The organism is Mycolicibacterium mageritense (assembly GCF_010727475.1).
Taxonomy (GTDB): Bacteria; Actinomycetota; Actinomycetes; order Mycobacteriales; family Mycobacteriaceae; genus Mycobacterium; species Mycobacterium mageritense.
Genome location: NZ_AP022567.1, coordinates 4,936,012 through 5,390,716 on the forward strand (window position 1 = coordinate 4,936,012; position 454,705 = coordinate 5,390,716).

Genomic DNA, 454,705 nt, shown 5'->3' on the forward strand with positions numbered 1-454,705 from the left:
TGGAACTGCGGTGAGCGCCAACCGGAGTTGATCGTCATGGTGATGCCGTCGGCGGCGGCCGCGGTGGTGGCGTTCTGGATCGCGGTGAGCAGCGCCGGATCGAGCCGCCCGATGGCCGGGTCTGCTACGTCGAACGCGGTCAGTACCTGACCGTCGGCCAGCGCACCGTCGGAGTCGGCCGCGGCGAGGGGCGCCGCGAGCACGCTGAACGCGGCGGCGCACCCCAGGGCGCCGGCAGTCATGGCGATTCGCATGCGCCCTACCTTACGGTCGCGCATCCGCCGGGTGGGTTAACGGACAGCGTCGGAGAAGTTGCCTGTCACGTCGCCGTCGAGGTAGAGCCACGCTCCGCGGTTGCTGCGCGTGAACCGGCTGCGCTCGTGCAGCACACCTCGGACGCCGTCCTGCACGTACGCGGCGCGGAATTCGACGATGCCGGTCGCGTCGTCGACGCCACCGGCTTCGGTGTCGACGATCTGCAGCCGGCGCCAGACGATGGTGGTGTCGAGATCCAGGTGCCTCGGCCGGGTGGAGGGATGCCAGGAGGTCATCAGATAGTCGGCGTCACCGAGCGCGAACGCGCTGAAGCGCGAGCGCATGAGGGCCAGGGCCGTCGGTGCGGTGCGCTCGCCGGAATGCAAAGGACCGCAGCATGATTCGTAGGGATCTCCGGATCCGCACGGGCACGTGTCAGGCTTCACGGCGCACCACCGCGAGTGCGTCGGCGATCCGCTCGGCCAGCGCTTCGATCTCGGGTTCCCGCGGTAACCGGTCGGGCGTCCACGCCAATGCGATTTCCGCCGGAGCCCAGGTACTTTCGTCGATGGGAATGAGTTTGAACTCCGGTGGGGAGAAGATTCTGCCGATGACCGACGCGGGGGCATAGCTGACGATCGCGACGAGCTGGCGGTTGAAGACCTGCGTGGCCATCTCGAGCTCTCCGCCGAGTTGGTTGGTGGTACGGACGATTCGGGTGACACCGCGCGCGTTGAGCCTTCGGGTCAGGCCTGCCAGGACCACCGGGTTGGGACGTGCGAAATCGATCACGACGTCGCGTTCGCGCAGCGCTTCGACGGTGACGATGTCGTTGACCGCCAAGGGATCATCGAACCGCACCGCGATAGCGCCCTGGTAGCGGGCCACCACGCGGTGGCGCAGGCGCTTGTCGGGTGCGGGCAGATGAATCAGTCCGATGTCGAGGTGGCCGGACACCAGTTTCGCGGTGACTTCCGCGGCCGACCCGGGGACGCTGAACTCGGTCGGCTCGGGCAGCGCGGCGACCACCTTCTCCAGCTCGGCCAGGAAGTCCGACGGTGCATACGCCGTCGCGCCGAACCGAACGGGTCCGGCGCCGTTGGTGATTCGCGATGCGGTGGCTTTGAACTCGTCGACCTGACGCAGGATGTCACGCGCGGGCCCGAGCAGTTGCGTGCCGAGCGGCGTCAGCCGGACATCGTGGTAATGCCGCTCGAACAGCGGCCCACCGAGCTCCTTCTCCAGCAGTTTGATCTGCTTGCTCAGCGGTGGCGGCGTGATCATCAGCCGATCTGCGGCCCGCTTGAAGTGCAGTTCCTCGGCGACCGCGACGAAGTACCGCAGGCGGGTGAAGTCGACCTCCATGATGCTGGAAATCGTACGAGACCCGTCACAGCACAGGGCCCTCCAGCACACCGCGCGCGAGGAGGTCGTCGATCTCCGCGTCGCCGAGGTGCAGCAGTTCTGCGGCGATCTCACGGGTCTGCTCGCCCAGCAGCGGCGCCTGTCCGAGCGGCGGGTCGGCGATGCGCTCGGAATGGATCTGGACGTTCTCCATGACGAACGGTTCCCGGCTGTACGGGTGCAGCTCCTCCCGGAAGGCACGCCGCTGGACGTAGTAGTCCCAGGCCGGCACCTCGGCCGCATGGAAGGCCGCACCGGCGGGCACACCTGCACGCTGCAGCAGATCCATGGCGGCGGTCGCGTCGTGCCGGGATGTCCAGGCCGCCACGGCCGCGTCGACGCGGGCGCGGTCCCGGTCCCGTCCGGCACGGTTTGCGAGTGCCGGATCGGCAGCCAGATCGGCACGGTCGATCGCCTTGCACAACGCGCTCCAGTCGACATCGTTCCGCACGGTGACCGCAAGCCAGTTGTCCTCACCGGCGGCGGGAAACAGACCCCACGGCGCGTCGTGAGCAGGATCGTCCGATGCGCTGTGGCCGCGTCGCACCAGCACCTCTGCGGCGATCTCCGCGGCGAGGTGGCTCAGCATGACCTCCGACTGGGCGACGCTCACCGATCCACCCGTTGCGGTGCGTTCACGGCGCAGCAGCAACGTCAGCGCAGCGAGCGCGCCGACTCGCGCGCACACATGGTCGGGATACACGGTGACGGTGTCGCAGAAGGTGTCCTGGGGCGAGCGAAGCGACGGGGAAGGGTTTGCGTCGCCCGGGTAGACCCACAGGTCGGTGAACCCCGCGGCGGCGCGCACCAGCGGGCCGTATCCGAGCCGCTTCGCCCACGGGCCCGTGGGGCCGAACGCGGAGCTGTCGACGACGACGATGCCCGGGTTGACGGCCCGCAATGTCCGGTAGTCCATGCCAAGCGTCTCGGCCACGCCCGGTTTGAAATTGGTGAGCACCACGTCGGAGGCCGCCACCAGACGGTGTGCCAGCGCCCGGCCCTCGGCCGAACGCAGGTCGATCCCGATCGAGCGCTTGTTGCGGTGCCCGGCGGCGAAACCCTGCGTCATCGTCGCCAGATTGCCGCGCAAACCGTCGGGAAACGCCGAGTTCTCGATCTTGACGACGTCGGCGCCGAGATCCCCGAAAAGCCGGCCCGTGTCGCTGCCGACCACGATCACGCCGAGGTCGATCACCCGGATCCCGTCCAGTGGCAGCCCCGTCTCGCGGCGCGTGCGATCGGCGAGAGTCGGCGCCCCGGTGAACCCGGAGACGACGCCTGCGGGTGCGTCGAGCGCGCTCGCCCGGTGGCCGTCGACCTCGGTGATGCCAACGGGGACAGGGGCATTCAGTCCTGGCGCCAGTTCGGTGTCCCGGAAGAAGCCGCGTTCCTTGACCTGCTGGGTGCCCAATGTCTCTGCCAATGTGAGCACCGCAGCGGTCGGGACGCCGTGGCGCTGCCCCTCGCTCTCCAGTTCGGCGCGGGTCTTGTCGGCGCAGAACCGGCCCACCGCCGCGAGCAACGTCGGTGATGCGAAGCGCTCGCGCAGACTGTCGTAACGAGGGTCGGCGAATTCCTCCGGGCGTCCCATCCACTCGAACATGCCGCGCCATTGCCGTTTGGCCAACAGGCAGATCCGGACATGGCCGTCCTTGCACGCGACGATCGGGTAACGCTGCCGTTCGGCATCCCAGTTGCGCCGCTGTTCGCTGATCGGCACACCGGCCGAGGCCGTGCCCGCGGTGCCGAACGGCGGGTCGAGGGTCTGCATGGCGCCGTCGAGAATCGAGAAGTCGATGAGATCGCCTTCGCCAGAACGCATCCGGTCGAGCAGCACACTGACCGTCATCACCGCGGCCTGCGCGGCGGCGACGTGGTACGGCAGCTGCGGGGCCGGAGGCACCAGGGGTACCCGGCCCGGAATGCCCGAGCGGGACAGCTCACTGGTCAACGCGTGCAGCACGGGCGTCGTGGCCTGCCACGTGCTGTAGTCGGTGTCCCGCCCGAAATCGCTGATCGACAGGATCACCAGCGTGGGGTGGGCGGCCCGGATATCGTGCACAGCCAGCGCCGTTTCCGCCGCGGAGCCGGGACGGGTGTTCTCGATCAGGATGTCGGCGTCGGCGAGCAGCGCGGCCCACTGCGCTGCCCCGGTCCGCGTCGACGCATCGACATCGGCGGTGGGTATGCCGTGCCGGTCGATCATCGTGGCGACCGGCACGCCGTCGATGTGCGGTCCGACGGTGTCGGCGCCGGTCACGCCCGAAAGCCGCACCTGCGTGACACCGGCTCCCAGATCGGCCAGCAGCCGGCCGACCGCGGTCATCGGCCCGCAGGTCAGGTCGAGAACCGTCACACCGGACAGTGGCGGGTCATAGCTCACGGTCAGCTCCGGCGGGCCTGACGGAACGGGATGTCCCGGTCCACTTCAGGTTCCTTGGGCAGACCCAGCACGCGTTCGCCGATGATGTTGCGCTGGATCTGATCGGTGCCCCCGCCGATCGAGGTGAAGAACGCGTTGAGCGTCAGGAAGTTGATGTCGTCGGCCTCGGGGTGGTCGGCTCCGGCCAGAAGCGCCTCCGCACCGATGATCTCGGTCTTGAGCCGGGCCTCGGAATGCAGGATGCGCGACATCGCGAGCTTGCCCAGCGACATGATCGGCGTCGAGGTTCCCTGCGCGGCCGCGGCTTTCGCGCGGGCATTGTTGAGTGCGTTGAGCTCCCGCAGCGCCAGGACGTCCGCGAGCTCGCGGCGTACCACTGGATCGTCCAGTCGGCCGTGCTCGCGGGCCAGGCCGATCAGGTCGTCGGCGCGCGTGCGGTTGCGCGACGCCCGGCCGGTGTCACCCATGATCGACCGCTCGTAGGCAAGCGCGGTCTGCAGTACCCGCCAGCCGTTGCCCTCGCCGCCGAGCAGATACGCGTCGGGCACCGTCGCGTCGGTGATGACGACCTCGTTGAAGTGCGACTCGCCGGTGATCTGGACCAGCGGTCGGACCTCGATGCCAGGTTGTCTCATGGGAATGACGAAGAAGCTGAGGCCTTTGTGTTTCGGGGCATCCCAATCGGTCCGGGCGATCAGCAGGGCGTACTCGGAGGTCTTGGCCCCCGAGGTCCAGACCTTCTGACCGTTGACCACCCAGCGGTCACCGTCGCGGACGGCCGTGGTGCGTACCGCTGCCAGGTCGGAGCCGGCCCCGGGTTCGCTGTAGAGCAGGCAGGTGCGGACGCGCTCGGTCAGGAAGTCGCGCAGCAGATCGCTCTTGAGGGTTTCGGTACCGAACTTGAGCGCGGTGTTGGCCGGAATGCTGTACTTGTCCTGGCGCGCGCCGGGTGCCTTGACAGCCTTGAACTCCTGCTCGATGACCGCGGCGAGTTCGTTCGGATACTCGCGGCCGAACCATCGTGCGGGATAGGTCGGCACTGCGTACCCGGCGTCGAGCACTTTTTCGAGCCAGGCGATGCGTTCCGGTGAGCTCACCCACGGGTCGGTCGCCTTCGGTAATCCGGTCCAGTGTTCGGCCAGCCAGTCGCGGACCTCGGTGCGCAATTCGTCTGCGGTCATGTCAGGCGCCTTTCGATTCGAGGTAGCGTTCGCGGTGGCGGTCCGGCCCACCCAGCAGGGGCACGCCCGTGCGTGCCCGGCGCAGGAAGAGATGTGCCGGGTGCTCCCAGGTGAATCCGATGCCGCCGTGCATCTGGATGGCGGCCATCGCCGTGGCGTGAAACGCCTCTGCACACGTGAAGCCGGCGAGGGCGATTGCGCCGCCGGCATTGTCCCGGTCGGCCGCATACCGGGCCGCGGCGTGCTGCGCGGCCGAGGTCGCGGATTCCACTTCCAGCAGCAGGTCGGCGGCCATGTGCTTGAGCGCCTGAAAGCTGCCGATCTGCCTGCCGAATTGCACCCGCGTCTTGAGGTATTCGACCGTGATGTCGAAGATGCGGCGCGCCCCGCCCGCCTGCTCGCCTGCCAGTGCGATCACCGCGAGGTCGAGTGCGTCCTGCAGCGCCGCCCAGCCCGCGGTGCCGAGGCGCTGCGCGGGCGTGTCGGCGAACGTGAACACCGACAGCCGTACCGTCGGGTCGAAAACTGTTGCAGCCGTTCGGGTGAACCCGGTGGCGTCGGCGCGGACCTCGAACAGGCCGACACCGTCGGCGGTGCGGGCGGCCACCAGGATCACGTCGGCGACCTGCCCGCCGAGCACGTAGTGCGCCGATCCGCTGAGCGTTCCGTCCGCATTCGCCGCGACGTCGACGCCGTCGGGCGTCCAGGTGCCGCGGCGCCCGGTGAGTGCGACCGTGCCGATGGCGGTGCCGTCGGCCAGGCCGGGCAGCAGTCGTTGCTTGTCCTGCGGTGTGCCTGCCGCCTGGATCGCGGCGACCGCGAGCACGGCGCTGGCCAGGAACGGCGCGGGCAAAAGCGCCGCGCCGGTCTCCTCGGCCACGGCCTCGAGCTCGGGCGCACCGAGGCCCACGCCGCCGAATTCGCTCTCGACGAGCAGGCCGGTCACGCCCTGCGCGGCGAGTTTGGCCCACAGTTCGCGGTCGAACCCGTCGTCACCCGCCATGACCCGGCGCACGTCCTGCTCGGTGCATTCGTCCGTCAGCAGGTCGCGGACCGCGGCCTGCAATTCCGCCCGTTCGGCGAGGCTGATCGTCATGACGTCCATGCAACGTGGTCGGCGGCGTGGTGTAAATCACGGATTGGCACACCGACAGGTTTCCATTCGGGAAATGCCCCGGTGTCTCGGTCGGTCGTTTACAGCCGCCGGCCGGGACCGCGAAAGTGGATGCCATGACCCACAACGCGGCGGCGATCGCCGGACTCGGCATCACCGAACAGGGCAAGGTCTACGGCCGCACCGCTCGGCAGTTCGCCGCCAAGGCCGTCCGGCTCGCCGCGGCCGACGCCGGGCTCGAGTTGTCCGACATCGACGGCCTGATCGTGTCCGGCGGGATCAGGTCGGGTGTCGGGATCGACCTGCAGGGCGCCCTCGGCCTGGTCGATCTCAAACTGCTGACGGCGATGCAGGGGTTCGGCTCGACCGCGGCACAAATGGTGCAGTACGCGTCGATGGCCGTGCAGTCGGGCATGGTCGACACGGTTGCCGTGGTGTGGGCGGACGATCCGCTCAAAGAATCGTCGAGTGCTTCCGCGGCATACACCGCAGCGCGGTCCGTCCCGCGTGGCTGGGGCGGCATCACCGCGTCCAACGGAATCACGTCGCCCAACGTCATGTACGCGTTGGCGGCGCGACGGCACATGAAGAAGTACGGCACCACGTCCGACCAGTTGGGGCATATCGCGGTCGCGCAACGTGATTGGGCACAGCTCAACCCGATCGCCCAGTTCCACGGCACCCCGCTGACGCTGGCGGAGTACCACGCCAGCCGCTACATCGCCGAACCGTTCCACCTCTACGACTGCTGTCTGGTCAGCAATGGTGGTGTGGCCATCATCGTGACGTCGTTGGAGCGCGCGCGGACCCTGCGGCAGCCGCCCGTGCGCGTGCTGGGCTGGGCGCAGGCGCACCCGGGCCGCACGGGTATCCGTAACGACGACTTCGGGCTCGTCAGTGGTGCAGCCGAATCCGGTCCGCGGGCCCTGAAGATGGCGGGCACGACCCTCGACGAGGTCGGGGTCGCGCAGATCTACGACTGCTACACGTTCACCGCGCTGCTGACCCTGGAGGACTACGGCTTCTTCCCGAAAGGTGAAGGGGGACCGGGCGTCGCCGAGCCCGGCATGATCGGGCCGAACGGCAGGATCAAGTTCAACACCGGCGGCGGTGAGCTCAGCGCGTTCTACATGTGGGGCATGACGCCGTTGCACGAAGCGGTGGTGCAGGCCCGCGGCCAGGGAGGTGCGCGCCAGGTCGCCGACCATGACCGGGTACTGGTCTCCGGCAACGGCGGCATTCTCGACTTCCATTCGACGCTGGTCCTCGGTACCGACAACTAGGAGAATCCTGATGCCTGCGTTTGCGATTCAGCGTGATGCCGCGACAGCCGAATTCCTCGACGGCACCAAACGTGGGGAGTTCCTGATCGTCAAGGACACCCGAACCGGCGAGATGCTCTCGCCGCAGTTCGACGTGTCGGTCGATCCGCAGCGCTACGTTCGGGTGCCTGCGGCCGGCACCGGGACCGTCGTGAGTTGGTCGGTCGTCCACCAGCGTGGTGGCGGCCGGTTGCCGGTCGGCATCGTCGAACTCGACGAGGGCCCGTGGTGGTGGACGTCGTTCCTGGATGCCGACGTGAACGCCGATCTGTTCGGGGTGCGGGTCACGGTCGCCTACGAGGTGCTGGGCGACGGTGACACTGCCGAGGCCATCCCGTATTTCCGGGTGCAGTGACCGACTATTCGGCCAGCACCTGCGCCGCGATGCGGAACGCGGTGTTGGCGTCGGGCACGCCGCAGTAGATCGCGTTCTGCAGGATCACTTCCTTGATCTCGTCGACGGTCAGCCCGTTGCGCAGCGCGGCCCGCACGTGCATCGCGAATTCGTCGTGGTGGCCGCGCGCGATCATCGCGGTCAGGGTGATCATCGAGCGCGACCGCCGATCCAGGCCGGGCCTGGTCCAGATCTCGCCCCAGGCGTAACGCGTGATCAGTTCCTGGAAGTCGGCGGTGAAATCCGTGGTCGCCGCGATCGCACGATCCACGTGCTCGTCACCGAGCACCTCGCGGCGCACAGCCATCCCGGGGTCGGTCATCGGGCCTCCTGATATTCGTGCGCACGCCGCAGCGCTGAATCGATGAGATGACCTGCCGCACCGAGATAGCCGTCGTGAGACGTGCGGCCGGCAAGCTCGCGCATGACCTGCTGTTCGGCGAAGATCCCTTGCGCCGCGGCCAGGTTCGCGGCTGCTCTCGGGATGTCGACCCGCAGGCCCGCGAGCAGGTCGGTGGCCTGGGACGCGGCGATCACGGTATGTCGCGTCAGGGTGCGTAGCGTCGCCCATTCGGCATGCCAGCCGCCGTCGGCGCGCTCGTCGACGCCGGCCGCGGACGCGCTGTGCAGCGCGGCGTTCAGGTGGGGCGCGGTCAATGCGTTGCGCCGCAGCAGAACCGACAACACCGGATTGTTCTTGTGCGGCATGGTCGACGACGCCCCGCCGGCACCTTCGGTGAATTCGCCGATCTCGGCGCGGCAACCGAGCGCGACGTCGTTCGCGATGTGCCCCCACGCGTCGCAGCAGGCCACCAGGGCGTCCGCGGTGCGCGTCAGTGGTGCGCGCGTGGTGTGCCATGGCGCGGCGGGCGCCAGGCCCAACGCCGAGGCGAGGGCGGCACTCAGGTGCACCGCGGCTTCCGGGGTTCCGGCAAGCTCGGTCGCCGCGGCCATGGATCCGGCTGCGCCGCCGCACTGCACCGCAAGCGCGGGCAGCGCATCGATCACATCGGCGGCATCGAGAACTGCGGTCAGCCAGTGCGCGACCTTGAACCCGACCGTGCCGGGCAATGCGGGTTGCGCGAGGGTGCGGGTGAGCATCGGTGTGTCGCGGTAGGTTTCGGCAAGTGTCATCAGCGTGCGCACCTGGGCCGTGAGGGCGGAGCGCACGGCGGTCAGTGCCGTGCGCAGGCACAGCATCAGGGCGGTGTCGATGACGTCCTGACTGGTCAGCCCGCGGTGCAGCCAGCACGCCGGATCGTCGCCTGCCCGCGAGCGCAGCAGCGCGACAAGGGCGGTCACCGGATTGCCGTCGCATTCGGCGGCCGTCGCGATCGCGTCACGGTCGGCAACGGACACCGTGAGTTCGGCGCGGGCACTCGCCGGTGCGATGCCTGCGTCGACGAGCACGGTGAGCCACGCAGTTTCGACGGACACCATGGCGTCGAGAAACGCGGCGTCGGACATCACGTCGCCGGCGCGGTGGTCACCCGGCCAGAACAGGTCAGGCATGGCGCAGGAAGACCGTTTCGTCGTGCCCTTGCAGTCGGATGTCGAATCGCAGGCCGTGCGCCGCGGGCTTGGCGATCAGGGTGTGGCGGCGCTCGGCGGGAACCGAGGCGAGGAATCCGTCACCGTCGAGCCATGTGCCCGGCACATAGCAGCGGGTGAACAAGCGGTTGAGCAACCCGCGGCCGAACACCGTGACCGCGAAGAACGGTGCGCAGCCCGGTTCGGTGACGCCGGGGGTCACGGTCGTGAAGCTGTAACGGCCCGCGTCGTCGGTGCCCGTGCGACCGAAGCCGGTGAACGTCCATCCGTCGCGATGCAGTGAGCCCGGGTTTCTCGCGACGCGACCGTCGGCATCGGCCTGCCAGATCTCCAGCAGCACGTCGGGCACGGGTGTCCCCACGCCGTCGGTGACCTCTCCGTGCAGCCGGATCGCCCCCGGAAACCCGGGCGGCACAAGCTCATTGCTGCGGTCGAACGGCAAGGCGTAGCCGTAGAACGGCCCGATGGTCTGGCCGGGGGTGGCGGTCAGGATGGCCATCAGGGATGCTCCTCTTCGAAGGGCGTCCGGGCCGAGCCGCCGAGCACGATGTCCCAGCGGTATCCGGTGGCCCATTCGTGAGTCGTGACATCGTGGTCGTAGGCCGCGACGAGCCGGTCGCGGGCCTTGGCGTCGGTGATGGACTGATAGATCGGGTCGAGGGCGGACAGCGGGTCGCCCGGGAAGTACATCTGCGTGATCATGCGCTGCGTGAAATCGGTGCCGAACAACGAGAAGTGGATGTGGGCGGGACGCCACGCGTTGTGGTGGTTCTTCCACGGATACGGTCCCGGCTTGATCGTGGTGAACCGGTAGGTGCCGTCGTCGTCGGTCAGACACCGGCCCACGCCCGTGAAGTTCGGGTCGAGCGGGGCCGGATGCTGATCGCGCTTGTGCACGTACCGGCCGGCGGCGTTGGCCTGCCAGATCTCGACGAGTTGGCGGCGCACGGGTCGGCCGTCGCCGTCGACGATGCGGCCGGTGACCACCATGCGCTCGCCGATCGGTGCGGCCGGGCCCTGGATGGTCAGATCCGCTTCCAGCGGGTTCACGTCGCGCGGCCCGAACACGGGCGCCCACAGCTCGACGGTCTCCGGATCGGCGCGCACCGGATCCTTGGTCGGATGGCGCAGCAGGCTGCTGCGGTAGGGCGGGTAGTCCAGCCGTGGTTGCGTTTCCTCGATTCCGGAGCGCTGGTATGCCGATTCGATCGCGGCGATCTCGGCGTTGATCTCGGCCTGGTGAGCCGACGCGCTGTCCGGGTTGGTGTCGGTGACGGTCATCTCGGCTCCGATCTCAGTGGTGGACAAGCTCTTTGGTGCCCGCGGGGTGGCCGAGCAACTCGGTCGGCACATCACGGGTTTCGCGTGCGGTCAGGGCGGCGCCGGCGGAGATCAGGCAGACGACCGCGGTGAAGATGCTGATCACCACCCAGCCGCCGTCGCGGACACCGCCCAGCGCGGTCACGATCGACGGCGCGAAACCGGCCACCAGGAAGCCCAGCTGGGTGCCGATCGCCACGCCGGAGAAGCGGACCTGGGTGGAGAACATCTCGCCGTAGAACGCGGGCCAGACGGCGTTGGCGGCGGCATACCCGAAGGAGAATGTTGCCACCGCGAGCGCGAAGGTCAGCATGTGGTTGTCGCCGCTCATCGAGAGCATGTAAAAGGGCATGAGCGCGGCCGACGACAGTGCGCCGTAGACGAACACCGGCTTGCGGCCGATCCGGTCGGTGAGCTTGCCGAACAGCGGCTGGGTGGCCAGGGCGAAGATATTGGCAACCACCACGAGCCACAGCGTGATGTCGGCGGGTAGTCCGACCTTCTTGCCGTAGGCGATGGCCAGATTGCCGAAAACCGTTGAGACCGCGGCGATGAACGCACAGAAGATGACCCGCAGCACGTCGGCCCAGTGGTCGCGCAGCAACGGGATCAGTGGCATGCGGGCGATGGTGCCTGCGGCCTTGGCCTCGGTGAACTGCGGGGTCTCGTGCAGGCGGCGCCGGATGAAGTACGCCACGACCACCACGACTGCGCTGAGCCAGAACGGCACCCGCCAACCCCAGGTGTATTTGACCTCGTCGGGCAGCGACACGAACGGAATGAGGATCAGTGACGCCAGGATCAACCCGCCCTGGGTTCCGGTCAGGGTCCACGACGTGTAGAAGGCGCGCTGGTGATCGGGGGAGTGTTCGAGCGTCAGGGAACTCGCGCCGGCCTGCTCGCCCGCCGCGGAGAAGCCCTGCATGAGCCGGCAGACCACGAGCAGTGCCGGTGCCACCCAGCCGATCGTGGCGAAGCCGGGCAGGCAGCCGATGAGGAACGTGGACAGGCCCATCAGCACCAGCGTGAACATCAGGACGCGCTGGCGTCCCACTCGGTCGCCGAAATGCCCGAGGATGAACGCCCCGATCGGCCGCGCGATGTAGGCGAACCCGAACGTGGCGAACGACATCACCAGGGCCGCTTCGTCATCGGACGGGAAGAACACGTGCGGGAAGATCAGCGCGGCCGCCGATCCGAACAGGAAGAAGTCGTAGTACTCGACGGCGCTGCCCATGAAGCTGGCCAGGGCGGCGCGGCGTGGGGTCCGCGTCGGCACCGCTTCGGGCGGGCGGGAGGTGGTGGTCACGGGTGCTCCTTGAAACGAATTGTGCTGGGCGGGAAGGGCTGTGCGACGAGATTGCGGAAGTGGGCGGTCATCCTGGCGGCATCGGGAGTGATACCGGTGATCAGGGCGAAGGCGTCGACGGCCTGGTAGACGGCCATGTGTCCGCCGTCGAGCGTGCGGCAACCCACGGCACGGGCGGCCTGCAGCAGTGCGGTGTCCAGTGGGCGGTAGACGACGTCGGCCACCCACAGATCGGCGTGCAGGAGCGCGGCGTCGAACGGCAGACCCGGATGATCGGCCATCCCGGTCGGGGTGGCATGCACGACGCCGTCGCTGTCCGGCAGCAACACTGACAGCTTGTCGAACGACGACGCGTCGACTCGGGCGTGCGGGTGCCGGGTGCAGAGTTCGCCGGCAAGTGCCGCGGCGCGGTCGACGTCGAGATCGACGACGGTGAGGTGGCACGTGCCCATGCGCAGCAGCGCGTCGGCGACGGCGGTCCCGGCCCCGCCGGCGCCGACCAGCACCACGGTGTCCAGGTGCGCGCCCGGCAGGCCTTCGGCGAATCCGTGCGCGAAGCCCGTGGTGTCGGTGTTGTAGCCGACCGCGCGGTCCGCGTCGAACACCACGGTGTTGACCGCGCCGAGCGTGCGCGCAACCTGCTCGACGGTGTCGAGGTGGGGGAGGACGAGCTGTTTGCACGGGTGGGTGATGTTGAGCGCGTCGTAGCCGAGGGTGCGCGCCCAGCCCACGATGTCGCCGATCTGGTGCGGGGCCAGGCCCAGCTCACCCAGATCGAGCGTCCGATAGACGTAGTCGAGGCCCTGGGCGCGCCCTTCCGCCATATGGAGGGCGGGGGTCAGCGACGGGCCGACGCCGGTGCCGATCAGCCCCACGAGGTAAGGCCGCCGCTGGGTCATGTTCGCTCCCTTCCGCAATGTACTAACTAGTACGTACGCAGAGTAGAGCGCTGTGGCGCCGACCGCGTCAAGGGGCAAATGTGATGCAGGTCGCCGACGTAGGACTGGTCAGGATCGGCTGGTGAGCCAGCCGACCACCATGTCGCCGAGCATGCGCCGCAGGTGGGCGCGTTGCGACGTCTCGGTGAAGTCGACGTCGAACAGGTAGCCGAAGGTGTAGCGATTGGCCACCTGGAAGACGCAGTACGAGCTGATCACCAGGTGCACGTCCAGAGCGTCGACATCGTCCCGGAACACGCCGGATTGCCGTCCGTCGTGCAGGATCTCGTCGAGCAGGGAGGTTGCCGGGCGGGAGAGGTCGGGGAGTTCCCGCAGCTGCCGGATGAATTCGCCGCGGTGGATGTTCTCGATCGACACCAGCCGGATGAACGCGTCGTGCGCGATGTGGTGATCGAACGTCACCTCGGCCAGTCGGCGGATGGCCACCACGGGGTTGGTGTGGTCCACGCGCAGCTTCTGCTCAGCTTCGCGGATCCCGCGGTAGGCGTTCTCCAGTACGGCCAGGTAGAGCTGCTCCTTGCCGCCGAAGTAGTAGTAGATCATTCGCTTGGTGGTGCGGGTGCGTTCGGCGATCTCGTCGACCCGGGCGCCGGAATAGCCGGATTCGGCGAACACCTCGGTGGCCACCTCGAGCAGCTCGGCGCGCGTGCGCTCGGCGTCACGCTGCAGTTCGGCTTTGGGCTTGGCGGCCATGGGCCGTGAGCTTACTTGGCACCGCGGCTCAGGCCGCACCCTTTCACTCTAATGAACTAAACGGTACATTCAAGCGCCATGAAGACGTCGATCGCCACGGTCTCGCTGTCGGGTTCCTTGGTCGAGAAGCTGCACGCGTGCGCAGCAGCCGGGTTCGACGGCGTCGAGATCTTCGAGCCCGACCTGATCGCATCCGACCACTCGCCCGAGGAGATCCGCCATCTCGCGCGCAGGCTCGGGCTGTCACTGGATCTCTACCAACCACTGCGCGATCTCGAAGGCGTCGACCAGGCGACGTTCACCGACAATCTGCGCCGCGCCGCCGCGACGTTCGCCACGGCCCGGCGGCTCGGCATCGGCACGGTGCTGGTCTGCAGCAATGTCGGCACCGCCACGATCGACTCCGATCGGGTCTCGGCCGATCAACTGCGGTGCATCGGCGACCTGGCCGCCGACTACGACATCCGGATCGCGTACGAGGCGCTGGCCTGGGGCCGGTACGTCGACGACTACCGGCGTGCCTGGCGCATCGTCGAACTCGCCGATCATCCGAACGTCGGTGTGTGCCTCGACAGCTTCCATGTGCTCTCCCGCGGGCACGACCCGGCTGCCGTCGAGCAGATCGACGGAGACAAGATCTTCTATCTGCAGCTCGCCGACGCCCCGGCGCTGAGCATGGACGTGTTGTCCTGGAGCCGCCACCATCGGCTGTTCCCGGGAGAGGGCGCATTCGACCTCACGGGCTTCGTGCGGCACACGCTGGCCGCCGGGTACACCGGGCCGTTGTCGCTTGAGGTGTTCAACGACACCTTCCGGCAGACCGATCCCCGCCGCACCGCCGTGCATGCGCTGCGGTCCCTGCTGTGGCTGCAGGACCAGATCACGCACACGTTGACCGAGGCCGAGCCGCCCACCGGATTCGACTTCGTCGAGATCAAGGCCGAGGACACCGGCGACGTCGAGGTGCTGCTCGGCCAACTCGGCTTCGTGTCGCGCGGGCGGCACCGCAGCAAGGCCGTGTCCTTGTGGTCGGCTGGGCACGCCCGCGTCGTCCTCAACGAACAGCAGGCACGCGACCAGGCGCCGCATGTGGCCGCGGTCGGGTTGCAGGTGCCCGACGCCGCGGCGACCACGAAGCGGGCGGCCGAATTGATGGCGCCCGTCGCGTACCGCCGCACGTATGCCGCCGAGCAGCCCTTCGGCGCGGCCGTGGCTCCCGACGGCACGGAGCTGTTCTGGACGACCGAACCCGCGTGGGTACACGAGTTCGAGCGCGGGCACGCCGACACCGCGCCCGAGATGAGAATCGACCACATCAACCTGACCCAGCCGTGGCAGACGGCCGAAGACGCCGTGCTGTTTCTGACCAGCGTGTTCGGGCTGACCGGCGACGCTCCGGCCGACGTGCCCGGCCCCACCGGCCTGGTGCGCAGCCAGGTCATGCGCACACCCGACTCGTCGGTCCGGTTGCCGCTCAACGTCGCACCGCACAGTCTCGACGGTGCCGTGCTGCCCCAGCATGTCGCGTTCGCGTGTGCCGACGTCATGGCGCTGGCCCGCACGGCCGCCGCGGCAGGCCTGGATTTCCTTCCGGTGCCCGACAACTACTACGACTACCTGTCCGGGCGGTTCGGGCTGGCCGACGACACCGTGGCCGAACTGCGCGAGCTCAACCTGCTCTACGACCGTGCCCCCGACGGCCGTTATTTCGTGCACTTCTACACCCGCACGGTGGGCTCGGTGTTTTTCGAGTTCGTACAGCGGTTCGACGGTTATGACGGGTACGGCACCGACAATGCGCCGGTCCGCCTTGCCGCCCAGTTGGCCGGCGTCGGTACCGTACGGAGGTGACCGATCGTCTGCTGCTCGTCAACGGGCCGAATCTCAACCTGCTCGGTACCCGCCAGCCGGAGGTGTACGGGGCCACCACCCTGGCCGAGATCGAAGAGTCCGTCAGCGCCCTGGCCGCTGAGCTCGGGTTCGAGGTGCGCGCGGTGCAGAGCAACCATGAAGGTGCGTTGATCGACGCGATCCACGCCGCCCGCACCGACTGTGCAGGCATCATCATCAACCCCGGCGCATACAGCCACACCTCGGTGGCCATCCCGGACGCGTTGACATCGGTCGAATTGCCGGTCGCCGAGGTGCATTTGAGCAACATCCACCGCCGTGAGGCATTCCGGCACCACTCGTATGTCTCGGCCGTCGCCGACGTCGTCATCGCCGGTGCCGGCCCGGCCGGCTACGAGTATGCGGTGCGCTATCTGGCCGGGCGATTGGCGTGATACAGCCGCCGATCGTCCGCTACGCCGGCTTCCTGGTCGCGGCCGAAGCAGTGGCCGGTCTGGTGATGGCAGTCGTGCTCACGGTGCTCGCGACCGGCGGCACCGACAAGCACACCGAGGGATTCAACGCGTACGGGACCGCGGGCTGGTTCGCGCTCATGGGCCTCGGTCTGCTGGCCGGCGGCTGGGCACTGATCACCGGGCGGCGCTGGGGCCGGGGCATCGGTGTGTTCGCCAACCTGCTGCTGCTCGGCGTGGCGTACTACGTCATCACATCGCACCAGGTGGTCTACGGAATTCTGGTGGCCCTGCTGGCCGTCGTCACGCTGGGCATGCTGTTCAGCCCGTCGGCCGTGCAGTGGGCGTCGAGCCGGGACTGAGCTTCAGCTGCGCCAACTGCGCAGCGGCAGCCGCATCGGCCGGCGTGTAGACCACGATGTTGAGGTCCGGCAGATCGGTCGGCGCCAGGCGGTGATACTCCAATTCGATCTCACCGGCCACCCGGTGATCGAACCGCCGCATCCGGGTTTGGAAGCCCTCGATCGCGTGGTCGACCCAGATACCTTCGAACTCCGGACTTTCCACCCGCAACCGGTCCAGCAGTCCCCTGACTGCGGGTTCGTCGAGCCGGGCGGCGTTCTGCATGCGGTATTCGGAGACGAACCGCCGGCTCTCCACCTCCCAGTCGGGCATCAGCTGCCTGATCGTCGGATCGGTGAACACCAGCCACAACAAGTTTCGTTCCGCGGCGGCGACCGTCTGCACCCGCGGGTAGAGCGCCGCGTAGGCCCGGTTCCACGCGACGATCCTCCAGTCGGCATCGATGGCGAAGGCAGGGGAGAGGTCGAACGCGTCCAGCAGCCGCTGCACGTGTTCGGGTGGTTCGCCGGGCTCGTGCGTGGGGTGCGCTCCGCTCGGCGAAAAACCAGCCAGCGAAAGCAGATACGCCTGGTCGGTGGGCGAGAGGGCGAGCGTTTCCCCGATCGATTCGAGCACCTGCCTCGACGGGTTGATGTCGCGGCCCTGTTCGAGCCACGTGTACCAGGTGACGCTGATCGAGGACAGGTAGGCGACCTCTTCGCGGCGCAGGCCCGTGCGCCGGCCGCGGATCGGCGGAAGGCCGCGTTCGGCGCGGTTCAGTGCTTCTCGGCGCATCCGCAGAAACCCGCCCAGTTCTGCGCGAGCCGCCTGGTTGGGCATCGCTCGATTCTAGAACTGGTAGTGGCACTACTAGTGCCTGCGCCGTCTTCGCGCGCTGCGCATTCTCGGCAACCATGTGGGCATGCCGGAATTGAGATCCAGAACCATCACTCACGGACGCAACATGGCGGGCGCGCGGGCACTGCTGCGCGCAGCGGGTGTGTCCGGCGACGACTTCGGTAAACCGATCGTCGCAGTGGCCAACAGCTTCACCGAGTTCGTCCCAGGACACACCCATCTGCAACCCGTGGGGCGGATCGTCTGCGAGGCCGTGCAGGCCGCCGGCGGAATCCCCCGGGAATTCAACACGATTGCCGTCGACGACGGTATCGCGATGGGGCATGGCGGGATGTTGTACTCGTTGCCGTCGCGCGACCTGATCGCCGATTCGATCGAGTACATGGTCAACGCGCACCGTGCGGATGCGTTGGTCTGCATCTCGAACTGCGACAAGATCACTCCCGGGATGTTGATGGCCGCGCTGCGGCTCGACGTGCCGACGGTGTTCGTGTCGGGCGGGCCGATGGAGGGCGGCACCGCGACGCTCGTCGACGGCACGGTGCGCAGCAGGCTCAACCTGATCTCCGCGATGTCGGATGCGGTCTCCGCGGACATCTCCGATACCGACATGGGGCGCATCGAGGCGGCGGCGTGCCCAACCTGCGGATCGTGCTCGGGCATGTTCACCGCCAACTCGATGAACTGCCTCACCGAGGCGATCGGGTTGGCGCTGCCGGGCAATGGCACCACGTTGGCCACGCACACCGCGCGCCGCGCACTCTACGAAGACGCGGGCCGGGCGGTGATGGATCTGGCGCGCCGCTACTACGACTGCGATGACGACGGCGTGTTGCCACGCAGCATCGCCTCACCCGCCGCGTTCGCGAACGCAATGGTCGTCGACATCGCCATGGGCGGCTCGACCAACACGATTCTTCATCTGCTCGCCGCGGCCCGGGAAGCCGAGGTGGACTTCACGATGGCCGACATCGAGGAGCTGTCGAGGCGAATTCCCTGTATCTGCAAGGTCGCCCCCAACGGCCACTACCTGATGGAAGACGTGCACCGGGCCGGTGGCATCCCTGCGGTTATGGGCGAGTTGTACCGAGCAGGCTTGCTGGCGACCGAAGTCCGTTCGATCCATGCCGGCTCGTTGACCGAGTGGTTGCACACCTGGGATGTGCGCTCGCCGCACGCCACCGGCGAAGCTGTCGAACTGTTCCATGCCGCACCCGGCGGTGAGCGCTCCAGCTCGGCGTTCTCGCAGTCGTGTCGATGGGAGAGTCTGGATCTCGACGCCGAGTCGGGATGCATCCGCGATGTCGCGCACGCGTATTCGGCAGACGGCGGGTTGGCGATCCTGCGGGGCAACCTTGCCGAGGACGGGTGCGTGGTCAAGACCGCCGGCGTGGATTCCTCGATCCTGAGCTTCACCGGCCCGGCCGTGGTCGTCGAATCCCAGGAGGAGGCCCAGGACGCTATCCTGCGCGGGCGAGTCCGCGCCGGTGACATCCTGGTGGTGCGTTACGAAGGCCCTCGCGGCGGTCCCGGAATGCAGGAAATGCTGTATCCCACCTCGTATCTCAAGGGTGTCGGGCTCGGCAAGGTCTGCGCGTTGATCACCGACGGACGCTTCTCGGGCGGCTCCTCGGGCCTGTCGATCGGGCACGTGTCGCCCGAAGCGGCGGCGGGCGGCACGATCGCGCTGGTCGAGACCGGCGACGTCATCGACATCGACATCCCGGCCCGGACCATCGAACTGCGGGTCGACGCAGCAGAACTCGACCGGCGACGCGCCCGGCTGGAGCGCGACGGCGGATACTGGCCACGCGAGCGAGACCGGCAGGTCTCACCGGCATTGCGGGCCTACGCCGCGATGGCGCTCTCGGCCGACAAGGGCGCGGTGCGCGACGTGTCAATGCTCGAGGCCGCGAGCCGGGCGTGGCATCCGGCCCGGCCCGCGGCCAATTCTGCCGCTACAGTGCGGTGTTGACGGTCGCGCCTTCGCGATAACGCCGCCCGATCTTGTCGAGCTGTTCGATGGTGTGCTGCCGAGGTAGGACGTTGAAATCGGCGTCCAGCTGGTTGCAGGCGGCATCGAAGACGCCTTCCAGCCGGGGCTCGCCCTCGGCGATCCCGCTCACGGCTGCGGTGTAACCGCGCTCGAGGAATGCCTGCGGGTGATGAACGACCAAGACGGTGTCACCGACTGCGGGCATGGGTGTGCCCGGGCCGAATACGCCGTGAGCGTCCACCATCTCGTTGTAGAGGTAAGGGATGCGGCAGCGTCGGGCCGATTCGAGGTCGGTGCCTGCGGCCGCGCACATGGGTTCGGGGTCGTACAGATCGGACACGAAATTGAAGACGCCACCCGTGGTGTACACGTTGTCGCCCCAGTAGTGGCTGACCTCGCTCACCACGACTTGTGCGGGGTGTTCGGCCATCTCTTGTTTGGCGTGGAAACCGCCCGATCCGGCCAGCGACACCCCGGGCTCGACTTCGGTGACGCCGTAGCTTGCGAGCACCGGGAACGTGCCGACGTTGGCGTTACCGCCGACATTGAGGTGAAGGTCGGCCAAGCCGAGTTCGCGCTCCAGACGCTCCTTGGCTCGAAGCATGGTGAAGAACGCCTCGGTCGGTTTGACCACCGACGGATCCCCGTTCTCTCCGTAGCTGATCGCCGAAAACTGGGTCAGACCCGCAACTTCGACATTCGGGAGGGCTAACAGAGGCCGGATGCCGGCGACACAGTTGTCTTCGGTCCAGCCGCCGACCAGACCCGTGAAGGCGCCTTCGTCGACGCCGACGATGGGTGTCCCGGTCGGCGACTGATTGGTCACCCGGACGTACAGCCGCTGCGTGACACCGAGGTTCGATGCGGCATCGGAGACGCGCTTCGCGGCCTCATAGGTGTAGACCGTGATGAACTCGGGCCGCATCGCGACCACCGCCGGTACCTGGGCCGCGGGGATGTTCTGGATGTGGCCGACGTTGCCGAGCGGAAACCCGTAGCGGTGAATTCGGTGCGCCTGAAGGGTTTCCACTGCACAGGTGGACGGGATGCCGCAGTCCAGCAGCACCTTGGTCATGAAGGGGTTGAGGCCGTTCTGCTTGGTCATGGCATACACCCGCAGGCCGTGTGCTTCGGCCGCTTGCGCGGTGCGGCGGGCGTTGCGGGCGATCATGTCGAGGTCGATCAACTGCGTGGCCGACGGAACGGCACCGGCCTGGTGCAGCTCTATCGCCGCGGCAAGCATGCCTGGGTTGAGATCGAATGTGCGGTCCAGAAGTGTGGTCATGAATCAGCTTTCGGTGTAGTAGGCGGCAAGTTCGGGAAGGTCCATGGCCGGGGGATTGTCGAGATCGAGCCCCGTGCAATCGCGTAGCCGATCTTTGAACCACCGGTCGAACGGTTGCGAGGACGAACTCATGCGGTGCAGCGCGGTGGGAAAATCGACGGATTCCAGATAGGCCACCAGGATGTCGTCGTCGCGAGAACGTGCGATGAACCATGCCTCTTTGCCGATCTCAAGTGCCCGTTGTGATTCGGCGTAGGCGTCTGCGTGCGTGCCGGACAACTCGGCGAGGAACGCTCTGGTGGCTGATGTCTGGCCCGCAAGGATGGGCAGATGCAGACAGGTGGGGGACATTCGACTTCCTTTCAACTGGTTGGGGTGTGCGCGGTGATTCGCGTGTTGTCGGTGCGTGGGTTTTGAATGCCGAAATCCGCATAGACGTCCGGCCGCAGGCGACGGAGGAAACCGGCATACAGTGCGCCGGCACCGAAGGCGACCGGCAGCACTGTCCAGAGGTGGTTCATCAGTTGTGATGTCGCGCCGGTCAGCTCCGGAAAGTGCCACACGGACAGGCCGATTCCGACGGCGAGGAGCACGGCCGCCGCGGTGGGCGCGAGGACGGTCCGCCACAGATCCCGATCGGCTCGGTGCGCGAAGAACCCGACCACCGCACAGCTGGTGAGTGCTTGCAGGCACAGCATCCCGAGCGCGCCGAGGCCCAGGAATCCCGCCGCGATGTCCTCGACGTCGAGTCGGGTCAGCGCCATGCCGACGAGGACCACGCCGGCGAATCCCAGCTGGGTCCGGCCGGCGATGTGAGGCGAGCCGTGCCGGGGATGTACCCGCGCGAGCGCAGGCGGCAGCACGCCGTCGCGTGCCAGTGCGAACATGTACCGGGCAGTGGCGTTGTGGAACGCCAGCAGCGCGGCGAACAGGCTGGTGCAGACCAGCAGATGCATGATGTGATCCGAGATGCCCCCCACATACAGGCTGTTCGCGCGGAACACGAAATCCGAATCCTGTTGGGCCGCTTCGACCGCGCCTTCGGGTCCGAATGCGGCGATCAACGACCATGTGGTGACCACGTAGAAGCCCGTGATGAGGGCCAGCGCCACATAGGTCGCCCGTGGAATCGTGCGGCGCGGTTGACGTGCCTCCTCGCCGTAGATCGCCGTCGCCTCGAAACCGGTGAACGACGAGAAGGCGTAGACCACACTCACCCCGATGGTTGCGGTGAAAATGGAACTCGGCGCAAAGGATTGCAATGGAAAGGCAGCGGGGCCGTTCTTGACCAGGACCATGACGTCGAGCAACCCGAGAATGAGGAATTCGGCCGCCAGCAGCACGCCCAGCACCTTCACGCTCAACTCGATCCGAAAGTACGACAGCGTGACCAGCACCAGGTAGGCGAGTAACGACCAGATCTGCCAGGGCAGTTCGACACCGGTGTCGGAGGCCGCTGCGCTCGCGGTCGAGACGCCGACGAATGCGATCAGTGCGACGACGTACGCGTTGTAGCAGACCAGCGCGACGATCGCGGCTCCCATGCCGAAAACGCGGCCGAGCCCGCGCGTGATGTAGACGTAAAATGCACCGGCACTCACCACATGTCGGCTCATCGCCACATACCCGACTGCGAACAGCGCGAGGGTGAGTCCGGCGATCACGTAGATACCCGGCGTGCCTATGCCGTTGCCATGCCCGATGGACGCGCCGGCCCCGACGAACATCGCGCCGAGTGGAGATGCAGCGGCCACGACCATGAAAACGATTGCCCCTGTGCCTATCTGACCTGAGCGCAGGCGCGGGGGTGGAGGATTGGTTTCCGACAGAGCCATGCTGGCCAACTTTCCGAGATTGAGTTTGGTGAGAATCTGCGACCCCGGGCCTGGGCTGGTGGCGGGGGAGGCGGAGCCGCTCGTGCGACTGAGGGCAGCGTATAAGTCATCAGACAACCTGACAAGAGTGAATGTGGCATGGCCAACACTTCGCTGCGGAAGGGTCTTGCGGATGCCAGATTTGCGTTCGGCGCAGGTGCTGTGGACCGCGACGGTTCGGCCGACACGTCAGACAAGCTGATAGCGTTTGGTCATGGCAGTCCTTCGGAGGTTCTCTCTCGTAGAACAGGCGGCCGACCAGTTGGCTGCGCGGATCACCGCGGGTGAGTGGGAGATCGGTGCCAAACTCCCCGCCGAGTCGGCGCTGGCCGGCGAGCTCGGTGTGGGCAGATCCACTGTGCGAGAAGCCATCAAGGAACTGCGGGGGCGAGGTCTGGTCGAGGCACGGCAAGGCTCCGGCGTGTTCGTGACGGCACTCGAGAGATCCGAGGAGTGGGACGCGGTCCTGCGCCGGGCGGACATCGACGATGTGCTCGAAGTCCGGGAGGCCATAGAGGTGAAGGCCGCCGGCTTGGCTGCCGACCGCAGGGATTCCCGCGACCTCGACCGGCTGAAGGCCACGCTCAAGGCGCGCGCTGATGCGGAAGATGGGCCGTCGGACGAGGCTCTCGTCGAGGCCGATCTCGAGTTCCATCGCGCGGTCGTGCGCGCCGCGCACAATCCGGTGCTGTCAGAGCTGTTCGAATCCTTCGCGCCACGTATCCGGTCGGCGATGCTCGACATGTTGCAGCTGTCGCCCGATGACCGGCATCGGCATGACCAGGACGCCCACTCCGGGATCATGGACGCGATCCGCAAGCGGGATCCCGAGCGGGCTGCGGGCGCCATGCTGGCTCAACTCGAATCCGATCGACGGGGCAACGAGCAGGCCGGCACGGCGCCGCAGTGATGTCGACGGGTGACGCTCAGCCTTTGGGCACAAGCAGATCCGGTCGCAGATGCGACCACGGCCGCACTCGTTCGTAGGCCGCGGCGGCGCGCAACACCTCGGCATCGGCACGCAACCTGCCGACGATCTGGAGCCCAACCGGCATGCCGTCGGCAGTGAATCCGGCGGGCACGGAGATCGCCGGATTGGTCGTCATGTTGAACGGGTAGGTGAGCAGCCAGCCCATGAGTTGATGCGGCAGTGCGGCATCGGCCAAGCTGCGAGGGCAGAACTCGTCGGCTGGAAACGTGGGTTGGGTGGTGACCGGCGTGACGAGAAAGTCGAATCCGCGCATGAACGCCGTCATGTCGTCAACCATGCGCCCTCGAGCCGCATCGGCTCGTTGGATGTCCCGAGCCGTCAGCCGAGCCCCTGCCCGCATCACGGCGACGAGTTGTGCGTCCACCTGCCCGGTCTGCGCATCCCAGTCCGTGGCATCGAGCATCGCCGAATAGACCGGCGTCCAGACTCCTTCCCACATGATCTGTTCGGGATCGCTCCAGCCCGGATCGGCTTCTTCGACAACGCAACCCAGTGCTGTGAACGCCGAGACCGCCTCCAGGCAGATCTCCCTGATCTCCGGGTCGACGGTGGCATATCCGAGATCCGCGGACCACGCGACCCGGGCACCTTCGACACCGCGGTCCAGCGCCGCGACGTAGTCCACCCGATCCGACGGCAGCGACAGGGGATCGGCTGGGTCGAATCCCGCCATCACGTTGAGCATCAGGGCGGCGTCGGCCACCGTCCGGGCGAGCGGCCCATGGTAGGCGAAGGTGTGGAACCGGCCGGCGAGCCGAGTCTGTGGGATGCGGCCCAACGCCGGTTTGAATCCCACGACACCGTTCAGCGCGGCCGGAATGCGCACCGAGCCTCCGCCGTCCGTGCCTTGTGCGAGCTGGCCGATCCCCGCCGCCACGGCCGCGCCCGCACCGCTGCTGGAGCCGCCGGCGGTCATGCCGTGGCGCCATGCATTGTGGGTGGTGCCGTACAAGTGGTTGGACGAGTTCGCCTTGTAGCCGCCTTCCGCTGGGTTCGTCTTGCCCAGGAAGAGACCGCCGGCAGCCTTCAGCCGGGCCGCGACAGGCTCGTCGTGATCGGCGACGGCATCTTTGAACGCGACGATGCCGGACGTCACGGGCGTACCCGTTACGGCGCACACCTCCTTGAGGCTGTAGGGAATGCCGTGTAAGGGTGAAATCGGTTGGCCGCCGGCAAGCTGGTCGGTGAGGATCTTGGCGTCGGCCATCACCTGATCTGGATCGTGGTACACGAAGGCGTTGAGTGAGGGATTGATCTCCGACATCCGGCGCAGCACGGCGTCGGCGACGTCGAGCGGCGTGATTTCGCGGCTTCGGATCCTGCGGGATAACTCCACGGCAGGCATCCAGCACAGTTCTTCGTAATCCGACATGGCGCTCACTTTCGACAGGGTGGTTGAGCAGGCCTGCGGAACGAAGTGTACAACTCATCAGACAACCTGATAAGTGCTACGGGTATGGGGGTGCGGAAGGTGCTCCCAGTGCGCGACGTCGGGTCAGATCAAGCGCGGCACGAACCGGTGGTCAAGCGGTCTCGGCGGCCAGCGCGGTGAGCTCGGGGCCGGACACGCGGTAGGTGGTCCACTCGGTCTGCGGTTTGCCGCCTACGGCGTCGTACAACGCGATCGCGTTGACATTCCAGTTCAGCACCGCCCATGTCAACCGCGAATAGCCGCGTTCGACGCACTCGGCGGCCAACGCCGCCAACAACTTCCGGGCCAGCCCACGCCTACGGAAGGCCGGGCGGACGTAGAGATCCTCCAGGTAGATGCCCGCAACGCCGTCCCACGTGGAGAAGTTGAGGAACCACACCGCGGTCGCCGCGATCTGACCGTCGATCTCGACCATGTGGGCGTAGGCGACCGGTCGATCACCGAAAAGCGCGGTGTGCATCTGGGTTTCGGTGACCATGCACTCGTCGAGCGCTTTCTCGAACTCCGCGAGCTCACGGATCATCGCGGTGATCTCGACCTCGTCGCCGGGCTGCGCCCGCCGGATGACCTCACTCATGCTGCCCCCTCGCAGGCTCGGTCGCCGCATGGCGCCTTCCGATTCGCTCCGCAAGCGTCGCTCATGCTGCCCCCAAACCCGTCAGGATTGTCCGGAATTTCGTTGTGGTTTCATCTAGTTCGTCGTCGGGATCGGACTCGGCGACGATGCCGCCCCCGGCATGGGCCAGCGCGGTGCACCGGTCCGCCGAGAGCTGAGCGCACCGGATCGACACGACCCATCGACCGTCGCCCGCGGCGTCGCACCAGCCGACCGCGCCCGCGTAGAACCCTCGGTCGCCCTCCAGCTCGCGGATCACGGTGGCCGCGGCTGCGGCCGGGACACCGCCGACCGCAGGTGTCGGATGTAGGGCGAGCGCGAGATCGATTGCCGTCGTGTGCTTGTCGCGTAGCCGCCCCCGAATCGGGGTGCTCAGGTGCCACAGCGCGTCGGTGCCGTGCAGCTCGGGTTCGACCGCGATCTGCAATTCGGCGCACATCGGGTCGAGCGCCTCGCGCATGACGTCGACGACCAGTTCGTGTTCGTGGCGGTTCTTGCCCGATGCCGCCAGGGCCATGGCGTTGGCGCGGTCGACCTCGGGGTCGGCCGATCGGGGCGCCGACCCCGCGAACGGCTGGCAGATCACCATGTCGCCGTGGCGTGCGACGAGCAGTTCCGGGCTCGCGCCGACCAGCACCGTGCCGACCCGGGGATCGCCCGAGGCGGACAGGTCGGCCAGGTAGACGGTCGCCGCCCGGTCGGCGTCGGCGAGCCTGCGCAGCACGGCGCGGGTGTCCCAGGGGGCGTCGGCGACCAGGCGCAGGGCGCGTGCCAGCACCACCTTGTCCAGGCCCGCGGCCGGGTCGCGCAGCCGCCGCACGGCCTCGGCCACGCGGTCGCGGTGCACTGTGCTCGGCGGCAGGGTTTCCCGGGACACCACCGTGGGCGGCGTGCCTGCCGGCCAGTCCGGCAGTGCCCCGGCATGGGTGAACGCATCGGGCTCGTACAACGCGGCCGCGGACGTCAGGTCAAAGGGCAACGCGCCCAAGATGATTGGCGCGTTGCCCGAGCGAAGCGCGGCCTGGGCGTCGGAGATTCGGGAGAACGCGGTCCGGACCCCGTCGGCGATCACCGCGCCGGAGGGGCCGGCCAGGACGAAGGATGGGGTCATTGCGGCAGACACGGATTGGGATGGCCGGCCAGGCCGAGGGCGCTGAGCTGGCGCACGCCGTGCTCGAACCCGCACACCGCGATCGAGGCCGCGGCCATCGAGAACCGGATGCCGTCGCGCACCGGCAGCTCGACCCAGCGGGTCAGCATCGCGCGCGAGAAATGGCCGTGACCCACGAAGACGACGTCGCGGGTCCGCATGTGTTCGAGCGCCACCGTGATCGCCCGGTCGGCGCGCTCGGTCACGGCGGCGGCTGTCTCGCCGCCGGGGCAGGGGTGGCTCCACACCGTCCAGTCCGGCACCGTCTCGCGGATCTGTGGCGTGGTGAGGCCTTCGTAGTCGCCGTAGTCCCACTCCGCGAGCATCGGGGTGACCTCGTCGACCGTCAGCCCGGCGAGCTCTGCGGTGACCAACGCGCGCTGCCGGGGGCTGCTGACCACCACCGGATCGCGCAGTTGCAGCTCGGCCAGCGCATTCGCGGCCAGTTTGGCCTGGTACCGGCCGGTATCGGTCAGCTCGATGTCGGTGCGGCCGGTGTGTCTCCCGGTGGCAGACCACTCCGTTTCGCCATGACGAAGCAATATCAGCCGGTGCTGGGCGACACTCACATCGGCGATTCTGCCGCACGCCCGGCCCGAGGTCGCATGAGCGTGCTTGGATGAGCGTGTGACGCGAGTACTAGCGGTCGCCAATCAAAAGGGTGGGGTTGCCAAGACGACGACGGTGGCGTCGTTGGGCGCGGCGATGGCGGAACTGGGCCGGCGCGTGCTGCTGGTCGACCTGGACCCGCAGGGTTGTCTGACGTTCTCGCTCGGCCAAGATCCCGACAAGTTGCCCGTGTCGGTGCACGAGGTGCTGCTCGGCGAGGTCGAGGCCAACGCGGCGTTGGTGCAGACGGCCGAGGGGATGACGCTGCTGCCCGCCAATATCGACCTGGCCGGCGCGGAAGCCATGCTGTTGATGCGCGCGGGGCGGGAGTACGCCCTCAAGCGGGCTCTGTCGAAGCTCGAATCCGATTTCGACGTCGTCATCATCGACTGTCCGCCGTCGCTGGGCGTGTTGACGCTCAACGGTCTGACTGCGGCCGACGAGGTGATCGTGCCGCTGCAGTGCGAGACCTTGGCCCACCGCGGCGTCGGCCAGTTCCTGCGGACCATCGACGACGTCCAACAGATCACCAACTCCGATCTCAAGCTGCTCGGCGCGTTGCCGACGCTCTACGACTCACGTACCACGCACAGCCGTGACGTGCTGCTCGACGTCGCCGACCGGTACCAGTTGCCGGTGCTCGCACCGCCGATTCCGCGCACGGTCCGGTTCGCCGAGGCCAGCGCATCGGGCGCGTCGGTGCTGGCGGGGCGGAAGAACAAGGGTGGACAGGCTTACCGCGAACTCGCCGAGGCACTGTTGCGGCACTGGAAGTCCGGCAAGGCGCTGGCGACGTTCACGCCCGAGGTGGTGTAGCGGGACAGATGGCATCCGTGCTGACCGCCGCGACGGCCTCCGACCAGGGGCCCGTCCGGCCGAGCAATCAGGATGCCGTGCTGGCCGACGGCATCCTGTATGCCGTTTCCGATGGTTTCGGTCCCGACGGCAGGGAGGCCAGTCACATTGCGCTGGACGCCCTCGCCGCCGGCTTTGCCACCGCGCCTGATCGGGACGGACTCATCGCGGCGGCCCGTGCCGCCAACGAGCAGGTCTGGGCCTACGTCACGCCCGAGGGCGGCAGCTCAGGGGCCACCCTGACCGCGATTGCGGTGTTGCCCGCCGAGCAGGGCGGCCCCGTGGCCGTCAACGTCGGCGATTCCCCGCTGTACCGGATCCGGGAAGGGCAGATGGTGCAGCTCACCAACGATCACAGCGTGGCCGGTGAACTCGTGCGGGTAGGGGAGATCACACGCGCCCAGGCCCGGGCCCACCCGCAGCGGCATCTGCTCACCCGGGCGCTGGGGATCGGTCCGCAGCTTCGGTTGGACGTCGTCGACGTCGACTGCCGGCCCGGCGACCGGCTGCTCATCAGCTCCGACGGTCTGTTCGCGGCCGCGGCGGAATCCGACATTCTCGCCGCGGCCACCATGCCCGAGCCGGAGGCCGCGGCGCGTGGCCTCATCGAGGTCGCCAACGAGGCCGGCGGTAGCGACAACACCAGCGTCGTCATCGTCGACATCGGGTGACTTGCCGCGGTCGACCCGCGAGTTCGACGAAAGTGTCGCTGCACGCGCGCCGGAGCGACACTTTCGTCGATCTGGGCGTGCCTCAGGCGGAACCCAGCGCGACCAGTTCGGTGCCACGCTGCTCGAGCAGTGTCGAGCCCGCCGGCGTCGGGACCACAGGTGAGACGCTGGGCGGCCGCGACAGGGGGATGTGGCGTTCACCCTTGCCGGTTGCCGGATCGAATACGTCGTAGCCGTCGTTGACGGGAACCAGCAGCCGCCCGGCCATCACCGTGCCGGGGCCCACGGGCAGGTGCGGCCCGGCCGGTGCGACGGTGTACTTGTAGCGCAGCCCCGAGGCGTCGAAGACCAGGACCGAATCACCCGTCCACCACGTGACCAGATCTCCGGTTTTCGTCGCGATCGATTGCGGTGCAGCGGGTTTCGGCAACAGCGTGCTGGCAACCGTGGTCCCGGTCTCGTCGATGACGTTGACCGTGGGCTTCGGTGTGGGCACATAGACGGCCGTGGTGGTGTCGGTCACGGCGATCACCTGCGCGCCGGAATCGTCGGTCACCCCTGGCAGGTCCACGTTGCGCACGTCCGGCGTGTCTTCCTCGTCGGCCGGGCGCAGCAGCGTCAGCCGCAGGTCGTTCTGTTTGGGACAGGCCTCCAGCACCGACACCGCCGACGAACTCGCGGCCGCCGACACCTGCCGGCACAGCGGCGACGCGGGCACGTCGGGCTTGATGCGCGCGTCGAGGGCGCCCCACGACAACATCCGGACCATGTCGGAGCGCCACAGCTCCAGCCGACTGTCCCCGGCCGACAGCACGGTGGTGCCGTCGGTGGACAATCGCACCTCGGGATCGGCGTAGGCGGTCCGTGCGGGTCCGCGGTTGCCGGTCTTGCCGTCGATGGTGCTGACCTGGCCACAGCCGCGGCTGTCCGGATACACCGCGACGGCGTACTGGTACACCGACGTCACGCCGCACAGGTCGACGTCGCGCGCATAGCTCCACAACGCCGCGCCGCCGACCGGGTCACGTCCCGTGACGGTGCGGCCCTCGCCGGTGACCACCGATCCACCGGCGATCACCGGCACGGTTGTCGCGGGGCTTGGCGTGGCCCACAGCTGGCGCAGGCCGGCGGGCACCTCGCGGGCCGGGGTCAGATAGGGGACGGGAGCGGCGGCGGGCCTGCTGATCGTGGCGCGCGCGTCGCTGGTCCACCAGATCAATCCGGCGGCAACGGCGACGATCACGACGATCGCAGAGGCCGCGACGATGTCGCCGCGCGTGCGGCGTTCGGGTTTGACCATCGGGTCGCGGGAGTCGGTCAGCCGGCGGTGGCTGCTTCGGTCTTGCGCGGGCGACGACGACGCCGGCGTCGGGGCGAGCCCTCACCCGTGCTGTCGTCGGATTCGGCAGGCGCGTCCGGCTCTTCGGCAGACGCCGCGGTCTCGGGATGGCCGGTGACCGGCTTGCCGCCACGGGTCCGTCGCCGGGTGCGGGTGCGGGCCGGACGGTCCTGCGAGCTGTCCGCCGACGAGACGCGCTTCTCGCCGCGCTTCGGCGCGCTGGACCGCCGGGGGGAGCCGACCGTGCCGGTGGCGTCGGCAGGGATGTCCAGCTCCTCGAACAGATGTGGCGAGCTGGAATAGGTCTCGGCCGGGTCTGGGCAACCGAGTCCCAGCGCCTTGTCGATCGTCTCCCACCGGGTCAGCTCGTCCCAGTCCACCAGGGTGATGGCGACACCGGTCTTGCCGGCCCGGCCGGTGCGCCCGATGCGGTGCACGTAGGCCTGCTCGTCCTCGGGAATCTGGAAGTTGATGACGTGCGTGACGTCGTCGATGTCGATGCCGCGGGCCGCGACGTCGGTGGCGACCAGCACGTCGATGTCACCGGTACGGAATGCCTTGAGCGCCTTCTCGCGGGCGATCTGGCCCAGGTCGCCGTGCACGGCGCCGACTTTGAAGCCCCGCTCGGCGAGCTCGTCGGACACCTTCTGGGCGGTGCGCTTGGTGCGCGTGAAGATCATCGTGGCGCCACGCCCGGCGGCCTGCAGCACGCGGCTGACCAGCTCGACCTTGTCGAGCGCATGCGCGCGGTAGACGAACTGCTCGGTGGTGTCGTGGGTGGCGGCCGAGTGCGGGGCCTCGGCCCGGATGTGGGTCGGCTGATTCATGAACGTGCGGGCCAGCGTGATGATCGGGTCGGGCATGGTCGCCGAGAACAGCATCGACTGCCGGTCCTCGGGGATCAGCCGCAGGATGCGCTCGATGTCGGGCAGGAAGCCCAGGTCGAGCATCTCGTCGGCCTCGTCGAGCACGAGCACCGACAGGCCACCCAGTTGCAGGTGACCCTGCTGGGCCAGGTCGAGCAGGCGGCCCGGCGTGCCGACGACGACGTCGACGCCCTTGCGCAGCGCGTCGATCTGCGGCTCGTAGGGGCGGCCGCCGTAGATCGACGTCACGTTGAACTTGCGGTCGGGGCCGGTCAGGTACTTGGCCGCGGTGGCCAGGTCGTCGTGCACCTGGATGCACAGCTCACGCGTGGGCACGACGACCAGAGCGCGTGGCGCGCCCGTGAGCGGGCGCGTCTCATCGCTGGAGATGCGCTGCAGCAGCGGCACGCCGAACGCGAACGTCTTGCCCATGCCGGTACGGGCCTGGCCGATCAGATCGTCGCCGGCCAGCGCCAGCGGCAGGGTGAGCTCTTGGATGGCAAACGGATGTTCGATGCCGTTCTCGGCCAGGGCGCGGACAATCTCGCTGCGTACGCCGAGCTCGGCAAATGTTTTGTTGACGTGTGTCATGTTTGGTGGAGGTGGCCTTTCACTGTCAAACCTCATGGGCATCCAGCGCGCACGAGTTCGACGATGAAACGGCCGGTTCGCCCGTTGATGGCGGCGGTGCCGATCCGCTGGGCCCTGCGCTTGGGGCGGGCCAACTGCGTGCACGCACATTTCCTGGTAGCGGCCCGGGCGGCTTGTAATACGGTCGGCGGGTCTGGAAAAACCCGCCGCAAGTCGGCTCGAAGCCGTTACCGCAACCCATTGTAGCTGGTCGGGGCTACAGCACCGATTTGCCAGTCGGTCGGGCAGTCGTGCGGCGTCTACAGTTGGCCTCATGAATTCGCCGCAGCCCGCAGCACAAGAGATCGTCGAACCGGTCGCCTCAGGGGTGCCGGCAGACCATCCGGGTGTCGTCGAACTGTTCGCGGTACTGGCCTACGGCGAGGTGGCGGCGTTCTACCGCCTCACCGACGAAGCGCGGATGGCGCCCAATCTGCGTGGCCGGATCAACATGGCGAGCATGGCCGCCGCCGAGATGGGGCACTACGAGACGTTGCGGGATGCGTTGGAGCACAGGGGAGTTGATGTTGTCCCCGCCATGACCAAGTACGCGTCGGCGCTGGAGAACTACCACCGCATGACCACGCCGAGCACATGGCTTGAGGCGTTGGTCAAGACCTACATCGGCGATGCGCTCGCCGCCGACTTCTATCTTGAGATCGCCGATGCGCTGCCCGATGAGGTCGCCTCCGTCGTGCGGTCGGTGCTGTCGGAGACCGGCCATTCACAGTTCGTCGTCGCCGAGGTCCGGGCGGCCGTGACGGCCAGTGATCGGCAGCGCCACCGGCTGGCCCTGTGGGCCCGGCGCCTGCTGGGGGAAGCCGTCACCCAGGCGCAGTTCGTGCTGGCCGATCATGACGAGCTGGTCGATCTGGTGATGTCCAGCGGCGAGGGCCTGACGCAGCTGGCCGAGTTCTTCACCCGGCTGCAGCACACGCACGCCACCCGGATGCAGGAACTCGGCCTGGCCTGACCGCCCTTACTGCGTGCAGGTCGTGATCATCGAGTTGTTGGTCTGCTGCACGATGACCGCGCCGGAGGCGTCGGTGATCGAGCAGTTGAGCTGACCCGCGACGCTGGTTCCGGTCACCGACTTGAGCTGCACACCGGGGTTGAGCGTGACGGTCTTGGTCCACGGCAGCGCGACGTTGATGTCGGTCTGCAGTGCGCCTTGGGCATCGGTGTACACGATCGTCACGAGATCGATGAGCTGGCGGTTACCCGTGACGTGGTAGGTCACGGTGTTGGGTGCGGGTGCCGGCGGCGCGGCCTCGACCGGCGGCGCGACAGGCGCGGGCGCCGCGGTTGCGCTGGGTGACGGTGTCACGGTGGTGACCGTCTCGGGCGACAGCGACGGAGGGGCCGGGCGCACGGGCTTCGACGTGGCGTCCTGCGGCGGGGTGGTGGTGGCCGGCTGGCTGGTCTGCGTCGGTGCTGCCACGGTCGCCGAGACCGAGCCGCTGTCACCGCCGCCCAGGATCACCACGGTGCAGATGACCGCGACGAGCAGGATCGCGCCTGCGACCCCGGCCACCCAGATCCAGCGCCGGTCGATCGACTCCTCGTAGAACTCGATGTCGTCGTCGGCGTAGTCGTCGTAGTCGGCGTCGTAGGGAGCGTCGCTGGAGTAGCCGCCATAGGTGCCTGCGGAGTGATCGAATCCGGCCGTACCGTAGCCCGGGCCGTCCTGGCCCTGGTACGTGTGCGCGCGATCCCGGAAACGTTCGGTCTGCGTGGTGTCATACGGCGAATAATGCCTGGTCATGTGGCTATCCCAGTCGTCTCGTCCAATGTCGGTGCTGATGCTATCGATGCAGAAGTGACAGGTGAGGTTTCAGATCGGGTGTGTTGGTCACGGTCCGGACTCGGTTCGGTCGCACAAGATCTCCGGTCCGTCCGACGGCTTCGCTAAGCGCGAACTGCACCCGGCGGGCTGCGGCGGCGCGGTGACGGCGCCGTCCACTAGCCTGCTGAGGGAAACGGCCACGATGTCGACAAAACGAGACAGCCGCAACAGAAAAGAGGTCCGGCGTGGAGGTCAAGATCGGTGTCACGGACAGCCCGCGTGAGCTGGCCTTCAACAGCGCCCAGTCGCCCTCCGAGGTGGAGGAGTTGGTCACCGACGCACTCGGCAAGGATCAGGGTGTGCTGGCGCTGACCGATGAGAAGGGCAGGCGCTTCCTGGTGCAGACAGCCAGGATCGCCTATGTGGAGATCGGCGCAGCCGATGTGCGCCGCGTCGGTTTCGGCGTGGGAGCCGAGTCCGCCTGACGCGGATCAGGCGCGGGTGAGAGGCACGTGTGACAGGCCGCCCCAGGCGAACTGCACCGTGCCCTCCACCGCGGCGTCCTTGTCGATCGGGCGATCACTGTTCAGCCAGTACCGGGCCGAATCGACGCTGATGGCCACCAGGCCGACCGCGATCATGCGGGCCCGGTGGGCCTCAAGCCCCGAATCGCGACTGATCAGATCGAAGACGGCATCGGTGCAGGATTCGGTCGCGACCTTCACCTGTGCGGCGACCTGAGGTTCGCTGACGTAGTCGTTTTCGAAGATCAGCCGGTAGCCCTGGCTGTCGTGGTCGATGAAATCGAAGAAAGCCTCGACCGCCGCGCGCAGGCGCTGGCGGTTGTCGGTGGTGGTGCGCAACGCTTGGCGCACGCCGGACACCAGGTTGTCGACGTGGCGTTGCAACACCGCGAGATACAGCTCGAGCTTCGACGAAAAATGTTGATAGAGAACCGGTTTGCTCACCCCGGCGCGCTCGGCGATCTCATCCATGCCCGCGGCGTGGTAGCCCCGGTCGACGAAAACCTCGCTGGCGGCGACCAGCAGCTGGCCGCGCCGTTCATCGCGGGGCAGCCGGTTTCCGCGACGGCCGCCGCCGGAAGCCGGCTTTTCGCTTCTCCTCTCGGCGGCGTTAGCGAGATCGCTCATCAAGTCCTCAATCTGTATTGCTCTGGCGCACATGGACATGTTCGTCCACGCAGCTCATCGCAACGACACTACTACCGTTGCGGGGTCGGTTTCGAAATGACACCAGCGCGGTCACGGTGAAGCAGCGTCGAGGGTGCTCCTCAGGCTTCTATGCCATCCTGTTTCGGTGACCTACGACCCGGGACGCCGCGGGGGTAGCCGTGTCCCGGCGCTGCGCAACGAGTGGCGGGAGCCTCTGCGTGCGCAACGGGATCCGCTCGCGGTGGATTCCGGCCGGTCGCGAGCCAACCGTGACGAGCGGCAGCAGTGGCGCAAACAGACCTGGCTCGGCCGCTTCGTGTCCACTTACGGCTGGCGCGCGTACGCGCTGCCCGTGCTCATCGTGCTGACCGTCGTGGTGATCTATCAGACCATCACCGGCACCAGCAGCTCGCAGCCCGCCCATCAGGCCGAAGGCCCGGTTCAGGGCCCGCCGACCATCGACGCCGCCAGCACCGCGATCCTCGGCGCTCCGCCCAAGGGGCTGACCCAGTTCGACGCCAACCTGCCGACCGGCATCCTGCCTGCGGGCGGGCCGTTCACCGAGACCGGCGCCAGAACCTGGCACATAGTGCCCGGGACGACGCCGAAGGTCGGGGAGGGCACCACCAAGTCGTTCACCTACACGGTCGAGGTCGAGGACGGCGTGGACACCACGTCGTTCGGCGGCGACGAGGGCTTCGCCAGGATGGTCAGTGAGACGCTGGCCAACCCCAAGAGCTGGACGCACAACGGACTGTTCGGGTTCACGCGGGTGGACGCGACCAGCGGCGTCGAACCCGACTTCCGGGTGTCGCTGACCTCGCCGATCACGGTCCGTGAAGGCTGCGGCTACGACATCCAGCTGGAGGCCTCGTGCTACAACCCGTCCTACGACGGGGACCAGCAGCGGGTGTTCATCAACGAGGCCCGCTGGGTCCGGGGCGCCGTACCGTTCCAGGGCGACATCGGCTCCTACCGGCAGTACGTGATCAACCACGAGGTCGGACACGCGATCGGATACCCCAAGCACGAAGCCTGCGGCGGCGACAACGAGCTCGCGCCGATCATGATGCAGCAGACGTTCTCGACCGCGAACAACGACGCGCACAAATTCGACCCGAGCACGGTCAACGCCGACGGCAAGGTCTGCCGGTTCAATCCCTGGCCGTATCCCATCGCCTGACCGGCGTCCGCCGGCTTGACCGTCGACGCGTGGGAAGCAGCGCGCTCCGATTACGGTTGTGGGTAGATGCAGTGACCCTGACTTGAGGAGACATGCGGTGTCCGCGAATTTGGATGTGTCGTTACCGCCGCTGGTTGAGCCGGCCGCCGAGCTGACCCGCGAAGAGGTGACCCGTTACAGCCGGCACCTGATCATCCCGGACGTCGGTGTGATCGGGCAGAAGCGGCTCAAGAATGCCAAGGTGCTGGTGATCGGCGCCGGCGGGTTGGGTTCACCGACCCTGCTCTACCTCGCCGCCGCGGGAGTCGGCACCATCGGCATCGTCGAATTCGATGTCGTCGACGAGTCCAACCTGCAGCGGCAGATCATCCACGGCCAGTCCGACATCGGGAAGTCCAAGGCGCAGAGCGCCAAGGAGTCGATCGTCGAGATCAACCCGCTGGTCCAGGTGAACCTGCACGAGTTCCGGCTGGAGCCCGACAACGCGGTCGAACTGTTCAGCCAGTACGACCTGATCCTGGACGGCACCGACAACTTCGCCACCCGCTATCTCGTCAACGATGCTGCGGTGCTGGCGGGCAAGCCCTACGTGTGGGGTTCGATCTACCGGTTCGAGGGCCAGGTGTCGGTGTTCTGGGAGGACGCCCCCGACGGACTCGGCTTGAACTACCGCGACCTGTATCCCGAACCGCCGCCTCCGGGCATGGTGCCCTCGTGTGCCGAGGGCGGTGTGCTGGGCATCCTGTGCGCCTCGATCGCGTCGGTGATGGGCACCGAGGCCATCAAGCTCATCACCGGTATCGGCGAGCCGCTGCTGGGCCGGCTGATGGTGTACGACGCCCTGGAGATGTCCTACCGGACCATTCGCATCCGCAAGGATCCGGCCACCCCGAAGATCACCGAGTTGATCGACTACGAGGCGTTCTGCGGGGTGATTTCCGACGAAGCGACTGAAGCTGTCAGGGGCTCGACCATCACTCCGCGCGAGCTGCGCGAGCTGCTGGACTCGGGCAAGCCGCTGGCGTTGATCGACGTCCGTGAACCCGTCGAGTGGGACATCAATCACATCGAGGGCGCCGAGCTGATCCCGAAGCCCACGTTCGAGTCCGGTGAAGCGCTGTCCAAGCTTCAGGTTGACCGCACCCCGGTGTTGTACTGCAAGACCGGTGTTCGCTCGGCCGAGGTGCTCGCGATCGTCAAACAGGCGGGTTTCTCGGATGCCGTGCACCTGCAGGGCGGAATTGTGGCGTGGGCCAATCAGCTCGAGCCCGACATGGTCATGTACTGACGGCCGGTTTGCGGGGTTACACCTTAGGCTGAGCTCGTGAGTGTGGAACGACCGCCGGAACATGTGCTGGCGGCGTTCGGCCTGTCCGGGGTTCGCCCGGTTCCGCTCGGTTCGGGCTGGGAGGGTGGCTGGCGCTGCGGAGAAGTCGTCCTCTCGATGGTCGCCGACCACGCCCGCTCGGCATGGTCGGCGAAGGTTCGTGAGACGTTGTTCGTCGACGGGGTGCGGCTGGCCCGGCCCGTGCGCTCCACCGACGGTCGCTACGTGGTCGCCGGTTGGCGCGCCGACACCTTCGTCGCAGGTACTCCCGAACCGCGCCACGACGAGGTGGTCTCGGCGGCGGTGCGGCTGCACGAGGCCACCGCGAAGCTCGAGCGCCCCCGATTCCTGACCCAGCCCCCGGTCGCGCCGTGGGCCGACGTCGACGTGTTCATCGCGGCCGACCGCGCGGCATGGGAGGAACGGCCACTGCACTCGTTGCCGTCCGGGGCCAGGGTCGCACCGGGCTCGTCGGACGGGCAACGGTCTGTCGAGCTGATCAACCAACTGGCAGGGCTGCGCAGGCCGACCAGGCTCGCGAGTCAATTGGTGCACGGTGATCTGTACGGCACAGTGCTTTTCGCGGGGGCGGCGGCACCGGGCATCACCGACATCACGCCGTATTGGCGGCCGGCGTCCTGGGCGGCCGGCGTGGTCGTCGTCGATGCGCTCTCGTGGGGTGACGCTGACGACGGCCTCATCGAGCGCTGGGATTCGCTGCCGGAATGGCCGCAGATGTTGCTGCGCGCGTTGATGTTCCGGCTTGCAGTGCATGCGTTGCACCCGCGCTCGACCGCTGCTGCGTTCCCGGGCCTGGCCCGCACCGCGTCGTTGGTGCGGTTGGTGCTCTAGGCCTCAGCCGAGCGCCGCGGTGATCTCGGGGATGGGCCGCAGGTGTTCGTTGAGGATCGCGATCACCTCGTCGACGGAGTTGTGTGTCAGCGCAGCGATGATCGCGCGGTGCTGGCGGTCGATTTCCGGTAGCCGCTGCGGACGAATCTGCATGGCGCGCACGGCGACCCGCTGTTGTCGGGAACGCAGGGCGTCATAGAGTTCGGTGAGGACCGAGTTGCCGTGTGCGTCGACGATGGTGCGGTGAAAGGTGCGGTCCAGGCGTGCCACCGTGAACCAGTCCTCGGCCCGGCCGGCCTCTTCCATCTGACCCGCGAGGGTCTCCAGATCAGGCGGCGCGCCGGCCTCGGCGATGCACAGTGCGCTCGCCGCGTGGCCTTCGATGAGTCGCCGCGACGCGTAGACCTCTTCCATTTCGCGGCTCGTGACGCTGCGTACCTGGGCACCGCGTCGCGGCAGGAGATCGATGAACTTCTCGGAATTGAGCCGGTGAAAGGCCTCACGTACCGGGGTGCGAGAGGTTCCGACCGACTCTGACACCCACACCTCGTCCAGGAACCGCCCGCCCGGCAGCGTGCCCTTGATGATCTCGTCGCGCACCCACTCGTAGACGCGGTCGCGTGCGGATTGGGGAGCGGCGGGCTCGTCGGCCGCGATGGACATCGTCACTCCCTTCGTCACCGGCACTGCAAGAGTACTGGACACACTGTGCACATCTTGTGTATACACAAAGTGTACGCAGCGTGTGGCCCGTGCCACAGCGGCGAGCCGGCGACGCCGGCGGCTCGTCCACCAGGTCAAACCTTGAAGCAAACACGAAGCAACGGAGGACAAATGACGCCGGATCGCCGCTATGCAGTGTGGTTGTCAGGGCCCAACGTGGCCGCCGCCGAGATCGCCCGCCAGACGGGATTCGGTGCGGTCGTACTCGACATCGAACACGGCACCTTCGACCTCGCCGATCTCGAACGATTCATCCCCTTCGTCAAGGCGATCGGCATGGAAGTGGTCGCCAAGGTGCTTGCGCCGGAGCGGGGGCCGATCCAGCAGGCCCTCGACTTCGGAGCGGACGTTGTGGCGATTCCCCACGTCGAAAACGCCGTTCACGCCCGCGCGGTCACCGCTTTCGCGAAGTTCCCGCCCCGCGGTGACCGCAGTTTCGCGGGCGGCCGCACGGCTGCCTACGGCGGATTCACAGATGAATGGGTTCGCGCTCAGGACCGGCAGACCCGGTGCTACCCGATGATCGAAGATGCCGGGGCGATCGAGCAGATCGACGCCATCCTGGCGCTCGATACCGTGGACGGTGTGTTCATCGGGCCGTCGGATCTGTCCCTGCGCCGTGAGCGGGGTGCCTACCGGCGCACCGACGGCGACTTCGCCGACCTCGGACGTATTGCGGCCGCCGCGCGCGACGCCGGAAAACGGTGGGTGCTGCCCGCGTGGACACCCGAGGAGAAACGTTTCGCGATCGAACACGGCGCCGATCAGGTGGTCGCCGCCATGGAGCACGGTGCGCTCGCGGCCGGGTTCTCGGCTGCCTACGCCGAAGTCGCCGCGTTGGCCCCGGTCCGCGTCTGACCAGCCACGATCATGAACAACGTTGACACGCAACGCGTCACCGACCACGGTGCGCCCACCTCCGGGACGGCCGGACGTGCTCGCTGGTACATGGCCGGATTGCTCGGCGTGGGGATGTTCGTCAACTACATCGACCGGGTCAACCTCTCGGTCGCCACCCCGGCGATCATGGCGGATTTCGACATCTCGGCTGCGCAGATGGGCGTTGTCTCATCGGCGTTTCTGTGGACCTACGCGATGCTGCAGATGCCGATCGGTTCGATCATCGACAGGATCGGGGTGCCGTGGGTCAACCGGGTCGGCACATTCCTGTGGGCGGTGGCGTCATTCCTGTCGGCCGCCGCGGGCGGCCTCGGACTGCTCATCGTCGCGCGGCTGCTGCTCGGTGTGGGTGAGGCGCCGACCGTTCCGGCCGGCTGGAAAGCGATCGGTCAGTGGTTTCCCAAACACGAACGGGGCACGGCCACTGCGATATTCGACGGCTGCGCCAAGATCTCCAACGTCGTCGGGATACCGGTCATGGCATTCCTGGTGTCGACGTTCAGCTGGCACGCCGCGTTCCTGTTCACCGGTGTGCTCAGCCTGCTGTTCTTCGTCGCCTGGTGGCTGCTGTACCGCTCGCCCACCGTGGCCGTGGCCGAGGGGCGGATGTCGGCCGACGAGCTGGACTACCTCTGCCGGGGCGGTGCGGAAGACGAGAACACCGTCACCGCCGGCTCGCTGCGCGGCGTGGGATATCTGTTGCGGCGGCGTAAGACGTGGGGGCTGGCCCTCGGCTACGCCTCCTACACCTATGCCTACTACGTGCTGCTGACCTGGCTGCCGGGGTACCTGGAGCATCAGTTCGGGGTCAACCTCCTCAAAGGTGGCTTCTACACCATGATTCCGTGGCTCGTCGCGGTCATCGCGCAGTTCGTGGTGGCTGGGGTGTTGATGGATCGGTGGGTGGCGCGAACGGGCCAGGTGACCAAGGTGCGGCGCATCGTCCTGGTGGTCAGCATGCTGGCATCGCTGGCGGTGACGGGGGCCGCGTACTCGCAGTCCATTGCGGTGGCCATCGTCTTTCTGTCGGTCGGCGCTGCGGGACTTGCTGTTTCGGTGCCCGCAGGCGCCAGCATCGTCTCGCTCATCGCGCCCGCAGGGTACACGGGGACGCTGGGCGGAGTGGTGAACTTCATCGCGAACCTGATCGGGATCGCGGCGCCGATCGTCACCGGGGCCGTCGTCGACCGCACGGGCTCGTTCGCCGGCGCCTTCATCGTGACCGGGGCCGTCCTGATCGCCGGAATCTTCTGTTACACGGTGGTCCTCGGCAAGATGGATCGCATGCCCGCACCCGCCTGACCACCGTCATCGACACATCACTAGGAGGATCATGGTTGTCTGCGCCATCGCCCAATTCGCTCCGGGCGAGGACAAATCCGCCAATATCGCCACCATCACCCGGCTGGCCACAGAGGCACGGGGACGCGGCAGCGATCTGCTCGTGTTGCCCGAGTATTCGATGTTCACCGTGCCGGCCATGGACGAACGGTTCCTCGCTTCCGCCGAAGCGGTCGACGGTGTCTTCGTCTCGCAGCTCAGGGATCTGGCCAAGCGCAATTCGCTGGCGATCGTGTGCGGCATGAACGAGGTCACCGACGACCGCTCCCAGATCCACAACACACTGCTCGCCATCGACGGTCAGGGCGCCATCGCGGCGTCGTATCGCAAACTGCATCTGTACGACGCATTCGGTTACCGCGAGTCGCAGTACGTCCGGCCCGGGCCCGTCGAACCGCCCGAGATCTTCACCGTCGGCGGCCTCAACTTCGGCCTGCAGACATGCTACGACCTGCGTTTCCCCGAAGTGACACGGCGACTGGTCGATGCCGGTGCCGACGCCGCCGTGATACCCGCCGAGTGGGTTCCCGGGCCGCTCAAGGAGGACCACTGGCAGACCCTGCTGCGCGCCAGGGCGATCGAGAACACCATCTACGTGGTCGCTGCGGACCAATGCGGCGTCGCGGGAGCCGGAAACAGCATGATCGTCGACCCGATGGGAATCGTGGTCGCTGCGCTGGGTGAAGAAGAGGGTTGCGCGACTGCACAACTCGATCACGCAAGGATCGAGCGGGTACGGGCGAAGAACCCCGCCCTGGCGCTGCGACGGTTCAGCGTGGTGCCGGCCAGTGTCCCGGCGACGACGGGATGACGGTTAGAAGGTGTGCCGGTACTCCCGCAGCGGCACCCGGCCGTCGACCGCCAGCACCCCTTCCGCGCGTAGCCGTTCGAGTTGGCGGGTGGCCAGATGGGGAGCGGGCCGGCCCGACGCGGTGATCACGCGGTGCCAGGGCAGGTCGGAGGAGTCGGTGCGCATGATCCAGCCGACGATGCGCGGACTGGAAAGCTCTGCCGCATCGGCGATGTCGCCGTAGGTCGACACCTTTCCCGAAGGGATCGCGGCCACCAGCGTGCGCACCAGCTCCACCTGCTCCTCGGTCACCGCGGGCATTGACTACCCCAGCCGGTCCCGGATGACCGCCGCGGTTTCGGCGGGCTTGGCCTGGGCCACCATGTGATCGCAATCCCAGTCCACCAGATCGAAATTCGGCCCGAGATGGTCCGCGAGCGCCCCGATCAGCGCATCGCGCGCATAGGGCGGGCTGGTGCGGGTGGCGCGCACCAGGACCGTCGGAATGTGACTGGGCGGCAAGGAAACCGGTCGGGCCAGCTCGCTCCAGTAGGACAACATCGCCGGGATGCTGATCCGCCATCCCCATCGGCCGCCGGGCAGCTCGACCAGGTGCTCGTCGAGATCCCGGTCCAACTCGGCAGGTGCGACGTCACCCCACGAACCGTTGGCCTTCTCGGCCCGCGCCTCGGCGCGGTCCGGATAGTCCGGCGAGGCCATCATGCTCTCGGCGATCTCACGCATCCACTCGCCGTCGAGTCCCACCGCGGGATCCAACAGCACGAGCCCACTGACCAGGTCCGGGCGGGCCGCAGCAAAATTGAGCGCCAGCGCACCGCCGAACGAGTGCCCGACCACCAGCGTCGGCTCCTCCAGCAGGGCCGCCAGCGCGGCCGCGTTGGCATCGAGCGTCCAGGGCGCCGCCCACGACGAGCGGCCGTGGCCGATCAGATCCGGTGCGGCGATCGAGAACTCCGGCAGATACTGCGTGGCCAGCGTCTGCCATCGCCGGCCGTGACCGGTCAGGCCATGGAGGAGGAGCAGTTGCGGCGGTCCCGGCGGACCGTAACGGTGCACATGCATGACGTCGGCTGACACACCGTTGATGCTGCCAGTCCGGCCGTCGGTCGATGCGGTCGGGTTCCTCCGCTCCGCTACTTGTCGGTGTGGTCGCGCCAATCCGCTCCGCTACTTGTCGGTGTGGTCGCGCCAATCCGCTCCGCTACTTGTCGGTGTGGTCGCGCCAATCCGCTCCGCTACTTGTCGGTCCCCTCTGGTGTCATGCTCACCATGACCGCACGACACGTCGAGCGCATCGGGCACCAGGACCGCCCGACCGGCACGGCACTTCTCGAGCCCGGGCAGGGCGGTGTGGTGCGCCTGCTCGGTGGGCCTGGTACCGGCAAGACCACGCTGCTCGTGGACACCGCCGCGGCACACATCGCGGCCGGCGCCAATCCCGAATCGGTGCTGCTGCTGACGGGTTCGGCCCGGCTCCGGACCCAGGCCAGGGCCGAGATCACCGCACGGCTGCTCGGGGCAGGCGAGCGCGGCGTGGTGCGCGAGCCGCTGGTCCGCACCATCCACTCCTACGCCTTCGCGCTGTTGCGGCTGGCCGCCCAGCGCAACGGGGATCCGCCACCGCGGCTGATCACCAGTGCCGAACAGGACGGCATCATCCGCGAGCTGCTGGCGGGCGATCTCGAGGACGGGCCCGATTCGACGGTCGGCTGGCCAGAGCAGTTGTGGCCGGCGCTGAGCACCGCGGGTTTCGCCACCGAGCTACGTGATCTGATGGCACGGTGCACCGAGCGCGGGGTGGATCCGCTTGCCCTGCAACGGCTCGGCCGGTCGGCGCGCCGCCCCGAATGGCTGGCCGCGGGGCGCTTCGCGCAGGCCTACGAACAGATCATGCTGCTGCGTGCGGCGGTCGGGATGGCCGCCCCGCAAGCGACCATTCCGGCACTTGGCGCTGCCGAGCTGGTCGGTGCTGCCCTGGAGGCCCTCGGCACCGACGCGGATCTGCTGGCCGCCGAACGCGCGCGCATCAGCGTGCTGCTGGTCGACGATGCCCAGCACCTCGACCCGCAGGCCGCGCGGCTGGTGCGGGTGCTGGCAGCGCGTAGCGGGTTGACCGTCATCGCGGGGGATCCCGACCAGTCGGTGTTCGGCTACCGCGGTGCCGACCCGGTGTTACTGCGCGACGACACCCATCCGGCGATCATGCTGAACCAGTCCCACCGTTGCGCACCCAAGGTGGCATCGGCCATTTCCGGGATCGCACAACGGCTGCCCGGCGTCGCCGCCACCCGGCAGTTGGTCGGCAATGCCGACGCCGGGGAAGGTTCGGTGACGGTTCGCCTGGCCGCCTCCGTGCATGCCGAGAACACCTTCATCGCCGACGCGCTGCGCCGTGCCCACCTGGTGGACGGCATCGCCTGGTCGGACATGGCGGTGATCGTGCGTTCGGTGCCTCGCGTCGGCACCACACTGGCCCGCGCACTGCAGGCCGCAGGCGTCCCGGTGCAAGCGGCAGGCTCCGGTCTGCGGTTGGCCGACCAGCCCGCCGTCGCGGCGCTGTTGACGGTGCTGGCCGCCACCGCCGCGGACGGCCTGGACGGCGAAGCCGCGCTGTCCCTGTTGACGGGCCCGATCGGGCGCGTCGACCCGGTCACCCTGCGCCAGCTGCGGCGGGCGTTGCGGCGCATCGACGGCTCCACTCCGCCACACGGCTTCGGCGACCTGCTCGTCGCAGCGATCGACTCCGAACCCGCGGGGCTGTCCGCCGAGCACGCCAAGCCACTGCGTCGGCTGCGGTCGGTGCTGACCGCCGCACGGCGCAGTGCCGACAGCGGTGCGGACCCGCGCTACACGCTGTGGCAGGCCTGGCATGCATGCGGGCTGCAGCGCCGGTGGCTGGCGGCCAGCGAACGCGGAGGCACCGTCGGCGCCCAGGCCGACCGCGACCTCGACGCCGTGACCGCACTCTTCGATGTGGCCGATCAGTACGTGACCCGAACCGCAGGTGCCACCCTTGGCGGCCTCATCGACCATGTCGCGACGCTCGGCACGCCGGTTTCCCCGGTCGAGCAGAGCGTCCAGGCCGACGCGGTCGCGGTGGTCAGCGCTCATGCGGCGCTCGACCGCGCGTGGGACTTCGTCGTGATCGCCGGTGTGCAGGAAGGGCTGTGGCCCAACACCATTCCCCGTGGCGGCGTGCTCGGCACCCAGCACCTCGTCGACGTGCTCGACGGCGTCGCCGACGTGTCCGACCGGTCGGTGTCGACCCGAGCCCCGTTGATCGCCGAAGAGCGTCGGCTCCTGATCGCCGCCATGGGACGGGCCCGCAGCCGGTTGCTGGTGACCGCGGTCGACAGCGATGCCGGTGATGAATCGTTGCTGCCGTCGCCGTTCTGCACCGAGCTGGCCGAGTACGCCACCGAGGCGGTCGCCCTGCCTCCGCTCGCCGCGCCGCGAGTACTCGCACCGGCCGCGCTGGTGGGCCGGCTGCGATCGGTCGTGTGCGCGCCCGACGGGGCGGTGGCCGACGACGCACGTGCCTGCGCGGCAACCCAATTGGCCAGGCTGGCCGCTGCCGGGGTGCCCGGCGCTGATCCCGCGCAGTGGCACGCGATGACCCCGCTGTCCACCGACGAGCGGCTGTGGTCGGACGCCGACCACGTGGTGCGGCTGTCACCGTCGACGCTGCAGATGCTCGCTGACTGCCCCTTGCGCTGGCTGCTGGAACGGCACGGTGGCAGTGACGGCCGCGATGTCCGCTCCACCGTCGGCTCACTGGTGCACGCATTGGTCGCGGACTCGGCCAAGACCGAGAGCCAGCTCGTCAACGAACTGGAAAAGGTCTGGGAGCAACTGCCTTTCGATGCACAGTGGTATTCGGACAACGAATTGGCCCGGCATCGCGCCATGTTGGAGACCTTCGTACGGTGGCGGGCCGACAGCCGGCGTGAGCTCACCGAGGTCGGCACCGAGCTCGACGTCGACGGTGAACTCATCGCGCCCGGTGACGACGCGCCGGGGGTGCGGGTGCGGGGCCGGCTGGACCGGTTGGAACGGGACGAAGCCGGGCGGCTGGTGGTCGTCGACCTCAAGACCGGCAAGAGCCCGGTCTCCAAGGACGATGCGCAGCGCCATGCCCAGCTGGCCATGTACCAGCTCGCCGTCGCGGCCGGTCTGCTGCGTGACGGCGATGAGCCCGGCGGCGGTCGATTGGTATACCTGGGTAAGGCCGGTGCCGCGGGTGCCACTGAACGGGAACAGGATCCGATGACGCCGGAGTCCCGCACCGAATGGCTCGGTACGGTGGGCAGCGCGGCCGCGGCGACCGCAGGGCCCGAGTTCCTCGCCCGGGTCAACGACGGCTGCGCTAATTGCCCGGTGCGCTCGGCCTGCCCGGCCCAATCGAACGGAGAGCGGTCATGACGGCGCTCGCGACGCCGCAGTACAGTCCGGCCGAATTGTCCGCCGCCCTGGGCCTGTTCCCGCCGACCGAGGAGCAGGCCGCGGTGATCGCTGCGCCGCCCGGACCGCTCGTGGTGATCGCCGGGGCCGGTGCCGGCAAGACCGAGACCATGGCGGCCCGCGTGGTGTGGTTGGTCGCCAACGGTTTCGCCACTCCCGCACAGGTTCTCGGGCTCACGTTCACCCGCAAAGCCGCGGGGCAACTGCTGCGCCGGGTGCGCACCCGGCTGGCCCGGCTCGCGGGGGCCGGCCTCGCGCCGGAGGCAGGCGACGATGCGGGCGAGTCGGCCACCGTCAGCACCTACCACGCCTTCGCGGGCACACTGCTGCGTGAACACGGCCTGCTGCTGCCCGTCGAACCCGACACCCGGCTGCTCAGCGAGACCGAGCTGTGGCAGCTCGCATACGACGTGGTGTGTGCGCATCCCGGCGAGCTGGCGATCGACAAGACCCCTGCCGCGGTCACCGCGATGGTGTTGCGGTTGTCGGGCGCGCTCGCCGAGCATCTCGTCGACACCGACCAGTTGCGGGACACCCACGTCGAATTGGAACGGCTTGTGCACACGCTGCCTGCCGGGCCCTATCAACGTGACCGCGGGCCCAGCCAGTGGCTGCTGCGGATGCTGGCCACCCAGACCGAACGCACCGAGCTGGTGCCGCTGATCGACGCACTGCACGCGCGCATGCGTGCCGACAAGGTGATGGACTTCGGGATGCAGATGGCGGCCGCGGCCCGGCTGGCGTCACGTTTTCCGCAGGTGGGCGAGCAGCTGCGGGAGCGCTACCGGGTGGTGCTGCTCGACGAGTACCAGGACACCGGACACGCTCAGCGGGTGGCACTTTCGGCGCTGTTCGGCGGGGGAGCCGACGACGGCCTTGCGCTCACCGCGGTCGGCGACCCGATCCAGTCGATCTATGGGTGGCGCGGCGCCTCGGCAACCAACCTGCCGCGGTTCACCACCGATTTTCCCTACTCGGACGGCACCCCGGCGCCCACCCTCGAGCTGCGGACCAGCTGGCGCAATCCGCCCAGTGCGCTGCATGTCGCCAACGCGGTGTCGGCCGAGGCGCGGCGGCGGTCGGTGACGGTGCGCGAGCTGCTGCCGCGGCCCGATGCGGAGCCGGGCACCATCCGGTGTGCGCTGCTGTCCGATGTCGAAGCCGAACGCGATTGGGTGGCAGACCATTTGGCGCGGCGCTACCACGGTGCGATGGCCGGTGGAACGCCCGCCCCTACGGCGGCGGTGCTGGTTCGGCGCAACGCCGACGCCGCGCCGATGGCTGACGCACTGACCGCGCGCGGTGTGCCCGTCGAAGTGGTCGGTGTGGCCGGGTTGCTTGCGGTACCCGAGGTGGCCGATCTCGTGGCAATGCTGCGACTCGTGGCCGATCCCGCCGCTGGGTCCGCTGTGATGCGTATCCTCACCGGACCGCGGTGGCGGTTCGGTGCGCGCGACATCGCTGCGTTGTGGCACCGCGCGGTGGAGCTCGACGACCGTCCGGCGGGAGAGCAGACCGCCGCGGACATCGTGGCGCAGGCCGCTCCCGACGCCGACGCCGCGTGCCTGGCCGATGCCATCTGCGATCCTGGGGCCGCCGAACAGTATTCGCCGAAGGGCTATGAGCGGATCGTCGCCCTGGGGCGGGAATTGACCATGCTGCGTGCCCATCTGAGCCATCCGCTTCCCGAGTTGGTCGCCGAGGTGCGCCGCGTGCTCGGCCTGGATGCCGAGGCGCGGGCGGCCCGCCCCGTGGCGGCGGGCTGGGTAGGAACCGAGCATCTCGACAGGTTCACCGACCTGGTCGCCGACTTCGCCGCGCGGTCGGGCGCATCGGTGTCGGCGTTGCTGGCTTACCTCGACGCCGCAGTCACCGTCGAGAACGGCCTGGCCCCAGCAGAATTGGCAGTATCGCACGATCGGGTGCAGATCCTCACCGTGCACGCCGCGAAAGGCCTGGAGTGGCAAGTGGTGGCCGTGCCACACCTCAGCGGGCGCGTGTTTCCGTCGACCGCGTCGCAACGCACCTGGCTCACCGACTCCTCGGATCTGCCGCCGTTGCTGCGCGGCGATCGCGCGACGATGTCCGAGATCGGCGTGCCGGTACTGGACACGTCGGATGTCAACGACCGGAAGATCCTGTCGGACAAGATCTCCGACCACAAGCGCAGTCTCGAGCAACGGCGCATCGACGAAGAGCGCAGGCTGCTGTACGTCGCGATCACCCGCGCCGAGGACACCCTGCTGATCTCGGGGCACCACTGGGGAGCCACGGAAAGCAAACCGCGCGGCCCGTCGGAGTTCCTCACCGAGATCAAGACCGTCATCGACGATGCCGCCGCGGACGGCAGACCGTGCGGTGAGATCGAGCAGTGGGCGCCTGACCCAACGGCAGGTGAGACCAATCCGCTGCGGGACAACGCGGTCGAAGCGACGTGGCCCGCCGCACCCGGATCCCGGCCCGAGGTGAACAGGGGCGCCGAACTGGTGGCCGGCGCAATGGCCGGCGACCTGCCCGAGTCCGGCGGTGCCGACGACCATCCGCTCGCCGTCGACGACGGGTGGGCCGCCGACGTCGATGCGCTACTGGCTGAACGTGACCGGGAACCGCAAGCTCCGGTCGTCGAACTACCCGGTCAGGTGTCGGTGAGCACGCTCGTCGAATTGAGCCGGGACCGGCAGGCCGCCTTGCAGCGGATTCGTCGTCGGCTGCCGCAGCGTCCCGATCCGCACGCCTTGCTGGGCACCGCATTCCACGAATGGGTGCAGCGCTACTACCACGCCGAGCGGCTGTTCGATCTCGACGACCTGCCCGGGGCGGTGGACAGTGACAGCGGCCGTGACGTCGAGGAGGAGCTCTCGGCGCTGCAGGATGCCTTCGTGATGTCACGCTGGGCGGCCCGCACCCCGATCGAGGTGGAGGTTCCGTTCGACATGGTCATCGGCGCCAGTGTGGTCCGAGGCCGTATCGACGCGGTCTTTGCGGGCGACGACGGCACCACCACGGTGGTGGACTGGAAGACGGGCGACCCGCCGACCACGCCGGAGGCCAAGCAACAGGCGGCCATTCAGCTCGCGGTCTACCGGCTGGCGTGGGCGGCACTGCGGGGCTGTGCGCCGGACTCGGTGCAGGCCGCGTTCCACTATGTCCGGTCGGGGCAGACCGTCAGCCCAGATGGGCTACCCGGGGCCGAGGAACTTGCCGCGTTGCTGGCCCAGCAGGACGCTCAGGAGTTGCGGTAGACCTTCAGCGCCGACGTGACCATCGGGATCTGCAGGGGCAGCCGAGCGATCGCGCCGATACGCATCGGCCACGGTTTGTTCCACCACAACCGGACCATGTTCACGTTGGCGGGAAACACCGCGACGAACAACGTCACGGCCGCCAGCGCGCCGAGGCGCCGCGTGCGTGGTGCCGCCAACAGCGCTCCCGTCGCCAACTCGCCGACTCCGGAGGCATACGTATAGAAGCGCGGGGTGCCGGGCAGCTCGGTCGGGATGATGGTGTCGAACGGTTTGGGTGCGGCGAAATGCAGCACTCCCATGCCGAGCAGGAGCGCGGCGAGGCGGTGGGCGGTCGTTGCGGCGGCAGTCCGCTGTGGCTCGGGTGCGGTCATGGTTACATTGTGGCGTGCGTCTGATCGGATCGATCCCGGCACGGCACCGGGCGCTTTGCTCGATGACGGGGTCACGTGGCTAAAGGCAGGCTGCGGCGCCGGCTCGCCGCGATCGACGAAAGTCTGACCTCGCGGCCCGACGCCGCGCTCACGGACGTGCTCCGCATCCCCGAGCCGTTCGTCAGTCCGGGCCGCCGCATCGCCATGCGGGTGCTTTACGCACTGGGAGCGCTGTTCGCCGCGGTGCTAATCGTCTATCTCGACCGCTACGGATACCGCGACGTCGACAGCACGCCCAACGCCAACGACCCGCTGTCGTTCCTGGACTGCCTGTACTACGCGACCGTGTCGCTGTCCACCACCGGATACGGCGACATCACGCCCTACACCGACTCCGCGCGGCTGGTCAACGTCCTGGTGATCACGCCGCTGCGCGTGGCGTTCCTGATCGTCCTCATCGGTACCACGGTGGAAACGCTGACCACCCAGTCGCGGCAGGCGCTGAAGATCCAGCGATGGAGGAGCAGAGTGCGTAACCACACCGTCGTCATCGGATACGGCACCAAGGGCCGCACCGCCGTCGCAGCCATGGTCGGCGACGAGGTCGCGCCGGCCGACATCGTCGTCGTCGACGAGAACGCCTCGGCGCTCGAACGCGCCAAAGGTGCCGGTCTGGTCACCGTGCACGGCGATGCCACCAAATCCGACATCCTGCGGCTGGCCAGTGCCCAGCACGCCAAGTCGATCATCGTCGCGACCGACGACGACGCCAGCGCCGTGCTGGTCACCTTGACCGCCCGCGAGCTCGCCCCCAAGGCGAAGATCATCGCCGCCGCCCGGGAAGCCGAGAACCAGCACCTGCTGCGGCAGTCGGGTGCGGATTCGACCGTGGTGTCCTCGGAGACCGCGGGCCGCCTGCTGGGCATCGCGACGCAGACGCCCAGCGTGGTGGAGATGATGGAAGACCTGCTGACGCCCGATGCCGGGTTCGCGATCGCCGAGCGTGAGGTCACCCCGAAGGAGGAGGGCGGCTCACCGCGGCATCTGCACGACATTGTGCTGGGTGTCGTCCGCGACGGCCATCTGGTCCGGGTCGACGCTCCCGAAGTCGACGCGCTGGAAGCTGGCGACCGACTGCTCTACATCCGCAGCGCGGATGCCGAGCGGTGACCGGGATACGTTGATGCACTTTCAGTTACGCAACGTTCCGCTGCTCTCCAGGGTCGGGGCCGACCGCGCCGACGTGCTGCGCACCGACATCGACGCAGCGACCGCGGGGTGGGCCGACGCGCTGCTGCTCCGGGTGGACCGACGCAACCAGGTGCTCATCTCGGAGGGCCGGGTGGTGCTCGGCAAGGCCGCCGCGATCGGTGACAAGCCGCCCGAGCACGCCGTGTTCCTTGGCCGCCTGCACGACGGCCGGCACGTGTGGGCGGTACGCGGTGCGCTCGAGGGGCCCGAGGATCCCGACGCCGAGACCGAGGTGCTCGATCTGCGCCGCGCCGGCCAGGTCTTCGACGACACCAGCGCGCAACTCGTGGCGACCGCGACGGCCCTGCTCAACTGGCACGACAACGCGCGGTTCAGCGCGATCGACGGAGCGGCGACCAAGCCCATCAAGGCCGGCTGGTCCCGCGTCAACGCGCACAACGGTCACGAGGAGTTTCCCCGCATCGACCCGGCGGTGATCTGCCTGGTCCACGACGGTCACGACCGTGCGGTGCTCGCTCGTCAGACGGTGTGGCCCGAGCGGTTGTTCTCGATCCTGGCCGGGTTCGTCGAGGCCGGGGAGTCCTTCGAATCCTGCGTCGTGCGGGAGATCTCCGAAGAGATCGGCCTGACCGTCACCGATGTGCAGTACCTGGGCAGTCAGCCCTGGCCGTTCCCGCGCTCGCTCATGGTCGGATTCCACGCGTTGGGTGACCCGGAACAGCCCTTCTCGTTCAACGACGGCGAGATCGCCGAGGCCGAGTGGTTCACCCGGGCCGAGATCCGCGATGCGCTCGAACACGGCGATTGGAGCAGCGAATCCCCGTCCCGGCTGTTGCTGCCGGGGTCGATCTCCATCGCCCGCGAGATCATCGAGTCCTGGGCCGCCCTCGACTGACCTCGCGCGTCACTTCACGTTGACTTGGCTGCCTCCCGCAGGAGGCCTCGCGCCGCGTCATGGCTTATGTTCAGTCGGTTCGACAGCAGTTCGAACCATGACCTTGCTCCATGAGCCGCCGGCGTAGTCAATGCCTTGAGGCGGGCGATGGCCTTGAGTTGGGCTTCGTGCGCCAGGCGCTCAGCTTCAACACACTGGCGAAGCGCGTCGCGCGGCTCCGCATCACTCATCGACGCCAACGAACGCCGATCGAATGTGGGGATCGCATGAACTAGTTCGGTCATGAATCGAACACTAGTTCGATGGTCTGACAGAGTTGATCGACCCGGAAGACTCAGCCGAGCTTGGCTTTGACCTGCTTGATGCTCGGGTTGGTCAACGTGGATCCGTCGGCGAACTTGACCGTCGGGACGACATGGTTGCCGCCGTTGACCGAGCCGACAAACTCCGCGGCGGCCGGGTCGGCCTCGATGTCCACCTCGGTCCAGGCGATGCCCTCGGACTTCAGTGCCATCTTGAGCCGGGAGCAGTAGCCGCACCATGTGGTGGTGTACATGGTCAGCGCGGGAGATGCAGCAGTCATAGTTCACACAACGTAACTGACGCGACCGGCATGCCCGCTAGTCTCCCTCACCGTGACGTAATTCACCGGGTCGAACGGAAACGGAGTGACCATGGCCAGGCTCGTACCCGCAGTTGCCGGTGACCCGCATGCACTCGACGAGCTCAGGCTGCAGGTCCGCCGGTTCGTCGCCGAGGAGCAGAGTGCCGGCCGGGTCGGGCGTTATGCCGACAGCTGGCTCACCGGGTGGGACGAAGACTTCAGCCGCGCACTGGCCGCCCGCGGGTGGATCGGGATGACGGTGCCGGTCGAGTACGGCGGGCACGGCCGTAGCCACCAGGAGCGGTTCGTGGTCACCGAGGAACTGCTGGCCGCCGGCGCTCCCGTCGGCGCACATTGGATCGCCGACCGGCAGATCGTCCCGTCGCTGCTGAAGTACGGCACCGAGGTGCAGAAGCGGAAATTCTTGCCCGCCATAGCCAAAGGCGAGTGCTACTTCGGGATCGGGATGAGCGAGCCGGATTCGGGCTCGGACCTGGCCAGCGTGCGCACCAAGGCCGAGCAGGTCGACGGCGGTTGGCACGTGAGCGGTGCCAAGGTGTGGACGTCGGGTGCGCATCTGGCGCATGCGTTCATCTGCCTGGCCCGCACCGCACCGGTCGACCCCGCGCACCGCCATGACGGGCTCAGCCAGTTCATCGTCGACCTGCGGGCGCCCGGCGTCGACATCCGGCCCATCGTTTCGATGAACGGCAAACACCACTTCAACGAGGTCATCCTCGACGGCGTGTTCGTGCCCGACGACATGGTGTTCGGCGCCGTCGGCGACGGCTGGCGCCAGGTGACCTCGGAGCTCAGCTTCGAACGCAGTGGGCCAGAACGGTTTCTGTCGACCTTCCCACTGCTGGCAGCAGTTGCGGGGCACATGGCCGACGGTGCGTTGCCGCGACATACCGACCTAGGCCGTCACGTCGCGCGGATCGCCGGACTGCATCAGATGTCCTTGGCCGTCGCGGGCGCGTTGGAGCGGCACGAACCTGCCGACACCGCGGCCGCCGTGGTGAAGGTGCTCGGCACGGCGACCGAGGGCGACATCGCCGACTTCGCCGATCTGCTCGGTGACGTCGACGACGACGCGTACCGCGCCATGCTTGCCGACGCCGTCGTGCAACGCCCCGGGTTCACCCTGCGGGGCGGCACCAATGAGATTCTGCGTGGTGTGATTGCGCGGGGACTGGGGATGCGCTGATGAGCGCTTGCGCGAAGAAGAGACAGCGCTGATGAGCGCTTGCGCGAAGAAGAGACAGCGCTGATGAGCGCTTGCGCGAAGAAGAGAGTGCTGATGACGGTGGATCCGGACCTGGCGGACATGATGTCGGCGGTGTGCGCGGCCCACCGAGAGGCGCATGAGCGTGGCGCAGGCGTGGACGAACTGTGGGCGCAGCTGACCGAGCTCGGCCTGGTCCGTCTGACCGGGTCCGAGGAATCGGGCGGCAGTGGGGCCGGGTGGGTCGAGGCGGCCGAATTACTGTGTGCCGCAGCGTTTCACGGAGTGAGCGCGCCGGTGGCAGAACACGACCTGCTGGCCTGCTGGTTGCTGGAGACCGCGGGGCTGCCGATCGACGCGTCGCGCCGGACCGCATGCCTGCTCGACGCGGCCGGCGCGGCCCGCGGGGTGCCGTGGGCCGCGACGTCAGAACGCGTCGTGGTGATTTGGCACGACGGCGCAGCGCATCAGATCGCAGACGTCCAGTCCTCGGCATTGTCGGTCACGCCGGGCCGCAACACCGCCGGAGAACCCCGGGATGCCGTCGCGGTGGACGTCGCAACGCTCACCGGAACCCCGGTGCCCGACGCAGTGGTTGTGCAGTGCCGGTTGCGGGCCGCGCTGATCAGGGCCATCCAGGTGTGCGGCGCGCTCGACCGCATCTTGGAGCTGTCGGTCGCGCATGCCGGTGAACGGATCCAGTTCGGCAGGCCGTTGGCGAAGTTTCAGGCCGTGCAGCATCTGGTCGCCGACATCGCCGCGGAAGCGGCGCTCGCGCGTGCCGCCACCGAGGGCGTGCTGGCCGAGGCGGTGCGCACCGACTGGACTTCGGAAAGTCTCGATTTTCTTGTTGCAGTGGCACGTTCGTGCGTCGGACACGCAGCGTCGGTGGGGGTGCGCAATGCACACCAGGTTCACGGTGCGATCGGTACCACGCGTGAACATCGTCTGCACGAATTCACTCTGCCCGCGCTGGCCTGGCGTTCGGAGTACGGCTCGGTGCAGTACTGGGACGACAAGCTGACCGATCACGCCACCGCTGCGGGTGTCGACGGGCTGTGGCCGTTGGTCACCGGCACCTCCTGACGATACGACGGGATGTCGCCGTCAGGACACCGGATGTCCTATGGGACCATGGGCATCATCTGTCGATGGGAGGTGTGATGAGCGGCCTGTTGCGTGCTGTGCGTCAGCAGAGGGGAATGACGCTCGAAGAACTCGCCGAAGCGACTGGTCTGACCAAGAGCTACCTGTCGAAGGTCGAACGGCAGCGCTCGACGCCGTCGATCGCCGTGGCGATGAAGGTGGCGCAGGCGCTTGAAGTGGATGTGGCGCAGCTGTTTTCCGAAGATCCAGCGGTGACGACTTTGACGGTCGACCGTGCCGGCGAGCGGCCGGCCAGTCGCTATCACGCAGTGGCGACCGCCATGCTCGGAAAGTCGATGTCGCCGTTCATCGTTCGTCCCACGCTCAAGTTCGCCGACCATCCGCATCCCGAACATGCGGGGCAGGAACTGGTGTTCGTCCATGCGGGCACCGTCGAAGTGCGCTACCAGGACGAGCTGATCACCCTGCAGGCCGGTGATTGTGCGTATTTCGACGCGTCACTACCGCATCAGCTGCGTCAGCGAGGGAGTGAACGTAGTGAGGTGCTCGTAGTGACGCACCATCACCCGCGCCGATGACGCGTTGAAATCCGACGAGCCCCCGCCTTTTCGGGTGGGGGCTCAGTCATGTGTGTGGTAGTCAACTCTCTTGACTGTAGGACACAATGTGTCCTACCGTATCGGTGTGTCACCTGGTACTACTCCGGAAGGCGGTGTCGATATGACAAGCACGCTTGGTGATTCGAAACATGTCCTGATGCAGCGCGCGCTGGACGGGATGGCAACCCACATCGAGGAATCGCCCCTGACGACGCGGCAGAAACTGGCGCTGACCTGCCGGGCGTTGTTCGACGCGGGACATGACTCGGGGCTTGCCGGCCAGATCACCGCGCGGGCCGAGCAGCCGGGCACGTACTACACGCAGCGGCTGGGCCTCGGGTTCGACGAGATAACGGACGAGAACCTGCTACTCGTCGACGAAGACCTCAACGTACTCGACGGGAACGGAATGGCCAACCCTGCCAACAGGTTCCACACCTGGATCTACCGGGCGCGGCCCGACGTGCAGTGCATTGTGCACACGCACCCGTTCCATGTGGCAGCGCTTTCCATGCTGGAAATTCCATTACAGGTGTCGCAGATGGACATCGCCCCCTTGTACGACGACTGCGCGTTCCTGGCGGACTGGCCCGGAGTCCCCGTCGGCAACGAAGAAGGCGAGATCATCAGTGCGGCGCTCGGTGACAAGAAGGCCATCCTGCTGGCTCACCACGGGCATGTGATCGCAGGCGCCAGCATCGAGGAATCGTGCTCACTGGCGATGCTGATCGAACGTGCCGCCAAACTGCAACTCGCGGCAATGGCAGCCGGCACCATCGCCGAGCTGCCGCCCCGGCTGGCACGTGAGGCACATGACTGGACGTTGCGTCCCAAACGCAGCCAGGCCAACTTCGCCTATTACGCGCGGCGCGCACTCGTCCGCCACCCCGACGCCATCGCCAGCTGACAAACAAAGGAACAAACATGCCCACAGCCGAAATCCACGGCATCATCGCCTATCCGGTCACCCCGTTCACCGCGGACGACGAGCTCGACACGGGCAAGCTCGCCGCCCTGGTCGAACGCCTGGTGGCCGACGGAGCACATGCGATCGCCCCACTGGGCAGCACCGGCGAATCCGCCTATCTCACCGAAGCCGAGTTCGACGCGGTCATCGACATCACCATCGACGTCGTCGGCCGCCGCGTGCCGGTCATCATCGGCGCCTCGGACCTGACGACTGCCAACACCATTCGCCGCGCCCGGTACGCCGAACGCGCCGGGGCCGACGCTGTCATGGTGCTGCCGATCTCGTATTGGAAGCTCTCCGAACGCGAAATCGCCCAGCACTACGCCGCGATCGGCGCCGCCATCGGAATACCGATCATGGTGTACAACAACCCCGCGACGAGCGGCATCGACATGCGTCCCGAACTGCTGGTGCAGATGTTCAAGGACATCGACAACGTGACCATGATCAAGGAATCCACCGGCGACCTCACGCGCATGCTACGGATCGCCGAACTCAGCGGCGGGCAGTTGCCCTTCTACAACGGCAACAACCCGTTGGTGCTCAAGGCCTTCAACGCGGGCGCCAAGGGCTGGTGCACCGCCGCGCCCAACCTGCGGCCGCAACAGTGCCTGGACCTCTACGACGCGACCCGGGCCGGCGACGGCGCCCGGGCCGAGTCGTTGTACGAGGAGCTGCGGCCGCTGCTGGAGTTTATCGTGGCCGGTGGTCTGCCCACGACGGTCAAGGCCGGCCTCGAGCTGCTGGGCCAGGGTGTCGGTGATCCGCGCCCGCCGCTGTTGCCGCTCGACGACACCGGTCGCGATGAGTTGCGTCGGCTCCTTGCCTGATCCCGGCCGCGCGGTCCGGCAAGAGATTAATGTTCGTCGTATGCCGGAGCGGGTGGAAGACGGTGCGGGCTATCCGACGGCCCGCACCGTCGAGGATTTCGCGCACAATCTGGCGGTGGTTTCCGCGCGGATCGAATCCGCACTGCGTCGTGCCGGGCGCGAGGGTGAGGCCGTGCAGTTGTTGCCGGTGAGCAAGACGGTGCCGGAGGACCGCATCAGGCTCGCCGCGGCCGCCGGGTGCACGGTGTTCGGCGAGAACAAGGTGCAGGAAGCCAAACGCAAGTGGCACAACCTGTCTGACCTCGACGTCCAGTGGTCGGTGATCGGTCATCTCCAGACCAACAAGGCCAAGGATGTTGCCGAGTTCGCCGCGGAGTTCCAAGCCCTCGACAACGCGAGGGCGGCCGAAGCCCTGGATCGGCGCCTGCAGGCGCTCGGCCGGCAACTCGACGTGTATGTACAGGTGAACACGTCGGGGGAGCAGTCGAAATACGGTCTGCCGCCGGACGCGGTCATCGACTTCCTCAAAACCCTGCCGTCCTACAGCGCACTGCGGGTCCGTGGGCTGATGACGATCGCGCTGCTGAGTTCCGATATCGAGCGGGTCCGGCCGTGCTTTCGACTGCTGCGCAGGCTGCGCGATCAAGCCCGCGAAGCGGACTTGATCGGGGACGGCGGACTGTCGATGGGAATGTCGGGCGACTACGAGGCGGCCATCGAGGAGGGCGCCACCTGCGTGCGGGTCGGGCAGGCCATTTTCGGGGCCAGGGCACTGCCGGACAGCCACTACTGGCCGACGCCGACGGCCGAGGAGCCGCCACGCCCGCAGTGACTTCTCGCCGACCACTGTTTCTAGAGTGGACCCGAGGAGGCTCCCGATGAAACTGACGGCCGAAGAAGAAGCCATCGTCGCGACGGTCCGCGACTTCGTGGACAAGCAGGTCAAGCCGGTCGCGCGGGAGCTCGAGCACGCCGACACCTACCCCGAAGAGCTGATCGAAACCATGAAGGAGATCGGCATATTCGGTTTGGCGATTCCCGAACCGTACGGCTTCGGCGCGGTGTCCATGCCGTGCTACGTGCAGGTGACCGAGGAGCTTGCCCGGGGCTGGATGAGTCTGGCCGGCGCGATGGGTGGGCACACCGTGGTCTCGAAATTGCTGCTGTTGTTCGGCACAGAGGAGCAGAAGCAGCGCTACCTGCCCCGGATGGCCACCGGCGAACTTCGCGCCACGATGGCGCTCACCGAACCCGGGGGCGGATCGGACCTGCAAGCCATGCGCACGGTCGCGCGCAAAACGGGTGACACCTACGTCGTCAACGGCTCCAAGACCTGGATCTCCAATGCGCGGCGCTCGGATCTCGTTGCGCTGCTGTGCAAGACCGATCCGGACGCGCAGCCGCCTCACAGAGGCGTGTCGATTCTTCTGGTCGAGAAGCTGCCGGGGTTCGAAATCTCCAAGGATCTGCCGAAATTGGGCTACAAGGGTGTCGAGAGTTGTGAGCTCAACTTCACCGACTGCCGTGTCCCCGCCGGTGCGCTGCTGGGCGACGAAGAGGGCCGCGGGTTCGCCCAGATGATGAAAGGCCTTGAGGTGGGCCGCCTGCAGGTCGCGGCGCGAGCCACTGGAGTGGCGCGGGCCGCGTTCGACGATGCCTTGCGGTATGCACAGGATCGCGAGAGCTTCGGCAAGCCCATCTGGCAGCACCAGTCGGTCGGAAACCTGTTGGCGGACATGGGAACCAAACTGTCCGCCGCGCGTTCGCTGCTCATGGGTGCGGCAGAGAAGTTCGATGCGGGCGAACGCTGCGACATGGAGGCGGGTATGGCCAAGCTGTTCGCGTCCGAGACGGCGATGCAGATCGCGCTCGACGCGGTGCGCGTGCACGGCGGCTACGGGTACTCGACCGAATACGACGTCGAGCGGTATTTCCGGGACGCACCGCTGATGATCGTCGGCGAGGGCACCAACGAAATCCAACGCAACGTCATCGCCAAACAACTCGTGGCACGCGGCGGTCTCGACCTCTGACGGTCACGAACCTCGCCGCACGAGCAGTGACCGCGTGCGCGTCGGGGCGCCTTCGGGGAGGTCGGCGAGGATGTCGGCGAGCGTGACGGCGCCGAGGCTGGTACGCCACGCCTGATGAGCGTCGGCCATCTTCACGGCAAGGATGCACTCGTGCCGGCACCAGCTGGCGGGTAGCGCGCCGCGACCCTGCTGCCGGATCTCGCGGCATTCGTACGGCGCCGCCGCTCCGTCGACCGCCTCGACGATCTGTAGCAGCGTGATGTCGGCGGGCGCACCTCCGAGCCGGAATCCACCCCGGGGGCCGGTGGTCGCGGCCAGCAGGCCCGCCCGGGTCAGCGCCTGGAGTTGCTTGGCGAGGTAGGCCGCGGGCAGGTCGAAGTACTCCGCGAGATCGGCGGCCGATGCCGTGGTGCCGGGCTCGAGCTGAGCCAGCGACGTCGCGCAGTGCAGCGCCCACTCGGTCGCCACGGGAAGTTTCACAGGCCTGATTCTATTACAGAGATTACGGACCTATAGTGTCCGAGATAGGGAACGCACAGAACGGAGACATCATGCGAATCGCAGTGGCGGGCGCGACGGGGAACATCGGGACGCGGCTGGTGGCCGCCCTGCAGCGGTCAGGCCACGAGGTCGTGCCGATCAGCCGGGCGCGTGGTGTGGATTTGACCACGGGAGCCGGACTCGACGCGGCCCTTTCCGGTGTCGAGGCGGTCGCGGACGTGATGAGCGCGCCGCCCGGTGACCGCGACCGCACTGTCGACTACCTCGGGACTGCGACCCGCAACCTGCTCGCCGCCGAGCAGCGCGCAGGTGTCGGGCATCACGTGTTGCTCTCGATCGTCGGCATCCACGACATCGACGGCAATCCGCACTACGCCGGCAAGCGCGAGCAGGAGCGCTTGGTCGAGGCCGGACCGGTGCCGTGGACCATCGTGCCCGCCACACAGTTCCACGATTTCGCCGAGATGGTGGTCAGCTGGACCGAGCAGGACGGCACCGCGCCGATCGCGCCGCTGCTCGTGCAGCCGATCGCCCCGGACGATGTGGCCGACATCCTCGCCGAGGTCGTCACGGCAGCGCCGCAGGGCCGCCACGCCGACGTCGCAGGGCCTGCCACGCAGGATCTCGTCGACATGGCGAGGCGGACCCTGGCCGCACGTGGCCGCACCGTGACCCTGGTGCCGACGTGGGAGGCGGTGTTCGGCCTGGAAATGGCCGGTAACGCGCTGCTGCCCGGTGCCGGCGCCCGCATCGCGCCGACGACGTTCGAGGACTGGTTGGCCCAGCAGCGGTAGGTGCGGGCACCGCGGGTGTCGGTGCCGGCTGCCATCATGGACGCCATGCCGTTAGAGGCTCCCTCTCCGACCTTGGGCGATCTCGACGAAGAACAGCGTGAAGCGGTGCTGGCCGCGCGCGGGCCCGTGTGTGTGCTCGCCGGTGCGGGCACGGGCAAGACCCGCACCATCACCCGCCGGATCGCGCACCTGGTCGCGGGCGGCCACGTCGCCGCCGGCCAGGTGCTCGCGGTGACGTTCACCGCGCGCGCGGCAGGGGAGATGCGCGGGCGGCTGCGCCAGCTCGGGCAGGAGTCCGGGGTGCCCACCGGTGCGGTGCAGGCGGTGACGTTCCACGCGGCGGCCCGCCGGCAGCTGCAGTACTTCTGGCCCAGGCTGGTCGGCGACACCGGTTGGGAGCTGCTCGACAGCAAGTTCGCGGTGGTGGCCCAGGCCGCGAACCGGGCCCGCATGTCCACCAGCACCGACGACGTGCGCGACCTCGCGGGCGAAATCGAGTGGGCCAAGGCCTCTTTGATCACGCCCGAGGGCTACAGCGCGGCGGTCGCAAAGGTCGGCCGCGACATCCCGTTCGACGCCGCCAAGGTCGCGGCGGTCTATGCGGGCTACGAGGCACTCAAGGCACGCGGTGACGATGTCCTGCTCCTCGATTTCGATGATCTGCTGCTGCACACGGCAGCCGCGATCGAGAACGATCCCGCGGTCGCGCAGGAGTTCCGGGACCGCTACCGCTGTTTCGTCGTCGACGAATACCAGGACGTGACGCCGCTGCAGCAGCGGGTGCTCGACGCGTGGCTCGGTGACCGCGACGATCTCACGGTCGTCGGGGACGCGAACCAGACCATCTATTCGTTCACCGGGGCCACCCCGCGTTATCTCCTGGACTTCTCACGGCGGTTCCCCGACGCCGCCGTGGTGCGGCTGGAGCGTGACTACCGGTCCACTCCGCAGGTCGTGTCCCTGGCCAACCGCGTGATCGCCGCCGCGCGCGGCCGGATGGCGGGCAGCAAGCTGCACCTCGTCGGCCAGCGAGACCCAGGGCCGGAACCGACGTTTTCCGAACATCCCGACGAGGTCGCCGAGGCCACCGCGGTCGCCAAGGACATCAAGCGGCTCATCGAATCCGGAACTGCGCCTGCCGAAATCGCCGTGCTGTACCGGATCAACGCGCAGTCGGAGGTCTACGAGGAGGCCCTGACCGAAGCCGGTATCGCGTTCCAGGTGCGTGGCGGGGAAGGGTTCTTCAGCCGCCAGGAGATCCGCCAGGCGTTGGTCGCGCTGCAGCGCTTCGCTGAACGCGACGTTCCCGAGGACAACCTGCCGGCCCTGGTGCGTGAGCTGCTCGAGCCGCTCGGCCTGACCACAGAACCCCCGGCAGGCACCAAAGCCCGGGAACGCTGGGAGGCGCTGACCGCGCTCGCCGAACTGGTCGACGAGGAAGTCGCGGTTCGGCCCGACCTGGACCTGCGTGCGCTGGTCGCCGAGCTGCGCCAACGGGCCGATGCCAGGCACCCGCCGGTGGTGCAGGGCGTGACGCTGGCGTCGCTGCACGCCGCCAAGGGCCTGGAATGGGACGCGGTGTTCCTGGTCGGTCTGGCCGACGGCACCCTGCCGATATCGCATGCATTGGCGCACGGCCCGGACAGTGAACCGGTCGAGGAGGAACGCAGGCTGCTCTATGTCGGGGTGACCCGCGCGCGCGTGCACCTGGCGTTGAGCTGGGCGCTCGCGCGCACACCCGGCGGCAGGCAGGGGCGGCGGCCGTCCCGGTTCCTCAACGGCATCGCCCCGCAGACGCCTGGTAACAAGACCGCAGGCCCGGATCGGCCCCGCCGGCAGCGCGGCGCGACGCCACGGTGCCGTGTGTGCAACGCCGTGTTGACCCAACCGGCCGCGATCCTGCTGCGCCGCTGCGAGACGTGCCCGTCCAACCTCGACGACGAGCTCCTCGCCGAGCTCAAGGATTGGCGGCTGCGCATCTCCAAGGAGATGAAGGTGCCGGCGTTCGTGGTGTTCACCGACAACACGTTGATCGCCATCGCCGAATCACTGCCGACCGATGACGCGGCGTTGGTGGCCATCCCGGGAATCGGAGCCCGCAAGCTCGAGCAGTACGGCGAAGATGTGCTCGAGTTGGTCACCGGACGGGTGAAAGCCCGCCAGAATTCGACAAAATAACGCCAAAACCGCAGGTAGAAAATTAGTTGTGCGAATCGGCTGTTAGGCTTTAGCCTCAAGAACATAACTCTGGCGACGAGACGGAAGGAGGGCGCCCGCAATCATGGATAGCAACATCAATTTCAGCGGTGTAGCGGTTGCAGTCATGCCCTCGTACCTCCGGTCTGTCGCCGTTGCGGCGCATCCGTTGCCGAAACTGCCTACCGCACATGCCTCTGGAGCCGCGTGGCCGGCTGCTGCCGCTGCTGCAATCGCACCGCAGCGCAAGCGTCGCCCCGCCGCCGCCACTGGCGCGTCCGTGGATAGGAGCCCCATCTAGGAGAGCTCATATCGCAGCCGAATGGCCACGGACCCGCAGTCAACGGATCCGTGGCCTTTTTTGTCGGACTTCCCGAGAAAACTGGTCGCAGATCCGCCGACAGACAGATCACCGACGAAATCAACGACCAGGAAGCAGGGGATAAGCACATGTCAATTGCGATGAGCGCTCCGGGGATGAGCGTCACGCCGGTGACATGCGAGAAGCGGCTGCCGGCAGTGCCGTGCCACATCGGTGATCCGGACCTTTGGTTCGCCGAGAGCCCCGCCGAGCTTGAGCGGGCCAAGGCGCTGTGCGCGGATTGCCCCATCCGGACCGCGTGCCTCGCCGCGGCTCTTGAGCGGCAGGAGCCGTGGGGTGTGTGGGGCGGCGAGATCATCGACCGCGGCACCATCGTGGCGCGCAAGCGGCCGCGTGGACGTCCGCGGAAGAGCACCGGAGACAACCCGGCCGCCGCCTGACGGCGATGACCACACCCGTGGCGCCGAGTGCGTGAATGCGCACTCGGCGCCATTTGTGCGTTGAGGCCCGTCCAAGATGTGTTCGCCCAGACATAAGACTGGCTGAAGAGTGTCTGGCGAGACATTGTGTGGCCTCGGCTTTTCCCGGATCGTGGTTCGCGACGGTGACAGTCGTCACAGACGGTGATCAAGGAGGTTCCCCGTTGCGTAACCCATTGAGAAGCAGGCCGATTCGGTCGGCGCTGACATTGGGAGTGATGGTCGCCATGGTCGGCACGGGATGTTCGGCGGGCCTTGGCGGCCCCGCCTCGTCGCGTGCCGCGCAGGACGGCGTCATCCGGTTCACGTTCGCGCCCGACCCGATCTGGGACTACATGAACGACACCGGATTGCTCGAGGAGTTCGAGCGGGACAACGGCGTCGCGATCGAGACCAGCGCGACGTGGGACGAGTTCGGCCTGTTTGCGGGCGGCCACGCCGACATCATCTCGTCGGCCTCGTTCGAGGTTCCGGGGCTCGAAGAGCAGACCGAACGCGACACCGTGGTGATCGGGCGCTACAACTCGGAACGCAGCCGCATCCTGGTGCGCACCGAAGAACCTGCCACAACGCTCGCCGACCTCAAGGGCAGGCGGCTCGGCGTGTTCACCACGGTCTCGGGCACGCTGGTGTGGAGCGCGCTCGTCAAAGAACTGCACGGTCTCGATCTACGCAGCGGCGGTGGCGATTTCGACATCGTCGTCGCCGACATCCAGAACCTGTCGAACCTGCTGGCGCGCGGTGAGATCGACGCCTGCATCTGCTACCCGGATCTCTCGGCGCGTGAACTCCGAGACGGCACGGTGCGTGCCCTCTACGGCGGGAAATCCTCGGCGGAACTGTTCGCCGAACACGACGCACCCGGCCACGACGGTCCCATGGGTAACGTCTTCGTGGCGCGCCGCGACTGGGCGCAGAGCCACCCCCGCGAGGTGTCGGCGTTTCTCGACCTGTGGAACCGCGGACTGGCCGAATGGCGTGCGCATCGCGACGAGATCATCGAACGCTATCCGCAGCACTTTGCGGTCGCCTCGCCCGCTGACATCGACTTCATGAAGGACTATGTGGCACAACATGACTGGGTGGTCGACGACGTCCGATTCGACGGACGGTGGGCGGCTGACGAGAGCTCGATCTTCGATCTGATGCGTGACACGGGGGTGATCGGCACCGACGTGGAGGATCCCGATTTCCTGCCGACCCGAGGAGCCGACAAGTGACCGGCACTGTCGTGACGCCGGCGGCCGCGGACATGCCCGCCCGAGCAAGCCATCGGACTGCCACGTTCGGTCTGCCGCCACGCTGGCTCGTCTCGCTCATGGTGCTGATTCTGGCCGCAGCTGCCTGGGCCTCCCTCGCAGCGTGGATCGACGATCCGATCGTGCCGTCACCCAGCGAGGTGTTCGGCCAAGTCGCCGTGATCGTCGCGTCGGGCGAGGCCGTCACCAACTTCGCCGCGAGCATCACCAAGATCGCGGCCGGCTTCGCACTGGCCATGGTTGGCGGATCGGTCGTCGGATTCCTCATGGGCAGAAGCAGTTTCATGGCCACATATTTCTCGCTGCCGCTGTTCGTGATCGGCAACATGCCCGGCCTGACCTATGCGGTCTTCGGGCTGTTGATCTTCGGAGTCGGGCCCGCCGGGCCCATCGTCGTCTCGGCGCTGGTGGCGTTGCCGTTCATCGCGATGAACGTCGCCGAGGGAGTGCGGTCGGTCGACGGCAAGCTGCTCGACATGTGCCGCGCGTTCGAGCGCAACCGGTGGGACATCGCCCGGCACCTCTACCTTCCGGCGTTGGTGACGTTCGTCTTCGCCGGTGTGCGTTACGGATTCGCGATGGCCTGGAAGGTGGAGGCGCTCACCGAGGTGTTCGGGGCTCGCGAGGGCGTCGGCTTCATGATCCGCCGCGCCTATCAGGAGTTCCAGGTTGCCGACATGCTCGCGTGGACCATGTTGTTCATCGTGGCGATGATCCTCATCGAGCGTGCGCTGGCCCATCTGGAGCACCGCTTCTTCGCCTGGCGGAAGGAAATCGCATGACCGCCAACGCTCTACCGGTACAGTTCCGGCGCACCATCGGCTCCCGCGGCTCGTCGGCCCTGGCTATGGTGGCCGCGGTGGCCACGCTCCTGGCGGGATGGCAGGTCGCCGTTGTCGTCGGCAACCGGGTGCCGTCAGTGGCCCAGACGTTCGACCGGTTGGCGGCCGAGCAGGCCGCTGGGCAGTTGTGGCACCAACTCGCGATAAGCGCCAACCGATTCCTGCTGGGCCTGGCGCTGGCGCTGGCCGTCGGTGCGGCGCTCGGCGTGCTGATGGGCCTGTCTCGACTGGCCGACCTGGCGTTCTCCGACCTGACGATGGCCGGCCTCGCGATCCCCGCGGTGATCTGGGCGCTGCTGACCACCATGTGGTTCGGCTTCGGTTGGTTGACGCCGGTCACCACGGTGTTCCTGTCGGGCCTGCCGTTCGTGATCGTCAACATCGCCAAGGCCACCCGCGCAGTGCCTGCCGAACTCGTACTCATGGCGCGTGCTTTCGGGATATCCCGCAGGCACGTGTTGCGCCACATCGTGGCGCCTGCCGTGGCCGGCTCGGCTGTCGCGGCCGTGCGATTCGCCATCATGAGCGCCTGGAACGGCCTGTTGCTCGCCGAGTGGTTCGGTTCGACCTCGGGCGTCGGCTGGCGCTCGCGCTACTGGTACGACGCCAACCAGCTCGACGGCTTCTTCGCCTGGGTGCTGGTGTTCGTGCTGGTGCTCGTCGTCGCCGACCAACTGATTCTCGGACCCCTCGAGCGCTACGTCACGCGATGGCGCACGGCCTGATCGCGCATCCCACCCCACGAGAGCGAGAAACACTATGGCATCTATCGAAATCGACAACTTGGTCAAGGATTTCCACGACCGGCACGGCAACCGGACTCGCGTGCTCGCGGGCATCGACCTGACCATCTCGGGCGAGACCTTCGTATCGGTCGTCGGGCCATCGGGCAGTGGCAAGACGACGCTGCTCAACATCGTGTCCGGAATCGAGACGCACACATCGGGGTCCGTACGGCTGCGTTCGGGTGAGCGCGACGCCCGCGTCGGTTACGTGTTCCAAGATCCGCGGTTGCTGCCGTGGCGAACCGTGATGGGCAACCTCGGCTTCGTCCAACGGGAACGCGACGGCTGGCAGCAGCGCGCCCAGCATTATCTCGACCTGGTGGGCCTCGGGCACGTCGGCGAACGTTTTCCCGCACAGCTTTCCGGCGGCCAACAACAGCGCATCGGCATCGCCAGGGCGTTCTCCGTCGAGCCCGATGTGCTTCTCATGGACGAGCCGTTCAGTCACCTCGACGCCATGACTTCGCGCACGTTACGGGAGCACCTGGAACGCATCTGGCTGGAGACGCGTCGCACGGTCATGTTCGTCACACACGACGTCACCGAGGCCGTCCAGCTTTCGGACCGGATCGTGGTGCTGGCGCCCGGCGGACACATCCACGAGATCATCGACGTCGACCTGCCCCGACCGCGCCGTGCCTCTGATCCGGAGGTGGCAGTGCTGCAGGCCGAGGTGCTCGCGCGTTTCGAGGCGTTGGAGGCCGCGGCATGAGCCCGCTTCGGTCCGGCGCCATCGACATTCACGCGCACTGGCTGCCCGAGCACCTGTTCGGCCTGCCGCCGGGCTCGCCACTGCCTGCGCTCAACGGCCGCGACGGCCAACTGCACCTCGGCGACCTGCCCCTGTCCATCGAGACCGAGGCCATGACCGACCCCGCGCGGGTGCTGGCTGACACCGACAACGCCGGGCTCGGTGTGCGGGTGTTGTCCGCGCCGCCGTTTGCCTTCCCGGTCGTCGACGGCACCGGTGTCGCCGAATATGTCGGGTCGTTCAACGACGATCTCGCGAGGGTGTGCCGCGACAGCGGCGGACGGCTGCTCGGCCTCGGCTTGGTGTCACTGCACGATCCGGACGCGGCTGCCGCACAGATGGATTCGCTGGTCGCATCTGGCGTGATCCGCGGCATCGCGGTGCCGCCGCTGGTGGGCGCGACGTCGTTCGATACCGGACCGTTGCGGCAGGTCGTCGAGATCGCGGCGGACCGCGGCCTGGCGGTGCTGGTGCACCCCATGCAGCTGCCCCGCGCCGAATGGGCGTCGTACTACCTCGCCAACTTGATCGGCAACCCGACCGAGACCGCCACGGCGGCAGCTTCTTTGCTACTCGGCAACGTGTTCGCGGCGCTGCCGGAGCTGCGGATCTGCCTGCTGCACGGCGGCGGCTGCGCGCCCGCACTGCTGGGGCGGTGGCAGCACGGCTGGGAGCAGCGCGCGGATGTGCGCAGCGCGGCATCGCCAGCGCCGGTGCAAGGTTTCGGCCTGCTGTGGTTCGACACCCTCACTCACGACGGCCCGACCCTGCAATTGCTGCGCGCCCACGCCGATCCCGGGCACCTGATGTGCGGCAGCGACTACCCGTTCGACATGGGCGTCACCCAACCGCTGGCGCTGCCGCACGCAGAAGGCCTCACCGACGCGGCCCTCGAAGCCAACGCACGCCGGTTCCTCGGCCTCGACGAAGGAGAAACACATGCCTGAGCACATCGACCGGGGCGCAACCCGGCACGACTGGAGCGGCCACCGGGCCCTGGTGATCGGGGGTTCGATCGGTGGCCTGACAACAGCGCTGCTGTTGCGCCGCCTGGGCTTTGACGTGTCGGTGTTCGAACGCACCCCGACCGCCCTGGAGCATCGCGGCGGCGGGATCGTGCTGCAGCCCGACACGCTGCGCTGGTTCGCCGAATGCAGCGAGCAGCATCCCGAACAGGTCAGCACGTCAACGGATTACGTCCAGTACCTCGACGGGCGCAACGGGGTGATCCACCGCGAGGCCGCGCCCTGGAGCTACACGTCCTGGGGCACGTTCTACCGTGCCCTGCTGGCCGACTTCGGTACTGAGCACTATCACCTCGGGGAATACGCGGCCGGTTTCGACGAGGACGCCGACGGGGTCCAGGTTCGGTTCGCGTCCGGTCGGCGCGAACGCGGCGACCTCGTGGTGTTCGCCGACGGCATCAGTTCACCGAGCCGGCGGCGGATCTCACCGAAGACCGAGCTGACCTACGCGGGCTACGTCGGGTGGCGCGGTACCGTGCCCGAGAGCGAGGTGTCGAGGGAAACTTTTGAGCTGCTGTATGATTCGATCACCTACAGCGTCGCGCCGCACACCCACATCATCGTCTACCCGATCCCGTCGCCCGACGGCGGGCTCGCGGTCGGCGAGCGGCTGCTCAACTACGTCTGGTACCGCAATGTGGCAGAAGGACACGAGCTCGACGAACTGATGACCGACACGCGGGGTTTCGCCACCAAGGTGTCGTTGCATCCCGGGCAGGTACAGGATCGTTTTGTCGACGAGATGCGCACTGCGGCAGCTGAATTGCTGGCCCCGGCAGCGGCTGAGGTGGTGCTGCGCACCGAACAGCCCTACCTGCAGGCGGTCTACGACGCGGGTGCCCACCGCATGGCGCTGGGCCGGGTGGCGCTGATCGGCGACGCCGCGAGCGCGGCACGCCCGCATGCCGCGGCGGGCACCGCAAAGGCAGCCGCAAACGCATGGGCGCTGTTCGACGCGCTGGCCGATTCCGGTGATATCGCGGAGGCCCTCGCGAAATGGGAGCCCGGACAGCTGGAGCTCGGGCAGCGCCTGCTCGAGCGCGTCCAGGCCATGGGCACCCGCTCGCAGGTCGACTGCACATGGACGCCGGGCGATCCCGCGCTGAGGTTCGGTCTGTACGGGCCGGGCAGATAACCAACGAGAGGATGAAATGATGACCAGCACACGCGAATACCTCACCGATGCACCGTTGGCGGGCACGCTCGTCGGCACCGATTTCGAGGGGTGGACGCCCGCCCTGCGCGCCGAGTTCGAGGAGCACGCGCACGACGGTCACGTGGGATCCCGGCTGCTCAGCGCCGGTGAGCGGGTCCGGGTCTGGGAGATCCGGCTGGCGCCGGGGGAGCGGTTTCACGCACACCGGCATGTGCTCGACTACTTCTGGACCGCCGTGACCGCGGGCAGCAGCCGCCAGCACACCGCCGACGGCACCACCCGCGAGGTGTCCTACAAGGCTGGTGAAACGCGGCACTTCACCTTCGCCGAGGGCGAGTTCCTACTGCACGACATCGAGAACGTCGGGGCGGCCGAGCTGATTTTCACCACGGTCGAACACCTCGACTCGGCCAACGCGCCGCTGCCGCTATAGCTAGGCGGCTTCCTCGGCGAAGCCGGGAACCAGTTCTGTGGCAATGGTTTTGACCGGCACGTGGGCGTCCAGCTGACAGCAGATGGCGATGGTCGAGGCGATCACGCGCAGCGGGATGGCGAGGTTGCGGGGCAGATCGAGCTGGCGGGCAGTCCTGATCTGGGCCACCGAGTTGTCCATCTGTCCCGCGGCCATCCGCTGGATCCAACGCCGCGTGTAGTGGAAGACATCCACCTCGATGGGCTCGACGTACTGGCGCAGCATGTCGTCGATCTCCTGCACCGAAACCTGTTGGCCCTTCTGGATGAAACCGGCGTTCTCCATCGCGGGCAACAGCTCGTCGTAGTTCTTGTCACGCGCCAGCCGGATCGTGTTGCCGAGCGACGGCGGAAACCCACCGGGCAGCGGGGCGACCGCGCCGAAGTCGATCACGCCCATCCGGCCGTCGGGCAGCAGCATGAAGTTCCCGGGGTGGGCGTCGCCGTGCATCATCTCCAGCCGCGCGGGCGCGCCGAAGGTCAGTTCGGTCAGCCGGGTGCCCATCAGGTCGCGCTGTTCGGGCGTCCCCTCGCGGATGATGACCGACATCGGGATGCCGTCCATCCATTCGGCGATCACGACTTTGGGCGCGCTGGCGATCACGGCGGGCACCGCGAAATGCGGGTCGTCACGGTAGGCCTTGGCGAACGCGCGCTGATTGTCGGCTTCGAGCCGGTAGTCCAGCTCCATCTCGGTGCGCTCGATCAGCTCGTCGACCACGCCCTGGATGTCCGCGCCCGGCGCGAGCTGCTTGAACACGCCGACCAGGCGCTGGATGGTCTTGAGGTCGGCGCGCAACGCCTCGTCGGCGCCCGGGTACTGGATCTTCACGGCGACCTCACGGCCGTCGGACCAGACCGCCTTGTGCACCTGACCGATGCTGGCCGACGCCACCGGGGTGTCGTCGAACGACGCGAAGCGTTCGCGCCACTTGGTGCCGAGCTGGGCGTCGAGAACGCGGTGCACCTTCGCCGCGGGCAGAGGCGGAGCGTCCTTCTGCAGCTTGGTCAGCGCCTCCCGATAGGGTTTGCCGTACTGCTCGGGGATGGCGGCCTCCATCACCGACAGGGCCTGGCCGACTTTCATCGCGCCGCCCTTGAGCTCACCGAGCACGGTGAACAATTGCTGCGCTGCCTTGTCCATCAGCTCAGCGGTGACCTCGTCCTTGGATTTGCCGGTCAGCCGTTTGCCGAAGCCCAACGCAGCCCGGCCCGCCATGCCGACGGGCAGGCTCGCCAGCTTCGCGTTACGGGCAACGCTCCCGCGTTTGATGTCAGCCACCAGACCATCATCCACGACGCCGCTGAACGCTCCACATTTAACTGGCAACATTCGTTTTCAGCACGAGCAGGCGGGGTGACGGGTCCACCGGCGGGCACTGATCGAGTAGCCGTCGGCATCGAGCTCGAGCGTGGTGTCCAGGGTGGGCGGCGGCGCGGGCGCACCGCGCGGGTCGCCGCTGTGGCCGACCGCGCGAATCACCAGGTCAACCTGACTCAGCGCGAGGGCCGCGGTGGCCAGGATGGTCGAGCGCGGGGCACTGCCGACCGTTCCCCTCAGCTGCGCGGCCACGGCAGGCCAGGCCTCGTCGCGGTCGCTGCGATGTAGGTCGGCGCACTGCAGGCAGCTGGTCACCCCCGGGATCACGAGAGGGCCGACCAGGCCGATGCCGTCGCGGACCCGCACCGGCAGGTGCGCGACGCCGACCCGGTGCAGTTCGCGCACCACGCGAGGTTCGGTCACGAGGTAGTCGGCAAGCACCACGAGGTCGGTGCGGACCGGCAGCGCCGCGGCGTACGGTTTCGCGGCCCGGCGTACCCGCGCGCCCGAGCACTTCAGCGCGTTCTCCAACAGTTCGGACAGCGGGCCGGTGCCGTGCACCCGGATCGATGCGGACCTTGCCGCGCGGCCCGTCGCGATGTCGAGCAGGCTCGCGTCGGTCAGCGCGGCCAACAGCAGGTCGACGGCGCCGTCGTCCTCGGGCAGGCCGAATCGGGTTGCCGCGGTGGACAATTCGTCACGCGTTGCGCCGTTCTGCAGGATCCGCAACAGACCGCCGAGCTGGGCCTGCGTCATCCCGTCCGGCGGCGTGACCAGCACGGCACGTCGCGGATCCCAACCGACCTGCACCGCTCCGTCCGGTCGCAGCAGCACCGGTCGCCCGGCCGTGAGCACGTACCGCGTCATGGAAGAACTCTGCCACGGTCGGCGGGAGCCCCGCTTCAGTTATCCACAGGGGTGACGATTACTTCTCTTCGTCGCCCTTGTCCTCGCGCTGTTCCTTCTCCAGGTCGGCGATGGCCTGCTCGAAGGCGGTGTCGATGTCGCTGGTGTCGCCACCGATCATCCGGTCGATGAAGGCGGCCGGCTCGTCGAGATCGCTCGCGCTGGGCAGCAGGTCCGGGTGCTGCCACACACCGTCGCGGGCATCCTGCCCGACGGCGTCGGTCAGCCGCTCCCACAGCACGGCGGCTTCCCGCATCTTGCGGGGCCGCAGTTCCAGGCCGACGAGGGTCGCGAAGGTCTGCTCGGCGGGTCCGCCCGTCGCGCGGCGGCGGCGCAGCATCTCGGCCAGTGCCGACGTGCCGGGGATGCGGTCACCCAACGCCGCGGTGACCACGGTCTGCACCCAGCCTTCGATGAGCGCGAGCAGGGTTTCCAGCCGTTCGAGTGCGGCCTCCTGCTCCGGAGTGGCCTTCGGTTCGAAAATGCCCTGGTTGAGCAGCTGTTCCATCTCCGATGGATCGCCGAGCGACGCCGGGTTGAACCCCCGCGCGAAGTCCTCGATGCCGGACATGTCGACCTTCATGCCCTTGGCGAACGCCTCGACCGCGCCCAAGAGCTGGCTCGACAGCCATGGCACGTGGCTGAAGAGCCGGTGATGCGCGGCTTCGCGCGCGGCCAGGAAGGTCAAGATCTCGCTGCGCGGCCGCTCCAGGCCTTCGGTCAACGTCTCGATGGCCTCGGGCATGAGCGCCGCCACACCCTTGGGCCCCAGCGGCAGGCCGATGTCGGTGGAGGTCAGAACCTCCCGCGACAACTTGCCGAGCGCCTGGCCCAGCTGCGAACCGAAGGCCATGCCGCCCATCTGCGACATCATCGCCAGCAGCGGGCCCGCCATGCTCTTGGCCTCCTCGGGCAGCGCCGAGGCCCATACCGTGGAGATCTGCTCGGCCACCGGATCGCACAACCGCTTCCACGTGTCGAGGGTGTTGTCGAGCCAGTCACTGGGCGTCCACGCCACGGTCTTGGTCGTGCCCGCGGGCAGCGGCGTCACGCCGTCGAGCCAGGTCTCGGCGAGCCGGACGGCGTCGGCGACGGCTCCGGTCGTCTTCTCCGGGACCGGCGCAACGAATCCGATCGAACTGGACGCCAGTTGGCGCGCCAGGTCGTAGTTGACCGGGCCGGATTGCTTGCCGCCCGCCATCGCACTGCCTGCGCCGCTGAACATCTCACCCAGCCTGGTGAAGATCTGCCCGAGATCGCCCATGTCGAAGTTGCCGCCGCCCGCGCCGAAGCCGAACGGGTCCGACCCCGGGCCGGAGCCGGACGAGCCGGACGAATCGGGATCCTTTTTGGGCTTGTCGCGGTCGGGGTCGTCCCCGGCGGAGAAGCCGAAGGGCAGGTCAGCCATGCCCCCAACGGTACTCATCACGGGGTGGCCGTGTGGCCACGCGGGTCACGCTGTAAGTGAACTCCCGAGTGCAGGCTTTACTGTGGGCGGCGTGAACAGGCGGATTTTGACGCTGCTGGTCGCGCTGGTGCCGATTCTGGCGTTCGGCGTGCTGCTCTCGGTGGTGAAGGTGCCCTTCGTGTCGTTGGGCCCGGGTCCGACCTTCAACACGCTCGGCGAGGTCGAGGGCAAACAGGTCGTGGATATAAAGACCGACGGCGGGGCCTCCATAGTCCACCCGACGTCGGGGCACCTCAACATGACGACGGTGTCGCAGCGCGACGGCCTCACGCTCGGCCAGGCGCTCACGCTGTGGATGTCGGGTCGCGAGCAGCTGGTGCCGCGTGACCTGGTGTACCCGCCCGACAAGTCGAAGGATGAGGTCGACGAGGCCAACAACACCGACTTCAAGAACTCCGAGGACAACGCCGAGTACGCGGCCCTGTCCTATCTGAAGTACCCGATGGCGGTCACGGTGCAGAGCGTCAACGATCCTGGGCCGTCGGCAGGCAAGCTGCAGGACGGCGACGCCATCGACGGCGTGAACGGCAAGCCCGTGGCCAACCTCGACGAATTCCAGACGATCCTCAAGACCACCAAGCCCGGCGACGACATCGTCATCGACTTCCGCCGCAAGAATGCGCCGGCCGGCACCGCCACCATCACTCTGGGGGACAGCCCGGACCGCGACTACGGCGTGCTGGGCGTCGGCGTGCTCGACGCGCCGTGGGCGCCGTTCGACATCGATTTCAACCTTGCCAACATCGGTGGCCCGTCGGCGGGACTCATGTTCAGCCTCGCCGTGGTCGACAAGCTGACCACGGGCGATCTCAACGACGGCAAGTTCATCGCGGGCACCGGGACCATCACCGGTGACGGCAAGGTCGGCTCGATCGGCGGGATCACGCACAAGATCCTGGCCGCTCACGAAGCCGGCGCGACGGTGTTCCTGGTACCGGCTGATAACTGCACCGAGGCCCGCTCGGCGCCGCAGGACGGGCTGCAGCTGGTGCGGGTGGAAACCCTGACGCAGACGGTCGACGCGCTGCACACACTTTCCGCTGGTGGCGAACCTCCGCACTGCTGAGGCGCCCGCCGCGGTGCCGGATGGCTAGAGTTGGGGGAAATCAAGGCAGGCCGAGCCCCGGCAGGCCGATTCTGAGCACCCAGACTGGAGTGGACGAGTGGGTATGCGGCCTACGGCGAGGATGCCGAAGCTGACACGACGCAGCCGGGTTCTGATCGGACTGGCACTGGTGGTGGTGCTGCTGTTGCTGATCGGCCCGCGCTTCGTCGACGCCTACGTCGACTGGTTGTGGTTCGGCGAGTTGGGTTACCGGTCGGTGTTCACCACGGTGCTGGCGACGCGGCTGATTGTGTTCGTGGCGGTCGCACTGGTCATCGGTGCCGTGGTGTTCGCGGGCCTGGCGCTCGCGTACCGCACGCGTCCGGTGTTCGTGCCGACGGCCGGGCCCAACGATCCGGTGGCCCGGTACCGCACCACGGTGATGGCGCGGCTGAAGCTGTTCGGTATCGGTATCCCGATCTTCATCGGGCTGCTGGCCGGGATCGTCGCGCAGAGCTACTGGGTCCGGATCCAGCTGTTCCTGCACGGCGGCGAATTCGGCATCACTGACCCGCAGTTCGGCCGCGATCTGGGCTTCTACGCCTTCGACCTGCCGTTCTACCGGCTGATCCTGACGTACCTTTTCGTCGCCACCTTCCTGGCGTTCATCGCGAACCTGTTGGGCCACTACCTGTTCGGCGGCATCCGGCTGTCCGGCCGCAGCGGGGCACTGAGCCGGCCTGCACGCATCCAGCTGATCTCTCTGGTGGGCGTTCTCATCCTGCTCAAGGCCGCGGCCTACTGGCTCGACCGTTACGAGCTGCTGAGCAACACCCGCGCCGCCAAACCGTTCACGGGCGCCGGCTACACCGACATCAACGCGGTGCTGCCGGCCAAGCTGATCCTGCTTGCCATCGCGGTGATCTGCGCCGTCGCGGTGTTCTCCGCGATCGTGCTGCGGGATCTGCGGATTCCCGCGATCGGCGTGGTGCTGTTGCTGCTGAGCTCGCTCGTGGTGGGCGCCGGCTGGCCCCTGATCGTCGAGCAGTTCAGCGTCAAGCCCAACGCCGCGCAGAAGGAAAGCGAGTACATCAGCCGTAGCATCGTGGCGACCCGGCAGGCGTACGGGTTGACCGAAAACTCGGTGACGTACCGCAATTACGAGAACTCCGGTCAGACCACGGCAGCCCAGGTCGCCGCGGACCGGGCGACCACGTCGAACATCCGGCTGCTCGACCCGACCATCGTGAGCCCCGCGTTCACGCAGTTCCAGCAGGGCAAGAACTTCTACTTCTTCCCCGAGCAGCTGGCCATGGACCGCTACGTCGGCCCCGACGGCAACCTGCGGGACTACGTGGTGGCCGCGCGTGAGCTCAACCCGGACCGGTTGATCGACAACCAGCGCGACTGGATCAACCGGCACACCGTCTACACCCACGGCAACGGTTTCATCGCGTCGCCGGCCAACACGGTGCGCGGTATCGCGAACGACCCCAACCAGAACGGCGGATACCCGGAGTTCCTGGCCAGCGTCGTCGGTGCCAACGGCGGCGTGGTGTCGCCCGGGCCCGCGCCACTGGATCAGCCTCGGGTGTACTTCGGTCCGGTGATCGCCAACACGGCTGCCGATTACGCGATCGTGGGCAAGAACGGCGACGCCGATCGCGAATACGACTACGAGACCAACACCGAGACCAAGAACTACACCTACTCGGGCTCCGGCGGCGTGCCGGTCGGCAACTGGCTGGCGCGCGCGGTGTTCGCGGCCAAGTTCGCGGAGCGGAACTTCCTGTTGTCCAACGTGATCGGCGAGAACAGCAAGATCCTGTTCAACCGCGATCCCGCCAAGCGCGTGGAAGCGGTGGCGCCGTGGCTGACCACCGACACGAGCGTCTATCCGGCGATCGTGAACAAGCGCATGGTGTGGATCGTCGACGGTTACACCACGTTGGACAACTACCCGTATTCGGAGTTGACGACGCTGTCGAGCGCGACCGCGGATTCCAATGAGGTTGCGGTCAACCGGCTTGCGCCGGACAAGCAGGTGTCCTACATCCGCAACTCGGTCAAGGCCACGGTCGACGCGTATGACGGCACCGTGACCCTCTACGCGCAGGACGAGACCGATCCGGTGCTGCAGGCGTGGATGAAGGTGTTCCCCGACACCGTCAAGCCGAAGGCCGACATCTCCCCGGAGCTGCAGGCGCACCTGCGCTACCCCGAGGATCTGTTCAAGGTGCAGCGCGCACTGCTGGCCAAGTACCACGTCGACGATCCGGTGAAGTTCTTCACCAACGCCGACTTCTGGGACGTGCCACTGGATCCCAACCCGACGGCCAGCAGCTACCAGCCGCCGTATTACATCGTCGCCAAGGATCTGGCGAGCAACGACAGCTCGGCGTCGTTCCAGTTGACCAGTGCGATGAACTGGATCCGCCGTGACTTCCTGGCCGCCTACATCAGCGCGAGTTCCGACCCGTCGACGTACGGCAAGATCACGGTGCTGACCATTCCGGGTCAGGTCAACGGTCCCAAACTGGCGTTCAACGCGATCAGTACCGATACCGCGGTGTCCCAGGATCTCGGCGTGATCGGGCGGGACAACACCAACCGGATCCGCTGGGGCAATCTGCTGACCTTGCCCGTGGCCGACGGCGGCTTGCTCTACGTGGCACCGGTCTACGCCTCGCCGGGCAGCAGTGACGCGGCGTCGTCGTACCCGCGGCTCATCCGCGTGGCGATGATGTACAACGACAAGGTCGGATACGGCCCGACAGTCGGCGATGCGCTCACCGAGATCTTCGGTGCCGGTGCTGGTGCGACGGCGACCAACGTCGCGCCGACCGACGGCAAACCGCCCGCTCCCGGGCAGCCGCAGGCCGCGCAACCTCCCGCGGGACAGCCGCCGGCCAACCAGGCGGGCAGCGCCCCTGAGGCGCAGCCTCCGGCCGCGGTGCCGCCCAGCGGGCCCGTGCAGTTGTCGCAAGCCAAAGCGGCTGCGCTGCAGGAGATCCAGTCGGCCATGACGGGGCTCCGCGATGCGCAGCAGAGCGGTGACTTCAGCAAGTACGGCGAAGCGTTGCAGCGCCTCAACGACGCGATGAACAAGTACGACAGCGCCAAGTAACCTTCCCCGCCGAGCAGACGCGTAGGTACCCCATTTCGCGCCATTTGGGGTACCTACGCGTCTGTTGGCGGTCCTGCTGAGGGGTCTTGAGCTGGGCACCAAGTGCACGCCAAGCGGTCCGGGTGATGCTGTGCGCATCGTTGCCTGCTGAAAGGATCCCGATGACCCTGACCGACGTTTCCCACGACGGACTGGCCGACGCGCTGGCCGGCCTGCGCGAGTACGTCGCGAGCCCTGTCGCGCTGCCCGGTGAACCCGGGTACGAGCGCGCCACGCCATGGAATGTCGCCGCAAGCGTGCAGCCCGCGGCGGTCGTGCTGGCCGCATCGTCCTACGACGTCGCCAACACCGTGCGCTTCGCCGCACACCGCGGACTGCGCGTCAGCGTGCAGGCCACGGGTCACGGCGCCATGGGCTGTGACCGCGACACCATCCTGGTGGTGACGTCGGAGATGACGAGCTGCACAGTCGATCCCGAGCGCCGCACGGCGCGGGTCGCGGCCGGCGCCAGATGGCAGCACGTGCTGGACGCCGCCGCGCCGCACGGCTTGGCGGGGTTGTGCGGCTCGGCACCCAATGTCGGTGTCGTCGGCTTTCTCACCGGGTGCGGCATCGGGCCGCTGGTGCGCACCTTCGGGCTGTCTTCCGATCACGTGCGGTCGTTCGAACTCGTGACCGGGGCGGGGGAGCTCAAGCGCGCCACACCGGAAGAGAACGCCGAGCTGTTCTGGGGCCTGCGCGGTGGCAAGGCGACGCTGGGTATCGTGACCGCCGTCGAGATCGACCTGCTGCCCGTTGCCGAATTCTACGGTGGTGCACTGTATTTCGACGGCACCGATGCTGCTGCGGTGCTGCGCGGCTGGGCCGCTTTCAGTGCCGGCCTGCCCGAGAGCGTCAACACCTCGATCGCACTGCAGCAGTTGCCTGCGCTGCCCGGCGTGCCCGAACCCCTTGCGGGCCGGCTCACCGTAGCCGTCCGCTATGCGGCGGTCGGCGATTTCGCCGAAGCGCAAAGGCTTTTGGAACCGATGCGCGCGGTGGCCGAGCCGGTGCTCGACACCGTCGCAGTGCACCCATACTCGGCGATCGGGGCGGTGCACGCCGACCCGCCCGAACCGATGCCGATCCACGAACATCAGGCGCTGCTGCGGGATCTCAGCCCCGAAGCGGTGGACGCCATCCTGGCGGCAGCCGGGCCGGACTCCGGGTCGGTGCAGACCCTCGTGGAGGTCCGGATGCTCGGCGGCGCTTTCGCGCGTGAGCCCCAGCATCGCAGCGCGTTCTGCCACCGCGACGCCACCCACGCGGTGACGATCATCGGTGTTCCCGTACCGCCCGTCGCCGATGCGGTGCGCACCCAGGCCGCCGCCCTCGCCGACGCGCTTGCGCCGTGGTCCACCGGTGGCCAGATGCCCAATTTCGCACCGTCCGACGACGTCGGACGCGCCACCCGCGTCTACGACGAGGACACCCGCTACTGGCTGGCCGCGCTGGGCGACCGGCATGACCCGGCCGGGGTGTTCCGATGCGGTCAGGTGGTGCGGTTCGTGGCGTGATCGTGCGCCCGGAATTGGCCCAAAAACCGCCTCTGAGCAGACGATTTGGAACACGGCCAACCGCCCCGGTAACCTTGAGTTCACCAACGCGGGGTGGAGCAGCTCGGTAGCTCGCTGGGCTCATAACCCAGAGGTCGCAGGTTCGAATCCTGTCCCCGCTACTAGCGAGAATGGCCCCCGGAGGAGACTCCGGGGGCCATTTTCTATGCGGGTGAGAACGCGCGAGTCGTATTCGTCGGTGCGATACCGAGAAGACGAACTCGAGGCGCTCCGTGCTCAAGCGGGCGAGCGCTTGCCGTCGCCCGCATGGCCGGGATCACGGTCGCCAGGGGCTGAACTGGCATCTGAGGTTCTTCTGGTAGGGGGCGCTTCATTTCGGTTGACGATGATCAATGGGTACTGGCGGCTGGGCGCACGATGATTTCGTTGACGTCCACCGTGGGAGGCTGTCCGACAGCGAAGGCGATGGCATCGGCGATCGCCGAGGCGGGGATGGCCAGGGCGCGGTAGGTGTGCATGGCATCACGGGCAGCAGGATCTGAGATCGATTCGGCAAGTTCGGATTCGGTGACTCCGGGAGAGATCACGCTCACCCTGATATCGCCCGGGTGTTCTTTGCGCAGCCCCTCGGAGATGGCCCACACTGCGAACTTGGTTGCGCAGTAGACAGCCGCGGTCGGTTCCACTTCGTGCGCGCCGATGGAAGCAACATTGACGATGTGACCGCCACCCTGGGCCTGCATGGCGGGCAGCGCGGCGCTGATGCCGTGGAGCACACCAAGGATGTTCACATCGATCATCCGGTTCCATTCGTCGACCTTGCATTCGGCCAACGCCGACAATGGCATGACGCCCGCATTGTTGATCATGACGTCGACCCCGCCGTAGGTGCTGACCGCGTCACCGACGAACTGGTGGACGTCGGCGGCCTCGGTGACGTCCAGCCGTCGAAACGACGCGGTGCCCCCGGCCGACTCGATCTGGTGGACCAGGGATTCGAGCCGCTCGGTACGTCGAGCGCCGAGGAAGAGTCGGTGGCCGTCTTCGGCCAGACGCAGTGCCGTGGCTTCGCCGATACCGCTGCTGGCTCCCGTGATCAGGATGGTCTTCGGGTTCGTGGGCATGGTTTTCCTTCTGACTAGATGGCTTGTTGGGTGGGCAGGATCGTGATTTCGGTGAGGTTGACGTGCCGCGGCACTGCGGCGATGTAGGCCACCGTTTCGGCAACGTCGGCGGCAGTGAGGACGTCGATGTCGTTGATCAGGTCGGCCATCAACCGGCTCGCGTCGGGGTCGGTGACATGGTCGGGCAGTTCGGTATCGACCATTCCCGGCTCGACGGTCGACACCCGCACCATCTTTCGGCCGAGCTCCACGCGCAGCAGCCTGGTGAGTTGGCTGACGTAGGCCTTTGTCCCGGAGTACACCGAGAACTTCTCCAGTACGCGGGTGGCCGCGATCGAGGACGTGGTGATGAGGTCCGCCGGTTTGCCGCGGGCCGCTGAGTCGATGAGCTGCGGAACGAACGCGCCGATGACATTCATGACACCGGTGATGTTGAGGTCGATCTGCTGCTGCCAGTCGTCGAATTTGACGTCTTCGATCGGTGAGACCAATTGCACACCAGCGTTGTTGAACACCAGATCGACCGGGCCGAACTGCTCGGCGATGTGCTCGGCTGCGGCATTGACGGCCAACCGGTCGGTGACATCGAGGGGCAGAGCCAGCGCGGTGCCACCACCGGCGGTGATACGCGCTGCCAGCGCGTCGAGCTTGTCTGCTCGGCGGGCCGCGGCGACGACGGTGGCTCCCAGAGTTGCGAGCCGGAATGCGGTGGCTTCACCGATACCGCTGGAGGCCCCTGTGACGACGGCGATGCGGCCGGTCAACGGTGTCGAGGAGATCACGGTAGACATGGGTTTCGTTCCTTTCGAGATCTGTTGGGGATGCGCATCCGAGACAACAGCAGCGAGAGGCGGTGTTGCGCGGTCAGGCCTGCCCGGCTTATCGGGGGACAGATTGGGCCACCATGAGGGGCCACGAAAGGGATGCGGCGCGGCAGACTGGCTGCTATGAGCGATCGGAAGCCCACCGAGCTGGCCGAATTCCTCAGTGCGCGACGTGCGCGGCTCACCCCGCAGGATGTCGGGCTGGACGGGCCGGTAGCGCGTCGGCGTGTGCCGGGCCTGCGCCGCGAGGAACTGGCCAGGTTGGCCGGGGTCAGCGTGGACTATTACACGCGCTTGGAGCAGGGCCGCAGCCGTAGCGCGTCTGCCGATGTGATCGACGCGTTGGCGACCGCGTTGCATCTCAACGACGTCGAACGCCAGCATTTGCACCTGCTTGCCAAGCCTCAAGACACGCAACGCAAACGACGTCCCCGCCCACAGTCGGTGGACGTGGCGACCCTGCGATTGTTAGAGCTGTTCGACCAGGTGTCCTCGCCGGCGTTCGTGCTCGGCAGGCGGCTGGACGTGCTGGCGCACAACAGATTGGCGGGTGCGTTGATCACCGAGTTCCGGGAACTGCCTGCCCCGCTGCGAAATCAAGCCCGCTTCGTCTTCCTAGACCCACACGCCCGCGAGCTGTACGCCGACTGGGCGGAGGTGGCGGCCGACACAGTGGCGATGCTGCGGTTGGATGCCGGCCGCTACCCCGATGACGAGAAGCTGTCGGCCCTGGTCGGGGAACTGTCCATCCGATCGGTGGAGTTCGGCAAATGGTGGTCGAACCATAACGTCGAACGCCGGACCACCGGAACCAAGGCCTATCATCATCCGCTGGTCGGCGACCTCACCGTCCAGTATCAGGCGCTGAACCCTTCCGGCGACCCGGACCAGGTGCTGATCGTCTACACGACCGAACCTGGCTCCCCCGACGAGACCTCACTGCGGCTGTTGGCCAATTGGCACGACGGTGAGCGTCACGTAGAGCCGTCCACGCGATCAGGTCGGTAGCGCTTCGAGCTGCTGAAGAACGGAATAGAGGTTGGCGACGCCCCAGTGGTCGGTGATCTTGCCGTCGCGCACACGCATCGCGTCGACCGTCTCGAACTGAATGCGTTTACCGGTAGGGGCGATGCCGAGAAATTCACCGTTGTGCGTGCCGTGGTAGACCTTGTAGGTGGTCACGATGTCGCCATCGACAGTCTGCCAGTGAATCTCGGGATGGAAGTCGGTAAACGCATTGCGTAGCCGCTGATAAAGCACCAGAACGCCGGCCTTGTCGGGCGTGGTTCCTGGCTGTGGGGTGTGGTCGACGAAGTCGTCAGCGAACAATTGGTCGAAGAGCGCGAAATCGCCTCTGCCCTGGACCTCCTCGGTGTTGCGTCGAACCACCGCCTTGAGAGCGTCGGGGGTATCAGGATCGGTCATCGATAGCTGCCTTTCTGTTGCCGCTGATTACGGGATACGTCCTGCTAGCTTGGACGCTGTGGCGAGAAGGTCTGGGTGGCTGTCTAAACGGGAGGCGCGAATCTGGCAGTCCTACCGCGATGTTCGGCGGGAGCTGCAGGCCGCGTTTCACCTCCAGCTGTCGCGGCAGCAGGGTATTTCGGCGGCCGACTACGCCGTCATGGTGCCGTTGTCGGAGGCTGCGGACGGGCGATTGCGGACCAAAGATCTCGGCGCCGCACTGGGCTGGGACCGCAGCCGCACCTCGCATCAGGTCACCCGAATGGTCAAGCGGGGCTTGGTCGCTCGCGACCTCTACGAAGACGACGCGCGCGGTTCGGTTGTGCGCCTCACGCCCGCCGGCCGGGCGACCATCGAGCGCGCCGCGCCCAATCATGTTGCGTTGGTGCGGCAGCTGTTCTTCGCGCCGCTCTCCAACGACGAGCTTGATGCGTTGGGAGGCATGTTGGATCGCATGCTGATCGCGATCCGGCAGTACACGGCCGAGATCGCGGAAGACGGCGGTCATATCGGCCGCGATTGACGGTCGGCCGGCGTGATTCGCAGTACCCGTTTGGCCACCAACTGTCCGGGATCTGCGGTGGGACAGGCAACCTCGACCCACCTGACCTCGACCGATCGTCACGATCTTCACCCGCCTGACCCTACCCAATCGCAGGCATTTTTGCTGACGTGTCATCAAAAATGCGTGTCTGTTGGGCCTCTGCTGTCAGTTCGCATCTCGTTCCATCAGCGCGACCACCCGCCGCCACACGCACGATTCTCCTAGCGCTACATCCACTCCGCGATATACATCAATCCGGGAGTGATGGCCCCTCGCCCCGCAGGCGACGACCGTGGTTGTTGTCAAGCAACGCGTGAAAGGGCCGAACAATGCTGAATGCGGCATATGGAATCGTGGCGGTGCTGCCGGCAGTGTTCGTCATCGCACGGCGCACCTTGGTCAGACGGGCGCGTACAGCCCGCAGTCAGGGAGTGACCCACCGATCCGACGCCGAGCCTTCGCAACACCTTGGAATCGGTGGCCCGCGACCGAATTACCGCACCTCGCCGTCGACAACCTCGAAAGGTATGCGGGTCTTCGTCAGTCGGTTGCATGCCGAACGAGCGCAAAGAAGGCTTGAGCAAAGGGAATTCCAGGCGTGGTTGGAGATCACCTCGGAGCCGTTCTAGGATCCCCTGGCGCTTCGTTCGCCGATCGGCCGAGTACGCGGCGTTCGAACACCAGATCCCAGGCGGTGTCCATCGCAATGGTGATGGCGCCCACCAGAACTGCGTCGTCGCCGAGTTGGCCGCCGACGACCTCGGGAACCTTCGGGATCGCCGCGGCCAGTTCCCGGCGCATGGGTTCGGACAGCAGGTCGGCGTTGCGACCGATGCCGCCGGCAAGCACGATCACGCCGGGGTCGAGCACGGCGGTCACCACGGAGACGACGTGGGCCAGTTTCGACGCCTCGCCCGCGACGACACGCGATGCGCGGTGGTCGCCCGCGCGGGCGAGGTCGAATACGGCCTTGGCTGTCGAAACCTCCAGTCCGGCTTGATGAGCCGCCGCGACGATCGCCTGCCCGGCCGCGACGACTTCGACCGGTCCGGGCCGGTGCGCGGTCACCCCGGCGGGGACGGTGCCGTAGGGTAGGTCGGCGATCTCACCCGCCGCGCCGTGTGCGCCGCGAAACAGCTTGCCCCCGACCAGGATCCCCAAACCGATGCCGGTGCCGACGGTCACGCACGCCACCACGTCGACGTCACGTGCCGCTCCGCGCGCATACTCGCCGACGGCGCACAAGTTCGCGTCGTTCTCGACGAGTATCTGCGAGCCGTCAGCTCCGAGCACGGTCACCAACTCGTGGAGGAGCCCGGGGCGTTCCCACCCGGGCAGGTTCGGCGCGCGGTACATGCTGCCCGCGGCGACGTCGGGGATGCCCGGCGTTCCGAGCACGGTCACGACGATGTCGTCCGGCGCCAACCCGGCGTCTGCCACGACGCGTTGAACCGATTCGGCGACCCCGCGCAGCAGTGTCGAACCCGACCGGCTGCGATTCGGTTGTTCGTGCCGGGCGACGACGGTGCCGTCGAGATCGGCCACGGCCGCGTGCAAGACCCGCCTGCCGATGTCGACGCCGACGATGTGGCCGGCCTCGGGTGCGGCCCGGTAGACGACCGCGGCGCGGCCCGGCCGGGGAGCGCTGTGCCCGATCGCACGCACCAATCCGTGCTGTTCCAGATCCAGAAGTGCCTGCCCCACGGTCGGTTTGGACAGTCCGGTGTCAGCGGCGATCTGGGGCCGAGTTGCTTCACCGTGATGGCGCAGCCGGTCGAGCACCAGCCGTTGGTTGAGCGCACGCATGTTCGCCGGTGTCCCGGCTTGCCGCGCTACCTGGCCAGCCAACGCCATCTCCTCCGTCGTGATCGCAAACAGCCTACGACCGCACTCTTCCACACTCGCCCGAAGTATGTTAAGAAACTTTCCTAACAAACTAAGGAGGCCATCATGAGCGCGTCCATCAGTCCTCGGTCGTCGAGCGCCGCGGTGACCTCGCAGCCCACCCTCGAACGCAGGATCGGCCCGCTCCAGGCGACAGCGATCAACATGACGCAGATGTGCGGCATCGGTCCGTTCGTCACGATCCCGGCCATGGTCGCGACAATCGGTGGTCCGGAGGCCATGTTCGGCTGGATCATCGGGGCGATTCTCGCGCTGGCCGACGGGCTCATCTGGGCCGAACTCGGCGCCGCCATGCCAGGCGCCGGTGGTACCTACCTATACCTGCGGGAGGCGTTCCAGTACCGCACCGGACGGTTGATGCCGTTCCTGTTCGTCTGGAGCGCAGTCCTGTTCATCCCGCTCATCATGTCGACCGGCATCATCGGGCTGGTCCAATACCTGGGCTATCTGATTCCCGGTGTCACAAGCGAATCGGGAAACACCGCGCTGGGCAAGGTAATCGGCGTCGGTATCGTGCTGCTGATCATGGTGGCGCTGTTCCGCAAGATCGGGCAGATCGGCAAGCTGACAACCGCGTTGTTCGTGGTGATGCTCGTCGCGACACTCTCCACCATCGTGGCCGCCTTCACGCACTTCAGCAGCGCACAGGCGTTCGCGTTCACCCCGGGAGCGTTCGGGAGCCACGGCACCTTCTGGGCCGGTCTCGGTGCGGGGCTGGTCATCGCGGTGTATGACTACCTCGGGTACAACACAACGGCCTACCTCGGTGGGGAAGTTCGTGATCCGGGACGGACCATTCCACGGTCGATCGTCATCTCGATTCTGGGCATCATGAGCCTGTACTTCCTGCTGCAGGTCGGCGTGCTGGGCTCGGTTCCGCTCGACGAGCTCAAGACGGCGACGTCAGTTGCATCGACCGTGCTCGCGCAGGCGTGGGGTAACACGATCGCGCAGGTGATCACGGTGCTCATCGTGATCGCGGCCATCGGCTCGGTGTTCGCGGGCCTGCTCGGCGGATCCCGCGTGCCCTATGAGGCGGCCCGCGACAAGGTGTTCCTACCGGTGTTCGGTCGCCTGCACCCGACCTTGAACCTGCCCACCGCCGGTGTGCTCACCATGGGCGCCATCACGATCATCGGATCGCTGTTCACCCTGACCACGATCATCAACGCGGCGGTGGCCACGATGGTGATCATCCAGTCGCTCGCCCAGGTCGCGGCGATCGTCGTGCTGCGACGACGCCAGCCGAATCTCCCACGCCCGTACCGGCAGTGGCTCTATCCGATCCCCACGGTCATCGCGCTCGTCGGCTGGATCTATGTCTACGTTTCGGCCGCGTGGTCGTCAATCGTGCTGTCGCTGTGCTGGATAGCAGTCGGCGTCGTCGCGTATCTCGTCTACGCGCGGGCCGAACGCACCTGGCCGTTCGGCCCCAAGGAGATCAATGAGGCCTTCGCCGGTGCTACCAGCACAGCACACCCTGACCACACCCGCCGAAATCAATTTCCCTGACCCGCACGCCCCACCTACCCTGGATTGCCGCACGAACAAAGTCCGGGGGAGACAGGGGAGGGGAAATGACGACGGGCCCGAGCACGGGGGACATCGCGACGCAACCCCGCGCCCAGTCGAGCGCCAACGTGATCATCGCGCTGTTGGTCGGCTCGGCGTTCGTGATGATCCTCAACGAGACCATCATGAGCGTCGCATTGCCCGCGCTGATCGTCGACCTCGACATCGCCGCGAGCACCGCGCAGTGGCTCACCAGTGGGTTCCTGTTGACCATGGCCGTCGTCATCCCGATGTCCGGCTCTCTGCTGCAACGGTTCCCGGTACGCGCCATCTACCTGGCCTCGATGACGTTGTTCTGCACGGGCACGATGGTGGCCGCGCTGGCACCGGGATTCGCGGTGCTGCTGGTGGGCCGGATCGTGCAGGCGTGCGGCACCGCGGTGATGATGCCGCTGCTGATGACGACGGTCATGACGTTGATTCCCGCGGAACGGCGCGGGCAGATGATGGGCACCATCTCGATCGTCATCGCGGTCGCCCCGGCCATCGGGCCCACCTTGTCGGGGTTCATCCTCGGCTCGCTCGACTGGCGGTGGATGTTCTGGATCGTGCTTCCCATCGCTCTCGTGGCGCTGACCGCCGGTCTGGTGTGGCTGCGCGTCGACGACGAAAAGCAGGATCCGACGCCGATCGACCCCGTCTCGGTGCCGCTGTCGGCGGTCGCGTTCGCGGGACTGGTGTTCGGGCTGTCGCTGTTGGGTGAATCCGCGCACGGCCGGCAGAGCGTGCCCGCGTGGGTGCCGATGACGGTTGGCGCGGTGGCGATGGTGCTCTTCGGTGCGCGGCAGGTCCAGCTGCAGCGCCGCGACCGCGCGTTTCTCGACCTGCGGCCGTTCACCTACCGGCGATTCTCGGTGTCGCTTGGCCTGGTGGTGCTGGGCTTCATGGGATTGTTCGGCGCGATCATCATGGTGCCGCTCTACGTCCAGGACGTGCTGAAACAGAGCGCGTTGGTCGCGGGGCTGGCCACCTTGCCGGGCGGACTGCTGATGGGCGTGGCGGGCCCGCTGGTCGGCCGCGCCTACGACCGACACGGTGCGCGGATGCTGGTCGTGCCGGGGTCGGTACTGCTGTGCGCGTCGCTGTGGGGTTTCACCGCGTTGTCGGCGGCCTCGCCGGTGTGGGAACTCGTCGGCTTGCAGACGGTCATGATGGTCGGTCTGTCAATGATGTTCACGCCGTTGATGACCGACGCACTCGGTGTGCTGCCCGACCGGTTCTACTCGCACGGCAGCGCGATTCTGACGACGCTGCAGCAGGTCGCGGGCGCCGCGGGCACCGCGCTGTTCGTGACGGTCATGACCAAGGCGTCGCATTCGGGCGGGGCGCCGGATCTGCCGGGTGTGCATGCGGCCTTCACGGTCGCGGCCGTGATCAGTGTGATCGCCGTGGTCGCGGCGTTCTTCACCGCGCCTCGGCCGAGTCCCGCGGGTGGGACGCCGACGCACTAGACCCCGCATGAGCGGTGAGCGCTAAAGTGCATTGTGCCAATCGGTTTGATCGCGGCGATCCCACAGGAGCTGGCCCACCTACGCAGCGCGATGGGCAATGTCCAATGGATGGACATCGCGCATACGCGCTTCGATATCGGTTCGCTCGACGGGTGCGACGTCGTCCTCGCCGAAACCGGTATGGGCAAGGTCAACGCGGCGCTGGTCACGACCGTTCTGGCGCACCGGTTCGGTTGCCGCGCAGTGATTTTCTCCGGCGTCGCGGGCGGCTTGGATCCGGACCTGAATGTGGGTGACGTGGTGATCGCCGACCGGCTGATCCAGTACGACGCCGGGCTCATCGAGGATGAGCGACTGCAGACCTACCAGGCAGGCCACGTCCCGTTCATCAACCCCACCGATCGTCTCGGATACGACGTCGGCGGCATGGTGATCGACAAGGTCAGACGCGCGCTGGGCGGGCTAGAGCTTCCGCCGCTGTCGAGGCTCGCCGGGGGACAGGGGAGACCAGCACGGATTGTGTATGGCACCGTGCTGTCCGGTGACCAGTACCTGCACAGTGAGCCCACGCGGGTCCGGCTGCACAGTGAGTTCGGCGGACGGGCCATCGAGATGGAGGGCGGCGCGGTGGCCCAGGTGTGCGAGGCCTTCGGGATCGACTGGCTGGTGGTGCGAGCGCTGTCGGATCTGGCCGGCCAGGATTCTCAATTCGAGTTCAACGAATTCGCGGGCGAGGTGGCAGCGTCGTCGGCCACGGTTCTGCGCACGCTGCTGCCGGTGCTCTGACCGTCGCGTAGATAGGCATCCGGATCGTCGCCGAGCGCAGCGAGTTTGGCGTGGCTCGGTGAGCCCGGTTCGGCGGTGAACACCAGCAGCGCATGGAGTTGCTCCATGTCGTAGAGGATCTGGCACTGCACCTCGAGCACGCCCAACGTGGGATGCGCGATGCGTTTGGTCCGGTCGTTGCCCGACGCGACATCGTGGCGTTTCCACAGTTCGGCGAATTCGGCACTGCGGCACAGGAGATCGTCGACGATCTGCGCGGCGCGCGAGCCTGCGCCATCGCGGGCGTAGGCCACCCGGGCATTGGCGACGAAGGACTGCCCGACCGTCGCGTGATCGTCCGGCGGGTACACCTGGCGGGCGGCCTCGTCGGTGAACCAGCGGTAGGCCACACTCCGGGCGAAACCCTCGTATTTCGTTTCGTCCCCCATCAGGGCGCGCGCCGGAGGCGTCTGCACCAGCGTCTCGCCGAGCGCGGACATCACCTGTGCCGGGGTGTCCTGCAGGCGATCCAGGATCCGCATCATGGCCGGGCTCACGTGGCCGCCGCCCATCCGGGCCGGCGCGTTGTGCCCCGCCAGCCGGAACAAGTGATCGCGCTCGTCCAGCGACAGCCGCAGCGCCCGCGCCAAGGACGCCACGACCTCCGCCGAGGGCTTGGGTGCGCGCTGCTGTTCCATGCGGCTGTAGTAGTCCGTCGAGATCATCGCCAGCGCTGCGACCTCCTCGCGCCGCAACCCCGACGTACGCCGGCGCGTACCCGCAGGCAGACCCACCTCCGCGGGTGTCAGCGCTTCCCGCCGGGTACGCAGGAAATCGGCCAATTGCCCCTGATCCATGAACCCAGTGTCCCGGTCGGTCACGGCTCATGCCAGGGACCGCCGGACCCCCGATACGTCTACCGCACCGCGAAACCGACGCCGACGAGGCGTTCGGACAGTTCCCAGAGCCGGACCCGGTCAGCGGCATCGCGGGCAGGCTTATAGACCTCCTGTTCGGCCGGTGCCCCGGCTGTGTGCTGAAACCCTTTGGGGCCATAAAATTTGCCGCCTTCGGCGTGCGGATGGGCTGCCGCATAGAGAGCGGGCAGAAGCCCTTGGTCGACGGTCTGGGTGAAGATGCCCATGCGTGCGAAGCCTCGGATGACGCGCACCGACAGCGTGTCGCTCGTGCGGCCCATGTGCGGCTGCGCGGCAAGCAGATTGGTTGCCGTCACCCCGGGATGCGCGACGTTGCTCGTGATGCCCCACCCTGCCTCGGCGCTGCGGCGGTTGAGTTCCAGGCCGAACATCAGGTTGGCGATCTTGGATTGGCTGTAGGCCTTGCCTGCCGCATAGGACTTCTCGAAGTTGGGATCATCCCAGTTGATGGCGCCCGATCGGGCTGCGACGCTCGATTGCGTTGTGACGCGGGCGTTGCCGGCGACCAGCAGGGGCTGCAGTCGCGCGGTGAGTGCGAAATGGCCGAGATGGTTGGTGCCCCACTGCAGTTCGAATTCGTCGACAGTGGCCTGGCGGGTGGGCGGATTCATGACACCGGCATTGTTGATCAGCAGGTGAATCGGCCGTCCTTCCGCGACCAGCTCACCAGCGAGATCGGCCACTGATTGCAGCGATGACAGGTCCAGCCGTCTGGTGCTGACTGCGGCCCCGGGCACGGCGGCGGTGATGCGGTCGACGGCGGCACGGCCCTTGTCCGGGTTGCGTACCGGCAGGATGACCTCGGCGCCGGCCGCGGCCAGCCGTTGGGCGAGACCCAATCCGACACCGTCGCTGCCGCCGGTGACGACGGCCAATCGGCCGGTCAGCTCGGGAATGGCCACGTCTGCTTTACGATTCATCGGCATCTCCTCAATTGCGCGTGTCGGGTTCTGTGCCCTCCACGCTGACAGGTTCGCCGCACCGCATTCAGGGCGCTGTTATCCGGGGACTGGCGGTCCGTGGATATTCCGGCCCTGCTCGGGCGAGGTGTCCTGCGTCATGATCGAGACATGAAGTCGCCCAACGTTGATCTCGCGGTGGTGGCCGACCTGCTCCGGACGCGTCGACGTGTGCTTCAGCCGGAGGATGTCGGCTTCCCTCGTGGCCGGCGCCGCCGCACCCCTGGGCTGCGCCGCGAGGAGGCCGCCGCACTGTGCTCGATGTCGACGGCCTACTACAGCCGAATCGAACGACGCTGTGCGCCACGCCCGTCGGCGGTCATGCTGGCGGGCATCGCGCGTGGACTGCGATTCAGCCGTGACGATCGCGACCGCCTGTTCGCCGCGGCGGGATATGACACCGACGGCCACGCCCACATAGAGCCTGGCCTGATGCTCGTGCTGGACCGCCTGGCCGATATGCCTGCCCAGGTCGTCGGCCCGTCCGGTGCGGTGCTATGTCAAACGTCTTTGGCGCGAGCACTGTTCGGTGACCAGTCCGGGTACGCGGGTACCCGTCGGTGCCGGCTGGCCCATCCCGAGCTCGGTGCTATCGACCTGGACTGCGAGGTATTGCCCGACGCGGACCGCTGCCACCGCGTGGTCGTCTACCTCGCAGAGCCAGGCTCAGAAAGCCACTCCAAGCTGCAACTCTTGGCGGTGATCGGTCACCACCGATTCGACGGCTGACGCGGTCAGTGCCAATCCCACAGGGACATGTCGCCGCGTGGGTAGTTCATGCAGATGTCGGTGGTGTTGGCGGCCACGCCTTTGTTGTTGAAGAAGAGCTTGGCCCAGTTGGGCCAGCGCCAGGCCATCTGTTCGTAGAACGCGTTGGTGGCGGTGTTCTCCGAGTATTGGCGGCGGCCGGCGTAGTCCAGCGAGAAGAACCAGTGGATGCGGTCGCGGGCGCCTTCCTGGTCGGCAACAGGTTTGTTGTTGTAGTCGATCATGTAGCGCTCGTAGTAGATCGGCTCGACGTCGCGGGCGGCGGCCATGATCTGCTCGGCGTCGCACTGCGTTTTCAGGATGCGGTTGGGGATCGGGTAGTCGTCGGTGGCATCAGCCGAGGCCACTCCCGGCGCCGCCGACAACAACGCCAGGGCGACGACACCCGCACTCAGATACCTACGCACGAGCTGCCTCCTGTTCGAACACGATTCGCTGGTCGGGGCAGTAGTAGTTGATGGCCGTCCCGAGGAACTGCCAGGCCTGCGCGGTGGTGCTGTCCTTGTCGAGCTGCTTGGAGACGAAGTCGACCGACTCCTGGGCACCGTGGTCGACGCCGTTGTGCAGCCGCTTGCACGTGAGCTTGCCGATCCAGGCGTTGTAATCCCGCGGACCATAGATGCCGTACGTGTGCAGTTCGTTGGCGAAGTCGGTGTCCGGGTCGGCGTGCGCCGGCGCGGACACCGCCAGACCGACTGCTGTACAGGCGGTTAGGGCCATCAGTACCCGCTTCATGGAACCACCGCCTCCGCGGGATCGCGTTGGATCGGTTTGGGCCATGGCTGCGGCACCGGCCGCGGCCGTACCCGCAGTGGCCACCAGAACCAGCGTCCCAGCAGTGTCGCCAGCGACGGGGTCATGAGAGACCGCACCACCAGGGTGTCGAACAGCAGGCCCAGCCCGATGGTGGTGCCCACCTGGCCGATCACGATCAGATCGCTGATCGCCATGGACATCATGGTGAAGGCGAACACGAGACCGGCTGCGGTGACCACCGAACCGGTGCCTGCCATGGAGCGGATGATCCCGGTGTGCAGCCCGGCGTGGATCTCCTCCTTCATCCGGGAGACCAGCAGCAGGTTGTAGTCCGCACCGACGGCCAGCAACACGATCACCGACATCGGCAACACCATCCAGTGCAGCGGGATACCGACCAGGTGCTGCCAGATCAACACCGACAGGCCGAACGACGCACCGAGGCTCAGCACCACGGTCCCGACGATCACGGCAGCTGCCGCAACCGCTCTGGTCAGCACCACCATGATGAGGAAGATCAGGACCAAAGACGCGACCGCGGCGATGAGCAGGTCGTAGTCGGCTCCCTGTTGCATGTCCTTGTACATGGCCGCGGTGCCGCCCACGTACACCGTCGACCCTTCCAGGGGAGTGCCCTTGATGGCGTCAGCGGCAGCGATCTTGAGCGGTTCGATATGTGAGGTGCCTTCTTCGGTCAGCGGATCGCCTTGGTGGAACACGGTGAACCGCACCGCATGTCCGTCAGGCGACAGGAACAACTTGATACCGCGCTGGAAATCGGCCGTCCCGAAGGCTTCGGGCGGCAGGTAGAAGAACTCGTCGTTGAGAGACGCGTCAAATGCCTGCCCCATCGCCGTCTGGTTGTTCTGGTTGGCGATGTTCTGGTCCTGCTGGGCCTTCTGAGCCTGGTACTGGTTCAGCAGATACTGCTTCTGGTTCTTCATCGTCTGGATCATCGCCGGCATCACAGCCGCCATCTGAGGCGTCAGCTCTGCCATGTGGTGCAGATCCGGGACGATGTCCGCGAAATCGTCGGACATCGTGCTGATGCCGTCCAACGCGTCGAAGATCGACCGGAGCGAATGGCACATCGGGATGTCGAAGCAGTGCGGTTCCCAATAGAAGTAATTGCGCAGCGGGCGGAACTGATCGTCGAAATCGGCGAGGTGGTCACGCACCTCGTCAAGGTTCTGCGACGTCTTGTCCATCTTGTCGGCCATGCTGCGGGTGACTTCGGCCAGCTCCAGCGTGATCTTGTAGAGCCGTTCCTGAGAATCGATGGTCGTCTGCAGCTCGTTGGCCTGCTTGAGTGTGTTGTCCAGCACCTTCTGCTGGTAATCGTTGTTCATCAAAGTGCCTGTGCCGCTTTGGCTCATCGAGTAGGGCAGCGACGCGTGCTCGATGGGCTTACCGTCCGGCCGGGTGATGGTCTGTACCTGGGCGATGCCGTGCACGCGGGCCATGGCCTTGGCGATCTTGTCGATCACCAGGAAGTCCGCCGGGTTGCGCAGGTCATGGTCGGTCTCCACCATCACCAGTTCAGGGTTCATCTTGGCTTCGGAGAAGTGCCGGGTGGCCGCAGCCATGCCGACATTCGCCGGGATGTCGGCGGGCAGGAAGATCCGGTCGTTGTAAGTGGTGTGGTAGCCCGGCAGCGTCAAAAGGCCGACGAGGGCGAGTATCACCGCCATGACCAGAACCGCACCGGGCCAACGGACGACGGCCGCACCCACGCGCCGCCAGCCGCGCGACCGGTCCATGCGTTTGGGGTCGAGCACTTTGCCGAACCGGGTGACGATGGAGATGAGCGCGGGCCCCATGGTCAACGCCGCGGCAACCACGATGGCCATGCCGATCGACAAGGGGATGCCCATGGTCTGGAAGTACGGCAACCGGGTGAAGTGCAGGCACAAAGTGGCGCCGGCAATGGTCAGACCCGAGGCGAGCACGACATGCGCCGTGCCGTGGAACATCGTGTAGTAGGCCGATTCCTTGTCCTCGCCGAGCCGGCGAGCTTCTTGATATCTGCCTATCAAGAAGATCGCGTAGTCGGTGGCCGCCGCGATCGCCAGGGTCACGACCATGTTGGTGGCGAACGTGGTGAGGCCGAACACATTGTGATAGCCCAGGAACGCGACAAGCCCACGCGCAGAGGACAATCCGACCACCACCATGAAGAGCGTGATGACCACGGTGATGATGGACCGGTACACGACGAGCAACATCACGGTGATGACCGCGAACGTCAGCATTTCGATCATTTCCATGCTGGCATCGCCGACGGCGTTCTGGTCCGTCGTCGTCGCGGCCGGGCCGGTGACGTAGGCCTTGACGCCGGGCGGAGCCTTGGTGTCGCGGACAATTTGCCGAACCGCTTCCACCGACTCGTTGGCCAGCGTCTCGCCCTGGTCGCCCGCGATGTACACCTGGACGTAGCTCGCCTTGCCGTCGATGCTCTGTGCGCCCGCGGCGGTCAGGGTGTCACCCCAGAAATCCTGGACATGCTGAATGTGCTTGGTGTCGGCACGCAGGGTCCGGACCATCTCGTCGTAGAACGCGTGTGCATCCGCACCCAGCGGGTTGTCGCCCTCCAGCACGATCATCACCGAGCTGCTGGTGTCGTACTCGTCGAACACCTTGCCGACGTGCTTGGTCGCGATGAGTGCGGGTGCGTCGTTGGGGCTCATCGACACCGCGCGCATCTTGCCGACTTCCTCGAGCTGCGGCACAACGGTGTTGAGCAGCCCCACGACGACCAGCCAGCCGATGACGATCGGGATCGAGAAGATGCGGATGAACCGCGGCAGCCAAGGACGCGCAGCGTGGCGCGCCGGGGGAATGGCGTCGGTCGGGGTGTCGTCGGTGAGCGTGCTCATGCGGCCTTCACCAAGCAGTACGTCGCAGCATTCACGCCGTGTGCCGTCCTTTCGTCTTTGACCTCGTCGTCGACGGTGACGCGGCAGCCGATCGAATCACCATTGCCCTGCACCATCAGGTTGGGTTGTACGGACGGGATCGTCGTCTCCAACCGAAGGGTCCACGGCAGGGCGGCGGACTCGACTCGCTGCGGAAGGCCCTGTAGGTCCATGTAATTGACAGTGGCGGTCGTGCCGGTACCGAAGACCTCGTAGACGACGACCTTGGGATTGAACTTCTGAGCCGTGTCGGCCCCGACCGGCGTCACCACCGCGCCGTCGGAGCCGAACACCGATCGGAGGTTGATTACGGCCACAACGCCGATGGCGATGGCGACCACGATGAGTATCGGTAGCCAGGCGCGTCTGACTGCGGCGGTCACGGATTCCTCCATCTCTGCGAAACGGTGTGGTGTCCACATTTGGTTCTGCGCACAGAGGAGTGCTCGGGGACGACGGTCAAGGTCGAGCCTTTCCACGTAGGTCCGCGGACCAGCCAGAACAGGGCGCGTTAGGTAGTCAACCTAAACGCGATAAACGGATGAAGTCAATCCACTTATGACGGCGATCACCTAAAGTGGTCGCGTGACCGCCGCCGAAGAACCCCGCCGCTCACTGCGTAAGGACGCAGAGCGCAATCGGCAGCGTGTGCTCGAATCCGCGCGGGAACTGTTCGCCGAAAAAGGCATCGAGGCGACGCTCAACGACGTGGCGCGTCACGCCAACGTCGGGGTGGGCACGGTGTACCGGCGATTCGCCACCAAGGAAGAACTGCTCGACGCGGTCTTCGAAAACGGCATCGATCAACTGGTCGCTCTTGCGGAAGTAGCTCTGCAACAAGAGGATTCGTGGGACGGATTCGTCTGGTTCGTGGAGCAGATGTGTGAGCTGACTGCCACCGATCGCGGGCTGCGCGAGATGGTCTACAGCAAGGTCTACGGCGGATGTGGGGTCGAGTCGTCGCGACTGCGACTTGTTCCGAGGATCTCGAAGCTCGTCGAGCGGGCACGCGATGACGGCCACCTGCGGCCCGATGTCGAACACACGGACATGCCGATTCTCGGCCTGTTGGCGGGCACGGTCAGTGAATGGGCGGGTCACGTCGAGCCCGAACTGTGGCGTCGCTACGTCGGCCTGCTGCTCGACGGCATGCGCAATCGCGACGGGCAACCGCGCCTGCGGGTCGACGCGCTGAACGAGGACCAGATGGACGCCGCCATGCACGGTTGGCGGCCGCCCGGGTGTCCGAAGTAGCGCGAACGATTTGGCCGACTTCGCCTGACGGGCCTCGGCGGGCGTGTATGTTCAGTCCTGTTACACCCATTTGGAAGTAATTGTCCGGCTCGGGACCGGAAAGGTGCGGCATGGCTCTCTGTTAATGCTCTGCGCCACAAATGGATTCATTGAGTGCCAGTCTCAGCAGCAGCCCGTCAGGGCTGACCGGAAGGAGTTCATCGTGCCTGCCCCCACTGATGCCGAGTACTTCGAACTCGGCGACTTCACCATGCAGAGCGGTTTCACGCTGCGCAACGCAACCCTGGCCTACAAGTCCTACGGCACCCTCAATGCCGACAAGACCAACGTGATCGTCTATCCCACTTGGTATTCAGGGTGGCACACCGACAACGAATGGTTGATCGGCACCGACAAGACACTCAACCCCGACGAGTGGTTCATCATCGTGCCCAACATGCTCGGCAACGGACTGTCGTCCTCGCCGTCGAACATGCCTGCGCCTTACGATCGGGCCCGCTTTCCCGCCGTCACGTTCTACGACCAGGTGGAGGCCCAGCACAAGCTGGTCACCGAGAAGTTCGGCATATCGACCATCGCGCTCGTCACGGGTTGGTCGATGGGTGCCGGTCAGACCTACCAGTGGGCGGTGAGCCATCCCGAGATGGTGCAGCGGGCGGCACCGTTCTGTGGCTCGAGCATCACGGCACCACACAACAAGGTGTTCCTGGAATCGTTGATCTACGCGTTGACCGCGGACGCCGTGTGGGCCGACGGGGACTATTCGCCAGACCGCCTTCCGATCAAGGGTCTGCGCGCGTTCGCCCGGGTGTACTCGGGCTGGGGCTTCTCGCAGGCGTTCTATTGGGAGGAGGCGTGGCGCGAGATGGGCTTCACGTCGTTCGACGACTTTCTCTACGGGTTTTGGGAGAACTTCTTCCGCGATGGGCGTGACCCCAACAATCTGATCGCGATGCTGCGGACGTGGCACAGCGGCAACGTCGGTAACACGCCGGGGTTCGGTGGTGACGTGGAGAAGGCGCTGGCCTCGATCAAGTGTCCGCTGCTGGCGATGCCCGCCGAGAAGGATCTCTACTTTCCGCCGGAGGACGAGCAGTGGGCCGGCCAGTTCATCGCCGACGGCGAGGTGCGCGTCATCCCCGGAATCTGGGGGCACTTCGCCGGCGGTGGGGTGAACCCTGTCGACACCGCGTTCATCGATGCGGGGCTTCGGGATCTCATGGCGAAGCCCGGGTATTCGCCCTCGGCGTGACCTGAGATCGCTTGCAGCCGAACGCTTTCGACATGTTCGGGCAAGTGTCACCCGGCAGCGCAAATCCTTCGGCCCGGCAGGAGAGCTGCTCTTCTGGCATGGAGACCGGCTGTCAGCAGCCCTGAAATGCGGTTGCGGTGAGTAGGTCGCGTCGTTTTAGGGTTTGGTCGATGCTTCCCGTTGTGTGGCTTGTTGGTACGTCAGGCGTGGGGAAGTCCACGGTGGGGTGGCAGGTGCGGGCCGATCTCGCCGCAGCGGGCGTCGCGGCCGCCTTCGTAGATTCCGACCAGCTTCGGCTGGCCGTTGGTCTTGGCGGCGCGTTCGAAACTGAGCTCATCGCGAGGAGTTTGCGCGCGCTCGAACCTGGCTACCGCGACGCCGGTGCCGCGCTGCTGGTCGTCGCCGGGCTGGCAGACGACCCAGCGCATCTTTCGGAGCTGCTTCCGGGCGTGAGGCGCGCTGACATCCTGGTCTGTCATCTGCACGCAGACGATGCAGCAATTCGCGACCGGATCCTTCGGAGAGGATGGCAGGTCTACCTCGCCGGCAGCGAAGTCGAGTACGCCACGCGCATCGACCGAGGCTGGGCGGATCTGCGGATCGACACCAGCACTCTTTCGCCAGGCGACGTTGCGGCGACGGTGAGCCGGGCTGCACTGGCGCACCTGCGTCGAGTCCCCCGGGGCGCGAGCCGCGATGCCGCGGAGGGCACTGACGGGCGTTCCGCGGACGGGTTGTCGGCTCGTGTACTGCTGCTGGCCGGACCCGGCGGCGTCGGCACGTCGACGATCGGGGTTCGAGGTCTACAGGCAGCTCGCGAAGTCCGGCCGCCGGGTGGGATACCTCGACCTTCACCAGTTGGGTTTTGTCGGCGCGGATCCGCGCGGCGATCAACTTGCCTTTCTTCGGTCGCGCAACGCTCGAGCCGCGGCTGCAACGCTGGCCGGAACCGGCATCGACACGATTGTGATCACCGCTGATTTGGTCACGGCCAAAGTTGTGCTCGATACACCTCAGTGGCGCGACACCGATGTCATGGCGTTCGAACTGCATGCGGACCCGTCGACGATCGCTGAACGGATCAGATTGCGAGCACAAGGGCACGCACCACCCATTGCCGGTGATCACCGTCGCGGACTGTCAGGATCCGCCCTCGACGAATCGATCAACACGAGTCTGGCCGAGGCGAGTCAACGTCGGTTCAGGATTGCTGGAGCAAACCGGGTGTCCGCCGACGCAGCCGAACCGGCCACCACCGCCACATCCATCATTTCGACCGCGGGATTGAGCCGCTGCTGACCGCGTGCGTGCGAAAGGTGCGGCCCCATGGTGACGCCCGCCACGTGTTAATTGTGAGTTTCCTCGCCCGGCGGCCTTTGGGCTCGTCGTTCAAAGACACCCGGTGTCACAATCGGTTACGTGAGCGTTACACGGGGTATGAGGCATCGATGAGTGCGATGCTACGTGGGCGTCATGCTTGGGTCTTTCGCGCGCTGAGCCGTAACCCCCTGGTCCGACGCCAAGATCGAATCGAAGCACTTGCTGTGGTGCTCGGGCTGATTGTTGTCGTCCTCGCCATTCCGGTGATCGTGCACCTGGGCCGCGACCACTTCGCTCGCAGTGTCGACCGCATCGAGCAGCAGACGCGTTCGCTGCAGAAGGTCGAAGCCACCGTCGTCGAAGCCCGGTCGAGTGCGCCCAACCGCTACACCACGGCCAGTCGTACCGTGCGGGCCGAGTGGAAGGCCGGCTTCGAGGACCGCGTCGAAACCGTCCAAGGCCCCGCCAAGGTCGAGGTCGGCGACCGCATTCCCGTCTGGCTCGACGAGCATGGCGCCGTCACGCGGCCCCCGCAGACCGTGGCCGACGCGCGCGGATATGCCGCCGCATTCGGCATCGGGCTGTGGTTGGGCACAGCCGCGGCGAGTGCCACCGCTGTGATGTTGACCCGGATGACCCTGGACCGACGTCGCTTCGATGCCTGGGACTACGAGTGGAAGCTGATCAGTACCCCCGGCGGCGGATGGGCCAACAGCGGCAAAACCGAGTGACGCTCAGCCGTTGGTCGCGGCGAACGCCTCGATCCAATTGCTGAATTCGGTGGCGAGGTGCCATCGGTGCGCGGCCACCATCGGGGTCGGAAATCGGTCCGGAAAAGCGACGGTGAGCAGGGCTGTCATCCTGCCGTCTGCATCGCGGAACTGATGGCGCACGCCGCCGATCACGAGCCCGTCGTCGAGCACCGCCTGGCCGGCAATCTGGACCGGGTAATCCGCGTGGACGGGCACGTGCACTGCCTCGGGGGCCGAGTAGTCGACGAGGAATCTGGTGGCCATCGGGGATCCGCCGGTGGTCTCGACCACCTCTTGCCGACCGTCTGGTAACCCGCGCAGCAGGTAATGGTCGGGGCAGGCATCGAGCATGGCGGCCTCGTCATTGTTGGTCGTCAGGGCGTCGAACCATTCGGCGAAGGCGCCCGCCGAGCAACCCGGCGCGGTGAGCTCGATGACGCTGTGCCTTTGACGGCCCCGACTCGCGGCGACAGCAAGCCGCGCGGCCCGTTCCGACAGGGCGATCTCGTGCCGGAGCATGGCGTAGATGCCGGGGTGACCCAATCGGGACTTGACCGCGAGCAGCGCTGAACGGCGGGTTGCGAGGTCAGCGGCGCGGATGCTGTCGATGGGATCGTCGAGAATCTCGGTGAGCGCCCGGGATCCCAGCCGGGACGCGAACTTTTTCAGGACAGCCTCGGCCCGGCGCGATTCCCACCGGTGAACATCGGTCCGCGACACCGGCCGTCCGTCGATGATCGCCTCGATCGCAAGTGTTTCCGTCAAGATCGTGCCTTTCAGTCGGCGACGTGCGGCCGCGGGCGGATGCCGTCGAGCACCGCGTCGGTCAGTCGGGTGCACAGTTCCTCGCCGAATTGCTCCCGCGTGACCAGGGTGCGGAACTGCAGCGGCGCGACGAGCATCTCCAGAACGAGTCGCGCGTCAGTTTCCGGTGGTAGCTCGCCGCGCTCGACGGCTCGGTCGACGATCGTCCGCGTCAACGCGAGCCGCGTCGTCCAGAATTCGAATCGAACTGTTTGCCAGCGTGATTCGTCTCCACCCGTGGCCAGCGCCTGGGCCAGTGCTCTGCCGATGGACGTGTTGAGATAGGCCGCGATCGCAGTCAGGAGCCGGTAGAGGTCGGCGCGGACCGACCCGGTATCGGGTACGGGAATGGTGTGGCGACTGTAATCGAGCAGTGTGTCGGTGATCAGGTTGTCCCGCGTGCCCCAGCGTCGATAGATCGAGGTCGCGTGCACACCGGCCCGCGCCGCGACGTCGTTGACCGTGAAGTCGGTCAAGCCCTTTTCCGCGATCACCGCGACGGTGGCCTCGATGACCGACTGCCGGACCCGCGCGGAGCGGCCGCCGGGGCGTCGGCGTGGCTCGGTGGTCATGCGGTCACCCCTAAAGGCTAGTGGGTATTGCCTTAAGAGTGGCACGGCACGATCGTTAACGCAATAGCGAATAGCCTTTATCGCGAGTTCGTGGGCGGGGGACAATCGCTGCGTGCAAAAAGTCGTGGTGATCACCGGAGCGGGCAGTGGCATCGGCCGGGAAACGGCGCGTGTACTGCTCGACGCCGGCCACCACGTCGTGCTGGCCGGCCGTACGGCCGAATCGCTGGCCGCAACCGCGGACAGTCGGCCGAATGCCCGCGTGGTCCCGACGGACGTCACCGATGCCGCCTCGGTGCGGGCACTGTTCGCCGACGTGGTGTCGACGTTCGGGCGCGTCGATGTGCTGTTCAACAACGCCGGCGTGTTCGGCCCGTCGGCGTCGGTCGCCGAGATCGACGACGACGGATGGCAGGCCGCGTGGCGGACCAACGTCGACGGCGCGGTGTTCTGTGCGCGTGAAGCCGCGCGCATCATGTCGGGGCAACTGCCGCGCGGTGGGCGCATCATCAACAACGGCTCGCTGTCCGCGCACCGACCCCGCCCCAAGAGCCTCGCCTATACCGTCACCAAGCACGCGATCAGCGGCTTGACCGCCTCAATGTTGTTGGATCTGCGCGACCTTGACATCTGCGTGACGCAGATCGACATCGGCAATGCCGCCACCAGCATGACGGCCGGGTTCAGTCATCAGACGCCGCAGGCGAACGGAAGCCTGGCCGCCGAGCCGACTTTCGACGTGGTGCATGTCGCGCGTGCGATCGCCCATCTGGTCGATCTGCCGCTCGACGTCTCGGTCCCGTCGTTGACCGTGATGGCACGGGCGATGCCGTACTTCGGCCGGGGTTGAATCCTGGGTGCCGAACGCACCGAAAGTGGTTCGTGCCGGGACGATCTCGACACCGCGGCAGCGCCCGGCGAAAAGGTCGAGCGGGCACGGCGCTTCCTCATCTACTATGTAGCTACGTAGATAGCAGGGGGCATGCCTGTCCCGCTCGAGCCAGGAGAGGTCGCGATGTTTGACCGCCCACGCCGGTATCTGACGTTGGTCGTCATTGCCGGGGTCGTGCTGGTGGCCGCACCGCAGAGCCGGTCGTCGGTCGCGGCGATCGCCCTGCCGGACGTTCCGGCGGCCGCCGAGGCTGAAGAGCCTGCGCCGCCGGTGGTCAGGATCGAGATCGACGGCGCGACCGACGGCGTGGCACCGGTCGGGACGGTACGGGCGGCCGCGACGTCGGGCGTGCTGGCCGACGTGCGGATGGTCAACGAGCAGGGCAGGGTGGTCGCGGGGCGGTTGACCGCCGACGGTACGGAATGGATCCCTGCCGAACCGCTCGGCTACGGCCGCACCTACACGCTGAGCGCGACAGGTCGTGGCTCGGACTCGACTACGGTGACCGAGATTTCGCGATTCTCGACCGTGGTGCCCCAGAACCAAACCCGCGTGGAGCTGACCACCACCTCCGGCGCGGCCCTCGTCGAAGGGGCGACCTACGGAGTCGGCACGGTGGTGGTGGCCCGCTTCGACGAGCCCATCGAGGACCGCGCTGCCGCCGAACGGCAATTGAAGGTCACCACCACGCCGTCGGTGGAGGGCGCGTGGTACTGGATCAACGACCGCAAGGCGCACTGGCGGCCCCGCGAGTACTTCCCGGCGGGCACCCGCGTCGACGTCGACGCCAGCATCTACGGAATCCAGCTGGGGGACGGGCTCTACGGTCAGCAGGACAACCGCGTGAGCTTCCGGATCGGCCGGTCGCACGTCACGATCGCCGACGACCTGACCAAGCAGATCAGCGTCTACGAAGACGGTGTGCTCGTGCGGACCATGCCGACATCCATGGGCCGGGGTGGCACCGAGACCGTCAACGGCAAGACGATTCACTTCTGGACCCAGCGCGGCGTCTACACCGTCATGGACAAGGCCAACCCGGTACTGATGGATTCGTCGACCTACGGACTGCCGGTGGACTCGCCGTCGGGGTACCGGATCAGCGTGCCGTATGCCACCCGGATCAGTCCGGACGGGATCTACCTGCATCAGCTCGAGGACACCGTGTGGGCACAAGGTGAGACCAACGTCTCGGCGGGCTGCCTGAATCTGTCGGCCGTGCACGCGAAATGGTTCTACGAGTTCTCGCAACCAGGCGATGTGGTCGAGATCCGCAACACCGGCGGTGAACCGCTGCAACACTGGCAGAACGGAGATTGGAGTGTGCCATGGGAGCAGTGGCGTCAGGGCAGTGCCTTGCGCAGCTAGCGCGGCCGATAGCCTCTGACGACAGGGGCGGCGCGACAGCCGCCGCAGTGAATCGTCGGTGTCTCTAGGAGTCAGTCCGGTGCAGCAGCGTGGTTTCGGCGACCTGGAAGCGGTCGTGATGGACCGGGTTTGGGCCAGTGACGAGGCGGTCACGGTCCGCGAGATCTTCGACGACCTGGCAGCGAAGCGCGAGATCGCTTATACGACCGTCATGTCCACCATGGACAACCTGCATCGCAAGGGCTGGCTGGAACGCACGCGGGTCGGCAAGGCCTACAGTTACTGGCCCACCATGACGCGCGAGGAACGGTCGGCGAACCTCATGCGCGACGCTCTGCATGCCGGCGGTGACGCCGACCTGGTGCTGAACTTCTTCCTGAACCAGATCAACGACGAAGAGTCCGAGCAATTGCGCGTGGCCCTGCGCAAGCTGGCTCGGCGTCGAGGCGCCACGTGAACGCCGGCATCTGCCTGCTCGTCTACGGAGTGGTGTTGGTGTGGGGCAGTCCCGTGGTGTTGACCCGGTTCGGTCGCGGCATGAGTCCCGGCTACGCGGTGACGGTGTGGTTGACGACGATCGTGCTCGCCGTCGGTGCGTGGATCGCGGCCGCGGCCAGCATGCTTCGCGAACTGCTGATCGAGGATGCCGCCGTACCCGTGAAGTTCTGCCTGGACATGCTCTTGGCGCTCAACCACTTTGGTTGGCCCGGGCGGCTCACGCTGGCCGCTGTCAGCGCAGCCGTCTCGGCGATATCGGCGGTGGTGCTGTGGCGTCTGGTGAAGTCGGTGCAACGCTTGTGGTCTCGCAGCCGCGAACACGCTCACGCCGCGCACGTGCTCGGTACCCCGACCGCGCGGCCCGGTGTGGTGACCCTGCCGGCAGATCATGCCGCGGCCTACTGTGTGGCCGGTCGCCCCGACGCCATCGTCGTGACCACGGGTGCGCTCGCGGCCCTCGACGAGCCCGAACTCGCGGCGGTGCTCGCGCACGAGCAGGCCCATCTCGCGGGTAGGCACCCGCAGCTCATGATGGCGTTGCGCGCGCTCGCCTTGGCGATGCCGCGGCTGCCGTTGTTCACCGCGGCAGTGGGCGCAGTCGGCCGCCTGGTGGAGATGTGCGCTGACGACAGCGCCGCGCGCCGGCACGGCCGGGAGACGTTGTTGTGCGGCCTGGTCAGCCTCGCGGACTCGCGCTCAAGCCGGCCGCCGGCACTCGGGGCGGCCGACACCGAGGTGCTGGCTCGCGTCAGCCGGCTGGCCACGCCCGCGATGTGGGGCGCGCGGCTTCGCGAGCGGATCCTGCTGTCGGTCGTACTCGCCGCTGTCGTGCTCGCGCCGCCGGTGATCACCTTCTGGTGCCACGCGTGATCCGGTACCGCGGTCAGCTCAGCTCCTCGTCGATGGCGGCCTTGAGCGCCTCGTAACTCGGTGCGCCGCTGAACTTGGTGCCGTTGACGAAAAATGTGGGGGTTCCCCTGACACCCGATTTCATCCCGTCGGTGCGGTCGGCGCGTACGCGTTCGGCCGTGCCGGGCGCGTCCAGATCGTGCTCAAACCGCGCGATGTCGAGGCCGAGTTCCGTCGCGAACCCGACGAACACGGCCCGCTGTGATTCGGTCTTCTCGCCCCAAGCGGCTTGCGTCTCATACATCTTCTGGTACATCGGTACCAACTTGCCTTGTTGCGCTGCGGCTTCGACCGCGCGAGCGGCCAGCTCGCCGTTGATGTGGCTGGGAATCGGGAAGTACCGCAGCACGAACGTCACGCGATCGCCGTATTCACCTCGTAGCCGTTCCACCGCCGGAAAGGCGTCGCGACAGGCTTCACATTCGAAATCCAGGAACTCGACGACCGTGACCCGGCTGTCGGCCGGATCGGTGAGGCGGTGGCTGTTGGGACGCACCAACGCCGAATTGGTGAGTGTCGCGGGCGCATCCGCCGAAGGCGTCTCCGTGCCCGGGCGGTCGGCCTCGGCACGCAGCATCAGCACCGCGACCACCGCGATCACCGCCGCGATGACACCGAACGCCAGTCGAGTAATCCGCGACATGGGCGGGATCCTTCCGTGCCGGTGGGATAGTGGGTGACTTCGTCGACGCCACCGACAGGTCGGCGCGCCGTGGCCGGCCCTTCCAATCTACGTAGTAACTTCGTACATGATGTGGCGGGCCTGGTTGTCGATGACGCTGGCGACGGTGGTCGGGGTGGCGTTGTCGGTCGTGATCGCCGTACCCGCTCAGGCCGATCTCGGCCAGCGCACGGCTCAAGCCGATGCGTACCTGGCGAGCCGACCCGGCACCGTGGGCTATGTGCTGCGCGACCGGGTGACAGGGCAGGCCTACCGTAACGCGAACGCCGGCGCGATGATCTGGACCGCCTCGACCATCAAGCTCGCGATGGTGGTGGATCTGCTGACCCGCGCCAGCGCCGGCAAGATCACGCTGACCGATGCCGACCGTCAGCTCATGACCGCGATGATGCACGCCTCGGACAGCGACGCCGCCGACGCATTGTGGGAGCGCTATGGCGGGCCGGATCACACGGCGTTCAACCGGGACTTCCCGGCATACGGCATGACCGGGGTGCAGCCGCAGCCTGGCTTCGGCGCTGTCTATCCGTACTGGGGTTTTCAGAAGTCGACGACTGATGACCTCGACCGCCTGATGAACTACACCCTGACCCGGCTGCCCGCAGCTCAAACCGCCGCCATCGTCTCCGAGATGCAGCGCGTCGACGGCAACCAGCAGTGGGGCGTGTGGGGAGCGGGTCCGGCGATGGCTCCCGGGAACAAGAACGGGTGGTCGCAGGAACAGGGCGGCTGGGTCACCAACAGCGTCGGGTTCGCCGGTCCGAAACAGCGCTACACGCTTGCCATCATGAATTCCCTCGACGGCAAGGGCGGGTACGACGACGGCGTACAAACCACCACCCGGCTGGCGCAGATCCTGCTCGGCACACCCTGACTCAGCGCGCGGGGATCAGGAGCGGGACCGCTCGGACGTAGACGATCATGCCGAGCAGTTCGACCAGCGTTTGCGTGACGACGATGGCCGGGGTGATGCCGTAGGCCGCGGGCAGTGCCAGCGCGAGGGGCAGCACGACCAGCGAGTTGCGCGTCGCGCCGGTGAAGATCAGCGCCCGCGCGCGGCCGGTGTCGAGCCGCAACAGCCGGGCTGCGACCAGCCCGACCAACGCCATCACCAGCAGGAACGCCGCATAGAGGGGGACGACTCTCAACACCTGGTCGACCTGGTCGCTGATCTTCGGGAACTGGCTCGCGACGACCACGACCAGGGTCGCCGCCATCACGGGCACCATCGCGGCGGTCATCGCCGATGTGATGGCCTGGCCGCTTCGACGGCGGGCTGCGAGTCCTTCGGTGGCCCAGGCCAGTAGCAGGGGCGCCACGATGAGGCTCAGGAAGGCTTCGAGGAAGGGGCCGACATCGACGATGTCGGCCAGTCCGGGGCCGACGAACACCCACAGCAGAACCGGCAGGGCCACCATCTGGATCAGCATGAGCAGGGGAGCGGCGGCCAGCAGGCGTTGGTTGTCGCCGCCGGCCAGCCCGCAGAACACGATGACGTAATCGATGCAGGGGGTGAGCAACGTCAGCAGCACGCCCAGCAGCACAGCCCGGGGCAGCGTCGCCACACTGGTCAGCGCGGCAACCACGAGCGGAACCACCACGAAGTTGACGGCAAGGACGGCGGCCAGAAACCGGACGTCGCGAAAGGCCGCGGCCAACTTGGTGAATGGAACCTGCAGAAACGTCGCATACAGCAGCACGGCGAGCACGGGGTAGACAGCGGTCTCCCACCTGCCCGAGGCCGCAGGCCAGGCAGCTCCGAGGGCCGCGCCGGCGGCCAGCGCGGCCAGGTAGATCGCGAGCTGGTGGCGCTCCAGCCAGTCGCTGAGGTGTGAGGACAACCGAATTACTCTGCGCTACGACGCGACAGCGCAGCCACGCCATCGAGCACCGTCACCTGAGTGGGCGGAACCTCGATACGCATCACGAGATCAGGCTGTGAGCACGATGGCGGTACCCATTCCGAATCGCGTTCGATCGCCATACTCTGACCATAGGCGCAGCGTTACGGGCCGGTTCACGCGATTCGGCCCATCGCGCTGCGGTGGCTATGCTCGTGCGGCGAGGTGCCCGCCCCGTGGCGGTGGGGCGGGGGTGAGGGATTCGACGTGCAGCTGATACAGAGCGATCCGGTTCTCACCACTTCCGCCGATGCGCGGGTCCGCGACGATCTGATCGGGCTCGCCGGGATCGCCATCATTCTGGTGGTTGTCTGCCACGCCTGGTTCGGGCGTGTCTCGGCGGCAATCGACGTCCTGCTGGTGCTGGCGGGTTTTGTCCTCGGGGCACGTGTGATCGGCAGCGTCGGGAACTTTCGGGCATTGGGTGCCGACGCCGCGTGGCTGGTGCGTCGGTCACTGCCTGCCCTGGTTCTGACCCTGGGCGCGGGTGCTGTGCTTACCGTGAGTGTCCAGCCGCAGACCCGGTGGGAGGCATTCGCCGACCAGACACTGGCGACCCTGGGGTTCTGGCAGAACTGGCAATTGCTATGGACGGCAAGCGATTATGTGCAGGCGAGCGAGACGGTCACGCCGTTGCAGCACCTGTGGGTGGTCTCGCTGCTGGGACAGATCTTCGCCGGGTTCCTCATGCTCACCGCGGTGGTCACGATGGTCGCACGCGGTGACAGTGGGAGCGCACGAACTGTCCTACTGTGGGCGACGGGCGTGGCGATGGCCGCATCTTTCGGCTATGCGGTCACGGTGCATTCGAGCAATCACCTGCTGGCCTACTACAGCAGCGTGGCCCGCGCGTGGGAGGTTCTGGCCGGCGTACTGGCCGCGGCGATCGTGGTCCGCGTCGACTTCCCCAGGTGGGCACGGGCCTTCGTGACGGCGCTCGGGCTCATCGCGATAGTGTTGTGCGGCACGGTGGTCGACGGCGTGGCAGAAGATGCGTGGCCGTGGGTTGTGGTCCCGGTCGCTGCGAGCGTGCTGATCATTCTCTGTGGGGCGCAACGCGACTCGCTTCCGCGGGGCGTCGACGCTCTGCGGGGTGTGGTGTTCGTGGCGGCGGGAACGATCGCGTACGAGGTGTACCTGTGGCACTGGCCCTTGCTGATCTTCTGGCTCGCGCACGTCAACGACGACACCGTCGGTGTGGCCGAAGGCGGCGTCGTGCTGCTGACCGCGGCAGTGGCGGCATTCGCCACCGCGCGCCTGGTCGACGGTCCGCGCGAGTCAAATCATGTGCGGCAACTGCTTTCGGGTTCGGTCATCGTTGTGCTGGCCGCCGCGTTGGCGGTCACGTCGTTGGGCTGGCAGGGGCACGTCGCCCTGGCCCGCGCGAGCGGTGCCGAACTCAGCGCACTGTCCGCACGCGACTATCCGGGCGCGGAAGCGCTGATAGAGGGTCGCAAGGTCGCCAGACTGCCTACGCGTCCGACGGCATTGGAGGCCGCCGAGGACATGCCGCCGGCCACCATCGACGGTTGTGTCACCGATTTCCCCGGCGTCGACGTCAAGACCTGTGTCTACGGAGATCCCACGGCCCAGCGCACCATCGCCTTGGCCGGCGGCTCGCATTCCGAGCATTGGCTCACCGCGTTGCATGCGCTGGGCCGGCAGCACCGGTTCAAGGTGACCACGTATCTGAAGATGGGTTGTCCCTTGACGACCAAGGACGTTCCGCTGATCGCCGGGTCTCCCGACCTGTATCCGCAGTGCCGGACGTGGTCGGACAATGCGCTGGCACGTATCATCGCCGACCGGCCCGACTACGTCTTCTTCACGAGCACCCGCCCGATCCTGACCGGGCCCGGCGACTACGTTCCGGATTATTATCTGGGTATCTGGGATGAACTGTCTGCCAACGGCATTCGGATGCTCGGTATGCGTGACACCCCGTGGATGCTCAAACAGGGCTGGTTCTTCTCACCTGTCGACTGCCTGGCCGCGGGTGGGGACGCCGACGGCTGCGGGCTGCCGCGCTACGAGGCGCTCGCCGAACGCAATCCCACCCTCGACCATCTGGCCGACTACCCGTTGATGACTGCGCTCGACCTCAGCGACGCTGTGTGCGGGCCGGACATGTGCCGTGCGGTCGAGGGCAATGTGCTGGTCTATCACGACGCTCACCATCTGTCGGCCACCTATGTCCGGACGCTGACCCGCGAGCTCGGTCGGCAACTGCGCGGCGCCACGCGCTGGTGGTAGGGTGCCGGGACATCAACCGGGATCCGGACCACTCCTCAATCGAAGCGGATATCCGTCAACTCGATGGAGACGACCAGTTGATCGGGGATGGGATGTCCCGCGTCATCGCGTACGAAGATCATGCGCTTCGCCGGAACAATGATGCCGCCGATGTCCTCAAATTCCGAGACGTAATGGGCCGCAGGTGATCCCCCCGCGATGTCAACTTGGTAGTCGCGTCGCCGGATTAGGCCTTGGTCGTCGATGTAGAGCACCTGCTGCGGACTGTGGGTGGCGATGTCCTGCGGGTAGTCGACGCGGAGCCTGCGCCAGATCTGACCGTCTTCAACCCAGTTCGAGCCTTCGACGACCGTGACGCCCGGCAGCGTCAGGTTGAAGGGTTCGGCGAGGTACGTCCACATCGCATAGCCGGTGAAGTACGCCAGTTGCAATGTGCTCCAAGGTGTTTGCAGGCTGTGCCCGGCAAAGGAGGATCGTGGGTCATCGAGCGCATCGACTGTGGCGCCGTCCAGACTTTCGATCGCAACGCGCTGTGGGGTGTAGTCGCTCTTGCGGTCGGACCCGGTGAAGGGGCTCAGCGACGTGTGCTGCTGCTGAATCCAGACGGTGATCTCGCCATCGTCGACGATCCCGGGAACCTGCTTCAGATCCCAGATCGCGCCCCCGAATCGCTTGTGTGCCCGTATCGTCTCCACGTTCTTCCACCGTGTCGCGCCGCCATAGGCGTCCAGGACTTCGTCAACCAGAGTGCTCATAGCTGTCAGGGTTCCAGCGCACGCGGGCGGTCGGTATAGGTCGGACGACTGATCTTCAGCGCGTCCTCTGGCTCGGTTTGGGCACCAGGATGACTTCGCCGGACTCGACGATCTGACCGTCGCGGCGGTTCAGTACCGCTCGCACCGGCTTGCGCGTAGCGGTCTCGACGAACCGGTTACCGTTGTCCGTCGCAGACGGCATGTGTGTTCGGCCCCACTGTCCGAGCGCAACGAGGATCGTGCTGACGTCGTGGCCAGCCTCGGTCAACTCATAGCGCTGCCGCCGCCGATCACCGGGCTCCTGGTAGTCGACGACCTCGAAGACGCCGGCTGCGACCAGGGCCGACAGTCGAGAACTCAGAATGTCGGGAGCGATGCCGAGTTCGTTGCGGAAGTCGGAGAAGCGTGTGCGTCCCAGCATGGCCTCGCGCAGGATCAGCATCGACCATCGCTCGCCCAATACCGCCATGGCGCGGGCGATGGGGCAGTCGTCATTCAGTTTCTTCGACATCCGGCAAGCTCCCGATCTTCTGGATAGGACTATCCTACCCAGAGGTGCTATGGTCAAATCATGACCCGCGGCACGGACCTGCGATGTCGTTGATCGGCCGCACTGACGAGTTCAGTTCACTGACTTCCGCGGCGTCGCATGTCACGCAGGCGGGCCGCGCGCTCGTCATCGAAGGCGAACCCGGCATCGGGAAGACAACTATGTTGGCCACCGTTGCGCAATGGGCAGGCGACAACGGATTCACCGTGCTGTCGTGCGCCGGCGTCCAGTGCCAGACCAAGGTGGGTTATGCCGGTGTCCACGAATTGGTCCACCCGCTTTTGGGTTACGCCGAGGCTCTGCCGACTCATCAGAGAAGAGCGCTGCTGGCCGCATTCGGAATGGAGGAACACGAGCAGCCCAACCCCTTGTTGATCGGGGTGGCAATGCTGGGCTTGATCGAGGAGGCGGCGGCTCACAAACCCCTGATGCTGATCGTCGATGACGCTCAATGGCTTGATGGCTCAAGCTTGCATGTGCTGACGTTCGTCGGACGTCGGTTAGCGAATTCGCCCGTGATGCTGTTGTGTGCGACGCGACCAGGCCTGGACGGCGAGCCGGCGCGGCTCGTCTCACTGTCGCGAGTTCCGCTCGGACCTGTCGACGAGGTGACCTCGCGGGCAATACTGGCCGAGGCGGTGACAGGGATGGGCGAGCGCGCACCCAACGACCTCATTCAACGCCGAATACTTACCGAAGCCGCCGGAAATCCGTTGGCCATTGCGGAGTTGGCCAAGGCAGTGGTGAACAGTGGCGAACAGAGTGCGTTCGCGGCGTCGGCGCCGTTACCGACCACGCGGCGCATCGAACGGGTCTTCCTCGAACAACTGGATTCGCTTCCAGACCCCAGTCGGGCGATGCTCGCCTTGATATCGGCCGGGGATGAAGCGTCGCTTGTGGAGCTGATTGATGCCGCCCACCGCGTGGGTCTGTCGGAGAACGCCTTGGATCCGTTGGAGCGCGGCGGGCTGATCACGGTCGACGACGGCCAGATTCGGGTTCGCCATCCACTGATTAGATCCGTCGCCTATCGCGCAGTCGGGCTGGCGCAACGTTCCGCCTTCCATCGCGCACTCGCCGACGCCTCGACCGATCCGATGCGTGCCGCATGGCAGCGTTCGGCTGCGGCGTATGGACCCGACGAGACGATTGCTGCCGAGTTGGAACTCGCCGCCGACAGCGCGCTGCGTCGCGGTGCGAATGACGAAGCGGCAGCGGCATTGCGTCGCGCCGCGGCGTTGTCGCCCTCGTCGGACAGTCGCGTTCGTCGGCTGGTGGGCGCGATCATGCCGGCGTACCGTGCGGGGCTGTCGGTTGAAGCCATCGATATCCTGGGCGATGCGGAACCGCTCGCCACCGACCCCATTGACTTGTTCGAGCTTGCGTTCGCGCGCTTCACCATGGGAGTCACCACGGGTGTTGCGGCCCCGAGGGTGTCGGATCTCGTGGCGCTGGCGGACAGACTCGGCGCCAGCGGCGAACGAGAGTATCAGACGCGCATGTTGGCAGCCGCGGCCGCGCAATGTCGCATGCACGGGCTGTGCGAGCGTGACAGGTATGTGGTGGCCGAAGCGCTGCACTCACTCGAGCATCGAGGAGACCCCTCGATCGAGATCGCTCTTGCCACTGTCGAGGACACCAAATACGCCCGTCATTTCCGTAGTGAGTCGGAGCGTCTGCGCGCTCAGGTGACCGGCGATGTCACGGCATTGATGTCGATGGGCCTTGCCGCGGAATCGGTGTCGGACTTGGACATCGCGCAAGCCTGTTGGAGCGAGGCAATCGGAGTCGCCCATGCCGAGGGCGCGCCTACCCTCGAGTGCGAAGCACTCCGCGGTTCCGCTCGGGCGCAGATCGTCGCGGGACACCTGCAGGAGGCGACGGTCAGTGCGCAAGGCGCCTTGCGCATCGCGACCGACGCCAATCTATCCATCAGTACCGGTGCCGCAGCGGCCCTGCTGGCACGAGCTCATGTCTGGCGCGGGGAGGTCAGGGCCGCGGAGCAAACGCTGGCGACGGCGCGACAACACCTGCCGACCGACACCCCGCTGCTGTGGTTGGACGAGCTTGCCTGGGCCAGCGGCCTGTTGGCCCTGACGGTGCACGATTACCAGCAGGCATTCGTCGACCTGTCGAAGATGACCCGTGATCGCGGCGCCCGCCGTTGGGCGATCGCCGATCTGACGGAGGCCGCGGTCGGCAGCCGCCATGCCGGCATGATCGGCGAAGTCATCGACGAGATCGCCGCGGAAGCAACGACTCTGGGATCCGACCACGTTGCGATGCTGGTGCACCGCAGTCGCGGACTGCTGGCGAGCGATGATGCCGACGCCGAGCACCACTTCGGGTCTGCGCTGCAGTACGCGGATGCGGCCGAACAGAGTCCGCTTGAGTACGCCCGAACCCAGCTCTGCTATGGAGAGTGGCTGCGACGCCAGCGCCGCATCGTCGATGCTCGCGCTCAATTGTCGTCTGCACTGCGTGTATTCGAATCCCGTGGCGCGCAGCCGTACGCGCGGCGCGCCCGCGGCGAACTGCGCGCGGCCGGAGTGCAACTCCCTGGTGTGACCGTAGAGGATCGGGTCACCGAGTTGACTCCACAAGAGCTGCAGATCGCTCAGCTGGCCGCGGCGGGTCTGAGCAACCAGCAGATCGCGGACCGAATCTACGTATCCCACCGCACCGTGGGCGCGCATCTCTACAAGATCTTCCCGAAGCTCGGCATCACCAGCCGCAACCAGCTGCGGGATGTGCTCGACGACGGAAACTCACACGCGAGTGGTTCTTAGCCTTGATCTTTCGTGATGGGGTGGACGGTGGTGGCCTGAGTTTGGCGAGTGCTTATTCGCTCACCCGAATACTGCGAACGAATGATGCGATGGCCCTGCCGATCTCATCTGGGCTGTCTTCTTGGAGGAAGTGTGTTCCGGGGACGGTAATTTCAGTCTGATTGGGCCAGCTCCGCACGATGTCGAGAATTCGTTGCTTGCCTTGAATCACACCGGGGTCGGCGCGGATGAACAGCTTGGGCACCGTGCTCCCTGCAAGCCACGAACCGAACTCCTCAACGACAGCGACAACCTCCGCAGGCTCGCCGGCGAGCGGAACATCGCGCGGCCACGACAGTGTGGGACGCCGATCCTCACCCGCGTCGAGGAAGGGCTGACGATATTGATTCATTTCTTCGTCGCTGAGGGCGCGAATCACGATCGACGGTAACACGCTCTCGACGAAGACGTTGTTGTCCAGCACCATCGCCTCACCCTGAGGTGAGCGCAACTTGCGGAACATCTCCGCGACCTCGTCGGGAAAATCATCCCAATTCATCGGCACGGAAACGGTTTCCATGTGTGCGATGCCGGCGACCCGGTCCCGGTGCTGGTTGGCCCAGTCAAAACCCAGTGCTCCGCCCCAGTCGTGGAGCACCAGAGTGATGTTGTCGCCCAGATTCAGAGCGTCCCAGAGCCCGAACAGATAGTCACGATTTTCGAAGTAGTGGTAGCTGTCTGAACCCGGATTGTCCAGTTTGTCCGAGGCGCCCATCCCGATGAGATCACAGGCGACCAGTCGGCCCAGACCCTCCAAGTGTGGCATCACATTGCGCCAGAGGTACGACGAGCTTGGGTTGCCGTGCTGGAACACGATGGCGTCACCTTGACCTTCGTCGATGTATGCCATCTGCTTGCCATTGATCGCTCGGTACTGCAGCCGGCCGTACGGCTTAACGCCGGTCATACATGCTCCTTCATTGTCTTTCTGCGGGTCGACGATCGCTGCCTGCCAATTGGATTGTTCTGCAACGGCGGTCATGAGCCGCACTCGACAAGTTGCGAGTTCCGTGTGCGGATGCTTGCGAATGGATTTGAGTTTGTCGGCATTGAGATCCTCTCTGCACGAGCACAACCCAAACACTAATGTTCGTCCATGCTGGGAGAACATCGGGCCGAGGGCCAATGATCGCCGAGATATTGCCGCCGACATCGATAAGAGTGCGGGGCGTGAGGTCGGGCCAGGCGGAACATGATGTAGCCAACCTGGCAATATCACGGCGGTAGCAGTGCAATTTGCCAAAAGTGCGCTATCGTGTCCCCATGCGCAGAGTTGCGGTCTTGGCCGTACCGGACGTCGTCGCCTTCGACATGAGCATTCCCGTCGAAGTGTTCGGACGGGTTCGACTGGCCAACGGCTCCAACGGATATCGAGTCCAAGTGTGCGGCATCGAGCCCCTTGTGTCGGCGGGGCCGTTGCGTATCGCTACCGACCACGGTCTTGAGTCGCTGGCGGCCGCGGACACCATTATCGTGCCCGGCCGTGAAACGTTCCTCACAGACATTCCCGCCGAGGTCGTCACTGCTCTACGCGCCGCCTACGCGGCCGGGGCGACGATTGCGTCGATCTGCACAGGCGCGTTCATGCTTGCTGCCACAGGCCTGCTGGACGGGAAACACGCCACCACGCACTGGGCCGCGGCCGACATATTCCGCGTCACCTTTCCGGCCGTCGATCTCAATTCCGACGCCCTCTACGTCGATGAAGGGCGGATCTTGACTTCCGCGGGCGCGTCGGCAGGTTTGGACCTCTGCTTGTACATGGTGCAACGCGATTACGGAGCGGCTGCTGCCGCCAACGCTGCCAAACTTGCCGTGGCACCGCTTCATCGCAGCGGCGGTCAGGCACAGTTCATCATCCGGAACCAGTTGCCGGCCGAAGTTATCGGTGAGAGAACCCAACTGGATGATGTGCTGGCCTGGATCGAGCAGAACGCCCACCGTGAGTTGACCTTGTCCGGTATCGCCGATTACGCCGCGATGAGCGTTCGCACACTCAATCGCCGGTTCCAGGCCGAGACCGGCCAGACGCCCATGCAGTGGGTCACTGGGGTGCGCATCCGTCACGCCCAGGAACTACTCGAGCGCACGTCACGTGGCGTTGAGCGGATCGGCCGCGATGTGGGCTTCACTTCGGCGGCCAACTTTCGCGAGCAGTTCCGCAGGCTGAGCGGGGTTGCACCGCAGACCTACCGTAATACGTTCGCAGAGCGCGCATTCGTCAACGAAGCCGATCTCGAGGATCCGCCGCGGATAACCGATTCGGCAGACTTTGGCAATGGTCTAATTGGCCAACGTTGGCCGACCGCGCACAGGAGTGCGCGAGCTTCGGCCGGTTCGAGGGGGTGACGCTAACGGCGGCGTGTGCCGGTGACTGTAGAGCGTGGCAGTCGTCCGGCCCGAGAGTGCCCGCCAAGCTGGTCACCTTCGACCAGGACGTCAAACTCCAAATTCAACTTCATCGGCTTGGTGACAGTCTGGCGCCAGCGCACCCGCTGGCCTTCCGCGCCCTCGATGGCGACAATGTCCGTGCACGGCACCGTCTCATTCGGACCGGCCGCTTCGCCGCCGAGCACGCCGTCGTTGACATAGAACCGGTAGACGATCTGCAATGAACCAACGGGAGTCTTGATGCTGACATCCCACTCACCCAGGACGCTCACTCTCACACCGCCTGAGGCGCTCGGCCGGCGTTGACCCACACTGTGCCGCGGCTCTCGAAAGCGAACATCGCTTCTACGGCCAGGGCGATTCGAGGACCATAGCTGCGCCGCAGAAGATACAGCGCCAGATCCAGACCCGACGTCACCCCGCCTGCCGAGATCAGGTCTCCGTCATCGACCACACGCGCGGCAATCGGGATAGCCCCGGCCGCTTCGAGCGCATCGACTCCGAGGTGGTGGGTGTTGGCGTGCCGACCCTCGATCAAGCCGGCCATCGCCAACGCCAGTGAGCCGCCGCAGACCGTTGCCACCACAATATCGGGGTTCGCCAACGCCTGCCGCATCAACGGAACGGCGGCAGTGTCACCGAATCTCGCCAACAACACAGGGATCGTGGCCACTTCATCGGGGTCACCCTCGATTGGTCCGACCGCGCCGGGGACCACGACGTAGCCTGGTTTGGAGGGATCGAGTCGGCTGGTGGCGTTCAGCGACAGCCCGAGGGTTCCACTGACAACGTCACGGGGCCCTTCAGCAGAAACCAATTCCACGATCAATTCACCACCGAGAAGCTCGCCGCCGAATGCCAACACCTCGAAGGGCGCGACCACATCGAGAGGATCGAAGCCGTCAAACAAGACAATCTGAGCATGCATGCGACGATCATTGATCAACTTCGATGTTCGGCACAGAGGCCGCATGGCCACCCTGCGCCAGGATATCGCCAGCAGCATGGCTATGGTCGATTCGCAACTGACAACTGTCCAGATCGCGTCGATGGACGACCATCTAGCCGGTGGTGTTCAAGCGGGTTTCCGGACACAGTGACGGCATGGCCAACCAGAATCGCAACGATATGACCCGTCCGGTACCCAGCCCCCGATGGGGCCTTCCGGACTCCGATATGTGCTCTGCAGCTTACGCATTAGTCGAAAGTTCCTCACCGGACTTCCTTCACAATCACTGCGTGCGGAGCTATCTGTTCGGTCGTGAACTCGCGACCATCCATGGACTGCGTGCCGGGGTCGACTACGACGAAGAAGTCGTCTTCCTCGCCGCTCTCATGCACGACCTCGGCCTCACCGCATACGGAAGCGGCGACCAACGGTTTGAGGTCGAAGGAGCAGACGCGGCCGCGCGCTTCCTCCGCGAGCTCGGGCTCGCCGAAGCCCGGGTGAGAACCGTTTGGCAAACCATCGCGCTGCACACGAGCGTGGGCTTGGGACATCGGTTCGGAACCGAACATGCGGTCTGCCATGGCGGACTCGATCTGGACGTCGTCGGTGCGCACAAAGATCTGCTCCCTGCCGGATTCGTCGACCGGGTCCATGCTGACTGGCCGCGCCACAATCTGGGCTACGCGATCGCCGAGGCGATAGGCCTCGGCACGCAGGGCAATCCGGCCAAAGCGCCCCCTTTCTCCTTCCCCGCCCATGTTCATGAATTGGTCAATGGCGCGCCTGCAGTCAAGTTCACCGATGTGGTGGCCGGCTCAGGCTGGGGTGATTCACCCTTGGCGTAAGCGAGGAATATCGCGCCCGGCTCGTTGCCCTCAGCGGCCGAGGAACTGCCGGACGTGCTCGCCGAACTCGACGGGGTACTGGTCGAGGAAACCGTGCCCCGAGTCGGCGTAGATGCGCAGGTGGGCACCTCTGATGTGTTCGGCCAGCAGGTAAGAGTTCTTGGTGTACATCATGGTGTCGTTGTCGCCGTTGGCCACCAGGGTCGGCTGAGTGATCGCCGAAAGTCGTTCCAGCTTCGAGGATTCCGGTATTCCCCAGGTCATCAACGCCTGGAATTGGGCGTCCCGGCAGGCCAGCGAGGACTCCGCGTCGCGGTCTTGCTGGCGGGCGTGGGTGCGCGTCAGGTATTCCCACGCGCGACGTGTGCCCGCGTCGGTGCCGGAGAAGAACAGTGAGATGAAATCCTCCGGCGAGGTGACGTCACCCGTGGCCCAGCGGTAGACGTCATCGCTCCAGCGATGCAGGTCCGGCGCACCCTGGGGAGCAGTGCCCGCGAGTACGAGTCGACGGGGGAGGCGGGGTCTGACCAGAGCGATCTCCTGCGCGATGTGGCCACCGAGAGAGAATCCGAGGAGGTCGACTGCGGTGAGCGCAAGTGCGTCGATGAACCCTAGCGCGTTGCGAGCCATGTCGGTGACGTTGTCCGGCGTGCGACCGCCGGAGCCGCCGACGCCGGCGAGATCCACGGTGATGACCTCGCGGTCGGCGGCCAGGGTGTCGAGCAGCATCGGATCCCAGTAGTCGAGATTGCCGCGGAAGTGCTGCAACAGGATCAGCGGCGGCACCGAGGTCGACGCCGGCCCGAATCGGCGGTACAGCAATGAACTGCCGGCGACGTCGATTGCGAGATTGGCAGCGAATGCCGCTGACGTGGTGTCGATTTCGGGAGTGGCGGTGATATCAGTCATGAACAAGCCTTTCGAAGGGGCCGTAACGCCGTGAGCGTTTCATCGCGAAGCATCGTCAGGAATCGGTCGGGTGACTGTGGCTGGTATGCGGGTACCGCCCCGTGTGCGCGACGAGCCTGTCCAGGGCAGCTGCATCGGTCGTGACGGGCACTGGTTCGTCGAATCCTGCGGTGCGGCGACTGTCGGGGGTGATGATGTGGCGCGCCAGGTCGAGGACGAAGTCGGCATGTGCCGCCGCGATGGGAAGGGGCCGTGTCAAGGCCTGAGCGAAGTCCCAACCGTGCACGACGAGTTCGAGCGACAACACACCCAAGGCCAGGCGGGCGGGCATGACCCGCCCCGCGAAGACTGCTTCGCCATCGGTGCCGCGGCGCCGCCACGCGTCGATCACCGTGTTGGTCGCGGCCGTCACCCGTGCTTCGATCGATTGATCGTCGGACGTGGTGTCCTCAGCGCCAGCGGCATCACCCACCAAGGTGATGGTTCCGACGAGGTGATCCGCCAAGGCGGAGAGGTGGAATCCCGGGCACGGCGTCGGCCGGTACAGGTCGTCACCGGTGATGCCGCGCAGCACCGGGCGGAGGGCGCGCAAAGCCGCTTCGGCGCTGTGTAGTTCATTCATGCCTGGATTCTCGCGTGGCCACCGCTGACGCGGCATAGGTCACGTGACTGAGATGAGCGAAGCCGCATGGTCCTCAACCTGCGACGATCGCTCTTGGCTCCGGCGACACCCCACTGCGCCGAATGACGGTCAGGCTGCCAATACCGCGCCATGCACGGATCTGGTGTCGTGATGGCATGAAGTCGTATCGGGCATATCAGGTCACCGGCCGACGGAACTTCGCCATGGTGGAGCGCGAGTTGCGTGACCCGCCCGAAGGGCAGTTGCGCCTCCGTACGTTGGCATGCGGCGTCTGCCACAGCGACGTGCTGGCAGTCGAGGGACAGCGTGCAGATCCAACGCAGCCGATCGTGCCGGGACACGAGGTAATCGGCATCATCGACGCGGTCGCGCAGGGGGTCGACGACCGTTGGCGCATCGGTGATCGTGTCGGTCTGGGGTTCCTCGGCGGCCCGTGCGGACAGTGCGATTATTGCCGCTACGGCGATTTCGTGAACTGCACCGATCAACCACAGCCCGGTACCACGGTCGACGGTGGATACGCCGAGACGGTGTACGCCCGGCCGAGTGGGTTGGTGCGCATCCCCGAGGGATTTGATGCGTTGACCGCCGCTCCACTGTTGTGTGCCGGGGTGACCGTGTTCAATGCGTTGCGTGCCGGGCAGGCGCCGCCGAACAGCCTGGTGGCCGTCCAGGGCATCGGTGGTCTGGGCCATCTCGGGATTCAATACGCCAAGAGGATGGGTTACCGCGTCGTCGCGGTGGCACGGGGTAAGGAGAAATCCTCGCTGGCAAGGGATCTGGGAGCCGATCACATCGTGGACAGTTCGGTCGAAGACACGGCCGAGGCGCTGACTGCACTGGGTGGAGCCACCGCCATCGTCGCAACTGCAGCCAGCGGCCCGTCGATGGCCGCTCTGATTCCCGGTTTGCGGCCACGCGGCCGCTTGGTCGTCGTAGGCGCCTCACCCGAGGCGATACCAGTTCAGACGTCAGACCTCATCTTCGGCGGGCGCAGCATCTCAGGGAGCCTGACCGGGTCAGCGATCGACAACGAGGACAATCTCGCGTTCGCGCTCACTCATCAGATCGCTCCGATGATCGAGCCGCTCCCGTTCGCCGAGGCACCACGGGCGTACGAACGCATGATGTCGGGCCGTGCGCGCTTCCGCGTCGTTCTCGACTTCACGAAGACCAGCTGAATTGTGCGAAACGAACTGAAAGGTACTGAAATGATGTCTGCCACTTATCGTTCCGTCGAGGTCGTCGAGCCCGGCAGTCCCATCCGTCTGGTCGACCGGCCCGTGTTGGAGCCGGGCGCCGGTGAAGTCCGGGTGCGGGTGGAGGCCTGCGGGGTGTGCCACTCGGACTCGCAGATCGCCGCAGGACATCTGCCTGGCACGGTGTTCCCGGTGACCCCCGGGCATGAGGTCGCGGGTCACATCGACGCAATCGGTTCCGGCGTCGTCGACTGGCAGGTCGGCGATCGGGTCGCCATCGGATGGTTCGGCTTCTACTGCGGAACCTGCCATCGCTGCCGGCGCGGCGACTTCGTGCACTGCCAGCGGTCCAAGATCACCGGCGCAGCGTTTCCCGGCGGGTATGCCGAGATGCTCATCGTGCACCAGTCGGGTCTGGCACGGATTCCCGACGCCCTCACGGCGACGGAGGCCGCGCCGCTGGCATGCGCCGGCGTGACGATGTTCAATTCGCTACGTCACACGGGTGCGCACCCCGGCGAGGTGGTGGCCATCCTCGGAATCGGAGGTCTAGGCCATCTCGGAGTGCAGTTCGCCGCACGGATGGGGTTCGAGACTGTCGCGATCGCGCGTGGCAGCGAAAAGTCCAAGATGGCGCGTGAACTGGGCGCGCACCACTACATCGATGCCACGGTCGCCGACGTGGCGGCCGAACTGCGCAAGCTTGGAGGGGCGCGGGTCGTCGCGGCTACCGCCACCAATCGTGCCGCGATCAACGCGACCGTGGATGGACTGGCCCCACACGGCGAACTGCTGACGTTGGCCGTTCTCGACGAATCGCTCGACGTCACGCCATTGCAACTGATCAACAGCTCCGGCACGGTGCACGGGCATCCCGCCGGTGCGGCGGCCGACACCGAAGACACCCTCGAATTCGCAGCACTGCACGGCATCCGGCCCTGGGTCGAGCCGATGCCACTGAGCGACGCCGCCGCCGGATACGACCGGATGATGCGCAACCAGGCACGTTTTCGCGTCGTGCTCACGATGCCAGGTCCAGGCTAGGCGGCAAGGGAGGTGGACAACCGAACTCGCTGGGTGGTAGCCGCTTTGGGCGTCGGCACCCTGTTGAGCCCACTGAACTCCTCGATGATCGCTGTCGCTTTGGTGCCGTTGCGAAATGACTTCGGTCTCGGTGCGGCAGAGGTGACGTGGGTGGTGACCGCGTTCTATCTGGCCTCGGCGGCGGGCCAACCTCTGATGGGACGCATTGGCGACAGATCCGGTCCACGTCGGCTGTTCGTCACCGGCATGGCGGCTGCCGCCGTGGTGTGTGGGGCCACCGCGTACGCACCGACATTCGGGCTGGTGTGTGCCGGACGCGCGGCTCTGGCCCTTGCCACCGCCACCGCCTTCCCGAGTGCCGTCTCGATGATCCGCTCGGTCTCAGAGACATCCGGCGTGTCATCGTCACATCTGTTGGGCCGCCTACAGATCGCCAACACAGCCGGCGCTGCCATCGGCCCAGCCGTTGGCGGCGTACTGGAGACACTCTACGGTTGGCAGGCCATCATCGTCGTCAGTAGCCCCTTGGCGCTCCTCTCTGCGCTCGGGGTAGCTGCGTGGGCACCGAAGGACGGCGCCCACGCTGGCGGCGGTCTGATCGAAACACTCCGTGTGTCCGATGTGCCCGGGGTGACGTTGTTCGGCGCTGCACTGGTAGCCGGACTGGTGTTCATCCTCGAACTGCCGACCGACCCGCAGTGGTGGCTGCTGCCCGTCGCGGTCGTGTTGACCGGAGCCTTCGTATGGCGCGAGACCAGAACCACCACACCGTTTTTCGATCTTCGATCGATCGCCGCAAACCGGTCGCTGATCGTCGTGTATTCGAGCTTCACCATCTTCAACCTGGTGTTCTACCTCGCGTTCTTCGGGATTCCCCAAACATTGCAGGAGCGAGGTAAGTACTCGTCGGGGATCACCGGTCTACTGATGCTGCCGCTGGCAGCGGTTACCGTAGTGTTCACGGCAGTCGTCGCGCACGAGATCGACCGCAGGGGCCTGACTCGGATACTGCGGACTGGTGCCATCGCCCTGGTCGGCGGGTGCACGCTCCTGCTGGTAGGCGCCGGGTCGCTCCACCCAGCCGCGGTCCTGCTGATGACGGCCGGTCTGGGAATCCCCTACTGCATCGTTAATCTAGCTCTGATGCAGGCACTTTACGCGTCGGCAGTACCAGGCGAGGCCGGCGTGGCGTCGGGAACATTTCAAGCGGCACGCTATCTCGGCGCGATCCTGGCTACCTCGGCACTCGGGGTCGTGCTGGCCAGTGGGGACACTGCAGTCAACTGGTCGATCACCGCAACGATCGCCATCGCGATGGGCGCAGTCCATGCGGGCATTGTGTGGCGCTGGCGACCTCCGACTGCGACGTCCTGAGCGGATCAGAAGGACTTCAATTGAGCATCCCCAGGAGTTGGTTGAAGCATTCCGACATCGAGGGGTGGGTGTAGATCTCGTCGCGTAGCGCGTTCGCCGTGATTCCGTACCGCATCGCCAACGCGACGAGGTTGATGATCTCGTGGGCGTCATGGCATAGCAGCGCCGTGCCGAGGATCCGGTCGGTGGCGGCATCGACGACTACCTTCATCATTCCGGCGGTCTGGCCGACTATCCGCGCGCGTGCCACGGTTGCCAGATTGACCACTGGACTCGCCGCCACGCGAATGTCGTAACCCGCTGTGCGCGCTTGAGTTTCGGTCAGCCCGACCCGCGCCAGCGGCGGCGTGAGGAACAGGCAGTTGGGCACCGCGTCGCGGTGCGAGGCTCGACGGGGCGCTTGGGCGTCCGTGAGCTGATCGAGGACGATGCGATAGTCGTCGAGTGAGACGTAGGTGAACTGCGGTCCGCCGTTCACATCGCCGACGGCGAAGATGTGCGGTTGGCTCGTGCGGCGATAGTCGTCCACGACGACGGCGCCCGTGTCCGTGACCTCGATGCCGGCCAGATCGAGACCCAGATCGGCGGTGTTGGGCGCGCGCCCGAGCGCGATGAGCACGGCATCGGCGTCGATGGTGGCCGAACGACCCTCAGTCAGATATTCCACCCGTGCCGCCGGCGGGCTGTCGGGCCGCATGATGGTCTGCACCGCAACGACAGTCGCGCCGGTGACGATGGCGACCCCCCGCTCAAGCAACAGCGCTCGCGCAGCGTTGGCCACGTCGGCGTCCTCGTTCGCCAACACGGTTGGCCGCTGTTCAACGACCGTGACGGCGCTTCCGAAACCGGCGTACATCGATGCGAACTCCAGACCGATGTAACCGCCGCCGAGTACGACGAGTTGGTCCGGGCGTGACGCCAGCCGGAGGAGCTCCGCACTGGTGACCGTCACCGGATTCTCCCTGAGCCCTGGTAGATCTGGAATGTTCGGCGTCGACCCGGTACCGATGACGATGTAACTGGCGGTGACCACGACGGTGCCGGATGCGGTGTGGATTTCCACGGTCTCGGGATCGAGGAAACGGGCCTTACCTGTCAACACCGTCACCGAGGGGATGGACGCAAGGGAGGCGAGGTTGACGGCGCGCAGACCAGCGGTCAACCGCTCGGTCGAGGCCACGGCGCCGGCGTAGGCCGACGCGCCAGAGGCCGCGGCTACCTGCTGCTCGCTCCAGTGAACCATCGACTTCGTGGGAACGCACCCGGTGTTGATGCACGTACCGCCATACATCGCGGCTGATTCCTCGACCAGGACGACTCGCTGTCCGCGCCGACCCATCTCGGCGGCCAGGGTCTTGCCACCCTTACCGAAGCCAATGACCAGTAGGTCGACGGCCATGTGTTCTTGCGCTGAACTCGGTTTCATGGCGGCAACATTGCCCGGCCGGCGCGGCGGCCGGTATCCGTCGTGCGACCTATTCCGTCACTACGCCAGGAAGGTGACGACCCCGGCGGCGAAATCTTCGATGTGCTGAAAGAGGAAGCCGTGGCCGGCGTCGCTGTACAGGATCGCCTTGGCGTTGGGCAGGCGCCCCCGCCATCGCGTAAGTGGCGTAGGCATCGATCATGCGATCATGCGATCATGCGATCATGGGCGCCGTTGGCAACCAGTACCGGAATCGTCACCTCGCCCAGACGATCCCACACGCTCGAGCCCGTTGATCCGATGACGGCCAACTGTGCCTGCATCGTCTCCAAGGAGACCGGCACGTGGTCGTCGGATCGTGTGCGAGGGTCCAATCGGCGCAGCGACTGCATGCCCAGTTCGTGTGCGTGCTCGGTGTCGGGGAAGAAGAGATAAAGGAAATCGTCGTCGTCGTTGACCGGTTTGGTCGCCACCTTGCCAGATCTTCGGATCGGCCTGCGGCATACCGGGAACGCCGCCACCGGGAGAACTGCCCGCGACAACCAGGCGGCGCACCAGATCGGGGCGTTGCAGCGTCACCGCCTGCACCACTATTCCGCCGAGCGACCATCCCAACAAGTCGATCTCGGTCAAGCCCAGGGTGTCGACGAAGTCGACCAGCCCGCTCGCCAGCGCACTCATGTTCTTCACGAGCACCCGCCCGATCCTGACCGGGCCCGGCGACTACGTTCCGGATTATTATCTGGGCATCTGGGATGAACTGTCTGCCAACGGCATTCGGATGCTCGGTATGCGTGACACCCCGTGGATGCTCAAACAGGGCTGGTTCTTCTCACCTGTCGACTGCCTGGCCGCGGGTGGGGACGCCGACGGCTGCGGGCTGCCGCGCTACGAGGCGCTCGCCGAACGCAATCCCACCCTCGACCATCTGGCCGACTACCCGTTGATGACTGCGCTCGACCTCAGCGACGCTGTGTGCGGGCCGGACATGTGCCGTGCGGTCGAGGGCAATGTGCTGGTCTATCACGACGCTCACCATCTGTCGGCCACCTATGTCCGGACGCTGACCCGCGAGCTCGGTCGGCAACTGCGCGGCGCCACGCGCTGGTGGTAGCGACGGGGCTTTGCTGAAAATGCTGCGCCTGCCTGTGTGCGCGGGGCATTAAGGTGAATACACGTTCGCCACCCGGTTGCGGACATCGAGATAGGGGGCGGTCGTGTCCAAGGGAATGACCGTATTGAGGGCCCGGCGTAGCGTGGGCGCACTCGTCGTCGTGCTCACCGTCGCGGCAGCACTCGGCGTCACCGCGGCTCCGGCCGGGGCATGGCCGTACCCGTTCACTCCAGATCAGGTTGCCTACCTCAACACGGTCCGCGGCAACTTCCCGGGCGACGATGACCAACTGGTGACGGCCGGCCTGCAGGCGTGTCGTCTGCTGTACTCGGGGCAGTCCGCGCAGCAAGCGGTCGATGCCACGGCAGCCCAGTACGGTGCGACACCCGATCAGGCGCGTGTTGTCGTGCAGGCCGCACGCGGCACCATGTGCACACAGGCTCCGGGCTGAAGTCGCTACGCGCGGTTCGTGAGTCGGGGACGCAGTCGCGTCGGCGGGATGTCGGCCGACGTCGCGAGGTCGTCGATCAGGGCGGCGGCGTAGCGGCTCAGGCCTGTCACGTCGATGCCATGCGGCGCAGGCGTTTTGACCCGTTCCAGGCGGTCGAGCCCGCGCCGGAGCAGCGCCGCCGCGCCTTTACGGTTGCCTCGCTGGACGTGCGTGATACCCACGGCGAGCTGAGCCATGCCCTGCCAGAGCTCGCGCTCGGTGTCGGGGCCGTTCTTCCATGCGGCTTCGAGCACCTCGTGCGCGTTGAACGCCAACCCGTGGTCGAGCAGATCCTGCGCATAGCCGACGGTGTCGGCGGGCGACAGCTGTAGATCGTCGGGAATCCGGGGTACGCCCTGGCTGCCCGCGGGCAATGGTCGCCCCAGCGCGTCGCGGGGCCGCGCGCTGCGCGGTCGCCCCGCTTCGTCACGGTCGCGTTCAGCGTCGTTGCCCACGCCAACCAGCCTCTCGCCGAGATCGCGTGCTGTCGAGACGGTCAGTCGGGTCGATTGCGCAGCGTGTCACGGAGCTTGTCGACGTAATCGTCGTACGCGGCGATGACATCGTCGAGATCGAGTTCCTGGGGAAGGTCGTCGGCGCGTTGGCGGGCGGTCAAGTATGCGATGGTGGCGAGCACGACGGCGGTGTCGTCAGCCCCGTCGCCCGCGATGTCTGCGACGACTTGCGGGGTGGCTCGGACCCGCACCGTCACGATGTCGTCGTCCATGCTGATGTGCACCAGGTACTCGTGATCTCCCAATGCCTCGATACGCGGTTCGGGTGCCGGTGCCATCAGCGGGCCGGCTCCACAGGGGCAAGAAACGCATCTTGCATCCCGCAAGTATTGCATGCCGTGGGAGGGGGCAACGCGAGCGTCGCCCGGGCGCCGAAAGGCCGCCGGCAACATTCTGTCGGCGGCCTTTCCGGATGCTCACTCCACCACGAAGACCGGGATCAGCCGGGTGGTCTTGGTCTGGTACTCGGCGTAGGGCGGGTACGCCTCGACGGCCAGATCCCACCAGTGCTGACGCTCGGCGCCGTCGAGCTCCCGGGCGGTCAGGTTGACGACCTTGTCGCCGTCTTGCACCGTCACCGCGGGGTTGGCCTTGACGTTGAAGTACCACGACGGATGCGCCGGGTCGCCGCCCTTCGACGCGACCATGGCGTAGCGGCCGTTTTCTTCGACACGCATGAGCGGCACCAGCCGCTTCTTACCGGACTTCGCGCCGGTGGTGGTGAACAGGACAATCGGCCGGTCCAGCACCTCGACACCCTCGGTGGTGCCTTGTTCCAGGATCTTCTCGGTCTGCGCGCGTACCCAGTCCGTCGGGCTCAATTCAGCGTGTTCGGTCACTCACCCCGCAACAGCCGGACACCTGGGACTATTCCGTGCCGCGGATCGTGCCGATGCGGTGTCCGCGGCGAACAGGAGCAGCGCGGCCACCGCCAGGCCGGCCCCGACCCAGGGCACCGCGGGATAGCCCAGACCAGCCGTCAGGGCGATGCCGGCCAACCACGGGCCGACGCTGATGCCCACGTTGAACGCCGAGATGGTCCCAGCTGCGGTGAGCGTCGGGGCGGCCGGCGCGATGGCGAACACCCGTGAGTTGAGCGCGGGGTTGGTGCCGAATCCGGCGAGGCCGAGCAGCACTGCCAGCGTCGCGACCGCACCGACGGAGCCAGTGCTGACGGCGAGCAACATCAGGATGACCAGCAAGGCCGCGAATCCGACCGCCAACACACCGCGCGGCCACCGGTCTGCCGCATACCCGCCCACGGCCATGCCGGCCAGCGCTCCGAGGCCGTAGCCGAGGAGTACGGCAGGCACCCACGCCGCCGGTAGTCCGGTGGTGGTGATCAGCATCGCGCTGAGATAGGTGAACGGCCCGAGCAGTGCGGCGGTGCCGACGGCGGTCATCGCGTACGACAGCCACAACCGTGGCACGGCAAGTTCGCGCAGCTCGTCGGTGATCCGGGGTGCGGTCGTCGACCGGGTCGCGGGTACGGCGACCAGCACGATGCCCATGGCGACCGTGCACAACACCGCCACCGCCCAGAACGCGCCGCGCCAACCCAGGTGCTGGCCGATCCACGTGCCCGCAGGCAAGCCGATCACGGTGGCGACGGTCAGCCCGCCGGCGACGATGCTCATCGCGCGCCCCCGCCGGTCCGGCGCGACGAGAGACATGGCGGTGCCGGTGCCGACGGCCCAGAAGCCGGCGTACACGAACGCCGCGATGAAGCGCGCGATCATCAAGATCACATAGGAACTCGTCAGGGCGCCGGCGGCGTGCGCCAGTACGAAGATCGCGAGGAAGGCGATCAGTGCGCTGCGGCGCGGCCAGCGCAACGTGACGACCGCGAGTGCCGGAGCGCCGACGAGCATGCCGAGCGCGAACACCGAAACCAGCAGGCCGGCTTGAGGAATGGTCACCAAAAGGTCGGACGACAGTTCCGGCAGGAGACCGGCGAGCATGAGTTCGCTTGTCCCTTGCGCGAAGATCGCGGCGCCGATGGCCCAGATTGCGACGGGCATCAGAGCATCGATCCTCCGCTTGCGTCGATCCACTGGCCGGTGATCCACCGCGCGTCGTCGGACGCGAGAAATGCGACGATGTCGGCGATGTCCTCGGGTTGTGCGACGCGATTTAGCGGGGACTGGGCGGCGACGGCGGCGCGTCCCTGTTCGGTCGCCAGGCGGGCCGCATTCATGTCGGTGTCGGTGCTTCCCGGTCCGACCGCGTTGACGGTGATACCGCGCGCCGCAACGTGTTTGGCCAGCGTGGCGGTGAACGAGTCGAGAGCGGCCTTCGACATCGCGTAGGTCATCAGTTCGGGTATGCGCGATCCGTGGGTGAACCGCGTCGAGATGTTCACGATCCGGCCGCGGTCGCGGAGCCTGGGCAGGCCGTGCTGGGTGACGAAGAACGGTGCCCGGGTGTTCACGGCGAAGACCTCGTCGTAGGCGGCTTCGCCGAGGTCGCCGAACTCGATACGGCCACCGAGGATTCCGGCGTTGTTGACCAGGATGTCCAGGCCGTCGGCCTGTGCGTCGAACGCCGCCCAGAGGCTTGCGGCATCACCGGGGATGCCGAGCTTCGCCTGCAGCGCGAATGCGTCTCCACCGGCGTCGAGGATCTGTTGCACGGTTTTCCCTGCAGCCTCGGCGTTGTCGGCGTAGTGCACGGCGACGCGCGCACCGTCGTTCGCCAACCGTAGAGCGATCGCCCGCCCGATTCCGCGGCTGCCTCCGGTCACCAGTGCTGTCTTGCCTGCCAGCGCAGTCATGCCCACATCCTTTCTCTAGCGGTCGATACAAATATCGACGCTAGCATATTCTTTATCGGTCGCTATAGAATGGTGTCGTGACCTCGGTACGCGGACGGCCCCGCTCCTTCGATCGGGACGCGGCCCTGGACAAGGCCATTCGGCTGTTCTGGGAGCGCGGGTACGAATCCACTTCGACGCGAGACCTCAGCGGCGCGCTCGGCATCGGCGTGCCCAGCATCTATGCGGCGTTCGGGGACAAGCGTCAGCTCTTCGCCGAGGCGGTGCAGGTCTACGACACTCGATACGGTGGATTCATCGAAGCCGCGCTCAGCGAGGAGACGACTGCGCGAGCGGCGGTCGCTCGGATCTTCACCGAGGCGCCCTCGCGGTACACCCGCCGTGGATTACCGCAGGGCTGCCTGGTGGTCAGCGGCGACGACGGGACGTCGGACACCGCGGTGCGTAACGAACTCCGTCGCATCCGTCGCCACAAGATCGACCTGGTCGCCGCCAAGATCAACACCGATATCGCGGCGGGCGACCTGCCTGCCGACACTGACGCGCGAGCGCTGGCGCACTACACCATGACCACGCTGAGCGGCATCGCGCAGGCGGCGTGTGACGGCATCCCGCGGGCCACGCTCCAGCAGGTGGCGAACATCGCGATGCAGGCCTGGCCGGGGGTCACCGCGACCGGGTGACCCCGGTGGACCTCGCGACGCCTGACTGGGTAGACTGGTCTACCTAGTTGGGAGGTGGGCGATGCCCCAATCAAAAGCGCGGCCCGGGTCGGCACGCAGTCGGCTGCTCGCCGCCGCGGCGGAATGCTTCTACGCGCGCGGCGTCAACGCCACGGGGATCGACACCATCACCGCAGCGGCCGGTGTCGCGAAAATGAGCCTCTACAACAACTTCTCGTCGAAAGACGAGTTGGTTCTGGCCTATCTCGATGCCCGGCACGAGGAGTGGCTGGGCCTCTACGACCGCCGGCTGGCCGACGCGGCCGATGCCCGCGACAAGATCGCGGCGATCTTCGATTCGTACGCCGACCATGCGGAACTGGCCTACCGGCACGGGTTCCGCGGGTGCGGCATGCTCAACGCCGCGGCCGAGCTGCCGGCAGACGCGGTGGGTCGACAGGTCGTGCGTCGGCACAAGGAACACGTCGAGGCACTACTCGAAACCCACCTGCGGGAGCTGCTTTCCGCGACGGCGGCAACATCCCTTGCCGAGCAACTCTCCTTCCTGCTGGAAGGCGCGATGGTCAGGGCGGGCCTGGAGGGTGATGCCCGGCTGCTCGGCCATGCGCGGTCCATGGCGCTCAACGCGATCGACAGCGCGCTCGCGCTGGAGGCCTGAGTGGCCGCGGGCAACGGCAGCCTGGCGGTGATCGCCGCCGCGGTGCTGTGGGGCACCACCGGTACGGCCGCGACGTTCGCGCCCGGCGTCGGTCCGCTTGCCGTCGGCGCGGCGGCGATGGGCATAGGCGGACTCCTGCAGGCGTTGGCCGCGACGCATATCATCCGCGCGCACCGTGTTGCGCTGCTGGGCAATTGGCGGCTCATCGGACTGTCGGCGGTGGCCACGGCCGTCTACCCGCTCGCGTTCTACACGTCGATGAGACTGGCCGGCGTCGCGGTCGGCACGGTCGTCACCATCGGCTCCGCACCCGCCATCTCGGCACTCATCGAACGCATCGCGGACAAGCGGAGGCTGTCCCGACGATGGGTTCTCGGCGCGGGCCTTGGCGTGGCCGGGCTAGTGCTGCTCACGGTCGCGAGGTCAGCCCACGCCGGGACAAGCGCGACGCATCCGCTGGCGGGCATCGCGCTCGGCGTCGCCGCGGCTGCCACCTACGCGCTGTACTCGTGGGGCGCAGGCCGGATGATGGGCACCATACCGTCGCGGGCAGTGATGGGCACGGTCTTCGGCATCGGGGGCGTGCTGCTGCTTCCGGTGCTGGTCGCCACTGGCGCGCCCATCGTGGCAAGCGCCCAGAATCTCACGGCGGTGGCATATCTCGCGATAGTGCCGATGTTCCTCGGCTACGTGCTGTTCGGCCGGGGGCTGGCCACGTTGCCCGTGAGCACGGTCACCACCCTGACCCTCCTCGAGTCGGCGGTGGCAGCGTTCTGCGCGGTCGTCGTGGTGGGGGAGCAGCTTGCCCCGTCGGGATGGGGCGGCGTCGGTCTCATCTTCGTGAGCCTGGTGCTCACAGCCCACGCCGCCGCGCAGTCCGTTGCGACGAAGGCCGGAGAACCGCCTCGAACTGAGGTGCCAAGCACTATCGTCTAGGCCCACCTGGCACTCAGTACGCCAGACGGATCGGCCCTGGAAGGACGGTTGTCCCGGTGACTCGTTTTGATGTTGTCGAGGCAGGCATTGCGCAGCTGCGGCGTGCGTTGGAGGACGGATCGGTGACCAGCGAGGAACTGGTCGACGCCTACCTCGCGCGCATCGCCGCCTACGACAGCGGCGGCCCTCGGCTGAACGCCCTGGTGGTGATGAACCCCGACGCCCGTGCGGAGGCGCGCGCCTCGGACGAGCGCCGCGCCAGAGGTGAGACCCTCGGTCCGCTCGACGGCATCCCTTACACGGCCAAGGACAGCTACCTGGCCAAAGGCCTCACCGCTGCTGCGGGTGCGCACGCGTTCGAGCACCTGGTGGCGCAGCGCGACGCCTTCACGATCGAGCGGCTGCGGGCCGGAGGCGCGATCCTGATCGGCTTGACGAACATGCCGCCCATGGCCAACGGCGGCATGCAGCGCGGCCTCTACGGGCGCGCCGAGAGCCCCTACAACGCCGACTACCTGACGTCCGCGTTTGGTTCGGGTTCGTCGAACGGCTCGGGCACGGCGACCGCGGCGAGCTTCGCGGCGTTCGGGCTCGGCGAGGAGACCTGGTCGAGTGGCCGGGCGCCGGCGACCAACAACGCGCTGTGCGCCTACACCCCGTCGCGCGGCGTGATATCGGTGCGCGGCAACTGGCCCCTGGTGCCCACCATGGACGTGGTGGTGCCCCACACCAGGACCATGGCCGACATGTTCGAGGTGCTCGACGTCATCGTGGCCGACGATCCGGACAGCCGGGGCGACTTCTGGCGCGTGCAACCCTGGGTGGAGATTCCCAAGTCGTCCGAGGTCCGCCCGGCGTCCTATCCGGCGCTTGCGCCCGGTGGAGTCGATGCTGCCCGTAAGACGTTGGCAGGCAAGAAGTTCGGTGTTCCTCGGACGTACGTCAACGCCGACCCCGACGCCGGTACCAGTGAGCACCCCGGCATCGGCGGCGCCACCGGCCAGAAGATCGAGACCCGCGCATCCGTGATCGACCTGTTCAACGCGGCGAAGGCCGACCTGGAAGCCGCGGGTGCCGAGGTCGTGCTCGTCGACTTCCCGGTGGTGTCCAACTACGAGGGCGACCGCCCGGGGGCACCGACGATTCGTACCCGCGGACTGGTGAGCAAGGAATTCCTCGACCGCGAGATCCTGGACCTGTCGGCCTGGTCGTGGGACGACTTTCTGCGCGCCAACAACGATCCGAACCTCAACCGGCTCGCCGACGTCGAGGGCGCGCTGATCTGGGTCCATCCCGAGGGTGCGCTGCCGGACCGCGCCGAAGGGTTCGGCGACGACATCACGTCCTATCCCGACTTCATCCGTAAGCAACCGATCGAGGACTTCACCACCATCCCGCACCTCGAGGAGGGGCTGCGCGGTCTGGAGGAGACCCGCCGCGTCGACCTCGAGGAATGGATGACCGAGCTCGGGCTCGACGCGGTGATATTCCCGACCGTCGCCGACGTCGGTCCGGCTGACATGGACGTCAACGAGGCTTCGGCCGATCTCGGCTGGCGCAACGGGGTGTGGGTGGCCAACGGCAACCTGGTGCCACGCCACCTGGGCATTCCGACTGTGACGGTGCCGATGGGCACCATGGCCGACATCGGCATGCCGGTCGGTTTGACCTTCGCGGGCCGGGCCTACGACGACACCGCGTTGCTGAGATTGGCCGCGGCGTTCGAAGCGACGGGCGACCGTCGCACCGAGCCGCCGCGAACGCCGCGCCTGGCAGAGGAGGACCAGTGACCGACACACCGCCGCGCATGCCGGCCGAGTCGGCGCCGCAGGATCGGGTCTGGATGGCGTTTCCGAGCGAGGGTTATTCGCTGGGGGACACCGAGCAGGAAAAGCACGAAGCACGCTCCACGTGGGCGGCCGTCGCGCACGCGATCGCGGAGTTCGAACCGGTCACCGTTCTGGTGGACCCGGATGAACACATCGCGGCCAAGCAGTACCTCGCGGCGGACATCGAGATCGTCGAAGCACCGCTGAACGACGCATGGATGCGCGACATCGGACCCACGTTCGTCCACCGCGGCGACGGTTCGGTGGCCGCGGTGGACTGGGTGTTCAACGGTTGGGGCGCCCAGGACTGGGCCAGGTGGGACCGCGACGAGAAGATCGGCGCCACCGTCGCCGGCTTGGCGGACATACCCGTCATCGCCTCGCCGCTCGTCAACGAAGGCGGCGGCATCCAGGTCGACGGTGAGGGTACGGTGCTGGTCACCGAGACCGTGCAGCTCGACCCGGGGCGCAACCCGGGCCTGACCCGCGCGGACGTGGAAGCGGAACTGGCCCGCACCATCGGAGCGACGCACGTCGTGTGGCTGCCCCGGGGCCTGACCCGGGATTCCGAACGGTTCGGCACCCGTGGTCACGTCGACATCGTCGCGGCCATCACCTCGCCCGGCCGCCTGCTGCTGCACACCCAGCAGGACGAGAATCATCCGGATTACCTTGTCTGCCAGGAGATCCGCGCTGCCCTCGAAGCGACGCACGATGCCGCGGGCAGGCCCTGGGAGATCACCGAGATGCCAGCGCCTGCGACGCTGACCGACGCCGAGGGCTACGTCGACTACAGCTACATCAACCACCTCGTGGTCAACGGCGGTGTCATCGCGTGCAGCTTCGGCGACGAGGTCGACGCGACCGCCGCGGCGATCCTGGCGGACCAGTACCCGGGGCGCAAGGTCGTCACTGTCGATGCCAGGCCGCTGTTCGAACGCGGCGGCGGAATCCATTGCATCACCCAGAACCAGCCGTCGGCCCGCTGAAGTTGATTGCTCCTCGCGTCCGCAGAAGTTGGATTGCTCCTCGCGTCCGCAGACCATTCCGCTGACCGGAACTCATCTACCCACCGGCGGTTTCGCGGGCTTCGACGGCCTTTTCGAGACGCTCGAGTACCGCGCGCAGATCTGCGAGTGCCTCCTTGAGTTCAGCCGTCGTCTCGGGCGCACCGCCGGGGGCCGGTGGTGCCGCCGCGGGTGGACGGGACTGCGGCCGGGCTGGATCCGGCGGTCGCGTGGTCGCGGCATCGCCGCCGGGGGCGGTTGCGGCGCGTCCGGTGCCGAGCCCGAACACCTGGTCGAGGGCTTCGGCGAGGGTAGGGGCATAGCCGATTCGGACTCCGCCGTCGGCGCGGGGTTCGCGCAGGCTGACCAGCACCCGGGACAGCTGGGGGAACGTCGAACTGTTGGGTGTGGTCGGAATGCGTTCGGTATAAAGCGGTTCGACGTAGAGGACGCCGCCGTCGGCGATCGGAAGTGTCAGCAGGTTGCCGTAATGGATCCGGTTGGATCGCTCCAGCAGGGTGCGCTCGGAGGCGACCCGGGTGTCGGAGATCATCGAGTTCTGGATCTGCTGCGGGCCTTGGGTCAGGGTGTCGGTCGGTAGCTGCAGCACGCTGATCTTGCCGTAGTTCTCCGGATCGGAGTCCACAGAGATGTAGGCCGACAAGAACTCCCGGTTGTACCCGACCATCGGACTGGCAAGCCGGAACGACGGGCGCGCGCTCTGCTGGTCACCGACGAGGACATAGAACGGCGGCTGTGGTGAGTCCGACTCGGTCGTCGGATCGCTCGGCACGGACCAGAAGGCGTTGGTGGTGAAGAACTCTCGCGGTTCGTCGACGTGGTATCTGGCCAGCATCTCCCGCTGGATCCGGAACAGATCCTCGGGATAGCGGAAATGCGCGCGCAGTTCGTCGGAGACGTCATCCGCGGATCGAACGACGCCGGGGAAGGCGCGCATCCATGCCTTCAGGACCGGGTCTTCGAGATCGACCTGGTAGAGCGTGACGGTGCCGTCATAGGCGTCCACCGTGGCCTTGACCGAATTGCGCACGTACCCCACTGGTACGCCCGGTTGCGTGATCCCCCCGGCGCCGGTCACCGGTGCTTGCAACGAGCTGCGCTGCGCATACGGATACCGGGAGAGCGTCGTGTACGCGTCGACGATCCAGACGATGCGCCCTTCGACCACCGCAGGATAGGCATTGGCGTCGGGGGTGAGCCATGGGGCAACCCGCTGTACCCGTTGCCTCGGGTCTCGGTGGATGATCAGCTTCGATTGCGCGCCGATCGCGCGGGAGAACAAGATGTTGCGTTCGGCGAACTTCGCGGCGAATACCGTGCGGTTGAACCAGTTTCCGATCGGCACGCCGCCGGTGCCGGTGTAGGTGTATTTGGAGGTGTCGGTGTCGTACTCGCGAGGCGCCTCTTGCGGGGTGCCGCCGACGATCGCATAGTCCGGATCCCCTTGCGCGATGACTTCGCCGAAATAGATGCGCGGTTGGTCGACCCGGATGATCTGGCGACCCGACCCCAGCGACGCGATGTCGCTCACGGTGTAGATCGGATACCCGCTGTTGCTGTCCGCAGGTTCTGAGGCGTTCGGCGCGTCGCGCACCGCGGCGTTCACCCGGTTCGCCGGTGCGGCGACGAAACCGTTGCCGTGGGTGTAGACGGTATGCCGGTTGATCCAGTCGGTCTGGTTGCCGGTCAGGCTGTCCGGTGACAGTTCGCGGACACCAACGATGTAGTCCCGCAACTCGCCGTCGATGTGATAGCGGTCGATGTCTAATTCGGCGGGGAAGCTGTAGAAGTTCTTGAGCTGTTGCTGCTGAGTAAAGGTCCGGGAGAGCACCTTTGGGTCGAGCAGGCGCGCGTTGGCGATCGTGGTGGCATCCGCTGCGACGTCACGCGGATTCTTGGTCCCGATGCCAGGGTAGTCGCGGTATTCCACGCGATCGCTGCCGAGCCGATACGCGTCGCGGGTCGCGGCGATGTTGCGTTCGATGAACGGTCGCTCGACGTCGGCAGCGTTGGGCCGCACCGAGAATTGCTCCATCACCAGTGGCCAGGCCCCGCCGACCAGCACCGACGACAGCACGAGTAGTGCCGTCGCCATGGCAGGAATCCGCATGTCCTGCAGGAAGATCACCGCGAAAAGGGCCAGCGCGCACAGCACCGCGATCGCGAGCAGGACGAGCTTGGCAGGCAGTTCGGCGTGGATCGTGGTGTAACCGGCACCGGTGAATGTCGGTTCCTTTCGGCTGCTGGATACCAGCTCGTAGTGATCGAACCAGTACGCGACTGCCTTCAACATGATCAACGTGCCTGCGAGCAACGCGATCTGAATGCGGGTGGGCAGGGTGAGGGTGCCCTTGCCCGAGGACAGCCGGATGCCTCCGAAGATGTAGTGCGTCACCACGTTTGCGACAAGGGCAAGGCATATCGCGACGAACAGCCAGTTGAGGAGGAACCGGTAGAACGGGAGGTCGAACACGAAGAACGCGATGTCACGTCCGAACTCCGGGTCGGTGGTACCGAATTGCTCGCCGTGCAGGAACAGTTGAACTGTCCTCCAACTCGTCTGCCCGACCAGACCGCACAGGGCCGCGATACTCGCCGCGATGCCGCACGACAGCAAACGCGGCCGCCGCATCGCGAGGGTTCGGTACTGCGCGAGTGGGTCGTTGTCGCGCTTGGCAGGGACGAAGACCAGTCGGGTGCGATACGCCAGCATCATCGCCGCCAGCAGACTACCTCCGACGAGCAGCGCCACCGCGCCGAAGACCGCGGCCCGGGTCAACAGCACCGTGGCCCAGACGCGGCGGAAACCCACCTCTCCGAACCACAACCAGTCGACGTATGAGTTCAACAAGCCCGGCACGACAAGCAGGAGCACGACAACGGTGACGGCCGCGATGATCAGCGCACGGGCCCGTCTGGACGCCGAGAATCTGTCGGTCGAACCCTGCTGCATGCCTACTCCGACGTTCGAGTGTCCGGACAGTCTGCGCGGTCGTCTCATCGACCACCATCGGGTCCGACACCCATTCCCGCCGGGACGCTACCTGTAGGAGAATTGTCAGGGGCACAGCTTCGGGCCGCTGCAGTCGCGGCCCGGTGGGTGAGACAGGTCAGCGGATCTTCAACACGACCTTGCCTTTGGCGCTGCGGTTCTCCAGCGACGCGATGGCCTCGCCGGCCCGCTCCAGGGGGTAGACCTCGGGCGCGGGCGGCGGGATCGCGCCCGAGGCGAGCAGCGGCGCGAGCTCGGCCCACTGCTCGGCCAGGTATCCGGGGTGGGAGAACGTCCATGCGCCCCAGCCCGCTCCTACGACGTCGATGTTGTTGAGCAGCAACCGGTTGACCTTGACGGTGGGGATCTCGCCACCGGTGAAGCCGATCACCAGCAGCCGACCGCCAACGGCGAGTGACCGCAGTGAGTCGGTGAACCGATCGCCGCCGACCGGGTCGACCACGATGTCGACGCCGCGCCCACCGGTCAGGTCTTTGACCGCATCACGGAATCCGTCGGCCAGCACCACATCGGAAGCACCTGCAGCCCTGGCGATTTCCGCCTTCTCTTGAGTGGACACCACCGCGATGGTGCGCGCGGCCCCCAGGGCCGGGGCCAGCCGTAACGCGGCGGTGCCGATCCCCCCGGCCGCGCCGTGCACCAGCACGGTTTCACCGTCGCGCAGCCGTCCCCGGGTTCGCAGCGCGAAATGCACTGTCATGTCGTTGAACAGGATGCCTGCGCCCGCTTCGAAAGACACCGCATCCGGAAGTGCGAACACTCGATCGGCAGGCAGTGCAACGACTTCGGCCATGCCACCGGACAGCATGGTCAGGCCGAGCACGCGGTCACCGGCGGCCACGTGTGCGTCGGACGGGGCGCTGCGTACGGTGCCGGCGATCTCGGCGCCCGGGGTGAACGGCAGCTCTGGCTTGTACTGATAGAGCCCGCGCGTCAAGAGCGCGTCGGGGAACGCCACGCCGGCCGCATGGACATCGATGACGACGGTGTCGTCACCAGACGGTTCGTCGACTTCGGTCACCTGCACGGCCGTGGGGCCGTCGAGCCGGGTGATCTGTGCTGCACGCATCGGGGCCTCTTTCTGGAGTCGTCGGGCCCAATTCTGCGCTGGGCCGCATCGGCGCCTTCGTGCGGTCCGCTGACCGAGGGCGTACTCGACAGGTGTCAAGTTGGTCGCCTACGATCACCGGATGCTCAACGCCCGCGCCGCGGTGCTGCTCGATCCGGGTGCTGATCCGCAACTGGCCGAGGTGCAGGTTCGCGAACCTGTCGGTGACGAAGTCCTGGTCAGGATCGATGCCGTGGGAATCTGCCATACCGACGTCAGCGTCGCATCGTGGTTCCGCAAGCTGCCGATGGTGTTCGGTCACGAAGGTGCGGGCACCGTCGTCGCGGTCGGGCGGGACGCGCAGCGTCGGATCGGCGAGCAGGTGGTGTTGACGTTCGCGAGCTGCGGCAGCTGTGCAAACTGCGCTGCGCAGCGTCCGGCGTACTGCGACCATGCCACGGACCTCAACATGCGTGGCCGCCGCGGCGAATCCAGTGCGCTGCGGCTCGACGGCGCCCCTGTCACGGACGGGTTCTTCGGGCAGTCGAGTTTCGCCACCTACGCCATCGCCGGAAGCCGTAACGCCGTGGCCCTGTCCGATCCGATCGATCCCGCGCTCGCTGCACCGCTGGGTTGCAGCGTGCAGACCGGCGTCGGAGCCGTCCTCACCGTGCTGCGTCCACAGCGGTCCGACTCCATCGTGGTCTTCGGTGCCGGTGCGGTCGGGCTGTCGGCGGTGATGGGTGCCCGCATCGCCGGCTGCCGCACCATCGTGGCGGTCGATCCCATCGAGCAACGACGCACGCTCGCAACGGAATTGGGCGCCACCGCGACCATCGACCCGGCTGCCTCGGACGCCGCGGCGGCGGTGCTCGAACTGACCGGGGGAGTGAGTACCGCGGTGGACACCACGGCACGGCCGGATGTCATCGCGTCAGCGGTCGGGGTGCTGCGAACGCGCGGCACGCTCGCGCTTCTCGGGCTCGGGGCGATGACCGCCGAACTCCCGGTCGCACTCATCATGGCCAAAGGATTGACGGTGCGTGGCGTCGTGGAAGGTGACAGCGAACCGCACGCGTTCATCCCACGACTGGTGCGCCTGTACTCCACCGGGGAACTGCCGCTGGAAAGACTCGTCACCACTTACGCATTTGACGATTTCACGGGTGCCTGGGCGGCTGCCAAGTCCGGCGAGGTGATCAAACCCGTGCTGGTTACCGAGCGGTAGGATTTGGGTCACAGCAAAGGCAACGCCGCCTGACGATTGGAGCTTCAGATGCCGCTTCCACCGCTGCCTCCGGGTCGCACAGTCGAGGTACGAGGCATCGACGGGATCCGACTGCACGCCCAGGTGTTCGGTCCCGAGAACGGCTACCCGATAGTGCTGGCACACGGCATCACGTGCGCGATCGAGGTCTGGGCACACCAGATCGCCGACCTCGCCGGTGACTATCGCGTCATCGCGTACGACCACCGCGGGCACGGCCGCAGCGACGCACCCCGCGGCAGGAGCGGCTACAGCCTCAACCATCTGGCCGCCGATCTGGATGCGGTGCTGGAGGCCACCCTCAACCCGGGCGAACGGGCCGTGATCGCGGGGCACTCGATGGGCGGCATCGCGATCACGTCGTGGTCGCAGCGCTACCCGGGCCGGGTGCGGAGCCGCGCCGACGCGGTCGCGCTGATCAACACCACGACGGGCGACCTGCTGCGGGACGTCAAGCTCGCGCAGGTGCCGACGCGGCTCTCGGCATCCAGGATCCGCGCGGCCGGCACGCTGCTGAAGACGTTCGGCGCCACGCCGGTGCCGAAGCTGGCCGACGGGCCGAACCGGCGGTTCGTCGCATACCTGGCGGTGGGCCGGGACGCCGACCCGTGGGTGGCCGATTTCGTATACGACCTGTTCGCGGCCACACCGGCGGTGGGCCGGGGCGGCTGGGCGCGCGTGCTCGTCGACAATCTCGGGCCCAAGCACATCTCACTGCGAAACCTCACCGTGCCGACGCTGGTGATCGGCAGTCAGATGGATCGGCTGCTGCCGATCAACGCGTCGCGGCGCATCGCCGACGACGCCCCGAACCTGGCGGCCTTCGTGGAGCTGACCGGCGGGCACTGCGCCATCCTGGAACGTCCCGCCGAGGTCAACCGTGAGCTGCGGGCGCTGGCCGAATCGGTGAAACGGCGGATCACGGCGTAACCACGTCCCGGCGCCCGACAGCGGCCCAAGCCCCGCGCGTAATAGTTGACGGCGCAAGCACTTTGCCGTTGCCAGATCGTGGCATGTCGGCCGAATCTGCGCCTTCCGTGCGCGCTCTGACCCGACCGGAAATTACCATGAGCCAACAGAGCCGGTTGAAGGAAGAGTTAGGGACCGCGACATGTTGCGCTTCCCTTGTCAGGCCGTCCGGTGGGCGGCGGGCCAAGTGGTCGGCTGCGTGCTGTGACGGCTCCGGTACTCGATCTCGACGGCCGCGTGGTCGACCGCAAACGTGAGATCGCCGAACTCCGCGCGGCGGTCGAGGCGTCGGAGCGCTCCGGCGGAGGTTGCGTTCTCATCAGCGGCGTTCCGGGCGTGGGCAAGTCGACGCTGACCCAGGCACTCGGCGCCGAGGTCTCGCAGCGGGACTGTGTATTCGCGTACGGACGGTGTCGCGACGGGGCCCCGGCGCCGTACGCCGCGCTGCGCGACGCGCTCGGCTCGATCGTCCGCACCATGGAGGCCACCGGTCCGGCCGAGCGGGACGGGTGGCGCACGGAACTGGTCAACGGGATGTCAGGGCTCACCGGAGTCCTCGGCGAGCTGGTGCCCGAGCTGGGCCCGCTCCTCGGCGGCGCGGCACAGGTCGAGGATCGGGACGCGGCCGATGCCCGCAGGCGACTGCACCGCGCCGTGATCCGGCTGGTGTCCGCGACCGCGGCGTATCGGCCCGTGGTCCTGGCAATCGACGATCTCCAGTGGGCCGATCGGGACACGCTGCTGCTGCTGTCGGAACTGCTGTCGGTGTCACTTCGCAACGTGCTGGTTCTCGGGGCGCACCGCGCAGGCGAGTTCGACCCGGACACAGCGGGTTTCACCGTAGTGGCACCGCGGTGCATCGAGCTCGATCCGTTGGGGCGCAAGGACGTCGAGGAGCTGCTCTCGATGGTGAGTGGCCCGGGCCTCGAGCTCGGCGACGTCGCGGCCGAGTTCCAGCACCGCACCGGCGGTAATCCGCTCCAAGTCCGCCAACTGCTCTACCGTGCACAGCTCGCAGGCGCACTCATCCCGGTCGGGGCCGGCGGGCACCCCAGCTGGGATCTGCGGGTGCTGTCATCCATCGAAGTCAGTGCGACCGCCGCCGAGTTCCTCGGACACTACGTCGACCAACTGCGCCCGAACGACCGGGCGGTGCTGAGTGCGCTGTCATGCGTGGGCGGTGAGTTCGATCTCGCCGACGCGGCCGCGGCCGCAGACCAACCGGCTGACGTGGTGGCACATGCGCTCTGGTCGGCTCTGGAACTCCGCCTCATCGAAGCGCTCGACAGCCGCGGCGAGCGGATCGCCAATGCCATCAGCCTCGACGCCAGGTACCGGTTCAGCCATGACCGCATCGCCGAGACGGCGCGCGACGCCCTGCCCCTCGAGGCGCAACGTGAGACCCACCTGAGGATCGGCAGGCGCATGGTCGCGCTCGGCGACGAGCGGTTGTTCGAGGCCGCCCGGCACGTCGGCATCGGCGGCGCGGGATCGGTCGAGGACGGTGAACGCCGTCAGTTTGTCTCGGTGCTGCGACGCGCGGCGGCCAAAGCCCGGGCCCAGGCGTCGTTCCCGCTCGCCCTCGAGTACTGCCGCAACGGGCTGGAACTCCTGGGGCAGCGCCGCTGGACCGACGATTTCGAGCTGACCCGCGAGCTGCAACTCGACGCCGCGCAGGCGGCGCTTCTCGTCGGTGACATGGCGGCGCTGCACACGTTGCTCGACGAGGCCGCGCAGCATCTGGCCGAGCCGGCCGACCGGGCGCGCATCGCCTACCTGCGGCTCAAAGGTCACGTCGCGGAGAACCGGCTGCAAGACGCTTTGGAAACCGGGTTGCGGGCGCTGGAGGATCTCGGGGAACCGATCGCGCCCGACCCGGGCAAGCCCCGGATGGCGATCGCGCTCGCACAGATGAAGCTCGCCATGCGGCGCTGGACTACGGACCGGCTGCTGGCGCTGCCGGACTGCCAGGACCGCAGGGTCATCGAGATCCAGCGCATCCTCGACGAACTGCGCAGCTTGAGCTACATCGTCCGGCTCAACATCTTGCCGCTCGTGGTCCGCAAGCAACTCGACCTGACGCTCGCGCACGGCCACACGCCGTCCTCGCCCCTCGTGCTCGTCAGCTACGGGCTGCTTCTCGTCGTCACCGGCGACAGCGGCGGGGCCCAGCGCTTCGGCGAGGTGGGGCTTGAGCTCGCCGACCGCGAGGAGTTCCGGCAGGCGCGACCGGAAACCGTCTTCATGTACCTGAACTTCATCCGGCATTGGCGTCACCCCATGCACGAAGGCTTCCCGCAACTGCGCGACGCCGTCGCGGAGGCACTCGACCAAGGGGACCAGGAATATGCCGGTTTCCTCGCCGCGGTGTTGCTGTCCCAGTCGTTCTGGGCGGGCCAACCGCTGCCCGAGATCGACCTGCTGGCCCGCACACTCATTCCGGAGATCCGGTCACAGCCCGTGCCTCGCCTGCTGTGCCAGGCCGTTCAGCAGATCTGCCTCAATCTGATGGGCCGCAGCGAGGATCCGTTCCTGCTGGCCGGTGAGAGCGGATTCGACGAGCGGGAGGCCGTGCCGGCCGCTCGCCTGCAAGGCGATGAGGTCACCGTCAGTGCGGTCGCGACGCAGCGACTCGGGCTGTATTTCTGGACCGGCGACTACGCCAGTGGCGCCGCGGTCGTCGATGAGGTGATGGAGCACATCGACGGCATGGCCGGGAACGCCATCATGCAACTCAACTACATGGTCTCCACGCTCTGCCAGATCCACGCCGCGCCAAGGGCCCGTGCCACCCGACGCGCGGTACGCAAGGCGCTGGCGCTGCACCGTAAATGGGCGGCGGAGTCGCCGGCCAATTACGCGGCGCCGTACGCGCTCATTCAGGGCACCTGGGCACGCGTCTGCGGACGACACCGGGAAGCCGAGAAGTACCTCGACCAGGCGATGGCGCTGGCCGACGAGAACCACCTGCCGATGCTCGGGGCGGTCGCGCACGAAGAGGCCGCTGCGCTCTATACGGAAACCGGTCGCGTGACGCTGCGCGAGCACATGTTGCGGTCGGCTTATCAACGGTTCGTCAACGGTGGCATGACGCTGCGGGCGGACCGGCTCGCGCGGGAGCATCCCTGGTTGTTGAGCCGGCATCTTGCCGACACCGGCTCGGGCATCGATCCGGTCGGCGCCCGCCACCTCGTCCGCGCGCTGTCGGCCGCCCAGACCTCCGACAGCCTGGTCGCGCTCATGGTGCGGACGGCCGCGGACATCACCGGTGCTCAGCGGGTGCTCTACCTCTCCGGCGACACCGACCACCCGCTGGTTCATGCGGTGCACGAGCAGGGCGCCACCACGACCATCGACGGCCCGTGGACCGAAGTGCCGTACGACCGCACCGCTGTCAGCCGGGTGATGGAGAGCCGCGCCGTGCACGTCGACGGCGCCGGCCCCGTCCGGCCCGGGAGCCGCGCGCATCGTCAGACCGCCGGGCCGTCGGTTCTCGCCGCACCAGTGATGTTGCAGGACAACATCATCGGAGTGGTTTACGCGGAGCGTGAGCGCGGTGCCGGAGCCTTCACGCCCGAACACGAGGAGGCCGTCGCCTTCCTGTGCGCCCAGGCCGCGGCGCCGTTGTGGAACTTTCAGTTGGAGGCCCGCCTGCATGCCGCCGACGAGTACCGACGCACGCTCATGGACGTTCAATCGCGATTCGTGCCCAACGAACTGTTGCGCATTCTTGACATCGACGACCTCCGCCGGGTGCACAGCGGGTATCGGGTCGACCGCGAGATGACCGTGCTCATCAGCGACATCCGCGGCTACACCACGATGCTCGAAGACATGAACGTCGCTGAGGCGAGCAACCTCGCGATGGGATTTCTGCGAGCCGTCGAGATGCCGATCATCAGCTGTAACGGCATGATCCAGGATGTCCGGGGTGACGAGATCGTCGCCGTCTTCGAGTCCGAACCCGACGCCGTCCGTGCTGCGCTCGCCATGCTGCGCTCCCTGCGCGAGTACAACGCCGAGCGAAAAGCCCGGGGCTCGGCGGAATTGCGGGCCGGCATCGGCATCAACACCGGGATGATCGGCGTCGGATTGGTCGGCGGGGTGAACCGCATGGTGCTGACCATCATCGGTGACGCGGTGAACCTGGCGGCGCGCATCGAGAGCACCACCAAGCGCTACGGATGTTCACTGCTCATCAGTGACGCGACGTATGCCAGGCTCGCCGATCCCGACGAATTCAGCATCCGGCGGATGGAGCGCGTCATGGTGGTCAACCGGCGCAGGCCGGTGACGATCTTCGAGGTCTACGACGAGGATCCGATGCCGCTGCGCACCGCGAAGGCCAAGGCACAGCCCCTTTTCGACGAAGCGTTCGCCCTGTTCGACGCCGGTGACGTGGCGGGCGCGCGCGCCGCGTTCGAACGCTGCGCCGACGTGGTGCCCGACGATCCGGTGGCCCCGCTGCATGTGGCGCACTGCGACGCCGTGCTGCGCGGGGAAATGTTTCCCGGTCAAGAAGTTGCACTCGAACAGAAATAACGGTCTGCCGAACTTCGAGTCAGGCGCCGATTCTGTCTGCGATCATTTGTCTCACACATCAAGGGGACCGCTATGTATCTGAGTGCCGAGCGGTTGGCCACAGCCAACCAGGCAGTACGAGAGACATTCGCAAACACCTGTATCGCCTGGCAAGCGATTCCTCATTGGGACACTGGGGATCCGGCGCAGACGCAGGTTCCCAGCGACGTCGTGGACAATCCGACGTTCCTCCCACTTGAGCCCGTTCCCACAGACGTGACGTTCGAGGTGACCCTCGCGCAGGCCTGTGCCCCGACGCCTGATGGATTGCTGGCCGAAGTGATAAAGGCGACGGGGGATCTCGCGAAGCAAGTCGACACGGTGGTGCTGCAGAAGCTCAGCGATGACGCAACAGCTGCGGCGGACCAACTTGCCGCGGGTGACACACTGCAGGTGATCGTGAACAAGCTCATCGAAGCCAGAGCTCAACTTGAGGACGAGGGCTACCGGGCGCCCTCCTGCCTGTTCACGAACACAAAGGGCCTCATCGCGTTCAGCGAATTGGTCAGCGGATACCCATCGACCGAGTCGGTGCTCATGGCGGCGAACGCAAACTCGCTGTATCGGGCCACCACGGTCGACAGCGGAGTGCCTGCGGGGAAGATAATCGTGCTCCTACTCGGTCGCCGCCAGCGGATTGCACAAGGAACTGCGTGCGACGCGACACCGGGAGAGGAGCCGGTGGACATTGCCTTCAGCGTGCTGCCCGGTCTGGAGGTTCTCGGCGAAACCGCAACGGGCGCCATCGAACTTGCCCTCCGAATCCGCTTCGCGACGAGAGTCAAAGATGTGAAGGGCATCGTCGCTCTCCAAGAACCCTGACCCGTATCTCAATGACCTCCACCCTCCCTGAAAGACGCACGGCACCACCGGCTTCAGCGGTGCTCGAAAGTTACCTTGCGCAGTGCAAGGAAGCCTGTGACGAGGAGATCGATCGGCTGTACGGCTCTGGGCGGACAGGTACGAGTTCACTGCATGAACTGATCCTCGACTATCCGCTGCGCGGCGGGAAGGCGTTGCGGCCCGGGCTGAGTATCGCGATGTGCCTGGGGCTCGGTGGCGCATTGGAGGCCGTCCTGCCGACCGCGGCCACGCTGGAGCTCTACCACAACGCGTTTCTCATCCACGACGACATCGAAGACGAATCATGGTGGCGGCGAGGCAAACCCACGCTGCACATCGATCACGGCATCCCGGTCGCCGTCAACGTAGGCGACGCGATGCTGTCGCTGTCCCTGCAACCGCTGCTCGACAACGTCGAACGGGTGGGCCTCGGGCCCGCGCTGCGGATCCTGCGCTCGGTTGCCCACATGACCCGCCAGACCGTGGAGGGCCAGGCGATCGAGCTCGACTGGGTCCGATCCAACACATGGCAGCTCGACGATGCCGACTACCTCAAGATGGTGGAGCTCAAGACGAGTTGGTATTCGTTCATCACCCCGCTGCAGGCGGGCGCGGTGGCGGCCGGTGCGGCACCGGATTGGCTGGCGCCGTTGGAGTCCTTCGGCCGACACCTGGGCGCGGCCTTTCAGATCACCGATGATCTGCTGAATCTGCGCGCCGACCCGGAGGACTACGGGAAGGAGATCGGCGGCGACCTCTGGGAGGGCAAACGCACCCTGATGTTGCTGCACGCCTTGCGAACTGCCGATCCTGCGGACCGTGCCCGGGCTGTGCGGATCATGGCGAAGCGCCGGCCGAGCAGCATCGGGGAACTCGGGCTGGCCGATGTGCTGGACCGGCTCACCGCGCGCGGTGAACTCTCCCGGCTCGGACGCGCCGAGATCGCGGCGCGCCTCGAGGGCCACCACTCCTCGGAGACCAAGACCCTCGACGACATCCGCTGGCTTTACGACCTCATGCAACGCGTCGGTTCACTCAAACATGCGCGAGGGATCGCCGCCGAGCATGCGCAAAAGGCGGCGGGTGTGTTGTCGAGCCTGGACTGGCTGCCACAAAGCCGGCACCGCGATGCCATCACCGCCCTGGTCGACTACGTGCATGGGCGGACCCGATGAATCCGGAGATCCTGGTCGGCATGCTGGCCGAACTCGAGCGGATCCGCCAGCTCACGCTCGACCTCGTCGAACGGCAGGCCCCACGCCTGCTGCCGGCGCCCCCGGACGAGGCGGCGGGCGCCGAACGCGCGATGTTCGACCTGCTCATGGGTGCCCGCCGCGCGGTGCTCGGAAATCCGGCGGGCGCCCGTGGCGTACACGACCTGCTCGTCGCGGAGGGACGGCGGTATGCGCAGACACCCGAGGGGGAGCGGTTGCGCGACGCACTCGTCGCGTCGGAGGCAGTCGAGAATCTGCGTCGCGTCTGGGAAACGGTGAGCCTCAATGTTCTTGACGGTCCCGCGTCACCCGACGCGGTACCGACCGGCTGGGCCGAACTGCTGGCCGACGCTGTCATCGGCCACGGACTCGACGACACCGTACTGGCACACCTGCGGCCCGAGGGGTTCGCATGACGTTGTCCGACCCGCGGGACGCGCTGGCAGACCAGAGCAGCTTCATCGACTACCTGATGGGGCTGACCGGCCTGGCCCGCATGGTCCGGGCGCTGGCGTCGGGGTGCGCCCCGCATCCCGCCCCGCCCGGCGACGCCGACGACCTGGTCCACGTTCTGCTGGGCATTGCCGGCCTGGGTGACGCGATCGAGCGACTGGCTGAAACATCGGTCATATCACCGTATTCGACGGATGTGCCGGTCACTCCCACCCGGTGGTTGCGATGAGTGCCGTGCTCGCAGGCAGCGATTTCCTCCGCGCCCCGGTGCTCTCCGCGGCGCGACCGGAGGGTTTCAAGGAATGGCATCACTTCGTCGTCCACGGCCGGGGGTTCCGGCTGCTGGTGAACTTCAGCCTCGTCAACGAAGCCTCGGCTGCCGGTCCGCGGCTCGCACCACGGGTCATCGTGATCGCCCACGATGGCCAATGGGCCGGCGCCATCGAACGATTCGACCAATCCGAGCTCGACGTCACGGCCGATCTCGGCAATCTGGCGATCGGCGGCAATCGAATGGCCGTCCGCCCTGACGGCTACCACGTGCTGATCGACCTTCCCGGACAAGGGATTCGCGGTGAATTCGAGCTCACCGCGGTGAGCCGGCCCTTCGTCGTGAACAACCAACCCGTCGGGAACGGCCGCATGTGCTGGTTGTTCGTGCCGAGGCTGCGTGCCGACGGGTGGCTGCGCATCGGGCCCCGGGAGCACCGCATGGACAGCGACTTGGCCTACCACGACCACAACTGGGGGCGGTTCTGGTGGGGCGACGACTTCGCCTGGACATGGGGGACCATCCTGCCGTCAGCGGACGACGATCCGTGGTCGCTCGTGTTCCTGCAGATGACCGACCGGCGCAGGCTGCGCAACCTGTCCCAGGCGCTCTACGTCTGGCATCGCGACGAGCCCGCGGCGATCTTCCGGCACGCCGGTGTGTGCACCCGGTCCCACGGCCGGCTCGGCCGCGCCGCGGATTGCACTTTGCCGCCGGCGATGCGATTGCTGCTCGACGGCGAAACGCCCGGCGTGCCGGAACGAATCGAGATCACCGCGTCTCGGGCCGGCGACCACGTGTGCGCCGAATTCCGTCCTCGGTCCTACGCCCGCCTGGCGCAGCCCAGCGAGATGCGCCTGGACCGCTCGACCGTGCTGTGCGAAACCGGCGGCGTCGCACGCATGTCCGGGTCCATCGGCGGTAAGGCCATCGACTTCACCGGCACCGGCGTATTCGAGTTCCTCCATGGCTGAGCCGGTTTCGTCGCTGCTGACGCGGTCAGTGGAACACCTCGCGGAGGAGGTGCCTGACAGCTACCGGCTGATCCTCGACCGGCTCGGGCCGCTGGTGGTCGAACTCGATGTCGACGGCGAGCGCTTCGCGCTGCGAGGCGGCAATCGCCTTGAGGTGCTCGACGGCCCGTCACGCGACACCGCCCCAGGTGCGCGGATCTGCACGTCACGCTCCGCGATCATCGACGTGCTCGACGCGCGACTGGGACTCGCCGAGGCAGTCGAAACCGGCGCGGTGCGAGTGCAGGGTGCACTCGACGACGTCATCCGCGCGCACGACACCCTGCTCGCCTATGTCCATGCCGCGGTGCGGGCGCCGTCACAACCCACGCTGCTGTCGGCACTGCGGACGGAAGCATCGTGACCGAGCACATCGTCACGCCGGCGTCGAGTCGACGACGTCCCACCGTCGCGGTGCTCGGCGCGGGCATCGCCGGGCTCACGGCCGCACATGAACTGGCCGAGCGCGGTTTCGACGTCACGGTATACGAGTACCGTCGGGACGAACGCGTCGGATTGGACGCTGCGCCTGCCGGTTTCTATCCGCCCGTCAAGCTCGGTGGCTTGGCCGCGTCCCAGTACTCGACGATCGGCACCGCAGACGGCAGCCGCGCCGAGCTGCGTCCGTTCCCGGGTCGCCGCGGTGAACCACGTCAGCCCGGTCGCGCCGTGGCGGGGGAGCACGGCTTCCGGTTCTTCCCGGCGTACTACCTGCACACCTGGGATCTGTTCCAGCGCATCCCGGTTTACGAATGCGTCCACACAGCGGCCGGTGGGCACAGCTGGCAGCCGACCGCCCGCACCGTCATGGACAACGTGCGGCGCGTGATCACGCAGGGCACGACGGTGGAAGGCAAACCGTCCCTGGTCTTCCCGCGGGAAGCACCCCGCAGCCCCGCCGAGTTCCTCAGCATCGTCGGTCAGCTCGCCGGATTGGGTTTCACGCCGCAGGACGTCGGGACATTCGTGAGCAGGCTGATGCGCTACCTCGTCACCAGCCCGCCGCGTCGCGCGAGAGAACTGCAGAACCTGTCGGCCTACGACTTCTTCGTCGGCCGCGACAACCCCGCGGGCGCCCGCCGCTTTTCGTATTCGCCGTTGTTCAACGACCTGCTGCTCGAAATGCCCAGGGTGCTGGCGGCTTTCGATTCCCGGTGGGGCGACGCGCGAACCAACCTCACGACGTATCTGCAGCTGCAACTGCAGATGGACCGCCGCGACAACAAGGCTGACGGCGTGCTCAACGGTCCCACCACCGAGGCGTGGTTCGACCACTGGTACCGCCACCTCGTCGCACTCGGGGTCACCTTCGTCCCCGGTGCCGCCGACAGCTTGGATCCACCCCCGGCAGACCCCAGCCAGCCGCCGCATCTGAGGCCACGGGTGCAGATCACCCTGACCGACGGCTCGCGCGTGGCCCCGGATTACACGGTGGTCGCGGTCGATGCGCCTGCGGCCGAGGACATCACGTCGGCCATGCGCGCGGCCGGGGCCGGAGGCACCGTCGCCGAACTGGACGGTTTCACGACGTCGGTGCCGCCGGAGAGCGGCCCGCTGGAACCCGGCGCGCAGCGGCCGCACGCCCGGCGCGATCCCTACGCCATCGCTGAGATGGGCCGGCTGCCATGGGACAGGTTCCAGACGTTGGGTGGCATCCAGTTCTACTTCGACACCGAGTTTCAGTTGTTGCGCGGGCACATGTACTACTCGGGAACCGAGTGGGGACTCTCGTCGATCAACCAGCACGGCCTATGGGAACGACGCCCGTCGTTGACCCGGGACGGGCATGTTTCGGTGTTGTCGGTCGATATCGGCGACTTCAACGCGCCGTCCCGCCACCTGGTCGACGAGTTCGGCCGCGGCAAAGCCGCGAGGGACTGCACGGCAGACGAGATCGCCACCGAGGTGTGGCGGCAGATCGTCCACGCCCTCACCAGCAGCGTGGACAACATCGCCGAGGCGCTCCTGCCGTGGCCGATCTGGTATGCGCTCGACCGAGGGCTGATCCTGGCCGGCGGGCCGGGCCAGGGGACGGGCCGCGTCATCCGAAACGAGACCCCGTACCTGGTGCCCATCGTCGGGGACTGGCCGAACCGGCCCGGCGGCGACCCGTGGAATCCGCACGGGACATCGTGGTGGAGCGTGCCTGCCGACGACGACTGGCTGGCAGACCTCGAGCAGCGCAACGTGTGGCAGGCGCGTCACGGTGGCTACCAGGTGCACAACAATTCCGTGGTCTTCGCAGGAACCTGGACCAGAACCTTCACCAGGATGACCTCGATGGAGGCGGCCTGCGAGTCCGGCCGCCACGCCGTCAACGCCATTCTCGACCACTACATCTGGGTGCAGTCAGGTGGCGTCGACCGCCGCGAGAAGACCACGTTGGATTGGCGCTTCCCCTACGGCTTCCTGGATCAGGGCTATTCGAGTCCGGTACGCATGCCCTCACCGGCCGGCGACTACTGCTACGTGTTCGACATCGAGAACCGTGAGCCCGCCGATACCCGCGCCCTACGGGTGCTCGACGCGCGATACTGCGAAGAGTCGCTTCCCCATCCGTTGGACACGTCGGCTGCCTACCCGGGCGGCGCCGTCACCTCACCGATCCCGTCAACCGTTGGAGGCCAACCGATGACGTACCCGATACCGTCCATGCCTGCGCCCCCGACCGACTACCAGCAGCAGCTGTTGGCCTACCTGCAGGTGTGGCGTGCGCTGCTGGAGCAGACGATGACGCTGACCCCGATGCTGCCCGCGCCGCCATGGGCGATGGCGGGTTCTCCGGTGATCCCGCCCATGCCGCAGCCAGCCCCGAATCCGCCTGCGGCGCCCGCGCCGGCCGACTACACCCAGCAGTTGTTCGGGTACCTGCAGGCGTGGCGGCAGTACCTGGAACAGGCTGCGGGCAGGCCGGGTGGGGCGGCGTCCGGACCGAGCCCGCAGCAGCCCGCGCAGCGGACACCTACGACACCGACCCCCGGGCAAGTGCCTTCGGGGCAGTCATCAGATTCGTCGGGGCCGAAGCCGCCTGAGTACAAGTCCTATGCGCCCGCGAACCTGTTCGGCGGTCAACTTCCGGGCGAGGCCGTCAGCCTGTACGGCAAATGGCATGATCAGGAGCGCAGGTGGAGAAGACCCGATCAAGAACTGGTCGCCAGAAGCCTGGCTGCCCAACCCGAGCAGGCCGCGAAGAAGACCGAGCGGCGAGACATGAAGGCCCCGGCCGTCGAGGATGCGACGGCGAATGCTCCGTTCCGGATGGATCCGGACGCGCTGCGGCTGGGACAGTCTTCGGTCACCAAAGGGCCGGCCAGCCCGTGGGAGACCCAACTGGATTTCACCCCAAAGCGTTTCAGGAGTGTCCCGGCCGACCGGGTGGTGCCCGAGACCGGCGCATCGGCGCCGCGGGTGGCGGGCCCTGCCGCCTCCCAGGTTGCGCGACAGGTGGCGCCCCGCACGCTGTTCACGGTCAGGGAGCAGTTGCCCGGCGCTGGCCGGCAATAGGCGGTCAGTTCTTCAGCGTCGCAGCGACTTCGGCGGCAGCCCGGTGCCCGGAACGCACCGCGCCGTCGAGGAATCCTGTCCACCGGTCCGCGGTTTCGGTGCCTGCCCAGTGGATCGCGTCAACCGGTTTCCGCAGCCAGCGGCCGTAGTTGGTCCAGGCCCCCGGCGGGACCGCGGCGGTCGGGCCACCCGGTGCGAATTCCTCTGCGCTCCAACAGTGATCGATATAGTCGACGGGGCGGCGCGCCGCGTCACCGAACAACTCGGCGAACCCGGCCAGCGCCTTCTCCCGCCGCTGTTCGGGTGGTAGCGGGTCGAACGTGCGGGCGTCGGTGAAACCGAGCAGGATGCCGGGACCGTCATCGGGACTCACGTCGAACGTGATGAACACCGGGCCCTCGTCGGACAACGCCTCACCGGAGCAGCCGTTGGCGCGCCAGAACGGTTTGTCGTAGGCGGCGTAAGCCTTGCTCAGGGTGCCCTGCGGCCAGTGCTGAGCCAACTCGCCGTACTGCTCGGGCAGTGGCGGGTCGAACGTGATCGCCGTCCGGTGCGCCGGGGCGATCGCCACGATCACGGCGCGGGCACTCACCTGCCCGGCCGGACCGGCCACCACGACGGTGCCGTCCGGGTGGCGTTCGATCCGTCGCACCGGCGCGTCGAGCACCACCCGTTCACCGAGCTCCTCGGCCATGCGCAGCGCGATCTGCTGCGTGCCGTGTGGGAAGCGGTCCTGTTGAGCGCCACCTTTGACGTCGAGCATGCGGCCCAGCCCACCCGCGGCCTTGATATAGCGCACGGCGTGCAGCATCGAGACCGCATCGGGTTCGGCGCCCCAGGTCACCCGGGACATGATCGCCATCAGGTTGCGCGTCGACGCCGACGCGTGCACCGAACGCAACCAGCTCTCCAGGCTGCGCTTGTCCAACCGGGGTGCGGCCGGCGCGGCCCACGGATCCTCGACCGGGATCAACCGGCTCAGCCGGTCGAACCGCCACTGGATCCGAGAGACATCCACCAACTCGATGATCGACAGCTTCGGGATGGTGGAGCGGTACGACCGCACCTTGCCGTGCCAGCGGATGAGGTTCTTGCCGTGGCAGTAGGTCGGCACCGTATCGCAGCCCAAATTACGGGCCAGCTTGAGCACGGCGTCTTGGGTCGGCCCGACGAACGTGCCGCCCAGATCGACCGGCACGCCCGCGATGGTGCTGGTCGACGAGCGGCCACCGACCCGGTTGCGGCCTTCGAGCACCACGACTTCGTGGCCGAGTCTGGTCAGTTCCCGCGCCGCGGACAGCCCGGCGAAACCGGCACCCACCACGACGACGTCGGCGTTGGTTGGGATCGTCACGTGACTAGGCTCTCATGCCGTGTTGGTCATGACGGCGTTGTTCGGGCCTATCGATGCGGCCGATCGGGCGCAAGCCTTGCGTGAGGCCGGAGCCGCCGGGGTGTTCACTTTCGAAGGCCCACACGACGTCTTTGCGCCGCTGACCTTGGCGTCGACCGTCGGTGGGCTCGACCTGATGACCAACGTGGCCATCGCGTTTCCCCGTAATCCGGTGCACCTGGCGCATCAGGCGGTCGACCATCAGGTTTTGTCGGGCGGCAGGTTCACCCTCGGGCTGGGCACCCAGATCCGAACCCAGATCGAGAAGCGGTTCGGAGCCGACTTCGACCGGCCCGTGGCCCGGATGACCGAGTTCATCGCGGCGCTGCGCGCGATCTTCCACGCCTGGTCTACCGGTGAGCGATTGGATTTCCGCGGCGAGTTCTACCGACACACCCTGATGACACCCACCTTCAGCCCGGACGTGGGCTCGTTCGGTCCGCCTCCGATCTACGTCGGTGCGTTGGGCCCGCGTCTGACCAGGGCCACCGCCGAACACGCGGATGGATTGCTGGTGATGCCGTTCGGGTCGAAACGGTTCCTGCAGGACGTGACGATGCCCGCCGTGCGTGAGGGCTTGGCGGCCGCGGGACGGGACACCGCCGGGTTCGCGGTGGTGCCCGAGATCATCGTGTCGGCGGGCGACGATCACACCGCGACCCGGCGGCTGCTGGCGTTCTACGGATCCACACCGGCGTATCGCCCGGTGCTCGACGCCCACGGCTGGGGCGACTTGCAGCCTGAGCTCAACGCGCTGTCCAAACAGGGCCGTTGGCACGAGATGGGCTCGCTGATCGACGACGACATGCTGCGCACCATCGCCGCATGCGGCAGTCCCGCGGACATCGCCGCACACATCCGTGACCGCGTCGACGGGGTCTCCGACCGGATCTGCCTGTATCAGCCGGGGCCGATCGCCATCGATACGCTTGCCGAGATCGTCGACGCGCTCGGCCCCTGAGTCCTATCGTGGGGTGGAGGAGGTTCGACGTTGACCGCCAATGAACCCGCATACTCCGATGTGCTGATCATCGGGGCCGGTATTTCCGGGATCGGTGCTGCCTATCGCATCCACGAGAAGAATCCGACGTTGACCTATACGGTCGTCGAACGTCGCGCTCGGATCGGCGGCACGTGGGATCTGTTCCAGTACCCGGGCATCCGATCCGACAGCGACATCTTCACGCTGAGCTTTCCGTACGAGCCGTGGACCCGCCCGGAGAACGTGGCCGACGGCGCCGACATCCGGGAGTATCTCACCGAGACCGCCCGCAAGCACGGCATCGACCGCCACATCCAGTTCAATACGCATGTGCTGTCCGCGGATTGGGATTCGAGCACCGACACCTGGACCGTGCACGCCGAGCGGGACGGACAAGCTGTGGTGTACCGCGCGCGCTTTGTGTTCTTCGGGACCGGCTATTACAACTACGACGAGCCCTACACCCCAGAGTTTCCCGGCATCGAGAACTTCCGCGGCGATGTGGTGCACCCCCAATTCTGGCCCGAATCCCTGGATTACTCGGGTAAACGTGTCGTGGTGATCGGCAGCGGCGCCACCGCGATCAGCCTCATCCCCGCACTGGCCCGCCACGCCGCACACGTCACGATGCTGCAGCGCTCACCCACCTACATGATGTCGATGCCGCGGTTCGATCCGATGGTGCAGGCCATCCGGAAGGTCTTGCCGCGCAGACTGTCCCATCAGGTGGTGCGGTTCCGCAACGCGATGGTCCACGTCTTGCTGTACTTCTTCTTCCGCAAGGCACCCAAGGCCGGCCGGTGGGTGATCCGCAACCGTAACTCTGCCGCGCTGCCCGCGGGCTATCCGGTCGACGTGCATTTCAAGCCGCGGTACAACCCGTGGGATCAGCGCATGTGCCTGGTGCTCGACGGCGATCTGTTCGCCCACATCAGTGACGGACGCGCCGAGGTGGTCACCGACCACATCGATCATGTGGACGCCGACGGCATCGTGCTGAAATCCGGTGCGCGCCTGGATGCCGACGTCATCGTCACGGCCACGGGCCTGCAACTGCAGGCGCTCGGCGGCATCACGTTGCGGGTCGACGGCAGCGAGGTCAAACCCACGGAACGGTTCGTCTACAAGGAATTCCTGCTCGAAGACGTGCCGAACCTGGCGTGGTGCATCGGCTACACCAACGCGTCGTGGACGCTGCGCGCCGACATGACCGCGCGAGCGGTCGCGAAACTGTTGGCGTACATGGATTCCCACGGCTACACGCATGCCTACCCGCACAAGGGGCCTGCGCCCATTCCGGAGAAGCGGACCTGGGATCTCGAAGCGGGCTACATTCAGCGCTCCGCGCATGCCCTGCCCCGCTCAGGCACCAAGCGGCCGTGGCACGTGCGGCACAACTATGTGCTCGACGCGATCGACCACCGGTTCGACCGCATCGACGAGTCGATGGTGTTCGGGACGGCCAGCCAGCACCGCGAGCGCGCGCGTCTGCTGGCCGACACGCCCTAACTCGTCAACAGTTTGCGCACGCTCGTGACGGTGTTGGGGGGTGCGTTTCTTGCCGAGCAGACGCGCAGGTACCCCGGAAAGCGCGTTCCCGGGTACCGGAGTGTCTGCTCGCGCACGGGAAGTCAGCACGAGCGACGTGAACAGGAGGCCATCGTGAGCACCGTTGTCATCGCCATCGTCGGGGTGTTCTTCGCAGGCATGGGTCTGTACGCGCTGGCCGCACCCGCAGCGATCCTGCGCCCATTCGGGTTCACCATCGAGACGCCGACGACGCGCGCCGAAGTACGAGCCGTGTATGGCGGATTCGGGATAGCGATCGCCGCGGTGCTGGGCTATGCGGCCGCCACACCGGGGGAGATCCGAACCGGAATCCTGATCACGGTCGCGGCCGCGCTGGCCGGAATGGCGTTCGGCCGCGTGGTGTCCGGCGTGATCGACAGCCGAACCTCGTTCTACCCCAACTGGTTCTACTGCGTGGTCGAGGCCGTCGCCGCGGCCGCGTTGGTGTGGGCGACCTAGTTTCTCCGCCGAGCAGACGCAAACTCGCACCAACCGACCTTCTGCAGTGCGATTCTGTGTCTGCTCGCCGGAGAGAATTGCTTACGGGGCGACGGTCAGCCAGTCGGCGAACCCGGATGGGTCGTGCCTGCCGAGCGCGCCGTGCTCGAAAAGGCCCCAGCCCTCCACGGGTGCGCCGTTGCCTTCGGTGCACACCGCGCGGCCGACGTGGTCGATCACGCCGAACCCGGAGCGGCCGATGATCGCCGGATCGGTCATGTCGTACGTGCGCCGCTCGGTGAACCGCTCGCCCTTCCACACGCCGTGCAGCCAGTCGATGTCGCCGCCGTAGCCGCCGCCGACGTGAATCGGCACGGGCAGTTTGGATTCCACGTCGAAACGGACGGCTGAGCCGTCGAGCGCGGTGGCGTCGATGGTCGCGCCGGTCGGGATGCGGGTGCCCGAGCGGTAGTGGATCTTGATGCGCGGCCAGCCGAGTTGCTCGACGCGTCCGTCCTTCCAGATCCGGGTGCAGTCGTTGAGCGAGCGGAACCCGTTGGGCTCCTCCTGGATGATCAGCACGATCGAGAACTCGTCGAACGCGATCGGGACGTACAGCCACCACATGCCCTCGAACGGCGGATCGGCGGGCCGGCCCGCGGGTTCGGCCTCACCGATCGGCCGGATGCCCCAGGACCGGTCGCGCGAGCCGATCCACACAGCCGGGTCGACGTCGATGCGCTGGCCGTCCATCTCCAAAAACCCGCTCCACGTGCCCAACTGGGCGAAGCGCTGGGCATCCAAGGTCACGCGGTTGCCCTGCCGCATCAGGTGCGGTTGCTCCTGCACGACGTCGAACAGGCCTTCCCAGGACAGATCTGCGGCGATGCCCTCGGTTTCGTCGAGCACGATGCGCACCTTGTGCAGGGGTTCGGTGACCTCGACGCGGTAGCCCAGCACATGCTGGTTGAGCCGGTCCTGATCGATCGCGTCGGACAGGTGCACCGCGGTCTGCTCGTCGCCGCGGCGTACCAACAGATAGGCATCCTTGACCCCGAGGTTGGGGTAGTAGCCGATACCGGTGATGACGAAGATGTCGCCGCTACGGTCGTGGGCGTTGAAGTAGGACCGGTCATAGAAGTTCCGGTCCGAAGATCCCGGCCAGGCGATCGGCTGGGGCACTTGGTGAACCGGGTATTCGTCCATCGGGCCGAGCATTCAGGCCTCCTCAAGAAGGCGTCGCAGCAGCGACGCGTGGTAGAACATGGTCTCGACGTCGTCGGGCTTCTCGGTCTCGCCGAAGTGCACGCGCCGCGCGCCGGTGCGCATGAACACGCAACACCAGATCACCCCGGAGTAGATGTAGAACCAGCGCAGGTCGCCGAGCTGTGCGCCGGTCAACTCCGCATACGTGGCACGGACGTCGTCTTCGCGCAGTACGCCGGGCAGACCGGGTAGCCCGGCCAGGCCGGCCAGCTCCTGGAACACCATGTGCGCGAATATGATCCACGCGACGTCGAGTTCTCGGGGACCGAGCGTGGCCATCTCCCAGTCCAGGACCGCGGCGGGCCGGAAGTCTTCGTAGAGCACGTTGCCGATCCGGGAGTCACCCCACACCAGCACGGTGTCCGACGCCGCCACGTCGTCGGGGAAGTTCTCGTCCAGCCAGGTGAGTGCGCATTCCACGAGCGGCGAGCGGCCGATGTCGGGCACCGCGAACTCGTACCACTGCTTGAGCCAGCCGAAGTGCCTGCGCAGTGGTGTATCGCCGGGCGGATCGGCCTCCGACAGGAACGCGAACCGTTGCGCGGCATCGGGAATGGCGTGCAGCTTGGCCAGTACCGCGACCGTGCTGTCCTGCAGTTCGCGTTGTCGCTCGGCGGGTGCATCGGCAAACCAGTTGCCGCCGAAGGTGTATGGCATGACGTCGGGTGGCACCTGGCCGTCGACACGGTCCATCAAGAAGAACGGCGTACCCAAGATCCGGCCGGTGGTGTCGATCCAGCGCACGCGGGGGACTGGGACGTCGGTGAGTTCGCCGACCTGGCGCATCACCTCGAACTGATGGTCGAGCCGGTAGGAATCGAACACCGGGATGTCGGCCTGGGTGGGGGCGACGCGGGCGACCCAGCGCTGCTCCTTCGGTTCGCCGTCCTCGGTCCACCGGCCGGTCAGCATGATGGTCTCCGACGACATGCCGTTGGAATCGACGCCGCTTTCCACGGTGATCTCGGGGGCGACCCCGCCCGGCATCACCGTGGAGAGCCATTGCGACAGCACCGCGGGCAGGGTGGTGACGTCGCGGCTGGAGCGTTGCAGATGGTCGACGTTTTCGACGGCGGTGTCGACGGCCGGCTCGTTAGCCATGCAAGTCAACCTTTCGGGCACAATTACGATACTGTTAGTAGCGTTATGAAAGCAGAGCCATCATCGGTTGGCAAGACCGTCGGAGCGGGACGCCCCCGCGACCCACGCATCGACGCTGCCATATTGCAGGCGACCGCGGACCTGCTTGTCGAAATCGGTTACGCGAACCTGACCATGGCGGCGGTCGCCGAACGGGCCGAGACCACGAAAACCGCCTTGTACCGGCGCTGGTCGAGCAAGGCCGAGCTGGTGCACGAGGCGGTGTTCCCCGCTGCCGCGACCGCCTTGACGGCGCCGGCCGGTGACATCGCCGCCGATGTGCGGGCGATGATCGGTGCCGCCCGTGACGTGTTCACCAGTCCGGTCGTGCGTGCGGCGTTGCCGGGCCTGGTCGCCGACGTCGCGTCGGACGCGGAGCTCAACGCGCGGGTGATGGCGCGCTTCACCGAGATGTTTGTGGTGGTCCGCGACCGCGTGGTCGACGGTATCGCCCGCGGCGAGGTCCATGCCGACGTGAACCCGGACCGCCTCGTGGAGATCATCGGTGGGGCGACCATGCTGCGGATGCTGCTGTGGCCCGACCGCGAACTCGACGACGAATGGGTCGCGCAGACGTCGGCGATCGTCGTGCACGGTGTGACCGTCGGGCGGTAACCCGCGAGCCTTTCGCGTCACGGTGAGGAGAACCCTTCCGGGCGGTTCCGCCGCCGCTTAGCCTGCGATCACGTGACTCTTACCGCCCCACGTTCAGCGGCCAAACCGACTGCGCGCACTGTCGCACTCGGCAGCGCGGTCGGTACCACGATCGAGTGGTACGACTTCTATCTGTATGCCACCGCAGCAGCGCTTGTGTTCAAACCGCTGTTCTTCCCCAACATCTCGTCGACGGCGGGCACGCTGGCCTCGTTCGCGACCTATGCCGCGGGCTTCGGCGCGCGGCCGCTCGGAGCGCTGATCTCCGGTCACTACGGAGATCGGCTGGGACGCAAGACAGTTCTGGTCGCCGCATTGGTCGGGATGGGGCTGAGCACGTTCACGATCGGACTCCTGCCGACCTACGCCCAGGTCGGGCTGCTCGCCCCGGTGCTGCTGGTGAGCCTGCGGTTGCTGCAGGGTTTGGCCGTCGGTGCTGAATGGGGCGGTGCCGCATTGCTTTCCGTGGAGCACGCGCCCGCGGGCAGGCGCGGTCTGTTCGGCAGCTTCACGCAACTGGGTTCACCGGCGGGGATGTTGCTGTCGACGGGGGTGTTCTACGTGACGAGAACGGTCACCGGTCCCGACGCCTTCCTCTCCTATGGTTGGCGAATCCCGTTCCTGCTCAGTGCCGTTCTCGTGGTCGTAGGCCTGGTGATCCGGCTCAGGCTCACCGATGCCGAGGTGTTCACCCAGGTCAGAGACCGCGGCGACGTCGCGCGGCTGCCTGTGCTGGAGGTACTGCGGACCCAGCCGCGCAATGTGTTGATCACCACCGGGCTGCGCTTTTCCCAGATCGCCCTGTTCGTTCTGCTGACCACGTATTCACTGACTTACCTGCAGGATTCGTCGTCCGCGGGCAGCCAGGTGGGCTTGACGGCAGTCCTGATCGCGTCGGCCATCGGCCTGGTCAGCACGCCGGTGTGGGCCATGGTGTCCGACCGGTTCGGCCGTCGGCCACCGTATCTGTTCGGTGCGGTCGCGGGTGTGGTGGCGCTGATCCTGTTCTTCGTGGCGGCGGGTACCGGTTCCGAAGTGGCCGTCGTGTTGTCAATCGTGTTCGGGGTCAACGTCGCCCACGATGCCATGTACGGGCCTCAGGCCGCCTGGTTCGGCGAACTGTTCGACACTCGGGTGCGGTACAGCGGCGCGTCGTTGGGGTATCAGATCGGTGCGGTGCTCTCGGGTGGTTTCGCGCCGCTGATCGCGGCGGCGCTGCTGGTCGCCGGCGGGGGCAGTCCGTGGCTCATCGTCGGGTATTTCGTGGTCCTCACCGCGATCACGTTCACGGCCGCCTACTTCGCCCGGGAAACGCATCGGGACGAGATCGGCGACGTGCGATGAGCCGGATCTATCTCAACGCGTTCGACATGGCATGTGTCGGACATCAGTCCGCGGGGCTGTGGCGTCACCCCGAGGACCAGGGCTACCGCTACCGCGAACTCGGGTACTGGACCGAGCTGGCCCGCATCCTGGAGTCCGGAGGCTTCGACGCGCTGTTCCTCGCCGACGTGCTCGGGGTGTACGACGTGTACGGCGGTTCGCGGGACGCGGCGGTGACCGACGCCGCACAGGTGCCCGTCAACGATCCGACCCTGGCCGTGTCGGCCATGGCCGCGGTCACCGAAACGCTGGGGTTCGGCGTCACGGTGTCGTTGACCTACGAGCAGCCCTACGCACTCGCGCGCCGGTTCGCGACGCTGGATCATCTGACCAGTGGTCGCGTGGCCTGGAACATCGTCACGTCCTACCTCGACAGCGCCGCCCGCAACCTGGGGTTGGACGCCCAGATCCCGCACGATGAGCGCTACGAGATCGCCGAGGAGTACCTCGAGGTCTGCTACAAGCTGTGGGAGGCGTCGTGGGAACCGGACGCCGTCGTCCGCGACCGGGACCGCGGGGTGTTCACCGACCCGGCGAAAGTCCACGACATCGAACACAAGGGCCGTTACTTCAGCGTCCCCGGGCCGTTCCTGTGCGAACCGTCCCCGCAGCGCACCCCGGTGCTGTTCCAGGCGGGCGCCTCACCGCGCGGAGTCCGGTTCGCCGCGGCGCACGCCGAAGCGGTGTTCGTGTCCGGTCCGACGCCTGAGATCGTGGCCAAGCCGGTCACGGCGTTGCGTGCCGCGGCCGCCGAGCTCGGCCGAGATCCCCGGTCCATCAAGGTGTTTACGATGCTGACCCCGATCGTCGCCGAAACCCATGAGCAGGCCGTCGCCAAGTTGGACGACTACCGGCGGTATGTCAGCGCCGATGGTGCGCTGGCCCTGTTCGGTGGCTGGACCGGGGTGGACCTGGCCGAGCTCGGGCCCGACGAACCGCTGAAGTACGTGCAGACCGAGGCCAACCGTTCGGCGCTGGCATCGTTCACCACGTCGGACCGCAACTGGACGGCTACGGAGCTGGCTCACGAGGTCGGTCTCGGTGGCCGCGGTCCGGTGGTGGTGGGTTCTGCCCGCGAGGTCGCCGATGAACTCGAACGCTGGGTCGATGAGGCCGGCGTCGACGGCTTCAATCTGGCCTACGTCACGACACCCGGTACGTTCGTCGACTTCGCGCGCCACGTCGTGCCCGAATTGCGGCGTCGGGGCCGGGTTCCCGATCACGGGGAGCGGGTGACCCTGCGTGAGCGGCTCGGCGGCGGCGGGCCGCTATTGTCCGCGGACCACCCGGGCGCGGCCTACCGGCCGCCGGATTGGGCTTGACACGACCGGTTGACATGACCCCTCGTCCACGCACGAGACTGGGGTGATGAGCGAGCAACCGTTCCCGACGGACTGGCAGATCGCACTCGTGCTGGTGCCACATCCCGACGATCCCGAGTACGGCATCGGCGCGGCCGTCGCCAAATGGACCGACTCCGGCAAGACAGTGCACTACGCCCTGGCGTCGCGCGGTGAGGTCGGGATCGCCGGTATGCCGCCCGAACAGGCTGGACCACTGCGCGAAGTGGAGCAGCGACGATCCGCAGCGATCGTCGGGGTCAGCGATGTGGCGTTCTGGGACTTTCCGGACAGCAACATTCGCGACACCCCGGAGCTGCGCGCCAAGATCGCCGCGACCGTCGCGACGTTGCGCCCCGACATCGTCGTCACCATCTACAGCGGCCCCAGCTGGGCGCCCGACGCTCCGAACCAGCGTGACCACATCGAATTTGCCCACGCGGTCGCGGCGGCCTTTGACAGCATCTCCGATCCGCCTCGCTGGCTGTTCGAGAACGGCCCGGAGCCGACGCACTGTGAAGCGGTCGAGGGTTACACCGAGCGGGCGGTCGAATCGCTTGCCGCCCACGAGGTTTACCTTTCGGTGCTGGATCCGGACACGCCCGTCGTCAAACAGGCGCGCCGGCAGGTGGAGATGGCGACGCCGGTGCGCCCCGAGTTCGGCGGCCGAACCGCGGAGTTCATCCTGAAGCGTCACCGCTGACCGGCCGACCGGCCCGCCTACCATCGACATGTGCGAGCCGTGGTGTATCCCGAGGTCGGTGTGCTGCCGAAAGTCGTCGACGTGGCCGACCCGCAATGCCCGCCCGACGGGGTGATCGTCGAGGTCGCGGCCACGGGCGTGTGCCGCTCCGACTGGCACGCCTGGCGCGGTCACGATCCGGTAGAACTGCCGATCATCCCCGGGCACGAGTTTGCCGGGACGATCGCCGCGGTCGGTGCCGGCGTGACGCGCTGGCAGGTCGGGGACCGGGTGACCGCGCCGTTCGTTCTCGGCTGCGGACGTTGTGAGTTCTGCCTGTCCGGTGAGGCTCAGGTGTGCCCCGACCAGTTGCAGCCCGGGTTCACCTTGCCGGGATCCTTCGCCCAGCGGGTGGCGGTGCCCCGCGCTCAGACAAATCTCGTCCGCCTGCCCGATACGGTCTCGTTCGTCGCCGCCGCCTCACTGGGATGCCGGTTCGCCACATCGTTCCGCGCCGTGGTCACCCACGGTGGCGTGCAACCCGGTCAGTGGGTCGCCGTGCACGGCTGCGGTGGCGTGGGCCTGTCAGCGGTGATGATCGCCAAGGCGTTTCAGGCCAAGGTCCTCGCCGTCGACCGCAGCGCCGAAGCCCTCATGACGGCCGGCTCGCTCGGGGCCGACGAACTGATCAACGGATCCGAGATAGCTGATGTGACAGCCGAAATCGTGAAGCGCACCGGTGGTGGTGCGCACATCGGTATCGACGCCATCGGCCACCCCGCGGTCGCGGCAGCTTCGGTCGCGTCGCTGCGCAGGCGCGGTCGGCACGTCCAGGTGGGGCTGCTGCTCGGCGATGCCGCACAGACCGCGTTGCCGATGGACCGCGTGATCGCGCAGGAACTCGCGATCCTGGGGTCGCACGGCATGCCCGCCGTCGACTATCCGGCGATGCTCGAGCTCGTCGCGACCGGTGCGCTCGAACCACAGCGGCTGGTGACCCGCGTGGTGGAGCTGGACGCTGCCGGCGAGGCCCTGGCGGCCATGGACGCGCCGACCGGGCCCGGGATGACCATCATCGAGCCCGTCCGGTCATCGCAGCCGGCGTGACCCGTACGATCGGCGTGTGACCAGCGTCTCATCGAACAACCGAGCCGGCGGCCACACCGTTCTCGCCGAGGCCGACAGCACCGCGTATCAGTCGCTTCGGCACCGGCCGGTGTCGCGCTCCGAGCGGTATGGAATCGGTAAGCGCCTGCGTAAGCGGGTACCGCGCCGGTCGCTGGCGCATTGGGAGCCACCGGTCGGCAGGCCCGACCCGGTGCAGCTCATCACGATCAGCCACGAAGGCCGTGTCAACCGCTTGGTCCCGATCCGGGTCGGCCGCATGATTGCCTCCCCGTACGGGTTTCTGCGTGGCTCGGCCGTGGTGATGGCCGAGGACGTCGCCCATCTGCCGACCACCGGCATCACACCCGTCGTGTGCGGCGACGCGCACCTGGGCAACTTCGGGTTCTACGCGTCGCCGGAACGCGACCTCGTGATCGACCTCAACGATTTCGACGAGGCGCATCCGGGCGGCTGGGAATGGGATCTGCGGAGATTGGTGGCCAGCATCTGGGTGGCCGGCCGGCACAACGGCGCCACCGAGGAACAGTGCGCCACGTCGGTCCAGACCTGTGTTGCCTCCTACCGCAAGCAGATTCGCTGGCTGGCCGACCAGCCGCTGTTCGCGCGGTCATTCCAACGGCTCGGCGCCGACCGGCTGGCCGCCGAGGCCGAGGGCGCCCTGCAGTCCGAGGTGAACCGCGCAGCCAAACGGGCCCGCAACCGCACCAGTGACCGTGCGCTGCCGCGCTTCACCGAGGAGGTGGCGGGCGTCCGCAGGCTGGTCGAGGAACCGCCGCTGATCACGCGGCTGCCCGAACCCCAGGCCGATCAACTGGCCGAGGCCCTCGACGATTACCTGACGACGCTGGCCCCGCACTGGCGACGCATGCTCGGCGGGTACACCCTCGTCGACGTCGCGCACAAGGTGGTCGGCGTCGGCAGCGTCGGCTTGCGCGCCTACGTGGCGCTGCTCGAAGGGTCGACCGCTGATGACGTGATCTTCTTGCAGCTCAAGCAGGCTCGCCGATCGGTGCTCGCACGTTATGTGCACGGCGAATCCGCATGGCACGCGCATCAGGGGCAACGCGTGGTCGAATACCAGCAGGCGCTGCAGACCGTGAGCGATCCGCTGCTGGGGTGGACCAGCATGGACGGCAGGCAGTACTACGTGCGGCAGTTCCGCAACATGAAGGGCACCATCCCACTGGACGCGATCGACGCGGCCGCGCTCACCGACTATGCCGGTGTGGTGGGCCAACTGCTCGCCAAGGGGCATGCGCGCACCAGCGGTGCATCGATGATCGCGGGCTACATGGGCCGGTCCGATCGGGTGGACCAGGCGCTGTGCGAGTTCGCCCGGCGCTACGCCGACCAGACCGAAGCCGACCACGCCGCCCTGGTGGCAGCCGTCGACCGGGGCTTGCTTCCCGTCGAACGAGGCGTATAGCCGCGAACTCCTTTGCGCGAGTGAAGAACTCAGCGCAGGAACGTCTCCGCGTTGTTGGCCAGGTCCAGCAGCGGCTGGGGCAGCGCGCCGAGCGCGAACGTCACGGCCGCGGTGACCGTCACGACCGCCGTCGTGAGCCCGCTCGGTACCACGACCTCGGGTGCGTCCTCGGGCGGATCGGTGAAGAACATCAACACGATCACCCGCACGTAGAAGTAGGCTGCGACGGCGCTCGCGACGACACCGATCACCACCAGCGGGATCGCGCCGCCGGTGCCCGCGGCCTTGAACACCGCGAACTTGCTGACGAACCCGCTGGTCAGCGGAATGCCAGCGAACGCCAGCAGAAACAGCGAGAACACCACGCCGACAATCGGATACCGCCGGCCCAGACCTGCCCACTGGGCCATGGCGGTGGCCTCATCGCCGGCGGCGTTGCGGACCAGTCCGACGACCGCGAACGCACCGACTGTGCTGAACCCGTAGGCGAACAGGTAGAACAACGTCGATGACACCCCTGCCGGGTTGGCCGCGATCACGCCCGTGAGGATGAACCCCGAGTGTGCGATCGCCGAGTACGCCAGCATGCGTTTGACGTCGGATTGCGTGACGGCTGTGAGGGTGCCGATCACCATGGTCAGGATCGCGATGGCCCACAGCACCGGCCGCCAGTCGTCGCGCAAGTGAGGCAGTGCGACGTAGAAGAGTCGCAGCATCGCTCCGAACGCCGCGATCTTGGTCGCCGCCGCCATGAACGCGGTGATCGCGGTCGGTGCGCCCTGGTACACATCGGGTATCCACGAATGGAACGGCACCGCACCGACTTTGAACAGCACACCGACGAGCACCAGGCCGGTGCCGATCAACGCCAGCGAGGTATTGCCCGAACCCTGGTCCACCGCGTCGGCGATGCCGCCCAGCCGCAGCGTGCCTGCGTAGCCGTACAGCATGGCCGCGCCGTAGATGAAGAACCCGGACGAGAAGGCGCCGAGCAGAAAGTATTTCAGTGCGGCTTCCTGTGACAGCAGTCGCCGCCGCCGCGCCAGCCCGCACAGCAGATACAGCGGGAGCGACAAAACCTCCAACGCGATGAACATGGTCAGCAGGTCGTTGGCCGCGGGGAACAGCAGCATGCCGCCGATCGCGAACATGGTCAGCGGGAAGACCTCGGTCTGCATGACGCCGGCCTTGGTGGCCAGTTGCTCGGCGACGCTGCCCGCCACGGCCGAGGCCTGGGGGGTGAAACCGTCCAATCCCCGTGCTCCGCGATCCGATTCAGCGGAAACCTCGCGCTCGGCGATCAGCAGGATCCCCAGGATGCCGACCACCAGAATCGTGCCCTGCAGGAACAGCGCGGGCGCGTCGAGGACGACGGCACCGACCACGGCGGCTTTCCCGGGGCCGCCTTGCAGATCGCGCGCGACCAGCGCCACCGCCACGCCGGCGGCGAGCAGACCGCCGACCGCGAGGGTCAGTTGCGCGGCGTAGCGGCTCTGCCTGGGCGCGAACGCCTCGATGAGGACACCGGCGACGGCCACGCCGAACACGATCAGCATGGGGGAGAGCAGGCCGTATTCGACGCTGGGTGTGACCATGTCAGCGGACCCCCTCTGCCATCTTGGGCACCACCTGTGGTGGCGGATCGGTCTGACCGATGGTGGTCAGGGTGTGCTCGACGGCCGGATTGATCACGTCGAGTGCGGGTTTGGGATAGATGCCCAGCACCAGCAGCAGTGCGATCAGCGGTGCTACGACGACCAGTTCGCGCGGCACCAGGTCGCGCACTTTGTGCTCGTCGTCGACGAGACCTTCATGGAGCGGGCCGGTCATCATCCGCTGGTACATCCACAGGATGTAGACCGCCGACAGCACCAGCGCGGTGGCGGCGAACACCGCGACCACCGGATAACGCGTGAACGTTCCGATGAGCACCAGGAATTCACTGATGAACGGCGCCAGGCCGGGCAACGACAGCGTCGCCAGCCCGGCCACCAGGAACGTACCCGCGAGGACGGGTGCCACCTTCTGCACGCCGCCATAGGCGTCGATCAAGCGGGAGCCACGGCGCGACACCAGGAAACCGGCGATCAGGAACAGGGCGGCCGTGGAGATCCCGTGATTGACCATATAGAGCGTCGACCCGGACTGACCCTGGCTGGTCATCGCGAAGATGCCGAGGATGATGAAGCCGAAGTGCGAGATCGACGTATAGGCGATCAGCCGCATGACATCGGTCTGGCCGATCGCCAGCACCGCGCCGTAGACGATGCCGATCACGGCGAGCGTGACAATCAGCGGGCGGAAATAGGTTGACGCGTCAGGGAACAACTGCAGACAGTAGCGCAGCATGCCGAACGTGCCGACCTTGTCCATGATGGCCATCATGAGCACCGCGCTGGCCGGGGTGGCCTCCACGGCGGCGTCGGGTAACCAGCGGTGGAACGGCCACAGCGGGGCTTTCACGGCGAACGCGAACATGAATCCAGCGAACAGCAGGTTCAGCACCGCCGGTTCGACCACGAATGCGCCGGAGGACACCGCCGCGACGATCTCCCGGAAATCGAAGGTGCCCGACGCGAACGCGTCGCTGCCCGCCGTCACCACGTACAGCCCGATCACCGCGGCCAGCATCACCAGGCCGCCGAACAGGTTGTACAGCAGGAACTTCACGGCCGCCTTGGAACGGTTCTCGCCGCCGAAACCCCCGATGAGGAAATACATGGGAATCAACATGGCTTCGAAGAACACGTAGAACAGCAGGATGTCGAGCGCCACGAGCGACATGAACACCATGCCCTCGACGGCCAGGGTCAGGGCGAGGTACGCACCGACCGACCGGCCGGCCAACCCGGATCTGCCCGCGGCATCGTTCCAGCCCGCAACGATCAGCAGCGGTACCAGCACCGCCGTGAGCACCACCAGCGCGAGCGCGATGCCGTCGATCCCGAGGATGTAACCCGTGCCGAAAGACGGTATCCACTCCCGGGATTCGACGTACTGATACTGCTCGCCCGCGGGATCGAAGCCTACCGCGAGCCCCACGGCCAGGATCAGCACAGCCACCGAGATGGCCAATGCGAGCCACTTGGCGAGCACCTGCTGCGCGGCCGGCAGGAGGATCACCACGGCCGCACCGACCATCGGAACGGCCCACAGCACCGTGAGCCACGGAATCGTCGTCACCACAGTCTCACCGCCAGGATCGCCGCAACCACCAGTGCTGCCCCGCCGAGCATCGACAGCGCGTACGACCGGGCGAAGCCGGTCTGCAACCGCCGCAACCCATCCGACGTTCGGCCGACGAGCGCCGCGAGCCCCGTCGCGGTACCGTCGACACCCTTGTCGTCGACTTCCTCCAAGGCTGCGGTCAAGGCTTGGCCGCCCCGCATGAACACCGCCTCGTTGAAGGCGTCGCCGTACAGATCGCGCCGGGCCGCCACCGTGAGTGCGGAACCACCGGGCACCTCGGCCGGAACCGGCTGCTGCGCGTACATGCGGTAGGCGATCGCGATGCCGACCGCGACGACCGCGAGCACCACGACAGTGACGACCCACGCCGGAACGGCATGATGCGCCTCGTGGGCGCCGACGACCGGCTCGAGCCAGTGCGACAGCGTGCCGCCGATCGCCAGCGCCGCACCGGAGAACACCGAGCCGACGGCGAGCAGGATCATGGGCCAGGTCATGACGGCCGGGGCCTCATGGGGATGCGTGTCCTCAGCCCAACGCTTCTCGCCGAAGAACGTCATCAGCATCACGCGCGTCATGTAGAACGCGGTGATCCCGGCGCCCAGGATCGCCGCGCCGCCGAGGACCAGCCCGCGGGCCCCGCCGGCGCCGAGCGCGGCCTCGATGATGCTGTCCTTCGAGAAGAATCCGGCCAGCGGTGGTACGCCGATGATCGCGAGGTAACCGAGCCCGAAGGTCGCGAACGTGATCGGCAGCGCCTTGCGCAGCCCGCCGTAGCGACGCATGTTCACCTCGTCGTCCATGGCGTGCATGACCGAGCCCGCGCCGAGGAACAACCCGGCCTTGAAGAAGCCGTGGGTGAGCAGGTGCATGATCGCGAATGCGTAACCGGCCGGGCCCAATCCGGCAGCCAGCACCATGTAGCCGATCTGGCTCATGGTGGAAGCGGCCAGCGCCTTTTTGATGTCGTCCTTGGCGCAGCCGATGATCGCACCGAACAGCAGCGTGACGGCGCCGACGATGACGACGCCGGTCTGCGCGCCGGGGGCCAGATCGAAGATGGGCCCGGACCGCACGATCAGGTAGACGCCCGCGGTGACCATGGTGGCCGCGTGGATGAGTGCCGACACGGGCGTCGGACCCTCCATCGCATCGCCCAGCCAGGACTGCAGCGGTACCTGTGCCGATTTGCCGCACGCCCCCAGCAGCAGGAGCAGCCCGATCGCGGTGAGGGTGGCCTCGCTCAGTGCCGGAGCGGCCGTGAACACGCCCGCGAACGAGATCGAGCCGATCGACGCGAACATGATCATGAGCGCGATCGCCAGGCCCATGTCGCCGACGCGGTTGACGACGAACGCCTTCTTGGCCGCGGTGGCCGCCGACGGTTTGTGCGACCAGAAGCCGATCAGCAGGTACGACGCGAGGCCGACACCCTCCCACCCGGCGTACAGGCCGAGGTAGTTGTCGGCCAGTACGAGCAGCAGCATCGCCGCCAGGAACAGGTTGAGATACGCGAAAAAGAGCCGTCGACTCGGACCTACATCATCGGGTCGCTCCGCTCCCGGAGCCATGTAGCCGATCGAGTAGATGTGGATGAGCGAGCCGACCCCGGTGATCAGCAGCACGAAGCACATCGACAGCTGGTCGAGCTGCAAACCGAAGTCCACCTGCAGTCCGCCCACCGGAACCCAGGAGAACAAGGCTTCGTGGACCGCCCGCTCTTCGCCGTGGCGCCCCAGCATCTGGGTGAACAGCACGGCGCCGACGGCGAAGGCGCCGAGCGACGCCGCGCAACCCAGCAGATGTCCCCACCGGTCCGAGCGCCTGCCGCTCAGCAGCAGCACCGCGGCACCGGCGGCCGGCAGGGCGATCAGCAGCCACACAGGAATGGTCATGGCGCCCTTAGTTCTTCAGCAGACTGGCGTCGTCGACCGAGGCCGAGCGGCGGGTGCGGAAGATCGTCATGATGATGGCCAAACCGACCACCACTTCGCAGGCGGCGACCACCATGGTGAAGAACGCCACCACCTGCCCGTCGAGGTGGCCGTGCATGCGGGAGAACGCCACGAACGCCAGGTTGGCTGCATTGAGCATCAGCTCGACGCACATGAACATGACGATGGCGTTGCGGCGCAACAGCACCCCGGCCGCGCCGATGGTGAACAACAACGCCGACAGGTACAGATAGTTATCGGGATTCACTCACCCTCCCTCCCATTGGTGGTGCTGACGACGGTGCGCTTGGGCAGGATCGCGCTGACCGACAGGGCCGCATCCGACCCGTCGGGCAGCCGGGCCGGGATGTCGACCGCGTTGTGCCGCGCGTAGACCCCCGGGTTGGGCAGTGGAGTGGGATGTCCGCCCGCCTGGAATCGTTCGATCGCGAGTTCGCGCTGGGTCTTGCGCCGTTCGAAACGTTCCCGGTGCGCAAGCACCATCGCACCGAGGGCCGCGGTGATCAGCAGTGCGCTGGTCAACTCGAACGCCCACAGGTACTGCGTGAAGATCAGCGCGGCCAGACCTTCGACGTTGCCGCCGCTGTTGGCCTGCTCCAGTCCGGTGAAGCCGGCCACGGACACATTGCCGATCCCCGCGATCAGCAGGATCCCGAATCCGATCCCGACGGCCAGCGCCGCGACACGTTGTCCGCGAATGGTTTCCACGAGCGACTCGGACAGATCGACACCGATGAGCATCAGCACGAACAGGAACAGCATCATGACCGCGCCGGTGTACACCACCACCTGCACCACACCGAGGAACAACGCGTCCTGGGCGATGTAGAGCACTGCGAGTGCGATCATCGTCGACGCCAGGAACACCGCGGAGTACACGGCTTTCGGCGCGGCCACCACGCCGACGCCGCCCAGCACCGCGACGGTCCCCAGGATCCAGAACATCACGGCCTCGGACGTCGTCGTGCGGGCCGCGGCTTCCGCGGTGAGCCGCGACACGTTCTCTGTGGCGAGGATCGTCCAGACAGGACTCATGGGGCCGCCTGCGTGATGGGCGAGATCTTGCCGAGGTAGTAGTCGTCGTCGGTGCTGCCCGGCGCCATGTCGTGCGGCGGTGCCTGCATGCCGGGTTGCAGCGGGGCGAGCAGCTTGTCCTTACCCCAGATCAGGTCAGCCCGGTTGTCGTCGGCCATCTCGTATTGGTTGGTCATGGTCAGCGCACGGGTGGGGCAGGCCTCGATGCACAGGCCGCAGCCGATGCAGCGCAGGTAGTTGATCTGGTACACCCGGCCGTAGCGTTCGCCCGGTGAAAAGCGTTCGGCGGGTGTGTTGTCGGCGCCTTCGACGAAGATGGCGTCGGCCGGGCAGGCCCACGCGCACAGCTCGCAGCCGATGCACTTCTCCAGGCCGTCCGGGTACCGGTTCAGTTGGTGGCGGCCGTGGTACCGCGCGGCCACCGGGCCCGGTTTCTCCGGGTACTCCTCGGTCACCGGCTTTTTGAACATCGAGCCGAACGTGACGGCGAACCCGGCGAGTGCGTCGAGGAACTTAGGCATCAGCGGTCTCCTTGCTGACGGCCGGCAGGGGTGGCACCGGATAGGCCCCGGTGCTCTGCTCGGGCGTCGGTTGAACGGTATTGCCTCGCAACGGTTTCCACAGCGCGGCGACCAGGATGCCGGCCAGTACCACCGCGGCGCCGATCAATCCGGTGGCCCAGTTCTGGTAGCCATGGCCGCGCAGGCTGTGGGTGATGGCCACGATCATGATCCAGCCCAGCGATACCGGGATCAGGATCTTCCATCCCAGCGCCATGAACTGGTCGTAGCGCAGCCGCGGCAGCGTTGCGCGCAGCCAGATGTAGAAGAACATGAACCCCCACACCTTGGCCGTGAACCACAGCAGCGGCCACCAGCCGCTGTTGGCGCCGTCGATCATGTTGAACGGGAAGGGCGCATGCCAGCCGCCGAGGAACATCGTGGTGGCCAGCGCCGAAACGGTAGTCATGTTCACGTACTCGGCGAGCATGAACATCGCGAACTTCAGCGACGAGTACTCGGTGTGGAACCCACCCACCAGCTCGCCCTCGGCCTCGGGCAGGTCGAACGGCGCACGGTTGGTTTCGCCGACCATCGAGGTGAGGTACACCAGGAACGACGGCAGCAGCAGGAACACGAACCACACGCGATCCTGGGCCGCCACGATGCCCGAGGTGGACATGGTGCCGGCGTAGAGGAACACCGCGGCGAACGACAACGCCATCGCGACCTCGTAGGAGATCACCTGTGCGCTCGACCGCAGCCCGCCGAGCAGGGGATAGGTGGAGCCGGACGCCCAGCCCGCCAACACGATGCCGTACACACCGATCGAGGTGACGGCGAGGATGTAGAGCACCGCGACCGGCAGATCGGTCAGCTGCAGTGCCGTGCGGTGGCCGAACACCGACACTGCGCCGCCCATCGGGATCACTGCGAACGCCATGAACGCGGGAATCACCGAAATGATCGGGGCCAGCAGATAAATGGGTTTGTCCACACTGGCCGGGGTGAGGCCTTCCTTGAGGGCGAGTTTGACGCCGTCGGCCAGCGACTGCAGCAGACCCCATGGCCCGACCCGGTTGGGGCCCGGCCGCATCTGCATGCGGCCCAGCACCTTACGTTCGATCAGGATGGCGGACAGCACCGTCAGCAGCAGGAACACGAAGATCCCCAGGGCCTTCGCGAGGATCAGCCACCACGGGTCATGGCCGAACAGGGTGGGGTCCGGATACGTCACGAATCGGCCCTCCCGATGGACACCACGGCGCCTGGGCTCGCGCCGAGTTCGCGGTACAGCGCCGAGCCGGGCGAGTTCGTCGGCACCCACACCACCCCGTCGACCATGTCGGTGACGACCAGCGGCAGCGTGATGGCACCGCGCTCGGTGCGCACCGTGACGGCATCGCCGGGGCCGGCGCCGATCTCGGTCGCGGTGGCCGCGGACAGCCGGACCGCTGGGGCGACGGCCGTGCCGGCGAGGTACGGTTCGCCGTCCTGTAGCCGGCCGGCGTCGAGCAGCAGCCGCCAGCTCGCCAGCAGTGCCTGCCCCCGTCCGGGGTGGGCAGGGGGCGCGGCGGGAACCGACGGCGCGTCGGGACGCGCGCCAGTCCAGGCACCGAGGGCGGCGAGCTCGGCGTCTGCGGCGGCGACGGTCGGCAACCCGAGGTCGACACCGATCTCGTCGGCGAGGATGTGCAGCACCCGCATATCGGGGATGGCGTTCGACTGCAAGGACGGCTCGAACGGCCGAACGCGGCCTTCCCAGTTGAGGTATGCGCCTGCCTTCTCGACCACCGGGGCCACCGGGAAGACGACGTCGGCCAATGCGGTCACCGCGCTCTCGCGCAGCTCCAAGCTCACGACGAACGGCGTCCTCTCGAGTGCCTTCAGTGCGGCCTGCGGGTTGGGCAGGTCGTCGAGCTCGACTCCGCCGACCAGCAGGGCCGCGAGGGTGCCCGCTGCGGCTGCGTCGAGGATCGCGGCGGTGTCGCGGCCAGGACCGTCGGGCAGATCGGCGGTGTTCCACGCCTGCGCGGTCTGCGCACGGGCGGACGAATCGGTGATGGGGCGACCGCCCGGCAGCAGCCCGGGCAGCGCGCCTGCCTCGATTGCGCCACGTTCCCCGGCGCGGCGGGGAATCCACGCGAGCCGGGCTCCGGTCGCGTGGGCCAACCGGGCCGCGGCTGACAAGGCACCGGGCGAGGTGGCCAGCCGTTCGCCGACCAGGATGACCGCACCCGGCCTGCGCAACCGCTCGTCGCCGACCAACCGATCCAGCGCGGCGGCCTCCGCGCCCGGAGCGGTGGGGATCAGCGTGCCCGACATCTTCGTCAGACCTCGGCTGGCCAACGGCGCGACGGACACCACCTGTGCACCGTGCTTGCGGGCCGCCTTGCGCAGCCGCAGGAACACGATCGGTGATTCCTCTTCGGGCTCGAACCCGGCCAGCAGCACGGTCGGCGCCTGCTCCAAGTCGGCATAGCGCAACGACATCGGCCGTCCGGCCACATGGGCGGCCAGGAAGTCGGCTTCCTCCGCGGAGTGTGCCCTCGCGCGGAAGTCGATGTCGTTGCTGGCCAGCACCATTCGAGTGAACTTCGCGTACGCGTAGGCGTCCTGCACAGTGCACCGGCCGCCGACCAGGGTGCCCGTGCTTCCGGCCGCGGCAAGCAGACCGGAGGCTGCGATCGTGAGCGCCTCCGACCACGAGGCCGGACGCAGCGTGCCGTCCTCGCGCACCAGCGGCGTGGTGATGCGGTCGCCGACGGTCGGGTAGGTGAACGCCCACCGACCCTTGTCGCAGTTCCACTCCTCGTTGACCTCGGGATCGTCACCGGCCAAGCGGCGCAGTACTTTCCCGCGCCGATGATCGGTGCGCTGGGCGCATCCGGAAGCGCAGTGCTCGCACACGCTTGGGCTGGACACCAGATCGAACGGGCGGGCCCGGAACCGGTAGGCGGTGCCGGTCAGCGCCCCGACCGGGCAGATCTGCACGGTGTTGCCCGAGAAGTAGGACTGGAACGGTTCGTCGGTGGCGATGCCCACCTGCTGCAGCGCGCCGCGTTCGAGCAGTTCGATGAACGGGTCACCGGCAATCTGGGCCGAAAAGCGCGTGCACCGCGCGCACAGCACACAGCGTTCCCGGTCCAGCAGTACCTGCGCGGAGATGTTGATCGGTTTCGGGTAGGTCCGTTTGACGTCGGTGAACCGGGTCTCGGGGCGTCCGTTCGACATGGCCTGGTTCTGCAGCGGGCATTCGCCGCCCTTGTCGCAGATCGGGCAGTCCAGCGGATGGTTGATCAGCAGGAGTTCCATGACGCCGCGCTGCGCCTTGTCGGCTGCTTCCGAGCTGAACTGCGTGCGCACCACCATGTCGGGTGTGACGGTCGTGGTGCACGAGGCCAGCGGTTTGCGCTGGCCTTCGACCTCGACCAGGCACTGCCGGCATGCGCCGACCGGATCGAGCAGGGGATGGTCGCAGAACCGGGGAATCTGAATGCCCATCAACTCCGCGGCTCGGATCACCAACGTGCCCTTGGGAACACTGATCTCGTCCCCGTCGATCGTCAGCGACACCATCTCGACCGGCGGGGTGTCCTTGGTGGGTTCAGCCAGCGTCACGCGTGCCTCCTTTCCTGCCGCGAGTCCCACCGCGAGCAGACAGGTAGGTACCCGAAATGCCCGCATCCGGGGTACCTACGCGTCTGCTCGCGGGAGAAGTCATCTACACACCCGCCTCTTCGGTCGCCATCAACGTCGACGCGTGCGGATCGAACGGACAACCACCGTCCAGGTGCTCCAGGTACTCGTCACGGAAGTGCTTGATGGACGACATGATGGGGCTGGCCGCACCGTCGCCCAACGCGCAGAACGACTTTCCGAAGATGTTGTCGGAGATGTCGAGCAACTTGTCGATGTCGGCCTCGGTCGCCGCGCCGGTCTCCAGGCGCGCGTAGATCTGCGCGAGCCAGTAGGTGCCCTCGCGGCACGGCGTGCACTTGCCGCACGATTCGTGTGCATAGAACTGGGTCCAGCGCCGCACGGCACGGACCACACACGTCGTCTCGTCGAAGATCTGCAGAGCCTTGGTGCCCAACATCGAGCCCACCGACGCCATGCCCTCGTAATCCAGTGGTACGTCGAGGTGTTCACCGGTGAGCAGCGGGGTCGACGACCCGCCGGGAGTCCAGAACTTGAGCGTATGTCCGCTGCGGATCCCGCCCGCGTAGTCGAGCAGCTCGCGCAAGGTGATCCCGAGCGGCGCCTCGTACTGGCCGGGCCGGTTCACATGGCCGGACAGCGAATACAGCGTGAAGCCCGGCGATTTCTCCGAGCCCATCGACCGGAACCAGTCCACACCGTTGAGCAGGATCGGCGGGACGCTGGCGATGGACTCGACGTTGTTGACCACCGTTGGGCACGCATACAACCCGGCCACGGCGGGGAACGGTGGACGCAGCCGCGGCTGACCGCGGCGGCCCTCCAGCGAGTCCAGCAGCGCGGTCTCCTCGCCGCAGATGTACGCCCCGGCGCCCGCGTGCACCGTGAGCTCGAGGTCGAATCCCGAACCCGCGATGTCGGTGCCGAGGTAGCCCGCCTCGTACGCTTCGGCGACCGCGGCCTGCAGGCGCCGCAACACCGGCACCACCTCACCACGCACGTAGATGAACGCGTGTTTGGCCCGGATCGCGTAGGACGCGATGATGACCCCCTCGACCAGAAAGTGCGGCGTGGTGAGGAGCAGCGGAATGTCTTTGCACGTGCCGGGTTCCGACTCGTCGGCGTTGACCACGAGATAGTGCGGCTTGGCGCCCGCGCCCTCGTCCCCCTGCGGGATGAACGACCACTTGGTCCCCGTGGGGAAGCCGGCGCCGCCGCGCCCACGCAGACCCGAATCTTTCACCAGCGCAATGACATCGTCGGGAGGCACCGACAACGCCTGCTGCAGCGCGCGATAGCCGTCGTGGCGCCGGTAGGTCTCCAGGGCCCAGGGCTCCGGTTCGTCCCAGAACCGGCTCAGCACGGGCGTCAACGGCGTCACGGCCGGTCCTCCGGTGTGCGCATGTCGCGCTCGTCGGCTACACGTAACCCGGCGAGGGTGGCCGGCCCAGGAGCCCCGCCCTGGCGGCGCGGATCGGTCAAACCGGCGAGCGTACGGGCGGTTTCGCGGAACGTGCACAGCGGTGCGCCGCGGCTCGGGTCGGGCGGGCTGCCCGACCGCAGCCCGTCCACCAGATCCCGTGCGGACGACGGAGTCTGGTTGTCGAAGAACTCCCAGTTGACCATCACCACTGGGGCGTAGTCGCATGCGGCGTTGCATTCGATGTGTTCGAGCGTGACCTTGCCGTCGGGTGTGGTCTGCCCGGGCTCCAGGTCCAGATGCTCTTCCAGCGCTTCCAGGATCGCATCGCCGCCCATGATCGCGCACAGCGTGTTGGTGCACACGCCGACCAGGTACTCGCCGGTGGGGGTGCGCCGGTACATCGAGTAGAAGGTCGCCACCGCGGTCACCTCGGCCGGGCTCAGGCCGAGTTGGGCTGCGCAGAAACGGATTCCGGCGCTGGTCAGGCAGCCGTCCTCGGACTGGACGAGGTGCAGCAGGGGCAACAGTGCGGAGCGCGCGTGCGGGTAGCGGGCGAGGATGCGCTCGGCGTCGCCGGCCAGCCGGGCCGTCACATCCTCCGGATACGCAACCGGCCCGTGGATCGGCGGGCCGGCTTCGTCGGGGCGCTGCCCCAACTCCAGGAAGACCTCACTCACGTGTGCCCTCTTTCTTCGCGGTCTCGTCGCGCAAGCGGCTCATCGGTGCTGTCTCCTCTTCGCGCAAGCGCTCATCAGCGGTCAACCCCGCCCATGACCGGATCAATCGACGCCACCGCGGCGATCGCATCGGCGACCATGCCGCCCTCGCACATCGCCGCCACCGCTTGCAGATTGGTGAACGACGGGTCACGGAAATGCACGCGGTACGGCCGGGTGCCGCCGTCGGAGACCATGTGCACACCGAGTTCGCCACGCGGTGACTCGACGGCGACGTACACCTGGCCGGCGGGCACCCGGATGCCCTCGGTGACGAGCTTGAAGTGGTGGATCAACCCTTCCATCGAATGGCCCATGATCTTGGCGATGTGCTCGGGGGAGTTGCCCAAACCGTCAGGGCCCACTTTGAGATCGGCGGGCCAGGCCAGCTTCTTGTCCGCGATCATGACGGGCCCCGGGCCGAGCTGTTCGAGCCGATCGACGCATTGCGCGACGATCTTGAGCGACTCGCGCATCTCCTTGACCCGGATGATGTACCGCCCGTACGAGTCGCACCTGTCGTCGGTGATGACATCGAAATCGTATGTCTCGTAACCGCAGTACGGCTGGGCCTTGCGCAGGTCGTGCGGCAGGCCCGTCGAGCGCAACACCGGCCCGGTGATGCCCAGCGCGACACACCCCGTGAGGTCGAGATAGCCGACGCCGACCGTGCGAGCCTTCCAGATGTAGTTCTCGTTGAGCAGATCCTCCAAGTCGCGCAACCGTTTCGGCAACAGTTCGAGCAGCCCGCGCACCTGTGTGAGGCCGTCACCGGGCAGGTCGGCGGCAAGGCCACCGGGCCGGACGTACGCGTGGTTCATCCGCAACCCGGTGATGGCCTCAAAGACCTTCAGGATCTCTTCTCGTTCCCGGAACCCGTAGAACATCGCGCTCATCGCACCGAGTTCCATGCCGCCGGTGGCCAATGCCACCAGATGCGAGGTGATCCGGTTGAGTTCCATCATCATCACCCGGATGACGCTGGCGCGCTCGGGGATGTCGTCGGTGATGCCGAGCAGCTTCTCCACACCCAGGCAGTACGCGGTCTCGTTGAAAAACGGCGACAGATAGTCCATCCGGGTGACGAACGTGGTGCCCTGCGTCCAGTTGCGGTACTCCAGGTTCTTCTCGATCCCGGTGTGCAGATAGCCGATGCCGCAACGGGCTTCGGTGATGATCTCGCCTTCGATCTCCAGGATGAGCCGCAGCACGCCGTGGGTGGAGGGGTGCTGCGGACCCATGTTCACCACGATGCGCTCGCCGGCTTGGGTGCCCGCACCGGCCTTGGCCGCGGCGACCACCTGGTCCCAATCTGCACCGCCGACGACTACGACGGTTTCACCGCCCTCGGGCGGGATGGTGGATGTGCTCATCAGTTGTACGACCTCCGCTGGTCGGGCGGTGGGATCTGGGCACCGTGGTACTCGACCGGGACACCGCCTAGGGGATAGTCCTTGCGCTGGGGATGGCCCACCCAGTCGTCCGGCATCTCGATACGGGTGAGCGCGGGATGACCGTCGAAGACGATGCCGAAGAAGTCGTAGGTCTCGCGTTCGTGCCAGTCGGTCGTGGGATAGATCGCGTAGAGCGACGGAATGTGGGGGTCGGCGTCCGGAGCCGCGGCCTCCAGCCGGATCCGGCGGTTGTGGGTGATCGACATCAGCGGGTACACCGCGTGGAGCTCACGGCCCGTGTCGTCGGGGTAGTGCACGCCGCTCACGCCGAGGCACATCTCGAAGCGCAGCTGCGGATCGTCGCGCAGCACGCCGGCCACCGCGGGCAGTTGCACGCGGCTGACCTCGAGGGTCAGTTCGTCGCGGTAGACCACGACGCGTTCGATCGAGACCGCGTACCGCTCCTCACCGAGCACCTCGGCCAGCCGGTCCACGACCTCGTCGAAGTAGCCGCCGTACGGGCGCGGGGTGCTGCCGGGCAGGGCGACCGGACGTACCAGCCGCCCATAGCCCGATGTGTCGCCCGTGCCCGCCGCACCAAACATGCCGCGGCGCACCCCGATGACCTCGGGTGTGTCGCCGTTGGGAGTGCCGTTGGTCGTGCTCACCGCAACAACCCTTTGAGCTCGATGGTCGGAGTAACTGACAACGCGGCCTGCTCGGCTTCGCGGATGGCTTCCTCACGATTCACGCCGAGCGGCATTTGCTGAATCTTGTCGTGCAGCTTCAGGATTGCGTGCAGCAGCATCTCCGGTCGCGGCGGGCAGCCCGGCAGGTAGATGTCGACCGGCACCACATGGTCGACGCCCTGAACCACCGCGTAGTTGTTGAACATCCCGCCCGACGATGCGCACACACCCATCGCCAGAACCCATTTCGGCTCGGCCATCTGGTCGTAGATCTGCCTCAGCACGGGCGCCATCTTCTGACTGACGCGGCCCGCGACGATCATCAGGTCGGCCTGGCGCGGCGTGGCCGAGAACCGCTCCATGCCGAACCTGGCGATGTCGAAACGCGGTCCGGCGGTCGACATCATCTCGATGGCACAGCACGCCAGGCCGAACGTGGCCGGCCACAGCGAGCCCTTCCGGACGTATCCGGCGACGGCTTCGACCGTCGACAGCAGGATGCCGCCGGGCAGTCGTTCTTCTAGTCCCAATTCAGGCCCCCTCGACGCCACACGTACGCGTACGCCACGAACACCGTGAGCATGAACAACAGCATCTCGACCAGTGCGAACAGCCCGAGGCTGTCGAACGCCACGGCCCACGGGTAGAGGAACACGATTTCGATGTCGAACACGATGAACAACATCGCCGTCAGGTAGTACCGGATGGGCATGCGCTGCCCGGTGGCGCCCGACGACGAGGGTGGCATCGGCTCGATACCGCATTCGTACGCTTCGAGTTTGGACCGGTTGTAGCGCTTCGGTCCGATGACGAGTGCGATCCCCACCGACACCACTGCGAACGCAGCCGCAATCGCGCCGAGAACCAGAATGGGCGTGTACAGGTTCATGCCGCGCGGTCGCTCCCCTCGTGGCTGTCGATGTGAGCTAACCCACAGCCTAGCGAGGATTGGGGCCCGCGCCACTTGTTTTGATTAGTATCGGTTACTATCAGGGCAGCGAGTCGCTGCGGTTACAGCCGTGCCGTGAACAATCAACGGCGGCATGGGAATTCGCGAGAAATTTCAGCGCGCGGGTGCGCGCAGCAGCGACACGACGGCGTCGCCGAGGCGGATCGGATCGATCGGGTGGGGCACGGCCGCTTCGGCTCGCGACCAACTCGCGAGCCAGGCGTCGTCGGGACGTCCCGTGAGCACCAGAATCGGTGGGCAGTCGGCAACCTCGTCCTTGAGCTGCTTGGCAACCCCCATGCCGCCCGCGGGGGTGGCCTCCCCGTCGAGGATGGCCAGGTCGAACCCGCCCGCATCCATCTGCGCGACGACCATCGGCGCGGTGGCGACCTCGACGTAGTCCAGCTCTGGCAGCTCGGGATGAATGCGTTTGCCGAGGGCGAGTCGCACCTGCTCGCGGGTGCGCGGGTTGTCGCTGTACACCAGGATGCGCAGCGGCGCGGGGCCGACCATGGTGCCGATGCTACTGCGTGCGCCGGGCCCGGCCGCCTAAGTCGGTGAATTCGGTTGGGCCGCTTCAGGCCCGGACGAACACCAGGGTGGCCGACAGGGCGGCCTTCTGACCGACCATCCCGAGCAGGTTTCCCGTGACACCGAACTCGGCGCGGTCCACCGTGCAGTGTCCGGACACCTGGACGGCGGTGCCGTCGAGAATCCGCACGTCGACGGGTAACTCGACGGGCCGCGACGTGCCCCTCACTGTGAAAGTGCTGTGCAGAATCGCGGTGTCGGTCGTCCCGGGTTCGGCGCCGGTCACCTCGACGACGATGTCCGGGTGGGTCTCGACATCGAAGAAATCGGCCGAGCGCAGGTGCTTGTCGCGTTTGCCGATCCCGGTCTGTAGTGACGCCGCGCGGATCACCACCCGGCCCGTCACGTCGCCGGTCACCTGGCCGTCCCCGCTGAATTCGGTGAACGCACCCGTCACGGTGGCCAGCCCCCATGCGGTCTTGGCCTGAAATGCCACCTTGGACCGGTCGGGCGCCAGCCGCCAGGTGCCGGTGGTCGCGGTGATGGTGTCCTGCAGGTTGGTCATGATGCCTCCACATCGGGTTTTGCCAGTAGCGGTGCGATGCCCTTGGGGTCGTAGTACTCGTCGACACGTGTGATCAGGCCGTCGGCACCGACCTTGATCACGATGCAGACCCGCAGCGAGATCGAGGCACCGTTGCCGCCCGTGGCGTGCAGGATGTGCTGCTGCACGAAGCCGCCGTCGAAGACGTGCCGCTCGAGCACCTGATAGCGCCGCTCGCTGGTGGCATCGATGAACCAGTCGATCACCCGAAGCGCGCGGGCGCGTTCGTTGTCCCTGGTATCGCCGGCGTGCCACACGGTGACGTCGGCCGCCCACAGATCGGCGACCGCGGCCTTGTCGCTGCGTTCGATCGCGTCGAACAGCCGATCGGCAACGGCGTCGATCGTGTCGGCGTCGGTGACTGACATCGAATGTGCCCTCCTCAGATCGGGGTTGACCTCAAGTGCCCTCGAGGTTGGACAGTGGTCGTATGGACAACACACCTGCCCTCTCCCTGTTCGATGAAGCCTACGAGTCCCGTACCGCGCCGTGGGTGATCGGCGAACCGCAACCGGCCGTCGTGGACCTGGAGCGCAGTGGCGCTTTTCGCGGCAAGGTGCTCGACGTGGGTTGCGGCACCGGCGAACACACGATGCTGCTGACCCGGCTCGGTTATGACGTCCTCGGGATCGATTTCTCGCCCCACGCCGTCGCGCAGGCCACCGACAACGCGGCCCGGCGAGGCATCGACGCGCGATTCGCGGTCGCCGACGCCATGCAGTTGGGCAACGGCCCTCGTTACGACACCATCCTCGACAGCGCGCTGTTCCACATCTTCGACGATGCCGACCGGCCCCGATACGTCGCAAGCCTGCATGCTGCGTGTGCACCGGGCGGGACGGTGCACGTGCTGGCGCTCTCGGACGCGGGGCGCGGTTTCGGTCCCGAGGTCAGCGAGGACGTCATCCGGCGGGCCTTCGGCGACGGCTGGGAGTTGGAAGCCCTCGACACCACGACGTATCGGGGTGTGGTCGGGCCCGCACAGGCAGACGAGATCGGGCTGCCCGCGGGCACCCGGGTCGACGAGCCCGCGTGGCTGGCCCGGGCTCGCCGCATCTGAACGGCTGCTATTGCTCGTCATAGCCGGGATGCGCGACAGCCAGCCGGTGCGCGACCAGCTGCCGCAGACATGCCGTGACCTCGTCGGCCCGATCGTCGAGGGCACCGGCCCGGATCGCCGCGGCGAACGCAGCTTCGTCGTCGAAGCCGAGTCGGGCCAGCGTCGCGGTCGCGGCGGCCGGTGCGTCGGCCAGCAGTTCCCGTTCGACCACCCGCAACGCGTTGGCCGCGACCCTGGCGTGGAAGCCCACCGCGCCGCCCACGGTGTCGCGCACCTCGGTGTCGAGGAATTCGGCGACCGCCGCGACGAGCTCGGCGGCGGTGGGCCGCCCGAAGTGTCCGGCGGTGGGCCGCCCGAAGTGTCCGGCGGTGGGCCGCCCGAAGTGGCCCGTCATGATTCGCCCCCCTCCAGCAGGCCGAGCAGATCCCACTCGGTTTCGGCGACGCGCCTGCCGATCGCCGCCAGCTCGACCGATCGGTGTTGCCCGCTGAGGTGACGCTCGGCCTGATAGCGGCAGATGATTCCCCAGCGCAGCGTGGCCAACACGAGCCACCAGTGGATGGCGTCGCGGTCGACGGGCGCCCCGCCCGCGGCCTCGTAGGCGGTCAGGAAGCTCTCGACGCTGCCCAGACCGCCTGCACCCAGACTCGGCGGGGCGCCGAATCGCCAGGCGCGGATGCAGAACCAGGCCAGATCTTCGTAGACCTCGCCGAGGTGTACGAGCTCCCAGTCGAGCACGGCCGCGAGGTCCGAACCGGCGACGATGAGATTGCCCATCCGGAAATCGCCGTGGACCAACCGGTGTGGAGACGGTTGCGGTCGATGCTCGGCAAGCCAGCGGAATGTCCACTCGAACGTCGCTGTGGTGTCACCTATTTCGTCGAGTTGATCGCGCCACTGGGTGAGCGGGTCCTGGTGGCTCAGGGCGGGATCGTCGGGTGGGGCGGCGCGGTGGATGGCGGCCAGCGCGTGCGCGCACTGGGTCAGCAACGTGGCCCGGCCGGCGTCGTCGAGTTGTCGCTGAATCCGGCGCACGATCGTCTCGCCGGCGATGAAGTCACATACCAGGAACGGATTGCCCAGTGCGGCAGCCGAATCGTCGGCGACCAGAACGTGCGGGACCGGGGCGCCGGCCGCCGCCGCTGCGCGCTGTGCCCCGGCCTCGGTCTCCATCGCCGCGTGTACCTCGTCGGGCGGCCCGGTGCGCAGGATCAGGGTGCGCCGCTGCGAAGAGGTCACGGCTTCGAACGACCACGTGGTCCGGCTCGCGCCGCCCGTCAGCTCCCGCAGGTTCTGCACCGCGACGTCGGTACCGAGGACCGGGGCCAGCACTGTGCCGAGGGCACGCGTCAGCTCGGCGGCCTCGGTCACCGCGTGCCCTTGCCGAATCCGAACAGGCGCTGGGCCACCCGGCGCATCTGGATCTCCTCGGCGCCTTCGGTGATGCGGTAGCGCCGGTGATGGCGGTAGATGTGCTCGAACGGTTCGTGCCTGCTGTAGCCGATCCCGCCGTGGACCTGCATCGCGCGGTCGGCGGCCTCGCACACGAGCCGGTTGGCTCGGTAGTTGGCCATCGAGACCTTGTCGGAAACCTCCATGTGATGGTTCCCGTCGAGTTGAGTGGCCGCGTAATACACCAGCAGGCGCACCATCTGGGCCTCGGTCTGCAGCTCCACCAAGGGCCACTGGACCGCTTGGTTGACCGCGAGTGGCTTGCCGAACACCACCCGCTCGTTGGCGTACGCCACGGCGCGGTCGATGCAGTACTGGGCCGCGCCCAGGCTGCTGGCGGCCTGGCGAATCCGGTTCTCGTGCAGGAACGTCTGGCCGACTTCCAGGCCGCGGTCGACCTCACCGAGCACCGCATCGGCAGGCACCCGCACGTTGTCCAGCACCACTTCGCCGTGATCGGTCGGCATGTTGAACGTCCACCAGTAGAACGGCACCGTGAATCCCTGGGCGTCGGTGGGCACCAGGAACGCCGTGATACCCCTGGCCTGGCCGGGTTGCCCGGAGGTCCGGGCGAAGATGAGGTCATGGGTCGCGCGGTGCACACCGGTGTTCCAGCGTTTGGTGCCGTTGATGACCCAACCGTCACCGTCGGGCGTGGCGGTCGTCTCCAACCATGTGGCGTCACTACCGTGACCCGGTTCGGTCAGCCCGAATGCCATCGACCGCTGCCCGGTGATCATGGCCTCGACCCAGTCTCGTTTCTGGTCCTCGGTGCCGAACCGGTCCATCATGATGACCTGGGGGAAGTTCCCCACGATCGACGACTCGTCCTGCAGGTCGTTGTGCAGGCCAAGCCCTTTGCGGGCCAGGTGTTCCCGGATGACAGCCATGTCCAGGTTGGTGCCGTCACGACCGCCGAAGCGGGCAGGCAGGCCGTAGCGCAGCCAGCCGGCGGCATCGGCGCGCCTGCGCATCTCGTCGAGCAGATCCTCCCAGGCCCGCGCCGGTATGCCACCGTTGTCCCAGTCGGTGCGCGCGTACTCGCGACGCTGGTCGAAATACTGCATGTGCTCGCGTTCCAGGGGCTTGATCTGCGCCTCGATGAACTCGTCCATGTCGTCGAGCAGGCGCGGAAGGTGTTCCGGTAACGCGAAATCCACGATGATTCCTCTTTCTGATGTCAGCGGCCGTAGAGAGTTTTCTTCCAGATCGTGGTCAGTGTCGTCACGGCGTCGGCATCGCTGATCGGGGTGCCGAGACCGGGGCCGCCGGCCATCACGGCCGTGAAGTTCTCGAACAGCAGCGCGATGGCGGTTGCGGTGTGCTCCACGTTGAGATCCCGCGCGAATCCCTGGTCCTGGGCTCGCCGGATGGAGGCTGCCACGATGTCGATGCCGAAGCGCCGGAACTCGTTCTGCACTTCGGCGAACCGTGGTTGCGTGGCTCCCAGCTGCGCGACGGCGATCATGATGCCGATGTTCTGCTTGAACAGGTTCCAGTACCCGGTGACCACGGTGGTGAAGTACTCGCTGTCCGCGGGGGAGTCCGGTAGCGGCACGCTCAGGCCCGACGGTGCGACGACGTCGTGCAGGAACGATCCGGCCAGTGAGGCCAACAGGTCTTCCTTGTCGTCGAAATACCGGTAGAACACCGCGGACGATTTCCCGGCCGCCGAGGTGATGTCCGCGAGCGTCGTGCCGTGAAAACCGCGTTCGGCGAACAGCTTGCGCGCCGCGACCTCGATGGCGGCCCGGGTCTGCCTGCCCTTGGCGGTGAGCGTGCCCGACGTGTCCCCGGCCACGGCTCAGCCCAGGATCCGGTCACCGGCGCGCAGCAATGCGCTCGTGAGTTCGTGGCCGACGGCCTCCTGTGCGACGCGGGCCGCGTCGATGGCCCGCGTCAGGTCGACGTCGGTCTCGATCCCGCTGTCGCGCAACAGGTACACCAGATCCTCGGTCGCGATGTTGCCGCTGGCGCCCGGCGCGAACGGGCAGCCGCCCAGCCCACCGACCGACGCGTCGAGCCGGGTCACTCCGGCCTGGACTGCGGCGTAGGCGCTGGCGAGCCCCGCACCGCGGGTGTTGTGGAAATGCGCGCCGAGCGGCAGACCGTCGGTCAGGGGGCGGATCTGTTCGACCAGCGCGGTGACACGGCGCGGGGTGGTGGTGCCGATGGTGTCGGCGATCGCGATCCGGTCCACCCCGAGTTCGACTGCGGCCGAGGCGATGTCGAGTACCCGCTGCGGGGGAGTCGGGCCGTCGAACGGGCAATCCCATGCGGTCGCGACGATCACCTCGACGGAGGCGCCGCCGTCATGCGCCACGCGCGCGACATCGGCGATGGCCGCGGTCGCCTCGGTGGTGCTGCGGCCGACGTTGGCCACGCTGTGGGCATCGGACGCCGACACCACATACTCGATGGACCGCAATCCCGCCGCGACGGCGCGCCTCGCGCCGTTGGGGCTGGCGACCAGAGCGGAGAACTCCACATCGGGGAACCGGTGCAGCTCGGCGGCGAGTTCGGGCGCGTCGGCCAGCGCAGGCACCTTGGACGGGGACACGAACGCGGTCGCCTCGATCTCGCGGACCCCGGTGGCGACGATGGCCTCGAGGAGCTCAACTTTGGCCGCCAACGGAATCGGCTTCTCGATCTGCAGGCCATCACGCAGGCAGACCTCACGGATGTCGACTTTTCTCGGCAGGTTCATATGATGCCCTCCGCGCGCAGCTTGTCGAGTTCGTCGGCACTGCGGCCGAGCAACCCGGTGAACACCTCGGCGTTGTGCTGCCCGGGCTGTGCCGGGCCGGCATTGCGGATCTGGCCGGGTGATCCGGACAGCACCGGCACGATGCCGGGGCCCTTCACGTTACGCCCCACACGCTCGTCCCAGTGGTCGGCGATCATGTTGCGGGCCCGCAATTGTGGATCGTCGACCACCTCGGCGACGGTGTTGATCGGCCCGCTGATCACTCCGGCCTCAGACAGGGTGGCGATGATCTCGGCCGGCTCCCGCTGGGAGGCCCAATCCGCGATGATCTTGTCGATCTCGTCCTGATTGCGCCCGCGCGCAACATGGTTGGCGAAGCGGTCGTCGGTGGCCAGTTCGGGCCGGCCCATCGCCGCGCACAGCCGCCGGAACACGGTGTCCTGGTTGGCCGCGATCACCACCCAGCTGCCGCCCGAGCTCTGGTAGATGTTCGACGGCGCGATGCCTTCCAGCCGGGTGCCCGACGGGCCGCGCACGACGCCGCCGACGTCGTAGTCGGGGATGGTGGATTCCTGGATCGCCAGGCAGCTTTCGGTCAGCGCGGTGTCCACGATCTGCCCCTCACCCGTTACGGTGCGCCGGTAGAGCGCGGCCAACGCGCCCTGGGCGGCGAACATGCCGGCAAGACTGTCACCCAGGGAAAGCGCCAGCCGCGGCGGCGGCCCGCCCGGGAAACCGTTCATGTGCCGCAGCCCGCTGGCGGCCTCGGCGACCGACGCGTAGCCGGCCTTGCCGGCCTCCGGGCCGGTCTGGCCGTACCCCGACACCCGCACCAGGATGATGCCCTTGTTCCGGTCGCGTAGCGCGTCGTAGCCCAGGTTCCACTTCTCCAGGGTGCCCGGTCGGAAGTTCTCCACGATGATGTCGGAGCGGTCCACCAGCTCCAAGAAGAGTTCTCGTCCACGCTCGGCGCGCAGGTCGAGTGTGATCGCTTTCTTGTTGCGGGCGTGGACCGTCCAGAAGAAGTGATGCCCGTCCAGTTCGGCCTGGCCCCACGTGCGCAGGGGATCCGGATTGCTCGGCAGTTCGATCTTGATGACGTCGGCGCCCATGTCGCCGAGCAGCCTGCCGGCGAACGGGCCCGAGATCAACGTGCCGAGTTCGAGTACCCGGATGCCGTCGAGCGCGCCGGTGTTCATTGCGAGAACCCGTGGCGGTGCAGCCAATCCGTGCACACCCCGACCGCGTGGCGCAGCTTGTCGCGCTGGTCGGGGCCGGAGTAGTAGTGGTTGGCGCCCGGAATCTCGTGCATCTCTTTGTCCGTGTGCCCGATCGCCTCGTACAGGCGGCGGGTGTGGCTCGGCGTGCACGCGTCGTCGGCGAGGTTGCCGATCACCAGGGTCGGTATCGCGATGTCGGGGCCGGCTTTGACCGCGTCGCCGTTGGCATCGTCGTAGCTCCACTGCGACAGCCAGCTGCGCAGTGTGCAGAAGCGGGCCAGGCCCACCGGGCTCATGTTCACCACCTGAGGATCGCCCAGATAGCACTGCCCCGGGGTGCGTTCGTTGGGATCCACCGTCGGGTCGAGCCAGCGCGGATCGGCCATGGTGCCGTGCACGACGAACGCGAACTCTTCCAGGTCTGCGCCGGGGCGTCCGCTCGCTTTTATTTCGGCGAGCTTTTCCTTGACCCACCTGGTGATTCGCCGGTTCCGGGCGATCTGCGCCTCGTGATAGCGCTCGAGGAACTCCGGGGTGTACGGCGGCTGGTTCGGGTTGTCCGGGTTGTACAGGTCGAGTTCGGGATCCCGCTTGGTCGGGTCGCTCTCGTCGAGGATCGACGCGTCCATCCACTCGGTCATCGTCCCGTGCCTGCTGATGTGCGCGGCCAGCAGCATGAGGCCGTCTGCCGGGATCAGGCCCAATTTGGTCAGGTCGGGCCCGTCCCCGGAGGGGCTGGCCGTCACCGTCGGGTGTTGCGCCTGCTGCTGGTAGAACACCGACAGCGAGCCGCCACCACTCCACCCGGCCAGAACGACCTTCGAGTAGCCCAGCCGATTCTTGGCGTCCTTGACGCACTCGCCGAGATCCTCGACCACCTTCTCCATCAGCAGAGCGGAGTCGGTGCCGCGGAACCGGCTGTTGCAGTAGATGACGTGGTGGCCCGCGCGGGCCAGCGCATTGATCATCGGCAGGTAGGCGCCGCCGCCGATCGGGTGCATGAAGATCAGCACGGTATCTGATGGCTTGGTTTTCGGCTTGAGCAGATAGCTTTCCAGCACCACCAGTTCGGCGATGCCCCCGTAGACGTCACGCACGGACGAATTGTTCTGGTAGGCAACCAGGTACGGGATGCGGTCGTACTCGAATTTCACAGGTGCTTCGGTGGTCGTCATGTCTAGTGCTGCCCGAGATCGTTGGCCAGAATTTCGGCGGAGGGAGTGAGTCTGCGCCGGGTGTCGATCGCGATCACCGACCAGTCCACGCGGTCGTACTCGTCGAACTTGCGTCGGGCGCGTTCTCGCGCCTTCTCGGGTGCGCCGTGGTGAACCCCTTGTGGCGCATGTGAAACCAGGCCGGGCGGCATGGGGATGCCGTACAGCGAGCCGGCATGGAAGAACGCGATCTCGTCGTAGTCGACATTGCGGTGATACCACGGGGTGCGTTCGGTGCCGGGAACGCTCTCGGCCGGTTTGGGCAGGAAGTTCATCACATACACACCGGTGGCCTGCATGAACAGGTGCACGGTCGGCGGCAGGTGCACGCTCTCGGACGTGATGACGGTGTAGTCCTCGATGTTGAAGGTGAACGGGAAGTTGTCCCCGCGCCACCCTTCGACATCGAGCGGATTGTGTTGGTAGAAAAGGCTTGTCGGTCCGCCGTCATGGACAAGGCGAACTTCGTACTCGGCCCTGCCGTCGTCGTCGACCGGAGCCGGTTCGGGAATGGTTACCTGCGCCGGGTCGAAAGGGAAGTGCCGCCCGAGTGTTCCGGCCGGTGGCACTCGGAAGTCGTCAGTTGCCTGGATCATGAGCAGCGTGGTCTCCGTCGTCGGCACCTGTCGCCACGTGCACGCCTTCGGAAGGTAAACCCAGTCGCCTTCCCGGTAGGGCAGTGGCCCGAACTCGGTCTCCAGCAGGCCCGAGCCCTTGTGGACGAACGAGAGGAGGTCGCCGTCGACGTAGCGCACGAAGAAGGGCATCTCGTCTGTGCGCCGGCTCAGCAGGATCTGGCAGTCGGCGTTGGAGAACATCATCAGCGGCCCGCCGTGGGCGTCGGTGGCGTCGGAGGGCTTGAGCTCCGAGGACAGCACGTCGGTGGGCCGGAGCGGCCCGACTGTGCGGTACGCCGTTGGGTCGTTGCGGCGGTACATGTTGGCGGTGCGGCCGATGAACCCGCCCCGGCCGAGTTCGTCATCCTTGAGGCCGTCGAGATCGGCATGTACCCGCTTCGGGGTTTTGCCTTTGCGCAGGTGAACGAACGATTCCATGCTTCGGCTCCTGACATGGCGGGAAAAAACTAAATGTGACTTTACTTTTCTTTCCATGGATGGCAAGGGTGTGCGCAGCGCTGACCACCCGCGTTTCAGGTCTGGCTTGCCGGGGTAGCCCTCGGTCACATCGGTCGTCACACCGGTCACGGAGGGAGGCGCGTCGGCAGCAGTCATACAGCGTCGCCGTCACATCCGATCCAATTGGAGCGCAGGGTGTCTGCGGTCCACTCGGCGCACAGGAAAGGACCATCATGTCCAACGAATTGCAGGGTCGCAGGGTCGCCATTCTCGCCGCGGATGGTGTGGAACGCGTCGAACTCGAACAGCCGCGTGCCGCCGTCGAGGACGAGGGTGGTCATGTCGAGCTGCTGTCGCTGAAGGCCGGCGAGATCCAGGCTCGCGATCACGACCTCGAGCCGGCGGGCACCTTTGCGGTGGACCGCACCGTCGCCGACGCGAAGGTGGGCGAGTTCGACGCGCTGATCCTGCCCGGCGGAACCGTGAACCCGGACAAGCTGAGGCTCGACGAGACCGCGGTGGCGTTCGTCCGCGACTTCGTGCGATCGGGCAAGACCGTCGCAGCCATCTGCCACGGTCCGTGGACCCTCGCGGAGGCCGACGTGGTCCGCGACCGGACGCTGACGAGTTATCCGAGTATCCGCACCGACCTCCGCAACGCCGGTGCCAATGTCGTCGACCGGCAGGTCTGCGTCGACGGCCATCTGATCACAAGCCGCGATCCGGGAGACCTGCCGGCGTTCTGCGAGGCCATCATCGACGAACTGGCGAGCACGCCGGCTCAGACCTGACCGCGTTACAGCATGCCCGCGGCGCGAAAGATCCGGTCGTAGATCTCGCGGACCACGGGCTGCTTGCGCGCGTTGTAGTCCATCACGTGGCCGCCGCCGGGAATGGCCGCGTACTTGGCCCGCTCATAGCGGGCCCGATCATCGGGATGCGAAGCCAGCCAGTCGCGGAACATGCGGTGCCGGATCGTCTCCGGGCAGTCGGGGCCGAAGACGTGGAGGTTCACGCGCGGCTCGTCGAGCTTGAGGCACCGGTGCTGATGCCAGCTCGGTTCGCGAATGGTCAGGCGGTAGCCGATGCGCTCGAGGGCCGGGACGTAGGCGTCCTCGTCACGCGGGTCGGCCACCGTGAGGTCGATGTCGATGACGTCCTTGGCGCTGAGCCCCGGCACCGAGGTCGATCCGACGTGTTCGACGTCGAGTGCCGTTTCGCCGAGCGCGTCGCGGATCGCGGTGGCCAGAACCCGGAACCGCTGCGGCCACTGCGGGTCGTATGCGACGAGGGTGACCGGTTCGGCCGGGGGAGGGCCGTGCACCCACGGATCTTCATCCGGGTTGGGGTCATGATGGCGGGTGATTTCCTCGTTGCTGGCCATCATGTCGACCGTACCGAACGGTCACACCATCGCGACCGGGGAGATCTTCATGCCGATCGACAGCGCACCGGCCAGTTCGCGGCTGGTGTCGTAGTCGAAGATCACGTGGCCCGACAGCACGTCGACGTCCCGCTTGAGCCGCTGCAGCGGGTTGTTCAGGAAGTGTGCGCTCGCGCCCGACGACCCCAGCAGCAGCGCGATGACGGCCTGCGATTCGTGGACGATGTGGGACGCGGCCAACCGCGCCTGCCCGCGGGCGTTGCGTGACACCGGATCGCCCGCGGCCACCACGTCCTGGATCTCTCCCACGGTGTCGGCCAACAGGCCGCGCAACGCGCGCAGGCGCACCTCGGCCTCGCCGAGATGGGACTGCGCGGCGGGCTTGTCCTTTTGTTTGACGCCCTCGTAGGCGATCACCCGCTCGGACAGTCGCTCGGCGTAGGTCTCAGCGGCGCGTTCGGCACTGCCGAGCGCCGGCATCGCGGCCAGGAGTGCCAGCGCGGGCACCATGGGCCACCGGTAGGTCGTCGCGTCGTGCAGGACCGCGCCGGGCGCGGTGCCCGAATAGATGTCGACGACGCGCACGAGCCGGTGTTCGGGCACGAACACATCGGAGATGACGACGTCGTTGGAACCGGTCGCGCGCATGCCGTCGGTGTGCCACACGTCCTCGACGCTGATCTGGTCGGCGGGCAGCAGAGCCAGTGCGGGATAGATCGCATCGTCCGGTCCGCAGAGCGCACCGACCATGATCCAGTTGGCGTCCATCACCCCGGTGGCCCACGACCACCGGCCGCTGAGCCGTACGCCCCCGTCGGCCGGCAGTGCGCGTCCGGTCGGCGCCAGCGGCGCGGGCGCCAGGAAGGGGCGGGTGGTGAATGCCTCTGCCTGCGCCTGTTCGTCGAACAACGCCAGCATCCAGTTGTGTAGCGCGTAGAAGCCGATGGTCCATGCGCTCGACGCGCAGCCATGCGCCATGCGGCGCACCGGGTCCAGGATCGCGGGGAATTCGGCCTGCAGGCCGCCGTAGCGGGCAGGCACCAGCAGATCGGTGAACCCCGACTCGGCGAGGTCGGCGAGTGTGGCGGCGGGCAGGCGGCGCAATTCCTCGGCCTCGCGGGCCCGTTCGGCCAGCTTCGCGACGAATGCCGGGCCGATCGCCGACTCCACGACATCGAGTGTGGTCATGATCGCGAAGTTACCATACTTTTTAGTATGGAAGCGCGACACGAATGCCCGAGGAATCGCATTGGCGACGATCGGATAACCCTCAGGACACCGGTTGCGCACGGATCGGCGACGGCCGTCTAACGGCCGACCTGGGAGCATTCGGCTCGATATCCGAGTTTTCGCAGGCAGAAGGCATGGCGAAGGGGAAATGCCGGTGCCGATGCGGTGTTCGCGGGCCGGGCGAAACGCGACGGGTTAACGCGTGGTCGGTTTTCTCTAATTGCGGCCTCATGATTTACTCAAGGCGCAACAACTGAATTTCTCGGTCCGCTCTCCGAGGCACCGGGCTCAGTCGAGCGGGCGCGAACATCGCGGTGAACATTCACCGCGATGTCGCTGGATGATCGCTGATCGCGCAGTCCTGGGCGTAATTGACCGGAAGACGGATGGATTCGCAGTATGACCTTCATTGACAAGATTCGTGGCCGTTGGGCCCGCCGGATGACGGTGGTGGCTATGGCAGCCCTGCTGCTGCCTGGCTTGATCGGCGTAGCCGGTGGATCGGCAACCGCGGGAGCGTTCTCCCGGCCCGGCCTGCCGGTTGAGTACCTGATGGTCCCGTCGCCGTCGATGGGCCGCGACATCAAGATTCAGTTCCAGAGTGGTGGACCGGGCTCGCACGCGGTGTACCTGCTCGACGGCCTGCGTGCGCAGGACGACTTCAACGGCTGGGACATCAACACCAACGCGTTCGAGATGTTCCTCGACTCCGGCCTGTCGGTGGTCATGCCCGTCGGTGGTCAGTCGAGCTTCTACAGCGACTGGTACAACCAGGCATGCGGCAAGGCCGGCTGCACCACCTACAAGTGGGAGACCTTCCTCACCAGCGAGCTGCCGCAGTGGCTGGCCGCCAACCGCGATGTCGCACCGACCGGCAATGCCGCGATCGGTCTGTCGATGGCCGGTTCGGCAGCGATGATCCTCGCGGCCTACCACCCCGAGCAGTTCATCTACGCGGGCTCGATGTCGGGCTTCCTGAACCCCTCCGAGGGCTGGTGGCCGTTCCTGATCAACATCTCGATGGGTGATGCCGGCGGCTACAAGGCCAACGACATGTGGGGTCCGACCGAGGATCCGAACAGCGCCTGGAAGCGCAACGACCCGATGGTGCAGATCCCGACGCTTGTCGCCAACAACACGCGCCTCTGGGTCTACTGCGGCAACGGCCAGCCCAACGAGCTCGGCGGCGGCGACCTGCCCGCCACCTTCCTCGAGGGTCTGACCATCCGCACCAACGAGACGTTCCGCGACAACTACATCGCCGCGGGCGGCAACAACGCCGTGTTCAACTTCCCGGACAACGGCACGCACAACTGGGCCTACTGGGCCCGGGAACTGCAGGCCATGATTCCGGACCTGCAGCGGGTGCTGGGCTAAGCCCTCCTCGCGAACAGAACCAAAAGCTGCCCCAAATCCTCGGATTTGGGGCAGTTTTGGTTGAGCGGTGTCAGAAGCCGCCGGCTACCTTCACCACCGCACGTCCGGCATAGCGACCGGCCCGGACCTCGTCGAGCACACTCACGACATCCTTGACGTCGACCTCGTGTGTGATGTCGGCGAGGTGCCGTGGCCTGAGCGAGCCGCCCAGCCGCTCCCACAGCGCACGCCGGGGCTCGATGCGCAGCAGCACCGAGTCGATGCCCAGCAGCGCCACACCGCGCAGGATGAACGGCATCACCGTGGTGTTGAGCCCGGCACCGCCGGTGAGCCCGCTCGCCGCGACGGCGCCGCCGTACCGCAGCGTGCTCAGTACGTCCGCGAGCGTCGCGCCGCCGACGCAGTCCACCGCCCCGGCCCACCGCGTCTTGGCGAGCGGGCGGGGCTTGGCGTGCGGATCGGCGGGCAGCCTGCCGATCACCTCAGCGGCGCCCAGAGCCCGCAGGCGGTCGGCCTGATCAGCCTTGCCGGTCGACGCCACCACCTCGAAGCCCGCGGCGGCGAGCAGGTCGATGCTCACCGAGCCGACCCCGCCGGTGGCCCCGGTCACGACGATCGGGCCGTCCTGCGGTGTGATGCCGCGGTCGATCAATGCCTGCACGCTCATTGCCGCGGTGAACCCGGCCGTTCCGATGGCTGCGCCTTCCCGCGGCGTGAGTGCGCCCAGCGCGACCACCTGATCGGCGGGGAGCCGCGCGTATTCGGCGTAGCCGCCGTGGTGGCCCGTGCCGATCTGATAGCCGTGCGCCAGCACCAGGTCGCCGACCGTGAAGTCCGGTGATTCCGATGCCACCACCTCACCGGTCAGGTCGATGCCGGGAACGATCGGATATTCGCGCACCACACCGCCTTTGGGTGTCAGCGCGAGGGCATCCTTGAAGTTGACGCTGGAATACAGCACGCGGACGGTCACTTCGCCCGGAGGAAGCGAAGACTCCTCAAGCGTCTCGACCGTCACGTCGATGCCGTCGTCGTCCTGCCGTGCCACCAGTGCCTGAAACGATTCCATGGCCTCACCCTATTGGCCGAGCAGACGCGAAAATACCCGGTTTCCATGGAAACCGGGTACTTCAGCGTCTGCTCGCCGGAGAAGTCCGCTACTTCACTTCAACTCGGACGAGGACAGGCCCAGCAGGCGGCGGGCGACCACGAGTTGCTGGATCTGCTGCGTGCCTTCGAAGATGTCGAGGATCTTGGAGTCGCGGGCCCACTTCTCCAGCAGGGTCTGCTCGGAATAGCCGACGGTTCCGGCCATTTCGACGGCCTTGAGGGTGATGTCGCTGGCCACCCGGGCGGCCTTGGCCTTACCCATCGAGGCCTCTTTGGAGTTGGGGATGCTGTTGTCGGCCTGCCATGCCGACCGCACCGTCAGCAGGTAACCGGCCTCCCAATCGGCCTCCATGCGCAGGAACTCCGCGGCCGCGGCGCTCTGCGCATGGGCGGGCTTGTCGTAGGAGATCTCCACGCCGGCGTCGGTGAGGATCGCGCGCAGATCTTCCAGGGCGGCGCGCGCGATGCCGACCGCCATGGCCGCCACGATGGGCCGGGTGTTGTCGAAGGTCTCCATGACCCCGGCAAAACCCTTCTCCACGTGGATTTCCGGGTCGCCGAGCAGATTGTCCTTGGGGATGCGGGCGTTCTCGAAGCGGATCACCGCGGTGTCGGACGCCTTGATGCCGAGTTTGTGCTCGAGACGCTCGACCGTGACACCGGGATGTTCACGCGGCACGATGAACGACTTGATGGCCGCTCGGCCCAACGACTTGTCGAGCGTTGCCCACACCACGATGTGGGTGGCCCGTGAACCGGCGGTGACGAAGATCTTCTCGCCGTTGATCACGTACTCGTCGCCGTCGAGCACCGCGGTGGTGGTCACGGCCGCCGAGTCGGAACCGAAGCCCGGCTCGGTGATGGCCATCGCGGCCCACACGTCCTTGCCGAGGCGCTCCAGCTGCTCGGGGGTTGCCACCGACGAGATCGCCGCGTTGCCGAGGCCCTGGCGCGGCACCGACAGCAGCAATGCCACATCACCCCAACTGATTTCGAGGGCATTGAGCAGCGCCGACATGTTGGCCCCGTTGATGGTGACCTTCTCGCCCTTGGTGTTGGCGTCGTCACGGAACGCCTCGGCGCCCGCGAACGAGATGGTCTTGGCGCTTGAGATGCCTTCGAACAGGTTGGCCAGGGTGTCGAGCTCGACCGGGTAGGCGTGCTCGGCAAGGTCGTACTTGCGCGAGATCGGGCGAAGCATCTCCGCGGCGCCCTGATGGCCCTTCTCGATGACCGCCTGAAGCTTGCGGGGCATTTCCAGATTGATTGCCATGATTCGTCTTTCGCTTAGAGGACCACGACACCTTCGGCGACGCCGACGGCCCGCAGATCGCGGTACCAGCGTTCGACCGGGTGTTCCTTGGTGTAGCCGTGACCGCCGAGCAGCTGGACACCGTCCAAGCCGATCTGCATGCCCTTGTCGGTCCCGAGCTTGCGGGCCAGAGCCGCCTCGCGGGCGAACGGCAGGCCCTGTTCGGCACGTGCGGCACCGCGCCAGGTGATGAGCCGCAGCCCGTCGAGTTCGATGGCGATGTTGGCGGCCATGAACGCCACCGACTGCCGGTGGGCGATGGGCTCGCCGAACGCGTGGCGTTCCTTGATGTAGGGAATCACGTAGTCCAGCACCGCGTGCGAGGTGCCGACCGCCAGCGCGGCCCAACCGAGTCGCGACAGCGCGATGGCCTCGGAGTAGTCCTGATCGGTCGCGTCGTCCTCGCCGAGGCGCGCGCTCAGCGGCACGGCCACGTTGTCGAGCTCGACCTGCCCCAGCGCCGCCGCGCGGATACCCATGCTCGGATCAGCCTTGACGGTCAGCCCCTGCGACGCCGCCTCGACGATGAACAGCGCCGGTTTGCCGCCCAGTTGTGCTGCGACGACGAACAATTCGGCATCGGCGGCCGCCGGCACCAGCGATTTGACGCCGGACAGCCGGTAGCCGCTCGGCGTGCGTACCGCGGTGGTCTTGAGGGCTGTCGGGTCGAACAGCGCGTGCGGTTCGGCGATGGCCACACAGGCCTGCGGCACGTTCTCGCCGGCGAATTCCTTGAGATAGGTGGCCTGCTGGTCGGCGCTGCCCCAGTGGGTCAGGGCCGAGGCCACACCGCCGGGGGCCAGGATCGGCAGCGCCAGCCCCATGTCGCCGTAGGCCAGGGCCTCGGCGACCAGTGCGTTGGTCACGGTGCTGCGGTGCTCGGCGATGCCGTCGAAGTCCTCGGGGACGTTGACCGCGGTGATGCCCAGTTCGGCGGCCTTGGCGATCAGGTCCGCCGGGTAGGTCGCGGCGTTGTCGGCGTCGTAGGCCGCAGGTCGCAGGATCTCCTCGGCGAATTCGCTGACCGTCTCGACGATCATCTTCTGGTCGTCGTCGGGGGTGAGGTCGAAGTAGTCGGCACCGCTGGCCTTGAGCCGCGTGGGTGCCTTACCGAGTCCCTGAATGCGCTGGAACTGCCGGGTGGCCGCTCCGGCGGTCGAAAAGACTTGCTTGACACCGTATTTCAGGCCGCGGTTGAGCGGGTCGCGCAGTCCGTAGCGGTCCAGGAACTCCTGGCCGACGATCGGGGTGATCAGCGCCAACCCGATGTCGGTCGCTGTCCGCTTGTGCTTGTGCAGGCCCACGGCGCTTGGTCGGCCGGAGCGCTCGGGACGGGGTGCAGAGCCGTTCTTGGACGGCAGGGTGTTGGTCATTGTCAGCTGCCTCTAGTTGGTCGTGGCGACGCTTCTGACCGTATCTTACTCCAGAGTAAGATACGGCGTATCTGTAACCAACTTCACAGCCCGCCCGTGCGGCGATCAGCCCTCCGACAGCCGCTTGAGCACCTCGGCGTGCAGCAGGCCGTTGGTCGCCAGCGCGCTGCCGCCGTGCGGCCCGTCTGCGCCATCGATGCTGGTGAACGTGCCGCCGGCCTCGCGGATCAAGATGTCCAGGGGGGCGATGTCCCACAGCTTCACCTCGGGCTCGCACGCGATGTCCACGGCGCCTTCGGCGACCATGCAGTACGACCAGAAGTCCCCGTACGCGCGAACCCGCCACACCGCGTCGGTCAGCTCGACGAAGCGGTCCCGGCGGCCCTCCCATCCCGTGGTCAGATCCGAGTACGACAAGCTCGCGGCCGACAGATCCGAAACCCCCGACACGGCCAGCTTGCGCGTCGCCCCGCCGAACGAGCCGTAGGCGCCCTGGCCGGCCCCGGCCCACCAGCGACGCGCCAACGCCGGTGCGCTCACCACGCCGACCACCGGTGCGCCGTCCTCCAGCAGTGCGATCAGCGTGCACCACACCGGAACGCCGCGGACGAAGTTCTTGGTCCCGTCGATCGGATCGATCACCCATTGCCGACCACTCAAAACCGTTGTGCCACCGAACTCTTCGCCGAACACCGAGTCGCCGGGCCGGGCATCGGCCAATGTTGCGCGCAGTGACTCCTCGGCGCCACGGTCCGCATCGGTGACGGGGGTGAGATCCGGTTTGGTCTCGACGTGCAGATCCAGCGCGCCGAATCGGGCCATGGTCAGCGTGTCGGCCTGGTCGGCCAGGGTCAGGGCGAGGGTCAAGTCATCCGCGACGGTGCTCATGGCAGCAGTCCTACCATGGCCTGGTGGTGGAATTCGGAATACTGCTCCTGCTCGTGGGGGCGCTCGCGCTCGTCGCGGCACCGTGGATCATGCGGCGCCGCGGGATCCGTGGCGAGTTGGCCCACGGCACCCTGCTGGTCACCGGGGTCAGCCCACGGCCCGACGCCGAGGGGGAGCAGTTCGTCACCATCAGCGGCGTGATCAACGGGCCGACCGTCAACGAGCACGTCGTCTACCAGCGCATGGTCGTCGACGTGAACGAGTGGCCGTCGATGGGTGCGCTCATCCCGGTGGTGTACTCGCCTGCTAACCCCGACAAGTGGGCATTCGCTCCACCGGAGCCCCCGCCCGTGGACTATCCGGGCGCGTGACCCCTCAGCCGTGGGCGATGCGTAACAGCTCGGCCACGCTGGGGAGCTTGACCCGCGGCCTGCCGGACGGTTCGCCGGCCGCCCGTTCGTGCGCATCGATGGCCCGCCAGTGGTCACCCGTGACCAGCTTGGGCTGACGCTCGGCGAGCCAGCCCGCCAGCTTCGCGGCGTGGTCGTCGCCGAAGTCGCCCAGCTCGGCGTCGCGCAGATCTTCGAGCACGGTGTTCACCGTTTCCGCCGAATCCTTCTTGTTGCTGCCGATGACGCCCGACGGCCCGCGCTTGATCCAACCGACGACGTACTCGTTGCGGCTGCCGTCGATCCGGCCGTTGGTGTGGGGGATGGTTGCCGAACGCTCGTCGAACGGTAGCCCGGGCGTCGGTACCCCGCGGTAGCCCACGGCCCGGACGACCAGCTCCGCGGACAGCTCTTCGCGCTCGCCGGTGTCCTTGGCGACCACCCGGCCGTCCGCACCGCGGACAAGCTCGTTGCGGCCCAACACGATCGAGGAGACACGGCCTTCGCCGCGCAGCTCGATCGGCGACGTGCGGAAACGGAATACGATGCGCCGCTTGGCTCCTCGCGGTTCGCGCTGCGCATAGCCGCGGAGCACCTTGATGTTCTGCTTGACGGTTTTGCCTGCGGCCTCGAGATCTTCGTCGGTGATGTCGGCGAAGTCCGCCGGATCCAGGATGACGTCGACGTCCTCAAGGCCTTCCATGTCACCGAGCTCGCGCAGCTCGACCGTGGTGAAAGTGGCCTGTAATGGCCCACGTCGGCCGATCACGAGCACTTCCTCGACCCCACGCGCGTCCAGCGACGCCAACGCGTGATCGGCGATGTCGGTGTGCGCCAGTGCCTTCTGATCGCTGACCAGAATGCGCGCCACGTCCAGCGCGACGTTGCCGTTGCCGACCACGACCGCGCGGCTGCCCGAAACGTTCGGCGTCATCTCGCCGAATCGAGGGTGGGCGTTGTACCAGCCCACGAAGTCGACGGCCGCGACGCTGCCGGGCAGATCCTCGCCGGGGATGTTCAACGAACGGTCCGACTGGGCGCCCACGGCGTAGATCACCGCGTCGTAGCGCTCTGCCAACTCGGCCGGTTGAACGTGTTCTCCGACCGCGATGTTGCCGAAGAAGCGGAATCGGGGATCCTCGGCGATGTTCTCGAACTGGGTGCTGATCGACTTGATCTTCGGATGGTCGGGCGCCACGCCCGAGCGCACCAGACCCCACGGGGTCGGCAGCATCTCGATCATGTCGACGCGGACATCGCGTTGTTCGGCGGATTTCAGGAGTGACGCGGCAGCAAAGAATCCCGACGGACCCGAGCCGACGATCGCCACGTGATATGGGCGCATGCACAAGCCTTCTATAAGCCAGCAATTGGCCACCCCCACCGCGCGCAAGGGGCTGTCGCGACGCGGCAAGGCTGGTACCACCCGACTCTAAACGCGGATCCGCGGTACTGCCGCCGGTCAGGAAGAACTGGCACCGATTGCCGTACCGGTACCCTGAACATTCGTGGATCCAGACCGTCTAGCCGATATCGCCGCACTCGATGCCACCTTGACGACTGTGGAGCGGGTGCTCGACGTGGAAGGGCTGCGTGCGCGGATCGAGAAACTCGAACACGAGGCATCCGATCCGAACCTGTGGGATGACCAGAGCCGCGCCCAGAAAGTCACCAGCGAGCTGTCGCACGCGCAGGGTGAGTTGCGCCGCGTGGAGGCGCTGCGGGGCCGGCTCGATGACCTCCCGGTGCTCTACGAACTGGCGGCCGAAGAGGGCGGTGCCGAGGAGGTCGCCGAGGCCGACGCCGAACGCGCCAAGCTGCGCGAAGACATCGAGGCGATGGAAGTGCGGACCCTGCTGTCGGGGGAGTACGACGAGCGCGAGGCCGTGGTGACCATCCGGTCCGGCGCCGGTGGCGTCGACGCGGCCGACTGGGCCGAGATGCTGATGCGCATGTATGTGCGCTGGGCCGAGCAGCACAACTACCCGGTCGAGGTGTTCGACACGTCCTACGCCGAAGAGGCCGGCCTCAAGAGCGCGACGTTCGCGGTGCACGCGCCGTACGCATACGGCACGCTGTCCGTCGAACAGGGCACCCACCGGCTGGTGCGGATCAGCCCGTTCGACAACCAGGGCCGCCGCCAGACGTCGTTCGCCGACGTCGAGGTGCTGCCGGTGGTGGACACGACTGACCACATCGACATCCCTGAGGGCGACGTGCGCGTCGACGTCTACCGCTCGTCGGGTCCCGGCGGGCAGTCGGTGAACACCACCGACTCCGCGGTTCGACTTACTCACATCCCCACCGGTATCGTGGTGACCTGCCAGAACGAGAAGTCGCAGTTGCAGAACAAGGTTTCGGCCATGCGGGTTCTCCAGGCAAAGCTGTTGGAACGTAAGCGTTTAGAGGAACGCGCAGAGCTGGACGCGTTGAAGGGCGACGGCGGGAGCTCGTGGGGCAACCAAATGCGTTCCTACGTTCTGCACCCGTACCAGATGGTGAAGGATCTCCGCACCGAATACGAGGTCGGTAATCCCGCAGCGGTTCTCGACGGAGACATCGACGGATTCCTGGAGGCAGGAATCAGATGGCGCAACAGAAAAGATGACGATTAGTACGTTGGCCTCGGATTGGGCCGCCACCGCGCTCGCTTTTCCGGCCGCGCAGCGCTGGCACGATTTCTGGCACGGCGAGATCGGCGTCTGGATATTGAGCAAGGGCCTCCGGATCGCTCTGCTGTTGATCGGGGGGCTGCTGGCCGCGCGCTTCATCAGCTGGGCCGCGCAGCGGGTCGTCAAGCGGATCGACGCGGAGTACGAGGAAAGCGACCAGCTGGTGCGCTCCGAGAGCGCCAAGCACCGCCAGGCGGTCGCGTCGGTGATCTCGTGGGTTTCGGTGGCGCTGTTGTTCGTCGTCGTGGCCGTCGAGGTCAGTGACGTGTTGGCGGTGCCCATCGTGTCCCTGGCCGCGCCCGCGACCGTGATCGGTGCCGCGCTGGGTTTCGGCGCCCAACGCATCGTCCAGGATCTGCTCGCGGGGTTCTTCATCATCACCGAGAAGCAGTACGGGTTCGGTGACCTGGTCCGGCTGACGATCGGGGCGAGCAACGAAGCCGAAGGCACCGTCGAGGACGTCACGCTGCGGATCACCAAGCTGCGGTCGTCCGAAGGCGAGATGTACACCGTGCCCAACGGGCAGATCGTCAAGGCGCTGAACCTGTCCAAGGACTGGGCCCGCTCCGTCGTCGACATACCGGTACCGGTCAGTGTCGACCTGAACGTGGTCAACGATGTGCTGCACGAAGTTGCCGAGAAGGCCGCCGAGGACGGCGAACTGTCCAAGCTGCTGCTCGACAAACCACAGCTCATGGGCGTCGAGAGCATCGGACTGGAAACGGTGAATCTGCGCATGGTCGCGCGGACCCTGCCGGGCAAGCAGTTCGAGGTCGGACGGCGGCTGCGGGTGCGGGTGATCCGTGCCCTGCGTCGCGCCGGCGTCGTCACCCCGTCCGACGCCGCGGCACCGACGGTGGAAGCGCTCGCGCATCCGGCACAGGTGCCACCGCCCGACACGGCGGCGCAGGGGCAGTCGAGCCGGGAGAGCGGCAAGTGAAGCTCGACGTCAACGCGGTCAAGGACGCCGTCGTCAAGCGCTGGCCCACGCGTCTCGGCAGGCTCCGCACGTCGACCGTGGTGCTGGTCATCGCGTTCGTGGCCCTGTCGTGGGTGCAGCAGGAGTACGCGCCGAGAACCGTGAGTACCGAGACTCCGGCCCCGCAGGTCGTGCCGCCGGGATTCGTGCCCGACCCGGATTACACCTGGGTGCCGCGCACGCGGGTGCCGACACCGGTGACCACCACGACCACACCGACGACCACGTCGCCCACCGAGACGCCCACGACGACCGAAGAGGAGACCACGAGCCCCACCAGTCCGACCAGCACGGACGACACGCCTACGTCCACGACGCCGACGGCGCCCGCACCGAGAACGACGGTGGTCGACCCGGACGGTCCCGGCTTGTTGCCTCCCATAACGCTGCCGTTGCTTCCCGGGCAGACGCCCGCCACGCCTGCTCCGCAGGTTCAACCCGGCCAGGAGTCGGTGGCGCCCACGCTGCCGAGGTAGCGTGACCCGGCCCATGCGTTCTCCCCGCTACACTGGCGTGCCGTGATGATCACCCTCGACCACGTGACGAAGCAGTACAAGTCTTCGGCACGTCCAGCACTCGATGATGTCTCGCTGAAGATCGACAAGGGTGAGTTCGTCTTTCTGATCGGGCCTTCCGGGTCCGGCAAGTCGACGTTCATGCGGCTGCTGCTGGCCGCCGAGACTCCCACCGCAGGCGACATCCGGGTCTCCAAGTTCCATGTGAACAAGCTGCGCGACCGGCACATCCCGAGCCTGCGTCAGGTCATCGGATGCGTGTTCCAGGATTTCCGGCTGCTGCAGCAGAAGACGGTGTTCGAGAACGTGGCCTTCGCGCTGGAGGTGATCGGCAAGCGCAGCGAGGTGATCAACCGGGTCGTGCCCGACGTGTTGGAGATGGTCGGGTTGTCCGGCAAGGCCAACCGGCTGCCCAGTGAGCTCTCCGGTGGCGAGCAGCAGCGCGTCGCGATCGCCCGCGCGTTCGTCAACCGCCCGCTGGTGCTGATCGCCGACGAACCGACCGGCAACCTCGACCCGGAAACCAGCAAGGACATCATGGATCTGCTCGAGCGCATCAACCGCACGGGCACGACGGTGGTGATGGCCACCCACGACCACCACATCGTCGACTCGATGCGCCAGCGCGTCATCGAACTCGAACTCGGCCGGCTGATTCGCGATGAGCAGCGTGGCGTCTACGGAATGGATCGCTAAGTGCGTTTTGGCTTCCTCATCAATGAGGTTCTGACCGGTCTTCGTCGCAACGTCACCATGACGGTTGCGATGATCCTCACCACGGCCATCTCCATCGGCCTGTTCGGTGGTGGTCTGCTGGTGGTCCGGCTGGCCGATCAGTCGCGCGACATCTACCTCGACCGGGTCGAGACGCAGGTGTTCCTGACCGACGACATCTCGGCCAACGACATGACCTGCGACTCCGATCCGTGCAAGTCGTTGCGGCAGAAGATCGAGGACAACACCGACGACGTGAAATCGGTGCGCTTCCTCAACCGGGACCAGGCGTACGAGGACGCGATCCGGAAGTTCCCGCAGTACAAGGACGTCGCGGGCAAGGACGCGTTCCCGGCCTCGTTCATCGTCAAGCTCAACGATCCCGAACAACACGACGCGTTCGACAAGTCGATGATCGGCCAGCCCGGCGTGCGCAACGTGCAGAACCAGAAGGATCTGGTCGACCGGTTGTTCGCGGTGCTCGACGGGCTGAGCAGCGCGGCGTTCGCGGTGGCGTTGGTCCAGGCGATCGGCGCGGTGCTGTTGATCGCCAACATGGTTCAGGTCGCTGCCTACACGCGGCGCACCGAGATCGGCATCATGCGACTGGTCGGAGCGTCGCGGTGGTACACACAGCTGCCATTCCTGGTCGAGGCGATGCTCGCGGCGCTCATCGGTGTGGTGATCGCGATCCTGGGGCTCATCGTGGTGCGGGCCGCGTTCCTGGAGAAGGCGCTCGACCAGTTCTACCAAGCTAATTTGATTGCCAGAATCGACTACGCCGATATCCTCTATATCTCGCCGATCCTGCTGTTCGTGGGTGTGGCGATGGCCGGTGTCACGGCGTACGTGACGCTGCGGCTGTACGTACGTAGATAGGTGCGAGGTGGCGACCAAGAAGTCGAGTCCCGCGGGCAACAAGCAGATTGTGGCGAGCAATCGCAAGGCCCGCCACAACTACGCGATCCTCGACACCTACGAGGCGGGCATCGCCCTGATGGGCACCGAGGTCAAGAGCCTGCGGGAAGGGCAGGCGTCTCTGGTCGACGCCTTCGCCACGGTCGACGACGGTGAGATCTGGCTGCGCAACGTGCACATCGCCGAGTATCACCACGGCACCTGGACCAACCACGCGCCGCGGCGCAACCGCAAGCTGCTGCTGCACCGCCGGCAGATCGACAACCTGATCGGCAAGATCCGCGACGGCAACCTCACTCTGGTGCCGCTGTCGATGTACTTCTCCGACGGCAAGGTCAAGGTGGAACTGGCCCTGGCCCGCGGTAAACAGGCCCACGACAAACGGCAGGACATGGCCAAGCGGGACGCGCAGCGCGAGGTGGTCCGCGAGCTCGGGCGCCGCGCCAAGGGGATGTGACCCACGCACCGCGAGCTCTCCTCGCACCGCGAACGTGCGGGTCTGTCGGCCGACACGCCGCATTTCGCCAGCAGCTCGCGCACGCTCGGCCACCTCGAACGACACGAGAATGCCGCGGAATAATCGCTTGGCGTTCGCCGTTGGTGTTCGCGTACCATTGATTGTCCTGCCGAAAGTCGGCAGGGATGCGAGGGGCTGATCGGTTTCGACTTCGCGCATCGAATCAAGGGAAGCGTGCCGGTGCAGGCAAGAGACCACCGTAAGCGTCGTTGCAACCAATTAAGCGCCGATTCCAATCAGCGCGACTACGCACTCGCTGCCTAAGCGACTGCGTGTCTGTCAGACCGGGAGCGCCCTCGGCCCGGACCCTGGCATCAGCTAGAGGGAACCACCCACGGGTTCGGTCGCGGAACCCGTGGGGACATCAAACAGCGACTGGGATCGTCATCTCGGCTTGTTCGCGTGACTGAGAGATCCGAGTAGAGGCACAGCGAACTGCGCACGGAGAAGCCTCGAGGACATGCCGTAGGACCCGGGTTCAATTCCCGGCAGCTCCACCAGAGAAAAAGCAGGTCAGAGCGTATTTTCGCTCTGGCCTGCTTCTCTTTTGCCCACATTTTGCCCACAACCTGAAACGAGGTCGTCCATCCGGTCGGCAACGTCGTCCAGGTCGTCGGCGAACAGGTGGCCGTACTGGTCGAGCGTCATCGTGGCCGTCTTGTGCCCTAGCTGGCTCTGCACGGTCTTGACATTGGCACCGGATGCGATCATCAGCGATGCCGCCGTATGACGTAATTCGTGGACTGTGACGCGCGGAAAATTCGGGTCTGCGGCTTGGCATCGTTTCACCGCCGCGCCGAACCAATGCGTCGTTGTGGGCGGTCGCAACGGTTGGCCGTCTGCGCGGCTCCACAGAAGTTCGTCGGGAGATTTTGCGACCATCGCCGGTGCGAGAAGTTTGAGCACTGACGCCGAGACTGCGACCGAGCGAGCCGCGTGATTTTTCGTCGTACCCATGATCGTTTTTGCGTTCACCTTGGACGCTGAGCGCTCCACGCGGATGCGTCCGCGCCCGAGGTCAATATCGCGCATACGCAGCGCGGCCATTTCTCCCCATCGCAGACCCGTCGTCGCGAGCAACAGCACGATATCGGGATGCTTCGATTCGTCAGCGAGCATCGAAACTTGCGCAGCGGTCAGGAAATTCTTTGTTCCGTCCACCTTGCGCGGCATCTTCACACCGCGCGCCGGGTTGGCAACTAGACGCCGGTCGCTCACCGCGTCATCCAAGATTCCCGCGAGCACGGTATGCGCGTGCGCGACCGATGACGCCGACATAGGCAATTCCGCAACCCACGTTTGAATCTCCGTCTGTCGAATATCAGCGATGCGTCGTCTTCCCCATTTCGGTTCGACGTGGACGCGCCACACTGATTCCAGACGTGCCGCCCAACTTGCTTTGTGGTGAACCTGACGCGCCAACCACAGTGGCCCTAGCTCACCTACCGTAATTTGACCGAGCGACGGAGCGACATATTTACCGGTCAGCTTTTCAACCTCAACTGTGTTCGCAAAGTTGTTGGCGTCGCGCTTGGTTTTAAATCCACGCTTGTCGGTCTGGCGGTTATCTGGCGTGCGATAGCGCACACGATAGAGCGTTTCGCCCTTTGCATTCTGATATTTGCTGACGGTTGCCAATTTGATTCCCGATTCTCTTGCGGTGCGCTGTAACATTTGTTCCGGCTAGCCCGCTGACCTGCGGCTATGTCACCAGCGTAGCCGGTCAATCACCGATGCTCAAGGATGGCGTGTCGTTGCTTGACACGGCTTAAGTGTGCGGGCACGATGAACGCAATAGGGAAGCACTGGGGCGCGTTCGGCGGCGCTAGGCAACGTCACCCGAAATTCACGGATTCACAAATCGGGAGTGACGTATGTCTGAAATTCCAAAACTTCTCACGCCAAAAGAGCTAGCCGACATTCTCGGCGTAAGTCAAGAAACGCTCGCGCAGAATCGGTATCTCGGTCAAGGCGTGCCATACATCAAAGTTGGCAAGCGCGTTCGGTACCAACTCAACGACGTGATTGCGTACCTTGAGGCCAACCGCGTCAGCAACGACGCTTAACCGTGAGCGCGTTGCAAGTTCCCGAAATTTCGGGAGCATCGCTAGGAGACGCCGCGCTGGCCTACGCGCAAGCCGGATTTTTCGTTCTGCCGGTCGCACGCGGGAAGCATCCCGGCAGCATCGTCGGCAAGGGTTGGCCCGACAAGAGCACGACCGACGCCGACCAGATCGAACAGTGGTGGAGCGACAACCCCGATGCGGGAATCGCGATCCACACGGGCGCGTCTGGCCTGACCGTTTTCGACCTGGACGTTGACGCGATACCGGAAGAACTTGCGTGGTTGAGAACCGGAATCGTCCAGTTCTCGCGAGCCGAAAGCGTCGGTAGCGAGCGCGGCCACTACGGCTTTTTCACCGGAGACGAGATTTTTCGTTCCGGCAAGCTGCGACTTGCAGACGGTACACACGTCGGTGAGGTCAAATCGGGCAACTCGGTTGTCATCGCGTCACCGTCCGAGCACGTTCACGCTGACACGAAGAAGGGTGAATATCGTTGGCGCGCAGATGATCTAGGCACGCCAATCCCGAAACTGCCGAGCGAAGCACGCGGATATCTGCGCTTGCGCGCAATCAAGAAACCGGCTGACGGCCACGCAACCGCCATGGCGGGTTGGTGTGTTGAGGCGACAGACGACGCGGTGAGCGAAGCCGTAAAAGACTGGCAGAGCGAGTCGCGTCCGAAATCGCTTTTGAATCTCGTCAACTGGGTGAAAAGTGCTGACGCTGGCACACGTGATCGGACTCGCGATGCGCTGCGGATCGCAGCGTGTGAGTCCCGCGTGGGGTTCTATCCCCTTGCCGACGTGATCGAGGCAATGCACGCGGCCATGCTTGCGAGCTACACGCGGCGCGGAGAACCGGACAAGTTCGATGACGGCGAGTTTCTGCGCTTGATGAAGAACGGCGTTGGCTATGCGATGAATCGCGAACTAGACGAAATCTCAGACGAAGCAAACCGCGAGTACACCAAAGAGACGCAATCAGAACCGATCTTTCGCGAGTTCGGTCCTACGGATTGGGCGAAAGACGTTGAACCAACACGGTTTCTGGTCAAGCGCGTGTTGTCAACGGACACGTGGGGAGTCAACAGCGGGCCGAAGAAATCGCTGAAGACGCACGACAACCAAGCTATCGGCCTGGCCGTCGCGACCGGAATGAACCTTTACAACGATGCTCGTTTTCCGGTCGAGCGGCCCGGAAAAGTTCTCTACATCGTTGGCGAGGGAGGCGATAATCAGATTCGGCGCACGCTGCATCGGATGCTCGCGGCCTACGGGATCAATCGCGAAGACGTGGCGCGTGACCCTGATTTTCCGTTCGTCGTGGAGTTCGGCTCCGCACCTTTGGATTCCGCAAAGTTGCGCGACGAAATCAACCGATTGTTGGATAAACACCAACCAACGTTGGTGCTGACGGAGAGTTTTTACAACTTCCATCCGGCGGGCGTGACGGCATCGAACCTCTACGAACGCGGCCAAGTGATCGACGGCTATCACAAGTTGGTTCGCGCTGGCGGGTCAGAAGTGGTTTCGCTTCTTACCGATCATCACAAAAAGGGTGCTACCGGGACTGACCTAGATCAGATTTCCATGTCTGGTCAAGCCGAGAACGCGGATAGCTGGATCATTCGCGACCATCGCAAGACGCCAGACGTTCACACCGGAGACTTCTACCTAGAGACGAGTTTTAGTAGTCGCAACTGGGGAGGGAACACATTTCATATTGACTGGCATCTAGGTCCGTTCGATCACGACACGGGCGCGCACACGGGACATATCACCTGGAACGTGACTGAAAAGCCATCGGCAAGCGCACCGCTGAATAACGCGATGACCGCAAAACAGCGAAAAGAAATGGACGTTCTCAACGCAATCCGAAAAGTCCTGACCGATGCCCACGACAACGGCGTGCGCTCTATGAATCAAACCGACCTCGTAAGCAAGGTAAGGGCATTGGTTCCTGGTACTGGAAAAGATTACGTCGTTGACAAACTCGACGTTGGAGAGAAAGACGGCTATTTGATTGCAGAACAGGGACCGAAGAATGCGAAATTCTACATCCTCGCAACACATCCGATGTATGCCCATGATTAGCAAATCGCTTGAGCTTCCGACTTTGGTCGGAAACAGCCCTAGAACACGGAAACAGCCTCTGACCTGCGGATATGTGCCGATCTGGGCGCTGTTTCCGAGCGAGCTTCCGTGTTTCCGAGTTTCCGTTTCCGACCCCTCCCCTAAGAGGGGTCGGAAGCTGGGAAACGGAAACAGAAACGAAAACACGCAACGCGGAGAGATGCCATGGGAACGATAGTTAAGCGACTCAGAGAATGTGACAGATGCAAGAGAGAAATTTATAGCGGCAAAGACCCAAAAGCGGGAGGATTTGAGCTTAAACAAGTTGACCTGAGAGACGGTCGCAACGAGCTTAATTCGTACGATATTTGCTCTGACTGCGCGCCATCATTTTATCAGTTCATGCTAGACGGATTAACGATCTATTTTGAAAGGTATGCTAATGATTAGAACCAAGTTCGACGGATTGATTAAGAGCATGACGACTTCTGTTTTCGCGTCGTTGCCTACGGCGTGGCCGGAGTATCTGACCGGTTACGGTGGGCGTGGAACGTTGTTGGCGCGAGTCCATGAAAATAGCTATCGGCGGTTGTCAGACGGCACGATGGAGCAAGACGTGATCGAACGCGCTTTGGTCTACATGCCGGATGATGAAATCCAACCGGCACACTTGCGACGTTTGACGATACGATACAACAACACAGAACTTGATTACGACTACCTCAAGTTGTTTCCGGAAATGCAAGAGCACGCGGTTTCTCGCGTCGAGCAGTATCGGCGTTGCGTCGAGCAGATCAAGACGTTGCCGGTGATCGACTTCTGGGAGCTGGTCAAGACGTGGCCGGTGGTCGGCTGATGACCGGCCCTGCCTGCCGTGCCGAGCACTGCGCTGGCGTAGCCGACGACGGCACGGGGTTGTGTGCCGCGCACCGCAGATCGTTGACATTGAGCACCAAAATGCAAGATGCGGTGCGCGAGTTCCTACATGGAAACCTCAAGGCAGGCAACGTCATACGACCAACGACGGAGAATGCGCCGAAAGTCATCGAAGCGGGAGCGTTGTTTGCACAAGCGTTGGCACTGTTGATTTCAACTGCGTTCGATTCCGAAATCGTGAGTTACGACGGTGCGCCGATTGTCATCGGTGATCTGAGGCGCAACCAACCGCCCTGGCGCGTCAGCTTCGCGTGGAAAGCAACAATCAACCACACGACGTGGAATGACAACGACGAGTCCGATGACGACGAATTAGACGAACCGTTGGAAGCGCAGACGCCATGAACAATAAAGACAAGCTGATCAGTGTGCGGATGCCCGATGAAATACGTGATCAGATCAGGGCACAAGCGCAAGCCGAGGGCATGACGATGAGCGCATACGTGCGTGCTCTCATTGAAAAGAAAATTGACAAACGATGACGATGAGGCCGTGCATCGTCTGCGGTGAACCGGGCGAATCCACGCGTTGCGACGAGCACGCGTTGCCCCGTGGTGGGAAGCACCAACAGAGCCCATATGAACGCGGCTATGACAACGCGTGGCGCAAGTTGAGCGAGCGAGCGCGAAAGCTACAACCGTTCTGTTCTGACTGCGGCGCAACGACGGATTTGCAGTGCGATCACACACCACTTGCGTGGGAACGCAAAACCAGAGGCTTGCCGATTCGGCTACGCGACGTTGACGTGGTGTGCGGGCCGTGCAACCGCAAACGTGGCGCAGCACGCGGCGAGAAAACGCGCGAAACAGGGGTGGGGGCAAACCCCACTTAGGGGTGTTTACGAGCCGAGCCGGGGAGGCCAAGTTTTAGTCAGAATTCGTGAAAATCACGAAAAACGTTGTGTGGAAGGGTTTTCAAAATGAAGGGTGGCGCAAAAGGCACGATCAAGGCCGTGCCAATCGACTTTTCGGGGTGGCCGACAGACCGCGCAGCGCGACGAGAGGACTTCATCTCGGTTTTTCTGATCACTCCGCGCGGTCAGGGTGCAAAAGAGCCGTTCAACTTGCGCGATTTTCAGCGTGAGATCGTGCGTGGAGCGTTCGCACCGCGCATCCGTACCGCGCTGGTCAGTCTGCCGCGTGCGAACGGAAAAACGATGCTGGCCGCTGCGCTCGGTTTGGCCGAAATGTTCGTTGGGCCGCCAAGCGCCGAAGTGCTAGTGGTCGCGAGCGACCAGCGCCAAGCCAACATCACCATGAGATACGCAAAACGCATGGTCGAGCTGAACCCAATTTTGGCCGAACGCGTCCAGATTTACGCTGACCGGCTGTATCTGCCCGAAAACGACGCCACGCTGTTGCCGCTTCCGGCAGAACCGGGCGCGCTGCACGGACACGATCCGTCGCTGATGATCGTTGACGAACTTCACGTGGTCACCGAAGAGGTTTGGGAAGCGGTCACGTCGGTGGCCGGCAAAAGGCCCGAGAGTCTGACGTTGGCGATTTCCACGCCGGCCGATTCTGCGGATTCTGTGATGTGGCGCCTGGTCGAACATGGCCGCAGCGGCACGGACGCGTCTTTTTACTTTCGCGAGTACCTCGCGCCTGACGGTTGCGAGGTTGACGACCGTGACGTGTGGCGCATCGCTAACCCCGCACTCGCTGACGCCGAGCCGTTTTTGTCAGAAGACGGACTTGAGTCAGTTCTGAAAACCATCCGTGAGCCGGTTTTCCGTCAGTTGCGTTTGGGTCAGTGGGTCACGGGCGTGCAATCGTGGCTCCCGTGGGGAGCGTGGGCGCAGTGCGAGCGTCAGCGCAAAATCTCATCTAACGAGCGCGTTGTTTTGGCTTTTGACGGTTCGGCGTCGGGTGACTCAACGGCGCTGGTGGGCTGCACGATGGACGGCCACGTGTGGCTAGAAGGAATCTGGGAGAATCCCGGTGACGAGCGCTGGCGCGTGCCGCGTGAAAGTGTAGACGCCGCAGTCGATTTGGCGTTTCAGCGCTACGACGTGGTGGAACTGGCGTGCGACCCGTGGGGTTGGCGCAGCGAAATCGAAGCGTGGGCGAACCGTCACGGTGAGAAACGCGTGTTGGAGTGGAACACCGCCGCAGCGGTACGCATGGCACCGGCAACTGACCGGCTGTACCAGGCCGTGATGACGAAAACCGTCAGTCACGACGGTGACGAACAATTGGCCGCGCACATTGCGCATTGCGTCGCTAAGCGCACGCCAATGGGTGATTTGGTGAGTAAGGATAAACGCGGCTCTCCGCGCAAGATTGATGCCGCTGTGGCTGCTATTGTGGCTTATGATAGGGCCGCTTGGCATTCGACTAAGACGACCAAGAAGCGCACCGTAAGTTTCGCGTGACAAGGAAACATTGTGACTATTCCACTTGTGCCAATCGTGGCGTTTGATTATTTGCAAAAGCTGTTGCATAAATTAGACGAACCGCTAGCGCGTTATTCGCTTTTGGATACGTACTACACCGGAAATCAACCGTTGGCGTTCCTGAGTCCAGAATCACGAACCGCGCTCGGTAACCGTTTCGGTCGCATGGCGTCCAACATTCCGCGTCTTGCGGTCACGGCGCTGACCGAACGTTTGCAGATCACCGGTTTTTCAGACAAAGCGCTGTGGCCCGAGTGGCTGCGCAACGACATGGACCTACTGTCAAACGTCGCACATCGTGAGGCACTGCTTTTCGGTGATTCCTACGTCATGGTGTGGGCTGACGCGTTGGGACGACCAACCGTGACAGTTGAGAGCGCCAAGCAAGTTTCGTGTTTGTTCGATCCCGGTACGCGCGAAATCACGGCTGCTGTGAAGCGCTGGGAAACCGAAATCACGACTGAGGCGATTCTGTATCTACCGGATCGGATCGTGCGCTACAGGGCCAACCACACGGGCGCAACGCTCGGTTTTGAGGTGGTCTACGAAATCCCGAATCCGCTCGGCGTCGTCCCGGTGGTGAACTTGCGGAACTCAGACCGGATTTTGGACGACTACGGCGCGAGCGAGATTGACGATTTGATGCCGCTCGTTGACGGGCTGAACAAGTCTCTCGCCGACATGATGATAACGAGCGAGTTTGTTGGCCGTCCACGTCGTTGGGCTACCGGCATCGAGTTGGAAGAAAAACCGGTTGTAGATTCTGACGGAAACCCGGTTCTCGACAACGACGGCAATCCTGTTGTCGCAGCGGTCAACCCGATTCCTGAGGGCAACCGCGCGATGATCGCTGAGAACCCCGAAGCAAAATTTGGTCAGTTGGCCGCAGCGGATTTGGCCGGATACGAAGCGAGCGTGCGCGTGATGCTCGGTCAGATCATGGCGGTTTCAACTCTGCCAGCGCACTACGTTGGCGTTTTCACCGACAACCCCGCGAGCGCAGACGCGTTGCGCGCGTCTGAGGCATCGCTGACCGCGCGTGCAGAAGCGCGGCAAGAAATCTTCGGGCGCGCGTGGGAAAAAGTTGCGCGGCTGATGACTGCGGTTCTCGACGGGGTTGACCCTGACGCGGTTGACGACGTGGTGGTTTTTTGGTCTGAGGCCGGAACGCGAAGCATGGCGCAAGAGGCTGACGCAGCGGTCAAGCTTTTTGAGGTTGGACTGTTGCCGCGTGCGTTCACATTGCGAAAGCTCGGTTACTCAGACGAAGAAATTTTGCAAATCGAAGCTGAGATTAAGTATCAGAACTTGATCGAAGACGTGCCAGACGACGACGAACCCAACCAAGAAAACGAACCAGAATCGGAAACGGGAGATAGTGAAAATGTTCAGACGGGATGACGAAAACGAAAACCAAGCGCCCACACCAACCGCCCTGGCGGATGACGAGCAGACCACCGAACAAACCGACGTGGAATCCGACGCGACCGTGGACGCGGACACGGACGGATTGACCGAAGGTGACGACAACGCGGACGACGAAAATGACAACACTGCAACGTCTTTCAGTAGAACGTATGTCGAGAAGCTGCGTCGTGAAAACGCCGGATACCGGGAGCGTGCGAACCGTGCCGACGAGCTAGCGCAGCGTTTGCATACCGCGCTGGTCGCGGCTACCGGACGCATGGCCGATCCCACCGATTTGGCGTTCGACGCGGCGCACCTGGACGACGACGACGCACTGACGACGGCCATTGACGAGCTACTCGCCAAGAAACCGCATCTGGCCTCGCGGCGACCATTCGGCGACGTGGGACAGGGCCGACGCGGCGCGGCCTCAGAAGCACCGGTGAACTTAGCCGACATGCTGCGCGCACGGACGTAGCTCGACTAGCGTCGCGTGAATGGCGAAGCAAAAAGTACGCGGAAAAGGAAACTGCTCCGGATGCGGGAAGCCGATGTACGACGAGGTAGAGCAGATTCCGAACGGCATCAACCCGCCTAAAACCCGCAAGGACGGTCCGACGTGCGGCGGTGGCAGCGCGTGTGAGGCGGACCTCAAGCGTCGACAAAGTCCCGACTTCACAAAGGTCACGTAATTAGGTGAATTAAGCGCCATTTCTGATACAGTGGCATTACCGCGCCTGATGCGCTCGCGTTAAACGTCCCGGTGGCGTCAAACGATCTGAAATCAAAATTTCCGTTTGACTGTTAGGACGTTTTTCATCATGGCCGTTGGTACCAATAACGCGACCGAACTCACTCAAGAGCAAGTCGCGAAGATTCTCGTTAAGCCGCTTGAGGAAACTGCAAAGTTTCTCGCCGCTGGACCGCGCATTTTCGATACCGCATCGCCGCTGCGCATTCCCAAGCTCGGCGCACCAACCACGGTTTCGTGGGTTGGCGAAAACGAGCAGATTCCCGAAGCGAACCCCGATTTCGATGAGGTCGAGCTTCTGCCGTCCACGATGAAGTCTCTCAAGACGCTCACGCGGTACAGCAACGAACTCGCGCGTCAGTCGGTTGTCGCCCTTGATGCCGCGCTCAAGGATCGTTTGGTGACCGACGTTGCCGCAAAGCTTGACGCGCAACTGTTTTCGGCATCTGGCGACGGCACGGTTACCCCGCAGGGACTCTTTGCGTGGGCCGGAACGCAAACGCTCGCGGTCAACGCAGAACTTTCGTTGGACGATCTGCACGACGCCGAAGCGCTCGCGCTCGGTGAAAACGTCAATCCCGCTGGTCTGCGTTGGGTGATGACGAGTCGCGAGCTGATCGACCTTCGCAAGATCAAGGCGACCGATGGAAATTACATCGTGCAACCGGACGTGACTGCCGCTGGCGGTTACACGCTGCTTGGTCATCCCGTGATCGTGAGCAATCGCGTTCCCGACACCGGAGGCGCAACGCCAACCGGACGCGCTGCGCTGGTCGATTTTTCGCAAGTTGCGGTTGCCCGTGATCTTGCGCCCACGGTCAAGATTCTCGATCAGACTTTCGGGGATTTCGACCAACAGGCGATTCGCGTTGTGTGCCGTTACGACGCTAAGCCGCTGAACCCTGAGGCCGTCATCAAGTTGACCGGCATCACGATCTAAGGGTTTTTCAAGATGGCTGCCGTAACAGGTCAGCGGATCGCTGATTTTCTCGGCGGGGGTGGCGATGCAAGTCTCGTCACCCTCGCCGGGAGTCACGCCGCAGTGGTCACGCAGATGTGCCGCGCGTACACGCGTGACGGCGGTTTCACCGATGACGTGCCCAACGACGAAATTGCTGCCGTGATCGTGACCGCTGCTGCGCGGTTGGTTGCTAACCCCGAACAGATCGCGAGTGACGTGGGTAGCGTTTCCATGCGTGGAGGATTCGCGGGTTTCAGTCTGACCGAACGACTCGTTTTGAATCGCTACCGGAAGAAAGCGCAGTGATTTTCTACGACCGGGTAAGCATCGTCTGTAAGACGAAAGTGGGCAGTAGCCCGGTTTCTGAGACGTTCAACGGCGTTGTTCCGGCGATTGTGACGCCGATAGAATCGGCGAAAGTGATAGGCGTTTCGGGAAACGCCGTGACAGTCACGCGGTACCTTTTCGTCATCAAGCCGTTCGCGTTCCTTATTCCCTTGAATACCTCGGCTTCGGCTCCCAGCGTGGCCGGTGCGAATCAAATTATTTTCACGTACAACGGCGATACGGCATTGAGTTTAGAGAACAAGGTGGAGCGTCATCTGTACCGTGGCCGCTTGCACCATTATGAAGCCGTGGTGAAGTCGGTCTAATGTCCACTTACCGTATGACTCCCGCGCGACGGGCCGCGTTGGAGAAAGCGCAAGCCGCGTCAGCGCGGAAACGGCGCAAGGGGATCAAAAGCCGAACGGCTCGTTTGACGACTCGCAAAACATTGGCCGTCGTGGCGGTTGGCGGTTTCGCTGCGCACAAGATATCCGCGCAAAAAGCTGAAAACGATTTCGTAGCCGATCCGATGAACGATTTGATCATCAATCGGCACGTGGAAACGGCGCGGTATCACAACTGGCGCTTGAACGAACTCAGAGCGTTGGGCATTCCTCCGCAACTGACACGCGTTTTCGATGAGAAAGCCGCGCGGCGAGAAGCGATTGCCATTCTGAGGAAAAAGAAAAAGAAGTCTTGAGAGAGTCCCGCGTGTGTCAAATGCTAGTTAGTCCCAATTCTGAGGCACAAGGAATCGCCATGACCGCAGTGAATCGCGTGAGCGTTTACCTGCACGCGCGGGACTTTCTCAACCCCTAGAACCGGCAGGCCGTGAGTGTGGTTCTCCATCTTCCACGGGGTTGTTCACCCGCACTCGCGGCCTGCCCACAATCTGCCCACAATCTGCCCACAAAACCCGTGATTTACCGTGAATCACCGTGATGTGTTTTGCGAGGTCAACGCGTTTTCGATCCCCTGACCAGCACCCCGAAACGGGTTCAATTCCCGGCAGCTCCACCAGGAAAGCCCTGGCCAGAGACAAAGTCTCTGGCCAGGGCTTTTTCGTCGGTGCTCCCATCGACATGTCGTTGTGCCCTGAAACGGGCTCCGGCTTCACCGATTGCGATATGCCGTCGGTGTCATTCCGAACCAGCGTTTGCAGGCGCGGGTGAACACGCTGTGTTCGGCGTAGCCCAGCTGACGGGACACCTGGGACACAGGCAGGTCGGTGCCGACGAGCAGTCGGTGGGCCAACTCACGGCGCGTGCGGTCGACCAGTTCAGCGAAGGTGGTTCCCTCTGCGACGAGGCGGCGCTGCAGCGTCTTGGGGTGAATCCCGAACTGTCGGGCGACCAATCCGGCCGTGAGTTCTCCGGCGGGCAGCAGTTGGCGCACCATGCTGCGCACGGTGTCGGCAATGGCGCGGCTGCGCTGACCGTGGGCTTCCGCCAGGTAGGTGAGGGCGAGCCGGTGCGCGAGCGGATCGTGGTTGAGCGGACGCTCCAAGTCCTTGGTCCGTAGGGTGAACCCTGCGGTGGCTTCTGTGAAGTGAGGCGTGCAGCCGAAGTATCCGCGGTACTCGGAGTCGGTTCCCAGCGGCGGGTGCGGCAGATGCACGGCAACCGGTCGGTACGGGGTGCCCAGAAACAGGCGCAAAACCTGGAGTGTCAAGCCGAGGGCCAGCTCGATGGCCTGGGCCTGAGGTGGAGAAGGGGTCAGCGCGAATTCGTATTCGAACCGTCGCATCGCTGGGTCGGCGTGGGATGTGATGCGTGCGTTGATGCCCGGGCTGTGGGAGCTCATGTACGTGTCGAGAATGGAGAACGCGTCGGCGACGGTCGCCGCGGTGCGGGCGGCCACGGCGACCGGGCCGAGGATGTCGATGCTCTGGCGGAGCGCGAGCCGGCGGCCGAAGTCGGGCACGCCCAACACCGTGGCCGCATCCTCCACCGCAGCGATGGCGCTGCGCAGTGGAATGTAGCGGTCATCGTGGCCGGCGTAGGACGGATCGATTCCAGCAAGCACCAGAAGCGCTTCCGGATCGCCTCCATGGGCGGTGACGAGCGGTCCGAACCCTGTGAGCGACGATCCGCGGACCAGCTGCATGTCCATGATGGTCAAGAAGCTGTCCAGCAAAGTCAAGACGAGCATGCGCCCGATGGTGCAGAGTGGTTGGCCGGCCGGGGGACCGCCACCCGCTGCGGCCCACCCGATCGTGGTGGGCCGCAATGGAGATGGACCACGGGAAACCTTGAACCGACACACCACGGCACTGCTGACCGTTGCAACGCTCGTCACCACTCCGCTGGGCAGCACATCGACATGAAAGGCAACGAATGAAGGTCTGGGTTTCAGGGCTGGCGGTGCTGCTGATGGCCGCGACAGCGGGCTGCGGCGCCGAATCCGGTGAAGCGCCTGCTGATCCGAACGCGGCACCGACGCCGCAGCAGATACGAGAGATCGCCAAAGAGGCCTACACGTACGGCTTTCCGATGGTCGACAACTACCGCATCCAACACTCGTACTTCGTCGACAAGGCCAATCCCCAGTACAAGGGCGTCTGGAACCAGACCCACAGCATCGCCCGCGTCTTCACGCCTGCGGACACCACGATCCAGACACCGAACTCGGACACGCCTTACACAATGCTCGGCGCCGATCTGCGGGCCGAGCCCTTGGTGCTGACCGTGCCGCCGATCGACGCCGGCCGGTACTACTCGTTGCAGTTCATCGACGGCTACACCTACGACTACGCCTACGTCGGCAGCCGTACCACCGGCAACGGCGGCGGCAAGTACCTGCTGGCCGGTCCCGGCTGGACGGGGGAGAAGCCAGCGGAGGTCAGCGAGGTGATCCGCTCCGACACCGACTTCTCCCTGGTGATCTACCGCACCCAGCTGTTCGATCCCGCCGACATCGACAACGTCAAGAAGATCCAGGACGGCTACACCGTCCAGCCGCTGTCGGCCTTCGAGCGCAAACCCGCCGCCACAGCTCCGCCGATGGAGTTCGTCGCGCCGCTGACCCCCGACGAGCAGAAGACCTCACCCAGGTTCTTCCAGATCCTCAACTTCGTCCTCAAGTCCGCGCCCGTACTGCCCGACGAGAAGGCACTGCGCGACCGGTTCGCGACCATCGGCATCGGTCCGGACGGCGATTTCGACCCCGACGACATGAGCAAGGAAAACCTGCAGGCTGTGCAGGACGGGATGGCCGACGCCTGGGCCGAGCTGACCACGTTCCAGAAAGACAAGCTCAATACCGGTCAGGTGACGTCCGGGCAGCTGTTCGGCACGCACGCGCAGCTGGGGAACAACTACCTCTACCGCATGGCCGGTTCGGTGCTGGGCATCTACGGAAACGTCGCGCAAGAAGCCATGTATCCGGTGATCGCCACCGATTCCGCCGGAGCGCCGCTGACCGGAGCCGCCAGCTACACGTTGCGGTTTCCGCCAGGTCAGCTACCTCCGGTCAACTCGTTCTGGTCGATCACCATGTACAAGATGCCCCAGAGCCTGCTGGTGGCCAACCCCATCAACCGGTACCTCATCAATTCGCCGATGCTGCCGAACCTCATCCATGATCCCGACGGCGGCATCACCATCCACGTGCAGAACCAGTCGCCCGGCCCGGACAAGGAGGCCAACTGGCTACCCGCTCCGGACGGACCGTTCCAGATGATCCTGCGCCTGTACTGGCCCAAGGAAGAAGCGCTCAACGGAAGCTGGAAGGCGCCACAAGCCGTCAAGAGTTGACCGCCGCAGAAGGCCGGCTGGACCGCGGAACAGGTCAGGAAGAAATCCCTGACCTGTTCGTTTTGCTGGGCGACCGAGCGACATGCCGCAAGGAGCGGTGCCGCGCGGTCGATCCGGCCCCCCATGAGGTTCATCCGGCCTGGACAAACACGTTAGATTGAGGAGTGTTTTCTCGCCGCATACGTAGCCCCCGAGCGGGCAGTGCGCGGCCAGGTGGTCGCTGGGTCGGGCTTGGCGCTACTGCACTCCTCGCTGCGGGCGTCCTGCCCGTCGCCCCTGGCATGCCGGCAGCGTCCGCTGCCGACTGCGCCGACGTCGAAGTCGTCTTCGCGCGCGGCACCGACGAGCCGCCCGGCATGGGCCGGGTCGGCGACGCCTTCGTCGATGCGCTGCGCAAGCAGGCCGTCGGAATGAACATCGCCACCTACGCGGTGGACTACAAGGCCAGCAAGCTTCAGCTGCACGGTGGCGACGGCGCCAAAGACGCGATCTCCCACATCAAGTCCACGCTGTCGTCGTGCCCCGACACCAAGATCGTCCTGGGTGGCTATTCGCAGGGCGCGAGCGTGATCAACATCGTGGCCGGCAACCCGCTGGGCGGCATCAAGTGGGGTGATTCGCTGCCGCCCGAGTACGCCGACAACGTCACGGCGATCACCACGTTCGGTGACGTGGCCACCCGCACCAAGCAATCGATATCAACGCAGAGCGCGCTGTACGGTTCCAAGGCGATCGACCTGTGCAACCCCAATGACCCGATCTGTCACGAGGGCCAGGGCAACGAGTGGAGCGGGCACACCGACGGCTATGTCCCGGTGTACACCACCCAGGCAGCGGTTTTCGTCGCGGCCAGGCTGCTGGCCGATTTCGGCGAGTCGGTGCCCGGCTACGGCCCGGCATTGCCGGACTACGGGTCGACGTTGCCCGACTACGGTTCGACGACACCGGACTACGGCCCGGAGCGGTCGCTGCACGGTCCGCAACCGGGCCCGCAGCCCGGATATGGCCCGGCGACTCCGGGTTATGGTCTGCAGCCACCTGGTTCTGCCCCGTCGACATCTGCGACCGCCACTCCGACGCCCGATGTCGGACTGGTCTCGGCGGTCCACTGACGGGAATCGACCGCGGACGAGACGGGGGAGTTGATCGCGCTGTTGTCGGCATATCGCGAGTTCTCGGCGTACGGCCCATCGCACCTGGCGGTGCTGGCGCTGTTTGCGGTAGGAGCCGTGTTGTTGGTCATGGTGGGGCGCAGGCTGACCGAAGCGCAGGCCCGGCTCGTGAGCCGCGGTCTGGCGGTGCTCCTGCTCGCGGCGTTTCTCGTAGCGCTGGCCTACAAGCTCGTCGACCCCGCGATCGACACCTCGGTGCCACTGCAGTTGTGCGACCTGGCGGAGCTGGCGGCGGCGTATGCCTTGTGGTCGCAACGGCATTGGGCTTTCGTGCTCACCTACTACTGGGGGCTCGTGCTGAGCTCGCAGGCGTTGATCACGCCGGACATCGGCACCGCGAAAGAAGGCGCACCGGATTTTCCCCACCATCTCTTCGTCACGTTCTTCACGCTGCACGTGCTCGTGGTGTGGGCGGCGATCTACCTCACCTGGGGCCGTGGGATGCGGCCGGGTTGGCGCGATTATCGCTTCGCTGTGATCGTGACCGTCGCGTGGGCGGCCTTCACGCTCGCCTTCAATGCCATCACGGGAACCAACTACGGCTACCTCAACCGGAAACCGCCCACCGCGTCACTGCTGGACGTGCTGGGTCCATGGCCCGTGTACCTGATGGTCGAGGTCACGATCGTCCTGATCGTGTGGGCGCTGATGACCTGGCCGTGGCAGCGCGCGTCAGCTGTGAAGATGTTGTCAGCCGGACGCGAAACCGGTGCTTGACGGCTACATTGCGGGCCTGGTTCAGGTGTGCACCTGACCCGGTTGGGTGTTGAAAACGTGGGTGTTGAAAACGATTGTGGGCGAACGGAATCTGTTCCCCACAAGCATTTTGGCGTCACTCGGGCGACCCGGTCACGATGATGCCGTGACCAGGGCGGTGAAGGCCGCGCTGTACGCCTACTTCTTGTTGTGTCCGGGTCGCGGCGGTGGCGGTGGTGCGGCCTTGGTGGTCGGCTCGAATTTGCCGCCCTTCTTCGGGTCGAACGTGCCCTTCTCGGCCATGGTGACTCCTCCCGTTTGTCCTCCGACTCTCACGGTAACGAAGGATCAGGTGGCCCACCAGGTTTCGCTTTGGGCGACGAGGCCGTCCGGCAATGCGTGCATGCGGTCAACCAGCGGATAGCCGACCACCACCGGTGTGAAATCGGGTTGCGACACGGTCACAGATGTATACCTGTTCGTGCATCACTGGCCACAAACAACCCATTCGTCACTATCGTCACATCAGTTGCCAGTCGACGTCAATTGCGACGTCTTGCCCCGGGAAAGGGTGTGACATGTCGCCGCGTCCACGAATCGCATCGGCCTCGTTGGCGTCGGCGGCCGCTCTAGGACTCGTCGTGGCCATGGGCGTCGCGCCGGTGGCCAACGCCGAACCATGCGAAGGTGCTGCCGCGGCCGCACAGCCGCTGCGGCACCAGGCGTTCCGCATTCCGAGCCCGTCGGCGATCGGACAGTTCAACCGGCCCATCGGCCACAAGCCGGTCGGTGCCAACGATCAGGCGCCGCTTCCGCGCCTGGGGCAGCTGCCGCTGGCGATCCTCAAAGCGCTCATCCCGGGGTCCGGGCGGGTGCAGCAGCAGGCGGCCGTGGTGCCGCAGCCCACCCCGCCGGGGCAACAGGCCCAACCGCAACCGCAGCCGCAGCCGGCTCCTGCCGCGCCGGCACCCGCGGCGGCCCCCGTGCCGGCCTCACCTCCGGGAACCGCGATCGTCGGCTGGGTGACGGGTCCGGACAGCCCGAATCAGACCATTCAGCGCTTCGCGATCACCGGCACCGACCTCGGAATCATGTGGGACAACGGCGATCCCGTGAACCGCCAGGTGCTCATGGCCTTCGGCGACACCAACGGGTACTGCAGCATCCCGGGCAAGCAATGGCGATACAACGTGTTGTTCCGCAGCCAGGACGGGTCGCTGTCGAAGACCGTCGCGGTGCCCGACGGCACGGTCGGCAACAAGTACTCCGGTTCACCCGTGTGGCGCCAGGGCATCTCGAAACAGATCATCAACACCATCGGGCGGGCGCCGCAGGAGACAGGCATCATCCCGACCGCGGGCGTCGCGGTGGGCAACACTCAGCTCATCAATTTCATGTCGATCAGGAACTGGGACAGTCCGGGCTCGTGGTCCACGAACTTCTCCGCGATCGCGATGTCGCGGGACAACGGGGAGAACTGGGCGGTGTACCCCGGCACGATCCGTCCGCCCAGCGGGGGCAACGAGAATTTCCAGATGGGGGCATTCCTCAAGCCGGGACCGGGCGATCCGTACCTCTACACGTTCGGAACCCCGAACGGGCGCGGCGGATCGGCCTACATCGCGCGCGTGGCACCGAACCTCGTGCCCGATCTGTCCCGGTACGAGTACTGGAACGCCGACAACAACGCGTGGGTGCCGGGCAACCCGGCGGCCGCGACACCCGTCATCCCGGGACCGGTCAGCGAGATGTCGGCGCAATACAACACCTATCTCAAGCAATACCTCGTGCTCTACGGCAACGGCGCCAATGACGTCGTGATGCGCACGGCGCCGGCCCCGCAGGGTCCGTGGAGCCCCGAGCAACTGTTGGTGCCGTCCATGCAGATTCCCGGCGGCATCTACGCGCCATACCTCCACCCGTGGTCGACGGGCAAGGAGCTGTATTACAACCTGTCGCTGTGGTCGGCGTACAACGTCATGCTGATGAAGACCGTGTTGCCGTAACCGCTGCTACCCGGGCAGTCCCGCGATCCGACGTGCCGTCCGGGTGAACGCGGGCGCAACCGTCCCGACGCCGTCGAGGTACCCGCCGACGAGCGCGGCGTCCCGCAGTAACACCAGTGCCGCGGCGATCTCGGCTGGATTGTCGCGGCCCGCCGCGGCTTGTTCGAGCGCGCCGCGAAACCACGTGCGATGCGACGCGATGAGGCGTCGGACGCGGCTGTCGGGATCCGGGTATTCGGCAGCGGCGTTGATGAACGGACATCCGCGGGTGTGATACCGCGCGATGTCGTCGGCGATGCCGTCGATGACGAGTCCGAGCATGTCGGTGTCGGCTTCGGCGTGTGCCTCGGCGTCGGCGAAGTAGCCGCGAATGGTCGCGTCCTCGAGCGCGAGGTATGCCTCGACAAGATCCTCTTTGCCCTTGAAATGCCGGTACATCGTGGCGCGGGTGACGTTCGCCTCGGCGAGGATCCGGTCGACACCGACGGAGTGGATGCCCTCGCGATAGAACAGCTCCGCGGCCGTGCGCAGGAGGCGTTCGCGGGGTTCCGACGTGACGGCGGGGGAGTCCATTACCACGACGGTACGCCTCAGGCAGAACGTTCTTTCTGTGACCGGGAACAGAATGGCGGAAGCCGCGGTTACAGAGGCAGAACGACCGTTCTTTCTATCGACAAGGAGACCGCAGATGTCCGTCATCACCCCTCGTGAACAGGCCGAAATCGACCGCGCCAATGCATCCGATGCGCAACCCGTCGTGTTCGTGCACGGCCTGTGGCTGCTGCCCGACAGCTGGGACAACTGGCGTTCGTATTTCGAGGACCGCGGATTCGTCACCCTCGCACCGGGCTGGCCGGGCGACCCGGTGACCACGGCCGAAGCCCGTCGTGACCCGTCGGTCTTCGCCCACAAGGGCGTCGGGGACATCACCGAGCACTACGCCGACGTCATCCGCGCCCTCGACCGCAAGCCGATCATCATCGGGCACTCCTTCGGTGGCTTGATCACCCAGAAGCTCGCGGGCATGGGGCTGGCCACGGCCGCCGTCGCCATCGACCCGGCACCGTTCCGGGGCGTGCTGCCGCTACCGCTTTCGGCGCTGCGCGCGTCGTTCCCGGTGCTCGGCAACCCGTTCAACTATCGACGCGCAATCGCATTGACTCCCAAGCAGTTCCGGTTCGCGTTCGCCAACGCGGTGTCCGAGGACGAGGCCAGGACTCTCTACGAACAGTATTCGGTCGCGGGCTCGGGTGTGCCGCTGTTCCAGGCCGCGGTCGCCAACTTCAATCCGCGTTCCGAGACCAAGATCGACACGAAGAACCCCGATCGCGGGCCGCTGCTGATCCTCTCGGGCGAGAAGGACAACACCGTTCCCTGGGCAATCGCCAACGCGTCGTACAAGCGGTACAAGAAGAACCCGAATGTCACCGAGATCGTCGAGATCCCAGGCCGGGGCCATTCACTGGTGATCGACAGTGGCTGGCGCGACGTCGCCGACGCCGCACTGAAGTTCATCTCGACGAACTGAGACCGCACGCATGGCCGCTCCGGCTGGGTAGGGGCGGCCATGACGGCGGTTCAGGGCATCATCGAGAGAGCCCATCCCCAGCCGAAAGTCTTCCGCCGACATGAACATCTGCGTCTTCCTGTCCGCCGCCGATCTCGACGTGCGCTACACCCGGCCCGCCCGCGACTTCGCCGAGCTCATCGGCCGGGCCGGGCACGCACTGGTCTGGGGAGGCTCCAACTCCGGGCTGATGAAGGTGGTCGCCGACGGTGTCCGGGAAGGCGGGGGCAAGCTCCTGGGAATCTCTGTGGAGTTTCTTCGCTCCGCCGCACGGGCCGACGCCGACGAGATGGTGTTCGCCGCGAACCTTGCGGAGCGCAAGGCGCTGCTCTTGGCGCGCTCGGACGCGATGGTGGTGATGGCAGGCGGGCTCGGCACTCTCGATGAGGCCACCGACATCCTCGAGCTGCGCAAGCACGGGCAGCACGACAAGCCCGTGGTGCTGCTCAACACGGCAGGCTTCTACGACGGGCTGGTGACGCAGCTGCGGCGAATGGAGCAGGACGGCTTCCTGCCGGTGCCGCTCGACGAGCTGATCTACGTCACCGACAACCCGGCCGACGCACTTGCCTACCTCGACCGGCACAGCTGACGGCGTTGATTGAGGCAGAATTGCGCAGGTGCCCCCACCGCCGCAACGCCCCGGACAGCCTGGCTGGCGCGGTCCGCAGCGGCCGCCACCGGACCCTGCCACCCAGCGGCTGCCGCGCCCCGGCCGCCCTCCGGAGCCGCCGACCCAACAACTGCGCGCACCGCGCCCACCCGTCGATGCTGCGGCCACAGAACAGCTGCGCGCGCCACGCCGCCCCGATGTGGCGGCCACCGAGAAGATCGGGGTGGCCCGGCCCGGTGGTGCTGCGCCCCCGTCGGGCGTCAAGAAGCGGCGGCTGCGTGGCTGGCAGTCGGTCCGTCTGATCGCGGTCATCGTGGCGGCTCTCGTGGTCGGCGGCCTGGCCGCGGCCGAACTGTATGCACGACACCGCGCCGGAACGCTGCTGGCCGACGTCACGCAGTGCGTCGTCGAGGACGGCGCGACCATCTCGTTCGGCGTGAACCCACCGTTCCTGTGGCAGCACATCACCGGGCACTACACCAACCTGTCGGTGGAAACCGCGGGCAACCAAGTGCAGGCGGCCAAAGGCATGACTGCCGACGTGACCCTCACCGACATCCGGTTGCAGGGCACGCAGGATTCCAAGGGCACCATCGGTTCGCTGACGGCGACGTTGGCCTGGACGGCGGCCGGCATCAAGGACACCGTGGCCGACAACCTGCCGGGAGTGGGCAACCTCATCACCGACGTGAAGACCGATCCGTCGGCAGGCACCCTCATCCTCGACGCCGCGGGCGGCACCAGCATCACGGCTGAGCCCGTCGTCCAGGACGGCGACCTCGGACTGCACGTCCTCGACGTGACGGGTCCGTTCTCGAAGGAGACGGTGCAGACGGCTCTGGACGAGCTCACCAAGAAACTCAACGACAATTACCCGCTCGGGATCCACGCCGACAGTGTCACGGTGACCGACACCGGTGTGGTCGGAAAGTTCTCCAGCGAGAACGCGTCGATACCCACGGGGGACAGCAACGCATGTTTCGAACGCCTGTGATCCGGACGAGTGCGTTGATCGCCGCGCTCGCACTGGGCCCCTGCGGTGTGCCGGCTGCCGCCGCGGATGTGCCAAGCCCGCTGCAACCCCTCGTCGACGCTGCGGCGCAGCGGTTGCAGACCGCGGACCCGGTCGCGGCCGTGAAGCTGCGCACCGGTGGCCAGATCGAGGATCCGCAACGCGAGCAACAGGTGATCGACGCCGTAACCGCCGATGCGTCCGCGCGCCAGATCGATCCGGCCTACGTGCGCGACGTGTTCCGCAATCAGATCGATGCGACGGTGGCCATCGAACACAGCCTCATCGGACAGTGGAAGCTGGACCCGGCTGCCGCGCCGGCGACCGCGCCCGATCTCGCGGCGTCGAGGACCACGATCGACCGGCTCAACCACACGATGGTCGACGAGATCGCCGGCCAGTGGCCGACGCTGCACGGCCCGTCGTGCGCTGCCGATCTGACGAGTGCGGTCGAGGCGGTCGCCGCGGCCCGCGGGCTGGATGCGCTGTATCGGCGGGCGTTGGACTACGCCACCCAGTCCTACTGCCGCTGACCGGTGTTCGCCGGACGGGGCATTCGTCCCCAACGGAAATATTGACGTTTGTGCAGCATCCCTGCGGGTACCCGGGCCCGCAGGAGGTCGTCAGATGCCTACGTGGAGTTGGATCGCTATCGCTGTAATCGCCGTGGTCGTCGTCGTGGTGGCGCTGATCGCGGCTGCATCGATCATGCGCCGTAAACGCAGTGAGAGATTGAAGAGTCAGTTCGGACCCGAGTATGCGCGAGCAGTGGACACGGCTGGAGACCGGCGGGCCGGGGAGAAGGAACTTCTTGCCCGCGAACGGAAACGGGACAAACTCGACATCCGTGAGCTGGCGCCGGACTCGCGTGCGCGGTACCTCCAGGCGTGGAGTGCAATGCAGACGGGGTTTGTGGACGATCCCGCGGAATCGGTGGGCACCGCGGATCGACTGGTGACCGACGTGATGCGGGAACGCGGTTATCCGATAGACGATTTCGAACAACGCGCGGCCGACATCTCGGTCGATCACCCCAAGGTGGTCGAACACTATCGCGCTGCACACATCCTTCACCTCGCGCAGCAGAAGGGTGACATCGGCACCGAGGCGCAGCGCGAAGCCATCGTGCATTACCGGGCGCTCTTCGAGCAATTGCTCGGGAACGACGACGACAGCGGCAAGGATTCGCAAAGGAGGCGCGAGCATGACGACTCACGACAACACCACGGATGACCCCACCACGCGCGACCGTGGGGACTCTGCGCCGGCGGCCGCGGACAAGCCGACGGCGGCGGAAACGACCCAGCCGATGATGCCCGTATCGGACGAGGAGGCCGAGCAGGCGACGACCGACGAACCGTTGTTCGCCGACGACAACCGATCTCGGCTGCGCTCCCGGTGGGACGAGCTTCAGGCCGCCTTCGTCGACGACCCCAAGCAGTGCGTCGAGAAAGCCGACAGTTTGGTCGCCGAGGTTGTCGACCAGCTCACGTCGAGTTTCAGCGACGCCCGATCCCGGCTGGAGGCGCAGTGGGCCCGCGGTGAGGACGCGTCCACCGAAGAGCTTCGCGTGGCGCTCAAGCGGTATCGCGAATTCTTCCAGCGGTTGTTGTCCGTCTGAGGTGGTGGCTACAACGCGTCGTTGATCGCGTTCTTCAGCGATTCGGAGTCGGTGCCGAACACGGCTTGAACACTGTTGCCGACCTCGATGACGCCCGCGGCGCCGATGGCCTTGAGCCGCTCCTGGTCGACCTTGCCCTTGTCGGCCACCTCGACGCGCAGGCGGGTGATGCACGCGTCGACATTGACCAGATTGTCGCGCCCCCCGAACGCCGCGATCACCTGCTCGGCCTTGCTGTCGGTACGGGCCGGCGCTGTGAGCGTCGCGGTCCCGGCGGCCACGGACGTGCTGGACGCCGTGCCCTCACCGAGATTGGCCTGTTCCTCGGCCTCAAACTCGGACTCCGGCTCACGCCCGGGCGTCCGCATGTTCCACTTCGTGATCGCGAACCGGAACAACAGGTAGTAGATGACGAAAAACACCAGTCCCATGCCGATCAGCAGGGGGATGTTCTTCGCGGCAGGCGCGGTGCCGTACAGCAGCAGGTCGATGAGTCCCGCGGAGAACGAGAAGCCCAGGTGGATGTCGAGCAGGTACGCGACGGCCAGGGACAGCCCGGTCAGCACCGCGTGGATGACGTAGAGCGGGAACGCCACGAACATGAAAGCGAACTCCAGTGGTTCGGTCACTCCCGTCAGGAACGCGGTGAGAGCCGCCGCCGACAGGATGCCGAACGCCACCTTGCGTTGCTTCTTGTCGGCGACGTGGATCATGGCCAGCGCCGCGGCGGGCAGACCGAACATCAGCACGGGGTAGAAGCCCGCGGTGAGGTGTCCTGCCGTCGGATCGCCCGCCGCGAAGCGCGTGAGTTCGCCGGTCACGACCTGGCCGTCGGGCGTTTGGTAATCCCCGTAGAGGAACCACACGTAGGAGTTGGGGATGTGGTGCAGCCCGAGCGGGATGAGCATGCGGTTGGCGAACCCGTACACGAATGCGCCGAATGCTCCAGCACCACCGATGAACTGGCCGAGGCCGGTCAGCCCGGCATCGAAGATCGGATAGAAGTAGCTCATCGCGAACGCGATGAACAGGCACGCCAGGGACACCACGATGGGGACGAACCGTCTGCCGCCGAAGAATCCGAGATACGCCGGCAGCTGGATCGTGTGGTAGCGGTCGAACAGCCACGCCGTCACCAGGCCGACCACGATGCCGGCGAACACGCTGTAGTTGATCTGTGCCTGGTCGCCTGCCTTGTCGACCTCGCCCGCGAGCACGATCGGCGACATGGTCTTGAACACCGCGGCAACCACCAGATAACCCACCACGGCGGCGAGTGCGGTCGAGCCGTCGGCCTTGCGCGCGAACCCGATCGCGACGCCCACGGCGAACAGCAGGGGCAGGTTGGTGAACACCGCATCGCCGGCTGCGCTCATCGCCTTGAAGAACGCCCCTATGACGGGTGCGTCGATCCGGCCGAGCAGGTCGGGCTGGCCGAGCCGCAGCAGGATGCCTGCCGCAGGCAATACCGCGATCGGCAGCATGAGGCTCTTGCCCAGCCGCTGTAATTGGGCGAACCCCGGGATCCGTAGACCTGATTTGTCCGATGTCCCTTGAGCTTTCACAGCATCACTCATCCTCGGTGTCCGATCGCTGAGCGGAAGCCTAGACGAGAACCTGCGAACATGAGACCGACTTGCCGCCACGTCCGTATTGTGGGTGGGCGCGAGCTAGGGAGGGGTGGCGTATGACGGCAGATGGTCCAGTACAGGTTCTCGCGCCGGTCGCCGGTCGCGCGATCCGCCTCGCGGACGTGCCAGACCCCGTGTTCTCGGCCGGCATGGTGGGCTACGGAGCGGCCGTCGATCCGCCGCGCGGAGTGATCGACGCGGTCGCCCCGGTCAGTGGCAAGCTCCTCAAGCTCATGCCCCACGCGTATGTCGTCCTGACCATAGGCAACGTCGGGGTGCTGGTCCACCTCGGGCTGGACACCGTCGGGCTCAAAGGTGCCGGGTTCACCGTCCACGCGAGTCAGGGGGATGAGGTGACCGCCGGTCAGGTCATCGTCACTTACGACGTTCCGTCGGTTATGGCGAACGGACTCAATCCGATTGTGCCGGTTGTCGTGATGGACGAACGGGAACCCGGCACCATCGCGGTGTCCGCAGCGGTCGAAACCGGCGCCGACATCGATTCTGGCGCAGGGCTTTTCATCCACACCCGTTGACGTTCGCGTCGGCGCGCCCGGTGCGTGCCGTCGTGGTGACGTCGCGAGAACCTTTCCGCAGCAAAGAACTGACAGGCGGCTGTCACGATTCGCCGCTACGAATATCGGCACGGGCGTAATGTCGGCCCGGATTGTCGGGCTCACCTGGGGGTCGCTGTTGTCGAAGTGGCCGTTCGTCGCGCGGGACGCCGAGTTGCAGGAAGCCTTGCCGGCCCTGCGGGACGGGTCTCGTGGGGTCGTACTGGCCGGCCCCGCCGGGGTGGGAAAGACGACGCTGGCTCGGGCCCTGGCCGCGGAGCTGGAAAGCGACGGCTACACCGCGAGATTCGTGCTCGGCACCGAGACCGGCCGGGCGGTGCCGTTCGGCGCGTTTCACCACGCGCTCAGGCTCACGGACGCCCACGAGCCCACGGTGATGCTCGGCGCCGCGCATCGGGCGCTGATCGCCGAACCGGACTCGGTCATCGTGGTCGACGATGCGCAGCACCTCGACCTGCTTTCGGCGTTGCTGGTCCAACAACTGGGGCTGAGCGGCCCGACGAAACTGATCGTCACGATCCGCTCCGGGGAGCCGATACCGGACGCGTTGACGGCGTTGTGGAAGGAGCAGTTGCTCCAGCGGCTCGACCTGGAACCGTTCGACCGGGCCCAGACCGCGGAACTGGCGACGGCGGTACTCGGCGGTGAGGTGGACGACCATGCGGTCGGTGAACTGCACCGGTTCTCGTCGGGCAGCCCGCTGTACCTGCGTGGGGTGATGACCGCGGCCCTCGGGGACGGCGTGCTGGTCCGCGACCATGATCGCTGGCGGCTGCGCGGCAAGCTCCGCCCTAGCCCCGATGTGCACGAGCTGGTGGCCTCCCGGCTGGATGCGCTCGCGCCAGACGAACTCGATGTGGTCGAGGTGGTCTCCACCGCCCAGGTGCTCGATTGGGAAGTGCTGCTTGCGATCTGCGGTTCCGAGGCCGTCGCGCACGCCGAGCGGCGCAGCACCATCCAGGTCACCGACGACGGGGCGCACCTCATGGTCCAACCGGCCCACCCGATCGTCGGGGAGGTGGCGAGGCGCCGTTGCGCCACCGCACGCTCACGGCAGATCAACACGCTTCTGGCACAACACCTGTCGGCGCATGTGCGGGCCACCGACCCCGGCGCGGCGGCCGACGTGCGGTCGCGTATCCAGCTTGCGCTGTTCATGGCGAACGGCGACGCGCCGCCCGACCTCGGCATCATCACCGATGCCGCGGCCAGCGCCATCACCATGTCCGACCTCGGCCTCGGTGAACAACTGGCACGGTTCGCCGTCCGGCACGGGGCAGGCGTGCAGGCGGCGATCCTGCTCGCCGACGCCATCAGCTGGCAGGGCAGGGGCCAGGAGGCGGAAGACATCCTCGCCGCGTACCGCCCCGACGGCGAGGACGAGTTGACCGCCACGCGCTGGGGGTGCCTGCGCGCGGCCAACCTGTTCTTCGGCTGCGGCCGCGGCGGCCCCGCCCACGCCGTGCTGGAGGCCGTCCGCGCGCGGGTGCGGTCGGGGCCCGTGCTGAGCTTCGTCGCCGCCATGGAGGTCGCGTTCGCCTTCTTCGGCGCCGATCTACCCACAGCGGTCACGTTGGGCACCGCGGCCCTGGGCACCGACATGGTGCCGATGGCCACGGTGTGGGCCGCGGTCGGCACCGCAGGAGCGCTGGCCTTGTCCGGCCGGTTCGGTGAGTTGCCCGCGGTGGTCGACTGCGGGGAGCGTGCCGCCGAACGTTGTGAATCCGGACCGCAGCGCTACTCGCTGGCGCTGGCCGCGGTCCTCGGTGCCGCTGCGGGCGGCGACATGGACGCTGCCGAGCGGATCTGTCGCCGGTACGCCGAGAGTTCGGCCGGCACCCCGCAGGCCGAGGCGATCATGAGCGCTTTGTCCGGGCGGGTGCAGCTGGCCCGTGGACGGCTGGCGTCGGCCTGCGAGGCCTTGCAAGCGGCGGTGTGGACGATGTCGGACGGCCTACCGCGGGGCTGGGTGATGCTCGCCGCGGCGTGGCTTGCGCAGGCAGAGGCCGCGCGGGGCAACGTCGACGGGGCAACCGTTGCGCTGGCCCGCGCCGAGTCCGCCAGCGGACCGCAGGTCGAGGTGTTCCGTCCGGAGCTCATGCTGGCCAGGGCCTGGGTGTTCGCAGCGACGGGCGAGACGTCGACTGCACGGCAGCACACCGAGCATGCCGCGCAGGCCGCCAGGCGAGGCGGCATGCACGCTGTGGAACTCGCCGCGCTGCACACAGCAGTGCGGTTCGGCGACCGATCGAACACCGTGCGGATCCAGACCCTGGCGGGCCAGCTCGGGTGTCCGCTCGGCACCGCGATCGCGATCCACGCGCGGGGACTCGCCGATCATGACGGCGCCCTGCTCGGCGAGGCGGCCGACCGTTTCGAGCGCATCGGTGCCCTCGCGCAGGCCGCCGACGCGGCCGCACACGCCGCCCGGGCGCATGCGCGTGCCGGGCGGCGAGGCAGTGAACTCGAATCGGCGACCCGGGCCCACTGGCTCGCGAGCCAAAGCGGCGCGGTGACACCGGCATTGCGGTGTGCGACGGACCCGCTGCCGTTGACCGAACGGGAACGGGAGATCGCGAACCTGGTCGGCGTGGGCCTGAGCAACCGTGAGGTGGCCGGCCGGCTGTGCCTGTCGGTGCGCACGGTCGATGGTCACCTGTACCGAATTTTCGCCAAGCTCGGGATCGACGACCGGGACCAGCTGGCCAGGCTGGTCCGGTTTCGTCCTGCCACCTGATCAGCCGAACTGCGAGCGCACCGCCGCGGCGTCGTCGGCTGACAGCGCTGCCGCGGCGAGCTGCCGCGCCTCGCCGCGGTCGACCGCACGAACCGCGTCCTTGGTGGCCGGAATGGCCGGGGGAGTGACACTGAGAGCGTCGACGCCAAGCCCGAGAAGCAGTGCGGCCGCGCGGTTGTCGGCGGCGAATTCGCCGCACACCGAAACCGACGCCCGTCCGGCCGCACCCTGACATGTCGACCGGATCAACTGCAGGACACCCGGATCGAACGCGTCCCCGATGCCCGCGACGGCGTCGTTGTTGCGGTCGGCCGCCATCGTGTATTGCGTGAGATCGTTGGTGCCGATCGAGAAGAAGTCGACGTGCGGTGCGAACGCCGCGGCCTTGAGTGCGGCGGCGGGCACCTCGACCATCATGCCGATCTGCAGGTCGACCGGGGCGTGCGGGCCTGCCCGCCGGATCGCGTCGTCGAGCACCCGGCGCGCGGCGAACAGCTCGCCGACAGTGCTGACCATCGGGAACATCACACTGACGGGTGCCTGATGGGCGAGCCGTGCCATCGCCAGCAGCTGGTCCGACAACAGCTGTGAGTGCGCCAGTGCCAGCCGGATGCCGCGAACCCCCAGATACGGGTTGGCCTCCGCGGGGGTCGGCAGAAACTCCAGCGGCTTGTCACCACCCACGTCCAGGGTGCGTAGGGTGATCCGGCGCCCCTCAAGGGATTCCGCGATCTTGCGGTAGACGGCGAGTTGCTCGTCCGCGTCTGGTGCCTGGTCCCGGCCCAGGAACAGAAACTCCGTGCGGACCAGACCCGCGAAGTCGGCACCCTGGCTCGCTGCAGCGCGCGCGTCATCGACCGAGCCGATGTTCGCGCCGACCCTGACCGTGACACCGTCGCGGGTGACGGAGGGCTCGCGCGTGCGCGTGACGGCTTCCCGGTGCCGCCGCGCCGCCGCGGCGACCCGGGTCTCGAAATCGCGCCGGACGTCGTCGGGCGGATCGACGAGGAATTCTCCACGGGTACCGTCGACGGCGACGGTGATGCCGTCGGCGATGGCCAGCGCAGCCCTCCCGGCGCCCACTATCACGGGGATCCCCTTGGCGCGCAGCAGGATCACGTTGTGGGCGGTCGCGCTGCCGAAGGCCAGCAGCACCGCGACGACCTGCGTCGGGTCGAGTTCGGCAGCCTCGGCCGGGGTCAGGTCGGCTGCCACGAGCACGCCGCGGGCCGTCGCCAGCGGCGCCGTACTCCCCAGCAGCGCGCGCAGCACCTGGTCGCCCACCGCGCGGACGTCCTCGGCCCGCGCCTGCAGGTACGCGTCGGCCATGGCGGCGAACTGTCCGGCCACTTCGGCCACGGCGGCCGACCAGGCCGCAGCGGCATTGTGGCCCTGGTCGATTCGCGCTTTGGCCGCACCGAGGAGCGCGTCGTCGTCGAGGAGCAGTCCGTGCGCGTCGAAGATCGACGCTTCGGCCTCGCCCACGGTCCGGGCGGTATGGGCCCGCACGTCGGCGATGGCTGTGCGCACCTCGTCGACGGCCGCGGTGAGGTGGCGCCATTCCGCGGCAGGGTCTTCGCCCGGATGATCCGGAACCGCGAGCTCGGCGGTTCGCACCGACCAGGCGGGCCCGATGCCCAGGCCCGGGCCGGCGCCGACCGGCTGGCCCGGTGCGGGTGGTGCGGCCGCGGCTGCGGCAGTTGGTGTCTCGTCGAAATGCCTGGCGGCCAGGGCGAGGATGTGCTCGAGCGTGTCGGCGGCGTGCGGACCGGATACTCGGATGTCGACCTCGTCGCCGTTGCGCACGCCGAGCGTGGCGATCTTGGAGAGGCTTGCGGCATCGACCCATGCGGAGTCCGTGCGCCGGTTGCGGATTCGTACCTCGGCGTCCCGGCCCCGAACCTCCTGTACCAGGCGGGCCGCGGGTCTGGCGTGCAGGCCGTGCGGGTTGGTGACGACGAACGTTGCGGACAGTCCGTCGGCGTCGGTCTCGGCGGCGGCGTGCTCGGCAACGCTACCCAGCTGGGCGAGTTTCCCCGCCAGCGCGCCGGACGCTTCGGCCGCCACTTCGGCGGCCTGGGCCCCGCCGCCCGCCGCGACCGCGGCCACCACGAGCCCCTCGACGAGGGGAGCGGGGCACAGTACGACCCGCTCGCGCGCGGTGTCGTCGAGCAGCTCGAGCGCGAGTTCGGCCGAAAGCACCGCGCTGCCCAGATCCATGAGCACCACCGCACCGTCACCCTGGTCGGCGGCGGTGATGGCGTCGACGATCGCGGCGGCGTCGGTGCCGAACGTGGTGTCGTCCAGTCCGGCCGCGACCTCGAACTGGATCTGTTTGCCGTGCAACATCTCCCGAGCCAGATCGACGGCCGCGTCGGCCAGGGGACGGCTGTGTGAGACGACGACGAGCCCGACGGTCACGTGCGCACCGCCGTCGCGGCCGCGCCGATCAACAACGCTGCCGACGTGGCGCCCGGGTCGATGTGCCCGACGCTGCGTTGCCCCAGATAGCTGGCGCGGCCTTTGCGAGCCACCATGGATTCGGTGGCGTCCCTGCCCTTTTCGGCGGCAGTCGTGGCCTCGGCGAGGGCTCCGGTGAGGTCGGTGCCCGACGCGAGCGCGGCGTCGAGGGCGTCAAGGGCCGGCGCAAGCGCGTCGAACATCGTCTTGTCGCCGGCTTCGGCGCGGCCGCGCTGCACCACTCCGTCGACTCCGGCGCGCAACGCCGCGGCGAACGCCGTGCCGTCGGAGCCGATGGCCGGGGCCATGCGCAGGAAGAAGGTGCCGTACAGCGGACCGCTGGCCCCGCCGACCGACTTCACCAACGTCATGCCGACCTGTTTGCACAGCGCAGCGGCGTCGGCCGGGGGCGCCTCGTCGAGCGCGGCCACGACGGCCGTCATGCCCCGATCCATGTTGATGCCGTGGTCGGCGTCACCGATCGCAGCGTCGAGATCGCTGAGATACTGCGCATTTTCGCCGATCAGCCGGGCATACTCGCGGATCCACGCGGTCAGTCGATCCAGGTCCATGTCAGCATCCTCTCCGCAATGCGGGTGTGGCGACCGGATGGTCCCACAGCCGCAGCAACTCGTCGTCGGCGTGCAGCAGGGTCACCGAGCAGCCCGCCATGTCCAGGCTCGTGATGTACGGCCCGACCAGTGACCGCGCGATCTGCACGCCTGCCTTCTCCAGGATGGCCGCCACCTCGGCGTACATCACGTAGAGCTCGATCAGGGGCGTGGCACCCATGCTGTTGACGAACAGGATCACCGGGTTCGCGCCGGTGAAGTCGACGTCGGACAGGATGGGTTCGACCATGAGTTCGGCTACGGCGCGGGCCGGTTGCAGCGGCACCCGGTCGCGACCCGGTTCACCGTGGATCCCGATGCCGAGTTCGATCTCGGCGTCGGAGAGCTCGAAGGTGGGGTGGCCCACCGCGGGCACCGTGCACGATGTCAGGGCGACGCCCATGCTGCGGGACGCGGCGTTGACGCGGCGCGCGACTGCGGCGACCTCGGCCAACGGCCTGCCCTCGTCGGCCGCGGCCCCGGCGATCTTCTCGACCAGCACGGTGGCGCCGACGCCGCGCCGCCCGGCGGTGAAGGTGCTGTCCTGCACCGCGACATCGTCGTCGACGACGACCGACTCGACCGTGATGCCCTCGGCGGCAGCCAGTTCGGCGGCCATCTCGAAGTTCATCACGTCACCGGTGTAGTTCTTCACGATGTGCAGTACGCCGGCGCCACTGTTGACGTTGATGGTCGCCTCGAGCATCTGGTCGGGCACCGGGGATGTGAAAACCTCGCCGGCACAAGCAGCGTCGAGCATCCCCCGGCCGACGAAACCCGCGTGCAGCGGCTCGTGACCGGATCCGCCGCCGGATATCAGACCGACTTTGCCTGCGATCGGGGCATCACCGCGGTAGACGATGCGGTTGGCGTGGTCGATGCGCAGCTCGGGGTGGGCCATGGCCATGCCGCGAAGCGATTCGGCGACGACGTCGGCGGGATCGTTGATCAGTTTCTTCACAATGGGGCTCCTCAGACTGCGGTCGGTGCTGCGGGGACAGGGAGTTTCGCGGTGTCGGCGCGGGTGCGTGAGATCGCGACGTAGGAGAGTGCGGCAAGTGCGCCTGCGAGGAATTCCGCGGCGAGGTAGACCGGCAACTGGTGCCAGGCGACCGAGCCGCCGGCGATCTGCTGGACGAGCATCGGCCCGAAGGTGCGGGCGGGATTGATCGACGCACCCGTCGCCGGTGCCACCGGGATGATCGCCGCGAACACCACCAGGCCGATCGCCACGCCGGCAAAACCTGCCGACGCCTTGCGATGTATCACGCCGAAGACGGTGAACACGAGAATGAACGTACCTACGAATTCGGCGAAAAATGCCTGTACTGCGCTGATGTCGCCGGTGTAGGTCGCGATGCCGAGGCCGGCGTCACGCGCGGCGGTGCCGAGCACGCCGATGATGGCTGCGGCGCCGACGGTTGCCCCCACGAGTTGCGCGGCGATGTACGCCGGGACGCGTGACCACGGGAACTGGCCGGTCACGGCCAGGCCCACGGTGACCGCCGGATTGATGTGGTTGCCCGAGATGTGCCCGAGTGCGTAGACGGTCGCCACCACGACCGTCGCGAACGCGAACGAGATCATGCCCAGGTCGGCCATGGTGAACGGGGCATCACCGTTGACGATGAGGGTCGCGGGCACCGAGCCCACGCCGACGAACACCAGGAAGGCGGTGCCGAAGGCCTCAGCCGCGAGTTTTTGAGTGATTGACGGGTCGTCCATGTCGTGTGCTCCAGAGAGTTGGGATGTGGCACATCACTTGCCGACTGTGAATCGGCTATCTCGTATTTCATTCGACATTATCGAATGTGATCTGGAACATACGCTTATGCTGCTGTGAGCACAAGAGCTGTCTTCGGCACGAGGAGGTCGTCGTGATTCAGGCGGTGGATCGCGCTCTTCGCATCCTCACCGTGCTGCAAGGGGGCCGCCGGATGAGCCTGAGGGAGATCGCGTCGGCGCTCGAACTCGCACCGTCCACGGTGCACGGCCTGGTGCGCACGTTGCTGGCGCACGGCATGGTGCAGCAGGAGCTCGACTCGGGGCGGTACCGGCTGGGTCCGGCGACACTGCGGCTGGGCAACGTTTATCTGGACACCCTCGAATTGCGGTCGCGGGTCGCGATCTGGACCGAGGGGTTGGCCCGTCGCACCGGCTGCGCGGTGCGCACCGGAGTGTTGCTGTTCGACGAGGTCGTGGTGGTCGCGCACGAGCCGCGTCCCGACGGCACGCGCCAGATGCCCGAGGTGGGGATCATGATCCCCGCGCACGCGAGCGCCCTCGGCAAGGCGTTGCTGGCCTACGAGGCCGACCACCCGGCAGGCGAGCTGCGCGGCATGACGGGCGAGACCATCACCGACGTCACCGAGCTCGCCGCCCAACTCGAGCAGACCCGCGGCACCGGTATCGCAACGGAGGCCGAAGAGGCGGTGCTCGGCGAATGTTCGGTCGCGGCAGCAGTTTTCGACTCATCGGGGGATGCCGCGGGTGCGATCGCGCTGGTGGTTCCCGCGGCGCGCTGGCCGCTGGACCCCGAGGCCGTCGACGCGCTGCGTGATACCGCGCGAACCGTGTCGCGCGAACTGGGCGCGCCCGTGTGGCCGCCCCGACGCACGGGATAGCGGGATCAGGTCAGGCGACGGTTCCGCCAGCGCTCGAAGCGCCCGGTCGGCAGCTGGATGGCCGACATCACCGCGCTCATCGGGGATGCGACCGACTTGACCAGTGTCTTGCGGCCGCGGCTGACCGGGGGCTGATCCCCCTCCCACCAGATCGGTTGCAGCAGTGCCGATGTCAAGGGAACTGCGGTGTCGACGCTGTTGCGGCCCCACTCGCACGCGCGGTCGATGGTCGCGATCGACGGCGCGAGATTGACGGGCGACAAGGTCGGCCCGAACCGGATGATGTGATCGGCATACGGCGCGTTGCGCACCATCTGCAGCTGCACGGCCTGCGTGATCGGGACGAGCCACAGATGCTTCGGATCCCATTGCGGATGGAAACAGTCGAACGCGAGGTAACAGGCGTTGCGCGTGCCCAACCGCCCGTCGCGCACCCGTTTCCATGCCAACTCGATAGCCACGTTGCTGGCCGCACCACCGTCGACCAGTGCCGCAACGTCGTGGGTCTGACACAGCTCGTCGAGAATCGGTTCCATCCGCGGATCGTTGGTCTCGTGGTGCAGCACGCCGGGGATCGCCGAGGAGAACGACGCGGCGTCGACGACGTTGAACTCGCGGGTCAGATCGTCTCCGCCGACCACTATGGGCTTCACGACGCGTGAGTCGATGAATGCGGCGACCTGCCACATGCGGGCCGCCACCAGTGGCCCGATGCCGACCGGCAGCATGGGCAGCAGGCGCAGCCCGGCCAGTTCAGGACGGCGGAAACGGGACGGCAGCGCGGCGAACGACTGCTTACGCACCCCGGCGACCACGGCGTCGAACGGAATTGCCATGTCCGACATGCGCATCCGGTCGCCGTCGGCGCGGCTGAACATCGCGTGCGCGAAGGCGTCGAACCGCAGCGAGAACATGCCGGTCAGGCCGTGCCTGCGGCGCAACCGTTCTGAGCCCAGGATCGCGCGGTAGGACACGGTCTTGGCCCACTCGACGTACTCTTCGATCGGCACGGGCAGGGTGCGCCCGACCACGGCACCGATGATCGACCCGAACGACGACCCGAGCATGTAGTCGGGCACATGCCCCGCTTCGAGCAACCGCTGCATGCCACCGATGTAGACGAATCCCGCGCCGCCACCACCGCCGAGGACGGTCACCAACTTCTTGTATCCCACTTCCGAATCCAGTTCGGCCGGCGAGAAGTCGTTACGGTGGCGTTCGGCGAGCAGCCGCCGCTGATCGTCCTGATCGTCGGCCAGGCCGGCCAGCGCGTCGCGGGCGGTGGTCAGTGCGGTGGCGGCGTCGCGTTCTTCGCGCAGCGGGCCGTGCAGCGCGTCGGTGACGCGAGAGCGCCACGGCGCCAACTGCGCGCCGACCGCGATGTCGCCCCGCCCGCGGGTTCCGTCCGGCCCCGCCGCGCCCGGCTCGAAGTCGTTGAGCCTGGCGAAGTTCAGGATGTAGCGCAGTCTGCGCATCTCGGTGGCGGTCAGCACGTCGGGATTCGCCAGGCCGAGCCGGACCAGTCGGTTCTCCATCTTCTGCAGCAGCAGGGTGGGGTCGGCCGTCGGGGGCGCGGCGGCCTGCTCGATGGCCGCCTCGTCGACCAGGTCCACCGCCTCCTCGGCGACCTCCACCGGTGCCGGCCGGCGAACCAGCCGGTTCAGAACCGATTCCGGGAAGGGAATCTCCATGTCACTGACCTGGTTTGGTGATCGCGAGCACCTCGGAATTGGGCAGCGACGTCAGCGCCTCGGCGGTGGCGTAGAGCTTCGACGCGCGTACCCCGCTGCCGATGATCACGTGCCGCGCGTCGACCACACCCTCGTCGATGAGGATGGGCCAATCCGCGGGCAGGCCGACCGGGGTTATGCCGCCGTATTCCATGCCGGTCAACGACACCGCGGTGGCCATGGGCGCGAACGAGATGCGGCGCGCGTCGAGTCGCTTGCGGACGATGCCGTTGACGTCGGCCCGCGCGGTGGCGAGCACGAGGCACGCCGCGTGCCACGTGCGGTCGGCGCGCCGGGCCTCGACGACCACACAGTTGGCCGACGCGTCGAGGCCGATGTCGTAGTGCCTGCAGAACTGCGCGGTGTCGGCGAGGGAAGGATCGATGGCGCTCGCCCACAGGCCCGCGGGGTCGTGCTCGCCGAGGTAACGCTGGACCGGGGCGCCGACGAGGTCGAGCGCTTCGGTCACCGGTGTGAAGGTGAGGTTTCCGACCTTCACCTGGAGTCCTCGCTGCCGGACCTGGTGCCCACGAATTCGAGTAGGCGCGGGTCCGCCGAGGTGAACCGCTCGACCTCCTCGCCGCCGTCGCACCGCAACAGCGCGATCGTGATGCTGTCGGAGGTTCGGGCGATCACCTGCCAATGCGCGCCGGACTCCTCCCAGCGCTCCAGATCGGCGATGCGATCCACATCCATGCCCCTACCATCGCATGCGATCGCGGGGAACCGTCTGGTGCGGTTGCCGCGGCCGCACCAACAGGGGAGGTCAGGCGATCCCCGCGCGAGGCCCGTGACCTTGGTCACGGCGACCGGAACCGGCACCCTCCCGTATTAGGAAGGTAAACCTACCCTCACTGTGTGCGGTAGGCTCGGCGCTCAAATGACCGATATTGACGAGGCGCTGGAACCCGTTCTCAAGCGCGAGCTGACTGACATTTCCGACGAGGTGCGGGCAGTCGGGGCACCGCCGACCCCGACGGTGGCAGATCCGTACGACATCCGCGTGGTCGATCCCGAGGCCGACGCCGAGATGGTTTCCGAATGGATGAACCGGCCGCACCTGGTCGAGGCCTGGGAGTACGACTGGCCGCCGCAGCGCTGGCAGCGGTACCTGCGCGCCCAGGTCGACGGCGAATACTCCCGCCCGTTCATCGCGAGCTTTCGTGGCGTCCCGGCGGGATACGTCGAGTTGTACCGGGCGGCAAAGGATTCGATTGCGCCGCGCTACGTCGCCGACCCGCACGACCTCGGACTGCACGCCGCAATCGCCGATCTCCGGCTGGTCAACAAGGGTATCGGTCCGTTCCTGCTGCCACGCATCGTGGCAAGTGTCTTCGAGTTGGAGCCGAACTGCCGCCGCATCATGTTCGATCCGGACCATCGCAACACCGCCGCCCGCCGCCTCTGCGAGTGGGCCGGCTGCGCATTCCTGGGCGAGCACGACATGTCCAACCGGCGGATGGCGTTGTACGCGCTGCCCCGTACTCCCGACGACGTACCCGAGCCGGCCTGAACGCCACGCGGCGCGGGGAGGCGGCCTCCCCGCGCCGCGCAGCGTCAGTCCTGACCGAACTCGGCGTAGCCGTCGTAGTCCGGCTTCATGGCCGCGGCCACCAACTCCCACAGCACTTCGTCCGTGCCGCCGCCGACGCGGGCCAGCTTCATGTCGCGCCACCATTTTCCCAGCGGTGTCTCGTCCACCAGATAGCCTGAGCCGCCGAAGATGTGCATACACTCCGAGAGCACCTCTTCACCCAGCCGAGCAGCGGTGACCTTGATCGCGGCCGCTGCACGCAGGTCCAGCTTGCCCTGCGCAGCGATGCCCGCGAGGCTGTAGCGCAGCGTGTCCACGCGGGCCTGCAGATCGGCGATCCGGAGCCGCAACGCCTGGTGTTCGTAGAGCGTGTGGCCGAACTGGCGCCGTTTCATCATGCGCGCCAACGTAATTCCGATGACACGCTGGGCGCCGGCGGCCACCTGTCCGGCGATCGACATCCGCTCGTGCGCCAGGCCCCACGAGATCGCGGCCAAACCGGTGCCCGCGCGCGCCACCAGCGCATCGGCGGGCACCCAGGTGTCGATGTGCACCGCGGCGGTGTCGAGCGGACCCGCACCGACCTTGCGGTACGGCGTCTGCACCTCGACCTGGCTGGTCGGCACGGCGATGACGACGACGTTGCCGTGCCGGCTGCTCGGATCATGGTCCACACTGCGCGCGACGACCATGATGTGGTCGGCGATCGGGGACAGTGAGACGAACTTCTTGATGCCCTTGATCTCGAATCCATCTCGGGCCGTTCGTACTTCGGTTTCCACGATCTGCAGGTCAGAGCCGCCGGACTCCTCGGAGGCCCCGATACACAGCACGGCTTCGCCGCGGACCGCCTGCTCGCAGATGGCGCGCAGGTACTCCGACTTGCCGAACCGGCGCAGCAGGGCGATCGCCGAATCGTGCAGGCTGACACCCACCCCGATGCCGGCCGACCCGGTGCGGCCCAGGGCGAAGGCCAACTCGAACAGCTTGCCCAGGTCCGGTTGCTGGCCGTCGCCCCACTTCTCGGTGAACACGCCGGAACGCCCGAGGTGTTCGATGAGCTGACGCGGGAAGCGTTCGGTCTCTTCGGCTTCGGCTGTCCACGCGGTCACCGACGAGTCGAACACGCGCTCGAGCAGCTCGCGGTACTCCTCGACCGTGGTGAGCGTTGCGGGAGTCGCTGTCATGCCTTCACCGCCTCCAGATTCCGTTTGACCTCCAGCCGGCGCAGTTTGCCCGACGAGGTTCTCGGTAGCGAGCCCGGCGCCAGGAACACCACATCGGCAGGCACCACACCGCATTCGGACGCCACGCGCTGCACCACTTCACTGCGGGCCGTCGACTCGTCGCCGCCCCGGAACTCCGCGGCGATCACCAGGCCCGGCCGCGGGGCGCCTTCGTTGGTGCCGACGGCGACCACGGCGCCCTCGCGAACGCCCTTGACCCGCGCGGCGACCTGTTCCACCTCGGTCGGGAAGATGTTGCGCCCGGCCACGGTGATGAGCTCCTTGGCGCGACCGCAGACCACCAGCGCACCGTCGACAAGGTAGCCGAGATCCCCGGTGGGGAACCAGTCCTCGGCATTGTGCGGGTCTTGACCCAGGTAGCCCGACATCATCGACGTGCCGCGGACCTCGATCTCGCCGACCTCGCGGTCGGAGATACCCGCGTTGTCCTCGCTGGGCCGCAACCGCACCTGCATGCCGGGGATCGGCTCGCCGAGCACCGCTTGGCGTCGGATGCCGGTGCCCGCGTCGGTCTCGACCGTGATCTCGTCGACCACGACACCGGTGCCGGGCGTCGGAACCGACACGGCACAGGATGATTCGGCCAATCCGTACGACGGGGACAGTGCACCGGGGTCGAAACCGAAGCGTGTCAATTCGCTACCGAACCGGATCGTCCCCTCGCAGTCGACGGGTTCACCGCCGTTGAGCGCGAACCGGAGCGCGGCCAGGTCGAGCCCCTCCAACTTGCTCGCGTACTTGCCGATCAGGCCGTAGGCCATGTTCGGTGCCGCGGTCATGGTGGCCCGGCTCTCCGACAGCCAGTTCAGCCAGCTGAACGGCGAGGCCGCGAAGGCCGTCGTCGGAGCCTGCCACGACTCCATGCCGTTGATCGCCGTTGTCAGCAGGAACGTCAGGCCCATGTCGTGGTACAGCGGCAGCCACGAGCAACCGATGTCCTTGCGTGTCACGCTGATCCGATCGCGCAGGCCGAGCAGGTTGGCGAGCACCGCCGCCGAGGAGACCTGCGCGGTGCGCGGCGTTCCGGTCGAACCGGCGGTGCCCTGCAGGATCGCGATGTCGGCCGGCTGCGCGGCGACGCGCCACGTGGTCGACCGTTGGTCGCGGGCGACCGCGACATCGTCGAGGAGGGTGAGGCCGGTCTGTGCGGTGCGCAGTTGATCGAGGTAACTGCCGTGGCTGAACACGGTGCCCACGCCGATTCCGGCGAACCGGTCGAGTGTCGATTGTGCCCACCGGTCGGAGTCGGCTCCGCGTACCGGCCCGGGCAGGATCGACACGGCCGCACCGGATATGACAGCTCCGACGATGGCGGCGACGAATTCGACGGTCGGTTCGCCGACGAGTCCGACGGCGCGCGAGCCCTCCTCGCCGATCCGTTCTGCGACGTTCTCTGCGCGGGCGTACACCTGTGCCCACGGATGTCGGCTCCAGGCCCGGGTTTCGGGATCGAACACGACGAGGTCGGCGCTGGTCGTGGTCAGCGACTCCGACAGCGCTGCGGCGAGCGTGCTCACTGGTTGCTCTGTGCCGCAGGCACTTTGGCCAAGATGGCGGCTTCGAGATCGCCGACGGTGTCGCAGCTCAGCAGATCTTCTTCGGACAGGGCCACACCGAGCTTGTCTTCGATCGCGACCATTCCGACCGCGAACGCGACCGAGTCGAGGCCCACATCGTCGACCAATCGGGACTCGCGCGTCACCCGTCGGATGTCGACATTCATGTCGTCGCGCAGGATTTCGGTCAAGGCGGCGCTCACCGCTTCAGGGGTTGAGGCTTCTGGGGTAGACGACTGCATGGAGTGGGACGCTACACCCGCGAGTAAAGGTAGGCTAGGCTTACCCTGCGGTGATGTGAGCTCAGTAACTGTGCCGCGCCAGGTTCATGCTGCCGCGCCGCACACCTGTGTCGACAATCGTCGCGGCGGGCACCAATTCCGCGCTGACCAGGCCACTTCCACCCGTCAACTCATCGACGGCATCGAACGTCGCGCCGATGCGTTCGGGGGTGTCGACCACGATCGTCGTCACCGGTACCTGGCGTCCGAGCTGAAACAGCTTGTCGCCGTGCGGCAATGCCGCACCGGTGAACCCCCACACGCCGCGCAGGACGGTCGCGCCTGCGGCCACGCCGCTGTGCAGCAGATGCCGGACGATGGCCCGGTGAATCGGCACGCCGTCGTGCAGGGCCGCCTCGGAGGTGTGGATCATCAGCTTCTGCCACAGTTGCCTGCCTTGATCGTCGGTGGCGGGCAGGCTGGTTGGGCGCGTGAGGAGTTCGCCGCCGAGTTTGCACAACTGCGCCCGCTCGACGGTGATGAGGGGCCGTTCCAGGAGCCGATTCAGTTCGTGCAGCGCCGCCTGCGCCTGCTCGCCCGTGCCGACCGCCACGATCATGATCGGCACATCGGCATTGCGGCTGAAGAACCGGGCGCGGTGCCGTTCGCCGTGCGCGGTGCCGTCGACACCGAGGAACACTGTCGCGCCCGCGAAGCCGTGCCGGTGCAGCGCCGCGCACACCGCGCGATAGGCGGGGGCACCGCCCACCCGGTGTTGGCGGCCCACGTAGATGGTCACCTTGGCCGTCTCGTGGACCATCGGCGCGGCCGAATCGCGCGTGAGCAACTGCGCACGTTCGAGCGTGATGAGCCCCCGCGGCACCAGCGCCACGGTCCGCTCAGCCAGGGCCGCGATCTTCTCCGCAGTGTCCACCGCGGCGACCGCCACCGGCGGATCCTCGGACATGCTGAGCGTCTCGTCGCTGCGCAGTTCATGGCGCGGGCCGAAGCTGGCGATCCCACGCATCAACACACTCGTGGCGACATCGGTTTCGCCGTAGAGACGGAGCAGCTCATCCGACACGAACCAGTGCTCGTGGCGTTGCCGCTCTCCGAAGTAGGCGGTCAGCTTGAGGTATTCGGTGCTCATAGCCGGGATCCGAGCTGCAGGCCGAGCCACGCGGCGGCCAGACCGAGGATGACGCTGATGACGATGTTGCCTGCCGCCGCCCACACCTGACGTTCTTCACCGAGCCGCTGGGTTTCCAGCATCCAGGTGGAAAACGTGGTGTAGGAGCCGACGAAGCCCGTGCCGGCCAGCAGCGCGGCGTGCGGATCCAGCACCAGGCCTCCGAAGAAGCCCAGCAGCAGCGCGCCGCTCAGGTTCACCACCAGTGTGCCGAGCGGGAACCCCAAGGAGTGGCGCCGTGACACCGCGCGGTCGAGCATGAACCGGCACACCGCGCCGAGGCCGCCGAGCAGCGCCACCCCGGTCCACACCAGCGCCGTCGTCATCCGCGCACCCGTACGCGACGTACCATCGCCGTTGCCACCGCGACCGCCAGCAAGCCGAGCGCGACACTGGCGGCGGTGTATCCCGCGGCCAGACCCCAATATCCGTGCTCGACCATCCCGACGGTCTCCACCTGCATGGTCGAGAAAGTGGTGAGCCCGCCGCAGAGCCCGGTGCCGAGCAGCGGGCGGCGATAGCTCGAGACGGGCAGGCGTTCCAGCAATCGCGTGGTGAAGTAGCCGAGCAGGAACGCGCCGACGATGTTGACCGCGAACGTCGGCCACGGCCAATGGCCCGGCGCCACCGCGAGATAGTGGCTCAGCAGCGCCCGGGCCAGAGTGCCGAGCGCACCGCCGACGAACACGGCGGCCAACTCGCGGGGGTCATTGCGGCCGAGCATGCCGAACATAAGGCAAAAGTATGGCGGCAACTCGGCAACTGGCACGCGCCGAGGGGGTCGAGGGAGCACAATCGGCAACCATGGCTGCCAATCCCCGAGCCGGACAACCGGCACAACCCGAGGATCTCATCGACGTCGCACAGGTGGTGACCGCTTACTACACGCGACAACCCGACCCTGACGATGTCGCGCAGCAGGTGGTGTTCGGTACGTCGGGGCATCGCGGTTCGAGCATGGACGCGGCGTTCAACGAGGCACACATCCTGGCCACCACGCAGGCCATCGTGGAGTACCGCACGGCGCAAGGCACCACCGGGCCGTTGTTCATCGGCCGCGACACCCATGCACTGTCGGAACCGGCCTGGGTATCGGCGCTGGAGGTGCTGGCCGCCAATGATGTTGTGGCGATGATCGATTCCGCCGACCGCTACACCCCGACCCCGGCGGTCAGCCACGCGATCCTGACGTTCAACCGGGGCCGCGATACGGATCTGGCCGACGGCATCGTGGTGACCCCGTCGCACAATCCGCCGCGCGACGGGGGCTTCAAGTACAACCCGCCCAACGGCGGCCCGGCAGACACCGACGCCACCGGGGTGATCGCCAAGCGCGCCAACGAGATCCTGCGCGATGGCCTGAAGGGGGTGAAACGGATCCCGCTGGCGCGGGCCCTGCAGACCGCGCAGCGCCACGACTATCTGGATGCCTACGTGGCCGATCTGCCCAACGTTGTCGATGTGCACGCGATCCGGGCCGAGGGCATCCGGATCGGCGCCGACCCGCTGGGCGGGGCCAGCGTCGACTACTGGGGCGCGATCGCCGAGCGGCACGGGTTGGATCTCACGGTGGTCAATCCGCTCGTCGATGCGACGTGGCGGTTCATGACGCTCGACACCGACGGCAAGATCCGGATGGACTGCAGCTCGCCCAATGCGATGGCCTCGCTGATCGCCAACCGCGAGTCCTATCAGATCGCCACCGGCAACGACGCCGATTCCGACCGGCACGGCATCGTCACCCCCGACGGCGGATTGCTCAACCCGAACCATTATTTGGCGGTGGCCATCGACTACCTCTACACGCACCGGCCCGACTGGCCGACCAGCACCGCGGTCGGTAAGACCGCGGTGAGCAGCTCGATCATCGACCGCGTCGTGGCGGGCCTGGACCGCAAGCTGCTAGAGGTGCCGGTCGGGTTCAAGTGGTTCGTCGACGGGCTGATCGGCGGCACCATCGGGTTCGGCGGCGAAGAGAGCGCGGGGGCGTCGTTCTTGCGCACCGACGGCTCGACGTGGACCACCGATAAGGACGGCATCATCCTGGCGTTGCTGGCCTCGGAGATTCTCGCGGTCACCGGGTCGACGCCGTCGCAGCGCTATGCCGAGCTCGCCGAGCGTTACGGCGCACCGACCTATGCGCGTATCGACGCGCCCGCCGACCGGGAGCAGAAGGCGCGGCTGGCCAAGCTGTCGCCCGAGCAGGTGAGTGCCACCGAACTGGCCGGCGAGCCGATCACCGCCAAGCTGACCGCCGCGCCGGGCAACGGAGCCCCGCTCGGCGGGCTGAAAGTCACCACCCAGAACGCGTGGTTTGCCGCACGCCCGTCGGGCACCGAAGACGTGTACAAGATCTACGCCGAATCCTTCCTCGGAGCCGAGCATCTCGCGGAGGTCCAGCAAGCCGCCAAGGATCTGGTTAATACAGTCATCGGGTGAGCGTTACGGAGGGCGACTGTCAGGCCAAGGCGAAACTGCCTGGTGAAGTCTGGGTTCTGATCGCCGCCAATGCGGTGATCGCGCTCGGGTACGGCGTGGTGGCACCGGTGTTGCCGCAGTACGCGCGGCACTTCGGTGTCTCCATCAGCGCCGCCACGTTCGTCGTCACCGCGTTCGCACTGATGCGGTTGTGTTTCGCGCCGGTGAGCGGGTTGTTGATCCAGCGGCTGGGGGAGCGGCGGATCTACGTCAACGGACTGCTCATCGTCGCGCTGTCCACGGGTGCGTGTGCGTTCGCCCAGAGTTATTGGCAGCTGTTGCTGTTCCGGTCGCTCGGCGGAATCGGTTCGACCATGTTCTTCGTCTCCGCGCTCGGCCTGATGATCAGGATCAGCCCCGAGGATGCCCGCGGCCGCGTGGCGGGAATGTTCTCGTCGGCGTTCCTGGTCGGCTCGGTCGGCGGCCCGGTGCTCGGCAGCCTGACGGCGGGCCTTGGCCTGAGCGCACCGTTCGTCATCTACGGCGCCGCTCTGCTCATCGCGGCCGCCGTTGTCTTCATCAGCCTGCGGCACTCGTCGCTGGCCGCCCCGGCGCCGGACGACGGACCGAAGGTGACGGTCCGCGCCGCGCTGCGCAACCGCGCATACCGTGCCGCGCTGTTGTCGAACTTCGCCACCGGGTGGTCGGCCTTCGGGTTGCGAATTGCCTTGGTGCCGTTGTTCATCACCGAGGTGTTCCACCGCGGTGCCGGGGTCGCCGGGCTGGCCCTGGCCACGTTCGCGATCGGCAATGTGTCAGCGGTGATCCCCAGCGGCTATCTTTCCGACCGGGTGGGTCGCCGGGTGCTGTTGATGGTCGGGCTCACCGCCGCCGGTGTCTCGACCGTGGTGGTGGGGTTCACCGACGGGCTGACGCTGTTCTTGGTCGCCGCGTTCATCGCCGGTTTCTCGACGGGCATCTTCACCGCACCGCAGCAGGCCGCGGTGGCCGACATCATCGGCAGCAAGGCTCGCGGCGGTACCGCGGTCGCGACGTTTCAGATGATGGCCGACGTCGGATCGATCGGCGGTTCGCTGCTGGTGGGCTTGATCGCGCAGTACTTGTCGTTCTCGTGGGCGTTCGTGATCAGCGGCGCGATCCTGCTGCTCGCGGCGCTCGGCTGGACCCTTGCGCCCGAGACCCGCCCGAAGCCTTCCGCCGAGCACACCCCCGCCCGCGCGCTCGGCCCGGAGGCCGGCGGCGAGGTACCTTGACCAGCGATTTTGAACCAGGGGTAGCCGTGGTGTAACTTCGTGGGGCACGACAAACGGGGCTATGGCGCAGTTGGTAGCGCACCACACTGGCAGTGTGGGGGTCAGGGGTTCGAATCCCCTTAGCTCCACGTTTGAACAACCCGTCCTGACCATCGGTCCGGCGGGTTTGTTGTTTTGCGGGATGGTCCGCGAATGGCGCAGTGTCTGTCGCCGCCGGGCCGGCGCCGCGTACGGTGCGGAGTTCCGTCGTACGGCGGCCTGTGTGGTCGGTCCACCGCATTTCCGAGCTGTGCAAAAATCGTCGGCCACACCCCTCGACTATCTGATACATCAGTAATATATTAGAAACGACTTAGTCGCATACTAGGCGTGGCTTTGGTGCCATGACTGATCAACTTGTTGAGGAGACCAGGATGCAGCAGCTCGCACACCGGCTCGAGCGTCTGGGCACAGAGACCGCTTTCAGCGTCGCGCAGGCCGCGGCTGCGTGGAAGGCGAAGGGGCACCGCGTATATCCCTTCCATCTGGGCGATATCAACATCCCCACGGCACCGCACATCGTGGAGGCGATGAACCGGGCGATCGCCGACGGGTACACGGGGTACTGCCCGGGCCCGGGCATCCCGCAATTGCGTGAGGCGCTCGCCGACGACCTGGGTACGGCCCGCGGCATCGAGCTTTCGCCCGACAACGTCGTCGTGATGACCGGCGGCAAGCCCGTCATCACCAAGTTCCTGCAGACCGTCATGGACCCCGGCCAGGAGGTGCTCTACCCGAACCCCGGCTTCCCGATCTACGAATCACAGATCGAGTACCTCGGCGGCACGGCCGTGCCCTACCGGTATCTGCCCACGAGCGAGGGCTTCGCGATCGACCTCGATCAGTTGCGCGCCTCGATCACGCCGAACACGGTCGCGATCATCTACAACGACCTGCAGAACCCCATTTCGGCCGAGTCGACTCCGGCTGAACGCGAAGCCATCGCGCAGCTCGCGCAGGAGCACGACCTCTGGGTGCTCTCCGACGAGGCCTACTTCGAGACGCGCTATGAGGGCGTCTCCAGTTCGATCGCGTCGCTTCCCGGCATGCTTGAGCGCACCGTCATCCTGTACACGTTCAGCAAGAAGTTCGCGATGACGGGCTCACGGCTCGGCTGCGCGGTCGCCCCGGCTGAGATCGCGAAGGTGCTCAGCACGCTCAACACCAACGACGAATCGTGCACCACGCACTACGTGCAATGGGCCGGCATCGAGGCCCTGCGCGGCACCCAGGAGCCCGTGCACCAGATGCTCAAGATCCTGCGCGAACGGCGCGATGCCGCATGCGATTTGGTGAACGCCATCCCCGGGATGAATGTTGCCGTGCCGCACTCGACCTTCTACTTGTTCCCCGACGTCACCGAGGCGATGGACCGCATGGGCTACACCTCGGTCGGCGACTTCGCCGCCGTGGCGCTGCACCAGACGGGCGTTTCGTTCTGTACCCGTGAGCATTTTGGCCGCCGCCAGCCGGGCGAGGAGCGCCAGTACATCCGGCTCGCCTACTCGGGCATCGAGGTCGATGACATCAACGAGGGCCTCGGCCGGCTGAACGAGTGGATCAGCGCCAAATGAGCCGGGTCGTCGTGACCGGGCGGGTTCCGGATGCCGCCGTCGAGAAGCTGCGCCTCGAGCATGAGGTCGACGCTTGGCCGGGCCCGGAATCGATTGGGCGCGAGGAACTCCTGCGCCGCGTTGCCGGCGCGGACGCCATCTTGAGCCTGCTCACCGAACGTGTCGACGGCGAACTGCTCGACGCCGCCGGCCCCCAGCTCAAGGTTGTCGCGAACGTGGCCGTGGGCTACGACAACATCGACGTCGCGGCGTGCCGTGAGCGCGGCGTGGTCGCGACCAACACGCCCGGTGTGCTCACCGAGGCTACCGCCGACATCGCGTTCGGTCTCATCCTCATGGCGACTCGCCGGCTCGGCGAGGGCGAACGGATGATCCGTGCCGGCCAGCCGTGGAAGTGGGGCATGTTCTTCCTGCTCGGCAGCAGCCTGCAAGGAAAGACCCTGGGCGTCGTGGGTATGGGTGGCATCGGCCAGGCAACCGCACGCCGCGCCAAGGCCTTCGGTATGGACGTCATTTACCAGTCGCGCAGCGAAATCGATCCCGTCATCGCGGCCGAGCTCGGCGCGCAGCGGGTGGACCTCGACGAGCTGCTGGCGGTGTCCGACGTCGTCACGCTGCACTGCCCGTACGATCCCACCACGCATCACCTGATCGGCGCTGAGCAACTCAGCGCCATGAAAAGCTCCGCATACCTGGTCAATACGGCCCGTGGACCGATCGTGGACGAGGCGGCGCTGGCCGCTGCCCTGCGCGACGGCACGATCGCCGGCGCGGGCCTCGACGTCTTCGAGCGCGAGCCCGAGGTCCACCCTGAGTTGGTCGAGCTCGCGAACGTGGCGCTCGTGCCGCACCTCGGCTCGGCCACCATCGAGACTCGAACCGCCATGGCGACGCTTGCCGCCGACAATGCCCTCGCCGTGCTCCGCGGCGAGCAGCCCCCTACGCCGATCGGTTAGCTGATTTCGACCTCGACAGGGCGCTGATCGCAAGCGCTGCAAGCTGTTTGCCGATGTCCCGTCCCGTGTGAGCGTGAGAGGTTCGCTGCGGCCCGGGGCCCGGTCGGCCGCGAATGCGGTGAGTCGCAGCGTGAGTGGGTGAATTCAGGGCGGGTTCAACACGCGACGTCGACCACCACGGTCCGGTCGGTCACTGTGGTGACGAGGGACGAACCTGCACCCGGCGCGCCGGAATCGGTGCGGCTGAAAGTCCGGCCCGGACGGACGTCGTTGACCCTGCAATCCTCCAGCGGGGCAGCACCGATCCTGTTCACAAGGACTTGATACCCCTGCGAATGTAGTTGGCCGATTACTTGATCGGCGGTTTGAGGTCCGGCCGGCGCTGCGTCGGCGGTGTCGGCCAGGCAGAGCGACACGGCCGCAAACGCAGCCGCAGTGATGGTCGCGGCGACTCGTTTGGTCATCGGTACCCCTTTTCCAGAATTGTGGCTAGGGAGTACACGCCGGTCGCGGTGGATTGGTTCACCCGCCGGTCCACCCGCTCAAATATCCCCGAACGGAGCCGCATACCGGATGACGCCCGCCGGGATGTCGCTGCCGTCGAGTGCGAGCACCATGAGCGCATCACCGGGTTCGTCGTACCTCATCCTGACGCCGTGTCGCGACGCCGGGACGAAGCCGAAACGCGGGTAATAGGTGGGATGTCCGAGCACTGTGACGAGGCGTTCACCATGGGCTCGGGCCGTCGCGAGCGCAGCGCGGATGGTGGCCGACCCCGCGCCGGTGCTTTGGTGTTCGGGGAGCACGGCACACGGTCCCAGGCACAGCGCCGCGCTCTCGCCGACATGGCAACGGGTCAGCAGGGCGTAGGCGACGGCATCGCCGGTGCCGGTGAGTCCGAGCGTGGCCAGTCCGTCGATCCATGCGGGATCGCCGCGCAGAGCGTCGACCAGATCGGCTTCCTCGGCCGTCTCGAACGCTGCCAGGTTGATGCGGCGGACGTCGGAAATGTCGGCAGCGGTTTCCGGTCGTGTGCGCCAGTGCGGGTGGATGCTCATCGCGCCTTTCTACTCGAACCCGGCGTTGGAACGAAACGATATTCGCTCGATCGTCCAACTGCGTCGGTCTAGGCTCGGGCAATGGGTACAGCGGGGGACGACACGGATGCGACGGCGGGCGAGGTGTATGCCAACCCGCACAACACGCCGTGGCACCGCGAGATCGCGGAGGGCAATACGGTTCTGCGGACTCAGGTGGGTTCGGGCCTGCATGGCGTGACGGTCGAGGGCACCGACGACCGTGACGAGATGGGGGTGTGCATCGAACCACCGTCCTGCGTCATCGGATTGGACCGCTTCGAGCAGTACCAGTACCGCACGCAGCCGGAGGGCGCGCGGTCAGGAGCGGGCGATCTGGACTTGACCATCTACAGCTTGCGCAAATGGGCGCGACTGGCTGCCGCGGGCAATCCGACGGTGCTGCTGTTGCTGTTCGTCCCACCGGAGGAGATCGTCGAAATCGACTGGCCGGGACGTGAACTGCAGGCCAATGCCGACCTGTTCCTGTCACGTGATGCCGGCATCAGGTTCACCGGGTATCTCGATGCGCAGCGCGACCGGATGCTCGGGCTGCGGTCGCGCCGCACCAATCGGCCAGAGTTGATCGAAAAGTACGGTCTTGACACCAAATTCGCCTATCACGCGGTGCGTCTGGGTATCCAGGGCGTCGAGTTGCTCAGCACCGGGCGGATCACACTGCCGATGGCCGAGCCGTCCCGCACCTGGTTGCGCGATCTTCGGGTCGGCAAGGTGGACAAGCAGACCGTGCTCGACACGATCGGCGACCTACGCGACCAGCTCGTCACGCTGACCGATGCCGCGGATCTCCCGCGCAGGCCTGATCAGCACAGGATCAACGACTGGCTGGTCAGTGTCTACACGCGCTGGTGGAACTCTGCCGCGCGTTGAACCAGATTGAGATCCGACTCTTCGAGCGCGAACTGGTGCGTGGTGAACACGTCGACGACCGCATCGAAGCGGCGCATGACGCGGTGCGGGGCGATGCCGAAGCGCGAGAAGGACTCTTCGTTGGGCGGCTCGGAGCGCGGGGTCCGGTCCAGGACAAAGGTGAGGATCTCTCGGTCATACCAGTCGAGGCGCATCGTCGTCTCCTAGCTCCGGTGGGAAGATGTTGCGGCCGCGCGCATCCGCGTCAGCATTCGACATAGTTGACGGGCACGTTGACAGCGAGGCCGCCAGTGGAGGTCTCCTTGTATTTGGAGCTCATGTCGGCGCCGGTGGTGCGCATGGTCTCGATGACCTGATCGAGCGTGACGTGGTGTGCCCCGTCACCGCGCAGGGCCATGCGGGCGGCGTTGATGGCCTTGCCTGCGGAGATGGCGTTGCGTTCGATGCAGGGAATCTGCACGAGGCCCTCGATCGGGTCGCAGGTGAGCCCTAGGCTGTGTTCCATCGCGATCTCGGCGGCGTTCTCGACCTGTTCGGGTGTGCCGCCCAGGATTTCGGCGAGGCCTGCCGCGGCCATCGAGGCGGCCGAACCGACCTCGCCCTGGCAACCGACCTCGGCTCCTGAGATCGACGCCCGCTCCTTGTAGAGCGAGCCGATGGCGCCTGCCGCCAGCAGGAACCGGATCGCCGTATCGTCCGGATCACGCCTGCCCGCGGTCGTGTAGTGCACGGCATAGTGCAGCACCGCCGGCACGATGCCTGCGGCACCGTTGGTGGGTGCGGTGACGATGCGTCCGCCCGAGGCGTTTTCCTCGTTGACCGCGAGCGCCACGAGATTCACCCAGTCCTCGGCGAATTCGGGGCGTCGGTCGGGATCCTCCTCGTTGAGACGGTCGTACCAGTCTTTCGCGCGACGCCGCACGCGCAGCGATCCGGGCAGGTAGCCGTCGCGGGCGATGCCGCGCTTCTCGCAGTCGGCCATGACGTTGCGGATGTGCAGCAGGCGATCGTCGATCTCGGCCGGGGAGTGGGCCTCGGATTCCACGCGGCGCATGAGTTCGCTGATGCTGCAACCGAGCCGGTGGCAGAGTTCGAGCATTTCCTTGGCCGAGCTGAACGCCAGGCCGTGGGTGGCGGCGGTGGTCGAGGTGGCTGCCTGGCTCTCGGCTTCGGTGACGACGAATCCGCCGCCGATCGAGAAGTACGTCTCGCGGTGCAGTTCGGTGCCGTCGGCACTGACTGCTGTCAACATCATGCCGTTGGGGTGAAACGGCAGGATGGTCAAGGGCCGCAGCACGATGTCGTCCTCGGTGAGCGCGATGTCGCGGGCGCCGCCGAAGGAGATCCGGCCCGTCGCGCGCATGGCTTCGATGCGCTGTTCCATGACGTCGGTCTCGATCTCGTCCGGCAGATGTCCTTCGAGGCCGAGTAACACCGCGGTCATGGTGCCGTGCCCGGCCCCGGTCGCGGCCAACGAGCCGTAGAGGTCGACGCGGACATCCGCAACCTCGTCGAAGGCGCCGAGCGTGCGGAGGTCGGATACGAACCGCGCTGCCGCACGCATGGGCCCGACGGTGTGTGAGCTCGATGGGCCGATCCCCACCGAGAACAGTTCGAACACGCTGATGGTCATGGTCGCACCGCGTTCCGTGGCGAGCAGTCGGGCGGGGTCTCGAGTGAGGTCACCTTGGTCCCTTCTGTCGACGGGCCGAGAACGGGATCAATCTGATCGACATGTGATATATGAGTCTTCATTGAATCGTAGGTCAGATCGGGGAGAGCGGTCAAGGAAAATGCGCCCCTACCGGGCGGTAACCGCGGTCAGCGCACCGTCGGCCGCGGCCAGATGGAGGAACGATCCGGTCACCACGACAGGTCCGGCGTCGAGGTTCAGCGCCATCTCGACAGCGGCGCTCGGGTCGGCGACCGCGACGGCCCGCAGCCCGCGGGCGCGGGCCTGCTCGGCCACCGCGGTCGCGGGGATGCACGGTGCGGCCGGTCCCGCAGAATCCTCGGGCAGTTGGGTGCCGACGACGCTGCCCGCGATCGAAGCGATCGCGGCGAGTACCGACTGCAGATCCTTGTCCGCCTTGGCGGCCAGCACCCACGTTGCGCGGCGCCCGGGATAGCACGCCCGCACGGTATCGACCAGGGCGACGAGTTTGACGTTGTTGTGGGCGCCGTCGAGGATCACGTCACGGCCTGCGACGACATGACGTTCGAACCTGCCCGGCAGCCGGGCCTGGGCCAGTCCCGTGCGGATTGCCTCCGGGGTGAGTCGCCATCCGTCGCGATCGGCGAGATGTTGCGCCGCGCGCAGCGCGAGGACGGCATTGACGCCCTGGTGGCGCCCTTGCAATCCGAGCGGATAGGCCGTGCCGCCCACGTGCAGCACTGTCCCGGCCGGACCTACGCTGCACGAGATGTCGCGGGGGTCGATGATGTCGACTCGGCAGTGTTTTCGTTGTGCTGCTTGGGTTATGGTCGTCCGAACGCTGGCCTGGTGATGGCGTAGCACGATGGCGTGTCCGCCGACGGGCAGGATGCCTGCCTTGTGTGCGGCGATCTCGGCGGCAGTATCGCCCAGCAGCCTGGTGTGGTCGATGCCGATCCGGGTGATCACGGCGAGCTTGTCGGCCCGGCTGATCGTGTTGGTCGCGTCGAGCAGACCCCCGATGCCGGTTTCGATCACTGCGTAGTCCAGCCGACGCGCGGCGAACCGGCTGAAGGCGACCGCGTTGGTGGCTTCGAAGAACGTCGGTGTGCCCAGCGGTGTGGCCGCCACTGAATCGACCGCCGGGGCCAGATCCCGGACGGCGTCGATGAACTCCGTGGGCGACACCGGGGCGCCGCAGATCTGAAAACGTTCGAGGATCGTGCGCACGTGCGGGGAGACGTGGGCGCCCACCTGGAAGCCGTGTGCCGTCAAGATGCTCGCGACGAAGGCGCTGACGGATCCCTTGCCTGCCGTGCCCGCCACGTGGACGGTGCGCACGACATCCTGTGGCGAACCCAGGCGTCTGAAGAGCGCTTCGGCGCGCGCCAGTCCCACGCTCTTGGAACCCCTCGGCAGCCGGTACAGGTAGTCGGTTGCCTCGTCGAGGGTGCCGGCTTCCGCCGGTGAGGTGACCAGCAGGTTCGTCATACGGCAAGACTAATATACCAGTCAAGATTCAGCTGATATATTAATGGCTCGCGCTCTTGACGATCAGTTTGTATGTGACATACATTACCCATATCTTGACGTGTTACAGCCCGCGTCTAACATTTCAGAAGGTCAGATCGGTATGACAATGCAGCTCATCGACCCACTTCTCCAGCCGTTCCAACTGAAGAACATCACGTTGCGGAACCGGGTGGTCAGCACGTCGCACGAACCCTCGTACACCGAGGAGGGCATGCCGAAGCGGCGGTATCGCCTCTACCACGAGGAGAAGGCCAAAGGCGGGGTGTCGCTGACCATGATGGGCGGCTCGGCGGTGGTCGCCCCGGACAGCCCCGCGGCGTTCGGCAACCTGCACCTGTACAAGGACGAGATCGTGCCGTGGCTGCGCGAACTGGCCTACGGCGTGCACGAGAACGGTGCGGCGGTGATGTGCCAGGTGACTCACCTCGGCCGGCGCACGAGCAACTACGACGGCGACTGGCTGCCGGTGATCTTCCCGTCGCCGATCCGCGAGCCCGCCCACCGGTCGTTCCCCAAGGTCGCCGAGGAATGGGACATGGACCGCATCGTGCAGGCCTACGCCGACGCCACGGCGCGGTGCCGCGAGGCCGGTCTCGACGGCATCGAACTCGAGGCCTACACGCACCTGCTGGACTCGTTCTGGTCGCCGCTGACCAATCATCGCGACGACGAGTACGGCGTGGGCAGCCTGGAGGACCGACTCCGCTTCCCGCTGAGGGTGATTCGTGCGGTGCGCGAAGCGGCCGGTCCGGATTTCGCGGTGGGCATCCGGATGTCGCTCGACGAGGACGAGCCGGGCGGACTGCGCTACGACGAGGGCCTCGAGATCGCCAAACGCGTAGTGGCCGAGGGCATCGACTTCATCAGCGTGATCAAGGGCTACATGGCCAGCGACGAGGCGCTTTCGCGGGTGATTCCACCGATGGGCACGCCCGTGGCGCCGCACCTGGAGTTCGCCGGGCAGGTCAAGAAGGCGTTGTCGATCCCGGTCATGCACGCCGCGCGGATCAACGACGTGGCCACGGCGCGCCACGCGATCCGCGACGGCATCATCGACCTCGTCGGGATGACCCGCGCGCACATCGCCGATCCCCACATAGTCGCGAAAATCCAAGCGGGCGAAGAAGATCGGATCCGGCCCTGCGTCGGCGCGAGCTACTGCCTCGACGAGATCTACCAGAACCGCGACGCCAAGTGCGTGCACAACGCCTCAACCGGGCGCGAAGACCGGATGCCGCATCACGTGCCGCCGGCGACCGGCCCGGCCCGCACCGCGGTGGTGATCGGCGCGGGCCCGGCCGGGCTTGAGGCGGCGCGGGTGCTCGGCGAGCGGGGTCACCGCGTGATCGTCTTCGAGGCGGCCGATGCGCCGGGTGGCCAGATCCGCCTCGCGTCGTCGGCGCCGCGGCGCCGCGACCTGATCAGCATCATCGATTGGCGCCTGGCCGAGTGCAAGCTGCACGACGTCGACATCCGGACCAACCACTACGCCGAGGTCGAGGAGGTGCTCGCCGAGCATCCCGACGTGGTGGTGGTCGCGACCGGCGGGGTGCCGAACACCGAATTCCTCACGGAGGGATCGAATCTGGTCACCGACGGCTGGGATGTGCTGTGCGGCGCGGTACGTCCACGCGGGCAGGTGCTGTTCTACGACGACAACGGCGGCCATCCCGGCATGGACGCGGCCGAAGTGCTGGCGCGCAGTGGTGTTCCGCTCGAGTTCGTCACTCCCGAGCGGACCCTCGCGCCCGACGTCGGCGGGGTGAACTACCCGGGGTATTTCAAGGTGTTCGCCGAGCACGACGTCCGCGTGACGCTCAACGAGCGGCTGACCGCGGTGCGGCGCAAGGACGGTCGCCTGGAAGTGGACCTGTACAACGAGTACGCGCATGCGACGCGGCAGCGCGTGGTCGACCAGGTGGTCGTCGAACATGGCACGCTGCCGTCCGACGAGCTCTACTTCGCCTTGGTCGCCGGCTCGTCGAATCTCGGGGAGGTCGACCAGCAGGCGCTGCTCGACCTGCGGCCGCAGCAGGTCGTCCGCAATCCCGAGGGCGGCTATCAGCTCTTCCGCATCGGTGACGCGGTGGCCAGCCGCAACATCCATGCCGCGATTTACGACGCGTTCCGGCTGTGCATCGTCCTGTAGCTGAGGGCCGCAGGACTACAACTGATATACTAGAAACGAATAAACTGATATTGCAGAATGTGTGAACAGGCGCCCGTCGCCGCACGCCGTTCTGGGCGGATCCGCTCCGGACTGCCGCCGGCCGTGGCAACCCGCGGCCGGACCCACGTCTCACAACCCACTTCACACAACAAGGAGTGTTCCCATGCCACAACAAGTTCGGGGTGTGATCGCCCGGTCGAAGGGTGCCCCGGTCGAGGTCACCAACATCGTCATCCCCGATCCCGGACCCGGTGAAGTGGTCGTCCGCGTGCAGGCGTGCGGCGTGTGCCACACGGACCTGACCTATCGCGACGGTGGCATCAACGACGAGTTCCCGTTCCTGCTCGGCCACGAGGCCGCGGGCGTGGTCGAAGAGGTCGGTGCGGGCGTGGAGTCCGTGGCGGTCGGCGACTTCGTGATCCTCAACTGGCGCGCGGTGTGCGGCCAGTGCCGGGCCTGCAAGCGCGGCCGCCCGCAGTACTGCTTCGACACGTTCAACGCCACCCAGAAGATGACCCTCGAAGACGGCACCGAACTGACGCCGGCGCTGGGCATCGGCGCGTTCGCCGAGAAGACGCTCGTCCACGCCGGGCAGTGCACCAAGGTCGATGCGAGTGCGGATCCCGCCGTGGTCGGGTTGCTGGGCTGCGGCGTGATGGCCGGCCTCGGCGCCGCGGTGAACACCGGCAACGTCTCTCGTGGCGACTCGGTCGCGGTGATCGGCTGCGGCGGCGTGGGTGATGCGGCCATCATGGGAGCGCGGCTCGCGGGAGCGGGCACCATCATCGCGATCGACCGGGATCCCCGAAAGTTGGAATGGGCCAAGGAACTCGGCGCCACCCACACGGTGAACGCCGCGGACTCCGACGCTGTCGAAGCCGTGCAGGATCTCACCGGTGGCTTCGGCGCCGATGTCGTGATCGACGCGGTCGGCCGCCCCGAGACCTGGAAGCAGGCGTTCTACGCACGCGACCTGGCCGGCACCGTGGTGCTCGTCGGCGTGCCCACCCCCGACATGACCCTGCAGATGCCGCTCATCGACTTCTTCTCCCGCGGTGGATCATTGAAGTCCTCCTGGTACGGCGACTGCCTGCCCGAACGCGACTTCCCGACGCTCGTGGACCTCTACCAGCAGGGCCGGCTGCCACTGGAGAAATTTGTCTCCGAGCGCATCAAGCTCGACGAGGTCGAGGACGCGTTCCACACCATGCACGAGGGCAAGGTGCTGCGGTCGGTGGTCGAGCTGTGAGCGGGCCGCTGCGCATCGACCGCGTCGTCACCTCGGGCACGTTCAGCCTCGACGGGGGCACCTGGGACGTCGACAACAACGTGTGGGTGATCGGCGACGACTCCGAGGTCGTCATCGTCGACGCCGCGCACACCGCCCCTCAGATCGTCGAGGCGGTTGCGGGGCGCAATGTGGTGGCGGTCGTCGTGACCCACGGGCACGACGACCACGTCACGGTCGCGCCCCAACTCGCCACCGAGCTGTGTGCGCCCGTGCTGCTGCATCCCGGCGACGACATGCTGTGGAAGGCAAGCCATCCCGAAGAGAAATTCTGGAACCTCGACGCGGGTCTGCGGATCGGCGTTGCGGGCACCGAGATCGAGGTCATCCACACCCCCGGACACTCGCCCGGCTCGGTCTGCCTGCACCTGCCCGAGGCCGGCGCACTGTTCTCCGGCGACACCCTGTTCAACGGCGGACCCGGCGCCACCGGCCGTTCCTACAGCGACTTTCCCACCATCATCGACTCCATCCGGTCGTCGGTGCTGACGCTGCCGGAAGAGACCCGCGTCTACACTGGCCACGGTGACCACACCACCATCGGCACCGAAGCACCGCACCTGGCCGAGTGGATCGCGCGGGGGCACTGAACCGGTGCACGGCGGCGGCCCTGGGCTCGACAAGTACCGGTTTGACGAGAACGACGTCGTCGTCACCCACGAAAAGTCCTACGCGGCTGGTGTTCCCGCGGTCCTGGTCTCGCTCAAGCGGGGCGTGGAGCAGATGGGGGCCGTGCGGACCGCGCGCACATTGGCCAGGCTGAACCAGCGCGACGGGTTCGATTGCCCCGGGTGTGCGTGGCCCGAGACGCCGGGACACCGCAAGCACGCCGAGTTCTGTGAAAACGGCGCCAAGGCCGTGGCCGAGGAAGCCACCACCCGGCGCGTCGGCCCCGAGTTCTTTGCCGCCCACCCGGTTTCCGAACTGCTCGACCACACCGACTATTGGCTCGGTCAGCAGGGCCGGCTCACCCACCCGATGGTGCTGCGTCCCGGCTCCACGCACTACGAGCCGATCGAGTGGGATGCGGCGTTCGCGCTCATCGCCGACGAACTGCGCGCCCTGGACACCCCCGACGCCGCGGCGTTCTACACCTCGGGGCGCACCTCCAACGAGGCCGCGTTCCTCTATCAGTTGCTGATTCGCTGCTTCGGCACCAACAACATGCCGGACTGCTCCAACATGTGCCACGAATCGTCAGGCACCGCGTTGCAAGCGAGCATCGGGATCGGCAAGGGTTCGGTGTCGGTGCCCGATCTGGAGCAGGCCGACCTGATCCTGATCGCGGGCCAGAATCCGGGCACCAACCACCCCCGCATGCTGTCCGTGCTCGAGAAGGCGAAAGCCAACGGCGCCAAGGTGATCGCGATCAACCCGCTGCCCGAGGCCGGCCTGCTGCGGTTCAAGGATCCGCAGAAGGTACACGGTGTGGTCGGGCACGGTGTCGCGATCGCCGACGACTTCCTGCAGATCCGGGTCGGGGGAGACCAGGCCCTGTTCCAGGGGCTCGCCAAGCTCCTGCTCGAGGCCGAGGACCGCAATCCCGGCACGGTACTCGACCGGGAGTTCATCGACTCGCACTGTGCGGGCTTCGACGACTACGCCGCGCACATCCGCGCGGTCGACCTCGACACCGTCATCGCGGCAACGGGTTTGACCCGCGCGCAACTCGACGCGACGGCGCATGCGTTGATCGGATCGTCGAAGACCGTCATCTGCTGGGCGATGGGTCTGACCCAGCAGACGCACGGTGTGGCAACCATCCAGGACGCGACGAATCTGCTGTTGCTCCAGGGCATGATCGGCAAACCCGGTGCCGGCGTATGCCCGGTGCGCGGCCACTCCAACGTGCAGGGTGACCGGACCATGGGCATCTGGGAGAAGATGCCCGACGCGTTTCTCGACGCGCTCGACGCCGAGTTCGGCATCACCAGTCCCCGTGCTCACGGCTACGACGCGGTCGATGCCATCCGGGCCATGCGTGACGGGCGGGTGTCGGTCTTCATGGCCATGGGCGGCAACTTCGTCGCCGCGACACCCGACACCGCGGTGACCGAGGCCGCGCTGCGCAACTGCTCGTTGACCGTGCAGGTGTCGACCAAGCTGAACCGTTCGCACCTGGTGACCGGGCGTACCGCGCTGATCCTGCCGTCGCTGGGACGCACGGACAAGGATGTCGCAGGCGGACGCAAACAGGTTGTCAGCGTGGAAGATTCCATGTCCGTGGTGCATCTGTCGCGGGGCAGCCTCACCCCGGCCAGCGAGCACCTCCGCAGCGAGGTCGCGGTGGTGTGCGGCCTGGCCACTGCGCTGTTCGGGCCCGAACATTCGGTGCCGTGGGCCGCGTTCGCCGCCGACTACGACCGGATCAGGGACTCGATCTCGCGTGTGGTGCCGGGATTCGAGAATTTCAATGTCCGCGTCCGCCAGCCCGACGGTTTCGTCCTTCCGCATCCGCCCCGCGACGAGCGCCGGTTCGCGACCGCCAGCGGCAAGGCCAACTTCGTTGTGAGCGAGCTGTATTGGTTGCCCGTGCCGGAGGGCCGGCTGATCCTGCAGACCATGCGCAGCCACGACCAGTACAACACCACGATCTACGGTCTGGACGACCGCTACCGCGGCGTCAAAGGCGCTCGGCGGGTGGTGTTCTGCCATCCCGACGACATCTCCGCGGCCGGCTTCGCACCGGGCGATCGCGTGGACCTGGTATCGGAGTGGCCGCTGCCTGACGGCTCAGTGGAGGAGCGGCGCGCAGAGGATTTCCGGCTCGTGCCCTATCCGACGCCACGTGGCAACGCCGCGGCGTACTACCCGGAGACCAATCCGTTGATCCCGCTCGACCACGTCGCTCGCGGCTCCAACACCCCGGTGTCCAAGGCCGTGACCATCCGCTTGGCGCGGCGCACCTGATCGGTCAGAACATCTTGCGGATGTCGTCCTCGAATTCGCGAACGTGAGCCTCGGCGAGCGTGCGGGCACGCTCGCCGTCACGGTCGAGGATCGCCTGCAGCACGCCGGTCTGCCCGTGGACATGGTGGTCGAGGTCGGGCAGGCGTTCGTTGGCCAGATTCCACATGCGCAAGGACAGGTCGAGGCTTTGCGCGAGGATGTCGTGCAGGTACGGGTTGTGGGCCATTCGGTGCACGGTCCGGTGCACCGTGACGTCGAGGTCGAGCAGCTTCGCCTGATCGGTGCAGGCTTCCAGGGCGTCGAGAAGCTCGCGTAACTCCAGGCGCTCTTCGTAGGTGGCCTCCGTGGCGGCCCGCTCGGCGGCCAGGCCCTCAAGGCGTTCGCGCATGTCGCACAGCGCCTCGAGGTCGGCCGGATGCAGGTCGGCGGCAAAACTGCCGCTGCGCGGGTAGACCACGACCAGCCGGCGGTACGCGAGCCGTTTGATCGCTTCGCGTACCGGGGTACGGCCGACGCCGAGTTCCGCTGCGAGCTGCTCTTCTTCGATCGGGGCCCCCGGCGGGATTTCCAGGGACACGATCTTGTCCCGGATGGCCTCGAAGGCCCGATCGGACAGCAACGGGCTCGAACCGGGTTGTTTCGTCGACGTGCGGGTGGACCGCGCACCGGCCATCCGGTCACCTCCTGCGAGATACACAGTGCGACTGAACTGAGATGTCAGCGACTATTCGACGCTACATCAGTGAGCCGCAGGCGAGGGTATCTACCAGTCGATGCCGAACTCCTCTGCGGCGTCGAGCAACCAGTCGGCCAGGTAGCCCGCGAACGACGAGCGGACCAGGATCCGGTAGTCGGTTCCGGTGTCGTCCAACGGGATCAGCACCACGGCAGCCAGGCCGAGTATGGTCTGGGCGGCCGACCCGGGGCCGAACGCCGACGGGTGCAGATCCAGCGAGCAGCCCTTGGCGAGCACATCGCGGGCGTGGGCGCCGCGCAGCCGCACGGTGGTGCGCTGTGCCGAGACATCCACTGCCGCACCACGATGCTCGCCGACGACGTCGCGAAGCGCGGCTTCGAGCTCCTCACCGGCGCGCGCCGTCGACGTCACCAACCACTCGTCGGGTCCGAACCAGATCACGGTGGTGTCCGAGCCTTCGGCGCACGTCGACGGCACGGTCGGCAGCGCCGTGCCGACAACGCCCGCCGCGGCGGCCCCGCCGGGTCCGGAGGGGTCGACCCACAGGTCGACCATGGCGACGAACGGCTCTTCGCTGATCGCCGTCGACTCCGGCAGCGCCGCGAATCGGGTGGCCCAACCGTGCAGGGGGCTCAGGCGGGTGAGGGTGTCAGCCATCGCGGCGTGCTCCTTCGGGATCGACGAGGACGGATCCGGTGACCTCGACCGGCACCAGGGTTCCGTCGACAACGGCGGTGAGGGTGTCTCCGAGGCGGGCGTGCCCGCCCTTGACCAGTGCCAGGGCGAACGGGCGGGCCAGTTCCGCACTGCGATAGCTCGACGTGACGTGGCCGAGCATCGGGACCGGCGGGGGCGGCAGGACGCCGTCGGCCGGCGCCTCGATGATCTGGGCGCCCTCGGGCAGGACGGTCTGGGCATCGGTCGGCAGCAGCCCGACGAACTGCTTGCGCAGCGGGTTGAGGTTCTCGCTGCGCGTGAACGACCGCTTGCCGACGAAGTCGGGTTTCTTCTTCGACACCGCCCAACTCATCCCGAGATCCTGCGGGGTGACGGTGCCGTCGGTGTCCTGCCCGATGATCGGATAGCCCTTCTCGGCCCGCAACACGTGCATGGTCTCGGTGCCGTACGGCGTGATGCCGTAGGGTCCGCCCGCGGCAATCAGCCGTTCCCACACCGCGGTTGCGTGCCAGCCGGTGACGTTGACCTCGTAGGCCAGCTCGCCGGAGAAGCTGACGCGCCCGATCCGCACGTGTACCCCGTCGAGTGTGGTGTCCCGCCACGCCATGAACGGGAAGGCCTCGTTGCTGACGTCGACGTCGGGGAAAACCGCGCCGACGACGTCACGCGAGCGCGGGCCGACGACCGGGAAGGTGTGCCACTGCTCGGTCACCGACGTGAGCCGGACCGCCAGGTGCGGCCATTCGGTCTGCAGCCATTCCTCCATCCAGTCGAGGATCCGCGCCGCGCCACCGGTGGTGGTGAACACCTGGAAACGGTCGGGGGCCAGCCGCATCACTGTGCCGTCGTCGATGACCATGCCGTCGACGCCGCACATCACGCCGTACCGGACCATGCCCACCTTGAGGGTGCTCATCATGTTCGTGTAGAGCATGTCGAGGAACACGCCCGCGTCGGCGCCTTGGACATCGATCTTGCCGAGCGTGGAGCCGTCGAGAATGCCGACGCCACTGCGCACCGCAGCGCACTCGCGCAGCACCGCGGTCTCCATGTCCTCGCCGGGCAGCGGGTAGTACCTCGGCCGCTTCCACTGACCCACGTCCTCGAACACCGCACCCTGGGCGACGTGCCAGTCATGCACCGCCGTAACGCGTTCCGGGTCGAACAGCCGTCCGCGGCTCCGTCCGGCGAGCGCGGCGAACGCGACCGGCGTGTAGGGCGGCCGGAACGTCGTGACGCCGAGGCTCTCCATCGGCACATCGAGCAGTTCGGAGGTGATCCCGGAGGCGACGACGCCCGAGGTCTTGCCCTGGTCGTGTGCGGTCCCGATGGTGGTGTAGCGCTTGATGTGTTCCATCGAACGCATACCGGCGCCCACGGCGCGGACCAGATCGGCCACCGTGGCGTCACGCTGGACGTCGACGAACTGGCTGGCCGCGCCGTCCGGATCGGCAACGCGCCACAGCACCAGACCGGCCGCGCTCGGCAGCACCGGATCCGCTTCGCCCGCAACAGGTTCGGACACCGCAGCCACACCGAGCCCGGCCAGGGCCCGCTCGGCGGCCATGCGCCCGTCGCGCAGGCAGTTCGGCAGGTCGAAGACACCGTTGGCGGATCCCGCCACGCTCACGCCTTCGAGGGCTTCGCCAGGAACGAAGGCGCCGAGCGCGTCGTCGTAGCGCAGCTTGCCGCGCACCTGGCTGAACAGGTGTACCGCCGGGTTCCAGCCGCCGCTGACCAACAGCACGTCGCAGGACACCACATCGGGGGCGGCGCCGGAGCCGGTGACCACCGCGGCCGAAACGCGGGCCTCTCCTTGGGTTCCGCTGACGACCGCACCGGTGCGCAACGGGATGTCGCGGGCGGCGCACTCGTCGCGCAGGTGGCGCGAAACATCTTCACGCGCATCGACGATCGCGTTGATCCGGGTGCCGGCGTCATGCAGATCGAAGGCCGCCGCGTATGCGCTGTCGTTGGTGGTGAACACGACTGCCTGCTCGCCGACCAACACGCCGTACCGGTGCAGGAACGTGCGGGCCCCGTTGGCGAGCATGATGCCCGGGCGGTCGTTGTCGGTGAACACCACGGGCCGCTCATGTGCGCCTGCGGCCACCACGACGTGGCGAGCACGGATCCGCCACACCCGCTGCCGGCTGACGGCCGCAGGTGCGTCGGCGCCGAGGTGGTCGGTCCGGCGCTGCAACGCCAGGACAAATCCGTCGTCGTAGTGACCGAACGCCGTGGTGCGCTGCAGATGCAAAACCTCAGGGAACGTAGCGAGTTCGGCGACTGCGTCGGCCACCCACTCCAGTGCGGGTTTGCCGTCGACGGTGTCGGTGCTGCCGAGCAATGAGCCACCGGCCTCGCTCTGCTCGTCGATGAGCACCACCCGCGCGCCCGCACGGGCCGCGGTCAGGGCGGCCGCGAGGCCGGCCGGACCGGCCCCGGCGACCAGCACGTCGGCGTGCACGTGGGTCGCGTCGTACTTTGCGGTGTCGGGAACCTCGGCGAGACGCCCCTGGCCGGGAATGCCGCGTGCCACCAGTCCGTCGAACAGTTCCACCGTCGTCGCGAGCAGCATGGGCTCGGGGAAGGGCTGTTCGATCTGGACCAGGCCTCCGGTGTCCTCGGCCCAGGCCGAGGTGAACCCGCGCGGCCGGCCCAGCTTGATACTCGTGGTGACCTGGTGGATGCCGTTGGCCAGCAAAGCTGAGGCCAGTGTGTCGCCGGCGTGCCCGGTGAGCTTCCGGTCGTTGAAAGTGAAGGTGCGCACCGTATTACGGTCGATACGGCCGCCCTCGGCGGTGCGGAAAGGTGCGTTCATCAGATCGTCGGCTTCTGCTCGTCCACGCGGTAAACGCGCTGGAATCGGTAGGTGGCGGTGTCCCGGATCGCATTGAACCAGCGGCGGCAGCCGGCGCTGTGGCTCCAGCGTTCGGCGAACATGCCCTTGGGGTTGTTCCGGAAGAACACGTACTGCGCCCATTCCTCGTCGGACAACGCCTGCGGGTCAGCCGGATAGGCGACGTGGGCTTCACCGCCGTAGTGGAATTCGGTTTCCTCGCGCGGTCCGCACCACGGGCATTCGATGAGTTGCATTGTGGCTCCTGCGAATCAGTGCGCGACGCCGGCGGCGCCGTGCTCGTCGACCAGCGCGCCGGTGACGAATCGGTCGAGGGTGAACGGGGCGATGTACTCGTGGTCGGTGTTGTTCGCGATCGTGTCGGCCAGGCACCATCCGAGACCGGGCGTGACCTTGAACCCGCCGGTGCCCCAGCCCGCGTTGAGGTAGAGGTTGTCGTAGCCCGTGCGGCCCACGATCGGCGACGCGTCGGGGCACACGTCCACGATGCCCGCCCAGGTGCGCAACAGGTGCGCGCGGGCGAAGACGGGGAACAGCTCGACCGCCGCGGCCATCTGCCGCTCGATGATGTGGAAGGCGCCGCGCTGGCCGTAACCGTTGTAGGAGTCGACACCGGCGCCCATCACGAGTTCACCCTTGTGGGCCTGGGATACGTAGACGTGCACCGCATTCGACATCACGATCGTGGGGTGCACGGGCTCGAGCAGTTCCGACACCAGCGCCTGCAGGGGGTGGCTCTGCAGGGGGGTGCGGATCCCGAGCATGTCGGTCAGCGTCGAGGTGTGCCCGGCCGCGCACAGCGCGACCTGCCCGGCGGCGATGTCGCCCCGCGTGGTGCGCACCCCGGTCACCCGGTCGCCGTCGGTGACGAACCCGGTGACCTCACAATTCTGAATGATGTCGACGCCGGCTTCGTCGGCGCGCCGCGCGAAACCCCATGCGACGTAGTCGTGCTTGGCGATACCGGCGCGGGGTTGGTAGGTCGCGCCCAGGACCGGGTACCGGATGTCGTCGGAGATGTTGACGATCGGGCACAGATCCTTGACCTCTTTGGGTTCCACCCATTCGGCGTCGATGCCGTTGAGCTTGTTGGCCTCGACGCGCCGCACGCTGTCACGGACATCCTGCAGGCTGTGCGCGAGGTTGAGCACACCGCGCTGGCTGAACAGGATCGGGTAGTCGAGCTCCTCTTCGAGGCCCTCCCACAGTTTGAGGGCGTGCTCGTAGATGCGGGCGCTCTCGTCCCACAGGTAGTTCGAGCGGATCAGGGTGGTGTTGCGGGCCATGTTGCCGCCCGCGAGCCAGCCCCGTTCGAGGACCGCGACGTTGGTGATGCCGTGGTTCTTGGCGAGGTAGTGCGCGGTGGCCAGGCCGTGGCCGCCGCCACCGACAATGACGACATCGTAGGACTTCTTCGGTTCCGGTGTGCGCCAGAGAAATTCGGGATGATCCGGCAGGTGGGCGCCCGGCGGGACTGCGGTGGTCACAGCGCAGCCTCCGTGAGGTTCGGGTAGAGCGGGAAACGTCGGGCGAGCACGTCGACCCGGGCGCGCAGATCGTCGAGGGCGGTTTCGTCGGTGCCGGGCCGCAATGCGAGGCTGATGATGTCGGCCACCTCGCGGAAGGCGTCGAGGTCGAATCCCCGGGTGGCCAGTGCAGCGGTGCCGATCCGGACGCCCGAGCTGACCATCGGTGGGCGTGGGTCGAACGGAACGGCGTTGCGGTTCACGGTGATCCCCACGCGGTGCAGCCGGTCCTCGGCCTGCTTGCCGTCGAGTTCGGACGTGCGCAGATCGACGAGGACCAGGTGGACGTCGGTCCCGCCGGACACCACATTGATCCCGGCCGCGCGCGAATCCTCTTGCAGGAGACGGTCGGCCAGGATCTTCGCGGCGTCCAGCGTGCGCTGCTGACGCTCGGCGAACTCCGGCTCGCCTGCAAGCTTGAACGAGACCGCCTTGGCGGCGATCACGTGCTCGAGCGGACCACCCTGCTGGCCGGGGAACACCGAAGAGTTGAACTTCTTGGCCAGGGCCTCGTCATTGGTCAGGATGATGCCGCCGCGGGGGCCGCCCAGCGTCTTGTGCGTCGTCGACGTGACCACGTGAGCGTGCGGCACCGGGGAGGGGTGCAGACCCGCCGCGACCAGACCGGCGAAATGCGCCATGTCGACCATCAGGTACGCACCGACTTCGTCGGCGATACGCCGGAATTCGGCGAAGTCGAGCTGCCGCGGGTAGGCGGACCAGCCGGCCAGGATCAGCTTGGGTTTCCGCTCGTGGGCCAGCCGCTCGACCTCGGCCATGTCGACCCGGTGATCGTCCTCACCGACGTGGTAGGCCGCGACGTCGTAGAGCTTGCCGGAGAAGTTCAGCTTCATGCCGTGCGTCAGATGTCCGCCGTGCGCCAGGTCCAGCCCGAGGATGGTGTCGCCGGGGGACAGCAGTGCGGCCATGGCCGCCGCGTTCGCCTGCGCGCCGGAGTGCGGCTGTACGTTCGCGTACGCCGCGCCGAACAGGGCCTTCACCCGCTCGATCGCGAGCTTCTCCGTGACGTCGACGTATTCGCAACCGCCGTAGTACCGCCGGCCGGGATAGCCCTCGGCGTACTTGTTGGTCATCACCGAACCTTGCGCCTGCATCACCGCCTGCGGCGCGAAGTTCTCGCTCGCGATCATCTCCAGCGTGCTCTGCTGACGGTGCAGTTCGGCGGCGATGGCCTGATACACCTCGGGATCGAGGCTGGCCAACGTCTCATCGAGGACGGGGTTGGCGGCCGATGCTGCGGTCGGTCCTGCGGTGTCGACAGTCATATCGCCTTCCTGACATTCCAGTAGGTGTTGAACTAATATATCAACTGTGGGATAGGCTAGGATCAGAACGCGACCACGTCAATAGGGCGGTCAGCAGGGGATTCAAGGCCTGGTTGAAAACGGAGGAAACAGCGATGACGCTGACCGATCTGTCATTCGGCGACACCGAGGCGGCTGCGGAAACCAGCGCGGACCGCGCCTACGAGATCTTGCGCGAACGCCTGGTGATGCTCGACATCCGGCCGGGCGAACCGATCAACGACGAGCACCTCGCGGCGGAGCTCGGTGTCGGCCGCACGCCGGTGCGGGAGGCGCTCAAGCGGCTCGAGCGTGACCGCCTGGTGATCGCCTATCCGCGCCGCGGCACCTTCGCGACCGCCGTGGACATGACCGATCTCGCCGACATCTCCGAGATCCGAAAGCAACTCGAACCCACGGCCGCCGCCAGGGCGGCGCGCGCGGCCACCGCCGAGGCCCGGGCCCGGCTGAGTGCGCTCGCCGCGGGCATCGCGCAGATCGACGACGCCGACGACCCGCGCGAGGTGCTGCGGCGCGACGTTCATGTACACCGTGAGATCTACCGCGCGTCGGGAAATCCCCATCTCGAACAGATCCTGGTCAGCCTCGATGCGCACGCCACCCGGATCTGGTGCCTGTTTCTCGACCGACTGCCCGACGTCGCCGGGCACGTTCGTGAACACGTCGCGCTGATGGAGGCCATCGTCGCCGGCGACGCGACGACCGCGGCCGAGCTCACGCTCGCGCACGTCAACGGCTTCGAGCGCGCGATCCGGGCGTTGCTGTAAGCCCGCGTCTGCCACCCGCGATGGCGCCATCCGGTACCCGCCGGGATTGTCGCCGATCTGATATATCATCATTGCGACAGGCTCAGGTCAGTTGCCGAGCTGTTTGCTTGATGGTGTCGGGAAGGAAATCGCGCCGTGAGTGTTGTGGGTGTGGAAACGTTCGACGACGTCGACTTCGGCGATCTGTCCTATGCCGATCAGGCCTATCTCGTGATCCGGGACAAGCTCATCATGCTCGACATCCGGCCGAACGAGGCGATCGTCGAAAGTGACCTCGCTGCGCAGCTGAAGCTCGGTCGCACGCCGGTCCGCGAAGCGCTGAAACGCCTCGAAGCCGACCGGTTGGTCGTCTCGTTCCCGCGCCGCGGCACGTTTGCCACCGGGGTCGATGTCGCGGACCTCCGCCACATCTCGCAGATCCGCGTCAACCTCGAACCCGTCGCGGCCCGATCGGCGGCCGAGAACGCCTCGCCCATGGTGCGGGCGCACCTCCTCGAACTTGCCGACCGGACCGCCGCGCTCAAGATCGAGGACATCGACCGTGACGAGCTCATGCGGTGGGATCTGCGCGTGCACCGGGCGATTTACCGGGCCACCGGCAATCCGCATCTCGAAGACGTCCTGGTGCGCTACGACAATCTCGCCACCCGGATCTTCTGCCTGTTCCTCGACCGACTGCCCACGGTCGCGCGCCACGTGGGGGAGCACACCGACCTGCTGAGGGCCATCGCCCGCGGCGACGCCGAAGCGGCCGCCAAGATCGCCCACGATCACGTCGTCGGCTTCGAGGAAGCCATCCGCGCGATCGTGTGAGGCCGGTTCAGCTGAACACCACGGTGCGATGCCCGTGCAGCAGCACGCGGTTCTCGCAATGCCAGCGCACAGCCCGCGACAGGGCCAACGCCTCGGCATCCTGACCCACGGTGGCCAACCGCGCGGGGTCGAAGGAGTGGTCGATCCGGATCACCTCTTGCTCGATGATCGGACCCTCGTCGAGGTCGGGTGTCACGTAATGTGCGGTGGCGCCAACGAGTTTCACGCCACGGTCGAAGGCCTGATGGTACGGCTTGGCGCCCTTGAATCCCGGGAGGAACGAGTGGTGGATGTTGATGGCGCGGCCGCGCAGCGCTTGGCAGGCTTCGTCCGAGAGCACCTGCATGTACCGCGCGAGCACCACCAGGTCGGCGTCCAACGTGTCGACGAGGGCGAGTAGCTCAGCTTCCGCCTCGGGCTTGGTCGCCGGGGTCACCGGGATGTGCACGAACGGTAGGCCCGCCGCTTCGGCCATCGGCCGCAGGGTCTCGTGGTTGGTGACCACCGCGACCAGTTCGCCGCCCAGAGTGCCTGCGCGCCAACGGAAGATCAGGTCGTTGAGGCAGTGGCCCATCTTCGAGACCATCACCAGGACGCGGGGCAGTTCGGTGTCGACGAACCGGAACTCCATGCCGAATTCGGCGGCGACCGCGCCGAAATCTTCGGTCAACCGCGCCACATCGGTGTTGTCGTCATTGCAGATGAACTTGGTCCGCAGGAAGAAGGCCTGGCTGCGCGTGTCGTCGAATTGCTGATGCTCGGCGATGTCGCATCCGCGCGAGAACAGGAAGGAACTGACCGCGTGGACGATCCCCGGGCGCTGCGGGCAGCTCAGGGTCAGGGTGAAGTTCTGCGTCATGGGATCTCCTCGGAGCGACCGGGGTTGATGTCAGGCTGGGGTGTTCGACGAGAATCCGGAGCCGTCAGGACCGGATCTTCTTCATCTCGGGGTCGACGAGCGGCTCGGCGACCACCGTGGCGGGAACTCGCCGGTCGAAGTACTGGATCTCGACTTTCGTACCGGGTACCGCGGTGGCGGGCAGCCACGCGTAGGCGATGGGCACCCCGACGGTGTGGCCGAACGCCGCGCTGGTGACGTAGCCGGCAGGGCTGCCGTCGAGGAACACGGGCTCCGATCCCAGGACGACCTGCTTGCCGTCATCGATCGTCAGGCATGCCAGCCGGCGTTCGACGGTGTCGTCGGACACCCCGACGAGTGCGTCACGCCCGATGAAGCCATCCTTCTGCGTCCGGACGGCGAAACCGAGGCCGGCCTCGTACGGATTGTGCTCGGTGGTCATGTCAGTACCCCATGAGCGATAACCCTTTTCGAGCCGGAGGCTGTTGAACGCGGCCCGCCCGGCCGCGATGATCCCGTGCCGCTGACCCTCGGCCCACAGGGCGTCCCAGAGCCGCAGGCCGTTGTCGGCCGACGTGTACAGTTCCCAGCCGAGCTCGCCGACGTACGACAACCGCATCGCGGTGACCGGTACGCCGCCGATGCGAACCTGCTTGGCCCGGAAGTACTTGAACGCCTCGTTGGAGAAGTCGTCGCGGCTCAGTGCCGAGACGAGGTCGCGGGCCCGTGGGCCCCACACGCCGATGCAGCACGTGCCACCCGTGATGTCGCGGACCGTGACACTGCCGTCGGACGGCGCCTGTCGACGGAAGTAGTCCAGGTCGAGGTTGCCGTTGGCGCCCACCTGGAACGAGTCTGCGCCCAGCCGCGCCACCGTGAGATCGCTTCGGACACCGCCTGCTTCGTCCAACGCGAGGGTGTAGGTGACCGAACCGACCGACTTGTCCATCTTGCCGGTGGTGGTGCGCTCCAGCAGGGCCAGCGCGCCGGGGCCCGAGATCTCCAGCCGCTTGAGCGGCGTCATGTCGTAGAGCGCGACCGCCGTGCGGGTGCGCCACGCCTCCGCGGCGGCGATGCGGGAGTGGAACATCGCCGACCACTCGTCGCGAGCGGGTGGCTGCCATGCCACGGGCAGTTCGTCGACCAGCGCGGCGTTCGCCTCGAACCAGTGCGGCCGTTCCCATCCACCGCTTTCCAGGAACACCGCCCCGAGCTCGGTCTGGCGGACATGAAAGGGGCTCACCCGGAGATTGCGCGGGGATTCCTTGGGCTGCAACGGATGCAGGATGTCGTAGATCTCGACGAAGTTCTGCTGTGACGTCTCGCTGACGTAGCCGGGGTCGAGTTGGACGTCTTCGAAGCGATGGACGTCGCAGCCGTGCAGTTCGACTTCTGACCGCCCGTCGATCAGCAGCTGGGCCACCGCCCGTGCCACCCCGGCGGAATGAGTGACCCACACGGCCTCGGCGATCCAGAAGCCGGACACGTCAGGGGATTCGCCGATCAGCGGCCCGCCGTCGGGGGTGAACGAGAAGATGCCGTTGAAGCCGGACTCGACCTTCGCGGTCTGCAGGCACGGCAGCAGCTTCTGGGACTGCTCCCACGCCGGTGCGAAGTCCTCCTCGGTGAACTGCAGCATGGAAGGCATTGCGTCGGCGCTGATTTCGCCGTCGGGTAGCTCGCTCATGTCCACCGGCATCGGACGGTGCGCGTAGGAGCCGATGCCGAGGCGGTCGACGTGCTCACGGAAGTACAGATCCTGGTCCTGATGCCGGAGGATCGGAAATCCGGCTTCGGACAGCTCGGTGTTGCGGCCGACGAGTTCGGGAATCTGGTCGGTCTTGGCGTACTGGTGGGCCAGCGGCAGCAGCGGGACGTCCATGCCGATCAGCGCGCCGAGGTCCGGGCCCCAGAATCCGCCGCACGACACGACGATGTCGGCGGGCACGACACCGTTGGCGGTGGCGACGCCGGTGACCCGGCCACCGCTGTGCTCGATGCCCGTGACCTTCGTCGAACCCTGGAACACGGCGCCGCGACTCTGCGCGCGGCGGGCCAGCGCCACCACGACGCGGGAGGCCTTGGCCAGCCCGTCGCTCTCGACGTACAGGCCACCCAGGATGCGGTCGGCGTCGAGCAGCGGATGCAACTTCGCGCATTCCTGCGGGTCGATGACCGAGGCGGCGACACCCCACGACGTGGCCCACCCCTGCCTGCGGTGCAGCTCGGCGAGGCGTTGCTCGGTGGTGGCCACTTCGAGACCGCCGACCTGGTTGAAGCACCACTCGCCGTCCACGTCGAGAGACAGGAACTTGCTCGCCGTGTAGCTCGCGAACGTGGTCATCGTTTTCGACGGACTCGTCTGGAACACCAGGCCGGGCGCGTGCGAGGTGGAACCACCGGTCAGGGGCAACGGCCCCTGATCCAGCACCGTCACGCGATCCCACCCGCGCGCGGTGAGTTCGTCCGCCACGTTGGCGCCGACGATGCCGGCGCCGATGATCACGACGCGAGGTGATCCCATATGAGTGGTTCTCCTAGCTTGATTGGCGGGGAAGTCCAGGTCGAAGTTCAGGTCACTGTCGGTGGCATTGGGACGACGCCGAGGCGCACACCGACCGCTTTGATCAACAACTGATATACCAATGATAGGTTTCGTGACCACGGCGGTCAACCCTGGACGCATAACGTGCAACTGGTTGCTTACGGTGCAACGCTGTGCGTTTCCTGGGTATGGTGGCGGGCATGAGCAACGGGAGCTCAGAGTCCGGCAATGGCGGCGTGCAGTCAGTCGACCGCGCGTTGCACGCTCTCGAGATCCTGGCGCGCGAAGGTGAAGCCGGCGTGACCGAACTCGCTGCCGACATCGGTGTCCACAAGTCCACGGCATCTCGGCTGTTGGGCTCCCTGGAGGAGCGCGAGCTGGTCGAACAGGTTCATGAGCGGGGGAAATACCGGCTGGGCTTCGGGATCCTGCGATTGGCCAACGCGGTGTCGGGGCGGCTCGACGTCTCGCAGCAGGGGCGGGAGATCTGTGAGCGTTTTGCCGCCGAGATCGGCGAAACGGTCAACATCGCGGTGCTGCGTTCGCACTACGCGGTCAACGTGGATCAGGCCCGCGGCCCGTCGGCGGTCGGCACGCAGAACTGGGTCGGCACCCTCACGCCGTTGCACGCGACGTCGAGCGGCAAGGTTCTGCTCGCGTTCATGGCGCCGGAGGCGCGGCGCGAGCTGCTCGAGGCTGCCGGTCTGACGCGCTTCACCGAGCGCACCATCACGTCCATCGATGACCTCGAACAAGCGCTGATCCCCGTCCCGGGCGACGGCTACGCGGTGTCGCTCGAGGAGCTGGAGCACGGGCTGAACGCGGTCGCCGCGCCGATCCGTGATCATCGCGGTGCGGTGATTGCCGCGCTCAGCGTCTCGGGGCCGGTGTATCGCCTCACCGAGGAGCGCACGAAAGAGATCGTGCCCGCGGTGGTGGCGGCGGCGGACGCGGTGGCGCTCCGCATGGGGTACCAAGGCTGACCGGTCCCGGAAGCCGCGGATATCACCTCGGCTGCCGTTTACAAATATTTTTCATCTAACAGTCGCGTATCACTGACTGTCGTCCTAATATATCAGCACGCGACTGTTGGATGTCAGATGCGTTCACGGCATCCGGCGGCGAGTTGAACAACAGAAATGTGTGCACCCGCGCAGCGATGTGCGGGCGGGCGTACCCGCCGCGGATCGATGATCCTCGCGGCGAGCGACGTCGGCATGTGCGGCGCTGTGGCCACGTTCGAAAGGCAAATCGACGAGTTTCCCCGGCGCCAGCGCATGTCATCAGAAATATGTGAGACACACCACATCAGGTGCCAGGATGGGTGCGGATCACATCAGAGGTCATCTGGTGTGTGCCAATGATGGGACGCACCCCGGAGTCAAGAAGCACTGCGCCGCCGACGGCGGTGTACCAGATCGTTCCGCGACAGGCGTTGAGCCTCAGGAGTTTTGACGTGACACCACATAAAGACGGCTCGCTCGAAGCCGATATCCGGGCGCGTATCCACGATACGTTCCCGGGACCGGGCATCCCGATCCCAGAGGGGCAGGAGGATGACGAGCTCGACGTCCCGCTGTGTGCCCGCCGGGCCGTCACCGACAAGGTGGTGTTCGGGGTCACCGCGGTGCTGGTGGCGGTCATCCTCGGCTGGGGGCTGATCTGGCCGGCGGCGTTCCAGTCCACCATGGGCGGGGTGCTCGGCTGGGTGGTCGACAACCTCGGCTGGCTGTTCATCATCGCGGCGACATGTTTCGTGTTGTTCGCGGTCTGGCTCGCACTGAGCAAGTACGGGCGGATCCCGCTCGGGGCCGATGACGAGAAGCCCGAGTTCCACACGGTCAGCTGGATCGCGATGATGTTCAGCGCGGGTATGGGCATCGGCCTGATCTTCTGGGGCGTCACCGAACCCCTCACCCACTTCGTGAATCCACCTCCCGGGCTTGCCGATTCGAAAGCCGGCACCGCATTGGCGACGGCGCTGTTCCACTGGGGCTTCCACCCGTGGTCGATGTATGCCGTCGTCGGTCTGTCGATCGCCTACGGCAGTTACCGCATGGGGCGCAGGCAGCTGATCAGCTCGTCGTTCGTCTCCCTGCTCGGCATCAAGCGGGTCGAGGGGCCCATCGGGAAGATGATCGACATCCTGGCGATCTTCGCGACCATGTTCGGTACGGCGGCGTCGCTGGGCCTGGGGGCATTGCAGATCGGCTCGGGTATCGAGGTCGTCGGGTGGGTCGAGAAGGCCGGAACGCTGCTGCTCGTGACGGTCGTCGCGTTGCTCACCTTCGCGTTCGTGGCGTCCGCCGTTTCGGGGGTCTCGCGGGGCATCCAGTGGCTGTCGAACATCAACATGGTGCTCGCGCTCATCCTGGCCGTCTTCGTGTTCGTCCTCGGGCCGACCGTGTTCATCCTCAATCTCCTGCCCACCACACTGGGCGACTACGCGGCCAACCTCGCGTCGATGTCAGCGCGGTCCGCGGCAGGCGGTCCGGAAACCGGTGAGTGGCTGTCGTCGTGGACCATCTTCTACTGGGCGTGGTGGATCTCCTGGACCCCCTTCGTCGGGATGTTCCTGGCCCGCATCAGCCGGGGTCGTTCGATCCGGCAGTTCGTCGTCGGCGTGATCCTGGTGCCCACCACGGTGAGCCTGGTCTGGTTCGTCATCTTCGGGGGCGCGGGCATCGGCCAGCAGCAGGACGGTATCGACGTGTACGGCTCCGGCAAACCCGAGTCCACGCTGTTCGGCATGCTCGACCACCTGCCGTTGGCCGGGGTCTCGACGCTGTTGGTCATGGCGCTCGTCGCGATCTTCTTCGTGTCGGGTGCGGACGCGGCCTCGATGGTCATGGGCACGCTGTCTCAGGGCGGCTCGCTGTTCCCGTCGCGGTGGGCGGTGGCGTTCTGGGGGTTGAGCACCGGAGCGGTTGCGGTCCTGATGCTGTGGGTCGGCGGCAACGACGCGTTGAACGGCCTGCAGACCATGACGATCATCGTCGCGGCACCGTTCGTCATCGTGATGATCGGCATGTGCGTGTCGCTATATCTCGACGTGTCCCGTGATCCGTTGGTCGCGGATCTTCGCCGCACCGCCCCGGCCCGCCGCAAGTAGCGGACGCGAGGCCCAGCGCCCGTCCCGCGCAGCTCCGCGGGACGGGCGCGCGAACCCGACTGCGCCGGTGACGCCGCACGTCAGGGTGCCTGAACTCGGTGCCCTGACGTGCCTTTTTGCGCTTTCAACTACCTAACAAACTGACGGTCCCGCTCCACTTGACAGGGGCTGTGATGAGCCCCACACTGTTGCATATTACGAACTCTGTTTCGCTATACGCACCACATCGCGACTGAGAGGCAACCCCATGCTCGAGATCTGCCCGCTCTCCGATCTGCCTCCGGGGGAGGCCCGCCGGGTGGAAGCCGATCCGCCCATCGCGGTCTTCCACACCGAGGACGGCGAGGTGTTCGCCATCGACGACACGTGCTCGCACCAGGACGCCTCGCTGGCCGACGGCTGGTTGGAGGGTTGCGAGGTCGAATGCCCGCTGCACGCTTCGCGTTTCAATCTCCGCACGGGCGCGGTTGATGCGCCGCCGGCGAAGCTTCCGGTGCGCACCCACGCCGTGGTCATCGAGGACGGTGTCATCCACGTCGAGCTCAGCGCCGAGAAGCCGAACCTGCCGCCCGACATCCGGGCACGTCTGGGCGAGGGAAGCAAAGCGTGAAGCACGTCGCGATCATCGGGGCCTCGCTGGCCGGCCTGTCTGCCGCTCGTGCCATGCGGGCCAAGGGATTTGACGGGCGGGTGACCGTTGTCGGTGACGAGGCCCGCAGGCCCTACGACCGGCCCCCGCTGTCCAAGGAGTTCCTGTCGGGCGACATGACCGAGGCCGACCTGGCACTCGAGGCCGCCGACGACGACCTGCAGGCCGACTGGGTGTTGGGCGCGGCCGCAACGAAACTCGACACCCGTTCCGGATCGGTCGAACTCGCCGACGGAACGCGGATCGACGCCGACGGTGTGGTCATTGCGACCGGTTCGCGGGCCCGCCGGTGGCCCGGCTGCGAGGCCATGGCAGGCGTCCACGTGATCCGCACCATCGACGACGCCATCGCGTTGCGTGCGGACCTTCGCCCAGGTGCCCGGCTGGTCGTGATCGGCGCCGGATTCATCGGCGCCGAGGTCGCTTCCACCGCACGCAAACTCGGTCTCGACGTGACGGTCGTGGAGGCTGCGCCCACCCCGCTGCAGGTTCAACTCGGCTCACGGCTGGGGGCCGTCGTGGCCTCCAGACACGCGGTCAACGGGACCACGCTGATCTGCGGTGTCGGTGTCGCGGGTCTGACCGGCGAGCAGCGTGCACTGCGGGACGGCGCCGGCGCGGGCCGCGTCACAGGCGTCGACCTTGCCGACGGGCGGCACCTGCCCGCCGATGTCGTGGTGGTCGGTATCGGCGGCGTGCCCAACATCGAATGGCTGCAGGGCAGCGGCCTGCGCCTCGGCAACGGTGTGCTCTGCGGATCCAACGGTCAGACCGACGTCCCCAACGTCGTGGCGGTCGGGGACTGTGCGGCCTGGCTCGACCCCTCCACCGGTGCGGCACACCGCGTCGAACACTGGACCGGCGCACTTGAGCGACCGGCCATCGCCGTCGGTGCTCTGCTGTCCGGTGGGCTCGATCCCTGCGCCCCGGTGAAGCCACCGTACTTCTGGTCGGACCAGTACGGATCGCGAATCCAGTTCGCCGGCATCGCTTCTCCCGACGATGAGATCACCATCGAAGACGGCAGCTGCGAAGAGCATTGCTTCTTGGCGACCTACCGGCGCGAGGGCCGCATCGTCGCGGTCCTGGCGGTTGATCAGCCGCGGCTGTTCACCCGGTGGCGGCGTCAGATCGCGACCGTCGCGGCCGTGTAGTTCTTGGCCCTCAGCCCGCCAACCCCACTAGAGATAAAAGGAGCCCAGTGACCACAGCAGCATCCGGGGCCGCCCCCGGATCCGCCCCGAGCCTGCCCGAGAGCCTCATTCCCACCCTGGCCGGGCATTACTACACCCATCCCGAGGTCTTCGCGCTCGAGCAGGAGAAGATCTTCGAGAAGATGTGGTTCTGTGTTGTGCGTGCCTCGGATCTGGACAAGCCGGGCGCCTTCAAGACCGTGCAGGTCGGTCGCGAGAGCGTGCTGGTGACCAGGTCACGCAAGGGCGACATCAACGCGTTTTTCAACCTGTGCCGCCATCGCGGGGCCAGGTTGTGCACCGAAGAGGCCGGTGAGGTCAAGCGTGCCTTCCAATGCCCTTATCACGCTTGGACTTACGATCTCGACGGCAAGCTGGTGGCCGCGCCGAACCTGACCAAGATGCCCGACATCGACCGGGTGGAGTACGGCTTGCGCAAGATCGCGGTCAAGGAATGGCTCGGCTACGTGTGGGTGTGTCTTGCCGAGGAGCCGCCGTCGTTCGAGGACACCGTCATGCAGGAGGTCGTGGACCGGCTCGGCGACATCGAATCGATCGACCATTACACGGTGGCCGAGCTGAGCGTGGGACGGCGGATCGTCTATGACGTCAAGGCCAACTGGAAGCTCATCATCGAGAACTTCATGGAGTGCTATCACTGTGCCACGATCCATCCGGAGCTGACCGAGGTGCTGCCGGAGTTCGCCGATGGGTATGCCGCGCAGTTCTATGTGGGGCATGGCGCCGAATTCGGGGAGGACGTCAAGGGATTCACCGTGGACGGGTCGGAGGGGCTCGACCACATTCCCGGCGTGACCGAGGACCAGGATCGGCGGTACTACGCCATCACGGTGCGGCCGCAGGTATTCGTGAACCTGGTGCCCGATCATGTGATCGTGCACCGGATGTTCCCGTTGGCCGCCGATCGCACTGTCGTGGAGTGTGACTGGCTCTACCTGCCGCACGTCGTGGAATCCGGTCGTGATGTCGCACGGTCGGTGGAGCTTTTCCATCGGGTCAACCAGCAGGATTTCGACGCATGTGAGCGGTGCCAGCCCGCGATGGACTCGCGTGTCTACCGCGACGGCGGCGTGCTGGTGCCCAGCGAGCACCACATTGGCGCGTTCCATGATTGGTTGCGCGACAAGCTCGCCGAGTGACGCTGCGGGAGCCGACCCGGCGATCCGGCCGGGCCGGCTGCCGCGACGCGCCGGCGCGGTGTGTGACGTGGACGGAACTGTGGACGGAGAGCGTTCTGTCTCGTCAGATCACCATCAAGAAAGGCATCGGCCCCGGTCGGCGACTGGGACCGATGCCTTTCGTCGCGCGCATCTCGATGGGATCAATCAGGTTGGCGCCCAGCAGTTTCGGTATTCCGGGCCGATGGGCCGGCCGGTGCCGTGATGAAAAACCGGCAATCTGATCCGCCATTGATCGCCAGAAAATATATTAATCGGCTACGAGACCAGGCTGAGCCCGAGGAGGTGACTGTGCTCGATTCGTCGATTCGGCCGCGTGGTCGCGCCACTGACCGGGCCACGGTCTCGGGGATCGGCCCGGATTGCATTGCACCGCCACCGGTTGTTCCGCGAATCGGGACGGATACCTGCGAAACGGCGATGGGTGGGGTCAGACGCGAGTACGGTCTGCTGCCGGTGACGCTGCGTGACTTGCTCGGATACGCGCGGAAATGCCCTGTGGACGGGCCTTCCCGCAGTCGCAGTTTACAAACTGTTTTCATCTATCAGTCTCGTATCACTGCGGGTCAGATTAATATATCAGCTACCGCTCGGCGTTCGACTTGGTGCACGTATAGGCCTCGATTGAGGCTGCGTGGCCACGGCGGGAACCACTCCGCGGCGGGGATGAGCCTGTGCCCAACGAGGTGCGAGTTCACGCTGCGACAGGCGCTGAGCCTCAGGAGTTTTGAAGTGGCCCCGCCAAACGCGGCGCTGATCGGTAGGCCGAGGAGGCAACGTTGAACACAGAACCGGATCTGCTCATCGGATCGCAGTGGCGGCACGCCGCCGACGGTGGAACGCGGCAGATTGTCAACCCTGCGAACGGCACCGTCATCGCCACCGTCGACGAGGCCACCCATGACGACGCCCTGGCCGCGGTGGCTGCGGCGCGCGCGACCTTCGACGCGGGGGAGTGGCCGGCCACACCGGTATCAGAGCGTGCGGCCCTGCTCGACCGGATCGCCGACCTGCTCCTGCGCGACAAGGAACCCCTCGCCGAACTGGAAACGGCTGACACCGGAAAAACCCTCGCCGAGAGTCGGATTGACATCGACGACGTCGTCTCGGTGTTCCGGTACTACGCACGGCTGGTGGCGACCCAGTCTGATCGGTTGGTGGATGTGGGCGACGCCGGTGTCATCAGTCGCGTGGTGCACGAGCCCATCGGGGTGTGCGTGCTCATCGCGCCGTGGAACTACCCGCTGCTGCAGATCTCCTGGAAGATCGCACCGGCGCTGGCCGCGGGATGCACCATGGTCGCCAAGCCCAGCGAGGTGACACCGCTGTCCACGATCGCGTTCGTACGGCTGGCGCAGGAGGCCGGCGTGCCCGCGGGCGTGCTGAATCTCGTACAGGGCAGCGGGGCAGCAGTCGGCGCGGCACTGACCGACAATCCCGACGTCGACTTCATCTCGTTCACCGGCGGGTTGAGCACGGGGCAGCACATCGCCAGAACGGCCGCCGACCACGTCAGCAAGGTGGCGCTCGAACTCGGCGGCAAGAATCCGCACATCGTGTTCGCCGACGCCGATTGGGAGAGCTCGATCGATCAGGTTCTCACCGGGGTTTTCCTGCACTCGGGCCAGGTGTGCTCGGCGGGAACCCGGCTGATCGTCGAAGAGTCGATCGCCGACGACTTCGTCGCCGCGCTCGCCGAACGGGCGGCGACCATCCGGATGGGCGACGGCACCGACCCCGCCAGTGAGACCGGGCCGCTGGTGTCCAAGCAGCACCTTGAGAAGGTCGAATCCTATGTGGCGCTTGGCATTGCAGAAGGCGCGAAGCTGATCGTCGGGGGCGCCCGGCCGAGTGATCCGGCGCTGGCCGACGGCTACTTCTACCTGCCGACGATTTTCGACCGGTGCGACCGCTCGATGCGGATCGTGTCGGAGGAGACCTTCGGTCCGATTCTCACGGTGGAGCGATTCACCGACGAGGCCGAGGCGATCATGCTCGGCAACGACACGCAGTACGGTCTCGCGGCGGGGGTACGGACCTCCGATCCGGCGCGGGGCGAACGTGTGGTGCGCGCACTGCGGCACGGCACGGTGTGGCTGAACGACTTCGGGTACTACACCGCCGCGGCGGAGTGGGGCGGATTCGGGAAGTCCGGGAACGGCCGTGAGCTGGGGCCCAGCGGTCTCGCGGAATACCAAGAACTCAAACACATCTGGCAGAACACCGCGCCAAAGCCTGCGGGCTGGTTCGGTGCGCGCAACGACGGCTAGGGACAGGACATCATGACGCGCAACGTGACTGATGCGGAAAGTGACAGCGGTGGTCTCGAGGATTTCGGCTACAAGGAATCCCTGGACCGCAGCATCGGAAAATTCGCGAGTTTCGCCGCAGGGGTCAGCTACATCTCGATCCTGACCGGTACTTTCCAGCTGTTCTACGTGGGTTTCGGCAACGCCGGACCGGCATATCTGTGGTCGTGGCCCATGGTTTTCATCGGGCAGATGGCCGTCGCGCTGTGCTTCATGGAGCTCTCCGCGAAATACCCGGTGGCCGGCTCGGTCTACAACTGGTCCAAGAAACTCGGCAGCCGGCTGGTCGGCTGGAGTTCCGGGTGGCTGATGCTCACCGCGTCGATCGTCACACTGTCGGCCGTCGTCCTGGCATTGCAGCTCAACCTGCCTCGGTTGTGGAGCGGCTTCCAGATCGTCGGCGACGGCACCGGGCAATACGACTTCGCGGCCAACGCCATCATCCTGGGCGTCATCCTGATCGCCTTCACCACGACGGTCAATGCGTTCGGGGTGCGCCTGATGGCGATGATCAACAGCGCGGGCGTGTTCATCGAGCTGATCGCGGCGGTGCTGATCGCCGTCATCCTGGCGTTCAACATCAAACGTGGGCCCGAGGTGTTCTTCTCGACGCACGGTTATGGCGCGGATCTGCCCGGCGGCTTCCTGGGTGCATTCCTCGTGGCATCGCTCGCGTCCTTGTACGTGATGTACGGGTTCGACACCGCAAGCTCGCTCGGTGAGGAAACCGTCGAACCGCGCAGGACGGCGCCCAAGGCGATCCTGCGCGCGATCCTGGCCTCGTTCGTGATCGGCGGCGCGATCCTGGTGTTCGCCGTCATGTCCGCGCCCGATCTCAACGATCCGCTGCTGGGCAGCCCCGAGGGCAGCCTGCAGTACATCGTCGAGAAGGTCATGTGGGGCCCGCTCGGCAAGATCTTCCTGATCTGCATCGTGGTGGCGGTCACGGTGTGCTCGCTGGCCGTGCACACCGCGGCGATTCGGCTCACCTTCGCGATGGCCCGCGACAATGCGCTGCCGTTCGGCGAGAAGCTCGCCCGCGTGCATCCGAAGACCCAGGCGCCCGTCGTCCCGGCGATCGTCATCGGCGTGATCTCGGCACTGATTCTGGTGATCAATCTCGGTCAGCCCAAGGTGTTCACGGTGCTCACGTCGATCGCCATCATCATGATCTACCTCGCGTACCTGATGGTCACCGGGCCGATGCTCAAGAAGCGTCTGCAGGGGCAGTGGCCGCCCGCCGACCTCAAGCCCGGGAACTACTTCACCATGGGCCGTTGGGGTTTGGCCGTCAACATCTTCGCGGTGCTCTGGGGCGTCGGGATGGCGGTCAACCTCGCGTGGCCACGGGTCGCCATCTACGGCGACCCCTGGTACAACACGTGGGGCGCGTTCGTCTACATCGGCATCATCCTGGGGCTGGGACTGGCCTGGTACTTCGTCAAGGGCCGCCGTCACATCGGCACGCTGGCGTCGCACGCGGCGGTGACCAAGGAATGACCCGAGCAGGCATGTGTCTGGCCCTGTCCGTCCTGGTGCTCGGCGCAACGATGGCTGGTTGCACCGAGAACGACAACCGGGCCGAGCCGCCGTCCAGCTCGGAAGCGGCTGCACCACAGTCGAAGTGCCGCCAACTCGATGCCTCGCTGCAGTGGCACGAAGGCGTCCGGGAGTTCCTGCAGAAGACCATCGACGCGAACAGCACCTGCACCGGGACCGCACCCGCGCAGGCGCGCAAGGTGGCGATCTTCGACTGGGACAACACCGTGGTCAAGAACGACATCGGCTATGGGACCAACTTCTACATGCTGGCCAACGACCTGATCCTGCAGCCCCCCAACCAGGATTGGCACCAGACCAGCCGGTACCTGACCGACGCCGGAGCCAACGCACTCACCGCGGCGTGCGGCACCGACGTACCGGCCGGCAAGCCGCTGCCGACCAGCACCAACACCAAGTGCGCCGACGAGATCCTGTCGATCCTCGATGACGAAACCACCTCCGGGAAAGCCGCTTTCGCGGGCTACGACGAACGGCGGATGACCGGCGCATACGCCTGGGGCGCCGCGCTGTCGGCGGGTTACAGTGCCGACGAATTGGCCGGTTTCGCGGGGAAGATGAAGGAGCAGAACCTCGCCGCCCCAGTCGGTGCCACGCAGAAGATCGGCACCAAGGACATGGACGGCTACATCCGCGTCTACCCCCAGATCAAGGATCTCATCGGAACCCTGCAGGCACACGGTGTCGACACGTGGGTGGTCTCGGCGTCGCCGGAGCCGATCGTGAAGGTGTGGGCACCCGAGGCCGGAATCAATCCCGATCACGTCATCGGGGTGCGCAACGTCTATGACGGAGCGGGCAAGCAGACGGCGCACCTGGTCGGCTGCGGTGGTGTGCCCGACGGCGACGATTCGGTGATCACCTACATCGACGGCAAGCGCTGCTGGGCCAACCAGGGAATCTTCGGCGTCACCGGTCCCGCGGCCTTCGATCAGCTGCCGGCCGACCGTCGACAGATCCTCGGTGCGGGCGATTCCGTCACCGACGTCACCTTTGTCGGTGACGCGACCGTGGCCTCGCTCGTGATCAACCGCAACAAACCCGAACTCATGTGCCGGGCGTACGACGGATTGTTCACATCCGGCGGCACGTGGGCGGTGAACGAGATGTTCATCGATCCGCTCCCGCAACACGCGCCCTACGAGTGCGCGACCGCCTTCACCGAGTCCGACGGGGCGAAGGGCCCCGTGCTGAAGCCAGACGGGAAGCCCATCCCGAACCAGTTCGACAGCGTCTACTGACGCCAATCTCGTTTCACCAGTCCATTTTCAAGGAGTTGATCCATCATGGCCGACACTCAACCGGTACCGAACTCGACCTACGACTACGTGGTGGCCGGCGGCGGCACCGCTGGCTGCATCGTCGCCGCTCGACTGTCGGAGGATCCGAACGTCACGGTGTGCCTGCTGGAGGCCGGTCCGTCGGATGTGGATGACCGCAACATCCTCGAACTCGCGGCGTGGATGCACCTGCTGGACTCGGGTTACGACTGGGACTACCCGGTCGAGCCGCAGGAGAAGGGAAACTCGTTCATGCGCCACGCCCGCGCGAAGGTGCTGGGCGGCTGCTCTTCCCACAACTCGTGTATCGCGTTCTGGCCGCCCGCGGAGGGGCTGGACGAGTGGGTGAAGATGGGTGCGACCGGTTGGAGCGCCGCCGAGATCCTGCCGCTGGTGGCAAGGGTCGAGAACAACGACGCCCCAGGCGATTTCCACGGCCGCACCGGTCCGGTGCGGTTGCGTGACGTGCCGCCCAACGACCCGTGCGGCGCTGCCGTGCTGGAGGCCGCGGCCATGGTCGGGATGCCCACGGTGGCGTTCAACCGGGGCGAAACGGTGCGCAACGGCGCCGGCTGGTTCCAGATCAACGCCGGCGAGGACGGCACCAGGATGTCGTCGTCGCATGCCTATCTGCACCCCATCCTGGGCAAGCGGCCCAATCTCGATGTCCGCACGGGCTGCTGGGTCTCGGAGATCCTCTTCGACGACCAGAACAACGCCACCGGTGTGCGCTACCAGCGACCCGACCTCACCGGGTACGACACGGTGGCGGCGAGCCGCGAGGTGATCGTCACCGCCGGTGCCATCGACACTCCGAAGCTGCTGATGCTTTCGGGAATCGGTCCGGCCGAGCACCTTCGCGAGTTCGGCATCGCGGTGCGCACGGACTCGCCGGGAGTGGGTTCGAACCTCGACGACCACGTCGAGGGGCTGGTGTTCTGGGAGGCCTCGCAGCCCATGGTGCGCACGTCCACCCAATGGTGGGAGATCGGCCTGTTCACCACGGTCGATCCCGGTGTCTCGCAGCCGGATCTGATGATGCACTACGGCAGCGTCCCGTTCGACATGAACACGCTGCGGCACGGCTATCCGACCACCGACAACGGTTTCTGCCTGACACCCAATGTCACGCAGGGGCATTCGCGCGGGACCGTGCGCCTGCGCAGCCGCGACTTCCGGGACCGGCCGAAGGTCGACCCGCGGTACTTCACCGATCCCGACGGCTACGACGAACGCATCATGCTCACCGGTGTGAAGCTCGCGCGCAAAATCGCCGAGCAGCCGCCGCTGCGTGCGTGGGTGGCCCGCGAGCTTGCTCCGGGCCCCGACGCCGTCACGGACGACGAGCTGCTCGACTACATCCATCGCACCCACAACACCGTGTACCACCCGGCGGGTACGGCCCGCATGGGTGCTGTCGACGACCCGATGGCGGTCCTCGATCCGCAGCTGCGGGTCAAGGGCGTGTCGGGGCTACGGGTCGTCGACGCCTCGGCGATGCCGAAGCTGCCCGCGGTGAATCCGAACATCACCGTGATGACGATGGCGGAGAAATGCGTCGATCTGCTTCGCACGACCTGATATCAGGCACGATGGCTGGGTGACTGCATCTTCTGGATCCGCCGGGGTGCTGACGGCCTTCCTGGGCGCGCATCCGCCGTTCCAGACCGCCAGCGATGCCGAGCTACGCGAGCTCGCGGCGGCCTCGTCGCTGGAACACCACGGCGCGGGGGCGGTGATAGCGGACTTCTCCCGGCAGGTGCCCGACGACATCTGGATGGTCCACACGGGGTCGGTGTCCCTGCAGGGGGCCGACGATGGACAGGTGTTCGACACCATCGAGCCGGGCGGCATATTCGGCTACGTCGCGATGCTGACCGGTGGTGGTATCGAATTCCTCGCCCGCGCAACAGAACCCACGACTGTCATCCGGCTGCCGGGGGAACTGGTACGAGCGCAGTTCGCCAAGCCGGCCGGGCTTCGGTTCCTGGCGTCGTCCGCCACGCCGCCCACGCAGGCGCGCCTGGTGGTCGCGAGCGATTCGCGACCGGTGGGTGAACTCGTGCGAGGGGATGTGCTGATCGTCGAACCTGGCGTGTCGGTGCGTGATGCCGTCGTGCAGATGACCGAACGGCGGGTGTCGTATGCCCTGATCCGGCTGCGCGACGGCGGAATCGGCATCTTCACCGACCGTGACCTGCGCTCGCGCGTGGTCGCCGCGGGACTGCCGGTCACCGTGGCCATCTCCGAGGTGATGAGCGCGCCCGCACAAACCGTGACGGCCGACCGGACCGCGGAGACGGTGTTGCTCGACATGCTCGAGCGCGGTCTGCGGCATATGCCGGTGACCTCGCCGCGCGGCGACGTGGTCGGGGTGCTCGAAGACGCCGACCTGCTCGCGGCGTCGGCGCGGCAGAGTTTCGTACTGCGCCGGGCGATCGCGCAGGCGCCAGACGCCGCGGCACTCCAACTGCTCGGCCGCGACGTCACGCAGATCGCAGTGAATCTCTTCCGCAACGGGACCAAGGCCTCGGCCGCCAGTAGCATCGCGTCGATCGTGCTGGATGCGCTGGTACGCAAGGCACTTGAGTTGGCGCTGGCAGAGGCAGCGCCGAGGCCCACCCACGAGCAGTTCGCCTGGCTGACCCTCGGCAGCATCGCGCGCCGCGAGGCCATGCCCTCATCGGACGTCGACAGTGCGCTCAGTTGGAGCGACGCCTGCGACGCCGAGTGCGCGCAACTGCGCTCCGTGGCGGCCCGCACGCACGCGATCCTCGACGGCTGCGGCCTGCCCGCCGACACCAACGGCGCGGTCGCCTCGAAGATGGCGTTCGCCAGGTCGGCTTCCGATTGGGCCCGCGCAGCTCAGGGTTGGCTCGATGATCCGTTGCGCGGCAAGGGTTTGATCCTGTCATCGTTGTTGATCGACGGCCGCGTGGTATGGGGCGATGCCGCGCTGCACACGGTTCCCAAGGTGTTCCGCAGGATGCGCGACGCACACCCGAACGCGCTGCGGCTGCAGTTGCTGGACGCCCTGTCCGGCAAGGTTCGCACGTGGTCGCTGCGTGATGTGCTGTCGCGCCGCGGCGGCACCTTCGATCTGAAGACCCATGCTGTGACGCCGATCGTCAACCTCGCGCGGTGGGGTGGTCTCACGGCCGATGTGACGTCGGCCTCCACCCCGGCCCGGCTCGCCGCGGCGGCCGGCAGCGGGGCGCTGACCGACCGCGACTCCCGCACGCTCACCGAGGTTTTCGTGATGCTGCAGCGCATCAGGATGGCGCATCAGGTCGATCTGATCGCCGACGGTCATGTTCCCAACGATGTGGTCACCATCGGTGAGTTGTCACCGCTGAACCGCAGTCTGCTCGGTGACGGCCTGCGGGAGATCGCCGCGGTGCAGCGCCGGGCCAGGCACACCGGAACCCATCCGGTCCTCGGCTGACGTCCGGCACGGTTACCGCGACACCTGGTTGACCAGGCGGGCATCCAGATTGTCGTACCAGCGCATCGCCCAGCGGGCGTCGCCAAGCGCGGTATGGCGGTGACCGGCACCCGGGGGACGGACGCCGCACTGCTGGGACAGCCGTGCACAGTCCGTTTCCGGTGTGCGGCCGTACTTCCGGATGATGCGCGCCGCCATGGGAACGACGTCGATGACGTCAGGGCACCACTGCGGCGTCAGGCGGTGGCGGGCCAGCATTCTCGTCAGACAGAATGTGTCGAAGCTGGGCACAACGCCGACGATCGTTGCGCCCGAAGTCCACTCGCGCACGATCACCGCGGCGTCGCGTTCGCGGTACACCGACGGCAGGCGGATGGACCCGTACACGACCTGAGGGTGGCGACTCGAGAATCGGCTGACGCGCAGGCCGGCGGGTTCGGCCGCGTCGAGGTCGAGATCGGCCAGGTCGATGTAGAGCACGGTCCGGGTGTCGCCTGTGTCGTCGCGACGGATCAGGGCGATCTCCCAGGGTTGCCGGTCGGTGTGCAGGCCCGTCGTCTCCGTATCGAGGAAGACCAGAGGACGCATCTCGGCAGCCTATCGTCGGCGGGTGGCTCGGCGGCCCGGTTCAGTGGAGTTGGGCAAGACGGTCACTGCGCGACGCCTGCGGGCGCGACGGGGGTGGCGACCACGTGGGTGACGGGGATGGTGGGGTGGTCGGTGCGGGCCCGGTCTACCACGTCGAAGCGATGCCACACCGACAGTTCGTCGGGCAGTGTCGCGATCACGATCTGATCGGGGTGGAAGCTGTCCACAGCGTCGGACAGGGCGCGCAGCGGGCGGAAATCGCCGCGGACGCCATCGGCGTCGAGTCCCTCGGCGCGCAGTACCCCGAGGGTGTGGTCGAGCCGGTCTTGGGCGGCCTGTTGCGTGGCTTCCCACACGTCGAGGGGGCCGTGGGTGGCTGCGGCTCCGGTCTCGATCGGGCTGTCGGGGACGACGACGAGATACTTCGCGGTGCGTGCGGTGTTGATGTCGTGAAGTTCGGCGACCAGTTCATCGGATGCGGGGGTTTCGTTGGCCAGCACCAGAACCCGGGTTGCCGGAGCCTGCGGCACCGCGCTCTCGACATGGGGACGGCGGTTGATCACCCACCGGTTGACCAGGTACAGCGCGATCACCACGACCCACGACAACAGGCTCAGCACCAGTTGGGACCGGGAATCAGCGCGGATGCCCATCTGGGCGAGGATGGCCATGATGGCCAGCACCGTGAACACCGACAGGACGGGGAACATCCACATCTTCACCCGTAGCTGCGCCGACCCGTTGCGATACCGCAGTACCACCTGCGAGATGCCGATCAGGCAGTACACGAACAGGATGACCGCGCCACTGGAGTTGAGCAGGAACGCGAACACTGTGTCGGGTGAGACCGCGGCGGCGATGACACACAGGAACCCGATGACCGATGACGCCAGGATCGCGACCGCGGGCACACCGCGGCGCGTGACGCGGACGAGCTGCTGCGGCGCTTCCCGGCGCGCGGCCAGGACGAACAACATGCGCGACGCGGTGTACATGCCGGAATTCAGGCAGCTGAGCACGGCGGTGAGCACGACGGCGTTCATGACGTGGTCGGCATACGGCAGGCCCATGTCGCTGAACGCCGCGACGTACGGTGAGGCTGCGACGGTGTCGTCGTTCCACGGCACGATGGTCACGAGCAGGAACATCGAGCCGACGTAGAAGATCGCGATGCGCGCGATCACGGAGTTGGCGGCCTTGGCCACGGCACGTTCGGGATTGTGTGATTCGGCCGCGGCGATCGTGGCCACCTCGGCGCCGGTCATCGAGAAGATCACCGTGACGATCGCCGCGGTGATGGCCCAGCCGCCGTTGGGCAGGAAGCCGCCGTGCGCGGTGAGGTTGGAGAAGTCCATCGACCTGCCGGGCCACAGCCCGAGGACGTAGGCGCCGCCGATCGTGAGAAAGAGCACGATCGCAGCGACTTTGATTCCGGCGAACCAGAATTCGAACTCACCGAACGACGAGACCGACAGCAGGTTGGACACCGTCATCGCGGTCAGCAGGATCAGCGAGCACAGCCACAGCGGGATGCCGGGGATCCAGTACTGGACGATCTTGGCTCCGGCGATGGCCTCGAATCCGACGATGATGACCCAGAAGTACCAGTACAGCCAGCCGACTGAGAAGCCGGCCCACGAACCGAGCGCGTTGCGCGCGTAGTCGGCGAACGAGCCCGTGGACGGATCGGCCACCGCCATTTCTGCGAGCATCCGCATCACCATGATGACCAGGAATCCGCACAGCGCGTACGGGATGAACGCGGCCGGGCCGGTGGCATGAATCACCACACCCGACCCGACGAACAGTCCGGCACCGATGACGCCCCCGATGGCGATCATCCGGAGTTGCCGTTCGCTGAGCCCCTTTTTCAGGCCCGGTGCTGCACCCATGGCGGATCTCCTTCGTCTGCGGGCCTCGGGGCCGTGAAGTGCCGCGGTGGCGTCAGTCGCGCCCCGGACTCGTCTGGTGACGGGCCTGCTCCGAGACCTGAACAGATGGCATACAACTGATACATCAGTCATATACTGTAATCTGGCTCACGTTCGATGGCTACTGAATCTGCCTGGGAACGAGCTGGGAACACGGCGCCTGCCTGGGGATAACCCCGGGGCGGCCCCGTCGAGGCGTGGGGCACACTTTGCGGATGGACGCCAATACCGAGGACGCCGAGCACCTGGAGAAGCGACTCGTCATCAGGATCAACGCCAACACCAAGATGTCCCGCGGCAAGGCGGCCGCGCATGCCGTCCACGCCGCGCTCAAGCTGTACGGAATCGATCACCATCACCCGGTGATCGTCATCGGTGGAAAGCCCGACGAGATCCTCGCCCAGACCGTGCACGTGCGCGATGCCGGCCGGACCGAGCTCGAACCCGGAACGCTGACGGCGGGGGCGAGCTGGGAATGGAAAAGCGGCGGGGAAGTGACCGCCGCCCTTCATGCGATTTGCTCTCCTGCGGAAGGTGTTCCGAGGGTTGTGTGGAGATGGTCGCGGAGCTCGCGGATGTCACCGTCGAGCAGTGCGAGGTAGCCGTCAGGGCGGACGAGCGTGAGCCCTGGGCCGCTGAGGTTGGGATCGTGGGTGACCTCGATCAGCTCCGCGTACGGCCTGATCGCGGCGCGCAGCCCGACCGGTTCCGGGCCGGAATGCAGCAGCGTGTACTTGGCCGGGTGCAGCACGTCGACCCGCGGAAAGCGGTCACCGACCGCCGGCCGGGTGTCGGTGGTCCCGCCGGTTCCGTCGCGATATGAGACATCGAGCTGGGTCAAGGCACGCTTCAGGTTCCGCTGGACGGGCGCGGACGCGGTGATGTGCGGGGCGATGTGACGACGGCCAGCAGCCGCAATCGGGTTGCCCAACAGGGTCATCCGCGTAGCCCGGCGGGTTCCTTTGACCAGCCGGTGCGCCACCGGGGAACGTTCGGCCGCGTAGCTGTCCAGCAACGCGGGCTCGGCGTGCCCGTGTGCCACGGCGGCCAGCTTCCAGCCGAGGTTGAACGCATCCTGGATGCCGGTGTTCATACCTTGTCCGCCGACCACGGAGTGCACGTGCGCGGCGTCGCCCGCGAGAAATACGCGCGCGACGGAATGGCGGGCGACTTTGCGCTGATTGATGCGAAATCGGGCGGCGTGGGTGATGTCGGTGACACGTGCACCGGCCGGTGCACACCGGTCCACAGCTGACTGCAGTTCGTCGAACGTAACGTCGCCGCTGGGGGATTGGCCCGGGCGGTACGCGATGGTGAGGCGGTGCAGATCGCCGGGCATGGGGAAGTACGCGACGAAGCGGCCGCGGTTGAGGAACGAGTAGAACACGTCGTACGGCAACGCCCAGTCCATGCGGACGTCTGCAACGGCGAAGTTCTCCTCGAACGCCGCGCCGACGAACGGCACGCCGAGCTGATGTCGCACGGTGCTGTGCGCGCCGTCGCAGCCGACGACCCACTCGGCGTCCGCATGTTCGATGCGGCCGCTCGGATGCCGCAGGCTCACCCGGACGTCGCGGGGTGACTGGGTGAGCATGGACAGTTCGACACCGCGTTCCACCGTGACGCCGAGGTCGGCCAGCCGGGCCGCCAGCAGTGCCTCTACGTCCGGTTGCCGCAGCATGAGCAGATACGGGTGCGGCGTCGCGAGGTCGTGGATGTCGAGGTGCAGGAACCGCTTTCCCTCACTGAAGACGTTGAACTCGCTGACCGCGACCCCACCGGCCACGGCCGCTTCCGCAAGGTCCAGCCTCTCGAAGAGTTCGAGCGTTCGGGGCTGCACGCCGAGCGCGCGGGTCTCGGTCGTCGGTGCGGCCGCGGCGTCGATGACGCGGACCGCGACGCCGCGGCGGGCGACCTCGACGGCCATGGTGAGTCCGGTTGGTCCGGCGCCGACGACCAGCACCTCGGTGGTCATCGCGATTTACCTTGTGCGGCTGCTGAATCGGGCCCGGCGTGCTCGGGGATCCATGCCGTCGGACGAGGAATCCACCGTGGAACGTTTTGCCGGAAGACGTCGTACTGGGCGCCGAACCGCCTGCGCAGGTGGGGTTCCTCCAACGTCGGGATCGCGATCGCGGTGAGTGTGCAGAACAGGGCGAACCAGCCGAACAGCCACGGTGATGCGGTAGCGACCGCGGTACCGAGTTGAATGCAGAACACCGCGGTCATCATCGGATTGCGGACGTGCCGGTACGGACCTTGCACGACCAAATTGACCGGGGATCCGATCGCCAGGGCGCCCTTGCCGATGCGGTCGAACAGGATCACCGTCCACACCAGGAACCACAGCCCGAAAGCGATCAGCGCAGCACCCGCGATCGCGAGCAGTAGACCCGAGCTGGTGCCCAGATCGGGGGCTTTGGCGCCGGTCACCGCGATGATCACGGCCGGAATGAACACCGTCATCGTTGCCGGGGCGATCAGCACCGAGATCGTGTGCCGCCACCAGAGTCGTCGCTGTGCCATGTCGAACCTCCTTCTTCAACGGTTGTTGAACTTTGACGGTACGCCGGGTTCGGGCGATAGGTCAACGCTTGTTGAACTAAACTTTCGGCCATGTCGGAGACGCGTCGGAGCGGGCGCTGGCGGACGGGCCAGCAGAGCAGGCAACGCATCATCGATGCGGCGCGTGAGCACTTCATGCGTGACGGCTACGAGCAGGCCACGGTGCGCCGCATCGCGGCCGACGCCGGCGTCGACGTCGCGATGGTGTACTACTTCTTCGGCAACAAGGAGGGACTGTTCACCGCGTCGGTGATCGACATTCCCGAGCATCCGCTGCACCAGTTGGCACTGCTGCTGGACGAGGGGACCGAAGACATCGGTGCCCGCCTCATCCGGCATTTCGTCGAACGGTGGGACGAGGGCGCCATGTTCGATCCGCTGCTGACGGTCTGGCGGTCAGCGAGCATGCAGCCGTTGGCGCGCAAGCTGCTCCATGACACCCTGGCCGGACCCGTTGCGCAGCGGGTCGCCGCCGAGTTCGGTGTCGACAACGCCGTGCTGCGTGTCGAATTGGTGACGGTGCACCTGCTGGGCCTCGCCTTCGCGCGCTATCAACTCAAGATCGAACCGATCGCGTCGGTCGGTGTTGCCGATCTCATCGAGTGGATGGGGCCGACCGTGCAGCGTTACCTCACGGCTCCGAATCCGTAGTGCACCGCGTCGCGTCGCTCAGGCAGCCGCGCAGCACTGCGACAAACGGTCGCGGATCGGCCTGCCCGTCGCGGCGGAAGGGCATGGAATCGCGGGATGCCGAGATCCAATTGTCACGCGTCACGCGGTCGAGATGCAGTCGACGCCCTGCGCGTGCGGCCACGAGGTGCAGCAATAGCGTTCCGGTGCGCCCGTTGCCCTCGCGGAACGGGTGAATGTGGTTGTAATCGGCGTAGATTCGGGCCAATCGGTAGGTCAGCTCACCGTGGTCGAGGGATACGCCCTCGGTGGCAAGAGCCTCGACTTCCGCGGCCAGTGACTGCAGCGCCCGCGGGATTCGCGCGCACGAACCGAACACGCTCGGGCCGCGGCGCAATTCGACGATCCTTGGTTCACCGGCCCACGCATACACGTCGCCGAACACGTGTTGGTGCAGTCGTCGCACATCGAGATCCCATGCACCGCACCGTGAGTGCACCTGCAAGATCCGCCCTGCCGTGGCGACGAATTCCAGCCGGGCCAGGGCTCCGCCGTCCGAAACCCCGAACTGGTTGCGGAGTACGGTCGTTCCCGGCAGGAGATACGGCCTGCGGCGGGCGAAGGGGCGCCTCGGTGCGCGCTGTCGTTCGGGCAGATGCGGGGCCAGGTATTCGCCGAAAGTCACAGCCCCCGTGAGCAATCCGACCAGACCCACGAGGTGCTCCGAGGTCGGCCGCCAGCCTTCGAGCTGTTCGGCCGCCACGGTCTGGGTCAACGCGTGCCGCTGGCGACGAGTGAGTCCGAACCCGTCGAAGCTCACCACGTGGAAAACGTCGACGTGGACGCGAGGTAGTCGAGTTTGCGCCGCAGTCCACTGATTTCGCGCCCGATGCTGCGCAACGCGGTGCGGTCCTGGGGAGGCAGGGTGGACAGGTCGACGCGGTCGTCGGGGGCACCGTCCCAGCGGGCGGACCGCACGCGCCAGCGGATGCTGGACGCGATGCTGTGACACTTGGCGAGGGTTCGCGCGTCCTCACTGTCGAGGTAGCGCGACCCCGCCGCGTCACTGATCCGCGCGGTGGTGGTCAGTGCTTCGGACCCGCAACTCAGTGCTGCCCACCGGGCGATCCGCACGACCGGATCGACGGTTGCGTACTTGAGGTCGACCCCGCCGTCGCCGGACGTCAGGGCACGCAGCCGCGACGGCACATGTGCGCGCGGGAACGTCGCGTCCTGCAGCATCGCCGACAGCGCCCCCGGGTGCGCCCGTGCCGCGATGCCGACCTGGTCCCGGAGGTCCGGGCCTGCGGTGACCGGATCGGCGTCGGCCAGCAGACCCATCATCACCACGCCGCGGTCAGTGTCCGGATCGGCGGCCCACCGGCCGATGCTCGCGGCCCATTCCCGCTCGGTGCGGCTGAACTGCGCACGCGTGGCGACCGCCCCGTTGGGGTCGCCCACGAAACCGCATTCGGCGAGCAACTCGTGCACTGCGTCCGCCTGGCGCAACGCGGTGTCGAGCGGAATGTCGGGGTTCCGCACGAAGAGCGTCTCCAGATCCGACCCCGGCAATGCGTCACCGCGGCCGACGCTGCCCGACGCGTACCACGCGCCTGCAGGCCGGCCTGCGCCCGTCAGCCGGGCTGCGGTTGTCAGTGCGGCGCGGACAAGCGCGGACCACGCGCTGGCGACGGTCGCGGCCCCCGCGCGGGCTTCGACCACCTCGCGCACCGCGTCGTGCGCGTCACGCGAAGCGGCGGCCAGTGCTGTCGCTGAGTCCGCGGAAGCGATGCGGGTGCGGGCAAGGTCCAGCGGGCCTTCGGGCATGATGCCGATTCTGGCAGGTACCAGGCGTGTGAGTATTCGGCAACCGAATGCTTACCGACGGCTACCTGAACGAAACACGCGGGTGACGCCCCGGACATGGCCAACCGCTTATCTGTCACTCGATAGTTATCGAGCCGGCGTCCACGCCACGAGTCCGGAGAAAACCCTTATGACCAGTAGCGCAACAGCGCCGGGACCAGATGTGGCCGACCACTCCGGCGACCACAGCGACCTGGCAGAGTTCGGGTACGACCAGCAATTGCACCGGCGCCTCGGACGCTTCGAGTCGTTCGCCGCGGGCTTCTCGTTCGTGTCGATCCTGACGACGATCTTCCAGTTGTTCGGCCTCGGATTCGGTTTCGGCGGCCCGGCCTTCTTCTGGACGTGGCCTGCGGTGTTCCTCGGTCAGTTCTTCGTGGCGCTGTGTTTCGCCGAATTGGCTGCGCGCTACCCGATCTCCGGGGCGATCTATCAGTGGTCTCGGCGTATGGGCGGCGAGGTGGTGGGATGGTTCGGCGGTTGGTTCATGATCCTCGCCCAGATCGTGACCGCATCGGCCGCCGCCATTGCGCTGCAGGTCGTGCTGCCGTCCATCTGGGCGGGATTTCAGATCGTCGGCGATGACCCCGCCCTGACCTCGCCGAGTGGCGCGACCAACGCGGTGCTGCTCGGCACGGTACTGCTCGTGCTCACCACGACCATCAACTGCCTTGGTGTCAAATGGATGTCGCGGGTCAACAGCGCGGGCGTGATCTGCGAGATCGTCGGAGTCGTGGCGGTCATCGGGGTCTTCTTCACGCACGCCCAGCGCGGCCCGCAGGTGGTTTTCGACACCGGCCTGCCCGGTCAGCAGCCCGGCTATGTCTGGGCCTGGATCGTGTCAGGCCTGATGGCGGCCTACGTGATGGTGGGCTTCGGCTCGGCAGGCGAACTCGCAGAGGAGACCCGTAACCCGCGGCGGGTGGCGCCACGCACGATCCGGCTGGCGTTGTCGGTGTCGGCCCTCGGGGGTGGCCTGATGATCCTCGGCGCGTTGATGGCCGCGCCAAGTCTGACCGACGGACGGCTGGCCGCCGAAGGCCTGCCCTATGTGCTCGACACCGTGCTCTCGTCGCCGTGGGGCACCGTGTTGCTGGTCGACGTCTGCATCGCAATCATGATCTGCACGTTGGCCATTCAGACGGCGGCGTCGCGGCTGATGTTCTCCATGGCCCGCGACAACCGCCTCCCGGCGTCCGCGCTGTTGTCCCGGGTCAACGGCCGTACCGGCACCCCGATCTGGCCGTCGGTGCTCATCGGCGTGCTGTGCATCGCGGTACTGGTGGTCAACGTCGGGAACTCGGCCATCTTCGCGACGCTGGCCAGTGTCTGCATCATCCTGATCTATCTGGCCTACCTGCTGGTCACCGCACCGCTGCTGTACCGCAGGCTCAAGGGTTGGCCGACGCAGGTCAATCAGGTTGATGCCGAGGGACTTCCGCTGTTCTCCCTGGGGCGGTTCGGGGTCGTGGTCAACGTGCTCGCGGTGGCCTACGGCGCGCTGATGATCGTCAACCTGGGCTGGCCCCGCGCCGAGATCTTCAACCCGACCGGAGACCTGCCGATCCTGCAGTGGGCAGGCCCGCTCAGCATCGCCGTCGCGGTGCTCCTCGGCGCGCTGTGCTTCCCGCGCGGCAAGACCCATCCCAAACCCGTCACGATCGGAGCTTGAGCATGACCACCGCAACCACCGCAGGCGCGCGCGACCATGCCCGCGCGCAGGCAGGCGCCATCACGGACTCGATGCCCGTTGTCCCGGCGTCGAACTGGCCGACACCGCCGGAAGGTGTCGCCGCCGAGCGGCTCACCTGGGCGGAAACGGTTCCCGGGGGCCGCTACACCACCAAGGTACTGGGGCGGGGCACCCGGTTGAGACTGCGTGACCTGGACGGCAGCGCGTGTGCACATGTGCTCGTGTGGCGTGCTGACGCACCCTGGGAACGGCTCAATGTCGCCGACACCGTGAAAGTGCCGTGGCAGGCCTATCTTTCGTCGGGTCACCCGCTGCTCAGTGATCAGGGCCGTGTGCTGGCGACCGTGGTCGCCGACACGTCGGGCAGGCACGACGCGCTCTGCGGAACCACCACGCTGACCGGAAACACGACCAAATACGGTGCGGGATCGGCGGAATCGCCCAGTCCCGCAGGACGCGAACTGCTGGCTCTGGCAGCGCTCAAGAACGGCCTGACCCGCCGCGACGTGGCGCCGAGCCTGTCCTTCTTCCACGGCGTGCGGGTCGCGGACGATGGCGCGCTGGAGTCGGTCGGGTCCGCCGGACCCGACACGTCGGTCGACCTCGTCACGCACCTGCCCCTGATCGTGGCGATCGCGAACACCGCGCACCCGCTCGACCCCGCACCGACGTTCGACGTGGGTGCCTTACAGGTGCTGGCCTGGACGGCGCCTGACGACCTCGCTGCCATCGGTGCACAACTCGCCGATCGGGAGCCCGAATACCAACGTGCGTATGCCAATTCCGAAGACGTCTGGAGTGCCCGATGACCGAGACCATCGTTGACGAGATCGTGCCGGCCCGGGCACCGTGGTCGAAGGTCGTGCGGGCAGGCGATTTCCTGACCATCATCGACCTGCACGGCAATCAGGCCGTCGACACCTTGTTCTACGGTGCCGACGACCACACCGTGCGCTACAGCGCTCCGGCTACGATCGCTGCGCAGGGCAACATCTTCCTGACCACCGGAACCGTGCTGAGGGACAGCGACGGTGCACCCATGCTGACGATCGTCGAGGACGAGGTCGGCAATCACGACACCCTGGGCGGAGCCTGTTCACAGGAATCGAACACCCTGCGCTACGGCCACCACACCAAACACCAGCACGCGTGTGTGGAGAACTTCATCGGTGAAGGCGCGCGATGGGGCCTGACCAAAGCCGACATCGTCAGCAACATCAACTTCTTCATGAATGTGCCGGTCGACGCCGACGGATCGCTCGGTATCGTCGACGGGCTGTCCGCTCCCGGCAAGAAACTGTCGCTGCGCGCCGAGGTCGACACGTTGGTGCTGGTGTCGAACTGCCCCCAGATCAACAACCCCTGCAACGGATTCGACCCGACGGCAGTGCGGATGGTCGTGACCCGGTCATGACGGGCATGTCATGCGCTGCCCGCGCGCGCGGCGTCGAGGTGCTGCGGCCCGGTATGTCCACCACGGTCCAGGACTGGCCCGGCCGGATCGGCTACTGGCAGATCGGAGTGCCCCCTTCGGGGCCGATGGACGACGTGTCGTTCCGATTGGCCAACGTTGCGGTGGGCAATCCCGAAGGCGCGCCGGCACTGGAGGCCACCATGGGTGGACCCGCGTTGCGGCTCGACACCGATACCTGGGTGTGTGTCACCGGTGCGCCCGCGCGCGTCACCGTCGACGGTGCCAGGGTTCCGCAGTGGGAACCCGTGCTTGTCGCGGCCGGAGCGGTGCTGGACGTCGGCATGGTCGACGGCCCAGGCCTGCGAACCTACATCGCGTTCGCCGGCGGGCTGTCGGCCGAGGAATATCTCGGCAGCGCAGCGACTTTCACGCTCGGCCGGTTCGGAGGACACGAGGGCCGCGTGCTGGCGGTGGGCGACAAGCTCGAAACCGGCGGCGCCGCGGCGGGCAGACGCAGGCGCATCCTGTTCGACGAGCAACCCGCGATCGGCAGGCACTGGTACATCGCGGTGACGGTCGGCCCGCACTCGGCACCGGAGTTCTTCACGCGCGCCGACATCGACACGCTGCTCACCCACGACTACGAGGTGCACTTCAACTCCGACCGGACCGGTGTGCGCCTGATCGGGCCGAAACCGCAGTGGGCACGGCCCGACGGGGGTGAGGCCGGGCTGCACCCGTCGAACATTCACGACAACGCGTACTCGGTGGGCTCGCTCGACTTCACCGGTGACACGCCCATCCTGCTGGGCCCCGACGGCCCCAGCCTGGGCGGCTTCGTATGTCCGCTCACCGTGACCGCCGCCGACCGGTGGAAGCTCGGCCAACTCGCCCCCGGGGCAACCGTACGATTCGTCCCGGTCCGCGTTGCCGAGGCGCCGTCTCCGGCAACCGTGGGCCGGGCCCGGCGAGCGTTCCTGCCCGCGGTGTTCTCCGCAGGTGGGGATGCCGATGACGGAATCATCGCCACGACAACGTCTTCCGACGGCGCCACCGGTGTCACCTACCGCCGCATCGGCGACGACAACGTACTCGTCGAATACGGCGAGATGCGTCTTGACCTGGCGTTGCGGGCGCGTGTGCACGCGTTGCACCATGCGCTCGACGAGGACCGGCCCGCCGGCCTGATCGATCTGACGCCGGGTGTGCGATCGCTACAGGTCAAGGTCGATCCGGATCGGCTGGGGCTGCCCGCACTCGTGGGACTCCTGACGGAGACGGAGGCCGCGTTACCGCCGGCTCAGGAGCTGGTGGTGCCGAGTCGGACCGTGCGGCTGCCGTTGAGCTGGGACGACCCCGCGACCCGCGAGGCGATCGAGCGGTACATGCACGGCGTGCGGGCCGACGCCCCCTGGTGCCCGTGGAACATCGAGTTCATCCGGCGGATGAACGGACTCGACTCGACCGACGACGTACACCGGATCGTCTACGACGCCGAGTATTTGGTGCTCGGTCTGGGAGACGTGTATCTCGGCGCCCCGGTGGCCACACCGCTGGACCCGCGCCACCGGCTTGTCACCACCAAGTACAACCCGGCCCGCACGTGGACGCCGGAGAACGCCGTTGGCATCGGCGGGGCGTACCTCTGCATCTACGGTATGGAAGGCCCGGGCGGCTATCAGTTCGTCGGGCGTACCACGCAGATCTGGAATCACCGTCATCCACTGGCCGCGCCCGGCTTCGATCCCGAACATCCGTGGTTGCTGAGGTTTTTCGACCGGATTCAGTGGTACCCGGTGTCGGCGGAGGAGTTGGGTGACCTTCGCGCCGACATGGCGGCGGGTCGCGGGCACGTCGACATCACCGACGGCGAGTTCTCGCTCGCCGAACACGAAGAGTTCCTGGCTGCCAACGCCGACGACATCGTCGCGACGCGTACGGCCATGGAGATCGCACGGGCCGAGGAGCGCGCGCGGTGGGCCGCCGCCGGAGAATTCGCGACGAAGGAGACGGCATGAGCGAGCTTGCGAGCGAATCATCGGTCATGACCAGAGTTTCCGAGATTTACCGCGCCATCGCGGACAGCGGTCGCACCGAGGTGTTCATCCATCTGCGTGCGCAGGACGACGTCGAGCGTGACTGCCAGCGCGCCACCGGTCCGCTGGTGGGTCTGGTGCTCGCGGTCAAGGACAACGTCGACGTGGCGGGGCTGCCGACCACCGCGGCGTGCCCGGGCTTCAGTTACCTTCCCGATGCCGACGCACCGGCGGTCGCCGCTCTCAAGGCCGCCGGTGCCGTCGTCATCGGGAAGACCAATCTGGACCAGTTCGCGACGGGCCTGGTCGGTACCCGCAGTCCCTACGGTGCGGTGCGGGATTCCCGTCGGCCCGATCACATCTCGGGTGGATCGAGTTCGGGGTCGGCGGTGGCCGTGGCGCTCGGGTTCGCCGACATCGCGATCGGAACGGACACCGCCGGATCGGGCCGGGTGCCCGCCGGGCTGCAAGGTGTCGTCGGGATCAAGCCGACGGTCGGCGTGGTCTCCACCGCCGGGGTGGTGCCTGCGTGCGCGAGCTACGACTGCGTGACGGTCTTCGCCGCCGACCTGCACACCGCGCAGGCCGCCATGGCGGTGATGAGCGCAGGCGCACCCCAGCGGGGTTGGCCGTCGGATGCGCCGCTGGCCGCGCCGCCGGTGCCCCGGGTCGCGATACCCGACCGACTACCCGAACTGGACGCGGCGTGGCGCGACGCGTTCGACGCTGCGGTCGGCCGCGCACGTGAGGTCGGGTTCGAGATCGTCACCGTCGAGATGGAGACCTTCTTCGCCGCGGCCGACCTGTTGTACAACGGTGCGCTCGTTGCCGAACGGTGGGATGCCGTAGGCGAATTCGTGTCCGAAGCCGGGACGGATGCTGGTCTGGACCCGACCGTGGCGGCGATCGTCACCGCTGCGGGCACGCACTCGGCGGCCGATCTGTTGCGCGACCGCCGCAGAGTCGACGAGCTACGCCGCGCCGCCGACGAGGTACTCGCCGGATGCGCCGCGCTGCTGGTGCCGACCGCGCCCGGGCACCCTACCCTCGCCGAGGTCGCGGCTGATCCCGTGGCGGTCAACACCCGGATGGGCCGCTATACGAACTTCTGCAATCTGTTCGACATGTGCGCCATCGCCATCCCGGCGGGCACGGTCGCCGACGGCGCCCAGTTCGGTGTCACGCTGCTGGCCCCGGCATTCCACGACGGGGTGCTGGCCGACTTGGCCGCGCGGTTCGCCTCGGCGCCTCCCGGCGCGTCGTGGATCGAGCCATCGTGTGCCCCGGTCGAGCTCGCGGTGTTCGGTGCGCACCTGCGGGGGCAGCCGTTGGACCATCAACTGACCGGCCGAGGCGCGCGCTGGGCAGGGGAGCTCAAGACGGCGCCGCGCTATCGGCTGTACGCGCTCGACACCGCCCCGCCCAAACCCGGCCTGGTGCGGGTCGCCGACGACGGCGCGACGATCCTGGGGGAGCGGTGGGTGCTCTCGCGAGCCGCACTCGGAGAGTTTCTCGACCAACTGCCCGCGCCGATGACACTCGGCAAGGTCGAACTCGAGGACGGCACGTGGATCACGGGATTCGGCTGTGACCACGTGGCGCCCGCCGACGCACGTGACATCACCTCCTACGGTGGGTGGGTCGCGGCGCAGGTGCGCTCGGACCGGTGATCAGCGCGGTGGGCAACGGAACGAGTGCAACCGTGCGACTGCCAGGCTCTGCTCGGCGCCGAACTGCTCGAAGGTCGTCACGACCTCGAATCCCAAGCGGTGCGCCAGGTTCAGCGACGGCCCGTTGGCGGATTGGGTGATCACCAGCACCGGTTGCTCCGGGAGCTCGGCAGCGGCGGCGACCAGGAGGGCCCGGGCCGCTTCGGTGGCGTAGCCGTGGCCCCATGCCGAGTGCCGGAACACGTACGTCAGCTCCAACTCGTTGCCCGCGGCCTCGACGTGGCCAGGCACGTCCAGTCCGCGGCGGTCCAACAGGACTGTCCCGAGCATCTCGTCGGTGTGTTTGTCAGCGACGACGAAGTGGCCGGGCGCGGCCAGCAGCGCAGCCGCGCCGACAGATTCGACCAACGCGCGTACCTCGGGTTCGGAGCGCGGGCCGCCGAGATGGCGCCGGATCCGCTCATCGATCTGGGTCTCGATGATGCCCGCCGCGTCGCCGTCGCGCGCCTTGCGCAACCGCACGCGGTCGCTGTCAATCGATTTCGCGGAGACGGTGGAATCCTCGGGCACGGTGACGACTGTTCCATACCGCGTCGGCGGCCGACGTCAGATGTCGGGCAGGATCACCGCGACCATGGTCTCGAGCTGGCGGGCCATCTGGCGATAGGTCATGGCGCCTGACTGCGCTTGCAGCAGCGCACCCCAGAACACCGACTCGAGCGTTGCCACGACCTCCGGCCACGCGCCGGTGCCCAGCGCGGTCGAGATGCGGCGCCGCACTTCGACGGAGATCCGCGATCTGACATCGGCCACGGCATCGTCGTCCGTGCTCACCAACGCGCGGGTGCACGCACATGCCAACCGTGGTTCGTCGGCGAGCAGAAGCGTGATCGCGCTGAGCTGTTCGCACACCCGGTCGGCGGCGCGGGCGGCAGGGTCGATGTCAAGGGCCAGCGCCGCAACCCGGTACAGGTAGAGCTCGGCGAACACCACCTCGATCGTGGGGAACTGTGCGGCAAGCGCCGCGGGTGCCATCCTGGCCCGCGCCGCGAGCGTCGGCACCGAGACACCCGCCGGATCCGATTCGTCGATCAGCTGTGCGGCGGCGCCGAACACGCGCCGGAGCGCTTCGGTGCGCCGACCGTGCGCGTCATGCAGATGTGTCACCGTAGCCAACGCATCGTTGGACATGTGTCCAGGGTAGAGCGGTGTGGCAGGAATGACAATGGCTGCGTGAAACATCATGACAGTTACGGTCTTTAGCTGGCCATAACGGTAGGTCTCATTGGTATGTGCGGACCACGCCATAGTTGTGGTGAGGTAAATCGGACATGTGTCCAGTATGCTCGCGGCTGTCGAAAGGAGCCCCGTAGTGGCCTACGTGATCACGCAGAACTGCTGCAAGGACGCCAGTTGCATCCCGGTCTGTCCGGTTGACTGCATCCGGCCGGCAGAGCACCCGGACACTGCGATGGCCGGGTCCGCCACGACCGAGATGCTCTACATCGACCCGAACTCGTGCATCGACTGTGGGGCCTGCTTCGAGGAATGCCCGGTGGGCGCGATTCAGTACGAAGAGGATCTGCCGCCCGAACTGCACCGGTTCAAAGAACTCAATGCCGTGTACTTCGACCGGCATCCGTTGCAGCCCGACACGTCTGTCGTGCCTGCCGCGCGTGCGGGCGTCGAACCCGGCTCGTTGCGGGTGGCGATCGTCGGCTCGGGCCCAGCGGCGTGCTATGCCGCAGCCGAGTTGATCGACGTGGACGGCGTCGAGGTCGACGTGTTCGAGCGGTTGCCGACGCCGTTCGGTTTGATCCGCGCCGGGGTGGCACCTGACCATCAGCACACCAAGTCCGTCGTCGACATCTTCGACCGGGTGTTCGCCAATCCCCGGGTCGCGTGCCACTTCAACGTCGAGGTCGGCGACGCGCTGAGCCACGAAGATCTGCTGAACCACCATCACGCGGTCATCTACGCCGTTGGGGCCGCGACAAGCAGAACGTTGGGAATACCCGGTGAAGGCCTGGCAGGCAATCACGCCGCCGCCGATTTCGTGGGCTGGTACAACGGCCATCCTGACCACGCCGGCCACGTCTTCGATCTGTCGGGTCGCCGGGCGGTGATCGTCGGCAACGGCAACGTCGCGCTTGACGTGGCGCGCGTTCTGCTTTCGGGACACGCTGCCCTTGCCGTCACCGATGTCGCCGCACACACTCTGGATGCGTTGTCGCACAGCGCCATCGAGGAAGTGGTGATAATCGGGCGGCGCGGGCTCCGGGACGCGGCGTTCTCGGTCGGCGAGTTTCTGGCCCTGGGGCACCTCGCTGGTGTCGATGTGATCGTCGACGCCGCTGACGTGCCAGCCAACGACGACGACGATGTCGAAACGTCGTTCAAACTCGATGTCGCCCGGGAGTATGCACAGCGCACGCCCACGCCGGGGAACAAGCGGATCGTCTTCCGGTTCGGAGTATCTCCGGTCTCGGTGATCGGTGACACGCATGCCGAGGGGCTGCAGGTCCGCACTGCCCGGAACGGCACCGAGGTGATCGAGACATCGCTGATCCTGCGGTCGATCGGGTACCGAGGCCTGCCGGTAGGGGGATTGCCTTACGACGACGTCACCGGCACGGTTCCCAACGCTGCCGGAAAAGTGGTCGACATGGCAGGTGTCTATGTGACCGGCTGGATCAAACGCGGACCGCGAGGCGTGATCGGCACCAACCGGCTGTGTGCCCAGCAGACCGTCTCCCAGCTGTGGGCAGATTTCGATGCCGGACGGCTGAGCCGCGACATCGGTGACCGGGAATCGCTCGACGCGGTCCTGGAGGCGCGAGGCGCCGACCCCGTCGACTGGTCAGCGTGGCGTGCGATCGACGCCGCCGAACGACGGCAGGGCAGGCAGCTGGAGCGGCCCCGGGTCAAGTTCGTCTCGGTCGAAGAACTCCTCAGCGCGGGCCGGCCATAGCTTCGACCTCGGCTTCCGTTTCCGGTTCTGGTGGCTTGCGGGTGGCCAGGACCGAGCCGGTCAGGATGAGCGCGAGGCCCGCGACGTTCCAGGCGGTCAGCGGCTCGCCGAGCACGATCACGCCGGCCGCCAACGCCACCGCGGGATTGACGTAGGTGAACACCAGCGCCCGCGCCGGGCCGACCTCACGGATCAGCGCGAAGAACAGGATGAACGCCAGCGCGGTGCACAGCACCGCGAGCCCCGCGAGCGCCATCAGCACGCGACGTGACGGCATCTCGTCAGGCCAGGTGAGGGCCGCGGGCGCGGTGTAGACCACCGCGGCGATGGTCAGGCACGCGGCGGTCAGCGGCAGGGTCGGCACCTCACCGAGGTAGCGTCCGGCGATCAGGGGAGCGATCGCGTAGCACGTCGCGACCAGCAGGACTTCGATGATCGGCCAGGTGTGGCCGCCGGTCAGGCCGGGCCCGGCGAGCACCGCCACGCCGGACAGGCCGACCGCGAGACCGGCGATTCGCTTGGCGCCCAGTCGCTCCCCGCCGGTGAGCCGGTCGAGCACCGCGGCGATGATCGGAGAGGCCGCGATGAGCAGTCCGGTCATCGAACTCGTCAGATGACGTTCTGCGTCCGACAACAGCAGCCACGCGGCGACGATCTCGAAGAACGCGAATGCCAGCACCGGTTTCCAATGCCGCAGCACGGGCGCCCAGGCGGCACGAGACATCGCCAGGGGCAACAACACTGCGGCACCCACGGCAGTCCTGGCCAGCACGAGCACCGGAACCGAGACACCTTCGACCGCCACTTTGATCAACAGGTACGGGATGCCCCAGATGACGCTCATCGCGGCGAACAACAGCCATCCGCGAGAGCTCACCGCCCCAGCCTACGGGCGGGTCAACTCGGCGTAGCGGCTGACGTGGCTGTCGGTCGTGCCGAATTCGTATTGCACAGCGGTGAGTCGCTTGAAGTAGTGGCCGATCGCGAGTTCCTCGGTCATGCCCATGCCGCCGTGCAACTGCACGGCGTTCTGACCGACGAAGCGGGCGGCCCGCCCGATTGTTGCCTTGGCCGCGGACACCGCCTTGGCCCGGATCGCGGGGGCCGATTCGAGGTTGAGCACTGCGAGATAGACCGCAGCGGCGGCCTGTTCGACTTCCATGTGCATGTCGACCATGCGGTGCTGCAGGGCTTGGAAGCGCCCGATCGGCTGGCCGAACTGCTGGCGTTGTTTGCAGTATTCGACCGTGTCGGCGAGCACCTTGCGCATGCCCCCGACGGCTTCGGCGCACACCGCGGCAGCGCCTTCGTCGCGGGCGCGCTCGAGCGACGCCCACGCCTGCCCTTCGGCCCCGAGGAGGGCGTCGGCGGGCAGGCGCAGATCGGTGAAGTCCAGGTCGGCGGCTCGGCGGTCATCGACGGTGCGGTACCCATGGGCGGCGAAACCGCTTGCCACCTGGTCGGTCTGGATCACGAACAGCGAAATGCCGTCGGCGTCGGCGCGATCACCGGACGTACGTGCGGTGATCAGCAAATGCGTCGCCAGCGGAGCGTTGAGCACCATGACCTTCGCTCCGTTGAGCACCCACTGGTCACCGTCGCGGCGTGCGGTGGTGGCCACGTCGCGCCAGTTTTCGCCCGACGTGGCTTCGGTGGCGGCGAGCGCGACGACGGCCGCACCCGCGACGACCTGTTCGAGCAGATTCCGTGCGCCCGCGCGGTGGAGCAGTCCGCCGGCCACGACCACGGTGTCGACGAACGGTTCGACCACGAGAGCATGACCCAACGCCTCGGCGATCACCATCGTCTCGACCGGGCCACCGCCGGTGCCGCCGGCGTCCTCGGGCAGTGTCGCGCCGAGAATCCCGAGCTCCTCGGCGAAGGCCCGCCAGATCTCCGGTTGCCAGCCGATGCCCGTCTTGGCTGCTGCCCGGCTCGATTCCAGGGTGTACCGGCTCGACAGGAACTTGCCCAGCCCGTCGCGCAGCAGTTCCTGTTCCTTGGTCAGGTTGAAGTCCATCTACCGCTTCCCGTCAGAGTCCGAGCGCCGCTTTGGCGAGGATGTTCCGTTGAATCTCGTTGCTGCCCGCATAGATCGAGCCGGCCCTGTCGTTGAAGTAGCGCAGCGGCGCCACCGCCTGCCAGGGTTCACCGCTCAGGTATCCGTCGGCCGGCGGCTGGTAGTCCGCGATCGGGCCGCCCGGCCGGGTCGCGTGTGGCTGGTAGGCCCGCCCTCGTGGCCCGGCCGCCTCCATCGCGAGCTCGGTCAGTGCTTGGCTGAGCTCGGTGCCCAGCACCTTGAGCATCGACGATGCGGTGCCCGGGTTGCGGCCTTCGGCGACCGCGGCCAGCACCTGGTACTCGAGGATTTCGAGCACGTCGGTGCGGATCCTGGCGTCGGCGAGCTTTCGGCCGAAGCCGGGATCGTCGATGAGACGTCCGCCGCCGGGCCCTGGTTGTTCGGCTGCCACGGTCGAGATCTCCTCGGCGAGCACCTGCAGCGCGGGTGCCGAGGCGCCGCCACCGCGTTCGAACTCGAGCAGGTATTTCGCGACGGTCCATCCGTCGTCGATCGCACCGATCACGTTGGCCTTCGGTACCCGGACTTCGTCGAAGAACACCTGGTTCTGTACTTCTTCGCCCGAGGTCATGACCAGCGGCCTGATCTCGATACCGGGGGACGTCATGTCGATCAGCACGAACGTGATGCCCTGCTGCTTCTTGGCGCCTTTGGTGGTGCGGACGAGCGCGAACATCCAGTTCGCCTCGCGGGCGTGCGTGGTCCAGATCTTGCTGCCGGTACACACCAGGTCGTCGCCGTCGGCGACGGCTGCCATCGACAGTGCGGCCAGGTCGGATCCGGCCTCGGGTTCGGAGTAGCCCTGACAGAAGAACACCTCACCGGTCAGGATGCGCGGCAGGAAGTAGTCCTGCTGGGCCGGCGTGCCGAACTTGATGATCGCGTGGGCGACCATCCGGATGCCCATGGGGGACAGTGATGGCGCCCCGGCCAACGTGGACTCCCGGCTGAAGATGTAGTGCTGGGTGAGGCTCCAGTCGCAGCCGCCGTACTCCACGGGCCACGCCGGCGCGGCCCACCCGCGCTCGTGCAGGATCCGTTGCCACGCCATGCTGGCGTCATGGTCGGCGTACACGCTCGTCATGAGCCGACCGGCCTGCCGCAGCTCGGGCGTGAGCTTGTCGGCCAGGAAGGTCCGCACCTCGTCGCGGAATTGCTGATCGGTCCTCGACCACGTTAGGTCCATGCCTGCCCCTGTCTGCCGGTGTCGTCACCCAGAGAGTAAACCTAGTTAGTTAAGTGAAGCGACCCACCCTCGTGGTGGCTGCGCCGGTTGTGGCGCACCCGGCGGTCGCCGCTGGTAACTGGTGGCCGCGTCGGGCGATAATCGATGACGTGGAGCGGCGACGCGACGGGCGGGACGCCCGATCTCCCATGGATCTGCTGCAGCAAATGCCTGCACTCGTGGTTTTGGAGCGGTTCCCAGTTCCCGTTCTCGCAATATCCGAGGACGGCAGCATTCTGTTCGCCAACAGTGCATTCGCCGAAATGGTGGGACACAGCGCGGATTCGGTAAAACAATTGAAGTTTGCTGACGTGTTCTATTCGCTGCCCGTCGACGAGTCGGTGATATCGGCGGTACGGGCACACGCGGACCTCGTCGTCGACCTCGTGCATCGCGACAATTCGATCGTGCGCGCGCGCATGAGCAAGTCCGCGTTGCTGCGCGGCGACGACCCGGTGGCGTTGGCGACGTTCCAGGATCTGACCGAACAACTGTGGGTCGACGAACTCTGAGCTACTCGTCCGTCGCGGAGCGGCGCAGTGACTCGCGGGCCAGGAACTGCCGGAAGTAATCGAGTGACTCGGCGTTGACGATCGCGGGCAACAGCAGATCCCATGTGCGGGCCACGCGCTGCCGCAGATCCGATCCGGTCGAGGTGGCGCTGGCGATCGCCTCGGCACCCAGCATGGAACCGAGGATCACCTCCGCCGCGCCTTTGGAGTCCAGGCCCGACCGCAGGTCGCCCTCGGCGCCGGCCTGGTTGACCTGTTCGACCAATTCGTCGAGCCAGTCCGCGTAGACCCGGCCTGCGGCATCGTTGAGGCCCGTAAAGGTGCGCATCAGCTGCATCCCGATCCGTGCCAACTTGTCCGTGTCGGTGTAGTCGGTCACGACGAACAGTCCGTGGATGATGTTCTCCAAGGCTGGCGACGGCGATTCGGTGATGCCGCGAAACGTGGCCAGGATGCCTGCACCCGCTTCGTCGATGATGGCCGCCGCGAGCGCTTCCTTGGAGTCGAAGTGGTAGTAGAGCGCGCCCTTGGTCATGTCGGCCCGCTCGATGATCTCGCCGAGGCCGGTTGCGGGATAACCTATTTCGCTGAAGAGGTCCACCGCGGCGGTGATGATCTTCTTTCTGGTCACCTCGGACCTGGCCTGGCGCGCCATTTCGTCTCCCCGACCGCCTGTCAGACCGAACCGGTGGAGACCGGAGATTCCGGATTGATCGCCGTGGCCTTCTTGATCGCCAACGCCGTGCGCCGCCGGATGAACTGCGTGAGATAACCCTGGCGGTCGGGATTGGTGAAACCGGGCAGCACCAGCCGCCAACTCCGCTCCAGATCGGCCAGGAACCGGGCCGGGTCGTCGAGGTCGCTGGTCTGGCGGAGCCCCAGGTACATCGACACCAGCAGCGTGGCGACGTCGTCGGGATCGGTGTCCCCGGTGAAGTCGCCGTCGTCGACCGCGCGGCGTCCGATCTCGGCGCAACCCTGCACCCAGGCCTGGATTACCCGGGAGCCGACACCGTCCGTGCGGCCGATCGATTCGACGAGGTTCAGGCCCGCGCGGGCCATGGTTTCACCTATGTCGTCCACAGCGATCAGATAGGAGATGTCGATCAGGGTCTCCACGCCCGACAGCTTGCGGGCCAGCACATCCTCTGCCGACATGCGGGCGAGCTCGGCATGGTGGGCCACGATCGACGAGGCCAACGCGTGCTTGGAGCGGAAGTGGAAGTACAGCGCGCCTTTGGTCACCTCGGCGTCGGCCAGGATGTCGTCGAGACTCACGAGGCTGTACGGCTTGCACGCGAACTGCCGCGACGCGGCGAGCAGGATCTGGAGCCGGGTGTGGTCCGCTCGCCGATCGAGCTGATCACTCACCACGTAACCTCGGAATCTTCTCGGCCGCGCGTCGAGTTGGGCGTGCGGCCCCGTCGGCGTCGGCACGGCAATTTTGTCATCTGGGTCAACGGATGCGGCCACCACGGCCGGGACGTCACCCGTCCGCCTGGGCATCGAAATACCTGAAGTCTTCACCACGCGTGCAGAACATTCTAAAGGTATGTAAGGTGCTTAGCGTGATAACTCTCGGTCCGCGATCTGCGAGCGCCGCGGCAGGCTCTGCCGTGGGGGCGCCTGCGGTCGCGCCGGGTTGTCCCACAAGCGTTGCCATGGCTTGTACCGGCAATCCCCCTCGAATCCCGGTACAGGCTGTGGCAACCCCAACTTTGTGGCGTGCGGTCGGCGGAAATGCCCAGCTCGGTGGCGCTGGGCTGGTGCGCCGGGGCAGCCGTTGATGGACTGGGACGACGAGGTGGACGTCGTCTGCTGTGGCACCGGGCTCGGGATACTCGCCGTTGCCCTCGCGGCGGCCGAAGATGGCGCCGACGTCTTGGTCGCCCGTGCGGCGGTGCCGGCCGACGTGCCCCCGAGCCAGGACGACGCGACGCCGGCGTTGTTCGCAGGGGTCGACGACCCGCAAACTCGTGACTACTTCGATTCGCTGACCGCCGATGCCGCGGCAGCCGATCCGGTCGCAGCGGGCGCCGACCTGGAGACCCGCATCGTCAGCGAGCCGCGCCCGCTGAAGGCGGGTGGGCGGATCGCGCCGTTCTATGGATCCCGGTTACGTGAGTGGACCGGCCATTGCCTGGCGTCGCCGTACGGTGTGCTCTACACGCGGTTGACGGAGCGCGGGACGACCGCCATGAAGACCCGCTCCGGCGAAGACATCGAGGTGCGCGTCGTCGGTGCGGTGGAACCGCGGGACGGAGCCAGCGCGGCGTCGGCGGTCAACGACTGGCTGCTCGAGCAACTGGACGGCCGGGTGGAGATCGCCGACGATTGTTCGTTGCAGCGCATCGTGTTCGAAGAGGAACAGATCGCGGGTGTGGTGATCGACACCCCGCAGGGTTCCCGCGCCGTGCGGGCGCGCATCGGGTTGGCGTTCTCGACTTCCGCCCAGCCTTCGGCCGGGTCTTCGGCCGCAGAGCCGGGACGAGCGTTGCAGTTCGGCCTGGTGGGGTACAACGCGAGCAGGTTCGGCTGTGTCGAGCTGTTGGCCCCCGAGCCGGCCGCGTCCGGCGGCACTTCGGCGTACTGCCGGTCCAACCGGGTTCAGGACGACGTGCGGGAGACCGGCCGGTCACATGCGCGGCGCGGTCGAAAAGTGCACCGGTACCCGCCCTTTGGCTAGCAGGTCCATCATCTCGTTACCGAGGATGGGCTTGGATAGCAGGAAGCCCTGGGCGCGGTAGCAACCGTGCTGCAGCAGGGTCAGCGCGGCCCGCTCGGTTTCGACCCCCTCGGCCACCAGCTGTAGGCCGAACGCGCTTGCCAGTGCGATCACCGCTCGGACGATCGGCAGATCGCCAGGGTTGGAACCGAGTTCGGCCACGAAGCTGCGATCGATCTTGAGCGTGTCAACAGGCAGTGATTTCAGCATCGACAACACGCTGTACCCGGTGCCGAAATCGTCGATCGCGACCTGTACGCCCGCGCGTTTGAGGCCGTGCAGCGTGGTGCGCGTGGTTTCGATGTCTTGAACCACAACACTTTCGGTGATCTCCAGGCACACCGAACCGCGCGGCAGACCGAACTCTGCCATGGCGTTGGCCACCGATTCGACGAACCCGTCGGTCACAAGTTGAACAGGAGAGACGTTGATCCGCAGCAGAATTCGCCTACCCACCCCGCTCGCCCGCCACCGGGCGAACTCGGCGCACGCGTTCCGGAGCACCCAGCGGCCCAATTCCCCTGCGAGGTTGATCGATTCGGCCACCCCGATGAACGAGTCGGGCGCGAGCAGGCCTCGCGTGGGATGTTGCCAGCGCACCAGCGCCTCGGCGGCGAGCACCTCGCCGGTCCGCATGTCGATCTCGGGCAGGTAGTGCAGCAGCAGTGAGCCGTCCTCGATCACGTTCTGCAGGTGCAATTCGATGTCGTTGCGGAAGTCGATCTCCATCGCCATGGCGTCGGAGAACACCGCGATCTTGTTGCCGCCGGCATTCTTGGCGTTCAGCACCGCCGCGTCGGCGCGGCTGAGCAGCTCGGACGTCGAGTCTTTACCGGGGATCCCTTCGGCCAGACCGATACTCACCGTGCGGGTGAGCATTTCCCCGTCGATCGCCACCCGTTCGCGCAAGACCGTCTGCAGCCGATAGGCCAAGGCCTCGGCACGGTGTACCGACATCGGCACGCTCGGCACCACGACGAACTCGTCCCCGCCCAGTCGGGCGATCAACTTGGGCTCGTCGTCGCCGCGCTCCAGGCGCTCGGCCAGGATGCGGATGAACGCGTCGCCCGCGGTATGGCCCAGGTAATCGTTGATGGCCTTGAGCCGGTCCAGATCGAAGAACATCACCGAGACCGGGCCCGGCTGGCCGGGCGCCAACCGCTCCTCCAAGTGCGCCATCAGTGCGCGCCGGTTGTACAGCCCGGTGAGATCGTCGTGATCGGCGAGATAGCGCAGGCGTTCCTCGGCCGCGATACGAGCCTGAACCTGCGCGAACAACGAAGCAATTGCCTTGAGCGCGTTGAGCTCAGCGGTACTCCACTGGCGGTCACCAAATTTGACGAAGCCGAGCACCCCCGTCGTGATGTCTTCGGAAAGCAGCGGCACGGCGGCCATCGAGGTGCTCGGGACATGACGGCCGGCCTCGATCGTGCGCTGATAGTCCGTGGTGGCAGGTTCGGGCCGGAACACGGCCGGTTCCTTGTAGTTCTCGGACATCGCGAAGACCGGGTCGGCATCGGCGAAGTGGATGACCGCGAGCGGGTCGGTGTGGACATCGACAGGACGCGGTGGCCACTCGGCCACGAGTTTGGTCACGTGCGCCTTGTGGTCGTTGTGCCGCAGGAAACTCACATCGACGTCGAAATACGAGACGAGATCGGCCAGTACCGACGTGCTGACCTCGACAGAGGTTGCCGCGTTGACCGCCATCAACTGGGTGGCGACGCTGGTGACAACCGTTTCCAGACTGCGCGGCACGGGTACCTCCGCCATCCCTCAGCCGACCACGGGCTTGGTCGCCCGCGCCCATGGCCTGCGTCGGCTCCGCACCGATGGCCGTGGTGCGTGAGACAACCTGAGCACCAACGCCTGCGACTCGTCGCGTTCGGTTGCCGTCAGTCGGCGGAAGGACTGCTGCAGGCCACGCAACGCCGCGGCGTGATCCGGCGACAGTTCGGTGCGATCGGCGTCGTCGTGCGCATAGAGGAACACCGGGGAGACCGGCTGGACGGCCAGTCCGTGCTGCTGCGCGCTGATCCACACCGCCTCGACCGCCGAGCCGGCCTGTGCGTAGTCGGTGAGCCTGCGACCCTGCACCGATATCACCGCGACGGCCGAACTGCCCGTGACCCGCTTGTAGGTGTCATCACCGAGGGCGGTTCCGGCGTCCCAGTCGGACAGCTTGGCCATCACCTCGGGCCGGCGCAGGACGTCGAGCAGCACCAGGTCGCCCGGATCGAGCCCCAGGGTCATCACGTCCAGGCCCGCATCCTGATCCGGATCACCGGGCCAGCGCAGTTCGGAGAACATCTCGCGGTGCAGTCGGGGCGTGAGGTAGCGGATCCGGTCGGCTGCGGCGAGCAGACTCGCCGCCGCCTCGATATCGGTTGGTGTGTCGAGGATGTGCAGGCGTGCGCCCTCGGCCTGGGCGGCGGCACGCAGACCCTCGACGGTGTCGGGGGCGATGGCGGTCGACGATCCGTACGCGCGGTTGGTCTCGCGCTGCAGCATCGGCTCGTAACGGCCGGCGAGGACGGCGTCGGAACCGGGGGACAGCCGCATGATCCCGTACAGCGGCGTGCCCTCGTCGCCGCGATGCCAGTGCAGCTCGCCGGTCAAGCCGTGGGCCGCCGCGGCCACCCTGGCGTTGTATGCGGCCGCACCGAGTGCCACCGCGCTGCCGCGGTAGCCGACATCCATGGTCGTGGTGTACTCGGTGACCAGGCGCACACTGAACCGCTCACGTGTCGACTCGATGTGCCACGGCTGCACATTGCCACCAGACGGGGCTCGGGTGGCCGCCCATGCGATGAGATCGGCGACATCGGACGGTGCGTCCGCGGGGGCGGGTGGCGGCGCCGCGTCAGGCGGTTGCCGGTCCATCGGATCCTCGATCGCATCGAGTGCCGCGTCGACGTCGACACGGACCCGGCCGGAGGTCAGCGGTTCGCCCAGTCCGATGCGGCGGACAGCCTCCGCGATCACTGTCGCCCCGAGCACAACCTCACCGGCCAGCTGCGGCCAGGTCGACAACGTCTTGCCGACCTCGACGACCGATGCCGCCATGCGCGGCGACAGCTCCGGTGCGTCGAGCAGCCGCAGCACGTGGGGCACCTTGTCCTTGCTGGACAACCCGGCCAGCCGTGCGCCGTCGATGTCCCCGAGCAGCCCGTGCATCAACGGTCGAGCGGGATCGAGGTCGAAGCGCTCCACATCCAGCACGCCCCGGTCGCTCGTTGCCATCACGACGGGGATGCGACGAGCTCGGCACGCTTCGCGGACAAGGACTTTCGCATCCAGCGAGTCGCATTCCTCCACGACGACGTCGAGCCCGTCGAGGAAATCGTCGATCGTGCGCGCACTCACGCCGTCGAGATCCACCTGCACCGCGAGGTACGGGTCAAGTTCGGCGACCCTGCGGGCGGCCACGACGGCCTTGTTCAACCCCAGGTCGAACACCGAGGCCGGTACCCGGTTGAGGTTGGCCAGCTCCAACTCGTCGAAGTCGGTGAGGCGCAATTGCCCGCACAGACCTTCGGCGGCAAGGTTGTACGCCACCACATGTCCGACGCTGAGCCCGACGACACCGACCTTGAGCCCCGACAGCCGGCCCTGCTCGGCGGCGCTGATCAGGTTGCGGTTGCGGTCGAGGCGCAGCCGACGGTACCCGCGTGGCCCGAGGATCCTGACCACCGTGCGGCGCCACGGGTAGTACGCCCACCTGGTCGGCTCGTCGAGCACGTCGGCGTCGGGCCTGGGTGTCAACTCGGCCAACGACCGCAGTTGCGTTCCGCAGGTGTCGACCGTGGTGATCCGGGGATCGGCGCGCAGGCTCGCCAGCATCGCGGCACCGGACGGTTCGTCTCCGTCGATGATGACTGCTGTGCAGGTCGAGTCGTCTATGCCGTCGATCATCGTCCTGCCGCGGCGGTGAGGTCAACATTGCCGGTCGTCAGGATGCGCGGGGCGGCCAATTTGAGCTCGCGGTAGAATGCTGAAAGTTGCTGAGGGTCAGCATGATTGGCAACCGTTGACCGATCCCACCACATCATCTTGGTCTGGTAGCGCTCGTCGGGATACGGCGTGGCGGGAACTTTGGCCAGAACACCGCCCGACGACAGCCAGCGCTTGAGCACATAGGCCGCGGCGGTTGCCACGATGAACTGGATGTCGAGCAGCGCCATCGTGTGGAACGACATACGGGCCAACGTGACCGTGAGCGCGCGGCTCTGCTGAGGGTCGTCACCGACCCAGGCGGACTTCATCTCGACCACGCCGAAGGGTAACCGATCGGCGACCATCTTGCGCACGGCCGCCAGTCCCGGCTGGCCGGCCCACTCCACGACGGCGTGGCATTCGTCGACGTGGCGGTACGGACCTTTGGCCCGCAGGCCGCCGACGACGTCGCCGGCATCGTTGAGTCCGACGCAGAACAATGTGGTGTCGTCGCCCGTGCGGAGCGCATCCAGGTCGAGGGCTTGCTCGACACCGTGCTTGCGGTAGTTCTCCAGCGCGCCGCGGACGTATTCCTGCCACAGCTCCGGCTCGGATCGAGGGTCGGCCACGACGATTGTGCATTCGCTGTCTTGGTCCCACCACGTCGGGCTCTGGTCGAGCGTCAGCGGCGAGCGATCTGGGGCATCGAGTTGCGGAGCGGTCATTCGGTGTCCATTTCTTCGGTCGGCCGCGCCTTCAGATCGGCGCGACTGATATTTGGTGCGCTGCACAGGTCGTGCGAATACACGAAGTGAGTATCCCGCCGCAGGCCGATGTAATTCCAGCTAGCACGGAAAGCTTGTCGGGGGCGCCTTGGAATTTGAACCCCACCGATGGCATTTATGCACCGGTACGTGCGATTTTGGCAAATGCAGTCAAGATCAAAGTTAAAGGATAATTCGGTGTTGGTGCAGTTCAGCAAAAATTGATAATCGCCTGTGCGTCGTTTGAAGATATGGGGTGACGTTGGCGTTAGTTTTGCTGTCCCCGCACCAGCTAGTAGTGGCACCACGCTATTGCACGCCGGTGAACGCGAATGGGCGGCTCGGTAAATCGTGGTCGGCCGCGGTACCCCGGTTCGCCTGTGGGGATCGCCGTTGGGTGAGAATCTGGTGTTGATGGCTGAGCAATATCCCCTGGTACGCACCTTGCCGGTGCACGACATGGGCCGGCTGCTGCTGCGGTGTGCGGACCGGCCGGGACTCGTCGCGGCAATTAGCGGGTTCCTCACCGACGCCGGCGCGAACATCGTGTCGTTGGACCAACATTCCACCGAGCAGTCCGGTGGCACCTTCATGCAGCGGACGATCTTCCATCTGCCCGGCCTGACGGCCGTGCGAGACGAGCTGGAGCGCGCGTTCGCCGAACGCGTCGCGGGCCCGTTCGAGATGGACTTCCGTCTCACCGAGGCGGCCAAGCCCAAGCGCGTGGCGCTCATGGCCTCGCGGGAGGATCACTGTCTGCTCGATCTGCTCTGGCGCAACCGCCGCGGTGAGTTGGACATGACGGTGGCGATGGTGATCTCGAACCATCCCGACCTGGCCGAACAGGTGCGCGCCTTTGGCGTGCCCTATCTGTACGTACCCGCCACCAAGGAGAATCGCGCGGAGGCCGAACAGCGCCTCCTGGAGCTATTGCGTGGCAACGTCGATCTGGTGGTGCTGGCCAGGTATATGCAGATATTGACGCCCGATTTCCTGGACGCGGTCGGTTGCCCGCTCATCAATATTCACCACTCGTTCCTGCCCGCGTTCATCGGCGCCGCGCCCTACCGGCGCGCCAAGGAGCGCGGCGTCAAATTGGTCGGTGCGACTGCGCACTATGTGACCGGGGAACTCGACGACGGGCCGATCATCGAACAGGACGTGGTGCGCGTGGATCATCGCCACACCGTTGAGGATCTGGTGCGGCTGGGTGCGGATGTGGAGCGGGTGGTGTTGTCTCGCGCGGTGCTGTGGCACTGTGAGGATCGCGTGATCCGGTTCGGCAATCAGACCGTGGTCTTCTGATCCCGGTGCGAGAGGAGTGAGGGTGAAGGTCTTCAGCGGGCTCGACGAGTTCGTCGCGGCACAGGGCAGCGAGCTCGGTCCGACCGAATGGATGGAAGTCACCCAGGACCGCGTCAACCTGTTCGCCGACGCCACTGACGACCACCAGTGGATCCACGTCGACCCGGAGAAGGCGGCAGGGGGCCCGTTCGGCGGCACCATCGCGCACGGCCTTCTCACGCTGTCCTTGCTCCCGCACTTCACCCACCAGATGTACCGGGTCGACAACATCGCCATGGCGATCAACTACGGCTACAACAAGGTTCGCTTCATCACCCCGGTGCGCGTCGGCGCCAAGATCCGCGCCCGCGCGCAGGTTTCCGACGTGGCCAGGCTCGACGGTGCGGTGCAGGCGACCATGACCGTGACGGTCGAGATCGACGGCTCGGACAAACCCGCCGCCGTCGCCGAGTCGATCGTGCGCTTCATCGGCTGAGACCGCCCGCGCGCGGCCGGCGTCGCGGCGACGAGGACGCGATCAGAACTGGGTGGAGCCCAGGTCGACTGCGACGCGGCTGGCAGTGACGTATCGAGACTCGTCGCTGGCCAGCCAGATCGCCGCGTCGGCGATGTCTTCGGGTTCGGCGACGTAGTCCGGCAGGAACGGCGTCACCATCTGCATCAAGCCGGGATTGGTCTCGTTGGCCCGGTTGAGCGCGGCGAGCATGTCGCCCGTGCCCATCGGGGTGTTGACTGCGCCCGGATGCAGGCTGTTGACGCGGATCTTGTGTTTGCCGAGCTCGGCTGCGAACGCGCGGGCCATGCCTGCGACGGCATGCTTGCTCGCGGTGTAATGCACCATGAACGGCTGCATCTTGATGCCGGCAGCCGAGCTGATCAGGATGATCGACCCGCCGCGCCCGCCGTCGATGATGTGCTGGGCGCCGGCCATCACGGTGTTCCAGGTGCCCGTGACATTGATGTCCATGACGTCTTTGAACGATTGCGGGGTGGTTTCGTTCCACGGTTCTGGCACCGTGATGCCGGCGTTTGCGACGATGACGTCGAGCCTGCCGAACTCGGCGACGCCCTTGTCGACGATGACACGCAGGGCGTGGTGGTCGCGAGTGTCGGCTGCCGACGCCAGTATTCGCTTACCGGTGGCCTCGACCAGACGCACGGTCTCGGCGAGATCCTCGGGGGTGGCCGAGTCGTACGGCACGCTGGGCGGCAGCGGGCCGGCGATGTCGACCGCGATGATGTCGGCACCTTCCTTGGCCATCCGGACCGCGTGTGCTCGGCCCTGTCCGCGGGCCGCTCCGGTGATGAAGGCGACTTTTCCCGCGAGCCGGTCGCTCATCGATTCTCCTTGGTCTTGCGCTGTTGAGCTTTGACGAGGCCACCGCCGATGATCAGGCGCTGGATCTCGCTGGTGCCTTCGTAGAGCCGCAGCAGCCGGACTTCGCGATAGATCCGCTCGACCGGAACCTCGCGCATGTACCCGGTGCCGCCGTGGATCTGCACTGCGAGATCGGCCACGGTGCCCGCCATTTCGGTGCAGAACAGTTTCGCGGCCGACGGCGCGATGCGGCGGTCTTCCCCTGACACCCACTTGGCCGCGGCGTCGCGCACCAATGCCCGGCCGGCCATCACTCCGGTCTGCTGGTCGGCGAGCATGGCCTGCACCAGCTGAAAGCTGCCGATGGGTTGGCCACCCTGGGTCGCCGCGGCGGCGTAGGCCACCGATTCGTCGAGCGCGCGCTGCGCGGAGCCGACGGCGAGCGCCGCGATGTGGACCCGGCCGCGGGCCAGGGAGGTCATCGCGGCGCGGTAGCCGACGTCCTCGCTGCCACCCACGAGTGCGCTGCCGGGCACCCGCACCTCGTCGAAGGTGACGTCCGCGGTCCAGGCGCCCTCCTGGCCCATCTTGGCGTCTTTGGCGCCGACCTCGACGCCGGCGGCGTCGGCCGGCACCAGAAAAACAGCGATACCTGAGCCGTTTTCGTCGGCGGGGCGAGTGCGGGCGAACACAACGAACAGATTCGCGGTGGGTGCGTTGGTGATGAACCGCTTCTGGCCGTCGATCACCCAGTCGTCCCCGTCGCGAACGGCCTTGGTGCGCAGGCCCGCCGGGTTGGATCCGGCGCCGGGCTCGGTGAGCGCGAACGAGGCGACCACGTCGCCGGAGGCGATGCCTTCGAGCCACTGGGTTTTCTGTTCATCGGTACCGAAGCCCACGAGAACCTGCCCGGCGATGCCGTTGTTGGTGCCGAACATCGACCGCAACGCCAGCGATGTGTAGCCGAATTCCATTGCCAGCTCGACGTCTTGGCTCAGGTTGAGGCCGAGGCCGCCCCACTGCTGGGGGATCGCGTAACCGAACAACCCCATGTCCTTCGCCTGCTGGCGCAGGTCGTCGGGCACGTGGTCGGTGGCCAGGATCTCGTTCTCGCGGGGCACCACGGCGGAGCGGATGAAGCTGCGGGTCTGGGCCAGGATCTCGGCGAAGTCCTCGTCGCAGACTTCGGCCGTGGCCGCGGTGGTGGTCACAGGACAGCTCCATTTCGTCGCGCGGGATCCGCGGGGCAATGAGTCGCCAATATCGTATATGAAATATGATCGTGCTCAGACAGAGCCTCCGGGATCGAAAGTTGGGTGATCAGGTGTCGTTGCTGACCGGTCAGACTGCAGTGGTGACAGGCGGTGCCCAGGGTCTGGGCCTGGCCATCGCCAAGCGCTTCATCGACGAGGGCGCCCGGGTGGTGCTCGGCGACCTCAACCTGGAGGCCACGGAGGCGGCCGCGAAAGAACTCGGCGGGTCCGAAGTAGCGACGGCGGTGCGCTGCGACGTGACCTCGGCCGCCGAGGTCGAGGCGCTCGTGCAGGCCGCGGTCGAGCGGTTCGGAGGGTTGGACATCATGGTGAACAACGCAGGCATCACGCGTGACGCGACCTTGCGCAAGATGACCGAGGAGCAGTTCGATCAGGTCATCGCGGTGCACCTGAAGGGCACCTGGAACGGCACCAAATCGGCCGCGGCGATCATGCGCGAGAACAAGCGCGGCGCGATCGTGAACATGTCTTCGATCTCGGGCAAGGTCGGCCTGGTCGGCCAGACCAACTATTCGGCGGCCAAGGCCGGCATCGTCGGCATGACCAAGGCGTCTGCCAAGGAACTCGCGCACCTCGGCGTGCGGGTCAACGCGATTCAGCCCGGCCTGATCCGATCGGCCATGACAGAGGCCATGCCGCAGCGGATTTGGGATCAGAAGCTGGCCGAGATCCCGATGGGCCGCGCCGGCGAGCCCGACGAGGTGGCCAAGGTGGCACTGTTCCTGGCCAGCGATCTGTCGTCGTACATGACCGGCACCGTGCTCGAGGTGACCGGCGGTCGGCACGTATGACCCGCGACGCGGTCATCTGCGAACCGGTCCGCACCCCCATCGGCCGCTACGGCGGCATGTTCGCGTCGCTGACCGCCGTCGAGCTCGGTGTCGCCGCGCTCAAGGGCCTGCTGGAACGCACCGGGGTGGCGCCCGAGCAGGTGCAGGACGTGATTCTCGGACACTGCTATCCCAACAGTGAAGCCCCGGCCATCGGTCGCGTCGTCGCGCTCGACGCCGGCCTACCGGTGACAGTTCCCGGGATGCAGGTCGACCGCCGGTGCGGCTCCGGGTTGCAGGCGGTGATCCAGGCGTGCCTGCAGGTGCGCAGCGGAGACAACGATCTCGTGGTGGCCGGCGGCGCCGAGAGCATGAGCAACGTGGCGTTCTACTCCACCGACATGCGGTGGGGCGGGGCCCGCAGCGGCGTGCAGATCCACGACGGGCTGGCACGTGGCCGCACCACCGCCGGTGGGCAGTTCTACCCCGTGCCGGGCGGAATGCTGGAGACCGCCGAGAACCTGCGCCGCGAGTACGGCATCACCCGGGTCGAGCAGGACGAGCTCGCGGTGCGCTCACATCGCAGCGCGGTGGCGGCCCAGGAGTCCGGGGTGCTGGCCGAGGAGATCATCCCGGTCACCGTCCGCTCACGTGAGGGCGACACGGTGATCGACACCGATGAGCATCCGCGTGCCGACACCACGGTCGAGGCCCTGGCCAAGCTCAAACCCGTTCTGCTCAAGCAGGATCCGGAAGCCACTGTGACCGCGGGCAACTCCAGCGGCCAGAACGACGCCGCATCGATGTGCATCGTGACCACTCCGGAGAAGGCTGCCGAGCTGGGCCTGCGGCCGCTCGTGCGCATGGTGTCGTGGGGATCGGCGGGCGTCGCGCCCAACGTCATGGGCATCGGACCGGTGCCTGCCACCGAGGTGGCCCTGGCCAAGGCCGATCTGCAACTGAGCGACATCGACCTGATCGAGCTCAACGAGGCGTTCGCGGCGCAGGCGCTGGCCGTGATGAAGGAGTGGAAGTTCGGCGAGGCCGACTTCGAGCGCACCAACGTCCGAGGCTCCGGGATCTCGCTGGGGCATCCGGTCGGCGCGACCGGCGGGCGGATGCTCGCCACGTTGGCCCGGGAACTGGATCGGCGCCAGGTCCGCTACGGGCTGGAGACCATGTGCATCGGCGGTGGCCAGGGACTGGCCGCAGTGTTCGAGAGGGTGTCATGACCAGACTCGCGCAGACCCTGGGGCTCACCGAGTTCCAGACCGAGATCGTCTCGACCGTACGGCAATTCGTCGACAAGGAGGTGATCCCGACCGCCCAGGAGCTGGAGCATTCCGACACCTACCCGCAGGCCATCGTCGACCAGATGAAGGACATGGGCCTGTTCGGCTTGATGATCCCCGAGGAGTACGGCGGGCTCGGCGAATCGCTGCTGACGTACGCGCTGTGCGTCGAGGAACTGGCTCGTGGCTGGATGAGCGTGTCCGGCGTGATCAACACCCACTTCATCGTCGCGTACATGATCCGTCAGCACGGCACCGACGCCCAGAAGCGGAACTTTCTGCCGCGCATGGCAACTGGCGAGACCCGAGGTGCGTTCTCGATGTCGGAGCCTGAACTGGGCTCGGATGTGGCCGCCATCCGGACCCGCGCCGTCAAGCAGCCGGATGGGGACTACACGATCGACGGTCAGAAGATGTGGCTGACCAACGGCGGCAGTTCCACCTTGGTGGCCGCGCTGGTGCGCACCGATGAGGGGGCCGACAAGCCACATCGCAATTTGACGGCATTCCTGGTTGAAAAGCCCACGGGCTTCGGCGAAGTCGTGCCCGGGCTGACCATTCCCGGCAAGCTGGACAAGCTGGGCTACAAGGGCATCGACACCACCGAGCTGATCTTCGACGGCTACCGCGCCAGCGCCGACGACGTGCTCGGCGGCGTCACCGGCCAGGGCTTCTTCCAGATGATGGACGGTGTCGAGGTCGGACGCGTGAATGTGTCTGCGCGCGCCTGTGGGGTGGGCATCCGTGCGTTCGAACTGGCGGTGCGCTACGCCCAGCAACGCGAGACCTTCGGCAAGCCGATCGCCGAACACCAGGCCGTGGCGTTCCAATTGGCCGAGATGGCAACCAAAGTCGAGGCTGCCCATCTGATGATGGTCAACGCAGCCCGGCTCAAGGACTCCGGTGAGCGCAACGACGTCGCGGCCGGTATGGCGAAGTACCTGGCCAGCGAGTTCTGTTCGGAGGTCACCCAGCAGAGCTTCCGGATCCACGGTGGGTACGGCTACTCCAAGGAGTACGAGATCGAGCGGCTGATGCGCGACGCTCCATTCCTGCTGATCGGTGAGGGCACGAGCGAGATCCAGAAGAACATCATCAGCAAGCGTCTCTTGTCCGACTATCGGGTCTGAGCCGTGTCCATACCCGATTTCGCCGCCCGGCCACAGCTGGCCGAGGATGTCGCGCGACTGATCCGGCGACGGATCTTCGATGGCACGTATCCGGCGGGCAACTACATCCGCCTCGAGCAGCTTGCCGCCGAACTGGGCATCAGCGTCACGCCGGTACGCGAGGCGTTGTTCGGGTTGCGCGCGGAGGGGCTGCTCACCCAGCAGCCGCGTCGCGGTTTCGTGGTGCTGCCCGTGACCCGGCGTGACATCGAGGATGTGGCGGGCGTGCAGGCGCACATCGGCGGACAGCTGGCCTGCCGCGCGGCCGACCAGATCACCGATGCGCAGCTGGCCGAGCTCGAGCGCATCCAGCAGCAACTCGAACAGGCATACGCTCACGGTGACCACGACGGAGCCGTCCGGCTCAACCATGCGTTTCACCGCGGGGTCAACCGGGCCGCCGAGTCACCGAAACTCGCACAGCTGATGTCCCAGATCACCCGGTACGCACTGGAATCGGTGTATCCGACGGTCGAAGGCTGGCCCGAGCAGTCGACGCATCATCACCGCCAGATCCTGGCGGCGCTCAAGGCGAGGGACGGGCAACTGGCGCGCGATGCCATGGCCGAACACCTGTGTGCGGCTTCGAAGCCGCTGACCGATCACCTCGCGCGGCTGGGTGTGTTGGAGTAGCGCGCGGACAGTCAGCTGCTCGGGCTGGATGTTCCGCCACCCAGGCGCTGCGAGACATGCCGGGCAGTTTCGGCGACGGTGCGGCCGATCGGTTCGAGCATGGTGGGGGGAACTCGAAACCGGGGAGCTGACAGGAGAATTGCCGCGACGAGCACACCGCGATGATCATGGACGGGTGCGCAGATACCGACCTCCTCGATCGAGGTGCGGCCGTCGTTGACCGCGTAACCCTGGTCACGGGCCCTGTCCAACTCTTCGAGATATGCATGGACTGCTTGTGTGTCGTCCGGTCCGACGAGGAGGCGTCGGTCGAACAGCCGCTGCACCTCGGCCCGAGGCATCTCTGACAGAAAAACCTGGACTGAGGAGCTTTGGTAGGTGTCGTATCGGGTGCCGACGGACGCCGTGTGTTTGACCTGCTGGGGGCTTTGCACCTGTTCGACGACCACAGACTCGTGCCCGTTCCACACCATGAGTGCGCTGGTCTCGCCGGTGCGCCGGGTGAGTTCCTCCAGCTCGGGCTGTGCCACACGGCGCACGTCGAGGTTCGCCAGCAGGGGACCGGTCAGTGCGATCAGCCCAAGACCCAGCCGGAAGCGGCCGGTGCTGTTGTCGCGCTCGACGTAACCGGCCTTCTCCAGCGTGGCAAGGATCCGGGACACGCTGCTCTTGTGGAGGTCCACCTTCCGTGCGATCTCGGTGACTCCCAGTACGGGCTCAGTGATCGAGAATGACTCGAGCACGCGAAGCCCGTTGAGCAACACTGATGCCGACGGCCTGGCGTCGCCGTTCTCCTCCGCGAGTGAATCAACGCCAGCCACGTCCCGGTCCTCCTACCGCGATACCCGCTTCCCATTGTCAACCCGGCTGGGCGCCGATCAAGGCCGCCGCGGCGCTCACACGCCGATGATGTTGTGTTCCGGGCCGAACGGAAACTTGGTGATGTTCTCTGCCCCGTCTTCGCCGACAACGAGAATATCGTGTTCACGGTATCCGCCCGCGCCGGCCCGACCCTCAGGGATCATGATCATCGGTTCCATCGACACCACCATGCCCGGTTCGAGAACCGTTTCGATGTCTTCCCGCAACTCCAGACCGGCTTCGCGTCCGTAGTAATGGGAGAGCACGCCGAACGAATGCCCGTATCCGAATGTCCGGTTCGGCAGCAGACCGTAACCCTGGTAGATCTCGTTGAGTTCGGCGGCGATTTCCTTGCAGACGGCACCAGGCTTGATCAACTCCAGGCCTCGACGGTGCACCTCCACGTTGATCTCCCAGAACCGTAGGTGTTCTGCTGACGGTTCGCCGTAGAACAGCGTCCGCTCGAGAGCGGTGTAGTAGCCGGCGATCATCGGAAAACAGTTGAGCGACAGGATGTCTCCACGCTGCACCTGGCGGCTCGTGGCCCAGTTGTGGGCGCCGTCGGTGTTGATGCCGGACTGGAACCACACCCACGTGTCCCGCAGTTCGGCGTGCGGGAATGTGCGGGCGATCTCGCGGATCATCGCGTTCGAGCCGGCGATCGCCACCTCGTACTCCGGTATGCCCTCGGTGATCGCGTCACGAACGGCTGTACCTCCGAGGTCGCCGATCCGGGCTCCGTGCTTGATCAGTTCGATCTCTTCGGGTGACTTGATCATGCGCAGCCGCATGGTTGCGGCGGCCACATCGGTGGGCTGCAGGTCGGGCAGTACGGTGCTGATACGAGCGAGCAGATCGGGGTTGATGTGGTCGTTTTCGATACCGAGCCGGCCCTTGCTGATGCCGTGCTTGGCAAGCACTTGCGCGACCGAGTACTCGAAATTGTCGCGCTGCCAGTCTGTGTAGACGACGTTGTCACCGAACGTACGCCGCCAGGGCATGCCCGCATCGATGTTGGCAGTGACCGTGGTGGAGCCGTATTGGGTCACCACCAATGCGTAGGGCCGGCCGAATGCGGTGTAGAGAAAGTCGGAGTAGTAGTTGATGTTGTGGTAGCTGGTGAACACCACCGCTTCAAGGTCGTCGGTGATCATCTGCTTGCGCAATGCGGTCAGGCGGCGCTCCATCTCCTCTGCACTGAAGGTGGGAACGACCTTGTCCCCGTTGGGGATCTGCTTCATACGCTCGAGGTTCATGAGTGATTCCTTTCGATTTCCATGGGTGGCGTCCGCTGACACCATTGATTTGACGATGGATGTTGTTCAGTCGGCGAGGCGTTCGCGCGCGGTCTCTCGTGCCGCGAGCATGGCGGCCATCGCAACCAGTGCGGCCGCGACGAGATACCACGCGGGAGCGAGATTGCTGCCCGTGAGTGTGATCAGCAGTGTCGCAACGAACGGCGCGGTTCCACCGAATAGTGCGTTGGCGGTGTTGAAGCTGAAGGCGAAGCCGCTGTAGCGAACCCGAGTCGGGAAGATCTCGGCGAGAAATGTGGGCAGGGTGCCGTCGTTCATCGTCAGGAACGCCGCGAGCACGATCTGAATGAGTGCAATCCCGACGACGCCCACCGCGCCGAGGGTGCTGAACAACGGTACGGTGCCAACCGCGAAGCAGATCGACGCGGCGATCAAGACTCTCTTGCGCCCGAACCGGTCCGACAGTGCACCCATGCCGAAGATGAAGACGACGTAGCAGGCCAAGGTGACCGAAGTGATGATGAACGAATCGGTTTCGTCGATGGCCAGTTGTTCCGACAAATACGTGGGCATGTAGCTCAGGAGCAGGTAGAACGCGACCGCGTTCAGGCACGTCGCGCCGAATGCGATAACGATCGCGCGGCGGTGACCGGTGAACAGGATCGACAGTGGGGTGTTGGACTCGACATTGATGTTGCGTTCCATTTCCCGGAATTTCGGGGTGTCCTCGAGGCGGAAGCGGATATAGCGGCCGATCAGGCCCAGCGGTGCGGCGAGCAGGAATGGCAGGCGCCACCCCCAAGAGTCGAGCTGCTCTGTGGACAGCAGCGCCGTGAGCAGGGCTGCCAGCAGCGATCCGAAAAGCAGCCCGGCGGCGGTGGAGGCGGGTACCACGCTCGTCAGTAGTCCCCGCCTGCGGTCAGGGGCGTACTCGGCGAGGAACGCGGACGCTCCGGCGTACTCACCTGAGGCGGAGAAACCTTGCACCATGCGGGTCACCAACAGCAGGACGGGTGCGGCGAAGCCGATCTGATGGAATCCGGGAATCAGCGCGATGCAGAAGGTCGCGGTCGACATGACAAGGATCGACACCGAGAGTGCGTTGCGTCGACCGACCTTGTCGCCGTAGTGACCCCAGAACAATCCACCGACTGGCCGGATGATGAACGAGATCGCGAAGACGCCGTAGGTGGCCAGTAGTCCGGTGGTCGGAGAGCTTTCGGGAAAGAACACCCGTGCGATCACGACCGCCAGGTAGCCGTAGACCGCGTAGTCGAACCATTCGACGAAATTGCCGATAAAGCTCGCTGTGACGACTTTCGTCAGCACGCGGTCACCGGATCCGGGCGTGCCGGCCCGACCGGCCTCAGTCGACGTGCCCGCCGCGTGCCCGGCAGGTGATTGGGGGTGGTTGATCACGCCGACTCCTCTAAGCGAATGTTCACCATGTGTTGCAGCTAGTGCAACATTGTTCTGTTGAGCGAAGCTACTGTGCTCTGTGTCATATGTCAACGAGTTCGGCTGACGCGCTTGTTGAATCGTCGCGGTTATGGCGTTTAACGCCGTGGTAATCGCCTAGTAACGCGCAAGTGTGAAGACCACGGCGCACTGTGGCGTGGTCCCTTCGTGTTGACATGAGTGCATCAGTGTTGCATTGTGGCTTCAGCCTAGGGCGCGGTGGACTCGCACGATCGTTGCCCGTGGCCCTGGTCGAGCGTCCGCCGCCTGCTCAGCCGCCGATGACCGTGGTCTTTGCCGATCGCACCCGGCGGCGGTTGGCATCAGAAGCACAGGAGCACTCCCGTGAGTACCGATCACCCTCCGAACGTCGGTTCTGCTCATTCGACAGCTGCGGCAGTGTCCGCCGCCGAGAATGTGAGCGTGACCGTGCCGCAAACCGACATCCATCAGATCGAGGAGGTGCTGCAGCCGATTCCTGAATCGGTCCGTACCACAAGAGTTTCAGGCCAGTTCTGGATCTGGGCAGGCGCCAACATCGCGCCGATCAACTGGGTTCTCGGTGCCTTGGGCATCGGTCTCGGACTCGGGCTGCGCGACACTCTCATCGTCCTGATCGTCGGAAATGCCGTAGGGATGGGGCTGTTCGGCGTCTTCGTTCTCATCGGCCAGCAGACGGGGGTAACCGGCATGGTGCTCTCCCGGGCCGCCTTCGGGCGTCGCGGTGCCTATCTGCCCGCCGCGATCCAGGCAACGCTGGCCGTCGGCTGGTGCGCGGTCAACACCTGGATCATCCTCGACCTCGTCATGGCGCTGCTGGGCAAGCTCGGCGTGGTCGACCCGGAAGCGCCGAACATCGCCGCGAAGATCATGGTGGCCGCGACGATCATGGCGATCCAGGTGACCATCGCGTGGTTCGGCTACCGGACCATCGCCGCGTTCGAGCGATGGACAGTCCCGCCGACATTGGCAGTGTTGATCCTGATGTCGATCGTCGCGTGGTTCCACCTGGACATCGACTGGTCCTACGCGGGGGCGGCCGGTCAGGTGCTGCAGGGCGGGGAGCGTGTCGCAGCCATGTCGGCCGTGATGACTGTGATCGGAATTGGTTGGGGCATCACGTGGTTCACCTATGCCGCTGACTATTCGCGGTTTGTCAGCACCACGGTGCCGAGGCGCAACCTGTACTTGGCCAGCGCCCTGGGCCAGTTCATCCCGGTGGTCTGGCTGGGAGTCCTCGGGGCGAGTCTGGCAACGACCAACGGGTCAGTCGATCCCGGCCGGCTGATCGTGGACAACTACGGTGCGTTGGCATTGCCAGTGCTGTTCTTGGTGATCCACGGGCCGATAGCGACCAACATCCTCAACATCTACACGTTCTCCGTCGCTACGCAGGCCCTCGACGTCAAGGTGCACCGCCGCAAGCTCAATCTGTTCGTCGGGGTGTTCGCGCTGGCGGCGGTCATATTCTTCATCTTCCAGTCCAGCCTGGCCACGGTCCTGAGCACGTGGCTCGGTGCGATCGTCGCGTGGATTGCGAGCTGGGCCGGCATCATGCTGGTGCATTACTTCGTCATCGCGAACAGGCAGCTCGACGCGCAGCGATTGTTCGATCCGATCGGATCGCGCCGCCTGCCAGACGTGAACTGGGCCACGATGGTGTGCTTCGCGGCCGGAATCGCAGCCACCTGGATGTTCATGTACGGGCCGGCGGAAGTCATGCAGGGGTTCGGATCCCGCGCCCTTGGCGGGCTCGACCTGTCCTGGCTGGCCGGCGGTGTCGTCGCGGCGGCCGCCTACGCGGCGCTCGGCCCGATGGCGTACAGGAGCTACCGGGCCGTTCCCCGTTGATCACACCACCGATATGGCACTGCGCACAAAGGAGTTCGCAATGACAGCACCGACCCCTCACGGTCGCGACGACCTGGCCTGGCCGCAGGGCTACCGGGCAGCGGCCGCCTTTACTTTCGATGTCGACGCGGAATCATGTGTACTGGCACATGATCCGCGCTCGGCCGCGCGGATGTCACTGATGAGCCATCAGGCCTACGGTCCCCGCGTCGGGGTACCCCGGTTGCTGCGCCTGCTCGAACGCCAGGACGTCCGCGCCACGTTCTTCATCCCCGGTTTCACGGCAGAGTGCTACCCGAGCACGGTCAAGTCCATCATCGACGGTGGGCACGAGGTCGGGCACCATGGCTACCTTCACGAACCGATGCAAGGGATAGCCGCCGAAACCGAGGCGGGCTACCTCGACCGCGGGCTGGATGCCCTTGAACGCGTCGCCGGACTCCGTCCGGTCGGGTACCGCGCGCCATGGTGGGAGACCAACTGGCACACGCCGGGGCTGCTGGCGCAGCGCGGGTTTCGCTACGATTCCAGCCTGCTCGATGGAGACAAGCCCTACCGTTTTGCCGTCGAACCCGGTAGTGCGCAGACCTTGATCGAAATTCCGGTGGATTGGGCTCTCGACGACTGGGAGCAGTACGCGTTCTATCCCGGAGTGACCGGAAGCGGGGTCATCGAAAGTCCCGCGAAGGTACTCGAGATGTGGACGCTGGAAGCGCAGGCGCACCACCGCGAAGGTGGCTGCTTCGTGCTCACCAACCATCCGTTCATTTCCGGTCGCCCGTCGAAAGCCGCTGCGCTGGAACAATTGATCGAGACTGTCAAGGCGATGGACGGCATGTGGGTGACCACCCTGGCCGAGATCGCCGCCCACGCCGAACGGACGTGCACGGAAACGGTCGTGCACACCAGGTTCGACGTTCCGGCCTTTCCCGATGTGCAGATCCGACGGACGCCGGCGTACTGATCGGGAATGATGGCGTGACCACCCAAGCCGCACATCTTCGTACTGTAATACTTACAGTCGGTCGTTCGGCTAGAGTCGGTGAGCATGCCAGGCGTTCTCGAAGGGATTCGGGTGCTCGACTACGGTCGCTTCATCGCGGCACCGTGGTGCAGCGCGATCCTCGCCGACATGGGTGCCGACGTGCTGCGGGTCGAGAAGCGCGAAGGGGGAGAGGATCGCTGGGTCCAGGCCGTCACAGCGGGCGGTGAGGGAGGCACGTTCCTGCAGTGCAACCGCAATAAGCGCTCACTCACCCTGGATTCCACGACACGCGAAGGTGCGGAGATCACTCGGCGGCTGGTCGCCCGCTCCGACATCGTGATCGCCAACATGCCTGCCGCGGCGATGCGGGCCAGCGGTCTGGATTACGACACGCTCAAGGCGATCAAACCGGACATCATCCTGGCCAGCGCCACGGCATACGGCGAAGGCGGGCCGTACAGCGCCAAGATCGGGTTCGACGGTGCGGGACAGGTCATGTCGGGCGCGGTGTATCGGCAGGGCCTGCCCGACCAGCCGATCCGAACCGTGGTGCCCTACGCCGACTTCGGCACGGCGCTCACGCTTGCGATCGGGGTGATGATGGCGCTCTACCACCGCGACCGGACGGGCCAGGGACAGCACGTGGAGGCGGCGCTGCTGCCGACGGCGTTGATGTTGTCGAACGCATTCCTGATCGAGCGCGAACTGCTGCACACCGACAAGCCCAGGATGGGCAACAAGGGCGCCTCGGTCGCGCCATGTGACCTGTATCGCACTGCTGACGATCAATGGGTGCTGCTGCAGGTGGCAGGCCAGCCCATGTTCAAACGCTGGTGCCGGCTGGTCGGGCGTGAAGACCTTTTCGACGATCCGCGCTTCGCCGACGACGACAGCCGCTGGGCCAATGGGGACATCCTCAACGACATCATGGCGCAGTGGTGTGCCGACAAGACCAAGGCTGAGCTGCTGGATTTGCTGGACAATGCGAAAATGCCCGCCGCTCCTCTGCATTCCACGCAGGATGTGCTCGATGATCCGCATGTGCGGGCCATGGGTTATCTGCAGCGGGTGCCGTTCCCCGGGGCATCACGTGACGTGCCGATCATCGAGACGCCGTTCCGGATGTCGGCGACGCCGGGCACAATCCGGCACAGGGCGCCGCTGCTCGGTGAGCACACCGACGACGTCCTCGCCGAGATCGGTTACGGCAGTGACGAGATCACGCGGCTGCGTGCGGATGCCATTGTCTGATGCGCGGCAATGGTCACGCACTGGCCGCAAAATGGTCTCGTACGGCGCCGAGGTCCGGTTTCCCGGAGGGTGTTCGGGGGATCGCGTCGACGATCGCGATGGTGGTGGGTATCTCGTAGCGCGCGAGGCGGCTGCCCAGGTAGGCGTGCAACGCGTCGACAGTGGTCTCACCGTGCAGTTCGACCATCGCCACCGGGGTCTCGCCCAACCGGTCGTCGGCGCGGCCGATGACCGCGGCGCCCCGCACGGCAGGATGGCTTTCCAGTACGGTGCGCACATCGTCGGGCATGACCTTGAATCCGCCACGGATGATGGCTTGATCGGCCCGTCCGAGAATCCACACGAATCCGTCGGCGTCGATGCGGGCCAGGTCGGTGGTGCGGATCCAGTCCGCCGATGGATCCATCTGCGCCGGTTTGACTTCCAGCAGACCGCGCTCGTCGGGCCCGAGTGGACGACCGTCCTCGTCCACCACGCGCAGCCGCGCGCCCGGATTGGCGCGGCCCACGCTGCCGCGTTTGTCGGTCCAGTATCTCGAATGGTCGTCGAGCGTCCAGCCCGCCACGCCACCACCGAATTCGGTTGCGGCATAAGATGTCAAGACGGGAATGCCGAACTTCTCGGTGAACGCGTCGGCATCGTCGGCCGACAGTGGTGCGGTTCCGGACGTGACGACCCGGATGCCGGCCAGGTCGTCGCGCGTGAGCTCGGAATGCAGCACCATGCGCAGGGCAGCGGGTACGAGAGACACCGCCCGTGGCCGGTGTTCCCGCACCGCGGCCGACCACCGGCGCAGGTCGAACTTGGGTAGCAGCACGAACGGGCGAGCCTCTGCGACACATGACAGCACCCGGAACACGCCACCGACGTGGACCAGTGGTGAGTTCACGATGGCCACGCCGCGGCGCAGTCCGCGTGGCGCATCCCAGGGTTGGTCGCCCATGACACTGCGGGCCAGCATGTCGTAGGTGAGGTCGACGCGTTTCGGCGGACCGGTCGTGCCACTGGTCAGCATCCACACCGCAACGCCCGACCTGCCGGCGTCGTCGCCCGGTTCCCCGGTCACCGTTGGCTCGGTATCCACGTCGGACAGCGTGATCGACGCGGTGCCGGGGGACGGCGTGACGAGTGTGGCGTGGTCCTCGGCCAGTCCGATCACGAGCGGTAGCGAGAGAGACGCGATATCGGCGCGGGTGCGGTCGTCGCCACGTGCCGGATTGATGACGACGACGGTGCCGCCGGCCTCGAGAACCCCGAGCAGCGCGGCGACGTGCACCGGTGTGTTGCGCAACATGATGCCGACCCGGTGGTCACCGGTGAGCATGCCGATACGCCGGGACAGCGTCGCGAGCTGCCCCCAGGTGCACCACTGACCGTCGTACTGCAGCGCCCGTGCCGACGGGTCGAGCCCGAGAACGTCGGTGATGCGCTGCGAAAGCGGGTGCGGCATCAGCGGATCCGGGGCGCGGTCCTGGGCAGGTCCAGCCTTGCCAGTTCGGCCTTGGCTATCGGATTGCCCAGTCGCGTGTAGATCAGGCCCTGGTCCATCGCCGCCCGGTATGGCTTGTCCAGTGACTCCCAGATGGCCTTGACGGTCCCCTGCGTCGCGGTGGGCGGCTTGGCGGCGATGGCCTCGGCGATCTCGTGCGCGCGGTTCCACAGCTGTTCTCGCGCCACCACCTCGGTGACCAACCCGATGCGCAACGCGGTGTCGGCACCAACACGTTCGTCATTGCCCATCAGAGCCATCCGCAAGGTGTCCCCGAGACCGACGCGGCGCATCAACCCGATCGGTTCCAGCGCGGACACCAGCCCGGCGCTCACGTGGGAGTCGAAGAACGTCGCGTCGGCCGAGCAGATCACCACGTCGGACTCGTTGACGAAATACAGTGCGCCGGCCGTGCACATGCCGTGCACCGCGCACACCACCGGCTTCCACATCTTCTGCCATTTGGGACTCAACAACTCGCCTGGGTCTTCGTGGTTCCACACGATGTTGGGCTGGCCGTAGCTGGATTTCACGTCGAGGCCCGCGCTGAAGGCGCGGTCACCGGCGGCCCGCAGCACCACGGCGTTGATGCCGTCGTCGGCCTTGACGGCGTGCCAGACGTCACGCATCTCTCGACACATGGTGCGGTTGAAGGAGTTCAGCGCCTCGGGTCGATTCAGCGTCACCGTGGCGACCCGTGACGCGTGGTCGAAGTCGAGGAGCAGCGTGTCCATCACCGCGCCTGCCAGTTCGGCGCGCGCTTCTCCACGAACGCACGTGGCCCCTCTTGGGCGTCCTCGGTGCGCACGACCCGCTCGCGGAACGTCTCCGCGAGGATCTCACCTTCCAGCAACGGCAGATCCAGGGTCTTGTGAATCGCGAGTCTGGTGCCACGCACAGCGAGGGGCGCATTGGAATTGACGACATCGGCGATTTCGTGTGCGCGCTGCAGCAGGTGGTCGTGTTCGACCACCTCGGTGACCATGCCGAGCTCGTACGCACGCTCGGCGCTCATGCGTTCGTGCTTGCCCGTCAAGGCCATTCGCAGCGCCACCGATCGCGGCAGTGCGCGGGCCAACCGCACCATCTCGCGCGCGGCGACCAAGCCGATGCTGACATGGGGATCGAAGAACGTCGCCTTGTCGGACGCGATGACGATGTCGCCTGTCGTGACCCAGTCCAGCCCGGCTCCGCAACAGATCCCGTTGATCGCCGCCAGCACGGGCTTGGCCATACGGCGGAACGGGGGAGTGCCCTCCTGGGGAGCCTCCCATTGGTCGTAGGTGGACAGGTACGGCCGCTCGTAGATGACCTTGCCGTCGTCGGGGATCTCTTTGACATCGGCACCGGTGCAGAAGGCCCGGCCGGTGCCCGTGACGATCATCAGCCAGATGTTGTCGTCGTTCTCCGCTTCGTCGTACGCGGCGCGGAGTTCGGCGATCATGTGTGGGGACAGCGCATTGAGCGCGTCTGGGCGGTTCAAGGTGATGGTGGCCTTGTGGCCGTCCACCTCGTACTTGATGGTGTCGTACATGAGTGCCTTTCAGCGTCCGGTGAAGTCGGGATCCCGCAGTTGCGTGAAAGCGGCCAGGCCTTCTTTGAAATCGGCTGTACGGCAAGACAGTTCCAGATTGGACAGCTCCTGGTTCATGGCCTGGGTGAGCGTGGCGGCCTGCGCGTAGGCGATGGCCTGCTTGGCCAGGCCGATCGCGACGGTGGCCCCGGCTGCGAGCCGGGCCACCAGCTCTTCGGTGGCGGCGTCGAGCTCGTCGTCGTTCACCGCGCTGTGTACGAGTCCCCAGTCCGCCGCCTCAGCACCGCTGACCTTCTCGCCCAGCAACAGCATCCGCTTGGCGCGCGCCACTCCTGCCAACCGGGGCAGCAGCCAGGTGGATCCCGAGTCGGGGCTGAATCCTCGGTCCACAAACGGTTCCCAGAACAACGCACTCGTTTCGGCGATGGTGAAGTCGGCGGCCAGCGCGAGATTGCAGCCCAGTCCGACGGCCCAGCCGCGCACCGCGCAGACGACCGGCAGATGCATGGTCGCGACGAGTTCGACGATGCGGTGCGCACCGTGCGGGACGCGGCGCAACAGATCGCCGGTGCGGGGTCGCACACCCGGAGAATTGGTGGACACCCAGTCCGCCCCGGCACAGAAATCGGCACCGGCTCCGGTGATCACGACGGCCCGCAGCGAGTCGTCGCGGGCCGCCGCGGTGAGGCTTGCGACCAGATCGTCGATCATCCGATGGTTCAACGAATTTCGGCGGTCAGGACGATCGAGGGTGATGCGCAGGACCGGGCCCGCGTCGGACGTGGTCACCGAACCGTCAGTCACGTATCCCGGCCTCCCTCGATCCATACAGTTGCTCATACAGTAGGCGATGCGGTTACCATCTTGTGCAAGTCGGCACGAAAGGTCGTCGATGGATGATCGGATCGGAGGAACTGATCTGGTCGGCGCACGAACCTTCGGTGCGCGAGGATCTCGCCGCGCCCCGGCGTGCCACGCCGGCCGCCGAGGCCGGATGAACCATTGAAGCGAGGTTGATTTCGCATGACGGATGACCGGGTGCTCTTCGAGGTCGACGCGGACAACCGCATCGCGACCATCACCTTCAACAACCCGAAACGGCGCAACTCCTACGATGCCGCGATGCGGGACGAGATCGCCCGCTACCTCGACGTCGTGGCCGAGGACGACGACATCACCGTGGTGCTGCTACGTGGCGCCGAGGGGGTGTTCAGCACGGGGGCCGACATGAACAACGCATATGGGTGGTACGGCCCGACGGGCGAGGAGTCGCAGCGGAACGCGCGTCCGAGCCAGCGTCGACGACTCACCGTGGACCGCAAGTCCTTTGGCTTCTATCACAACTTCATGGGGTTCCCCAAGGTGACCGTGGGCGAGATCAGCGGTTACGCCCTCGGCGGCGGTTTCGAGATGGCCCTGATGGCCGACATCTCGGTGGTCGCACGCGACACCAAGATCGGCATGCCGGCCACCCGGTTCCTCGGTCCGGCGCTGGGCAGCTTGCACATGTTCTTCCACCGACTGGGCCCGGTGCTCGCGCGCCGGATGCTGCTCACCGGCGACATCATCGAGGCCGGTTCCGTCGAGCACCTCGGGATCTTCACCGACACCTGCGATGCCGGCCAGGTGGGTGCGCGGGCGCGGTACTGGGCCGAGAAGGTCTCGAAGATGCCTGCCGACGGGGTTGTCATCGCCAAAGAGGCGTTCCGTCTCGTCGAGCAGAGCCAGGCCTATCAGGGCGAGGAAGTGGCCAGCTACCTGTTCCACGCGTACGGCACCAACCTGCAGTTCTCGCCCGGTGAGTTCAACTTCGTCAAGACCCGCGCGCGGCACGGCACCAAGGAGGCCTTCCGGCTGCGTGACGAGCATTTTCAGGTGCAGGAGCCGCATTAGCCCGCGCGCCTGCTACCGTTACATAAACACGAAATATCGTAAAGGTTGATACTCATGCCAACACCCGTCATCGTCGGCGCAGCCCGCACAGCCATCGGCCGTTCGTTCAAGGGCACGCTGGTCAACACCCCGCCCGAAACGCTGATCACCACGGTCTTACCCGAGGTCGTGCGTCGGGCCGGGATCGTTCCGGAGGCCATCGACGATCTGATCTTCGCCGAATCCAATTACGGCGGTGGTGACATCGCGCGATACGCCGCCGACGCCCTCGGTTGGGAGTCGGTACCCGGGCAGTCGGTCAACCGGCACTGCGCGGGCAGCCTGACCGCGATCGGCAACGCGGCCGCGCAGATCGGCTCGGGAATGGAGCGCGTGCTGGTCGCCGGCGGCGTGCAATCGCTGTCCTCGTCGCCGCTGATGAAATGGCGGGTGCCCGGCCCGGAGCTGACGTTCATCGAGCCGTGGATGACGCCGACGCATGTGGAGACCCCGGATGCGCCGATGCGCGACATGTCGATCACGGTGGGCTGGAACACGGCGCAGGCCGCGGGCATCACGCGCGAGGACATGGACGCTTGGGCGGCCCGGTCGCACCAGCGCGCGGTCGCCGCGATCGACGCGGGGAAGTTCGTCGACGAGATCGTGCCGTTGAAGGTGACCCAGCCCGACGGTTCGGTGACCGAGTTCAGCGTCGACGAACACCCCCGCCGCGGTACCACCGCCGAGAAACTCGCCGAGCTCAAAGTCCTGCATCCCGAGATCGAGGGGTTCTCCATCACCGCGGGCAACAGCAGCGGCACCAACGACGCTGCCGCCGCGGTGGCGCTCGTCGACGCCGATTACGCGGCCGCGGAGCAGCTCGGTGTGCTCGCGACCGTCAAGGCCTGGGCCGCCGTCGGTGTCCCGGCCCGTGACACGGGACTGGGCGGCGTCAAGGTCATCGGCAAGGTACTCGACCGCGCCGGGCTCAAACCACCTGACGTCGCGCTGTGGGAGATCAACGAGGCGTTCGCGTCGGTGCCCATCGCGGCCGTGCGGGAGTACGGCATCGACGAGGAACTCGTGAACTTCTCGGGCAGCGGGTGCAGCCTGGGCCATCCCATCGCGGCATCGGGTGCCCGCATGGTCACCACACTGGTCTACGAACTGCGGCGGCGCGGCGGTGGCATCGGTGTCGCCGCGATGTGCGCGGGCGGTGGTCAGGGCGGCGCGGTGGTCATCGAGGTCTGAGCGTGGCGAAAGTGAGCTTGTTGTCGAAAATTCAGCGATATCTCGACAACTAGCTCACCTTCGACCGTGCGATCTAAACCGCCTTGCGCTTCGTGGACGCTTTCTTGGCCGGCTTGCCGGCATTGGCCTCGATCAGCTGGGCGGCATGGTCGAGAATGCACTCCAGGCCGTACTCGAAATTCTTCTCGTCGGCCGCGCCGATCCGGTGCCCTTCGCTGGTGACCTGGGCTATCAGCGGCGTGGTCTCGGGGTCGATCACCATGGTCTCTTCGTAGTCGCCGGGCGCGTTGTCGATGGCCCGGTTTTTCTCGTAGAGCCGGTGCAGCACGACAGATCCGCGCACGTGGACCGACACCGCCGAATACGTGTCGAACGCATCCTCGACCGACAGCCCCGCTTCGACCAAACCGGCGATGGCGGTCTCCATCTCCTGCACGCCGAGCCGGGCCGCCCGCGGGCTCAGCGCCGAGCGGATCAGGATCAGGTCACACAGGATCGGGTTGCCCATGAAGGCCTTTCGCATGGTCCTGGCGTGGTTGGCGAGAGATTCGCGCCAATCCTTGGCCTCCACGTACGGGGTCGCGACGACGAATTCCCGCAAGGCTCGGTCGGTCATCGCGTTGAGCAGTTCGTCCTTCTTGCGGAAGTACCAGTAGATGCTCGTGACGCCGACGCCGAGGTGCTTGCCCAGCAATGGCATGCTGAGGTTGTCGATCGAGACCTGCTCGGCCAGTTCGAAAGCGCCCTTGATGATGTCGTCGGGATTGATGGAACCGCGTTCGCGCCGTTGGCGTTTCTCAGCGGTCGGTTGCTTTGCCACTGCGGGCACCTCCATCAATGTCGTTACTGCTCAAGCAGTCCTCACGCCGCGGGCCAATCTCAGCGAATCTACCGTCGGCCACCGCCTGAACTGCGCCTATGCGCGCGTGTCGTCGGATGTTGTCACCGTCAACCTTACCGGTAGCCATCCCGTCGCTCCGCTCTACGCTGGTCTCGGGTCCGTCGCTCGGCGCACGCGGTCGTGGGCGCGAGTTTCTACTGTAATACATATAGTATGCTTTTCCGGGTTTGTTGGGCCGCGAGCGAAGGGGCATCGATGTCGGACGTAGTGCTGCGGGAGCGCCGAGGTAGGACGCTCATCATCACGATCAACCGGCCGGAGGCCCGGAACGCGTTCAACCTCGCTGTCGCGCAGGGGCTGGCCGACGCCGTGGACGAACTCGACGAAACCCCGGAACTCTCGGTCGCGATCATCACGGGCGCGGGCGGTAACTTCTGCGCTGGCATGGACCTCAAGGCCTTCGCGTCGGGCGAACTGCCGCATGTGCCGGGCCGGGGCATCGGATTCACCGAACAGCCGCCCCGCAAGCCGCTCATCGCCGCCGTCGAGGGATACGCGTTGGCGGGCGGCACCGAGATCGTGCTCGCCACCGATCTGGTGGTGGCCTCCAAGGTGGCCAAATTCGGCATCCCCGAGGTCAAACGCGGACTGGTCGCCGCCGGCGGCGGCCTCCTGCGGCTGCCCAAGCGGATCCCGTATCAGAAGGCGCTCGAGCTGGCGCTCACCGGCGACAACTTCACCGCCGAGGAGGCCGCGGCCTGGGGATTCGTCAACAAGCTGACCGAGCCCGGCGAGGCCTTGGCGGGTGCGCTCGAGCTGGCCGAACGGATCACCGCCAACGGGCCGCTGGCCGTCGCGGTGACCAAGGAGATCATCACCAAGTCCGCGGGGTGGTCCGAGGACGAGATGTGGCAGCGGCAGGGCGAATTGATCACCCCGGTGTTCACGTCGAAGGACGCGATCGAAGGCGCCACGGCGTTCGCCGAAAAGCGCGCACCCAACTGGACTGGTTCCTAGCCACCGCATGGATCTCGGGTTCCGGGGCGCGGCCACCGTCGTCGTCGGCGGAGGCCGGGGTATGGGGTCCGCCACTGCGCAGTGTCTGGCCGACGACGGCGCGCGCGTGGCCGTCGTCGGCCGCTTCCGAGAGGTGCTCGAGGCTGCCGCAGTGGATCTCACGGACCGAGGTTCCCCGGATGCCGTGGCCATCGTCGCCGACATCGGCGATCCGACGCAGGTCGACCGGGCGTTCGCGGAGGTGGGCGAGCGGTGGGGTGAGCTCAATGCGCTCGTCAACACGGTCGGACCCGGCGCGGCGGGCAACTTCGAAGAGCTGACCGACGCGCAGTGGCAGGAGGCGTTCGACGCCGGTCTCATGGGTATGGTGCGCTGTGTCCCCGCCGCGTTGCCGCTGCTGCGCCGGGCGGAGTGGGCCCGGATCGTGAACTTCTCGGCGCATTCGACACAGCGGCAGAGCACGCGCCTGCCCGCCTACACCGCAGCCAAGGCGGCCGTGACCAGTGTGTCGAAGAACCTGTCGCTGCTGCTGGCCAAGGACGAGATCATGGTCAATGTGGTGTCCCCGGGCAGCATTTCGTCGGAAGCGCTGCTTGCCTGGGCCGATTCGGTCGGGGCGGACGGCGCCGACCCGTACCGGCTGATGTCTGCCATCGACGAGCATTTCGGGCATCCCGCACATCTGCCACGTGCCGGGCTGCCTCACGAAATCGGCGCGGTCGCGGCATTTTTGGCTTCCAAGCGCAATTCCTACATGACCGGCGCGAACGTCAACGTCGACGGCGGCAGCGACTTCGTGTAGCGGCACCGGACGGGGCCCGCGCTGCGTTGTCCGGTATCGGCGACCCGCCGTGCGGGACGGGGTTGACAGGGCCTCGGTCTACCCACTTCCCGGTGCCGGCTTTGTGCTGGTCGCGGGCCACATGTGAGCCTTGCGGAACACTCTACCGATAGGTATACAGTATGTGTGGCTGCAGACACCTCTTTGGGCGATGAGGTAGCGACCGAGGCTGTTCGGTACGACGTCGTGAGCGGCAGCGTCGCCGTCATAACCCTCAATCGCCCGGAGCGGCTGAACTCGTGGGGAGCGGACATCTCCGCCGGCGTCTACGCGAATTTCGACCGCGCAGAGGCGGATCCGGCGATCCGGGCCATCGTGCTGACCGGAAGCGGCAAGGGTTTCTGCGCAGGCGCCTACATGGGTTCGATGGCGGCCCTTGGCGAGTCGATCGACGGCGACACCGACGTCAGCAAGATCGTCGGTGAGCGGCACCCGCACTTCCTCACTGCTTTGCGCAAGCCCGTCATCGCCGCCATCAACGGTGCGTGTGTCGGTATCGGGCTGACCCACGCCCTGATGTGCGACGTGCGGTTCGCCGCCGCCGGCGCCAAGTTCGCCACCGCGTTCCCGCGCCGCGGGCTGATCGGCGAATACGGCATCACCTGGATCCTGCCGCGCCTGGCCGGCTGGGGCGCGGCCGCGGACCTGTTGCTGAGCGGCCGCACGTTCCTCGCAGAGGAGGCTGTGCAGCTCGGTCTCGTGAAAGAGGTTGTGGCGCCCGACGATCTGCTGGCCCGCGCGGTCGAGTACGCCGAGGATCTGGCCCGCAACTGCTCGCCGGCGTCGATGGCGGTGATCAAACGCCAACTGTACGGGGATGCCAACGACGCCGTCGTCGACGTCAGCGCACGTGCCGAAACCCTCATGCACGAATCCATGGTGCGGCCGGACCTCGTCGAAGGCATCACCGCGTTCTTCGAGAAACGGCCCCCGGACTTCCCGCCCTTGAAAGAAGGTTGCTGAAATGACCGACACCCCAGAGCGTCTGCCCTACCTGGCCGTCGACGTCGACAACCACTACTACGAGCCGATCGATGCGTTCACCCGGCACCTGCCCAAAGAGTTCAGAAGCCGCGGTGTGCAGATGGTCCAGGATGGTAAGCGGACCTTGGCCGTGATGGGCGGAACGGTCAACCACTTCATCCCCAACCCGACGTTCGACCCGATCATCGAGCCGGGTTGCCTGGATCTGCTGTTCCGCGGCGAGATCCCAGATGGGGTGGATCCCGCGTCGCTGATGAAGGTCGACCGGCTCGCCGACCATCCCGAATACCAGAATCGCGATGCCCGGGTCAAAGTCCTGGACCGGCAGCGCCTCGAAACCGTGTTCATGCTGCCGACCTTCGCGTGCGGGGTCGAGGAGGGGCTCAAGCACGACATCGAAGCCACCATGGCCTCGGTGCACGCCTTCAACCTGTGGCTGGACGAGGACTGGGGATTCGACCGTCCCGACGGCCGATTCGTCTCGGCGCCCATCATCTCACTGGCCGATCCCCAAAAGGCGGTCGAGGAAGTCGAATTCGTGCTGAGCCGCGGCGCCAAGCTGGTGTGTGTACGCCCGGCCCCCGTGCCGGGCGAGGTCAGGCCGCGGTCCCTGGGCGACCCGCTCCACGACCCGGTGTGGGCCCGCCTGGCCGAGGCGGGCGTCCCAGTCGCCTTCCATCTGTCGGATTCCGGTTACATGGCGGTGCCGGCGTTGTGGGGCGGCAGCGGGGTGTTCAAAGGGTTCGGCAAGCGAGATCCGCTCGACATGGTGATCATGGACGACCGCGCGATCCACGACACCATGGCCTCGATGATCGTGCACCAGGTCTTCACACGGCATCCGAAGCTCAAGGTGTGCAGCATCGAGAACGGCTCCTACTTCGTCTACCGGCTGATCAAGCGGCTGAAGAAGGCCGCCAACAATGCGCCGTACCACTTCAGGGAGGATCCGGTCGAGCAGCTGCGTAACAACGTGTGGATCGCGCCGTACTACGAGGACGACGTGTTGCTGCTGGCCGAAACCATCGGCGTCGACAAGATCCTGTTCGGCTCGGACTGGCCGCACGGTGAGGGACTGGCCGACCCGACCACCTTCACCGCAGATATCCCGCAATTCCCCGAGTTCAGTCTCGAGGACACCCGGAAAGTCATGCGCGACAACGCTCTCGAACTCCTCGGCGATCCGAGCCGCACCGCGCCCGGTGCCCGGGATCTGGCGGCGTCGGTCTAGCGTGGCCGAATGGACCATCGGCGCCGTCGTCGACGCGATCGCCGAAGCGGCGCCTCACCGGGAGATGACGGTGTGCGGCACCCGGCGCACCACCTTCGCCGAAAGTGCCGACCGGACCCGGCGGCTCGCGAACTTCCTGGTCTCGCACGGTCTCGGGACGCATCGGGAGCGTGCCGAACTGAACCGGTGGGAATGTGGTCAGGACATCGTTGCGCTCGTCATGCACAACGATCTGTATCCCGACATGGTCATCGGTTGCCTCAAGGCGCGCACGGTCCCCGTCAACGTCAACTACCACTACGCGCCGGGCGAGGTGGCCGAGCTGCTGGACTACCTCAGGCCCCGCGCGGTGATCTACCACCGGTCGCTGGGGGCGAGGTTCGCCGATGTGCTCGACGCAGAGCTGATGATCTGTGTCGACGACGGTGCCGGTGTCGCGCTGCCGGGCACGATCGCGTTGGAAGATGCGCTGGCCCAGGGAAATATCGATCATGTCCTGACCCCATCGCCTGACGACGTGCTGATGATCTGCACGGGTGGCACCACGGGGCGACCCAAAGGGGTGCTGTGGCGCCAGGGCGACATCTACGTGTCGTCGATGAACGGCGCCGATCACGATCAGGTGAGCGAGATCCACGAGAAGGTGTCCAAAGCGGGCCCGCCCTGGTTCGCGGTGTCGCCGCTGATGCACGCGGCCGGGTTGTGGACCGCGTTCTCCGGGATGCTCTCCGGCCAGACGGTGATCTTGCATGACACCAGGCAACGCTTCGACCCGCGTGCGGTGCTGGAAACCGCTGAGCGCGAAAGGGTCGGCCTGATGACCATGGTCGGTGACGCTTACGCCGCGCCGATCGTCGAGGAGCTCGGCAGGCGTTCCTATGACCTGTCGGCGATGTTCGCGATCGGCACGGGCGGTGCGGCCACCAATCCGAAACATCAGCGCGCCTTGCTGGACCGCATCCCGCAGATCACCATCATCAACGGGTTCGGTTCATCGGAGACCGGCAACATGGGTTACGGTCACACCCAACGGGAGACGCCGACCGCCGACACGTTCCAGCTCCGCGCGGGCGGGCTCGTGCTCGCCGGCGACTACTCCCGATTCCTGAATCCCGGTGAGCCCGAGGTCGGCTGGGTGGCCCGCGCCGGCCGCATCCCGCTCGGGTACTACGGCGACGCCGACGCCACGGCCAGGACGTTCCCCGAGGTGGACGGCCAGCGCGTGGTCGTCTCGGGTGATCGGGCAGCCCTGGATGCCGACGGCACGCTGCGCTTGTTGGGCCGGGATTCGTTGGTGGTCAACACCGGTGGGGAGAAGGTGTTCGTCGAGGAGGTCGAGGAAGTCCTGCGGTCGCACGCCGACGTCGTGGATGCGCTCGTGGTCGGCAGGCCCAGTGAGCGGTGGGGCGAGGCGATCGTGGCGTTGGTCGCGACCCGCGGTGCGGTGGACGCGATGGTGTTGCAGGACCATTGCGCGACGCGGCTCGCGCGGTTCAAGGTTCCCAAGGACGTGGTTTTCGTCGAGCAGGTCCGCAGGCTCGGCAACGGCAAAGCCGATTACCGGTGGGCCAAGGGTCTCGCCGCGCAGCGACTGGAGATGGCGTGACGCACAAGGTGATTGATTGTCTGGTCAACGTCCACTTCGGCGAGACCGAAAACCAGCCCACCTTCATGAAGAAGGTGCGCGACGACTACTTCAAGGGTCCGCAGTCGATGTACGACCCGATCGACCTTGCGGAACTGCTCGACGAGATGGACACGCACGGTGTCCAGAAGACCATCCTGATGGACTCGCTGGCCAAACCGTCGGTGACGGCCCGCAAGTTCGTCGACGCGCACCCTGACCGGTTCGCCCTGGCCATGGGCGGGGTGAACCTGCTGCAACCCATTCCGTCACTGCGCGAGCTCGCCGCTGTCAGCGCCGACCTTCCCGTCGTCTACAGCGTTGTGGGGCCGAGCTTCTGGGGTGACGGGCAGTACCCGCCAAGTGATGCGGTGTACTACCCGCTGTACACCAAGTGCGCCGAGCTCGAACTGCCGTTGTGCGTCAACACCGGCATCCCCGGCCCGCCGATCCCCGGCGAGGTCCAGAACCCGATTCACCTGGACCGGGTCTGCGTGCGTTTTCCCGAGCTCAAGCTGTGCATGATCCACGGCGCAGATCCGTGGTGGGACATCGCGATCCGGATGCTCATCAAGTACCAGAACCTGCGGCTCATGACCTCGGCATGGTCTCCGAAGCGGCTACCCGAGTCGCTGCTGCACTTCATGCGGACGCGAGGCACGAACAAGATCATCTTCGCCTCCGATTTCCCGGTGCTACGCATGCAACGTGTCGTCCCGGAGGCGCTGGCCTTGGATCTGCCTCCCGAGGTGCTCGAAAACTATCTCTACAACAATGCCGCTGAGTTCTTCTTCGGCGAGAATCGGGAGAGCTGATGGACCGCTACGAGCTACGCAGGCTGGACTACAGCCTGTCCGAGGATCACGTTGCCCTGCAGACCGCGTATCGGCAGTTCTTCAAAACCTATTGCGACATTGAGACCGTACGTGCGGCCGAGCCGTCGGGGTTCGACAAGAGCTTGTGGGAACGGTTGTGCGCCACGGGCGCAACGACCATGGCGCTACCGGAATCCGTAGGTGGAGACGGTGCGACGCTCGTCGACCTGACGCTCGTGGCCGAGGAGATCGGGCGGTCGCTGGCCCCGGTGCCGTGGATCGACCACGTGGTCGCGGCACGGTTGCTCGCTCGCCTGGGGGCCGGGTTGTCCGACGAGATCGTGCAGGGCACCCAGGTGGTCGGATTCGACGCGCAGCAGATCGCGCCCACCGGACCGCGGCTGGTCCCCACCGCGTCGATCGCCGACCACATCGTCGTGCGGGCGGGTGACGAGTTGGTGAGGCTGGCATTCTCGACCCGCCCCGTCCGCGTCGACAACATCGGCAGGCTGCCCATGGCCTGGGTGGACCCGGCGGCTGCGGACAGCCGGACCGTGGTGGCAGGCGGGCCGGAAGCCCTCGCGGAATACCAACGCGCCCTGGATGAATGGCGTTTGCTCACCGCGTCGGCGTTGGTAGGTCTGGTCGAGGAGACCATGGCCATCGCGGCCGAATTCGCCAAGACGCGCTACACGCTGGGCGTGCCGATCGGGACGTTGCAGGGGATTTCGCACCCACTGGCCAACATCGCGATCACCGTACAGGGCGGTCGTGGCCTGGCACGCCGGGCCGCTTGGTTCCTCGACAACGAGCCTGCCGAACGGCCCGAACTCGCGCCGTCTGCGTTCGTCTTCATGGCCGAGGAAGCCGCCAAGGCCGCCACGATGGCCGTGCACGTGCAGGGCGGGCTCGGAGTTTCCGCGGAAGCGGCCGCCACCGCCTATCTGGTACGTGCCCGCGGTTGGGCGCTCGCGGGTGGTGACCCGGCTGCCACCGCGGTACGCATCGCCGAGATTGTGGCCGCTCGCGAAAGCAGGGTTTAGACATGGACTTCTCAACAGTTGCACTGTCCGCGGAGGATGAGGCGTTCCGCACCGAGGTGCGTGAATTCCTGGCTGGTGTCGTGACCGACGACGTCATCCGGCGCGATCGCGAAACCGGAGACAATTTCGACGAGGGGGTGCATCTGGCGCTCGCTGCCGCGGGATATCTGGAAAAGGAATGGAAGTCCGAGGCCAACGGCGGGTTCTCCCGAGTGCGGCGACGGATCTGGGAGTTGGAGAAGCGCCGGGCCGAGGTGCCGTGGGTGACCTGGGGCACCACCGCGATGGTCGCGCGGTCGGTGGCCAAGTTCGCGTCGCCCGAGATCCGGGACGACGTGCTGCGCGGGGTGTTCGACGGCACGGTGCGGTTGTGCCTGGGTTACACCGAACCCGAGGGCGGTTCCGACGTCGCCACGTGCAAGACCCGCGCTGTCCGTGACGGTGATCAGTGGGTGATCAACGGCTCCAAGATGTTCACCACCGGCGCGCACAACTGCCAGTACGTGTTCCTGATCACCAACACCGACCCCGAGGCACCGAAACACGAGAGCCTCACCATGTTTCTGGTGCCGCTCGATCTCCCGGGCATCGAGATTCAGGGCATCCGCACCGTCGACGGTGACCGCACCAACATCGTCTACTACTCCGATGTGCGCGTCGATGATCGCTATCGGCTCGGTGAGGTCAACGGGGGCTGGGCCGTGGTGCGCGAGCCACTCGACGCCGAACACGGTGCGGTCGCTGCGGCCGACGATGGCCTGGCCGATGTGGCGATCATGATGCATCAGGCCGGATTCATGGCCGAGGCTGCCGACAACGTCGCGGCCGTGGTGGGTGCCCCGGACGCGAGTGGACGGCGCGCCGTGGACGACGGTTCGGTCGCCTATCGGTTGGGGCGCAGTGTGGCCCGGCTCGAGGCGGCGCTGTCGACGCCCAGCATCTTCGGCCGGGTGGCGCTGGCCCAGACCATGCGGGACATCGCCCCTGACCTCATGGACATCGCGGGTTCTGCTGCGGCGCTGCCCGTCGGCGCCGACGGCGGATACGACGACCGCAGCGAGTACGTCTACCGGTTCGCGCCGCTCGTCGGCATCTACGGCGGCACGCTGGAAGTGTTCCGCAACATGATTGCGCAGCATGTGCTTGGGCTCGGCAAGCCCAATTACTCGCCGCCCAAGCAGCACGCCTCATAGCGCGTGCAGTCCCCGGGATGTTCGTCTCTGCCGAGCGGATCGCTTGTCCGCGCTGCTGACGCGGCATGCCCTTGGTAACAGCGTCCGCCGAGTTCGGGGCGTCAGGCCACGCCGGCGTCCGGCCGTCCGGTCCCGCAGGCCTGGCGACGCGCCAGTGCCGGGGGTCGGATCGCGTCGGGATCCGGGTTGGCGATCGGCCGCCCCATGAATCGGCGGGCGTTGTCGCCCATGAAATCGTACGTGCGCCGGACGTCCATGCCGTCGGCGTACTTCCAGAATCCGCTGGGCTCCGCAAGGCCCTCGGGATGCGGATAGTCGGATCCGAACAACACGCGGTCCCAGCCGACGGTGTCGACCACGTCCGCCACACATCCTTCCCAGAACGGGCTGACCCAGATGTTGCGGCGGAACACGTCGTGCGGATGCTCGGGGAAGTTCTGCGGCATCTTCTTGTACAGGTCCGCGAAATCGTGGAACAACGGGAAGATCCAGCTGCTGCCGTTCTCGACGCTGGCGATACGCAGTTTGGGGAACCGGGTCAGCGTGCCGTGGCAGATCAGGCTCGTGATCATGTCGGCGATCTCCCGGTGGCCCAGCACCATCCACCGGAAGGCGCTCTGCGCCATGAAGTTCTGGGTGTGCGGTGGTTCCCACCTGGCGACGTAGTCGTCGAGTGGGGGATAGCTGGCGTGCAACACGATCGGCAGTCCGGCTGCCTCCACGTCGCGCCAGAACGGGTCGAACTCGGGAAGTGCCGGGGAACGCCAGCCGTGCAGCCCGTTGACCGGGCCGGGTTTGATCAAGGCCACCTTGGCGCCTTTGGACAGGATGTAGTCGAGTTCCTGTTGTGCCGCATCGACTTCGGACAGATTGATGATAGGTGTCGAGAACACCCGGCCCTCATGGTCGAAGGTCCAGTGCTCGGTCATCCACTCGTTGAGCGCGTGGATGATGGCGAGCGTGAGTTGCGGGTCGTCGGCCGACGAGTGTTCGACCAGACTGGCCAGCGTGGGGTAGTTGAGGGCCTCTGTCACGCCCTGGCGGTCGAGTTCGGCGATCCGGTCTTCGGGGTTGCGTGTGGCACTGGGTGCTTCGATGGCCGGACCCTGCATCTCGCGCAGCGTCAGGCCTTTGGTGTTCTCGCCGGCGAGGAACTTCTCGTGGGCGCCGGGCGCCGCGACGCGTTCGAAGGTCGGGTTGGGGATGAAATCGGTGACGCGGCCGTTGATGACGATGCGGGTCTGCCTGCCGATCTGGGCGTACTGCACGGCCCGCCGATAGCGCTCGGGCAGAAATTTCGTCAGCGCGTCGACCGTCTCGTACATGTGCTGGTCTGCGTCGAAAATCGGTGCATCCCTGAACTGTTCAGTCATGTGTGAGGGTTCCGTCCTCCCGCTCGGCCATCAAAGGGTCAGCACGGTGGCACCGGCGGTGCCGGGAGCGCCGTACAGTTGGGCGAACCCGACGCGGGGCGAGCCGGGAATCTGGCGCTCTCCGGCCTGGCCGCGCAGTTGGAGCACCAGCTCGTGGATCTGCCGCAGACCCGACGCGCCGATCGGCTCGCCGTTGGCGATCAGGCCCCCGTCGGTGTTTACGGGCAGCCGGCCGCCGATTTCGGTGGCCCCGTCGGCGAGCAGCTTCTCCTGATCGCCGTCCGCGCAGAAGCCGCACTCGGCCATGTGGATGATCTCGGCGCCCGCGTCGGTGTCCTGCAGTTGCACGACGTCGACATCTTCGGGTGCGACACCGGCCTTTTCGAACGCCGCACGCGCGGCATACACGGTCGGCGCGACGTCTTCGGCCACCGGGGCGCACGTGGTGTTGACCTCGTAGGCGCCATATCTGCGGGTTCGCACCTCGACGGCCTTGAGGTACACGGGTTTGTCGGTGTAGCGGCGGGCGATGTCGGCACGGCACATCACCACCGCGGCGGCACCTTCGTCGGGGGCACAGAACATGTACTGCGTGAGTGGATAGTTGAGCATGGTCGAGCCGAGGATTTCGTCCTCCGAAATGGGCTTGCGGCGAAACGCGTTGGGGTTCAATGCGCCGTTGCGGAAGTTCTTGGCGGCCACCCGGGCCAGTGTGCGCTGGGAGATGTTGTGCTCGTGCAGGTACCGGTTGGCTTTCATACCGAAGAACTGGGTGGTCAGGTATTGGCCGTTCTCGGCGTACCAGCTCGGCATGCCGACCAGGGCGGGGTCTTCGGTGAACGCGCCCCGCGGATGCTTGTCCAGCCCGACCGCGATGCCGATGTCGTAGTCACCCAGCCGGATTCCATCGGCGCACGTCTTGGTGGCACTGGCCGCGGTGGCGCATGCGTTGAAGACGTTGGTGAACGGGATGCCCGTCAACCCGACCATGCCGACGATGGCGTCGGGATTGGCCACCGTCCAGCTGCCGCCCGTGGCCGCGCCGATGTCCTTCCAGTCCACCCCGGCGTCTTCGACCGCGGCGAAGATGGCGTCGACGCCCATCGCCATGGCGGTCTTGCTCCCGAACCGGCCGAACGGGTGCAACCCGACGCCGATGATCGCAACGTCGTTGGTCATCGGTCGGAACCTTTCGGTGCGAAAGCCTTCTGCATGCGATCCTCCGTGTCCGGCCCAGATGGTAGAGCAACTGTAACTATTACAGTAACCTAATAACGGTGACGAAGGGCAAGGCTGCCTGCAGCGTCGAGCTCGGAGGTGTGAGTTGAGTGAGCTCGTGGCCGCGACCGACAGCGTGGAAGTAGGTCGACGCGCGGCCGTGAGGGCCGAGAAGCGCATGCTGATCGGCGGTGAGCTGGTTCTCACGGCGTCCGGCGCGGAGTTCGACAACCTCAGCCCGGCAACCGGTCTGGTCATGGGTTCCACCACGGCCGCCGGTGTGCAGGACATGGATGCGGCGATCGGAGCCGCCCGGCGGGCGTTCGACGAATCCGACTGGTCGACCAACCGCGTGCTGCGCAAGCGCGCGCTGGGACAACTGCAGGACGCGATCGAAGCCGAGCGGGAAGACCTGCGCGAGGAACTGATCGCCGAGGCCGGTTGTCCGGTCATGACCACACGCAATGCCCAGCTGGACTGGCCGCTGGCCGACGCGCTGCGGTATCCGGCGCGGCTGATCGACCAATTCGGCTGGGAACGCAGGCTCGACGGTGGCGGGTTGTTCGGTGACCGCAACGCGCGCACCGTCGTCAAGGAACCGGTCGGCGTCGTCGCCGCCATCACGCCGTCGAACTTCCCGATAGAGGTGATCCTCAACAAGCTCGGTCCGGCGCTGGCCGCGGGTAACACAGTGGTGCTCAAGCCGGACCCGAACACACCGTGGAACGCCACGCGGCTCGGCCGGTTGATCGCCGAGCACACCGACATTCCGCCAGGAGTGGTCAACGTGGTGCCGACGCCGTCGAACGAGGTTGCCGCACAACTGGGTACCGATCCCCGCGTCGACATGGTGTCGTTCACCGGCTCGACCGCGGTGGGTAAACACCTCATGCGTGCGGGTACCGACACCATGAAGCGCACATTCCTCGAACTCGGCGGGAAATCGGCGATGATCGTGCTCGACGACGCCAAGCCCGCGCACATCGTTCCCGGTGCGGTCGGAGCCTGTGTACACGCGGGTCAGGCCTGCGCCGCCAACACCCGGATGCTGGTGCATCGCTCGCTGTTCGATGGCGCGGTCGCCAACGTGGCGATGGCGTTCGGTGCGGTGCCCGTCGGCGATCCGGCGCTGCCCACGACGCTGGTCGGCCCGGTGATCAGCGCTGCGCACAAGCAGCGGGTGCTCGACGCATGCGACCGCGCTCGGCGCGACGGGGCCGACATCGTGGTCGGCGGAACGGCTTTCGACAACGTGCCGGCTCATCTGGCCGGTGGGCACTTCATTGCGCCCACAGTGATCGTCGGTGCGGATCCGAGATCGGCCATCGCGCAGGACGAGGTGTTCGGACCGGTGCTGGTCATGATCCCGTTCGACGACGATGACGAGGCGGTGCGGTTGGCCAACGACAGTGCGTTCGGGTTGGCTGGCGCGGTGCTCTCGGCGTCGGCCGAACGGGCGATGAGTATCGCCCGCCGGATCCGCACCGGGGCGATCGGCGTCAACGGCGGCATGTACTACGGCGCCGATGCGCCGTTCGGCGGGTACAAGAGCAGCGGTGTCGGCAGGCAGTGCGGTATCGAGGGGTTCGCGCAGTACACCGAGACCAAGACCATCGGGTGGCGCCTGCCCCGGCAGTGACTCTCTTTGCGCGAGCAGTCGCGTAGGTACCCGGTACGTCGCTGTTCCGGGTACCCATGCGTCTGCTCGGCCTGAGTGGTCGGGGAAGGCTCAGGCGACCGGATCGAAGGTGACCGGGATGGCGGTGGGGGATCGGAACGGCTGGCCGAAGATGTGCGGATCGTCATCGGTGACCAGCTTGAGGTTGGTGACGCGGCCGAGCAGTGACTCGAGTGCGACCCGCGTCTCCATGCGGGCCAGGTGTAAACCCATGCAGGTGTGTTCACCTGCCGCGAAGGTGATGTGCGGCACACGTTTTCGGAATATGTCGAACTTCTCCGGGCGGTCCCACCGCTTCTCGTCACGGTTGGCCGACCCGATGCACACGTCGATCACCGCGCCCGCGGGAACCTCGACCCCTTCCAGTTCGGTGTCCTGGTTGGCCGAGCGCTGTACGGTCGTCAGCGGGGTCTCGTATCGCAGACCTTCCTCGATCGCAGGTCCGATGAGTTCGCGGTCGTCCTGCACCGCGGCCAGTTGGTCGGGATGGGTCAGCAGCAGATATAGCAGATTGCCCGACGATCTGTAGGTGGTTTCCAGCCCGGCGGGCAGCAGCAGTCGCAGAAACGAGTAGATGGCCTCGTCGGTGAGCTTCTCACCGTCGATCTCGGCAGTCACCAGATCCCCGATGATGTCGTCGGTCGGAGTGGCGCGCCGCCGCTCGATCTGCTCGAGGAAATAGTTCTTCAGTGCCTCGGATGCCTCGAAGGCGCGTCTGAATTTGACGGTGTAGCTGATCAATTCGACCGCACGCCGGCGGAACCAGGGCAGATCCTCCTCAGGCAGGCCGAGCAACGTGGAGATCACGCGGGTGGGGAATTCGAACGTGAAGTCCCTGACCAGATCGGCGGTACCGGCTGCGAGGAACTCGTCGACGAGTCGCTCGCAGATCGGGCGGACGATCTCGGGTTCCCACCGGGCCAGCGACCGGGTCTTGAACGCGGCCGACACGAGATTGCGGTGGTCGCGATGCGCCTTGCCCTCCATCGCCAATATCGTGGGGCCGATGAACAGTCCGATGGTGCTGTCGTAGATCTTCGAGTTGAACACCTTGCCGTCGCGGAAGACCGTGTTGACGGCGTCGAAGGACACGGCCGCGAATTGATGTTCGGGGAGCATCGATTCCGGTGTCTTGGACCAGTCCATCACCGATCCGCGGAACACCCCGTGTCGGGCGCGGTGCTGCGCGAAGACAGGGTACGGGTCACGCAGCAGGCTTGCTGTGTCGCCGGTCGTCGCGTCCTGAACCTTGCTCTCCAACGGTCACCCTTCGGGTCGCGCCAGTCTCGTCGAAGCTCGTTACGGTAAAGACTACAGTATTAGTGTCGGGCAGTGGGCGAGGCGGCCTCCGAGATCTTGCTTCGCTGCTACCGTATGTCTTACCGGATGGGTATCGTAAGTGAGGAGTGCGACGCGTGACCGACGTCATCGGATCCATCGGGCTCGGCGCGGACGGTGCCGCCCGGCGCCTGGTCGCGCAGCGCCGGGCGTTCCTCGGCGACGGACCGCCGAGTGCCGGTCTGCGCCGCAACCGCATCGACCGGCTGTTGGCGATGGTCCTCGACAACGCCGAGGAATTCGTCGCGGCCACCGCGGCCGACTACGGTTCCCGATCGCGCTCGGCGGCTCTCTTCGCCGAGATCCTCGGCATGATCTCGGTCATCGAGCACACCAGATCGAACGTGCCGCAATGGATGCGCTCCACCAGACTGATGCGTGCGGCCCGGCTGTTCGGGCTGCACGCCGAGGTGGTGCCGTCACCGCTCGGCGTGGTCGGCATCATCGGGCCGTGGAACTTTCCGGTCCAGCTCACGGTTTTGCCCGCTGCGGCCGCATTCGCCGCGGGTAACCGGGTGATGATCAAGATGTCGGAGGTCACGCCGAACACGGCCGAACTGATGGCGGCGACCGCGCCGCGGTATTTCGACGCGCTCGAACTGCACGTGGTCACCGGTGCGGCCGACGTCGCCGCCGAGTTCGCCGCATTGCCCTTCGACCACCTGTTCTTCACGGGATCGCCGGCCGTGGGCGCTCTGGTGCAGCAGGCCGCGGCGCGAAACCTCGTTCCGGTCACCTTGGAGCTGGGCGGAAAGAATCCGGCGGTGGTCGCTCCCGATGCCGACGTGACGCGCGCGGCGGCCCGGATTGCCCAGGCGCGCATGGTAAACGGTGGTCAGGTGTGCGTCTGTCCCGACTATGTGTTCGTCCCCGACACCAAGGTCGACGAGTTCGTCGCGGCGGCGCGCCGGACCTGGCGGGCGCTGTTCCCGACCATCATCGACAACGGCGACTACTGCTCGTCGGTCAACCAGGCGAACTTCGACCGGGTGGTCGGCCTGATCGCCGATGCGCGCGGCCACGGTGCCCGGATCGATGTGGTCATCCCCCACGGGGAGACCCTTCCCGACCCGGGCACGCGCAAGATCGCGCCGACCATCGTGCGCGACGTCGACGACCGAATGCGCATCGCCGAGGAAGAGGTCTTCGGACCGGTGCTGGTGGTCCGCGGCTACGCTGCGCTGGCCGACACCATCGACTACATCAACGCCAGGCCGGCACCGTTGGTGGCGTACTGGTTCGGCTCGGACGGTGCCGACTTCCGGCACTTCGTCGCCCGCACCCGCAGCGGTGGTGTCGCCCGCAACGACTTTGCCGCCCACATGATCCCGTCGTCGGCACCGTTCGGGGGAGTGGGGCGCAGCGGGATGGGGGCCTATCACGGCAAAGCGGGGTTCGACGCGTTCAGCCATCACCGCACCGTGGTGGGTACGGACCTGCCGTTCAGCGTCACCGCGCAGGCAGCGCGGCCGTTCTCCGGCCCGATGCGGGTCGGTGCCGACCTCGCGCTGCGGCGTGCCCGGCGCCGAACGTCCGCTCGGCTCAAGAGGTTCCGCTGACGGCCTGCTCGCGGGCCCAGCGGTAATCGGCCTTGCCTGCCGGGCTTCGTTCGATCGCCGGCCGGAACACCACGGCTTTCGGCAGCTTGTAGCGGGCTATGGTCTGCTGAGCATGCCGGATGAGCTCGTCGGCGTCCGCGGAAGTGCCCTCCGCGAGTGCGACGATCGCCACGACCTCCTGGCCCCAGCGCTCACTCGGCCGGCCCGCCACCACCACGTCGCGTACCGCCGGATGCGACGCGATCGCGGCCTCCACTTCCTCGGCGAAGATCTTCTCCCCACCGGAGTTGATGGTCACCGAGTCACGCCCGAGCAGTTCGATGGTGTTCGCGTCGAGATGACGCGCGCGGTCACCGGGCACGGCGTAGCGCACCCCGTCGATCACCGGGAACGTCGCCGCGGTCTTGGCGGCGTCGCCCTTGTAGCCGAGCGGCACGAACCCCCGCTGCGCGAGCCACCCCAGGCCGTCGTGCCCGGGTGCCAGCACGGCAGTCATGTCCTCTGCCACCACACACGTGTCGGGCCCGGCGTTGAACACGCCGGTCGATACCGCTCCGGGTGCCGACATGTGACTCATCTGCGCGCCGGTCTCCGACGAGCCGACCCCGTCGACGACGATCAGATCGGGTTTGGCATCGATCAGCTGCTGCTTGACGTGGGGCGTGAGCTGCGCACCGCCGTTGGCGACAACCGAAAGCGACGAGACGTCCGCGATGCCGCTGCGGATCGCGGCGACCAGCGGCCGAGCCATCGCATCGCCCACGACCGTGGCCACCAGGATCTGCTCGCGTTCGATGGTGCGCACGACGTCGTCGGCATCGAACCGGTCGACCACGCGCGGGAACACCACGGTCTGACCCGTGGTGATCGCGGTCATGGCCGCCCACTGTGCGGCACCGTGGATCAGGGGAGGCAGGATCATCAGCTTGGTGCCGGGGTTCTCGACCGCCCGCGCGACGATGTCGTCGACCGAACCGGCGTGCTCACCCGTCACCATGTTGCGGCCACCGAATGCGGTCATGAAGATGTCGTGCTGGCGCCACAGCACGCCCTTGGGCATCCCGGTGGTGCCGCCGGTGTAGAGCACATAGAGGTCGTCGCCGCACGGTTCGACGGGCGGCGCAGGCACGTCGACACCCACGATCTTCTCGTAATCGACTGCGCCGTACAGCAGATCGTTGCCGGAGTCGTCGGAGATCTGGATGAGCACCCGCAACGAGGGCAGGTCGGGCAGGATCTCCGCCACCCGCGGGGCGAAGGCCGCGTGGTAGACCAGGGCGGTGGCCCCCGCATCGGCAAGTAAGTACTGCAGTTCGGTGTTGACGTAGCGGTAGTTCACGTTGAAGGGGGCCACCCGCGCCCGGAAGGAGCCGAGCATCGATTCGACGTATTCCGGACCGTTGTAGGCGTACACGCCGAGCAGATCCTGACCCACCTCATGTCCGGCCAGACCCTCGCGCTCGGTCCGTGCGCCGAGGCCCCGTGAATGCAGGTATGCGGCCAGGCGATTCGACCGGGTGATGATCTCGCCGTAGCTGTAGCGGCGGTCGCCCTGGATGATCAGGGCACGGTCGGGAATGGCGGAGGCGACAGCGCCCGCGACGGCAGGGACGGTGAACAGCATGCGAACTCCTTTACGCAGGAGACACCTCGTAGAACTGCTTCGCCCAGCTGCGCATCGCCATATAGGGTTTCGCGTCGATCTTGGCCAGGGGCGGATGTTCGATGTACTTCTGATGGCGCCAGATCTCGCAGTCCTCCCACACCGTCTTGAGGAACTGCTTCTCGACCTGCGCGCGCACCTGCGCGGGTGGGATGTCGGACTTCTCGCCCGAGAGTTTGGGCCACCAGATCGAATAGAACATGTCCGACACCTCGTCGTCGACCGGTGTGCAGGCGAAGATCAGGCGGTGGTTCGAGGATCCCTCGAACGCGCTCATGGCAAATCCGAGGCCCGAGAAATGGCTGTGGATGCGCAGGGCCATCTGGTCGGGATCGTCGCTGCGGGCATCGGGCCAACCGGTGAGGAACCGCCATTCCTCGCCTTCGTGTTCCCAGTGCAGGCACACCGGCGTCACCGTTGCGCCGTGCACGTACCGGAAATGTGAACTGTCCGGGCCATTTTCGGCCACGATCTGCGGGTGCACGGGGATGGCGTCGGCGCGGCTGGAGAACTCCGGATACGGCCGATAGTAGGCATTCGGGTCGGTCTCGAACTGCGGGAATTTGTGGAAGATGTCGGGCAGCTCCCATTGCGGCTCTTTGCCGTCGGGTTGGTGCCACATGAAGATGCACCCGTACTGCTCCCTGACCGGGTATGAGCGCAGCCGCAGCCCGCGGTTGGGCCGGTCCGGTTGGTAGGGGATGTAGCGGTTGGTGCCGTCCGGCGCCCAGCGCCAGCCGTGGAACGGGCATTCGATGCAGTCGTCGACGACCTTGCCGCCGTGGCCGATGTGCGCACCGAGATGTTTGCAGTGCGCCTCCAGGATGTGCAGCCGACCGGCCTCGTCACGATAGGCGGCCAGATCCTCGCCGAAATACCTCAGCGCCTTGACATCACCGATCTGAAACTCGGCTGACCAGCCGATCATGAACCAGCCGGTGACCTTCCAGGTGAACGGCACCAACATGCCAGCTGTCCTCCCACATTCAGCCCACGCACGAGTACGGAACACATTACAGTAGTGATTTCCGCACGTGCGAGCAGACGCTGGCGAGGAGGCGTACATGTCCGACGACATCGAGGCGATCAAACAACTCAAGGCGCGCTACTGCCGGTTCCTCGACACCAAGGACATCGATGCGTGGCGGACGCTGTTCGCCGAGAACCTCGTGGTGACGCTCGACATGGCCGTGTCGACGGGCGGTGCCGATCCGCAGACCGCGCCGCCGCTGCACGGGTTCGAGCAGTTCTTCCCCGTGGTGTGGGGCGGTGTCGAACATGCGGCAACGGTGCATCACTGTCACACGCCCGAGATCGCGCTGACCTCCGTGGACACCGCAACCGGCATCTGGGCGATGGAGGACATGCTGTTCTTCCCCGATGGCAGCGAGCTGCATGGCGCCGGCCACTATCACGAAACATACGAAAAGAAGGACGGCGCATGGCAGATCGCCAGCCTGCACCTCACCCGCACTTTGCTGAAGTTCAAGCCCGCATAGCGTGTCGGCATCGACTCTGTGCTCAGGGCACGGCCTTCACGCACGTTTGCGCCCTGAGCACAGAATCAGTGCGTGATGGCGTGTCGACAACGAGCAAGGAGTTTAGGCATGACAGCACCGGTGCTCGACGAACTCGGCTATTACCTGCTGGCAGGCGCCGGAGGTGAGGGCCCGGCGACGCTCATGGACGAGGCGCGCCGTGGTGAAGAGCTCGGTTTCGGCACGGCGTTCATCTCCGAGCGGTGGAACGTCAAGGAAGCGTCGTCACTGGTCGGCGCCGCATGTGCGGTGACCAGCCGTATACAGATCGCCACTGCGGCAACCAATCACAACACCCGCCACCCACTGATCACCGGATCGTGGGCCACCACGATGCACCGGCTCTCCGGCGGCCGGTTCACACTGGGCATCGGCCGCGGTGTGGCTGCCATGTATCAGGCGTTCGGGGTGCCCGCCGTGACCACCGCGCAAATGGAGGATTTCGCGCAGGTCATGCGCAAGCTGTGGCACGGCGAGGTGATCTTCGGCCACGACGGACCCATCGGCAAATATCAGGTGCTGTTCCTCGACCCGGATTTCGACGAGCACATCCGGTTGGCGATCGTCGCGTTCGGTCCGCAGACCCTCGCGCTGGGCGGCCGGGAATTCGACGACGTCATCCTGCACACCTACTTCACGCCGGAGACGCTGCAACGTGCGGTCAAGACCGTCAAAGACGCCGCGGAGCGGGCCGGCCGCGACCCCGACAGCGTGCGGGTGTGGTCATGTTTCGCGACCGTCGGCGACCACCTGCCGGAGGAGTTGCGGCTCAAGAAGACCGTCGCCCGCCTCGCCACCTACCTGCAGGGCTATGGCGACCTCATGGTGCGCACCAACAACTGGGATCCTGCGGTGCTGCAACGATTCCGGGAAGATGCCGTCGTCACGTCAATCCCCGGAGGCATCGACCACAAGGCCACGGCCGAGCAGATCGAGCACATCGCGACGCTCATCCCCGACGAGTGGCTCGAGCCGTCCGCCACGGGGTCGGCGCAACAGTGCGTGGCGCGCATCCGCAACGAATTCGATTACGGCGCCGACGCGGTGATCCTGCACGGGGCCACGCCCGACGAACTCGAACCGATCGTCGCCGAATACCGGGCTACCGGGAACCCAGCGGAATCCTGACCGTCAAGGTGGTGCCCACGCCGGGCGGACTGCTGACCTCCAGCCGACCGGACAGCGCCTCGACGCGGTCCTTGAGCCCGATCAGCCCCGAGCCGGCGCCCGAAATCGCGCCTCCGACACCGTCGTCGGTGACGATGACGCCGAGCGTGTCCTCGGTGGCGACGGCCTCGACGGTCACCTCGGTGGGTGACGCGTGCTTGGCCGCATTCGTCAGCGCCTCGGCCACCACGTAATACGCAGCGACCTCGACGGATTCCGGTAACCTGCGGTCGACGCCGAGATCGAGCACGACCGGTACCGAGGCGCGCCGCGCCAAGGTCTTGAGCGCGGGGCCCAACCCGCCCTTGGACAGGATCGCGGGATGAAGCCCGCGGGACAGCTCCTGCAGATCGGTGTAGAGACCCGCGAGCCCGTCCACGATATGCGACATCTGCTCGTGCACAGCGGATTGCTCTTGCGGAATCGCGGCCTGCACAGCCCTGAGCTCAAGCCCCAGCGAGACGATCCGCTGTTGTGCCCCATCGTGTAGATCCCGCTCGAATCCGCGACGGGCCTGATCGGCGGCCGCGACGATACGTGCGCGCGACGCGGTGATCTCCGCCCGCGACTCTGCGTTGAAAATCGCGGTACTCACCAAATCGGCGAAATCCCCTATCCGGGGCGTGGTCTCGGCTGACAACGGGTGTTCGCGCGACGTGCCGACCAGCAACGCGCCCCACACGCGTCCGTCTACGGTGATCGGTGCACCGACACCCGATCGCAGGCCCAATCCGCGCAGCCGCGCTGCGATCTCGCCGTCGATGCCGTCGTACGAATCGAGCCGGGTCGGTCCGCCGCCGTCGCGGATCCGCGCCGAGATGCTGTCACCGTCGAGTGCCAGCCGCTCTCCGACCCGCAGGTGTTCGGGCGACTCGGTGTCGAGCGCGGCGACCACCACACACGCAGCGTCGGCCTCGAACCTCACCAGCGTCACATGGGTCACGCCAAGTCCCTTCGACAGCTCGCTCACGGCAAGCGGATACACCTCGGCGGGCGGGGCGCCACGAGCCACCATCGTGGCCACCCGGCGCAACGCGGTCTGCTGTTCGGCCAGGGCGCTGACCTTGTTGTGGCTGGCTTCGATCTGGCGCTGGGCCTCGCGCAACCGTTCCTGTTCATGCCGTTGCTGGGTGATGTCCCGGCCCGCGCCGAACAACATCCCGTTGTCGGAGACCACGCTCCACTGAAACCAGCGCGGTTCGCCGTCGCGCCGGATGCAGCGGTTCTCGAACTGGGCCTCACCGTCGACGGTGCACAGTTCGTCGAGCACCGTCGCGGTGTGCTCTCGGTCGTCAGGGTGCACCAGATCGATGAACGGGCGGGACACCAGCTCGTCAGGCGAATACCCCAGGGTGCGGGTGAAGGCCGGGTTGATGCGGGTCAAGGTTGTGCGATCGCTGATGTAGAGCAGCTCGGACGCGACGATGAAGAACCGTTCCAGCTCATGGCGGCTGGCCGCCAGTTCCGCGGTGATCTTTTCACGATCCATGGCCGCGATGAGCAACGCCTCCAATGACGGGATCATGCGGTTCCACCGGTGCCGAGAGTCACGCGGAACCTCGCTGGGCACCAGCAGGGTGCCGATCCGGTCGCCGGCGTCGTGAAGGGGAATCGCGGTGTGATCGCGGTCCGCATCGACCGCGCCGAGCGCGAGAGTGACCTCTGGTACGTCGAGCACGCCGGCTATGCGCCGGCCGGCACGGTCGAGGGCGTGGGGCAGATCTCCGGCGCCCAGCATGAGCCTGGCCAGTTCGGCCGACAGGTCCGCTTCGCGACGTCGCTGCTCAGACTCCGCGGCCCGCAATCGCGCCTGCCCCGCGAGCACGTTGGCCAGCAGCGCCAACGGCAGAAAGACGAACAGTGCCGGCGCGAGGCTGTCGGCGCCCTCGAGATGGAAGTAGACGTAAACCAGCGCGCTGACCACCGAGGTCGCCACGGCCAGTGGAAAACTCCAACCAGCCGAGACGACGAGCACTCCGAGCAGGAAGATGGCGCCGAAGGCGTTCTCGGGGGCCACCCGTTTGAGCTGGAATACCAGGATCGTCTCACCGAGGACGAACGCCGTTGCCACCAGCACGCCCCAGCGCAGCGGCCGGGCTGTGGGGCGCACGACAAACGCCAGGAGCCGTTCCGGGAAGGACTCCAACCTGTCGTCGGCGGTTGGGTTGGCAGATGCTGGCACCGGCCGATGGTAGTTCGCGCCCAGGAAAAGTTCCGGCTAACGGTAGTGCCGTTCGTCTGCCCATCTGCCAAGCTCGAAAGTATGAGTGCATGGGGGAGGCCGCTATGCGCTGTCTGATCGTGGATGACAGTGTGCAGTTCCGCACTGCAGCCAGCGCGATGCTCGAACGGGCCGGTATGACGGTCGACGTGGCATCCGACAGTGCCGAGGCGCTGCGGTGCTATCAGGCTCATCAGCCTGACGTGACGCTCGTGGACATCGACCTCGGCGCCGAGAGCGGATTCGACCTCGCCGAGCAGTTGCACGAAACCGCACCGCCCGGAACCCCGGTGATCCTCATCTCCACGCATGCCGAACAGGATCTGGCCGACATGATCGCGGCCAGCAGCGCGGTGGGGTTCCTGCCGAAGATCGCGCTGTCCCCGGACGCCATCCACAGCCTGCTCGACGTCTAGCGGCGTCGCGGCGCCGCCGTGTCAATGGGGGCTAGCGGGAGTGCTGCCACCCCGTCAGCCCGCCCTGGATATGGCGGTCAGCATTGACGACTCGGCGGGCGCGGTGGGCAAAGGTTGGTGGCAGCACAGCAACAACCCCCACCTAGGAGATCGCGCCATGACCGTGTCCCTGACCCGCAGCTCACACACCACGTCGCTGCTCGACGGAGAGATCGTGGAGGAGAACGACTTCGGCTCGATCCGCCGGGTGACGGCCGACAACTTCCCGATCCTGCGCAGGATGTCGATCAAGCGACTGGTCATCAACCCCGGCGCGATGCGGACGCCGCACTGGCACGCCAACGCCAACGAACTGACCTACTGCGTGTCGGGCGTCGCACTGGTGTCGATGTTGGACACAGGCAACCGGTTTTCGACATTCACGGTGTCCGCGGGCGAGATGTTCCATGCCGACTCCGGCTCGTTGCATCACATCGAGAACATCGGCACCGAGCCCGCCGAGTTCATCGTCACCTTCAGCAGCGAGCGGCCCGAGGACTTCGGCTTGGGCGCCTCGTTCGGTGCCATGACCGACGCCGTGTTGGGCAACACCTACGACCTCGACGCCTCGGACTTCGCGGTGCTGCGCCGCGACACCGTCGACCGCAAGCTGGCCGGGCGCGCGGGCGATGCGGTCGTGCCCGACACCGCCGGCTACCCGGACCCGCACAAGTTCGCGGTCGAGGCGATGACCCCACCCGTCACGTCCGCCGTCGGATCGGCCCGCACCGCACGCGTGCAGTTCTGGCCCGCACTGAAGGATCTGTCGATGTACTCGTTGCGTGTCCGGGAAGACGGCATGCGCGAACCGCACTGGCATCCCGTCACCGCGGAAATGGGTTATGTGCACAGTGGATCCGCACGGATGACCGTGATGGACCCGGACGGCACGCTGGACACCTGGCACATGCGGCAGGGCGACGTGTACTTCATCCCCCGGGCCTATCCGCACCACATCGAAGTGGTGGACGCACCCGACCTGCACTTCCTGATCTTCTTCGACCAGCCCACTCCCGCCGACATCGGCTACCGCAACTCGGCCAGCGCGTACTCGCGGGCGGTGCTGGCCGCGACCTTCGACACCCACATCGACGATCTGCCGGAGTTTCCGTTCACCCCGGCGGACCCGTTGATCGTCGGCCGGCGCAATCCCGTTGACCGCTGACAGATCGCCGGAAGGGAGTAACCGGGCATGATCGGAACGAACATCGGCCGGCCGGTGAACCGGGTCGAGGGACACGACAAGGTCACCGGCGCGGCGGTCTACACCGCCGACAACACCGTCGCCGACGTGACGTACGCCGCGCTGGTGCAGTCCGACATCGCTTCCGGGCGCGTCACCGAGGAGTCGTTGCGCGACAGTGCGCGCATCGCCATGGCCGCGCCGGGCGTGCTGCATGTCCTCACCCCGCTGAATTGCCCTCCTTTGCAACGGCTTCCGGAAGATCTCACGGCGGACTTTCCCATGGAGCGCCGACCGCCGCTGGCTGACCTGCAGGTACACCACGTCGGCCAGCACATGGCGCTCGTAGTCGCCGACACGCCCGAGAACGCCACTGCCGCCGCGGAACAGTTCCACCTCGACTACGTCGCGGAAGCCGGCGTGCTGGGCATGGAGAATGCGCCGGCCCAACGCCGGTACCAGCCCGATCACTTCGTGAAGCTGCTCGACGAGAAGCTGCAGGACCGGCGCGGCGACGACGCGGAACCGGTTGGCGCCTGCCAGGTTAGCGCGCAGTACCGCACGCCGGTCAATGCGCACTACCCGATCGAGCTGTCGGCGACCATCGCGGCATGGTCGGGCGAGGAGTTGACGGTGCACGATGCGACGCGGTGGATAGCCGGCGAACGCCGCGTGCTGGCCTGCTACCTGGGCATCGCGGAAGAGCAGGTCCGGGTGCTGGCGCCGTTGGTGGGCGGCGCTTTCGGCTCGAAGAGTTTCCTCTGGATGCACGTGGTGCTCTGCGCGGTGGCAGCGCGGGCCGTAGGACGTCCGGTCAAGCTCGTGCTGTCACGCAAACAGATGTTCACCTCGACGGGCCACCGGCCCCGCACCGAGCAGCAGCTGTCGCTGGTGGCCGACGAGCAGGCGCTCCTGCTCAGCACCGAGCAGCACACGTTGACCGAGACGTCACCCGTCGCGCACTTCTGTGAGCCGGTCGGATTGTCGGCCCGCATTCTGTACCGGTCGCCGCGGCTCGTCACGTCACACACCGTCGCCCGGATCAACACACCCACACCGTGTTTCATGCGCGGACCGGGCGAGGCGCCCGGGTTGTTCGCGCTCGAATCGGCGATGGACGAGCTGGCATACGCCATGGGCACCGATCCGCTGGCCCTGCGGATGCGCAATGACGCAGACACCGATCAGACCAACGGCAAGCCGTGGTCGGGCAAGCACCTACGCGAGTGCTACCTGACGGGAGCACAGCGGTTCGGCTGGGAGAACCGCCCGATCGCGCCACGCGCCATGAACCGCGACGGTGTCCTCGTGGGGTGGGGAATGGCCACCGCCACCTATCCCGGTCGGCGCATGCCCGCCGGTTGCGACGTCACGACAACCGTCGACGGCACCGTACGGTTCGCCACCGCGACCCATGAGATCGGTACCGGGGTCCGCACGGTGATGAGCCAGGTCGCCGCCGACGCGGCCGGTTTGCCCTTGGCCGCAGTGACATTCGAGACGGGCGACTCGCTGTTCGCACCCGCGCCCTACAGCGGGGCCTCCCAGACCACCGCCACCGTCGGATCGGCGGTCGCACTGGCAGGCGCCGAATGGCAGCGGCGCCTGCTGGCGTGGCTGTCGAATCTGGACGGTTCGACGGAACTGCACATCTCCAACGGCATGCTCGTCAGCGACGGGCGCGCAGTGGCCGCCGTCGCCGACGTCCTGGTCGACGGCGGTGTCACACTTGCCGAGGCCCTGACCTTCACCGTCACCAGCGACGTGGGTGACCAGGCGACGGCCGTATCACAATCGTTCGGCGCCCACTTCTGCGAGGTCGAGGTCGATGAAGCCATCGGGCGTGCCACAGTCACGCGCTGGGTGGCCAGCCTGGACTGCGGGCGGGTGCTCAACCCGAAGCTGGCCCGCAACCAGGTGATGGGCGGCATCATGTTCGGCCTCGGGATGGCCCTGCTCGAACAGGTACCGGTCGACGGCCGGACGGGACAACTGATCGGCGAGTACTACGTGCCGACGCATGCCGATGTGCCCGACTTCGACATCACGTTCGTCGATGTCGCCGACTACGGGCTCGACCCGATCGGGGTCCGGGGCATCGGCGAGATCGGCTCGTGCGGTGTTCCCGCGGCCATCGCCAACGCGGTGTTCCATGCCACGGGAAAACGGCTGCGCGATTTACCGATAACACTGGAAATGTTGATGGGAGAACCGAATTGAGAGACTTTACGATCGAGCTGACCGTCAACGGAAAACGGTGGGTGATCAACACCGACGTGCGCACGACCCTGCTCGACCTGTTACGCGAACGGCTCCGCCTCACCGGTACCAAGAAGGGTTGCGATCACGGGCTGTGCGGTGCCTGCACGGTCACGGTCGACGGTGAGCGGGTGCTGAGTTGCCTGACGCTGGCGGCCTCGATCACCGGACGCGGTGTCGGCACCGTGGAAGCAACCGCCGCGCCCGGTGAACTGACCCCGATGCAGTGGGCGTTCATCGACCGCGACGCCTTCCAGTGCGGCTACTGCACGTCGGGACAGGTCACGTCGGCACACGCGGTGCTTCGCGAGCACGCCCGGGGCGACCTCTCGGCGGAATCGTTCGGGCAACGTGATGTCTCCATGCCACCATGCTTGAGCCGCAACGAGATCCGGGAACGTATGGCCGGAAACATCTGCCGGTGCGGGGCGTACGACAACATCGTCGCGGCCATCGAAGATGTGGCCGGTGGGCGATGAAGCCGTTCACGTTCACCCACGCGACCGAGATGGCCGATGCGGTAGCAGCGGCGTCGGCAGGCGCCAGGTATTACGCGGGCGGAACCAACCTCCTCGACCTCATGAAGAACGGCGTCGAAGCGCCGGATTCGCTGGTCGACATCGGCCGGCTCGATCTGCGGTCCATCGGGGAGACGCCCGAGGGCGGGGTGCTGATCCAAGCCGGTGCCACCAACAGCGCCGTGGCCAATCACCCGCTCATCCGCACGCGGTATCCCGTGCTCTCGCAGGCCATCCTGTCCGGAGCGACCACGCAGCTGCGCAACATGGCAACCGCCGGCGGTAACCTGGTCCAGCGCACGCGGTGCCCGTACTTCATGGACCCCGAGTTCCGGCAGTGCAACAAACGGATGCCGGGTACGGGTTGCGCGGCCCGGGACGGGTTCAACCGCGAGCATGCGTTGTTCGGGGCCGGCGAGGCTTGCGTGGCGGTGCACCCGTCCGACATGGCCGTGGCGCTGACGATCCTCGACGCCACAGTGCATGTGCTGGGTCCGAACGGTTCCCGCAGCATCGCGATCGCCGACTTCTTCGCGTTGCCGGGGAAGCACCCGGAACAGGACAACACGTTGCGGCCCGCCGAGCTGATCACGGGTATCGAGCTGCCGCCCGGTGTGTTCGGTGCGGCGAGTTGGTATCTCAAGGTGCGTGACCGGCACAGTTATGCCTTCGCCTTGGTCTCGGTGGCGGCCGGACTCGGCATCGCCGACGGCGTCATCACACATGCCGCGGTGGCGCTGGGCGGTGTGGCGGCGCGGCCATGGCGCGTCCGGGCCGCCGAACGGAGCCTGATCGGCGCCCCGGCGACGACCGAGAGCTATCGACGCGCCGCGACAGTACTCATGTCGGGGGCACAGCCGTTGAGCCAGAACGGATTCAAGGTCGCGTTGGGCCACAACAGCGTGGTCCGGGCGTTGACCGTCGCGGCGTCACGGCATGATCAGGGTGCGTGACACCGGCTCCGGAGCGGCCTGCCTGCCGTAGATGCCTTGATGCAGCGCGACCAGCAGAGCGTTGCGGGTTTCGTCGGGAGCGATCAGCTCGTCGAATCCGAGGTGGCTCGCGGACCGGTACGAGGCTTCCAGTTCCATCTTCTTGAGCACTTCGGTGACATCCTCGCCGGCGTGCGCGGCGCGGCCCAGCGCGGCTGCGCCCATCGCGCCCATGGTCGCCCCCGGGTAGGCGAACGTGGCGACCTGGTCGTCGAACCCCAGCAGCGACATCACCATTGAGCCGAAGCCGAACGCCTTGCGCAGTGTCACGTGCATTTTGATGGTGGTCGCGGCCGTCTGCGCGGCGAACATCCTTGCCCCGCTGCGTAACACGCCGGCACGTTCGGACCGGCTGCCCGGCAGCATGCCGGGATTGTCGGCCAGGAAGACGATCGGCAGGTGGAACGAATCGGCGACCGAGATGAAGTGTGCGGCCTTGTCGGCCGCGTCGGCGTCGATCGAACCGGCCAGCACCTGCGGTTGGTTGGCGACGACTGCCACGGGGTGTCCGCCGAGATGCGCCAGCGCACAGATGATTGCGCGGCCGAACTTGGGCTGCACCTCGAACCAGTCGGTGCGGTCGAACACCGCATCCAGGACCGTTCGCATGTCGTATACGCGGCGGTTGTCTCGCGAGACGATCTCGAGCAGTTCGGGTGTCGCCCGCGGGGCGGCGGACTCGTCGACTTCTGCGGTCGGCGGGTAGGACCAGGCGCTGGGCGGGAAATACGACAAGTAGCGACGGATGTCGTCGAGCACGGCCTCGTCGTTGTCGCCGAAGTTGTGGATCACGCCGCTGGCGAGCGCCACCGCGGGGCCACCCAGTTCTTCCTTCGAGATGTCCTCTCCGGTCGACTCTTTCACCACCGGAGGCCCGGCGGTGAAGATCGCGCCGTGCGGGCTCATGATGGTGAAGTCACAGACCGGGGCCACCAGGGCACCGTGCCCGGCGGACGCGCCGAGGACGGCCGAGACCGTCGGAACCCGCCCGGAGCACCGCGCCTGTGCGATGAGGTCGGTGGGCGTCCGGCCGTAATGCTCGCCCGCGGCCGCGCGGAACCCGGCGCCCTCCAACAGCATCACCAGCGGAATCTTGTTGCGCAGGGCCAATTCCGCGAGCCGGTACCGTTTGGCGTTGCCGCCCGGCCCGATGCTGCCCGCAAGCGTCGTGAAATCCTCGGCGCCCACCATCACCGGCGTCCCGTTGACGAGACCGGTGCCTGCCACGATGCCGTCGGAGGCGATGTCGCCGCCGACCAGTGTGCCGAATTCCTGGAATGTGCCGGGGTCGAGCAGGTGGTCCAGCCTGGCGCGGGCATCGAGCTTGCCCTTGGCGTGATGCTTGGCCAGGCGCTCCGGGCCGCCCATCTTGTAGGCGTGCTGACGACGGCGATCGAGGTCTTCCAGCGACTCCTTCCAGTCGTGGGCGTGTGTCACGGTGGCCTCCACTCCTCGAACGCGGTCGGCTTGTAGCCTAACCCCGTTGACCATACTGAATTGCTTACTGTAGCGTCGAACAGGTGGGTGGGTTGCGCGTGACCGAACGTTTCGGCACAGGCACGCACGCGCAATGACCAGCGCGGTAGCCTCTGCGGTGAAGGTCGACCGGGGGATACCCGGTCACCTTGCCACGGTTGCTCATACGGCACGTGAGCTCGAATCGCGGGGTTACGACGGATGCTGGACCGGCGAGATCGACCACGACCCGTTTCTGCCTCTTGTGCTCGCGGCTGAGCACACCAGCAACATGCGGCTCGGCACGAGCATCGCCGTCGCGTTCGCGCGTAGCCCCATGACGGTCGCACATCTGGGCTGGGATCTTCAGGCCTACTCCCGCGGCCGGTTCATCCTCGGCCTCGGAACCCAGATCCGTCCGCACATCGAGAAGCGGTTCGGAATGCCGTGGAGTCATCCCGCCCGACGCATGCGCGAATACATCCTGGCGCTGCACGCGATCTGGTCATGCTGGCGCGACGGCACCAGGCTGCGGTTCGAGGGCGAGTTCTACACGCACAAGATCATGACGCCGATGTTCACGCCAGAACCGTCGGGTGAGGCGTTCCCGAAAGTGTTCGTGGCAGCCGTCGGCGGGGCGATGACCGAAATATGCGGTGAGGTCGCCGACGGGCTTCTCGCGCACGCGTTCACCACGCGGCGCTATCTCGACGAGGTCACTCTGCCCGCCCTGAGGCGCGGCCTGGAACGTTCGGGGCGCCAAAGGGATGCCCTCGAGTTGTCCTGCCCGGTGTTGCTCGTGACCGGTGCCGACGAGCAGGAGATGTCCGCGGCCGCGGTGGCGACCCGCAAGCAACTCGCCTTCTACGCCTCGACGCCCGCCTACCGCAAGGTTCTCGAACAGCACGGCTGGGCAGACTTGCAGATCGACCTGCACCGATTGTCGATGGCAGGGAAGTGGGACGAAATGGGTGCGCTGATCGACGACGACGTGCTCGACGCGTTCGGCGTGGTCGCCCCTATCCCGGAGTTGGCCCGCGCGTTGCACAACCGCTGTGCCGGTGCCGTCGACCGGGTTCTGCCTGCCTTTCCGGCGACGGTGCCCCGGGCGACCGTCGACGCGGTACTCGACGAGTTCCGACAGTGTCAGCCCGTGAGGAGCAGCCCGTGAGCAGTAGGACCATCGACGACGCCGCCAAGGTGTTCGCCATCCCGTCGGCTTACACCGATGACGCGAAATTCCATGCCGCGCTGGCGCATCTGCGAACCAACGCGCCGGTTTCGTGGGTCGAGGTGCCGTCGTATCAGCCGTTCTGGGCGGTCACCAAACATGCCGACATCATGGCGATCGAACGCGCCGACGACGTGTTCACCAACGCGCCCCGTCCGGTTCTGGTGACCGCGGCGGACGACGAGCGTCAGGCCGCGGTCGGCGTGCGCACGCTCATCCACATGGATGATCCGGAGCATCGCGTCATGCGGGCGATCGGCGCGGACTGGTTCCGGCCGAAGGCCATGCGCGCGCTGAAGGTACGGGTCGACGAACTCGCCAGGATCCACGTCGACAAGATGCTCGACGCGGGTGGCGAATGCGATTTCGTGCAGGAGATCGCGGTCAACTATCCGCTGTACGTCATCATGTCGCTGCTCGGGGTGCCAGAGGCGGATTTCCCGCTGATGCTGAGCCTCACCCAGGAACTGTTCGGCAACGACGACGACGAGTTCAAACGCGCCGCGGACGAGGGCGACACCATGACCGCGCTGCTGGAGATGTTCCAGTACTTCAGCGAGCTCACCGCCGCCAGGCGGGAAAACCCCACCGGTGACCTGGCTTCCGCGATTGCGAACGCGCGGGTGGACGGGCAGCCGCTCAACGACATCGAGACCGTGTCCTACTACGCGATCGTGGCGGCCGCGGGCCACGACACCACGAGCGCGACGATATCGGGCGGCATGCTCGCGCTGCTCGAAAACCCGGCTGAACTCGAAAGACTGCGCAGCGACCCGCGACTCATGGCGACGGCGGTCGAGGAGATGATCCGGTGGGTCACCCCGGTCAAGGCGTTCATGCGCACCGCGGCCATCGACACCGTGGTGCGTGACATACCCGTCGCGGCAGGCGAATCGGTTCTGCTGTCCTACCCGTCGGGCAACCGCGACGAGGACATCTTCGACGAGCCGTTCCGGTTCGACGTCGGACGCGACCCCAACAAGCACGTGGCATTCGGGTACGGCGTGCACTTCTGTCTGGGTGCGGCCCTGGCACGCATGGAGATCAACAGCTTCTTCAGTGAGCTGATCCCTCGGCTGGATTCGATCGAGCTGACCGGCTCGCCACAGCACACCGCGACCACGTTCGTCGGCGGCCTCAAGCACCTGCCGGTCCGGTACTCGCTCAAGTAAGACCGCGAGCAGACGCAAAATCCCGCAAAAAGCCTCTGATTTGGGCGATTTCGTGTCTGCTCGCGGGGATGACGGCCCGAAATGCCCGTCAGCAGCAACGCGCGCCGGGGTTGGCCTCGGTGTTGCGGTGCCGCATCTTCCAGTAGTCACGCTCAGACAGCACGGGTTCGCCCGGATGGGCGCGGGTGTGGTGCTCGACGTAGCGCCGGTAGTGGTTGTCTCCCATCAATGTCCCGCAGTACCAGCTGATCTGGCGTGCGGCCTGGCGTGTGCGCTCGGCAAGGCGTCCCATTGTTTCTGCACCTCCTTCTCGGCTGAGGTGGGGATCAAACCCGACGGCGCGAAGATCCGCGACGGCACCGGCTCGTCCTCGGCGAGGGGACGGCCGGTGCCGCGCAGCGCCCGCAGCGCCATCACGACACCCGCCGTGAACACGATGAGTACCAGCGCCGCGAACACGATCGACAACGTGCCCTGGATGAACGTGTTGCGGATGACGGCATCGATCTGGTCCGGGTTCTTCGCCGCGCCGAACGTCGACTTGCCCGCCTCCTTCGCCGCGACGTACTGCGAATGCTGCTTCCAGTAGCCGACTTTCGGGTCGCCCGAGAAGATCTTCTGCCACGATGCCGTCATGGTCACCGTGAGATCCCAGAGCAACGGAATGCCGGGAATCCACGCCCACTTCGCCAACCCGCGTTTGATCACCACCACGGTGACCACCGTGAGAGCAATCGCGGCGAGCAATTGGTTGGCGATGCCGAACAGCGGGAACAGGGTGTTGATGCCGCCGAGCGGGTCGGTCACACCCATCAGCAGGATGCTGCCCCACGCGGCCACCACGATGACGCTGCAGGTCCAGGCACCCACCCGCCAGCTCGGGTTGCGCAGCTTCTTCAACGGGCCACCGAGGTTGCCCAGGCCGTCGGACAGCATGAACCGCGCCACGCGGGTTCCGGCGTCGACCGTGGTGAGGATGAACAGCGCCTCGAACATGATCGCGAAGTGGTACCAGAACGCCTTGAGGCTCTCGCCGCCGAACACCTGGTGCAGCACCTCCGACATGCCGAACGCGAGAGTGGGGGCGCCGCCGGTGCGGGACACGATCGACTCCTCGCCGACCCCTTCCGCGGCGGCGGTGATCTCCTCGGCCGTGATGGGCCGGCCCGACAGGCCGAGACCGTTGACGTAGTCGGCCGCGGTCTGGGCGGTGGTGCCCGTCTGCGCGGACGGCGCGTTGATCGCGAAGTAAAGGTGCTGGTTGAGGATCGCCGCGGTGATCAACGCCATGATGGCGACGAACGACTCGGTGAGCATGCCGCCGTAGCCGATCAGCCGCATCTGGCTTTCCTTCTCCAGCAGCTTCGGTGTGGTGCCCGACGAGATCAGCGAATGGAAGCCCGACAGCGCGCCGCACGCGATCGTGATGAAAAGGAACGGGAACAGCGAACCGGCGAACACGGGGCCGGTGCCGCTGGCGGCGAAGTTCGAGATCGCCGGCGCCTCCATGACAGGTCGGGCGATCACGATGCCGACGGCCAGCAGCGCGATGGTGCCGACCTTCATGAACGTCGACAGGTAGTCCCGGGGCGCCAGCAGCAACCACACCGGAAGTACCGAGGCGGCCAGGCCGTAGATGATGATGCACCACGACAGCGTGACCTTCGACAACGTGAACCAGTTGACACCCCAATCGGTCTCGGCGACCCAGCCGCCCGCGATGACCGCGAGCAGCAGCAGAACGACGCCGATCAGCGACACCTCGGAGACCCGGCCCGGACGCAGGTAGCGCAGATACAAGCCCATGAAGACGGCGATCGGGATCGTCATGGCGATCGAGAACACGCCCCACGGGCTTTCGGCCAGCGCGTTGACCACCACGAGCGCGAGCACGGCCAGCAGGATCACCATGATCACGAGGACGCCGACGATCGCGGCGACACCACCGACCGACCCGAGTTCGTCGCGGGCCATCTGGCCCAGCGACCGGCCCCTGCGGCGCACCGAGATCGACAACACCAGGTAGTCCTGCACGCAGCCGGCCACGACCGCGCCGATGATGATCCAGATGGTGCCCGGCAGATAACCCATCTGCATGGCCAGCACCGGGCCGACGAGCGGGCCTGCGCCCGCGATCGCGGCGAAATGATGGCCGAACAGCACCCGGCGGTCGGTCGGCAGATAATCCGTACCGTTCTCGAAAAGCTCTGCCGGAGTGGCACAGTCATCGCGCGGGCGCACGATCTTCATCTCGATGAGCCGCGCGTAGAAGCGGAATCCGATGACATAGGTGCAGATTGCCGCGATCACGAACCAGACCGCGTTGACGGTCTCCCCGCGGAAGAACGCGATCACCGCCCATGCCACGGCGGCGAGCAGCGCGATGACCGCGAAGACGATCCGGTGCCGGGCAGTGATGGGAGAGCGGTCGATGATCGCTACCGGCGGAAGGTCTTTGTCAGTGCGGATATACGTGACGTCGCCGTCCTGCTCCTCGATGCGATCGGGTGCGGTGGGTGTGGCCATGGACTGATCTTTTCATCGTCGCCGCGCGCTGTGGGGCAGAACCCACGTCAGCGCTCGTAGAGAGCACGCACGGTGTCGATCGTGTCGGCCTCGGCCGGTGACTTGTCGTCGCGGTACCGCAGCACCCGGGCGAAGCGCAGCGCCATCCCGCCCGGGTAGCGCGACGAGCCCTGCACCCCGTCGAACGCGATCTCGACGACCTGTTCGGGGCGTAGCGGGACGACGTAGGCGTCGGTGGGCCCCGCGGCGAGCTCGGTGAAACGTCTGGTTTGCCAATCCAGCATCGCGTCGGTCATGCCTTTGAACGTCTTTCCCAGCATCACGAACCCGCCGGTGGCCGGGTCACGCGCACCCAGATGGATGTTGGAGAGTTTGCCGGTTCGCCGGCCCGAACCCCATTCGACCGCGAGCACAACCAGATCCAGCGTGTGCACGGGTTTCACCTTGAGCCAGCCCGCGCCCCGCCGCCCCGCCTCGTACGGCGCCGTCGGCGATTTCGCCATCACCCCTTCGTGGCCTGCTGCCAGCACCCGGTCGAGGAACGCGGCGGCCGCGTCGGGATCGGACGTGCACAGGCGGTCCACCCGCTGGGAAGCCGGGACGATGGTGTCCAGTGCGGCGAGCCGCTCGCCGGTCGGCAGGTCGAGCAGATCGCTGCCGTCGAGGTGGAGCAGGTCGAAGAAGAACACGGACAGCCGTTGCACGTCGGTGGGTGTCTTGCGCCCGAACCGGGACGCTGTCACCTGAAACCGGTGCGGGCGCCCGTCGGGCTGCAGGGCGATGGCTTCGGCGTCGGCGATGAGGTGCTCGGCGGGCAGCGCCAGCACGGCGTCGACCACCTCCGGTAGGCGGTGGGTCACGTCGTCCAGGCTGCGCGTGTAGATGGACACGTCTGTTCCGGCGCGGTGGATCTGTACGCGTGCGCCGTCCAGCTTTGCTTCCAGAATGGCTGTGCCACCGAGCCGTTCGAGCGCATCGGCGACTCCGGTGGCGGTCTGGGCGAGCATAGGCCCGACCGGTTGCCCGACCTGGAGCCGGAAGTGGGCCATCGCGGCAGGGCCGCCGGTGAGCGCCGCGGCCGCCACCGCGGGCAGGTCACCGGCCAGCATGGCGGCGCGCCGCACCTCCGCGGCCGGGATGCCGGCGGCCTTCGCGATCGCGTCCGCCATCACCCCCGCGAGCGCGCCCTGGCGCAGCTCGCCTGTCAGCAGGCGTCGCAGGAACATCTGCTCGGCCGCCGTGGCAGCGCCGAACAGGTCGGCGACCTGTGCGGCGCGGCCGGCCTGTGAACCCTTGCCCACCACGGCCTTGATGCGGGTGAGCCGCGAGTCGACGTCGGCGATGGTCAACGTGGCGGTGGCGGCAGGTGGTGGCAGGGCACGCAGCCCAGCCCAGCCCACGCCGATCTGACGTTGCGGCAGCTCACCGGTCAGCCACGACACCGCGACCGCGACGATGTGGGCGTCGCCGGCGGAGGCCAGCTCTGCCAGCAGCGTGGCGATGCGGCCGACTTTGGCCAGCCGCGCGGACGTCGCCGCGACGTCAGCGGATGCAGTGGCTAGTTCGGCGAGCAGCACATGCTCAGCGTGCCACGCGGGTCAGACATCCCTGAGGGCTTGCGCGAGCACTGCGGCTTGCGACCGTAGATCGGAGGCACGGCCGTGGTAGCCGTTGACGATGTACTCGTCCGCGGCTTGCAGTCGTTCGTCGATCTCGGTCTGGATGAGGTCGCGAATCTCGGCGTCGGTGAGGACGCGACGGTCCACCTCCGTGGAGCCAAGCCCACATGCGGCACCGGCGATGGGCCCGTCGGGCAGCGTGGCGAGGTGCACGGCCGCGGGCGTCTCGGCGTTGTCGATGGCGCTCAGCGCCGAACGGAGCGCGGCGATGCGTGCCGTGTCGCGAAGTTTGCGCGCCGACAGCAGCCCCTGGCGGAGCCTTTCGCGCCAGTGATGTGCCGGTGTCATGGCCACCAACCTAAGTGGTGACCAGGGAAACGTCGAAGGAATTTTGCGCGCTCGATCGCCGCGCGTGGGAGCGAAAGATGGGCGAGATGGCGCCTCGGGTCGCCGACCGGCACGTTCGCGGTGTCGGGGTGCTGTGCCGGGGGCGCCGCGCTGTGGGTCAACTCACGTGGAACGTCACGGTGTGCCAACCCGTCGCGCCGTCGGGTGCGGGCTCGGCCAGATCGGGCGTCTGCACGGCCCCGCTGTTGTCGGTCGCCCGCACGGTGATGGTGTGTTCGCCCGGCGCCTCGGCGTCCCAGTCGGCACTCCACAATCGCCAGGTCTCCTCCGAGTAGGCCTCGCCCAGTTGCGCGGGCAGCCAATTCCCGTCGTCGATTCGGACTTCCACGCCGCGTATGCCGCGGTTCTGCGCCCACGCCACGCCGCCGAAGCGGACCGGGCCGCGCGCGACCGTCTGGCCGCTGCGCGGGACGTCGATGCGGGACTGGGTCTTGATCGGGCCACGGGCAGACCAGCCGAGCTTCGTCCAGTACGCCTCGGCGCGGTCGAAGCGCGTGAGCTCGAGATCGACGACCCATTTGGTGGCCGATACGTAGCCGTAGAGCCCCGGGACGACGAGCCGTGCGGGATATCCGTGTTCGGTGGGCAGCGGTGCGCCGTTCATGCCGATCGCGAGCAGCGCGCCGCGGTCGTCGGTCAGCGCATCGACCGGTGTTCCCGCGGTGAAGCCGTCGATCGACGTCGACAGCACCATGTCGGCGTCCGGCGAGACACCTGCTTCGGCGAGCAGGTCACGGACCCGGTACCCGATCCAGGTGGCGTTCGAGATCAGATTGCCGCCCACGGGGTTTGACACACACGTGAGGGTCACGACTGCCTCGACCGCCTCGAAGCGGTCCAGATCTTCGAAGCGGTAGGTGATCTCGCGGTCGGTCATGCCGTGGATCCGCAGCTGCCAGTCGGTGCGGCTGAGCTGCGGCACGCTCAGCGCGGTGTCGATGCGGTAGAAGTCCGCCGCCGGGGTGATGAATGACGGCAGTGCGACGTTCGACGGCTGCACCGCAGGGGGAATCGGTCGCGCCGGGACGGCCTTCGGCAGCGTGAACGCGTTGCGGTCGTCTGCCACCGACGCCGCGACGCGCGCCCACACCGCACTCGCGACCCCGGTGACCGTGCCTGCGGCCAGCAATCCCAGCGTGAGAAGCGACAACCGGCGTCCGGGATCCACGTCGTCGTCGGTATCGAGGCGTTCGGCCGCGTCGGTCAACCGGCCCGCTGCCAGCACCCTCAGCACGGCGATGCCGCAGATCGCGCCGGCCACAGTCGGCAAGACGGCCCACCAACTCGCGCCGGGGCGCGACAACACCGCGACGCAGCCGAGCACGCCGCCAAGGCCGATCGCGATGCTGCCGATCGGGCGACTGCGGCTCTCCAACGAACCCGCCACCGCGGCGATCGTCGCGATGACCGCCAGCACCAAGATTGTCAGCACCAGTTTGTCGGCCGTGCCGAAAGTCGTGATGGCCCATTCCTTCACCGGCCCCGGCGTGAGGTCGATGACGGCGGAGCCGACGGCGGTGCGCGCGTCGGCTGCGGGACCGAACGGCACTGCGAGCAGGCCCGTGACGCCGAGGGCCACGGCCGCTGCCGCGACTCCGGCCAGCGCCGGCGTGCGCTGCACGCGATCTGCCATGGTCGAAATCTACCGGTGTGGCGGGCCGGGAGACCTTACGAAGTGGTGACGGTGTCGCGCCACCGGCCATGCGATCCGCAAATCCACCCGAAAGGCTTACCGAAAGGCATCATCGGTTAGGTTACGTTACGAATTCGGTCACTTTTGGAAAGGGAGCTAGATGGAGATCGAAGGCAAGAAGGCTGTTGTCGTCGGTGGCGCGTCGGGCTTCGGCCGGGCGACTGCCGAGGCACTCGCCAAACGTGGAGCCGTCGTGGCGGTGCTCGACCGCCCGCAGTCGAAGGGGCAGGAGGTGGCCGACGAGATCGGCGGCTCGTTCTTCGCGGTCGACGTCACCGACTTCGTGGGCACCGAGCAGGTGTTGCAGCAGGCAGTGGACGGTCTGGGCGCCCTGCACATCGCGGTGACCACGGCCGGCGGCGGCATCGGCGAACGCACGATCAAGAAAGACGGCCCGCACAGCCTGGACTCGTTCCGGGCCAGCATCGACCTCAATCTGATCGGCACGTTCAACATCAGCCGGCTCGCGGCCTGGCACATGAGCAAGAACGACCCGGTCGACGCCGATGCGGAGGAACGCGGCGTCATCATCAACACGGCCTCGATCGCGGCCTTCGAGGGCCAGATCGGCCAGGTGGCCTACACCGCGTCGAAGGCCGCGATCGCCGGCATGTGCCTGACCATGGCGCGCGACCTGGGCAGCCTCGGCATCCGCGCGCTCGCCATCGCGCCGAGCCTGTTCGCGACCGGGCTCACCGAGGGGATACCGGACGAGTTCGCGACCGTGTTGACCAAGGACGCGGCCTTTCCGAAACGACTGGGACGGCCAGAGGAGTACGCCAAACTGGCGGTCGCGATCGTGGAGAACGCGATGCTCAACGGCCAGTGCATCCGGTTGGACGCGGGGCAGCGCTTCGCGCCCAAGTAGAGTGATTTCGGCGTGATCGGCGGCCTGGATGCACCGTCGCAACGCGGGACCGATCACGCCGGAACCTCAACCCGGGAGGCGCAATGGCAACCGTTGCAGACCATTTCATCTCCGCGCTGGCCATAAGTGGGGTAAAGCGGGTTTACGGTCTGCCGGGCGACAGCCTCAACGGCTTCACCGACGCGATCCGGCGCAGCGGCGACATCACTTGGGAGCACGTTCGGCACGAGGAGACCGCGGGATTCGCGGCCGCCGCCGACGCCGCGCTGACCGGCAGGCTCGCGGTGTGCGCAGGCAGCTGCGGCCCGGGCAACCTGCACCTGATCAACGGATTGTTCGACGCGCAGCGCAGCCGGGTACCGGTGCTGGCGATCGCCGCGCACATCCCACGTACCGAGATCGGTTCGGAGTACTTCCAGGAGACGCACCCACAGGAGCTGTTCCGAGAATGCAGCGTCTACTGCGAACTCGTCAGCACCCCGGAGATGGCGCCCCGCATCCTGGAGATGGCCATGCGCGCCGCGGTCGAGGAGAACGGTGTCGCCGTCGTCGTCATCCCCGGCGAGATCTTCCTGCAGCGCGCCGGTGAGTCTGCCTGGACGGCACGGCCGGTGCGGGCGACCCATTCGATCCTGAGGCCGGACGACGAATCGGTGCGGCGCGCGGCCGACATCCTCAACGCCGGCGAGCGGGTCACCATCCTCGGTGGGGCGGGCGTGGCAGGCGCCCACGACGCGTTGATCGAACTGGCGTCGACCCTGCAGTCGCCGATCGTGCATGCATTGCGCGGCAAGGAGTTCATCGAATACGACAACCCGTTCGACGTCGGGATGACCGGGCTACTCGGCTTCGCGTCGGGCTACAAGGCCATCAAAGAGGCCGACACCCTGCTGATGCTCGGCACCGACTTTCCATACCAGCAGTTCTATCCCGAGGGCGCCGCCGTCATCCAGGTCGACATCCGCGGTCGCAACCTCGGCAGGCGCACGCCGATCGACCTCGGGCTGCGCGGCACGGTCAAGGACACTCTGGCCGCGCTGCAACCCCTGCTGCGGCAGAAGCAGGACCGTGAGCACCTCGACCGCTCGCTGCGGCATTACCGCAAGACCCGCGCCCAGCTGGACTCACTGGCGGTCAACGATCGCGACAAGAGCCCGATCCGGCCGGAATACGTTGCAGGCCTTGCCAACCGGCTGGCCTCCGACGACACCGTGTTCACCTGCGACGTGGGCTCTCCGGTGGTGTGGGCCGCGCGATACCTGACGATGAACGGCAGGCGCAGGCTCATCGGGTCGTTCAACCACGGCACCATGGCCAACGCGCTGCCGCACGCGATCGGCGCCCAGACCGCCTATCCCGGCCGCCAGGTGGTTGCGTTGGCGGGCGACGGCGGACTCACCATGTTGTTCGGCGAACTCGTGACGCTGATCCAGAACCGCCTGCCGGTCAAGGTGATCGTGTTCAACAACTCGTCGCTGAACTTCGTCGAACTGGAGATGAAGGCCGCGGGCATCGTGACGTTCGGTACCGACCTGGTCAACCCCGACTTCGCCGCGGTCGCCCAGTCGATGGGTGTGTTCGGCCGACGCGTGACGGAACCGGGCCAGTTGGAAGGGGCGTTGACCGAAGCGTTCGCGCATGACGGGCCCGCCGTCGTCGACGTCGTCACGGCGCGGCAGGAACTGTCCATCCCACCCGCGATCACCGTCGAACAGGCCAAGGGCTTCTCGCTGTACGCCATCCGGACCATCCTCGCCGGGCGCGCGGACGAGCTGCTGGACCTGGTGAGCACCAACGTCGCCCGGCGCATCCTGGACTGAGAATGCAAGCCTGAGGCCGCGTTTCACGCGGGCCGGGGGATGGCTGCCGACGCGCTCTGGCCCAGCCACTTCGGGATGGCGCGGCGCACCTCGGCAGGGCCGGACAACGCGACACTGCCGTCGAGCACAGCGTGAGCCCAGCCCACATCGCCCCGCCAGATGCGGGTCAGGGTGCGCAGACTGGTCTCGACCGTGCCCGTCACGTCATAGCCCGGATCGAAATCGCACACGTCGGCCTTGCCGTCGTCGACCACGAGCCACCAGCGCGAGGCCTTGGCGGGGACGCCGTCGAGGACGAACGCGACGGTGGTGCGCGTGCGCGGCCACGCGTCGATCGGGATGGTGCGCCGCATGTCCCACATCAGCAGGTGCGGATCCAGATCCTCCTCGCCGAGTTCGCCGATCCAGCGCACGCCCCACGCGCCGAGCGCCGTCACCACACCGGCCAGCTCCTGTCCACACGGCGTCAGGGAATATGTTGCGCGGCCGTCGATTTCGGTGCGTTCCAGCACGCCGGCGCGCGTCAGCGACTTCAACCGTTTGGACAACAGTGCCGGTGACATCTTCGGGACGCCGCGCCGCAGATCGTTGAAGTGGGTGCTGCCCAGCAGCAGTTCGCGGACCACCAGCAGGGTCCAGCGTTCGTCGAGCAGTTCCATGGCCTTGGCCACGGGACAGAACTGGCCGTACGTCGACATCGCGACACCTCCTGCGAGAAACGCTGTGCACAAGTACACCGCCTGAAGCGGCCGGAAGCCAGTACAGATTTTGAACCGGGACCAGTACAGATCTGGTACTGGATCGCCGCCCCGCCTCAGCGCGACGATTGGTCGAGCGAAAGGAGCCGTCGATGAATGCCGTGATTGCCGACCGAGAACTGGAGGCCAAACACCGCGCGCTGTGGGCGCTCGGTGACTACGGGGCCATCGCCGCCAGGATCGTGGCGCCCCTTGGCCCGATCCTGGTTGCGGCCACCGGTATCGGTCCCGCCGACCGTGTGCTGGACGTGGCCGCGGGCACCGGCAACGTCGCGATCCCGGCAGCGGCCGCCGGCGCGCGCGTGACGGCGAGCGACCTGTGCCCGGAACTGGTCGAGCAGGGCAGGCAGCTCGGTGCGGCACAGGGTCTTGCGCTGGACTGGGCCGAGGCCAACGCCGAGGCCCTGCCGTACGGTGACGACGAATTCGACGTCGTGGTCTCGTGCATCGGCGTCATGTTCGCGCCGCACCATCAGCAGGCCGCGGACGAACTGGTGCGGGTCACCCGTCCCGGCGGGCGCATCGGGCTGATCAGCTGGACGCCCGAAGGGTTCATCGGGCAGCTGTTCGCCACGATGAAGCCGTATGTGCCGCCGCCCCCGCCGGGAGTGTCGCCGCCACCGCTGTGGGGCAGCGACGACCATGTCCGTGGGCTGCTGGGCGGGCGCGTCACCGACCTCGTCGCCGAACGGCGTGCGCTGGACGTCGACATGTTCGGCGACGGCGCGGCCTTCCGGGACTACTTCAAGGCCAACTACGGGCCGACCATCTCGGCCTACCGGGCGATCGCCGGCGACCCCGAGCGGGTGGCCGCGCTCGATGCGGACATCGCCGCGCTGGGCGACCGCTTCCTGGACGGCGCATCGATGCGGTGGGAGTACCTGTTGGTGACGGCGCACAAACGCTGAACCGGGGCTGGCACGATGTCTGCATGCCCGAGGACGTGCAGCAGCTGCCGACGTTGAACGACACCGACCGCGCCGCGATCGAGCAATGGGTGCGTACCCAGCGGATCGGTTCGGCCGTCACCGATGTCACGCCGCTGACCGGTGGCACGCAGAACATCGTGGTGCGGGTGCATGTCGACGGCCGGCCCATGGTGTTGCGCCGCCCACCCCTGCATCCGCGGCCCACGAGCGACAAGACAATGCTGCGCGAGATCGCGGTGCTGCGCACGCTGGCCGGATCCACCGTCCCGCATCCGGGTTTCATCGCGGGGTGCGCCGACCTCGACGTAATCGGCGTGGTGTTCTACCTCATGGAAGAGGTCGACGGTTTCAACCCGGGTACCGAGGTGGCGCCGGCGTACGTGGCCGATCCGGGTCTGCGGCACGACGTCGGCCTGTCATATGCCGCGAGCCTGGCCGACCTGGGCAACGTCGCGTGGGAGAACAGCGAACTCGCTGCCATCCGGCCGCCGGGATCGTTTCTCGCCCGGCAGGTTCCGCAGTTTCTCAAGTTGTTGGAGAGCTACCGCCACGAGTCCTATTCGCCCGAGTCCCTGCCCGCGGTAACCGAATTGGCGCACTGGCTGGAGTCCAACCGACCGCCGGACAACGCGCCGGGCATCATGCACGGCGACGCACACCTCAACAACGTGCTGCTGCGGCGCGACACCCCGGAGTTGGCGGCCTTCATCGACTGGGAGATGTGCACGGTCGGCGATCCGCTGCTCGACCTGGGCTGGATGCTGGTGTGCTGGCCCGACGACCCCAACCCGATCAACGCCGGGTCGGCGCTCGCGCAGCTCGGCGGGCTCGCGCGGCGCTCCGAGTTGCTCGAGGCCTATTGCGGCGCGGGCGGTCGCGAGACCGCACAGCTGGACTGGTACGTGGCGCTGGCGTGTTTCAAACTCGGCATCGTCATCGAGGGCACGTGGTCGCGGTACCTGGCGGGGCGCGCCAGCCGGGAGGCCGGTGAGCAGTTGCACGCGTCGGCGGCCAACCTGATCGAGCTCGGCACCCGGGTGACCAAGGGCGACAACCCGTTCGGCTGAGTTCTCCCGCGAGCAGTCGCGCAGGTACCCGGGTAACCCGGTTACGGGGTACCTGCGCGTCTGCTCGCACTGAAAAGTCAGTAGGCGTCGAGCGCGAGCTTGACGGCCAGCGCGACCCCGGCCGCGCCGATCAGCACCCGCAGTGGCGTCGCCGGGGCGTGCCGCACGACGATCGGCCCCAGCCGTGACCCGATGAGACAGCCGAGCCCGAGCGGCACCACCGCGGGCCAGTACACGGGCGCCAGCGCCGTGAAGGCCACCGCGGCCACGGAGTTGGCGACGCCGAGGATCACGTTCTTGCCCGCGTTGGCATGGGCGAGCGTGGCGCCACCGGCGCGCAGCAGCAGCGCCAACAACAGCACACCGGCCGCCGCGCCGAAATAGCCGCCGTAGATCGTGATCGCAAAGATGGCCGCGGCTTCGAACGTGACCCGCACGATGTGCTCGCGGTGATCGGCCACGCGCGCTTCCCGGTGTTCCTTGCGCGGCAGCAGGATCGCGACCGAGGCCACCGCGAGCAGGATGGGCACGACCTTCTCGAAGCCTTCGGCAGGTGTACACAGCAGCAGGGCCGCGCCGACCGCGCCGCCGACCGCGGCCACCGGAATGATCCGCTTGATCCACTCGCCCTGGCCGGCAAGCTCGGGCCGCGAGCCCCACACGGACCCGATGCCGTTGAACACGACGGCGACGGTGTTGGTCACGTTCGCGGTCACCGGTGGCAAACCGATCAGGAGCAGCGCGGGATAGGTGGCCACCGACGCTAGCCCGGCGATGCTGCCGGTCAACCCGCCCGCGACCCCGGCGACCACGAGCAATGCGACGTCCCAGAAACTCATGCGGCGTGCCGGCCGGGGGTTGGCGGGGACGTGCACATCCCGACCACGCTACTTCCGCCGGCGAGCGCGGATGACGCCCGGGCCGGTTATTTCGCGAAGTTCGCCGTGATACGTTGCTGGAGATAGTCTTTCGCGCTGATCGGGGGGTACTTGCCGGCCGGCCCCGCGATCATCACCTCGCTGTTGGCCTGCGCGAAGAACGCGATGCTGTACCGCGCGCCACGGTGCTCGTCGCGGCCCGGGCTGCGAACGCGGTGAAAGTTCGACGGCAGCAGATCGTCGCTCCACCTCATCAACATGTCGCCGATGTTGCACGTGATCGCGTCGTCTGACGGCTCGATGGGTGTCCACTCCTGCTCGGCAGACTCCTTGCCAGGGCACACCTGCAATCCACCTTGTCCGGCCCGCTGGAACAGCAGTGTCAGGCAGTCGAAATCGGTATGCGCCCCGGCACGCCACATCCCGTCGAGGTCGGCGTCGGCCGGGATCGCGAAGTAGTGCAGCAGCCGCAGCGTGCTCTGGTAGCTCGGTGATGCCGGATCGTGTGCGTGCGTGAAGAACTCGCGCTCGAATCCCAGTTTCTCGGCGAACAGCGACAGCAGCTGCATCGCAAGAACCCAGCATCTGTGTTCGAAATCCAGCATGGTCTCCCTGAAGCCGGCCAACTCCTCGGCAGTCGGCCACAACCCGTCCATGTCCGACAAAGTGACCTGGTACGACTCCTTCTGATCTGGTGTCCCCACCGAGGGCCGGATCTGGGTCATGCTCTCCCAGCCCGAGTTGAAGCGCTTCGGCCGTCGTCCCTTGACCTCGTCGGGGAGTGCGAAGAACGACTCGGCCATCGCGAACGCGGCCCGCACCTGCGCAAGGTCGATGCCGTGGTCGACCACCTGGAAGAATCCGATGCCGGTGGCTGCCGCCCACAATTCGTCGGCGATCTCGGCTCGCCTGGTGTCGAGCTGGGCCAACGAGATGCGCCGGATCTCCCGCTCCCGCTCGGTGCCGAGACCGCCCATGCGGACTTCTCGTTGCAGTTCGGTCAGGTCGTAGGTCATGCGATGTGCCTCTTCCGGTTCGTGGGTTGGGTGTCAGCCGATGGCGATGGTTTTGTCGGTGAACTCGTTGGTGAACAGATCGGCGGCGGACATGTCGCTGGGTACGTCGTTGCCGGTCGTGGCCAGCACGGGGCGGAGGTCGTCGAGGTTGCGCTGTACGCGAGCTTCGTCGTAGACGCCGAACGCTCCGCTGTTCTCATTGGCCAGCAGACCTTTCCCGGTGAGCAGGTCGGCGCTGTAGTCGGCCTCGGCCTCGGTGTATGGCGAGTACGTGGGATCCTGGGCCACCACATCCACGATCTTCTTGTTGGTGGCTTCGGGGGCAGCGACGTAATCGACACCGGACTGCTGGATGATCGGAACCAGCCTGTGCAGGCAGGGCGCGAACTCCCGGAGCCGGTCTGCGCGGACCACGATGTTGGATGCGTAGATGTCGTAGCCGGCGTCCTTGATCAAGCCGTACGCCACGGGCTTGTTCCATGCCGGGGTGTCGAACTCATAGGTGTAGGGCTCGGAGTTGGCGAAGCCCTGCTGGGCGAGCGTCGGATCGCCGACGAAACGCGACGGTGCGCCGTCGTAGCTGGTGTCGATTTGTGATTGCTTCAGCAGTCCCTTGCCCACCATCCACTGCGGAAATATCTGGTCTTTCGACACGACCACGGTCGTGTCGGTCTTACCGATATCCGCGACCGACGACCATTGCGGATGGCTCACCGGATCCCACATCAGGATCGCGGGACTGTACTTCAACAGCGGCGTGACCCCGACGACGGGTTGCTTGGCCGCGGCCGCGATCAGCTGGTCGCCGTGGACGATGCCGAGCATCGCCGAATCATCGACATAGAGCTGGGAGGTCACCGACTGGAACCCGATGGCCGGGCCACCGGACTTCAGTGTCAGGTCGACACCGGTGGCTTTCCCGCCGGCCATGAGAGGCCCCGTGACCGACTTGTTTTCGGTATCGACCCGATAGCCGGGGCCGAGCATCGCGAAGACCGCACCCATGTCCGATTGCGGCTGCCACTGCAATTGGATCCCGATCTCGCGTGGGCAGACATCGGCGAGGTTCGGGCCGTCGGCGGATGCGGCGGACTGTGTTGGCTGGTCGGCATTGTCAGCCGTGTACGCGCATGCGGAGGTGAAGACAGCGGCCGCCATGGCAATGGCACCGGTGCGGCAGACGATCGACTTGAGCACGACTCTCCTCGGGGTTGGCAGTGGCGAAGCCACGCTCGCAACCATCGATTACATGCAGTCGGTTCTTTCGTTGCGGTCGCGTTACCGGTTCCGCCGAACGGCAGATGTCGGCGAAAAAGGCTGAGAAATCGCGTTGTTCGAGGCGCCTCTTACGCAGTTGTAACGCGGGGCAATCGACACGTCATGCATGTAACCAATGCTGGGGGAGCGCACGCGACATCCTGTTGCATGCAGATCGGAGACCCAGAAGTGCCCCCGAACCCCGTCCGGCAGTTGGCCGATCCGATGCGCACCGCCGACGCGAGCCGCCTCACCCACGGGCAGCGCGTTGTTTTCGCCGATGTCACCAAGAGCTATGCCACCGGCACCGTCGCGCTCGACCATGTCGATCTCGCGATCGAACACGGCGGCTTCGTCGCAGTCGTCGGGCCATCCGGTTGCGGCAAGTCGACCTTGTTACGGATGGCCGCGGGCCTGGAGCAGCCCACAACAGGCTCCGTCGCGCTCGACACCGACTCGGTCGGCTTCATCTTCCAGGAACCCACTCTGTTGCCGTGGCGCACCGTGCGCGCCAACGTCGAGTTGTGCGCAGAGCTCGGAGCATCGAGCCGATCGGAGACCAAACAGCGTGCTGCAGAGGCTATTTCGACGGTCGGGTTGGAGCAGTTCGCCGGCCAGTTACCGAGCGCGCTGTCCGGAGGCATGAAGATGCGGGTGTCGTTGGCGCGGGCTTTGACGCTTTCGCCACAGCTCATGCTGCTCGACGAGCCGTTCGGTGCGCTCGATGAGATGACCCGGTTGGACATGCAGGTCGAGCTGCAGCGGCTGTACACGCAGGAGGAGTTCACGGCGATGTTCGTCACCCATTCGGTTTCCGAGGCCGTCTACCTGGCCAAGCGGGTTGTGGTGATGACGGCGCGCCCCGGCCGCATCGCGAGCGTCATCGATGTCGACTTCCCTTATCCCAGGCCACCGGAACTGCGTTTCGACACTCGCTTCACCGAGTACGTGCAGCGCGTTTCCGGCATGCTGCACGGGCACGTGTGATGACCGCAACCGTGACCACGGCGGGTGCCCTGGCTCGCCGCAGCCTAACCGGGCCGGTGGCGTCGTCACGCGTTCGGATGGCACGGACCCGGAGCGTGGCCGGCGCGGTGGCATATCCGGTGCTGTCGCTGCTCGGCGCGTTGGTGGCCTGGTCGGCGGTGAGCTACGGAGTCCTTCCGCCGGAGCGGCGATTCCTGTTGCCGCCACCGATCGATGTCCTGCGCAACTCCCTGCTCGATCCGGCTTCTCTCGGGCCGATGCTGTCGGCATTGTCGGTCACCGCGCAGGTGACGGCCGTCGGTTTCGTCGTGGCTGTCGTCGTGGGCGTCGGCACCGGGATCCTGATGAGTCAGGCCCGTTGGATCGAGCGCGTGATCTACCCATATGCAGTGGTGATCCAGGTGATTCCGATCCTGGCGATCGTCCCGTTGATCGGGCTGTGGTTCGGCTACGGCATGGCGGCCCGAACCCTGGTCTGTGTTCTGATCGCGGTGTTTCCGATCGTCACCAACACCCATTTCGGAATCCGGTCGGTCGACGGGGGCTTGCACGAACTGTTCACGCTGTCGCGCGCGTCGCGCTGGGATCGTCTGACGAAACTCGAACTGCGCGCCGCGCTTCCGACCATCCTGACCGGTATCACCACCGCGTCCGGACTGGTGGTGGTGGGCGCGATCATCGGCGACATGTTCTTCGCCAAAGGACAGCCGGGCATCGGGACGCTGCTCGACGTTTATCGAGGCCGGCTGCAATCCGACGACCTGATCGCTGCGATCGTGCTCGCCTCGTTCTTCGGTGTCCTGGTGTTCGGTGCGATGCGGATCCTGGCCCGGTTCGCCGTCGGCAGCTGGCACGAATCCGGCCGGCCCTGATCAACTGACGGAGAAAGGAAACACCAATGGAAACACCAGCTTTCGAGGTTCCGGTGATCGATGTCTCGCCGTACGTCAAGGGTGGTGATGCGCATTCGGATGCCGACTGTGCCCGGGTGGCCCGAGCATTCGACGCCGCGTGCCGTGAACCCGGCTTCATGCAGATCGTGGGGCACGGCATCGACACTGCCGCGATCACCGAGCTCACGGATGCGCTAGACGAGTTCTTCGGCCTCCCGATCTCCGTCAAGAAGGGCTACCGCCGGGAGCCGGCCACCAATCGTGGCTACTCCCCGCCGAAAAGCGAATCGTTGAGCATGAGCCTGGGTATCGCCCCGGCCAACCAGATGAACGACTATTACGAGGCCTACACCGTGGGCACCGAGGCGGCCATGTTTCCGCAATTGGGTCTGCCCGAGCTCAGCTACGCGGCCAACAACTGGCCGGACGCGGCGCCCGGATTCCGGTCGGCCGTCAATCAATACTTCGTCCGCGCACAAGGGCTGGCCCGGGTTCTCATGACAGTGGTCACCGATGCGCTGCAGCTTCCGCCCGGATACTTCGACCCGATGATCGACCACTCGATCGAGGTGCTGAAGATGAACAACTTCGCTCTGCCCGAAGGGGATTCCGCGTTCTCCGGAGACCTCACCGGGATGGGCGCACACTCGGACTTCGGCATCTTGACGATACTGTGGGCCGATCGCGTGCCCGGCCTACAGGTGCTCGACCGCGACGGTGCCTGGCACGACGTGATGCCCGCCGACGGTGCCCTGTTGCTGAACCTGGGCGATGCCATGGCGCGGTGGACCAACGACCGGTGGATGTCGACGATTCACCGGGTCGATCCGCCCGTGCGTGACGGCCGCATCGAGCGCAGGCGCTCCGCGGCCTTCTTCTTCGACGGCAATCACGATGCGGTGCTCGAAGCGTTGCCCGGCACGCTGGCCCCGGGCGAGATCGGATACGAACCGATCACCGTGGCCGCCAACATCGCCATGAAGGTGGCAGGCCTGCGCACCGGCGTGGCGCCCGGGGCGACGCTGCGGGAAGCGGAACGCGTTGCGGCAGCGGGTGAGCCGCGGTGACGGCACCGCAGCGGACCCCCTTGAACGACTCGGTCCACGATGCACTGCAGGAGTTGATCTTCAGTGGCGAGCTCGCACCGGGCAGCGCGCTGAGCGTGCCCGCACTCGCGGCGCGGCTGGACGTCAGCCGTACTCCGGTGCGCGAAGCCGTCCAGCAGCTCATCTACGAGGGGCTGGCCACCCACACGCGCAACGCGGGCGCTCGGGTCGCCTCGCTGGACGCCGACGCCATCAAAGGCGTGTTCCAGGTGCGCGAGGTGCTCGACGGTCTGGCGGCGCACAGCGCGACGCTGAAGGCCGGTCGCGCGACCATCGAGCAGCTGGCAAAGATGGTGCAGGTTCAACGCGAGATGCTCGACGAGCTGCCCGACCAAGGCCGCGACGCTGCTCTTGACCTCCAGTTCCACACCCTCATTCGGGAGACGTCGGCCAACCGGTCGCTGTGCGAGGCGTTGGCGCGTCTCGACGGCCAGGCGCACCTCTACCGGTCGGACATGTGGGTTACCGAACTCAACCGACGGCTGGCCGTCACCGAGCACGAACGCATCGTGGCAGCCATCGAGGCAGGCGATGCAGAAGGAGCGCGGGCCGCCGCCTGCGCTCATGTCGCCGGGCTCTACGTCCGCACCTGTAGGTCATGACGGATATGAAGGACCAACTGCCGAAACAGGTTTCGTGGCTGCGCGGGGCCACGCTCGTCGACGGATCGGTCGTCGACGTGGAACTCGGCCGTGCTGACGGCCACGGGATCGTCACCAGGGTCATGCCTGCCGCTGCCGACCCTCCGGTCGACGACGCGACGGTGGACTTGACCGGATACGTCCTCATGACGGCCCCCGCCGAACCACACGCTCATCTGGACAAGGCGTTGTCCTGGGACGTGCTGCGCCCACCGCTCACCGACCTGCCGGGCGCGATCGCGAGCTGGAGAACAGGATCGGCGGCATTCGACGAAGACTCCTTCCGAGATCGGGCTGGCGCCGCGGCAATGGCCATGGTGCGCAACGGAACCACCGCCGTGCGTACCCATGTCGACATCCTGCCCACCGGAGACCCACTGCGCGGCGTGCGTGCCGTGGCCGCCGTCCGGGCACACCTGCATGACGTGATCGACATCGAGATCGTGGCGCTGCTCAAGGACTACTCGAGCGTCGAGCTGTTGTATGCCGCGCTCGATGCGGGCGCTGATCTGGTCGGCGGCTCGCCCCACGGCACGGCCGACCCGCAGGCCGAACTGGCGCGGCTCCTCGATGTCGCCGAGCGCCGCGGCGTCGGCGCCGACCTGCACACCGACGAGTTTCTGGTCGGTGACCACCACACCATCGCCGATTACGCCATGCGGGTCAGCGGCTGGCCCGAAGGCCGGATCCGCACCGCGAGCCACTGCACCCGGTTGGGCACGATGTCGCGGAGTGAGCTCGACGAGTTGCTGCCCCGCATCGCCGAGGCCGGCATGGGGGTGGTGACCAACCCGATCACCAATCTGTACCTGCAGGGGCGCAACCATCCGGTGGGCACGCCGCGCGGAATCACCGCCATCGCCGCGCTGCGTGAGGCCGGGGCGCCGGTCGCGGCCGGTGCCGACAATGTGCGGGATCCGTTCAATCCGTTGGGCCGCAGTGACGCGCTGGAGACCGCGGCACTGACGGTGATCGCCGGCCACGCTCATCCCGAGGTTGCCGTCGCGATGGTGACCGACGAAGCGCGTCGGGTGATGGGACTGCCCGCAGCCGGTCCGCGCATCGGCGCCCGCGCGGAGCTGCTGGCAGTGCGCGGGGCGGGACTGCTCGAGGTGCTCGCCACCGCCCCGGCCGATCGGGTGGCGATCCACGACGGCGCGGTGGTGTCGATCAGCGAAACCCGCACCTGGACGGCGAGTGCGAAGAAAGTGATTGCGTGATCGGCTGGGCAGCGTCTAGCATCGCCAACGTGCCGAGGCGACTCGTAGTAGCAACCCGCAGCGGGGTCTGATCTGGACCGACCCCTCGCTGTGGGTCGTCGCTACTCGTCGGTCAATTCCTCTGAGCAGAGAAGACCGGCACATGTTCACCTCATCGGCAACGCAAACCACCGACCAACCGTCGTTCGCGGCCAGCTTCACCGCGCCCTTGCCGCGGGGCCTCCGCGACGCGGGCCACTCGGCGTCCTGGGATTCGTTTCTTGCTGAGTACGCGCCGAGCACGGGCCCGCTGCGGCTCGGCCAGTGGCGTTGCACCGACGCCACACGTCCGGCGGGGCGCCTTGGGCCACAAGCGCGCAACTATCAGGCCACCTTGGCCATCGGCGACACTATCAGCACGTCGTCCGCGGCCGCCAGTGGCCCGGTCGCCGCGTTGACGGCGATGCTGCACGAGCGCGGCATCGCGGTCGAGACGACGTCGTTCCACCAATTGCCGACCGGTGGGCGGACCGCCACGTTCGTCAGAGGGTGCGACGGCGTGCGCGCCGAATGGGCGATGGGGCTGGCCGAGGATCCCGAGCAGTCGGCGTTGCGCGCGGTGATCGCGTGTGCGAACCGGCTGTTGACGGCAGCCTGAGCCGTTACGCGTCGACGAAGGTCACGGTCTCGCTCAGCGGCGCGCGGCCGGTCCGGATGTAGTCGACCGCGGGGTCTTCGTAGCCGATCGACATGCCGCAGAAGAGGATCTGGTTGTCGGGCGGTGAGAGAACGTCCGCGACGGTTTCGTGGACTTGCGACCACGCCATCTGCGGACAGCTGTGCAGCCCTTCGGCGCGCAGCAGCAGCATCACGGTCTGCAGATACATGCCGGCGTCCGCCCACTGCGCGGGCCCGAGGTTGCGGTCGATGTAGCAGAACAGCGCGGCAGGTGCACCGAAGCAGTCCCAGTTGGCGATCGCCGCCCGCTGTCGGGCTTCCCAGTCCTCGCGGGCGATGCCGAGCGCGCTGTAGCGTTCCTTGCCGAAGGCGGCCCGCCGATCCCGGTACGGGGACTGCATGTCGGCCGGGTACATATCGAATTGCCTTGAATCCCAGGCGATGCCGGACTCGACACGCTCGACGGCGCGCTTCTTGAGCTCGGCAAGCGGTGCGCCGGTCACGACGTAGATGTTCCACGGCTGGATGTTGGAGCCGGACGGCGCCCAGGCGGCCGCGGTCAATACGCGCTCCAGCACCTCTTTAGGGACGGGTCGGTCGGTGAAACCGCGCACGGCCCGCCGGCTGGTGACTGCGTCATAGACGTCCAACATGGCTCTCGCCTCCTGATGACTAAAAGTCACGTTCGTGACTGTATCATTCAATACGAATTTCGGTCACGATATTCCCGTGGCCGGGTCGGCACCGGTGTGGCCTACGCCTCAGGGTGTGGACTGAAGCGGATCAGCAGATCCTTCAGTTGCGCCACCTCGCCCGGCTCCAGCGTGGCCACCAGGCGCTGGGCCAGCGGCCCGGCCGCGACATGCGCGGCGTCGAAGAGCTCCATGCCCTTGCCGGTGATCTCGACCGCGCGCACCCGCCGGTCTCCCGGAACAGCCTTGCGCACGGCAAGACCTTTGCGCTCCAGGTCGTCGACGACCCGCATGATGGCGGCCTTGTCCGAGCCGGTCGCCTCGACCAGGGCGCGCTGTTCGGTCGGGCCGTGGTTGACGAGTTCCAGCAGCACCGCGAAATGTCGCATCTCGATGCCCAGCGGACGAAGCGCCTCCGACATCACGGCGGCCGCGTGCCAGTGCGCGCGACGCAGCAACAGTCCGAGTGCGAACGGCGATGCGTCGCCGGGCCGGTCGGTCGCGTGGGAGGGGGCCTCGCGGGTCATGACGCGACCGTAGACGCCTCGACCGCGGAACTGCATTCCCGGTTGTTGATGTGACGAAATGACGACCGGGAATGCAGTTCCGCGGGGCCGGGCGGGCGGCTTTCAGTGCAGCGGGCGCAGCACGATCGGCATGCCGTCGATCGGCACGGGCATGCCACCGTAGTCGTAGTGCGGCCGGTAGCCCTCGTGCGGCAGCTCGAGCCGGTAGCGGCGCAGCAGCCGGTGCATGACGGTCTTGATCTCGAGCTGACCGAACACCATGCCGATGCATTTGTGTGCACCGCCGCCGAACGGCGCGAATGCGTAGCGGTGCTTCTTGTGCTCGTTGCGGGGCTCGGCGAAGCGCTCGGGGTCGAAGCGCTCGGGGTCGGTCCACAGCTCGGGCAGCCGGTGGTTGATCGACGGCCACGTCACCACGTTGGTCCCGGCCGGGATGAAGTAGCCGAGCAGGTCGGTGTCGCGCACGGCCTGGCGGAAGTTGAACGGCAGCGGCGTCATCATCCGCAGCGCCTCGTTGATCACCAGGTCGTAGGTCTCGAGCTTGTCGAGCGCCTCGATGTCCAGCGGCGCGTCGCCGATCCGCTCGGACTCCTCACGCAGCTTGTCCTGCCACTCGGGATTGGCGGCGAGGTGATACGCCATGGTCGTCATGGTCGACGTCGACGTGTCATGGGCTGCCATCATGAGGAAGATCATGTGGCTGACGATCTGGTCGTCGGTGAAGCTCTGGCCGTCCTCGTCCTGTGCATGACACAGCACGCTGAACATGTCGGTGCTCTCGGAGCGGCGCTTGTCGCCGATCCGGCTGGAGAAGTAATCCTCGAGAGTCTTGCGGGCCTGGATTCCGCGCCACCAGGTGAGCGGCGGCACGGGCTTGCGCACGATCGCGTTGCCGGCCCGCGTGGTGGTGGTGAAGGCCTGGTTGATGGTCGTCACGAGCTCCCGGTCGGTGCCCGCGGCGTGGCCCATGAAGACCTCCGAGGCGATGTCGAGCGTCAGCTCCTTGATCGCGGGGTGGAAGAGGAAGCGCGGATCGTCGGCCACCCAGTCACCGGCCAGGACGCGCGTCGCGACCGAGTCGATGTGCGAGACATACCCGGTCAACCGGCTGCGCGTGAACGCCTCCTGCATGATCCGGCGGTGGAACATGTGCTCGTCGAAGTCGAGCAGCATCAGGCCACCTTCGAAGAACGGCCCGATCACCGGATCCCACGCGCGCTGCGAGAAGTCCTTGTTGCGGTTGGAGAACACCGCCTGGGTGGCGTCCGGGCCCAGGGCCATCACGGCCGACAGGGCCGGGGAGTCGGCGTAGTAGACGGGCCCGTGCTTGCGGTAGAGCTCAAGAATGAAGTCGGGGCCGCCGCGGAAGATCTCGATCATGTGGCCGATGACGGGCAGACCCGAGTCGCCGAGGATCGGCTTGAGGCCGCTGCCCGCCGGTGGCTCGGCAAACACGAACTGGTCCCACTGCTTGGCCTTGAGCCGCTTCTCCAGCGCTCCCATGCCGGGCAACGTGTTCGGCGTGGGTGTAAAACGCCTCTTTGCCTGGTCGAGGAGGTAATGCGGAGTGCTGATCGTGGCCATGTACCGCTCCTGGTGACTGAATCTGTGGTGGATGTCACCACCCATCGCCATCCTGACTGGCAGACTTGACGCATGTCAAGTTTTGTTCTGGCGTGCCGCGATGCAAAGGTTTAGTCCCATGACTGCCGAATCTGTACCGGAGGGCAGCAGCGCCGCCACACGGGAGCTGACGCCGCCGCAGGCGCGCCAGAGCCGGGGTGACCGGCAGCGCGAAGCCATCGTCAAAGCCGTGCGCGAACTGCTCGAACAGCAGTCGTTCGCGGACCTTTCGGTGAGCGCGATCAGTGAGCGCGCGGGCGTGGCCCGGTCGGGCTTCTACTTCTACTTCGACTCCAAGTACGCCGTGCTGGCCCTCATCGTGGCCGAGGCGATGGAGGAGCTCGACGAGCTGACCCACAACTTCGCGCCGCGTGAGCCCGACGAGTCGCCCGCCTCGTTCGCCAAGCGCATGGTGGGCAGCGCTGCGGCGGTGTTCGCCACCAACGACCCGATCATGTCGGCGTGCACGGTCGCACAGAACACCGACGCCCAGATCCGGGAGTTGATGAACGACTTCGAAGACGTGGTGATCGCCAAGATCGTCGGTCTCGTCGAGCAGGATCGAGGAGCGCGCCCGATCAGCGAGGACATCCCCGCGCTGGTGCGCACACTGACGTCGACCACCGCGATGACCCTGGCACACGACCCCGCGTTCATCGGACGCGGCGAGGATCCCCAGCGGGCCCGCGACATCCTCGAGCGGCTCTGGCTCAACGCGCTGTGGGGCGGATAAGCGGTACCGGCGGTTCAGGGTAGGGTCACCCCATGGCGCAGGGGAGCGACTTCCGGGGTAAGCGTTGTTTCGTCACCGGAGCAGCCAGCGGCATCGGCCGGGCCACGGCCCTGGCATTGGCCGCCCAGGGGGCCGAGCTGTTTCTCACCGACCGCGACCCCGACGGCCTCGACAAGACCGTCGCCGACGCCCGTGCGCTCGGCGCGCAGGTGCCCGCGCATCGCGTGCTGGACATCTCCGACTACGACCAGGTGGCCCAGTTCGCTGCCGACATCCACGCGAGCCATCCCGCGATGGATGTGGTGATGAACATCGCGGGCATCTCGGCCTGGGGCACGGTTGACCAGCTCACCCATCAACATTGGAAGTCGATGATCGACGTCAATCTGATGGGCCCGATCCACGTCATCGAGACGTTCGTGCCGCCGATGGTGGCGGCGCGCAAGGGCGGCAACCTCGTCAATGTGTCGTCGGCTGCCGGGATCGTGGCGCTGCCGTGGCACAGCGCCTACAGCGCCAGCAAGTACGGCCTGCGTGGGCTCAGTGAAGTGCTGCGCTTCGACCTGGCGCGCCATCGCATCGGGGTGTCGGTCGTGGTGCCGGGGGCGGTGAAAACCGGTCTGGTGCAGACGGTTCAGATCGCAGGCGTGGACCGCGACGATCCTCACGTGCAGAAGTGGGTGGACCGGTTCGCGGGCCATGCCGTTTCACCGGAGAAGGCCGCCGAGAAGATCCTCGCCGGCGTGCGCCGCAACAGGTTCTTGATCTACACCTCGGCCGACATCCGCGCGCTGTACGCGTTCAAGCGGGTCGCGTGGTGGCCCTATAGCGTGGCGATGCGACAGGTGAACGTGCTCTTCACCCGGGCGCTGCGACCAAAGGCGTTGCAGCGCTAGCGTTTACCCCAGTGCCAGGACGGGATGTCCAGCATGCCCTGCCCGGTGACCCTGGTCTCGCCCCATTGCTTGTACAGCTCGATCTCTGTGGCGCCGCCCAGGAAATCCAGCAACGCGTGGGAATGCGTGACCACCACCACCTGCGTGCGGGCGGCCGCCGCGGTGATCAGGCCCGCCAGCGGGCGCACGAGGTCGGGGTGCAGTGAGGTCTCCGGTTCGTTGAGAATCATCAGAGACGGCGGTTGCGGGCTCAGCAGCGCGGCCGCCCACAACAGGAATCTCAGTGTCCCATCGGACAGTTCGGCAGCGCGCAACGGCCGCAGCATGCCGCGCTGGCGCAGTTGCACATCGAACAACCCGTCGGTGACGGCAACCGAGACACCGGCCCCGTCGAAGGCCTCGGCGACGGCGCTCTCGAGGTCGCCTGCGCCGGTTTCGATGATGGTCTGCACGGCCGCGGCGAGATCCGATCCGTCGTCGGAGAGCACCGGGGTGCGGGTGCCGACCTGCGGTTGCCGGGCCGGCGCGTCGGCATCGACGCGGAACCCGTCGTAGAAGCGCCAGTCCCGCAGCCGGTCGGAGACCGCGGACAGTTCCGGCAGGGCATGCGGGTGCGCGTACTCGGCCAGCACGCTGCGGTAGGACGGCAGCGAGCGGCTCAACTCGTCGAATCCGCGGCCAGACTGGGCGGCGGCCTCGGCGTATTCATTGGCGCGCCGCACCAGCGTCGAGGCCGGGCGCAGCACCGGACCCGCGAACACCACCTCGCGTTTGATCTCGGGATCCCGCGCGAACGCCGTCGGCCCGATGCCGGCCATCTGCGGCAGGCCGAGGTCGACCAGATAACCGAAATCGTCAGCCGCAAAGCCGAGTTCGAGGGATATCACCCGCGTGCGGGTGGTGCCCTGAGCCTCGTCGGAGGGCTGCTCGGGGCCCGCCCACAGCACCGACTGCAGCCCGCCTTCGCGGGCCAGTGAGCCGATCACCTGGCCGCGTCCACAATCGGCCAGCAGCCGCAGCGCTCGGTAGATCGACGACTTGCCCGTGCCGTTCGCGCCGGTGACCACGGTGAGCTCGGTGAGCGGCAGGATCACCTCACGCAGGGACCGGTAGCCGCGGATGGCGATGGTCTGCAGCATGCCCCGAGCCTATTGGCCGGTACCGACAGCCGGGTCCATGGCCAGTTCCAGTCGCACGCCGAGCAGGCGGATCGGCCGGTCGAGTTCGAACTGGTCCAGTACGGCCAGCGCCGTTTCGGTGATGACGTCGGTGTCCGTGCTGGGCGCGCCGAGTTTGCGGATCTTGGTCCGGGTATAGAACGTATTGGTGCGCACGGTCACCGCGACGCGGGTCACGATGCGGCCCTGCTCGACCACCTCGTCGCGCGTGCGATGGGCCAGTTCGCGTACCGCCGAATCGATTTCGCCGCGGTCGGTGAGGTCGTGGGCGAACGTGACGACGTGGCTGCGGGAGCGGGGCACCCAGGGCTCGGCACTGACCTCGGTGTCACCGCCGCCCTTGGCCAGCAGCAGGATCCACAGGCCCGTGCTGGGCCCGAAGGCCGAGGTCAGCACAGCGGCGTCGGTCGCGGCCAACTCGGCTACCGTGGTGATCCCAAGGCCGGCAAGCTTTTTCGTGGTCTTGGGTCCGACGCCCCAGAGCGCGTCGGGCGGCCGGTCTCCCATGACGGTCATCCAGTTGGCCTCGGTCAGCACGTAGATGCCCGCCGGTTTGGCCATGCCGGTCGCGACCTTGGCGCGTTGTTTGTTGTCGCTGATGCCGACCGAGCACGAGAGCCCCGTTTCGGCGGCCACGACGGTGCGGATCCGTTCGGCGAGCTCCATCGGGTCTACCGAGGCGTCCGTACCGAGGTAGGCCTCGTCCCAGCCCCACACCTCCAGTGGGTGGCCGAGGTCGCGCAGCAGACCCATGACCTGTTCGGAGGCTTCGTCATACGCCGCCGGATCCGACGGCAGGAATGTGGCGTCGGGGCATTTGCGGGCTGCGGTGCGCAGCGGCATACCGGCGTGCACTCCGAACTCCCTGGCTTCGTACGACGCGCACGTGACCACCTTGCGAGGCTCGGTGGGGTCACCGCTGCCGCCGACGATCACCGGAAGACCGACGAGTTCGGGGTGGCGGCGCAGCTCCACCGAGGCCAGGAACTGATCCAGGTCGACGTGCAGAACCCAATCGCTCATCGCGCTAGGTGCCACACAGCTTGCGGGCGGTGTCCTGCCAGGCCGTGGCCAATTCGTCGAGCGTGCGGCCGTGGTCGGTGAGTTGATGTGCTACGTAATCCACGTCGAGCAGTGCGATGAGGGCGTCTGCCTGGGCATCGAGATCACCGGTGGTTCCGGCGGTTTCGAGCAGCATCCGCACGTGTGAGCGATGTAAGGGGAACGGGTCGGCGAACCGCATCTGTGGATCGCGGGCCGCGTCGGACAGCAGCGCGTGGTGGCGGTGGACGAAGCGGAGCCGTTCGCGGCCGTAGGCCAGTAGCCGCTCCAGTGGGGGAGCGCCGGGCCCGAACGGCGGCGGGCCGAACATGAATGCCTGCTGCTGGGCTTTCTCGTCTTCGTCGAGCAGCACCATCATGAGGCCGGCGCGGCTGCCGAAACGGCGGAACAACGTGCCCTTGCCCACGCCGGCGGCAACCGCGATATCGTCGGTGCTGACCGCATCGGGTCCGCGTTCAGCGATCAGGCGGCGCGCCGCATCGAGGATCAACATCCGGTTGCGGGCGGCGTCACCGCGCTCCTGCGGCGCCGCGTCGGTGACCACGAGCCTGGTCGGGTCGCAGGCTTTCACCCTTGCACTTTAACTCAGGCGGAATTAAACGGACTATGGTCCGGTTGAAAGCTGCGAAGATCTTGTCCGACGAAGGGAAAATGCAACGATGGCCGATATCAAGGTTCTGGTGCTGGTGGGAAGCCTCCGCGCGGCGTCCATCAACCGTCAGCTCGCCGAACTCGCCGTGGAATCGGCGCCGGAGGGAGTGGACCTGCGAGTCTTCGACCGGCTGGGCGAGCTGCCGTTCTACAACGAGGACATCGACACTGCCGACGTCGACGAGCCGGTCAGTGCGCTGCGGACAGCTGCGGCGGGAGCCGACGCCGCACTGGTGATCACGCCCGAATACAACGGCAGCATCCCGGGCGTGCTGAAGAACGCGATCGACTGGTTGTCGCGGCCGTACGGCAACGGCGCACTCAAGGACAAGCCGGTCGCGGTGATCGGTGCGGCGCTCGGCCAGTACGGCGGCGTGTGGGCGCACGACGAAACCCGTAAGTCGTTCGGCATCGCCGGGCCGCGCGTGGTCGAGGATCTCAAGCTCTCGATCCCGGCCAAGGCGTTCGACGGCAAGCACCCGCGGGAGAACGCCGAGATCGTCGACAACCTGCGGGACGTGGTGGGCAAGCTGGCCGCAGAGGTCGGCTGAGCTTCAGCGACGGGGCATCGCCGCGGCCACCGAGTTCTGCAACGTGTCGATGAACGCCTTGGCGTTGCGGCTCTGCAGGTACGTCGCGACCGCGTCGTACATGGCCTGCTGGAAGAACGGCGGCATCAGCTCGCCGTGCGTGATCGACAGCAGAACGTGGTCGTGCCACAGGGATTCGGAGGCCTGGCGCTGGTAGGCCGGCAGCGTGGCGACATCCACGTCGCGGCGTACCGGCACCGAGCCCTTGATTCGGTTGAAGGCCAACGAGGTCTCGGGATCGGCCACCACCTCAAGGAACTTGAGGGCGTTGACACCGTCGGGTGCATCGGACGACACCACGAACGAGTCGACGATCGCGAGGTAGGCGCCGCCGGTGCCCGGATAGGGCACGTACCCGAAGTCGGTGCCCTCGGTGGCCTTGTTCGCGACGAGCTCGCCGTACACCGAGTCGTTCATCGACAGGAATGCGCACTCGCCCGCGGCGAGCTTCTTGGCGGCCTGATCCCAGGTGAGACCCGCCGCGGCCGGGTCGGCCGCCGCGACGACCTGGCCGAACCGCGTGAGCGCCTCGTCGACCTCGGGGCCACGCCAGTCGAAGGCGTCGTCGTGGATCCGGGTCCAGCCCTGCGGCCCCACCACGCCGAGCAGCGTGTTCTCGAACAGTTCGGTCGCGGTGAACCGGTCCTTGCCGCCCAGGCACAGCGGGGTCCGGCCGGTAGCGGCCAACTTCGCGAGGTCGGCCGCGAACGCCTCCGGCGCATAATCCGGTCCGGGCGCGGCGATGCCCGCGTCCCGGAGCACTTTCTGGTTGAACCACAGCACGTTGCCGCGGTGCGCGCCGGTCGGCACACCCCACTGGGTATCGCGGTAGGTCGCGGCCTGCAGCAGCGCAGGGGGAAGGTTCGGGCCGAGTCCGCTGCGCTCGTAGACCGACGCCACGGCGGCGATCCGATCGGCGTCGACCCAGGCGCGCAGCGAGCTGCCGAGGAACGTCTGCCACACATCGGGTGGATCCCCGGCGCGCAACCGTTCGGCGAGTGCGATCTGGACGTTGCTTCCCGCGCCGCCGGCGATCGAACCGTCGATCACGTCAACGCCGGAATCGGTCTTCTCGAACGCGTCCAGCAGCACCTCGAACGCGGGGTGTTCCGATGGCGAAACCCACCACGACACCACCTCGAGGCGGTCGGTGGGATCGGAGAAGTTCGCCGAACCACCGCCGCCGCAGGCGACGAGGAGCACGGCCAGGGCGGCGACCCAGGTGCGCTTCATGACTGGGCTCCCGTCGGTGCGGCCTTCAGGTCGAACACCGCGTACGCGGTGACCACGGCGAAACAGATGGCAGGCACGATGAAGGAGATCGCCGGACTGGTCATGTCGAGGAGCCGGCCCTGGATCAGCGGCATGATGGCGCCGCCGACGATGGCCATCACCAGCCCCGCCGCCCCGAACTTCGTCGCGGGCCCGAGGCCTTGCAGAGCCACGCCGTAGATCGTCGGAAACATCAGCGACAGGCAGAACGACAACGCCACGACCGCGGCAACCCCGGCGACATTGGGTGACACCATGGCGAAGACGCACAGCAGCACGGCGAGCGCACCGAGGGCGGTGAGCACCTTGGTGGCCCGGATCTTCCCGATCACCCACGTCATCACGAATCGCGAGATCAGGAACACGATGAGGCTGACCTGGAGTAGGTAGCCGCCCAGCTGCAGCGATCCGTCGAGCGCCTGCTGCGTGTACTGGATGATGTAGGTCCAGGTGCAGACCTGCGCCGCGACGTTGAAGAACTGCGCGACCACGCCGAACACATAGCGCTTGTTGGACATCAGGATTCGGATCGGTGACCGGCCGGCCAGATCCCCGGACTCGAACTCCTCGACGATCGGGGGAGACTTCTTCACCGCGATCACCAGGCCGATGGCGATCAGCACGAAACCGAGGCCGAGGTACGGGCCCATGACGGCGCCGAGCTGGCCGGCACGGATGGTGTGCTCTTCGGCAGGCGTGAGGCTCGCCATGTTCACCGGCTCGTCGAGCTTGGGCAGGATGAGGGTCGCGGCCAGCAGTACGCCGATGTTGGTGCCGACGGGATTGAACGCCTGAGCGAAGTTGAGGCGCCGGGTTGCGGTTGCCTCCGGGCCCAGCGACATCACGTACGGGTTGGCCGAGGTTTCCAAGATCGAGCAGCCGGCCGCGATCGCGAAGAGTGCGACGAGAAACGCCTCGTACGTCATGATCTTGCTGGCCGGGTAGAACGCCATCGAGCCGGCGGCGGCGAGCAGCACCCCGGTGAGCAACCCGGCCTTGTACCCGAAGCGTTGATTGATCAACGCGGCCGGAAGCGCCAACAGGAAGTAGGCGCCGAAGTAGGCCAGCTGGACGAGCGAAGCCTGGAACGTGTTCATGTCGAAGATCGTCTTGAACCCGGCCACCATGGGAGTCGTGAGATCGGCCGCCACACCCCACGCCGTGAAGCAGCAGATCAGCACGATGAACAACACCCACATCTTGGGGTAGACCAGGGCGACGCGGTCGCCGGTCGGTGGGGCCTGCGCGGGTTGATCGGCCTGTTCCGTGGTCGTCATAATCGCCCTTCTCCTCATTGAGAATGACTTCACTGGTGTGTGGCGTACGTCACGGTACCCAGGTGTTTTCCGCCCAGGGGCAGGTTGCCGGACTGGGCATGAACGGGCAGATTCGGTGCGGGTTTTGCGTCCGTTTGGCCGGGATTGGCGTGTGGTTCTGACGGCTTCCGTGTGCGGCCGGGGCGGTCGATCTCGCTCGGCGGGTACGCCGCGGCCGGCCGGTCACCGCCGTACTGGCGGTTTGCTACTGGTGATCTTGATGTGCTAGGCCCGGCGGATTTGTCGGTGGCTGGTGGTAGACCGGTACATGTAGTGCGACACGCGCTCGGCGGGCGTTCACGACACGCCGGGCGCGGGGCTTGCGGCAAGCTTACGACCTGGGAATTTCAAAAATGTTATTCAGAACATGTTGTATGGCTTCGGATGGCGGGCCACTAGGTGTAGTGTCTGTGAGACCGACAGGCCACCACAGTTCGGGAGCCCGCCGGAGCGCAGCGAATCCGGCGGAGTCGGTTTCACAACCGGCCGGAAGGCGGCTTCGGGTGCCAGGAATTTTGGGGGGCTGGAGGTCGCTGAAGTATAGCGAGCACCGTGATCCAACCAAGTTGCCAGTCCGGGTTTAGACCTTTCACTTACCGCAAGAGGAGCCGTACCGAAGATGACCGTCACCGTGTACACCAAGCCCGCATGCGTGCAGTGCAACGCCACCTACAAGGCGCTGGACAAGCAGGGCATCGCCTACGAGAAGGTCGACATCACGCTCGACAGTGAAGCCCGCGACTACGTGATGGCGCTGGGCTACCTGCAGGCCCCGGTCGTCGTGGCCGGCAACGAGCACTGGTCGGGCTTCCGTCCGGATCGGATCAAGGCGCTCAGCAATGGAGCAATATTGTCATCTGATGCAACATTGGTGAGCTAGCCATGTTGCCTGTTGTCGCAGCTAGGACGTCGGGGGGTGAGACCTCGACGCGAATCGCCGAAGGTCAATTCCCATCGAAATCCTCATGCATCAATGATGCATCTGTTACAACAGGCGTCGTGAATAGTGATTCCCAGGGCGCGGCCCGACGGGTGTTGGCACCCAATGTTGTTCAGCTCGATCCGGAACAAGCTGTCCTCGAGGCAATGCTGCAGGGCTGGGAACGCCAGCAGCGGGCTCGGTTCTTGAAGGACGCGACGATCACTCCGCGTCTCCGCCTGGTGCGGCGGTTCGTCGAGTTTTCTGGACTGTATCCGTGGCAGTGGGCGCCCGCCGAAGGTGAGGCCTGGATCAGTGCATTGCGGTCTGGTTCGTCACCGTTGAGGGTGTCGACAGCGCGCAATTATGAGATCGACATCCGAATGTTCTGCGAGTACCTGCTCGACCAGCGCTACGGCTGGCTCACCGAATGCACGCAGCAGTTCGGGCAGGTTCCGCAACAGGTATTCCACGAAGACAACTCGATCATCCATGTCGGCGAGTACGAAGGTGATCCGTCGCGTCGTCCGCTGACCTATGACGAGGTTCAGGCATTGTTTGATGCCGCCGACGCCCGTGTGGAATCGATCCGAGCGCGCGGCCGCAAGGGTGCGTTGACGGCGCTGCGCGACGCGGCGATGCTGAAGTTCTGCTACGCCTACGGGCTACGCCGCCGCGAGGTAGTGCACTCCGATGTTGTTGATCTGCGCCGCAATTCGAAGGCGGATGAGTTCGGCAGGTTCGGTGCGTTGTCGGTCCGTTACGGCAAGTCGTCCCGGGGTGGAGCGCCGAAGCGGCGGACTGTTCTGACGGTTCCCGAGATGAGCTGGATCGTCGAGGTCCTGGACCACTATCTGACCGATGTGCGGCCGTTGTTTCCTGCTGATAAGCAGCAGGCACTGTGGTTGACCGAGCGTGGCAGCCGGATCGGCACCCGCATGCTCAACACGACGTTTTCGACCGTGCGTGATGAAGCCGGCATTGATCCGACGCTAGATCTGCACTGCCTGCGACACTCCTACGTCACGCATCTGGTGGAGTTCGACTACCCGGAACGGTTCATTCAGGAGCAGGTAGGGCATTCGTTCTCCTCGACGACAGCGATCTACATCGGAGTGTCCAACGAGTACCGCAACCGATTGATCAACCGGTCGATGCAGTCGCGTTATGGCCACCTTGATGGGGGGCCGCGATGAAGCAGATGGATTATGCCTGGCATTTGCGGGCCAAGATGGCTGAGAAAGGCATGTTCTCGACCACGGACCTGCAGCCACATCTGGCCGACCGTGGCGTCAGCCTGTCGCGTGAGCAGACCTACCGCATGGTCACCGGTCAGCCGCAACGGTTGAGCATGCATACCCTCGTCGCGCTGTGCGACATCTTGGAATGCACTCCGAACGATTTGATAGAGCCACAGGTTACCGAGGTGGCAACGAAAAAGGTTGCAGGACAGTCACGTAACACTGTCACTGCGCTCGCGTCGGCGCGACGCACGAAGATTCAGCGGCCAGGAGCAGGGTCATGAGCGTCGCGGCCCCTCCGCGGCACATCTGCGATCAGTGCGGCCGCCTCGCGCCCCGCGCAGCGCGCACAGCCGAGGGCGGCCTGTGCCGAACCTGCTATCAGCGGGATCCGCGCCGGTTCGAGGAATGCGCGCACTGCGCTCGACGCAAGGTTCCGTCGAGCCGTACACCGGATGGAAAAGCTTTGTGCAACAACTGCGCACGCCCCAAGCGGGTATGCGCTGGGTGTGGCCGGCTCGACCACGCAAAACTGGTCACGGGTGACGGGCCGCTATGCCAACGCTGCTACACCGCACCGCCTCGTCGATGCGGAAAGTGCGGCATTGTCGCTCCGGTCGCCATCCGTGCAGGTCGCCGCGGCGACGTTGATCTCTGCAAGCGGTGCTTCCAGTCACCGGAGTTGGCATGCGGCCACTGCGGCCGGATCCGGCCCGCTCACACACGCTGGCCGCTCGGGCCGGTTTGTCTACCCTGCTACAAGCTCACATTGCGCCGTGCGCAGCAGTGCACGCAATGTGGTGAACCAAAAATCTTGATCGGCCGTGACGCCACTACGGGTGCCCGGATCTGCGGCCCCTGCGCCGGTTCAGCACAGGACTACAGCTGCATCCAATGCGGGCATGCCGGACCTCAACACTTCGCCGGAACGTGCCTGCGATGCTCCGTCGGGCGGCTGGCTAGTGAACTGCTAACCACCACCACCGAGACGGGGCCCGCCGTTGAGGGCTTGCAGGAGCTGCCAAAGCTTTTGGCCCATCGAGGAGATCCAGCCTCGACGATGCGCTGGCTGATCAAGCCGCGAACGCAATCGATGCTGTTCACGATCGCACGAAGCGCGGCTACCGACACCCTGACCCATTCCACGCTCGATACGTGTGATCAGGTCCGAGCGCGTCACTACCTACGCGCGATGCTTGTCGAGCTCGGTCTGTTGCCGCCTCGAGACGAGCCGATCGACCGCTTCGAAACCTGGATCAACGAACTCGCCGCGACACTGCCCGCCGCTCACGCTGCATTGATCCACCCCTACGCGCGATGGGCAGTACTGCGGGCCGCCCGCCGCCGAGCCCGTCGACGCGGATACACCGACGGCGCCGCCAATACGGATCGTGAGCGCATTCGGACCGCGCTGCGGCTCATCGAACACATCGAGGCGCAAGGTCACCAGATCCGCGGGCTGACTCAAGCGATGCTCGACAGCTGGAGCGGTGGAAACCGCGACCGCACCAGCCACATCGCAGGCTTCATCGTCTGGCTAACTCGACGTGGCATCGTTGAAGATGTTGCAGTACATCGTGTTTCAACTCCACCGCCAAGTGAGATCGGCGACGAGCAAGAACATTTGGCCCTCATCACCGAAATGCTCGATGACACCAGTCAAGTCGAACTCTCGACACGAGTGGCAGCACTCCTCGTCCTGCTCTACGGTTCGCGCCTGCCACAGATCCAACGACTCACCACCGCCGACGTGATCACAACGAAGAAAGGCACAGCGCTCACACTGGCCGGTCATCCGCTGCTCCTACCCGCGAAGGTAGGTGCACTCATCGATCAGGTTGCTGCAGCCGCCGACGCGAACCCCCACGCACGAACCCTGGACTGCAGTGCTGCCTATCTGTTTCCGGGCGGACGCCGACACGAGCCAATTCACACGACGACACTGGGCCGCAAGCTCAACAAGGCCGGGATCTCGGTCCGGGTCAACCGGAACCGAGCGATGCTCGCCCTCACCAGCGACTTACCAGCGGCAATCGTGGCCACCCAATTCGGGCTACACATTTCCTCGGCCACGACATGGGCGAAGTTCGCACAACGCGACCAACGGGCTTATCTCGCGGCGCGGCCACAGCCACTCGCTGCCGGGGGTGCATAGTGGACGTCCTGGACCGATTCAAGATCGACGTACCAGTGGTGCAAGCAGGCATCGGCAGCATGGCTCCGCCCGAATTGGCAAGCGCCGTCGCAAAAGCCGGTGGATTGGGAACAATCGGCTTCCGTCCCGACAGCGAGCTTCGCTCAGCCATCGATCACGTGCGCCAAGAAGCCCCAGGCCGAGCGATCGCGGTCAACCTGCTGATGGAACTCGCGCGGCCATCGCACGTCGAAGTTTGCCTAAAAGAAGGCATTGACATCGTCGTCTTGGCGTTTGGCGGGGACAGAGCGTTGGTCGAGCGTTTCCAAACCAGAAATGTCACGGTCTTGGCCATGATCGGCACCGAGGACGAGGCCCGAAAGGCAATCGCCTGGGGCGTTGACGCCTTGATCGCCCAAGGGAACGAGTCCGGCGGACACCTTTCTGGGCATCAAGCCGCAGCCAATCTGCTGCAACGTACCTTGTTGATTGCCCACGACACGCCAGTTCTGCAAGCCGGCGGAATCGCCGAGCATGCCGACACGCGCGCAGCTCTCGATGCAGGAGCGGCCGCAGTCGTCGCGGGCACTCGGTTCCTGCTCACCCACGAGTCTCCAGCGCACCCCGCCTATCAACAGCGCATTCTCGAAGCGAAACAGACCGTCGAAACGACGCTGTTCGGGCTCGGTTGGCCCAGGGCCCACCGAGTGGTTGAGAACAACGCGACTCGTCGGTGGTGTCAGCCCGACGGAACCGCAAAGGCCCTCCCTCGCACCATCAACGCCTACAGCGCGCCATTGGCGAAACTCGCGCCCGAGGACGACAACCCCGCGCGGCTTCTCAGCAAGCAGCGCCCAGGCCTGCCTTTCTTTACCCCCGCGGCACCGATCAAAGGCATGCCCACTGAGTGGATCGAACGTTCGGCACTCTATGCCGGCGACTCAGGAATCAGGATGACCGAGGTCATCTCAGCGGCCCAAGCAGTCAAACAACTGGCGGGCGTCACATGACAGCCGCCAAATCAAACCGACCACCACCAACCCACCCCGGAAAGGAATCACCAGATGAATACAGCACCATCGAATATCGCCCCTCCGCCAGTCAGCGCAGCGGTCAGCGCGTAACGGAGACGGTCAAGACGCATCAACCCGGGGAGGATGGGAACAGGATGACCAATCTCGTCTACTTCTCCAGCGTCTCGGAAAACACTCACCGATTCGTCGAGAAGCTCGGCATCCCCGCGACCCGGATCCCACTGCACGGCCGCATCGAGGTCGACGAGCCGTACGTGCTCGTCCTGCCCACGTACGGCGGCGGCCGTGCCACCCCGAACATCAATGACGGTGGCTATGTGCCCAAGCAGGTCATCGCGTTCCTCAACAATGAACACAACCGGTCGTTGATCCGCGGTGTCATCGCCGCGGGCAACAACAACTTCGGCGCGGAGTTCGCCTACGCGGGCAATGTCGTGGCGAGCAAGTGTGGCGTGCCGTATCTCTATCGCTTCGAACTCATGGGAACCCCGGACGACGTGGCTGCCGTCCGCGCGGGCTTGGAAGACTTTTGGAAGGACCAGACGTGCCACCAACCGTCACAGCTGCAGAGCCTGTAACCGCCGACAGCACGCACGCGCTCCCGGGGGAGACGGACTACCACGCCCTCAACGCGATGCTCAACCTGTACGACAAAGACGGCAAGATCCAGTTCGACAAGGACGTACAGGCCGCGCGGGAGTACTTCCTGCAGCACGTCAACCAGAACACGGTCTTCTTCCACAGCCAGGACGAGAAACTCGACTACCTGATCGAGAAGAACTACTACGAGCGCGAGGTGCTCGACCAGTACAGCCGCAACTTCGTGAAGTCGCTGCTGGACCGGGCCTACGCCAAGAAGTTCCGATTCCCGACGTTCCTCGGCGCGTTCAAGTACTACACGAGCTACACGCTCAAGACCTTCGACGGCAAGCGCTACCTGGAGCGGTTCGAGGACCGCGTCGTCATGGTCGCGCTGACCCTGGCGGCCGGTGACACCGAGCTGGCCGAGAAGCTCGTCGACGAGATCATCGACGGCCGGTTTCAGCCGGCCACCCCGACGTTCCTGAACTCGGGCAAGAAGCAGCGCGGCGAGCCGGTGAGCTGCTTCCTGCTTCGCATCGAAGACAACATGGAGTCCATCGGGCGCTCCATCAACTCGGCGTTGCAGCTGTCCAAGCGCGGTGGCGGTGTGGCGTTGCTGCTGTCCAACATCCGCGAGCACGGCGCCCCGATCAAGAACATCGAGAACCAGTCCTCGGGTGTCATCCCGATCATGAAGCTGCTGGAGGATTCGTTCTCCTACGCCAATCAGCTCGGGGCGCGCCAGGGCGCGGGTGCGGTGTACCTCCACGCCCACCACCCCGACATCTACCGGTTCCTCGACACCAAGCGCGAGAACGCCGACGAGAAGATCCGGATCAAGACCCTCTCGCTGGGCGTCGTGATCCCGGACATCACGTTCGAGCTCGCCAAGAAGAACGAGGACATGTACCTGTTCTCGCCGTACGACGTCGAGCGCGTGTACGGCCTGCCGTTCGCCGACATCAACGTCACCGAGAAGTACTACGAGATGGTCGACAACGCGCAGATCCGCAAGACCAAGATCAAGGCGCGTGAGTTCTTCCAGACGCTGGCCGAGCTCCAGTTCGAGTCCGGCTACCCGTACATCATGTTCGAGGACACCGTCAACCGGGCCAACCCCATCGACGGCAAGATCACCCACAGCAACCTGTGCTCGGAGATCCTGCAGGTGTCCACGCCGTCGGTGTTCAACGACGACCTGTCCTACGCCCAAGTGGGCAAGGATATTTCGTGCAACCTCGGCTCACTCAACATCGCCAAGACCATGGACTCGCCGGACTTCGCGCAGACCATCGAGGTCGCGATCCGGGCGTTGACCGCGGTGAGCGATCAGACCCACATCTGGTCGGTGCCGTCGATCGAGCAGGGCAACAACAGCTCGCACGCGATCGGCCTTGGCCAGATGAACCTGCACGGGTACCTGGCCCGCGAGCGCATCTTCTACGGCTCCGAAGAGGGCATCGACTTCACCAACATCTACTTCTACACGGTGTTGTTCCACGCCCTGCGCGCGTCGAACCTCATTGCGATCGAACGCAAGACGCGCTTCGGCGGGTTCGAGAAGTCCAAGTACGCCTCGGGGGAGTTCTTCGACAAGTACACCGAGCAGGTGTGGGAGCCGAAGACCGACAAGGTGCGGCAGCTCTTCGCCGATGCCGGGATCCACATTCCGACGCAGGATGACTGGCGCTCGCTGAAGGAGTCGGTGCAGGAGCACGGGATCTACAACCAGAACCTGCAGGCCGTGCCGCCCACGGGCTCGATCTCCTACATCAACCATTCGACGTCGTCGATCCACCCCGTGGCGTCGAAGATCGAGATCCGCAAGGAAGGCAAGATCGGTCGCGTCTACTACCCGGCGCCGTATCTGACCAACGACAACCTGGAGTACTACCAGGACGCGTATGAGATCGGCTACGAGAAGATCATCGACACGTACGCCGCGGCCACCCAGCACGTGGATCAGGGCCTGAGCCTCACGCTGTTCTTCAAGGACACCGCCAACACCCGCGACGTCAACAAGGCGCAGATCTACGCGTGGCGCAAGGGCATCAAGACGCTGTACTACATCCGGTTGCGTCAGATGGCCTTGGAAGGCACCGAGGTCGAGGGTTGCGTCAGCTGCATGTTGTGACGGTTCGACGTTGAGTGGCCAGTTATTACACGCATCTTGCGAAAAAGCGTGCAATGACTGGCCATTCGGCGATCAGGGGCGACGTGCCGCCTTCAGGCGTCGCTCCTCGTTCAGCACATTCTGGTAACTCTCGCGTTCGGCGACCAGCCAGTCGGGTTTCTCCTCGAGCAGCTTGTTGATCTGCTCGGTGGTCAACGCTTTCTCCACGCCTGCGCGGGTGAGCCCGGCGATCGAGATGCCCAGCTTGGCGGCCACGAGGTTCTTCGGGTGTGGCCCGTTCTTGCGGAGATCTTTGAGCCACTGTGGCGGGTCGGCCTGTAGCGCGGCGAGTTCGTCACGGGTGATGGGGTTCTCCTGGAACTCCGCAGGCGTGGCGGGCAGGTACACGTCCAGCTTCTTCGCCGCCGTGGCGGGTTTCATGGACTGCGCGTTGGGCCTGCTCATGAACCAAGCCTATCGGTAGCCTGAGGCGGTGACCCTGACACTCGGGTACGTGCCCGGCGGGACGCCCGCGAAGTGGGCCCGGATCTGGGCGGAGCGCCAGCCCGAGGTGCCGTTGCAACTGCACACCGTAGCCGCGGCAGACGCGGCCGCCGCCGTGCGGGCCGGCACGGTCGACGTGGCGTTGCTGCGACTGCCGACCGACACGACGGGGCTCGCTGTCATCCCGCTGTACGAGGAGACGACGGTGGCCGTCGTGCCGACCGACCACGTTTTCGCTGCCGTCGATGCGATCACCGCGGCCGATCTCGACGGCGAGCCGGTCCTGCGGCCGCTCGACGACGTCGTCGAATGGGCGGACGCCCCCGGGGTTCCGGTCGATCACCGGCCCGAGACCACCGCCGACGCAATAGAACTCGTGGCCGCGGGGATGGGCGCGCTCGTCGTTCCGCAGTCGCTCGCGCGCCTGTATCACCGCAAGGATCTGACGTATCGCGCGATCACCGACGCGCCCACGTGCCCGGTGGCGCTGGCCTTCCCGGACGGGCAGCAGCCGGCATCGGTCGAGGAGTTCATCGGGATCGTGCGGGGCCGTAGGGCGGGTTCGTCGCGAGGGCAGACCGAACCGGCACCGAAACGCTCCGCGCGCGAGAAGACTCTCGCGAAGCAGGCAGCCCGCGCCGCCGCGGGCAAGGTTGCCCGCAAGCCGGGCAAGACCGGGCGCGGTCGTCGGTGACCTCCACATGCGTGTGATGCGATAGCGAACGCGTCAGCCCAACGAGGCCTCTAACGCGGTGAGCCGAGCGTACTGATCGAATACGGCCGTCGCCGAGTTGCCGGTCACGGCATCGGTGAGTTCCACGCGGCGGCCGTCTTGGGCCCAGTCGACGCTCCAGCCGGACATCACCGCAAGACCGTGGATCGATGATCGGTGATCGGCAACGGTGCCCGCTCCCAACCCCAGCGGTACGCGCGTCGCGAATCTGTGGTCGATCCGGGGCACGGCGAAGTCGAGGAAGCCGAGGAGAAGCACCACCACGGTGCCACCCCCGACGCCGAGGATATAGGTGGGGCCACCGCCCGTGACCGCAGCTACCACCGCGCCGATCTCGAGAGCGGCGAGCTCAGCCGCGTCATCGGGATCCTCCCCACCGGGGAAGGGCACCTCGTCGTTCAGCAGGCTGGGGAGACTCTCTGCCTTGCCGCGCTCAAGGAGTGCCGCCGCACCGGCGCGGCCTCCGTTCGGCAACGCCCGGCCCCAGACGATCGTCTGCGGCCCGGGAGCGACGCTGGCCATCAACTCGACGCTGGTCTGGATTATCGCGCCCGAAGAATGACCGGTGAAGACCATGGAGTCCGCAGCGAGATCCGCTGCGTAGTCGAACTCGCCGCCGAGTCGTTCTTCCATCCCCTCTTTGAGCTGGAGCTGACTCAGGGCCGCATATAGCGCACCATTGTCATGCAGCACTTGCAGGTCTTCGAACGCGTTCGCCATGTCTCGACAGTAGTGTGCGCCGAGCCCCAGCTGCGGAGACGGCGGGACTCGAACCCGCGGCCGGATGTCCGGCTACGCCTTAGCACGGCGCTGCATTCGCCGCTCTGCCACGTCTCCTGTCAATTGCTCTGCAGGCCGTTGTGTTTGGGTGGGCTGAGACTGCACCCACCCATGACGGTCTCTCGTCGGATTATCGTTTCCCGACTTGTCCACCAGCTCCCACTGGTAACCGCCGCGCCGGGTTGCTTGCGGCAACCACTCGTCATGCCACGGTCTACTCCGCAGGTTTCGCTTCGCGCAGGGGCAGCCAACCTCTGCGCTGCACTACCGCCTCACGGACGGCCGATCACCTTGCGAGTTCACGACCGCCTCGATTCCCCTTGTGGAGTCGAGGATTACGGCGCTGTTGAGCCGTGGCAGGGAAAGTCTTTCGCTTGTTGGATGCGAGGAATGATCAAGACTTGTGGATCTGGGAGGGCGTGCCTTCCCGCAAATATGATCCCGGTAGTCACTTGATCAAGTCAGCGTTGCAGCGCTGGCGGAAAGGCACGCTTGGGTCTGCTGCACGAATAGGTGACATCTGAGTTGGCTTGCCCAGCATGGGCGGGCTGGAAGGATGTCCCCATGGCAAGGCCCTACCCCCGCGAGTTCCGCGACGACGTCGTCCGGGTCGCTCGCAACCGCGATGACGGTGTAACGATCGAGCAGATCGCCACCGATTTCGGAGTGCACCCGATGACGCTGCAGAAATGGCTCCGTCAGGCCGACATCGACGAAGGCACCAAGCCCGGCAAGAGCGCCAGCGAGTCCGGTGAGCTGCGCGAAGCCCGACGGCGGATCAAACTGCTAGAGCAAGAGAACGAGGTGCTGCGCCGGGCCGCAGCGTATTTATCGCAGGCCAATCTGCCGGGAAAAGGGTCTACCCGCTCGTGAAAGAGCTCGCCGCCGACGGGATCCCCGTCGCGGTGACGTGCCGGGTACTCAAGCTCTCCCGCCAACCGTATTACCGCTGGCTGGCCGACCCCATCACCGAGGCCGAACTCATCGAGGCCTACCGCGCCAATGCGCTGTTCGACGCGCACGCAGACGATCCGGAGTTCGGCTACCGCTACCTCGTGGAGGAGGCGCGCGATGCCGGCGAGCCGATGGCCGAGCGCACCGCATGGCGGATCTGCTCGCAGAATCGACTGTGGAGCGTGTTTGGTAAGAAACGCGGCAAGAACGGCAAAGTCGGGCCGCCGGTGCACGACGATCTTGTCGAGCGTGACTTCACCGCTGAAGGGCCAAATCAGTTGTGGCTCAGTGACATCACTGAGCACCGCACCGGTGAGGGCAAGCTCTACCTCTGTGCGATTAAGGACGTGTTCTCCAACCGGATCGTCGGCTACAGCATCGACTCCCGAATGAAGTCACAACTGGCCATCCGGGCACTACACAGCGCGGTAGCCCGACGCGGAGATGTCGCGGGGTGCATTCTGCACTCGGATCGCGGATCTCAGTTCCGGTCAAGGAAATTCGTACACGCCTTGAATCAACACGAGATGGTCGGCTCTATGGGCCGTGTCGGAGCCGCCGGCGACAACGCCGCCATGGAGAGCTTCTTTAGCCTGCTGCAGAAGAACGTGCTCGACCGCCGCCGCTGGGACACCCGAGAACAACTCCGCATCGCGATCGTCACCTGGATCGAGCGCACCTACCACCGGCGCCGCCGCCAGTCCGGCCTCGGGCGGTTGACCCCGATCGAATTCGAAGCAATCATGACCACACCGGCCAGTCAGGCCGCGTGACCGAAACTGTCACCTGATCGTGCAGCAGACCCCTTCGTGCTCACGGTAGTCAACAACAACGAAGGTTCCAACCCGGCCGGCCAAGACCGCTCGATCCTCGATGAGATCGTGCGTGACGGGGCCCGGCAGATGCTCGCCGCGGCACTGCGCGCTGAGGTCGCCGCCTATATCGACCAGTTCGTCGATCAGGTCGATGAGAATGGGCACCGGCTGGTGGTGCGCAACGGGTATCACCACGAACGTGAGGTGATGACCGCCGCCGGTGCGGTCGCGGTGAGCACCCGGGTCAACGACAAGCGTGTCGACCGGAAACCGGTGAGCGGCAGAAGTTTTCGTCGAAGATCCTGCCTGCGTGGGCACGCAAGAGCCCGGAGATCTCTGCGGTGCTTCCGTTGCTGTACCTGCATGGGCTGTCCTCCGGTGATTTCGGGCCCGCCCTGGAGCAGTTCCTGGGGTCGGGCTGTCAGCAGCCACGATCACCCGGCTGACCAGTCAATGGCAGAAAGAGGCCGCCGCCTTCGCCGACCGGGCTATCACCGCCGATTATGTGTACCTGTGGTCGACGGCATCCACCTCAAAGTGCGTTTGGAGCAGGAGAAACTATGCCTGCTGGTGATGATCGGGGTCCGCGCCGACGGCAAGAAGGAACTCATCGCCCTGGCTGATGGGTATCGGGAATCGACCGAGTCGTGGGCCGATCTGCTGCGCTCGTGCAAACGCCGCGGCATGACGGCGCCGGCCTGGCGGTCGGGGACGGGGCGCTCGGGTTCTGGCCGCGCTGCGGGAGGTGTTCCCACAAGCGCGTGAGCAACGCTGCTGGTTCCATAAACAAGCCAATGTGCTTGCTGCACTGCCGAAATCAGCACACCCCAACGCGATCAAAGCGATGCAGGAAATCTACAACGCCGAAGACGACACGCACGCACGCCAAGCGATCGTGGCCTTCGAGAAGGCTTACGGCGCCAAGTACCCCAAGGTTGTGGCCAAGATCATCGATGACGCCGACGTGTTGCTCGAGTTCTACCGGTACCCGGCCGAACACTGGATACACCTGCGCACCACTAACCCGATCGAATCCACCTTCGCGACCGTGCGACTGCGGACCAAGGTCACCAAAGGCCCCGGATCCCGCGCTGCGGGTCTGGCGATGGCCTACAAGCTGATCGAGGCCGCACAGGCGAAATGGCGAGCGGTCAACGCACCCCACCTGGTGAAACTGGTCCGCGACGGCGCCACCTTCGAGAAGGGAAAACTCGCCGAAACCGACTCCACCTCACCCACCGAGGAGGCCGCCTGAAACTCGCTCATCCACAAGTCTTGACAATATCTCGTTGGATGCACGCCGGATTTGAACCGGCGACCCATCGTTTAGGAACGATTGCTCTGCCTGTTGAGCTAGTGCGGTGACTGAGGACGTGCTCTCCCACGAAGTTCCGTGACCTTTTGGGCCACAGAATGCTTCACACCCTCGCGCTTGGCTGCCAAGCCGCTGCGCTCTCGCGCTTCCACCGATCCGGTGACCGGTCTCTGCGTTCATGGGATCCGCCCTCGCCTGGCAAGCTCGGACTGTTGTCATCCCTTCCGCGCCGAGAAACAGCCCTCGTCATGGTGGGTGCCGCGCAGTACGTCACTGCGCCGAGGTCAGCATTTGCCATTCCTCACACCCGACTCGGGCCGCTCCCCGCTCCGCTTTCGCGAAACGGGCCAACGGCGTGGATTGCATGGGGTTCCGCACTTTTCGGTGCGGCGGCGAGATGTCACCTCGCCTTTCACCGGGATCGCTCCCGGCTATGAGCCATGCCTCGACGTACCCCTCCCCGGACTCGAACCGGGAACCTACGGCACCTAAAACCGTTGCCTCTACCAATTGGGCCAGAGGGGTATCTGCGTGCGCCGTCAGGGTTTCGAACCCCGGACCCGCTGTTAGTGGTCACCGCTGTCACCTGATATCAGCGACCGACAACGGCGGACTATAAAACCCTGTGAACTGGGGAAACTGTTAATGAACCGCCTCGCTCAACAGCGGGGTTGTCCACATATTCGGCTAATAAGTGGTCAACGGGGGAGGGGCTGACCACTTATGTCACGTCCCTTCGCAGGAACTGCGATTGACCGCTTCTGGGTGAGCACCTGTCCCAGATAGCGGTGAGGACTAACGCAGCGATTCCGCACAGAGGTCCGCGTCGTGGTCGGTCGTCGGCGGCTGGAACGGGTGACGGCGAGCTGGTCACGGCGGCGTGGCAGTGGGCGGATGCGCGGTTGTGTCGCTGGTTTGTTGCCCCTACCTCCAGATTGTGAGAGAAGGTCCGTGTCCCTGACCGCTATCGACGCCGACTCGATAGGGTCTAGGCAGTAACAGTGCAGGTTGAGGGGGTCATTTCGAATGTCAGACGAGCCATCAGCAGCGGTACCAGCTCCGAGGGCAACGAATCTGATCGACTCGCTCCTCAGTAGGGTCCGCGACAATGACCCGTCGCTAGCGGACGACCTCCGCCGCGCCATTAAGTCCGTCACCGCCGACCGCGAGTTCGGGTTGGTATTCAATCGTCACCTACCCGAGACTGTCGAACTGCCCGGACGCGCCGTGCGTGTTCTCGACAAGGTGCGCATCAAAGACGACGAGGGAGGGCGCACCTGGCGCGTGAACAAGGTGCGCCGCGCCAAGGGTGGTCGCGTTGCCGAGATTGTCAGTGCCGACACAGACGCGCTGAGGGACAACCAGCCGCTCGACAACCTCGTGGTGATCGCTGACTTCCGTGACCCCATCTACCCCGGACTCAAGTCCACAGGAGACCGCATCGAGCGCGGCGGGGAGAAGCCGTTCCACACTGTCATCAACGCCGAAAACGCACACGCGCTGGAAGCCCTGTCGTTTACGCACGCGGGCAAGGTCGATTGCATCTACATTGACCCGCCGTACAACACGCGAGCCAACGACTGGAAGTACAACAACGACTTCGTGGACCCGAAAGATACCTACTCGCACAGCAAGTGGCTGGCTTTCATGAAGCGGAGACTGGAGCTGGCGAAAAAACTGCTCGATCCCGATGACTCGGTTCTGATCGTCACGATTGACGAGAAGGAAGTGCATCGACTGGGGTTACTGCTGGAGCAGACTTTCCCGCAGGCGCGTATCCAAATGGTCTCATCGGTGATAAACCCCAAGGGCGTGTCACGGGGCGCTGAGTTCCGCCGCACCGATGAGTACATTTTCTATGCGATGTTGGGCGCTGCGGCTCCCACTCGGCTCCTCCTTGGTCCCGAGTGGTCGAGTTCAGCAGCGGGTACAGAGGATGTTTCGGCTGAGGACGTTGACACGGAACCGGAGCTTCAAACTCCCGAGTGGACCTCAATGATGCGCCGTGGATCAAACGCCGCGCGGGCTGACCGTCCGTCGATGTTCTATCCGATATACGCCGACCCGTCCATCCCGAAGATCGTTGATGTTGGTGACGCCCTCCCAGCGGGTGTTCATGAGGCTCCGACGCGCAAGGGGCTCGTTGCGATTTTGCCTCTGCGACGGAATGGCAAGGAAGGACGGTGGCAGATATCGGCGGGCGAACTGCGAACGCGGATAGAACAGGGACGTGTACGACTTGGGCGTCCAACTACTTACGGCTTTGTCGTGAACTACTTGCCAGACGGTGCGTACGAAGCCGTGATGTCTGATCAGTTTGAGGTCACAGGTCGGGCAGAGGATGGATCGCTCATCGCGGTTGGTCGGCGCGACGGGCGACGCATCGCACCTACTCAATGGAAGCTGCGCGCTCACAACGCCTCCGAGCATGGCTCCACTCTCTTGTCGAGTTTTCTGCCTGGGCGTAGTTTTCCCTTTCCGAAATCGTTGTACGCCGTGGAGGATTGCCTGCGGTTCTTCCTCAAGGACAAGCCCGATGCGGTGATCCTTGACTTCTTCGCAGGATCGGGAACGACTGCTCATGCCGTGATGCGGTTGAACCGTCAAGACAACGGTTGGCGACAGTCCATCTCCATCACGAACAACGAAGTCTCGGCTGACGAGCAGAAGAAGCTCCGTGAGGAGGGACGGTACCCAGGTGATGCCGCATGGGAGGCGTGGGGAATCTGTGAGTACATCACCAAACCTCGAATCAAAGCGGCGGTGACGGGGCGGACTCCCGAAGGCGAGACCATCAAGGGTAATTACAAGTTCACCGATGAGTTCCCGATGTCCGAGGGCTTCGAGGAGAACGTCGAGTTCTTTACCCTGACCTACGAAGACGCCGAAGCTGTGCGGCTGGACCTAGCTTTCACCGCCGTAGCGCCGATGTTGTGGCTGCGCGCGGGTGGGCAAGGCTCTCGAATTGACACGCGCACGGACACTTTCGCAGTTGCCGATCACTACGGCGTGCTCTTCGACCCTGACCATTGGCGCGGCTTCGTACGCTCTCTGGAGAAGGTCGAGGTCTTGCGCTGTGTGTATGTGGTGACCGACGACGATGCACTGTTTCAGCGCGTCACATCGAAGCTGCCCGACGAAGTGAACGGGCATCGGCTTGATGTGGTGCGTTTGTACGAGAACTACCTGAATAACTTCGAAATCAACACAACTCGCGTGTAGGAGTAACCGGAAGTGCATTTCTCGCTATTCGACTACCAGGACTCGGCTGCACGTGAGGTGCTGTCGAAACTGGTGACTGCACGCAAAATCTACCGTGACCCGAACTACAACAAGCGCACCGCATTTGCTCTCGCTGCCGTCACTGGCGCGGGCAAGACCGTCATCGCTTCGGCAGTGATCGAAGCCTTGTTCAAAGATTCGAACGAATACGACATCGAACACGACCCCACGGCGGTTGTTCTCTGGCTGACTGACGATGAGAGCCTCAACAATCAAACCAAAGGCAGGATGCTCACCGCGTCGGAGCTGAACTCGAACCAGCTTCTGTCCATCAACAACACGGACTTCCCAGAAGTCTTCGACCCGCTGACCGTGTACTTCCTGAATGTGCAGAAGCTGTATGACGGCTCAACGAGTTGGACTCAACGAACCGCGACGCGTCCTTGGACGCTGTGGGACACCATTAAGAACACCATCGAAGAACCCACGCGCACCCTCTATTTGGTCCTCGATGAGGCGCACAAGGGTATGACCAACGGTAAGCAGAACAAGTCCACCACGGCGCTGCGTCTGGTCAACGGGGAAGGTGACCGTCCGCCAGTGCCAATCGTGTGGGGCATCTCCGCGACGCCTGAGCGGTTCAAGAAGGCTATGGAGGGTGCCACTGGTCGGATGACCGAGGACGACGTGACAGTCTCAGTCGCTGATGTTCAGGACTCCGGGCTCCTCAAAGACACCATCGTCCTCAATGCGCCAAGTGAAGATGGACAGTTCGAGACAACGATGCTGCGGGCAGCCGTGGCATCTGTGAAGGACCAAACTGCGCGTTGGGATGCCTACTGCCAGGAACAGGGTATTGATCCCGTGCTTCCGCTGCTGGTGGTTCAGGTCGGAGACAAACCAAGCGACGCTGAACTCAAACTCATTGTCGGTACCATCCTCGAAGAGTGGGATGAACTGACCGAGAAGAACATTCGCCACGTGTTCGGGGACCACTCGGACATCGCAACGGCAGGCATCAACGTCCGTCACGTCGAACCCGAAACTGTTCAAGTGAAGTCCTATATCCGTGTGCTTCTTGCCAAGAACGCGGTGAACACAGGATGGGACTGCCCACGAGCCGAGGTGTTGTTCTCGATGCGGGGCGGACGGGACCGCACCTTCATTACACAGTTCCTCGGGCGCATGGTCCGTACACCGTTAGCACGACGGATACCCTCGGACGAATTGCTGAACTCGGTCACCTGCCTGCTTCCCAAGTTCGATTCGCAGACCACCGACGAGGTGGCAAAAGCACTGACCAACCGTGCGTACGACGAATCCAGCTCGGATGGAGAGAATGACGGCGGCAAACAGCGGGTTTTGCGCGATCCAGTGACGTTGCATCAAAACATCGTGCCCCCAGGCGGTGTTGACGACGGAGACCCACGCAAGGACAGCTACGTCCCACAGGCGGTGTTCGATCTGTTCCCGCTCTTGCCCAGTGAGACGAAGCCGCAACCTGCCGCCAAACCCTTAGCGAATCTGTTCGACGCCGCTGTCGCACTTGCGGGTGACGGACTGCTGACAGACGCGAACGCGAAAGCGCTGCAAATGCTATTCGACGTGCTCGACGGGATTTTCAACTCGTCGGAGCACAAGGACGCCATCGCAAAAGCTATAGCGGACATCCAGACCGCCGATGTCGCGGTGACTGAAGTGAACATGAAGGACGGCTCAACCAACTCGGACAAGATGACGCTCGCCGCTGATACCCGCGCCATCGACGCGGCGTTCAGCGCCGCGAGTCGAGCCATCACCAAGAACATCGCCACGAAGTACCAAAAGTTCCGCGCCGAACGTGACAAGGACGCGGACGGCAACATGGACCTCATCCAGGCGAAACTCGAAGTGGCTGCGCTTACAACACTTCCAGTGGTGAAAACGGCGCTCGATGAGAAGGCAACCGCTGTAGTCAAGGAATGGATGGCGACCTACGACGCGGGGATTCGTGCACTCAGCGATGAGCAGAAGGCTCAGTACAGCAGGATCAGGGGACGTGCTGGTGTGCCGCTACCTCAACCAGCAGTATTGCCGACCACCAAGCTGGAGCCGACCAAGGACAAGGAAGGAAAGAACCTACTGCCCACTTCGCGGCGGCACCTGTTGTCCGATGCGAACGGCGACTATCCGCTGGACTTCAGGAGCGGTTGGGAGCACCAAGTCGTGAAGACCGAGCTAGCGCGGAAGGGTACTGCGAAGGTCGTTGGCTGGTACCGCAATCCTTCGGCGGCAACGGAGAATGCAATTCGCGTGCCGTATCAGAGGAAGGACGGAAGCTGGACCACTGCGCAGCCCGATTTCATCTTCTTTCAGCAGAAGGCAGACGGCACCGTGATCGCATCGGTGGTCGATCCGCACGGCAGTCACTTCGATGACGGTATCGAGCGGCTGAAGGGTTTCGCCGCCTTCGTGGAGCGGTACCCGTCCGAGTACGCGGGCTTCGAATCGCTGGCGAAGAACAAGTCGGGAGACTTGGTGAAGCTCAACTTGCTCGACTCCGAAGTGCGCAAGGCGATTCGTGCCGATGGCGCGAGCGACAAGGAGCTTTTTAACGGACCCCACGCGGTGAAGTACGCCTGACGAACCTGTTACGTGTGGCCGTGACTCGAATCAGGTCACATCGCTGGATTCGTGCACGTCCCCATTACCTGCTGCCTGATGTCGGTGGCTGGAGCGATGCTGGACACCATGAGCAACGACGTGACCGAAGACATCCCCGTCTACCTGGACGCCGCGAGTACCGGGGTCTGGTGGGTAACAACCATCAGCGGCGCGGTGCATGTGTGGGACTTCGACGCCATGACCATCGCGCGCGCCCGCCCCGACGATGACACCGTGATGCGATGGGACGGTGATGCGGTGTCCATCGTCAGCGTGATCGACTACCCGAGAATCGGGCACGGTTTCGGTGTCGTCCTGGACACCCCTGGTGTCGATGGGTGCGTGACCATCAGGACATCGTCCGATGTGGTGAGGATCGAAAGAGCCGCGTCGTGACCTACGACCTCACGCCCTTCATCACCGACGCTGACCGAATGTGGCTACAGGCAAGGGTGACCTGGATACCGCGCGACGGCGGGGACACCGTGACCGTGAGCGGCGACTACCTGGAGGGGGCGGATGGCGCGGCGGAGCTGGGCTGCGGGATTGAGGAGATGTGCGATGACCTGGGGATCATCCACCACCTCAACGACACCGAGCACTACCTGATGCTGTGCGACCTGGTGAATAGGCAACTGTCCCGCCGCCCTTGGAGGAATGATCAAGACTTGTGGATCTGGGAGGGCGTGCCTTCCCGCAAATATGATCCCGGTAGTCACTTGATCAAGTCAGCGTTGCAGCGCTGGCGGAAAGGCACGCTTCGTGCTCACGGTAGTCAACAACAACGAAGGTTCCAACCCGGCCGGCCAAGACCGCTCGATCCTCGATGAGATCGTGCGTGACGGGGCCCGGCAGATGCTCGCCGCGGCACTGCGCGCTGAGGTCGCCGCCTATATCGACCAGTTCGTCGATCAGGTCGATGAGAATGGGCACCGGCTGGTGGTGCGCAACGGGTATCACCACGAACGTGAGGTGATGACCGCCGCCGGTGCGGTCGCGGTGAAAGCACCCCGGGTCAACGACAAGCGTGTCGACCGGAAACCGGTGAGCGGCAGAAGTTTTCGTCGAAGATCCTGCCTGCGTGGGCACGCAAGAGCCCGGAGATCTCTGCGGTGCTTCCGTTGCTGTACCTGCATGGGCTGTCCTCCGGTGATTTCGGGCCCGCCCTGGAGCAGTTCCTGGGTCGGGCGCGGGGCTGTCAGCAGCCACGATCACCCGGCTGACCAGTCAATGGCAGAGAGGCCGCCGCCTTCGCCGACCGGGCTATCACCGCCGATTATGTGTACCTGTGGGTCGACGGCATCCACCTCAAAGTGCGTTTGGAGCAGGAGAAACTATGCCTGCTGGTGATGATCGGGGTCCGCGCCGACGGCAAGAAGGAACTCATCGCCCTGGCTGATGGGTATCGGGAATCGACCGAGTCGTGGGCCGATCTGCTGCGCTCGTGCAAACGCCGCGGCATGACGGCGCCGGCCCTGGCGGTCGGGGACGGGCGCTCGGTTCTGGCCGCGCTGCGGGAGGTGTTCCCACAAGCGCGTGAGCAACGCTGCTGGTTCCATAAACAAGCCAATGTGCTTGCTGCACTGCCGAAATCAGCACACCAACGCGATCAAAGCGATGCAGGAAATCTACAACGCCGAAGACGACACGCACGCACGCCAAGCGATCGTGGCCTTCGAGAAGGCTTACGGCGCCAAGTACCCCAAGGTTGTGGCCAAGATCATCGATGACGCCGACGTGTTGCTCGAGTTCTACCGGTACCCGGCCGAACACTGGATACACCTGCGCACCACTAACCCGATCGAATCCACCTTCGCGACCGTGCGACTGCGGACCAAGGTCACCAAAGGCCCCGGATCCCGCGCTGCGGGTCTGGCGATGGCCTACAAGCTGATCGAGGCCGCACAGGCGAAATGGCGAGCGGTCAACGCACCCCACCTGGTGAAACTGGTCCGCGACGGCGCCACCTTCGAGAAGGGAAAACTCGCCGAAACCGACTCCACCTCACCCACCGAGGAGGCCGCCTGAAACTCGCTCATCCACAAGTCTTGACAATATCTCCCGCCCTTGGGCGGAGCTGCACTGTCCCGAGGGCGTGGCACGCCTGGAGCTGATCCCGCCGCCGTGACTGACCCGCTGGACGCGCTGCTTGACACCATCGACGCCCTGGAGCTGGACGACGACGACACCGATGACTTCCCGTGGACGGACGCCGCGCGGTGGTGTCCGACCGAGCTGGACTGGGCTGACCCGTATGACGACCCGTTGCCCGCGTTCGAGGACGACGGCGCGGTGATTGTGACCGACCCCGATAGACCGTGGGTGGTGCGGTATGAGCCGCCGTGGTGGGCTGCTGAGTTATGAAATATGTTGTGGGGGTAAGCGTTTACGGTGAGTACGACAAACACGCGGCGGGATCAGTCATCGCCCGCCCCGCTTCGATGCCTGCAATGCGGGCTGCGCGTTGGTCGGCATCCTCGGTACCTTCGGGCTTGGCAGCATTCACCGCCGCGTCCCAGTCCCCGGTGTAGTCGGTCGCGTTGGTACGCATGTATGCCCCGGACAAGCAATCGGCGCGGTTTTCGGCGGTAACACCGCGTGAGGGTTGCCCCACGGCGTCCTCGACGGCGTGCCCGTACTCGTGAGCCATCACCAGAGCCACCGCCAGGTCGCCGCCTTCGGTGCGGATGCGCTCCAACTCGGAAACATCCCAGATGATCGTGTCCGATTTCGTGGTTGCGGGACAGTAGCCCGCCACCTTCACGGCGTCACCGTCGCACGTCGGGCGCTCGCCAAGGCGGCTATCGAACGGCACCACCTCTGCGCTGATCGTGCGCCCCAGCGCGGTCTCCCAGAAAGGGTCGATGTCGTTGAGCGCCCTCCATACCAATTCCTGCACGGTCTCGGCAGCGGCGGCGGTTGTCGGCGCGGCGGTCAAAGTCGGCATAGGAGCTTTTGGCGTGGTCATCACGGCGGGTGAGCTGATTGCGGTGCCAGCGGTCGTCGTTGTCCCGCACGCGGACAGCGCGATAGCCGTCACCACCGCTGCGGTGACGGTCGCCCAGCGCTTCCGTGTGCCCATACCTGATACAACGCTCGGTACAAACAGTTCGGTACCAGTGGCTAGGGGACGTGACACTTTGCGGCTCATATCTTGAAAGACCCTTCGCTAGAACCCGAATCGGCGGGCGGCGGTGTGGAACGTCCTGTTGTGCCCAGGTCGGTGTCGATGCCGTCGAAGCGGCGTCCGGCTTCGGCTTCCAGCTCCTCGGTGTCCTCGGCGCGTGTGACGGTGACCTGCGCCTGGTTGTCCAGTTCGGATTTGATAGCGCCCAGCGATGCGGCGATCTTCACCATGCCCTCGTTGAGGGACGCGGCGGTCGGGTCATAGGCTCCCAGTGCCTCCCACTTCGTGCCCCACTCGGCGGTCTCCGTGAGCACGTCTGCCGCTGCGGTGTCGATGGCGGTGATGGTCGCGGAGATGCTGCTCGAAAGCGCGGTCAGTCGCTGCCTCTCGTTCGCCAATGCCTCAGGGTCTACGGTGATTTCGTCGCTCATCGCTTCGGCTCCTCGTCGTCGCGGTCGTCAGGCACACGGATGCCCAGCAGTTCGTCCAGTTCGCGGTTCAGCTCCTCCTCGGAACGAAGAATCACGGGACGCTTCATGTGGGCGACATTTTCGCCGCTGCCCATCGAGCCGTTGGGCGGGCGTACACCACCAGCCCCGCCCATCACGCCACCACCTGCGGGCGGGGTGTTGGTAGTCGGGGGTGTCCCCTGAGGGGGCGTAACACCCTGCGCGCCAGACGTGTTGGTCGGCGGTGAGGACGTGAGCCCTGCGCCAAGGATTCCCGCAGCGGCGGTACCAGCAACACCTGTTCCAGCGTCCAGAGCCGCGTCACGCTCGTCCCGCCGATCCTGCGCTTCGCGCTTCTTCTCGGGTGACTGAGGTGCCCCTCCACGGGATGCCTGCGGCTGCGAAAGCTGCCCAGGCGCACCGCCACCGGGTCCGTACGCGGCGTTGGGTTGCCCGCCTGTCTGCATCGGCTGCCCGCCAGGGGTCGCCTGAGTCGGTTGAGTGAGCTGCCCTGTGCCCGCTCCCGCTGTGGGAGGAATCGTGGTGTCCGCGCTCGTCTCGGTACCCACGTTGGTGTCGCTGATCGGGTCAGTCATGGTGACGGGAGCTTCGGGCGTGCCTGTGGACATGGTTACCGGTGCGCTCTCACCGCCTTCGCTCATCGTGACGGGGGTGTCCTCAGCGCCCTCCACGTCGGGGTCTTCAGTACGGTCGCCGTCCAGGTCGCCCAGACCGCCGCCCGTTCCGTCACCGAAGTCGCCGTTCGGGTTTTCGGTACTAGGTATGGGGCACCCTGCGGGGGCTGCGGGCTGATCACCCCACTCGGTACCTGCTGTGTCGGAGTTGTGCAGGTCTTGCGCGGCTTCCTTCTTGCCCATCGCGTCCTTGAGTTCCTTCACCACCTCGGGGTCGTTGCCTGACGCGTGGCAAGCCTCTCGCAGGTCGGTGATGTCGGAGGGGCTCGGCGCTGCCTCCAAGCCCTTGTCGTAGGACGCCTGCGTGTCTGCGGTTACCGATGCGGTATGTAGCCAATCTGCCAGGTTTCCCAGATGCTGAGCCATCGCCGTCCTCGCGGCGTTCGCCGCGTCAACGGTGGTGCCCTTTCCGGGGAAAGGGGTGGACACAGAGGCGGTGTAGTCGTTGACCTGCTCTGCCAGCTCGCCAAGGCGTTGGCTGATTCCGTGGTACGGGCTCATCGTGCCTTCACCTCATCCCACGCGGCGCTGTACTCCGCTGCCATGTCAGTCTTCGGTTCCTCGGGCACCGACACGTCCAGGCGGGTCATCGGCGCGGGCGGAATCGGCGCACACCGTGCCAACATCTCGGCGCACAGCGGCTCACCGGGGGCGGGCGCTGCCTGCACCACGGTGCGGGGCGCGCTCGATGCGGGGGACGTGACACTCTGCCCATCCTGCCGTGGTTCAGCACCTACTCCGTGCACCAAAATCCCCGCACCGGACAAAGCGGTGAGCACCGTGAGGGTTGCCGCTGCGGCTGTGGTCTTGTTCATCGGATACCTGCCTTCAGGGTCGTACCTGCGCCCAGCGTCGCGGGCTGTGTCTGTGGGGTCATCAGTTCCGGGTGACGCTCGCGTGCCGTCTCGATCAGGCGTTGCGCGGCGCTCGCGGTCAAGCCCATCGCCGCGCCGATGGCGCGGTACGGGACGCCCAAACCGCGAAGGCGGGCGATGGTCAAGAACCGTGCTCGGCTCGCGTCGTGGGCTGCCTCCCGCGCGCGGTGCACCTCGGCGGTTTGTCGCCGAAGGGTCAGCAAGAGGCTCGCTGCCTCGGAAACAGTTGCTGTCATATGCCCATCGTACAGGGTCTCTATGCAAAATACCCTGTAGATGAGGGTGTTGACTTGTATAGGGGTACTGTACGACGTTTGCTGTTAGGTGGACGTAACACCCTGCGCGGCGCGCATCTCTTCCATGAACTCGCGGAAGTTCGCTTCCACCCTCGCCTGCTCGGCGGGGGCGGTCACCTGAGCCCTGCGCTTCGGGGCTGCGTCCCGTTGTTCTTGCTCTGCCCGCTCGCGCTCCTCCGCCGCTTCACGTGCCAGGTGGGCGGTGTAGGCGTCGTCCACGGTGATGGGATCGGCGGTCGGTTCGGGGACGGTAATCCCCGTGAAGGGGTTCGGGACGGATGACACCGCTTCCATCGCTGCCGCTACCTGCTCGGCATGGGCTGCGGTCTCCTGCTCGCGGATCGCGGTGAGGTAGTCAGTGAGGCGCTGTACCGCTTCGGTGTGCTCGGTTTCCGGTGACGTTTCGGGCGCTGCGTCCACAATGTCCACGGGATCGGTGACGGCGGTCGCGGCGGCGTGCTCGGCGCGTTTCTTGCGCATGTACTCCGCCTGCCGTTTCGCTGCTGCCGCCCGCCGCTTCTCCTGCTTTTCAGGGTCGGCACAGCGGCACCGTTTCCCACCTTCGGCGATGCTCTTGCACATGCCCAATTCTACCACGAAAAGACGTCATTTCCCCTGGTCAGAAAGGTGCAACGGTGATTTTCGTGCGTAACACCTCTGACCTGCGGGTATTTTCTGCGATAAACCCTCTACCTGCGGTTATGGGGGTGGCGCGCCGCGTATTGCGAAGGTGTCGGCGGTAACGACACCTTCTGACCTGCATGTATTTTTCGTGAACTGCGGTTTTGGCGCTGCGCACACGGGGACGGTGAAGGGCGCTGCGTTGGGCGTGGGTGGGGTGGTCGATGGGGACTTTTCCTGGGGTCGCGGGAGAAGGTGGTCTACCTGCCCTCGGGCATCGGGCAGTTGCAGCCTTTTCGGGGCAGTTGTAATCAAAAACGCCACAACTGCCGCTGTGCGGCGGTCATGCGCACACCGGGAACTTCCGTGGTGCGTGGACGGCGCACATCAGGCATCGGGCGGCGGTCAACCGATCCGTTGCGGGGATGCGCAAGGTGGCGCTGAGGGGCGCTGTGCGCCCCTCTGAGCCACTGGGCGGGTCGCGGCGGGCAATCGGACACCTGATGCGGGAATCGCGGCTGTGTGCCCTGTGAGAGCCCTGAAACGGCGGTCGCCTGCCCATCGGGGCGGTGGTGGGCAGGAGGGCGCGGCTGTGGGGCACGTGGTGACCATGTGACCACTAGCGGGCATATGGTCCCGTTTCCGCTGGTCAGCGGTATATCGGGACTGCGCGGCGTACACACACGGTCACCTGGTCACCCGCCACACGGGACTCTGAATCGGCTGGTCGGGTGGGTTTTCGGGCGCGGCGTGAGGGTGGTGGGAGGGGAAAGAGGGGCGCTTGGCTGTGGGTGACGCATGGCGGGTGGTTATGGCGGCTGTAGGCGGTTTTGTAGGCGGTTCTGGGGTCGTTTAGGCGATAAAGACCCCGTTTAGCCATGCCGCACAGCAGGATATCCGCAGGTCAGGGCATATTTCGCCGCTCGCATTTATGGCGGTATGGCGGTATGGCTGTCTTGAGCCCCGATATGGCGACTCCAGCCATGAATCGCCTACGCCGCTAGGGGTTTGCTCTCGTTATGAATACCTGGGGACGTGACACTTATATATTTATATACTCTGAGCTGCGGATATGCGTTTCGGTGAGCCGCGTTGTGAGCGGCGGCGCGTTAGCGGGAGGGTTTTCGCGGCGCTCAAGACAGCCATACCGCCATACCGCCATAATCATTAATCGCCTACATGCCCTCTGACCTGCGGGTATGCGTCGCGGGACACCACTTTTTCAAGGCTACTACCCCCCATAACCGCCTAGTCATCGACAAAACCGCCAAAAACCGCCTAGCGTCCTCGACCCGAAATCGCCATACGCAGCCATACGCCGCCCAAACCCTCGCGGCGGCGGTTTGGGCGGTATCCAGCCTTGCTTCCGCGCCCCCGACGCCCGCACTCGGTGTGACCTTGGTCACACATGCTTTCGATTGCCTGTATACGTCAACATAACAGCAAACTTCTTGGAGTCCGTTGCGCCCTGCCCTCACGCTGCGGTGATGGCGAAGGGTGTTACGTCGATATCTACACATATACACAGGTAGGGGACACCACTTTCTCATTTGCACTTGTTTCGAGGGGTGTCGAATTTGTAGGCGATTCTGAAATCTGGAGATAGCGTTGACGTACTGAGCAAACAATTGACGGGATGAAAGGAAAGCCGTGAGCGTAGGCATCGACACACAACTAGACGCCCTGTTCGACGTTGACGCGCCGCGCATGACGGCGACGGAAACGGCGCAGCGCTTCGGTGTCACACGCGGCGCAGTCCTCCATGCGATTCGCACAGGAAGGCTTCCAGCCCAGCGCGTGGGCAACGGGCAGCGGGTGACCGTGTGGCTAGTTCGCCCGCGCGACGCGCTCCTGATATGGGGTCACCGTCTCCACGCCGCGACCGACCGCTAAGCCCTAGAAACGACGAAACCCCCGCCCGCCGCCAAGCAAGTAGGGGGTTCCACCGGAAGGAATCTTCAAATGTCTAAGTCAAATGTAACACGGACTAACTCCGCTGACCCGTACGACCGTCCGAACCCATTCGGAGAGCCAACTGACGGCGACCTCCTGGACGACATTGAAACCACCACCAATTTCTGGAACGCAAAGCCGCAACTTCAGCGCATTCATCAGGTTGCGCGCAGCGAAGGACGTATGTCTCCGTGGGGGCTTTTGGTAGCCGTGATGGCGCACCGCCTGAGCCAGATACCGCCGAATGTGGTTCTGGTTCGCCGCAACGGTAAAGAGGGGAAGACCTTGGCAGGCGGCACCTCACTGAACACCTACGTGGCAGAGGTATCGCCACCATCAGGTGGCAAGACGGCGACCATGAGCGCCGCGAAGGAACTGGTGCCCCCGCTGGGCGGCACCATCGCAGACGGCACCGGGCAGGGCATCGTCAAAGCCTTCGCCGAGACGGTGAAGGTGTCCAAGGACGAAGAGGGTAAGCCTCTCGACACCCCCTACCTTGTGACCCGTTTCTTCCGTCATTCCGTGACCATCCACGCCGACGAGGTGGCGACCCTGAACGCCGAGTTCGCCCGTGAAGGGTCGAAGACGGGCGGCATGCTCCGATCACTGTGGATCGGCTCAGACGTAGGTATGACCAACGCCGACCGCGACCGCAACGTGTCTATCCCCGCGAACATGGCACGACTGGCGGCTATATGGGGTGTGCAGCCGTACGCCGCTCAGCAGATCATGGCGCAAGCCAAGGACGGAACTCCTCAGCGCTTTCTCTGGGTACCTGCGACGGAATGCCGACCGTCAAGCGAATGCCCTTCTGTGGCTCCACCGCCCGCTGGTACGGAGTTTCCGTTCCCGCTGTTCGGTAACACTCCCGCGCAGCAGGCGATGGGTTCCGTGCTTCCCCACGAAATTCGGATGGACGCCGACCTGACCGACCTCCCGGACCCGATCTGGGTTCACTGGTCACCTCAAATGACGGCGGACATTTTGGCGTTTCAGGCTGAGCAGGACGCGATGACCAACCGATTCCCGTACGCCGCGAAAACCCCCGAGCAGCAGGCAGAGGCTGATCGCCTGGTGATGGAAGGGCACCTCTTGCTGACCCGCATCAAGATAGCCGTGTGCCTGGGGTTCCTGTGGGGGCACCGCGAGCCCGACGACTTGGATTGGTGGCTTTCAGGCATCTTGCTGGAAGTGTGCGTCGCCGAGGCAGCAGGTGTGTGGTCGGTGTGCCAAGAGCAGGCTAAAGCCGACGCCGAGGCACGGGGGCATGCCCGAGGTATCGAGCAGAACGCGGCAAACGAAGTACGGGATGCCCTGGAAGAGAAGAAGTTCGCCAAGTGGCGTGACCGCGTGTACCAGGTGCTGGCTGAACGCGGCGAGTTGACACAGAGCGGCGTCGAGCAACACCTGTCCACGGCGCAGCGCAAGGTTGCGCGCGAGCTTCTTCGCGCTCTGGCGGCAGAAGGGCGAGCCGGATACGACGGCGCGCTGTGGTTCGCCATTTACCAAGGACGCAGATTAACCAAACTCCGAGTAGTGGAAGGCTGACAAATGACCATTCGAGACCCTGAGCAGGTAGTGCCTGCCATCGTCCGCAGGCTGGAACGCAACGGCGCTATGACGCGTAGCCAGCTCCAGCAGTCGTTGAGCGCGGCTAGCCGAGCGTGGCTGACAGAAGCGCTCTCCGCGGCCACCGACACGGGGCGCGTCGTCCGTCGTGACGACGGCACGTACACCCTGCCGATAGCGGTAGTTCCGAGCCACCGCCGTCCCCGCGCGGTGTGGACGGGCGGTGAGTAATGCCTACCATCCACACCCCCGAGCTTTACGGCGCATACGCCGTGTACACCGACGATGAGCACAGTGAATACGTAGAGCGCCCCATCATCGGATGGGACGAACGCGGGCGTCCGCTCGTGATGTGCGGCAACGCGCTGCATACAGCGGACAACGCCCCGTTCGTGAAGGTTTCGGTGTACATGGTGGTTCGCCGCCCCGACCTTGTGAAAGAGGTTGTGGCAGCGGTGACGTAGAGCATCAACGCGGACATCGGGTCGATGTTCTGGCAAGCCGACAGCATCAACGACCTTGTGCGTAGCGCCATCCGTCAGCACCTCCGCGAGACCCGCGAAGGACGTTACGAGACATGACCACCATCGCCGCTGCTCGAAGAACAGAAAGGACAACACCTGATGGCTCTCTTCTTAAAGCCCGACCCCGCTGACATCCGAGCTGCGCGCCGTGACATTCATCGTGAAGCGCTAATCCGTGGCGTTGCGTCCATCGCGCAGTCCGCCCAGCCTGCCGCCGTGACGGCACTGTCCGAACTGCTGGACGAGGGTGTGGTCACCCGACGCGGCGACCGTGGCGTGGCGATAGCTGACGACACCGACGTGTACCGCGCAGCCCGAGCCATCATGCTGGAACTGGAGAGCGGCGGGGGCACCCTCTGTGGAGGGACTACACGACCGCATCGAGCACACCGCGCCCACCACCCACACAGCGTTGAACTACCTTCGCGCCCACAAACTGGTGGCACTACGTGATGGTGTGCTCACCGACCGCACCGGGGACAAGATGCGTGGACGTAAGTCCGCGCTACCGACCGAGTCGCTGGAACTGGCAGCCATCGCCGCCGCCGACGCGGCGGTACGGAAGAACATCGCCGCGTTGGGCGACTCCACTACGCGGTGGTTCAAGCACCCCGACGATGACCGCTGGACACCGGAAGCCTTACGCGACATCCGCCGTGAGACGAACGCGGTCTACCGCGTGCTGCCTCCTGGGCGACGGATGACGGTGGACAAGTTTCGTTATGAGGTTCGCAAGGTCACCGCAGACCATGTGGACGAGGTGATGGCTCGTCTGGAAGCCGCCAAGTTCATCACCGTCACGGATAGCACGGTGACCACCCACGCGGCGCTCCCTGTGCCTGAGGTGCCGAAGACTGAGAAGCCAGAAACGGTGACGCCTGCACCTGCACCCATCGCCGTGGCGGCAGGCGGTGACGTTGGTGACCTGGCGTCGTTCAGTGATCCCGAGGTTATCGAGACGCCGAAGCCCGAGATACCGCAGACCCCGAAGACCAACACCGCCCCCGCAGGGGACACCACTTCTCCCGCCCCCGCCCCGAAGCCCGAGGGCACCCGCACGGTGGCGAAGACCGAGGGGAAGGCTGTCGAGAAGACCGAGGCTGCCGAGACTCCTGCAACTGTCCCCGTTTCGGGGGACATCGAGCGTCGCCTGTCAGCGCTGGAGAAAACGGCAGAGACCACCGTGGACGGTGTGAGAGCCATCTACACCAAGACGGAACGCATCGAGCACCTGGTATCGGACACCACCGTTGACCGAAGCCGTATCTCGGACGCACCGGAAGCCGTCCGCGAGGTGCTGGTCACCATCGCAGCGAAGCTGCACCGCGCGGCGAAAGAGGTGAAGGAGGGCAAGCGCGCCGACCCCACCTTGACCAACAACGAGGTGAAGAAGAGCTTGTCCAACCGCCCCTTGCGCGGTGAGACCGTGGCACCGCGCGACCGCTTCGAGGAAGCACGGCAGTTGGGACTGCGTACGGGCGTCATCCGAACCACCCACCGCAGCCGACTGGTGTTCGTGTCCTTCGAGCCGCTCATGGAATCCGACGATTTCGGGCGACGTGTAGCAAACATGGGCGTTCGTGTCGCTGCCCGCACCAAGGGGCTGGTGGACGCAGCCACGAACCGCGTCGGAGTGGGCAAGTAGATGAACGTCAAGCGGACATACCTGCCGAATCACCAACGGCGCGCAGACATCGGAGACCACCGACCTGTCACGTCCCCAGCCGACGTTGGCGGGAACGAGTTCTGGAGAGAAGGTTAGGAGTTAGCTGATGTTGCTTGGAGAGGAAGCACATATGACACCGGAGACGAAAGACCACGGCACCGCTGTGAGGGTCTGGCACGCCATCCTGATCCTGTCCGTCATCGCATCGGTAGCCGTGAATACTGCCCACGGTGTTCTTGGCGCGGACGACGACCTCACGGCGCGGATCGTCGCTGGCGCGCTGGGCGCGATCCCGCCGCTTGTGTTCTTCGCCCTTGTCGAGGCGCTGCTGAAGACTTTCCGCACAGGGTCTACGGCTGGCTGTACTGGACGCTGATCATCGGCACGGTCTCCGCCGCCAGCGCCGCGTTCACCCTGTCATTCATCGCGGTGTTGGACTTCGCGCGGGACTACGCGGTGATGTCGTCCATGTGGATTGCGTGGCTGTTCCCGATCATGTTCGACGTGGTGATGGCACTGTCAACGCTGGCGATTTTCGCCCTTGGCGACAAGCCGATGAAGCGGGTGAAGAAGGCGAAGGCGTCCAAGGTTGAGGAATCCATCGCCACAATCGGCTTGCTGCCCAAGGCGCGGATTCGCCTGTTCGGGGGCGCGGCGACAGTGCCGACACTGCCGCCGACACCCCATCGACAGGTCATCGACAGCCCACCATCGACGGTTCAGCGACAGCCCATCGACAGCCTGGCGACACCTACCCCCGTCAACGACACCCCGTCATCGACACTGCCGCCGACGCCTAAACCTGTCGCCGAAGCTGTCAACGACGCTGCCGATGACAGCGACATTGACATCGACAGTTTGTCGTTCGCCGCTGCTGTTGCCGACCGCGCGAAGGTGAAGCAGACACCGGGAGTCGTTCATCGAGTCATCGAAGTTCTTCGAGAGACGGACGGGAATCTATCCGAGGCGTCGCGGGCGGTGAGCCTGAGCCGCGATCCCGCTCGCCGAATCCGTGACGCCCTGGCGGAGCTGGAAGCAGAGGAGCGCCACGCTCTCACTGTTGTGGGCTGACTCCACCGCCCACCAATCCCAATCAGCCCCACACTTACCTCTCCCGTGGGGCTGATTGCTGTCTGGCTTTCCTACACCCGCCGCGTTACGAGCCGCCTTCTGGCGGGGACAGCGGGAACTGTCCCCATCACATGAGCGAAAGCGGTGTGTTGTTCTTCAAAAACTAGTTCTGAACACGCGAAATACCCACCATTTTGAAAGCCGAGCGGGTCGGGGACATTTGTTATGTCCCCGATTACGGGGGACATTACGGGGACAGCGGATATGCCCACCACCGCCATTCCACAATCCCCATTCCCGCCCATCCAAGCCGCCCCGATTAGCCTCTCGAAAGGGTTTGCCTGTTGCTCCGATATATACACCCACCCCGCCCTGATGACATGTATCGCTGGAGCTGTGAGCTGGGGGAATGTGGGTCGTCTGGAAGTTTTACGGTGACACGCCGATTTCAGGGGAGAATTTGCTAATTCATGCTACCCTCATAACTAGCACCGAGACGGCACTAGGTCCAACTCGGAACTGCTAATGCCGCATTAGCAGCCACCACAAGACCTATATAGAGAGAAGAAAGAAATGTCACCCACACCTACACCCACGCCCATTCCACTGCCCGACCACCTGGAGGGCTCATATGGCACGTCCCCTAGCGGACTCGATGACGTTCTGACCGACATCGCCGCGAACGCTGACCCCAACGCGCCCTACGGCGAAAAGCTCGACGCAGCGCTGGCGTCCGTGGAACGGACGATTTTCGGAGTGGACTATGTGCCTGACACCGGGGTGGTTATCACGGTGTCGCCCGTCGTCCTTCTGGTGACCGCTGTCGTCGGTGTCCTCATCGCCGTCCTCATCGTGGCTCGCCGCGCCCGTCGTTCCGATGAGCCACGAGGACAGTTCATCGCAGAACGTGAGCGCGAACGGCTCGTGGCGCGGGAGCGGGACGCGGCGGCGAAGGTCAAGGCAGCAGAGGACGTGAACCGATGACCTACCCTCACGACCCATACGGGCAGCCGCCCATGACCCATGACCCCATCTACGCCGCGCGTCGGCGCATGCAGGGCTGGTGGGCGACTTTCGCCGTGTTGTTCGTCCTGGGGCTGGTGATCAGCGCCGCGTACAGCGCGACGCTTGTCCCGCACACCAATCCGTACATCCACACGATGCAGCCGACGACGATGAGCTACGTACTCCTAGCCATCGGTGTGGTCAACGGGATCGTGGGCACCGTCGCCTTCATCATCGCCATCCGCGCGACCCGCGAATGCAGCCAAATCAAGCAGTCAATGTACGGAGGTTTCTGACATGAGAATCTCAACGATAATTGCGCTGGGCAGCCTCGCCGCCGCCATCCTCCTGGGAGGGCTGAGCGCCGCGCTCGGCGGTACGGCGACCAAATGCACACCCGTCCAACGCCCCCGACCTGATGGCGGATTTGTGACCCTCCAGGACTGCGCTGTCGGCGCGGTGACCCCTGGAAAATTGTTTGCTGGGATAGCGGGATTGTGTTTCCTCGTCGCCGTCCTGGCGGGCTTCGTGGCGGTGGTATCCGCCCTGACACGTCCCATGGATAGGGCGCTCTCACCGACCGTCAGTGCAGCCGCTGACGGTGGTGCGAGGGCAGCGGCAGCCGCCCGTCAAGCTCATGCAGCCCGAGCTGAGCGGCGTCAGCAGCAGGGGTACGGCGGGTACTCAGCAAACTCTGGTGGTGGCTATGGAACTGGATACATCGACGCCGAGGTGGTGGATTTCCCCGAGACCGAGGACTGGCTGAACACCGATCCTGTGCAGCCCGAGCCTTCCCCATCTACCGATGACCGCCCCCGCAGTGGCTGGGGACGCGGCGTCCAGTTCGGAGACTGACCATGCGGGGCGCAGCGCGGTGGTTCGGCATCCTCCTAATGGGCATCGGTGCGATGTTCCTCCTTGGCGGTTTGATGGGCGGCGACGCCATGACGCTCATTTCCGGGGTCTTCTTCGGGGGTTTCGGCGCATTCCTCTACTTCTGGGGACGCGGCGCGCGCGGAGGCGGCAGAGGAGGCGGTGACCCCGTATGGGCAGCGCAACGTGAGCGAGACGAGGCGCTCTACAGCGTTCAGCGCAGCGGGGCGCAGGCAATCGAAAGCCTTCGGCAGCAGGAGACCGCCAAGGCGCGCGCCGCTGTTGCGCGCGGGCAACAGCGAACCGAGTCATTGGAAGGAGCGTGGCTCTGATGGGTCTCTTCAGCAACAACGGCTACGTGCCGTCCGCGCGCGACAACTACATGCGCGGGTTGAAGGAGCAGGACTATCAGCGCCGCCGCGCCGATTCACAGTTTGATCAGGCGCGAAAAATCGTTGACGGCATCCCCGCGCTCATCGAGAAAGAGCAGGAGAAGGTCAAGCGCGACGCGCAGAGTGTCGTCAGTGGTATCCGCAAGTCCGCTGAGGTGGAAGAGAAAAGGCTTCTCACCACCCCGGTGACGCAGTACAGCGGTGGCGCGCACGGTAACCCGAACCCCATCATCGTGTGGCACTGGCGAGTGCCGATGCCGTCCAGCATCAACATCAGCGTGGAGGGTGTGAAGCGCACGGATGCTGGACCCGTTTTGGCGCTGCAACCTGGTGGTGGAATCGCGCCAGACGACATCATCCCGAGCGCCCTCCGCAGCAAGCTCGGTGCACGTGACGGTTTCGCCGCATGGGCGACTGAGGTGAACGAAGTGCTGGCGGAGATGGAGGATAGGTACCCGATCCTGGCGGACATCCGCGACGACAAGGTGTTCGCCAAGATGCTCAGCGCGACCGGAGTCAACAGGGACGAGAAGGGCAAGGACGTTGACCTGGAGGAGCGCGGTGCTTACGGCACCGTGTACAGCCGCCCCCGCACCGTGGTGCACGTCCCCGTGCTAGTGGGTATCGACATCACGCCCGAGGGACTGGAGTTGACTTTCGCTCACGACGACCACCGTCGTGCAGGGGACATCGGCGGGGCGGTTCTTGACCGTCTCAGGTCAGCGTTCAACGCGGGCGGTGTCCACAACGCCCGCAACTTGGTTGCCGTCGATGGCGACAACGGTGAACTGATCCTTCAGTTCCGCGACGCCCCGAGCCATTTCCCCGCAGGCATAGCGTTCCTGCCCGCCGAACCGCCCAAGTCGTTGGACGAGGCGAAGAAAAGGTACCCATCGGCAACCTGGTGTGTTGGTGTCGATGCGCGAGGGAACGAAATCATGCCGACCGTCAAGAGCACACGACACTGCATCGCGGCGGGTCAGCCTGGTGTCGGTAAATCGGTCTGGGTTCGCGGCGTCATTGACTGGTTCCGTGTCGGTCTGGGCGCGGAAATCTATTGCGGTGACGGGAAGGGTTCGGACTACGCCTCCCTCGCTGGACAGCCAAATGTGCGGATGGTCAGCACGTCGGCGGCGCAGCATCTGCGCATGGTGCGCGAAGTATGCGACGAGTTGGAACGGCGGCGATCAGAAGCTGCGATCAACAAGAAAACAGACCCGAACCCGTACGACCGATACAGCCCGATCCTATTGGTGCTGGACGAGTTCGGGCTCATGAAGTCCGAAATCAACGATCTGGACAAGAAGGACGCGTTGATCACCTTCATGGACGACCTAGCGAAGATCATCAAGGTGGGGCGTGAGGCGCGCATCGTCCTTCTCCTGGCGGCGCAAGACGTGTACGCGGACACGATCCCGGTAGCCCTTCAAAACCAATTCGGTCTGGCAGTGCTGCTTGGTGTCCCCGGTGAGCGGACGATCCAAGGTGACTTCGTGCCCGAACGGCTGCGAGACACCGCGCGGCGCATCGGCGCACGTCTTGTACGCCCTGGTGCCGCCATGTACATCGAACGTGAAACCGAGGGGGTCATCGAGGTGCAGACTCCTTACAACTATTCGCCTGGCTCGACACCGTTGACCGCCGCGCTGACCGATGAGCAGCGGGCGGTGTGGGCTGATGCGAAGTCCCGCGCCGAGGCACTGCCGTGGTTCTACCCGCGCCTGGGTATCAACGCCACGCCGGGGTGGGAGAAGAGCGGTACGCCCGCAATCGTGGACACCGAGTTGGTGGTGATGACCGACCGCAACGGGAACCTGCTTCCGGGCGCTGAGAAGTTCGACCCGATGGACGAAACCTTCGTGGGAGCGGGCGGTACCTCGACGGTGAAGCCTCGACCACGTATGTGGGATCACGACAACGACCCGTCAACCCCTGAGGTACCTGTGACCGCTGACCCCGCAGCGCCTAACAGCGACAAGGTGTCAAGCATCCAAGGTGAGCAGATCAGGGGCGGGGGTGACCTGTGACGCGCTCGGTGGTGGCTGTGGACACGACCGTCTTCTACACCTCGATTGCACGCCTGGTGGACGGTGACCCCACACCTCGATGTGGCTACCTTCACGCGGCGGACGTGACCTCACACCATGCCCCCGCACAGGAAATGCGGCGTCACGTTGACCTCGCCGCGCAGGTGGTTTCGGCGATCACGAAGTCCCGTTTCGGTGTACCCGACCTTGTGGTGATGGTTCGCCCGTACTTGGGCACCATGACCGCTGACCCTTCAGCGCAGCGGCGGGTTTCGGTGTGGTGGGAGATTGTGCGGCAACTCGACGTTGCAGGTGTGCCCGTTGGTGAGGTGAGCTTGTTGAGTGTGCAGAAATCAGCTCTCGGAAGCGCCGCGTTCGGTAAGAAGGGCACCGACGCCTTGGCGCAGTGGGTGGCTGACAACTGGACGAGGTGGACACCGCCCCTGTACGACGGGAAGCCCGACCCTCGATACCGCGCGACGACCCTCGCGGTTGCCGCAGCGGGGGCACTGGCAGCAGGTTTCCCCGCCGCGCAGTTGCCCGCATCGGATGACGTGGTGAACGCCCTGCGCGGCGGGATGAACCTTCCCGCTGGTTTCCGGTTACCTGATACCGCGCCGCGCGCCACTGGAACCAAGAAACGGCTGACCCGTGATGAGTACATTTCGGAGCGCCTGGTGGAGATTGCGTCACTACCGATCACGGAACTCGAAACGTGGAAACCCCGAAGTCCCGCGTTGAAAGAGGCACTCAAAGAGCGGTTTGCGAAGGAAGAAGACCGCCGCTTGGAGGCGTCCATCATGGGAGGCGAATTGTGATCACAACACCCGCATCGGTGACCCTCATCGCCGCTGGTCTCGGCAACCGATCCGATGGCACCTCAAACGGCTCATTGACCGCCCTCGTTGACAGGATCGTCATGGGCTCGCTCACGGTATCGGTGGGAATTTTCATCGTTCTCTTGATGCTCGCAGCCTGGGTGAAACAGAAGGGCACGGGCAGGTTTGAAGCGGGCGGCGGGCGAAACGGCGGGAATCCGATACGGGCGATTGTGCCGCCCGCCGCTGGTTTCCTCGTCCTGACGATCCTCTTGGCTGGCGTGTGGGCTCTCGTGAGGGTGGCAAGTGGTCTGAGCGGCGGGATGTTCTCGTAATCGGCTGTGGCACAACAGGTTTAAAGGTTACGCCGTAGCCAAAATCCACGGCGGAGATACACGTTGATTCGCGCGGTGTCCCTTCCCGAGCGTGAGGACACCGTTGCGGCGGCGTACGGCAACGCGATGTCGGTGAGCTTCGCCGCGACAGGCTTTCCGCTCGACCCCGCGATGATGTACCGCACCGGACCCGCACCGTTGGCGGGTGACGCGGCGAAAACCTCCGCCAGCACCGTGTCCGTTTCGGTGTTCACGGCGTCGATCACAGCGGAGTCCCGTGAACCCAGCTTCTCCAGAACCACTTCCGCAACGTCGCCACGTGCATACTCTTCATCCAGCGCAACGGCGCTGGCGAGCGGCAGCCGCACACCACGTGCGAAAACCCGTGCGTGCCGCCCTTCGATACCCACTTCCTCGTCGGTAGCCAGTTCGCCCAGGAAATCAGGCGGCGTGAGTAAGTCACGGTGAATGCGCAGCGGGCGCGCCATTCTCCACGAACCCGTGTCGGCGGTAGGTGTGTACTCATCGGATTCACGGTCGATGGTCAGCCAGCCCGACTCGTCCTCCGCCGTGACAGAGAGCCATGACTTGTTCATTCCGGTGTAGAGCTTTCGCAGCCACGATCCCGCGCCCACGGTGAAACTGACACCAGCCCGGTCCCGTGCGGTAGCGGTTAGCGCCGCAACGATGTCACCGTGCGACGCCGCGCTGATGTGAGGGTGTACTCTCCGCGCCGCCGCCGCGACGGCGATCCCGAAACGGGCTTGTGGTGGTGTGGACGCGGAAGGTGTGTTCATGGTCGGACTGTACGGCGCAGCGCTGTACAGTCACGTGATTTCAGCGAACGTCGGGTGTCCCCACTACACCGCCGCCTTGCAGGCTCCCGAACAGTAGGTACCCAGCGGAAACACCACTGCCCACCCCGAATGTCAGGGTGGGCGGTGGGGACGTCACCGCTATGGCTGATAGACGAAGTAGTACCCCGCGCCGCGAGAATCATTCTTACGGTACGTGCATTGCGCGGGCGCTGCCGAGCCCATCATCTGGGAGGCACGCTGCCCGCATGTCCAATCGCTGCTGAAGGGTCCGACCCATCCCGCTGGGTCTGCCGCCGCTGTGGTTGCCGCGCCCAGTGATGCCCCCGCCGCGAGTGCCATCGCCCCAGCTACCAGCGCGATTTTGTGTTTCATGGTGTCTCCCCGTCGTTGTGGTGTTGTTCTGACGTTAACAGCAAACACAGAGGTTCGGACACTAATTTGTGCAGGGGACACCACTTCCCGCGCTTTGGTCACCTACACGAAAACCGCCCCCGGACATCTCCGGGGGCGGTTCTTGGTCTCCTTGGTGAGGGTCTACGCAGCGCCGCCTCCTGTGAAGTCCTTCGGGTAGAAGAACAACGGCATGTCGGACTCCACCACCTCCGCCAGGCTCACTACCTCACACTCGACACCCGCCGCGTCCAGCTTCGCCAGCAGCGCCTCGGTTTCGGGGCAGGGATTCTCGTGCCCGCTCACGCTGCCACCACCTCGGTGTACGGCTCTTCGCTGATCCCGAAACGCTCACACAAGGAAAGGATTTCGGTTTCCAGAGCCACGATTTCCACCTCCGCGATTTCCACCGCAGCTTGGAACGACATGCCAGTGAACAGGTCGTCAGCGGTGTCTCGCCAGCGCTCGATTTCGGTGATTCTCGTCCGCATCGAACGGATGTCCGCAGCGGCGGTGAGAGGTGAGGTAGTGCATGGTAGTATCTCCGTATCTGAATTGTGTTGTACTGAAGCGCCTCGGCGGCAACCGGGGCGTTTCGTCTTTCCTAGCGGGTCTTGTCCCGCCAAGCCTTCGCAGCGTCACGCGCCTTGATGTAGCGCTCCACGTCGCGGCGTGAGTAGACGACAGTTCGGTGCCCGATGCGGGTGTACTTCGGTGAGGTTCCTCGGTATCGGTACGTCGCTAGGGTGCTCGGTGAAACACCAAGCATCTCAGCAGCTTCCGCCGATGTCAGGGTGTCCTTGGTGCTCATGATGGTCTCCAGGGTGAGAGGGGAACGGGGACTGCCACCAGTCCCCGTTCCGATGGTCTACGCGGCGTAGTCGCTCATGCTCTCGATGAGCTTCGACACGCCAGGCAAGAAGTACACGTCAGCGTGCACTTCAGGGTGTTCGTACCACTCAATAGCTTCGTAGATGTCGTCAGCGATTTCTCGTAGATGGTCGGTCACGGCGTCGGCAATCTCCCTACCGTGCGCGGCGAGGATGTCTTCAGAGGCGGTGTCGATGAAGGACTCCACGGCGCTATCGCCTTCGGCGTACCCGTAGTCGTCCATGTAATCGCTGAAGGCGTCGGATGAAGCGGACATTCTCGTATCTCCTGAATTGTGTTGTGTGGGGCGGCAACCCCTTTTCCTTACAACAACTACATTACCATTCATAGACACATTAATCTATGAATGACGGTGTGACGTTAGTCGCAAATACGGTGTGTTGCCTTGCGGGACGGTCGAATTGGTGCTAATGCGACATTAACAGGGTGCAGGGTCAGAGGGACAAATAACCCCGCGCCGCTCACCCAAGGCGCGGGGTTTACTCGGGGCGGTAGGGCTTGCTACGAAACGGGTCAGGGTCAAGGTCGAACTCGATAGGCGCGCTCGACAGCGGCGTGGGGCTCGGGGTGTTGAGTCCAGCTCTCCGGGTCATCGCGGCGATGACCCGCTCCGCCAGTCGTTTCAGCAAGGGTTATCTCCTCTATCGCTGGTCGCAGCGGCGACGTACACCGCCGCCAGAATGAGCTTTCGGTGGTCGTGAGCGGTGGTTCGGTGCTCCCATGAGCCAGTGCCACATGGTCTGCGTCGTCGCCGCTATCGGTCGTGTGGATAACCGTCGCGCCCTGTTCGATGAGGGAAGCGGCTATCGGGTTATCGGCACGGGTCGATATGTAGGACGCCGCGTCTCCGGTGCCGAGTTGCAGAACGTGATAGGACATCAGAACACCATCAGAGAGGGCGGGTCGATGGCTTCCCGCAGCTTGTGGAGAAGGTCGTCATCGCTCAGCGCACGGGCGGTCACGGGGTCATCGGTGACGGTGGACGTAGGCTCATCGCCGCGTAGCCACGCGCTGATGGTCTCGCGGTAGATGTACTCAACCTCTCGCAACGCTGATAGTGGATGTGCCAGCGGCGCAAGAACTTCCCGCACTTCGGTCACGACGGACACCCACAAGACAAGAGAGTCCAGGTACGGATCGGCACTGGTACCTGGTGCACGGAAACGGGTTCTAGCGATGAGGGAGAAGATTCGGTCAACGGCGGCGTCGATAGGACCGGTGTCGGTGGTCACGCCGCGACCTCAAGTCCCAGAAGCTCACGAACGTGGACGCTCGGCACAATCCATCGCTGACCCATGCGGACAACCCGCAGCGGGGAGGGCAGGTCTCCAGCGGCGGCGTGCCGCTGTGCCGTCGCCAAGGACACCCCGGTGAGAACCGCCAGCTCAGCCAGGGAAATGGCGGGGGAGGTCTTCACCGCTTCGAGCGCGGCGTCCATGCTGGGGAGCTTGCCTCCAGTTTTGGTTGGTGCGGTCACTTGTTGCTCCGTGAATAGTTGATAAGTGCTCTGTAAAACAGAGCATAGCACGGATTTGAGATTTGAGTAGTTCTGTGTATAGCGGTGAGGCTGTCGCTGTTTGTGCGTATCATGCTCTGTGTGGCAGAAAAGCTGACCTCGGAGGTTGTCGGGCGGAACGTGGCACGGTTGCGTGCCGCTACCAACACGACGATTCGGGAACTAGCGGCAGGGTTGAAAGAGCAGGGGCTCCCCATGTCGTCGTCGGGAATCACGGACATCGAGCGAGGCAGGCGACAGGTCAACGTTGACCAACTGACCGCTCTCGCAGCGGCTTTGGGTGTATCACCCATGACGTTGCTCATGCCGCTACCCGATGATGGTGACCCCGACGCCGAGGTCATGCTGTCGGGCACGTCGCCCGAAACCGCCCGCGACATGGATATGTGGCTACGTGGCGAACAGCCCCTAACGGCTGAACTGATGGACGATTGGGAGCGAGAAGGCTTCCGACGCGCGGCAAACCCGCCCTGGACGTGGAAGAAGGGGGAGAAGGACTGATGGCAGGACGACCGCCGCTGGAAATCGGCACGTACGGGGAAATCGCTGACCCGTGGCAGACTCCGAGTGGGAAGTGGCAGACCAAGGCGCGGTATCGCGGCGGCGATGGTGTTACCCGCCCCTTGACGGCGACGGGGGACACCCCCGCGCAGGCGAAGGCGAAGCTCAAACGGAAACTGGCTGAGCGCCTACAGGGAGTCCACGGCAGTACGGGGGAGTTGACCCGTGAATCGCCGCTGAGTGCGTTGGTGGAGCGCTGGCTGGAGAACCTGGAGGGAAAGCGCCGCTCCAAGGTGGGCTCTCGTGAAGGAAGCCTGGCTGATGACACCGTGGACGATTACATAGGCATCGCACGCAAGATTCTGATACCTGGACTGGGGGCTGTCCGCCTTCGTGAGTTGAACACGCAGCGGTGTGACACCTACCTAGCTGGACTGAAAACCCGCAAGCGGCAAGTCCGTACCGTCCTCATGCAGGTGTGCGGGCTGGGGGTTCGGTGGAGCCTGCTGGAGTACAACCCTGTCAGGGAGACCGAGAGCCCGCCGCGCAAGCAGGGGAGCAAGAGAACCCTCACGCCCGAGGATGTGGAGGAGCTTCGGCAGCGCATCCGTGACTGGCAGGACGCGCCGCAGCCCCGAGGTGGACGCCCGCGTGACAGCGACATGGCTGAACTGGTGGACGTTCTGATGGCGACGGGGGAGCGCACGGGCGAAATCCTGGCGCTGTGGTGGAGCGACGTTCACGGTCTGGACGACATGAGCAAGCCCGCGACCATCACCATTGCTGGAACGGTGGACAAGAAGGGCAAGCGGCAGCCCATGCCGAAGTCCGTTCACGGGTACCGCACGCTGAAGCTTCCCGAGTTCGGCAGGCAGGCGCTCATACGGCAGCGCGAACGGGGCTATCCGTTCATGTTGGTGTTCCCATCATCGGCGGGGACGCCGCGTTGGGTGAACAACACCAACAGGACGTGGAGGGAAATCCGGGGAGAAGAGTTCGGTTGGGTCACCCCGAAGGTGTTCAGGAAGACCGCCGCGACCGCCATCGAACGTGAGCATGGGGCAGAAGCAGCAGCCGCGCAGCTTGGTCATGGCAGCCCGGACATCACGAGGAAGTTCTACATCGACAGGGCTACGGAAGCCCCGGACAACACCGCCGCGCTGGACAAGTTCGCGCCAAAAGTGGTCAATAAGCGGTCAACGCCCCCGAAATTGCGGGTCGTCGGTGGAGAGTAAAAACCCCTCCTGCACTGGTCAGGAGGGGTTTCTCTGTGCGCCGTCAGGGTTTCGAACCCCGGACCCGCTGATTAAGAGTCAGCTGCTCTACCAACTGAGCTAACGGCGCGTATCTCCAGACGGGACCGGTTTCCGGTCTGCGTCTGCAGGACTGTGCATCACACACTGTGGAATTGTCAATGGTCAAGCAGCAGAACGCCTGCCGGAAAAGATGGTGCTACACCGATCGTCGAATGTAAAGCGGAAATTTCTCAAATCCGTTGCAGTGCAGGCTTTTTTAAAACACGCTGAACTCCAGGAAGGTCAGGCGACATTCCTGGCAGCGGAGACGGCAACACTGTGGTTCTTATGAGAGTTGTCTGCTGACTCGATGCGGCTGGGCAGACTCGAGCCGACCCGGCGCACATCGAGCTTCTCGGTGAGGGACTTCGCCCGCGACGAAGCGGCCGTGGGCGCGGTGCGCATCCCGGCTGTCTGTTCGTCGCGGCGGGCCAAAATCACGAATCGACGGTAGCACCCGATATCGGGGTACGCCCAGCAAATATCGCCCACACGGCTCCAGGTGAATCGGGCCTGATCGTGCTCCGAACCGAGCACTGGACAGATTTCTCTGAAACGTTTCAGGATGGCGACCGTTTCGCTAATGTCCGTGAAGAATCAAATAACTGTGTCTGAGCACGCTTCGGTCGTCGACGTCGTCCGGGCGTCGTCTGCAACGAAAGGCCAAGGATGACAGCAGCTTCCACTGCGTCGCGCGTCGTTCCGTTCCTCAGCCGCGAACGCATCATCGCGCCGCCGGGCTGGAGTCGGTGGCTGGTACCACCGGCGGCGTTGTCAATCCATCTGTCCGTCGGTGCGGCCTATTCGTGGAGTGTGTTCAAGAAACCCCTCGAGGGCGCCCTCGGTATTTCCGGAACCTTGAGCGCATTGCCGTTCACCATCGGCATCGTCATGCTCGGTCTCTCGGCGGCCGTCTTCGGCACCTGGGTGGACCGCAACGGGCCACGGATGGCGATGTTCGCGGCGATGTGCTGCTTCTGTGGGGGATGGTTGGTCGGTGCGGCCGGTCTGGCGCTCAACCAGTACTGGCTGGTGCTGTTGGGTTACGGGGTGCTGGGCGGCATCGGGTGGGGGATCGGCTACATCTCGCCGGTCTCCACGCTGATGAAGTGGTTCCCCGACAAGCCGGGAATGGCGACCGGCCTGGCCATCATGGGCTTCGGCGGCGGCGCACTGATCGCGTCACCGTGGTCGACGGCGATGCTCAACGCTTTCGGGACGAGCACTGCGGGTATCGCCAAGACCTTCCTGGTGCACGGGCTCGCGTACGCGGTGTTCATGTCGTTGGGCTGGCTGCTTGTCCGGGTCCCTCGACCCGATTGGCGGCCGCACGGCTGGACACCCACACCGCCGCCGCAAGGTTCGATCGTCACCGGCGGGCAGGTCTCGGCCGGTAACGCGATCAAGACCCCTCAGTTCTGGCTGCTGTGGGTGGTCTTGTGCTTCAACGTCACCGCGGGCATCGGCATTCTGGAGAAGGCTTCGCCCATCTTTCAGGACTACTTCCCCAAGGCCGGCGTGGCAGCAGGCGCCTTGGCGGCAGCAGCGGCCGGCTACGTGGCGATGCTGTCGCTGGGCAACATGCTCGGTCGCATCGGGTGGTCCAGCCTGTCCGACGTGATCGGGCGCAAGAACGCTTACCGGCTGTACCTCGGTGTCGGGGCGCTGCTCTATCTGACGATCATGTTGATGGGGAATTCCAACAAGTTCGTCTTCCTGGTCGCGACCATCGTGATCCTGTCGTTCTACGGTGCGGGCTTCGCCACCGTGCCCGCGTACCTGCGTGACCTGTTCGGCACGTTTCAGGTCGGTGCCATCCACGGTCGGCTGCTCACGGCGTGGTCGGCGGCAGGCATTCTGGGCCCGATCATCGTCAACTTGGTCGCCGACGGTGAGGCGGCTGACGGCAAGAGCGGTCCGGCGCTGTACACATTGTCGTTCTCGATCATGATCGCCCTGCTGCTGGTCGCACTCGTGTGCAACGAGCTGATCCGGCCGGTGTCGTCGAAATGGCATGAGCCGCAATCAGAGACATCCACGCCCATGGTTGAGGAGGTCAACCGGTGACCGAGCAGTCCACCGAGCTCCACGAGTACCAGCCGACTGTGCCCAGGATCTACATCACGCTCGCGTGGCTGTGGGTGGCGGTGCCCTTCGGCTACGGGGTCTACCAGTTGCTGCTCAAGGTCGGTCAGTTGTTCGGCTGACGCACCTCAACCCCGGTCGCCGCCGCTGACCTCCAGAACCGTGCCGGTGATGTAGCTGGCGTCGTCGGAGGCCATGAAAAGGATTGGCGCGACCTGTTCTTCGATCGTGCTGTAGCGCTTGAGGAAGGTGCTCTGGGTGCTCTGCGTGACAGTCTCCTCATGCCAGCGCACCTCGTCGGCGGTCAGGGGATCGGGATTGCGGGGAATGCCACCCGCCGGCGCGCTGGTTCCGCCGGGTGCCGTGGCGACGACGCGGATGCCCTTGCCGGCGGCTTCGAACGCGAGCGATGCGGTGATCGCATTGACACCGCCCTTGGCGGCGGCATACGGGACGCGGTTGATGCTGCGGGTGGCGTTCGACGACACATTGACGATGACACCGTGGGCCCGCTCGATCATGTAGGGCAGGGCGGCGCGTGCACACCACATCGTCGGCAGCAGGGATCGGTGCAGTTCGGCGAGGATCTCGTGCTCGGCGTAGAACTCGTACGGTTTGCGCCAGATGGTCCCGCCGACGTTGTTGATCAGCACGTCGATCCGCCCGAACTCGGCGACCGCGAACTGCATCAAAGCTTCTGCGCCGCGGTATGTTTCGAGATCGCAGAGGAAAGCTCTCGCATCGCCGCCTGCCGCGGTGATCTGGTCGCGGGCCGCGTCGACCCGGTCGGATCGGTCGGCCAGGACCACTGCGCCGCCCTCGGCGGCGACGCCGCAGGCGACTCCTCTGCCGATGCCCTGCGCCGCACCGGTCACCACGACGATCTTGCCGTCGAAGCGATTCACCGGTGGTCCACCACGACCGCGTGGTCGGCCGGTGCGGCATCCGCCGCCATGGGTCGTGGGCGCAACGCGAGCGTCGCAAGTGCGGCGACGGCGAGCGGAACCGCGATCAGCCCGAAATAACCACCGACCCCGAAGCTGCCGAGCAGCCAGCCGCCGAGTGCCGAGCCGATGATCGAGCCGGTACGGCCCACGCCGATCGAGAATCCTGTTGCGGTACCGCGCAGTTGGGTGGGATAGGTCTCGGCGATCAGATAGTTCAACACCAGTTGTTGGCCACCGACGCCGAGGCCGGCCACCGCGATCAAGGCGAAGGTCAGCGTCCAGTTGGAGCCGCTGACCGCCAAGCCGAGAGCCACGGCGATCCCGAGCGCGAACATGCCGAGCAGGAGTCGACGAGCCGGCAGTCGGGACAACAGCGCGGCCACCAGGAACGAGAACACGATGAACGCGCCGTTGACCACGATGGTGCCTGACGCTGCCTGTTCCTTCGACAACCCAGCCTGATGCAGCGCGGTCGGAGTCCATTGCAGCAGCAGGAACCACGCAATCCAGTTGGCCAGGTAGATGGCGCAGATCGTGATGGTCGAGGTGCGGTAGTCGCCGGTGAACAGCGCCCGGACCGAGCCTGAAGCCTCCACGCGGTGCTCGGCCGCAAGCACGGCGTCGTCCGGGACGGATGCCCCCGTCATGCGGCGCAACAGGGCACGCGCCTTGGCCTGGCTTGCGGCGTCGCTGCGCGTGGCCAGATAGCTGGGGGACTCGGGCAGGAAAACGATGACGGCAGCCAGCAAGATCACCGGCAGTAGGCCGCCGAGAAGAAAAATGCCGCGCCATCCGAGCACCGGCAGCCATGCCGCTGCGACCACGCCACCCAGCATTGCGCCGCCCGGCAGGCCCAACAGCACCAACGTCATCGACAGCTTGCGGGACTGCTCGGGGCTGTATTCGGCCGCGAGCGCCAACAGTGACGGTGTCGCGCCACCCATGCCCAGGCCGATGAGGAACCGCAACAGCACGATCTGCCACGGCGCCTGCGCAAACGCTCCGAGCAACGAGAAGAACCCGAAGATGCTCAGCGCCAACAGGATCGCTCGCTTGCGGCCGATGCGGTCACCGATCGACCCGAGCGTGATGGCGCCAAGGGCCATGCCGACGGTGCTTGCCGTGATCACCGCGGTCATTTCCGCGGTTGCCATGGAGAACTCGTCGGCGATCGACGACCCGATGAACGCGATCGACTGGGTGTCGAATCCGTCGAGCAACGCGATCGCGAAACACAGGAGGACGACACCCCAGCGTCTGGAATTCATGGGGGTGTCATCGATGACCGACTGCACGCGAATCGGTGACGGCAACGACATCGTTGGAGCCTTTCGGAACAAGCTGCTGAAGTGGCTTCCAGTAGGGCACAGCGGGCGGCGCAGTCCCTATAGTGGTCACCGTGATGTCTCGTCATACGGGACTAATAAGACGAATTGATCGATTGATGGCGAATTTTGTTTCTCTTGGCGGGACAAGTGGAGGAGCCGAGCATGGTCGACGAACCGATCGGCGAACATCTGTCCTCGCTGGACTCGGGCTTGCGGGTGATGATGATGTTCGCCAGTTCGGACAGCATCAACGTCACGTCGGTCGCCCGTGAATTGGCGTGTTCGCGGTCGAGCGCGTACCGCATCCTCAACACCTTGCGTAACCGGGGCATCGTGATCCTGGGCCCGACGGGCCGCGGCTATTTTCCCGGTCCCGTGCTACTCGATCTGGCCCGTCCACGCGGTCTCGACCTCGAAGACCGCGCCCGGCTGCTGCCGGTGCTGCGTCGCGCCGTGGATCTGACGGGAGAGACGGTTCACGTCGCGACGCTGGTGGGAACGCAGGTGCTGTTCTTCGACGGGATCGAGCCCGACCGGCCGGTCCGGGCGACCCTGCAGCAGGGTTATCTCCGGCCGGCCCATGCGATTTCAGCGGGGAAGCTGCTGCTGTCCCAGCTCGGTGATGACCAGGTACGCGCGTTGTACCCGCGACCGCAGCTGGCCAAGGTGACGCCGTGGACCATCGACTCGGTGGCCGGGTTGCTCGACGAATTGGCGGTCATTCGCCGTACCGGTCACGCCTTCAGCAAGCAGGAGGCCCAGGTCGGGCTGTGCGGGACGGCAGTTGCCCTCCCGGGGCGTTCCTGGCGCGAACGCCTCGCGCTCTGCGCGACCGTGCCGCACG

Annotated in this window: 429 protein-coding genes, 6 tRNA genes, 1 other RNA gene and 4 pseudogenes (2 of these 440 running past the window's edge); 235 read left to right on the forward strand and 205 right to left on the reverse strand. The window is 66.3% G+C overall.

What is annotated here, in order from left to right; all coding sequences use genetic code 11:
* The 6 genes in view from G6N67_RS23815 to G6N67_RS23840 are tightly spaced (at most 36 nt apart) and all read right to left on the reverse strand, a layout consistent with a single transcriptional unit that may run on beyond the window.
* Nucleotides 1-254 carry the beginning of a M15 family metallopeptidase gene (locus tag G6N67_RS23815; RefSeq protein WP_081812385.1) on the reverse strand. 259 nt of this gene lie to the left of the window's left edge, so the window shows 254 of its 513 coding nt (coding positions 1-254); the start codon lies at nt 252-254; its stop codon lies off the left edge, out of view.
* 36 nt (nt 255-290) lie between these two features.
* The gene (locus G6N67_RS23820; RefSeq protein WP_036428360.1) at nt 291-701 is read right to left on the reverse strand and encodes a YchJ family protein; all 411 of its coding nucleotides are present in this window, start codon (nt 699-701) and stop codon (nt 291-293) included.
* Nucleotides 691-1,620 (reverse strand): LysR family transcriptional regulator, encoded by a 930-nt coding sequence (locus G6N67_RS23825; protein WP_036428358.1) that lies wholly within the window; start codon nt 1,618-1,620, stop codon nt 691-693. Before G6N67_RS23825 ends, G6N67_RS23820 begins: the two co-directional genes overlap by 11 nt.
* Before the next feature lie 25 nt (nt 1,621-1,645).
* Nucleotides 1,646-4,048 (reverse strand): CaiB/BaiF CoA-transferase family protein, encoded by a 2,403-nt coding sequence (locus G6N67_RS23830; RefSeq protein WP_036428356.1) that lies wholly within the window; start codon nt 4,046-4,048, stop codon nt 1,646-1,648.
* Nucleotides 4,045-5,223, reverse strand: coding sequence for an acyl-CoA dehydrogenase family protein (locus G6N67_RS23835; RefSeq protein ID WP_036428354.1), 1,179 nt, complete (start codon nt 5,221-5,223; stop codon nt 4,045-4,047). Before G6N67_RS23835 ends, G6N67_RS23830 begins: the two co-directional genes overlap by 4 nt.
* A gap of 1 nt (nt 5,224) precedes the next feature.
* Entirely contained in the window at nt 5,225-6,319 is a 1,095-nt protein-coding gene (locus G6N67_RS23840; RefSeq protein WP_036434203.1) for an acyl-CoA dehydrogenase family protein, read from the reverse strand.
* A 134-nt stretch (nt 6,320-6,453) separates the two neighbouring features.
* Between G6N67_RS23840 and G6N67_RS23845 the strand changes: the two genes are divergently transcribed.
* Nucleotides 6,454-7,620 carry a thiolase family protein gene (locus G6N67_RS23845; protein ID WP_036434201.1) on the forward strand — a complete coding sequence of 389 codons (1,167 nt, stop codon included), beginning with the start codon at nt 6,454-6,456 and terminating at the stop codon, nt 7,618-7,620.
* 10 nt (nt 7,621-7,630) lie between these two features.
* Complete coding sequence (locus G6N67_RS23850; protein WP_036428352.1) at nt 7,631-8,014, forward strand: Zn-ribbon domain-containing OB-fold protein; 384 nt, start codon at nt 7,631-7,633, stop codon at nt 8,012-8,014.
* 4 nt (nt 8,015-8,018) lie between these two features.
* Here the strand turns inward: G6N67_RS23850 and pcaC are convergent, their stop codons facing one another.
* From pcaC to G6N67_RS23885, 7 genes are all read right to left on the reverse strand, one after another.
* On the reverse strand, nt 8,019-8,375 hold the full coding sequence (gene pcaC / locus G6N67_RS23855) for a 4-carboxymuconolactone decarboxylase (RefSeq protein ID WP_036428350.1): 357 nt from the start codon (nt 8,373-8,375) through the stop codon (nt 8,019-8,021).
* Nucleotides 8,372-9,565, reverse strand: a complete 1,194-nt coding sequence (locus tag G6N67_RS23860; RefSeq protein WP_036428348.1) for a lyase family protein — start codon at nt 9,563-9,565, stop codon at nt 8,372-8,374. Before G6N67_RS23860 ends, pcaC begins: the two co-directional genes overlap by 4 nt.
* Complete coding sequence (gene pcaG / locus G6N67_RS23865; RefSeq protein ID WP_036428347.1) at nt 9,558-10,103, reverse strand: protocatechuate 3,4-dioxygenase subunit alpha; 546 nt, start codon at nt 10,101-10,103, stop codon at nt 9,558-9,560. Before pcaG ends, G6N67_RS23860 begins: the two co-directional genes overlap by 8 nt.
* Nucleotides 10,103-10,885, reverse strand: a complete 783-nt coding sequence (gene pcaH / locus G6N67_RS23870; RefSeq protein ID WP_036428346.1) for a protocatechuate 3,4-dioxygenase subunit beta — start codon at nt 10,883-10,885, stop codon at nt 10,103-10,105. Before pcaH ends, pcaG begins: the two co-directional genes overlap by 1 nt.
* A gap of 13 nt (nt 10,886-10,898) precedes the next feature.
* Nucleotides 10,899-12,161 carry an MFS transporter gene (locus G6N67_RS23875; RefSeq protein WP_081812585.1) on the reverse strand — a complete coding sequence of 421 codons (1,263 nt, stop codon included), beginning with the start codon at nt 12,159-12,161 and terminating at the stop codon, nt 10,899-10,901.
* 68 nt (nt 12,162-12,229) lie between these two features.
* Nucleotides 12,230-13,132, reverse strand: coding sequence for a shikimate dehydrogenase (locus tag G6N67_RS23880; protein WP_051578420.1), 903 nt, complete (start codon nt 13,130-13,132; stop codon nt 12,230-12,232).
* A 108-nt stretch (nt 13,133-13,240) separates the two neighbouring features.
* A complete protein-coding gene (locus G6N67_RS23885; protein ID WP_036428345.1) occupies nt 13,241-13,885 on the reverse strand; it encodes a TetR/AcrR family transcriptional regulator in 645 nt (214 codons plus the stop codon).
* A 78-nt stretch (nt 13,886-13,963) separates the two neighbouring features.
* On the opposite strand from G6N67_RS23885, the gene G6N67_RS23890 reads away from it, so the two are divergent.
* Genes G6N67_RS23890 through G6N67_RS23900 form a run of 3 tightly spaced genes read left to right on the forward strand, consistent with a single transcriptional unit; the run spans nt 13,964 to nt 16,550 of the window.
* Nucleotides 13,964-15,736 (forward strand): bifunctional sugar phosphate isomerase/epimerase/4-hydroxyphenylpyruvate dioxygenase family protein, encoded by a 1,773-nt coding sequence (locus G6N67_RS23890; protein ID WP_036428344.1) that lies wholly within the window; start codon nt 13,964-13,966, stop codon nt 15,734-15,736.
* Nucleotides 15,733-16,170, forward strand: a complete 438-nt coding sequence (gene aroQ / locus G6N67_RS23895) for a type II 3-dehydroquinate dehydratase (RefSeq protein ID WP_036428342.1) — start codon at nt 15,733-15,735, stop codon at nt 16,168-16,170. The genes G6N67_RS23890 and aroQ overlap by 4 nt, the downstream gene beginning before the upstream one ends.
* A complete protein-coding gene (locus G6N67_RS23900; RefSeq protein ID WP_036428341.1) occupies nt 16,167-16,550 on the forward strand; it encodes a hypothetical protein in 384 nt (127 codons plus the stop codon). The genes aroQ and G6N67_RS23900 overlap by 4 nt, the downstream gene beginning before the upstream one ends.
* Here G6N67_RS23900 and G6N67_RS23905 read toward each other — a convergent pair.
* Nucleotides 16,510-17,370, reverse strand: coding sequence for a helix-turn-helix transcriptional regulator (locus tag G6N67_RS23905; RefSeq protein ID WP_036428339.1), 861 nt, complete (start codon nt 17,368-17,370; stop codon nt 16,510-16,512). The genes G6N67_RS23900 and G6N67_RS23905 overlap by 41 nt on opposite strands.
* Before the next feature lie 82 nt (nt 17,371-17,452).
* On the opposite strand from G6N67_RS23905, the gene ilvD reads away from it, so the two are divergent.
* A complete protein-coding gene (gene ilvD, locus G6N67_RS23910; RefSeq protein ID WP_036434194.1) occupies nt 17,453-19,363 on the forward strand; it encodes a dihydroxy-acid dehydratase in 1,911 nt (636 codons plus the stop codon).
* On the opposite strand, the gene G6N67_RS23915 is transcribed toward ilvD, so the two are convergent.
* The 3 genes from G6N67_RS23915 to G6N67_RS23925 are packed head-to-tail and all read right to left on the reverse strand — an operon-like array spanning nt 19,347 to nt 22,423.
* Nucleotides 19,347-20,669, reverse strand: a complete 1,323-nt coding sequence (locus G6N67_RS23915; RefSeq protein WP_036428337.1) for an alanine racemase — start codon at nt 20,667-20,669, stop codon at nt 19,347-19,349. The two genes, ilvD and G6N67_RS23915, sit on opposite strands and share 17 nt — an antisense overlap.
* 3 nt (nt 20,670-20,672) lie before the next feature.
* The gene (locus tag G6N67_RS23920; RefSeq protein WP_036428336.1) at nt 20,673-21,020 is read right to left on the reverse strand and encodes a hypothetical protein; all 348 of its coding nucleotides are present in this window, start codon (nt 21,018-21,020) and stop codon (nt 20,673-20,675) included.
* 11 nt (nt 21,021-21,031) lie between these two features.
* Nucleotides 21,032-22,423 carry an APC family permease gene (locus G6N67_RS23925; protein WP_163642277.1) on the reverse strand — a complete coding sequence of 464 codons (1,392 nt, stop codon included), beginning with the start codon at nt 22,421-22,423 and terminating at the stop codon, nt 21,032-21,034.
* Nucleotides 22,424-22,757: 334 nt separating this feature from the next.
* Between G6N67_RS23925 and G6N67_RS23930 the strand changes: the two genes are divergently transcribed.
* Entirely contained in the window at nt 22,758-23,453 is a 696-nt protein-coding gene (locus G6N67_RS23930; protein ID WP_036428334.1) for a FadR/GntR family transcriptional regulator, read from the forward strand.
* 16 nt (nt 23,454-23,469) lie between these two features.
* On the opposite strand, the gene G6N67_RS23935 is transcribed toward G6N67_RS23930, so the two are convergent.
* The 4 genes from G6N67_RS23935 to G6N67_RS23950 form a co-directional block, all read right to left on the reverse strand.
* On the reverse strand, nt 23,470-24,906 hold the full coding sequence (locus tag G6N67_RS23935) for an amidase (protein ID WP_036428333.1): 1,437 nt from the start codon (nt 24,904-24,906) through the stop codon (nt 23,470-23,472).
* Between the two features lie 151 nt (nt 24,907-25,057).
* Entirely contained in the window at nt 25,058-25,543 is a 486-nt protein-coding gene (locus tag G6N67_RS23940; RefSeq protein ID WP_036428332.1) for a GNAT family N-acetyltransferase, read from the reverse strand.
* 61 nt (nt 25,544-25,604) lie between these two features.
* Entirely contained in the window at nt 25,605-26,693 is a 1,089-nt protein-coding gene (locus G6N67_RS23945) for an isochorismate synthase (RefSeq protein WP_036428331.1), read from the reverse strand.
* Complete coding sequence (locus tag G6N67_RS23950; protein WP_036428329.1) at nt 26,690-27,301, reverse strand: acid phosphatase; 612 nt, start codon at nt 27,299-27,301, stop codon at nt 26,690-26,692. Before G6N67_RS23950 ends, G6N67_RS23945 begins: the two co-directional genes overlap by 4 nt.
* Nucleotides 27,302-27,359: 58 nt before the next feature.
* On the opposite strand from G6N67_RS23950, the gene G6N67_RS23955 reads away from it, so the two are divergent.
* Nucleotides 27,360-28,157: a ParA family protein gene (locus G6N67_RS23955; protein ID WP_073910306.1), complete on the forward strand. Its 798-nt coding sequence runs from the start codon at nt 27,360-27,362 to the stop codon at nt 28,155-28,157.
* Between the two features lie 8 nt (nt 28,158-28,165).
* Complete coding sequence (locus tag G6N67_RS23960; RefSeq protein ID WP_036428326.1) at nt 28,166-28,867, forward strand: PP2C family protein-serine/threonine phosphatase; 702 nt, start codon at nt 28,166-28,168, stop codon at nt 28,865-28,867.
* An 82-nt stretch (nt 28,868-28,949) separates the two neighbouring features.
* Here G6N67_RS23960 and G6N67_RS23965 read toward each other — a convergent pair whose 3' ends face one another.
* Nucleotides 28,950-30,167: an Rv3212 family protein gene (locus G6N67_RS23965; RefSeq protein WP_036428324.1), complete on the reverse strand. Its 1,218-nt coding sequence runs from the start codon at nt 30,165-30,167 to the stop codon at nt 28,950-28,952.
* Nucleotides 30,168-30,184: 17 nt separating this feature from the next.
* Nucleotides 30,185-31,663: a DEAD/DEAH box helicase gene (locus G6N67_RS23970; protein WP_036428323.1), complete on the reverse strand. Its 1,479-nt coding sequence runs from the start codon at nt 31,661-31,663 to the stop codon at nt 30,185-30,187.
* A gap of 313 nt (nt 31,664-31,976) precedes the next feature.
* Between G6N67_RS23970 and G6N67_RS23975 the strand changes: the two genes are divergently transcribed.
* On the forward strand, nt 31,977-32,675 hold the full coding sequence (locus tag G6N67_RS23975; protein ID WP_036428322.1) for a ferritin-like fold-containing protein: 699 nt from the start codon (nt 31,977-31,979) through the stop codon (nt 32,673-32,675).
* A gap of 6 nt (nt 32,676-32,681) precedes the next feature.
* Here the strand turns inward: G6N67_RS23975 and G6N67_RS23980 are convergent, their stop codons facing one another.
* Nucleotides 32,682-33,467: a hypothetical protein gene (locus G6N67_RS23980; protein ID WP_036428321.1), complete on the reverse strand. Its 786-nt coding sequence runs from the start codon at nt 33,465-33,467 to the stop codon at nt 32,682-32,684.
* A 266-nt stretch (nt 33,468-33,733) separates the two neighbouring features.
* Here G6N67_RS23980 and G6N67_RS23985 point away from each other — a divergent pair, with 266 nt between their 5' ends.
* Complete coding sequence (locus G6N67_RS23985; protein ID WP_036428319.1) at nt 33,734-33,973, forward strand: DUF3107 domain-containing protein; 240 nt, start codon at nt 33,734-33,736, stop codon at nt 33,971-33,973.
* Nucleotides 33,974-33,979: 6 nt separating this feature from the next.
* Here the strand turns inward: G6N67_RS23985 and G6N67_RS23990 are convergent, their stop codons facing one another.
* Entirely contained in the window at nt 33,980-34,639 is a 660-nt protein-coding gene (locus G6N67_RS23990) for an HTH-type transcriptional activator FasR (RefSeq protein ID WP_036428317.1), read from the reverse strand.
* Between the two features lie 166 nt (nt 34,640-34,805).
* Between G6N67_RS23990 and G6N67_RS23995 the strand changes: the two genes are divergently transcribed.
* The 3 genes from G6N67_RS23995 (at nt 34,806) to G6N67_RS24005 (ending at nt 38,022) form a co-directional block, all read left to right on the forward strand.
* A complete protein-coding gene (locus G6N67_RS23995; protein ID WP_036428315.1) occupies nt 34,806-35,843 on the forward strand; it encodes a DUF3152 domain-containing protein in 1,038 nt (345 codons plus the stop codon).
* Between the two features lie 109 nt (nt 35,844-35,952).
* A complete protein-coding gene (gene moeZ / locus G6N67_RS24000; protein ID WP_110798450.1) occupies nt 35,953-37,131 on the forward strand; it encodes an adenylyltransferase/sulfurtransferase MoeZ in 1,179 nt (392 codons plus the stop codon).
* Nucleotides 37,132-37,167: 36 nt separating this feature from the next.
* On the forward strand, nt 37,168-38,022 hold the full coding sequence (locus G6N67_RS24005; RefSeq protein WP_036428314.1) for a TIGR02569 family protein: 855 nt from the start codon (nt 37,168-37,170) through the stop codon (nt 38,020-38,022).
* Nucleotides 38,023-38,025: 3 nt separating this feature from the next.
* Here G6N67_RS24005 and G6N67_RS24010 read toward each other — a convergent pair whose 3' ends face one another.
* Entirely contained in the window at nt 38,026-38,685 is a 660-nt protein-coding gene (locus tag G6N67_RS24010) for a GntR family transcriptional regulator (protein WP_051578418.1), read from the reverse strand.
* Nucleotides 38,686-38,856: 171 nt separating this feature from the next.
* On the opposite strand from G6N67_RS24010, the gene G6N67_RS24015 reads away from it, so the two are divergent.
* From G6N67_RS24015 to G6N67_RS24025, 3 genes are read left to right on the forward strand one after another with little or no spacing between them, the layout of a single operon-like run.
* A complete protein-coding gene (locus tag G6N67_RS24015; protein WP_036428313.1) occupies nt 38,857-39,603 on the forward strand; it encodes an HpcH/HpaI aldolase family protein in 747 nt (248 codons plus the stop codon).
* A 12-nt stretch (nt 39,604-39,615) separates the two neighbouring features.
* Entirely contained in the window at nt 39,616-40,947 is a 1,332-nt protein-coding gene (locus G6N67_RS24020) for an MFS transporter (RefSeq protein ID WP_051578417.1), read from the forward strand.
* Between the two features lie 31 nt (nt 40,948-40,978).
* Nucleotides 40,979-41,797: a carbon-nitrogen hydrolase family protein gene (locus G6N67_RS24025; RefSeq protein ID WP_036428311.1), complete on the forward strand. Its 819-nt coding sequence runs from the start codon at nt 40,979-40,981 to the stop codon at nt 41,795-41,797.
* A 3-nt stretch (nt 41,798-41,800) separates the two neighbouring features.
* Here the strand turns inward: G6N67_RS24025 and G6N67_RS24030 are convergent, their stop codons facing one another.
* Both G6N67_RS24030 and G6N67_RS24035 read right to left on the reverse strand, forming a co-directional pair.
* Complete coding sequence (locus G6N67_RS24030; RefSeq protein ID WP_036428309.1) at nt 41,801-42,097, reverse strand: MGMT family protein; 297 nt, start codon at nt 42,095-42,097, stop codon at nt 41,801-41,803.
* Nucleotides 42,098-42,100: 3 nt separating this feature from the next.
* Complete coding sequence (locus G6N67_RS24035) at nt 42,101-42,859, reverse strand: alpha/beta fold hydrolase (RefSeq protein ID WP_081812584.1); 759 nt, start codon at nt 42,857-42,859, stop codon at nt 42,101-42,103.
* Between the two features lie 207 nt (nt 42,860-43,066).
* Here G6N67_RS24035 and G6N67_RS24040 point away from each other — a divergent pair, with 207 nt between their 5' ends.
* Complete coding sequence (locus G6N67_RS24040) at nt 43,067-46,219, forward strand: ATP-dependent helicase (protein WP_051578840.1); 3,153 nt, start codon at nt 43,067-43,069, stop codon at nt 46,217-46,219.
* Nucleotides 46,216-49,500, forward strand: a complete 3,285-nt coding sequence (locus G6N67_RS24045) for an ATP-dependent helicase (RefSeq protein WP_036428306.1) — start codon at nt 46,216-46,218, stop codon at nt 49,498-49,500. Before G6N67_RS24040 ends, G6N67_RS24045 begins: the two co-directional genes overlap by 4 nt.
* On the opposite strand, the gene G6N67_RS24050 is transcribed toward G6N67_RS24045, so the two are convergent.
* On the reverse strand, nt 49,485-49,874 hold the full coding sequence (locus G6N67_RS24050; protein ID WP_036428304.1) for a DoxX family protein: 390 nt from the start codon (nt 49,872-49,874) through the stop codon (nt 49,485-49,487). The two genes, G6N67_RS24045 and G6N67_RS24050, sit on opposite strands and share 16 nt — an antisense overlap.
* 75 nt (nt 49,875-49,949) lie before the next feature.
* Here G6N67_RS24050 and G6N67_RS24055 point away from each other — a divergent pair, with 75 nt between their 5' ends.
* Nucleotides 49,950-51,044, forward strand: a complete 1,095-nt coding sequence (locus G6N67_RS24055; protein WP_036428303.1) for a potassium channel family protein — start codon at nt 49,950-49,952, stop codon at nt 51,042-51,044.
* A gap of 13 nt (nt 51,045-51,057) precedes the next feature.
* Complete coding sequence (gene nudC, locus G6N67_RS24060; protein ID WP_036434183.1) at nt 51,058-51,981, forward strand: NAD(+) diphosphatase; 924 nt, start codon at nt 51,058-51,060, stop codon at nt 51,979-51,981.
* A 14-nt stretch (nt 51,982-51,995) separates the two neighbouring features.
* Here the strand turns inward: nudC and G6N67_RS24065 are convergent, their stop codons facing one another.
* A complete protein-coding gene (locus tag G6N67_RS24065) occupies nt 51,996-52,265 on the reverse strand; it encodes a hypothetical protein (protein ID WP_131524542.1) in 270 nt (89 codons plus the stop codon).
* Nucleotides 52,266-52,315: 50 nt separating this feature from the next.
* Complete coding sequence (locus G6N67_RS24070; RefSeq protein WP_036428302.1) at nt 52,316-52,564, reverse strand: mycoredoxin; 249 nt, start codon at nt 52,562-52,564, stop codon at nt 52,316-52,318.
* An 85-nt stretch (nt 52,565-52,649) separates the two neighbouring features.
* Between G6N67_RS24070 and G6N67_RS24075 the strand changes: the two genes are divergently transcribed.
* The 7 genes from G6N67_RS24075 to G6N67_RS24105 all read left to right on the forward strand — a co-directional run bounded on the left by G6N67_RS24075 (nt 52,650) and on the right by G6N67_RS24105 (nt 59,349).
* Nucleotides 52,650-53,792 (forward strand): acyl-CoA dehydrogenase family protein, encoded by a 1,143-nt coding sequence (locus tag G6N67_RS24075; protein WP_110798316.1) that lies wholly within the window; start codon nt 52,650-52,652, stop codon nt 53,790-53,792.
* Between the two features lie 93 nt (nt 53,793-53,885).
* Nucleotides 53,886-54,896, forward strand: a complete 1,011-nt coding sequence (locus tag G6N67_RS24080; protein WP_036434180.1) for an acyl-CoA dehydrogenase family protein — start codon at nt 53,886-53,888, stop codon at nt 54,894-54,896.
* Between the two features lie 77 nt (nt 54,897-54,973).
* Nucleotides 54,974-55,495, forward strand: coding sequence for a helix-turn-helix domain-containing protein (locus G6N67_RS24085; protein ID WP_036428298.1), 522 nt, complete (start codon nt 54,974-54,976; stop codon nt 55,493-55,495).
* A gap of 142 nt (nt 55,496-55,637) precedes the next feature.
* The gene (locus G6N67_RS24090) at nt 55,638-56,423 is read left to right on the forward strand and encodes an aldolase (protein ID WP_036428296.1); all 786 of its coding nucleotides are present in this window, start codon (nt 55,638-55,640) and stop codon (nt 56,421-56,423) included.
* A 17-nt stretch (nt 56,424-56,440) separates the two neighbouring features.
* Nucleotides 56,441-57,316 carry a dihydrodipicolinate synthase family protein gene (locus G6N67_RS24095; protein ID WP_036428294.1) on the forward strand — a complete coding sequence of 292 codons (876 nt, stop codon included), beginning with the start codon at nt 56,441-56,443 and terminating at the stop codon, nt 57,314-57,316.
* Nucleotides 57,317-57,356: 40 nt separating this feature from the next.
* The gene (locus tag G6N67_RS24100; protein ID WP_036428292.1) at nt 57,357-58,148 is read left to right on the forward strand and encodes a YggS family pyridoxal phosphate-dependent enzyme; all 792 of its coding nucleotides are present in this window, start codon (nt 57,357-57,359) and stop codon (nt 58,146-58,148) included.
* Between the two features lie 46 nt (nt 58,149-58,194).
* The gene (locus tag G6N67_RS24105) at nt 58,195-59,349 is read left to right on the forward strand and encodes an acyl-CoA dehydrogenase family protein (protein WP_036428290.1); all 1,155 of its coding nucleotides are present in this window, start codon (nt 58,195-58,197) and stop codon (nt 59,347-59,349) included.
* Nucleotides 59,350-59,352: 3 nt separating this feature from the next.
* Here the strand turns inward: G6N67_RS24105 and G6N67_RS24110 are convergent, their stop codons facing one another.
* The gene (locus tag G6N67_RS24110; RefSeq protein WP_036428288.1) at nt 59,353-59,829 is read right to left on the reverse strand and encodes an RrF2 family transcriptional regulator; all 477 of its coding nucleotides are present in this window, start codon (nt 59,827-59,829) and stop codon (nt 59,353-59,355) included.
* Between the two features lie 71 nt (nt 59,830-59,900).
* Here G6N67_RS24110 and G6N67_RS24115 point away from each other — a divergent pair, with 71 nt between their 5' ends.
* From G6N67_RS24115 to G6N67_RS24160, 10 genes are all read left to right on the forward strand, one after another.
* Nucleotides 59,901-60,644, forward strand: coding sequence for an SDR family oxidoreductase (locus G6N67_RS24115; RefSeq protein WP_036434178.1), 744 nt, complete (start codon nt 59,901-59,903; stop codon nt 60,642-60,644).
* 36 nt (nt 60,645-60,680) lie between these two features.
* A complete protein-coding gene (locus G6N67_RS24120) occupies nt 60,681-62,822 on the forward strand; it encodes an ATP-dependent DNA helicase UvrD2 (RefSeq protein ID WP_036434176.1) in 2,142 nt (713 codons plus the stop codon).
* Between the two features lie 468 nt (nt 62,823-63,290).
* Complete coding sequence (locus tag G6N67_RS24125) at nt 63,291-63,602, forward strand: WhiB family transcriptional regulator (RefSeq protein ID WP_110798314.1); 312 nt, start codon at nt 63,291-63,293, stop codon at nt 63,600-63,602.
* Between the two features lie 257 nt (nt 63,603-63,859).
* On the forward strand, nt 63,860-64,861 hold the full coding sequence (locus G6N67_RS24130; protein ID WP_051578416.1) for an ABC transporter substrate-binding protein: 1,002 nt from the start codon (nt 63,860-63,862) through the stop codon (nt 64,859-64,861).
* Nucleotides 64,858-65,682 carry an ABC transporter permease gene (locus G6N67_RS24135; RefSeq protein WP_230023298.1) on the forward strand — a complete coding sequence of 275 codons (825 nt, stop codon included), beginning with the start codon at nt 64,858-64,860 and terminating at the stop codon, nt 65,680-65,682. Before G6N67_RS24130 ends, G6N67_RS24135 begins: the two co-directional genes overlap by 4 nt.
* Complete coding sequence (locus tag G6N67_RS24140) at nt 65,679-66,467, forward strand: ABC transporter permease (protein ID WP_036428284.1); 789 nt, start codon at nt 65,679-65,681, stop codon at nt 66,465-66,467. Before G6N67_RS24135 ends, G6N67_RS24140 begins: the two co-directional genes overlap by 4 nt.
* A 34-nt stretch (nt 66,468-66,501) precedes the next feature.
* Nucleotides 66,502-67,239, forward strand: coding sequence for an ABC transporter ATP-binding protein (locus tag G6N67_RS24145; RefSeq protein ID WP_036428282.1), 738 nt, complete (start codon nt 66,502-66,504; stop codon nt 67,237-67,239).
* Nucleotides 67,236-68,225: an amidohydrolase family protein gene (locus G6N67_RS24150; RefSeq protein WP_036428280.1), complete on the forward strand. Its 990-nt coding sequence runs from the start codon at nt 67,236-67,238 to the stop codon at nt 68,223-68,225. The genes G6N67_RS24145 and G6N67_RS24150 overlap by 4 nt, the downstream gene beginning before the upstream one ends.
* Nucleotides 68,218-69,438, forward strand: coding sequence for an FAD binding domain-containing protein (locus G6N67_RS24155; RefSeq protein WP_051578415.1), 1,221 nt, complete (start codon nt 68,218-68,220; stop codon nt 69,436-69,438). The genes G6N67_RS24150 and G6N67_RS24155 overlap by 8 nt, the downstream gene beginning before the upstream one ends.
* A gap of 19 nt (nt 69,439-69,457) precedes the next feature.
* Nucleotides 69,458-69,892: a cupin domain-containing protein gene (locus tag G6N67_RS24160; protein ID WP_036434165.1), complete on the forward strand. Its 435-nt coding sequence runs from the start codon at nt 69,458-69,460 to the stop codon at nt 69,890-69,892.
* Here the strand turns inward: G6N67_RS24160 and G6N67_RS24165 are convergent, their stop codons facing one another.
* Genes G6N67_RS24165 through G6N67_RS24175 form a run of 3 tightly spaced genes read right to left on the reverse strand, consistent with a single transcriptional unit; the run spans nt 69,893 to nt 73,565 of the window.
* Nucleotides 69,893-71,227, reverse strand: a complete 1,335-nt coding sequence (locus G6N67_RS24165) for a macrolide-binding ATPase MABP-1 (protein WP_036428278.1) — start codon at nt 71,225-71,227, stop codon at nt 69,893-69,895.
* Nucleotides 71,228-71,269: 42 nt separating this feature from the next.
* Nucleotides 71,270-72,118 (reverse strand): bacteriocin biosynthesis cyclodehydratase domain-containing protein, encoded by an 849-nt coding sequence (locus tag G6N67_RS24170; RefSeq protein WP_036428277.1) that lies wholly within the window; start codon nt 72,116-72,118, stop codon nt 71,270-71,272.
* 58 nt (nt 72,119-72,176) lie between these two features.
* A complete protein-coding gene (locus G6N67_RS24175; protein ID WP_036428276.1) occupies nt 72,177-73,565 on the reverse strand; it encodes a zinc-dependent metalloprotease in 1,389 nt (462 codons plus the stop codon).
* A gap of 91 nt (nt 73,566-73,656) precedes the next feature.
* On the opposite strand from G6N67_RS24175, the gene G6N67_RS24180 reads away from it, so the two are divergent.
* From G6N67_RS24180 to G6N67_RS24195, 4 genes are all read left to right on the forward strand, one after another.
* Nucleotides 73,657-74,691, forward strand: a complete 1,035-nt coding sequence (locus tag G6N67_RS24180) for a YlbL family protein (protein WP_036434162.1) — start codon at nt 73,657-73,659, stop codon at nt 74,689-74,691.
* A 97-nt stretch (nt 74,692-74,788) separates the two neighbouring features.
* On the forward strand, nt 74,789-77,797 hold the full coding sequence (locus tag G6N67_RS24185; RefSeq protein ID WP_036428275.1) for a UPF0182 family protein: 3,009 nt from the start codon (nt 74,789-74,791) through the stop codon (nt 77,795-77,797).
* 161 nt (nt 77,798-77,958) lie between these two features.
* A complete protein-coding gene (locus G6N67_RS24190; protein WP_036428274.1) occupies nt 77,959-79,353 on the forward strand; it encodes an FAD-binding oxidoreductase in 1,395 nt (464 codons plus the stop codon).
* 87 nt (nt 79,354-79,440) lie between these two features.
* A tRNA-Met gene (locus G6N67_RS24195) sits at nt 79,441-79,514 on the forward strand.
* 228 nt (nt 79,515-79,742) lie between these two features.
* Here the strand turns inward: G6N67_RS24195 and G6N67_RS24200 are convergent.
* Both G6N67_RS24200 and G6N67_RS24205 read right to left on the reverse strand, forming a co-directional pair.
* Entirely contained in the window at nt 79,743-80,477 is a 735-nt protein-coding gene (locus G6N67_RS24200; protein WP_036428272.1) for an SDR family oxidoreductase, read from the reverse strand.
* A 14-nt stretch (nt 80,478-80,491) separates the two neighbouring features.
* Complete coding sequence (locus G6N67_RS24205) at nt 80,492-81,268, reverse strand: SDR family oxidoreductase (protein WP_051578414.1); 777 nt, start codon at nt 81,266-81,268, stop codon at nt 80,492-80,494.
* A gap of 156 nt (nt 81,269-81,424) precedes the next feature.
* On the opposite strand from G6N67_RS24205, the gene G6N67_RS24210 reads away from it, so the two are divergent.
* Nucleotides 81,425-82,309: a helix-turn-helix transcriptional regulator gene (locus G6N67_RS24210; protein ID WP_036428270.1), complete on the forward strand. Its 885-nt coding sequence runs from the start codon at nt 81,425-81,427 to the stop codon at nt 82,307-82,309.
* Here the strand turns inward: G6N67_RS24210 and G6N67_RS24215 are convergent.
* A complete protein-coding gene (locus tag G6N67_RS24215) occupies nt 82,298-82,726 on the reverse strand; it encodes an ester cyclase (protein ID WP_036428268.1) in 429 nt (142 codons plus the stop codon). The genes G6N67_RS24210 and G6N67_RS24215 overlap by 12 nt on opposite strands.
* 58 nt (nt 82,727-82,784) lie before the next feature.
* Here G6N67_RS24215 and G6N67_RS24220 point away from each other — a divergent pair, with 58 nt between their 5' ends.
* Complete coding sequence (locus tag G6N67_RS24220; RefSeq protein WP_036428266.1) at nt 82,785-83,288, forward strand: MarR family winged helix-turn-helix transcriptional regulator; 504 nt, start codon at nt 82,785-82,787, stop codon at nt 83,286-83,288.
* A gap of 630 nt (nt 83,289-83,918) precedes the next feature.
* Here G6N67_RS24220 and G6N67_RS24225 read toward each other — a convergent pair.
* Nucleotides 83,919-85,157, reverse strand: coding sequence for an ROK family transcriptional regulator (locus G6N67_RS24225; protein WP_197747930.1), 1,239 nt, complete (start codon nt 85,155-85,157; stop codon nt 83,919-83,921).
* Nucleotides 85,158-85,259: 102 nt separating this feature from the next.
* Between G6N67_RS24225 and G6N67_RS24230 the strand changes: the two genes are divergently transcribed.
* The 3 genes from G6N67_RS24230 (at nt 85,260) to G6N67_RS24240 (ending at nt 89,023) form a co-directional block, all read left to right on the forward strand.
* Entirely contained in the window at nt 85,260-86,726 is a 1,467-nt protein-coding gene (locus G6N67_RS24230; protein ID WP_051578413.1) for an APC family permease, read from the forward strand.
* Between the two features lie 65 nt (nt 86,727-86,791).
* Nucleotides 86,792-88,237, forward strand: a complete 1,446-nt coding sequence (locus G6N67_RS24235; protein ID WP_036428262.1) for a DHA2 family efflux MFS transporter permease subunit — start codon at nt 86,792-86,794, stop codon at nt 88,235-88,237.
* A 33-nt stretch (nt 88,238-88,270) separates the two neighbouring features.
* Nucleotides 88,271-89,023 carry a 5'-methylthioadenosine/adenosylhomocysteine nucleosidase gene (locus G6N67_RS24240; RefSeq protein WP_036428261.1) on the forward strand — a complete coding sequence of 251 codons (753 nt, stop codon included), beginning with the start codon at nt 88,271-88,273 and terminating at the stop codon, nt 89,021-89,023.
* Here the strand turns inward: G6N67_RS24240 and G6N67_RS24245 are convergent.
* Nucleotides 88,942-89,859, reverse strand: a complete 918-nt coding sequence (locus G6N67_RS24245; protein ID WP_051578412.1) for a helix-turn-helix transcriptional regulator — start codon at nt 89,857-89,859, stop codon at nt 88,942-88,944. The genes G6N67_RS24240 and G6N67_RS24245 overlap by 82 nt on opposite strands.
* A gap of 59 nt (nt 89,860-89,918) precedes the next feature.
* On the reverse strand, nt 89,919-90,860 hold the full coding sequence (locus tag G6N67_RS24250; protein WP_036434151.1) for an SDR family oxidoreductase: 942 nt from the start codon (nt 90,858-90,860) through the stop codon (nt 89,919-89,921).
* 150 nt (nt 90,861-91,010) lie between these two features.
* On the opposite strand from G6N67_RS24250, the gene G6N67_RS24255 reads away from it, so the two are divergent.
* A complete protein-coding gene (locus G6N67_RS24255) occupies nt 91,011-91,628 on the forward strand; it encodes an MmyB family transcriptional regulator (protein ID WP_036428260.1) in 618 nt (205 codons plus the stop codon).
* 5 nt (nt 91,629-91,633) lie between these two features.
* Here the strand turns inward: G6N67_RS24255 and G6N67_RS24260 are convergent, their stop codons facing one another.
* The 4 genes from G6N67_RS24260 to G6N67_RS24275 are packed head-to-tail and all read right to left on the reverse strand — an operon-like array spanning nt 91,634 to nt 95,721.
* Nucleotides 91,634-92,074, reverse strand: coding sequence for a DUF5078 domain-containing protein (locus G6N67_RS24260; RefSeq protein ID WP_036428259.1), 441 nt, complete (start codon nt 92,072-92,074; stop codon nt 91,634-91,636).
* On the reverse strand, nt 92,067-92,402 hold the full coding sequence (locus tag G6N67_RS24265) for a DUF732 domain-containing protein (RefSeq protein WP_036428257.1): 336 nt from the start codon (nt 92,400-92,402) through the stop codon (nt 92,067-92,069). Before G6N67_RS24265 ends, G6N67_RS24260 begins: the two co-directional genes overlap by 8 nt.
* On the reverse strand, nt 92,399-95,299 hold the full coding sequence (locus tag G6N67_RS24270; RefSeq protein ID WP_036428255.1) for an MMPL/RND family transporter: 2,901 nt from the start codon (nt 95,297-95,299) through the stop codon (nt 92,399-92,401). The genes G6N67_RS24265 and G6N67_RS24270 overlap by 4 nt, the downstream gene beginning before the upstream one ends.
* Nucleotides 95,296-95,721 (reverse strand): MmpS family transport accessory protein, encoded by a 426-nt coding sequence (locus G6N67_RS24275; protein WP_110798447.1) that lies wholly within the window; start codon nt 95,719-95,721, stop codon nt 95,296-95,298. The genes G6N67_RS24270 and G6N67_RS24275 overlap by 4 nt, the downstream gene beginning before the upstream one ends.
* A gap of 202 nt (nt 95,722-95,923) precedes the next feature.
* Between G6N67_RS24275 and G6N67_RS24280 the strand changes: the two genes are divergently transcribed.
* From G6N67_RS24280 to G6N67_RS24295, 5 genes and pseudogenes are all read left to right on the forward strand, one after another.
* Nucleotides 95,924-96,592, forward strand: coding sequence for a TetR/AcrR family transcriptional regulator (locus tag G6N67_RS24280; protein WP_036428251.1), 669 nt, complete (start codon nt 95,924-95,926; stop codon nt 96,590-96,592).
* A gap of 202 nt (nt 96,593-96,794) precedes the next feature.
* Nucleotides 96,795-97,844, forward strand: a complete 1,050-nt coding sequence (locus G6N67_RS24285) for an alpha/beta fold hydrolase (protein ID WP_036428249.1) — start codon at nt 96,795-96,797, stop codon at nt 97,842-97,844.
* 170 nt (nt 97,845-98,014) lie between these two features.
* Nucleotides 98,015-98,098, forward strand: a pseudogene (locus G6N67_RS39705) (hypothetical protein); the annotation flags it as partial.
* A gap of 580 nt (nt 98,099-98,678) precedes the next feature.
* Nucleotides 98,679-99,143, forward strand: coding sequence for a hypothetical protein (locus G6N67_RS39305; RefSeq protein WP_229478806.1), 465 nt, complete (start codon nt 98,679-98,681; stop codon nt 99,141-99,143).
* A 158-nt stretch (nt 99,144-99,301) separates the two neighbouring features.
* Entirely contained in the window at nt 99,302-99,895 is a 594-nt protein-coding gene (locus tag G6N67_RS24295) for an Rv1733c family protein (protein WP_440590380.1), read from the forward strand.
* Between the two features lie 3 nt (nt 99,896-99,898).
* Here G6N67_RS24295 and G6N67_RS24300 read toward each other — a convergent pair whose 3' ends face one another.
* Nucleotides 99,899-100,681: a hypothetical protein gene (locus G6N67_RS24300; protein WP_036428245.1), complete on the reverse strand. Its 783-nt coding sequence runs from the start codon at nt 100,679-100,681 to the stop codon at nt 99,899-99,901.
* An 11-nt stretch (nt 100,682-100,692) separates the two neighbouring features.
* Nucleotides 100,693-101,292 carry a TetR/AcrR family transcriptional regulator gene (locus tag G6N67_RS24305; protein WP_036428244.1) on the reverse strand — a complete coding sequence of 200 codons (600 nt, stop codon included), beginning with the start codon at nt 101,290-101,292 and terminating at the stop codon, nt 100,693-100,695.
* Between the two features lie 112 nt (nt 101,293-101,404).
* Here G6N67_RS24305 and G6N67_RS24310 point away from each other — a divergent pair, with 112 nt between their 5' ends.
* From G6N67_RS24310 to G6N67_RS24325, 4 genes are all read left to right on the forward strand, one after another.
* Nucleotides 101,405-102,142, forward strand: coding sequence for an SDR family oxidoreductase (locus G6N67_RS24310; protein WP_036428243.1), 738 nt, complete (start codon nt 101,405-101,407; stop codon nt 102,140-102,142).
* A 165-nt stretch (nt 102,143-102,307) separates the two neighbouring features.
* Entirely contained in the window at nt 102,308-103,552 is a 1,245-nt protein-coding gene (locus tag G6N67_RS24315; protein WP_229478807.1) for a L,D-transpeptidase, read from the forward strand.
* Nucleotides 103,553-103,631: 79 nt separating this feature from the next.
* Nucleotides 103,632-104,009 carry a BlaI/MecI/CopY family transcriptional regulator gene (locus tag G6N67_RS24320; RefSeq protein WP_036428240.1) on the forward strand — a complete coding sequence of 126 codons (378 nt, stop codon included), beginning with the start codon at nt 103,632-103,634 and terminating at the stop codon, nt 104,007-104,009.
* The gene (locus tag G6N67_RS24325) at nt 104,006-104,920 is read left to right on the forward strand and encodes a M56 family metallopeptidase (RefSeq protein WP_036428238.1); all 915 of its coding nucleotides are present in this window, start codon (nt 104,006-104,008) and stop codon (nt 104,918-104,920) included. The genes G6N67_RS24320 and G6N67_RS24325 overlap by 4 nt, the downstream gene beginning before the upstream one ends.
* A gap of 13 nt (nt 104,921-104,933) precedes the next feature.
* Here the strand turns inward: G6N67_RS24325 and G6N67_RS24330 are convergent, their stop codons facing one another.
* Complete coding sequence (locus G6N67_RS24330; RefSeq protein ID WP_036428236.1) at nt 104,934-105,602, reverse strand: DsbA family protein; 669 nt, start codon at nt 105,600-105,602, stop codon at nt 104,934-104,936.
* A 130-nt stretch (nt 105,603-105,732) separates the two neighbouring features.
* On the opposite strand from G6N67_RS24330, the gene G6N67_RS24335 reads away from it, so the two are divergent.
* A complete protein-coding gene (locus tag G6N67_RS24335) occupies nt 105,733-106,515 on the forward strand; it encodes a serine hydrolase (RefSeq protein WP_407663375.1) in 783 nt (260 codons plus the stop codon).
* A gap of 1 nt (nt 106,516) precedes the next feature.
* On the opposite strand, the gene G6N67_RS24340 is transcribed toward G6N67_RS24335, so the two are convergent.
* Nucleotides 106,517-107,482: an arsenic resistance protein gene (locus G6N67_RS24340; RefSeq protein WP_036428234.1), complete on the reverse strand. Its 966-nt coding sequence runs from the start codon at nt 107,480-107,482 to the stop codon at nt 106,517-106,519.
* Between the two features lie 267 nt (nt 107,483-107,749).
* Here G6N67_RS24340 and G6N67_RS24345 point away from each other — a divergent pair, with 267 nt between their 5' ends.
* On the forward strand, nt 107,750-109,795 hold the full coding sequence (locus G6N67_RS24345) for an acyltransferase family protein (protein WP_036428233.1): 2,046 nt from the start codon (nt 107,750-107,752) through the stop codon (nt 109,793-109,795).
* A 35-nt stretch (nt 109,796-109,830) separates the two neighbouring features.
* On the opposite strand, the gene G6N67_RS24350 is transcribed toward G6N67_RS24345, so the two are convergent.
* Together G6N67_RS24350 and G6N67_RS24355 are read right to left on the reverse strand one after the other, a co-directional pair.
* The gene (locus G6N67_RS24350) at nt 109,831-110,550 is read right to left on the reverse strand and encodes a hypothetical protein (protein WP_036428231.1); all 720 of its coding nucleotides are present in this window, start codon (nt 110,548-110,550) and stop codon (nt 109,831-109,833) included.
* A 55-nt stretch (nt 110,551-110,605) separates the two neighbouring features.
* On the reverse strand, nt 110,606-111,061 hold the full coding sequence (locus G6N67_RS24355) for a winged helix-turn-helix transcriptional regulator (protein ID WP_036428229.1): 456 nt from the start codon (nt 111,059-111,061) through the stop codon (nt 110,606-110,608).
* 83 nt (nt 111,062-111,144) lie between these two features.
* Between G6N67_RS24355 and G6N67_RS24360 the strand changes: the two genes are divergently transcribed.
* Nucleotides 111,145-113,889 (forward strand): helix-turn-helix transcriptional regulator, encoded by a 2,745-nt coding sequence (locus G6N67_RS24360; protein WP_036428228.1) that lies wholly within the window; start codon nt 111,145-111,147, stop codon nt 113,887-113,889.
* Between the two features lie 52 nt (nt 113,890-113,941).
* Here the strand turns inward: G6N67_RS24360 and G6N67_RS24365 are convergent, their stop codons facing one another.
* Nucleotides 113,942-114,835, reverse strand: a complete 894-nt coding sequence (locus G6N67_RS24365) for a haloalkane dehalogenase (protein ID WP_036428226.1) — start codon at nt 114,833-114,835, stop codon at nt 113,942-113,944.
* Nucleotides 114,836-115,191: 356 nt separating this feature from the next.
* On the opposite strand from G6N67_RS24365, the gene G6N67_RS24370 reads away from it, so the two are divergent.
* Complete coding sequence (locus G6N67_RS24370) at nt 115,192-116,277, forward strand: GlxA family transcriptional regulator (RefSeq protein ID WP_081812383.1); 1,086 nt, start codon at nt 115,192-115,194, stop codon at nt 116,275-116,277.
* Between the two features lie 2 nt (nt 116,278-116,279).
* On the opposite strand, the gene G6N67_RS24375 is transcribed toward G6N67_RS24370, so the two are convergent.
* A complete protein-coding gene (locus G6N67_RS24375) occupies nt 116,280-116,591 on the reverse strand; it encodes a hypothetical protein (protein ID WP_036428224.1) in 312 nt (103 codons plus the stop codon).
* Between the two features lie 2 nt (nt 116,592-116,593).
* Complete coding sequence (locus tag G6N67_RS24380; protein WP_036428223.1) at nt 116,594-117,247, reverse strand: DJ-1/PfpI family protein; 654 nt, start codon at nt 117,245-117,247, stop codon at nt 116,594-116,596.
* Nucleotides 117,248-117,558: 311 nt separating this feature from the next.
* Here G6N67_RS24380 and G6N67_RS24385 point away from each other — a divergent pair, with 311 nt between their 5' ends.
* On the forward strand, nt 117,559-118,113 hold the full coding sequence (locus G6N67_RS24385; protein ID WP_308289798.1) for an HD domain-containing protein: 555 nt from the start codon (nt 117,559-117,561) through the stop codon (nt 118,111-118,113).
* Between the two features lie 30 nt (nt 118,114-118,143).
* On the opposite strand, the gene G6N67_RS24390 is transcribed toward G6N67_RS24385, so the two are convergent.
* Both G6N67_RS24390 and G6N67_RS24395 read right to left on the reverse strand, forming a co-directional pair.
* A complete protein-coding gene (locus G6N67_RS24390) occupies nt 118,144-119,022 on the reverse strand; it encodes an alpha/beta fold hydrolase (RefSeq protein ID WP_051578411.1) in 879 nt (292 codons plus the stop codon).
* 55 nt (nt 119,023-119,077) lie between these two features.
* Entirely contained in the window at nt 119,078-119,644 is a 567-nt protein-coding gene (locus tag G6N67_RS24395; RefSeq protein ID WP_036428222.1) for a TIGR03086 family metal-binding protein, read from the reverse strand.
* Between the two features lie 176 nt (nt 119,645-119,820).
* On the opposite strand from G6N67_RS24395, the gene G6N67_RS24400 reads away from it, so the two are divergent.
* Genes G6N67_RS24400 through G6N67_RS24410 form a run of 3 tightly spaced genes read left to right on the forward strand, consistent with a single transcriptional unit; the run spans nt 119,821 to nt 123,282 of the window.
* Nucleotides 119,821-120,846, forward strand: a complete 1,026-nt coding sequence (locus G6N67_RS24400) for a zinc-binding dehydrogenase (protein WP_036428221.1) — start codon at nt 119,821-119,823, stop codon at nt 120,844-120,846.
* Nucleotides 120,847-120,879: 33 nt separating this feature from the next.
* Entirely contained in the window at nt 120,880-121,908 is a 1,029-nt protein-coding gene (locus tag G6N67_RS24405; protein ID WP_036434140.1) for an alcohol dehydrogenase, read from the forward strand.
* 33 nt (nt 121,909-121,941) lie between these two features.
* Nucleotides 121,942-123,282, forward strand: a complete 1,341-nt coding sequence (locus G6N67_RS24410) for an MFS transporter (protein WP_235684058.1) — start codon at nt 121,942-121,944, stop codon at nt 123,280-123,282.
* Between the two features lie 16 nt (nt 123,283-123,298).
* Here G6N67_RS24410 and G6N67_RS24415 read toward each other — a convergent pair whose 3' ends face one another.
* From G6N67_RS24415 to G6N67_RS39710, 3 genes are read right to left on the reverse strand one after another with little or no spacing between them, the layout of a single operon-like run.
* The gene (locus tag G6N67_RS24415; RefSeq protein ID WP_230021402.1) at nt 123,299-124,708 is read right to left on the reverse strand and encodes an FAD-dependent oxidoreductase; all 1,410 of its coding nucleotides are present in this window, start codon (nt 124,706-124,708) and stop codon (nt 123,299-123,301) included.
* 60 nt (nt 124,709-124,768) lie between these two features.
* Nucleotides 124,769-124,903: a hypothetical protein gene (locus G6N67_RS39540; RefSeq protein ID WP_268951221.1), complete on the reverse strand. Its 135-nt coding sequence runs from the start codon at nt 124,901-124,903 to the stop codon at nt 124,769-124,771.
* A gap of 27 nt (nt 124,904-124,930) precedes the next feature.
* Nucleotides 124,931-125,389, reverse strand: a complete 459-nt coding sequence (locus tag G6N67_RS39710) for an alpha/beta fold hydrolase (RefSeq protein ID WP_368859009.1) — start codon at nt 125,387-125,389, stop codon at nt 124,931-124,933.
* Between G6N67_RS39710 and G6N67_RS24425 the strand changes: the two are divergent.
* Nucleotides 125,388-125,822 (forward strand): annotated as a pseudogene (locus G6N67_RS24425) (SGNH hydrolase domain-containing protein); the annotation flags it as partial. The gene G6N67_RS39710 and the pseudogene G6N67_RS24425 sit on opposite strands and share 2 nt — an antisense overlap.
* Nucleotides 125,823-125,925: 103 nt before the next feature.
* On the forward strand, nt 125,926-126,273 hold the full coding sequence (locus tag G6N67_RS24430) for a DUF732 domain-containing protein (protein ID WP_230021399.1): 348 nt from the start codon (nt 125,926-125,928) through the stop codon (nt 126,271-126,273).
* 5 nt (nt 126,274-126,278) lie between these two features.
* On the opposite strand, the gene G6N67_RS24435 is transcribed toward G6N67_RS24430, so the two are convergent.
* The 5 genes from G6N67_RS24435 to G6N67_RS24455 all read right to left on the reverse strand — a co-directional run bounded on the left by G6N67_RS24435 (nt 126,279) and on the right by G6N67_RS24455 (nt 129,600).
* Entirely contained in the window at nt 126,279-126,767 is a 489-nt protein-coding gene (locus G6N67_RS24435; RefSeq protein ID WP_163642281.1) for a DUF309 domain-containing protein, read from the reverse strand.
* Nucleotides 126,768-126,808: 41 nt separating this feature from the next.
* Nucleotides 126,809-127,105 (reverse strand): hypothetical protein, encoded by a 297-nt coding sequence (locus tag G6N67_RS24440; RefSeq protein WP_036428213.1) that lies wholly within the window; start codon nt 127,103-127,105, stop codon nt 126,809-126,811.
* 138 nt (nt 127,106-127,243) lie between these two features.
* Complete coding sequence (locus G6N67_RS24445) at nt 127,244-127,666, reverse strand: nitroreductase family deazaflavin-dependent oxidoreductase (RefSeq protein WP_036428212.1); 423 nt, start codon at nt 127,664-127,666, stop codon at nt 127,244-127,246.
* Nucleotides 127,667-128,848, reverse strand: coding sequence for a Cmx/CmrA family chloramphenicol efflux MFS transporter (locus G6N67_RS24450; protein WP_036428210.1), 1,182 nt, complete (start codon nt 128,846-128,848; stop codon nt 127,667-127,669).
* Nucleotides 128,848-129,600, reverse strand: coding sequence for an SDR family oxidoreductase (locus G6N67_RS24455; RefSeq protein WP_036428209.1), 753 nt, complete (start codon nt 129,598-129,600; stop codon nt 128,848-128,850). The genes G6N67_RS24450 and G6N67_RS24455 overlap by 1 nt, the downstream gene beginning before the upstream one ends.
* Nucleotides 129,601-129,677: 77 nt before the next feature.
* Between G6N67_RS24455 and G6N67_RS24460 the strand changes: the two genes are divergently transcribed.
* The 5 genes from G6N67_RS24460 (at nt 129,678) to G6N67_RS24480 (ending at nt 134,695) form a co-directional block, all read left to right on the forward strand.
* Entirely contained in the window at nt 129,678-130,283 is a 606-nt protein-coding gene (locus G6N67_RS24460) for a TetR/AcrR family transcriptional regulator (protein ID WP_036428208.1), read from the forward strand.
* A gap of 61 nt (nt 130,284-130,344) precedes the next feature.
* The gene (locus G6N67_RS24465; protein ID WP_036428206.1) at nt 130,345-130,941 is read left to right on the forward strand and encodes a TetR/AcrR family transcriptional regulator; all 597 of its coding nucleotides are present in this window, start codon (nt 130,345-130,347) and stop codon (nt 130,939-130,941) included.
* Complete coding sequence (locus tag G6N67_RS24470) at nt 130,942-131,877, forward strand: DMT family transporter (protein WP_051578409.1); 936 nt, start codon at nt 130,942-130,944, stop codon at nt 131,875-131,877.
* Nucleotides 131,878-131,933: 56 nt separating this feature from the next.
* Nucleotides 131,934-133,667, forward strand: coding sequence for an amidase (locus tag G6N67_RS24475; RefSeq protein ID WP_036428204.1), 1,734 nt, complete (start codon nt 131,934-131,936; stop codon nt 133,665-133,667).
* Nucleotides 133,668-133,684: 17 nt separating this feature from the next.
* Nucleotides 133,685-134,695, forward strand: a complete 1,011-nt coding sequence (locus tag G6N67_RS24480; protein ID WP_036428203.1) for an agmatine deiminase family protein — start codon at nt 133,685-133,687, stop codon at nt 134,693-134,695.
* Nucleotides 134,696-134,771: 76 nt separating this feature from the next.
* On the opposite strand, the gene G6N67_RS24485 is transcribed toward G6N67_RS24480, so the two are convergent.
* Both G6N67_RS24485 and G6N67_RS24490 read right to left on the reverse strand, forming a co-directional pair.
* Nucleotides 134,772-137,687: a UPF0182 family protein gene (locus G6N67_RS24485; protein WP_036428202.1), complete on the reverse strand. Its 2,916-nt coding sequence runs from the start codon at nt 137,685-137,687 to the stop codon at nt 134,772-134,774.
* A gap of 157 nt (nt 137,688-137,844) precedes the next feature.
* Nucleotides 137,845-138,816 (reverse strand): NADPH:quinone oxidoreductase family protein, encoded by a 972-nt coding sequence (locus G6N67_RS24490; protein ID WP_036428201.1) that lies wholly within the window; start codon nt 138,814-138,816, stop codon nt 137,845-137,847.
* Nucleotides 138,817-138,937: 121 nt separating this feature from the next.
* Between G6N67_RS24490 and G6N67_RS24495 the strand changes: the two genes are divergently transcribed.
* The 10 genes from G6N67_RS24495 to G6N67_RS24540 all read left to right on the forward strand — a co-directional run bounded on the left by G6N67_RS24495 (nt 138,938) and on the right by G6N67_RS24540 (nt 152,910).
* Entirely contained in the window at nt 138,938-140,023 is a 1,086-nt protein-coding gene (locus G6N67_RS24495; protein WP_036434136.1) for an NAD(P)-dependent alcohol dehydrogenase, read from the forward strand.
* A gap of 48 nt (nt 140,024-140,071) precedes the next feature.
* Nucleotides 140,072-140,992, forward strand: a complete 921-nt coding sequence (locus tag G6N67_RS24500; RefSeq protein WP_036428200.1) for an alpha/beta fold hydrolase — start codon at nt 140,072-140,074, stop codon at nt 140,990-140,992.
* A 243-nt stretch (nt 140,993-141,235) separates the two neighbouring features.
* Complete coding sequence (locus G6N67_RS24505) at nt 141,236-145,573, forward strand: AAA family ATPase (RefSeq protein ID WP_179976745.1); 4,338 nt, start codon at nt 141,236-141,238, stop codon at nt 145,571-145,573.
* A gap of 72 nt (nt 145,574-145,645) precedes the next feature.
* Nucleotides 145,646-146,434, forward strand: coding sequence for a hypothetical protein (locus G6N67_RS24510; protein WP_036428198.1), 789 nt, complete (start codon nt 145,646-145,648; stop codon nt 146,432-146,434).
* 11 nt (nt 146,435-146,445) lie between these two features.
* Entirely contained in the window at nt 146,446-147,630 is a 1,185-nt protein-coding gene (locus G6N67_RS24515; protein ID WP_036428196.1) for a polyprenyl synthetase family protein, read from the forward strand.
* Nucleotides 147,627-148,085, forward strand: coding sequence for a hypothetical protein (locus G6N67_RS24520; RefSeq protein WP_036428194.1), 459 nt, complete (start codon nt 147,627-147,629; stop codon nt 148,083-148,085). Before G6N67_RS24515 ends, G6N67_RS24520 begins: the two co-directional genes overlap by 4 nt.
* On the forward strand, nt 148,082-148,351 hold the full coding sequence (locus G6N67_RS24525; RefSeq protein ID WP_051578408.1) for a hypothetical protein: 270 nt from the start codon (nt 148,082-148,084) through the stop codon (nt 148,349-148,351). The genes G6N67_RS24520 and G6N67_RS24525 overlap by 4 nt, the downstream gene beginning before the upstream one ends.
* Nucleotides 148,348-149,367, forward strand: a complete 1,020-nt coding sequence (locus G6N67_RS24530; protein WP_036428192.1) for a hypothetical protein — start codon at nt 148,348-148,350, stop codon at nt 149,365-149,367. The genes G6N67_RS24525 and G6N67_RS24530 overlap by 4 nt, the downstream gene beginning before the upstream one ends.
* Nucleotides 149,360-149,770, forward strand: coding sequence for a hypothetical protein (locus G6N67_RS24535; RefSeq protein ID WP_036428190.1), 411 nt, complete (start codon nt 149,360-149,362; stop codon nt 149,768-149,770). Before G6N67_RS24530 ends, G6N67_RS24535 begins: the two co-directional genes overlap by 8 nt.
* Nucleotides 149,767-152,910 carry an FAD-dependent oxidoreductase gene (locus G6N67_RS24540; protein ID WP_036428189.1) on the forward strand — a complete coding sequence of 1,048 codons (3,144 nt, stop codon included), beginning with the start codon at nt 149,767-149,769 and terminating at the stop codon, nt 152,908-152,910. Before G6N67_RS24535 ends, G6N67_RS24540 begins: the two co-directional genes overlap by 4 nt.
* A 4-nt stretch (nt 152,911-152,914) precedes the next feature.
* Here G6N67_RS24540 and G6N67_RS24545 read toward each other — a convergent pair whose 3' ends face one another.
* Entirely contained in the window at nt 152,915-154,264 is a 1,350-nt protein-coding gene (locus tag G6N67_RS24545; RefSeq protein WP_036428188.1) for a flavin monoamine oxidase family protein, read from the reverse strand.
* A 28-nt stretch (nt 154,265-154,292) separates the two neighbouring features.
* Here G6N67_RS24545 and G6N67_RS24550 point away from each other — a divergent pair, with 28 nt between their 5' ends.
* From G6N67_RS24550 to G6N67_RS24560, 3 genes are all read left to right on the forward strand, one after another.
* Nucleotides 154,293-155,264 (forward strand): TIGR03617 family F420-dependent LLM class oxidoreductase, encoded by a 972-nt coding sequence (locus tag G6N67_RS24550; protein WP_036434130.1) that lies wholly within the window; start codon nt 154,293-154,295, stop codon nt 155,262-155,264.
* A gap of 30 nt (nt 155,265-155,294) precedes the next feature.
* On the forward strand, nt 155,295-156,794 hold the full coding sequence (locus G6N67_RS24555; protein ID WP_036428186.1) for a flavin-containing monooxygenase: 1,500 nt from the start codon (nt 155,295-155,297) through the stop codon (nt 156,792-156,794).
* Between the two features lie 153 nt (nt 156,795-156,947).
* Nucleotides 156,948-157,313: a DUF4345 domain-containing protein gene (locus tag G6N67_RS24560; RefSeq protein WP_036428184.1), complete on the forward strand. Its 366-nt coding sequence runs from the start codon at nt 156,948-156,950 to the stop codon at nt 157,311-157,313.
* Nucleotides 157,314-157,394: 81 nt separating this feature from the next.
* Here G6N67_RS24560 and G6N67_RS24565 read toward each other — a convergent pair whose 3' ends face one another.
* Both G6N67_RS24565 and G6N67_RS24570 read right to left on the reverse strand, forming a co-directional pair.
* Complete coding sequence (locus G6N67_RS24565; RefSeq protein WP_036428183.1) at nt 157,395-158,510, reverse strand: Rv3169 family protein; 1,116 nt, start codon at nt 158,508-158,510, stop codon at nt 157,395-157,397.
* Nucleotides 158,511-159,659: a phosphotransferase family protein gene (locus tag G6N67_RS24570; RefSeq protein WP_036428181.1), complete on the reverse strand. Its 1,149-nt coding sequence runs from the start codon at nt 159,657-159,659 to the stop codon at nt 158,511-158,513.
* A 45-nt stretch (nt 159,660-159,704) separates the two neighbouring features.
* On the opposite strand from G6N67_RS24570, the gene G6N67_RS24575 reads away from it, so the two are divergent.
* The 6 genes from G6N67_RS24575 to G6N67_RS24600 all read left to right on the forward strand — a co-directional run bounded on the left by G6N67_RS24575 (nt 159,705) and on the right by G6N67_RS24600 (nt 166,311).
* Nucleotides 159,705-160,313, forward strand: a complete 609-nt coding sequence (locus G6N67_RS24575; RefSeq protein WP_036428180.1) for a TetR/AcrR family transcriptional regulator — start codon at nt 159,705-159,707, stop codon at nt 160,311-160,313.
* A 72-nt stretch (nt 160,314-160,385) separates the two neighbouring features.
* Nucleotides 160,386-161,696, forward strand: coding sequence for an MFS transporter (locus tag G6N67_RS24580; RefSeq protein ID WP_036428179.1), 1,311 nt, complete (start codon nt 160,386-160,388; stop codon nt 161,694-161,696).
* A complete protein-coding gene (locus G6N67_RS24585; protein ID WP_036428178.1) occupies nt 161,693-163,057 on the forward strand; it encodes an LLM class flavin-dependent oxidoreductase in 1,365 nt (454 codons plus the stop codon). Before G6N67_RS24580 ends, G6N67_RS24585 begins: the two co-directional genes overlap by 4 nt.
* Before the next feature lie 46 nt (nt 163,058-163,103).
* Complete coding sequence (locus G6N67_RS24590) at nt 163,104-163,778, forward strand: PIG-L deacetylase family protein (RefSeq protein WP_036428176.1); 675 nt, start codon at nt 163,104-163,106, stop codon at nt 163,776-163,778.
* Between the two features lie 30 nt (nt 163,779-163,808).
* Nucleotides 163,809-164,864 (forward strand): zinc-dependent alcohol dehydrogenase family protein, encoded by a 1,056-nt coding sequence (locus tag G6N67_RS24595; protein WP_036428174.1) that lies wholly within the window; start codon nt 163,809-163,811, stop codon nt 164,862-164,864.
* Nucleotides 164,865-164,880: 16 nt separating this feature from the next.
* On the forward strand, nt 164,881-166,311 hold the full coding sequence (locus G6N67_RS24600) for a DUF2252 domain-containing protein (RefSeq protein ID WP_036428173.1): 1,431 nt from the start codon (nt 164,881-164,883) through the stop codon (nt 166,309-166,311).
* A 29-nt stretch (nt 166,312-166,340) separates the two neighbouring features.
* On the opposite strand, the gene nuoN is transcribed toward G6N67_RS24600, so the two are convergent.
* The 17 genes from nuoN to G6N67_RS24685 all read right to left on the reverse strand — a co-directional run bounded on the left by nuoN (nt 166,341) and on the right by G6N67_RS24685 (nt 183,324).
* Nucleotides 166,341-167,906, reverse strand: a complete 1,566-nt coding sequence (nuoN, locus tag G6N67_RS24605; protein ID WP_036428171.1) for an NADH-quinone oxidoreductase subunit NuoN — start codon at nt 167,904-167,906, stop codon at nt 166,341-166,343.
* Between the two features lies 1 nt (nt 167,907).
* Nucleotides 167,908-169,497 (reverse strand): NADH-quinone oxidoreductase subunit M, encoded by a 1,590-nt coding sequence (locus G6N67_RS24610; protein WP_036428170.1) that lies wholly within the window; start codon nt 169,495-169,497, stop codon nt 167,908-167,910.
* Complete coding sequence (nuoL, locus tag G6N67_RS24615; RefSeq protein ID WP_036428169.1) at nt 169,491-171,395, reverse strand: NADH-quinone oxidoreductase subunit L; 1,905 nt, start codon at nt 171,393-171,395, stop codon at nt 169,491-169,493. The genes G6N67_RS24610 and nuoL overlap by 7 nt, the downstream gene beginning before the upstream one ends.
* Nucleotides 171,396-171,402: 7 nt before the next feature.
* A complete protein-coding gene (nuoK, locus tag G6N67_RS24620) occupies nt 171,403-171,702 on the reverse strand; it encodes an NADH-quinone oxidoreductase subunit NuoK (protein ID WP_036428167.1) in 300 nt (99 codons plus the stop codon).
* The gene (locus tag G6N67_RS24625) at nt 171,699-172,490 is read right to left on the reverse strand and encodes an NADH-quinone oxidoreductase subunit J (RefSeq protein ID WP_036428165.1); all 792 of its coding nucleotides are present in this window, start codon (nt 172,488-172,490) and stop codon (nt 171,699-171,701) included. Before G6N67_RS24625 ends, nuoK begins: the two co-directional genes overlap by 4 nt.
* The gene (gene nuoI, locus G6N67_RS24630; protein WP_036428163.1) at nt 172,487-173,011 is read right to left on the reverse strand and encodes an NADH-quinone oxidoreductase subunit NuoI; all 525 of its coding nucleotides are present in this window, start codon (nt 173,009-173,011) and stop codon (nt 172,487-172,489) included. Before nuoI ends, G6N67_RS24625 begins: the two co-directional genes overlap by 4 nt.
* The gene (gene nuoH / locus G6N67_RS24635) at nt 173,004-174,227 is read right to left on the reverse strand and encodes an NADH-quinone oxidoreductase subunit NuoH (protein WP_036428162.1); all 1,224 of its coding nucleotides are present in this window, start codon (nt 174,225-174,227) and stop codon (nt 173,004-173,006) included. The genes nuoI and nuoH overlap by 8 nt, the downstream gene beginning before the upstream one ends.
* Nucleotides 174,224-176,611, reverse strand: a complete 2,388-nt coding sequence (locus tag G6N67_RS24640) for an NADH-quinone oxidoreductase subunit G (protein WP_036434128.1) — start codon at nt 176,609-176,611, stop codon at nt 174,224-174,226. The genes nuoH and G6N67_RS24640 overlap by 4 nt, the downstream gene beginning before the upstream one ends.
* 103 nt (nt 176,612-176,714) lie before the next feature.
* Nucleotides 176,715-178,031 carry an NADH-quinone oxidoreductase subunit NuoF gene (nuoF, locus tag G6N67_RS24645; RefSeq protein WP_036428161.1) on the reverse strand — a complete coding sequence of 439 codons (1,317 nt, stop codon included), beginning with the start codon at nt 178,029-178,031 and terminating at the stop codon, nt 176,715-176,717.
* The gene (nuoE, locus tag G6N67_RS24650; protein WP_036428159.1) at nt 178,028-178,750 is read right to left on the reverse strand and encodes an NADH-quinone oxidoreductase subunit NuoE; all 723 of its coding nucleotides are present in this window, start codon (nt 178,748-178,750) and stop codon (nt 178,028-178,030) included. The genes nuoF and nuoE overlap by 4 nt, the downstream gene beginning before the upstream one ends.
* A gap of 74 nt (nt 178,751-178,824) precedes the next feature.
* Nucleotides 178,825-180,162, reverse strand: coding sequence for an NADH dehydrogenase (quinone) subunit D (gene nuoD / locus G6N67_RS24655; protein WP_036428157.1), 1,338 nt, complete (start codon nt 180,160-180,162; stop codon nt 178,825-178,827).
* Complete coding sequence (locus G6N67_RS24660; RefSeq protein WP_229478860.1) at nt 180,162-180,788, reverse strand: NADH-quinone oxidoreductase subunit C; 627 nt, start codon at nt 180,786-180,788, stop codon at nt 180,162-180,164. Before G6N67_RS24660 ends, nuoD begins: the two co-directional genes overlap by 1 nt.
* A gap of 59 nt (nt 180,789-180,847) precedes the next feature.
* Nucleotides 180,848-181,402: a NuoB/complex I 20 kDa subunit family protein gene (locus G6N67_RS24665; RefSeq protein ID WP_036428153.1), complete on the reverse strand. Its 555-nt coding sequence runs from the start codon at nt 181,400-181,402 to the stop codon at nt 180,848-180,850.
* The gene (locus tag G6N67_RS24670; protein WP_036428151.1) at nt 181,393-181,761 is read right to left on the reverse strand and encodes an NADH-quinone oxidoreductase subunit A; all 369 of its coding nucleotides are present in this window, start codon (nt 181,759-181,761) and stop codon (nt 181,393-181,395) included. Before G6N67_RS24670 ends, G6N67_RS24665 begins: the two co-directional genes overlap by 10 nt.
* A 174-nt stretch (nt 181,762-181,935) precedes the next feature.
* The gene (locus G6N67_RS24675; RefSeq protein WP_036428149.1) at nt 181,936-182,334 is read right to left on the reverse strand and encodes an Rv3143 family two-component system response regulator; all 399 of its coding nucleotides are present in this window, start codon (nt 182,332-182,334) and stop codon (nt 181,936-181,938) included.
* A gap of 64 nt (nt 182,335-182,398) precedes the next feature.
* Nucleotides 182,399-182,917 (reverse strand): YceI family protein, encoded by a 519-nt coding sequence (locus tag G6N67_RS24680; protein ID WP_036428147.1) that lies wholly within the window; start codon nt 182,915-182,917, stop codon nt 182,399-182,401.
* Nucleotides 182,914-183,324, reverse strand: coding sequence for a nuclear transport factor 2 family protein (locus tag G6N67_RS24685; protein ID WP_036428146.1), 411 nt, complete (start codon nt 183,322-183,324; stop codon nt 182,914-182,916). Before G6N67_RS24685 ends, G6N67_RS24680 begins: the two co-directional genes overlap by 4 nt.
* A gap of 62 nt (nt 183,325-183,386) precedes the next feature.
* Here G6N67_RS24685 and G6N67_RS24690 point away from each other — a divergent pair, with 62 nt between their 5' ends.
* Nucleotides 183,387-184,016, forward strand: a complete 630-nt coding sequence (locus G6N67_RS24690; protein ID WP_036428145.1) for a class I SAM-dependent methyltransferase — start codon at nt 183,387-183,389, stop codon at nt 184,014-184,016.
* Between the two features lie 7 nt (nt 184,017-184,023).
* Here the strand turns inward: G6N67_RS24690 and G6N67_RS24695 are convergent, their stop codons facing one another.
* Genes G6N67_RS24695 through G6N67_RS24730 form a run of 8 tightly spaced genes read right to left on the reverse strand, consistent with a single transcriptional unit; the run spans nt 184,024 to nt 191,664 of the window.
* A complete protein-coding gene (locus G6N67_RS24695) occupies nt 184,024-184,410 on the reverse strand; it encodes a DUF6285 domain-containing protein (RefSeq protein WP_036428143.1) in 387 nt (128 codons plus the stop codon).
* A complete protein-coding gene (locus tag G6N67_RS24700) occupies nt 184,407-185,387 on the reverse strand; it encodes a phosphotransferase family protein (protein WP_051578407.1) in 981 nt (326 codons plus the stop codon). The genes G6N67_RS24695 and G6N67_RS24700 overlap by 4 nt, the downstream gene beginning before the upstream one ends.
* Nucleotides 185,384-186,628 carry an acyl-CoA dehydrogenase family protein gene (locus G6N67_RS24705; RefSeq protein WP_036428141.1) on the reverse strand — a complete coding sequence of 415 codons (1,245 nt, stop codon included), beginning with the start codon at nt 186,626-186,628 and terminating at the stop codon, nt 185,384-185,386. Before G6N67_RS24705 ends, G6N67_RS24700 begins: the two co-directional genes overlap by 4 nt.
* A 20-nt stretch (nt 186,629-186,648) precedes the next feature.
* A complete protein-coding gene (locus G6N67_RS24710) occupies nt 186,649-187,269 on the reverse strand; it encodes a TetR/AcrR family transcriptional regulator (RefSeq protein WP_036428140.1) in 621 nt (206 codons plus the stop codon).
* A 3-nt stretch (nt 187,270-187,272) separates the two neighbouring features.
* Nucleotides 187,273-188,175: a hydroxymethylglutaryl-CoA lyase gene (locus G6N67_RS24715; protein ID WP_036428139.1), complete on the reverse strand. Its 903-nt coding sequence runs from the start codon at nt 188,173-188,175 to the stop codon at nt 187,273-187,275.
* Nucleotides 188,172-189,374 (reverse strand): CaiB/BaiF CoA transferase family protein, encoded by a 1,203-nt coding sequence (locus G6N67_RS24720; protein WP_036428138.1) that lies wholly within the window; start codon nt 189,372-189,374, stop codon nt 188,172-188,174. The genes G6N67_RS24715 and G6N67_RS24720 overlap by 4 nt, the downstream gene beginning before the upstream one ends.
* Nucleotides 189,371-190,570, reverse strand: coding sequence for an alpha/beta hydrolase family protein (locus G6N67_RS24725; RefSeq protein WP_036428136.1), 1,200 nt, complete (start codon nt 190,568-190,570; stop codon nt 189,371-189,373). The genes G6N67_RS24720 and G6N67_RS24725 overlap by 4 nt, the downstream gene beginning before the upstream one ends.
* Nucleotides 190,571-190,572: 2 nt before the next feature.
* Nucleotides 190,573-191,664 (reverse strand): homogentisate 1,2-dioxygenase, encoded by a 1,092-nt coding sequence (locus G6N67_RS24730; protein WP_036428134.1) that lies wholly within the window; start codon nt 191,662-191,664, stop codon nt 190,573-190,575.
* Nucleotides 191,665-191,918: 254 nt separating this feature from the next.
* Between G6N67_RS24730 and G6N67_RS24735 the strand changes: the two genes are divergently transcribed.
* Nucleotides 191,919-192,476, forward strand: a complete 558-nt coding sequence (locus G6N67_RS24735; protein WP_036428133.1) for a type 1 glutamine amidotransferase domain-containing protein — start codon at nt 191,919-191,921, stop codon at nt 192,474-192,476.
* A gap of 5 nt (nt 192,477-192,481) precedes the next feature.
* Here G6N67_RS24735 and G6N67_RS24740 read toward each other — a convergent pair whose 3' ends face one another.
* Entirely contained in the window at nt 192,482-193,069 is a 588-nt protein-coding gene (locus tag G6N67_RS24740) for a GrpB family protein (RefSeq protein ID WP_036434123.1), read from the reverse strand.
* A gap of 21 nt (nt 193,070-193,090) precedes the next feature.
* Nucleotides 193,091-194,257 (reverse strand): acyl-CoA dehydrogenase family protein, encoded by a 1,167-nt coding sequence (locus G6N67_RS24745; RefSeq protein WP_051578406.1) that lies wholly within the window; start codon nt 194,255-194,257, stop codon nt 193,091-193,093.
* 441 nt (nt 194,258-194,698) lie between these two features.
* On the opposite strand from G6N67_RS24745, the gene G6N67_RS24750 reads away from it, so the two are divergent.
* Nucleotides 194,699-195,676, forward strand: a complete 978-nt coding sequence (locus G6N67_RS24750) for an esterase family protein (protein WP_036428131.1) — start codon at nt 194,699-194,701, stop codon at nt 195,674-195,676.
* Nucleotides 195,677-195,746: 70 nt separating this feature from the next.
* Here G6N67_RS24750 and G6N67_RS24755 read toward each other — a convergent pair whose 3' ends face one another.
* The 4 genes from G6N67_RS24755 to hisN form a co-directional block, all read right to left on the reverse strand.
* Nucleotides 195,747-196,745 (reverse strand): oxidoreductase, encoded by a 999-nt coding sequence (locus G6N67_RS24755; protein WP_036428129.1) that lies wholly within the window; start codon nt 196,743-196,745, stop codon nt 195,747-195,749.
* A gap of 93 nt (nt 196,746-196,838) precedes the next feature.
* Nucleotides 196,839-198,059: an acyl-CoA dehydrogenase family protein gene (locus G6N67_RS24760; RefSeq protein ID WP_036428128.1), complete on the reverse strand. Its 1,221-nt coding sequence runs from the start codon at nt 198,057-198,059 to the stop codon at nt 196,839-196,841.
* Between the two features lie 14 nt (nt 198,060-198,073).
* The gene (locus tag G6N67_RS24765; RefSeq protein WP_036428126.1) at nt 198,074-199,471 is read right to left on the reverse strand and encodes an acyl-CoA dehydrogenase family protein; all 1,398 of its coding nucleotides are present in this window, start codon (nt 199,469-199,471) and stop codon (nt 198,074-198,076) included.
* A gap of 105 nt (nt 199,472-199,576) precedes the next feature.
* Complete coding sequence (hisN, locus tag G6N67_RS24770; RefSeq protein ID WP_036428118.1) at nt 199,577-200,359, reverse strand: histidinol-phosphatase; 783 nt, start codon at nt 200,357-200,359, stop codon at nt 199,577-199,579.
* Between the two features lie 23 nt (nt 200,360-200,382).
* On the opposite strand from hisN, the gene G6N67_RS24775 reads away from it, so the two are divergent.
* Entirely contained in the window at nt 200,383-200,730 is a 348-nt protein-coding gene (locus G6N67_RS24775) for a hypothetical protein (protein WP_036428116.1), read from the forward strand.
* Nucleotides 200,731-200,734: 4 nt separating this feature from the next.
* Here G6N67_RS24775 and G6N67_RS24780 read toward each other — a convergent pair whose 3' ends face one another.
* On the reverse strand, nt 200,735-202,093 hold the full coding sequence (locus G6N67_RS24780) for an FAD-dependent oxidoreductase (protein ID WP_036428115.1): 1,359 nt from the start codon (nt 202,091-202,093) through the stop codon (nt 200,735-200,737).
* A 163-nt stretch (nt 202,094-202,256) separates the two neighbouring features.
* Here G6N67_RS24780 and prfB point away from each other — a divergent pair, with 163 nt between their 5' ends.
* The 7 genes from prfB to ssrA all read left to right on the forward strand — a co-directional run bounded on the left by prfB (nt 202,257) and on the right by ssrA (nt 207,563).
* Nucleotides 202,257-203,363, forward strand: coding sequence for a peptide chain release factor 2 (gene prfB / locus G6N67_RS24785; RefSeq protein WP_036428113.1), 1,107 nt, complete (start codon nt 202,257-202,259; stop codon nt 203,361-203,363).
* The gene (locus G6N67_RS24790) at nt 203,353-204,360 is read left to right on the forward strand and encodes a mechanosensitive ion channel family protein (protein ID WP_036428111.1); all 1,008 of its coding nucleotides are present in this window, start codon (nt 203,353-203,355) and stop codon (nt 204,358-204,360) included. The genes prfB and G6N67_RS24790 overlap by 11 nt, the downstream gene beginning before the upstream one ends.
* Nucleotides 204,357-204,875, forward strand: a complete 519-nt coding sequence (locus G6N67_RS24795; RefSeq protein WP_036428110.1) for an Rv3103c family proline-rich protein — start codon at nt 204,357-204,359, stop codon at nt 204,873-204,875. Before G6N67_RS24790 ends, G6N67_RS24795 begins: the two co-directional genes overlap by 4 nt.
* A 45-nt stretch (nt 204,876-204,920) precedes the next feature.
* Nucleotides 204,921-205,610, forward strand: coding sequence for a cell division ATP-binding protein FtsE (gene ftsE, locus G6N67_RS24800; RefSeq protein ID WP_036428108.1), 690 nt, complete (start codon nt 204,921-204,923; stop codon nt 205,608-205,610).
* Nucleotides 205,611-206,507, forward strand: a complete 897-nt coding sequence (gene ftsX / locus G6N67_RS24805) for a permease-like cell division protein FtsX (RefSeq protein ID WP_036428106.1) — start codon at nt 205,611-205,613, stop codon at nt 206,505-206,507.
* 7 nt (nt 206,508-206,514) lie between these two features.
* The gene (gene smpB / locus G6N67_RS24810; RefSeq protein WP_036428105.1) at nt 206,515-207,003 is read left to right on the forward strand and encodes an SsrA-binding protein SmpB; all 489 of its coding nucleotides are present in this window, start codon (nt 206,515-206,517) and stop codon (nt 207,001-207,003) included.
* A gap of 191 nt (nt 207,004-207,194) precedes the next feature.
* Nucleotides 207,195-207,563, forward strand: a transfer-messenger RNA (tmRNA) gene (ssrA, locus tag G6N67_RS24815).
* Between the two features lie 13 nt (nt 207,564-207,576).
* On the opposite strand, the gene G6N67_RS24820 is transcribed toward ssrA, so the two are convergent.
* A complete protein-coding gene (locus G6N67_RS24820) occupies nt 207,577-208,737 on the reverse strand; it encodes a site-specific integrase (protein ID WP_322790843.1) in 1,161 nt (386 codons plus the stop codon).
* Between the two features lie 200 nt (nt 208,738-208,937).
* On the opposite strand from G6N67_RS24820, the gene G6N67_RS24825 reads away from it, so the two are divergent.
* The 12 genes from G6N67_RS24825 (at nt 208,938) to G6N67_RS24880 (ending at nt 218,678) form a co-directional block, all read left to right on the forward strand.
* On the forward strand, nt 208,938-209,129 hold the full coding sequence (locus tag G6N67_RS24825; protein WP_081812382.1) for a helix-turn-helix domain-containing protein: 192 nt from the start codon (nt 208,938-208,940) through the stop codon (nt 209,127-209,129).
* A 2-nt stretch (nt 209,130-209,131) separates the two neighbouring features.
* A complete protein-coding gene (locus G6N67_RS24830; protein ID WP_036428103.1) occupies nt 209,132-211,222 on the forward strand; it encodes a bifunctional DNA primase/polymerase in 2,091 nt (696 codons plus the stop codon).
* Nucleotides 211,223-211,643: 421 nt separating this feature from the next.
* Nucleotides 211,644-212,057, forward strand: a complete 414-nt coding sequence (locus G6N67_RS24835) for a hypothetical protein (protein ID WP_131524540.1) — start codon at nt 211,644-211,646, stop codon at nt 212,055-212,057.
* Nucleotides 212,057-212,482 carry a hypothetical protein gene (locus tag G6N67_RS24840; protein ID WP_131524538.1) on the forward strand — a complete coding sequence of 142 codons (426 nt, stop codon included), beginning with the start codon at nt 212,057-212,059 and terminating at the stop codon, nt 212,480-212,482. The genes G6N67_RS24835 and G6N67_RS24840 overlap by 1 nt, the downstream gene beginning before the upstream one ends.
* Entirely contained in the window at nt 212,479-212,619 is a 141-nt protein-coding gene (locus tag G6N67_RS24845; RefSeq protein WP_110798311.1) for a YlcI/YnfO family protein, read from the forward strand. Before G6N67_RS24840 ends, G6N67_RS24845 begins: the two co-directional genes overlap by 4 nt.
* A gap of 437 nt (nt 212,620-213,056) precedes the next feature.
* A complete protein-coding gene (locus tag G6N67_RS24850) occupies nt 213,057-214,511 on the forward strand; it encodes a terminase large subunit domain-containing protein (protein WP_036428097.1) in 1,455 nt (484 codons plus the stop codon).
* 12 nt (nt 214,512-214,523) lie between these two features.
* Nucleotides 214,524-215,933: a phage portal protein gene (locus G6N67_RS24855; RefSeq protein ID WP_235684059.1), complete on the forward strand. Its 1,410-nt coding sequence runs from the start codon at nt 214,524-214,526 to the stop codon at nt 215,931-215,933.
* Complete coding sequence (locus G6N67_RS24860; protein WP_110798310.1) at nt 215,917-216,417, forward strand: hypothetical protein; 501 nt, start codon at nt 215,917-215,919, stop codon at nt 216,415-216,417. The genes G6N67_RS24855 and G6N67_RS24860 overlap by 17 nt, the downstream gene beginning before the upstream one ends.
* Before the next feature lie 343 nt (nt 216,418-216,760).
* Entirely contained in the window at nt 216,761-217,630 is an 870-nt protein-coding gene (locus G6N67_RS24865; protein ID WP_036428095.1) for a phage major capsid protein, read from the forward strand.
* A gap of 12 nt (nt 217,631-217,642) precedes the next feature.
* The gene (locus G6N67_RS24870; RefSeq protein WP_036428093.1) at nt 217,643-217,957 is read left to right on the forward strand and encodes a hypothetical protein; all 315 of its coding nucleotides are present in this window, start codon (nt 217,643-217,645) and stop codon (nt 217,955-217,957) included.
* Complete coding sequence (locus G6N67_RS24875; protein WP_036428091.1) at nt 217,954-218,304, forward strand: hypothetical protein; 351 nt, start codon at nt 217,954-217,956, stop codon at nt 218,302-218,304. Before G6N67_RS24870 ends, G6N67_RS24875 begins: the two co-directional genes overlap by 4 nt.
* Entirely contained in the window at nt 218,304-218,678 is a 375-nt protein-coding gene (locus G6N67_RS24880; protein ID WP_036428089.1) for a hypothetical protein, read from the forward strand. The genes G6N67_RS24875 and G6N67_RS24880 overlap by 1 nt, the downstream gene beginning before the upstream one ends.
* A gap of 413 nt (nt 218,679-219,091) precedes the next feature.
* Here the strand turns inward: G6N67_RS24880 and G6N67_RS24885 are convergent, their stop codons facing one another.
* Nucleotides 219,092-220,084, reverse strand: a complete 993-nt coding sequence (locus tag G6N67_RS24885) for an AraC family transcriptional regulator (protein WP_036434113.1) — start codon at nt 220,082-220,084, stop codon at nt 219,092-219,094.
* Between the two features lie 230 nt (nt 220,085-220,314).
* On the opposite strand from G6N67_RS24885, the gene G6N67_RS24890 reads away from it, so the two are divergent.
* The 4 genes from G6N67_RS24890 (at nt 220,315) to G6N67_RS24905 (ending at nt 225,607) form a co-directional block, all read left to right on the forward strand.
* Complete coding sequence (locus G6N67_RS24890; RefSeq protein WP_036428087.1) at nt 220,315-221,733, forward strand: DUF1254 domain-containing protein; 1,419 nt, start codon at nt 220,315-220,317, stop codon at nt 221,731-221,733.
* Between the two features lie 281 nt (nt 221,734-222,014).
* The gene (locus G6N67_RS24895) at nt 222,015-222,845 is read left to right on the forward strand and encodes a cutinase family protein (RefSeq protein ID WP_036428084.1); all 831 of its coding nucleotides are present in this window, start codon (nt 222,015-222,017) and stop codon (nt 222,843-222,845) included.
* Between the two features lie 30 nt (nt 222,846-222,875).
* Entirely contained in the window at nt 222,876-223,622 is a 747-nt protein-coding gene (locus G6N67_RS24900; protein WP_081812381.1) for a YwaF family protein, read from the forward strand.
* 557 nt (nt 223,623-224,179) lie between these two features.
* Nucleotides 224,180-225,607: a glycoside hydrolase family 183 protein gene (locus G6N67_RS24905; protein ID WP_036428081.1), complete on the forward strand. Its 1,428-nt coding sequence runs from the start codon at nt 224,180-224,182 to the stop codon at nt 225,605-225,607.
* 6 nt (nt 225,608-225,613) lie between these two features.
* Here G6N67_RS24905 and G6N67_RS24910 read toward each other — a convergent pair whose 3' ends face one another.
* On the reverse strand, nt 225,614-226,180 hold the full coding sequence (locus tag G6N67_RS24910; protein WP_036428078.1) for a TetR/AcrR family transcriptional regulator: 567 nt from the start codon (nt 226,178-226,180) through the stop codon (nt 225,614-225,616).
* Nucleotides 226,181-226,295: 115 nt separating this feature from the next.
* Between G6N67_RS24910 and G6N67_RS24915 the strand changes: the two genes are divergently transcribed.
* From G6N67_RS24915 to G6N67_RS39720, 6 genes are all read left to right on the forward strand, one after another.
* Nucleotides 226,296-227,135, forward strand: a complete 840-nt coding sequence (locus G6N67_RS24915) for an alpha/beta hydrolase (RefSeq protein WP_036428075.1) — start codon at nt 226,296-226,298, stop codon at nt 227,133-227,135.
* 100 nt (nt 227,136-227,235) lie between these two features.
* Nucleotides 227,236-227,766, forward strand: a complete 531-nt coding sequence (locus G6N67_RS24920; RefSeq protein ID WP_036428073.1) for an LOG family protein — start codon at nt 227,236-227,238, stop codon at nt 227,764-227,766.
* A gap of 28 nt (nt 227,767-227,794) precedes the next feature.
* On the forward strand, nt 227,795-228,781 hold the full coding sequence (locus G6N67_RS24925; RefSeq protein ID WP_051578404.1) for an LmeA family phospholipid-binding protein: 987 nt from the start codon (nt 227,795-227,797) through the stop codon (nt 228,779-228,781).
* Nucleotides 228,763-229,332: a chorismate mutase gene (locus G6N67_RS24930; RefSeq protein ID WP_036428070.1), complete on the forward strand. Its 570-nt coding sequence runs from the start codon at nt 228,763-228,765 to the stop codon at nt 229,330-229,332. The genes G6N67_RS24925 and G6N67_RS24930 overlap by 19 nt, the downstream gene beginning before the upstream one ends.
* Nucleotides 229,333-229,426: 94 nt before the next feature.
* On the forward strand, nt 229,427-230,032 hold the full coding sequence (locus G6N67_RS39715) for a hypothetical protein (protein WP_036428067.1): 606 nt from the start codon (nt 229,427-229,429) through the stop codon (nt 230,030-230,032).
* Nucleotides 230,004-230,420: a hypothetical protein gene (locus tag G6N67_RS39720; protein WP_230021744.1), complete on the forward strand. Its 417-nt coding sequence runs from the start codon at nt 230,004-230,006 to the stop codon at nt 230,418-230,420. The genes G6N67_RS39715 and G6N67_RS39720 overlap by 29 nt, the downstream gene beginning before the upstream one ends.
* An 8-nt stretch (nt 230,421-230,428) precedes the next feature.
* On the opposite strand, the gene G6N67_RS24945 is transcribed toward G6N67_RS39720, so the two are convergent.
* Nucleotides 230,429-231,997, reverse strand: a complete 1,569-nt coding sequence (locus tag G6N67_RS24945) for a PTS transporter subunit EIIC (protein WP_036428065.1) — start codon at nt 231,995-231,997, stop codon at nt 230,429-230,431.
* A gap of 110 nt (nt 231,998-232,107) precedes the next feature.
* On the opposite strand from G6N67_RS24945, the gene G6N67_RS24950 reads away from it, so the two are divergent.
* Both G6N67_RS24950 and G6N67_RS24955 read left to right on the forward strand, forming a co-directional pair.
* On the forward strand, nt 232,108-232,587 hold the full coding sequence (locus G6N67_RS24950) for a PTS sugar transporter subunit IIA (RefSeq protein WP_036428062.1): 480 nt from the start codon (nt 232,108-232,110) through the stop codon (nt 232,585-232,587).
* A gap of 118 nt (nt 232,588-232,705) precedes the next feature.
* A complete protein-coding gene (locus tag G6N67_RS24955) occupies nt 232,706-235,363 on the forward strand; it encodes a helix-turn-helix transcriptional regulator (protein ID WP_179976746.1) in 2,658 nt (885 codons plus the stop codon).
* On the opposite strand, the gene ptsP is transcribed toward G6N67_RS24955, so the two are convergent.
* The 4 genes from ptsP to G6N67_RS24975 are packed head-to-tail and all read right to left on the reverse strand — an operon-like array spanning nt 235,364 to nt 240,159.
* Nucleotides 235,364-237,784: a phosphoenolpyruvate--protein phosphotransferase gene (gene ptsP, locus G6N67_RS24960; protein ID WP_036428058.1), complete on the reverse strand. Its 2,421-nt coding sequence runs from the start codon at nt 237,782-237,784 to the stop codon at nt 235,364-235,366.
* Nucleotides 237,781-238,395 carry a dihydroxyacetone kinase subunit DhaL gene (gene dhaL, locus G6N67_RS24965; protein ID WP_036428051.1) on the reverse strand — a complete coding sequence of 205 codons (615 nt, stop codon included), beginning with the start codon at nt 238,393-238,395 and terminating at the stop codon, nt 237,781-237,783. Before dhaL ends, ptsP begins: the two co-directional genes overlap by 4 nt.
* A 1-nt stretch (nt 238,396) precedes the next feature.
* Nucleotides 238,397-239,395, reverse strand: coding sequence for a dihydroxyacetone kinase subunit DhaK (gene dhaK, locus G6N67_RS24970; protein WP_036428046.1), 999 nt, complete (start codon nt 239,393-239,395; stop codon nt 238,397-238,399).
* Between the two features lie 11 nt (nt 239,396-239,406).
* Nucleotides 239,407-240,159, reverse strand: coding sequence for an MIP/aquaporin family protein (locus tag G6N67_RS24975; RefSeq protein ID WP_036428041.1), 753 nt, complete (start codon nt 240,157-240,159; stop codon nt 239,407-239,409).
* A gap of 152 nt (nt 240,160-240,311) precedes the next feature.
* Here G6N67_RS24975 and G6N67_RS24980 point away from each other — a divergent pair, with 152 nt between their 5' ends.
* Nucleotides 240,312-241,058, forward strand: a complete 747-nt coding sequence (locus G6N67_RS24980) for an IclR family transcriptional regulator (RefSeq protein WP_036428040.1) — start codon at nt 240,312-240,314, stop codon at nt 241,056-241,058.
* Between the two features lie 5 nt (nt 241,059-241,063).
* Here G6N67_RS24980 and G6N67_RS24985 read toward each other — a convergent pair whose 3' ends face one another.
* From G6N67_RS24985 to G6N67_RS24995, 3 genes are read right to left on the reverse strand one after another with little or no spacing between them, the layout of a single operon-like run.
* Nucleotides 241,064-242,749, reverse strand: a complete 1,686-nt coding sequence (locus tag G6N67_RS24985; RefSeq protein ID WP_036428038.1) for a patatin-like phospholipase family protein — start codon at nt 242,747-242,749, stop codon at nt 241,064-241,066.
* A gap of 1 nt (nt 242,750) precedes the next feature.
* On the reverse strand, nt 242,751-243,287 hold the full coding sequence (locus G6N67_RS24990) for a YbaK/EbsC family protein (protein ID WP_036428035.1): 537 nt from the start codon (nt 243,285-243,287) through the stop codon (nt 242,751-242,753).
* Complete coding sequence (locus tag G6N67_RS24995) at nt 243,284-243,484, reverse strand: hypothetical protein (protein WP_036428031.1); 201 nt, start codon at nt 243,482-243,484, stop codon at nt 243,284-243,286. Before G6N67_RS24995 ends, G6N67_RS24990 begins: the two co-directional genes overlap by 4 nt.
* A gap of 184 nt (nt 243,485-243,668) precedes the next feature.
* Here G6N67_RS24995 and G6N67_RS25000 point away from each other — a divergent pair, with 184 nt between their 5' ends.
* Nucleotides 243,669-244,301 carry a GNAT family N-acetyltransferase gene (locus G6N67_RS25000; RefSeq protein WP_036428028.1) on the forward strand — a complete coding sequence of 211 codons (633 nt, stop codon included), beginning with the start codon at nt 243,669-243,671 and terminating at the stop codon, nt 244,299-244,301.
* Between the two features lie 44 nt (nt 244,302-244,345).
* Here G6N67_RS25000 and mbtN read toward each other — a convergent pair whose 3' ends face one another.
* The 6 genes from mbtN to crcB (G6N67_RS25030) form a co-directional block, all read right to left on the reverse strand.
* Complete coding sequence (gene mbtN, locus G6N67_RS25005) at nt 244,346-245,509, reverse strand: mycobactin biosynthesis acyl-ACP dehydrogenase MbtN (RefSeq protein WP_036428025.1); 1,164 nt, start codon at nt 245,507-245,509, stop codon at nt 244,346-244,348.
* Nucleotides 245,506-247,086, reverse strand: coding sequence for a long-chain-fatty acid--ACP ligase MbtM (gene mbtM / locus G6N67_RS25010; RefSeq protein ID WP_036428022.1), 1,581 nt, complete (start codon nt 247,084-247,086; stop codon nt 245,506-245,508). Before mbtM ends, mbtN begins: the two co-directional genes overlap by 4 nt.
* Nucleotides 247,083-247,367: a mycobactin biosynthesis acyl carrier protein MbtL gene (locus G6N67_RS25015; RefSeq protein ID WP_036428020.1), complete on the reverse strand. Its 285-nt coding sequence runs from the start codon at nt 247,365-247,367 to the stop codon at nt 247,083-247,085. Before G6N67_RS25015 ends, mbtM begins: the two co-directional genes overlap by 4 nt.
* Before the next feature lie 61 nt (nt 247,368-247,428).
* The gene (locus tag G6N67_RS25020) at nt 247,429-248,496 is read right to left on the reverse strand and encodes a putative PII-like signaling protein (protein ID WP_036428015.1); all 1,068 of its coding nucleotides are present in this window, start codon (nt 248,494-248,496) and stop codon (nt 247,429-247,431) included.
* Complete coding sequence (gene crcB, locus G6N67_RS25025) at nt 248,493-248,861, reverse strand: fluoride efflux transporter CrcB (protein WP_036428012.1); 369 nt, start codon at nt 248,859-248,861, stop codon at nt 248,493-248,495. The genes G6N67_RS25020 and crcB (G6N67_RS25025) overlap by 4 nt, the downstream gene beginning before the upstream one ends.
* The gene (gene crcB, locus G6N67_RS25030; protein WP_036434105.1) at nt 248,858-249,259 is read right to left on the reverse strand and encodes a fluoride efflux transporter CrcB; all 402 of its coding nucleotides are present in this window, start codon (nt 249,257-249,259) and stop codon (nt 248,858-248,860) included. Before crcB (G6N67_RS25030) ends, crcB (G6N67_RS25025) begins: the two co-directional genes overlap by 4 nt.
* An 80-nt stretch (nt 249,260-249,339) precedes the next feature.
* Between crcB (G6N67_RS25030) and pgm the strand changes: the two genes are divergently transcribed.
* The 5 genes from pgm to G6N67_RS25055 all read left to right on the forward strand — a co-directional run bounded on the left by pgm (nt 249,340) and on the right by G6N67_RS25055 (nt 254,796).
* Nucleotides 249,340-250,974 carry a phosphoglucomutase (alpha-D-glucose-1,6-bisphosphate-dependent) gene (gene pgm / locus G6N67_RS25035; protein WP_036428010.1) on the forward strand — a complete coding sequence of 545 codons (1,635 nt, stop codon included), beginning with the start codon at nt 249,340-249,342 and terminating at the stop codon, nt 250,972-250,974.
* Nucleotides 250,971-252,227, forward strand: a complete 1,257-nt coding sequence (locus G6N67_RS25040) for an MFS transporter (protein ID WP_036428008.1) — start codon at nt 250,971-250,973, stop codon at nt 252,225-252,227. The genes pgm and G6N67_RS25040 overlap by 4 nt, the downstream gene beginning before the upstream one ends.
* Before the next feature lie 55 nt (nt 252,228-252,282).
* Nucleotides 252,283-252,355: transfer RNA gene (locus G6N67_RS25045), tRNA-Ala, on the forward strand.
* A 285-nt stretch (nt 252,356-252,640) separates the two neighbouring features.
* On the forward strand, nt 252,641-253,840 hold the full coding sequence (locus tag G6N67_RS25050; protein ID WP_036428006.1) for a pyridoxal phosphate-dependent aminotransferase: 1,200 nt from the start codon (nt 252,641-252,643) through the stop codon (nt 253,838-253,840).
* Complete coding sequence (locus G6N67_RS25055) at nt 253,837-254,796, forward strand: 2-hydroxyacid dehydrogenase (RefSeq protein ID WP_036428003.1); 960 nt, start codon at nt 253,837-253,839, stop codon at nt 254,794-254,796. The genes G6N67_RS25050 and G6N67_RS25055 overlap by 4 nt, the downstream gene beginning before the upstream one ends.
* 155 nt (nt 254,797-254,951) lie before the next feature.
* Here the strand turns inward: G6N67_RS25055 and G6N67_RS25060 are convergent, their stop codons facing one another.
* Both G6N67_RS25060 and G6N67_RS25065 read right to left on the reverse strand, forming a co-directional pair.
* Nucleotides 254,952-255,260 carry a hypothetical protein gene (locus G6N67_RS25060; protein WP_036428001.1) on the reverse strand — a complete coding sequence of 103 codons (309 nt, stop codon included), beginning with the start codon at nt 255,258-255,260 and terminating at the stop codon, nt 254,952-254,954.
* Nucleotides 255,261-255,338: 78 nt separating this feature from the next.
* Nucleotides 255,339-255,854: a GNAT family N-acetyltransferase gene (locus G6N67_RS25065; protein WP_036427999.1), complete on the reverse strand. Its 516-nt coding sequence runs from the start codon at nt 255,852-255,854 to the stop codon at nt 255,339-255,341.
* An 81-nt stretch (nt 255,855-255,935) separates the two neighbouring features.
* On the opposite strand from G6N67_RS25065, the gene G6N67_RS25070 reads away from it, so the two are divergent.
* Nucleotides 255,936-256,763, forward strand: coding sequence for a DNA polymerase beta superfamily protein (locus G6N67_RS25070; protein ID WP_051578403.1), 828 nt, complete (start codon nt 255,936-255,938; stop codon nt 256,761-256,763).
* On the opposite strand, the gene G6N67_RS25075 is transcribed toward G6N67_RS25070, so the two are convergent.
* The 3 genes from G6N67_RS25075 to G6N67_RS25085 form a co-directional block, all read right to left on the reverse strand.
* The gene (locus G6N67_RS25075) at nt 256,730-256,957 is read right to left on the reverse strand and encodes a hypothetical protein (RefSeq protein WP_036427996.1); all 228 of its coding nucleotides are present in this window, start codon (nt 256,955-256,957) and stop codon (nt 256,730-256,732) included. The genes G6N67_RS25070 and G6N67_RS25075 overlap by 34 nt on opposite strands.
* 50 nt (nt 256,958-257,007) lie before the next feature.
* Nucleotides 257,008-258,396 (reverse strand): L-serine ammonia-lyase, encoded by a 1,389-nt coding sequence (locus G6N67_RS25080; RefSeq protein WP_036427993.1) that lies wholly within the window; start codon nt 258,394-258,396, stop codon nt 257,008-257,010.
* 168 nt (nt 258,397-258,564) lie between these two features.
* Nucleotides 258,565-259,908: a bifunctional folylpolyglutamate synthase/dihydrofolate synthase gene (locus G6N67_RS25085; protein ID WP_036427991.1), complete on the reverse strand. Its 1,344-nt coding sequence runs from the start codon at nt 259,906-259,908 to the stop codon at nt 258,565-258,567.
* Between the two features lie 142 nt (nt 259,909-260,050).
* Here G6N67_RS25085 and G6N67_RS25090 point away from each other — a divergent pair, with 142 nt between their 5' ends.
* The 4 genes from G6N67_RS25090 to G6N67_RS25105 all read left to right on the forward strand — a co-directional run bounded on the left by G6N67_RS25090 (nt 260,051) and on the right by G6N67_RS25105 (nt 266,318).
* Nucleotides 260,051-262,099 (forward strand): NADH:flavin oxidoreductase, encoded by a 2,049-nt coding sequence (locus tag G6N67_RS25090; RefSeq protein ID WP_036427989.1) that lies wholly within the window; start codon nt 260,051-260,053, stop codon nt 262,097-262,099.
* A 184-nt stretch (nt 262,100-262,283) separates the two neighbouring features.
* The gene (locus G6N67_RS25095) at nt 262,284-263,369 is read left to right on the forward strand and encodes an S-(hydroxymethyl)mycothiol dehydrogenase (protein WP_036427988.1); all 1,086 of its coding nucleotides are present in this window, start codon (nt 262,284-262,286) and stop codon (nt 263,367-263,369) included.
* Nucleotides 263,366-263,998 carry an MBL fold metallo-hydrolase gene (locus tag G6N67_RS25100; RefSeq protein ID WP_036427986.1) on the forward strand — a complete coding sequence of 211 codons (633 nt, stop codon included), beginning with the start codon at nt 263,366-263,368 and terminating at the stop codon, nt 263,996-263,998. The genes G6N67_RS25095 and G6N67_RS25100 overlap by 4 nt, the downstream gene beginning before the upstream one ends.
* Before the next feature lie 4 nt (nt 263,999-264,002).
* Nucleotides 264,003-266,318 (forward strand): FdhF/YdeP family oxidoreductase, encoded by a 2,316-nt coding sequence (locus G6N67_RS25105; RefSeq protein ID WP_036427985.1) that lies wholly within the window; start codon nt 264,003-264,005, stop codon nt 266,316-266,318.
* 4 nt (nt 266,319-266,322) lie between these two features.
* Here the strand turns inward: G6N67_RS25105 and G6N67_RS25110 are convergent, their stop codons facing one another.
* From G6N67_RS25110 to glyA, 6 genes are all read right to left on the reverse strand, one after another.
* Entirely contained in the window at nt 266,323-266,991 is a 669-nt protein-coding gene (locus G6N67_RS25110) for a GntR family transcriptional regulator (RefSeq protein ID WP_063835129.1), read from the reverse strand.
* 90 nt (nt 266,992-267,081) lie between these two features.
* Complete coding sequence (locus G6N67_RS25115; RefSeq protein ID WP_036427982.1) at nt 267,082-267,672, reverse strand: sarcosine oxidase subunit gamma; 591 nt, start codon at nt 267,670-267,672, stop codon at nt 267,082-267,084.
* Nucleotides 267,665-270,517, reverse strand: a complete 2,853-nt coding sequence (locus G6N67_RS25120; protein WP_036427979.1) for a 2Fe-2S iron-sulfur cluster-binding protein — start codon at nt 270,515-270,517, stop codon at nt 267,665-267,667. The genes G6N67_RS25115 and G6N67_RS25120 overlap by 8 nt, the downstream gene beginning before the upstream one ends.
* A complete protein-coding gene (locus G6N67_RS25125; protein ID WP_036427977.1) occupies nt 270,517-270,792 on the reverse strand; it encodes a sarcosine oxidase subunit delta in 276 nt (91 codons plus the stop codon). Before G6N67_RS25125 ends, G6N67_RS25120 begins: the two co-directional genes overlap by 1 nt.
* A gap of 15 nt (nt 270,793-270,807) precedes the next feature.
* Complete coding sequence (locus tag G6N67_RS25130; protein ID WP_036427975.1) at nt 270,808-272,043, reverse strand: sarcosine oxidase subunit beta family protein; 1,236 nt, start codon at nt 272,041-272,043, stop codon at nt 270,808-270,810.
* Nucleotides 272,040-273,368: a serine hydroxymethyltransferase gene (glyA, locus tag G6N67_RS25135; RefSeq protein ID WP_036427973.1), complete on the reverse strand. Its 1,329-nt coding sequence runs from the start codon at nt 273,366-273,368 to the stop codon at nt 272,040-272,042. Before glyA ends, G6N67_RS25130 begins: the two co-directional genes overlap by 4 nt.
* Nucleotides 273,369-273,502: 134 nt before the next feature.
* Between glyA and G6N67_RS25140 the strand changes: the two genes are divergently transcribed.
* Nucleotides 273,503-274,174 (forward strand): GntR family transcriptional regulator, encoded by a 672-nt coding sequence (locus tag G6N67_RS25140; RefSeq protein WP_036427971.1) that lies wholly within the window; start codon nt 273,503-273,505, stop codon nt 274,172-274,174.
* 135 nt (nt 274,175-274,309) lie between these two features.
* A complete protein-coding gene (locus G6N67_RS25145; RefSeq protein WP_036427969.1) occupies nt 274,310-274,987 on the forward strand; it encodes a GntR family transcriptional regulator in 678 nt (225 codons plus the stop codon).
* Nucleotides 274,988-274,994: 7 nt separating this feature from the next.
* Here G6N67_RS25145 and purU (G6N67_RS25150) read toward each other — a convergent pair whose 3' ends face one another.
* Nucleotides 274,995-275,846, reverse strand: coding sequence for a formyltetrahydrofolate deformylase (purU, locus tag G6N67_RS25150; RefSeq protein WP_036427967.1), 852 nt, complete (start codon nt 275,844-275,846; stop codon nt 274,995-274,997).
* A gap of 64 nt (nt 275,847-275,910) precedes the next feature.
* Nucleotides 275,911-278,370, reverse strand: a complete 2,460-nt coding sequence (locus G6N67_RS25155; protein ID WP_036427965.1) for a GcvT family protein — start codon at nt 278,368-278,370, stop codon at nt 275,911-275,913.
* Between the two features lie 221 nt (nt 278,371-278,591).
* Here G6N67_RS25155 and G6N67_RS25160 point away from each other — a divergent pair, with 221 nt between their 5' ends.
* The 10 genes from G6N67_RS25160 to G6N67_RS25205 all read left to right on the forward strand — a co-directional run bounded on the left by G6N67_RS25160 (nt 278,592) and on the right by G6N67_RS25205 (nt 293,138).
* Nucleotides 278,592-279,374, forward strand: a complete 783-nt coding sequence (locus G6N67_RS25160; RefSeq protein ID WP_036434100.1) for an IclR family transcriptional regulator — start codon at nt 278,592-278,594, stop codon at nt 279,372-279,374.
* Between the two features lie 554 nt (nt 279,375-279,928).
* Complete coding sequence (locus G6N67_RS25165; RefSeq protein ID WP_051578833.1) at nt 279,929-281,503, forward strand: BCCT family transporter; 1,575 nt, start codon at nt 279,929-279,931, stop codon at nt 281,501-281,503.
* 247 nt (nt 281,504-281,750) lie between these two features.
* Nucleotides 281,751-282,113, forward strand: a complete 363-nt coding sequence (locus tag G6N67_RS25170; RefSeq protein WP_036427961.1) for a bifunctional 3-phenylpropionate/cinnamic acid dioxygenase ferredoxin subunit — start codon at nt 281,751-281,753, stop codon at nt 282,111-282,113.
* Nucleotides 282,110-283,306, forward strand: a complete 1,197-nt coding sequence (locus G6N67_RS25175) for an NAD(P)/FAD-dependent oxidoreductase (protein WP_179976747.1) — start codon at nt 282,110-282,112, stop codon at nt 283,304-283,306. The genes G6N67_RS25170 and G6N67_RS25175 overlap by 4 nt, the downstream gene beginning before the upstream one ends.
* Nucleotides 283,307-283,353: 47 nt before the next feature.
* The gene (locus G6N67_RS25180; RefSeq protein WP_051578401.1) at nt 283,354-284,505 is read left to right on the forward strand and encodes an aromatic ring-hydroxylating oxygenase subunit alpha; all 1,152 of its coding nucleotides are present in this window, start codon (nt 283,354-283,356) and stop codon (nt 284,503-284,505) included.
* An 818-nt stretch (nt 284,506-285,323) separates the two neighbouring features.
* Complete coding sequence (locus G6N67_RS25185; RefSeq protein ID WP_036427958.1) at nt 285,324-286,814, forward strand: aldehyde dehydrogenase family protein; 1,491 nt, start codon at nt 285,324-285,326, stop codon at nt 286,812-286,814.
* A gap of 12 nt (nt 286,815-286,826) precedes the next feature.
* Nucleotides 286,827-288,353: an APC family permease gene (locus G6N67_RS25190; RefSeq protein ID WP_051578400.1), complete on the forward strand. Its 1,527-nt coding sequence runs from the start codon at nt 286,827-286,829 to the stop codon at nt 288,351-288,353.
* Complete coding sequence (locus tag G6N67_RS25195) at nt 288,350-289,654, forward strand: HAD family hydrolase (RefSeq protein WP_110798308.1); 1,305 nt, start codon at nt 288,350-288,352, stop codon at nt 289,652-289,654. Before G6N67_RS25190 ends, G6N67_RS25195 begins: the two co-directional genes overlap by 4 nt.
* Nucleotides 289,655-289,699: 45 nt before the next feature.
* A complete protein-coding gene (locus G6N67_RS25200) occupies nt 289,700-291,274 on the forward strand; it encodes a GMC family oxidoreductase (protein WP_036427955.1) in 1,575 nt (524 codons plus the stop codon).
* Between the two features lie 19 nt (nt 291,275-291,293).
* On the forward strand, nt 291,294-293,138 hold the full coding sequence (locus tag G6N67_RS25205; protein WP_036427952.1) for a DUF294 nucleotidyltransferase-like domain-containing protein: 1,845 nt from the start codon (nt 291,294-291,296) through the stop codon (nt 293,136-293,138).
* 12 nt (nt 293,139-293,150) lie between these two features.
* Here the strand turns inward: G6N67_RS25205 and G6N67_RS25210 are convergent, their stop codons facing one another.
* The 5 genes from G6N67_RS25210 to G6N67_RS25230 all read right to left on the reverse strand — a co-directional run bounded on the left by G6N67_RS25210 (nt 293,151) and on the right by G6N67_RS25230 (nt 298,183).
* Nucleotides 293,151-293,726, reverse strand: coding sequence for a 3'-5' exonuclease family protein (locus G6N67_RS25210; protein WP_036427949.1), 576 nt, complete (start codon nt 293,724-293,726; stop codon nt 293,151-293,153).
* Nucleotides 293,727-293,788: 62 nt separating this feature from the next.
* Entirely contained in the window at nt 293,789-295,618 is a 1,830-nt protein-coding gene (locus G6N67_RS25215) for an amino acid permease (protein WP_036427947.1), read from the reverse strand.
* 128 nt (nt 295,619-295,746) lie between these two features.
* Nucleotides 295,747-296,169: a hypothetical protein gene (locus G6N67_RS38940; RefSeq protein WP_179976748.1), complete on the reverse strand. Its 423-nt coding sequence runs from the start codon at nt 296,167-296,169 to the stop codon at nt 295,747-295,749.
* Nucleotides 296,166-297,632, reverse strand: a complete 1,467-nt coding sequence (locus G6N67_RS25225; RefSeq protein WP_051578399.1) for an FAD-dependent monooxygenase — start codon at nt 297,630-297,632, stop codon at nt 296,166-296,168. Before G6N67_RS25225 ends, G6N67_RS38940 begins: the two co-directional genes overlap by 4 nt.
* Nucleotides 297,629-298,183 (reverse strand): methyltransferase family protein, encoded by a 555-nt coding sequence (locus tag G6N67_RS25230; RefSeq protein WP_036427945.1) that lies wholly within the window; start codon nt 298,181-298,183, stop codon nt 297,629-297,631. The genes G6N67_RS25225 and G6N67_RS25230 overlap by 4 nt, the downstream gene beginning before the upstream one ends.
* Nucleotides 298,184-298,273: 90 nt before the next feature.
* Here G6N67_RS25230 and G6N67_RS25235 point away from each other — a divergent pair, with 90 nt between their 5' ends.
* A complete protein-coding gene (locus tag G6N67_RS25235) occupies nt 298,274-298,873 on the forward strand; it encodes a TetR/AcrR family transcriptional regulator (RefSeq protein WP_036427942.1) in 600 nt (199 codons plus the stop codon).
* Here G6N67_RS25235 and G6N67_RS25240 read toward each other — a convergent pair.
* Both G6N67_RS25240 and G6N67_RS25245 read right to left on the reverse strand, forming a co-directional pair.
* On the reverse strand, nt 298,854-299,675 hold the full coding sequence (locus tag G6N67_RS25240; protein WP_230022611.1) for a Fic/DOC family protein: 822 nt from the start codon (nt 299,673-299,675) through the stop codon (nt 298,854-298,856). The two genes, G6N67_RS25235 and G6N67_RS25240, sit on opposite strands and share 20 nt — an antisense overlap.
* Complete coding sequence (locus tag G6N67_RS25245) at nt 299,669-300,679, reverse strand: putative nucleotidyltransferase substrate binding domain-containing protein (RefSeq protein WP_036427940.1); 1,011 nt, start codon at nt 300,677-300,679, stop codon at nt 299,669-299,671. Before G6N67_RS25245 ends, G6N67_RS25240 begins: the two co-directional genes overlap by 7 nt.
* A 169-nt stretch (nt 300,680-300,848) precedes the next feature.
* Here G6N67_RS25245 and G6N67_RS25250 point away from each other — a divergent pair, with 169 nt between their 5' ends.
* Genes G6N67_RS25250 through atzF form a run of 5 tightly spaced genes read left to right on the forward strand, consistent with a single transcriptional unit; the run spans nt 300,849 to nt 307,531 of the window.
* The gene (locus G6N67_RS25250; RefSeq protein WP_036427937.1) at nt 300,849-302,390 is read left to right on the forward strand and encodes an amino acid permease; all 1,542 of its coding nucleotides are present in this window, start codon (nt 300,849-300,851) and stop codon (nt 302,388-302,390) included.
* A 2-nt stretch (nt 302,391-302,392) separates the two neighbouring features.
* On the forward strand, nt 302,393-303,220 hold the full coding sequence (locus G6N67_RS25255) for an urea amidolyase associated protein UAAP1 (protein WP_036427935.1): 828 nt from the start codon (nt 302,393-302,395) through the stop codon (nt 303,218-303,220).
* Nucleotides 303,217-303,825: an urea amidolyase associated protein UAAP2 gene (locus G6N67_RS25260; protein ID WP_036427933.1), complete on the forward strand. Its 609-nt coding sequence runs from the start codon at nt 303,217-303,219 to the stop codon at nt 303,823-303,825. The genes G6N67_RS25255 and G6N67_RS25260 overlap by 4 nt, the downstream gene beginning before the upstream one ends.
* A complete protein-coding gene (locus tag G6N67_RS25265; protein ID WP_081812378.1) occupies nt 303,822-305,843 on the forward strand; it encodes a 5-oxoprolinase/urea amidolyase family protein in 2,022 nt (673 codons plus the stop codon). The genes G6N67_RS25260 and G6N67_RS25265 overlap by 4 nt, the downstream gene beginning before the upstream one ends.
* A gap of 26 nt (nt 305,844-305,869) precedes the next feature.
* Nucleotides 305,870-307,531 carry an allophanate hydrolase gene (gene atzF / locus G6N67_RS25270; protein ID WP_036427932.1) on the forward strand — a complete coding sequence of 554 codons (1,662 nt, stop codon included), beginning with the start codon at nt 305,870-305,872 and terminating at the stop codon, nt 307,529-307,531.
* On the opposite strand, the gene G6N67_RS25275 is transcribed toward atzF, so the two are convergent.
* Entirely contained in the window at nt 307,532-308,101 is a 570-nt protein-coding gene (locus G6N67_RS25275; protein ID WP_036427930.1) for a GNAT family N-acetyltransferase, read from the reverse strand.
* Nucleotides 308,102-308,137: 36 nt separating this feature from the next.
* Nucleotides 308,138-308,722 (reverse strand): TetR family transcriptional regulator, encoded by a 585-nt coding sequence (locus G6N67_RS25280; protein ID WP_036427928.1) that lies wholly within the window; start codon nt 308,720-308,722, stop codon nt 308,138-308,140.
* Nucleotides 308,723-308,903: 181 nt separating this feature from the next.
* On the opposite strand from G6N67_RS25280, the gene G6N67_RS25285 reads away from it, so the two are divergent.
* Nucleotides 308,904-310,502, forward strand: a complete 1,599-nt coding sequence (locus G6N67_RS25285; protein ID WP_036427926.1) for an FAD-dependent oxidoreductase — start codon at nt 308,904-308,906, stop codon at nt 310,500-310,502.
* Here the strand turns inward: G6N67_RS25285 and G6N67_RS25290 are convergent.
* The 3 genes from G6N67_RS25290 to G6N67_RS25300 are packed head-to-tail and all read right to left on the reverse strand — an operon-like array spanning nt 310,483 to nt 313,768.
* The gene (locus G6N67_RS25290; RefSeq protein WP_036427925.1) at nt 310,483-311,379 is read right to left on the reverse strand and encodes a DMT family transporter; all 897 of its coding nucleotides are present in this window, start codon (nt 311,377-311,379) and stop codon (nt 310,483-310,485) included. The genes G6N67_RS25285 and G6N67_RS25290 overlap by 20 nt on opposite strands.
* A gap of 9 nt (nt 311,380-311,388) precedes the next feature.
* The gene (locus G6N67_RS25295) at nt 311,389-312,522 is read right to left on the reverse strand and encodes an acyl-CoA dehydrogenase family protein (RefSeq protein WP_036427923.1); all 1,134 of its coding nucleotides are present in this window, start codon (nt 312,520-312,522) and stop codon (nt 311,389-311,391) included.
* Between the two features lie 13 nt (nt 312,523-312,535).
* Nucleotides 312,536-313,768, reverse strand: coding sequence for an acyl-CoA dehydrogenase family protein (locus G6N67_RS25300; RefSeq protein ID WP_036427922.1), 1,233 nt, complete (start codon nt 313,766-313,768; stop codon nt 312,536-312,538).
* Between the two features lie 188 nt (nt 313,769-313,956).
* On the opposite strand from G6N67_RS25300, the gene G6N67_RS25305 reads away from it, so the two are divergent.
* Nucleotides 313,957-314,319, forward strand: coding sequence for a PAS domain S-box protein (locus G6N67_RS25305; protein WP_179976875.1), 363 nt, complete (start codon nt 313,957-313,959; stop codon nt 314,317-314,319).
* A 1-nt stretch (nt 314,320) separates the two neighbouring features.
* Here the strand turns inward: G6N67_RS25305 and G6N67_RS25310 are convergent, their stop codons facing one another.
* Together G6N67_RS25310 and G6N67_RS25315 are read right to left on the reverse strand one after the other, a co-directional pair.
* Nucleotides 314,321-314,974 (reverse strand): ScbR family autoregulator-binding transcription factor, encoded by a 654-nt coding sequence (locus G6N67_RS25310; protein ID WP_036427918.1) that lies wholly within the window; start codon nt 314,972-314,974, stop codon nt 314,321-314,323.
* 20 nt (nt 314,975-314,994) lie between these two features.
* Nucleotides 314,995-315,690, reverse strand: coding sequence for a TetR family transcriptional regulator (locus tag G6N67_RS25315; protein ID WP_036427915.1), 696 nt, complete (start codon nt 315,688-315,690; stop codon nt 314,995-314,997).
* Between the two features lie 415 nt (nt 315,691-316,105).
* Between G6N67_RS25315 and G6N67_RS25320 the strand changes: the two genes are divergently transcribed.
* Nucleotides 316,106-317,005, forward strand: coding sequence for an FAD-binding protein (locus G6N67_RS25320; RefSeq protein ID WP_036427913.1), 900 nt, complete (start codon nt 316,106-316,108; stop codon nt 317,003-317,005).
* On the opposite strand, the gene G6N67_RS25325 is transcribed toward G6N67_RS25320, so the two are convergent.
* Genes G6N67_RS25325 through G6N67_RS25335 form a run of 3 tightly spaced genes read right to left on the reverse strand, consistent with a single transcriptional unit; the run spans nt 316,955 to nt 321,705 of the window.
* Nucleotides 316,955-318,817, reverse strand: coding sequence for a putative bifunctional diguanylate cyclase/phosphodiesterase (locus G6N67_RS25325; protein ID WP_036427910.1), 1,863 nt, complete (start codon nt 318,815-318,817; stop codon nt 316,955-316,957). The genes G6N67_RS25320 and G6N67_RS25325 overlap by 51 nt on opposite strands.
* A 3-nt stretch (nt 318,818-318,820) precedes the next feature.
* Nucleotides 318,821-320,959, reverse strand: a complete 2,139-nt coding sequence (locus G6N67_RS25330) for an Rv1355c family protein (protein ID WP_036427907.1) — start codon at nt 320,957-320,959, stop codon at nt 318,821-318,823.
* Nucleotides 320,956-321,705 carry a hypothetical protein gene (locus G6N67_RS25335; protein WP_036427906.1) on the reverse strand — a complete coding sequence of 250 codons (750 nt, stop codon included), beginning with the start codon at nt 321,703-321,705 and terminating at the stop codon, nt 320,956-320,958. Before G6N67_RS25335 ends, G6N67_RS25330 begins: the two co-directional genes overlap by 4 nt.
* 453 nt (nt 321,706-322,158) lie before the next feature.
* Between G6N67_RS25335 and purU (G6N67_RS25340) the strand changes: the two genes are divergently transcribed.
* Both purU (G6N67_RS25340) and G6N67_RS25345 read left to right on the forward strand, forming a co-directional pair.
* Nucleotides 322,159-323,049, forward strand: coding sequence for a formyltetrahydrofolate deformylase (gene purU / locus G6N67_RS25340; protein WP_370466171.1), 891 nt, complete (start codon nt 322,159-322,161; stop codon nt 323,047-323,049).
* A gap of 22 nt (nt 323,050-323,071) precedes the next feature.
* Nucleotides 323,072-323,524 (forward strand): MaoC family dehydratase, encoded by a 453-nt coding sequence (locus tag G6N67_RS25345; RefSeq protein WP_036427904.1) that lies wholly within the window; start codon nt 323,072-323,074, stop codon nt 323,522-323,524.
* 42 nt (nt 323,525-323,566) lie between these two features.
* On the opposite strand, the gene G6N67_RS25350 is transcribed toward G6N67_RS25345, so the two are convergent.
* Nucleotides 323,567-324,388: a mycofactocin-coupled SDR family oxidoreductase gene (locus G6N67_RS25350; protein WP_036427901.1), complete on the reverse strand. Its 822-nt coding sequence runs from the start codon at nt 324,386-324,388 to the stop codon at nt 323,567-323,569.
* Complete coding sequence (locus tag G6N67_RS25355) at nt 324,385-325,578, reverse strand: acyl-CoA dehydrogenase family protein (RefSeq protein WP_036427900.1); 1,194 nt, start codon at nt 325,576-325,578, stop codon at nt 324,385-324,387. Before G6N67_RS25355 ends, G6N67_RS25350 begins: the two co-directional genes overlap by 4 nt.
* Nucleotides 325,579-325,643: 65 nt before the next feature.
* On the opposite strand from G6N67_RS25355, the gene fabG reads away from it, so the two are divergent.
* From fabG to G6N67_RS25375, 4 genes are read left to right on the forward strand one after another with little or no spacing between them, the layout of a single operon-like run.
* Nucleotides 325,644-326,432 carry a 3-oxoacyl-ACP reductase FabG gene (gene fabG / locus G6N67_RS25360; protein WP_051578398.1) on the forward strand — a complete coding sequence of 263 codons (789 nt, stop codon included), beginning with the start codon at nt 325,644-325,646 and terminating at the stop codon, nt 326,430-326,432.
* Nucleotides 326,429-327,643, forward strand: coding sequence for an acetyl-CoA C-acetyltransferase (locus G6N67_RS25365; protein WP_036427898.1), 1,215 nt, complete (start codon nt 326,429-326,431; stop codon nt 327,641-327,643). The genes fabG and G6N67_RS25365 overlap by 4 nt, the downstream gene beginning before the upstream one ends.
* A complete protein-coding gene (locus G6N67_RS25370; RefSeq protein WP_036427895.1) occupies nt 327,640-328,833 on the forward strand; it encodes an acyl-CoA dehydrogenase family protein in 1,194 nt (397 codons plus the stop codon). Before G6N67_RS25365 ends, G6N67_RS25370 begins: the two co-directional genes overlap by 4 nt.
* 3 nt (nt 328,834-328,836) lie before the next feature.
* Nucleotides 328,837-329,505: a GntR family transcriptional regulator gene (locus G6N67_RS25375; RefSeq protein ID WP_036427893.1), complete on the forward strand. Its 669-nt coding sequence runs from the start codon at nt 328,837-328,839 to the stop codon at nt 329,503-329,505.
* 11 nt (nt 329,506-329,516) lie between these two features.
* On the opposite strand, the gene G6N67_RS25380 is transcribed toward G6N67_RS25375, so the two are convergent.
* The 3 genes from G6N67_RS25380 to G6N67_RS25390 form a co-directional block, all read right to left on the reverse strand.
* Nucleotides 329,517-330,326, reverse strand: coding sequence for an IclR family transcriptional regulator (locus tag G6N67_RS25380; protein ID WP_036427891.1), 810 nt, complete (start codon nt 330,324-330,326; stop codon nt 329,517-329,519).
* Nucleotides 330,327-330,401: 75 nt separating this feature from the next.
* Nucleotides 330,402-331,622 carry a M24 family metallopeptidase gene (locus tag G6N67_RS25385; protein ID WP_036427888.1) on the reverse strand — a complete coding sequence of 407 codons (1,221 nt, stop codon included), beginning with the start codon at nt 331,620-331,622 and terminating at the stop codon, nt 330,402-330,404.
* 66 nt (nt 331,623-331,688) lie between these two features.
* Nucleotides 331,689-333,041 (reverse strand): MFS transporter, encoded by a 1,353-nt coding sequence (locus G6N67_RS25390; RefSeq protein ID WP_229477937.1) that lies wholly within the window; start codon nt 333,039-333,041, stop codon nt 331,689-331,691.
* Between the two features lie 456 nt (nt 333,042-333,497).
* On the opposite strand from G6N67_RS25390, the gene G6N67_RS25395 reads away from it, so the two are divergent.
* The 3 genes from G6N67_RS25395 (at nt 333,498) to G6N67_RS25405 (ending at nt 337,167) form a co-directional block, all read left to right on the forward strand.
* Nucleotides 333,498-334,931 (forward strand): purine-cytosine permease family protein, encoded by a 1,434-nt coding sequence (locus G6N67_RS25395; protein WP_051578830.1) that lies wholly within the window; start codon nt 333,498-333,500, stop codon nt 334,929-334,931.
* Nucleotides 334,932-334,971: 40 nt separating this feature from the next.
* Entirely contained in the window at nt 334,972-335,895 is a 924-nt protein-coding gene (locus G6N67_RS25400) for a polysaccharide deacetylase family protein (protein WP_036434073.1), read from the forward strand.
* 84 nt (nt 335,896-335,979) lie between these two features.
* The gene (locus tag G6N67_RS25405; protein ID WP_036427886.1) at nt 335,980-337,167 is read left to right on the forward strand and encodes a CaiB/BaiF CoA transferase family protein; all 1,188 of its coding nucleotides are present in this window, start codon (nt 335,980-335,982) and stop codon (nt 337,165-337,167) included.
* Between the two features lie 13 nt (nt 337,168-337,180).
* On the opposite strand, the gene G6N67_RS25410 is transcribed toward G6N67_RS25405, so the two are convergent.
* The 4 genes from G6N67_RS25410 to G6N67_RS25425 are packed head-to-tail and all read right to left on the reverse strand — an operon-like array spanning nt 337,181 to nt 341,018.
* Nucleotides 337,181-338,617, reverse strand: a complete 1,437-nt coding sequence (locus tag G6N67_RS25410) for a class I adenylate-forming enzyme family protein (RefSeq protein WP_036427885.1) — start codon at nt 338,615-338,617, stop codon at nt 337,181-337,183.
* Nucleotides 338,617-339,390, reverse strand: coding sequence for an enoyl-CoA hydratase/isomerase family protein (locus G6N67_RS25415; RefSeq protein WP_036427884.1), 774 nt, complete (start codon nt 339,388-339,390; stop codon nt 338,617-338,619). Before G6N67_RS25415 ends, G6N67_RS25410 begins: the two co-directional genes overlap by 1 nt.
* Nucleotides 339,390-340,190, reverse strand: a complete 801-nt coding sequence (locus tag G6N67_RS25420; protein WP_036427882.1) for an enoyl-CoA hydratase/isomerase family protein — start codon at nt 340,188-340,190, stop codon at nt 339,390-339,392. Before G6N67_RS25420 ends, G6N67_RS25415 begins: the two co-directional genes overlap by 1 nt.
* A 9-nt stretch (nt 340,191-340,199) precedes the next feature.
* A complete protein-coding gene (locus tag G6N67_RS25425; protein WP_036427879.1) occupies nt 340,200-341,018 on the reverse strand; it encodes an enoyl-CoA hydratase/isomerase family protein in 819 nt (272 codons plus the stop codon).
* A gap of 195 nt (nt 341,019-341,213) precedes the next feature.
* Between G6N67_RS25425 and G6N67_RS25430 the strand changes: the two genes are divergently transcribed.
* Together G6N67_RS25430 and G6N67_RS25435 are read left to right on the forward strand one after the other, a co-directional pair.
* The gene (locus G6N67_RS25430) at nt 341,214-342,083 is read left to right on the forward strand and encodes an enoyl-CoA hydratase/isomerase family protein (RefSeq protein ID WP_036427877.1); all 870 of its coding nucleotides are present in this window, start codon (nt 341,214-341,216) and stop codon (nt 342,081-342,083) included.
* Nucleotides 342,084-342,137: 54 nt separating this feature from the next.
* Nucleotides 342,138-343,313 (forward strand): thiolase family protein, encoded by a 1,176-nt coding sequence (locus G6N67_RS25435; RefSeq protein WP_036427875.1) that lies wholly within the window; start codon nt 342,138-342,140, stop codon nt 343,311-343,313.
* A 73-nt stretch (nt 343,314-343,386) separates the two neighbouring features.
* Here the strand turns inward: G6N67_RS25435 and G6N67_RS25440 are convergent, their stop codons facing one another.
* Nucleotides 343,387-344,148, reverse strand: a complete 762-nt coding sequence (locus G6N67_RS25440) for a TetR/AcrR family transcriptional regulator (protein ID WP_179976750.1) — start codon at nt 344,146-344,148, stop codon at nt 343,387-343,389.
* A 261-nt stretch (nt 344,149-344,409) separates the two neighbouring features.
* Between G6N67_RS25440 and G6N67_RS25445 the strand changes: the two genes are divergently transcribed.
* The 8 genes from G6N67_RS25445 (at nt 344,410) to G6N67_RS25480 (ending at nt 352,902) form a co-directional block, all read left to right on the forward strand.
* Nucleotides 344,410-345,171 (forward strand): crotonase/enoyl-CoA hydratase family protein, encoded by a 762-nt coding sequence (locus G6N67_RS25445; protein ID WP_036427872.1) that lies wholly within the window; start codon nt 344,410-344,412, stop codon nt 345,169-345,171.
* A 7-nt stretch (nt 345,172-345,178) separates the two neighbouring features.
* Nucleotides 345,179-345,973 carry an SDR family NAD(P)-dependent oxidoreductase gene (locus tag G6N67_RS25450; RefSeq protein ID WP_036427869.1) on the forward strand — a complete coding sequence of 265 codons (795 nt, stop codon included), beginning with the start codon at nt 345,179-345,181 and terminating at the stop codon, nt 345,971-345,973.
* Between the two features lie 165 nt (nt 345,974-346,138).
* Complete coding sequence (locus G6N67_RS25455) at nt 346,139-346,975, forward strand: enoyl-CoA hydratase (RefSeq protein ID WP_051578397.1); 837 nt, start codon at nt 346,139-346,141, stop codon at nt 346,973-346,975.
* Between the two features lies 1 nt (nt 346,976).
* Complete coding sequence (locus G6N67_RS25460; RefSeq protein WP_036427866.1) at nt 346,977-348,227, forward strand: amidohydrolase family protein; 1,251 nt, start codon at nt 346,977-346,979, stop codon at nt 348,225-348,227.
* Between the two features lies 1 nt (nt 348,228).
* Nucleotides 348,229-349,833, forward strand: coding sequence for an acyl-CoA synthetase (locus tag G6N67_RS25465; RefSeq protein WP_036427864.1), 1,605 nt, complete (start codon nt 348,229-348,231; stop codon nt 349,831-349,833).
* The gene (locus tag G6N67_RS25470) at nt 349,830-350,666 is read left to right on the forward strand and encodes an amidohydrolase family protein (RefSeq protein WP_036427862.1); all 837 of its coding nucleotides are present in this window, start codon (nt 349,830-349,832) and stop codon (nt 350,664-350,666) included. The genes G6N67_RS25465 and G6N67_RS25470 overlap by 4 nt, the downstream gene beginning before the upstream one ends.
* Nucleotides 350,666-351,709 (forward strand): acyl-CoA dehydrogenase family protein, encoded by a 1,044-nt coding sequence (locus G6N67_RS25475; RefSeq protein ID WP_036427860.1) that lies wholly within the window; start codon nt 350,666-350,668, stop codon nt 351,707-351,709. Before G6N67_RS25470 ends, G6N67_RS25475 begins: the two co-directional genes overlap by 1 nt.
* A gap of 2 nt (nt 351,710-351,711) precedes the next feature.
* Nucleotides 351,712-352,902, forward strand: coding sequence for an acyl-CoA dehydrogenase family protein (locus G6N67_RS25480; protein WP_036427859.1), 1,191 nt, complete (start codon nt 351,712-351,714; stop codon nt 352,900-352,902).
* Nucleotides 352,903-353,003: 101 nt separating this feature from the next.
* Here the strand turns inward: G6N67_RS25480 and G6N67_RS25485 are convergent, their stop codons facing one another.
* Both G6N67_RS25485 and G6N67_RS25490 read right to left on the reverse strand, forming a co-directional pair.
* Nucleotides 353,004-354,275, reverse strand: a complete 1,272-nt coding sequence (locus tag G6N67_RS25485; protein WP_051578396.1) for an amidohydrolase family protein — start codon at nt 354,273-354,275, stop codon at nt 353,004-353,006.
* Between the two features lie 30 nt (nt 354,276-354,305).
* A complete protein-coding gene (locus G6N67_RS25490; protein ID WP_036427857.1) occupies nt 354,306-355,454 on the reverse strand; it encodes a thiolase family protein in 1,149 nt (382 codons plus the stop codon).
* Between the two features lie 145 nt (nt 355,455-355,599).
* Between G6N67_RS25490 and G6N67_RS25495 the strand changes: the two genes are divergently transcribed.
* A complete protein-coding gene (locus tag G6N67_RS25495; RefSeq protein WP_036427855.1) occupies nt 355,600-357,132 on the forward strand; it encodes an aldehyde dehydrogenase family protein in 1,533 nt (510 codons plus the stop codon).
* 90 nt (nt 357,133-357,222) lie between these two features.
* Here the strand turns inward: G6N67_RS25495 and G6N67_RS25500 are convergent, their stop codons facing one another.
* Nucleotides 357,223-358,431, reverse strand: a complete 1,209-nt coding sequence (locus tag G6N67_RS25500) for a cytochrome P450 (protein ID WP_036427854.1) — start codon at nt 358,429-358,431, stop codon at nt 357,223-357,225.
* Nucleotides 358,432-358,598: 167 nt separating this feature from the next.
* Between G6N67_RS25500 and G6N67_RS25505 the strand changes: the two genes are divergently transcribed.
* Entirely contained in the window at nt 358,599-360,068 is a 1,470-nt protein-coding gene (locus tag G6N67_RS25505; protein WP_036434068.1) for an aldehyde dehydrogenase family protein, read from the forward strand.
* On the opposite strand, the gene G6N67_RS25510 is transcribed toward G6N67_RS25505, so the two are convergent.
* Complete coding sequence (locus G6N67_RS25510; RefSeq protein WP_036427852.1) at nt 360,052-361,692, reverse strand: medium-chain acyl-CoA ligase Mig; 1,641 nt, start codon at nt 361,690-361,692, stop codon at nt 360,052-360,054. The genes G6N67_RS25505 and G6N67_RS25510 overlap by 17 nt on opposite strands.
* A gap of 10 nt (nt 361,693-361,702) precedes the next feature.
* Nucleotides 361,703-362,698 (reverse strand): aromatic ring-hydroxylating oxygenase subunit alpha, encoded by a 996-nt coding sequence (locus G6N67_RS25515; RefSeq protein ID WP_036427850.1) that lies wholly within the window; start codon nt 362,696-362,698, stop codon nt 361,703-361,705.
* 97 nt (nt 362,699-362,795) lie between these two features.
* Here G6N67_RS25515 and G6N67_RS25520 point away from each other — a divergent pair, with 97 nt between their 5' ends.
* Together G6N67_RS25520 and G6N67_RS25525 are read left to right on the forward strand one after the other, a co-directional pair.
* Nucleotides 362,796-363,230 carry a nuclear transport factor 2 family protein gene (locus G6N67_RS25520; RefSeq protein WP_036427847.1) on the forward strand — a complete coding sequence of 145 codons (435 nt, stop codon included), beginning with the start codon at nt 362,796-362,798 and terminating at the stop codon, nt 363,228-363,230.
* Between the two features lie 108 nt (nt 363,231-363,338).
* Complete coding sequence (locus tag G6N67_RS25525) at nt 363,339-364,397, forward strand: TIGR03857 family LLM class F420-dependent oxidoreductase (RefSeq protein WP_036427846.1); 1,059 nt, start codon at nt 363,339-363,341, stop codon at nt 364,395-364,397.
* Here G6N67_RS25525 and G6N67_RS25530 read toward each other — a convergent pair.
* The gene (locus G6N67_RS25530; RefSeq protein ID WP_036434066.1) at nt 364,372-366,525 is read right to left on the reverse strand and encodes a PAS domain-containing protein; all 2,154 of its coding nucleotides are present in this window, start codon (nt 366,523-366,525) and stop codon (nt 364,372-364,374) included. The genes G6N67_RS25525 and G6N67_RS25530 overlap by 26 nt on opposite strands.
* Before the next feature lie 197 nt (nt 366,526-366,722).
* On the opposite strand from G6N67_RS25530, the gene G6N67_RS25535 reads away from it, so the two are divergent.
* The 5 genes from G6N67_RS25535 to G6N67_RS25555 all read left to right on the forward strand — a co-directional run bounded on the left by G6N67_RS25535 (nt 366,723) and on the right by G6N67_RS25555 (nt 372,025).
* Nucleotides 366,723-367,073 carry a response regulator gene (locus tag G6N67_RS25535; RefSeq protein ID WP_036427844.1) on the forward strand — a complete coding sequence of 117 codons (351 nt, stop codon included), beginning with the start codon at nt 366,723-366,725 and terminating at the stop codon, nt 367,071-367,073.
* Nucleotides 367,074-367,230: 157 nt separating this feature from the next.
* Nucleotides 367,231-368,277 carry a cupin domain-containing protein gene (locus G6N67_RS25540; protein WP_036434064.1) on the forward strand — a complete coding sequence of 349 codons (1,047 nt, stop codon included), beginning with the start codon at nt 367,231-367,233 and terminating at the stop codon, nt 368,275-368,277.
* A 27-nt stretch (nt 368,278-368,304) separates the two neighbouring features.
* Nucleotides 368,305-370,515, forward strand: coding sequence for a xanthine dehydrogenase family protein molybdopterin-binding subunit (locus G6N67_RS25545; protein ID WP_036427841.1), 2,211 nt, complete (start codon nt 368,305-368,307; stop codon nt 370,513-370,515).
* Nucleotides 370,512-371,033, forward strand: a complete 522-nt coding sequence (locus G6N67_RS25550) for a 2Fe-2S iron-sulfur cluster-binding protein (RefSeq protein ID WP_036427838.1) — start codon at nt 370,512-370,514, stop codon at nt 371,031-371,033. The genes G6N67_RS25545 and G6N67_RS25550 overlap by 4 nt, the downstream gene beginning before the upstream one ends.
* The gene (locus tag G6N67_RS25555) at nt 371,030-372,025 is read left to right on the forward strand and encodes an FAD binding domain-containing protein (protein ID WP_036427836.1); all 996 of its coding nucleotides are present in this window, start codon (nt 371,030-371,032) and stop codon (nt 372,023-372,025) included. Before G6N67_RS25550 ends, G6N67_RS25555 begins: the two co-directional genes overlap by 4 nt.
* Here G6N67_RS25555 and G6N67_RS25560 read toward each other — a convergent pair.
* Complete coding sequence (locus G6N67_RS25560) at nt 372,002-373,501, reverse strand: acyl-CoA carboxylase subunit beta (protein WP_036434062.1); 1,500 nt, start codon at nt 373,499-373,501, stop codon at nt 372,002-372,004. The two genes, G6N67_RS25555 and G6N67_RS25560, sit on opposite strands and share 24 nt — an antisense overlap.
* 133 nt (nt 373,502-373,634) lie before the next feature.
* On the opposite strand from G6N67_RS25560, the gene G6N67_RS25565 reads away from it, so the two are divergent.
* Together G6N67_RS25565 and G6N67_RS25570 are read left to right on the forward strand one after the other, a co-directional pair.
* Nucleotides 373,635-374,690, forward strand: coding sequence for an LLM class F420-dependent oxidoreductase (locus G6N67_RS25565; RefSeq protein WP_036427834.1), 1,056 nt, complete (start codon nt 373,635-373,637; stop codon nt 374,688-374,690).
* Nucleotides 374,687-375,922 (forward strand): cytochrome P450, encoded by a 1,236-nt coding sequence (locus G6N67_RS25570; RefSeq protein ID WP_036427831.1) that lies wholly within the window; start codon nt 374,687-374,689, stop codon nt 375,920-375,922. Before G6N67_RS25565 ends, G6N67_RS25570 begins: the two co-directional genes overlap by 4 nt.
* An 88-nt stretch (nt 375,923-376,010) precedes the next feature.
* Here G6N67_RS25570 and G6N67_RS25575 read toward each other — a convergent pair whose 3' ends face one another.
* The 5 genes from G6N67_RS25575 to G6N67_RS25595 all read right to left on the reverse strand — a co-directional run bounded on the left by G6N67_RS25575 (nt 376,011) and on the right by G6N67_RS25595 (nt 382,108).
* The gene (locus G6N67_RS25575) at nt 376,011-376,148 is read right to left on the reverse strand and encodes a CstA-like transporter-associated (seleno)protein (protein ID WP_374762430.1); all 138 of its coding nucleotides are present in this window, start codon (nt 376,146-376,148) and stop codon (nt 376,011-376,013) included.
* Complete coding sequence (locus G6N67_RS25580; protein WP_163642284.1) at nt 376,148-378,448, reverse strand: carbon starvation CstA family protein; 2,301 nt, start codon at nt 378,446-378,448, stop codon at nt 376,148-376,150. The genes G6N67_RS25575 and G6N67_RS25580 overlap by 1 nt, the downstream gene beginning before the upstream one ends.
* Before the next feature lie 47 nt (nt 378,449-378,495).
* Nucleotides 378,496-380,025, reverse strand: a complete 1,530-nt coding sequence (locus tag G6N67_RS25585; protein WP_036427827.1) for an ATP-dependent DNA ligase — start codon at nt 380,023-380,025, stop codon at nt 378,496-378,498.
* Between the two features lie 21 nt (nt 380,026-380,046).
* Nucleotides 380,047-380,415: a GatB/YqeY domain-containing protein gene (locus tag G6N67_RS25590; protein WP_036427826.1), complete on the reverse strand. Its 369-nt coding sequence runs from the start codon at nt 380,413-380,415 to the stop codon at nt 380,047-380,049.
* A gap of 157 nt (nt 380,416-380,572) precedes the next feature.
* Complete coding sequence (locus G6N67_RS25595) at nt 380,573-382,108, reverse strand: molybdopterin-dependent oxidoreductase (RefSeq protein WP_036427824.1); 1,536 nt, start codon at nt 382,106-382,108, stop codon at nt 380,573-380,575.
* Between the two features lie 160 nt (nt 382,109-382,268).
* Here G6N67_RS25595 and G6N67_RS25600 point away from each other — a divergent pair, with 160 nt between their 5' ends.
* Together G6N67_RS25600 and poxB are read left to right on the forward strand one after the other, a co-directional pair.
* Nucleotides 382,269-383,036 (forward strand): SDR family NAD(P)-dependent oxidoreductase, encoded by a 768-nt coding sequence (locus G6N67_RS25600; RefSeq protein ID WP_036427821.1) that lies wholly within the window; start codon nt 382,269-382,271, stop codon nt 383,034-383,036.
* Between the two features lie 83 nt (nt 383,037-383,119).
* Nucleotides 383,120-384,856: a ubiquinone-dependent pyruvate dehydrogenase gene (poxB, locus tag G6N67_RS25605; RefSeq protein ID WP_036427818.1), complete on the forward strand. Its 1,737-nt coding sequence runs from the start codon at nt 383,120-383,122 to the stop codon at nt 384,854-384,856.
* 23 nt (nt 384,857-384,879) lie between these two features.
* On the opposite strand, the gene G6N67_RS25610 is transcribed toward poxB, so the two are convergent.
* Complete coding sequence (locus G6N67_RS25610; RefSeq protein WP_036427815.1) at nt 384,880-385,554, reverse strand: winged helix-turn-helix transcriptional regulator; 675 nt, start codon at nt 385,552-385,554, stop codon at nt 384,880-384,882.
* Between the two features lie 152 nt (nt 385,555-385,706).
* Here G6N67_RS25610 and G6N67_RS25615 point away from each other — a divergent pair, with 152 nt between their 5' ends.
* Both G6N67_RS25615 and G6N67_RS25620 read left to right on the forward strand, forming a co-directional pair.
* Nucleotides 385,707-386,522 (forward strand): class I SAM-dependent methyltransferase, encoded by an 816-nt coding sequence (locus G6N67_RS25615; protein WP_036427812.1) that lies wholly within the window; start codon nt 385,707-385,709, stop codon nt 386,520-386,522.
* Nucleotides 386,523-386,545: 23 nt separating this feature from the next.
* Nucleotides 386,546-387,610: a phosphotransferase family protein gene (locus G6N67_RS25620; RefSeq protein ID WP_036427809.1), complete on the forward strand. Its 1,065-nt coding sequence runs from the start codon at nt 386,546-386,548 to the stop codon at nt 387,608-387,610.
* Between the two features lie 77 nt (nt 387,611-387,687).
* Here the strand turns inward: G6N67_RS25620 and G6N67_RS25625 are convergent, their stop codons facing one another.
* The 3 genes from G6N67_RS25625 to G6N67_RS25635 form a co-directional block, all read right to left on the reverse strand.
* Nucleotides 387,688-388,449, reverse strand: a complete 762-nt coding sequence (locus G6N67_RS25625; protein WP_036427807.1) for a sulfite exporter TauE/SafE family protein — start codon at nt 388,447-388,449, stop codon at nt 387,688-387,690.
* An 86-nt stretch (nt 388,450-388,535) separates the two neighbouring features.
* Entirely contained in the window at nt 388,536-389,504 is a 969-nt protein-coding gene (locus tag G6N67_RS25630) for an isopenicillin N synthase family dioxygenase (protein ID WP_036427805.1), read from the reverse strand.
* Between the two features lie 33 nt (nt 389,505-389,537).
* On the reverse strand, nt 389,538-390,662 hold the full coding sequence (locus tag G6N67_RS25635) for a nitrate ABC transporter substrate-binding protein (protein WP_179976877.1): 1,125 nt from the start codon (nt 390,660-390,662) through the stop codon (nt 389,538-389,540).
* Nucleotides 390,663-390,929: 267 nt separating this feature from the next.
* On the opposite strand from G6N67_RS25635, the gene G6N67_RS25640 reads away from it, so the two are divergent.
* The 6 genes from G6N67_RS25640 (at nt 390,930) to G6N67_RS25665 (ending at nt 396,245) form a co-directional block, all read left to right on the forward strand.
* Nucleotides 390,930-391,748: an ABC transporter ATP-binding protein gene (locus tag G6N67_RS25640; protein ID WP_051578395.1), complete on the forward strand. Its 819-nt coding sequence runs from the start codon at nt 390,930-390,932 to the stop codon at nt 391,746-391,748.
* A 77-nt stretch (nt 391,749-391,825) separates the two neighbouring features.
* Nucleotides 391,826-392,620: an ABC transporter permease gene (locus G6N67_RS25645; protein ID WP_230022072.1), complete on the forward strand. Its 795-nt coding sequence runs from the start codon at nt 391,826-391,828 to the stop codon at nt 392,618-392,620.
* A gap of 26 nt (nt 392,621-392,646) precedes the next feature.
* The gene (locus G6N67_RS25650) at nt 392,647-393,708 is read left to right on the forward strand and encodes an isopenicillin N synthase family dioxygenase (protein ID WP_036427798.1); all 1,062 of its coding nucleotides are present in this window, start codon (nt 392,647-392,649) and stop codon (nt 393,706-393,708) included.
* Nucleotides 393,705-394,349, forward strand: coding sequence for a GntR family transcriptional regulator (locus G6N67_RS25655; protein WP_036427797.1), 645 nt, complete (start codon nt 393,705-393,707; stop codon nt 394,347-394,349). Before G6N67_RS25650 ends, G6N67_RS25655 begins: the two co-directional genes overlap by 4 nt.
* The gene (locus G6N67_RS25660) at nt 394,346-395,608 is read left to right on the forward strand and encodes an amidohydrolase family protein (protein ID WP_235684060.1); all 1,263 of its coding nucleotides are present in this window, start codon (nt 394,346-394,348) and stop codon (nt 395,606-395,608) included. Before G6N67_RS25655 ends, G6N67_RS25660 begins: the two co-directional genes overlap by 4 nt.
* A gap of 142 nt (nt 395,609-395,750) precedes the next feature.
* The gene (locus tag G6N67_RS25665; protein ID WP_036427795.1) at nt 395,751-396,245 is read left to right on the forward strand and encodes a 2-isopropylmalate synthase; all 495 of its coding nucleotides are present in this window, start codon (nt 395,751-395,753) and stop codon (nt 396,243-396,245) included.
* 4 nt (nt 396,246-396,249) lie between these two features.
* On the opposite strand, the gene G6N67_RS25670 is transcribed toward G6N67_RS25665, so the two are convergent.
* The 3 genes from G6N67_RS25670 to G6N67_RS25680 all read right to left on the reverse strand — a co-directional run bounded on the left by G6N67_RS25670 (nt 396,250) and on the right by G6N67_RS25680 (nt 399,068).
* A complete protein-coding gene (locus tag G6N67_RS25670) occupies nt 396,250-396,915 on the reverse strand; it encodes a nitroreductase (protein WP_179976878.1) in 666 nt (221 codons plus the stop codon).
* A gap of 104 nt (nt 396,916-397,019) precedes the next feature.
* Nucleotides 397,020-397,484 carry a MarR family winged helix-turn-helix transcriptional regulator gene (locus tag G6N67_RS25675; protein WP_036434056.1) on the reverse strand — a complete coding sequence of 155 codons (465 nt, stop codon included), beginning with the start codon at nt 397,482-397,484 and terminating at the stop codon, nt 397,020-397,022.
* A 102-nt stretch (nt 397,485-397,586) separates the two neighbouring features.
* Entirely contained in the window at nt 397,587-399,068 is a 1,482-nt protein-coding gene (locus G6N67_RS25680) for a cytochrome P450 (protein ID WP_036434054.1), read from the reverse strand.
* A 118-nt stretch (nt 399,069-399,186) separates the two neighbouring features.
* Here G6N67_RS25680 and G6N67_RS25685 point away from each other — a divergent pair, with 118 nt between their 5' ends.
* Together G6N67_RS25685 and G6N67_RS25690 are read left to right on the forward strand one after the other, a co-directional pair.
* On the forward strand, nt 399,187-399,840 hold the full coding sequence (locus G6N67_RS25685; protein WP_036427787.1) for a TetR/AcrR family transcriptional regulator: 654 nt from the start codon (nt 399,187-399,189) through the stop codon (nt 399,838-399,840).
* 32 nt (nt 399,841-399,872) lie between these two features.
* The gene (locus G6N67_RS25690) at nt 399,873-400,736 is read left to right on the forward strand and encodes an SDR family oxidoreductase (protein ID WP_036427785.1); all 864 of its coding nucleotides are present in this window, start codon (nt 399,873-399,875) and stop codon (nt 400,734-400,736) included.
* On the opposite strand, the gene G6N67_RS25695 is transcribed toward G6N67_RS25690, so the two are convergent.
* The 3 genes from G6N67_RS25695 to G6N67_RS25705 are packed head-to-tail and all read right to left on the reverse strand — an operon-like array spanning nt 400,733 to nt 403,547.
* On the reverse strand, nt 400,733-401,875 hold the full coding sequence (locus G6N67_RS25695; RefSeq protein WP_036427783.1) for an AAA family ATPase: 1,143 nt from the start codon (nt 401,873-401,875) through the stop codon (nt 400,733-400,735). The two genes, G6N67_RS25690 and G6N67_RS25695, sit on opposite strands and share 4 nt — an antisense overlap.
* A 9-nt stretch (nt 401,876-401,884) precedes the next feature.
* A complete protein-coding gene (locus tag G6N67_RS25700; RefSeq protein WP_036427781.1) occupies nt 401,885-402,937 on the reverse strand; it encodes a DNA polymerase IV in 1,053 nt (350 codons plus the stop codon).
* A gap of 4 nt (nt 402,938-402,941) precedes the next feature.
* On the reverse strand, nt 402,942-403,547 hold the full coding sequence (locus G6N67_RS25705; protein ID WP_036427779.1) for a TetR/AcrR family transcriptional regulator: 606 nt from the start codon (nt 403,545-403,547) through the stop codon (nt 402,942-402,944).
* Nucleotides 403,548-403,635: 88 nt separating this feature from the next.
* On the opposite strand from G6N67_RS25705, the gene G6N67_RS25710 reads away from it, so the two are divergent.
* Nucleotides 403,636-404,178, forward strand: a complete 543-nt coding sequence (locus G6N67_RS25710) for an NADPH-dependent FMN reductase (protein WP_036427777.1) — start codon at nt 403,636-403,638, stop codon at nt 404,176-404,178.
* A 3-nt stretch (nt 404,179-404,181) separates the two neighbouring features.
* On the opposite strand, the gene G6N67_RS25715 is transcribed toward G6N67_RS25710, so the two are convergent.
* Together G6N67_RS25715 and fucP are read right to left on the reverse strand one after the other, a co-directional pair.
* A complete protein-coding gene (locus tag G6N67_RS25715) occupies nt 404,182-405,450 on the reverse strand; it encodes an ABC transporter substrate-binding protein (RefSeq protein ID WP_036427776.1) in 1,269 nt (422 codons plus the stop codon).
* A complete protein-coding gene (gene fucP / locus G6N67_RS25720) occupies nt 405,447-406,766 on the reverse strand; it encodes an L-fucose:H+ symporter permease (protein ID WP_036427773.1) in 1,320 nt (439 codons plus the stop codon). Before fucP ends, G6N67_RS25715 begins: the two co-directional genes overlap by 4 nt.
* A 658-nt stretch (nt 406,767-407,424) precedes the next feature.
* Between fucP and G6N67_RS25725 the strand changes: the two genes are divergently transcribed.
* The 7 genes from G6N67_RS25725 (at nt 407,425) to nrdE (ending at nt 414,849) form a co-directional block, all read left to right on the forward strand.
* Nucleotides 407,425-407,685 (forward strand): redoxin NrdH, encoded by a 261-nt coding sequence (locus G6N67_RS25725; protein WP_036427772.1) that lies wholly within the window; start codon nt 407,425-407,427, stop codon nt 407,683-407,685.
* A 152-nt stretch (nt 407,686-407,837) separates the two neighbouring features.
* Nucleotides 407,838-408,920 carry a tyrosine-type recombinase/integrase gene (locus G6N67_RS25730; protein WP_036427768.1) on the forward strand — a complete coding sequence of 361 codons (1,083 nt, stop codon included), beginning with the start codon at nt 407,838-407,840 and terminating at the stop codon, nt 408,918-408,920.
* Nucleotides 408,917-409,249 carry a helix-turn-helix domain-containing protein gene (locus G6N67_RS25735; RefSeq protein WP_036427763.1) on the forward strand — a complete coding sequence of 111 codons (333 nt, stop codon included), beginning with the start codon at nt 408,917-408,919 and terminating at the stop codon, nt 409,247-409,249. The genes G6N67_RS25730 and G6N67_RS25735 overlap by 4 nt, the downstream gene beginning before the upstream one ends.
* Nucleotides 409,250-410,025: 776 nt before the next feature.
* The gene (locus G6N67_RS25740; RefSeq protein ID WP_036427761.1) at nt 410,026-411,120 is read left to right on the forward strand and encodes a hypothetical protein; all 1,095 of its coding nucleotides are present in this window, start codon (nt 410,026-410,028) and stop codon (nt 411,118-411,120) included.
* Complete coding sequence (locus G6N67_RS25745; RefSeq protein WP_036427757.1) at nt 411,120-412,109, forward strand: NAD(P)H-dependent flavin oxidoreductase; 990 nt, start codon at nt 411,120-411,122, stop codon at nt 412,107-412,109. Before G6N67_RS25740 ends, G6N67_RS25745 begins: the two co-directional genes overlap by 1 nt.
* A 158-nt stretch (nt 412,110-412,267) precedes the next feature.
* On the forward strand, nt 412,268-412,711 hold the full coding sequence (nrdI, locus tag G6N67_RS25750) for a class Ib ribonucleoside-diphosphate reductase assembly flavoprotein NrdI (RefSeq protein WP_036427755.1): 444 nt from the start codon (nt 412,268-412,270) through the stop codon (nt 412,709-412,711).
* Nucleotides 412,678-414,849 (forward strand): class 1b ribonucleoside-diphosphate reductase subunit alpha, encoded by a 2,172-nt coding sequence (nrdE, locus tag G6N67_RS25755; protein ID WP_073906865.1) that lies wholly within the window; start codon nt 412,678-412,680, stop codon nt 414,847-414,849. The genes nrdI and nrdE overlap by 34 nt, the downstream gene beginning before the upstream one ends.
* 72 nt (nt 414,850-414,921) lie before the next feature.
* Here nrdE and G6N67_RS25760 read toward each other — a convergent pair whose 3' ends face one another.
* Nucleotides 414,922-415,293: a DUF5997 family protein gene (locus G6N67_RS25760; protein ID WP_073906863.1), complete on the reverse strand. Its 372-nt coding sequence runs from the start codon at nt 415,291-415,293 to the stop codon at nt 414,922-414,924.
* A 28-nt stretch (nt 415,294-415,321) separates the two neighbouring features.
* Here G6N67_RS25760 and G6N67_RS25765 point away from each other — a divergent pair, with 28 nt between their 5' ends.
* Nucleotides 415,322-416,026, forward strand: a complete 705-nt coding sequence (locus tag G6N67_RS25765; protein WP_036427749.1) for a LysR family transcriptional regulator substrate-binding protein — start codon at nt 415,322-415,324, stop codon at nt 416,024-416,026.
* 33 nt (nt 416,027-416,059) lie between these two features.
* Here the strand turns inward: G6N67_RS25765 and G6N67_RS25770 are convergent, their stop codons facing one another.
* Both G6N67_RS25770 and G6N67_RS25775 read right to left on the reverse strand, forming a co-directional pair.
* Entirely contained in the window at nt 416,060-416,785 is a 726-nt protein-coding gene (locus G6N67_RS25770) for a DUF6882 domain-containing protein (RefSeq protein WP_036427748.1), read from the reverse strand.
* A gap of 33 nt (nt 416,786-416,818) precedes the next feature.
* Nucleotides 416,819-416,902: transfer RNA gene (locus G6N67_RS25775), tRNA-Ser, on the reverse strand.
* A 507-nt stretch (nt 416,903-417,409) separates the two neighbouring features.
* Between G6N67_RS25775 and G6N67_RS25780 the strand changes: the two genes are divergently transcribed.
* Nucleotides 417,410-418,572 (forward strand): IS3 family transposase gene (locus G6N67_RS25780; protein WP_099156389.1). Its coding sequence is split into 2 segments (ribosomal slippage): nt 417,410-417,694 and nt 417,697-418,572, totalling 1,161 coding nucleotides; the frame shifts between segments, so codons are not numbered across the junction.
* A gap of 36 nt (nt 418,573-418,608) precedes the next feature.
* Nucleotides 418,609-419,869: pseudogene (locus tag G6N67_RS39545) on the forward strand (IS256 family transposase).
* Between the two features lie 35 nt (nt 419,870-419,904).
* Here the strand turns inward: G6N67_RS39545 and G6N67_RS25790 are convergent.
* Nucleotides 419,905-419,975 (reverse strand) — tRNA-OTHER (locus tag G6N67_RS25790).
* Between the two features lie 405 nt (nt 419,976-420,380).
* Nucleotides 420,381-420,454: transfer RNA gene (locus G6N67_RS25795), tRNA-Leu, on the reverse strand.
* Between the two features lie 501 nt (nt 420,455-420,955).
* Between G6N67_RS25795 and G6N67_RS25800 the strand changes: the two genes are divergently transcribed.
* The 6 genes and pseudogenes from G6N67_RS25800 to G6N67_RS25825 all read left to right on the forward strand — a co-directional run bounded on the left by G6N67_RS25800 (nt 420,956) and on the right by G6N67_RS25825 (nt 428,158).
* On the forward strand, nt 420,956-423,151 hold the full coding sequence (locus G6N67_RS25800) for a site-specific DNA-methyltransferase (protein ID WP_051578961.1): 2,196 nt from the start codon (nt 420,956-420,958) through the stop codon (nt 423,149-423,151).
* Nucleotides 423,152-423,163: 12 nt separating this feature from the next.
* Complete coding sequence (locus G6N67_RS25805; RefSeq protein WP_036436327.1) at nt 423,164-425,773, forward strand: DEAD/DEAH box helicase; 2,610 nt, start codon at nt 423,164-423,166, stop codon at nt 425,771-425,773.
* Nucleotides 425,774-425,881: 108 nt separating this feature from the next.
* A complete protein-coding gene (locus G6N67_RS25810; protein ID WP_131524745.1) occupies nt 425,882-426,190 on the forward strand; it encodes a hypothetical protein in 309 nt (102 codons plus the stop codon).
* Entirely contained in the window at nt 426,187-426,624 is a 438-nt protein-coding gene (locus G6N67_RS25815) for a hypothetical protein (RefSeq protein ID WP_163642286.1), read from the forward strand. Before G6N67_RS25810 ends, G6N67_RS25815 begins: the two co-directional genes overlap by 4 nt.
* Nucleotides 426,557-427,822 (forward strand): annotated as a pseudogene (locus G6N67_RS25820) (IS256 family transposase). Before G6N67_RS25815 ends, G6N67_RS25820 begins: the two are co-directional and overlap by 68 nt.
* Before the next feature lie 96 nt (nt 427,823-427,918).
* Nucleotides 427,919-428,158, forward strand: a complete 240-nt coding sequence (locus G6N67_RS25825; RefSeq protein WP_036436335.1) for a hypothetical protein — start codon at nt 427,919-427,921, stop codon at nt 428,156-428,158.
* 22 nt (nt 428,159-428,180) lie between these two features.
* On the opposite strand, the gene G6N67_RS25830 is transcribed toward G6N67_RS25825, so the two are convergent.
* The 6 genes from G6N67_RS25830 to G6N67_RS25855 form a co-directional block, all read right to left on the reverse strand.
* A complete protein-coding gene (locus G6N67_RS25830) occupies nt 428,181-428,876 on the reverse strand; it encodes a neutral zinc metallopeptidase (RefSeq protein WP_036436338.1) in 696 nt (231 codons plus the stop codon).
* 65 nt (nt 428,877-428,941) lie between these two features.
* The gene (locus tag G6N67_RS25835) at nt 428,942-429,352 is read right to left on the reverse strand and encodes a hypothetical protein (RefSeq protein WP_036436340.1); all 411 of its coding nucleotides are present in this window, start codon (nt 429,350-429,352) and stop codon (nt 428,942-428,944) included.
* A complete protein-coding gene (locus tag G6N67_RS25840; protein ID WP_036436343.1) occupies nt 429,349-430,566 on the reverse strand; it encodes a hypothetical protein in 1,218 nt (405 codons plus the stop codon). The genes G6N67_RS25835 and G6N67_RS25840 overlap by 4 nt, the downstream gene beginning before the upstream one ends.
* The gene (locus tag G6N67_RS25845) at nt 430,563-430,880 is read right to left on the reverse strand and encodes a hypothetical protein (RefSeq protein ID WP_036436345.1); all 318 of its coding nucleotides are present in this window, start codon (nt 430,878-430,880) and stop codon (nt 430,563-430,565) included. Before G6N67_RS25845 ends, G6N67_RS25840 begins: the two co-directional genes overlap by 4 nt.
* Entirely contained in the window at nt 430,877-431,176 is a 300-nt protein-coding gene (locus G6N67_RS25850; RefSeq protein WP_036436348.1) for a hypothetical protein, read from the reverse strand. The genes G6N67_RS25845 and G6N67_RS25850 overlap by 4 nt, the downstream gene beginning before the upstream one ends.
* An 84-nt stretch (nt 431,177-431,260) precedes the next feature.
* The gene (locus G6N67_RS25855) at nt 431,261-431,818 is read right to left on the reverse strand and encodes a hypothetical protein (protein ID WP_131524747.1); all 558 of its coding nucleotides are present in this window, start codon (nt 431,816-431,818) and stop codon (nt 431,261-431,263) included.
* Between the two features lie 2,001 nt (nt 431,819-433,819).
* Between G6N67_RS25855 and G6N67_RS25860 the strand changes: the two genes are divergently transcribed.
* The 12 genes from G6N67_RS25860 to G6N67_RS25910 all read left to right on the forward strand — a co-directional run bounded on the left by G6N67_RS25860 (nt 433,820) and on the right by G6N67_RS25910 (nt 444,090).
* Nucleotides 433,820-435,358, forward strand: coding sequence for a hypothetical protein (locus G6N67_RS25860; RefSeq protein ID WP_131524749.1), 1,539 nt, complete (start codon nt 433,820-433,822; stop codon nt 435,356-435,358).
* Nucleotides 435,359-435,361: 3 nt separating this feature from the next.
* The gene (locus G6N67_RS25865; protein WP_036436356.1) at nt 435,362-435,610 is read left to right on the forward strand and encodes a hypothetical protein; all 249 of its coding nucleotides are present in this window, start codon (nt 435,362-435,364) and stop codon (nt 435,608-435,610) included.
* Entirely contained in the window at nt 435,610-435,843 is a 234-nt protein-coding gene (locus G6N67_RS25870; protein ID WP_036436358.1) for a hypothetical protein, read from the forward strand. Before G6N67_RS25865 ends, G6N67_RS25870 begins: the two co-directional genes overlap by 1 nt.
* A 418-nt stretch (nt 435,844-436,261) precedes the next feature.
* Nucleotides 436,262-437,548: a hypothetical protein gene (locus tag G6N67_RS25875; protein WP_163642288.1), complete on the forward strand. Its 1,287-nt coding sequence runs from the start codon at nt 436,262-436,264 to the stop codon at nt 437,546-437,548.
* A 151-nt stretch (nt 437,549-437,699) separates the two neighbouring features.
* The gene (locus G6N67_RS39325; RefSeq protein ID WP_235684061.1) at nt 437,700-437,945 is read left to right on the forward strand and encodes a hypothetical protein; all 246 of its coding nucleotides are present in this window, start codon (nt 437,700-437,702) and stop codon (nt 437,943-437,945) included.
* Nucleotides 437,946-437,998: 53 nt separating this feature from the next.
* A complete protein-coding gene (locus G6N67_RS25880) occupies nt 437,999-438,640 on the forward strand; it encodes a hypothetical protein (protein ID WP_235684062.1) in 642 nt (213 codons plus the stop codon).
* 573 nt (nt 438,641-439,213) lie between these two features.
* Entirely contained in the window at nt 439,214-439,624 is a 411-nt protein-coding gene (locus G6N67_RS25885) for a hypothetical protein (protein ID WP_036436362.1), read from the forward strand.
* On the forward strand, nt 439,621-439,941 hold the full coding sequence (locus G6N67_RS25890; protein ID WP_131524753.1) for an Asp23/Gls24 family envelope stress response protein: 321 nt from the start codon (nt 439,621-439,623) through the stop codon (nt 439,939-439,941). The genes G6N67_RS25885 and G6N67_RS25890 overlap by 4 nt, the downstream gene beginning before the upstream one ends.
* A gap of 561 nt (nt 439,942-440,502) precedes the next feature.
* Nucleotides 440,503-440,850 (forward strand): hypothetical protein, encoded by a 348-nt coding sequence (locus G6N67_RS25895; protein WP_036436365.1) that lies wholly within the window; start codon nt 440,503-440,505, stop codon nt 440,848-440,850.
* Nucleotides 440,850-442,937 carry a P-loop NTPase family protein gene (locus G6N67_RS25900; RefSeq protein ID WP_036436366.1) on the forward strand — a complete coding sequence of 696 codons (2,088 nt, stop codon included), beginning with the start codon at nt 440,850-440,852 and terminating at the stop codon, nt 442,935-442,937. Before G6N67_RS25895 ends, G6N67_RS25900 begins: the two co-directional genes overlap by 1 nt.
* A complete protein-coding gene (locus tag G6N67_RS25905) occupies nt 442,934-443,755 on the forward strand; it encodes a hypothetical protein (RefSeq protein WP_051578962.1) in 822 nt (273 codons plus the stop codon). The genes G6N67_RS25900 and G6N67_RS25905 overlap by 4 nt, the downstream gene beginning before the upstream one ends.
* Complete coding sequence (locus G6N67_RS25910) at nt 443,752-444,090, forward strand: hypothetical protein (RefSeq protein ID WP_131524757.1); 339 nt, start codon at nt 443,752-443,754, stop codon at nt 444,088-444,090. Before G6N67_RS25905 ends, G6N67_RS25910 begins: the two co-directional genes overlap by 4 nt.
* A gap of 20 nt (nt 444,091-444,110) precedes the next feature.
* Here G6N67_RS25910 and G6N67_RS25915 read toward each other — a convergent pair whose 3' ends face one another.
* The 8 genes from G6N67_RS25915 to G6N67_RS25950 all read right to left on the reverse strand — a co-directional run bounded on the left by G6N67_RS25915 (nt 444,111) and on the right by G6N67_RS25950 (nt 447,666).
* Nucleotides 444,111-444,887: a hypothetical protein gene (locus tag G6N67_RS25915; RefSeq protein WP_131524759.1), complete on the reverse strand. Its 777-nt coding sequence runs from the start codon at nt 444,885-444,887 to the stop codon at nt 444,111-444,113.
* Between the two features lie 555 nt (nt 444,888-445,442).
* Nucleotides 445,443-445,604 (reverse strand): hypothetical protein, encoded by a 162-nt coding sequence (locus G6N67_RS25920; RefSeq protein ID WP_163642290.1) that lies wholly within the window; start codon nt 445,602-445,604, stop codon nt 445,443-445,445.
* Nucleotides 445,601-445,789 carry a hypothetical protein gene (locus G6N67_RS25925; protein ID WP_163642292.1) on the reverse strand — a complete coding sequence of 63 codons (189 nt, stop codon included), beginning with the start codon at nt 445,787-445,789 and terminating at the stop codon, nt 445,601-445,603. Before G6N67_RS25925 ends, G6N67_RS25920 begins: the two co-directional genes overlap by 4 nt.
* A 113-nt stretch (nt 445,790-445,902) precedes the next feature.
* Complete coding sequence (locus G6N67_RS25930) at nt 445,903-446,109, reverse strand: helix-turn-helix transcriptional regulator (protein WP_063835170.1); 207 nt, start codon at nt 446,107-446,109, stop codon at nt 445,903-445,905.
* 57 nt (nt 446,110-446,166) lie between these two features.
* A complete protein-coding gene (locus G6N67_RS25935) occupies nt 446,167-446,445 on the reverse strand; it encodes a hypothetical protein (RefSeq protein ID WP_036436371.1) in 279 nt (92 codons plus the stop codon).
* A gap of 223 nt (nt 446,446-446,668) precedes the next feature.
* Nucleotides 446,669-446,818, reverse strand: a complete 150-nt coding sequence (locus G6N67_RS25940) for a hypothetical protein (RefSeq protein WP_163642294.1) — start codon at nt 446,816-446,818, stop codon at nt 446,669-446,671.
* A gap of 249 nt (nt 446,819-447,067) precedes the next feature.
* On the reverse strand, nt 447,068-447,421 hold the full coding sequence (locus tag G6N67_RS25945; protein WP_036436373.1) for a hypothetical protein: 354 nt from the start codon (nt 447,419-447,421) through the stop codon (nt 447,068-447,070).
* On the reverse strand, nt 447,418-447,666 hold the full coding sequence (locus G6N67_RS25950) for a helix-turn-helix domain-containing protein (RefSeq protein ID WP_131524761.1): 249 nt from the start codon (nt 447,664-447,666) through the stop codon (nt 447,418-447,420). Before G6N67_RS25950 ends, G6N67_RS25945 begins: the two co-directional genes overlap by 4 nt.
* A gap of 120 nt (nt 447,667-447,786) precedes the next feature.
* Between G6N67_RS25950 and G6N67_RS25955 the strand changes: the two genes are divergently transcribed.
* Both G6N67_RS25955 and G6N67_RS25960 read left to right on the forward strand, forming a co-directional pair.
* Nucleotides 447,787-448,206: a helix-turn-helix domain-containing protein gene (locus G6N67_RS25955; RefSeq protein ID WP_163642296.1), complete on the forward strand. Its 420-nt coding sequence runs from the start codon at nt 447,787-447,789 to the stop codon at nt 448,204-448,206.
* Nucleotides 448,206-449,441, forward strand: coding sequence for a tyrosine-type recombinase/integrase (locus tag G6N67_RS25960; protein WP_036436375.1), 1,236 nt, complete (start codon nt 448,206-448,208; stop codon nt 449,439-449,441). Before G6N67_RS25955 ends, G6N67_RS25960 begins: the two co-directional genes overlap by 1 nt.
* Before the next feature lie 36 nt (nt 449,442-449,477).
* On the opposite strand, the gene G6N67_RS25965 is transcribed toward G6N67_RS25960, so the two are convergent.
* Nucleotides 449,478-449,550: transfer RNA gene (locus G6N67_RS25965), tRNA-Lys, on the reverse strand.
* A gap of 194 nt (nt 449,551-449,744) precedes the next feature.
* Nucleotides 449,745-449,942, reverse strand: a complete 198-nt coding sequence (locus G6N67_RS25970; RefSeq protein ID WP_131524763.1) for a hypothetical protein — start codon at nt 449,940-449,942, stop codon at nt 449,745-449,747.
* Nucleotides 449,943-450,170: 228 nt separating this feature from the next.
* Between G6N67_RS25970 and G6N67_RS25975 the strand changes: the two genes are divergently transcribed.
* Together G6N67_RS25975 and G6N67_RS38830 are read left to right on the forward strand one after the other, a co-directional pair.
* Nucleotides 450,171-451,568: an OFA family MFS transporter gene (locus G6N67_RS25975; protein ID WP_036436377.1), complete on the forward strand. Its 1,398-nt coding sequence runs from the start codon at nt 450,171-450,173 to the stop codon at nt 451,566-451,568.
* On the forward strand, nt 451,565-451,708 hold the full coding sequence (locus G6N67_RS38830) for an MFS transporter small subunit (protein WP_110798559.1): 144 nt from the start codon (nt 451,565-451,567) through the stop codon (nt 451,706-451,708). Before G6N67_RS25975 ends, G6N67_RS38830 begins: the two co-directional genes overlap by 4 nt.
* Before the next feature lie 6 nt (nt 451,709-451,714).
* Here G6N67_RS38830 and G6N67_RS25980 read toward each other — a convergent pair whose 3' ends face one another.
* Nucleotides 451,715-452,491 carry a 1,6-dihydroxycyclohexa-2,4-diene-1-carboxylate dehydrogenase gene (locus tag G6N67_RS25980; protein ID WP_036436378.1) on the reverse strand — a complete coding sequence of 259 codons (777 nt, stop codon included), beginning with the start codon at nt 452,489-452,491 and terminating at the stop codon, nt 451,715-451,717.
* Nucleotides 452,488-453,852, reverse strand: coding sequence for an MFS transporter (locus G6N67_RS25985; protein ID WP_036436379.1), 1,365 nt, complete (start codon nt 453,850-453,852; stop codon nt 452,488-452,490). The genes G6N67_RS25980 and G6N67_RS25985 overlap by 4 nt, the downstream gene beginning before the upstream one ends.
* Nucleotides 453,853-454,023: 171 nt before the next feature.
* Here G6N67_RS25985 and G6N67_RS25990 point away from each other — a divergent pair, with 171 nt between their 5' ends.
* On the forward strand, nt 454,024-454,705 hold the 5' portion of the coding sequence (locus tag G6N67_RS25990; protein ID WP_036438290.1) for an IclR family transcriptional regulator. Its footprint extends 74 nt past the window's final position; only the first 682 of its 756 coding nucleotides appear in the window; the start codon lies at nt 454,024-454,026; its stop codon lies off the right edge, out of view.

Excerpts from the sequence above, each read along its gene's own strand:
- G6N67_RS23825 (WP_036428358.1), bottom strand. The coding sequence starts at position 1,620 with ATGGAGGTCGACTTCACCCGCCTGCGGTACTTCGTCGCGGTCGCCGAG.
- G6N67_RS23835 (WP_036428354.1), bottom strand. The coding sequence starts at position 5,223 with ATGACCGCAGACGAATTGCGCACCGAGGTCCGCGACTGGCTGGCCGAA.
- G6N67_RS23840 (WP_036434203.1), bottom strand. The coding sequence starts at position 6,319 with ATGACGATCAGCCTCGCCGAACGGGCGGAATTGCAGGCCGCGGTCCGC.
- G6N67_RS23845 (WP_036434201.1), top strand. The coding sequence starts at position 6,454 with ATGACCCACAACGCGGCGGCGATCGCCGGACTCGGCATCACCGAACAG.
- G6N67_RS23850 (WP_036428352.1), top strand. The coding sequence starts at position 7,631 with ATGCCTGCGTTTGCGATTCAGCGTGATGCCGCGACAGCCGAATTCCTC.
- pcaC (WP_036428350.1), bottom strand. The coding sequence starts at position 8,375 with ATGACCGACCCCGGGATGGCTGTGCGCCGCGAGGTGCTCGGTGACGAG.
- G6N67_RS23860 (WP_036428348.1), bottom strand. The coding sequence starts at position 9,565 with ATGCCTGACCTGTTCTGGCCGGGTGACCACCGCGCCGGCGACGTGATG.
- pcaG (WP_036428347.1), bottom strand. The coding sequence starts at position 10,103 with ATGGCCATCCTGACCGCCACCCCCGGCCAGACCATCGGGCCGTTCTAC.
- pcaH (WP_036428346.1), bottom strand. The coding sequence starts at position 10,885 with ATGACCGTCACCGACACCAACCCGGACAGCGCGTCGGCTCACCAGGCC.
- G6N67_RS23875 (WP_081812585.1), bottom strand. The coding sequence starts at position 12,161 with ATGGGCAGCGCCGTCGAGTACTACGACTTCTTCCTGTTCGGATCGGCG.
- G6N67_RS23880 (WP_051578420.1), bottom strand. The coding sequence starts at position 13,132 with ATGACCCAGCGGCGGCCTTACCTCGTGGGGCTGATCGGCACCGGCGTC.
- G6N67_RS23885 (WP_036428345.1), bottom strand. The coding sequence starts at position 13,885 with ATGGCCGCCAAGCCCAAAGCCGAACTGCAGCGTGACGCCGAGCGCACG.
- G6N67_RS23890 (WP_036428344.1), top strand. The coding sequence starts at position 13,964 with ATGAAGACGTCGATCGCCACGGTCTCGCTGTCGGGTTCCTTGGTCGAG.
- G6N67_RS23905 (WP_036428339.1), bottom strand. The coding sequence starts at position 17,370 with ATGCCCAACCAGGCGGCTCGCGCAGAACTGGGCGGGTTTCTGCGGATG.
- ilvD (WP_036434194.1), top strand. The coding sequence starts at position 17,453 with ATGCCGGAATTGAGATCCAGAACCATCACTCACGGACGCAACATGGCG.
- G6N67_RS23915 (WP_036428337.1), bottom strand. The coding sequence starts at position 20,669 with ATGACCACACTTCTGGACCGCACATTCGATCTCAACCCAGGCATGCTT.
- G6N67_RS23920 (WP_036428336.1), bottom strand. The coding sequence starts at position 21,020 with ATGTCCCCCACCTGTCTGCATCTGCCCATCCTTGCGGGCCAGACATCA.
- G6N67_RS23930 (WP_036428334.1), top strand. The coding sequence starts at position 22,758 with ATGGCAGTCCTTCGGAGGTTCTCTCTCGTAGAACAGGCGGCCGACCAG.
- G6N67_RS23935 (WP_036428333.1), bottom strand. The coding sequence starts at position 24,906 with ATGTCGGATTACGAAGAACTGTGCTGGATGCCTGCCGTGGAGTTATCC.
- G6N67_RS23940 (WP_036428332.1), bottom strand. The coding sequence starts at position 25,543 with ATGAGTGAGGTCATCCGGCGGGCGCAGCCCGGCGACGAGGTCGAGATC.
- G6N67_RS23945 (WP_036428331.1), bottom strand. The coding sequence starts at position 26,693 with ATGACCCCATCCTTCGTCCTGGCCGGCCCCTCCGGCGCGGTGATCGCC.
- G6N67_RS23960 (WP_036428326.1), top strand. The coding sequence starts at position 28,166 with ATGGCATCCGTGCTGACCGCCGCGACGGCCTCCGACCAGGGGCCCGTC.
- G6N67_RS23965 (WP_036428324.1), bottom strand. The coding sequence starts at position 30,167 with ATGGTCAAACCCGAACGCCGCACGCGCGGCGACATCGTCGCGGCCTCT.
- G6N67_RS23970 (WP_036428323.1), bottom strand. The coding sequence starts at position 31,663 with ATGACACACGTCAACAAAACATTTGCCGAGCTCGGCGTACGCAGCGAG.
- G6N67_RS23975 (WP_036428322.1), top strand. The coding sequence starts at position 31,977 with ATGAATTCGCCGCAGCCCGCAGCACAAGAGATCGTCGAACCGGTCGCC.
- G6N67_RS23980 (WP_036428321.1), bottom strand. The coding sequence starts at position 33,467 with ATGACCAGGCATTATTCGCCGTATGACACCACGCAGACCGAACGTTTC.
- G6N67_RS23990 (WP_036428317.1), bottom strand. The coding sequence starts at position 34,639 with ATGAGCGATCTCGCTAACGCCGCCGAGAGGAGAAGCGAAAAGCCGGCT.
- G6N67_RS24010 (WP_051578418.1), bottom strand. The coding sequence starts at position 38,685 with ATGTCCATCGCGGCCGACGAGCCCGCCGCTCCCCAATCCGCACGCGAC.
- G6N67_RS24015 (WP_036428313.1), top strand. The coding sequence starts at position 38,857 with ATGACGCCGGATCGCCGCTATGCAGTGTGGTTGTCAGGGCCCAACGTG.
- G6N67_RS24020 (WP_051578417.1), top strand. The coding sequence starts at position 39,616 with ATGAACAACGTTGACACGCAACGCGTCACCGACCACGGTGCGCCCACC.
- G6N67_RS24025 (WP_036428311.1), top strand. The coding sequence starts at position 40,979 with ATGGTTGTCTGCGCCATCGCCCAATTCGCTCCGGGCGAGGACAAATCC.
- G6N67_RS24030 (WP_036428309.1), bottom strand. The coding sequence starts at position 42,097 with ATGCCCGCGGTGACCGAGGAGCAGGTGGAGCTGGTGCGCACGCTGGTG.
- G6N67_RS24035 (WP_081812584.1), bottom strand. The coding sequence starts at position 42,859 with ATGCATGTGCACCGTTACGGTCCGCCGGGACCGCCGCAACTGCTCCTC.
- G6N67_RS24040 (WP_051578840.1), top strand. The coding sequence starts at position 43,067 with ATGACCGCACGACACGTCGAGCGCATCGGGCACCAGGACCGCCCGACC.
- G6N67_RS24045 (WP_036428306.1), top strand. The coding sequence starts at position 46,216 with ATGACGGCGCTCGCGACGCCGCAGTACAGTCCGGCCGAATTGTCCGCC.
- G6N67_RS24050 (WP_036428304.1), bottom strand. The coding sequence starts at position 49,874 with ATGACCGCACCCGAGCCACAGCGGACTGCCGCCGCAACGACCGCCCAC.
- nudC (WP_036434183.1), top strand. The coding sequence starts at position 51,058 with ATGCACTTTCAGTTACGCAACGTTCCGCTGCTCTCCAGGGTCGGGGCC.
- G6N67_RS24065 (WP_131524542.1), bottom strand. The coding sequence starts at position 52,265 with ATGACCGAACTAGTTCATGCGATCCCCACATTCGATCGGCGTTCGTTG.
- G6N67_RS24070 (WP_036428302.1), bottom strand. The coding sequence starts at position 52,564 with ATGACTGCTGCATCTCCCGCGCTGACCATGTACACCACCACATGGTGC.
- G6N67_RS24080 (WP_036434180.1), top strand. The coding sequence starts at position 53,886 with ATGACGGTGGATCCGGACCTGGCGGACATGATGTCGGCGGTGTGCGCG.
- G6N67_RS24085 (WP_036428298.1), top strand. The coding sequence starts at position 54,974 with ATGAGCGGCCTGTTGCGTGCTGTGCGTCAGCAGAGGGGAATGACGCTC.
- G6N67_RS24090 (WP_036428296.1), top strand. The coding sequence starts at position 55,638 with ATGACAAGCACGCTTGGTGATTCGAAACATGTCCTGATGCAGCGCGCG.
- G6N67_RS24095 (WP_036428294.1), top strand. The coding sequence starts at position 56,441 with ATGCCCACAGCCGAAATCCACGGCATCATCGCCTATCCGGTCACCCCG.
- G6N67_RS24100 (WP_036428292.1), top strand. The coding sequence starts at position 57,357 with ATGCCGGAGCGGGTGGAAGACGGTGCGGGCTATCCGACGGCCCGCACC.
- G6N67_RS24105 (WP_036428290.1), top strand. The coding sequence starts at position 58,195 with ATGAAACTGACGGCCGAAGAAGAAGCCATCGTCGCGACGGTCCGCGAC.
- G6N67_RS24115 (WP_036434178.1), top strand. The coding sequence starts at position 59,901 with ATGCGAATCGCAGTGGCGGGCGCGACGGGGAACATCGGGACGCGGCTG.
- G6N67_RS24120 (WP_036434176.1), top strand. The coding sequence starts at position 60,681 with ATGGACGCCATGCCGTTAGAGGCTCCCTCTCCGACCTTGGGCGATCTC.
- G6N67_RS24125 (WP_110798314.1), top strand. The coding sequence starts at position 63,291 with ATGTCAATTGCGATGAGCGCTCCGGGGATGAGCGTCACGCCGGTGACA.
- G6N67_RS24130 (WP_051578416.1), top strand. The coding sequence starts at position 63,860 with ATGGTCGCCATGGTCGGCACGGGATGTTCGGCGGGCCTTGGCGGCCCC.
- G6N67_RS24140 (WP_036428284.1), top strand. The coding sequence starts at position 65,679 with ATGACCGCCAACGCTCTACCGGTACAGTTCCGGCGCACCATCGGCTCC.
- G6N67_RS24145 (WP_036428282.1), top strand. The coding sequence starts at position 66,502 with ATGGCATCTATCGAAATCGACAACTTGGTCAAGGATTTCCACGACCGG.
- G6N67_RS24150 (WP_036428280.1), top strand. The coding sequence starts at position 67,236 with ATGAGCCCGCTTCGGTCCGGCGCCATCGACATTCACGCGCACTGGCTG.
- G6N67_RS24155 (WP_051578415.1), top strand. The coding sequence starts at position 68,218 with ATGCCTGAGCACATCGACCGGGGCGCAACCCGGCACGACTGGAGCGGC.
- G6N67_RS24160 (WP_036434165.1), top strand. The coding sequence starts at position 69,458 with ATGACCAGCACACGCGAATACCTCACCGATGCACCGTTGGCGGGCACG.
- G6N67_RS24170 (WP_036428277.1), bottom strand. The coding sequence starts at position 72,118 with ATGACGCGGTACGTGCTCACGGCCGGGCGACCGGTGCTGCTGCGACCG.
- G6N67_RS24175 (WP_036428276.1), bottom strand. The coding sequence starts at position 73,565 with ATGGCTGACCTGCCCTTCGGCTTCTCCGCCGGGGACGACCCCGACCGC.
- G6N67_RS24190 (WP_036428274.1), top strand. The coding sequence starts at position 77,959 with ATGACCCTGACCGACGTTTCCCACGACGGACTGGCCGACGCGCTGGCC.
- G6N67_RS24200 (WP_036428272.1), bottom strand. The coding sequence starts at position 80,477 with ATGCCCACGAACCCGAAGACCATCCTGATCACGGGAGCCAGCAGCGGT.
- G6N67_RS24205 (WP_051578414.1), bottom strand. The coding sequence starts at position 81,268 with ATGTCTACCGTGATCTCCTCGACACCGTTGACCGGCCGCATCGCCGTC.
- G6N67_RS24210 (WP_036428270.1), top strand. The coding sequence starts at position 81,425 with ATGAGCGATCGGAAGCCCACCGAGCTGGCCGAATTCCTCAGTGCGCGA.
- G6N67_RS24215 (WP_036428268.1), bottom strand. The coding sequence starts at position 82,726 with ATGACCGATCCTGATACCCCCGACGCTCTCAAGGCGGTGGTTCGACGC.
- G6N67_RS24230 (WP_051578413.1), top strand. The coding sequence starts at position 85,260 with ATGAGCGCGTCCATCAGTCCTCGGTCGTCGAGCGCCGCGGTGACCTCG.
- G6N67_RS24235 (WP_036428262.1), top strand. The coding sequence starts at position 86,792 with ATGACGACGGGCCCGAGCACGGGGGACATCGCGACGCAACCCCGCGCC.
- G6N67_RS24245 (WP_051578412.1), bottom strand. The coding sequence starts at position 89,859 with ATGGATCAGGGGCAATTGGCCGATTTCCTGCGTACCCGGCGGGAAGCG.
- G6N67_RS24250 (WP_036434151.1), bottom strand. The coding sequence starts at position 90,860 with ATGAATCGTAAAGCAGACGTGGCCATTCCCGAGCTGACCGGCCGATTG.
- G6N67_RS24255 (WP_036428260.1), top strand. The coding sequence starts at position 91,011 with ATGAAGTCGCCCAACGTTGATCTCGCGGTGGTGGCCGACCTGCTCCGG.
- G6N67_RS24265 (WP_036428257.1), bottom strand. The coding sequence starts at position 92,402 with ATGAAGCGGGTACTGATGGCCCTAACCGCCTGTACAGCAGTCGGTCTG.
- G6N67_RS24270 (WP_036428255.1), bottom strand. The coding sequence starts at position 95,299 with ATGAGCACGCTCACCGACGACACCCCGACCGACGCCATTCCCCCGGCG.
- G6N67_RS24295 (WP_440590380.1), top strand. The coding sequence starts at position 99,302 with ATGCTACGTGGGCGTCATGCTTGGGTCTTTCGCGCGCTGAGCCGTAAC.
- G6N67_RS24305 (WP_036428244.1), bottom strand. The coding sequence starts at position 101,292 with ATGACCACCGAGCCACGCCGACGCCCCGGCGGCCGCTCCGCGCGGGTC.
- G6N67_RS24315 (WP_229478807.1), top strand. The coding sequence starts at position 102,308 with ATGTTTGACCGCCCACGCCGGTATCTGACGTTGGTCGTCATTGCCGGG.
- G6N67_RS24330 (WP_036428236.1), bottom strand. The coding sequence starts at position 105,602 with ATGTCGCGGATTACTCGACTGGCGTTCGGTGTCATCGCGGCGGTGATC.
- G6N67_RS24335 (WP_407663375.1), top strand. The coding sequence starts at position 105,733 with ATGACGCTGGCGACGGTGGTCGGGGTGGCGTTGTCGGTCGTGATCGCC.
- G6N67_RS24350 (WP_036428231.1), bottom strand. The coding sequence starts at position 110,550 with ATGAGCACTCTGGTTGACGAAGTCCTGGACGCCTATGGCGGCGCGACA.
- G6N67_RS24355 (WP_036428229.1), bottom strand. The coding sequence starts at position 111,061 with ATGTCGAAGAAACTGAATGACGACTGCCCCATCGCCCGCGCCATGGCG.
- G6N67_RS24360 (WP_036428228.1), top strand. The coding sequence starts at position 111,145 with ATGTCGTTGATCGGCCGCACTGACGAGTTCAGTTCACTGACTTCCGCG.
- G6N67_RS24365 (WP_036428226.1), bottom strand. The coding sequence starts at position 114,835 with ATGACCGGCGTTAAGCCGTACGGCCGGCTGCAGTACCGAGCGATCAAT.
- G6N67_RS24370 (WP_081812383.1), top strand. The coding sequence starts at position 115,192 with ATGCGCAGAGTTGCGGTCTTGGCCGTACCGGACGTCGTCGCCTTCGAC.
- G6N67_RS24380 (WP_036428223.1), bottom strand. The coding sequence starts at position 117,247 with ATGCATGCTCAGATTGTCTTGTTTGACGGCTTCGATCCTCTCGATGTG.
- G6N67_RS24390 (WP_051578411.1), bottom strand. The coding sequence starts at position 119,022 with ATGACTGATATCACCGCCACTCCCGAAATCGACACCACGTCAGCGGCA.
- G6N67_RS24395 (WP_036428222.1), bottom strand. The coding sequence starts at position 119,644 with ATGAATGAACTACACAGCGCCGAAGCGGCTTTGCGCGCCCTCCGCCCG.
- G6N67_RS24400 (WP_036428221.1), top strand. The coding sequence starts at position 119,821 with ATGAAGTCGTATCGGGCATATCAGGTCACCGGCCGACGGAACTTCGCC.
- G6N67_RS24405 (WP_036434140.1), top strand. The coding sequence starts at position 120,880 with ATGTCTGCCACTTATCGTTCCGTCGAGGTCGTCGAGCCCGGCAGTCCC.
- G6N67_RS24415 (WP_230021402.1), bottom strand. The coding sequence starts at position 124,708 with ATGAAACCGAGTTCAGCGCAAGAACACATGGCCGTCGACCTACTGGTC.
- G6N67_RS39540 (WP_268951221.1), bottom strand. The coding sequence starts at position 124,903 with ATGCCTACGCCACTTACGCGATGGCGGGGGCGCCTGCCCAACGCCAAG.
- G6N67_RS39710 (WP_368859009.1), bottom strand. The coding sequence starts at position 125,389 with ATGAGTGCGCTGGCGAGCGGGCTGGTCGACTTCGTCGACACCCTGGGC.
- G6N67_RS24440 (WP_036428213.1), bottom strand. The coding sequence starts at position 127,105 with ATGGCACCGGCACCCGAACCGCGTATCGAGGCATTGGGAGATCACGAG.
- G6N67_RS24450 (WP_036428210.1), bottom strand. The coding sequence starts at position 128,848 with ATGCCCGTCGCAATCTGGGCCATCGGCGCCGCGATCTTCGCGCAAGGG.
- G6N67_RS24455 (WP_036428209.1), bottom strand. The coding sequence starts at position 129,600 with ATGACTGCGCTGGCAGGCAAGACAGCACTGGTGACCGGAGGCAGCCGC.
- G6N67_RS24465 (WP_036428206.1), top strand. The coding sequence starts at position 130,345 with ATGCCCCAATCAAAAGCGCGGCCCGGGTCGGCACGCAGTCGGCTGCTC.
- G6N67_RS24480 (WP_036428203.1), top strand. The coding sequence starts at position 133,685 with ATGCCGGCCGAGTCGGCGCCGCAGGATCGGGTCTGGATGGCGTTTCCG.
- G6N67_RS24485 (WP_036428202.1), bottom strand. The coding sequence starts at position 137,687 with ATGCAGCAGGGTTCGACCGACAGATTCTCGGCGTCCAGACGGGCCCGT.
- G6N67_RS24490 (WP_036428201.1), bottom strand. The coding sequence starts at position 138,816 with ATGCGTGCAGCACAGATCACCCGGCTCGACGGCCCCACGGCCGTGCAG.
- G6N67_RS24495 (WP_036434136.1), top strand. The coding sequence starts at position 138,938 with ATGCTCAACGCCCGCGCCGCGGTGCTGCTCGATCCGGGTGCTGATCCG.
- G6N67_RS24500 (WP_036428200.1), top strand. The coding sequence starts at position 140,072 with ATGCCGCTTCCACCGCTGCCTCCGGGTCGCACAGTCGAGGTACGAGGC.
- G6N67_RS24510 (WP_036428198.1), top strand. The coding sequence starts at position 145,646 with ATGTATCTGAGTGCCGAGCGGTTGGCCACAGCCAACCAGGCAGTACGA.
- G6N67_RS24515 (WP_036428196.1), top strand. The coding sequence starts at position 146,446 with ATGACCTCCACCCTCCCTGAAAGACGCACGGCACCACCGGCTTCAGCG.
- G6N67_RS24520 (WP_036428194.1), top strand. The coding sequence starts at position 147,627 with ATGAATCCGGAGATCCTGGTCGGCATGCTGGCCGAACTCGAGCGGATC.
- G6N67_RS24525 (WP_051578408.1), top strand. The coding sequence starts at position 148,082 with ATGACGTTGTCCGACCCGCGGGACGCGCTGGCAGACCAGAGCAGCTTC.
- G6N67_RS24530 (WP_036428192.1), top strand. The coding sequence starts at position 148,348 with ATGAGTGCCGTGCTCGCAGGCAGCGATTTCCTCCGCGCCCCGGTGCTC.
- G6N67_RS24535 (WP_036428190.1), top strand. The coding sequence starts at position 149,360 with ATGGCTGAGCCGGTTTCGTCGCTGCTGACGCGGTCAGTGGAACACCTC.
- G6N67_RS24550 (WP_036434130.1), top strand. The coding sequence starts at position 154,293 with ATGACGGCGTTGTTCGGGCCTATCGATGCGGCCGATCGGGCGCAAGCC.
- G6N67_RS24565 (WP_036428183.1), bottom strand. The coding sequence starts at position 158,510 with ATGCTCGGCCCGATGGACGAATACCCGGTTCACCAAGTGCCCCAGCCG.
- G6N67_RS24570 (WP_036428181.1), bottom strand. The coding sequence starts at position 159,659 with ATGGCTAACGAGCCGGCCGTCGACACCGCCGTCGAAAACGTCGACCAT.
- G6N67_RS24575 (WP_036428180.1), top strand. The coding sequence starts at position 159,705 with ATGAAAGCAGAGCCATCATCGGTTGGCAAGACCGTCGGAGCGGGACGC.
- G6N67_RS24585 (WP_036428178.1), top strand. The coding sequence starts at position 161,693 with ATGAGCCGGATCTATCTCAACGCGTTCGACATGGCATGTGTCGGACAT.
- G6N67_RS24590 (WP_036428176.1), top strand. The coding sequence starts at position 163,104 with ATGAGCGAGCAACCGTTCCCGACGGACTGGCAGATCGCACTCGTGCTG.
- nuoN (WP_036428171.1), bottom strand. The coding sequence starts at position 167,906 with ATGGTCACACCCAGCGTCGAATACGGCCTGCTCTCCCCCATGCTGATC.
- nuoL (WP_036428169.1), bottom strand. The coding sequence starts at position 171,395 with ATGACCATTCCTGTGTGGCTGCTGATCGCCCTGCCGGCCGCCGGTGCC.
- G6N67_RS24625 (WP_036428165.1), bottom strand. The coding sequence starts at position 172,490 with ATGAGTCCTGTCTGGACGATCCTCGCCACAGAGAACGTGTCGCGGCTC.
- nuoI (WP_036428163.1), bottom strand. The coding sequence starts at position 173,011 with ATGCCTAAGTTCCTCGACGCACTCGCCGGGTTCGCCGTCACGTTCGGC.
- nuoD (WP_036428157.1), bottom strand. The coding sequence starts at position 180,162 with ATGAGCACATCCACCATCCCGCCCGAGGGCGGTGAAACCGTCGTAGTC.
- G6N67_RS24660 (WP_229478860.1), bottom strand. The coding sequence starts at position 180,788 with ATGTTTGGTGCGGCGGGCACGGGCGACACATCGGGCTATGGGCGGCTG.
- G6N67_RS24670 (WP_036428151.1), bottom strand. The coding sequence starts at position 181,761 with ATGAACCTGTACACGCCCATTCTGGTTCTCGGCGCGATTGCGGCTGCG.
- G6N67_RS24675 (WP_036428149.1), bottom strand. The coding sequence starts at position 182,334 with ATGGTCGGCCCCGCGCCGCTGCGCATCCTGGTGTACAGCGACAACCCG.
- G6N67_RS24680 (WP_036428147.1), bottom strand. The coding sequence starts at position 182,917 with ATGACCAACCTGCAGGACACCATCACCGCGACCACCGGCACCTGGCGG.
- G6N67_RS24685 (WP_036428146.1), bottom strand. The coding sequence starts at position 183,324 with ATGTCAGTCACCGACGCCGACACGATCGACGCCGTTGCCGATCGGCTG.
- G6N67_RS24690 (WP_036428145.1), top strand. The coding sequence starts at position 183,387 with ATGGACAACACACCTGCCCTCTCCCTGTTCGATGAAGCCTACGAGTCC.
- G6N67_RS24695 (WP_036428143.1), bottom strand. The coding sequence starts at position 184,410 with ATGACGGGCCACTTCGGGCGGCCCACCGCCGGACACTTCGGGCGGCCC.
- G6N67_RS24715 (WP_036428139.1), bottom strand. The coding sequence starts at position 188,175 with ATGAACCTGCCGAGAAAAGTCGACATCCGTGAGGTCTGCCTGCGTGAT.
- G6N67_RS24720 (WP_036428138.1), bottom strand. The coding sequence starts at position 189,374 with ATGAACACCGGCGCGCTCGACGGCATCCGGGTACTCGAACTCGGCACG.
- G6N67_RS24725 (WP_036428136.1), bottom strand. The coding sequence starts at position 190,570 with ATGACGACCACCGAAGCACCTGTGAAATTCGAGTACGACCGCATCCCG.
- G6N67_RS24730 (WP_036428134.1), bottom strand. The coding sequence starts at position 191,664 with ATGGAATCGTTCGTTCACCTGCGCAAAGGCAAAACCCCGAAGCGGGTA.
- G6N67_RS24735 (WP_036428133.1), top strand. The coding sequence starts at position 191,919 with ATGTCCAACGAATTGCAGGGTCGCAGGGTCGCCATTCTCGCCGCGGAT.
- G6N67_RS24740 (WP_036434123.1), bottom strand. The coding sequence starts at position 193,069 with ATGGCCAGCAACGAGGAAATCACCCGCCATCATGACCCCAACCCGGAT.
- G6N67_RS24745 (WP_051578406.1), bottom strand. The coding sequence starts at position 194,257 with ATGACCACACTCGATGTCGTGGAGTCGGCGATCGGCCCGGCATTCGTC.
- G6N67_RS24750 (WP_036428131.1), top strand. The coding sequence starts at position 194,699 with ATGACCTTCATTGACAAGATTCGTGGCCGTTGGGCCCGCCGGATGACG.
- G6N67_RS24755 (WP_036428129.1), bottom strand. The coding sequence starts at position 196,745 with ATGGAATCGTTTCAGGCACTGGTGGCACGGCAGGACGACGACGGCATC.
- G6N67_RS24760 (WP_036428128.1), bottom strand. The coding sequence starts at position 198,059 with ATGGCAATCAATCTGGAAATGCCCCGCAAGCTTCAGGCGGTCATCGAG.
- G6N67_RS24765 (WP_036428126.1), bottom strand. The coding sequence starts at position 199,471 with ATGACCAACACCCTGCCGTCCAAGAACGGCTCTGCACCCCGTCCCGAG.
- hisN (WP_036428118.1), bottom strand. The coding sequence starts at position 200,359 with ATGAGCACCGTCGCGGATGACTTGACCCTCGCCCTGACCCTGGCCGAC.
- G6N67_RS24780 (WP_036428115.1), bottom strand. The coding sequence starts at position 202,093 with ATGCGCCCATATCACGTGGCGATCGTCGGCTCGGGTCCGTCGGGATTC.
- G6N67_RS24790 (WP_036428111.1), top strand. The coding sequence starts at position 203,353 with ATGACGATTAGTACGTTGGCCTCGGATTGGGCCGCCACCGCGCTCGCT.
- ftsE (WP_036428108.1), top strand. The coding sequence starts at position 204,921 with ATGATCACCCTCGACCACGTGACGAAGCAGTACAAGTCTTCGGCACGT.
- G6N67_RS24820 (WP_322790843.1), bottom strand. The coding sequence starts at position 208,737 with ATGTTACAGCGCACCGCAAGAGAATCGGGAATCAAATTGGCAACCGTC.
- G6N67_RS24825 (WP_081812382.1), top strand. The coding sequence starts at position 208,938 with ATGTCTGAAATTCCAAAACTTCTCACGCCAAAAGAGCTAGCCGACATT.
- G6N67_RS24835 (WP_131524540.1), top strand. The coding sequence starts at position 211,644 with ATGATTAGAACCAAGTTCGACGGATTGATTAAGAGCATGACGACTTCT.
- G6N67_RS24840 (WP_131524538.1), top strand. The coding sequence starts at position 212,057 with ATGACCGGCCCTGCCTGCCGTGCCGAGCACTGCGCTGGCGTAGCCGAC.
- G6N67_RS24845 (WP_110798311.1), top strand. The coding sequence starts at position 212,479 with ATGAACAATAAAGACAAGCTGATCAGTGTGCGGATGCCCGATGAAATA.
- G6N67_RS24850 (WP_036428097.1), top strand. The coding sequence starts at position 213,057 with ATGAAGGGTGGCGCAAAAGGCACGATCAAGGCCGTGCCAATCGACTTT.
- G6N67_RS24860 (WP_110798310.1), top strand. The coding sequence starts at position 215,917 with ATGTTCAGACGGGATGACGAAAACGAAAACCAAGCGCCCACACCAACC.
- G6N67_RS24865 (WP_036428095.1), top strand. The coding sequence starts at position 216,761 with ATGGCCGTTGGTACCAATAACGCGACCGAACTCACTCAAGAGCAAGTC.
- G6N67_RS24870 (WP_036428093.1), top strand. The coding sequence starts at position 217,643 with ATGGCTGCCGTAACAGGTCAGCGGATCGCTGATTTTCTCGGCGGGGGT.
- G6N67_RS24880 (WP_036428089.1), top strand. The coding sequence starts at position 218,304 with ATGTCCACTTACCGTATGACTCCCGCGCGACGGGCCGCGTTGGAGAAA.
- G6N67_RS24885 (WP_036434113.1), bottom strand. The coding sequence starts at position 220,084 with ATGCAGCTGGTCCGCGGATCGTCGCTCACAGGGTTCGGACCGCTCGTC.
- G6N67_RS24890 (WP_036428087.1), top strand. The coding sequence starts at position 220,315 with ATGAAGGTCTGGGTTTCAGGGCTGGCGGTGCTGCTGATGGCCGCGACA.
- G6N67_RS24895 (WP_036428084.1), top strand. The coding sequence starts at position 222,015 with ATGCCGGCAGCGTCCGCTGCCGACTGCGCCGACGTCGAAGTCGTCTTC.
- G6N67_RS24905 (WP_036428081.1), top strand. The coding sequence starts at position 224,180 with ATGTCGCCGCGTCCACGAATCGCATCGGCCTCGTTGGCGTCGGCGGCC.
- G6N67_RS24910 (WP_036428078.1), bottom strand. The coding sequence starts at position 226,180 with ATGGACTCCCCCGCCGTCACGTCGGAACCCCGCGAACGCCTCCTGCGC.
- G6N67_RS24915 (WP_036428075.1), top strand. The coding sequence starts at position 226,296 with ATGTCCGTCATCACCCCTCGTGAACAGGCCGAAATCGACCGCGCCAAT.
- G6N67_RS24920 (WP_036428073.1), top strand. The coding sequence starts at position 227,236 with ATGAACATCTGCGTCTTCCTGTCCGCCGCCGATCTCGACGTGCGCTAC.
- G6N67_RS24930 (WP_036428070.1), top strand. The coding sequence starts at position 228,763 with ATGTTTCGAACGCCTGTGATCCGGACGAGTGCGTTGATCGCCGCGCTC.
- G6N67_RS39715 (WP_036428067.1), top strand. The coding sequence starts at position 229,427 with ATGCCTACGTGGAGTTGGATCGCTATCGCTGTAATCGCCGTGGTCGTC.
- G6N67_RS39720 (WP_230021744.1), top strand. The coding sequence starts at position 230,004 with ATGACGACTCACGACAACACCACGGATGACCCCACCACGCGCGACCGT.
- G6N67_RS24945 (WP_036428065.1), bottom strand. The coding sequence starts at position 231,997 with ATGAGTGATGCTGTGAAAGCTCAAGGGACATCGGACAAATCAGGTCTA.
- G6N67_RS24950 (WP_036428062.1), top strand. The coding sequence starts at position 232,108 with ATGACGGCAGATGGTCCAGTACAGGTTCTCGCGCCGGTCGCCGGTCGC.
- G6N67_RS24955 (WP_179976746.1), top strand. The coding sequence starts at position 232,706 with ATGTCGGCCCGGATTGTCGGGCTCACCTGGGGGTCGCTGTTGTCGAAG.
- dhaL (WP_036428051.1), bottom strand. The coding sequence starts at position 238,395 with ATGGACCTGGATCGACTGACCGCGTGGATCCGCGAGTATGCCCGGCTG.
- G6N67_RS24975 (WP_036428041.1), bottom strand. The coding sequence starts at position 240,159 with ATGGACGACCCGTCAATCACTCAAAAACTCGCGGCTGAGGCCTTCGGC.
- G6N67_RS24985 (WP_036428038.1), bottom strand. The coding sequence starts at position 242,749 with ATGGAGATTCCCTTCCCGGAATCGGTTCTGAACCGGCTGGTTCGCCGG.
- G6N67_RS24995 (WP_036428031.1), bottom strand. The coding sequence starts at position 243,484 with ATGGATGTGGATCGCATCGCCGATCTGGAGCGCTGGGAGGAGTCCGGC.
- G6N67_RS25000 (WP_036428028.1), top strand. The coding sequence starts at position 243,669 with ATGACCGATATTGACGAGGCGCTGGAACCCGTTCTCAAGCGCGAGCTG.
- mbtN (WP_036428025.1), bottom strand. The coding sequence starts at position 245,509 with ATGACAGCGACTCCCGCAACGCTCACCACGGTCGAGGAGTACCGCGAG.
- G6N67_RS25015 (WP_036428020.1), bottom strand. The coding sequence starts at position 247,367 with ATGCAGTCGTCTACCCCAGAAGCCTCAACCCCTGAAGCGGTGAGCGCC.
- G6N67_RS25020 (WP_036428015.1), bottom strand. The coding sequence starts at position 248,496 with ATGAGCACCGAATACCTCAAGCTGACCGCCTACTTCGGAGAGCGGCAA.
- crcB (WP_036428012.1), bottom strand. The coding sequence starts at position 248,861 with ATGACGACGGCGCTGGTGTGGACCGGGGTGGCGCTGCTCGGCGGCCTC.
- crcB (WP_036434105.1), bottom strand. The coding sequence starts at position 249,259 with ATGCTCGGCCGCAATGACCCCCGCGAGTTGGCCGCCGTGTTCGTCGGC.
- pgm (WP_036428010.1), top strand. The coding sequence starts at position 249,340 with ATGGCTGCCAATCCCCGAGCCGGACAACCGGCACAACCCGAGGATCTC.
- G6N67_RS25050 (WP_036428006.1), top strand. The coding sequence starts at position 252,641 with ATGCAGCAGCTCGCACACCGGCTCGAGCGTCTGGGCACAGAGACCGCT.
- G6N67_RS25055 (WP_036428003.1), top strand. The coding sequence starts at position 253,837 with ATGAGCCGGGTCGTCGTGACCGGGCGGGTTCCGGATGCCGCCGTCGAG.
- G6N67_RS25060 (WP_036428001.1), bottom strand. The coding sequence starts at position 255,260 with ATGACCAAACGAGTCGCCGCGACCATCACTGCGGCTGCGTTTGCGGCC.
- G6N67_RS25065 (WP_036427999.1), bottom strand. The coding sequence starts at position 255,854 with ATGAGCATCCACCCGCACTGGCGCACACGACCGGAAACCGCTGCCGAC.
- G6N67_RS25070 (WP_051578403.1), top strand. The coding sequence starts at position 255,936 with ATGGGTACAGCGGGGGACGACACGGATGCGACGGCGGGCGAGGTGTAT.
- G6N67_RS25075 (WP_036427996.1), bottom strand. The coding sequence starts at position 256,957 with ATGCGCCTCGACTGGTATGACCGAGAGATCCTCACCTTTGTCCTGGAC.
- G6N67_RS25080 (WP_036427993.1), bottom strand. The coding sequence starts at position 258,396 with ATGACCATCAGCGTGTTCGAACTGTTCTCGGTGGGGATCGGCCCATCG.
- G6N67_RS25085 (WP_036427991.1), bottom strand. The coding sequence starts at position 259,908 with ATGACGAACCTGCTGGTCACCTCACCGGCGGAAGCCGGCACCCTCGAC.
- G6N67_RS25090 (WP_036427989.1), top strand. The coding sequence starts at position 260,051 with ATGACAATGCAGCTCATCGACCCACTTCTCCAGCCGTTCCAACTGAAG.
- G6N67_RS25095 (WP_036427988.1), top strand. The coding sequence starts at position 262,284 with ATGCCACAACAAGTTCGGGGTGTGATCGCCCGGTCGAAGGGTGCCCCG.
- G6N67_RS25110 (WP_063835129.1), bottom strand. The coding sequence starts at position 266,991 with ATGGCCGGTGCGCGGTCCACCCGCACGTCGACGAAACAACCCGGTTCG.
- G6N67_RS25115 (WP_036427982.1), bottom strand. The coding sequence starts at position 267,672 with ATGGCTGACACCCTCACCCGCCTGAGCCCCCTGCACGGTTGGGCCACC.
- G6N67_RS25120 (WP_036427979.1), bottom strand. The coding sequence starts at position 270,517 with ATGAACGCACCTTTCCGCACCGCCGAGGGCGGCCGTATCGACCGTAAT.
- G6N67_RS25125 (WP_036427977.1), bottom strand. The coding sequence starts at position 270,792 with ATGCAACTCATCGAATGCCCGTGGTGCGGACCGCGCGAGGAAACCGAA.
- glyA (WP_036427973.1), bottom strand. The coding sequence starts at position 273,368 with ATGACTGTCGACACCGCAGGACCGACCGCAGCATCGGCCGCCAACCCC.
- G6N67_RS25140 (WP_036427971.1), top strand. The coding sequence starts at position 273,503 with ATGACGCTGACCGATCTGTCATTCGGCGACACCGAGGCGGCTGCGGAA.
- purU (WP_036427967.1), bottom strand. The coding sequence starts at position 275,846 with ATGACGCAGAACTTCACCCTGACCCTGAGCTGCCCGCAGCGCCCGGGG.
- G6N67_RS25155 (WP_036427965.1), bottom strand. The coding sequence starts at position 278,370 with ATGGGATCACCTCGCGTCGTGATCATCGGCGCCGGCATCGTCGGCGCC.
- G6N67_RS25160 (WP_036434100.1), top strand. The coding sequence starts at position 278,592 with ATGAGCAACGGGAGCTCAGAGTCCGGCAATGGCGGCGTGCAGTCAGTC.
- G6N67_RS25170 (WP_036427961.1), top strand. The coding sequence starts at position 281,751 with ATGCTCGAGATCTGCCCGCTCTCCGATCTGCCTCCGGGGGAGGCCCGC.
- G6N67_RS25190 (WP_051578400.1), top strand. The coding sequence starts at position 286,827 with ATGACGCGCAACGTGACTGATGCGGAAAGTGACAGCGGTGGTCTCGAG.
- G6N67_RS25195 (WP_110798308.1), top strand. The coding sequence starts at position 288,350 with ATGACCCGAGCAGGCATGTGTCTGGCCCTGTCCGTCCTGGTGCTCGGC.
- G6N67_RS25200 (WP_036427955.1), top strand. The coding sequence starts at position 289,700 with ATGGCCGACACTCAACCGGTACCGAACTCGACCTACGACTACGTGGTG.
- G6N67_RS25210 (WP_036427949.1), bottom strand. The coding sequence starts at position 293,726 with ATGCGTCCTCTGGTCTTCCTCGATACGGAGACGACGGGCCTGCACACC.
- G6N67_RS25215 (WP_036427947.1), bottom strand. The coding sequence starts at position 295,618 with ATGGGTGCAGCACCGGGCCTGAAAAAGGGGCTCAGCGAACGGCAACTC.
- G6N67_RS38940 (WP_179976748.1), bottom strand. The coding sequence starts at position 296,169 with ATGAAGGGCGGCGGTCACTTCCCCGCCGCTTTTCCATTCCCAGCTCGC.
- G6N67_RS25225 (WP_051578399.1), bottom strand. The coding sequence starts at position 297,632 with ATGACCACCGAGGTGCTGGTCGTCGGCGCCGGACCAACCGGACTCACC.
- G6N67_RS25230 (WP_036427945.1), bottom strand. The coding sequence starts at position 298,183 with ATGGCACAGCGACGACTCTGGTGGCGGCACACGATCTCGGTGCTGATC.
- G6N67_RS25235 (WP_036427942.1), top strand. The coding sequence starts at position 298,274 with ATGTCGGAGACGCGTCGGAGCGGGCGCTGGCGGACGGGCCAGCAGAGC.
- G6N67_RS25245 (WP_036427940.1), bottom strand. The coding sequence starts at position 300,679 with ATGCCCGAAGGCCCGCTGGACCTTGCCCGCACCCGCATCGCTTCCGCG.
- G6N67_RS25250 (WP_036427937.1), top strand. The coding sequence starts at position 300,849 with ATGACCAGTAGCGCAACAGCGCCGGGACCAGATGTGGCCGACCACTCC.
- G6N67_RS25255 (WP_036427935.1), top strand. The coding sequence starts at position 302,393 with ATGACCACCGCAACCACCGCAGGCGCGCGCGACCATGCCCGCGCGCAG.
- G6N67_RS25260 (WP_036427933.1), top strand. The coding sequence starts at position 303,217 with ATGACCGAGACCATCGTTGACGAGATCGTGCCGGCCCGGGCACCGTGG.
- G6N67_RS25265 (WP_081812378.1), top strand. The coding sequence starts at position 303,822 with ATGACGGGCATGTCATGCGCTGCCCGCGCGCGCGGCGTCGAGGTGCTG.
- atzF (WP_036427932.1), top strand. The coding sequence starts at position 305,870 with ATGACCAGAGTTTCCGAGATTTACCGCGCCATCGCGGACAGCGGTCGC.
- G6N67_RS25280 (WP_036427928.1), bottom strand. The coding sequence starts at position 308,722 with ATGTCCAACGATGCGTTGGCTACGGTGACACATCTGCATGACGCGCAC.
- G6N67_RS25295 (WP_036427923.1), bottom strand. The coding sequence starts at position 312,522 with ATGGACTTCAACCTGACCAAGGAACAGGAACTGCTGCGCGACGGGCTG.
- G6N67_RS25300 (WP_036427922.1), bottom strand. The coding sequence starts at position 313,768 with ATGGACCTAACGTGGTCGAGGACCGATCAGCAATTCCGCGACGAGGTG.
- G6N67_RS25305 (WP_179976875.1), top strand. The coding sequence starts at position 313,957 with ATGGATCTGCTGCAGCAAATGCCTGCACTCGTGGTTTTGGAGCGGTTC.
- G6N67_RS25310 (WP_036427918.1), bottom strand. The coding sequence starts at position 314,974 with ATGGCGCGCCAGGCCAGGTCCGAGGTGACCAGAAAGAAGATCATCACC.
- G6N67_RS25320 (WP_036427913.1), top strand. The coding sequence starts at position 316,106 with ATGGACTGGGACGACGAGGTGGACGTCGTCTGCTGTGGCACCGGGCTC.
- G6N67_RS25325 (WP_036427910.1), bottom strand. The coding sequence starts at position 318,817 with ATGGCGGAGGTACCCGTGCCGCGCAGTCTGGAAACGGTTGTCACCAGC.
- G6N67_RS25330 (WP_036427907.1), bottom strand. The coding sequence starts at position 320,959 with ATGATCGACGGCATAGACGACTCGACCTGCACAGCAGTCATCATCGAC.
- G6N67_RS25335 (WP_036427906.1), bottom strand. The coding sequence starts at position 321,705 with ATGACCGCTCCGCAACTCGATGCCCCAGATCGCTCGCCGCTGACGCTC.
- purU (WP_370466171.1), top strand. The coding sequence starts at position 322,159 with ATGGCTGAGCAATATCCCCTGGTACGCACCTTGCCGGTGCACGACATG.
- G6N67_RS25350 (WP_036427901.1), bottom strand. The coding sequence starts at position 324,388 with ATGAGCGACCGGCTCGCGGGAAAAGTCGCCTTCATCACCGGAGCGGCC.
- fabG (WP_051578398.1), top strand. The coding sequence starts at position 325,644 with ATGATCGTGCTCAGACAGAGCCTCCGGGATCGAAAGTTGGGTGATCAG.
- G6N67_RS25365 (WP_036427898.1), top strand. The coding sequence starts at position 326,429 with ATGACCCGCGACGCGGTCATCTGCGAACCGGTCCGCACCCCCATCGGC.
- G6N67_RS25370 (WP_036427895.1), top strand. The coding sequence starts at position 327,640 with ATGACCAGACTCGCGCAGACCCTGGGGCTCACCGAGTTCCAGACCGAG.
- G6N67_RS25385 (WP_036427888.1), bottom strand. The coding sequence starts at position 331,622 with ATGAACCTCGAGCGTATGAAGCAGATCCCCAACGGGGACAAGGTCGTT.
- G6N67_RS25400 (WP_036434073.1), top strand. The coding sequence starts at position 334,972 with ATGACAGCACCGACCCCTCACGGTCGCGACGACCTGGCCTGGCCGCAG.
- G6N67_RS25405 (WP_036427886.1), top strand. The coding sequence starts at position 335,980 with ATGCCAGGCGTTCTCGAAGGGATTCGGGTGCTCGACTACGGTCGCTTC.
- G6N67_RS25410 (WP_036427885.1), bottom strand. The coding sequence starts at position 338,617 with ATGCCGCACCCGCTTTCGCAGCGCATCACCGACGTTCTCGGGCTCGAC.
- G6N67_RS25415 (WP_036427884.1), bottom strand. The coding sequence starts at position 339,390 with ATGGACACGCTGCTCCTCGACTTCGACCACGCGTCACGGGTCGCCACG.
- G6N67_RS25420 (WP_036427882.1), bottom strand. The coding sequence starts at position 340,190 with ATGTACGACACCATCAAGTACGAGGTGGACGGCCACAAGGCCACCATC.
- G6N67_RS25425 (WP_036427879.1), bottom strand. The coding sequence starts at position 341,018 with ATGGATCGAGGGAGGCCGGGATACGTGACTGACGGTTCGGTGACCACG.
- G6N67_RS25430 (WP_036427877.1), top strand. The coding sequence starts at position 341,214 with ATGACGGATGACCGGGTGCTCTTCGAGGTCGACGCGGACAACCGCATC.
- G6N67_RS25435 (WP_036427875.1), top strand. The coding sequence starts at position 342,138 with ATGCCAACACCCGTCATCGTCGGCGCAGCCCGCACAGCCATCGGCCGT.
- G6N67_RS25440 (WP_179976750.1), bottom strand. The coding sequence starts at position 344,148 with ATGGAGGTGCCCGCAGTGGCAAAGCAACCGACCGCTGAGAAACGCCAA.
- G6N67_RS25445 (WP_036427872.1), top strand. The coding sequence starts at position 344,410 with ATGTCGGACGTAGTGCTGCGGGAGCGCCGAGGTAGGACGCTCATCATC.
- G6N67_RS25450 (WP_036427869.1), top strand. The coding sequence starts at position 345,179 with ATGGATCTCGGGTTCCGGGGCGCGGCCACCGTCGTCGTCGGCGGAGGC.
- G6N67_RS25460 (WP_036427866.1), top strand. The coding sequence starts at position 346,977 with ATGACCGACACCCCAGAGCGTCTGCCCTACCTGGCCGTCGACGTCGAC.
- G6N67_RS25475 (WP_036427860.1), top strand. The coding sequence starts at position 350,666 with ATGGACCGCTACGAGCTACGCAGGCTGGACTACAGCCTGTCCGAGGAT.
- G6N67_RS25480 (WP_036427859.1), top strand. The coding sequence starts at position 351,712 with ATGGACTTCTCAACAGTTGCACTGTCCGCGGAGGATGAGGCGTTCCGC.
- G6N67_RS25485 (WP_051578396.1), bottom strand. The coding sequence starts at position 354,275 with ATGACTGAACAGTTCAGGGATGCACCGATTTTCGACGCAGACCAGCAC.
- G6N67_RS25490 (WP_036427857.1), bottom strand. The coding sequence starts at position 355,454 with ATGACCAACGACGTTGCGATCATCGGCGTCGGGTTGCACCCGTTCGGC.
- G6N67_RS25510 (WP_036427852.1), bottom strand. The coding sequence starts at position 361,692 with ATGCTGTTCACCGTCCCTGCCGTCGCGGGCGCTGTCGCCTCCGCCATT.
- G6N67_RS25515 (WP_036427850.1), bottom strand. The coding sequence starts at position 362,698 with ATGTTGGTGCCGTTCACCTGGAAGGTCACCGGCTGGTTCATGATCGGC.
- G6N67_RS25520 (WP_036427847.1), top strand. The coding sequence starts at position 362,796 with ATGTCCGACGACATCGAGGCGATCAAACAACTCAAGGCGCGCTACTGC.
- G6N67_RS25525 (WP_036427846.1), top strand. The coding sequence starts at position 363,339 with ATGACAGCACCGGTGCTCGACGAACTCGGCTATTACCTGCTGGCAGGC.
- G6N67_RS25535 (WP_036427844.1), top strand. The coding sequence starts at position 366,723 with ATGCGCTGTCTGATCGTGGATGACAGTGTGCAGTTCCGCACTGCAGCC.
- G6N67_RS25540 (WP_036434064.1), top strand. The coding sequence starts at position 367,231 with ATGACCGTGTCCCTGACCCGCAGCTCACACACCACGTCGCTGCTCGAC.
- G6N67_RS25545 (WP_036427841.1), top strand. The coding sequence starts at position 368,305 with ATGATCGGAACGAACATCGGCCGGCCGGTGAACCGGGTCGAGGGACAC.
- G6N67_RS25555 (WP_036427836.1), top strand. The coding sequence starts at position 371,030 with ATGAAGCCGTTCACGTTCACCCACGCGACCGAGATGGCCGATGCGGTA.
- G6N67_RS25565 (WP_036427834.1), top strand. The coding sequence starts at position 373,635 with ATGACCAGCGCGGTAGCCTCTGCGGTGAAGGTCGACCGGGGGATACCC.
- G6N67_RS25575 (WP_374762430.1), bottom strand. The coding sequence starts at position 376,148 with ATGGGAGACAACCACTACCGGCGCTACGTCGAGCACCACACCCGCGCC.
- G6N67_RS25580 (WP_163642284.1), bottom strand. The coding sequence starts at position 378,448 with ATGGCCACACCCACCGCACCCGATCGCATCGAGGAGCAGGACGGCGAC.
- G6N67_RS25590 (WP_036427826.1), bottom strand. The coding sequence starts at position 380,415 with ATGACACCGGCACATCACTGGCGCGAAAGGCTCCGCCAGGGGCTGCTG.
- G6N67_RS25595 (WP_036427824.1), bottom strand. The coding sequence starts at position 382,108 with ATGGCAGATCGCGTGCAGCGCACGCCGGCGCTGGCCGGAGTCGCGGCA.
- G6N67_RS25600 (WP_036427821.1), top strand. The coding sequence starts at position 382,269 with ATGGAGATCGAAGGCAAGAAGGCTGTTGTCGTCGGTGGCGCGTCGGGC.
- poxB (WP_036427818.1), top strand. The coding sequence starts at position 383,120 with ATGGCAACCGTTGCAGACCATTTCATCTCCGCGCTGGCCATAAGTGGG.
- G6N67_RS25610 (WP_036427815.1), bottom strand. The coding sequence starts at position 385,554 with ATGTCGACGTACGGCCAGTTCTGTCCCGTGGCCAAGGCCATGGAACTG.
- G6N67_RS25615 (WP_036427812.1), top strand. The coding sequence starts at position 385,707 with ATGAATGCCGTGATTGCCGACCGAGAACTGGAGGCCAAACACCGCGCG.
- G6N67_RS25620 (WP_036427809.1), top strand. The coding sequence starts at position 386,546 with ATGCCCGAGGACGTGCAGCAGCTGCCGACGTTGAACGACACCGACCGC.
- G6N67_RS25625 (WP_036427807.1), bottom strand. The coding sequence starts at position 388,449 with ATGAGTTTCTGGGACGTCGCATTGCTCGTGGTCGCCGGGGTCGCGGGC.
- G6N67_RS25630 (WP_036427805.1), bottom strand. The coding sequence starts at position 389,504 with ATGACCTACGACCTGACCGAACTGCAACGAGAAGTCCGCATGGGCGGT.
- G6N67_RS25635 (WP_179976877.1), bottom strand. The coding sequence starts at position 390,662 with ATGGCGGCCGCTGTCTTCACCTCCGCATGCGCGTACACGGCTGACAAT.
- G6N67_RS25640 (WP_051578395.1), top strand. The coding sequence starts at position 390,930 with ATGCAGATCGGAGACCCAGAAGTGCCCCCGAACCCCGTCCGGCAGTTG.
- G6N67_RS25645 (WP_230022072.1), top strand. The coding sequence starts at position 391,826 with ATGGCACGGACCCGGAGCGTGGCCGGCGCGGTGGCATATCCGGTGCTG.
- G6N67_RS25650 (WP_036427798.1), top strand. The coding sequence starts at position 392,647 with ATGGAAACACCAGCTTTCGAGGTTCCGGTGATCGATGTCTCGCCGTAC.
- G6N67_RS25660 (WP_235684060.1), top strand. The coding sequence starts at position 394,346 with ATGACGGATATGAAGGACCAACTGCCGAAACAGGTTTCGTGGCTGCGC.
- G6N67_RS25665 (WP_036427795.1), top strand. The coding sequence starts at position 395,751 with ATGTTCACCTCATCGGCAACGCAAACCACCGACCAACCGTCGTTCGCG.
- G6N67_RS25675 (WP_036434056.1), bottom strand. The coding sequence starts at position 397,484 with ATGACCCGCGAGGCCCCCTCCCACGCGACCGACCGGCCCGGCGACGCA.
- G6N67_RS25680 (WP_036434054.1), bottom strand. The coding sequence starts at position 399,068 with ATGGCCACGATCAGCACTCCGCATTACCTCCTCGACCAGGCAAAGAGG.
- G6N67_RS25685 (WP_036427787.1), top strand. The coding sequence starts at position 399,187 with ATGACTGCCGAATCTGTACCGGAGGGCAGCAGCGCCGCCACACGGGAG.
- G6N67_RS25690 (WP_036427785.1), top strand. The coding sequence starts at position 399,873 with ATGGCGCAGGGGAGCGACTTCCGGGGTAAGCGTTGTTTCGTCACCGGA.
- G6N67_RS25695 (WP_036427783.1), bottom strand. The coding sequence starts at position 401,875 with ATGCTGCAGACCATCGCCATCCGCGGCTACCGGTCCCTGCGTGAGGTG.
- G6N67_RS25700 (WP_036427781.1), bottom strand. The coding sequence starts at position 402,937 with ATGAGCGATTGGGTTCTGCACGTCGACCTGGATCAGTTCCTGGCCTCG.
- G6N67_RS25710 (WP_036427777.1), top strand. The coding sequence starts at position 403,636 with ATGGCCGATATCAAGGTTCTGGTGCTGGTGGGAAGCCTCCGCGCGGCG.
- G6N67_RS25715 (WP_036427776.1), bottom strand. The coding sequence starts at position 405,450 with ATGAAGCGCACCTGGGTCGCCGCCCTGGCCGTGCTCCTCGTCGCCTGC.
- fucP (WP_036427773.1), bottom strand. The coding sequence starts at position 406,766 with ATGACGACCACGGAACAGGCCGATCAACCCGCGCAGGCCCCACCGACC.
- G6N67_RS25725 (WP_036427772.1), top strand. The coding sequence starts at position 407,425 with ATGACCGTCACCGTGTACACCAAGCCCGCATGCGTGCAGTGCAACGCC.
- G6N67_RS25735 (WP_036427763.1), top strand. The coding sequence starts at position 408,917 with ATGAAGCAGATGGATTATGCCTGGCATTTGCGGGCCAAGATGGCTGAG.
- G6N67_RS25740 (WP_036427761.1), top strand. The coding sequence starts at position 410,026 with ATGCGCTGGCTGATCAAGCCGCGAACGCAATCGATGCTGTTCACGATC.
- nrdI (WP_036427755.1), top strand. The coding sequence starts at position 412,268 with ATGACCAATCTCGTCTACTTCTCCAGCGTCTCGGAAAACACTCACCGA.
- G6N67_RS25760 (WP_073906863.1), bottom strand. The coding sequence starts at position 415,293 with ATGAGCAGGCCCAACGCGCAGTCCATGAAACCCGCCACGGCGGCGAAG.
- G6N67_RS25770 (WP_036427748.1), bottom strand. The coding sequence starts at position 416,785 with ATGGCGAACGCGTTCGAAGACCTGCAAGTGCTGCATGACAATGGTGCG.
- G6N67_RS25800 (WP_051578961.1), top strand. The coding sequence starts at position 420,956 with ATGTCAGACGAGCCATCAGCAGCGGTACCAGCTCCGAGGGCAACGAAT.
- G6N67_RS25810 (WP_131524745.1), top strand. The coding sequence starts at position 425,882 with ATGAGCAACGACGTGACCGAAGACATCCCCGTCTACCTGGACGCCGCG.
- G6N67_RS25830 (WP_036436338.1), bottom strand. The coding sequence starts at position 428,876 with ATGGGCACACGGAAGCGCTGGGCGACCGTCACCGCAGCGGTGGTGACG.
- G6N67_RS25835 (WP_036436340.1), bottom strand. The coding sequence starts at position 429,352 with ATGAGCGACGAAATCACCGTAGACCCTGAGGCATTGGCGAACGAGAGG.
- G6N67_RS25840 (WP_036436343.1), bottom strand. The coding sequence starts at position 430,566 with ATGAGCCCGTACCACGGAATCAGCCAACGCCTTGGCGAGCTGGCAGAG.
- G6N67_RS25845 (WP_036436345.1), bottom strand. The coding sequence starts at position 430,880 with ATGAACAAGACCACAGCCGCAGCGGCAACCCTCACGGTGCTCACCGCT.
- G6N67_RS25850 (WP_036436348.1), bottom strand. The coding sequence starts at position 431,176 with ATGACAGCAACTGTTTCCGAGGCAGCGAGCCTCTTGCTGACCCTTCGG.
- G6N67_RS25855 (WP_131524747.1), bottom strand. The coding sequence starts at position 431,818 with ATGTGCAAGAGCATCGCCGAAGGTGGGAAACGGTGCCGCTGTGCCGAC.
- G6N67_RS25860 (WP_131524749.1), top strand. The coding sequence starts at position 433,820 with ATGTCTAAGTCAAATGTAACACGGACTAACTCCGCTGACCCGTACGAC.
- G6N67_RS25865 (WP_036436356.1), top strand. The coding sequence starts at position 435,362 with ATGACCATTCGAGACCCTGAGCAGGTAGTGCCTGCCATCGTCCGCAGG.
- G6N67_RS25870 (WP_036436358.1), top strand. The coding sequence starts at position 435,610 with ATGCCTACCATCCACACCCCCGAGCTTTACGGCGCATACGCCGTGTAC.
- G6N67_RS39325 (WP_235684061.1), top strand. The coding sequence starts at position 437,700 with ATGACACCGGAGACGAAAGACCACGGCACCGCTGTGAGGGTCTGGCAC.
- G6N67_RS25885 (WP_036436362.1), top strand. The coding sequence starts at position 439,214 with ATGTCACCCACACCTACACCCACGCCCATTCCACTGCCCGACCACCTG.
- G6N67_RS25890 (WP_131524753.1), top strand. The coding sequence starts at position 439,621 with ATGACCTACCCTCACGACCCATACGGGCAGCCGCCCATGACCCATGAC.
- G6N67_RS25895 (WP_036436365.1), top strand. The coding sequence starts at position 440,503 with ATGCGGGGCGCAGCGCGGTGGTTCGGCATCCTCCTAATGGGCATCGGT.
- G6N67_RS25900 (WP_036436366.1), top strand. The coding sequence starts at position 440,850 with ATGGGTCTCTTCAGCAACAACGGCTACGTGCCGTCCGCGCGCGACAAC.
- G6N67_RS25915 (WP_131524759.1), bottom strand. The coding sequence starts at position 444,887 with ATGAACACACCTTCCGCGTCCACACCACCACAAGCCCGTTTCGGGATC.
- G6N67_RS25925 (WP_163642292.1), bottom strand. The coding sequence starts at position 445,789 with ATGCGGACGAGAATCACCGAAATCGAGCGCTGGCGAGACACCGCTGAC.
- G6N67_RS25930 (WP_063835170.1), bottom strand. The coding sequence starts at position 446,109 with ATGAGCACCAAGGACACCCTGACATCGGCGGAAGCTGCTGAGATGCTT.
- G6N67_RS25935 (WP_036436371.1), bottom strand. The coding sequence starts at position 446,445 with ATGTCCGCTTCATCCGACGCCTTCAGCGATTACATGGACGACTACGGG.
- G6N67_RS25960 (WP_036436375.1), top strand. The coding sequence starts at position 448,206 with ATGGCAGGACGACCGCCGCTGGAAATCGGCACGTACGGGGAAATCGCT.
- G6N67_RS25975 (WP_036436377.1), top strand. The coding sequence starts at position 450,171 with ATGACAGCAGCTTCCACTGCGTCGCGCGTCGTTCCGTTCCTCAGCCGC.
- G6N67_RS25985 (WP_036436379.1), bottom strand. The coding sequence starts at position 453,852 with ATGTCGTTGCCGTCACCGATTCGCGTGCAGTCGGTCATCGATGACACC.